The sequence below is a fragment of the Bosea sp. RAC05 genome, from assembly GCF_001713455.1.
Classification (GTDB): Bacteria; Pseudomonadota; Alphaproteobacteria; order Rhizobiales; family Beijerinckiaceae; genus Allobosea.
Genome location: NZ_CP016464.1, coordinates 1741230 through 2189703, shown reverse-complemented (window position 1 = coordinate 2189703; position 448474 = coordinate 1741230). Strand labels below are relative to the sequence as shown.

Genomic DNA, 448474 nt, shown 5'->3' with positions numbered 1-448474 from the left:
GCATGAAACCGCGGCCTGGGAGGCCAGCGTCGCCGGCCCGTTCGACCGCTGGCCGACGCGCCAGGGCTTCGACAAATTCTACGGCTTCATCGGCGGCGAGACCAACCAGTGGGCCCCGTTCCTCTACGACGGGACGGCGGTGGTGGAACGGCCAGATGACCCGAACTACCATTTCATGACCGACATGACCGAGAAGGCGCGCGCCTGGATCAAGTACCAGAAGGCGCTGACCCCGGAGCGTCCCTCCTTCGTCTATTTCGCGCCGGGCGCCACCCATGCGCCCCACCATGTCCCCAGGGCCTGGATCGAGCGCTGGAAGGGCAAGTTCGATCAGGGCTGGGACAAGATCCGTGAGGAATCGCTCGCCCGGCAGATCGCGCTGGGCGTCGTGCCCAAGGGGACGAAGCTCGCGCCGAAGCCGCCCGCGATCAAGGATTGGGACACGCTCTCGGCCGACGAGAAGCGCCTGTTCACGCGGCAGGCGGAGGTGTTCGCAGCCTTCGTCGAATACACCGATTTCGAGGTCGGCCGCATGCTCAAGGCCTTCGAGGAGATCGGCCAGGCCGACAACACGCTCGTCTTCTATGTGGCGGGCGACAACGGCACCAGCGGCGAAGGCGGCCAGAACGGTCTCTTCAACGAGAACACCTATTTCAACGCCGTGCCAGAAAAAATCGAGGACATGCTCAAATACATCGACAAATGGGGGGGGCCGGACACCTACCCTCATATGGCGTCGGGCTGGGCGATCGCCTTCAACAGCCCGTTCAGCTGGCTGAAGCAGATGCCGTCGGATTTCGGCGGCACGCGCAACGGTGTCGTGGTCTCCTGGCCCAAGGGCATCAAGGCCCGCAACCAGGTCCGGACCCAGTTCAGCCACGTGATCGACGTCGCGCCGACGATCCTCGAGGCCATCGGACTGCCCGAGCCGAAATCGGTGAACGGCGTCAAGCAGATCCCGATGCACGGCACCAGCATGGCCTATGCCTTCGAGAACGCGACGGCGCCCGAGCGGCACAAGACGCAGTATTTCGAGATCGCCGGCAACCGCGCCATCTATCATGACGGCTGGTTTGCCCGCACGCTCCACCGGGCCCCGTGGGAGCAGAAGCCGCGCCGCAGCCTGCAGGACAATTCTGCCTGGGAATTGTTCGACGTCCGCCGCGACTTCAGCCTCGCCAACAACCTCGCCGCGACGAACCCGAAGAAGCTCGCTGAGATGGAGGCTCTGTTCCTGAAGGAAGCCGCCAAATACGGCGCGTTGCCGATGGACGACCGTACGCTGGAGCGGTTCGATCCGGTCGCTGCCGGCCGGCCCGACCTGATGGGTCCGCGGCGGACGCTGACCCTTGCCGAAGGCATGGTCGGGATCATGGAGGGGGCCTTCGTCAATGTGAAGAACCGGTCCAAGACCATCACCGCCGAGATCGTCGTCCCCGACAGTGGAGCGAACGGGACCCTGGTCTCGCAGGGGGGCCGGTTCGGCGGCTGGTCGCTCTATGTGAAGGATGGCGTGCCGGCTTATGACTACAACTTCCTCGGATTGCAGCGCACGACCATCGCCGCATCGAACAAGCTCGCGCCCGGCAAGGCCGAACTGCGCTTCCAGTTCGACTATGACGGTGGTGGCAAGGCCAAGGGCGGGCTCGGCACGCTCTTCGTCAACGGGGAGAAGGTCGGCGAGGGTCGCATTCCGATGACCCAACCCAGCATGTTCTCCGGCGACGAGACGGCCGATATCGGGATCGATCTCGGAACACCCGTCGTCGAAGCGATCGGCTCTGAATCACGGTCGCGCTTCACCGGGCGGATCCCCAAGCTGACCGTCAGTGTCCAGGATCCGAAATAGTCATCAAAGGCTTCCATGCGGGAGCAGGCACAGAAAGCGGCTTGGGGGAAACGATGTCGATGCGGAAGAGACTGACCGTCTGGGCAGGGGCCATGCTGCTCGCCGGTCCCGTCGTGGCGGCAGATCTGGTGCCTCCGCGCGCGCAGCCGGCGCCGCCGAGCTTCGTTCCCGGCTGGACCTTCCGCGTCACGCCCTATGGCTGGCTGACCTCGCTCAACGGCTCGCAGGTGGTCCGTGGCCGCGGCGTCGATGTGAATGCGAGCTTCATCGACATCATCGAAAGCACAGTCGGTGAAGGCGGCTCGCTGGTCGCCCTGATGCTCAACATGGAAGCGCGCAATGGTCGCCTCGCACTGTTTGGAGATGTGATCGGCGAGAAGATCACGATCGAGCGCTCGGGGCTGAGGACCAGAGGCCCCGCCCCCGGTGTCGGCGCGGCGGTCGGAGCCGCGGTCGACATGCAATTCCAGATGGCGATCCTCGAGGCGGGTGCGGCCTACGAGATCGGGAGCGTGGGTCCGGTCGCCATCGATGTGCTCGCCGGTGCGCGCTACTGGTACCAGAAGCTCGATCTCGGGCTGGACATCGCCACGACGGTCAATCTGGGCGATCTTTCCATCGGCCGGGGCCGCGCCATCGCCCGGTCGGGATCCGTCGACTGGATCGACGCCTTCGCCGGCATCCGGGCGCGCGTTTCGCTGGCGCCCAACCACCACCTCGCCTTTCGCGGCGATCTCGGCGCGGGCGGCAGCAAGTTCACCTGGCAGGCGCTGGCGACCTATGCCTACGACTTCAAGACGACGAACGGCGTCACCTATTCGGCGGTGATCGGCTACAAGGCCCTCTATGTCGATTACGTCCAGGGCTCGGGGCTGTCCCGCTACGAGTTCGACATGTTGCAGCACGGCCCCGTGCTGGGCTTGAGCGTGCGGTTCTAGCGCGCGTCGGCTTTGGCGTTCGTGGCGGACCTGGCACGGTTGAGGCGGTGGAGGCCGAGCCCGCTCGCGCATGGCGTCGCCGGCAGCGTCCTGGCCGCGCTGCTGGTCCTCGCGATGGGGCTGCTCCAGGGCGAGACCGCGCGTCGGGACCAGGCGCAGGCCCAGGCCAGGCCGCCGGCCATGGGCGCGGAATCCGGCATCGGGCAACTGACGCCCCATACGCCGGCAGGTTATGTCGGCTCCCAGGCCTGCGCTGCCTGCCATGCGACGACGCTTGCCGACTGGCAGGGATCGGACCACGCCAAGGCGATGGCCGTGGCGACGCCTCAGAGCGTTCTCGGCGATTTTTCCGATGTCGCCATCGCGCATCACGGCGAGACGGCCCGGTTTCGGCGCGAGGGCGAACGTTTCCTGGTCGAGACGCAGGGGAAGGACGGCAAGCCGGAAAGCTTCGCGATCAGCCACAGCTTCGGCTGGCGGCCGCTCCAGCAATACCTCGTCACCTTCCCCGATGGCCGGCTGCAGGCGCTGCCCTGGGCCTGGGATACGCGCCCGCAGGCGCAGGGCGGACAACGCTGGTTCCATGTCTATGGCGAGCAGTCGTTTCCGCCCGGCGACGCCCTGCACTGGACCGGCCGGATGCAGAACTGGAACTTCATGTGTGCGGAGTGCCATTCGACCGCGGTGAAGAAGGGCTATGACGCCGCCTCCAACAGCTTTCGGACGACCTATTCCGAGGTCAGCATCGGCTGCGAGAGCTGCCATGGGCCCGCTGCCGGCCACCTCGCCTGGGCCGCGGCCGGCAGGACCGGCGACCCCGTCCTGAAGGGGTTCGAGGCGGCAGCAGCCCGGAGAGGGGCGGTCGACTGGACGCCCGATCCGGCGACGGGCAGCCCGGCCGCGCACGTCGCGCGCCCGCCGGGCGACGAGGTCGAGACCTGCGCCCGCTGCCACCAGCGGCGCGGCACGATCTCGGAAGACTGGAAGCCGGGGCGCTCGATCGCCGACACGCACCTCCCGGCCCTGCTGACGAGCGGCCTGTTCGAAGCGGACGGGCAGATGATCGACGAGGTCTTCACCGACCAGACCTTCCGGCAGAGCAAGATGCACGCGAAGGGCGTGATCTGCAGCGACTGCCACGACGTTCACTCCGGCAGGCTGAAGGCGGAGGGGCCACTGGTCTGCAGCCAGTGTCACGACCGGCAGCGTTTCGAGGCCGCCACGCATACCGGGCACCAACCCGGCCGGGGGGCGCCCGACTGCATCACCTGCCATATGCCGGCGCGGACCTACATGGTCGTCGACAAGCGCCATGACCATTCATTCCGGGTTCCGCGGCCCGACCTGACGGTGAGCCTCGGGGTCCCCAACAGCTGCAACAGCTGCCATGCGGACAAGCCGGCGCAATGGGCCGCGGAGGCCGTGGTGGCGTGGCACGGGCCGCAACGGAAAGGCTTTCAGGACCATGCCAGAGCGTTTCACGATGCGCGCCGGGGAGATCCAGCGGCCCGCGCGCCGCTGATTGCGCTGGCGAGCAACCCGCAGATCCCCGGGATCGTGCGGGCAACCGCACAGAGCGAACTCGGACGGCTGCCCGCCATCGCCACCGAAGGCGTCATCCGTCTCGGCCTCGACGACCCGGACCCGATCGTGCGGATCGCCGCCTTGCGCAACCTCTCGCCGCAGCCCGCCGAGATCCGCCTGCGCTGGGCGCAGGAGCGTCTGGCCGATCCCGTCCTCGGGGTGCGGATCGAAGCCGCCCAGGCCCTGGCCGACATCTCGCCCGAAACCGTGTCGGAGCCGGTTCGCGGCCAGCTGACCCGCGCCTTCGCCGCGTTCGAGGCGGCGCAGGCGCTCAATGCCGACCGGCCCGAGGCGCGGGCCGCCCTGGCGCTCTATCTCATCCGCAGGGGCAGGCCGGACGCGGCGGAGGCCGAGCTGCGCGCCGGTCTGGCGCTCGATCCCGCGGCCGTCGATCTCGCGGTCAATCTGGCCGACCTGCTGCGCCAGCGCGGACGCGATCCGGAGGGCGAGGCGGTGCTCCGGCAGGCGATCGCGCTGGCGCCGAAAGAGCCCTATCCGCATCATGCGCTCGGCCTCGCGCTGGTGCGGCAGCGTCGCTATCCCGAGGCGTTGGAGAGCCTCGCTTTGGCCTCGCGGCTCGGCCCGCGCGATGCGCAGCTGGCCTATGTCCATGGCGTTGCGCTGCAATCGCTCGGCCAGCCGGAACAGGGACGCCAGGTCCTGCGCAGCGCGCTTCAGGCGAACCCCTTCCATGCGGCCCTGCTCGGCGCGCTGCTCGCCGACGCGCAGGCGCGGCGCGATCTCGCCGGCGCCGCGGATCTGGCCGGTCGCCTATCACGCCTGCGCCCTGATGATGCCGAGCTGGCGCGCCTCGCCGCGAGGCTGGCGCGCCCGTAAGGCGCCGGCCCCCCCCGGCCTCGACCGAGGCGGGTTTCGCGTCAGTCGAAGCGCTCGATCCCGCCTAGCCCCCAGGGCTTGTCGAACCAGGAATCGAGCGGGCCATCAAGCCGGAACGGCATGTCCCTGCCCTTGTCGAGGCTGCCGACCTGCGGACAGTCCGGAGCCGTCTGCAGCATGGAGCGCGTCTGGCTGTCGCAGATCCTGGCGGCGGCTTGCGCATCCGGAAAGCCGTGAAAGAACGTCAGCGGGCCCAGCCAAGTCTGGCCCTCGTCCGGCATGGCGATGCCCGGAGGGATCGGCGTCGTCAACCAGTGGGGAGTGGTCTGGGCCAGCCCGCCGGTGGCTGCAGCGACGCCGCAACTGTCACAGGGATCGCCGCTCAAACGGCATGCCCGACAAGCGCGCCGATGCCCCAGGTCGCGGCCATGGCGAAGGCGCCCCAGAAGGTGACGCGGATCGTCGGCCTGGCGAGGTCGGCGCCGCCGATGCGGGCGCCGAGCGCTCCCAGCAGGGCCAGGCAGACCAGCGAGCCGCCCGAGACCGCCCAGCTGATCGAGCCGGCGGGCGCCATGACGGCGATCGCCAGGGGGATGGCGGCACCGCCCGCGAAGGTGGCGGCCGAGGTCACGGCCGCCTGGACGGGCCGCGCGATGGTGTGACCGGCGAGTCCCAGCTCGTCGCGCGCATGCGCCGCGAAGGCGTCCTTCGCCGTCATCTGCTCGGCGACTTGCCGGGCCAGACCCGGCTCGACGCCACGATCGACATAGATCTGGGTCAGTTCGGCGAGTTCGGCCGCGGGCTGCTCGGCGAGTTCGCGGCGCTCGCGGCCCATATCGGCCTGCTCGGTGTCGGACTGCGAGCTGACGGAGACATATTCGCCGGCCGCCATCGACATCGCGCCGGCGACGAGCCCGGCCACGCCCGCGACCATGACCTCGTCGGCGCTCTTGGCGGCGGCGGCGACGCCGACGACGAGGCTCGCCGTCGAGATGATGCCGTCATTGGCGCCGAGCACGGCGGCCCGCAGCCAGCCGATCCGATCGACCAGATGGGTCTCGCGGTGAAGGGGGTGCATGATGTCGGTCCTTCCGGTTCTCCGGAGGCGGGAGCCGTCCCCGGCGGGCACCATGGACCAGGACGACCGCACTTGTCCGCTGCGACGCCCGGCCTGTGACTGCTGCCAATCAAACGTCAGTCGTCGTCGCCGTCCCGCACGACGCGCTCCAGCGTGGCGGGGTCGAACTTCGCCTTGACGCGGCGGCCCTCGGCATCGACGGCGCGAACCTTGTAGCAGCCATCGTCGGTCTTGATCCGGCGGATGGTCCAGCCTTCGGCGCGCAGCTTTTCGACCAGCGCCTCTCGTGGCTTCCACTCCGCCATGGGCGCCGAACAGCGCTGGCTGGCGAGGGCGGGAGCGGCCAGGCCGACGAGGATCGTCAGCGCCGTGATGGACAGGACGGGCTTCATCGGATGTCTCCTCCGCGCAGGGCGGCGATGGCGCTTTCAACCATGCCAAGCTGACGCTCACCTGAATGGCCGGCGCGAATGCGTTCAGCCCGCTGTCAGCTTCGTGCCATAACCGGGGGTATCCGTTCCGGAAGGCAGATGACGACATGCGCGTGCTCCTCGTCGAGGACGACCCGATCCTGGGGTCCGCCGTGCGCGACCAGGTGGCCGCCGACGGCCATGGCGTCGACTGGGCGAAGCGGCTGGCGGACGCTGGCGCGTTTGTCCGGCTGGCGCATTACGACCTGATCCTGCTCGATCTGATGCTGCCCGACGGGCGCGGTCTCGATTTCCTGCGCGCCCGCCGACAGGCCGGCGACACGACCGCAGTGATCATCCTGACGGCGCGCGACCAGGTCTCCGACCGGATCGCCGGGCTCAATGCCGGCGCCGACGACTATCTGGTCAAGCCCTTCGATCTGGCGGAGCTCTCGGCGCGCCTGAGCGCGGTGGCGCGCCGCTATGGCGGCAACCCGAACCCGCTGATGCAGATCGGCGGGCTGACGCTGGATCTGGCGGCGCGCAGCATTGTCCGGGACGGCCACTCGATCTCCCTGACCGCGCGCGAATGGGCCCTGTTCGACGCCTTCATCCAGCGGCCGACCATGCTGCTCTCCAAGGCACTGCTCGAAGAGCGGCTCTACACCTTCGATAGCGAGGTCGAGAGCAACACGATCGAGGTCTATGTCGGGCGCCTGCGCAAGAAGCTCGGGGCGGAGGTGATCGAAACCGTTCGCGGCATGGGCTATCGGCTGGGCGCCGCCACGCTGGCGGGTTGCGGGAAGAGCCCGCCATGATGCACGTCGCCTGGCCGCCCAGGGGCAGCCTGCAGCGGCGGCTGGCGCTGGCGCTGACGGGCGGTGTCATGGCGCTGTGGCTGCTCGCGACCGTGGCCGCGGGCCTGCTGTTGCGCCGGGAGATCGACGAGGTCTTCGACAGCGCCCTGCAGGAGGTGGTGCAGCGGGTCCTGCCGCTGGCCTACACCGAGATCCTCGCTCGCGAGGCGGATGCCGGGTCCGATCCGCAACGGATCGCCTCGGTCGGCGCACACCGCGAGTACATCACCTACATCGTGCGCGATGCGTCGGGCCGCCGGTTGCTGCAGTCCCACGACGCCGATCTCGCCCAGTTTCCGCCGAACCCAGCCCATGGCTTCAGCGACGGGCCGAGTTCGCGGCTCTATACCGAGATTGCCGTCAGCGGGACGATCGTCGTCACCGCCGCCGAGCGTCCCGGCCATCGCCAGAAGGCGGTCCGCGATGCGATCAGGCTGCTCGCCTGGCCGCTGGTCCTGCTGCTCCCGCTCGGCATCGCCGGGACCTGGGTGCTGGTCGCGGTCACCTTGCGGCCGGTCGTGGCTTTTAGACACGAGATCGAGGCGCGGGGCAGCGGTCATCTGGCGCCGGTGTCCGTCAGCCACCTCCCCTCGGAGATCGCTCCGGTGGCCGAGGCGGTGAACGCGCTGATGGCGCGGGTGCGCCGGGCGCTGGATGCCGAGCGCAGCTTCACCGCCAACAGCGCCCATGAACTGCGCACGCCGGTGGCGGCTGCTCTGGCGCAGGCCCAGCGTCTCAGAGCCGAACTGCCGGAAGGCGCCGCCCGCGCCCGGACGGTCGAGATCGAAAGTGCGCTCAAGCGGCTGGCGCGCCTGTCGGAAAAACTGCTCCAGCTCGCCCGGGCCGAGGGCGCCAGTCTGATCGGTGAAGCGCCTGAAGACCTCGTGCCGGCGCTGCGCCTCGTCCTCGACGACCTGGCGGCCGAGGGCGCGGTCGCCGTCGCGCTGCCGCCGGCGGGCCGGTTCGTCTCGACGCTGGATCTGGACGCCTTCGCGATCCTGGCCCGCAATCTGATCGAGAACGCCCTCAAGCATGGCGACGCCAGCCAGCCGGTGCGTGTGGCGCTGACGGATGACGGGCGCTTCAGCGTCGTCAGCCCCGGGCCGGTTCTGGAACCGGTGATGCTCGCGGCGATGACGCAGCGCTTCGTGCGCGGCACGACCATGGCCGAGGGGGCGGGGCTCGGCCTCTCGATCGTCCAGGCGATCGCACAAGGGGTCGGCGCCGAGATCGCTTTCGTCTCGCCCGCAACAGGACAGGCCGGTGGCCTCGAGGTTGCGGTACGGCTCCCCGCCGCGACGCTGAAAGCCGGCTGAACGTCTTTCTGCGTCGTCTTCAGGTCGCTGTCAGCTTCGCGGCGCATCTCTCCTCGCATCGCTTCCGCAACCCTGAGCGTTGCCATGAGGAGAATTGCCATGAGATCTCTCGCCCGCGCCCTGACGCTCGCCCTCCCGCTCGGTCTCGCCGGTGTCATCGCGCACAGCGCCGTCGCCGAGGCACGGCCCGTCCGTATCACCACGACCTTGAAGCCCTATGGCGGGGACGGCGCCTATCTGGCGATCTACATCACCGATCCGCAGGGCAAGCTCGCCAAAACGGTCAGGATCGCCGGCGGCAAGGCCAAGTATCACAAGCATCTCAGCGCCTGGAACAGGCTGTCGGGCGGCAAGATCGACGGCACGACCGGCGCCAGCGTCGGCAGCGGACAGTCGCTCACGGTCAGTATCGAGATTGCCGATGCGCTGATCGACGCCGGCTACCAGATCCGCGTCGACAGCGCCGTCGAGAACGAAAACGACGTCCCCGGCGACGCGGTCGCGCCGCTGGCGACGGCTGGTGCGGGCAAGCCCGTCGCCGGGCGCGGCTATGTGAAATCCCTGACCTTCGACATGTGATCGGGACGGGATTTCGCGATGCTGCGCCAGATCCACTCCCTGCCCGGCCTGATCGCTGCGCTGCTCGTCGCGGTGCTGGCGCTGACCGGTGCCGTCCTGTCGGTCCAGCCGGCGCTGGAGCGCTTCGCGGCGCCTTCGGTCGTCACGGGAACGATCAGCGTCGCGGCACTGGCCGAGGCCGCCCGGGCGCAGCATGCCGAGATCGACAAGATCGTCCAGACCGCCTCCGGATCGCTCGTCGTGAGCTATTTCGAGGGCGACAAGGCCGGCGCGGACGTCGTCGATCCGGCCACGGGACGGGTGATGGGCCCGCATACGCCGTCGGCCACCATCCGCTTCATCACCAACCTGCACCGCTCGCTGCTTGTGGGCACGGCCGGCCGCGTCGCGGCGGGTCTCGGCGCTCTGGCGATGGTCGTCCTCACCGTCACCGGCGCGATGATGCTGGCGGCGCGCCAGGGCGGCTGGTCGGCCTGGCTGCGGCCGATCCGCGGCAGCGCCCGCCAGCGCTGGCATGCGCAGGCCGGGCGCCTCGCCATCGTCGGATTGCTGCTGACCGCGATGACCGGGTGTTTCCTGTCGCTGACCAGTTTCGAGCTGATCCCAGACGGGTCGGCCGATCCCGTGGCAACGTCGTCCGGCATCGGCGGCGAGCGCGCATCGGTCGGCAGCCTCGCGGCGCTGCAGGCCGTCAACCTCGCCGATCTGCGCGAACTCGCCTTTCCCTATGCGGCCGACCCGACCGACACCTACAGGCTGACCACCGCGGCCGGCGTGACGCAGATCGATGCGACCACTGGCGAAGCGCTATCCTTCCAGCCGCATTCGACCGCCCGGCAGTTCTACGAGATGATCTACATGCTCCACACCGGCCAGGGCCTGTGGCCGCTGGGCCTGCTGCTGGGGCTGTCTGCCCTGGCGGTGCCGGTCTTTGCGGTCACCGGCGCGATGATCTGGTGGCAACGCCGCCGCTCGCTGCCCCGTATCGCCGATAACCGCCCGGCCTCTGCGGCCGACACGATCATCCTGGTCGGCAGCGAGGGCAACAGCACCTGGGGCTTTGCCAGGACGCTGCATGCCGCGCTGACGCAGGCCGGACACAAGGTCCACGCGGCGCCGATGAACGCGCTGGCGCCCGCCTATCCGAAAGCAGCGCGGATGCTGATCCTGACCGCGACCTATGGCGACGGCACGGCGCCCGCGAGCGCCAGCGGCTTCCTGGCGAGGCTCGACCGCAGCACGTTGACCCTGCCCGTCGCCGTGCTGGGCTTCGGCGACCGCAGCTTTCCGAGATTCTGCCGCTTCGCCGAGGATGTCGGCACTGCCCTGGCCAAGAAGGGCTGGCCGGCTCTGATCGAGATCGACCGCATCGACCGCCAGTCGGCCCAGTCCTTCGCCCTCTGGGGCAACAAGCTGGGGATGGCGCTCGGGCACGCCCTGACGCTCGCCCATGTCGCGGAGCGGCCGAAGACCACGACGCTCGAACTGGTGAAGCGCGTGGACTACGGCGCCGAGGTCCAGGCGCCGACCGCCATCCTGACCTTCCGCCTGCCGGGAGCCGCGGCCGGGCGCCCCCTGTGGAAGCGGCTGTTCCCGGCCTCGCTGCCGCCCTTCGAGGCCGGCGACCTCGTCGGCATCCTCCCACCCGGCAGCACCGTGCCGCGCTATTACTCGCTCGCCTCGTCGGCGCGCGAGGGCATCCTCGAGATCTGCGTGCGCAAGCAGCCCGGCGGGCTCTGCTCGGGCTTTCTCAACGACCTGCCGCTCGGCGGCCGGATCGACGGCTTCATCAAGGCCAACCCCGCCTTCCGGCCCAATGCCAAGGCGACCCCGCTGATCCTGATCGGCGCCGGGGCCGGCATCGCACCGCTGATGGGTTTCCTGCGCGCCAACCGGACGCATCGCGAGGCGCATCTCTATTGGGGCGGGCGTTCCCCGGCCTCCGACTTCCTCTACCGCGAAGACCTCGCCGCCTGCATGGCCGACGGGCGCCTGACCGCGCTGAACGCCGTCTTCTCGCGGGTCGCAGCGGGCGGCTATGTGCAGGACGGGCTGGCGAGCGATGGCCCGCATCTGGCTGCGCTGCTGCAGCGCGGCGCCCAGATCATGGTCTGCGGCGGGCGCGAGATGGCCGGCGGCGTCTCCCAGGCCCTCGACGCGATCCTGGCCCCGATGGGCCTGAGCACGATCGCGCTCAAGGCGAGCGGGCTCTACCTCGAAGATGTCTACTGACCACCCGGCGGCGGAGCGCCGCAGCCTCAGCGGGCCGACGATGGGCACGCGCTATTCGGCGGTCTTCTACGGCTCCGGCGATGTCGATGAGCGCAGGCTCGCCGCCGCCCTGCAGTCGACGCTGGATCGGGTCGACCGCCAGATGTCGACCTGGAAGCCCGAATCGGACCTCAACCGCCTCAATGATGCGGCCACCAGGGTCTGGGTGCCCGTTCCCGCGGAATTGATGAGCGTCCTGCAGGCGTCCCTGCGGATCGGCCGGCAGTCGCAGGGTGCCTTCGACATCGGCGTCGGCGACCTCGTCGGCGCCTGGGGCTTCGGGGCCAGACCGGCCCACGGCGACGGCCTTCCGGGAGGCCCTGCCGTGCCGAAACCGGCGATCACGGCAGAGGCGCTCGAACTCGATCCGCACCTGCGCAGGGCGCGCAAGCACGCGACCCTCGCGCTCGACCTGTCGGGCATCGCCAAGGGGCACGGGGTCGACGAGATGGCGCGCGTGATGCGCCAGTTTTCGATCCCCGCCTGGCTGGTCGGCATTGACGGCGAAATGCGGGCGAGCGGGGCCAAGCCCGACGGAACGTCCTGGGCCGTCGCCCATGAGCGTCCGGTGCGGGGCGTCCGCGAGGCGATGGGCGTCATCGAACTCGAGGACCGCGCCATCGCGACCTCCGGAAACTACCGCCATTATCGCGATATCGGTGCGCGCACGATCTCGCACACGATGGACCCACGCAGCGGCATGCCCCTGGAAAACAGGCTGGCGTCCGTGACGGTGCTGGCGGAGACAGGCCTGGAAGCCGACGCCTGGGCGACGGCCCTGCTGGTGATGGGTGAGATCGCCGGGCCACGTCTGGCCCGCTTGATGGACATGGATGCGATCTTCGTGCTCGCGGACGGGACGGTCGAAACGACGCTGTGACTTGGGGAGTTCGCTGCATGAGCCAAGCTCGTGGCTCACGCGCAAACGGGTTGCGCGCCAACGTGATCGCGCCGGACCGTCTGGTTTTCGGAACGCAACCACCATCCGCAACTGGCCCATTGCTGCGCATGCCCCAGACAGCTCGATCATGTTCGAGCACCATCCTTCGTCGTGGATGCTGCGGCCCGCGACTGGCGGGATGTCGCTTGCTCGGCGCGCTTCTTCCCGTCGCAGCTTGGCTTACCTTCTCGAAGCCAGCGCTGTGCTGCAGCGTCAGCTCTGCTCGAGGCGCGACCTCAGGCCCAGCAGGATGTCGCAGACCGGTTCGAGATCCCGCACAGCGAAGCCGTTCCGCAGGTCGGGCACGTGGGCGGCGATCCTGTCAGCGAGAATGCCGGTGAACGAGACCCGGCCATCGGCCCGGACGACCAGCCCGTTGCTCTCCTCAAACGAGGCATTCCAGGCCACCGCCTCCGCTTCCGCCAGCCCCTCCGGAAGGTCGAGCTTCAGTTCCCCGCGCGCCAGTTGGACCGGATAACCACCGGGCAGACCGTTGGGCCCTGGCACATGCCCATGCCAAGAACCGCCTGCCGCCATGGCGAGCAGCATCGGAACGCCACTTGCACCGGAAATCTCGATCACCGGCTCGGGCGTGAGCTGGATGTCGGCAAAGCGGTCGTAGACGTCGGCCACCTCTTTGCCGTCGAGCCAGACGCGCGGAGGCCGCGCCTGCCGGTCCTCGGGCTTTCGGCGCCAGGCCGCCAGATTCTGGTAATGCGCGAGAACCTTGATCTGCGCGCCGGCCGGCGTCGACTGGGAGCCGATGAAGACGTTCGACAGGATCGCGACATTGCCCATGCCGCAGGCGACCTGATGGCCCATGGCTCGAAGCATGCCGTTGACCACGTCCGGGAAGCTGCAATTGACCAGCGTCACCGGCCTGCCGCTGCGGGTGATGGCAGCCGCCATGCGCGAGCTGATCAAGGCCTGGAACACAGCGGTCGCGCTCAGCCCCCCCTCTGCGACCAGCCGGGTCCAGGCATTGCCGCTCTGGGCGATGACCTGCGAGGTCTGGATCGACGCCGCCTGCACGACGATGCGGGGTGCGGTCGCCGCGAGCAGCCGATCGGAGGCCTCGGGGGCCAGCAGATCGATGGCATGGGTGATGAAGCGCGCCTTCGTACCGAATAGGGCGGCACGCGCATTGGCGGCGGTGCGCAGCCAGTTCAGGCGCTCGGCATTGCGCCCGGCGATGACGACCGCAACCGGGTCACGGGCGGTCGCGGCGATATCGAAGGCGATACGGGCGGCAAAACCGCCGGTGCCGGAGATGAGGATATCGCAGCCGGCCATCTTCAGCCCACCGCCGCCGCAGCCGCGCGATCCCAGGCGTCGTCGAGCCGGGGCGAGAGCCTGTGCTTCATGATCCGCTGGCTGGCCGTGCGCTCGAACTCGTCGACGAAGGCGATGTAGCGCGGGTTCTGGTAGGGAGCGAGGCGCGCGCCCAGCCAGTCGGAGAGTGCGGCCTCGTCGAGCGTGGCGCCCGCGCGCGGCTTGACGAAGAGCTTGATGTCCTGCTCGCCAACATCCGACGCGACGCCGATCATGGCGCAGTCCTCGATGTCCTCATGCTCGGCCGCGACATGCTCGACCTCCCAGGCCGAGACGTTCTCGCCCTTGCAGCGCACGCTGTCGGTCATGCGGCCATGGAAGAAGAGGTTGCCCTCAGTGTCCCAGGAGCCGAGATCGCCGGTGTGGAGGGCGCCGCCGCGCAGCGCCTTGGCGGTCGCCTCGGGATTGTCGAGATAGCCGGGGAAGATCGCGCCGGGAATATCGGTCTCGACCACGATCTCGCCGCGCTCAGCCGTCGCGACCGGCGTGCCGTCCGGCCGCAGCAGCCTGACCGTGAACCACGGCATCGGCTTGCCCACGGAGCCGACGACGCCATTGTCGTTGCAGGTGGTGATGCTGGAGGCCTCCGTCATGCCGTAGCATTCGCGGATCTCGATGCCGAAGCGGTCGCGGAACAGCGGCCAGATATCGGCCGGGCAGCCGCCACCCCAGGAGATCCGTGCACCATGGCTGCGGTCGAGCGGGCCCTCGGGCTGCTTGAGCAGGATCTGCAGGATGCCGCCGAGATGGTGGATATGGGTCGCCCCCTCGGCCTTGACCTGACTCCAGAAGCGGCTGGCGCTGAAGCGGTCGACCATGGCGAGCGTCACGTCGCGGATCATCGGCAGCGGCAAGAGCTGCGCCCCGCCGATGTGATAGAGCGGTTCCCAGACGAAGAAGACCTCGCCCGACTTCGCCGCCGACACGCGCCCGACGCCCTCGGCGGCGAGCCGCAACATGCGGTGCGAAACGACGACGCCCTTGGGCCGCCCCGTCGTCCCGGAGGTATACATGATCGCGAAGACGTCGTCGGGCGCGGGTGCGGGCTCGTCGAATCCGGCCACGCTGCCGAGGATCGCGTCGAGCTCTGCGCCCTGCTTCAGGATCGGCGGCGCAGTCGTCCCGGCGAGCGCGTCCTCGACCAGTTCGGCGAGATCCGCGTCGGCCAGGATCAGCTTCGGCTGCGGATGCGTCAGCAGATAGCGAAGCCCCTCCCCGCGCTGCTGGGCGTTGACCGGAATCCAGGCGACGCCTGCGCGGGCGAGGCCGAAGACGATCGCAATGGTCGCGACGGAGTTGCGCATCATCACAGCGACGCGGTCGCCCGGCTTCAGGCCGCGCGCGCGCAGATGCGCGGCGAAGGCCGAGGAGCTGCGTTCGATGTCGCCATAGCTGACCGGCACGCCGCAATAGCGCGCATAGATCCGATCGGGATCGCGGGCGGCGCACCGCGTCAGGAGATCGACAAAGCCGGCATCGTTGGTGGGAGTCATGGTCGGTCGTTCGGTTCGCGCGAAGTTCAGGAGGCGGAAGAGGACGAGGAGCGGAAGCGCTCGGCCACCAGCAGCATCACCGTCACCACGACGAAGACAACCACGGACACCGCCGCCAGCGTCGGATTGAGCTGCAGGATCATGTCGTCCCACATCTGCTTGGGCAAAGTCGTCTTGACGCCGCCGCTGACGAAAATCGCGATGGTGAGTTCGTCGAAGGAGGTGATGAAGGAGAACAGGAAGGCCGCGACGAGGCCACCCTTGACCAGCGGGATCGTCACGCCGGTCAATGTCTTCAGCCGGTTGGCGCCGAGTGTCGCCGCCGCCTGGTCGAGGCGCTGGTCGTAGCTCTTGAGCACGGCGGCCATGGTCACGAGCGCGAAGGGGATGGCCAGCACGGTGTGGCCGATGATCAGGCCGAGATCGGTCGCGACCAGCCCGATGCGGGCGAAGAGGTAGAACAGCCCCACCGCGATGACGATGCGCGGCACGATCATCGGCGCGAGAAAGAAGGCGAAGATGAGCCCGCTCCAGCGCGTGCGGCTGTTGGCCAGCGCCAGCGCCGTGAAGCCGCCGATGGTGGTCGCCGCAATGGCCGTCGCGAAGGCGACCAGGAAGGAGCGGATCGTCGCCTGGATCCAGAGCGGGGATTCGAAATAGGTCCGGAACCAGGTCAGCCCATAGCCGGGCGGCGGGAATTCGAGGAATTGCGAGGAGGTGAAGGCCAGCGGGATGACCAGCAGCGTCGGCAGCACGAGGAAGCCGATCACGAGCCAGGCGAAGGCCGGCAGGATGAGCCCGCTGCCGCGCCGCCCGAGCAGGGTCTGCGCGAGACGCGACAGGGTGCCTGCGAAGCGGGCAATCACGGCGAGAATAGCCAGGCCGAGATCGCGGATCCGCCCCGTGCCGACCTGCGCCGCGCCTCCGGCGATGGTCGAGATTCCGAAAACCCGATCATAGACCCAGCAGGAGATCAGCGCCGCCGCCAGCATCATCGCCGCGAGCGCACCCGCGAAGGGCCAGTTCAGCAACTCCTGCACCTGCGTGATGATCAGCTGCGCCAGCATCGTCTCGCGACGCCCGCCAAGGAAGGCGGGCACGATGAAGAAGCCGAGCGAGGAGATGAAGACGAGCAGCCCCGCCGCTGCGACGCCGGGCAGCGACAGCTTGAAATAGACCAGCCAGAAGGCGTGCGCCGGCGAGGCGCCCAGCGTCTGCGCCGCCTGGACCAGGCGGCGGTCGATGCCCGCCATGACCGGCAGCATCGTCATCACCGCGAGCGGCACCATGGCGTGGACCATGCCGACCATGACGCCGAATTCGTTGTGCAGCAGCGTCAGGGGCTGGTCGACGAGCCCCGACCCCGTCGCGAGCGAATTGATGATGCCGCTGCGGCCGAGCACGATCATCCACGCGAAGGTCTTGACGAGGTAGCTCGTCCAGAACGGCACCATGACGAAGAGCAGCATGCGGCCGCGATACATATCGGGCAGCCGCGACAGCCAGTAGGCCAGCGGATAGCCGATCAGCAGCGAGTACAGCGCCGTGTAGCCGGCGATCCGGAAGGTGATGCCGAGCACGCGCAGATAGACATCGGTCGCCGCGATCCGCTGGTAGGTCGCGATCGAAGCCTTGCCGCTGTTGGGGTCGAACAGGCTCAGGCCCATGAGCTGCGCCACCGGCCAGACAAAAAAGACGGCCAGGAACAGCAGGCCGGGCACGGCGAGCCAGAGCGCACCGAGGCGGAAGGCACGCGCCTCCCGCAGCTGGGACGAGGCCGCGACGGCGCTCATGCGACGAGAACCGCCCGGTCGCGGGCCCAGCCGGCGACGATCTGCTCATTGATGCTCGGCACGGCATCGTCGGGCCCCAGCCGCAGCACGAGCTGGCCGCCATCGCCGAGCGTGGCGATGACCCGCGTCTCGGAGCCGGCATAGACGATCTCGCTGACGCGGCCGGTGACGGCGTTGCCGTCGGGCGCGCCGAGCTTGAGATGCTCGGGGCGGATCACGAGCGCGGGCTCGGCGCCGGGGCTGGCGGCATTCACAGGCAGCGCGAAGCGGCCAAGGGCCGTCTCGAGCGAGCCATTGCCGTCCCAGCGGCCGCGAAAGATGTTGGAGACGCCGATGAAGTCGGCCGCAAAGGCGGTGCGGGGCCGCTCATAGATCTCGCGCGGCGTGCCGAGCTGTTCGATCCTGGCGTGGTTCATCAGGCAGATCCGGTCGGAGAGCGCCAGCGCCTCCTCCTGGTCATGCGTGACATAGACGATCGTCGCGCCGCTCTCGCGGTGCAGCCGCTTGATCTCGATCTGCATGTGCTCGCGCAGCTTCTTGTCGAGCGCGCCGAGCGGTTCGTCCATCAGGATGATCGAGGGCTGGTAGACGAAGCAGCGGGCGAGCGCGACGCGCTGTTGCTGGCCGCCGGAGAGTTCGCGCGGGAAGCGTTTCGCAAGCTGGCCGAGATGGACCATGGCGAGTGCGGCCTCGACGCGCTGAGCGATCTCGGCCGAGGGCCGCCTGCGCATTTTCAAGGGAAAGGCGATGTTCTCGGCGACGGTGAGATGCGGGAACAACGCATAGTGCTGGAAGACGAGGCCGATGTCGCGCTGGTGGACCGGCATGTGCGACTGGTCGCGCCCATCGATCACCACCCTGCCCTCGCTCGCCTCGACCAGACCGCAGATCAGCTGAAGCAGGGTCGTCTTGCCGGAGCCCGAAGGCCCCAGCAAGGTGAGGAACTCGCCCTCGGCGACGCTGAGCGAGCTCGGCTCGAGGGCCGTGGTCGCGCCATAGCGCTTGCCAAGGCCTTCGATGACCAGCTTGCTCTTCGTCGCCGCGGCGGCGGGCGTGTCGGTCCCTATCGTCATCGCGATCAGGTCAGGAGCCAGGAGTTGAAGCGCTCGGAGACCTTCGCGCGGTTGGCGCTCCACCAGGCTTCGTCCGCGATCGCCATCTGCTTCAGGTTGTCCGGAGAGGTCGGCAGGACCTTGGCGCGCTCGGCGGGGATCGTCTGGTAGGCGTCGAGATTGGTCGGGCCATAGGCCAGGATCTCGGTGAAGAGAGCCTGGGCCTTCGGGTCCGAACAGAAGCGCACGAACTGGCGGGAGACTTCGGCCTTCGGCCCGCCCTTCGGCAGGGCCCAGCCCTCGATCGAGTAGAGGCCCTGGTTCCAGACGATCTTCGCGGGCGTGCCGCCATCGATCGCCGCCTGCAGGCGGGCATTCCAGCCCGGCAGCATGTCGACCTCGCCGCTCTGGAGCAGCTGCGTCGACTGGGCGCCGCCGGTCCACCAGACCGCGACATGCGGCTTGATCTTGTCGAGGACCTTGAAGGCGCGGTCGACATCGAGCGGGTAGAGCTTGTCGAGCGGCACGCCGTCGGCGAGCAGCGCCTGCTCGAGCGTATCGATCGGGTTCTTGCGCAGCGCGCGCCGGCCCGGGAACTTCTCGACGTTGAAGAAGTCGGCCCAGCTCGCCGGTGCGGTTTTCACGCGGTCCGTGCGATAGGCGAAGACGGTCGAATAGACATCCGTGCCCATGAACAGCGGCGAGATCGCCTCCGGCATCAGCTTGGGCACGTCGGCATGCGTGAAGCCGATCGGATCGAGCAGGCCCTGACCGGCGAGGATGTCGCGCGCCGAGAGCGTCAGCGTGCAGACGTCCCAGGTGTAGGATTTGGTCTCGACCATCGCCTTGAACTGGGCGGTGGGCTCGGCCTCGCGGGCGACGTTGACGACCTTGTTGCCGGTCGCCTTCTCGAAGGGGTCGTAGAAGGCCTTGCGGAACGCCGGCCCGAAAGGACCGCCGGGATCGGCGACGATGATCTGCGTCGCGGCTCTGGCGCGCCCGATCAGGGCCGGCGCCAGCATTGCGCCGGCGGCGACACCACCGGCCAGTTGCAGGAGGTGGCGCCGGTTAGGCCTGTTCATGATGCTGCTGGTCATCGTTCTCTCCCGTTCAGCGGTTTTCCGCATTTCCCCGTGGTCGTCCGGTCGTCTCGCGTCAGGCGCTCTTCTTGGCGGCGCGCTTGGCGAGGAACTCCTCCATCATCCGCGCCGGCTCGCCGGTCGCGTAGGCTTCGCGCTGGTTGCGGATGCCGGCGGACAGGCAATCACGGAAGCCGGCCTCGGTCACCTCGCGGAAGCGGGCGCGGTTGAGCCGCATCGCGACCGGCGGCTTGCCGGCGAGCTCGGTGGCGAGTTCCAGCGCGGCCGCCATCACCTGCTCCTGCGGCACGAGCCGGTTGATCACGCCGATGCGGAAGCACTCCTCGGCATCCATCATCCGCCCGGTCAGGGTCAGGTCGATGGTGCGGCCGAGTCCGATCAGCTCGCGCATGATCCAGGGGCCGGTGGTCGAGGCGATGCCGGAGTTGATCTCGGGCTGGCCCATGGTGACGCCGGGATGGCCGACGCGCAGGTCGCACAGGAGCGACACCTGGAAGGCCGATCCGGCCGCGACGCCGTTGAGCGCCGCCACGATCGGCTTCGAGAGCGAGCGGATCCGGTCGTAGAGGCGCTCCCACTCGCCGATCCACAGCTCGGCCCGGTCGGGATCGAAGGTCTTGGTCTCATTGAGATCCTGCCCCGCGCCGAAGGCGCGGTCGCCCGCCCCGGTGAGGATGATGGCGCGCACGGCCGCATTGGCCTCCAGCGCGTCGAGCGCCTCGACGAGGCGGGCCCGCATCGGCGCGTTCCAGGCGTTCAGCTTGTCGGGGCGGTTCAGGGTCAGAATGCCGACCGGCCCGCGCACCTCGCTGAGGATGAAGTCCTTCATGGCACTCTCCGATGCATATTTATCGATATGCGATAAGTTCTATTGAATGATCGGCGCGAATGCCCGATCTTGTCAAGGCCGCAGCCCGCAGCCATTGATCGCCGCAGGAGAACCATCGATGTCCGAGACGAGCGAGCGCAGCGGCGCCAGCCTCAAGAGCGAGCGGCCGGTGCGCGGCAAGGGCGACCAGGGCGGCCGATCCAGCGCGCTGATGGTCAACTCGGTGGAGAAGGCTTTCCGCGTGCTCTCGGCCTTTGGCCGCCAGCATCAGACGCTCAATCTCTCCCAGGTCGCCTCGGAAACGGGGATGGATCTCAGCGCGGCGCAGCGTTTCACCCATACGCTGACGCAGCTCGGCTACCTCCACAAGGACGCCGAAACCAAGCGCTTCGAGCTCACGGCCAAGACGCTCGATCTCGGCTATCACTTCATCCGCAGCAGCCGCCTCGTCGACCGGGCGATGCCCTATCTGATGCACCTCAGCAAGGAGACCGAGGAAACCGTCAATCTGACGATGCGCGAGGGCACGGAGATCATCTTCGTCTCGCGCTTCCTAAGCCGGCACGTCCTCAACACCGACGTCATCATCGGCACCCGCATGCCGGCCTATTGCACGGCGCCGGGCATCGCGATGCTGTCGCGCCTGCCGGAGGACGAGGCGATGGCGGTGATCGACGCCTCCGACCTCAAGGCCTACACCCCGTCCACGACCTGGCAGCGCGATGCGCTCCGGGAGAAGATTCGCCAGGCGGCCGCGCAGGGCTTCGCCACCGCCTTCGAGGAGGTCTATCTCGGGGACGCCTCGATCGCCGCGCCCATCCTCGACCATCGCGGCCGTCCGGAAGGGGCGGTCAATGTTGCGGCCTCCTGCTCGCGCTACAGCCGCGAGGAGGTCGTCGCCCGCTTCTCATCGCTGATCATCGCTGCCGCCCACGCGATCTCGCGGGTCTGATCGTCTCGACGCGCATGATCCGGCATGCCGGCATCGCTTGACAGCGTCGCCGGTCACTTTACCAATATACGCATGGATTTATCGCATTGCGATATCTGGGTGTCGTTGTGACCACTGACGGCGCCCAGTTCATGCGCGTCGTCCCGCGTCGCGGGGCCGCGATCGCTGTGGAATTCGACGGCCTGCACTTGGCCGCAACGGAGGGTGACAGCATCCTGGCCGTCCTGCTGACCCACGGCCTGATCCTGCGCCGCCACGAATTCGGCAATGAGTCGCGTTCGGGCTTCTGCCTGATGGGCGCCTGCCAGGATTGCTGGGTCTGGAGCGGGCTTGGCGGACGCTTGCGCGCCTGTACGACGCCGGTTGCCGACGGCATGATCCTCGCCAGCCAGCCGCCAGCCGGTCCCCATGAGTAGCATCGTCATCGTCGGGGCCGGGCCGGCCGGTATCGCGGCGGCAGAATTGCTCTGCAGCCACGGACACCGGCCCGTCGTGATTGACGAGGGCGAGCGCGCCGGCGGCCAAGGGTATCGCCGCCCCTCACCCGATCTCGCGCTCGACATGCACGCTCTGATGGGCAGCGAGGCCGGCCGCTACGAGGCGCTGCACCGCCGCTTCGCCGCCCTGGCGGAGCACATCGACTACCGCCCGCGCACGCTGGTCTGGGCGATCGAGGGGCACACGCTGCATCTCCTGCATCAAGGGCGGGTGGAAACGATCGAGGCCGACAGGCTGCTGCTGGCGACAGGAGCCATGGACCGGGTGGCACCATTGCCCGGATGGACCCTGCCGGGGGTCTTCACCCTGGGCGGGGCGCAGGTCGCGCTCAAGGATCAGGGCTGCCTGATCGGCCGGCGCGTCGCCTTCCTCGGCTCCTCGCCCCTGCTGCTGCTCGCCGCCAAGCAGTATCGGCAGATGGGCGGCACCGTCGCCGTCATCGCGGACACGACGGGCCTCGCAGCGAAGGCAACGGCGCTGCCGGGACTTCTGGCCTCGCCGCGAACGCTGCTGCGCGGGCTTGGCGGCATGGCTGGCGCGCTGCGCGCCGGCACGCCCCCGCTGCACGGCGTCACCCCGCTCGCGATCGAGGGGGACGGCCATGTCCAGTCGCTGCTGCTGCGCGATGCGGCAGGGCGCGAACGCCGCTTCCCCTGCGACGCGGTCGCGCTGGGATACGGCCTCAAGCCCGAAACCCAGCTCGCCGACCTCGCGGGGGCCCGTTTCGCCTATGACGAGGCGTTCCGGCTCTTCCTGCCGGAGACGGATGTTTTCGGCCGGGCGCGCCCCGGCCTCTATCTCGCCGGAGACGGCGCCAGCATAGGCGGCGCCGACGCGGCCGAGGCCAGCGGCGCCCTCGCCGCCCATGCGATCCTGGCTGATCTCGGCGCACCACCCGCTGCTGCTGCGGTCAGGACGCTGACGCGCAGGGTGGCCAGGCTGCACGGTTTCCAGCGCAGCCTCGCGCGGGCGTTTGCCTGGCCGGTCGCCCAGATCCGGGCCCTGCCCGACGACACGCTGTTGTGCCGCTGCGAATCCGTCACCATCGGCGCGGTGCGCACGGCCATGGCGCAGGCGCTCGGCCCGGTCGAGGTCAACCGCGTCAAGGCGATGACGCGCTGCGGCATGGGACGCTGCCAGGGCCGCGTCTGCGGGCCGGCCCTCCAGGAAATCGTCGCCGGAGCGTCCGGCCAGGACGGGGCAGGCGCCGGCCGCCTGCGCGGTCAGGCGCCGGTCAAGCCGATCGCCCTCTCCGCAGCCGGGGAGTCGACGCCATGAGCCGCGCGAGCGCCGACGTCGCGATCATCGGGGGCGGTCTGATCGGTGTCTGGACGGCCTTCTTCCTGGCGCGGCGCGGCCAGAGCGTGACGCTGTTCGAGAAGGGCGTGGTCGGCGCCCAGTCGAGCGGCACGAATTTCGGCAATCTGCGGCTGCAGGGCCGCTTTCCCGGCCAATATCCCCTGTCATTGCGCTCGCATGCGCTGTGGGAGGATTTCGAGGGGCTGATCGGCGAGGACTGCGAGTTCGCGCAGACGGGCCATCTCTATTGTGCCTTCGACGCCGGCGAGGCCGCGCGGCTCGAAGCCTATGCGCAGGTCTCCGAGTCGCACGGCCTGGCCATCGAACGGCTCGCGCCGCACGATCTGCGTCGGCGCTTCCCCTGGCTGAGCGACCGGGCGATCGCCGCCACCTTCTGCGCGCGCGACGCGACCGCTAACCCGCGGCTGGCAACGCCGGCCGTGGCGCGTGCGGCGCAGCGGCAGGGGGTGGAGATCCGCGAGAATGCGCACGTCACAGCCGTCACCCGGCAAGGCGACGGCTTCAGGATCACCACCGCCGACGGGCGCGGGCTGAGCTGCGCGGCACTCGTCAACGCGGCCGGAGCCTGGGCCGTCCAGATAGCGGAATGCTTCGGGGAGACGGCGCCGGTCTTCGCGGCAGGGCCGCCGCAATTCGTCACCGAGCCCGTGCCACCGCTGTTCACGCCCTCGCTCCAGACGATCGACGGCTCCGTCATCGCCCGCCAGACCGAGCGCGGCAACGTCATCCTCGCGGGCTATCCGCGCACGGCGGCCGATGCGGTGGCAAACCGTGCGCCGGTGCCGCCGGCCAAGACGCTGGCTGCCATGCGGGCGCTCGGAGGACTCGTGCCGGCCCTCGCGCAGGCGCATGTGATCCGCGTCTGGTCCGGCATCGAGGGCTATCTGCCCGACATGATCCCGGTGATCGGGAGGAGCGACACCACGCCGGGCCTGTTCCACGCCTTCGGCTTCTGCGGCCATGGCTTCCAGATCGGCCCCGGCGTCGGCCTGTGCCTCAGCGAATTGATCGTCGACGGCGCGACGCAGACCCCGCTGGAGCCCTTCTCGATTGCAAGGTTCCGCACGCCCGCGGCGGTCAGCGAAAAGTTCCTCAAGGAGTTTGATCGCCCCGGCGACACTGCGAGCAAGCGATCTCCCGAAACTGTCCCAACGATCGGCCAGGGCTAGCGCGCTGGATGCCGGCCAACTCATGCGTGTTCGGCCGGCTTGAGTGTCAGCGGCTGGCGCGACGCGCCCGGCCCCCGCGGCCGGCGCTTCTGGCCCGAAGCGGACGCATGCAAGGTCTGGTTTCTGGGCGGCTCGATGACCCGCCCCCGTGCTGGTCAGGCTGACGGGCTCCCGCTTTCGGCCTTGCCGCCCCATTGATCGAAGTCGCGCACGAGCGCGATCAGCTGCGCCAGGAGCCGTGACGTGTCGGCGCGGCGATAGCTCATGATGATCGGCGTCGTCATCTGGGGCTCGTCGAGCTCGATGAAGCGCACGTCGTCCCGCCCCAGCCGCCTGACCGAGGCCGGCACGACGCAGATGCCGCCGCCCGAGGCCACCAGCCCGAGCGCGGTCTGGAGCTCGCGCGCCTCCATCCCGATCTGCGGCTGGACGCCGGCTTCGCGGTAGAAGTCGAGGACCTGGTCGGCATAGCTCGGACGCGGCGACTTCGGGTAGATGATCAGAGGCTCGCCGGCGGTGTCGCGCAGCCTGAGCTTCTCCACGGTCCTGGCCAGGGGATGATCGACGGGCACGGCGAGCCAGAGCCTTTCCTCGCGCACCACCTTGCGCACGAGGCTCTCGTCCTCGAACCTCAAGCGGCCCAGACCGACGTCGATGCGGCCGTCCTTGAGGGCGGCGACCTGCTCCATCGTGGTCATCTCGAGCAGCTGGACCTCGACGCCGGGCACCGCGATCCGGAAACGACGGATGAGCTCGGGCAGCGCGTCGTACAGGGTCGAGGCCACGAAGCCGATGTTGAACTGAAGGACCATGCCCTTGGCGATGCGCCGGGTCATCGCCTTGGTGTCCTCGACCCGCTGCAGGATCTGACGGGCCTGTTCGAAGAGGTATCGACCCGGCTCGGTGAGCGTGATCGGCCGGCCGCGGTCGAGCAGCCTCACGCCCAGTTCCTCCTCGAGCTGCTGGATCTGCCGGCTGAGCGGGGGCTGGGCGATGTTCAGTTTCTCGGAGGCACGGCTGAAAGAGCCTTCCGCTGCAACCGTCGTGAAATAGCGCAAATGGCGCAGCTCCATGGGGCGTACCTCCGGACGAACCGTCTGTCTCTCGCGAAACTCGATACCTTACAGGTATGAAATTAGACATAATTGATGCTGTTTCGTCAATGAAACGCGCTCTATGCTTTTTTTGAAGGGGAGTAGCGCTCATGAAAAAAAGATCGCGCATTGCCATCATCGGCGCAGGAATTGGGGGGCTGACACTTGCCCTCGCCTTGCGTCAGAGGGGCATTGAAGCCGACGTCTTCGAGCAGGCCACGCAGCTGACCGAGATCGGCGCGGCCATCGCGCTGTCCGCCAATGGAACCCGCGAACTGGAGCGGCTGGGCTGCCTCGCCGCCCTGTCGGCCGTCTCGACGGAGCCGACGGAGCTGATCTATCGCGGCTGGAAATCTGATGCGCGGATCGCGGCCTTTCCCGTGCGCCATGACCGCGCTTACGTCAGGCAGTTTGGCGCGCCCTATTTCGGCATTCACCGGGCCGATCTGCAGCGCATTCTGTCCGGAGCCCATGGCGGCGATCGCCTGCACCTGGGTCATCGGGTGGAGCGCCTTGTCGAGCGCGAAGACGGCGTTCACATCAGCTTCGGCAATGGCGAGCAGGTTGTCGCTGATATCGTCATCGGGGCCGACGGCGTGCGATCCGCGGTGCGGCGCCATGTGAGCGCTACCGCCGCCATGCGCTACTCGCGGACGTCGGCCTTTCGCGGCATCGTTCCCATCGAGGCGCTGCCATCGCTTCCCGATCCGGAGGCCATTCAGTTCTGGATGGGGCCGAATGCGCATCTGCTGCACTATGCCATCGGGGGCGCCAGCAAGGCGGTCAACTATTTCGCCGTGGTCGAAGGGCCCGGTGTCTGGCCGAACCCCGAGGGCTCGACCGCTCCGATCGACCACAAGACCGCGCTGGATGCGTTTCGCGGCTGGCATCCGGCCGTCATCGAAATGATCGATGCCTCGCGCCACACGATCCGCTGGGGATTGTTCACGGTGCCGCCGGTTCTGAACTGGTCGCGAGGCCGCGTCGCCCTGATGGGCGATTCCGTCCATGGCATGCTGCCTCATCACGGACAGGGCGCGAACACCACGATCGAGGATGCCGTTACCCTGGCCGTTCTGCTGTCGGCTCTGCCGGACAGAAGCAACAGCCGCGATCTGCAAGAGCTGTTCTCGAGCTATCAGTCGATGCGCCAACGGCGCACCCGCACGATCCAGCGCAGCGCATGGGCCACGAACCGGGAACTGCATCTGCCGGATGGTCCTGAGCTGAAGTCCCGCGACCGGCGTGTCGCCGCGTTTCCGGATCGCTTCGGCTGGATTCACGCCTTCGATGCCCAGGCCGTCGCCCGCCAACATGTCGAAGACCGCGAGCTGGTCCCGGCCTGACAGCCGAGCAGCAGGCCATGTCCGAAGACCCACAGGAACAACCGCTCCCGCGCGGGATGACTTTCTGGATCTAGTCTTGTTCTATACTTCATGGAGTGACGCAACGGTGCCTACGGCAAGCATCCAGATCGAACAGGTCGAGACGTTTCTGGTCGATGTGCCGACCATCCGTCCGCACCAGCTCGCCATGACGACGATGAAGGGCCAGACGCTGATGATCGTCCGGATCCGGACATCGGACGGCGTCGTCGGCATCGGCGAAGGCACAACGATCGGCGGGCTCTCCTACGGGGCGGAAAGCCCGGAGAGCATGAAGCTCACGATCGATACCTATCTCGCTCCCATCCTGCTTCAGTGCGATCCGGGCCGGGTGGCCTTGACGATGGCGGCCATCGGAAAGGCCGTGCAGGGCAATCATTTCGCCAAATGCGCCGTGGAAATCGCCCTGCTCGACGCGATGGGGAAACGCACCGGGCTGGCCCTGTCCGAGCTCCTGGGCGGCCGCCAGCATGACCGGTTGCCGGTCGCCTGGACCCTGGCAAGCGGCGAGACGGCCCGCGACATCGAAGAGGCCGAGGGGATGCTGGCCAGGCGTCGCCACAACATCTTCAAGCTGAAGATCGGGAAAGGCGACCCGCGGGCCAACATTGCCCATGTCGCCGCCATCAAGCGCGCGCTCGGCGAGCGGGCCAGCGTCCGTGTCGACATCAACCAGGCCTGGAGCGAGGCGACGGCCTCGGCCATGCTGCCCCTGCTGCGCGATGCCGGCGTGGACCTGGTCGAGCAGCCGATTGCGCTGCGCAACGTCAGGGGCCTGGCCCGGCTGGCCCGCGAAAGCTCGGTCGCGATCATGGCTGACGAGGCCCTGCATGGGCCCGAAAGCGCCTTCAACATCGCGCAGCAGGCCGGCGCTGATGTGTTTGCGATCAAGATCATGCAGTCGAGTGGGCTCTTCGCGGCCGGCAAGGTCGCCGCCATCGCCGAAGCCGCAGGCATCGGCCTCTACGGCGGAACCATGCTCGAAGGCGGTGTCGCGACCGCAGCCTCGGCCCATCTGTTCTCGACCTTCGCCAAGCTCGAATGGGGAACCGAGCTGTTCGGTCCGCTGCTGCTGACCGAGGAGATCCTGGAAGAGCCGCTCGACTACAGCGAGTTCAGCCTGGCCGTCCCGACCGGCCCCGGCCTCGGGATCGCGCTCGACGAGTGCCAGATCAGCCTCTTCCGGCGCGACCGCGCCGAGCGCAGCATCCATGTGGTGCCGCGGCTGATGACGGGGTCCTGAGCGATGCTGTTCCAGGTCCAGATGGAGGTTCGCATTCCCCATGATCTGCCGGCCGAGACGGCGGATGCGCTGAAGAAGGCCGAGCGCGAGCGGGCGCATGCGCTCCAGCGCGAGGGCAAATGGCGGCATCTGTGGCGTCATGCCGGCCGCTATGCCAACACCTCGATTTTCGATGTCGACGGGGCGCAGGAGCTTCACGACATCCTGTCGACGCTGCCGCTGTTCCCCTTCATGGAGATCGGCGTCACGCCACTCTGCCGACACCCGTCGTCGATCCACGACGACGACCGCTGAAAGTCAACGCTGACAGAAGATCACGTTCAAAACACGAGGGAAACGCCATGCCTGCCAATCTGATGACCAAAGCCCAGATGAAGGAACTCGCCGAGGAGGCCTCCGGCCTCAAGCAGAGCGGCGGCGACCCCCGGGTCAAGGAGATCGCCAACCGGCTGCTCTATCGCCTGATGCAGGTGATCGACGAATGCGACGTCTCGATGGAGGAGTTCTGGGCCGGCATCGGCTTCATCGCCCAGACCGGCAAGAACAACGAGTTCGGCCTGCTCGTGCCGGGCGTCGCGCTCGAGCACTTCCTCGACCTGCGCCTCGACGAGGCGGAGAAGAAGGCCGGCATCAAGGGCGGCACGCTGCGCACGATCGAGGGCCCGCTCTATGTCGCCGGCGCGCCGCTGTCGAAGGGCGAAGCCCGCATGGACGACGGCACCGATCCGGGCGAGCCCTTCGTCATCGAAGGCCAGGTGCGCGGCGAGGACGGCAACATCATCGCCGGCGCCATCGTCGATCTCTGGCACGCCAATTCGAAGGGCGGCTATTCCTTCATCGATGGCGAGCAGGCGCCCTACAACCTGCGCCGGCGCATCGAGACCGACGAGAAGGGCCGCTATCTCGCCCGCTCGATCGTGCCCAACGGCTATGGCTGCCCGCCGCTGAGCTGCACCCGCAAGGCGATGAACCTGATGGGCCGCCATGCCGAGCGCCCGGCGCATGTGCACTTCTTCGTCTCGGCGCCGGGCTACCGGAAGCTGACCACGCAGTTCAACTTCACCGGCGACAAGTATCTCTACACCGACTTCGCCTTCGGAACCCGCGAAGAGCTCGTCGTGACCCTGGAGCGTGTCACGGACGCCAACGCCATCCGCAATGCGGGCTTCAACCGCCCCTTCGCGCGTGCGACCTTCGATGTCGTGATGACGAAGGAGCGCGCCGGCGCGCCGAAGACCGAGGTCGCCCGCGAGCACGTGATCGCCGCCTGAGCCAGACCGGGCCGGTTGGCGCCGCCAGCCGCGAACCGGCCGCCGCGACAACGAGAATAGCAGGGGAAGACGCGCCATGTCCGAAGCATTGATCGAGCGCTTGCAGGGGTCCGTCCAGCACGACGCCACGACCAACCACTACCGCTGCCGCCGCGACATCTTCACCGACCCCGAGCTGTTCGAGGTCGAGATGCGGCACATCTGGGAAGGCAACTGGGTCTATCTCGCCCATGAGAGCCAGATCCCCAACAACAACGACTACATCACCGGCTATATCGGTCGCCAGCCCATCGTCATCAGCCGGGATCGCAACGGGCAGCTGACCTGCTTCCTGAACGCCTGTTCCCATCGCGGCGCGATGATCTGCCGGCACAAGCGCGGCAACAAGTCGACCTATACCTGCCCGTTCCATGGCTGGACCTTCAGCAACACCGGCAAGCTGCTCAAGGCCAAGGATCCGGACGGCGCGGGTTATCCCGACAGCTTCAACAAGAACGGCAGCCACGACCTGCAGAAGGTGGCGAAGTTCGCCAATTACCGCGGCTTCCTGTTCGGCTCGCTCAACGCCGACGTGAAGAGCATCGAGGATCATCTGGGCGAGTCGCGCAAGATCATCGACCTGATCGTCGACCAGTCGCCCGACGGGCTCGAGGTGCTGCGGGGCAACTCGCAATACATCTATGACGGCAACTGGAAGCTCCAGGCCGAGAACGGCGCGGACGGCTACCATGTCTCGTCGGTGCACTGGAACTATGCCGCCACCACCCAGGCCCGCAAGGCCGCGACGACGCAGGACGACATCCGCGCCATGGATGCCGGCGGCTGGGCCAAGAAGGGCGGCGGGTTCTACTCCTACGAGCACGGCCATCTGCTGCTCTGGACCAACTGGACCAACCCCGAGGATCGCCCCAACTGGGACCGCCGCGAGGAACTGACGGCGCAGTTCGGCAAGGCCCGCGCCGACTGGATGATCGAGAAGAGCCGCAATCTCTGCCTCTACCCGAACGTCTTCCTGATGGACCAGTTTTCCTCGCAGATCCGGATGTACCGGCCGATCTCCGTCGACAAGACCGAGGTCACGATCTACTGCATCGCGCCCCGTGGCGAGAGCGCGGCGGCCCGCGCCCACCGCATCCGCCAGTACGAGGATTTCTTCAACGCCTCGGGCATGGCGACCCCCGACGATCTGGAGGAATTCCGCTCCTGCCAGATCGGATACGGGGCGCGGCACGCGCAGTGGAACGATCTCTCGCGCGGCGCGACGCACTGGATCGAGGGGGCCGACGACGATGCGAAGTCGATCGACATGGAGCCGCTCCTGTCGGGTGCGCGCACCGAGGACGAGGGCCTCTTCGTCATCCAGCACGCCTATTGGCGCGACGCGCTGATCGAGGGGCTGAAGAAGGAGGCCGCCGAGAGCTTCCGACAGGCCGCCGAGTAGCGCGCCCGCCCGATCCGGGCGGGCAGTCCCTGCCCGGCCCGGATCGGATGCCTGACCATCCAACAACAAGGCGAACACCGCCACCCGCCAAGGGGAGGATTCCCATGTCGCTCGCATTCCAGATGAAGACCCGGCCGCAGACGGTCAGCCTCGAAGAGGTGCAGACGTTCCTCTATGCGGAGGCCCGTGCACTGGACGACCGCGAATGGGACGCCTGGCTCGCCTGCTATGCGCCCGATGCCACGTTCCACATGCCCGCCTGGGACGACGACGACCTGCTGACGGAAGACCCGCAGCGCGAAATCTCGCTGATCTACTATGGCTCGAAGCAGGGGCTGGAGGATCGCGTCTTCCGCATCCGCACCGAGCGCTCCTCGGCGACGTCGCTGCCCGAGCCGCGCACCTCACACAACATCTCGAATGTCGAGATCGTCGAAGAGACGGCGGTCCAGTTGAAGGTGCGGTTCAACTGGTTCAACCTGAGCTACCGGTACAAGACCACCGATATTTATTTCGGGACGTCGTACTACACGATCGACACGAGCGGCGAGTGCTGGCTGATCAAGGCCAAGAAGGTGGTGTTCAAGAACGATTACATCCACCACGTCGTCGACATCTATCACATCTGACGGGGCCGAGACCCGTTACACCCGGCGCGCTGCAAGGCTCGCGGACGGACTCCAGCCCGAGGCTGGTGTCCTGCAACCGCGGCTGCGCGCGACGCGGCAATGACACAGGAGAGGATAGCGCCATGACCAACAGGATCGCGCTCACGTTCGAGGATGGCGTGACGCGCTTCATCGAGGCGCGGGCCGGCGAACTCGTCGCCGATGCCGCCTATCGCGAGGGCGTGAACATTCCGATGGACTGCCGCGACGGCGCCTGCGGGACCTGCAAATGCCGTTGCGAGCAGGGCGACTATACGCTCGGCAGCTATATCGAGGACGCCATGACCGAGGACGAGGCCGCCGCGGGCTATGTCCTCACCTGCCAGATGAAGGCGCAGAGCGACTGCGTGATCCGCATCCCCGCCTCGTCCGCCGCCTGCAAGGTCAAGCCCGGCGCGCTCGCGGCCACCATGGTCGAGGCGCGCAAGCTCTCGCCGACCACGATCGGGTTCACGGTCGCGCTACAGGACAAGGCCGCGCTGTCCTTCCTGCCCGGCCAGTACGTCAACGTCTCCGTGCCGGGTACGACGCAGACACGCTCCTATTCGTTCTCGTCGATGCCGAAGGCCGGCGCGGTCGAGTTCCTCGTCCGCAACATCCCGGGCGGCCTGATGTCGTCCTATCTGGCCGAAAGAGCCGGCCCCGGGGACGCGCTGACCATCACCGGGCCGATCGGGTCGTTCTACCTGCGCGAGGTGAAGCGCCCCGTGCTGTTCCTGGCGGGCGGCACGGGCCTGGCCCCCTTTCTCGCGATGCTGGAGGTCCTGCAGGCGTCGGGCACGCAGCAGCCGGTCCACATGATCTATGGCGTGACCAACGACGCCGACCTCGTCGAGGTCGACAAGCTCCACGCCTTCGCCAAAGCGATTCCGGGCTTCACCTTCGCGACCGTGGTCGCCGACGCTGCGAGCGATCATCCGCGCAAGGGCTACGTCACGCACCACCTGCCCGATGCGGCGCTGCATGGCGGCGATGTCGATATCTATCTCTGCGGGCCGCCGCCGATGGTCGACGCCGTCCGAAGCTATCTCGACACCCGGGCCATCAGCCCCGCGAGCTTCCATTTCGAGAAGTTCTCTCCCTCGGAGGCCGGCAAGTGACCCTGCAAGCGACGACGCCGCGTTTCGCCGGCAAGAGCATGGTCGTGACAGGGGCGGCCCAGGGCATCGGGGAGCAGGTCGCCGTGATGGCGGCGCGGGAAGGCGCGCGCCTTCTGCTCGTCGACCGCTCTCCTCTCGTCGAGGAGGTGGCGAAGCGGATCGTCGAGGACGGCGGCCAGGCCATCGCCATGACGGCCGACCTGGAAACCTGGAGCGGCAACCAGCAGGTGATGGACAAGGCGCAGCGGACCTATGGCGCCATCGACGTGCTGATCACCAATGTGGGCGGCGCGATCTGGATGCGCCCGTTCGAGCGCTTCGACGAGCGCCAGATCGAGGCCGAGATTTCCCGCTCGCTGTTTCCGACGCTCTGGGGCTGCCGCGCCGTGCTGCCCTACATGCTCGAGCAGGGGCGGGGCGCGATCGTCAACGTCTCGTCGATCGCGACCAAGGGCATCAACCGCGTGCCCTATTCCGCCGCCAAGGGCGCGGTGAACGCGCTCACCGCTTCGCTGGCCTTCGAGGTCGGCGGCAAGAACATCCGCGTCAACGCCGTGGCGCCGGGCGGCACGACGGCGCCGCCGCGCAAGGTGCCGCGCGGCACCGATCCGCTGACCGAGCAGGACAAGCGCTGGATGCAGCAGGTCGTCGACCAGACGGTGCAGTCGAGCCACATGAAACGCTATGGTCTGCTGCGGGAGATGGCTGCGGCGATTCTGTTCCTCGCCTCCGACGCCGCCTCCTACATCACGGGCACGGTGCTGCCGGTGGGCGGTGGCGACCAGGGCTGAGCCGGCAACGAGAGACAATGACCATGCGCCCCGTCGTCATCGCCGTCGCCATAACCGGTTCCGTGCCGCGCAAGAAGGACAATCCGGCGCTGCCGGTGCTGCCCTCGGAGCAGATCGAGTCCACTCACGCCGCCTTCGAGGCCGGGGCGAGCCTCGTCCACATTCATGTGCGCAACGACGACGAGAGCCCGTCCTCGGATCCGGACCGCTTCGCCGCCGTGCAGGAGGGCGTGCGCAAGCACTGCCCCGGCATGATCGTGCAGTTCTCGACGGGCGGGCGCGGGCGCGATCCCGCGGCGCGCGGCCTCTCCCTGGTCCACCGGCCGGACATGGCGTCCCTGTCGACCGGCTCGGTGAACTTCCCCACGATCGTCTACGAGAACCACGCCACGCTGGTCGTCGATCTGGCGACCCGCATGAAGGCGTTCGACATCGCGCCGGAGATCGAGATCTTCGACCTCTCTCACATCCATGGCGCGAGCCGCCTGATCGACGCCGGGCTCATGCGTGCCCAGCCCCATGTCCAGTTCGTCATGGGCGTTCAGAACGCCATGCCGGCTGACGAGCGGCTGCTCGACATCCTGCTCGAGGAGACGCGCCGCGTGATCCCCGGGGCGACCTGGACCGCGGCCGGCATCGGGCGGGAGCAGGCCCGGGTGATGGGCTGGGCGCTGGCGCGCGGCGCCGATGCGGTCCGCACCGGCCTGGAAGACAATATCCGCGTCAGCAAGGACAGGCTCGCCAGCGGCAATGCGGAACTCGTTTCGATCGCCGCCGAGCTGATCGCGCGTCATGATGGGCGCCCCGCCACGCCTGCCGTGGCGCGTGCCCGCCTCGGGCTGCGCGCTTCCTGATCGTCCCGCTGCATGACACCGTTCGAGCCGTTCAGCCCTCATCGCCCGACGCTCGCCGAGATCATCCGCGACATCGGGCCCGTGCAGCTTGCCACGGGCCTCGTCGCATTCCTGTTCGGCGCGACCGGCGCGCTGGCCATCATTCTCGCGGTGGGCACAGGCGGCGGCCTGAGCGAGCGGGAGCTGGCGTCGTTCGTCTTCGGCGTCTTTGCCATCAACGGCGTGCTGACACTCGTGATCGTCTGGCTCTACCGCCAGCCGCTCTGCCTGTTCTGGACGATTCCCGGCACCGTGCTGATGGGGCCGGCCCTGACCCATATGAGCTTCGCCGAGGTGGTCGGCGCCTTCTGGGTCACCAGCCTGCTCGTGCTGGCGCTGGGCTGGACGGGGCTGGCGCGAACCGCGATGCGGCTCATCGCCATGCCGATCGTGATGGCGATGGTGGCCGGTGTCTTCCTGAAATTCGCGCTCGACATCGTGCGCTCGCTGCACGGCGATGTCGCCGTCGCAGGGACGATGGTGGCGGCGTTCTTCGGGCTCACCGCCTGGACGAGTGCCCAGCGCCTGATGCCGCCGATCATCGGCGCGCTGCTGATGGGCGCCACCGTCGCGGTCGCCACCGGCCGCTTCGCCGGGGCGGAGTTCGGCGGGCTGCAGATCGTCGAGCCCGTCTTCACCATGCCGGTCTTTTCGGCGCCTGCGATGATCGAGCTGGTGATCCCGCTCGCGATCACGATCATCTTCGTGCAGCATGGGCAGGGCCTTGCGGTCCTGACCCAGGCCGGACATCCGCCGCCGCTCAACGCGGTCACCATCATGGCCGGGTTCGGCGGGCTGCTCAGCGCCGCGGTCGGAGCGGTCGGGACGTCGCTCACCGGCCCCACCAACGGCCTCGTCACCGCGACGGGCCCGCACGCGAAGCACTATGCGACGGCGATCGTCACGGCGCTGATCGCCATCCTGTTCGGCCTGCTGGCGCCGACCTTCACCCGGCTTATGCTCGCGGCCCCCAAGGAGCTGATCCTGACGCTCGGCGGCCTCGCCATGCTGCGGGTTCTGCTGGGAGCCTTCACAGCCGCCTTTCGCGGGCCCTTCGCCTTCGGTGCCCTGATCTGCTTCGTCGTGACGGTCGCCGACCGGCCCGTCCTCAACATCGGCGCGGCTTTCTGGGGGCTGGTCGCCGGCCTCGCCGTCTCCTGGCTGCTGGAGCGTGCCGACTTCAAGGCCGCAGCCTGATACCTGATCGCGACCTTCCGTAGCGCAAGTCTGCAAATGAGCCCGGCCATTGCGCCGGAAATTCTCCCGTTTTACCTGCGCCTGTCCAGCCGTATACCTTACGGGTATCAAAGTAGACGTAATCGATCCTGTCTTTCGAGAAGAGCGCTCCCTAACCTCAGCAACGGGAAGAAACGCGCGCGAGAAGGAGGGGGTCACATGTGCAGACCATCCGCTCCCGGCCGCGAAGATCGCGCAACCGATTGCAGGAGGAACAGCCATGTCACATTCGAACCCGTTTTCCGTCCCGACCAGCCGACGTCGCTTTCTCCTGGGGGCGGCCGCCGTCACGACGGGCGCAGCCGCCTTCCGCTTCCCCACGCCGGCGATCGCACAGGGCGCGCCGCTGAAGGTGGGCTTCATGCTGCCCTATTCGGGCACCTTCGCGAAGCTCGGCAAGTTCGTGGATGACGGCTTTCGCCTCAATGTCGAGCGCCAGGGCGGCTCGCTCGGCGGCCGCCGCATCGAGTTCGTCCAGGTCGACGACGAGTCCAAGCCCGAAAGCGCGACGGACAACATGAACCGTCTGGTCGGTCGCGAGAAGGTCGATCTCGTGGTCGGCACCGTGCATTCCGGCGTGGCGATGGCGATGGTGAAGGTCGCCCGCGACACCAATACCCCGCTGATCATCCCCAATGCCGGCGTCAACGAGGCGACCGGCCCGATGTGCGCCCCGCATATCTTCCGCACCTCCTTCTCCAACTGGCAGGTCTGCCAGCCGATGGGCAAGGTGATGTTCGACGAAGGCCGCCGCAACGCCGTCACCATCACCTGGCGCTATGCGGCGGGCGCCCAGATGGTCGACGCGTTCAAGGAGGGCTTCACGCGCGCCGGCGGCGCGATCGTCGAGGATCTGGCGCTGCCCTTCCCCGAGGTCGAGTTCCAGGCGCTGATCACCCGCATCGCCACCCTCAAGCCCGATTCCGTCTTCGCCTTCTTCGCCGGCGGCGGCGCGGTCAAGTTCGTCAAGGACTATGCGGCCGCCGGCCTCAACCGCACCATCCCGCTCTACGGCGCCGGCTTCCTCACCGACGGCACGCTGCCGGCCCAGGGCGCGGATGCCAACGGGATCAAGACCACGCTCCATTATGCCGACAACCTCGACAACCCCGCCAACCGCGCCTTCCTCGAAGCCTTCAAGGCCAAGACCGGCCAGGACGGCGACATCTACGCCGTCCAGGGGTGGGACGCGGCGGCGCTGCTCGCGGAGGGGCTGAAGGCGACGAAGGGAGACTGGTCGGCGCGGACGCAGGCCACGGCCGCGATGCGCGCGGCCCGGATCGACAGCCCCCGCGGGCCGCTGTCCTTCAACCGTGCCGGCAACCCCGTCCAGAACGTCTATCTGCGCGAAGTCCGCAATGGCCGCAACGAACTGGTCTCCATTGCCGGACAGGCGGTCGACGATCCGGCGCGCGGCTGCCGCATCCAGGCCTGACCGCGGCTGCCTGTCCTCCCCAGCCGCCACTCGGGGCGCGCGCGCCGGTCACGGTCGATGCGCCCCCTTTTCTTCCGCCCCACGGAGATCCGCGATGGACGCGATCACCTTCGCCGTTCAGTTGCTGAACGGCGTGCAGTACGGCCTCGTGCTGTTTCTCGTCGCCAGCGGGCTGACGCTCGTTTTCGGCATTCTCGGCGTCATCAACCTCGCCCATGGCGCGTTCTACATGCTGGGCGCCTATCTGGCCTGGGCGATCTCGGCCTACACCGGCAGCTTCGCGCTGGCGATCGTCGGCTCGCTGGTGATCTCCTTCCTGCTCGGGATCGCGCTCGAGGAAATCTTCGTCAAGCGCATGATCGGGCGGGACCATCTGGCCCAGGTCCTCCTGTCCTTCGGGCTGATCCTCGTGATCGACGAGGTGCGCCAGATCGTCTTCGGCAAGGACGTGCATTCGGTCATGCCGCCGGAGTGGCTGCGCGGCTCGATCCAGCTCACCGAGGTTCTGTCCTATCCAGTCTACCGGCTGGCGCTCTGCGTCGCCTGCCTCGTCCTCGCGGCCGTGATCTTCTACGTGATCCAGAAGACCCGCCTGGGCATGGTGATCCGGGCCGGTGCCGAGAACCGCGACATGACGCGTGCGCTCGGCATCCCGTTCGACGTGGTCAACCGCTACGTGTTCGCCGGCGGCATCGCGCTCGCCGCGCTGGGCGGCAGCCTCGTCGCGCCGGTCTCCACTGTCTTCCCCGGCATGGGCGACGGGATGCTCATCCTGTCCTTCGTGGTGGTCGTGCTGGGCGGCATCGGCTCGGTGGCGGGGGCCGCGATTGGTGCCCTTCTGATCGGCCTCACCGACACCTTCGGCAAGGTCTTCTTCCCGCAGATCTCGTCGATCCTGATCTATGTGCTGATGGCCGGCGTGCTGCTCTGGCGGCCCAACGGCCTGCTCGGCAAGGCCTGAGGAGGCTTCCATGACCCGCTCCCCCTCCGCCGCCACCTCGCTGCTCGTCGTCCTGCTGGGGCTGGCGGTTGCGCTGCCCTTCGTGGCGCCGGGCTACTATGTCCAGTTCGCCTCCAAGGCGGTCCTGATGGCGATGCTGGCGCTCTCGCTCAACCTCGTCGTCGGCTATGGCGGCATGGTCAGCATGTGCCACGCCGCCTTCTTCGGACTGTCCGGCTACATGCTCGGCTTCATGACGGCCGATGACGCCGGCGCGAGCGTCTGGCTCGCCCTACCCGCGGCAATCCTCGTCGTCGCGGCCGTCGCGGCGATCATCGGCGCGCTGTCGCTGCGAACCCGGGGCATCTACTTCATCATGGTCACGCTCGCCTTCGGCGAGATGCTGTTCTACCTCTTCCACGACACCAAGATCGGTGGTGGCTCGGACGGGCTCTACATCTACTTCAAGCCGGAGTTTGCCATCGGCGGGCTGGTGCTGCTCGATCTCGAGAATGCCAGGACCTTCTACTATGTCGCGCTCGGCGGCCTCGTCGGTGCGGCGCTGCTGGTGCAGGCGCTGGTGCGCTCGCCCTTCGGTCATGCGCTGGCGGCGGCGAGGGACAATGAGCGCCGCGCGCTCTCGCTTGGTTTCCCCGTCTTCCGCATCCGCCTGCTCGCCTTCGTCCTGTCGGCGATGATCGCGGCCGTGGCCGGGTTCTTCTCCGCGGCGCAGTTCGGCTTCGTCGCCCCGCAACTGCTCGGCTGGCACCTGTCGGCGAGCGTGCTGGTGATGGTCGTGCTCGGCGGCATGAGCTCCGTCCTGGGTCCGGTCATCGGCGCGATCGCGCTTCTGGGTCTCGAGGAGGTGCTGAAGTCGACCTTCGAACACTGGAAGCTGATCAAGGGCCTCATCGTCATCGCCCTCGTCTTCGCCCTGCCTGGCGGCGTCCAGCAGCTGGCCGCGATGATCGCGCCGCGCAAGACCGAGGGCGGGCGCGACCCCGAGACGCCCGAGGTCCTGCCGGCCAGCCCCAGGGCGTCCGAGCCCAGGGCACCCGAGGTCAAGCGTTCCCCCGTCGCGAAGGAGGCCGTCTCCCATGTCTGAGGTCATGCTCAAGGCCACGGCGCTGGAGAAGCGCTATGGCGGGCTCAGGGCGGTGTCGGGCGTCTCGATCGATGTCCACCGCGACGAGGTCCATGCGGTGATCGGGCCCAACGGCGCCGGCAAGTCGACCCTCGTCAACCTGCTCTCGGGCGACACGCCGGTAACGTCAGGGGCCGTGCTGCTGCGCGACCGGGACATCACCGCCCTGGCGCCCGACCGGCGCGCCATGGCCGGCGTCGGCCGCTCCTACCAGAAGACGACGATCTTCGCGGGATCGACGGTGTTCGAAAACGTCAGGCTCGCGGCGCAGGCCCATGGCGGCCAGCCTCTGCGGCTGTTCGGATCCGCCTCCCGCGACGCCAACGTCAATGCGCGTGCCGCGGCAGCGATCGCAGAGGTGGGGCTGGCGAGCCGGCGCGACACCGTCGCGCGCTTCATGAGCCACGGCGAGCAGCGCCAGCTCGAGGTCGCCATGGTGCTGGCCACCGAACCCAAGGTGATCCTGCTCGACGAGCCCCTCGCCGGCATGGGCCATGCCGAGGCGGCGCGGATGATCGACATCATTCGCCGTCTCAAGGACGGTCGCGCCGTACTCCTGGTCGAGCACGACATGGACGCCGTCTTCGCGCTGGCCGACCGGCTGACCGTGATGGCGGACGGGCAGGTCATCGCCTCGGGCGACCCGGCCCATGTCCGCAGCCACCCGGCGGTGCGGGCCGCCTATCTCGGTCCTGAACAGGAGATCGCGGCATGAGCGCGCTTCTCGCCATCAACGATCTGCGCAGCTTCTACGGCGTCAGCGAGGCGCTCCACGGCGTCAACCTGACCGTGTCGCGCGGCGAACAGATCGCCCTGATCGGCCGCAACGGCATGGGCAAGACCACCCTGCTCAAGTCGATCGTCGGCCTGCTCGCCGATCGGCGCGGCGAGATCGTCTTCGCCGGCACCAGCGCCCTCAGGGCCAAGCCCGAGGACATCGCCCGCCGTGGCCTGGCCTATGTGCCCGAGGGGCGCGGCGTGTTCGGCTCGCTGTCGGTGGTCGAGAACCTGATCATGGCCGCCCGCGCCGGCGTGTCGGGCTCGCGGCGCTGGACCATCGACCGGGTCTTCGAGGTCTTTCCCCGGCTGCACCAGCGCCGCGCCAATGGTGGCCACCAGCTTTCGGGCGGCGAACAGCAGATGCTCTCCATCGGCCGCGCGCTCATGACCAATCCCGACCTGATCCTGCTCGACGAGGCGACGGAGGGGCTGGCGCCCCTGATCGCCCAGGAGATCTGGCGCACGCTCGGCATCATCCGTGACGAGGGCATCGCCACCATCGTGGTCGACAAGGACCACCGTTCCCTGGCCAAGGTCGCCGACCGCATGCTGGTGATGTCCAAGGGCGAGATCGCTTTCGACGGGACGCCGACGCGGCTCGCGTCGGACCCCTCCATCCTCGAAAAGCATCTGGGCGTCTGATCCGATGCCCTTCGTCCAGGCGAGAGGCGCCACGCTGTTCGTGACCGAGGCCGGCGCGCCGGATGCGCCGCCGATCCTGTTTTCCAACTCGCTCGGCACGACGCACCGGATGTGGGACGCGATCGTCGACGAATTCGCGGTCGACTTCCGCTGCATCCGCTACGACACGCGCGGGCATGGCGCCTCGACCTTCGACGGGCAGGCCTTCGAGATCGCCACGCTGGCCGACGATGTGGTCGCGCTGCTCGACAATCTCGGGCTGGAGAGCGCTCACATCGCGGGACTGTCGCTCGGCGGCATGACCGGTCAGGCGCTGGCCATCCGCCATCCCCGGCGCGTCAGGAGCCTCGCGCTGATGGCGACCGCGGCGCATCTGCCCAGCCAGGCCGCCTGGGCCGACCGCGCCGCGCTGGTGCGCCGCGAGGGCACGCAGGCGATCGTCGAAGCGACACTGCAGCGCTGGTTCACGCCGGCGATCGTCGCGGCGGCGCCGCCCGCGCTGATGCGGGTCAAGGAGGAGTTCGTCGCGATCGACCGCGAGGGCTACGCCGCCTGCTGCGAGGCGATCGGCGCGATGGATCTGAGGCCCGAGCTCGGCCGCATCACCGCGCCGACAGCCATCATCGCCGGACATGACGACCCCGCCACGCCGGTGGCGATGATGCTGGAGATCGCCGCCGGCATCCGCCATGCGACGCTGACCGTCATGCCGGACTCCGCGCATCTCCTGGCGGTTCAGCGGCCCGCCGCGACCGCGGCGCTCCTGAGAGCCTTCCTCGCGAAGCTCTGACGGCGCGGTGTGGGGACGTGTCTTCGCTCAGTGCTGCGTGCGCCGCAGCAGGGTGGTGTCATAGCCCAGTGCCTGGACCCGGGTCACGAGCGCCGCATACTGCCGCGGGCCGAGCCGCTGGCTGCGCGTCAGGATCCAGAGATAGCGCCCGGAGGGCTCGCCGACGATCGACCAGGCGTAGTCATCGGCCCGGTCGAGGACCCAGTAGTCCCCTTCGATCGGCCAGAAGAAGGTCACCTTGAGCTTGGCGCCGTTCGAGCCCTCGACGACGCGGGCGGTGGCGTCCGCCGTCCTGACAGGGCCGGTCGGACTGCCCTGCCGGCAGGCATTGACGACCGCGATGGTACCGTCGGGCTTTGCGGCATAGCGCGCTGTGACGGCTTCGCAGCCCTTCTGGAAGCTCGCATCATAGCGGGCCTGCTCGTACCAGGTGCCGCCATAGCGGCCGAGTTCCACCGGTTTGCGGGGCTGCGGGACGTTCGGGTTTCCAACCGGCCCCGTGTCGAGGGGATTGCAGGCGGCCAGCGCCAGGCCCGATGTCGTCAGCAGCGCAAGCAGGGAGATCTTCATCGACAGTCCTCGGTGGCGGTGACCGGCCAACGCCGGGAGGCGCGCGCTGTTCCGGAGCCGGACCCCACTGGCTTCCCACGCGTGATCGGCCGTCCGCAAGCCCCCGCGGCAGCCAGGCCCGGCAGCCTCCGTCCCGGGACGAGGCTGCCGTCCCGCCGGGCCATGGTCGAGCAGGCCATGATCGTCTCCGGGACGGCGCGGACCGGGCCCGACTAGGTCTGCCCCGGCCGGGCCGGACCGACGACGACGGCCTCACAGATTCCGTCGAGCGCAGCCGGCCGATGTTCGACGCCATGCGGGACGACGATGAACTCGCCCTCCTCGACGATCTCCTCGCGGTCCCGGAACGCCATCAGCAGCCGGCCCTTGTGGACGAAGATCAGCTTGTCGCTGTGCAGGTCGAACTGCCAGGCCGCGGTGCCCGCGAAGCGGGTGAGGCCGATCGGCATGCCGTTGACCTGGCCGGAAACAAGCGCGTCACCGGCCGTCGGCAGGGCCGCGAAGGAGGCTGCGAGGTTCTTCTTGCTGAAGGGCGAGAGGTGATTGTTCAGCCGCGCAACGTCGCGGATGATGGCGGCGAGTTGGTCCGGCACGGACCCGCCAGCGGCGGGATATTTCCCCTCCAGCGCCGCGGTGCCGATGGTGAAGCCGGCCGCCCCGGCCTGCTTGACGATGGCGATGCGGTCCGGTGTGTCGATCGACCCGGCAATGTAGACCGGCTTGGCGACGGCGGCGCAGACGGCCTGCATGAGGGCCGGCACGTCGCCCTTGAAGCGATAGGCCAGCAGATCGAGCCCGTGCACGCCGTCATGGGCGGCGAGCGCCCTGGCGCTCTCGACGATCTCCGCGAGGCTCCCTTCGAGGACGCTGGGATGGCCGACGATGCGGCCGGGAAACGGGCAGTACTGGATCCGGGAGCCGGCGATGACGGGCAGGACGTCCTCGGCGCGGGTGCCGCCGAGCAGCACGTCGACGCCGATCTCCAGCGCCGCCCTGGCGGAGGCGATCTCGCTGTCGCGGTCCAGCGAGACGACCTCGAGATAGGAGGTGGCCTCGCCCGCCTTGATCGCGGCGTTCAGGGCCTTGAGCTGCGCGATCGGCAGCCCGATGTCCTTGAAGCCGATATGCCGGACGCCGAGGCCGAGCGCCGTCTGCAGCTGGTCGGCCGCGTCCTCGACCGTGCGGTCGTTGCGCGTCAGCATGAAGATGAAGCGAAGTCCCATGGCGCGGTCTTTCAGGTCCTGAGGCTCGTGGCCGTCACGGCGGCGATCGATCGACGATCTGATGCGCGAGGATGATACGGCGTGGCGCGTCGGCGTCGATCATGCGAACGACCGCATCACCGTAGGCCTGATAGGGGATGCGCACGGATGACAGCCAGGGCGCGACCCAGGGGTTGAGCGGATTGTCGTCGAACCCCAGGAGCCGCGGCATGGCGCCGGGAGCCAGCCCGGCCTCGGTCAGCCTGCGATGCGCGCCGAAGGCGATCATGTCGCTGGCGCAGATGAGCCCGGCCGGTGGCCTGCCGGCCGCGAGAAGATGGTCGGCGGCGCGGTAGCCGATTTCCAGATGCTCCGCGCCCTGCGTGGTCAGGAAACGCTCCGGCGGCACGGGTGCGCCCGCGTCCGCGAAGGCCTCGCCGATGCCGGCGATGCGGTCGATGGTCGCCGAGGAGGCGAGATGGCCATGGGCCACGGCGACGTCGCGAATCCCCTTGGCCAGCAGGAAGGCGGCGGCATCGCGTCCGGCCTGGCGGTTGTCGATGCCGATGAAGGGCTGGTCGTCGTCGCCGGGGCAGCGCCGGTTGACGAAGACGAGCGGCTCGCCGGTTTCGATCATCGCGACCAGCTTCGGGCTCGCCACGGCGCCGAGCAGCACGGTGGCGCGCACCAGATGCGCGCGCATCTCGAGCAGGTATTCGTCCTGCAATTCGGCCTGGTCGTGGCTGTCGCACAGCGCCAGGACCAGGCCGCGGCTGCGCAGCGCCACCTCGACGGAGGCCGAAATCGCCGTCATCGCCGGGTTGGCGAGGTTGGCCGCGATCACCGCCACGAGCCGGCTCTCGCGCTGGCGCAGCGAGCGGCCGGCGCTGCTCGGCCGGTAGCCAAGCTCGGCGATCGCCGCCCTGACGCGCGCGACCGTCTCCGGTGAGGCCATGTTGGGGAGGCCGTTGACCACCCGCGAGACCGTCGCGATCGAGACCTGCGCGCGTGCCGCCACCGCGCGGATCGAGACGCCGCGATCGGCCGTCGCCGGCCGGCCGCGACGCGAAAGTCCGGTTTTGCCCGTCACCTGCAGCCCTCCGCCGAGATCGAACCCGGCCCCTTGATGTCTTGATCGAGTTGGTCTTATGATAAGTCAACGAAAACGTTTACGTGACGCCAAACGATCACGGATTCAGGGAGGATCGACCATGAGGCTGGCCTTGCTCATCGGCGGCGCGTTTGCCGCCGCCACACTGCTCTCCGCGCCGGCCAAAGCGCAGGAGCTCACGATCTGGCACGATCTCGGCGACAACGGGATCAAGTGGTTCCAGGCGGCCGGCGCCGAGTTCGCCAAGAGCCGGCCCGGCGTCACCGTCCGCTCCCTCTCCTACCCGACGGACCAGTGGTTCGGCCGGGTGATCGGCGCGCTCAACACCGACACGGCGCCAGACCTGATCTTCAACAATTACGAGCGCGTCATCCGCGTCGAGAGCCAGACCGGCAAGGTGATGGACCTGAAGCCGGTGCTCGGCCAGATCGCCGACAAGGCCTTCCTCGCCGAGGATGATCTGAGAGTCGCGACCTTCAAGGGCAAGATGATCATCCTGCCGGCGCAACGCGTGCAGATGGCGCTGGGCGTGCGCAAGAGCTGGCTCGACAAGACCGGCGAAAAATTCCCCGAGACCTGGGACGACGCCAAGCGGATCGCGACCAAGTTCCGCGATGCCGACCCCGACGGCAACGGCAAGGCGGACACCTTCGGCTTCGCGCTGCAGGCGGCCAAGCCGCGCGACCTGATCCACATGCTCGATCTCTTCACCTTCGGCAGCGGGCTGCGGCACACGCTGATCGATCCCGAGGGCAAGATCACGATCGACCAACCCAAGCATGCGCTCGTGCTGGAGGAATTCCTCAAGACCTACTCCACCTACAAGTTCGTCGCGCCCGACACGATCAACCACTCCTTCAACGAGATGTACCAGGTGATCGAGGGCGGCCGCGCCGGCATGTTCCGCGTCGGCGACTGGAACGTGCGCAAATGGGACGGCGCCAATGTCCTCAACGGCGATTTCGTCTCCGGCCCCTGGCCCCGCTTCGCCGCCGACGACCAGAACGCGGTCGTGATCGGCGGCATGCGCGGCGTTGCTGTGCCGGAGAACGCGCCCAACAAGGCGCTCGCGGTGGAGTTCGCCAAGTTCCTGCTCGGCAAGGAGGCCCAGCAGGCCTCGCTCGAACTGCTCGGCGCCGGCGTGCGCAAGGATCTCGACGTCTCGAAGCTGTCCGAGCGCCAGCAGTTCTTCGCGAAGGCGCAGGGCCGGCTCGTCGCCTACGACTTCCCGGAATCGATCCACACCTTCTATCCGGAGCTGGAGGCCGCCTTCCACCGCAAGCTGCTGGCCGGCCTCGCCAGCCCCCCGGCCGACTGGAAGCCCTTCATCGCCGAGACGGCGAAGGAAATGCGCGACCTGGCGGCCAAGCTCAAAGGCTGAGCGCGGCTTTCAACCCTCGCTTGCGCCGGGGCGGGCCTGTCCCGCCCCGGCGCCCTCATCGCAACGGGCGGGCGGCGCGGCCCCGTTCCCCCAGCCGGACACCCGAATGACCCGCCTCGCCCTGCCCCTGTCCGAGGAACGACACGGCCATTCCGGACGGCTGGACGAGGCCTGGCGGCACCGCATCTTCTATCTCTTCGTCGCCCCCTTCGCGGCGCTGACGATCCTGTTCGGGATCTGGCCGATCCTGCTCTCGATCCAGGTCTCGTTCACGGCGTCGGCCAGCGCGCTCAAGCCGAGCCCGGTCTATGTCGGGCTGGCCAATTACGCGTCGGTGCTGGCCGATCCGATCTTCCTGGCGTCGCTGGCGCGGACGCTGCTCTACACCGCACTCTCCGTCGTGGCGAACCTCGCCTTCGCGCTGGCCTTCGCGACGCTGCTGGATTCGACGCTGCTGAAGCGGGGCAACCTGTTCTTCCGGCTCGCCATCTTCCTGCCGGTGGTGACGCCCGACGTCGCCGGCTACGTCGTCTGGCGCTGGCTCTACGACCGCTCCTTCGGCGCGATCAATGCGGGGCTCGAGCTCATCGGCCTGCCGGCCTTCGGGGGTCTCTCCAGCCCCAACACCGCGCTGCTGGCCGTGCTGATCGCCGAACTCTGGCACCATGCCGGCTTTTACGTGATCATCTTCCTCGCCAATCTCTCGATCCGCGACAAGGCGCTGGAAGAGGCGGCCCATATCGACGGCGCCACCACCTGGCAGCGCTGGCGCTATGTGATCCTGCCGCAGCTGCGGCCGGCCCTGCTGATCAACACGGTCTACGCGCTGATCCAGTTCCTCAAGACCTTCACCGTGGTCGTGGTGATGACCAAGGGCGGGCCGAGCGACCAGACCAATTTCGTCAGCTACTACGCCTACCAGCTCTTCGACCAGGGCCGTTATGGCGAGGCGACCGCGATGGCCTCGATCCTGTTCGCCATCGTCATCGGCATCTCGCTGACCGCCTTCCGCATCGGCGACCGGAGGCAGCCATGAAGGACGCCGCCGCCCCCTCCGGCACCCATTCCCCGCTGGCCCAGGTGGCGGCCTATGCCGTCGCCTCGACCGTCAGCCTGCTCTTCCTCTACCCCTACTGGTGGATGCTGGTGTCGGCCTTCCGCTCGACCCGCGAGATGCTGTCGGCGCCGCTGCGCCTCCTGCCGGAGCGGTTCGACCTGTCGATCCTGTCCGAGATCGCCAGCATCGGCGGCGTCGGCCTGTGGCGCTACGGGCTGAACTCGGTCGCCATCACCTGCGCCTCGACGCTGCTGGGGGTCACGGTGACGGCGCTGGGCGCCTATGCGCTGGTGCGCCGGCCGCGGCTGCCGGGGTTCTCGCTGCTGCGCTACGGCTTCCTGATCACCATCATGTATCCCTACATGCTGCTGGTGATCCCGGTCTATCTGGTGATGTTCAAGCTCGGGCTGCTGGGCAGCTATGCCGGAATCATCCTGTTTCTGGCGCTCGGGCCGATCCAGTTCTTCCTGTTCGAGCAGTTCTTCCGCGCCATTCCGCCCGAAGTCATCGAGGCGGCGGTGATCGACGGGGCGAGCGAGAGCCAGGTCCTGTTCAAGGTGGTGATGCCGATGGCCGCGCCCGTGGTGGCGACGGTGGCGATCATCACCTTCCTGCTGAACTGGGCCCAGTGGTTCCCGATCCTGGTGATCTCGCGCACGCCCGACACCTACACACTGCCGGTGGCGCTGCTGTCGATGAACGGCGAACTTGGCGCGAATTTCCAGGGCATCATGGCGCTCTCGGTGATCACCACGCTGCCCATGGCGGTGCTGTTCCTGATTGCCCAGAAGCGCGTGATGGAAGGCATGGCGGCAGGGGCGGTGAAGGGGTGAGAGAGGCGATGGGACAGGCGGCTCGACAGGTCGCGGCGGGAGATCCGCTCGAGGCGACATGGCGGCGCATCGAGGCGGCGCGGCTGCGCACGCTCGGCTGGCTCGCCACGATGCAGGCCCCGGGCGCGCCGCGCGGCGTGATGCGCATCAGCGACCACCACGACGCCGCGCGCTGGCCCGGCATGCTCCTGCCCGGCAGCTACAATGGGGTGATGGCGCTCGACCTGCTGGGCGGGCTCGACGACTACAGCAGGGACGACCGGGCGGCGCTGGTCGCCTGGTTCGAGCGCGCCCGCCTGCCGGATGGCCGCTTCCGCATCACGGGCATGACGGATGAGGCCGTGTTCAAGAAACCGGACCTCGGCGAGACCTGGCGCTACATCGATTTCCACGTGACCAACTACACGCTGGGCGCGATCGAGGCCCTCGACCCCGACCGCAAGCCGGTCCTCGCCTTCGCCGAACCCTGGCTCGACGCCCGCGAACTCGGCCACTGGCTGAGCCTGCGCGACCTGCGCGACCCCTGGCAGGAGGGCAACAACATCGTCAATCTCGGCAGCTTCTGGCTGCTGATGGCGCGCCATGGCGATGCGGCGGTGCAGACGCGGGTCGCGGCGGCCCTCGAACAGCTCTTCGCCTGGCATGACCGCCTGCAGGAGCCGAGCACGGGGTTCTGGGGCGTCGGCCAGCTCTCGGATCCGACCCGGCTGCTCCATGCCTTCGCCGGGTCGATGCACAATTTCCACCTCTGGTACGAGACGGGCCGTCCCCTGCCCTTCCAGGACAAGGCGGTCGATTACTGCCTGTCGCTGCCGCCGGCGATCGACAGCGCCTGCATCGATGTCGATGCGGTCGATGTGCTCGTGCATGGCCATGTCCACCTCGGCGATCGCCGCGACGCGATCGAGCGCTGGTGCCTGACGCTGCTCGAGGCGCTGCTCGCCTTCCAGAATGCCGATGGCGGCTTCGCCGATGTCAGGGAGGGCGTGCGACGCCAGGATGGCTGGGTCCGGGGCTATGAGGAGCCGCAGGGCCTGTCCAACAGCTTCGCCACCTGGTTCCGCTGGATCGCCATCGCGATGATCGCCGACCTGCTCTGGCCCGGGCGCCGGAACTGGCGGTTCCGGCGCATGGTCGGGATCGGCTACCGCCGGCAGCCGGCTCGGTAACGCGAAGCGGCGCGGAGGGCTTCGCCCCAGGGCTGCCGCAACGCGCGGCCTCGTGCCGACGGAGGGCGCCCGCACGAGGTCGGCCATCCCCGGCATGACAACCCTCGTCCCCCGCGATAGGCTGGTCATCTGATGCGATTGCTATGCCGACCGGAGGCCGTTCAACCGTCATGGAATGGGTGCTCCTCGGCCTGCTCGCCGGACTCTTCTTCCTTGTCGTGACGCCCTGGGCGGCCCTGCGCGCCGCCGGGCGCCGCCGTCCGCATCGGGCCGGACTGGCGGCTTCTAGCCGTCGCATCGCCGGCCTACCTGGCCGCCAACCCACCGCCGCAGCATCCCAACGAACGCGTCGCGGACAACTGCATCAACACGCGCCAGTCAAGGGCCGGCGGCCTCTATGCCTGGGAGTTCGAAAAGGATGGCCAGGAGTTGCGTGTTCGGGTGAATGGGCAACTGACCTTCAACACCTCGGTCGCGATGATCGATTCCGTGCTGAACGGCTACGGCATCGCCTATGTGCCGGAGGATCTGGTCGCCGGGCACGTCGCCGGTCGTGCGCTGATACCCCTGCTGGAGGACTGGCCGCCGCCCTTTCCCGGCTATGACATCTCCGATCCCAGCCGCCGGCGGAGCCTGCCGGCCTTCAAGGTGATCGTGGACGCGCTGCGGCACGGCTCCGGATAGCCGTGCGCGAATTTGTGAAGACCGGGGATCGGGCAGGCGCCTGGTGACCGGGATCGCGCAAGCCCCTGATCTCGTGGTGAAAATGGCATTTCCCGGCGGCTTGTCGAGTGGAGACGGGCGTCGCTCCCGTCTCGCCGATACCCTTGCCTGCCCGCCGAGCGCCACCTTTATGGGTAGCATGCGTCGGTAACGGCGCGCCCTGGAGGATCGGGTTCTTCCGGCGGCGCGATCTCCCGTCCGGCTCTCGATTGCGATGCAAGCATGGAGACAGCGTTGACCCATGATCGATCGACCCGCCGGGCCTTTCTCGCCCATGGCTCCGCGCTCGCCGGCGCGGCGTTGCTGACGGGAACGCCCGGTCTGCTGCTGCCGGCCCAGGCGCAGGGCCTCGCCCCGACGCCGACGATGCCGGGCGGCGCCAACAACTATATCCCCGGCGCGCCGGTCGTCAGCCGCATCGGCGGCGGCGGCTTCTGGATGACGGGCACCGTGCGTCGTGCGGGCGACGGCGCCCCCCTGCCCGGGATGCGGATTCAGATCTGGGCCCACACCACGGAGGGGCGCGAGAACGACGCGCACAGCCACGGCGCCACGCTGACCGGGGCCGATGGGACCTTCCGGCTGGAAATGCCCCAGATCATCCCGGCCTTCGGGCAGGCGCATGGCCATCTCGCCTATGAGGGGGACGGCTTCAAGACCGTCTTCCTGCGGCCCGTGATGGCCCGCTCGCGCGACACCAGCCTCAGCGCCCATTTCGTGCTTCAGCCGGTCTGAGCGGCTTGCCGTCAGTCCGGAGGCCTTTGATCTGGGCTGCCCTCGCGCTTGCCGTGGCAGTGCCGATCGTGCTGGCGGCGGGGAGCCCGCTGCTCGCCTGGCGTGACGGCGTCTATGTCGCCTCGAGCTTCGCCGGCATGCTCGCGCTCGCGCTGCTGCTGGTTCAGCCGCTGCTGGCCGGCGGCTATCTGCCCGCGCTGCAGGCCCGGCGCGGGCGACGCGTTCATGCCTGGCTCGGCGCCGCTCTGGTGGCGCTGATCCTTCTCCATATCGCGGGGCTCTGGCTGACGAGCGCTCCGGACGTGATCGACGCCTTGCTGTTCGCCTCACCCACGCCCTTCTCCGCCTGGGGGGTCGTCGCCATGTGGGCGGCCTTCGCCGCAGCCGCGCTCGCGGCCCTGAGGGCTCGCGTCCGCCTGGCGCCGAAGGTCTGGCGCCTCGGCCACACGGCGCTCGCGGTCGTGGTCGTCAGCGGCAGCGTTGTCCATGCTTGGCTCGTCGACGGGACGATGGAACCGCTGTCGAAGGCGGCGTTTTGCCTGCTCGTGCTGCTGGCGACGGCCAAGGTGATCCTGGATCTGCGCGCCTGGACCCTGATCGCGCGCAAGCGACGTTCCGCGGATCGCCGGTAGAGCCGAGGCAGAGGACCGGCTCGGACGGACGGTCCGGCCAGGGCAGCCCCGGCCCGCACGCCCCGCGCCCGTCGGCGGCAAGCCATTACCGGGCGGGACGCACGGTTGCTGCGCATTCTGTCGCCAGGCGATACCGCCCTGCCCGCCCCTTGCAGCCCGACAGTGCAGCGTCGCGTCGTCGGGTTTCCGGCCGCGACGTGTGCGATGGCCCGCGCTTTCCAGCAACGGGTTAACGGATCGTCCATGCAACCGAACCATTCGCCGAGACGGCGAAACAAAATTGCTGTAACAGGACCGAATCGAGAATATTGACGCTGTATTCACGCCGATCGCGCACTCGCTGGACCGCTCGAATGTTTTCGACCCGCAACCTCACCGCCGACCTCGTGCAGCTCGCAGACGTGCCGGCCTGTCTCTCGACGGCCGGGTTGGACGGATCCCAGTATCTTGCCGCCAATGACGGTTATCTGCGGCTGATCGAGCGGGTCTGGCCGGAAATCCAGCACAAGGATTTGCTGGCTGCCGGCTCCGCGCTCAGCAGTGCGCAGCGCGTCCGGCGCCAGTGGATGCTCGAGACGAACGGCTATTACGACGCGGAGCCGGCCGAAGTGCGCTCCGCGACGGGCCGAATCATCGCCGTCGAGATCAGCTCGCAGCGGGTGTGGTGCAGCGGGGTCGCCTGCGATCTCGAGTATTTCATGCCCTTGCCGCCAGCAAAGCCGCTCGCGTCGGCCTCCGGATTCAGCGACAAAGCGTCGCGGAAGGCGTCCTTCACGCCGAGGTTCAGCGGCAGCCTCAAGGCGATGAGCGTGCTGAACCGGCAAATCCTGATCGGACGGATCCTGTCACTGGCGGCCGAGGGCGCGGTGCTGGCCAAGCAGCTGGCGCAGCAGCCCGACACCAGCGAAACGCTGACCGCCATCACGGAGCGCCTGAGCGCCTATCAGGTCGTCAACCGTGCCAGCCCGACCCGGATCGGCTTTGATTTTTCCGATCTGGAGTACGAGCAGCTCGAGGAGCTGCTGCTCCAGGTTGCCGGCGACATCTGGCTGCTGATCGTGGCCTGCGGCGATCGCGACATTGTCGAGATGCTGCGATGCCTGGTCGCGAAATACACCATGCCGAGGCCGGTCGTCGTCAACTGGTGACGGACGACCCCGCGCCGGCCGGCAACGACAGCCGCTCGCTCAGAACGCCGTCGTGCAGACGGACCTTGAGCGGCTGGCCGGCCGCATCCTCGAAGCGCAGCTCCGGCCAGCGTGGTGCCCTCGTGCCGGCGAACGAGACCGCGACGGTCGCGACGCCGCCGTGCTTCTCGGCCTCGACCGAGAACAGGCAGGGCGGCGTCAGCGGCGGCTCCAGCACGCTCGCCCCATCATCGTCATAGAGATCGAGCCTGGCGCTCTCGCCGTCCGACAGGGCGAGCCGCAGCGTCAGCGGGCCGCTTTCGGTCGAGGGCGCGGGCCCGAGCGGCAGGATCGAGCCGCCGCGCAGGAAGGCCGGGCAGCGCCCCAGCGGGGCTTCGACCGTGACGGTCCGACCGCCGGGATGGGGCGCGCCGGTCCAGAGATCGAACCAGCCCTCGGCGCAGGCGGGCAGCCAGACCTCGCGGCGCGTCGCGCCCCTGTCGAGCACCGGCGCGACCAGCAGCCGCTCGCCGAGCAGGAAGGCGTCTTCCGCGGTGTAGCTGTCCGCCTGGTCGGGGAAATCGAGCGTCAGGGGCCGCAGGATCGGCTCGTGATCGCGATGCATCCGCCAGAGCAGGTCGTAGAACAGCGGCGTCAGGCGCTCGCGGAAGGCCAGGCATGTCCTGATCTGCGGCAGCAGCTGCGGATACATCCAGGGCTCGTTGGCACTGCCGTCGTCGTTCCAGGAGTGGATCGTGAAGCGCGGCCAGAAGATGCCCTGCTCGATCCAGCGCAGGAACAGCTCGGGCTCGGGCTTGGGGCCGGCGAAGCCGCCGATGTCATGGCCGAAATTCGCCAGCCCCGAGAGCGAGAAGCCATGGCCCATGCGCAGGTTCCAGCGCAGCGTCTCCCAGTTGGTGCGGTTGTCGCCGCTCCAGGTCTGGACATAGCGTTGCATGCCCGGCCCGCCGGAGCGCGAGATGAGATAGGGGCGCGTGCCCGGCGCGGCCGCGGTCTGGGCGATCGCGGAGGCACGCATCATCAGATTGGTCTGGACCGGCCGCAGCGTCGCGATCGTCGCCCTGTGCCCGGAGAGGTCGCAGAGCGCGGCCTCGTCCCAGATCTCGAACTCGTTGTTGTCGTTCCAGGTCGAGTTGATGCCGTAGTCGATCAGCTGCTCCTTCACCTGCCGCGACCACCAGGCGCTGGTCTGCGGGTTGGTGAAGTCGAGATAGGCCGCCGGGCCGCCCCAGAACTGGGTGACGTGCGGCTTCGACGGGTCCTCGCTGTCGCGCACGAAGCCGCCAAAGGCCTCGACCTCGTCGAAGCGCGGATGCTCCAGCAGCAGGGCCGGCTTGATGTTGGCAACGAGTTCGACCTGCGCGTCCCTGAACCGGGCGGTCACCGCCTGCGGATCGGGGAAGCGGTCGCGGTTCCAGGTGAAGACGCAGCGCTTGTCGCCGACCAGGGTGTAGCCGGACGACATCTGGAAGGAGCCGCAGGGAATGCCGTGCCGCGCCAGCAGATCGAGGAAGCCGACGAGCTTATCGGAGGCGTCGGGCGCGTCGGTGTAGGACATGGTCGAGCCCGAATAGGGGATCGTCCAGCGCGGCGGGAAGGCGGCGCGCCCGGTCAGGGCGGTGAAGCGCTTGACCACGTCGCCGAGCCCGGGCCCCAGCACGACATAAAGATCGAGATCTCCGTCGCAGGCCTCGAAGGAGCGGAACAGGTCGTGATAGGCGTCGAGCTCCTGACCGAGGTCGAAGGCGCCGCGCGCGAGGTTGTCGTAGAACAGCCCGACGGCCTGACCGCCGCGGTCGGGCCGCACCGTCACCGACCAGGGGATGTGCTTGTAGAGCGGGTCCGAGCGGCCGCCATCGTAGCCGAGCGGATCGGTGGCGCCCATGGCGAGGCGCCGGCCATGCTTGTCGGCGTCGCCGGACTTGTCGCCGAAGCCGTAGAAGCGCTCGCGTTCGTCGCGGACGAGATAATGCCGGAAACGGTTCGAGCGGCGGTCGAAGGCATAGGCGTGGCTCGGCCGGTCCTTCAGCACGCTCTCGAACGGCGCCTCGGGGGCGGAGCGGACCTGCCAGTCCAGCATCAGGGGCGAGCGGCGGATCCGCACGCGCAGCCACGCCGTCTCCACCGTGATCGCGGCCTCGTCCTCGTCGACCGAGAAGGGCACGCCGGGGAAGCCGGAAACGTCGAGCCTGTCGCGCCCATCGATCGGGTCCGGGTCGCCGGCCCAGGCGATCTCGGGCGAGATCGACCAGGTCCTGGGCATCACCAGCCCACCCGGCCGGGTGATCAGCAGGCGCGCGAGATGCGCGTCGAGCAGGTAGAGACGGGCGCCGTAGCCGGCCTCCAGCGCGAGATCGACATGGCTCGTGCCGGTTCCGGCGAGCCTCGCCCCGGTCAGCGGATGCATGGATGAAGCCTTACTTGATGAAGCCGAACAGGCGCGGCAGCCAGAGCGACAGCGCCGGCACATAGGTGACGACGAGCAGTGCCATCGTGGTCGACAGGAAGATCGGGATCAGCGGGCGCGTCACCCGTTCGATCGACACCTTGGCGATGGCGCAGCCGATGAAGAGCGCGCTGCCGGTCGGCGGCGAGACGATGCCGAGGCACATGTTGAACACCAGGATGACGCCGAAATGCACGGGATCGACGCCGAGCTGCGTCAGCACGGGCAGGAAGATCGGCGTGAAGATCAGGATGCCGGGGGTGAGGTCGAGGAAGGTGCCCATCAGCAGCAGGACGACGTTCACCAGCATCAGCGCGACATATTTGTTGTCGGAGATCGCGGTGATCCAGTCGCCGATCAGCTGCGGAATGCCGGCGAGCGACATCACATAGGCCATGGCGAGCGAGGTGCCGATCATCAGCGAGACCACCGCCGTGGCCTCGATCGTGTCGACGAGGATGCGGTAGAGATCGCCGAATTTCAGCTCGCGATAGATCGCCGCCAGCACCAGCGAGTAGACCACCGCGATGGCCGAGCCCTCGGTCGCGGTGAAGATGCCGCCGACGATCCCGCCGATGACGAGCACGATCAGCCCGAGGCTGGGCAGCGCGCTCAGCACGGCCGCGACCTTCTCGCGCATCGGCAGCGGCGGCATCGGCAGGTAGCCACGCCGCTTGGCCATGAACCAGACCGGCACCATCACCGAGATGCCCATCAGGATGCCGGGGATGTAGCCGGCCAGGAAGAGCGCGGCGATCGAGGTGCCACCCGAGACCAGCGAATAGACGATGAAGGCGCCCGATGGCGGGATCAGCAGGCCCGTCGGGCAGGAGGCGATGTTGACGGCGGCCGAGAAGGCCGGATCGTAGCCCGCCTTGTCCTTGAGCGGCTGCATGGTGCCGCCGATGGCGGATGCGGCGGCCACCGCCGAGCCCGAGACGGTGCCGAACATCATGTTCGCGAGGATGGTGATCTGGGCCAGAGCCCCCGGCATCCAGCCGACGAAGACCTTGGCGCAGTCGATCAGGCGCCGCGCGATGCCGCCCCGGTTCATGATCGAACCCGCCATGAAGAAGAACGGGATGGCGAGCAGGGCGAAGGAATCGAGACCGGTCGCGATGCGCTGCGCGGTGACCGACAGCGCCGGCAGGGGCGGCATGATCGTGAGCAGCGCCGCGATCGCGGCCAGGCCCGTGGCGTGGCTGATCGGCACGCCGATGGCCATCAGCCCGATGAAGGCGACAGAGAGAATGAGCGCGGGGGATGCTTCCATGCCGGTCATGCCCGCTCAGTCGAGCGAGACCTCCTTGGCCGCGATCTCCTGACCGCTGGCGACCTCGCAGACCACCAGCGCCGCGTAGATCGCGGTCAGCAGGCCCGAGAGCGGGATGATGGCGTAGACATAGGCCACCGGGAGAAGCATCGCGGGCGACACCTGCCCGAGCCTCAGATTGCGCTCGACCAGGAGCCAGCCGCCCCAGACGAGGACAACGAGCGCGAAGACGATGACCAGCCCGGCGATCAGGATGTCGAAGCCGCGACGGACGCCGCGCGGCGCCATGTCGATCAGCCCGGTGATGGCGATGTGTCCGCGCTTGCCCAGCACATAGGCCGCGCCGAGCAGGCTGACCCAGATGAACAGGAAGCGCGAGAGCTCGTCCGTGAAGGACGTCGAGGAGTTCAGGAAATAGCGCCCGACCACCTGCCAGACCACGCAGGCGAGCATGACGAGCGTCATCGGCACGGCGAGTGCCAGCACGAAGACGTCGAGCGAGCGGTGGATGCGGTGGAGCATGGCGGAACCTGACCGGGGGAACGGCGCGTCGTCCTCCCCTCACCCACAGGGGGCGAAGGGAGGACGCGCCTGTCGGCTTACTGCAGAGCCTGGATCTTCTCGGCGAGCGCGGCGACCGCCGGCACGGCCTTGAGATCGTCGTACATCGGCTGGACGGCCTTGCGGAACGCCGCCTTGTCGGCCTCGACGAAGGTCACGCCCATCTTGACGGCGTCGCCCTCGGCCTTGTCGAGTTCCTTCTGCCAGTTCTCGTTATGGGCCTTGGAGGAATCGAGCGCGGCCTGGCGGACCAGGTCCTGCTGCTCCGGCTTCAGCTTGCCGAAGGTGACGCCGGAAGCGAGCACGACGTCGGGCACGCGGGTGTGCTCGTTGCGCGAATAGAACTTCATCACCTCGCCATGCTTGGCCAGGGTCAGCGCGGTGACATTGTTCTCGGCGCCGTCGACGACGCCCGACTGGAGCGCGGTGTAGAGCTCGCCCCAGGCCAGCGGCGTCGCGGCGGCGCCCAGCAGGTTGACCATGCGGGTCGTGATCGGGCCGGGCTGGACGCGGATCTTCAGGCCCTTCAGGTCTTCGGGCGTCCGGATCGGCTTCTTGGCGTAGAAGGAGCGCGTGCCGTTGTCCTGGTAGGCGAGACCGAGCAGGGACTTGGCCTTGCCGGCCTCGAGGATCTCGCGACCGATCGGCCCGTCCACGACCTTGAAGAAATGGGCCTTGTCGCGGAACAGGAAGGGCGTGTCGAACACGCCGAAGGCGGGCTCGAACGCCGCCAGCGGCGACGCGTTGGCATGGGCGAAGTCGAGCGCGCCGGCCTGGAGCTGCTCCAGGAGTTCGCGCTGCTGGCCGAGCTGGCCAGCCGGGAAGACCTTGATCTCGATGTCGCCCTTCGAGCGCTCGCTGACGAGCTTGGCGAAGAGTTCGAGGGAAACGTCGACCGGGTGGCCCTTGGCGAGACCGTGGCCGAGGCGCAGCGTGGTCTTGGCCTGTGCCACGGGGGCGGCCGCGAGCGCGGCGGCGGCGGCCATGCCGGCGATCAGGATGGTGCGTCGTGTGGTGCTCATCTCGGTGTCCTCCGCGTCGTGTTCTGGTTGTTGGATCTCGTGGTCCCGGCTGGGCCTGTCTGGCCCTGGCACCGGGCGGTTCATGCCCCAGCAGGTGTCTGCTGCTGGGCCAGTTCGGAATAGCGCTCCGAAAGGGTGGTGAAGGCCTTCTTCCGGGTGGTCTTGTCGGCGGCGATCAAGCCCTTCAGGTTCCAGCCGCGCTGATAGGCGGTCTGCCGCCGCTCGGTCCGGAAGTCGTAGAGAATCCACGGGCAGAAGCCGCGCACATAGGGCGCGCTTTCGACCAGATCGAGCTGGCGCTCGTAGAGATCGGACTGATGGGTCTCGCCGAAAAGCTCCCCGGGCCGCCCCTCCCGCCCGGCGACGGCGTCGGCGCCCGTCTCCGTGATGACCAGCGGCTTGTCGAGGTCGGAGTTGGCGAAGAGCCGCTTCAGCCCGTCGAACGAGGGCTCGTACCAGCCGAAATATTCGTTGAGCCCGATCACGTCGAGCGCCTCCGAGAGCCGGTCCTCGACGCGGAAATGCTCGCGGTTGATCAGGCAGGCCGCGGAGACGAGGCGGGTCGGGTCCATCTCGCGGCAGGAGGCGGCGAGCCCGCTCATGAAGGCGAGCCGCGCATCCGTGTCGGCATTCTCGTTGCCGACGCCCCAGATCACGATGCTGGCGCGGTTGCGGTCGCGGCGGATCATCTCGCGCAGCTGGTTGTCGGCGTCGGCGAAGGTGTCGGGATTGGCGAAATCGATCGCCCAGTAGACCGGCACCTCCTCCCAGAGCAGGAGCCCGACCTCGTCGGCGATCCGCGCAGCGAGTTCATGGTGCGGATAGTGCGACAGCCGCAGGAAATTGGCGTTGAGCGCCTTGGCATCGGCGAAACGGCGGCGGATGTCGGCCTCAGTCGAGACCTTTCCGAGGTCGCGATCGTCCTCGTGGACGCAGATGCCGCGCAGGAAGATGTCCTCGCCGTTGAGCAGGATGCGCTGGCCCTCGACCCTGATCTCGCGGAAGCCGACAGCGTCGGCGACCTCGTCCTCGCCGAAGGTGAGGCGGACCGGATAGAGCTTCGGGCGGGCCGGGCTCCAGAGCTCGGGCGCGGCGTCGAAGGTGATCCGGCCGACGCCGGCGGCGACCGGAATCGCGATCTCCTCCGCCAGCCCGTCGATGCGCAGCCGCGCCGTGCCGCTGGTCGGCTCGGAGAGCGTGACGTCGATGGCGATGCGCCTGCCCTGCGAGCCCGGGACGAGCGCGACCCCGAAATCGCGGATGAACACCGCCGGCACGCGCAGCAGCCCGACCTCGCGGTAGAGGCCGCCATAATTGAACCAGTCGGTATGGTTCATCGGCACGCGCTCGGGCCGGCGCCGGTTGTCGACATTGATCTGCAGCCGGTTCGCGCCCGCCGCCAGATGCCCGGTGAGCTCGATGAAGAACGGCGTCGAGCCGCCGCGATGGCTGCCGATGAAGACCCCGTTGAGGAAGACCCGCGCCTCGTAGTTGGCCGCCCCGACGCGCAGGAACACGCGCTCCCCGGCCCGGCCGGGCGCGACGGTCACCTCGCGGGTGTACCAGGCGCCACCCTCGAAATAGGTCCATTCCGGGCGCATCACGTTCCAGCAAGAGGGAACGGTCGTGGTCTGCCAGGCGCCGTCATCGTAGTCGCGCGGGGTCGTCCAGCCGCCGATCGGATCGGGCGCGTCCTCGAACCAGCGCTGGCGCAGCCCCTCGTCATGCAGGTCGAGCACGAAGTTCCAGGTGCCGTCGAGCGATTCGAGCCTGCGGCCGGCGACGCTGATCAGGTCGCGCCAGCCGACGCGCGCCTCAGAGAAGGGCGCGGCATAAGCCTCGTCATGGAGATGGTGATAGGGATCATGCCCCGGCGGGAGCACGGGCTTGCCGTCGCCGGCGGCAGCGTTTGTCTCGACCTTGGCGTCCATCCCGATGACACGTCTTTTTTGAAGGAAAACGATTTCCTCAATCCTAGACAAGCGCCGCCTTTCTGGCAACCATGCGCAGACCCTGTCATGAAGCGGGCCGGAGTCCGGAAGGCGTCGCAGACGGTGAGCGATCACGTGACCAGCAAGTCGGGCGGCGCACGCCCGGTCTCGATCGCCATGGTGGCGCGCCGCGCCGGCGTCTCGATCGCGACCGTGTCGCGCGTCATGAACGGCGTCGAGAACAAGGCCACCTCCGAGACCGCCGCGCGGGTCCACGCCGCGGTCGCGGCCCTGGGCTACCGGCCGCAGAGCGTCGGCCGGGCGTTGCGGCAGCGCGAGAGCCGCATCGTCGGCGTGCTCGCCGCCAATCTCGGCAACCCGGCGATGGCCGCCGCCGCCGCCTCGATCGAACTGGCGCTGCGCGACGCCGGCTTCGTGATGGCGCTCTGCGACACGCATGAGGACCCGGCCATCCAGGACGAGTATCTCGCCGAGATGGAGGCGCAGCTGGCGCGCGGCATCGTGCTGCTGGTCGCCGTCCCCTCGCCCCGCCTCGACCAGCTGCGCGCGGCAGGGCGGCCGCTCGTCTTCGTCAACCGGCGCGACCCCGGCGACGAAACCTCGCCCTTCGTCGGCATTGACGACCACGCGGCGGGCTTCGCCGTGGCGCAGCACTGGCTGGCCCAGGACAGGACCGGCCCCTTCGGCCTGCTGCACGCCTCGCTGTCCTTCAGCGCCGGCCAGCGACGGGCCGCCGGCTTCGTCGCCGGGTTGGTCGCCGGCGGCATTGGCGAGGCCCAGATCCTGCGCGGGACGGGCAGCGGCAAGAGCCATCTCGCCATCGGCCATGCCGGCATGGGCGCCCTCCTCGCCGGGCCACGGGTGCCGCGCCGCATCCTGTGCCTCAGCGACCTGATCGCCTATGGCGCCTATCGGCGGCTGTCGGAGGCGGGCCTGCGCGTCCCGGACGACGTGGCGCTGTTCGGCTTCGACGACAACCCGCTCAACGCCTGGATCGCCCCCTGGCTCAGCGCGGTGAAGATCCCCTATGACGATTTCGGGCCGGTGGTGGTGGCCACCCTCGCCGCGCTGCTGGACGAAGCGCCGGCCAAGGCCTGCTTCATGCCGCATGAGCTGGTGATCCGCGGCGGCTGACGCCTGCGGAGCGCAAGCCCTGCCGTCGCTCCATCGGATGCAGACGATGGCCGCCGCGCCCCGGCTATTTCAGGCTGTTGGTCAGGAAGCGCTGGAGCCGCTCGCTCTTCGGCTGCAGCAGGACCTGGGCGGGTGCCCCCTCTTCCTCCACCACGCCCTGATGCAGGAAGACGACGCGGCTGGCGACCTCGCGGGCAAAGCCCATCTCATGCGTCACGACGAGCATGGTGCGGCCTTCCTCCGCCAGGAGCCGCATGACCCGCAAGACCTCCCCGACGAGTTCGGGATCGAGCGCGGATGTCGGCTCGTCGAAGAGCATGACCTCTGGCTCCATGGCGAGCGCGCGGGCGATGGCGACGCGCTGCTGCTCGCCGCCCGACATATGGGCGGGGTAGGCATCCTTGCGGTGGGAGACGCCAACGCGCGCGAGATAGCGCTCCGCGCGCTCGACGGCTTCTGCACGCGAGAGGCCGAGCACGCGCATCGGCGCCTCGATCACGTTCTCGACCGCCGTCATATGCGCCCAGAGATTGAACTGCTGGAACACCATCGCCAGCCTTGCGCGGATGCGCTGCAACTGGGCCGGATCCGCGGCCTCGAGTTCGCCCTTGCGACCAGGCGCCAGCCTGAGTTCCTCGCCACCGACGAAGATCCGCCCGGCATTGGGCCTCTCGAGCAGGTTCAGGCAGCGCAGCACCGTGCTCTTGCCGGAGCCGGAAGCCCCGATCAGCGCAATCACGTCGCCGGAATTGGCCGAGAGCGAAACGCCCTTCAGCACCTCGACCGCGCCGAAGCTCTTGCGCAGGCCGTCGGCGCGGAGCTTTTCGACGGGGCGGCCGCCGGCCGCGGAGGGCTCGATGGCTGACGGGTCCATGGCGCGATCCTTTCAGGGGCTGAGCAGCCGGCCGCTGCGCTTCAGGCTGGTGCCGGCCACCTTGCCCAGCCGCTTGCCGGGGGTGACGAAGCGCAGCGCCGAGCGCGCGAAGAAGACGCCGCCGGACTGGCAGCGGATGGGTGTCACCGCGCCGCTCAGCGGGTCGATCAGCTCGGCCAGCACCGCACCGGCCTCGACCGTCTCGCCCAGCTCTCGACGATAGACGAGGATGCCGGCCGTCGGCGCCACGAGTGGCTCGGAGGCTTCGAGCGCGGTCGGCTGGCACAGGGCCGCGGGCAGGACCGGCTTTTCGCCGGCGATGACGCCGACATGGCGCATGAAGGCGAGGATCGCGCCCGCGTCGGCAACGGCCATGGCATCGTCGACGTCGCTCTGGCCGCGCAGCTCGACCGTCACCGAGTGGCAGCCGAAGGGCACGGGCCGGTCGGGAAAGGCGCGGGCGAGTTCGGCCCAGGGGCGGCTGACGGCCTCGTCGAAGGGATCGCCGCCCGAGACATCCGCGAGCAGGAGCGCCCGCGCCCCGAGATGGGCCGCGAGCGGTGCGAAAATCGGCGCGCTGTCGGTATGGGTGTAGAGATGCATCGCGGCTTCGGCATCGCAGTGCAGGTCGAGTACGAAGTCGGCGTGAAGGGCGAGCGCCAGCAGTGTCGCCTTGAGATGCTGCTGCGGCGTCTCGACCGGGAACGAGGCCAGCACGGCGGCGAGTTCTGCCCGGATGAGCGCGAGGTTGCTGTCGGGGTCGTCGGTCAGCGCCTCGCCGATGCGCGACAGCCCCACCGTCAGGTCGGGGAAGTCGCGGTTGAAGTTGCCGCCGTCCCCCAGCGCGAAGCGCCCCACCGGCTGGCCGAGCACCTGCTGGCCGAGCCCGAGCGGGTTGGCGACCGGCACGAGCACGACTTCGCCGCGCAGATCGCCCGCCGCCTCGAGCGCCAGAAGCTCCCGGCGCAGCGCTTGGGCGCAGATCATGCCGGGGATCTCGTCGGCGTGCAGCGCCGCCTGGATGTAGACGCAAGGCCGGGCGCCGGATCGGCCGAAGCGCTGCACGGTGAGATGGTGGGCCGTGCCGGGGGCGGCGGCGGGGATCGCGATGATGTCGGTGAGCATGGCGTCAGGCGGGCCTCGGGTCGGCGGATTTGGGCCGAAGGTGCTTCAGGAACCGGGCCTCCAGCAGCTTGACGAGGCCGACGAGCGTGAAGGTGATGATGAAGTAGAACACCGCCACCAGGCCGAAGGCCTCGAGCGGGGCGAGGTTGTTGTAGTAGACATCGCGGGCGGTGCGGGTGAGTTCGACGATGGTGACGGCGCTGGCGATCGAGGTCGCATGCATGACCATGACGAGCTCGTTGCCGTATTGCGGCAGGGCGCGGCGCATCGCGCTCGGCAGCAGGATGCGGCGGTAGATCGAAAAGGTCGACAGGCCGAGGCTGCGCGCGGCTTCCAGCTCGCCGCTCGGCGTCTGGCGCAGGGCGCCGGCGAGGATTTCCGTCGTATAGGCCGTGCTGTTGAGGGCAAAGGCCAGCCAGGCGCAGAACCAGGCGTTGCGGAACAGCGGCCAGGCCGCGCTCTCGCGCAGCCATTCGAACTGCGCCAGGCCGAAATAGATCATGTAGAGCTGCACCAGGAGCGGCGTGCCCCGGATCACATAGGTGTAGAGGAAAACCGGCTTCGAGAGCAGCGGATTGGGCGAGACGCGCGCGATCGCCAGCGGCACCGACAGCAGGAACGACGCCGAGACCGAGATCGCCATCAGGATCAGGCTGACCTTGAGGCCGTTGAGATAGAGCGGCCAGGATTCCGCGATGAGGGTCCAGTCGACCATCAGAATTCCACCTTGCGCACGCCGAGCGAGAAGCGCCGCTCGACCCAGCCGAGCAGCAGGATCGAGACCGTGGTGACCGCGAGATAGATCCCGCCGATCGCGGCGTAGAAGGTGAAGGGCTCACGCGTGGCGGCCGAGGCGAGGTTGGCGCGGTGGACCATGTCGTCGAGCCCGATGATCGACAAAAGCGCGGTGGCCTTGATCATCACCAGCCAGTTGTTGGTGAAGCCGGGAATGGCGTGGCGGACCATCTGCGGCAGCACGATGCGGCGCAGCACCTGGCCTCGGCTCATGCCATAGGCGAGTCCCGCCTCGCTCTGCCCGCGCGGGATGGCGAGGATGGCGCCGCGAAAGGTCTCCGTCAGATAGGCTCCGAAGATGAAGCCCAGCGTCGTCGTGCCGGCGATGAAGGGGTTGATGTCGAGATAGCCGAGCCCGGCCTTGTCGGCGAGGCTGTTGATCAGAATCTGGCCGCCATAGAAGATCAGCAGCAGCAGGACGAGTTCCGGCAGCCCGCGGATCAGCGTCGTGTAGGTGTCGGCCGCGATGTTGGCCGCCCGCGAGGCCGACAGCTTGGCGCCGGCCCCGATCAGCCCGAAGACGCAGGCGATCGCCAGCGACACGGCCGAAACCAGCAGCGTCGAACGCAGGCCTTCGAGAATGGCGGGGAAATAGCCGTGGAGGAACATGGCTTCGTCCGGATCGGCATGAAAGGGCGTCATGGCCGGGCGAGCCCTGGCCACGTCCCGCGAAACGAGGGGAGCCGGCCCGGTCCATCAGGGCCGGGTGCCGACCTCAGGACCCCGAGATGTCGAAGTCGAAATAGCGGTCGGCCAGCGCCTTGTAGCCGCCATTGGCCTTGAAGGCGGCGAGCGCGGCGTTGATCTGGGTGCGCAGGGCATCGTCGCCCTTGCGCATCGCGATGCCGACGCCCGAGCCCGCGCCAATCCGGATCGCCGGGCCGAGCTGCGCATAGCCCTTGCCTTCCGGCTTCTTCAGGAAGGCCTCCGCGGAGACCACCGAGGAGCCGAAGCCGACATCGGCGCGCCCGACGGCGAGCTCCATGTAGACCTCGGTCTCCTTGCCGGCGAAGACGATGGTGCTGTCCTTGTAGTTCTCTGCCAGATAGGCGGCGCGCGGCGAATTGCGCAGCACGACGATGGTTTTGCCCTTCAACGCGGTCGGCGAGTGATCGGCAAAGGCGCCGGCCTTGGCGACGAAGCGCGAAGGCACGTCGTAATAGGGATCGGAGAAGTCGACCGTCTTCTTGCGCGCCTCGGTGATCGTCATCGAGGCGACGATCATGTCGAACTTCTTGGCGTTGAGCGCCGGGATCATGCCGTCGAATTCCTGCTGGACGAAGCTGCACTCGGCCTTCATCTGCGCGCAGATGGCATTGGCGATGTCGATGTCGAAGCCGCCCAGCTTGCCGTCGGGCGCGATCATCGAGAACGGCGGATAGTTGCCCTCGACCCCGATTCGCAGCTTCGTGGCCTGGGCAGCCGCCGGCTGGCCCAGCACGAGGGCGAACGAGGCCGTTGCGGCCCAGGCGAGGACAGTACGCTTCAGCATGACATTCTCCCGATCAGTGGTCTTGAGTTCCCGCTCGGACTTCACATTGGCGATTAATTTTCATAAGGTCAATATATGAAAATATCTCTTCACGACAGCCCGGGCGGCAGCGGCGCGAGCGACATGGCCTTCGCCGCCTCCGAGCTCGGCCGGAAGCTCCTGGCGCTGCAGGCGTCGGGATCGGCCTCCAATCGCGTCATCGCGGAGCACCTCCTGCGCAATCCGGTGCGCGGCTCGGCCCTGTCGATCGAGGATCTCGCGGCCGCGACCGGCGTCTCGACAGCGACCCTGTCGCGGTTCGCCCGGCTGCTGGGCTTCAGCGGCTTTCCCGATCTGCGCGCCGCGCTCGCCGACACGCTCCAGGCCGTGCTGCGCCCGGTCGAGAAGCTGCGCGGCAGCTTCAACCGGGAAGACGGGCGCTCGCCGCTGCGCGAGGGGCTGGAGGACACGCTGGCCAATCTGCGCGGCACGGCCGAGGCGATCGAGCCCGAGGGCCTGTCGCGCATCGTCGCCCGCCTGACCTCGGCGCGCTGCGTCTATGTGATGGGTTTCGGCCTCTCCGCCCATCTGGCGGGGCTGCTGACGCTCGGCCTGCAGCCTTTCTGTCGCCAGCTCGTCAATGTGGTCGAGTTCGGCGGCACCGAGAATGCCGCCGGCCGCCTGATGGCGCTGGGACCGGAGGATGTGCTGATCGCCATTTCCTTCCCGCGCTACGCCACCGATGTCGTGCACCTGACGCGCTATGCCGCCGACCGCAAGGCGGCCATCGTGGCGCTGACCGACTCGGCCGCATCGCCGCTCGCCCCGCTCGCCGACGAGGTCCTGATCGCCCGCTGCACCCATCCCGTGCTGTCGTCGAGCAATGTCGCGGCGCTGCTCGTGATCGAGGCGCTGGTGACGGCCCTGATGGTCTCGAACGCCGACAATGTCGCCAAGGCGGCGCAGCTGACCGACGCCATCTCGAGCTATCTGGTCTCGCAGACCTCTCGCGGGCGCTGAGGCGCGACGGCCGGCCCCGCCCCCGCGCGCAGCAGCATGCCGAACAGGTCGCGCGGCTCGTCGGGATCGGCCAGCAGGTCGAGTTCATCGTACTCGCCCGTGCGGGCGGCCTCCCCGGCGAGCCAGCGCAGAGCCGAGAAATCCTCGATCGCGAACCCCACCGAGTCGAACAGCGTGATCTGCCGCGCCTCGCGCCGGCCTTCGGCCTGCCCCGTGACGACGCGCCAGAGTTCGGTGACGGGATGGTCGGCGGCGAGTTGCTGGATCTCGCCCTCGATGCGCGTCTGCGGCGGATACTCCACGAAGATGTCGCTGCGCCTGAGGATGTCGGCATGGAGCTCGGTCTTGCCCGGGCAGTCGCCGCCGACCGCGTTGATGTGGATGCCGGCGCCGACCATGTTGTCGGTCAGGATGGTGGCGTTGGCCTTGTCGGCGGTGGCGGTGGTCACGATCTGCGCGCCCAGCACGGCCTCGTCCGGCGAGCGGCAGATCGCGATCTCGAACCCGAAGCCTGCGAGGTTGTGGGCGCAGCGCGTGCTCGCGGCGGGATCGGTATCGTAAAGCCGCAGGCGATCGATGCCGAGCACCGCCCTGAAGGCGAGCGCCTGGAACTCCGACTGCGCGCCATTGCCGATCAGCGCCATGGTGTGGGCACCGTGCGGCGCCAGGTGACTGGCCGCCATGGCCGAGGTGGCGGCGGTGCGCAGCGCGGTCAGGATCGTCATCTCGCTCAGCAGCAGCGGATAGCCGGTCGCGACATCGGCCCAGACGCCGAAGGCGGTGACGGTCTGGCGGCCATCGCGCGTGTTCAGGGGGTGGCCGTTGACGTATTTGAAGGCGTAGTGCCGCCCGTCGCTGGTCGGCATCAGCTCGATAACGCCGTCACGGCTGTGCGAGGCGACGCGCGCGGTCTTGTCGAAGACCTCCCAGCGCCGGAAATCGGCCTCGACGCAGGCGGCAAGGTCGGTCAGCACGCGTTCGATCCCGTGCCGGCCGACGATGCGCATCATCCGATCGACGCTGACGAAGCGGACGAGGTTGAGCTTGCGGTCCATGCTCAGTAGCTCCGCGTCGGGCGATCCAGCACGCTGCGGCCCATCAGGCTGGCGGTGAGGTCCACCATCAGCCGGGCGGTGCGGCCGCGATCGTCGAGGAAGGGGTTGAGTTCGACGAGGTCGAGGCTGGCGACGCGGCCGCTGTCATGGAGCATCTCCATGATCAGATGCGCTTCCCGGAAGGTCGCGCCGCCCGGGACGGTGGTGCCGACGCCGGGCGCGATGTCGGGATCGAGGAAATCGACATCGAGGCTGACATGGAGGATGCCATCCTGCGCCTCGACGATGTCGAGGAAGCGCCGCAGCAGCACGCCGACGCCGTTTTCGTCGATGGCGCGCATGTCGTGCACATGCACGCCGCTGCCGGCCAGAATCCGCCGCTCCGCCGCATCGACGCTGCGCAGCCCCATCATGCAGACCCGCGAGGGATCGAGTGCCGCCGCTAGCGGCGGAAAGGTCCCGGCGAAACCGGGAAGACCGAGCGCATAGCCCATCGGCACGCCATGGAGATGACCGCTCTCCGTCGTCTCCAGCGTGTGGAGGTCCGGATGGGCATCGAGCCAGAGCACGAAGAGCTTGCGGCCGTCCTCGCTCGCGCGGCGAGCATGGCCGGCCAGCGTGCCAGCCGCCAGGCTGTGATCACCGCCGAGCACGATGGTCAGGCCCTGCGCGCCGGTCTCGTAGACGGTCTGCGACAGCGCCTCGGTCCAGGCCACGATCTCGGGCAGGCCGTGCAGCGCGGGGTTGGCGTGGGTCAGGTCGCGTCGCGGCGCCGGGACGAGGTTGCCGCGGTCGATCACGGTGTGGCCGAGCGACTGCAAGGCCGGCCCGATGCCGGCGGCGCGGAAGGCGCTGGGCCCCATGTCGCAACCGAGCCGTCCGGTGCCGTCCTGCACCGGCGCACCCAGAAGAATGCAAGTGGTCTGTCTCATGCGTGCTCGCCTCCCTGCGATAAGGTTAGGGCGCGGCGATGGCGGGATGAACCCGCCAGATTGGCATGGATGACAAGCCGGATTTCCGTTATGGAAAGGCCAACTGCCCAGAATGGACAATCACCGATGGACGAACTCGACCAGCGCCTGATCACGCTGCTGCGCCGGAACGGCCGTCGCGGCGTGTCGGATCTCGCGCTCGAGCTCAGCGTGTCGCGCGCCACGGTCAGGGCGCGCATCGAGCGCCTCGAACAGGCCGGCGAGATCGTCGGCTACACGGTGATCCTGCGGGCGGACGCGGTCTCCGCCCCCGTGCGCGGCATCACCCTGATCGAGGTCGAGGGACGAGCCAAGGACCGCGTGGTCGCGGCGCTGACGGGTTTCGCCGAGGTCACGGCGGTCCACACGACGAGCGGCAAATGGGATCTCGTCGCGGAACTCGGCACCGACAGCCTGACCGCCCTCGACGGGGTCCTGACGCGGCTGCGCCTGATCGCCGGCATCGCCGCGTCGGAAACGCATCTGCTGCTGGCGACGCCGCGCAGCAGCAGGGCCGGGCTCGGACCGCTCGCCCAGCGCTGAGGATGGAGGCGTCCGGACCCCGGTGACCCCGACGTCGGCAGCGTCGGGGTCGGGCTAGAACTCCGTTCGACGCGATTACGCCGGCAGGACCACGACCTTCGTCTTCACCGGCGTCTGGTCGTAAAGGTCGATCATGTCCTGCGTCAGCAGGCCGACGCAGCCGCTGGTGATGCCCGAGCCGATCGATTCCTCATCGAGCGAGGCGTAGATCGTGTAGAGCGTGTAGCGGCCGTTCTGGTAGAGATGCAGGGTGCGCGCGCCCAGCGGATTCTCGAGGCCACCCGGCATGCCGCGGGCATATTTGGCGGCTTCCGGCTGCCGCTTGATCATCTCCGGCGGCGGCGTCCAGGTCGGCCATTCCGACTTGCGCCCGACATAGGCATCGCCATTCCAGCGGAAGCCGTCGCGGCCGACATTGGCGCCGTAGCGCGTGGCGTTGCCGTCGCCCTCGATGCGGTAGACATAGTAATTGCCGGGATCGACGATGATCGTGCCCGGCGCTTCCTTGGTCTCGTAGCGCACGGTGCGGCGCCAGTATTGCGGGTCGACCTTGCTGGGATCGGTCGCCGGGATCGGGAACTTCTTGTCGTCGACCGGCCCATAGAGCTTCTTCGCCTCGGCGAGGCTCATCCCGTCCTGGGTGACGCAGCCGCCCAGCGACAGCGCGCCGAGGCCGGCGGCGGAACCGACGAGGAAGGAGCGGCGGTCGAGCCGCTCCAACCGGCGGCCGGACAGGGCCGTTCCATCTCCGGCGGTTCCATCACGCTTCATCATCACACAACAATCCCGACTGCGTGTCGTCCGACGGAACCGCCCTGGAGACACCTGTTGAACCTATCTGGCGCAGAGTTTGCCGCTTGAACAGGAGACTGGCAAGCCCGACGGCCTTCGCTTAGCTGTCCCGCCCGGACGAAAGGGCCGCGGCGCGCTGCGGCAGGGCAGCGGTTGCCAGGACGCAGGCGGACAGCATCAGGCCCGACCCAATAAGGCAGGCCTGGAGGCCGCCCCACTGGTAGAGCAGGCCCGAGAGCAGGGTCCCGAGGAAGCGACCGAGCGCATTGGCGGCATAGTAGAAGCCGACATCCTCGGCCGATTTCTCCGAACCGGCATAGGCCAGGATCAGATAGGAGTGGAGCGAGGAATTGACCGCGAAGGCGAAGCCGAACAGGCCGAGTCCCGCGACGAGAACGAGATCGGGCCGCAGGCCGGAGCCGCTCGCCAGCAGCGCCGCGATCGCGAAGGGGATCGCCGCCAGCGCCAGCGACCAGAGCCGCGCGGCCGGCACCTCCGATGACAGCCCGTCGGGGCTGCGGGCGATGAAGGCCGGCGCCGCCGCCTGAACGAGGCCGTAGCCGATCGTCCAGACCGCCAGGAAGGTGCCGACCATGGTGAAGGTCCAGCCGGAGGCGTAGAGGAAAACCGGCACGCCGACGACGAACCAGACGTCGCGAGCCCCGAACAGCGCGACGCGCGCCAGCGCCAGCAGGTTGACGGCGCGGTTCTTGGCGAAGAGTTCGCGGGCGGATTTGCTCGCCTTGGCCTTGCCCATCATCGCCGGCAGCGAGGTCAGAACGCCGAGCAGGATCAGGCCCAGCATCGCCGCCATCGCCCAGAGCGCGCCCCGGAAGCCCAGCGCCTCCAGCAGGAGCCCGCCGAGGAAGAAGCCGACGCCCTTCATCGCGTTCTTGGAGCCGGTGAACCACGCGACCCAGCGAAACAGCCGGCCCTCAGCGTTTTCGGTGCGGGCGGCGGCCTCGGCGACCTTGATGGCCGATTTCGAGGCTGTCTTGGTCAGGTCCTTGGCGACGCCGCAGATCCCCTGAGCCATCACCACCCAGGCGACGGAGGCCGCGGCCGTCCAGTCCGGCGACAGTCCCGACAAGAGCAGGAAGCCCGCGATCTGCGTGACGAGACCGACCGCGAGCATGCGGGTGATGCCGTAGCGGGCGGCGAGCCAGCCGCCGATCAGGTTGGCGACGATCCCGGCCGCCTCGTAGAGCAGGAACAGGAAGGCGAGCGTGAAGGGCGAATAGCCGAGCCGGAAGAAATGCAGCAGCACGAGCATGCGCAGCGCGCCGTCGGTCAGGGTGAAGCCCCAATAGGCGGCGGTGACGATGGCGTAGTTGCGCGCACCCTGGGTCAAGGGCTCAGATCCCGACACGCTCGAGATGGCAGGCGAGGTCGACCATGCGGCAGGCATAGCCCATCTCGTTGTCGTACCAGGCGTAGACCTTGAGCATCGTGCCGTCGGTGACCAGCGTCGAGAGCCCGTCGACGATGGCCGAGCGCGTGTCGCGCTGATAGTCGATCGAGACCAGCGGGCGCGGCTCGAAGCCGAGGATGCCGGCGAGCGGCCCCCGCGCCGCCGCCTCGAACAGGGCGTTGACCTCGCCTGCGGTCGTCGGCCGCTCCAGCTCGAAGACGCAGTCGGTCAGCGAGGCGTTGAGGACGGGGGCGCGCACGGCGTGGCCGTCGAGCTTGCCCTTCAACTCGGGGTAGATCAGCGCGATCGCAGTGGCGCTGCCGGTCGTCGTCGGCTGCAGCGAGAGCATGGCCGAGCGGGCGCGGCGGAGATCCTTGTGGGGCGCATCGACCACGACATTGGTGTTGGTCGGGTCATGGATCGTGGTGATCTGCCCGTGCCGGATACGCAGGTTCTCGTGCACGACCTTCACCACCGGGGCGAGGCAGTTGGTGGTGCAGGAGGCGGCGGTGACGATCGGATGCGAGGCCGGGTCGTAGAGATGCTCGTTGACGCCGACAACGACGTTGAGGACGGACGCGTCCTTCACGGGGGCGGCGACGATGACGCGCTTGGCGCCGCGCTTCAGATGCCCCTCCAGCGTCGCGGGCGTCAGGAACTTGCCCGTGCATTCGAGCACCACATCGACGCCGAGATCGCCCCAGGGAATGTCGCCTGGCGCAGCTTCCGCCGAGAAGCTTAAGCGGCGGTCGCCGATCGTGATCGCGTCCTCCCCGGCACTCGCGATGCCGCCGCGCCAGCGCCCCTGCATGCTGTCGAATTCGAGGAGATGGGCGGTCGCAACCGCGCCGCCCTTGATCTCGTTGAGATGGACGATGTCGAGCCGGTTGCCGGCGCGCGGATCGTCGCCCTGCCGGTCGGCCGCGCCCAAAGCCGCCCGCAGCGCCAGCCGCCCGATGCGCCCCATGCCATTGATGCCGACCCTCATGATCCCTGCTCCCTGCCCCACGACCTGCAGCGTCCATGAACCGGATGACGGGAACATGTCAACATGTCGGTTGACTCCGACATGTTGCGCGACAATTATTATGTTGTCCCTCACCGACATAATGAGATGAAGACATGGAAACGTCCCCTCTCAAGGTTCTCTTCGTCTGCAAGGGCAACCACGCCCGCTCGATCATGGCCGAATCGATCATGCGCCGCCTGCCCGGCGGCACGTTCACCGTCTTCAGCGCCGGTTCGCAGCCCCGGCCGCAGATCAATCCCTTCGTGGTGCGGCTGCTGACCTCGCTGAACCACGACCTCACCGGTCTGGCGCCCAAGAGCTGGGACGACTTCGCCAGGCCGGGAGCGCCAGAGCTCGACTTCGTCTTCACCCTCTCCGAGACCGCCGCCAACGCGGTGCCGCCTGCCTGGCCCGGCAATCCGACGACGGCCCTGTGGACGCTGCCCGACCCCGCCGCCTTCGAGGGCGACGATGTCCAGAAGGCGCTTGCCTTTGCCGACGCCTACCGCATGCTCAACAACCGCATCTCGATCTTCGCGAGCCTGCCGCTGGCGACCCTGCAGGGCATGGCGCTGCAGCATCGACTCGACGCGATCGGCCAGGACAAGGGGCGCCGCGAACCCGCCGGCGTTCCTTCAGCACCGAGGGAAGACGCCGCTTGACGCCCAGACGGCCCAACGCAGGACGGCCCACGCCGAAGCTCGACACGATGGACGCCGTCGCCCTGCTGGGGGCGCTGGCGCAGCCGACCCGGCTCGAGATCGTCCGGCTGCTGATGCGCTACCGGCCGCATGGCCTGGCGGCCGGCGATATCGGCCGTCTTCTTGCGGTCGCGCACAACACGCTGTCCGCGCATCTGGCCGCGCTCGAGCAGGTCGGGCTGCTGGCGTCGCGGCGCGAGGGCCGCCACATCATCTTCGCCGCCCAGGCCGCGCGCGCCGATGCGCTCCAGGCCTTCCTGGCCGAGGCCTGCTGCACTGAAGGCCCCCTGCCCTGTGCGGATGCGGCGCCCGCCTTTCCGGCGCGCCGCGACCCGGTGGCGAGCGAGCGGCCCTTGCGCGTCCTGGTGGTCTGCACCGGGAATTCGGCCCGTTCGATCATGGCCGAGGCTGTGCTCAACCGCGAGGGGCTGGGGCGGATCCAGGCCTTCTCGGCCGGCTCGCGCCCGCAGGAGGCCCCCCACCCGCTGGCCCTGCGTCTCCTGTCCGATCTCGGCTACGACATCTCCGAGATGCGGTCGAAATCCTGGGACGAGTTCCTGGGGCCGGAGGTAGCGCCGCTCGACCTCGTCGTCACGGTCTGCGACGACGCCAGCGAGAGCGCCTGCCCCGCCTTCCCTGGCGTGCCGCTGCGCGTGCATTGGGGGCTGGACGATCCTGCTGCAGCGACCGGCCCCGAATCAGCCAAGCGCGCCGCCTTCCTGCAGAGCTATCGCGATCTGGCGGCGCGGGTTTCGGCCTTCGTCAACCTGCCGTTCGAGCAGATGTCGCTGCAGGAGCTGCAGCCGGTGCTCGCCGCCATCGGCCGGATGGACGGCGCGACGGCCAAGGCGCTCGAGCAGGCGGCCTGAGGCGGATCAGCCCAGACGGCGGTCGCGGATATCGAGGATGCGGTCGCAGACCGCCCTGTGCTCGGCCAGAAGGTCCTGAAGCGGCGTCAGCGGCCGGAAGGCCTGCGGGTCGAGTTCCTCCTCGCCCTCTTCGGCCCAGTTCTCGATCGCCGCGTCGGCCGCGGCGAGCTGCTGCGGCGAGAGCGGCCCCTCGCCGCTCGCGCCCTGCTCCAAGGCGATGCGCTCGGCGATCCGCCGGCGCAGGCCCTGCTCGGCCGCGATGACCGCGTCGAGTTCGTCGGCATAGGCCATGGCGCGGCTACTGGACGATGCCGCGCTTGGTCAGCCCATCGATGTCGCAGCGGCAGGGCGCGCCGCGCGGGGCTGGGGGCCCCCAGCAGGAGCCGCGCGAGGTCACGCAGAAACTGCCGCTGCGGCCGCCTTCGCGGTAGCGAGGGCGCTCCTCATAATAGCGGGGACGCTCCTCGTAGTAGCGCGGGCCGCGATCGTAACCCCGATCGTAGCCCCGGCCGCCGCGATCGTAGTTGCGATCATAGCCCCGGTCGTAGCCCCGATCGTAGCCGCGGTCGTAGGGCTGGGCCTGCTGCGGCCGCTGGCGCGGCTGCTGGTACTGCGGCTGCTGGTACTGGGGCGCGCCCTGGCCGGGCCGCATGGTCGCGAAGGGATCCTGATTGCCGACGGTCTGGGCGCCCGCCGGCATCGTGCCGAGCAGAAGCGCAGCGGCGACGGCCATTCTTGCGAGCTTGAACAACGTCATGCCTCTCTCCTGGCTTGCATCGTCCGCCACATCCGCGATGGGTGAACGATGCGTCTGGGGGGTGGTAGCAACGTCTCGATGAATGGCGGCTGAAGCATGCCGCCCCTTTGCCGCTCCCGCACCCGGACTCAGCCGTCCTCGTCGCGTTCGCGCGGCGGCAGGCCGGTTTCGGTTTCCTCGACCGGCTCGCCGGGAATCACATAGCTTCCCTTCAGCCAGCGGCCGAGATCGATATCGGCGCAGCGCGCCGAACAGAAGGGCTTGTAGCGAGGCTGCGCCGGCTTGCCGCAGACGGCGCAGGGCTTGAGCGACGCGGCGCTGGTGACCGACGGGCTGGCGGCCGGCGGGGTGTTCTCGTTGTCAGCCATATTTGAGCGTGATCCCTCCATCGACGACCATTTCGAGGCCGGTGACATAGCGCGCTTCGTCGCTGGCCAGGAACAAGGCCGCATAGGCGACGTCCCAAGCCTCGCCCATATGGCCCATCGGCACCTGCGCGTCACGCGCCGCCCACATCGCCTCGACATCCCCCTGCCCGTAGACCTGGGCGAGGCCGGCGGAGTGTTCAACCATCGGCGTCTTCATCAGGCCCGGCAGGATCGCGTTCACGCGGATCTTCTGCGGGGCGTATTGCACGGCGGTGGTGCGGGTGAGCTGATTCAGCGCCGCCTTGGTGGCGGAATAGCTGGCATAGGGCACGCCCGTGTAGCGGATCGAGGCGATCGACGAGATGTTGATGATCGAGCCGCCCTCCCCGCTCTCCTCGAACTGGCGCTGCATCACCGGGATGACATGCTTCATCGCCAGGAAGGCGCCGGTCAGGTTGACCTTGAAGACGCGGTCCCAGACCTCCTCCGACAATTCGACGACACCGCCGACCTCGGCGATGCCGACATTGTTGTCGAGGATGTCGATACGGCCGTAGCGGCCGAGCGTGCGGCCGACGAGATCGGCCATCTGGTCGGCTTTCGTCACGTCCGCCTCGACCGCGAAGGCCTGGCCGCCCTCGTTCTGGATGAAGGCAGCGGTCTCCTCCGCCGCATCGCGGTTGATGTCGGCGCAGATCACTTTCGCGCCCTCGCGAGCGAAGACGGTGGCGGTGGCCTTGCCATTGCCCCAGCCCGGCCCGATCGACCCCGCCCCGGCCACGATCGCGACCTTGCCCCTGAGACGTCCCGACATGCGTAGTCCTCCCTGGCGCGCAGCCCTTGTGAGGCCGGCTGCGTTCGCGGCGGGCAGGATCGGGCGTTATCGGGCAAGGTGCAAGGCGGACGGGCGAGGCGGCGCTCTTGTCAGGGGCGGCAGCAGGCGCTCTGATCCCCCCTGAGGCGCGATGTCCGAGGCCTCGTCTGCGGAGGGCATGTGACGGGGATCGACAGCGCCGCGCCGGAGCCCACGTCCATGGACCTGCCTGCAGCGACCGCGCAGCCGGATGGGCCGACCCCGAAGGTTCGCCTGCGGATCGCCCTGCTGGGTGCGACCGGCACGATCGGCCGCGCAACCGCAGGCGCCCTGCTGCGACGTGGCCATGACGTCGTCTGCCTGGTTCGCCCCCATGCCAACGCCGCCGCCGTGCGGCCGGACTCAGCGACCGCCGGTCTCCCCGATCGCTTGACCGTCCGGACGGCGGATGTGAGCGATCCCGTGGCACTGGCCCGCGACGGGTTCGCAGGAGAGCGTTTCGACGCGGTGGTGTCGTGCATGGCCTCGCGCACGGGCGCGCCCGCTGATGCCTGGGCCGTCGACCACCGCGCGCATCTGAACGTGCTCGAAGCCGCCCAGCGGGCCGGCGTCCAACACTTCGTGCTGCTGTCCGCCATCTGCGTGCAGAAGCCGCTGCTCGCGTTCCAGCAGGCGAAGCTCGCCTTCGAGGCGGCGCTGATCGGCTCCGGGCTGCGCTATTCGATCGTCCGGCCGACCGCCTTCTTCAAGTCGCTGTCGGGGCAGATCGAGCGCGTCCGCGCGGGCAAGCCCTTCCTGCTCTTCGGCGACGGAACCCTGACCGCCTGCAAGCCGATCAGCGACGGCGATCTCGCGGACTTCATCGCCGGCTGCCTTGAGGACGAGAGCCGGTGGAACCGCATCCTGCCGATCGGCGGCCCCGGCGAGGCGATCACGCCGCGCCAGCAGGGCGAGGCGCTGTTTGCGCTGCTCGGCCGCCCTCCCCGCTTCCGCCAGGTCCCCGTCGCGCTGCTCGACGCCATCATCGGCGGCCTGAGCCTCGCGGGCGCCCTGGTGCCGTCGCTGGCGGCCAAGGCCGAACTGGCGCGGATCGGCCGCTACTACGCCACCGAATCCATGCTGGTGCTGGACCCGGCGACCGGCCGCTACGATGCCGCCGCCACGCCATCGACCGGGACGGAGACCCTGTTCGACTTCTATCGCGCCGTGCTGGGCGGCGCCGCCGCGCCGGAGCGGGGCGACCACGCGGTGTTCTGATCCGACAAGGCGCGCGACGAGGAGACAACGCCATGCATGTCGTTCCCGAGCCTGCCGGAGAGGGACAGGAGAGCGTCTGGGCGTTTCCGCGCCCAGCCATCGCCGAGCCCTGCGCCCGGCGCATCGTCATCCGCCACCGCGGCGCGACGATCGTCGACACGACGCAGGCCGTCCGCGTCATCGAGACCAGCCACCCGCCGAGCTATTATCTGCCGCCCGACAGCTTGAAGGATGCGCGGCTGCGGCCGTCCCCGCATCGGTCGATCTGCGAGTGGAAGGGCCAGGCGGCTTATGTCGATCTGGACATCGGCGGCGAGACGCTCCGCCAAGTCGGCTGGCTCTATCCGTCGCCGACGCCGGCCTTTCGGCTGCTGGCGGGATTCGTCGCCTTCTATGCCGCCCCTTTCGACGAATGCCTGGTCGATGGCGAGCCGGTCACGCCCCAGCCCGGCGGGTTCTATGGCGGCTGGATCACGTCCCATGTCGCCGGCCCCTTCAAGGGGATCCCCGGCAGCCGGTTCTGGTGAGGGCAGATCACAGCCCCACGCGGAACCGCGATCGCCGCTACGCCACGTTCATCCAGCCGAAGCGGACCGGGAAGCCCTCGCCGCCCAGCAGATTGACGGTCTCGTGCAGGGGCAGGCCGACGACGGCGCTGTAGGAGCCGACGAGTTTGACGACGAAGGAGCCGGCGATGCCCTGGATGGCATAGCCGCCGGCCTTGCCGCGCCACTCGCCCGAGGCGAGATAGGTCTCGATGTCCTCGGTCGAGAGCCGCTTGAAGCGCAGCCGCGTCTCGACGACGCGCTCGCGGACCGCCCCGCCCGGCGTCACCAGGGCGACCGAGGTGTAGACCCGGTGGGCTCGACCCGAGAGCAGGCGCAGGCAGGCGGCGGCCTCGTCGACGATCTCGGCCTTGGGCAGGATGCGGCGACCGACCGCGACGACGGTGTCGGCGGCGACGATGTAGCAGCCTTCGAGGTCGGGCCGCGCGGCGGCGCCGATGCGGGCGGCCTGGGCCTTCTCGCGGGCCAGCCGGCGGGAGAGATCGCGCGGGCGCTCGCCCTTCAGCGGGGTCTCGTCGAGATCGGCCGGCAGCAGCGCGTCCGGCTTGAGGCCGACCTGCTCGAGCAAAGCGAGCCGACGCGGCGAGGCCGAGGCCAGGACCAGCATCGGGCGCCAGCCGGGATGTTTGGGAGAGGAAAAGAAGCTCAAGGGCGGACCGAGGGGTTCGGGCACGGCCGGGGCGCCGCGCTGGATCGACAAGCCTCTAGAGCATTTCGGCCGTCGGATAAATCGGCCCAGACAGCCCCGCGTCTGGCGCGGGACACTGCTCTCGAAAACGGCGAGCCATTCACCATGCGCATAATTGATGCAGCCGAACCGCGATTCCAGCCTTGCCCGCCGAGACCCGACCCGACAGATTGTCGGGCCGCGGGATCATCGAGGCCACCACACGCGTTGTGTCATCGGCGATCCGCCCTGCGACGTTCCGGAGTTCCCCCCATGCCAACATCGAGCCGGAAGACGCGTCCCGCGATCGCTGCGGGAGGTGCCGCCCAGGCGTTGGCCGTGCGCATGGCGACGCTGCAGGCCGATGCAGGCCTCACGATCGCGATGCGCATGCCGATCCTGATGCGCGGTGCACTCGGCGACAGCGGGGGCCAGCGCGAAGCCGCCAAGGCGGTGACGGAGAAGGTGACGGCCGTCATGGAGAGCGGTTTCGCCGCGACGCAGGCGAGCGCCTTGTTCTGGTGGGGCATGGCCTTCAGCCTGCCGGGCAGCATCGACCTGGGCGAAGCCGCAGCCAAGGTCGCGCATTCCACGCTGGAGCCCTTCGCCAAGCGCACCAGCGCCAATGCGGCGCGCCTCAGCGGGCGCAAGCGCCGGGGCTGACGAAAGCCCTCAGGCGCCGGGCGAGGGAGTCTCGGCCGGAGCCGCCGTCGCGGAGGCCGCGGTGTGCTCACGGTCGAGCTTCCGGTAGCGGGCCACGCTGAGCGGGATCAGGGCGAGATAGGCGATCACGACCAGCGCCAGCATCTCGAACGGATAGGCGAAGAGCAGCCCGGCCACGACCACGACCGCGACGAAGATCGGCAGCACCTTGTCGCGCGGAATGCGCGTGCCGAGCGTCTTGCCGGCGTAGCAGGGGATGCGCGAGATCGTCAGGAAGGCGATGAAGAGGATGTAGAGGCCGACCGGCACCGCGCCGTAATCCTGCACGGGCACGCCGATGAAGTGCAGATAGAGCGGCAGCATCGCGGTGATCGCGCCGGCCGGGGCCGGCATGCCGACGAAGAAGTTCTTCTGCCATTCCGGGCGGTGGGGATCGTCGATCATGACGTTGAACCGCGCCAGGCGCAGCGCCATGGCGCAGGCCAGCGTCAGCACGATGATCCAGCCGAAGGATTTCAGATCGTGCAGGACGAAGATCCACAGCACATAGCCGGTCGCGACGCCGAAATTCACGAAATCGGAGAGCGAATCGAGCTCTGCGCCGAAGCGCGAGGTGCCCTTGAGCATCCGGGCGAGGCGGCCGTCGACACCGTCCAGCGCCGCGGCGATCAGGATGCAGATCGTCGCCGTCTCGAGCTTGCCCTCGACGACGAGCCGCATCGCCGTCAGCCCGAGGCAGAGCGCCAGCAGGGTGATGACGTTGGGCGCGATCAGCCGGAACGGGATCGGCGTGAAGCGCGCGCGCTTCGATTCGACGCGCTCGGGCTCGAAGGGGGGAAACAGGTCGCTCATGCGAGCCGGGATACGCGGTTTTCGGGTCGGAGGCTAGGCGGGTCCAGCCTTCTCCCCTGGGGGGAGAAGGGAGCCCGTCACAGGCCGCGGAAGCTGCGCACCGCCGACTCGCTGCCGGCGAAGTCTGCCAGCACCGTTTCACCGGCGAAAGCCGTCTGGCCCTCGCCCACCAGCGGGATCACGCCGACCGGCAGGTAGACGTCGACGCGCGAGCCGAAGCGGATCAGGCCGAAGCGCTCGCCGGTGCCGATCGTGTCGCCCTCCTTGACGAAGGGCACGATGCGGCGCGCGATCAGGCCGGCGATCTGGACGACGCCGACGATGCCATGGGCGGTCTCGATCGCCAGCGCGTTGCGCTCGTTGTCGTCGCTCGCCTTGTCGAGCTCGGCATTCAGGAAGAGGCCCGGCGTATAGGCCATCTTGACGATGCGGCCGGGCACGGGGGCGCGGTTCACATGGCAGTCGAAGACGTTCATGAAGATCGAAATGCGCGTCATCGGCTCGGCCGGGAGATTCAGTTCCGGCGGCGGCAGGGCCGAGGCGATCTGGCTGACGCGGCCGTCGGCCGGCGAGATCACCAGCCCCTCGCGCTGCGGCGTGATGCGGATCGGATCGCGGAAGAAATAGCAGATCCAGAGCGTGATGATCGCGCCGATCCAGCCGAAGGGCGACCAGAGATTGGCGAGCACGATCGTCGCGACGAGCGCGATGGCGATGAAGACATAGCCCTCCTTGTGGATGGGCACGATCACCTTGCGGACGGAATCGACGAGCGACATGGGTTTTGAATTCCGTGATGCGGAGCGCGCGGCCGTCGCGCCTCCCGATGCGGTCTGCGGCGGAAAGGGCCGCCGGTTCTGGGCGCTGTTTAGGGGGTTCGGGCCGCGCAGGGAAGAGCGTCATCGCCGCGCCCCATTCGCCGACCACCTTCGCAGGCGAACAGGAGTGCTGCCGTGACGACACTCGAGGCCCTCGCTGCGACGACGCCGGACGGGCTGGTGGAGAGCCGCCGCCCGGCTCTCTCGGTGATCGCCTCGCTGCTGCGCAACCCGCTGCAGGCGATGCCGCCGGAGGTCTATCGCGAGCGGCTGGTACTGGCGACGACCGGTGGGCGCACGAGCCTCTATGTCTGCGACCCCGCGCTGATCCAGGAGGTGCTGACCCGCCAGGCCGGCAGGCTCGGCAAGGGCAACCTCATCCGCAAGGTGCTCGGCCCCGCCATCGGCGAGGGCCTGCTGACGGCCGATGGGGCGCATTGGCGCTGGCAGCGCCAGGCCGTGGCGTCGGGCTTCCAGCACGAGAGGCTGCTCGGCTTCCTGCCGGCGATGATCGAGGCGGCGGAGGCGACGCGCGGGCGCTGGCAGGCGGCCTCCGCGCCGCTCGACATCGGCCACGAGATGATGCGCACCACCTTCGACATCATCATCGAGACGATGCTGTCGGGCGCGCAGGCGCTGGATGTCGGCAAGGTCGAGCAGGCGATCTCGGATTATCTCGAACCGTCGAACTTCATGGTCATCTACAACCTCTTCGGCCTGCCGGGCTGGCTGCCCTATCCGGGCCGGGCCAGGGCGCGCGCCTCGGTGACCTATCTGCGCGAAAATCTGCGGGCGCTGGTGGCGCAGCGCCGGGCCGAGCCGCCGGAGCACGGCGACCTGCTCGACATGCTGCTGGCGAGCGCCGACCCCGAGACGGACCGGGCGATGCGCGACGAGGAGATCGTCGACAACCTGCTCACCTTCGTCACCGCCGGGCACGAGACGACCGCGGTCGGCCTCGCCTGGACCTTCCATCTGCTGGCGCAGAACCGCGACTGGGAGGCGCGCGTGCTCGAGGAGATCGCGGCGGTCACCGAAGGGGGCCCGCTGTTGCCGCGCCATGTCGCGGCGCTGCCGCTGACCAGGGCGGTCTTCCAGGAGGCGATGCGGCTCTACCCGCCCGCCCCGGTGATCACACGGGAGGTCGAGGAGCCCTTCACGCTCGGCGGCGTCGCGCTGAAGCAGGGCATGGTGCTCTATGTGCCGATCCAAGCGGTGCACCGTCACGAGAGGCTGTGGGACAGGCCCGAGCAGTTCGACCCATCCCGTTTCCTCGGCGATGCCGGGCGCGGGCGCCACCGCTACGCCTATCTGCCCTTCGGCGCCGGCCCGCGCATCTGTATCGGCAGTGCCTTTGCGACAATGGAGGCGGTCGCGATCCTGGCGGTGCTGCTGCCGGCGCTGCGGCTCGATCCGCTGCCCGGCCAGGTTCCTGAGCCGATGCTGAAGATCACGCTGCGGCCGAAGCAGCCGCTGCGGATGCACGCGAGCCCGCGCGGCTGAGCGCAGCGGCCGCTCAGCTCACCGGGCGGTAGGTGGTGAAGCGCCGCGCCGCCAGCCAGGTCAGACCGACGAAGACCGCGAGCAGCACGCCTTCGACGAGCGCGAAGGGCGGCACGGATCCGGCGGGCGCCAGCGCCCGCAGCGCCGGCACCTTCTGGAAGGCCTGCGCCACCAGGACGAAGAGCAGCAGATAGAAGCTCAGCATCGCCGCGACCGCATAGATGCCGCGCCATGGCCCGAGCAGCATGCGCGCATAGAGCGCGAAGCCCGCCACGACCACCAGCGCGAGCGCCACCGCCCCGATGATGTGCGAGGGCAAGAGCCCGCTGAAGGGAAAGCCGAAGCCGGTCGCGCTGGTGGCGAAGGCGGTGGACAGGAAGACGCCGGTCCAGCGCGGGCTGACATGGCCCCTGAGCAACCCTACCGCGACCGGGATCCCGGCGACGATGGCGATGAGGCTGAGCCAGGTGTGGAAGCCGACGAAACTCAACGGGTTGAACATCGCGTCGCCTCGTCGGACGGGAGTCTGGATCGGCTCCGGCAGGATGCAGGAAGCGCGCCGCCGGGGCCAGCGGCACGCTCCCGCCGTCAGGGGGCCAGCGACACCCGCACGCTGGGCTCTTCCTCGGCGCTGGCGCGCTGGAGCGTCGCCTTGGCCTCGTCGACCTGGCGCTGGCGGTTCCAGAGCGAGGCGTAGATGCCGTCGGCCGCCAGAAGCGTGGCGTGGCTGCCGCGCTCGGCGATCAGCCCCTTGTCGAGCACGATGATCTCGTCGGCGTTGATCACGGTGGAGAGCCGGTGGGCGATGACCAGCGTGGTGCGGCCGCGGCTGACGAGATCGAGCGCGTCCTGGATTTCCTTCTCGGTGAAGGAATCCAGCGCCGAGGTCGCCTCGTCCAGCACCAGCACGGGCGGACCTTTCAGGATGGTGCGGGCGATGGCGACGCGCTGCTTCTCGCCGCCCGAGAGCTTCAGGCCACGCTCGCCGACCGAAGTGCCATAGCCCTCCGGCAACGACTTGATGAAGCGGTCGATCTGGGCGAGCCGGGCTGCGTCCTCGACCTCCGCCATCGTGGCCTCGGGCCGGCCATAGCGGATGTTGTACTCGATGGAGTCGTTGAACAGCACCGTGTCCTGCGGGACCATGCCGATGGCGGCGCGGAGCGAGACCTGCTGGACATCGGCGATGGGCTGGCCGTCGATCAGGATGCGCCCCTGTTGCGGCTCGTAGAAGCGGAAGAGCAGGCGCGAGATCGTCGACTTGCCGGCGCCGGACGGGCCGACGATGGCGATGGTCTTGCCCGCCGGCACGGTGAAGGAGATGCCCTTCAGGATCGGCCGCTCGGGGATATAGGCGAAGTGGACATCCTCGAAGGTGACCTCGCCGGCCGGCACGACGAGCGGCTTGGCGCCCGGCTTGTCCTGGATCTCGGGGTCCTTCCCGATCAGCGAGAACATCTGCTCGATGTCGAGCGTCGCCTGCTTGATCTCGCGATAGACGGTGCCCATGAAGTTCAGCGGCTGGTAGAGCTGGATCAGCATGGCGTTGATCAGCACGAAGTCGCCGACCGTGAGCGTGCCCGCCCGGAAGCCCTGCACCGCCATCACCATCGAGATCGTCAGGCCCGCCGCGAAGATCGCGGCCTGGCCGAAATTCAGCCAGGCGAGCGAGGTGTAGGCCTTGATCGAGTTGCGTTCATAGCGCGCCATCGAGAGGTCGTAGCGGGCAGTCTCGCGCGCCTCGGCGCCGAAATACTTCACCGTCTCGTAGTTCAAGAGCGAGTCGATCGCCTTCGAATTGGCGTCGGTGTCGGACTCGTTCATCTGGGTGCGGATGGCGATGCGCCACTCCGTCGCCTTGATGGTGTAGGCCATGTAGGTCGTGACCATCACCACCAGCACGACGACATAGAGCCAGTTGAAGATCGTCAGCAGCACGGCGGTGATCAGGACGAGCTCGATCGTCACCGGAACGAGCTGGTTGAGCCCGAGCCGCACCATTTCCTCGATGCCGTTGCGGCCGCGTTCGAGGACGCGTGTCAGCCCGCCCGTCTTGCGCTCGAGATGAAAGCGCAGCGAGAGCTGGTGCAGATGGCCGAAGGTCTGCAGCGCCAGCGTGCGCACCGCATGCATGAAGACCGGGGCAAACAGCGCGTCGCGGGCCTGGATGAAGGCCGCCGAGCCGACGCGGGCGAGGCCGTAGATCACCGTCAGCGCCAGGGGCGCGCCGACCAGCCAGGGCAGCCAGGCGCCGAGCGTGGTCGGTGTCGCGGCGAGCGCATCCGTCGCCCATTTGAAGGTGAAGGGCACGCCCATCAGCACGACGCGGCCGAGCACCAGCAGCAGGAAGGCCAATACGACGCGGCGGCGCAGATCGGCGCGGTCCGCCGGCCAGAGATAGGGCCAGAGCGCCCGGAAGGTGGCGGCGAAGCCCGATCCGGGCTGGAGCACGGCCGAGCGCGCGAAGATCGGCGCCGGGGGCGGCGCGGCAGGCGGTGACATCTTGGGACGATTCCAGGTTGGGAGGCCGGTATAGGGGTAAACGCCCGCGAATGCATGGGGGTTCGCAGAACAACCTTCCACAACCCTGCCTTGCTTCGGCCGAACGCCGGGTGTCAGATTGGTCAGCGCTGCAAGCGCGTCATCGGGGAAACGACACCATGACGATCCACCGACTTGTCCTGGCGGGCCTGCTCGCCTGTCCTGCCGGCCTCCTGCCGGCGCTGCCGGCCGCCGCGCAGGGCGCCAAGCCACCGGCCCAGATCACCGTCACCAACATGCGGGCCGTGCCGCTGACGCTGTTCGAGATCGCCACCGGCGGCGACCAGCCCCGCCTCGTCGGCAAGATCGCCAAGCCGCTGGCGCCGGGCAAGAGCATCGCCGTGAAGCTGAACAAGCCGGCCGGCTGCAGCTATTTCGTGCTGGCGCGCTTCGACGACGCGGTCGAGACCGACGCCGAGGGCATGGACCTCTGCAAGGACAAAGTCATCCGTTTGACGGAGTGAGGGGCGCGCGACGCCTCTTCTTCCTTCTCCCGGATGGGAGAAGGTGGCGCGGAGCGCCGGATGAGGGCCTGCCGTCGCAGCAAGAAGGTGCCACGGCTCCGTCTGATTTTGACGATCAGCGGCGGTCCCTCATCCCTGCCCTTCTCCCATCCGGGAGAAGGGTTCCCCGCGCCCTTATTTGTGGCCGGGTGTTTCCCTCACCCCGTCGCGCCGGATCGCATCAGCTTGTAGGTGATCGAGTCGACGAGTGCCTGGAAGGAGGCATCGATGATGTTGGCGCTGACGCCCACCGTGGTCCAGCGCTCGCCGGTCTCGTCCGCCGACTCGATCAGGACGCGGGTGACGGCATCCGTGCCGCCCTGGAAGATGCGGACCTTGTAGTCGACGAGGCGAAGCCCTGAGATCAGCGACTGATAGCGGCCGAGATCCTTGCGCAGCGCGACGTCGAGCGCATTGACCGGGCCGGCCGCGCCCTCGGCGGCCGAGATCAGCACCTCGTCGCCGACCTTCACCTTCACGATCGCCTCCGAGAAGGTGACGAGGTCGCCGAGCGCATTGTAGCGGCGCTCCACATTCACCTTGAAGCGCTCGACCTCGAAATAGGCCGGGACCTCGCCCATGATCCGCTTGGCGAGCAGGTAGAAGGAGGCGTCAGCGCCCTCGAAGGCATAGCCCTGCGCTTCCTTTTCCTTGACCTCTTCCAGCACGCGCCCGAGCCGGGGATCGTCGCGGCCGAGCGTGACGCCGATGCGCTCCAGCTCGGCGACGAGGTTCGATTTGCCGCCCTGGTCGGAGATCAGCACCTTGCGGCGGTTGCCGACGGCCTCCGGTGGCACATGCTCATAGGTGCGCGGGTCCTTCAGCACGGCCGAGGCGTGGATGCCGGCCTTGGTGGCGAAGGCCGAGGCGCCGACGAAGGGCGCATGCCGGTTGGGCGCGCGGTTGAGCATCTCGTCGAGGGCGCGCGAGACCTGGCTGAGCTCGCCGAGCTGCTTCTCGTCGATGCCCAGCGCAAAGCGCTCGCGATAGCGCTCCTTCAGCTTCAGCGCGCCGATCAGCGTCACCAGATTGGCGTTGCCGCAGCGCTCGCCCAGCCCGTTCAGCGTGCCCTGGATCTGGCGCGCGCCGGCCTCGATGGCGGCCAGCGAATTGGCGACGGCGCAGCCGCAATCGTCATGGGCGTGGATGCCGAGATGATCGCCGGGAACGACCTTCGCCACCGCGGCGACTATCGCGCCGATCTCGTCGGGCAGCGTGCCGCCATTGGTGTCGCAGAGCACGACCCAGCGCGCTCCGGCCTCATAGGCTGTGCGGGCGCAGGCGAGCGCGTAGTCGGGGTTGGCCTTGTAGCCGTCGAAGAAGTGCTCGCAATCGAGCATGACCTCGCGGCCCGCCGCCTTCGCCGCCTCGACGCTTTCGCGGATGCCGGCGAGATTGTCCTCGAGCGGAATCTCGAGCGCGACATGGACATGGTAGTCCCAGCTCTTGGCGACGAAGACGATCGCATCCGCCTTCGCCTCCAGCAGCGCGGCGATGCCCGGGTCGTTGGCGGCCGAGCGCCCGGCCCGCTTGGTCATGCCGAAGGCGGCGAACTTGGCGTGTTTCGTCGGCTTTTCCGCAAAGAAGGCGGTGTCGAGCGGATTGGCGCCGGGATAGCCGCCCTCGACATAGTCGATGCCGAGCCGGTCGAGCAGGCCCGCCACCGCGCGCTTGTCGTCGAGCGAGAAATCGACGCCGGTCGTCTGCGCACCGTCGCGCAGCGTCGTGTCGAAAAGGTAGATGCGCTGCGCGGTCACGGTTTACGCCGCAGCTTGAAGCGCAGCACGCGCGGCACGACCATGGCGAGCATGACGAGCTTGATCGCGACGGAGAGCGAGCCGGCGGGGCGGATCTTCGGGGTCATGACGTTTCTTTTTCTGGCTAGATGAGGATGGAGGCGGGTCGTGTGTCGCGGTTCATCGCTTCACCTCCCAGCTCGTGGTCGGCTCGCCGCTGGCGGGGTCCTTGCCGTCCTTGAGCGCGATGCCCATGGCGGCGAGTTCGTCGCGAATACGGTCGGATTCGGCGAAGTTCTTGACGCGGCGGGCGTCGAGGCGGGCGGCGATCTTTGTCTCGACCTCGCGTTCGAAGAGCAGGTTTACGGCGCCCTCTGGTTCGGCATCGATGTCGATACCGAGGAAAAGCAACGTAGCGCGTAACTCGTTCGCAGCGGCTGTCTGAGCTTCTATGGCCGTCGCAGAATTCAGTGATCTGATTTCATCATCACTCAGCGAACCCACAACCCCGTTCGCGCGACGCGCAATCGCATCGATTTCGGCAAGCGCAGAGGGAGTGTTGAGGTCGTCCGACAACCTTTGGACAACGATCGCGGAGGGGTTAGCAGGACGATCCGAGCCAAAATTCTTGATCAGGCCACGATAGCGTTCCAGCTTTTTCTCCGCCTCCTCCAGTGCCTTCACCGTCCAGTCGATCGGCTGGCGGTAATGCGTCTTCAGCATCGCAAGGCGCAGCACCTCGCCGGGCCATTTGCGCCCGCCGAACGTCTCCGTCTCCAGCAGTTCGTTGATCGTGACGAAGTTGCCGAGCGACTTTGACATCTTCTCGCCTTCGACCTGCAGGAAGCCGTTGTGCATCCAGTAGTTCGCCATGCGACCGGAGCCGTCCGCGCCGCCAAAGGCGCAGCAGGACTGGGCGATCTCGTTCTCGTGGTGCGGGAAGACGAGGTCGATGCCGCCGCCATGGATGTCGAAGACGTTCTTCTGCGGATCGTCGCAGGCAAGCCCGCCGCCGAAGGGCTCGAGCAGCTTGGCCATCGACATGGCCGAGCATTCGATGTGCCAACCCGGGCGGCCGGGGCGGGTGATGCCCTCGGGCGCGCCGTTCGGCCAGAGCCAGCCGGGATCGATGCCGTCGCGGCTCGGCTTCCAGAGCACGAAATCCATCGGATCGCGCTTGTACGGGGCGACGTCGACACGGGCGCCGGCGATCATCTCGTCGAGCGGGCGGCGGGCGAGCGCGCCGTATTTCGGCGCGGCGCGCAGATGCGCCACGGCCGGGACATGGAACAGCACATGCTCCTCGGCGACATAAGCCACGCCGCGCGCGATCAGGCGGTGAATGATCGCCTGCATCTGCCCGATATGGTCGGTGGCACGGGGCTCCTCGTCCGGCGGGAGGCAGCCGAGCGCGGCGATGTCGGCATGGAACTGCGCCGTCGTCGCTTCCGTGACCTTCGCGATCGCCTCGTTCAGCGGCAGGCCGGGGAAATCGCGGGCGGCGCGCGCGTTGATCTTGTCGTCGACGTCGGTGAGGTTGCGGGCATAGGTGACGTGATCGGCCCCATAGAGGTGCCGCAGCAGCCGGTAGAGCACGTCGAAGACGATGACCGGGCGCGCATTGCCGATATGGGCGTAGTCATAGACCGTCGGCCCGCAGACATACATGCGGACATTGGCGGCATCGACGGGGACGAAATCCTCCTTCGTCCGGGTCAGCGTGTTGTAGAGCCTCAGGGTCGGCGGCATCGACGGAGTATCCTGGTAAACGGCGAAAACGAACGAAGGCGATCCTGGCCGCTGGCCGGGGCGCTGTCTGTCTTTACCGTTTCAGGATGAGGACGTGAGCAGCCGGCCAGCGAAAGCTAGCGGCAAATCATGCAAATAGGGTTGAAGGCCCGCGTCATCCCGACACGCTTGCCTTCACGCGCGCTTTCCGTCAAGAGGGCGCCCCGCTTTTGCCGCGGCCGGGCCCGATGCGGGCCATTTTATTCAAATCTTAACCGATCGGAACCATCCTCGTGAGTCGAGGGTTGAGCGCCCGTCGTCCGAACGAGGAAACCACATCCATGCGTCGCGCCGTTGCCCTGGTCGGCCTGTTCGGGATTGTCGGAGCCGGGCTGTCCCTGTCGGTGCTGCCGACGACGCGCACCAGCGCGGCGCCCAGCGAACAGCGCACCTTCCTGATCCCGGCCGGGGACGGCTACGGCGTCGCCGACTGCATCTCCAGCAAGGCGGAATGCGGCAAGATCGTCGCCGATGCCTGGTGCGAGGCCAAGGGCTTCGCCAAAGCGAGTTCCTTCGGTCTGGCCTCGCGCGAGGACTTCACCGGCTCGCTCTCGAAGACGAAGGCCACGCCCGCCCGGACGCCCGAGCAGCCGCTGGTCATCACCTGCGGGGGGTGAGCACGTCCCGGCGGTTCACGGCCCACCAGTCGCATTGCCATTCGGTGTAACCCAGCAGTTCGCCCTGGCGACGCTCCAGCGCCTCGTTCCAGCCCGACAGCGCCGCCGTTTTCCACGTCTCGATCCAAGCCTCGATCCGCCACTCCTCTCCGCGAAGCGCGACGTAGACGGATCGAATTCCTTCGACCGTCTCGCCTGACGCATTGCGCTTCGGCGACGGAAATGGCTGGTCGATGATGCGCCGGACGAAACGGCCTTCTTCGACAAACGGGTCGAACAGGGCCATCCAGGCCTCAAAACAGTCGTTGGGATATGCATCGCCGAAGGCAGCGAATGGTTTGCGGCCTTCGAGCATCAGCGCCAGCTCGAATTCGGTATGGATCAGGTAAGGCACGGCACGAAGAGTGCTCCACTCCACAAGCCGGACTTCGCCGAATTGGCGAGGAAACACGAAGCCGACCACCGCCGAAAGGCGCTCCAGATCTGAGGCATCGAGCTCCCAGATTGCCCCGTCGAGCACGTCCCTTACCTCATCACCCAATATGGCGACCAGCGGCTCGATCGTCTCGAGCGAGAATTGCGCTTCGAGGATCGGGCAGCCGAGAGCCGGATCCACAGCTTGCAGAACGAAGCGAAGGCAGGCCGTGCCCAAGGCTTACCTTCACTTGATCCAGTCGGCGCATTTCGCCGGTTCGCCGACGCCGCCCCAGGGCATGATCGGCACCGTCGAGGTCGAGTTCTGCGGCGAGCCCTCGATCAGCTTGTCGGAATAGGCCATGTAGATCAGCACGTTGCGCTTGGCGTCGCAGCCGCGGACGATCTGCATCTTCTTCCAGATCAGCGAGCGGCGCTCGCGGAAGACGACGTCGCCCTGCTCGGATTTCTCCTTGAACCGGATCGGTCCGATCTGACGGCAGGCGAGCGAGATCTCGGAGACCTCCTCGGCGACGCCGAACATGCCGGCGACGCCGCCCTTTTCCGGAACGGTGTAGTGGCAGGCCACGCCCTCGACGATCGGATCGTCGATCCCGTAGACCGCGAGCTTGTGGTCCGGCGTCAGCATCTTCCAGACGGTGGACTTCTTGAAGATCAGGTCTTCCTGCGCGGCGGCCGGCGTCGCCAGGGCTGCGAGGCCGAGGGTCCCTGCGACCAAAGCGGCGGCAATGGCTTTCATGGCGGCGTCTCTCCCGGGGCCGAGTGCCCCGCGCCAGATATGGTTGCCGTGCAGCGTGCGCGCCAGAGCCCGAGGCGGCTCAGGCCGCCAGCGGCTTGAAGGCGAGATAGGCCGCGGCGATGGCGCCGACGGTGCCGAGCAGGAACAGCACGAGCTTGATCTGCGTCGCACGGCTGGCGAAGGCGACGTCGCCCGCCTCGACCTTCGGGTATTTGTCGAGCAGCCGGGCGACCGCGAGGTTCTCGACGACATCGCAGAGGCCGCCGAGCAGCCAGCCGCCACCACAGAGCGCCGCCACCCACCAGGGCTGCCCGCGCATCGACAGGCCGGCGAGCAGGATGGCGCCGACGATGGCGTAGGTGAAGGCGAAGGCGACATCGGCCGGCAGCACACGGTTGCGGTAGCGGGCGCGGTGCGTCTCGCCATAGATCGCGAAGAGCTTCTCGACATCGGCCGCGTTGTAGCCGTCCCAATCGTTCTCGAGCATGCGCGGCACGCCCTGGCGGCTGGACCAGATGCCCGCGGCCCAGAACAGGATCATCACCAGCACCGGCCCCCAGACGAAGACGGCGAGCGGGACGGTCTCGGGATAGAAGGCGACGGTGTCGATCATCAGGCGTCGGCTCTCGCAGCGGGCTTGGCGGTTGGGCGCAGGGTAGCCGGCGGCCCGGCAGGCGCCAAGCGCTATGACGCCAAGCCCTCGGACGCCAAGCTCTCCGACGCGGGGACCGCGCGAGGGTTCCCCTCACCCGGCCGGCAGGATCTCCTGCTCGATCGCGCCGAAGATGGAATGGCCAGCGGCGTCCTTCATCTCGATGCGGACGGTGTCGCCGAAGCGCAGCGGCTGCTCCTGCGGCATCGGGATGGCCCAGGCCACGATCGTCCCTGCCTGCAGCGCCTGACGCCCGGCCGCCTGGGCCAGCAGGCTGCCCGCTGCGACGGCGCCGGCCGCCTCGCCGCGCTGGAGCGGCTGCTGGTTGATCCGGCACAGCAGGGGCACGTCGAGGCGCCCGTCGCGCCAGGCGGAGCCGATCTCGTCTTGCGTCACCACGACCGGCGAGAAGCTGCAGGCCACCTCCTGCGCGGCACCGCCGCCTCCGCCGACCGTCTCCATCACCCGGCAGCCCAGCATCACGAGCCGGATCAGGCCCGTTGCCTGCGCCGGGCCGGCCATCGCCGGAACGTCTCCCGCGATCACGGCCAGGCCCGCCTCGGCGACGAGACCGGTGCTCTCATCGACCGCCCGCACCGGCTGGCGCGGCCCCAGCGACCCGGCGGACCGCGCGGGGACGGGCGCTTCGCCCGATCGGGCGAGGACCAGCCGCCCGAAGGCGCGCGGCAGAGGGGCGGCGCAGTCATGCTCGTGGAAGCGGAAGGAGGGCACCGAGCCATGCTCCAGACCCTCCGCCAGATCGGCGAGGCGCGGGGCATGACGCTCCCAGTCGTCGAGCGCCGCCTGCAGCGTCGGGACCACGGGAAAGGCATCGGTGGCGCGGGTCAGGTCGCGCGAGACCACGACGAGACGGCCGTCGCGGCCATGCTGGAGCGAAGCGAGTTTCATGTCTTTTCATTCCTCGCCTGACGGGCCAATAAGGACGGAACAGGCCCGTGGGAGGATCACCTTATGAAACGCCGCGACTTTTTGAAAACAGGCGCTCTCGCCGCCGCCGCGACCCCGGTCGCCATGCCCGCGATCGCGCAGTCGCAGCCCGAGGTGAAGTGGCGGCTGACCTCGAGCTTCCCGAAGTCGCTCGACACGATCTTCGGCACGGCGCAGCAGTTTTCCAAGCTCGTCAGCGACGCCACCGACGGCAAGTTCCAGATCCAGGTCTTCGCGCCCGGCGAGATCGTGCCCGGCCTGCAGGCGCTCGACGCGGTCACCTCCGGCACGGTCGAATGCGCGCATTCGCCGACCTATTTCTACATCGGCAAGGACCCGACGCTGGGGCTCGGCACCGGCATCCCGTTCGGCCTGAACGCCCGCCAGCAGCACAGCTGGTGGTATTTCGGCGGGGGCGAGCAGATCGTCAACGGCGTGCTCGACCGCTTCGGCGCCTATTCGATCCCCTGCGGCAATTCCGGCTGCCAGATGGGCGGCTTCTTCCGCAACGAGCTCAAGGGGCTCGACGACCTCAAGGGGCTGAAGTTCCGGATCGGCGGCATGGGCGGAGCGGTTCTGGCCAAGCTCGGCGTGGTGCCGACCCAGATCGCGCCCGGCGACGTCTACCCGGCGCTGGAGCGCGGCACGATCGACGCGGCCGAGTTCGTCGGACCCTATGACGACGAGAAGCTCGGCTTCATCCGCGTCGCCAAATACTACTACTATCCCGGCTGGTGGGAGGGCGGCGCCATGCTGCATCTGATCATCGGCAAGGAGGCCTGGGCCAAGCTGCCCAAGCACTACCAGGCGATCGTCCAGCAGGCCTGCGAGGCGGCCAACAACTGGATGCTCGGCAAATACGACTTCGTGAACCCGGGCGGCCTGCGCCGGCTCGTGGCGCAGGGCGCGCAGCTGCGCCCCTTCCCGCTGCCGGTGATGGAGGCGGCGCTGAAGGCGGCCGACGAGTACTACGCCGAGACCTCCGCCAAGAGCGCGGACTTCAAGAAGGGCTACGAGTCGATGGTCGCGTTCCGCGGCGAGAACCTGCTCTGGTGGCAGGTTGCGGAGCTGTCCTTCGACAGCTTCATGAACCGGCTGAAGGCGCGCTGAGCGTCCGGCCACGGGAGGCTTCTGCCAGACGATGACGACGAAGCCTCCGTCTTCCCAGCCGGACACGCCGCTCCGGCTGGAGCAGTTCCTGCCCTATCGCCTCAATGTCGTGGCGTTCCACTCGGCGCGCGCGCTGGGGCGCATCTATGACGCGCAATTCGGCATCGGCATTCCCGAATGGCGGGTGGTGGCGCAGCTCGGCGAATTCGGCAAGCTGACCTCGCGCGACATCGGCGAACTCGCGCAGATGCACAAGACCAAGGTCTCGCGCGCCGTCACGGAGCTGGAAAAGCGCGGGCTGGTCTCGCGCGCCGAGAACCGGCAGGATCGGCGCGAATCCTTCGTCGCGCTGACGGCGGCCGGCGAGCGGATCTACGCCCAGATCGTGCCGCTGGCGCTGGCCTTCCAGGCGCGCTGGACGGAGGGCATCGCGCCCGAGGAGCTCAAGGTCTTCGAGCGCGTGCTCTCGACCCTGACCGAGCGCAGCCGTCACCTCGCCGGCAGCTATCGCGACGACGAGGGCTAAGGGTCAGAAGAACCGCGCGAGATTGCGGCGGATGCGCTCGAGCGGCGGCTCGCCGGCCGGGGGCGGCACGAAGGTCTGGCCGGTGATGGTCTCGAAGGCGCGGACATAGACGTCCGAGGTCTGGGCGATCAGCTCGGCGGGGATCGGCGGCAGATCCTGGGTGTAGGGATCGCAGCGGGCGACGACCCAGTTGCGGACGAAATCCTTGTCGAAGGAGTCCGGCTTCTCGCCCGTCTCGAACCGTGCGGCATAGCTGCCGGCCATCCAGTAGCGGCTGGAATCGGGGGTGTGGATCTCGTCGGCGAGCAGGATCGTGCCGTCCGTGTCGGTGCCGAACTCGTATTTGGTGTCGGCGAGGATCAGACCGCGCTGCGCGGCCATCGCCTGGCCGCGCGCGAAGAGCGCGAGCGCATAGCGGCTCACTGTGTCCCACTGCTCGCGGGTCAGCAGCCCTTCATCGACGATCTGCGCGGCCGAGAGCGGCTCGTCATGGCCGCCGTCGAAGGCCTTGCTGGTCGGGGTGATGATCGCCTCGGGCAGGCGCTCGTTGTCGTGCAGGCCGTCGGGCAGCGTGACCCCGTACATCGCGCGCAGGCCCTGCTTGTACATGGTCAGGATCGAGGTGCCCGTGGTGCCGGCGAGATAGCCGCGCACCACGATCTCGACGGGCAGGATGTCGAGCCGCCGGCCGACGACGACGTTGGGATCGGGATATTCGAGCACATGGTTGGGGCAGATGTCGGCGGTCTGCTCGAACCAGTGGCGCGCGGTCTGGGTCAGCACCTGGCCCTTGCAGGGGATCGCGGCGATGGCGCGGTCGAAGGCACTCAGCCGGTCGGTCGAGATCAGGATACGGCGACCGTCGGGAAGATCGTAGTTCTCGCGCACCTTGCCGCGATAGTAGTTCGGCAGTTCGGGGATGAAGGCGGCTTCCAGCGCCAGAGGAAGGGTCATGTCGGCATCGCCCGGTCGCAACGCCGGCGCGACATGCGCGGGCGGGTGCGAGCCTTCTAGACAGTCGGCGCGCGCACGCCAACCGCCTCTCGATCCACGAGCGCAAGCGGCGCAGCGATTGCCCGGCGAGGGCGAATATGGCATGCGGACCCGACATCGTCGGTGCCCGGCGGGCATCGCTCCATAGTTCCGTCGCGTTTGGAGGCTGTTGTCGGCGACGGGGACGAGCCGCCAGCCAGGGGCAAGGATCGTCCGGCATTCGAGACCGACAAGCAGGTGACGTGATCCGACTCCCGATGACATCGAGATCCTCCCTTCCGCGGCGCGTCCTGCGCCTGGTTGCGGCGCTCGTGGCCCTGAGCGCCATGGGCGGCGTCGCGGTCGCGCAGTCCCCCGCCTGCAGTGCCTGGCGCTCGGAGCTGGCGAGCCTGCAGGGCCAGGGCGGCGGCGGCGATCCGCGCGCCGCGCAGACGGCGCAGCGCGTCGGCGCACAGCTTGCCCAGGCGACCAACCAGTACCGCGCGATGGGCTGCGAGCGCGGCGGCTTCACCTTCTTCGGCGAAGGCCCGCCACGCGAATGCGGGGGCTTGCGCGCGCAGATCGGCCAGTTGCAGGGGCAATATGCCCGGCTGCAGCAGATGGCCCAGGGCGGCGCGGTCGAGCAGCGCCGGGCCCAGCTGGTGGCCGCGATCAACGCGAATTGCCGGGCGCCGCAGCAGCGTGGCTTCTTCGAGACGATCTTCGGCCTGGAGCCGCGCCGCGGCGAAATCGATTCGACCCTGCCGGAACTCGACCCCGAGCAGCCGCTCGAGCAGGAAAAGCCCCGCCTCGGCGGGCCGCAGACGGTCTGCGTGCGGACCTGCGACGGCTTCTTCTTCCCGCTCGCGAACAATCCCGGCGGACGCGACAGCTCGGACGAGATGTGCCAGGCGCTCTGCCCGGGCACACAGACCCTGGCCTATGGCATGACCAATGGCGGCGAGATCCAGAACGCGGTCGCGCGCTCGACCGGGCAGCCCTATGCCTCGCTGCCCAATGCCGGCAAGTACCAGCGCAGCTTCGACGCCGCCTGCACCTGCCGCGCTCCCGGCCAGAGCTGGGCCCAGGCGCTGAAGGACGCCGAGTACCTCCTGGACAAGCGCAAGGGCGACGTCATCGTCACCGAGCAGCGCGCAGCGGAACTCTCGCGTCCGAAGGCAACGGAACCCGTGCGACCGAAGGATGCGAAACCCGATCCGCGGCGCCGTGGCGCGGCGCCGGCACCGCAACCGGCAGCGGTCGAGATTCCCGACGAGAAGCCGATGCCGTCCGAGAACTCGCCCACGGCCGGCACGGAATCCGCCGGCGTCGGCCCGGCCACGGTCGGCGAGCGCGTCCTCGACAAGGGCGACGGGCTCAAGCGCGAGACCCAGAGCGTGACCGGCGAGCGCCGCACGGTGCGGATCGTCGCGCCCAACCTGGCGCCGAATCTCGAGAACGCCACCATCCGGCCCTGACCGGATGGGGCCGGTCAATCCATGCGTCCAACGCATTTCTGTCGCGCAGAATTATCCTGCGCACCCTGTGGACGCATGACAACGACAGCGCGATAGAAGGTCGGACGCCCCCCCTTATCGGGCGAGCCGACCGGAACCGCCTCCCCGACCGCATCGTGCCCGTCGTCGAAGGCAGCCTTGGCGGCTCCCGCGCCGGAGACCGCCATGTCCAACCTCGCGACATCCCAGCCGCACCCGCGTCCGATCGAGTTCGCCGACGCAAAACGGCGCCTCAAGGCCATTTTCGTCGGCTCCGTCGGCAATCTCGTCGAATGGTACGATTTCTACGCCTACACGGCCTTCTCGCTCTATTTCGCGCCGGCCTTCTTCCCCTCCAGCGATCCGGTGGTGCAGCAGCTCAATGCGGCGACGCTGTTTGCGGCGGGTTTCATCGTGCGTCCGCTCGGCGGCTGGCTGTTCGGCCATCTGGCCGACCGCTACGGGCGCCGACTGTCGCTGACGATCTCCGTGCTGATGATGTGCTTCGGCTCGCTGATCATCGCGCTGACGCCGACCTATGCGACGATCGGCTTCGCAGCACCGGCCCTGCTGGCGCTGGCGCGGATCATCGAGGGCCTGAGCCTCGGTGGCGAATACGGCGCGAGCGCAACCTATCTCTCCGAGATCGCCGACCCCGAGCATCGCGGCTTCTATTCGAGCTTCCAGTACGTCACGCTGATCGGCGGGCAGCTCACCGCGATCCTCGTCCTGCTGCTGCTCCAGAACGTCTTCCTGACGCATGAGCAACTCGTTGCCTGGGGCTGGCGCATTCCCTTCATCATCGGCGCCCTGCTGGCGATCACCGCCCTGTTCATGCGCCGCCACATGCACGAGACCGAATCCTTCACGGAGGCCAACAAGAGCCCGGTGAAGCGCGAAAGCTCGATCCGCGGCCTGATGCGCTATCCGCGCGAGGTCGCGATCGTGGTCGGGCTGACCGCCGGCGGCACCGCGGCCTTCTACACCTTCACCACCTATATGCAGACCTTCGTGCGCCAGACGGCCGGCTTCTCCGACATCACGACCACCTATGTCATCGCCGGTTCGCTGATCTTCGCCGCGATCCTGCAGCCGATCTATGGCGCGATCTCGGACCGGATCGGCCGCAAGCCGCTGCTGATCTTCTTCGGCGTCGCGGGAACGCTCATGACCGTGCCGCTGCTGACGACGCTGGCGGGCACCAGGTCGCCCTGGGTCGCCTTCCTGCTGATCTCGGGCGCCTGGATCTTCGTGGCCGGCTACACCTCGATCAACGCGGTGGTGAAGGCGGAGCTGTTCCCGACTGCGATCCGGGCGACCGGCGTCGCCGTGCCCTATGCCCTGACGGTCTCGATCTTCGGGGGCACGGCGCCCGCGATCGCGCTGTTCTTCAAGCAACAGGGCCACGAGCAGTGGTTCTTCTACTACCTGGCCGGCGTGATCTTCCTGTCGCTGCTGGTCTACTCGACCATGCGCGACACCAAGCATCAGTCGGCGATGCACCGGCACGATTGATCTGAAGGCGCTGGCGCCTGGCGTCGTTGCGAGCGTAGCGAAGCAATCCAGAGCGGCGTGCCCCAAGTTGCCCTGGATTGCTTCGTCGCTGCGCTCCTCGCAATGACGGTCGCGTTCAGGCGCTCTCGCCCTTCAGCCGCCGCAGCGCCTTGTCCCGCCCGATCAGCGGCAGCAGCGCCGCCAACTCCGGGCCATGGTCCTGCGCGGTGAGCGCCTGGCGCAGCGGCATGAACAGGGCCTTGCCCTTGGCGCCCGTCGCGGCCTGGACAGCGGCCGTCCAGCTTTTCCAGGTCGTCGCGTCGAAGGGCTCGGGCGGCAGCACGGACGCCGCGGTCGCGGCGAAGTCCACATCGGCGATCACCGGCCGGATCGGCCCGCGCACGACATCGTCCCAGAGCCGCGCCTCGTCGAGCTTGCCGAGATTGCCACGGATCGCGAGCCAGAACGGCTCCGCCCCGCCAATGCCCATTGCCGCAAGCCGGGGTGAGACGACCCCATAGGGCAGCTGGTGCAGAGTGCGGGCACTGAGCGTGTCGAGGTCGTGCTCGTCGAATTTCGCCGGCGCGCGCGAGACATGGGCGAGATCGACCAGCCCCGCCAGTTCGTCGAGATTCGCCACCGGACGCACGGCATCCGAGGAGCCGGTCAGGGTGGCCAAAGCCGCCACCGCCAGCGGCTCGACGCCGGCCTCGCGCAGGCCGCGCAGCGAGAGATGGCCGAGGCGCTTGGACAACCCCTCGCCGCTCGCCGTGGTCAGGAGGTTATGGTGGCCGAAGGCCGGCAGCGCCGCGCCCAGCGCCTGGAAGATCTGGATATGCACCGCCGTGTTGGTGACGTGATCCTCGCCGCGGACGATGTGGGTCACCCCGGTCGCCGCATCGTCGACCACCGAGGGCAGATGGTAGAGATAGGTGCCGTCCTCGCGGATCAGCACCTGGTCGGAGAGCGAGGCGCAGTCGACATGGGCGTCGCCGCGGATCAGATCGGTCCAGGCGACGATTCGCGGCTCCAGCAGGAAGCGCCAATGCGGCCGACGCCCCTCGGCCTCGAGCTTCGCCCGGTCCTCGGCGGTGAGCTTCAGCGCGGCGCGGTCGTAGATCGGCGGCAGGCCCCGGGCGAGCTGGCGCTTGCGGCGCCGGTCGAGCTCGTCGGCGGTCTCGTAGCAGGGATAGAGCCGGCCTGCGGCCCGCAGATCCTCCGCCGCGGCATCGTAGAGCGAGAGGCGCTGCGACTGGCTGATGACGAGATCGGGCGTGATGCCGAGCCAGGCGAGGTCCTCGGCGATGGCGGCGGCATATTCGGGCTTCGAGCGGGCGAGATCGGTGTCGTCATAACGCAGCATGAAGCGCCCGCCGTGGCGGCGGGCATAGAGCCCGTTGAACAGGGCCGAGCGAGCGTTGCCGATATGCAGATAGCCCGTCGGCGAGGGCGCGAAGCGCAGGAGCGGCGGGCGGGAAGGCGCGGGGCTGGTCATGGCGGCGCTTATGGCGCTTTTGGCCGGCAGCGACAATCGCCCCTCGAGTCATGTGCAGGGAGCATGGTGCGACGCAATTCGAGCCATTGCAGCGCAGCATGATCCATGGCTGAGTGACGATACTCGACCGGACCCGGTGAAAATCCGGGTGGCTCTTCCGGCCGCTGATCCGCCGGATAACCCAACTGCCGATCCCCCCTGAAGCCTGCGTCGGCCGCGGGCTTCGATCGCTATGGGTTTCTCATGACACGCTTCTCCGCCTATCGCCGCGAATGGTTCTCCAACATCCGGGGGGACGTCCTCTCCGGCATCGTCGTGGCGCTCGCCCTGATCCCGGAGGCCATCGGCTTCTCGGTCATCGCGGGCGTCGATCCCAAGGTCGGGCTCTTCGCCTCCTTCGCCATCGCCTGCGTGTCGGCCTTCGTCGGCGGGCGACCAGGCATGATATCGGCCGCAACCGCCGCCACGGCCGTCCTCATGGTCACGCTCGTCAAGGAGCACGGCCTGCCCTATCTCTTCGCCGCGACGATCCTGATGGGGCTGATCCAGCTCGGCGCGGGCGCGCTGCGGCTCGGGCGCCTGATGAGCTTCGTCTCGCGCTCGGTCATCACCGGCTTCGTCAATGCGCTCGCGATCCTGATCTTCATGGCGCAGCTGCCGGAACTGATCGGCGTTCCCACGCTGACCTATGCGATGATCGCGGCCGGGCTCGGCATCATCTATCTCTTCCCCTATGTGACCAGGGCGATCCCCTCGCCGCTCGTCGCCATCGCCGTTCTGACGGCGCTAGCCTGGGGTCTCGGCCTGGATCTGCGCACCGTCGGCGATCTCGGCGAACTGCCCTCGACGCTGCCGGTCTTCGCGCTACCGCAGGTGCCGCTGACCTTCGAGACGCTGCGGATCATCTTTCCCTATTCGGTCGCGCTGGCGGCGGTGGGGCTCCTGGAGTCCCTGCTGACGGCGCAGATCGTCGACGACATGACCGAGACGACCAGCAACAAGAGCCAGGAATGCTACGGCCAGGGCGCCAGCAACATCGCCTCGGCGCTGATCGGCGGCATGGGCGGCTGCGCCATGATCGGCCAGTCGGTGATCAACGTGACCTCGGGCGGGCGCGGCCGGCTCTCGACCTTCGTGGCCGGCGCCTTCCTGCTCTTCCTGATCCTCGTGCTCGACGACCTCGTCCGGATCATCCCGATGGCGGCGCTGGTCGCGGTGATGATCATGGTCTCGATCGGCACCTTTTCCTGGCGCTCGATCCTCGACCTGCGCAGCAATCCGCTGACCTCCTCCATCGTCATGCTGGCGACGGTGACGACCGTGGTGGCGACGCATGACCTCGCCAAGGGCGTGCTCGTCGGCGTGCTGCTCTCGGGCGTCTTCTTCGCCGGCAAGGTCGCGCGCCTCGTCGCCGTCGAGAAGCGCGACAGCGCGGACGGCACGGCTGCGACCTATGTGGTGCGCGGCCAGATCTTCTTCGCCTCGGTCGAGAGCTTCCTACGCGGCTTTTCCTTCGAGGACCGCCCGGCGCGCGTCACCATCGACCTGACCCATGCGCATTTCTGGGACATTTCGGCCATCGGCGCGCTCGACAAGGTGGTGCTGCGCCTGCGCAAGAACGGCGCGGCGGTCGAGGTTCTCGGCCTCAACGAGGCCAGCGCGACGATGGTCGACCGCTTCGGTCGCCACGACAAGGGCGACGCCGGGCCGGCAGCCATTCACTGAGGCACGGGCCAGTCGGCCTCAGAAATCGATGCTATCGCCGCCGCTGCGGCCGACACCGCGGACCAGCGCGGCGTCCGGCTGATGGACCGGCTGGCCGCAGTCGACGAAGCCGTGGCGTCGCGGCTGGCGCGGCCCGGCGACCGTCAGGCTGACGCCGGCGGCGGCAGAGGGCGCCCGGCTCCGCGTGCGGCGCAGTTCCTCCTGAAGCGCCATCACCGTCTCGCGAGCATGGCCGTCCGCGACGATCTCGGCGACACGCCGGCCTTGCCCGAGCGCGGACAGGATCTCATCCCGCTGCGGATCGGGACGCTGCGCGAGCCAGGCCGCCGGGACGATCGTCCCGTCCGGCCCGAGCGCCCCCGCGGGCTTCCAGCGCTGGCGCAACTCGCAGAGGCGGGCGATCTCGGTCGCCGAGAAAGGCTTCACCGGATCGAAGGCATCGACCAGCGGGGAGCCGGCCGCGTCCGCATCGGTCAGGAGGGTGAGGTTCTCCTGCGCCGCCAGTGCCGTCAGCAGGGCAGCGCGGGCGGCGGCGGCCCCGGTCGCGGCCTCGATGCCCGCGCCCAGCGTCTCGGCCAGCAGCGCGCCCAGCGGCGCGGCCGGCACCAGGCGGCAGGGGATGCCGAGGGCCTGGGCGACCGCTCGATTGTCCGCCGCCCCCCGATCCTCAGTGTCGGACATGGCCATCACGACCGCGCGGACGCGCTCCGGCCCGACGGCGTCCACCGCCATCGCGGCTGCGAGCGCAGCGTCCGGCCCGCCGAGTGCGAGCAGAAGTCCGGCCGAGCCCGTGCGGCGGACATGGTCGCGCAGGCCGAGCACGCAGGCGGCGTAATCGGCCGCGTCTGCGGTCGGCACCGTCGCGATCTCCCCTGCTTCGCAGCGCCAGGCGCCGCGCTCGCGCCGCCACGCCATGACCGCAAGCGCCTCCGCGAAGGCGGGCAGCTGATGCGTCAGGTTCCGCTCGTGATCGAGCGCGAAGGAGGCGCCGTCGAGGACCCGCTCGTCCTGCCCGCCCACGGCGTTGAGCCAGGCCAGTGGCAGCCCCGTCTCGACGACGCGCGCGACGGCCGCGTTCATGCGGACATCGCCGGTGTCGCGGCGAAAGGCCGAGGCCGCGGCGACGAGGAGCATCTCGGCGCCCGTCTCCGCCAGGCACTCGGCCACCTCCTCATCCGCGATGTCGGCGCCGATCGCCAGCCCCAGGCGGACGCGCCCGCGGAACGGAACCGGCCCCGGCAAGGGCCCCGGGGAGAACACCTTTGCCTCGTCGTCGTCGCCGTCCACGCCGAGGCGGACCTTGAAGCGCACCGCCTGGATCACGCCGCCGTCGAGCAGGGCGAGCGCGTTGTAGATCCGCCCCTCCTCGACCCAGGGCAGGCCGAGCAGAACTGCGGGACCGCCATCGGCCGTCTCGCGCGCGAGCGCCTCGCAGGTGCGGCGGCAGGCGTCCTGGAAGGCCGGCAGGAGCGCGAGCCCGGGGGCCTGCCCGCCCGCCAGCATCAGCTCGGGACACAGGACGAGGTCGGCACCGGCCAGCGCCGCCTCGCGGCGCGCGGCCCGGACGAGATCGGCATTGCCCGCGACGTCCCCGAGAGTGGCGTTGGCTTGCGCGAGGGCGAGGCGGAAGGAGCTTTCGGTCATGGCCGGGCTGTAGCGCGACGCGCCCGGCCGGGCAACGCCGCGGCGCAGGCCGACTCGCGGCCGCGCTTAACCTCACGTTAGGGTTAAGCGGTCATGAATGGGATACGAGCCGCTCCTGTAAGACTGCCGGCCGTCGTTCGGAGAAGCGACCATGCGTACCCGCCAGACCCATCGACCGGGCCGAAGCCTCGCCCTCGCCGCCCTCGCAGCCTGCACGCTCGGTGCCCTGTCGCCGGCCCAGGCGGCAGACTACCCCGTCCTGCGCGGGTCCCAGATCGACGACGCGCCGCCCGCGCCGGAATTCGACAGCCGCATGAACTGGTCGGGCTTCTATGTCGGTGGCGGCGCCGGTGTGTCCTCGACCAAGTTCGAGCCGGGCAACGGGCTGCAGAACCTCGCCAACTTCGCCTACCGGAACACGGTGCTCGGCAACGAGATCAACATGGGCTCGCTGGTCAGCAACCTGCCCTCGAAAACCGACAGCGGATCGACCTTCTTCGGCTTCGCCGGCTACAACTTCGCCTTCGGCGACGTGATCCTCGGCCTGGAAGCCGACTATACCAAGTCGGGCCACCAGTATCTGATCAGCGACTTCATCGGCCGCCGCTTCACGACCTCGGACGGCACCGTCAACGATTTCACGATGACGACGCGGCAGGGGGCCGACCTCAAGGACTACGCCACGGCGCGGATCCGGATGGGCTGGGCCTATGGCCGGATCATGCCCTTCGCCACGATCGGCGGCGCCGTCGGCCGTTTCGACACGACCTCGACGATCGACGCGACCTGGCGCTTCACGCGCATCAACCCGGTTTCCGGCGCGCTGGAGAACAATGTCGTCGCGGCCGGCTATCCGCTGCGCGTCGGCGAGACCAAGCGCAATGTCTATGGCTTCGGCCTGACCGCCGGCGGCGGCATCGACATGGCGCTCACCGAAAACCTGTTCCTGCGCGCGGAATACCAGATCATCCGCTTCGCGGATGTCGAGGGCACCACCACGACGATCAACACCGGCCGTGTCGCCGCCGCGCTGAAGTTCTGACGCCGCAGCATTCGTCCGACATGAAAAAAGCCGGGGCGGCGCGCCCCGGCTTTCCTGTTTCAGCCCCCCGGACGGTGGCGTCTCACTCGGCCGCCTCGACCTCCGGGCGCGCCCGGCCGGCGCGCTCGCGCTTGACCAGTTCGGCGACGAGGAAGGCGAGTTCCAGCGCCTGCTCGGCATTGAGGCGCGGGTCGCAGACCGTGTGGTAGCGGTCGTTCAGATCGGCATCGGTCATGCCGCGCGCGCCGCCGGTGCATTCGGTGACGTTCTTGCCGGTCATCTCCAGATGCAGGCCGCCGGCATGGGTGCCTTCCGCCTGATGCACCGCGAAGAAGTTCTTCACCTCGGTCATGATCAGGTCGAAGGGCCGGGTCTTGTAGCCGCTGGCGGCCTTGACGGTGTTGCCGTGCATCGGGTCGCAGGACCAGACGACGTTGCGCCCTTCCCGCTTGGTGGCGCGCACCAGGGCCGGCAGCGTGTCGAAGACCTTGTCGGCGCCGAAGCGGCCGATCAGCGTCAGGCGGCCGGCCTGGTTCTGCGGATCGAGCACGTCGATCAGCTTGAGCAGGCCGTCGACCGTGGTCGAGGGGCCGCATTTCAACCCGATCGGGTTGCGGATGCCGCGGAAGAACTCGACATGGGCATGGTCGAGCTGGCGCGTGCGGTCGCCGATCCAGACCATGTGGCCGGAGGTGTCGTACCAGTCGCCCGTGGTCGAATCGACACGGGTCATGGCCTGCTCGTAGCCGAGCAGCAGCGCCTCGTGGCTGGTGTAGAAGTCCGTCGAGCGCATCTCCGGATGCGTCTCAGGGTCGATGCCGATGGCGCGCATGAAGTCGAGCGCCTCGGTGATGCGCTCGGCGACCTCGTTATAGCGCGAGGAGGCCGGCGCGTCCTTGACGAAGCCGAGCATCCAGCGATGCGCGTTGTCGAGGTTGGCGTAGCCGCCCGTGGCGAAGGCGCGCAGCAGGTTCAGCGTCGCCGCCGACTGTCTGTAGGCCTCGAGCTGGCGGCGCGGATCGGGCGTGCGCGCTTCCGGCGTGAAGGCGTTGTCGTTGACGATGTCGCCCTTGTAGCTCGGCAGCTCCACACCACCGATCGTCTCGGTTGGAGCCGAGCGGGGCTTGGCGAACTGGCCGGCGATGCGACCGACCTTCACCACGGGCGAGCCGCCGGCGAAGGTCAGCACCACCGCCATCTGCAGGAAGAGCCGGAAGAAATCGCGGATGTTGTCGGCCGAGTGCTCGCCGAAGCTTTCGGCGCAGTCTCCGCCCTGGAGCAGGAAGGCCTCGCCGCTTGCGACTTTCGCGAGCGCCTTCTTCAGCTTGCGCGCCTCACCCGCAAATACGAGCGGCGGAAAGCCGGCGAGCTGCTGCTCGACCGCCCTCAGGGCTGCCTGGTCCGGATAATCCGGAATCTGCTGGACGGGCTTGGCCCTCCAGCTCTCGGGCGTCCACCGCTCCGACATGGGTCCTGCTCCTGACTTCACTCCGCGCCGGTTAACTCGTTCGTAAGCGCGAAGGCGCGCCTATACACCCAAGGCGCGGCGAAGGCCACCGTGGCGAGCGAGGCCGGCGGAGACGGGCGCGAAGGCGCCATGGTTAGCGAAAGCTGAATCGGCTCAGCCGCTTGCCGGCAACGGCTGACAGATCGATTCCGGTTCATCGCAGCGCGCGTGAAGGCGATGAAGCGGCGGTTCAACCGGCTCGAGCGCCGATTCAACGCCAATGGCGGGCTTTCGCGCCTGGCCTGGGTCGGGCCGGCACGATATCGCTGCGGCCGATATCCTCGCCCTCGAAGAGCAGCCGGGCGCCGCGACGGCTCGCGATAGCGCGGGAGACGCCGTCGCCCCCGCCGGCTCGGGTCAGCCCGCCCGCGGCGTCCGCATCGTCACCAACTCTTCCGCGGCGCTGGGATGCAGCGCGATGGTGCGGTCGAAATCGGTCTTGGTCGCGCCCATCGTCACGGCGATGGCGACCGCCTGGATGATCTCGCCGGCGTCATGGCCGAGAATGTGGACGCCCAGGACCTTGTCGGTCTTCGCGTCGACGACGAGCTTCATGTAGACGCGCTCGTTGCGGCCCGAGATCGTCGCCTTCATCGGCCGGAAGGCGGATTCGAAGATCCGCAGTTCGTGGCCGGCGGCGGCGGCCTGAACCTCGGAGAGGCCGACCGTGCCGATCTCCGGCGTGGTGAAGACCGCCGAGGCGATCATGCCATGGTCCATTCGCCAGGGCTTGTTCCCGAAGGTGCTGTCAGCGAAGGCGTGGCCCTCGCGGATCGCGACGGGGGTCAGGTTGACGCGGTTGGTGACGTCGCCGACGGCGTGGATCGAGGGCACGCTGCTGGCGGAATCGCCGTCGACCAGCACCTCGCCCACCGGGCCGAGGGCCACTCCGGCCTCGGCCAGGCCGAGCCCCTTGGTGTTGGGCCGCCGGCCGGTCGCCACCAGAACCACGTCGGCGTCGATCGGATCGCCGCTGGCGCAATGGGCACGGCGGGTGCCGTCCGGCAGCAGTTCGATGCGCTCGACGGTGCAGCCGAGGCGGAAGCGGATGCCAGCATGGTCGAGCGCATCGCGCAGGCGGTTGCGGATGTCCTCGTCGAAGCCGCGCAGCACGTTGTCGCCGCGGTGGAGCACCGTGACCTCGACGCCGAGCCGCACGAAGAGGCTGGCGAATTCGAGGGCGATGTAGCCGCCGCCGACGACCAGCATGCGCTTGGGCAGGCTCGGCAGGTGGAAGATCTCGTTGGAGGAGATGCCGAGCTCGCCGCCGGGAATCGGCGGATCGAACGCGGGCCAGCCGCCGGTCGCGACGAGAATATGGCGGGCGCGGATCGTCTCTCCGCTCTTCGCGAGGCGCACCGTGTGGGCATCGACGACGGTGGCCCGCTCCTCGCGGATGGTCACGCCGGCGCCGTTCAGGCCCTTGCGGTAGAGCCCCGACAGGCGCGAGACCTCATTGGCGACGGCGTCGCGCAGCGTCGGCCAATCGAAGCTCGGCGTCGGCACCGTCCAGCCGAAGCCGGCGGCGTCCTCGACGTCCTCGGCGAAGCGGCTGGCATAGACGAAGAGCTTCTTGGGCACGCAGCCCCGGATGACGCAGGTGCCGCCGATGCGGTCCTCCTCCGCGATCATGACGCGGGCGCCGTGGCCGGCGGCGATGCGGGCGGCGCGGGTGCCGCCGGAGCCGGCTCCGATGACGAACAGATCGACGTCGAACTCAGCCATGATGCGCCTCTTCAGCTTCGGTTGGCGGTGATGCGGTGGGGTCGGGCGGCGGTGCACAGAGCCACAGGGCCGCGGCCGTGAGCGCGGCGATCCACCAGCCCTGCCAGGCGCCATGCGCCACCGAGGCGACGGCGAAGGCGCCGGCGAAGAGCGCCAGCCGCGGCGCCAGATCGGCCGCCGCAAGCCGGCGCAGGCGCGCCAGGCAGGCGAGGCCGGCAAAGGTCAGCAGCACTGCGCCGAGCGCGCCCGTCTCGACCCAGGCCTGGAGCGGCGCATTGTGCGGGTGGCCGACGGCCAGAAGGGTGCGACGGGGGGGCGAGACCTCGGCGGCGACGGGATGACGGTCGAGCGTCGGCGACGTGCCGAAGCCGGTGCCGAGCAGCGGCCGCGCCAGGGCCGCCTCGCCGAAGGTGAGCCAGATGTCGACCCGGTCGCGCGAGTGCGAGTTGGCGAGGCGCTCATGGAGGGACGCGGGCAGCACGGCATCCCCCAGGCGGCCCGCCACCGGCGCCAGCGCCATCGTCGCGGCGAAGCCCGCCGCGACGGCCGCCAGCGCGAACCGCGGCGCGAACCGGGCCGTCAGGCCGACACCGACCATCACGAGGAAGCCGAGCCCGGCCGCGCCGCTCTCGGAACCGAAGCAGGCCCAGCCGACGGCCAGGACGAGCAGCCCGAGCCAAGCGGCGTCCCATCGGGTCGCGACCGCCCCGCCGCGCAGCAGGGCGAAGGCCGCCGCCGAGAGCATCTGGCAGGTCAGGACCGGGCGGTTGAAGATAAAGCTCTGGTGCCGGCCGATCTCGAGCGTCGCCCGCAGCGACAGCCCGGTGGCCAGTTCGGCCATCATGAAGACAATCGCGACGATGATCGCCCCGGCGAGCGCGCGCGCGAAGCGACGGCCCGGGCGGAACCGGCCCGAAGCCATGATCGCGGCACCGCAGGCCATCGGCAGGACGAATTCGCCCCAGGCGGCCAGCCCCTGAGCGGGGCGGTGGCTCCAGGCCAGCGAGACCAGGGCCAGAAGCGCGAAGCCGCCGAGGGCGAGCCCGATCGGGCTGCGCAGGATGGCCGCGAGGCGCCGCCAGGCGGGACGCCAGCCCTCGGCCGTCAGCCCTGCGGCGACGAAGGCGACCGTGGCGAGCGCCAGCACCAGCGGCGCGGACCGGTTCGCGATCCACATCACCAGCGGCATGGCGACCAGCAGAGCGCTGCCGAGTGCGGCCAGCCTCGCCGGGACGGGTCCATCGATGCGCCGCAGGTCCGCGGCGGGAAGAACGCTGAGATTCATGGCGCAGCGATTACGCCATCGCACCGGGTCCCACCAGTGCTTCGCGCTTGGGGCCCCCCGATCGCGGCTCCGCCATGCCGCAGCCGCGAAATATCTTGACTCCCGATTGTTCAATCAGGCGCAATTGACGGCGGACGCGGCGAAGTGCCACTGGCGGCGTCACCCAATAATCGCGCGGGCCAATCCGCGAGCGGAGGAACACCATGTTGTCATCCATTCTCAAGCGCGGCGCCCTCGTCGCCGTCGCCGTTGCCGGGCTTTCCACGGCCGCCTTCGCCCAGCTCGAGCTGAAGATCATGGCGCCCGCCGCGCCGGGCGGCGGCTGGGACGGAACGGCGCGCTCGATGCAGCAGGCGCTGACCGCGTCGGGCATCGCCAAGAGCGTCCAGGTCAACAACGTGACGGGCGCCGGCGGCACGATCGGCCTGGCCCAGCTCATCGGCGCCAAGGGCGACGGCTCGCAGCTGATGGTCAACGGCTTCGTGATGGTCGGCGCGATCCTGCTCAACAAGTCGCCGGTGAACCTGTCGCAGGTGACGCCGATCGCCCGGCTGACCGCCGAGGCGCTGGTCATCGTCGTGCCCGCCGACTCGCCGATCAAGATCGCCAAGGACCTGGCCGAGCGCGTCAAGGCCGATCCGGCCAAGGTGACCTGGGCCGGCGGTTCGGCAGGCGGTGCCGACCACATCCTGGCCGCGCTCTTCGCGGAGGCCGCCGGCGGCGACCCGAAGAAGATCAACTACATCCCGTTCTCGGGCGGTGGCGAGGCTCTGGCCGCCATGCTCGGCGGGCGCGTCACTGCCGGCATCTCCGGCTATGGCGAGTTCGAGGGCCAGATCAAGGCCGGCAAGCTGCGCGTCGTCGGCGTGTCGTCCTCCGCGCGCCTGGCCAATGCGCCCGACGCCCCGACCCTGAAGGAGGGCGGCGTCAACCTCGAGCTGATGAACTGGCGCTCGGTCGTGGCTCCTCCCGGCCTCTCCGCCGACCAGACCAAGGTCCTCTCGGAGGCGATCGGCAAGATGGTCAAGTCGAAGGAGTGGGCCGAAATCCTGAAGGCCCGCGGCTGGGACGACGCCTATCTCGGCGGCGCCGATTTCGACGCCTTCCTGAAGGCGGAGCAGACCCGCGTCGCCAAGGTGATGACGGATGTCGGCCTCGTGAAGTGAGGCCGGCTTCACGCCATCGATGATGAGGGGGCCGGCGAGCGGCCCCCTTTTTTGCCTCCGCAGCGCTTCGCTGCCCGATCAGCCGATGATGGACCCGCCATGACGAACGATACACCGGCACGCGGCGCCGACAGGCCCGCCCTCATCGTCGGCCTGCTGCTGCTCGCCCTGGCGGGAGTGGTCTATTACGACGCCTCCCAGCAGACGATCACCTCGAACTATGGGCTCGGGCCGACGGCGATGCCGATGGTGGCCTGCGTCGGTCTTGTCATTCTCGGGCTCTCCCACCTCGTGGTCGCCTTCCGCGGCGGCCTGCCGAAGCCGGACGAGGCTGATCGCGGGGCGCTCCTGTGGATCGTCGGCGGGCTGGCGGGGCTGATCGGCTGCATCGCGCTCGGCGGCGGGTTCGTGATCGCCATCACCATCCTGTTCGCCAGCACGGCGCGCGGCTTCGGCCGGCGCGCCCTGGCGGTCGACGCGGCCATCGGCTTCGTGCTCGGCCTCGTCATCTTCCTCGTCTTCGCCAAGCTCCTGACCCTGCTGCTGCCGCTCGGTCCGCTCGAACGCCTGTTTCTCTGAGGAGCGCCAGCCATGGATACCCTGCTCGCGCTCATGAACGGCTTCGGGGTCGCCCTCGAGCCGTCCAAGCTGATTTTCTGCCTCGTCGGCGTCTTCCTGGGCACCGCGGTCGGCGTTCTCCCGGGCATCGGCCCGGCCCTGACGGTGGCGCTGCTGCTGCCGGTGACCTTCAAGCTCGACCCGGCCGGGTCGCTGATCATGTTCGCCGGCATCTATTACGGCGGCATGTATGGCGGCTCGACGACCGCGATCCTGCTGAACGCGCCCGGCGAGAGCGCCTCGCTCGCCACCGCGCTCGAAGGCTCCAAGATGGCCAAGGCCGGACGCGGCGGCCCCGCCCTGGCCACCGCCGCGATCGGCTCCTTCGTCGCCGGCCTGATCGCCACGATCGGTCTCGCCTTCCTCGCGCCCTGGCTGGTCGAGGTCGCGATCAAGTTCGGCCCCTGGGATTATTTCGCGCTGATGATCGTGGCCTTCGTCACGGTCTCGGCGACCTTCGGCGATTCCCCGCTGCGCGGGCTGACCAGCCTGTTCCTCGGCATCACGCTCGGCCTCGTCGGCATCGACAAGCTGACCGGCCAGGCGCGGCTCACCTTCGGCGTGCCGGAGCTGCTCAACGGCATCGAGGTGACCACGCTGGCGGTCGGCCTGTTCGCGGTGGGCGAAGCGCTCTACGTCGCCTCGAAGCGCTTCCGCGATCCCGAGGAGATCATCCCGATCAAGGGCTCGCTGTGGATGAGCAAGCAGGACTGGAAGCGCTCCTGGGCGCCCTGGTTGCGCGGTACGGCCTATGGCTTCCCGATCGGCGCGCTGCCGGCCGGCGGCGCCGAGGTGCCGACCTTCCTGAGCTATTCGACCGAAAAGCGGCTCTGCAAATATCCCGAGGAGTTCGGCAAGGGTGCGATCGAGGGCGTCGCGGGGCCGGAAGCCGCCAACAACGCCTCGGCGGCCGGCACCCTGGTGCCGCTGCTGACGCTCGGCCTGCCGACCTCGGCGACCGCCGCAATCATGCTCGCAGGCTTCCAGCAATACGGGCTGAACCCCGGCCCGCTGCTCTTCGCCGAGAAGCCGGACCTGGTCTGGGGCCTGATCGCGTCGCTCTTCATCGCCAACGTCATGCTGGTGATCCTGAACCTGCCGCTGATCGGGCTGTGGGTGAAGCTGCTCGCCGTGCCGCAGCCCTGGCTCTATGCCGGCATCCTCGTCTTCGCCACCATGGGCACGATGGCGGTCAACGCCTCGCCGGTCGAGCTCGGCATGCTCTTCCTGTTCGGCTATCTCGGCTATCTGATGCGGCGGTATGACTATCCGGTCGCGCCGATGGTGGTCGGGCTGATCCTGGGGCCGATGGCGGAGGCGCAGTTGCGCCGCGCGCTGCAGATCAGCCTGGGCGACCCGATGATCCTGCTCGAGAACCCGATCTCGGCGACGCTGCTCGCCATCGCAGCCATCGCGCTGGTCGCTCCCTTCGCGATGAAGGGGCTCAACCGCTTCAAGGCTGCGGAGGACTGAGGGCCGCCCGGCGGCCGCCGCCGACCAGCCCGAGCCGGATCAGGCTCTCGCCCGTCGCAGCCAGTGCCGCGGCGGCGGGGCGTGGCTCCCAGCCCAGCATGGCCTGCGCCTTGGTGCTGGAGGCGGTCTTGCGACGGCCGAGTTCGGGCGTTGCCGCCTGCCGCGCCGCAGCGCTGAAGACGGCGACGAGCCGCACCAGCCAATCCGGCAGCACGCGTGTCGAGACGCGGGCCGCGGCCGGGCCGAGCCGCTCGCGCAACGCCAGCGCGATCTCCTGCATGGTCATGAAGTCGCCCGCGGTGGCGATGAAGCGTTCATTGGCGGCGGCCGGGTGCGTCATGGCCCGCAGGTGCAGGTCGGCGACGTCGCGGACATCGACGACGCCGAACATCAGGCGGGGCACGGCCGGGAGGCGGCCTTCCAGCATGCTCTTCACCAGCAGGATCGAGGCCGACAGATCGGGGCCGAGCAGCGGCCCGAAAATGCCGACGGGGTTGATCACGGCGAGCTCGAGCCCCCTGCCCTCGCCAGCGACGTAGTCCCACGCCGCCCGCTCGGCGAGGGTCTTCGACTTGGGATAGGCGGCGAGATCGGCGTCCCCCGTGTCCGTCCAGTCGCTCTCGGTGAAGGGCCGCTCGAGCGTGCGGCCATAGCCGATTGCGGCGAAGGACGAGGTCAGCACCACACGGCCGACGCCGGCGGCATGGGCGGCCCGCAGCACCCGCAGGGTGCCTTCCCGGGCGGGGCGGATCAACTCGTCCTCATGCCTGGGCGCGGCGGCCGACAGCGGCGAGGCGACGTGGAGGACATGGGAGCAGCCGGACGCGGCAGGGCCCCAGCCGGTATCCGCCAGCAGATCGGCCTGCACCACCGCGAGTCGGTCCAGCGGATCGCAGCCGGCCGCCGCGAGCGCGGCGCGCAGGCCGGCCTCCCGCGCGGGCGAGCGCAATGTGGTGCGGACCCGGTGCCCCGCCTGCAGCAAGGCGAGGATGCAGTGGCGGGCGAGGAAGCCGGAGCCGCCGGTGACAAGAACGGGTGCGGCGGTCACGGCCATGCGATCCTCGAACATGCGAGCCCTCAACAATCGAGCCCTGGAACGATCACGGGGCGTGCGCCCCGGTCGGAATCAGTCTGGTAATGCTGCGACAGCCTATCCGAGACGGCCTGTGCCTGAACAAATGCGGCGCGACTGTGTTCATCAGGCGGCCAGCCGCAACGAGGACCTCATGACCGAACCCAGCCTTCCGCCCGCCGCCCCAACGCCCTCGACTGAACCCGGCCTCAAGCGGGTGATGGGGCCCTGGCTGCTCCTGCTCTTCATCGTCGGCGACATTCTCGGGACCGGCATCTATGCCTTGACCGGGCAGGTCGCCAACCAGGTCGGCGGCGTGGTCTGGCTGCCGTTCCTGCTCGCCTTCCTCGTCGCCCTGATGACGGCGTTCAGCTATCTCGAACTGGTCACGAAATACCCGCGGGCGGCGGGCGCGGCGCTCTACACGCACAAGGCCTTCGGGATCCATTTCCTGACCTTCATCGTCGCCTTCGCGGTGATGTGCTCCGGCATCACCTCGGCCTCGACCGCCGCGCGCGCCTTCGCCGCCAATTTCTCGGGCGCGCTCGACCTCGGCCTGTCGGGGACCGGCTGGATCACCGTGGTGGCGCTCGGCTTCATGGCCCTGGTGGCGGCGGTCAATCTGCGTGGCGTCGGCGAGAGCGTGAAGGCCAATGTGGTCCTGACCTGCGTCGAGCTGACGGGGCTGCTGATCGTCATCGTGATCGGCGCCATGGCGATCACGGCCGGCCAGGGCGACGTGTCGCGGGTCCTGACCTTCAAGGCGACCGGCGATGGCGGCGCCTTCTGGCCGGTGATCGCGGCGACAACCCTGGCCTTCTTCGCGATGGTGGGGTTCGAGGACTCGGTCAACATGGCCGAGGAGTGCAAGAATCCGACCCGGATCTTCCCGAAGGTGCTGCTGACCGGCCTCGTCATCACCGGCACGATCTATGTGCTGGTCTCGATCGCGGCGATCACGCTGGTGCCGCCGGAGCAGCTCGGCGAGGGCGAGACGCCGCTGCTCAAGGTCGTCCAGGCGGGGGCGCCGAATTTCCCGATCTGGATCTTCGGATTCATCACCATGTTCGCCGTCGCCAACAGTGCGCTGATCAACATGCTGATGGCGAGCCGGCTGGTCTATGGGATGAGCCGCGAGCATGTGCTGCCGCCCGTGCTCGGACGGGTTCACGCGACGCGGCACACCCCTTATGTCGCGATCGGCTTCACGACGCTTTTGGCCTTCGCCCTGATCGGCTTTGTCGGCGAGGTGCCGGCGCTGGGCGGGACAACGGCGCTGCTGCTGCTCTGCGTCTTCACCGTCGTCAACGTCGCGGTGCTGGTGCTGCGCAAGGACGGGGTCGGACACGCGCATTTCCGCACGCCGACGATCCTGCCGGTGCTCGGGGCCCTCGCCTGCGCCTTCTTCGCCGGCCCCTGGACCGGCCGCGACATCATCCAGTACCAGATCGCGGGCGTGCTGATCGCGCTCGGCGCGCTGCTCTGGGTCGTGACGGTCCTGGTCACCCGCGCCACCGCTCCCGAGGGCACGCTTGCGGTGGACGGGGACGGGCCTGTCCGCATCGGCCCCAAGAACTAGGCCTCGGCCCCGGCGGCCCGCCGAAACACAAAAACGCCGCCGGCGCGGGGCCGACGGCGTCACAGTGCGTGTCGAAGACAGCGTCGATCGCGGAAGCCTGCGGCCTCAGAGCTTGTGGCCGCGCTTGCGCATTTCCTCGCTGAAGCGATCGAACAGGAAATTGCTCGTCTGGAGGCTCCAGGGCTGCAGCAGCGCGAAGATCTCGTCGATCGCGCGCGGGCGCATGGCGTTGTAGCGCTGGCCGACCGGCGAGCGGAAGAAGGCGGCGACCTCCTTGAGGTCGGCCTCGCTCATGCGCTTGGCGAAGATGTAGGCGGCCGAGGCGATGATCTCCTGGCGCTTCTTCTCGGCTTCCGGCCGGAGGTCCTCGATCACCTGCTCCATGTCCTTGCGGACCTCGGGGCGGGTAGTGCCGACCGTCTGCGTGACGCGCTCACGGAACTCGAGATAGATCGCCTCGAAGGACTCCGCGAGCCCCGACAGGATGACGACGTCGCGGCCGGCCTCGAGATAGGACTGCGGAATGTCGGGCTGCGCCGGCTGCGCTGCCGTCTGCGCCTGAGCCGGCATGGCGAGCAAAAGCGCCAGGCTGACGGCTGCGCCGGCAAGGTGGTGACGGATCATGCAAAGCCCCTTCGTCATGCGCCGCATCGCGCTGTGTTCGTGAATGGAAGGCCGCGCCGTGCGGGGCAAGCCATCCCTGACGTTCCGGTCATGCCCGGCGCCGCCCGACTCACGGGAGGAGCCGATGCCGCAGACGCGCATCGCGGGTTTCCATAGAGCATGACGGTGCCGACTGGAAAGCCATATTACGGCGATGCGACGTCGCGTGCGCCCCTGGCGAGGCCATGCGGCGGGCCCGCGACCGCAGCGGCCGGGCTTCAGCCGAGGTTTCCCAGCACGATCAGGCCATCCTTGCCGGCGAGAATGGCGGCGCTGGCGAGGCCGAGGAACAGCCCGTGCTCGACCACGCCCGGAATGGCGGACAGAGCCGCCGCCAACCGCTCCGGATCGGCGATCACGCCGGGATGGGCATCGAGAATGTAGTGGCCGCCATCGGTGAGCAGGATGCTGCCGTCCGGCCGGCGGCGCAGCACCAGTTCGCCCGGCGCGCCGGCGGTCGCCATCGCCGCGAGCACGGCCCGGCGCGTCGCCTCGAGCCCGAAGGGCACGACCTCGATCGGCAGCGGGAAACGGCCGAGGCGCTCGACCAGCTTGGTGTCGTCGGCGATGACGACCATGCGGGCCGAGGCGGCGGCGACGATCTTCTCGCGCAGCAGCGCGGCGCCGCCGCCCTTGATCAGGCGAAGCTCCCGGTCGACCTCGTCGGCGCCGTCGATGGTCAGGTCGAGCTCCGGCGTCTCGTCCAGCGTCGACATCGGGATCGCCAGCGCGCGCGCCTGCGCCTCCGTGACCTCCGAGGTCGAGACGCAGAGGACATCGAGCCCCTCCGCGACGCGCGCACCGAGCAGGTCGACGAAGTGCTTGGCCGTCGAGCCGGTGCCGAGGCCCAGCCGCATGCCCGGTGTCACCAGCTCCAGCGCACGGGCGGCGGCCTGCTTCTTGAGATCGTCGGGGCTCATGGTCGCGTCCTCAACTCGACGTCATTGCAAGCGCGGCGGGCCATCCGGGCAGACGCCGCCACAGGCGCCCCCGGATCGCTTCGTCGCGACGCCCCCGCAATGACGGCGGTCGCGGCCCGGTTCAAGCCCCGAGGCCACCCATCAGCATGTATTTGATCTCGACGAACTCCTCGATGCCGTGGAGCGAGCCCTCGCGGCCGAGACCGGACTCCTTGACGCCGCCGAAGGGGGCGACCTCGGTGCCGAGCATGGCCGAGTTGATGCCGACCATGCCGTATTCGAGCTCCTCGGCGACGCGGAAGGCGCGGCCGAGATCCTTCGTGTAGAAATAGGCGGCAAGCCCGAAGGGCGTGTCGTTGGCGAGCGCGACGACCTCCTCCTCCGTGCTGAAGCGGTAGACCGGGGCGACCGGGCCGAAGGTCTCCTCGCGCGTCATCAGCATGGTGGTGGTGGCGCCGGCGAGCACGGTCGGCTCGTAGAAGGTGCGGCCGAGCGCATGACGCTTGCCGCCGACCACGACCCTGGCGCCGTTGGCGACGGCATCTGCGACATGGCGCTCGACCTTCTCGATGGCGCGCTCGTTGATCAGCGGGCCCTGCACGACGCCGACCTCGGTGCCGTTGCCGACCTTCATCTTCGCGACCTCGCCGGCGAACTTGGCGACGAACTCGTCATGGATGCCGTCCTGCACGAAGAGACGGTTGGTGCAGACGCAGGTCTGGCCCATGTTGCGGAACTTGGCCGCGATCGCGCCCTGCACGGCGGCGTCGACATCGGCATCGTCGAAGACGATGAAGGGCGCGTTGCCGCCGAGTTCGAGCCCAACCTTCTTCACGGTCGAGGCGGCCTGCTGCATCAGGAGCTTGCCGACCGGCGTCGAGCCGGTGAAGCCGATGAAGCGCACCGCCGGATGCGTCGTCATGACCTTGCCGATCGCCACCGCATCGCCCGTGACGATGTTGAGCACGCCCTTGGGGAAGCCGGCGCGGATGGCGAGCTCGATCAGCGCGAAGGCCGTCAGCGGGGTGTCGGGCGCGGGCTTGACCACGAAGGTGCAGCCGGCGGCCAGCCCCGGCGAGCATTTGCGCGTGATCATCGCAGCCGGGAAATTCCACGGCGTGATCGCGGCGCAGACGCCGACGGGCTGCTTCTGGATGATGATGCGCGAATTCGGGAAGGGCGAGGGAATCGTCTCGCCGTAGATGCGCTTGGCCTCTTCCGCATAGAACTCGACGAAGGAGGCGGCATAGGCGACCTCGCCGCGCGATTCCGTCAACGGCTTGCCCTGCTCGGCGGTCATGATCTGCGCCAGATCCTCCTGGTTCGCCATGATCAGGTCGAACCATTTGCGCAGGATGATCGAGCGCTCCTTGGCTGATTTCTTCGCCCAGGGCTTGAAGGCGCGCGAGGCGGCTTCGACGGCGGCCGTCGTCTCGTCCGCGCCGAAGCGCGGCACCTTCGCCAGCAGATCGCCGGTGGCCGGATTGTCGACCGCATCGACGCCCTCGCCAATCCAGGCGCCGTCGACATGGCACTGCGACTTGAGGAGGGAGGGATCGTTCAGCTTCAGCATGGCGGGCTTCCGTGACGCGGAGGAGTGAAGGCGCGCCCTTGATACCATGCGCCCGGCGCCGCTGACGACCGCGACCGGCCGCGGCAGCACCACAGGTCCTGCGGTTTTGAGCCCGTCTCGCGGCCTAATGTTGCAAGCGCCCTACTTCGCCTGGGGCGTGCAGACCGTCTTGTCGTCGAAGACGTAGCAGATGCTCATCTCGCCGGTGCGGATGTTGACCCGGAAGATGCCGCCCTCGCGCTCATGCCGCGAGGGCATCAGCGTGTAGTCGCTCGGGGCCTGCGCCCCGGCGCCCTCGCCCGGCGGGAAGCAGACGGTGACGCCGACGCCGCCCTCCTTGAGCTGGAACTGGCAGGCGGCGACCTCGCCGGTGGCCTTGTCGACGCGATAGACCCGGTTCAGGTCCGTCTGCGGAGCGGGCGCGAAATCGAAGGGCGCGGCGACAGCGGCACCGGCCAGCGCCAGCCAGAGACCCAGCGCCAGGGTGACGAAACGTCCGGGGGATCGAGACACGATACGGTTCCTTCCACGAATCGGCGGCACGATAGCATCAATGCCGGAGGCGGCGATGACGTCCGCCCGGCGACCCAGCGTGGCGGTCCGACGCCTTGCCAAACACGGGCGAACCCGTTTAAGCGCTGCGACCCACGCGCCAGGAGCGGCTGCCCATGACCCTGCCCCCGATCGTCGTCTTCGATCTCGACGGCACGCTCGCCGAGACCGCGCCCGACATCATGCGCGTGCTCAACGTCATCCTGGTGCGCGAGGGGCTGCCGGCCCTGCCGCTGGAGCGGGCGCGCGAACTGGTCGGCGCCGGGGCGCGGGCGCTGATCGAGCGCGGCTTCAAGGTCTCGGGCCGACCGCTCGAGGCGCAGACGCTGGAGCAACTGTTCGAGGATTTCCTGCTGATCTATGCCGACGATGTCGCCTCCCACAGCCATCTCTTCGACGGCGTGCTCGGCGCGCTCGATCAGCTCGCGGCGGAGGGCTATCTGCTGGCGGTCTGCACCAACAAGCCGATCCTGCACACGCGGCTGATCCTCGACCATTTCGGCATCGCGCCGCGCTTCGCGTCGGTCGCCGGGCGCGACAGCTTCCCCTTCCACAAGCCCGATCCGCGGCACCTGACGCTGACGATCGAGGCCGCCGGGGGCGATCCCGCGCGCGCCGTGATGATCGGCGATTCGCGCACGGACATCGCCACCGCCAAGGCGGCGGGCATCCCGACGATCTGCGTGCCCTTCGGCTATACCGACGTGCCGATCGAGACGCTGGAGCCCGATCTCGTGATCCAGCATTTCGACGCCCTGCCCGCGGCCGTGCGACAGGTGCTGGGCGGCGGCAAAGCGGGGACGCCTTCGAAGGTCGCCGCCCATTCTTGACGACGCGGCGCGCGCCGACTAGGAGAGGCGCCGGTGCGGGCGACTAGCTCAGCGGTAGAGCACTCCCTTCACACGGGAGTGGTCACAGGTTCGATCCCTGTGTCGCCCACCATCCTCTCCATTGCCGGATAAGGCTTTTTTGGGAGAGGGCCTTGCGCCAGGTCGGCGGACTTTTCCCCGGGTCAATCGCACTTCACCAGCAAACAGCGATGTTGCGGTCAGCTTCTGAAGCTCGATCAGCACAAAATCGGTTGCCAGCGCGACGTCTTCGAGCACGTCGATCTCTCATGCCTCATAATGTTCGGTGGTCAGCGAGCCCTCGTTGGAATCCCCATCGCGGAGTGGCGCGCATCACCGAGTTGATCGCCATGGCGCCAGGGCTGGAGCCCGAGGAAGCCGTATGGGCTCTTTGCACAATGTCGCAGCGCGACGCCGGCCAGGTCGCGAAAGCTGCGCGGTGCCGGAAAATGGACATTTCGGAATGGATCGGGACGGTCGTAGGCGCGGCGGCGCTTGGCGACCGTCATGACGCATCATCGACGAGGGCCGAAGCATCGTTTCCTCCCGACCAAGGTATAAAACACGGAATCCTATCGCGGATTACTTGAGCCTCGACAGGGCCGCCGCGAGCCTCTACGTCACGCGCCCGTCGCCACTGTCGGCGATCATGGAGATCCTGATGTTTCGAGCTCTCGTTGTCGCCGTGGCGGTCTTTGCAGCGCAGGCGGTCACAAGCGCCCACGCGCAAAGCGACTACCCTTTCAAGCTTCACAATCGTTCGCAGGGTTGGACCATCACTGGCTTCCAAACGTTCATGAACGGAAGTTGGAGCACTAACTGGCTGAGCGCCCCGGTCCCCGCGGGTCAAGCGGTCAACATGGACTGGAAGAGCAATGCCGGCTCCTGCACAGTGCGTTTCCGGGTCCAGTGGGCCGGGTACGATCCGACCGAGCATCGGGCCGATTTCTGCAATCTCAAGAACCTCTACATGCTCAATGAAGGCATCCGCACCGACTGATCGTCGCGGTTGAGCTGGGTCGCGGCGTTCGATGAGAAGCTTCGCCGCGACCCAAAAACCGCCGGCCGCCAAAGCGCCAGTGCCGAGCAAGCCCATCCATGAGCGCCCCGCGCGGGCCGGCTCGCCCGAGGGGTCCGGGAGATCGTTGGCCCATTCGCCCTCGCGATAGGGTTCGGCCGCCTCCGGCAGGGCCGGCAAGCCGCGCTCGGCCCGCCAAGCATGATCGTTTCCCGTTCGCTATCCCAGATCGGCGCCATACCAGTCACGGGGCCGGTCGGCCTTTACGCGCTCGACGGGACGCCTTGGCCGATGCAGGCGTCCCCCTGCCCGCTATCCGTTTTTCCAGTTCGTCGACCTCGCCTCGCCGAAGCGCGTGATGCCGCGCAGGACGATCTCGAGCGGGCCGCTGGCGGCAAACCTCAGCCACAGCATCGCGAAGAGATGCGTCGCCGCGACGATGCCGACCGCGATGAGCAGGCAGCCGGCCGCGCCGACGGTCCCATGAAGACCGAGGCCGTAGCCGTTGAAGACCAGCCCCGCCAGCATGCCTTCGAGCACATAGCCCGTCAGCGACATCCGCCCGGCCGCAGCGGTTGCCCCCTGAAGCCAACCACGACGCGCCGCCTCGACGGCGAGGACGAGATAGGCTGAAGCCAGGATCGGCCCGCCCAGGGCGAGCGAGGCAAAAGCCACGACCGCGAGGAGGTCTTGACCGAGGGTCCCCTGAAGGCTGAGGGCATAGCCCAGATTGAGCAGCAGCCCGACGGTCAGCAACAGCGGAAGATTGCGGCGAAGAACGCTGTAGGTGGGGCTTCCCGGTCGAAAGACATCGATCTTCTCTGCGGCGAGACCCAGACAGAAGGCCGCGAAGGCGACAGGCCCGTTGAACAGCCACAGGAAGCCGAAGGCAACGCGCCAGTCCGCGAGCCGCTGCCCGACGGCCTCGGCAAAGCCGCCGAGATAGCCAGGTCCGACGGCGGCCGGAAGGCCCAGGTTCGAGGGCTCCGCCAGAAGGATGGCCAGCGCGCAGAGTGCGCCAAATCCCACCACCATCGCCCCCGCGGCGACATAGACCAGCGTGCGCGGCGACGCGCCGCGGAGCGCCAGCAGCGGCAGGCCGAGCAGGGCGTAGAGGACAAGGATGTCTCCGAAGAAGACCAGCGTCGCATGGGCCACGCCGATCAACAGAAGGCCCAGCAGCCGGAGGGTGAACCGTCTCGCGCCGGAGACGCCCGCCTGCGCCGCGGCGGCCATCTGGATGGCGAAGCCCCACCCGAACAGGAACGAGAACAGGACGAAGAACTTGCCCTGAAACAGCCACTCGACGGCGATCTGGGCGACAAGGTCGACACCCGCCGGTCGCTCCAGCATGTGTTCGAGCGGTTGGGCCAGGAAGGGCACATTGACCACGCAGATCCCCAGCAGCGCCAATCCACGGATGGCGTCGACTTCGCCTGCCCTTGCCATTGGCCACGTCCCATCGCAGAATTGAACAAGCGCTCAATTGAGCGATTGCTCAATTTTCTGTCAAGAGCCGCCAGCCGGAGCCCCCTGTGACCCGAATGCCCGCCTCACAGCGCCGCGAAGCGATCATTGCCGCGTCGCAAAAAGTGCTTCTGGCCAAAGGCCTGATGGCCGCGACAACGCGCGACGTCACCGAGGAACTCGGTGTCGGCGTCGGGCTTCTCAGCCACTATTTCAGCTGGACCGATCTGCGGTCGCTGGCGTTTGCCCGGATTGCCCAGGCGGATCTCGACAGCGCGATCCGCCAGCGCTGCGACGTCGAGGCTTCGCAGGTGCTGCGCGACGTCATCGCCACTGCCTTCGCCGAATCCGCGGACCCGGTCTGGCGCCTCTGGATCGAGGCGACCGAACTGGCGGCCGCAGACCCGTCCATGTCCCGGGTGGTGGCCGCATGCACGGATCAGTGGTGGCAGGCCCTGGCCGGCCTGTTCGAGCGTGGCTGCGTCGAAAGCGCGTGGTCCTGCGGCGACCCTCAGGGTGCGAGCTGGCGCATCATCGCCCTGCTGCAAGGGCTAGCCGGCCTGACCCTGGCTGGCGACCCGCGCCTTACCCGGGCAGAAGCCACCCGGCATCTCACCATCGCGATGGAACGGGAATACCAGGCGCTGGCCGGTTCGCCCGCCCTGTCGCAGACAAATCGGCGATGATCGGACGTCAGCGCCCTGCGCCAGCCGACGCCTGTTCCGAATCTGGCCTAGCCTAGTCGCGACTTCAACCGCGGGGCCGCGAAATCCAGAAAGGCGCGGATCTTCTGCGGCAGATACGGCTGATTTGCGTATACAATGTTGACGTCATACTGTGTCGGCATGAATTGATGCAGAATCTGAACCAGTTTCCCGGATTCGACCAAGTCTCTTATCTGATATGACAGCACGCGCGTTACGCCGAAACCCTCGGTTACCGCCTCGATCGCCGCTTGCGCCGTGTTGACGATCAGTCGGGAATGAATCGGCGCCACGAGAGCGACCTCGTCCCGGACAAAGCTCCATTCGGTGGGTGAATTCAGCCCCTCGAAGGTGACGCAGAGATGGGCGGCCAGATCTTCGGGAACTGATGGCGTGCCTCGCTCGGCAAAATAGCGAGGGCTGCCACAGACGGCGAACTGCGCCGAACCGATCTTCGACGCGTGCATGGAACTGTCCGGCAGGCGTCCAATCCGGACGGCCAGATCGATGTGCTCCTTGACGAGGTCGATCATCCGCTCAGGCACGCGATCCGCCAGCACGATGCGGGCATCGATCTCGGGGTAGGCCTTGAGGAATTCGGCCACCACCGGGACGAGGTGCATCCGTCCGAAAACCACCGGCGAGGCAATCGTGAGATTCCCGCGCGGCGCTCTGTATTCGCCCGCGACGGCTTTCTCCGCCTCTCGCAACTCCTCCAGAATCCGCTCGCAGGCCTCCACATAGGTCAAGCCCGCCTCGGTCAGCGCGAACTGCCGGGTCGACCGATTGAAGATGCGGGTCCCCAGGAAGGTTTCGAGATCCGAGATCTTGCGACTGACCGTGGCAAGGGGCACGCCGAGTTTTCGCCCTGCCGCAGAGAAGCTGCCCGCTTTGACGACCTCGAGAAGGATCGACATCGATTCCAGACGATCCATGTCTCTTCCAAATTCTGGGAGAATCCTTCTCGACATTGCCGACTGCCGGGCGAATTTGGAAGGGGCTACCTCCATGGACAGCAGGCCGTTCCGGCCGCGCCGTGAAGGGAACCGACCATGCCCCGCCTTGCCATCCCCGCATCCATCGAAGCCTCGCCGGCTGCCGCCCAGCCGCTTCTCGAAGCTGTCAAGAAGCAGATCGGCGTCGTGCCGAACCTGTTTCGCCTCGTCTCGAACAGCCCCGCCGCCCTGGAAGGCTATCTCGGCCTGTCGGGTGCCCTGGGCAAGGGCACCCTGCCTGCCCCGACGCGCGAGCGGATCGCTCTCGCCGTCGCCGAGATCAACGGCTGCGACTACTGCCTCTCGGCCCACACCTATATCGGCAAGAACATGGCCAAGCTGGACGATGCCGAGATGACCGCCAATCGCAGCGGCGCATCGAACGATCCCAAGGCCGATGCCGCCCTGCGCTTCGCCGCCGAGGTCGTCCGTCGACGGGGCCATGTGAGCGACGACGACGTCCGCGCGATCAAGGCTGCAGGGTATGACGACGCGCAGATCGTCGAGATCGTGCTGCACGTCGCCCTGAACACCTGGACGAACTATGTCAACAGCGTCGCCGAGACGACCATCGATTTCCCTGTCGTCACCGCCCGCAAGGCCGCCTGAAGCGCAGCCTGCCCGAAGACGCCCCAGACAACAGGAGAACCACCATGACCATGATCCCGTCGCGCCGGACCGCGCTGGCCACCGCCGCCCTCGGGCTCGCCTGGGCGAGCCTGGCATCCCCCGCCCTCGCGCAATCGCGCACCGGCGGCGCGCCGAACTCGATGTATGCCGGCATCGGCCTCAAGGGCTACGATCCGGTCGCCTACTTCACCGGCGGCAAGGCCGAGAGGGGCCTCGACACCATCACCGCGACGAATGCGGGGCTGACCTGGCGCTTTGCCAATGCCGCCCACAAGGCGGCCTTCGAGAAAGAACCCGCGAAGTACCTGCCCCAGTACGGCGGCTTCTGCGCCTGGGGGGTGGCGAACGGCAAGCTCTTCGACATCGATCCCGCCGATGGCTGGACGATTACCGACGGCAAGCTGTTCGTCGTGTTCAACGGCGACATCCTGAAGCTGTTCAAGGCGGACCAGACCGCCCTCGTCGCGAAGGCCGTGCAGAACTGGCCGAAGCTCAACCAGTAAGCAGCCCGAGAAACCGACACGCGGCGATCTCGCCCTGCGCGGGCTGCCGCGTGTCCCCTTCTTTCAGCCGCGCAAGGCCCGGCCCCAGCGCCAGACAAGGACGCCGACCATGATCGATCTTTCCCGCCGGGCCTTTGCCCGCACCCTGCTCGCTGCAGCGGCCGTTCCGGCGCTGCCGACCCTCGCACCCGCCCGCAGCACGAGCGCCCTGCCCTCGATCGCTCCCCTGGCGCGGATCCAGGTCGGCCGGTTCGAGGTGACGTTCCTGTCGGACGGCTTCATCGACTTTCCGTTTTCCCTGTTCACCGGAGCGCCTCCCGCAGCGGTCGAGCAGGCCGTCAGCTCGTTCTTCGCCGCCCGCCCGACGGGGGTCCGCTCCGGCTTCACCGTCTGGCTCATTCGCGATGGCGACCAGCTCGTTCTGGTCGACGCCGGCCCGGCCGGGACCGTGAGCAAGACATCCGGGCGGCTTCCCTCCGCTCTGGCGGCGATCGGCGTCAAGCCCGAACAGATCGACGCGGTCATCGTCACGCACATGCATGTCGACCACATCGCGGGCCTTGTCGCGGGCGGACGCGCCAATTTCCCGAATGCCGAGATCTATGTGGACCGGCGCGACATCAATCACTTCACCGACGCCGCGAAGGCCAATGCGGCCCCGGATCTGCTGAAGAGCAGTTTCGCGACGTCCCGGGAGGTGGTTGCGCTCTATCCGCGCCTGCAGCGCATCGATGGCGACCGCGAGATTGCGCGCGGCCTGTCGGTGTTCGATCTGGGCGGCCATACGCCGGGCCAGGTCGGCGTGCGGATCGAGGACGGCAAGGACAGCCTGCTGCTCGTGGCGGACATGCTGTTCCATCCCGCCGCGCACCCGGCCATCCCGGGCCTCGGGATTCTCTTCGAGCAGGACAAGGCGGCGGCGGACGCGGCCCGCGCCCGCTTTTTCCCGAAGGCCGCAGCCGAGAAGTCCCTCCTGGCCGCGACGCACATGCCGTTCCCGGGCCTCGGCCGGATCGTGAAGGATGGCAGCGGACTGCGCTGGCTGCCAGCCGACTGGGAATACGCGCTCTGATTGTGCCAGCGGCCTATGACGCGCTCAACGCGGCCCTGCATTTCGGCAAGCCGGTCATCGATGTCACGGCCGACGCATAGCCACCGCTACCGCTGAATGTCCCCTTTTCCCTTTCGTGATGGTGCCAATGACAAGCCGCCCTCCCTTGCCCCCGTTCACGGCAGATTCGGCCGCCCAGAAGGTCCGGCTGGCCGAGGATGCCTGGAACTCCCGCGAGCCTGAACGGGTTGCGCTCGCCTATACGACCGACAGCCTCTGGCGCAACCGCGTCGAGTTTCCAGTCGGCCGGGACGCGATCGTGGCCATGCTGGAGCGCAAATGGTCACGCGAGCTCGACTATCGGCTCATCAAGGAACTGTGGGCCTTCGACGGCAACCGGATCGCCGTCCGTTTCGCTTACGAGTGGCACGACGACAGCGGCCACTGGTTCCGCAGCTATGGCAATGAAAACTGGGAGTTCAGCCCGGACGGCCTGATGCGGCGTCGCCATGCCAGCATCAACGACATGCCGATCCGGACGGAGGATCGGAAGTTCCACTGGCCGCTGGGTCGCAGACCCGACGAACACCCGTCCCTGAGCGATCTCGGACTCTAGGGAGGTGACCATGAAAATGAGTGACGCTGTCTCCAGCGACATCGCCTTCACGCCGACCGTCAAAGCCATCCAGCAACGCAAGGGGTCACGCACGGGCTATGCGCGGATGGAAGCCGGCGGCTCGTGGCAGACGCAGGTCACACCGGCGCTGCAGTCGTTCGTGGAAGCCCAGACGAGCTTCTTCCTCGGCACCGCCAATGCGGATGGCCAACCCTATATCCAGCACCGCGGCGGCCCCAGAGGATTCCTGAGGGTCATCGACAGCAAGACCCTCGGCTTCGCGGATTTTTCCGGCAATCGCCAGTACATTTCCCAAGGAAACCTCGCGGACAATCCGAAGGCTTACCTGTTCCTGATCGACTACGCCCAACAACGGCGGATCAAGATCTGGGGCGAGGCTCGCGTCGTCGAGGGTGACGCCGATCTGACCGCGCAGCTGATGCCGGATGGCTACAGCGCGCGCCCCGAGCAGATCATGCTTTTCACCATCACGGCCTGGGACGCCAACTGCCCGCAGCATATCCCGCAGCGATTTGAGGCCGCCGATGTGGAAGCGGCCCTTGCCGACCGAGACGACCGCATCCGTCTGCTGGAGTTGGACGTCGCGCGACTGAAGGCCGATCTCGCCACACTCCGCTAGCGCCCTCCGGCGCGCCGCAGCGCGGCCGTCGCACCCCGCCTCACCCGCGCCCCTCATCGGCCCGGCGCATTTCCCACTGGCGGTTGAGGCGCAGCGCCAGCAGCGTGACCACGGCGCCTGACAGGAGATAGGCGCCGGCCGAGATCAGGCCGAACTGGGTCGAGAGCAGCAGCGCCGCCAGCGGCGCGAAGCCGGCGCCGAAGAGCCAGGCGAGGTCCGAGGTCAGCGCCGAGCCGGTGTAGCGATAGGTCGGCGAGAAGGCCGAGGCGACCGAGCCGGAGGACTGGCCGAAGGACAGGCCGAGCAGGATGAAGCCGCCGATCATGAAGACGAGTTCGCCAATGAGGCCGCCGTCGAGCAGCTGCGGTGCGAAGCCGCTGAACACCGCGATCGCGATGGCGCAGCCGCCGAGCAGCGCGCGCCGGCCGATCCGGTCGGCGATCAGGCCCGAGGCGACGATGGCGAGCGCGCCGAAGACCGCACCCACCGCCTCGATCACCAGGAAGCGCGCTGGCCCTTCGTTGGTGAACAGGAAGACCCAGGAGAGCGGGAAGACCGTGACCATGTGGAACATGGCGAAGCTCGCCAGCGGGGCGAAGGCGCCGATCACGACATGGCGCCCCTCGGCCCGCAGCGTGTCGACGATCTTCGTCGGCTGGAGTTCGCGCGTCTCGAACAGGTTCTGGTAGTCCGGCGTCACCACCATGCGCAGGCGGGCGAAGAGCGCCACGACATTGATCGCGAAGGCGACGAAGAAGGGATAGCGCCAGCCCCAGTCGTAGAAGTCCTCGGCCGAGAGATTGCCGACGAAGAAGGCGAAGAGTCCGCTGGCGACGATCAGGCCGAAGGGCGCGCCGAGCTGCGGGATCATCGCATACCAGCCGCGATGGCGCTGGGGCGCGTTGAGCGCGAGCAGCGAGGCGAGCCCGTCCCAGGTGCCGCCGAGCGCGATGCCCTGGCCGATGCGGGCGAGCGCGAGCAGCCAGATCGAGGCCGTGCCGATGCTCTCATAGCTCGGCAGGAAGCCGATGGCGCAGGTCGAGGTGCCCAGCAGGAACAGGGCGAGCGTCAGCTTGGCGCTCTTGCCGGCCTTGCGGTCGATCGCGGTGAAGATGACCGTGCCGAAGGGGCGCGCGATGAAGGCCAGCGCGAAGATCGCGAACGAATACAGCGTTCCCGTCAGCGGATCGGCGAAGGAAAAGACCAGCTTCGGGAAAACGATGACCGAGGCGATCGCATAGACGAAGAAGTCGAAGAACTCCGAGGTGCGGCCGATGATGACGCCGATCGCCATCTCGCCCGGGTTCACCTCGCCATGGCTCTCGCTGAGATGGCTGGCGTCGCGTTCCGCCGTGGTCGGCATCTGAGCCATGATCTGTCCCGTCGCGCATCGGTCTCACAAAAGCATGGTGCGTCGCACCATGCCGCGGCACCGGTCCTAGTGCCCCATCGGGCCTCCGGGCGGCATTGGGCAAATTGTCCAATGTTACCTTTGCTGCACCGCAGCTAGCTCTCCGGGCAAGCCGATCAGCGAAAGGTGTCTGCCTTGAGCCCCCTGCGTGTCCTCGCTTTGCTTCCCCTGCTCGCCGCGCTCGGCGGCTGCAACCTCGTGGTCATGGCGCCCTCGGGCGACATCGCCGCGCAGCAGCGCGACCTGATCGTGATCTCGACGGTGCTGATGCTGCTGATCATCGTGCCGGTGATGGCGCTGACGGTGTTCTTCGCCTGGCGTTACCGCGCCTCCAACAAGGAGGCGACCTACAAGCCGGACTGGAACCATTCGACCGGCCTCGAGCTGGTCATCTGGGCGGCGCCGCTCCTGATCATCATCGCGCTGGGCGCGCTGACCTGGATGGGCACGCATCTGCTCGACCCCTACCGCAAGCTCGACCGGATCGCCTCCGGCAAGCCGGTACCCGCGACCACCCGGCCGCTCGAGGTCGAGGTCGTCGCGCTCGACTGGAAATGGCTGTTCATCTACCCCGAGCAGGGCATCGCCACCGTCAACGAGCTCGCCGCTCCCGTCGACCGGCCGATCCATTTCAAGCTCACCTCCTCCTCGGTGATGAACTCCTTCTACATCCCGGCGCTGGCTGGCCAGATCTACGCAATGCCGGCGATGCAGACGCGGCTCCATGCCGTGATCAACCGGCCCGGCCGCTACCAGGGCTTCTCGGCCAATTACAGCGGCGCCGGCTTCTCCGGCATGCGCTTTTCCTTCCTCGGCATGAGCGAGGGCGATTTCGAGGGCTGGGTCGCCAAGACAAAGGAGAGCGACGCCCGGCTCGACCGCGCCGCCTATCTCCGGCTCGAGCGGCCGAGCGAGAACGTCGCGGTGCAGCGCTTCGGCGCGACCGAGCCGCGCCTGTTCGACGCCATCCGCAATCTCTGCGTCCAGCCCGGCAAGATGTGCATGAGCGAGATGATGGCGCTCGACGCCAAGGGGGGCCTCGGCCTCGCCGGCCTGCATACGACGCTGCCGCTGGCCTATGACAAGTATTCGCGCCGCGGCGGCAACCAGGCGCCCTTCGGCGAGGAGCCGCGCTTCATCGCCTCGATCTGCACGATCGAGGAGGCGAAGGCGATGATGGCCATGGCGCCGCCCGACACCGCCCCGCGCGACCTGACCCCGATCCGGGGCCTGGGCCTGACGCCTCCCCTGACAACGCTTGCCCCGTTGACGTTCGCCCCCCTGACGCCGCGCCGGCCGCAGACCTTCACCGAGCTGCTCGGCCTCGCCCGTTCGTCACAGTCCTGAAGCGAGAATCCCCGTGACCGACGCTTCCGTTGCCGCCACCTCTCCGATCTTCGGCAAGCTTACGCTCGCCGCCTTCCCGATCCACGAGCCGATCCTGGTCGCCACCTTCGCCGTCGTGGCGCTGGGCGGCGCGGCGGTGGTCGGCGCGCTGACCTATTACCGGCTCTGGGGCTGGCTATGGCGCGACTGGCTGACCAGCGTCGACCACAAGAAGATCGGGATCATGTACATGATCCTGGGTCTGGTGATGCTGCTGCGCGGCTTCGCCGACGCGGTGATGATGCGCATCCAGCAGGCGATCGCCTTCAACGGGTCCGAGGGCTATCTCAACGCCCATCACTACGACCAGCTCTTTACCGTCCATGGCGTGATCATGATCTTCTTCGTCGCCATGCCGCTGGTGACGGGGCTGATGAACTATGTCGTGCCGCTGCAGATCGGCGCGCGCGACGTCTCCTTCCCGTTCCTGAACAATTTCAGCTTCTGGATGACGACGGCCGGCGCGGTGCTGGTGATGATCTCGCTCTTCGTCGGCGAGTTCGCGCGCACGGGCTGGCTCGCCTACCCGCCGCTTTCGGGGATTTCCTACAGCCCGGAGGTCGGCGTCGACTATTACATCTGGGCGCTGCAGATCGCCGGCGTGGGCACGACGTTATCCGGCATCAATCTGATCTGCACGATCGTGAAGATGCGCTGCCCCGGCATGTCGCTGATGAAGATGCCGGTCTTCACCTGGACCTCGCTGTGCACCAACGTGCTGATCGTGGCGACCTTCCCGGTGCTCACCGCGGTGCTCGCCCTGCTGACGCTCGACCGCTATGTCGGCACCAACTTCTTCACGAACGACTTCGGCGGCAACCCGATGATGTACGTGAACCTGATCTGGATCTGGGGTCACCCGGAGGTCTACATCCTGATCCTGCCGGCCTTCGGCATCTTCTCCGAAGTCGTCTCGACCTTCTCGGGCAAGCGCCTCTTCGGCTACACCTCGATGGTCTACGCGACGGTGGTCATCACCATCCTGTCCTACCTCGTCTGGCTGCACCACTTCTTCACGATGGGCTCGGGCGCGAGCGTGAATTCCTTCTTCGGAATCACGACGATGATCATCTCGATCCCGACCGGGGCGAAGATCTTCAACTGGCTGTTCACGATGTATCGCGGCCGCATCCGCTTCGAGCTGCCGATGATGTGGACCATCGCCTTCATGCTGACCTTCGTCATCGGCGGCATGACCGGCGTGCTGCTCGCCGTGCCCCCGGCCGACTTCGTGCTGCACAACAGCCTGTTCCTGGTGGCGCATTTCCACAACGTCATCATCGGCGGCGTGCTCTACGGGCTCTTCGCCGGCATGATCTACTGGTGGCCGAAGGCGTTCGGCTTCCGCCTGCACCCGCTGCTCGGCAAGTTTTCCTTCTGGTTCTGGACGCTCGGCTTCCTGTTCGCCTTCATGCCGCTCTATGTGCTCGGCCTGATGGGCGTGACGCGGCGGATGCGCGTCTTCGACGATCCCTCGCTGCAGATCTGGTTCATCATCGCCGGCTTCGGCGCCTTCCTGATCCTGCTCGGCATCGTCAGCTTCATCGCCCAGATCGCCTACAGCATCTGGAAGCGCGACGAGCTGCGCGACCTGACCGGCGACCCCTGGGACGGGCGCACACTGGAATGGGCGACGTCCTCGCCGCCGCCGGCCTACAACTTCGCCTTCACCCCGGTGGTGCACGACAACGACGCCTGGACCGACATGAAGCGCCGCGGCTATGTCCGGCCGGTCGAAGGCTTCAAGCCGATCCACATGCCGAAGAACACGCCGACCGGCCTCGTGCTGGCGGGGATTTCGGTGGCGCTCGGCTTCGCGCTGATCTGGCACATCTGGTGGCTGGCGGCGGTGTCCTTCGCGGCGATCCTGGTGGTCGCGATCGCCCACAGCTTCAACTACCACCGCGATTTCCACATTCCCGCAGAGGAGGTCGTCGCCGCGGAGAATGCGCGCACCCGCCTGCTCGCGGGATCGGGGGCCTGACATCATGGCATCGACGATGACCGTTCCGCAGGGCGGCGACGCGCCCGTCTTCTATCTCAAGGACGAGCACCCGCATCCCGAGGGGCACAGCACGCCGCTGGGCTTCTGGCTCTACCTGATGAGCGACTGCCTGATCTTCGCGATCCTGTTCGCGATCTACGGCGTGCTCGGGGCGAACTATGCGGCGGGTCCCGCGCCGAAGGACCTGTTCGACCTCAACCTCGTCGCGATCAACACCGCGATGCTGCTCTTCTCCTCGATCACCTTCGGCTTAGCCATGCTGGAGATGGCGAAGGGCAAGGTCGCGGCGACGCAAGGCTGGCTGGCGGTGACGGGGCTGTTCGGCCTCGCCTTCCTCGCCATAGAGCTCTACGAGTTCCACCACCTGATTTCGCTCGGCGCGACGCCGCAGCGCAGTGCCTTCCTCTCCTCCTTCTTCGTGCTGGTGGGCACGCACGGGCTGCACGTCGCCTTCGGCCTGGTCTGGCTGACGGTGCTGATGGTGCAGGTCGCGCGGCACGGCCTGATCGCCGCCAACCGCCGGCGCATGTTGTGCCTGAGCATGTTCTGGCACTTCCTGGACGTCATCTGGATCGGCGTCTTCACCTTCGTCTACCTGATGGGGATGCTGCGATGAGCTCCGAGACGAACGCCCAGCACCAGCCGGGCTACGAGCCCCATCCCGAGGACGAGGCCCACGGCTCCTTCCGCGGCTACATGACCGGCTTCGTGCTGTCGGTGATCCTCACCGCCATCCCGTTCTGGCTGGTGATGTCCGGCGCGCTCGGCAACAACCAGCTCACCGGCTTCGTGGTGATGGGCTTCGCCGTCGTCCAGATCATCGTGCACATGATCTACTTCCTGCACATGAACGGCCGTGTCGAAGGCGGCTGGACGCTGCTGGCGCTGGTCTTCACCGTGATCGTCGTGGTGATCACGCTCGCCGGGTCGCTGTGGGTGATGTACCACCTCAACACCAACATGATGCCGGTGCACGACATGAGGCAGATGCCGTGACCTCCGCCGCCGCGGCCCGCGCGCCGCGGTCGCGCGCGGTCCTGGTCGTCGTCGCGCTGGTCGCGCTCGCGGGGATCGCCGGCTTCACGCGGCTGGGGGTCTGGCAGGTCGAGCGGCTGTTCTGGAAGAAGGCGCTGATCGAGCGGGTCGAGGCGCGCATCCATGCCGCCCCCGTCGCCGCGCCGGGGCCTGCCGCCTGGCCCGACATCGAGCAGGCGGAATACACCCGCGTCGCGCTGACCGGCCGCTTCCTCAACGATCGCGAAGCGCTCGTGCAGGCGGTGACGGAGCGCGGCGCCGGCTCCTGGGTGCTGACGCCGCTGGTCACCGCTTCCGGCTTCACGGTCCTGATCAATCGCGGCTTCGTGCCGCCGGAGCGGCGCGAGCGCGCCAGCCGTGCGCAGGCGCTGGCGGAGGGCCCTGTCACCGTCACCGGGCTGCTGCGGCTCAGCGAGCCCGGCGGCGGGTTCCTGCGGACGAACGCACCGGCCGAGGACCGCTGGCACTCCCGCGACGTCGCGGCCATCGCCGCCGCGCGCGGCCTGACGCCGGTCGCGCCCTATTTCGTCGATGCCGACGCCACGCCCAACCCCGGCGGCTTTCCCGTGGGCGGGCTGACGGTGGTCCGCTTCTCGGACAACCATCTCGTCTATGCGGTGACCTGGTTTGCGCTCGCGGCCATGCTCGCGGGCGCGCTGGGCTTCGTGCTACGCCACGAATTCAGGCTGCGGCGGGCGCGGGAGCAGGCCCATTAGGTTCCAGGACACCACCAACCAGACAAACCTGCTGCTGCTGGTGCAACTGCGCTGGCTCGCCGTGGGCGGCCAGGTCGTCACCATCCTCTTCGTCGACCAGGTGCTCGGGATCGCCCTGCCGCTGGGCGAGATGATGCTCGTTCTGCTACTGCTGATCCTGCTCAACCTGGCGAGCCTCCTGCGCCACCGCCGCGTCGAGGCCGATGTCCGCAATGCCGAATTGTTCGGCGCGCTGCTGTTTGATCTCGGCGCGCTGACGACGCAGCTCTATCTTGCCGGCGGCGCCAGCAATCCCTTCATTTCGCTCTATCTGCTCCAGATCGGGCTGGCGGCAGTGCTGCTCGAGCGCTGGTCGACCTGGGTCCTGGTCGGACTGGCGAGCCTCGGTTTCGTCGCGCTGATGGGCGCGCATCGGCCGCTCGCGCTGCCGGTCGCGCTCGATGACGGCGTGCCGCGGCTCTATCTCCAGGGCGTCTTCGTCTGCTTCCTGATCGCCGCGGCGCTGCTCGTGCTGTTCCTGCAGCGGATCAGCCGGAATCTCCGCATCCGCGACGAAAAGCTCGCCGATCTGCGCCAGCGCGCGGTCGAGGAGGACCATATCGTCCGGATGGGCCTGCTCGCCTCGGGCGCGGCCCATGAACTCGGCACGCCGCTCTCGACCCTGTCCGTCATCGTCAACGACTGGCGCCGGATGCCGGTGTTCAAGGCCAAACCGGAGCTGATCGCCGAGATCGGCGAGATGCAGGCCCAGCTCGACCGCTGCAAGACCATCGTCTCCGGCATCCTGATGTCGTCGGGCGAGACCCGGGCCGAAAATCCGGGCTGGACCACCGTGCGCGGCTTCGTCGACGAGCTGATCGAGCAATGGCGCTCGCACCGGTCGCCGATGCGGCTCGACTATGCCAACGCCTTCACCCCGGACGAGCCCATCGTTTCCGACCCCGCCCTCAGGCAGGTGCTCGGCAACCTGCTCGACAATGCGCAGGAGGCCTCGCCCCATGCGATGGCGGTGCGCGTCGAACGGCGGGGCGAGGACCTCGCCATCATCGTCGCCGATGAGGGGCCCGGCTTCCCCGACGAGATCCTGGCCGGGCTCGGCAAGCCCTATCGCTCGACCAAGGGGCGTCCCGGCGGCGGGCTCGGCCTGTTCCTCGTCAGCAACGTCATGCGCAAGTTCGGCGGCACGCTGAACGCCCGCAATCGCGAACAGGGGGGCGCCTGCGTCACCGTGACCTTGCCCCTCGCCGCCCTCTCGCCCGTACAGGTCTCCGAGGAGGATGCCCGATGAGCGACGACAAGACGCTCCTGATCGTGGAGGACGACCCGGCCTTCGCGCCGGTACTGCGCCGCTCCTTCGAGCGCCGCGGCTATGTGGTTGAGCATTGCGACGGCCTCGAGAGCCTGCGGGCGCTGCTCGAGACGACAAGGCCCGGCTATGCCGTGGTCGATCTCAAGGTCGTCGGCGGCTCGGGGCTGGAATGCGTGCGGCTGCTGCACGAGCGCAACCCCGAGACGAAGATCGTGGTGCTGACGGGCTTCGCCAGCATCGCCACGGCGGTGGAGGCGATCAAGCTCGGCGCCTGCCACTACCTCGCCAAGCCGGCCAACACCGACGATATCGAGGCCGCCTTCGACAAGACCGACGGTGACGCGGAAGTGCCGCTGACCCAGCGCCAGACCTCGCTCAAGAACCTCGAATGGGAGCGCATTCACGAGACGCTGGTGGAGAGCGACTTCAACATCTCCGAGACGGCCCGGCGGCTGGGCATGCACCGGCGCACGCTGGCCCGGAAGCTCGAGAAGCGCCGCCTGACCTGAGACCCTCGACCGCAAATATATGACGGCGAAGCGGCTGAATCAGCCCATCCCGGCCTTGTCCGGCTGCCGCCTTCCCCGGATTGTCACGTGGCTCACGGACACTGCCCACGACGACGTCTCGACCCTGGGGGAGGATGCGATGCGGCTTGCCGTCTACAATGTCGAAAACCTGTTCGATCGCGCCAAGGCGATGAATCTGGAGAGCTGGGCCGAAGGCCGCCCGGTTCTGGAGCGTTTCGCGGCGCTGAACGCGCTGCTCGGCCAGCCCGGCTACAGCGCGGCCGACAAGGCGCGGATGGTCGCGCTCATCGTCGAACTCGGCCTGGAGAACTCCGACACCGGGCCCTTCGTGCTGCTGCGGCGCAACCGCGGCGGGTTGCTGAAGCGCCCCAAGACCGGCGGCGTCGAGATCGTGGCGGACGGACGGGCCGACTGGGTCGGCTCGCTCGAACTGCGCGACGAACCGATCGACGAGCACGCGATGCGTAACACCGCCCGCGTCATGGCGGACCTCCAGGCGGATGTGCTCGGTGTGGTCGAGGCCGAAAGCCGGCCGGCGCTGTCCGCCTTCAACCGCGAGATCGTGACGGCGGTCGGCGGCCAGCCGTTCCGTCATGTCATGCTGATCGACGGCAATGACGAGCGCGGGATCGATGTCGGGCTGATGAGCCGCAACGGCTATCCGATCGGCGCGATGCGCAGCCATGTCGATGACCTGACGCCCGCGGGCGTGCCGGTGTTCTCGCGCGATTGCCCGGAGTTCGAGCTGACGACGCCGGGCGGGGCGCGGCTCGTGGTGATGGTCAACCACTTCAAGAGCAAGGGCTTCGGCAGCCAGGCCAGCTCCAATGCGCGGCGCCGGGCCCAGGCCGAGCGCGTCGCCGCGATCTATGAGGGCCTGATCGCGAGCGGGGTCGAGCATGTGGCGGTTATGGGCGATCTCAACGACACGCCCGGCAGCGCGCCGCTGCAGCCGCTGGTCGAAGGCACCTCGCTCAAGGATATCTCCGCCCACCCCACCTTCGACGATGGCGGCTTTCCCGGAACCTATGGCGCGAGTTCCGCCGGCAACAAGATCGACTACATCCTCCTGTCGCCGGCGCTGTTTGCCCGGGTGACGGGTGGCGGCATCTTCAGGAAGGGGATGTGGCCCGGCGTGAAGCCCCGGAAATGGGAGGCCTATGCGGAGCTCAAGCGCCCCCAGGATGCGGCCTCCGACCATGCCGCGCTCTGGGTCGATCTCGCGCTCTGACGACGGCAGCCGCCGCTCGCGCTCCCCCCGCGGCGTCGGCCCCTGACGGGAGCTGACAGCCGCTGTCGTCATTCTGCCCATCTGAAACCCGATCGGCTCCCGCGCGTTGATCCGCGATCGCCGCCGCGGCGTAGGCAGTGTTTGGGGTGGAACATCATGGGCGACATCATCGACAGGGCCGGCGACACGGCGGCCTCCGGCCTGCTGGAACGCTTCTCCAGCCTGCACGACTGGCGCCGCCAGGTGGCCGACCTCTATGCCGCGATCCGGGCGATGCCCGGCGAGGAGGGCTGGGAGCATTGGCGCAGCGTCCGCGACCGGCTGTTCCGCGAACATCCGCAATCGCCACTCTCCACGACGCGGCGCGCGCAGTTCCGCGGTATCGATTGCTTCGCCTATGACCCCGCGCTCCGGTTCACCGTCGCCACCGTGCCGGCCCGTGAGCGCGAGACGATCCGCGTCGAGGCCGGCAAGGACGGCACGATGACGTTGCTCCCCTTCGCCCTGACGGACGGGCTCGCGCAACCGCTGGGCAAGGAACTCACACTGTACTGGATCGAAAGCTATGGCGGCGGCGTCTTCCTGCCCTTTGGCGATGCGACCAATGGCCGGGAGAGCTTTGCCGGCGGCCGCTACCTGCTCGACACGATCAAGAGCGCCGACCTCGGCAGCGACGGCGCGGGCCGGCTGATCCTCGACTTCAACTTCGCCTATTACCCCTCCTGCGCCTATTCCGAGGCCTGGGTCTGCCCGCTCTCGCCGCCGGAGAACCGCCTGCCGGGCGCGATCCGGGCCGGCGAGCGCGATGCCATCCGCTGAAGCGCTGCGAACCCCGGTGACGCGTGATCCCGCCCGCGGGCGGGATCACGCGTCTTTGTCCTGCCCCATCCTTGCATCGGGCCCCACCCCCGTTAGCCTGACCTCACGAGCCCTCGGAAGGAATTCAGCCATGCGCCTTGTCAGAACGCTCTTGGGGGCCGCAGCGCTGCTGGCGGCCGGTCTGTCCGCAGCCTCCGCGCAGACGATCAAGATCGGCTCGAAGAACTTCACCGAGCAGTTCGTCGTCGCCGAACTCTACGGCGCCGCGCTGGAAGCCGCCGGGTTCAAGGTCGAGCGCAAGATCAATCTCGGCGGCACGCTGGTGGCGCATGAGGCGCTGAAGAGCGGCGCGATCGACCTCTATCCCGAATACACCGGCACCGGCCTCAACGCCGTGATGAAGGCGCAAGGGGTGACCGAGACCGACCCCGAGAAGGTGCGCAACATGGTCAAGGCCTTCTACGAGAAGGAGTTCAACCTGACCTGGCTGAAGCCGTCGAACATCAACAACGGCTATGCGATCGTGGTCCGGCCCGAGACGGCGAAGGAATTCAACCTCAAGACGCTGAGCGATCTCGGCAAGGCCTCGTCCAAGCTCCGGCTCGGGGCGGGCACGGAGTTCGTCGACCGCCGCGACGGCATCAAGGGGCTGAAGGAGGTCTACGGGGCGGAATTCGCCGAGTTCAAGCAGTTCGCGGCGCTGCGGCTGCGCTACGAGGCGCTGAACCAGAAGCAGATCGAGGTCGCCAACGGCTTCTCGACCGACTGGCAGATCGCGGCGGACAAGTTCGTCGCGCTCGATGACGACAAGGCGCTGTTCCCGCCCTATTTCCTCGCGCCCGTCGTGCGCCCCGAGATCGCGGCCAACGCCAAGATCGTCGCGATCCTCGAGAAGATCGGCGCCGCTCTCGACAATCCGACGATGCAGGAGCTCAACCGCCAGGTCGAGGTCGACAAGAAGGAGCCGCGCACGGTGGCAGCCGCCTTCCTCAAGGCCAAGGGGCTGGTGAACTGAGCGCGGCTGCGGAGGCAGGCGGGCTTTCGCAACGCCACCCCGAGGTCGTCATCGGCGGCGAGGCGATCGGCCACGAGACCGTTGCGGCGATCGCTCTCGACTACGCGCCGGTCCGTCTGCATGAGTCGGTCGGCCCACGTCTGTCCGCCGCGCGTGCCGTGGTGCTGCGGGCGCTCGAACGGGGCGACAGCGTCTACGGGCTGACGACCGGGCTGGGAGCGGCGGTCGATACCCGCCTCGACGCTGATGCCATTCCCGCCTTCCAGGCCCGCGCCATCCGGGCGCGCGCCGTCGGCGTCGGTGAGCCCCTCTCGACGGTCGGGGTGCGCGCCCTGCTGGCGGCGCGGCTCGTCGCGATCTGTCATGGTGCGTCTGGCCTCTCGCCAGCACTGGCGAAGACGATCGCCGCGATGCTGAACGCGGGCGTCCACCCCGTGGTGCGTCGGATCGGCTCGCTCGGGCAGGCCGATCTCAGCCCATTGGCGCAGGCCTTCCTGCCGCTGATCGGCGAGGGCGAGTGCGAATTCCGGGGCGTCCTCCTGCCCGGCGACGAGGCGATGGCGGCGGCCGGGATTGCGCTGCCTGTGCTCGGCCCCAAGGACGGGCTCGCTTTGCTCAACGCCAATGCCCAGAGCGTCGGGCTGGGCGCTCTGGCGGTCGATGCGATGAACAAGGCGCTCGACGCGGGCTTCATGGCTGGTGCGCTCTCGCTCGAAGCCTTCCGCGCCAATCTCTCGCCGCTCGACGAGGGGCTGGCGGACATGCGGCCGCTTCTCGGCCACCGCGCCGGGGCCGCTTGGCTGCGCGGCCTGCTGGCCGGCAGCGACCTGTTCGAACCCGGTACGGCGCGGCGGCTGCAGGACCCCTTGTCCTTCCGCTGCCTCGCCCCCGTCGCCGGCCATGCGCGCAACGCCGTCGCAGCAGCCAGCCATGCCGTCGAGAATGAACTCGCCAGCGCGCCCGATAGCCCGGCCGTGCTGGTCGAGCGCGATCTCCTGCTCTCCAGCGTCAATTTCGACACGACCGAACTCGCCCTGACCTTCGAGGCCGCCGGTCTCGCGCTTTCCCATCTGGCGGCGACCTCGACCGCGCGGATCGTCAAGCTGATGAACGCCGGCATGAGCGATCTGCCGCGCTTCCTGACGCGGCATGGCGGCTCGCATTCCGGCTTCGCGACGACGCAGAAGACCGCCGCGGCGCTGGAGGCCGAGATCCGCCATCTCGCCCTGTCACTCGGCGCCATGACCCTGCCCGTCGCCGACGGCGTCGAGGATTACGCGCCGATGACGCCGGCGATCGTCGAGAAGACGCTTGCCATTGCCCGGCGCCTGACCCGGCTCGCGGCGGTCGAACTCGTGGTGGCCGCGGAGGCCGTCGATCTGCGCGGCACCATCACGCTCGGCCGCGGAACCGCCGTCGCGCACGCTTTCGTCCGCGACCATGTCGCCCGGCTCGACGACGACCGGCCGATGGGGCGTGACTACGAGGCGCTGGCGCTCGCAATCGAGGCCGGCGATCTCTTGCGGGCCGGCCTGGCCTGGCTGCCCGAGATCGACCCATGAGCTGGATGATCGAGAACTGGGACCGGCTGCTGATCGCGCTGTGGGAGCATATCCAGCTCGTCGGCGTCGGGCTGGCGATCGCGCTCGCCATCGGCCTGCCGCTCGGCGTGCTCTCGGCGCGGCGGCCGGGCTTCGCGCTCATCGTGCTGCTGGTTTCGGGCGCGCTCTACACCGTGCCGGCGCTGGCGATCTTCGCGCTGCTGATCCCCTATCTGGGCCTGGGCTTCTGGCCGGCGATCGTGGCGCTCGTCGCCTATGCGCTCCTGATCATCATCCGCAATGTCGCGACCGGCCTGCAGGAGATCTCGCCCGACATCCTCGATGCCGCCGACGGCATGGGCTATGGCCGCTGGCGCCGGCTCTTCGCCATCGAGCTGCCGCTGGCGCTCCCCGTCATCATCGCCGGCATCCGCATCACCGTCGTCACGCAGGTCTCGGTCGCGACGGTAGCCGCCTTCATCAATGCCGGCGGCCTCGGCGACATCATCTTCCAGGGCATCACCCAGGATTTCGGCGAGAAGGTCGTGGTCGGCGCCGTCGTGACCTCGGCGCTGGCGGTGCTCTGCGACGAGAGCCTGCGCCGGGTCGAGCTGCGGCTGCGCGCCAACCAGGCGGAGGCCGCCTGATGACCCAGTGGATCGCCGCCAACCCCAAAATCTTCATCGTCGCGCTGCAGAATCATCTCTGGCTGACAGGCGTGGCGCTGTCCGCCGTGCTGCTGATCGCCCTGCCGCTCGGCCTCCTGCTGACTCGCCAGCGCCGCTTCGCCAACGCCGCCATGGCGATCGTCAACATCCTGCGGACGGTGCCCTCGCTGGCGCTGCTGGTGATCATGCTGCCGCTGCTGGGCACCGGCTTCCTGCCCTCGGTGGTGGCGCTGACGCTCTATGGGCTGCCGGCGCTGCTGCTCAACACCTATACCGGCCTGACCGAGGTCGATGCCGACATCGTCGACGCCGCGCGCGGACAGGGATTTTCCGATGCCCAGGTGATGACGCGCATCGAAATCCCGCTGGCGCTGCCGGTGATCTTCGCCGGCATCCGCACCGCGGCGGTGCAGATCGTCTCGGCGGCGACGCTCGCCGCCTTCATCGGCGGCGGGGGGCTCGGTGAACTGATCACCGCCGGCATGGCGAATTTCAACTTCCCGCAGCTGATCGCCGGCGCCGTCGCGGTCGCCCTGCTCGCGCTCACGGTCGAGATCGGCTTTGCGGGGATCGAACGCCTGATGACACGCCAGCTGCGGATGGGAGCCTCATGACGATCCGGCTGGAGAAGGTCACCAAGCTGTTTCCCGGCGTCGCCAAACCGGCCGTGGACGCGCTCGACCTGACGATCGAGAGCGGACAGGTCTGCGTGCTGATCGGCCCCTCGGGCTGCGGCAAGACCACGACCATGCGGATGGTCAACCGGCTGATCGAACCGACTTCGGGGCGCATCTTCGTCGGCGAGCAGGACGTCAAACAGGCCGATCCGGTCGAACTGCGCCGCCATATCGGCTATGTCATCCAGCAGATCGGCCTGTTTCCGCATATGACGATCGCGCAGAACGTGGCGACCGTGCCCAAGCTGCTCAGCTGGGAGCCGGCACGCATCAGGGCGCGCGTGGCGGAGATGCTGGAGCTCGTCGGGCTCGATCCGGCGCAGTTCCTCGATCGCTATCCGCGCCATCTCTCGGGCGGGCAGCGCCAACGCGTCGGCGTGGCCCGCGCGCTCGCGGCCGACCCGCCGGTGATGCTGATGGACGAGCCTTTCGGCGCCGTCGACCCGATCGTGCGCGGGCGGCTGCAGGAGGAGTTCCTCGCGATCCTGAAGCGGCTGAAGAAGACGGTCATCCTCGTCACCCACGATATCGACGAGGCGATCCGCATGGGCGACGTCGTCGCGATCCTGAAGGATGGGCGGCTCGTGCAGTACGACACGCCCGACCGGCTGCTGGCGGCGCCCGCCAACGACTTCGTCGCGGATTTCGTCGGCGCCGACCGGGCCCTGCGCCGGCTCTCGCTGGTGCGCGCGACGGAAGCCGTCGAGCCCGGCGAGGCGGCGGACGGCTTTGCGCTGCCGGGCGCGCTCTCGGTGCGGGAGGTGCTGTCGGCGCTTCTGGCCGAGGGCCGCGAGGCGGCAACGATCAGGGCCGAGGACGGGACGGCGCTGGGGCAGATCACGCTCGCAGGGATACGGGCGCGGAGTGCGGGGACGACACTGTCCTGACCGTCATTGCGAGCGCAGCGAAGCAATCCAGGCCGGCTCGCTCGGTGGCCCCTGGATTGCTTCGCTGCGCTCGCAATGACGGCCCGTTTCGCCTCAGCCCGGCAGGAGGTAACCGGCGGCATCCGCCGCGTCCGCCTCTTCGACCAGCACGCGGTAGCCTTGCGGCTCAACGGCGGCGAAGCCGGACAGCCGCAACCGGGCGAGGATCGCGCCTGCCTCCTCGTCCTGATGCGCGGCCAGCAGCACCGCCCGCAACCGCGCGACGACCGCCTCCCCGACGCCGTCCGAGGCGACCAGCAGCGGCATCGGGCGCAGCGCCGTCGTTTCGACGATACGCAGCCGCGCGGCAGTCTGCGGCTCAGCCGCCCGCAGCAGATCATGGAAGTAGGAATCGAGCGGGCCGATATCGATCTCGTCGGCCAGCAGCGCATCAATGACGCGCCGCGGCGTCAGCAGCGGGCCGATACTCTTCGCATAGAGCGGCCCCCTCGCCTGCCAGTGCGGCAGCAGATGCGTGCGCAGCGCGTTGAAGCCCGATTGCGAATGCGCAACCGTCCAGCCGAGGCGGCGGCCGAAGCTGTCCGCGAGCGTGGCGATGTCGCTGTCGGCCCGCACGACGAGATGGCTCGCGTAGAGCGGGCGGCCATCGCCCGAGGCGGGAACGGGCGCGGCGACAAGCCTTACGGGGAAGCCACCGCGCGCGAAGGGATAGCCGCAGATGAAGGCGAGGCCGAGATCGGCGCGGCGCCAGAGGTCCTCCAGCGGCGCCGGTGCGGCATGCGGGATGACCGTGAGCGGCACGCCGGCCATCTGCGCGATGCGGGCGAAGAGCGCCGTCCAGGTCGCCGCCGTCGCGGCATCGACGGCATACATGCGGGCGTTGGCAATGAGCCTCACGCGTAGCGCAGCCTCTGGCCGAGGCCCATGGTCTTGGCCTTCTCCAGCATGAAATGGCCGAGCGCGATGTCCGAGAGCGAGAGGCCTCGGTGCCAGAACAGGATGGTCTCGTCGTCGCGCTCGCGACCGGCTTTCAGGCCGGCGACGATCTGGCCCATCTCGGCATGGAGCGTCTGTTCGGAGAGCTTGCCGGCCTCGACATGGGCGCGCAGGCTGCCGAAGGGGCCGCCCTTGCACTGGCCCCAATCGTCGACGACGAGCTTGTCCATGATGTCGGTCAGCGAGAGCTCGACCGCGCTCATCGTGCCATAGGGCACGACGAAGGCGCCGGGCTTGATCCAGTCGGTCTTCAGCATCGGCTCCGGCGCGTTCAGCCGGGAGGCCTCGACGACGATGTCGGCGCCCTCGACGCAGCTCTGCCAATCCTGCGTGACGACCACGCGCTTGCCGAGATCGGCCGAGAGGCGGGCCCCGAAGGCCTCGCGGCTTTCCGGGCGACGGGAATGGACGCGGATCTCGTCGAAATCGAACAGGGAATCGAGCAGCCGCACGTTCCAGTAGGCGGTGCCGCGGGCGCCGACATGCCCCAGCACCTTGGAGCCCTTGCGGGCGAGATACTTGGCACCGATCGCGGTGATCGCGCCGGTGCGCATATCGGTGAGATGGCTGCCGTCGACGATCGCGGTCGGCACGCCGGTCAGCGGGTCCATCAGCAACAGCAGCCCCATCTCGGAGGGCAGGCCCTGCTTGTAGTTGTCGACGTAGTCGCCGATCACCTTGACCCCGGCGCGGGCGATCGGCGCCCGGAAGGCGCCGCGCAGCACGTTGAAATGGCCGTTGGCGCCGGCCTTCGGCATCAGATGGACGCGCGGTTCGATCTCGGTCTGGCCGCGCCCCTGCGCGGCAAGACCGGCCTCGACGGCGGCAATGATCTCCGCATCGGTGAGCTTGAGCGCCTCGACGTCGAGCGCGTTGAGGAAGTCGATATAGAGCGGCGGGTGGGACACGCGGCAGACCTCGGCGACGGTTCGGGGGCGGGTGACGCCCGACAATACACGCCCCGCGCCTGCCGCCACGGGCTTTCGGCGCGCCAGCGCATGCCTGGCGGGCGGAGCGCCCGCGCTGCCCGCGACGCTGGCAAGGTCCTTGCTGCGGCCCGCCGCGGGGGAACAATCACGCTCGGTTTAGGACATCGCATGGACGCCTTCACCATGATCATCCTCGCCTGCGTCGCGGGCGAGCCGACATGCACCTTCGCCCGCGTCGCAGAGACGCAGTTCACCAGCATCGAGGCCTGCGAGGCGCGCATCGACGCGATCGCGACCGAGATGACGCGCAAACTCGCGCAGCGGCCGGAACTCAAGGGCCGCGCCGTGACCTACGACGTGAGCTGCATGGACCGGACACAGCTGCTGCACAGCTTCGGGATCGCCGATCGCGAGATCTGAGGCCAGTCGCCAGTCACGGGTGGGACAACCTGCGAAGCGCAGCCACATCCTTCAAAGAGATGACGGCAGCCGTGCCGCATCAGGAATCCTATGCTAACCAGCCCGACAGCAGGCCCGAAGCGCTTGCCGCTCCTGCGCCTTTCGCGATACTCTGGACATGCTTCAGAAACATGATCGACTGCTCGTTGTGCAACCGCGTGCCCAGGCTCCTGCGCTCCAGGCTAGTCGCCGACAGGGCGCGGACTTGATGCACGACAGGCATTCAACAGGCGCCGCGCCGAAAACGATCGTCGTCTCGGCGCTGTCCTCATGCCGCGGCGCCTTGACGGCGGTGGCGCTGTTCTCCGGCATCGTCAACATTCTGATGCTGTCGGCGTCGTTCTACATGCTGCAGGTCTATGACCGTGTGCTGAACTCGCGCAGCGTCGCCACGCTGGTCGGCATCTCCCTGCTGCTGCTGGCAGCCTATTGCCTGCAAGGGTTCCTCGACGCGATCAGGGTGCGGATGCTGGCGAGGATCGGCGCGCGCTTCGACGAACAGGTTTCACCCGCGGCCTTCGCCGCGACCCAAAGGTTGCCACTGCTCGGCTTCGGCGCGGACAAGGCGCTGCAGCCGATCCGCGACCTCGACCAGATTCGCGGCTTTCTCTCGTCTCTAGGGCCCACGGCGTTCTTCGACATGCCGTGGATGCCGCTGTTCTTCGCCGGCTGTTTCCTGCTGCATCCCTGGCTCGGCTGGCTGACGGTGGCAGGCGGCGTCGTGATGGTGGTGCTGACCTATCTGACGGAAGCCGGAAGCCGCGAGGCGACGCGAGCGATGATGGGCAGCGGCCTGGCACGGCAAGGCATCGCCGAATCCAGCCGCCGCAACGCCGAGGCGATGACCGCCATGGGCATGGGGCCGGCCTTCCAGGCCCAATGGCGCCAGGCCAACCGGCGCCATGTGCGTGATTGGCTCGCCGGCTCCGATGCCACCAGCGGGCTCGGCGCCTTCGCCAAGGTGTTTCGCCTGATGCTGCAATCGGCTGTTCTGGGGCTGGGTGCCTACCTCGTCATCCTTGGCGAGCTGACGGGTGGCGCGATGATCGCGGCCTCGATCATGACCTCGCGCGCGCTGGCCCCGATCGAGATCGCCGTCGCGCACTGGAAGGGTTTCGTCGCGGCCCGGCAGAGCCTGACACGCCTGAAGCAGGTGCTGGGCGCTCCGCAATTCGAACAGCGGGACCGCATGGCGCTCCCTGCGCCTACGCGCGCGCTCAGCGCGGAAAACCTGATCGTCGCGGCGCCGGGCCTGCAGACCCCGATCCTCACCGGGGTTTCGCTGCGGCTCGAGGCCGGGCAGGGTCTCGGCATCGTCGGCCCCAGCGCCTCAGGCAAATCGACGCTGGTGCGCACACTCGTCGGCGCCTGGCCGGCTCTGAAGGGCGACGTCCGGCTCGACGGGGCCAGTCTCGATCAGTGGGACCCGCAGGAGATCGGGCGTCACATCGGCTATCTTCCGCAGGATATCGAGCTGTTCGAGGGCACGGTCGCGGAGAACATCGCCCGCTTCGATCCCGACGCCAGCGGCGCCTCGGTCGTCGCCGCCGCCCAGGCGGCCGGCGCGCACGACCTCATCGTCAAGCTCACGAAGGGCTACGACACCCGGATCGGCGAAGGCGGCGCCTCGCTGTCGGCCGGCCAGCGGCAGCGTGTCGGCCTGGCGCGCGCGCTGTATGGCGATCCTTTCCTCGTCGTGCTCGACGAGCCGAACTCCAATCTCGATCAGGCCGGCGACGAGGCGCTGACCGCGGCCGTGAGGGGCGTCAGGGCACGCGGCGGCATCGTCATCGTCGTCACCCATCGCCAGACGGCCATCGCCGGCGTCGACCATATCGCCATGATGCAGGACGGACGCTGCAAGGCGTTCGGCCCCAAGGAAGAGATCCTCCAGAAAATCATGAAGCAGGGCGGGCTGCCGGGCGTGCAACGCCAGACGGCGGCGTCATGATGCGACCACGCCAGCAGGATGACGAATCCTCCGAGTTCCGGCGCTCGCTGCGCAGGCTCACCGTTATGGGGAGTGCGGGCGTGCTCCTGTTTGCCGGCACGCTGGGCGTCTGGGCGGTGACGACGACGCTCTCGGGCGCCGTCATCGCGACCGGCCAGTTCGTGGTCGATGGCAACGTCAAGAAGGTTCAGCACGCAACCGGCGGCATCGTCGGCGAGTTGAAGGTCCGCGAAGGCGATCGCGTCGAGCAAAACCAGTTGTTGATCCGGCTCGACGACACGATCGCACGCGCCAACCTGCAGATCGTGACCAAGCAGCTCAGCGAGTTCGCGGCGCGGCGTGGGCGCATCGAGGCCGAGCGCGACGGGCGCGAGCGCATCACCATCCCGCCCGAGCTGGCCGGGCGGATCAGCGAGCCGGAGATCGCGGAGCTGGTCGCCGCCGAGCAGGCGCTTTTCGTCGCGCGGCGGGCCGCGCGGGAGGGACTGAAGGCGCAGCTCGCCCGGCGCATGAGCCAGCTCGAAAACGAGATCGCCGGAGCCCGCGCACAGCAGCACGCGCGGGACCGCCAGGCCACGCTGATCGAAATCGAGCTGGCGGCCGTGGCGCAGCTCTACGAGAAGAACCTCGTCTCCCTGAGCCGCAAGACCGCGCTGGAGCGTGAGGCGGCCAACCTCGACGGGCAGCGCGGGCAATTGATCGCCTCCGTGGCGCAAAGCGAGGGCAAGATCGCGGAGACGCAGCTCCAGATCTTCCAGATCGACGACACGCTGCGCGAGGAGGTGATGAAGGAGCTGCGCGAGATCCAGAGCAAGAGCGCCGAACTGATCGAGCGCCGCGTCGCGGCCGAAGACCAGCTGAAACGCATCGACATCCGCGCGCCCAATGCCGGCTTCGTCCACCAGCTGGCCGTGCACACCGTCGGTGGCGTGATCAGCCCCGCCGAGCCGGCGCTGCTGATCGTCCCGTTCGAGGAGGCGCTCCAGGTCGAGGCTCGGGTCAATCCGCCCGACATCGACCAGCTCGCGCCCGGCAGCCCGGCGCAGGTCAAGATTCGCGCCTTCAACCAGCGCCAGACGCCCGAACTCGCGGGAACGGTCAGCCGCATCTCGCCCGACACGGTCCGGGATCAGCAGACCGGCGCCGTCTTCTACACCATCCGCGTGTCGATTCCCGCGACGGAACTGGCCCGCCTGGCGCCTCTCCAGGTCGCGCCGGGGATGCAGGCCGACGTCTTCGTCAAGACCGAGGATCGCACGCCGCTGGCATTCATCGTCAAGCCGCTGATGGACCAGTTCGCCAGGACTTTCCGGGAACGCTGAGCGCGAGAGGGCGACAGGCGGGCGCGGCATGTTGCCGGCACGCAACGAGGCCCTGCAAAGCCCTGTGGATCGCACCGATGTGATGTGGCCCGGATTGCGCCTGTGGCCGGACTCTGACAGAAAATTGAGGAGATGTTGACGTTTTCGCGTCAGCTTTTTGCCGTCCGCTCCCTTCTTGCCGCCGCCCGAGGTCCCGATGAACCGCTTCTTCCGTATGGCCACGCTGAGTGGTCTTGGCCTGCTCGCCCTCGCGACCACCGCCCGCGCCGAGATCGACCCGCTGACGCGCCAGCCGCTGTTCGTGTTCGAAGATCCGGCCAAGGCGCAGGCCACCGCGATCCCGCGCGAGATCGTCTCCTATGACGGCAAGCAGCGCCCCGGGACGATCGTGATCAACACCAGCGAGCGCCGCCTGTATCTGGTCATGCCGGACGGCAAGGCGATGCGCTACGGCGTCGGCGTCGGCCGCCCCGGCTTCGACTGGGCCGGCTCGCAGAGCATCACCCGCAAGCAGGAATGGCCGACCTGGACGCCGCCGGCCCAGATGCTGAAGCGCCGCCCCGACCTGCCGCGCTTCATGCCCGGTGGCCCGGAGAACCCGATGGGCGCCCGCGCGCTCTATCTCGGCTCGACGCTCTACCGCATCCACGGCTCGAACGAGCCGGAGACGATCGGCCAGGCCGTCTCCTCCGGCTGCATCCGCATGCTCAACGAGGACGTGATCGACCTCTACGAGCGCGTGAAGGTCGGCACCCGCGTCGTCGTCGCGCGCTGAGCCGAGACGTCCGCTCCCTTCCGAAAGGGCCGTCCTCCGGGGCGGCCCTTTTTCATTGGCGCCCCGGGCTGGCATCCTGCTTGCGTGCAGATGGGCCCGGCCTCTGTCAGGATCGATCATGGACGACATCGTCAACGCCTTCGTACCTGGCACCCTGGTGCCGATTGCTGGAAAGGCCGGGGGGCCGCTCGACGGGCTGAGCTTCGCGGTGAAAGATCTGTTCGACGTCGCCGGCCTGCCGACCGGCGGCGGCAACCATGACTGGGCGCTGGTCAATCCCGAGCCTCAGCACCACGGCTGGGCCGTCCAGACCCTGCTCGACGCCGGCGCCAGCTTCGTCGGCAAGACGATTACCGACGAGGTCTCGCTCGGCATCCTCGGCGAAAACGCCTTCGACGGCACCCCGATCAACACCGCGGCGCCGGAGCGCGTGCCCGGCGGCTCGTCGTCGGGTTCGGCCGCCGCCGTCGCGGCGGGGCTGTGCGACACCGCGCTCGGCACCGACACCGGCGGCTCGGTGCGCGTGCCCGCGAGCTTCTGCGGGCTCTACGGCATCCGCCCGACGCATGGCCGCGTGGACACGACCGGCATGCTGCCGCAGGCGCCGAGTTCAGACACCACGGGCTGGTTCGCGCGCGATGCCGAGACCTTCGCCCGCGTCTCCACCGCGCTGCTGGGCGAGGCGCCGGGCGCGCTGCCGACGCGGCTGCTGATCGCGACGGATGCCTTCGCCTTCGCCGATCCGGAGGTGGCGGAAGCGCTCCAGCCCATGGTCGCGCGGCTGAGCCGGATCGTCGGCGAGGTCCGCGAGGAGATCATGGCGCCGCAGGGGCTCTCGGTCTGGGCGCGGGCGCAGCGGACGCTGCAGCCGGTCGAGGCCTGGAACACCTTCCGCCACTGGGTCGAGACCGCCAATCCGCGCATGGCCTTCAGCGTCGCAGCCGGCCTGCTCAACGGCGCGCGGATGCCGGAGGGCGAGCGGCAATGGGCCGAGATGATGCGGCTGGAGGCGCGCGCGCGGCTGCGCCAGCTGCTGCCGCCGGGCACGATCCTGTGCCTGCCGACGACCGCCTTCCCGGCGCCGCTGCGCGGGCTCTCTCAGCCGGCGCTGCAGCCGCTGAAGGACCGGATCAGCTGCCTCTGCGCGCAGGGCGGGCTCACGGGCTCGCCGCAGGTCAGCCTGCCCGGCGCGACCGTCAACGGGGCCCCTGTCGGCCTCTCCATCATCGGCGGACGCGGCACCGACGCCACGCTGATCGCCGTCGCCCGCGCCATGGGAGAAGCCGCATGACCGATCTCACCCCCAACCGGCCCGAAATCGTCGCCGAGGTCTCGGCGCTGTTCGAGGCCTATGAGCAGGCGCTGATCGACAAGAACGTCGATGTGCTCGACGCAACCTTCTGGAACAGCCCGCACACGATCCGCTACGCGCTGCACGAGAACGGCTACGGCTTCGACGAGATTCACGCCCACCGCGTCGCGCGCCCGCCGGGCCCGGGCATCAAGGAAAAGCGCATCCGGCTGGAGATCCTGACGCTGGGCCGCGACATCGCCACCGTGAACCTCGAGTTCAAGGTGCGCGGGCGCGACCTGATCGGCCGGCAGAGCCAGAGCTGGGTCCGCTTCCCGGAGCTGGGCTGGAAGGTGATCTCCGCCCATGTCTCGACCATGGACGGGCTGAAGCTCTACTGAGCCGCAAGCCGGCGCGCCGTCTCAGCGGCGGCGCAGCGGCTCGCGGGAGAGGCCCTGCGCCTCCAGCGCGTCGCAATAGGCCTGCATCTTCGCCTCGCCGGTTTCGCCGAGCTCGCGCAGATAGTCCCAGCCGAAGATGCCGGTGTCGTGCATGTCGTCGAAGGTCAGCTTCACGGCATAGTGACCGACCGGCTCGACCTTGAGGATCTCGACCTCGCGCTTGCCCGGGATGGTCTTCTTCTGCGTCGGGCCATGGCCCTGAACCTCGGCCGAGGGGCTTTCGACCCGCAGCAGTTCCGCGGCCAGCGCGTGGCTCGCCCCGTCGTCGAATGAGACGTGCAGGGTGCGACGGTCCTTCGAGAGACGGATCTCGGTCGGCCAGGACGACATGATGGGGCTCTCCGCCGGCGGGCCGCGACGATCGCCGCGCTTGACCTCGGCGGCTGCAATGCCAATGTCTGCGGCTCAACGCAATGCCGGGATGAGCGGCGCGCCGCCGCAGACCCGGTGACCGAACGGACAGACGCCGATCGTGCTCCTCGACAGCTCCCTGCCAGATGCCACCGCACGGACGGGTATCGCGCCCCTGGCGCGGCCCGTGCTGACCGATCCGTTCGGCCGCGACATCTCCTATCTGCGCATCTCGGTGACGGATCGCTGCGATTTCCGCTGCGTCTACTGCATGTCCGAGGACATGACCTTCCTGCCCAAGCGCGACCTGCTGACGCTGGAGGAGATCGACCGCCTGGCCACGGCCTTCGTGGCGCGGGGCACGCGCAAGCTGCGCCTGACCGGTGGCGAGCCGCTGGTGCGGCGCGACGTGATGAGCCTGTTCCGCTCGCTCTCGCGGCATCTCGCCACGGGCGCGCTGGAGGAGCTGACGCTGACCACGAACGGCTCCCTGCTCGACCGCTATGCGCAGGAAATGGCCGATTACGGCGTGCGGCGGATCAACGTCTCGCTCGACACGCTCGACCCCGACAAGTTCCGCCAGATCACGCGCTGGGGCGATCTCGACAAGGTGCTCGGCGGCATCGAGGCGGCGCGCAAGGCCGGGATGCGGGTCAAGATCAATGCGGTTGCGCTGAAGGGCGTCAACGAGGACGAGATCGAGAGCCTTATGGTTTGGGCGCATGGTCTCGGCATGGACCTGACGCTGATCGAGGTGATGCCGCTGGGCGAGATCGAGCCCGGGCGGATCGACCAGTTCCTGCCGCTCTCCGTGGTGCGGGCCCGGCTGATGGACCGCTACAACCTGGTCGAGGATCCCTACCGGACCGGCGGGCCGGCCCGCTATGTCCGGGTGCAGGAGACCGGTGGGCTGATCGGGTTCATCACGCCGTTGACGCACAACTTCTGCGAGAGCTGCAACCGCGTGCGTCTGACCTGCACGGGCACGCTCTACATGTGCCTCGGCCAGGAGGACGCCGCCGATCTGCGCGCACCGCTGCGCGCCTCCGGCGACGACGCGCTGCTGCACAAGGCGATGGAAGAGGCGATCTCGCGCAAGCCCAAGGGCCACGACTTCGTCATCGACCGCCGCCGCGCGAAACCCGCCGTCGGGCGCCATATGAGCGTCACCGGCGGCTGACGCCGTCAGGCCATTTTGCTTCCCCTAGGGCAGGTTTGGCGCGTCTTTTCGCGCGCAACGGCGCCTTGACGCCCCTCGCCAAAGGTCCGACGGTTGCGGGAGCGTGGAGGTTGCGAGCGTTTGATGATCAGGAGACTGCTGTTCCGGCTGGGGGCGATCGGACGATCCGTCCGGGGCTTCGTGCTCGACCTGCAGATCGCGCATCTGGCGATCATGGCGCTGCGCCTGTGGCCACGCCTGGCGCTGCTCGCCGTCGTGGTCGGCCTGCTGTGCGGCCTCTGCTTCGTCCTGGCGGGCCTCTGCGCCCGTAGCGTGCATCTCGCGCTGTCGCCGGCCTCTCCCAGCGGACTCGGCGCGGCGATCGGGGCCACCCTGGCCGGCGTGCTCGTCCTCGAACTCGCCGCCTTCGCCGCGACGGCCGCCCTCGCGGCGCTGCTGCAGATCGCCCGCGAGGTCGGCCGCCACCGCAGCGCGGTGCTGCTCGCGTTCTCGACCATCCTGGCCGTGGCCACCGCAATTGCCCTGCTGCGCGACGACGCCGCGCTGCGGGCCGATGGCCTGGCGGTCTTCGCCATCACCGCGCTGCTGCTGGCGCTGACGATCTGGTTCGAGCGCTGCTATCGCAACCCGGCCCGGCCGGGATTCCGCGATTTCCATGTCGACGTCGTCGAGGCGCGGCGCTTCATCCGCCGAGGCGCCCATGGCCTCTGAGCGCAGCGCAGGCGGGGCGCTGCCGCCAATCACGGCCCATTATCTGGCGGAGGTGGTCGAGGCCGGCCGCCACGGCGCCGCCGACGCGCTGGAGAACCAGCCCGCGCCCTCCTCCGCCGTGCCCTCGCAGACGGAAATGACGCTGCTGGCGCGGGTGATCGAGCTGTTCACGGCGATCCGCCAGGAGGCCTCGGCGACCCTGAACGGCCTCCAGGCCGAGATCGCCGCCCGGCGGGAAGCCTTCACGCAGGAGCGCTATGAGGGCCGCATCCGCTCGATCGAGGCCTCGATGCACGCGCTGCTCAACCGCCATGGCGGGGAGCTGGAACAGCGCGTCTACGACGCGCTGCGGGCCAAGCGCGAATACGAGTACTTCAGCTACATCCACAAGCGCACGGCCGACCCCAAGGTCGACAAATGGCAGTTCATCCTGCTGTTCCTGATCGTGCCGCTGACGCTGGAGAGCCTGCTCAACGGCAATTTCTTCGCGGAGGCGAGCGAGTTCGGCCTGGTCGGCGGGGCGGCGACCGCCGTCATCATCTCGGCGCTCAACATCGCGCTCGGATTCCTCGTAGGCCTCGGGCCGGCGCGCTACTGCCAGCATGTGCGCGCCACGCATCTGTTCTGGGCCCTGCCCGCCTATGTCGGCCTTATCATCCTGATCGTGATGTTCAACCTCGCCGTCGGGCACTACCGGGAGATGCTGATCGCGACGCCCGATGCGCGCTCGCTCCAGGTGCTGCCGCGGTTGCTGGAGAGCCCCTTCGCCATCGCCGAGCTGAAATCGGCCGCGCTCGTCATCATCGGCTGCATCGTCGCCTTCGCCGCCGCGGTGAAGGGCTATTCCGCCTTCGGCAGCTATCCGGGCCATGGCAGCGCCTACAAGCGCTGGCGGCAGCGCTGGGAGGCGGTCGAGGAGGAGCGGCGCCGTCTCGATGTCGCGCTTCTGCCCGAGCTGGAAGCCCTGCGCTCGCGCATCGACGGCTTCAAGGAGGACTGCGCCCGCGAGAGCAGCCGCCTCCAGGCCTCGAGAGCGGCGGCCGAAGAAGCCCGCGACCTCTACGCGGCGCGGCTCGGCCAGCTGCGCGCGGCCAAGGATGCCGCCCTCATGCAGTATCGCGAGGCCAATCTGCGGGTGCGGACCGACATGCCGCCCGCCTATTTTTCGCAGACCCTGAACGTCGCCGACATCGACCAGCCGACGCCGCTGGCGGAGTATGTGGCGCTGCGGGGACTGATCGACGATTTCGAGCGGCAGCTCGCCACCATGCCGGCGCTGGTGGAGGCGAAGCTGCGCGAACAGCTTGCGCTGGTCCGGGGGCTCGATCTCGCCGGCGAGATCGAGCGACTGAAGGCGCGGGCCGCCGAGGCCGGACGCGACGCGTTCGAGCAGGACGAGGCGACGCGGCGACAGATCCATGCGGATTTCGCCGCCATTGCTCGCGACAATTCTCGTCAGGTATCCGAACCACACCGTCATCCCGGACGCAGCGAAGCGGAGCTCCGGAATCCATCATAGGACCCTGCGCTCCATGATGGATCCCGGGGCAGGCCCGGGATGACGCCCGGTGTTTCCGAGGCTCGAAGGACTGAGACAGAAGCCATGAAGAGCGAAAGCTGGGCGATCGTCGCCTCGATCCTGGCGGGCGTCGCGCTGGTCGGCTTCTTCGCCGCACCGTCGCTGCTGAAGGGCCCGCCGCGCGACCCCGACTCGCTGTGCCTCAAATCCGGGGCCGTCGGCCACACGCTGGTCCTCGTCGACAAGAGCGATCCGTGGAGCGAGGTCCAGGCCGGGCGCCTGAAGCGGCTGGTCAAGCAGATCGGCGACGGCCTGCCCGCGGACCGGATGCTCTCGATCTACGTCTTCAACGACGCCTTCGAGCCCGGTTTTCCGCCCCTGCTGTCGCTGTGCAACCCCGGGCGCACGGCGAGCGAGCTGATCGGCAATCCGCGGCGCGACTACATCCGCTGGGTGGAGAAGTTCGGGCGGCCGCTCGACGAGGCGCTGGCGGTGCTGACGCAGCCGGCGAAGGGCAATCTCTCGCCGATCGTGGAGGCGGTCGGCGACGTGGTGTCGCGCCCCGAGACGCGGGTCCGCGAGGGCGACAAGTCGCTCGTCCTGGTCTCGGACATGCTGCAGAACTCGGGGCAGTTCTCGGTCTTCGGCAGCAATCCGGCGACGCGCGATCCCGAACGGCTCAAACGCCTCGTCACCAAGGTCTGGCAGGAGTCGGGGGCGCGGGACTGGAAGCTGCAGGTCCACCAGGTTCAGGGCGTCTATGATCCGACGCGGCTCGAACAGGCGAGCACGCTCTGGCAGCAGGCCTTGCGCGGCGCCGGCGTTGCCGTCGTCTGGGAGCGGCTCTGAGCCAAAGCGGCCCGAGCGCCCGTCTACATCCCGTAGGCCATGCGCACGCCGCCCCAGTGGCGGCCGTTGATGCGCACGGGAGCATCGACCTCGCGCACCATCTCGTGGACCCCGCCGCCCATGTCGCGCAGATAGGACTGGACGAGGAAGGGGCGCACCGAACGCGCCGCCGCGATGCCGGCACGATCGTCAAAGATGCGCCGGTTGCGGGAATGCGCCGCGTTCCAGACCGGATCGCCCGGCCGCTGCGGCAGCGCATAGGCCGCGTTGTGGACGGGAATGTAGCCGTTGCGGTCGATCGCAACGGTAAAGAGCAGCCGAGGGTCGGACGCGATGGACCGCGCCAGCAGCGGCGGCAGGATCTCCTCCAGCACCGCCAGGGCGCGGTTGCGGTGTTGCTGCGGGTCCGTCTCGGCGATGGCGACATAGTCGACATCGAACAGATCGCCCTCGCTCAGTCGGGCGCGCGCCAGGGCCTCCGAGAACAGGGCCTCGACGGCGGCGGCGAAGGCATGGGTGCGTTCGATGAGCGGCCGATAGCCGCTCTCGGTCCGCTCGAGCAGTTCGTCGAGCAGCCGGGCATGCTCGAAGCTCTGGTCGTCGAACGCCATGTGCAGGCCGAGATCGCTGACCGCCGCCAGCCGGCAGGGCATCGGCGGCAGATCGGCGATGGCGAGACTGCCACAGAGGCCGGGCGCGAGTTCGCCCTGCTCGGGACGGGCGATCAACGCACCGCCACGGCCGATATCGATCGTCCGGCTGCCGAAGTGACGGGCGCCGAGCCGGACCTCGACCGGATGCTCGGCGGGAAAGCGGTCATGCTGGCGCCGGTCGGCGAAGGAGGAGTGCCGCAAGGTCGGGATGAAGCGGCGCAGCATCCCGCCGGCCAGACTGGCGCCCCGGGCCGTCGCCTTGCGGGCGCTGGCGCTCTCGGTCGCGGCCGACAGGGCGACGCGGTCGATCTCCGCCACGCGCTCGGCGACGGTCTCGACGAAACGGGCCGTCTCGCCGGCATTGCGCGACAGTTCGGCGGTGGCCGCCGCCTGCTCCTGCGAGGCATGGCCGATGGCGGCGATGACGGGATTGACGTCACGCACCATCTGCAGCGCATCGGTCACGATCGCGGCCGACCCGTGCGCCGCCTGGGTCAGCCGGTCGACGCGGTTGCGGATATGGTCGACGGCCTCGCGCACCTCGACGGAGAGGACCTTGACCTCCTGCGCGACGACGCCGAAGCCGCGGCCGGCCTCCCCCGCCCGGGCGGCCTCGATCGACGCGTTCAGGGCGAGCAGATTGGTCTGGCGGGCGATCTCGGCAATCGAATCGACGATGCCGCGGATCTCGGCCGTCGCCTTGGCGAGGCCCGTCATCATCTCCGTCGCCTCACCGGCACGGATCGCGGCGGCATCGAGGCGCTCGCGCGCATGGCTCATGGAGCAGCCGATCTCCTCGGCGGATTCCGAGACCTGCTGCGAGGCGGTCACCAGCGCGGCCGAGTTGGCGCTGGCGGTGGCGGTGGCCTCCCGCATCGCCAGGACGCTGTCGTGAATCGCGCCGGAGCGCGTCTCGGACTGTGTCGAGAACTGTTCGGCGCGGCCGAGATCCGTGGCCAGCCGCCGCATCGCCGCCACGACATCCTGCTCGAGCACGGAGACAGCTTCGCGATCGGCGAGGGTAACGATTTCGGCGGGGAGCGGCGCGGCTGCAGGCAATGCCTCCATGGCCGCCGCGGGCCCAGCGGTGCGCGCCTGGCTTCGACGGCTCAGCCAGCGTCGAACCCTGCCCTGCATCAGCCCATCCAGTCCCTTCGCCCCGCAGTTCCTTATGGTTCATCAACGTTAAGAAAGACTGACCATTGTGTTGGAGTCGGTGCCCGGACGCGCTGGCGAGCATGGACCGCCCCGGCCTGTGCCTGTAAGCCTCCGGAACCGGCGCTTCGTCCGCGTACCGGTCCCCTCCTCCTCTTTCCCGCTTTCCCACGAGCGCCGAGATGAACAGCAACAGCTATGACGTGATCGTCGCGGGTGTCGGCGCCATGGGCTCAGCCGCCTGCTGGCATCTGGCGCAGCGCGGCCTGCGCGTGCTGGGGCTGGAGCGCTTCGACCTCGGCCACACCATGGGCTCCTCGCACGGGCTGACGCGGATCATCCGGCTGGCCTATTTCGAAGGCTCGAAATATGTGCCGATCGTGCAGCGCGCGCATGAGCTCTGGCAGAAGACGGGCGACGAGGCCGGGCTGAAGCTGCTGCACGTCACAGGGTCGCTCGATCTCGCGCCGGCAGGCTCCGGCGAGGTCGAAGCCTCGCTGCAATCCTGCCTGGACCATGGGCTCGAGCACGAGCAACTCGACGGCCAGGAGATCGCGCGGCGGTTCCCGGGCTTCTCGCTCCCGTCTGGCCACATCGGGCTGTGGCAGCCCGGCGGCGGCTTCGTCGCCTCCGAGAAGGCGATCTTCGCCCATGTCGGGCTCGCCCAGTCGCGCGGCGCCGATATCCGCACCAACGAGCCGATGCTCGACTGGGCGCCGACCGCCGACGGCGGCGTGACGGTCAGGACGGCGCGCGGCACCTACAGCGCCGGGCGACTCGTCATCACCTCGGGCGGCTGGATCGCCGACGCGGTGCCTTCGCTGGCCCGGACGGTGACGACGGTCCGCCAGGCAATCGGCTGGTTCACCACGCGAAAGCCCGAGCTCTATCGCGAGGGCGTCTTCCCGGTGTTCATCCTCACGGTCGAGGAAGGCCATTTCTACGGCTTCCCGCTCTACGAACATCCCGGCTTCAAGCTGGGCGGGCCGCATTTCGGGCGCGAGCCGATGGACCCGCGCGAGGACGACCGCACGCCGAGCTCCCGGCAGGTCGAGCTGATCCGCGCCTGCCTCGCCCGCTACCTGCCGAATGCGGCGGGCGAGCCATTGACGCTGAAGGGCTGCGTCTACAGCGTGACGCCGGACGAGGACTTCATCATCGACAGCGTGCCGGGCGTGCCGCAGGCGGTCTTCGCCTCCTGCTGCTCGGGGCATGGCTTCAAATTCGCCAGCGCCATCGGCGAGATCCTGGCCGATCTGTCCGACAGCGGCCGCTCGCGCTTCGACCTCGCGCCCTTCTCGCTGGCGCGCTTCGCGGCCTGAGACGAAAGAAACCAGCCGCGTGGCCAGCCCCGAGCAGAACCGACGCGGAATCATCGCCATGCTGGCCGCAATGGCGCTGTTCGTCTGCAACGACGCGCTGATGAAGCTCGCCCGCGAGGTCTATCCGGCGGGCCAGGCGATCACGCTGCGGACGGGCTTCGCCCTGATCATCGCGCTCGGCCTGGTCCTCGCCTTCCGGGAGGGCGGCAAGCTGCGCCTCGCGCTGCGGCCGATCGTGCTGCTGCGCGGGCTGATCGACGCCGGGGTGACGCTGACCTTCATCTGGGCGCTGGCCGAGATGCCGCTGGCCGACGTCACCGCCATCCTGCTGGCATCGCCGATCATCATCGTCGTGCTCGCGGTGGTGCTGCGGATCGAGCGCGTCGGCTGGCGCCGCACCGCCGCGGTCTTCATCGGGTTCTGCGGGGTGCTGGTCGTCCTGCGGCCCGCCACCGATTCCTTCAACGCCGCGGCCCTGGTGGCGCTGGCGAGTGCCTGCCTCGCCGCCGGCCGCGACCTGCTGACGCGCAAGATCGGCAACGAGATCCCCTCCACCGTGATCGCGCTGATGACGACGGCCATCGTCGGGGTCGTGGCCTGCGGCTACGGGCTGCTGGAGGTCTGGCAGCCGGTCTGGCGGCGCGAGACGTCCTATGTCGCCGCCGCGGCGGCGCTGATGGCCGCCGGCAGCATCTGCATCATCAGCGCCTATCGCAACACGGATGTCGGCGTGGTCTCCGGCTATCGCTATTCGGTCGTCATCCTCGCGGTGATCATGGGCTATCTGGTCTGGGGTGAGGTGCCCGACCCAATCGCCGGGCTCGGCATCGCGATGATCGTGGCCAGCGGGCTCTACACCATGCACCGGCAGCAGGTGGTGCCGCAGTCGCAGCTCAAGCTGCCGAGCACGCCCCCGACATGAGCGCCAGCACCCTGAAGCCGACCCTGACGGTGCTGGTCGCGATGTCGGCCCTGCAGCCGATCGCGCTCAACCTGCTCGCGCCGGCGGCGCCGGCGCTCTCGCGCCATTTCGGCTCGAGCTATGCCACGATCCAGCTCGCGCTGACGCTGTTCCTGGTCGCGGTCGCGCTGACCCAGCTCGTCAGCGGGCCGCTCTCCGACCGCTTCGGACGCCGTCCCTGCGTCAATGCCGGCATCGCGCTGTTCATCGCCGGCTCGGCGCTCGGCGCGCTCGCACCGTCGATCGAGATCCTGCTGCTGGCGCGCATCCTGGAGGGGGCCGGCTCGGGCTCCGTCTTTGCGCTCTCGCGCGCGATCATCCGCGACACGGCCAACCGGGACGAGGCCGCCAGCCAGATCGCCACCGTGACGATGGTCATGGTCATCGCGCCGATGATCGCGCCCTGGCTCGGCGGGCAGATCGAAACCGCCTTCGGCTGGCGGATGATCCTCTGGTTCATGACCGTCAGCGGCGTGATCGTGCTCTTGCTGACCCTGGTGAAACTGCCCGAGACGGCGCCGAACCTGGGAGAGCGCACACCGCTGCTCGGCGTGTTCCGGGCCTTCCCGACCCTGATCGTCAACCGCGTCTTCGTGCTCAACGTGATCGCGGTCTCGACCAGTTCAGCCGCCTTCTTCGCCTTCATCGCGGCGGCGCCCTATATCGTCGTCGAAACGATGGGGCGCGGCAGCGACACCTACGGCGCCTATTTCATCCTGAACGCGGCCGGCTACATGGTCGGCAACTATGCGATGGCGCGGCTGGTCATGAAGATCGGCGCGCCGCGCATGGTCCATCTCGGGCTGGTCATCTCCTCCATCGCGATGACGGTGGCCGTGCCGCTCTCGCTGAGGGCGGACTGGTCGCCGATCATGCTGTTCCTGCCGCTGGCGCTGAACGCGATCGGCAACGGCATGACGATCCCGGGCTCGACCGCCGAGGCGCTCTCGGCCCGGCCCGACCTCGCCGGCTCGGCCGCCGGGCTGATGGGCGCGCTGCAACTCGGCTTCAGCGCGCTGATGACGGTGGCGATCAGCCTCGTGGTGACGATCTGGCCGCCCTCGCTCGTCGTGCTGATGTGGCTTTTGACGATCATCGGGATGATCGCGATCCATTTCGGCCGGCGCGGGGCGGCGGCGCGGGGCTGAGGCCGCCGCGACGCCGCAGACCTGTCCTCACTCCTCGAGGCGGGCGATCAGGCTGGACGTATCCCAGCGGCGGCCGCCGAGCTTCTGGACCTCGGCGTAGAACTGGTCGACCAGCGCGGTGACGGGGAGCTGCGCGCCGTTGCGGCGGGCCTCCTCCAGCACGATGCCGAGATCCTTGCGCATCCAGTCGACGGCGAAGCCGAAATCGAACTTGCCGGCATTCATCGTCTTGCCGCGGTTCTCCATCTGCCAGGAACCGGCGGCGCCCTTCGAGATCACCTCGAGCATGGCCTCGACGTCGAGACCGGCGCGCTTGGCGAAATGGACTCCTTCGGAGAGGGCCTGGACGAGGCCGGCGATGCAGATCTGGTTGACCATCTTGGTGAGCTGGCCGGAGCCGGCAGGGCCCATCAGCTTGCACATGCGGGCGTAGGCCGCGATCACCGGCTCGGCGCGGGCGTAGGCCTCGGGCTCGCCGCCGCACATCACGGTGAGCACGCCGTTCTCGGCGCCCGCCTGGCCGCCGGAGACGGGCGCATCGACAAAGCCGAAGCCCCCGGCCTGGGCCGCCGCGGCGAGTTCGCGCGCGACATTGGCCGAGGCGGTGGTGTGGTCGACGAAGATCGCGCCCTTCTCCATGCCGGCGAAGGCGCCCTGCTCGCCCAGCGTCACCGAGCGCAGATCGTCATCGTTGCCGACGCAGGCGAAGACGATCTCCTGGCCCTTGGCGGCATCGGCGGGCGTCGGCGCCGAGACGCCGGCATGCTGCGAGACCCAGGCCTGAGCCTTCGTCGGGTTGCGGTTGTAGACGGTGACCTCATGGCCCTTGGCCCTGAGGTGACCCGCCATGGGATAGCCCATGACGCCGAGACCGATGAACGCGACTTTGGCCATGTTTCGCTCCGCTTGGCTGTTTTTGATTTCGTCATGGGCTTTAGCCTGCGGCTGCCCCTCTGCAAAGGCGCGCGGCTGTGCTGCCGCATATGCGCGATGACGCGGTGTCGGTTGTGAGCGGCCCGGGATGCGGCTAGGCAGCCGGCCATGACGATCTCCAATGACGACGACCTCAAGAACCTGCAGGACATCGGCCGCATCGTCGCGCAGACGCTGGCCGCCATGGGACGGGCGATCGAACCGGGCATGACGACCGCCGAGCTCGACCGGATCGGGCGGGCCCTGCTGGAACGGGAGGGCGCGCGCTCGGCGCCGGAACTGGACTACGATTTTCCGGGCGCAACCTGCATCAGCGTCAATGACGAAATCGCGCATGGCATCCCCGGCGCGCGGCGGATCGAGGCCGGCGACCTCGTCAACATCGACGTCTCCGCCGAGAAGGCAGGCTTCTATTCGGATACCGGCGCCTCCTTCGCCGTGCCGCCCGTGGCCCGCAGGACGGAGCGGCTCTGCCGCGACGGGCGGCGCGCGCTCTGGGTCGGGATCGGGCAGGTCGGCGCCGGCAAGCCGCTCTCCGGGATCGGCGATGCGATCGGCCGCTTCGCCGAAAACAATCGCTACACGCTGGTGCGCAATCTCGCGAGCCACGGCGTCGGGCGCTCGCTCCATGAGGAGCCCACGGAACTCGCCACCTGGCCGGACCGGTCCGAGCGCCGGGTGATGCAGAAGGGCCAGGTCTTCACCATCGAGCCCTTCCTCTCACTGGGTGCGAACTGGGCCGAGAACGGCGAGGATCCCTGGACGCTCTATGGCGAGCCGCGCGCACCGACCGTGCAATACGAGCACACGCTGGTCGCCACCGCCAACGGCGCGATGGTGCTGACGCTGCCGGCGTGACCACGACCGTTCGCCCGGCGCTCAGCGCAGGGCCATGTGCCGCGTCAGCCTCAGCTCCAGCCGGTCCCAGACGCGGCGGACGATCTCGACCAGCAGCAGATAGATCAGCGCCGCGTAGAGGTAGATCGACAGGTCGAAGGAGCGCGAGAAGGCGAGCCGCGTCGCGCCCATCAGGTCGTAGAGGGTCACCAGCGAGGCCAGCGCGCTCGACTTGATCATCACGATCAGCTCGTTGCCGAGCGGGCGCAGCGCCAGGATCATCGCCTGCGGCAGGATGACGTGGCGCAGGCTCGACCAGCGGTGCAGGCCGAGCGCCAGCGCGCCCTCGAACTGGCCGCGCGAGATGGACTGGATGGCGCCGCGCAGGATCTCGGCCTGATAGGCGGCCGTGTTGATCACGAAGGTCAGGAGCGCGCAGTAGAAGGGCTCGCGGAAGAACCACCAGAGGCCGAGATCGGTCCAGAACAGGCGGAACTGGCCGAGCCCGTAATAGACCAGGAAGAGCTGGCAGAGCAGCGGCGTGCCACGGAAGAAGGTTGTGTAGCCGTTGATCAGGACCTGCGCCCAGCGCGGCCCGTAGAGCCGCGCCACGGCGAGCCCGATCGCGAGCACAAAACCGAGCGACACCGAGATCGCGACGAGCTGGAGCGTCAGCCCGACGCCGGTGGCCATCCGGCAGCCATAGTTCTGCAGGACTTCGCTGCCGACGGCCCAGCCCGGATACTCGCACCAGGTCATCGCGTCGCGCCCCCGAAGGCGGCGATGCCGCGGTTGGCGCGGGCTTCCATCCGGCCGATGCCCCAGGCCGAGATCATCGAGAAAACCAGATAGATCGCCATCGCCGCGCCGAAGAACAGGAACGGCTCCTTGGTCGCGACATTGGCGCGGGTGGTGATGAACATGATGTCCGGCAGGGTGATGACCGAGACCAGCGAGGTCTCCTTTAGCAGCACCATCCAGTTGTTGCCGAGGCCGGGCAGCGCGACGCGGATCAGCTGCGGGAACACGACGAGGCGGAAGGCCTGGCCCTTGGACAGGCCCAGCGCCGCGGCGGCCTCGCGCTGGCCCTTGGGAATCGAATTGAGAGCGCCGACCCAGACCTCGCTGGAGAAGGCCGAGAGCACCACGCCGAGCGCAACCATGCCGGCGACGAAGGGCGGCATCGAGAAGGAGCCCGGCAGGCCGAGCCAGCGCCACGCCTCCTGCAGCAGGACCTGGACGCCGAAATAGATGATGTAGAGCGTCAGCAGCTCGGGGACGCCGCGGAAGACGGTGGTGTAGGCCGTGGCCAGTATGCGCAGGACAGAACTCTGCGAACGGGCCCCGAGCGCGACGACGAGCCCGAGCGCGAGGCCGAAGGGAAGGGTCGCGAGCGCGATCGAGATGGTGATGCCCGCGCCCTGCAGCAGGGCGAGGCCCCAGCCGCCATCGCCGAAACCGAGCAGGGCGAACTTGTCGAACATCGATGAGGGGTGCCGGGCCTTTGAGGCGTGAGCCGGCGCGGGGGAGCCGCGCCGGCCGCGAATGCTGGGCCGATCAGAGGATCGGGATCTTGAAGTACTTGTCGGCGATCTTCTTGTGCGAGCCGTCGGCGATGGTCTCGGCGATGGCCTTGTCGAACAGCGCCTTCAGAGCGGTGTCCTCCTTGCGGACGGCGCCACCGACGCCGGGGCCGTGGATCGTGGGATCGCGGGTGATCTCGCCGATCTTCTTGCAGCAGTCCTTGCCCTTGCCGGCAAGGAAATCCTCCAGCGCCAGCGAATCCGCGATGACATAGTCGAGGCGGCCGTTGATCAGGTCGAGATTGGCCTCTTCCTGGGTCGGATACGGACGGATGGTGGAGTCCTTGTAGTATTTCTCGGCGTAGTTGGTGTGGATGGTCGAGCCCTGGACGCCGATCGCCTTGCCCTTCAGGGCAGCGGGCGAGAAATCTGCCGAGGTCGTCGTCTTCGGGCCGATGATCCAGATCGGCGTCTTGGTATAGACCGCCGTGAAGTCGACGCGCTTCTTGCGCTCGTCGGTGGCGTTCATGCCGGCGATGATGATGTCGTACTTGTTGGAGAGCAGCGCCGGGATGATGCCGTCCCAGTCCTGCACGACCCAGGTGCACTTCACCTTCATCCGCTCGCAGAGCAGGTTGCCGTAGTCGATCTCGAAGCCCTCGAGCTCCTTCTTGGCGTTGAGGTTGTTGAAGGGCGGATAGGCGCCTTCGGTGCCGATCCGGACTTCCTTCCACTCCTTGGCCTGCGCCAGGGCGCCGCTGGCTCCGACGGCCGTCAGCAACACGGCGGCGATGACTCGTGCGAAACCTTTCATGGTACCTCCCACTGGGTTCGGCCAGCCGGGCTTTCGCGGGCCCGTTGCCGGCTCTGCCCACAGATTGGGCGATAGCGAGGCCAGGCCGCAAGTGGGCGCGCGCAGCTTTTCTGGGCCCGTGCGCCGATTTATGCGGCAGGGCCAAGAAGGGGCGTGGCGGACCGAAATCCGGCCGTCAGCGCGCGGCCCGGGCGCGCTGGTCCAGCAGCGCGACGACCCAGATCAGGAAGCCGGCGAGGGCGAGGCCGGTGCCGACCCAGCCGGTCGAGGTCCAGCCATATCCGGCGGCGATGGCGAGGCCACCGAGCCAGGGGCCGAGCGCGTTCGCCGTGTTGAAGGCGGAGTGGTTGAGCGCCGCGGCCAGCGTCTGCGCCTCGCCGGCGACATCCATCAGCCGCGTCTGCAGCATCGCGCCCAGACCGCCGCTGGTGCCGATCAGGAAGACCACGATCGAGATCGTCCAGATGTTGCCGGCTGCCAAGGGAAACAGGGCGAGCGCCGCTGCGGTCCACAGCAGCATGCCGCCGATCGAGGGCATCAGCGCGCGGTCAGCGGCCCAGGCGCCGGCGAGCGTGCCCGCCGTCAGGCCGAGCCCGAAGATGCCGAGCACGAGCGGCACCAGCGCCGGCGAGACGCGCGTCACCTCCATCAGCGTCGAGGCCAGATAGGTATAGACGGCGAACATGCCGCCGAATCCGATCGCGCCGATGGCCAGCGTCAGCCAGACTTGGCGGCTGCGCAGCGCGCTGAGCTCCCGCAGCGGACTCGCCCCCGGCACCACCCGATCGCGCGGGGCATAGGCGAAGATCAGCGCCATGGTCAGCAGCGCCAGCAGCGCGACGATGCCGAAGCCCCAGCGCCAGCCCAACACCTGGCCGATGCCGTTGGCGAGCGGCACGCCGACGATGGTCGCGACCGTGAGGCCGAGCATGACCCGTGCGACGGCCTGGGCGCGCCGGTTGGGCGGTGCGATCGAGGCTGCGACGAGGGCGGCCACGCCGAAATAGGCGCCGTGCGGCAGGCCGCTCAGGAAGCGGAAGACCAGCATCCACTCATAGCTCGGCGCCAGCGCGCTCAGCAGGTTCGCGACGCCGAAGACCGCCATCAGGCCGATCAGCAGCGTCCGCCGGGCGATTTTTGCCGCCAGCACCGCGATCACCGGGGCGCCGACGACGACGCCGAGCGCATAGGCGCTGATGACGTGGCCGGCCGTCGGTTCGTCGATGCCAAGACCGACCGAGAAATAGGGAACGAGGCTCATCACCGCGAATTCGGTGGTGCCGATCGCAAAGCCGCCCATCGCCAGGGCGAGCATGACCAGGCCGGCATGGTGCTGGCGCGTCTCGCCCGCCTGGCGCGAGGCGGCCGGAAGGGGCGAGCGGGTTTCGGTGGCGCAGGTCATGGTGGCGTGGTCCGGTTCACGGCAATGCAGCCATCACGTTGCATTGCAGCATGATGCCATAGCGATGCGGCAGCCGGCAGATCAACCGGGCACCCGTCGCCTCACCATTCCGTCAGCGCATGGATGGCGCGCCCGGCTCTGGACGGCGGTGCCGTTGTCTCCTACCCAGCAGCGATCCTCCCGCCGCGGGAGCCCTCCCAGATCGAGTTGCGCCCGTGATCCCCTGGACCCTGCTGGACACGGCCACCCTGCCCGGCGCTGCGGGGCGGGAGTTGCGGCTGAAGCGACGTGGCGCCGAGTTCTCGATCATGCTCGGCACGATCGAGCTGATGAACAGCCGTCTCAGCGGCTCGGAAGAAGCCCTCGCCACGCTCGTCGCAACGCGGCTGGCGGGACGCACCAAGCCGCGCATCCTGATCGGCGGGCTCGGCATGGGCTTCACGCTGCGCGCGGCGCTGGCGAGTTTTCCGGCCGGGGCCGAGATCACGGTGTCGGAACTGATCCCCGCCGTGGTCGACTGGGCGAGAGGGCCGATGGCGGACCTCTTCGCCGGCTGCCTCGACGATCCCCGCGTCACGATCGCGGTCCAGGATGTCGGCCGCGTCATCGCGGACGGCGCCGGGCGCTACGACGCGATCCTGCTCGATGTCGACAACGGGCCGGAGGCGCTGACGGTCGCCGCCAACGACCGGCTCTACGAGGATGGCGGACTCGGCCTGGCCAAGGCGGCGCTACGCCCCGGCGGCATCCTGGCGGTCTGGTCGCAGGGGCCCGACCGACGCTTCACGGGGCGGCTGCGCCATGCCGGCTTCGCGGTCGAGGAGGTGATGGTGCGGGCTCACCGTGGCAAGTCCGGCGCCCGCCACATCATCTGGCTGGCCCGGAAAGCGTGAGCGTCCTCCTCAGGGACGCCCCTTCCCCAGTGCCCGCGCCTCGGCGATCAGGCAGAGTTCGGTGAAGAGCACCTGCGCCGCACAATGGGCGGTGTTCGAGGTCGCGTCGTATTGCGGGGCGATCTCGACGACGTCGGCTGCGACGATGTCGGCGCCCTTCAGCCCGCGCAGGATGGCGAGCGCCTCGCGCGGGGTCAGCCCGCCGACCTCGGGCGTGCCGGTGCCCGGCGCGAAGGCGGGATCGAGCGAATCGACGTCGAAGGAGACGTAGGTCGGCCCGTCGCCGATCACGGCCCGCGCCTTCGCGATGACGGCCTCAATGCCGAGCCCATCGACCTCGTCGGCATGGATCACGGTCATGCCGCTCTCATAGGAGAACTCCCAGAGATATTCGGCGCCGCCGCGAATGCCGATCTGGATGACGCGCTGCGGGTCCAGCACGCCGTCGAGCACGGCCTGCCGGAACGGGCCGCCATGATGGAACTTCGAGCCTTCATAGGGGCCCGACGTGTCGCAATGGGCGTCGATATGGACCATGCCGACGGGGCGCCTGGCGCCGACCGCCCTCAGGATCGAATAGGTGATCGAATGGTCGCCGCCGACGGCCAGCGGCGAGACGCCGGCCTCGACGATGGTGCGGAAGGTCGCCTCGATGTCCTCGTGGCAGCTTTCGAGCGAGTAGCGCGAGCGAAAGGGCACGTCGCCGATATCGGCCGCCTTGAGCATGCCGAGCGGCGCGGTGCCCATGACATGGTCCATCGGGCCGATGCGCTCGATGGCGCGCACGGCGCGGGGGCCCAGCCGCGTGCCGGCCCGGTTGGTGACACCGAGATCCATGGGCAGGCCGATGATCGCGACGTCGAGGCCGCCGAGATCGGGCAGGCCGAGCGCATCGGGGCGGTAGGGCGCGCCGAGGAAGGTCGCGACGTCCGAGAAGGGCCATTTGCGTTTGTCGCCCTTGAACTGGTCGGCCGCGACCCGCGCGAAATGGGGATCGTGGATGTCGGCACCGCTGGCGTCGGCGTAGCGCGCCCGGAGTTTCGCGAGCTTGTCCTGGTCCATGATCCCTCCCCTTGGCGGCCCCTCAGGCCGGCAGACGTTCGAGCAGCGTGACGGAGCCGCCCTGATAATCGGCCGACCGATAGCGCTTGTACCCGAGCTTGGCGGCGACCCGGAAGGAGGCGTCGTGCGCGGGATCGATCATGCAGACGCAGCGCCGGTCGCCCTGCGTCGCGGCAAACCAGCCTTGCGCCGCCAGCGCCGCCTCGGTCGCATAGCCCCTGCCCTGCGCCCCGGCGGCGAGAATCCAGCCGATCTCGGGCGCCGCGTCGAAATCGGGCCCGAGGCCCCGGCGGCCGTAGAACAGCCCGACCTCGCCGATGACGGCACCGCCCGCCTTCTCCTCGACCATGAACAGGCCATGTCCGAACAGCGACCAGTGTCCGGCCGCGCGCAGCAGGCGCTGCCAGGCCTCCTCGCGATCGAGCGTGCGGCCGCCGACGAAGCGCACGACAGAAGGATCACTGCGCCACGCGTGGAGCGCGTCGAGATCATCGGCGCGGGGTGGGCGCAGTCGCAGGCGTTCGGTGTCGAGCATCGGCTGCATTAACCACCTCCGGGAGCGCTCGGCCAAGGGGGCGCGCGACCTAGTCGAAAGTTGAATACGACCTGCCCGAAAAGGCTCGCGAAGTCCGACGCCTTCCTCTAGAAAGCCGAGCAAGTCTCAATGCTTGGCGACGGCGGCTGAACCGCGTCCCACCCATCACGACACTCGGTCTACCGAGTTACAATCGAGGAGATGTCCCGAGATGAAGCGCCGTCAGTTTATCCAGACCGCCACCGCCGGCGCCGCCGCCGCGGCGATCGCCTCCCCCGCCGTCGCGCAGGCGAATCCCGAGGTGAAGTGGCGCCTGGCGTCCTCCTTCCCGAAGTCGCTCGACACCATCTATGGCGGTGCCGAGGTCATGGCCAAGATGGTCTCCGAGCTGACCGACGGGAAGTTCCAGATCCAGGTCTTCGCGGCGGGTGAAATCGTCCCGGCGCTGCAGGCGGCCGACGCCGTGACCAACGGCACTGTCGAGATGTGCCACACCGTGTCCTACTACTATGTCGGCAAGGACCCGACCTTCGCGGTGGCGGCCTCCGTGCCGTTCGGCCTAAACGCGCGCGGCCAGAACGCCTGGCTCTACCAGGGCGGCGGCAACGACCTGTTCAACGAGTTCTACAAGAAGTTCAACATCCACGGCCTGCCCTGCGGCAACACCGGCGCCCAGATGGGTGGCTGGTTCCGCAAGGAGATCAAGACGCCGGCCGACCTGCAGGGCCTGAAGATGCGCATCGGCGGCATCGCCGGCCAGGTGCTCGCCAAGCTCGGCGTCGTGCCGCAGCAGATCGGCGGCGGCGACATCTACCCGGCGCTGGAAAAGGGCACCATCGACGGCGCCGAGTGGGTCGGCCCCTATGACGACGAGAAGCTCGGCTTCTCCAAGGTCGCGCCGTTCTACTACTATCCGGGCTTCTGGGAGGGTGGCCCCACCGTCCACGCCTTCGTCAACCTGGAGAAGTGGAACGCGCTGCCGAAGGCCTATCAGGCCGCGCTCACCGCCGCCTGCACCTACGCCAACACCCAGATGGCGGCCCGCTACGACATGCAGAACCCGGCGGCGCTGAAGCGCCTCGTCGGCGCCGGCACCCAGCTGCGCCCGTTCTCGCAGGAGATCCTCGAGGCCTGCCTGAAGGCGTCCAACGAACTCTACAGCGAGATCTCGGCCAAGAACCCCGAGTTCAAGAAGGCGATCGACTCGATGGCCGCCTTCCGCGGCGACCAGTATCTCTGGTGGCAGGTGGCGGAGCTCAGCTTCGACGTCTTCCAGGTGCGCTCGCGCGCCCGCTGATGGCACTCGGGGACGCGGCCTCGCGTCCTCACCAGCGCTGCTGCTCGAAAGCCCGGCTTCGGCCGGGCTTTCTGCATTTTTGGGCCGCAGTGACCGCGGCAGCGGGCCGCGATCTGCGCCGGCTGAGGGACGAAACCCTTCCGCAACGGAAATCATGCTCTTAGCGCATGCATTGCATGCATTTTTTGCTTGCGTTGGCGCGCAGACCTGTTTTCCTGACGTAATCGTGATGACCTGGACAACAGGCGCACGAAAAGCGCTCCAGGGGAGGAGAAGAAGTATGAAGCGTCGTCACTTTCTGAAGGTTGCCGGGGCCGGTGCCGCCGCCGGCGCGATCGCGAGCCCCGCCATCGCGCAGGCCATGCCGGAGGTCCGGTGGCGGGTGACCTCGTCCTTCCCCAAGTCGCTCGACACGATCTACGGTGCGTCCGAGGTGCTGTCGAAGGCCGTGTCGGAAGCCACCGACGGCAAGTTCCAGATCCAGGTCTTCGCGGCGGGTGAAATCGTTCCGGGCCTGCAGGCCGCCGATGCCGTGACCAACGGCACCGTCGAGATGTGCCACACCGCGTCCTACTACTATGTCGGCAAGGACCCGACCTTCGCCTTCGGCACGGCGGTTCCGTTCGGCCTGAACGCCCGCCAGCAGAACGCCTGGTTCTATCATGGCGGCGGCAACGAGCTGCTCAACGAGTTCTACAAGAAGCACAACATCTACGCGCTGCCCGGCGGCAACACCGGCTGCCAGATGGGCGGCTGGTTCCGCAAGGAGATCAAGACCGTCGCCGACCTGCAGGGCGTCAAGATGCGCATCGGCGGCTTCGCCGGGCAGGTTTTGTCCAAGCTCGGCGTCGTGCCGCAGCAGATCGCCGGCGGCGACATCTATCCGGCGCTGGAAAAGGGCACCATCGACGCGGCCGAATGGGTCGGCCCGGCCGATGACGAGAAGCTCGGCTTCAACAAGGTCGCGCCGTTCTACTATTATCCCGGCTGGTGGGAGGGTGGCGCCGCGCTGCACTTCTTCCTGAACACCGCGCGGTGGGAGGCGCTGCCGAAGCTCTACAAGTCCGTGCTGACCACGGCCGCAGGTCTCGCCAATCTCGACATGCTGGCGAAGTACGACGCCCGCAACCCCACCGCCCTGAAGCGCCTCGTCGGCGCCGGCGCGCAGCTGCGGCCGTTCTCGCAGGAGATCCTCGAGGCCTGCCTGAAGGCGTCGAAGGAGGTCTATGCCGAAACCGCGGCCAAGAACCCGGACTTCAAGAAGGTCTATGACGCGATGGCGGCCTTCCGGAACGATGAATATCTCTGGTTCCAGATCGCCGAATACACCTTCGACAATTTCATGATCCGCGCGCGCGCGGCCAATCAGCTCTGACAAGGAGCGACCGGCCGCATCGCGGCCCAACTATCCCCACACCCCGGCCGAAAGGCCGGGGTTTTCGGTTCGGCGGCCCTGCCCTAGGATCGATCCGCCACATCTGCGCCGCCTTGTTCGGCCAGGGTCGCATCGGATCACGATCGGAAAGCCGCCCCATGCTGCGTCTCGCCAGTTCCGCCTTCGCCCTCCTGCTGCTCACGACCGGCGCGCAGGCCCAGTCGATCGGGGAACCGATCCCGGGTCGCGGAGCCGTCAAGGAGCGCGCCAATCCCGCTCGTGCCGATGCGCGGCCGATGCGGCCCTGCCCCGAATACGGGCCGGGCTTCGTCAGGGTGGACGGCTCCTCCTTCTGCGTACGCGCCGGCGGTTCGGTCCGCGTCGATGTCGGCAAGAGCTCGCGCAGCGGCTACGGGACCTCGACCGGGGCGCTGGTCCAGCTCGAAGGCCGGGGCCCCTCCAGCATCGGTGAGGTCCGCACCGTCGTCCGGATGCGCGGACAGGTCGACCGCGGGCTCGATTCGGGCTCCTACATCTATCGCTGAGCGCGCGGCGGCGGCTCAACCGACGAGGCGCGCCACCTCCCGGCGCAGCACCGGTACGAGCTCGGCCTCGAACCAGGGATGGCGCCTGAGCCAGGCGTTGTTGCGCCAGGACGGATGCGGCAGCGGCAGGATGCGCGGCCGGTCCGGACGGGCCCAGATCGCGCGCCAGTCCGCCATCGTCTCCGACAGGGTCCCCGCCGCCGCCTCGCGGAGATGCCAGAGCTGCGCATAGCGCCCGATGGCGAGAACGAGTTCCACCGCCGGCAGCCCCGCGAACACGCGCGCCCTCCAGGCCGGCGCGCATTCGGCCCGCGGCGGCCGATCGCCACCCTTGGCGTCCAGCCCCGGAAAGCAGTGCCCCATCGGCACGATGGCGACCTTGGCGGCATCGTAGAAGCGGCCTTCGTCGAGGCCGAGCCAGCCGCGCAGGCGCACGCCCGACGGGTCGGTGAAGGGCTGGCCGCTAGCATGCACCCGCGTGCCGGGCGCCTGTCCGGCGATGCACAGCCGCGCCGTCGCCGAGGCCTGGATGACCGGACGCGGCTCGTGCGGCAGCGGCGGCCCGCGGGACGGCGCATCGCGGCAGATGCGGCAAGCCCTCAGCTCGGCCAGCAGCGCCTCCAGACCATCGCTCCCGGTCATCGCCTCGCCCAGTGCGAGCGGCCCGGCGCCCGCGACAAAAGCCCATCGCAGGTCCAGCTCGCTGGCGACCGGCTCCAGCCGTCGGGGTCCCCGGCCTCGACCGTCGCCATGCCGTTGATCTGGCCGCTGGGGCGATTGCGCAGGACGTAGAGCGCCCCGCTGCGCTCGACGGTGAAGCAGTAGGTCCGGCGCTTCTCCTGCGGGCCGTAATAGTAGCAGACGGCGTCTGCCGTGGTCGTCCAGCAGGCGTCGGTGTTGGGAACGCCGCGGTTGTGGCCGGTGGCGCGACCATCGGGATGGTGATGCTCGCTGAAGGGGCGGTTGGTCGCGGCATAGCGCCCGGCGACGGTGTTGCCCTCGAAAGCCCGCCGGATCGCCTCGCCGTCGAGCCGCTCGGCGGCGCCGGCATGGCCCGGGGCCGCCATCATCGCGACGAGGACGGCTCCCGCGGCCCGCAGCCGCATCAGCGCGCCGCCAGACGCCGCCGCGTCATCGGGATCGCGGGCGCCTTCGAGATCAGGCCGTCGCAATACCAGGGCTCGCCATTGTCGCCGTGCTTGCGCGGATTGCCGAGCTCGACGGAGGCGAGCGCATTGATCTGGCCGTTTCCGGCATTGCGCAGGATGTAGAGATCGCGATTCAGCTCGACCGTGAAGCAATGCACTGTGCGATCCGTCTGCGGGCCGTAATAGTAGCAGACCTGATCGGCGCGCGTCGTCCAGCAGGCGTCGCGGTTGGGTTGCCAGCCATTATGGCCGAGCGCCCGGCCATCGGGGTCGTGGAACTCGGTGAAGAAGCCACCATTGGTGTAGCGGCCGCTGACGGTGTTGCCCTCGAAGGCCCGGCGGATCGCCCCTGCGTCGAGACGCTCCACCGCCGCGGCGGGCAGCGGCAGCGCGACCAGGATCCCGAGCAGGAGGAGTGCAGCGCGCATCAGGCCTTCCAGCTCGGCCGCGCCGACAGCTCGGCATGCCAGCGCCGGATCTGGACGAAGTCCTCCGGCAGCGGGATGCGGGAGGGCTTCATGAAGTCGATCGCGATGCCGGCGGTGATGTCGGCCACGGTCAGGTCCTCGCCGCAGAGAAAGCGGCTGCCCGCGAGCTGCAGTTCGAGCAGCCAGAGATGATCGTCGATCTGCTCGCGATTGGCCTCGGCCCATTCCGGCACCTGCGTCTCGAGCTCGGCCATCGAGGGGTGGGAATGGCGAAACACCGCGGCCACCGCGGAAAAGAGGCCGAGCTCGATGCGACGGTTCCACATCTCGACAAGGGCCTGCTCGCGGGCATCGCGGCCAAACAGCGGCGGCTGCGGGTGAAGGCTCTCGATATAGCGGCAGATGGCGATGGTTTCGGCCAGGGCCGTGCCGTCGTCCAGCACCAGCACGGGCAGGCGCTGGGAGGGGTTGAGCCGGGTGAAGGCCTCGCTCTTGTGCTCCCGCTTGCCGATGTCGACCGGGACCAGTTCGGGCAGCGGCACGCCCTTCTCGGCGAAGAAGATCCGCACCCGCCGCGGATTGGGCGCGCGACCGCCATCATAGAGCTTCATCGAGATCCTCTCCCCATCGCCGCGCGACCCGACCATGCCGCGAGGCGGATGGTCAATCCTTTCAAGGTGTTTCGTGATGTTTGTGTGGCATCGGCGCCGCGCCTCAGCGGGCGTGGCTGCGCCGCCAGGTCTCCGGCCGTTCGAACCGGAGCGCCCAGATGCCGCGGCCGGCCGCCCTCGCCTGCTCTTCCTCGGCGCGGTAGCCGCCATAGGCGACCGCGTGCCCCTCCCGCACCAGCATGGCGTTGATGTCGGTCTCGCCCTGCCGGCAGCGCGCGAGCCCGCGACCATAGCGATCGATCTTGCCGATCTCGCAGGTGACGGGCCCGCGCGCCAGCAGCGCCTCCAGTGCGCGACGCGAGACCCGCCCGCAATCGACCTCGTGCCCGCCCGCGTCGAGGCAGCTCTGGCGCAGCTCCGGCGCGTCGAGGCCCTCGAGCCGCAGTTCCTCGCCGAGCAGACGCAGGGAATCGCCGTCGATGGCGCGGGCCATGCCGACCAGCGTGCGAGCCGGCCCGAGACGGTACTGAAGCACCGCCCCGGCGATCGCCAGGAGCCCGAGGATTCCCAGCGCCACGACGATGTCGACGGGACGCCCGACGCGCCGCCAGCCGAGGGGTCCGTTCTTCCACCGGGTGAATCCGAAGCGCGTCATCAGGAAGAGCTTAACGATTTGCCGACCATGATGGCAGGCCCGTCGCGCAGGCCGCGCGCGGGAAGAGGACAGCGCGTCTCCCGATCATGGCGGAAGTGACAGCCGAACAGGTGCAGCGCGGGCGCGGGCCGGACCCGACGGTCCTCGCACGCCGCAAGCTCGTCACCCGCGAGGTCAAGTCGGTGCGCGAGCGGCTGACGTCCTCGACCGGCCTCGAGCGCGCCTTCGACAACGAGTTGCTGCGGGTTTTCGCCGAGTACCGCATGAACGGCTCGGTCGGAACGCTGATTCTGGCGCTCGCCGTGGCCGCCGCCGCCTGCCTCTGGGTGCCCATCGATCGGGTCACGCCCTGGGTCGGCACGGTGCTGCTGGCCACGATGGTCATCGTCGTTCTGAGCCGGCGCTTTCTGACGCAGGCCATGGGCGAGATTTCGATCCGGCCCTGGCGCCGGGCCTTCGCGCTGGCGGAGGGCTTCCACGGCATCAGCTGGGCGATGATGCTGCTGGTCTTCGCGCAGGTGGATGCGCCCGGGGCCAAGGTCTTCGTCACGACGACGCTGCTGATCGTCAGCGCGCTGACGGTGATGCTCGCCGCCTCGATCCCCATGGCGGTCTATGCCGGAATCGTGCCGATCATGATCGGCATCGCCGCCTATTTCTGGGGCCGCACCGACATGGACAGCCTGACCACCGCCGTGATGGCCGCGGCGGCGCAGCTGTTCTTCGTCTTCCTCGCCAACCGTCTCTATGTCAGCTCGGTCTCGACCATCGCCTTCCGCGCCGAAAAGGACGCGCTGATCGCGGAGCTGGAAACGGCCAACGCCAATTCCGACGAGGCCCGGCGGAAAGCGGAAGAAGCCAATCTCGCCAAGTCGCGCTTCCTGGCGACGATGAGCCACGAGCTGCGCACCCCCCTCAACGCCATCCTCGGTTTCTCCGAGGTGATGAAGAACGAGGTCTTCGGCGGGCACGCCAATGCGGCCTACAAGGAATACTCGGCCGATATTCACAGCTCCGGCCAGCATCTGCTCGAGCTGATCAACGAGATCCTCGATCTGTCGCGGATCGAGTCGGGCAAGTACGAACTGAACGAGGAGGCGCTCTCGCTCGCCGACATCGCCGAGGACTGCCGGCACATGCTCAACCTGCGCGCCAAGGCGAAGAGCCAGACGATCCGCGAGGTGTTCGAGCCCGATCTGCCGAGGGTCTGGGCCGACGAGCGCGCGATCCGCCAGGTCGTCCTCAACATCCTCTCGAACGCGATCAAGTTTACCCCGCCGGGCGGCGAGATCACCGTCAAGGTCGGCTGGACCGCCAATGGCGGGCAATATGTCTCGATCACCGATACCGGCCCGGGCATTCCAGAGGACGAGATCCCGATCGTGCTGCAGACCTTCGGGCGCGGCTCGCTGGCGATCAAGACGGCCGAGCAGGGTTCGGGGCTGGGCCTGCCGATCGTCAAGGGACTGATCGACCTGCATGGCGGCGGCTTCAACCTGAAATCCAAGCCGCGCGCCGGCACCGAGGTGACGGTCACCCTGCCGCCAGTGCGCGTCATGGACACGCTCGCGGCCCTGCCGGAACCGGAGACGCGCGCCGCCTGAACGCCGCCCGAATCGTGCCACAGCTGTCGTCGACACCCCTGATCGCCCTGCCCCCGCGCTCCCCGCTTCCTCCCACCTCTCGGATTGTTCGATCATGAACCGGAAAACGCGCGTCGCGGTGCTCTACGGCGGCAAATCGGGCGAGCACGAGGTGTCGCTCAAGTCGGCGGCGTCCGTGCTGCGCTATCTCGACCGCGAGCGCTTCGAGCCGGTGCCGGTGAGCATCGACAAGGACGGCCGCTGGCAGTGCCATGATCTGCGCCGGATCGAGGCCGCCAACACCGAGAGCCTGCCGATTCCCGCCGACTCGCCGGCGATCCGCCTCGAATCTCAGGCGGATGGGCGCACCGCGATCCTGCCGAGCGACGCCGATGCCGCCGCGATCGCGCCGGTGGACGTCGTCTTCCCGGTGATCCATGGCCCGCTCTGCGAGGACGGCTCGCTGCAGGGGCTGCTTGAACTCGCGGGCGCGGCCTATGTCGGCTCGGGCGTGCTCGGCTCGGCCGTCTCGATGCACAAGGACATCGCCAAGCGGCTGGCGGCGCTGGCGGGCCTTCCCGTCGCGCCCTATTTCGCGGTCGCGCGGCGGGATTATCGCCGGGACCCTGCCGCCGCCACCAAAGCGGCCCGCGCCGGGCTGACGCTGCCGGTCTTCGTCAAGCCCTGCAACATGGGCTCCAGCGTCGGCGTGCATAAAGTGAAGCGCTGGGAGGATCTCGACGCCGCGCTGGCGGACGCCTTCCAGTACGATCTCAAGGTGCTGATCGAGCAGGGCATCGACGCCCGCGAGATCGAGGTGGCCGTCCTCGACGGCGAACCGCCGGTGGCGAGTGTCGCCAGCGAGCTCAATGCCGGCCCGCAGCACGAGTTCTACTCCTACGAGGCGAAGTACATCGACCAGGACGGGGCGAGCGTCGATCTGCCGGCCAAGCTCGACGCGGCGCAGATGGCGCGCGTGCGGCAGCTGGCGATCGACGCCTTCGTCGCGCTCGACTGCAGCGGCCTGGCGCGGGTCGACTTCTTCCTCGACCGCCAGAGCGGGGCCTTCTTCTTCAACGAGATCAACACACTGCCGGGCTTCACCGCGATCAGCATGTATCCGAAGATGATGGAAGCGTCGGGCATGCCCTACCCCGCGCTTCTGACCCGACTGGTCGAGCTGGCGCAGGAGCGCCACGCCGAGCGGGCGGGGCTGCGGACGAGCTACGAGGGGTAGGAGCCGCGAACCTCGCGCGGTCGCTTCACCAGACGTGCAGCCTGACCGCCGCCGCTGATGTCGGCCGTCACGCCTTGCCCAGTCGCTCCGCAATCCAGAGCTTGATCAGGGACTGCCGGGTCACGCCGAGATGCTGCGCCTGACGGTCCAGGCCTTGGACGACCCAACTCGGAAAATCGACGTTCACGCGCTTCGTCTCGCTGTTGGGACGCCGCGCCTTGGCCCAGTCGATTTTGTCCTCAACAGACTGCCCGTCATCGAAAGCCTGATCGAAATCACCCGTTTTCATAGTATTCGATCTCCTCACTTCGAGCGCGCCGCACCGAGATGATACGCACCCGATCGCCGCGATAGACATAAATCGCGGACCAGTGCTTTTGGCCGATCAGTCCCACTGCCATGAAGCGCGGCTCGCCCTCAGTCCGGGCAGGCGCTTCCAGCAGACGCGCATCCTCCCAAAGAGCCTGCGCCTGTTGGAAATCGATCCCGTGCTTGGCCAAGTTGGCCGCGCTTTTGAGAGGGTCGAACTCAAATGGCATGGGTCAATATAGTATAGAAATTATACCTTTTACAGCCCCCTCAAAGACCACTCACACAACAGGCGCAGCGCTAGTCCTTCCCTGCGACCCCCGCCTGCGCGAAGGTCGCCATGCCGTTGTGGATGGCAGCCGCCGCCTTGACGAGGCTGGCGGCGAGAGCAGCGCCCGAGCCTTCGCCCAGCCGCATGTCGAGCGCCAGCAGCGGCGCCTTGCCGAGCGTCGCCAGCACCTGCGCATGCGCGCCCTCGGCCGAGAGATGGCCGGCGATGCAGTGGTCGATCGCGGAGGGCTCGATCGCGTGCAGGATGGCGGCGGCGGCCGTCACCACATAGCCGTCGAGGATCACGGGGATCCGCTGCGAGCGGGCGGCGATGATGGCGCCGCAGATCGCCGCGACCTCGCGCCCGCCGAGCCGGCGCAGCACCTCGAGCGGGTCCTTCAGATGGGGACGGTGCAGCGCGATGCCGGCCTCGACGGCGGCGACCTTGCGCTTCAGCCCGGCATCGTCGAGCCCGGTGCCGCGGCCGCACCAGAAGGCGGCATCGCCGCCATAGAGCGCGGCATAGATCGCGGCGGCCGAGGTGGTGTTGCCGATGCCCATCTCGCCGAGGCAGAGCAGATCCGTGCCGCCGACCAGCGCCTCCATGCCGAAGGCCATGGTGGCGACGCAGGCGCGCTCGTCGAGCGCGTCACCTTGCGTGAAATCCCCCGTCGGCAGGTCGAGCGCGAGGTCGAAGACCTTGAAGCCGAGATCGAAGGCGGCGCAGATCTGGTTGATCGCCGCGCCGCCGGCCGCGAAATTCTCGAGCATCTGGCGCGTCACCGCCTGCGGAAAGGCCGAGACGCCCTGCGCCACGACGCCGTGATTGCCGGCGAAGACGCAGACCAGCGGGCGGTCGACCGAGGGCTTGCCCTTGCCCTGCCAGGCGGCGAGCCATTCGGCGATCTCCTCCATGCGGCCGAGGCTGCCGGCGGGCTTGGTCAACTCCTTGTCGCGGGCGCGCACCATGTTCGCGGCCGCCATATCGGGGCCGGGCATCGCGGCGATCAGCTCGCGGATGTCGTCGAAGGGCAATCCAGAAACGGCCATGGTGGACTCTGTGGCTAAGGACGGGCGGCGGCGCTTCGGCGATGGCCCCGCGGTTGCCGCTGCTGCTATAGGCTGTGGCGGATGAAGACAATCGAGGACAGGGATGAGGCGGTGCCGCAGGCCGCGCCTGTACCGCCGGCGGGTGCCGAGCCGGCCTGGCCCGGCTGGACCGTCGCGACCGCGATCTGCATCCGCTTCTATTCGCGCCTGCCGGTGCCAGCCCTGCCCGGCGAGGCCGATCCCCATGCCGCACCCGATTTCCGCACCGTGCCGCGCGCCCTGCCCTTGGCGGCGCTGGTCATCTCCCTGCCGGCCGCGCTGGTCCTGGCTGGCGCTGGAGCCGCCGGGCTCGGCGGGCTGCTCTCGGCCACGCTCGCCCTCGCGACGCTGGCGGTGACGACGGGCGCCCTGCATGAGGACGGGCTCGCCGACAGTGCCGACGGGCTCTTCGGCGGGCGCACGCCCGAGCGCCGGCTCGAGATCATGAAGGACAGCCGGCTCGGCAGCTATGGCGCCCTGGCGATGGCTCTGGCGCTGCTGCTGCGCGTCTTCGCGCTGGCGCTGATCCTCGACCGGGCCGGGCCTCTGGCAGCAAGCGGTGCCCTCGTGGCGGCGGCCGTGCTGTCGCGGCTGTCGGGTCTGCATCTGCTGGCGGGGATGGCGCCGGCCCGCCCGGTGGGTGCCTCGGCGTCGGTCGGGCGGCCGAGCCTGCCGACGGCCTGGCTGGCCTCCGCCATCGGCCTTCTGCTCGCGGGCGGGCTCGCGCTCATCTGCCGGCTGCCGCTTGCGGGGCTGGGACTCGGGCTCGCGCTGATCGCCCTCAACGCGTTTCTCGTCAGGCGCCTCTGCCGCCGGCTGATCGGCGGACAGACCGGCGACGTCGCAGGAGCGACGCAGCAGCTCGACGAAATCGCGCTCTATCTCGGCTTCGCGCTGATGCTGGTGACAGGCCTGTCGTGACCGCAATCTCCTCGCCCTGCGTCAAGTTATGCCAGCTCGACCCCGCAACCCGGCTCTGCCTCGGCTGCGGCCGCTCGCTCCACGAGATCGGGCGCTGGAGCAATCTGAGCGAGGCGGAGCGCCGGGCGATCATGACCGAACTGCCTGCTCGGCTCGGAGCCCGGAAAAGCGTCGGAGCACCTTGACGATACGGAATGGCGGCGCATCCTTCGGGGCGTTTCAGACGAGCGATTTCATCAGGAGATTCGCATGCGCAAGATCATGATCAGCCTGCCCACCGGGCTGTTCGCCGCCGCCGCCATCTACGCCGTGTCCAGCATCGCCCTGCCCGCGCCGGCCGCCGCCGTGGTCTGCGCCAAGGGTGTCTACCGCGCCGGCTGCGTCGGCCCCAACGGCGCCGTCGCCGTCCGCCGTCCCGCCGCACGCAAGCACGGTGCCGTCTGCCGGCGCTACGGAATCGTTGGCGGCGTTCGCCGCTGCGTCGTCTGGTAACGCCCGCCGCGCTCCGGCGCGGACGGGATCAGGCCTCCGTCCGCGCCAGCCCCGACAGGGCCTCGCCCGCCAGGCGGTAGAAGACCTTCTCGCTCTGGGCGATGGCACCAAGGCCATCGTAGAAGCGCAGCAGGTCGGGGTTGGCGGCATCCGCGGTCCAGTCGAGCCGCTTGTGGCCGCGCGCCAGCGCGAGCTCTGCCAGCGCGCGCATCAGCGCGCGACCGATCCCGCGACCGCGCGCGGCGGCGGCGACATAGAGTTCCTTCAGGAAGAAGCCCGAGGTCAGGCCCGGCCCCGGATAGATCGCGCAGGCGGAGGCGAAGCCGAGCAGCGCTCCCTGACGCTCTGCAATCAGGATCTCGACGCCGGCGGGCCGGTTGGCGAGACCGTCCAGGATGGCCTGCGATGGTGGACAGGGGACGCGGTAGTGCGCCTGCATGTCCACCATCAGCGCGACGAGCGCCTGATGGTCCGCGGCGGCGAGAGCCCGGATGCCGATGGGGCTCGCGCTGTCCGTCACCAGTACCCTCCCGCGATCAATGCAGCAGCGTCCAGATGAAGCGGGCCGCGACGAGCAGCAGGAACAGGCCGAAGACGACCTCGAGCTTGCGCTTCGAGAGCCGGTGCGCGAGGCGCGCGCCGATCGGCGCCGTCCAGATCGAGGTCGGGATGAACAGGATGAAGCCGATCAGCGAGACATAGCCGAGCGAGAGCGGCGGCAGCACGTCCATCTTTGGCCAGCCGGCATAGATGAAGCCGAGCGCACCGGGGATCGAGATCAGCACGCCGAGCCCCGACGAGGTCGCGACCGCCTGATGGATCGGGCGGCCGTAGAAGGTCATGAACAGGCTGGAGAGCTGGCCGCCGCCGATGCCCATCAGCGCCGAGAGCACGCCGATGACGCCGCCATAGACCGTCATCAGCACCCGGCCCGGCATCTGCGTGCCGAGCTGCCAGCGATCGGAGGCGAAGAGCAGGCGCAGCGCGCTGAAGATCGCGACGATGACGAAGATGATCTTGAACAGGTCCGCGGGCGCGAAGCGGGCGATGTAGCTGCCGACGATGACGCCGAGGACCACGGGGACCGCCCAGATCTTCAGGATCGACATGTCGACCATGCCCTTGGCGCGATGGGCGTTGAAGGAGCGGATCGAGGTCGGGATGATGACCGCCAGCGAGGTGCCGACGCAGAGCGGCATGCGGACATCCTCGGGCACGCCGATGACGCGGAAGACCTCGTAGAGGATCGGCACGATGACCGCGCCGCCGCCGACGCCGAAGACGCCCGCGAGCAGGCCGGTGATGGCCCCCGCCGCGACCAGCGAGATGGCGAGGAAGACGAGGTCGCCGACGGGAATTCCAGCAAGCATGACAGCGTTCCGACACAGGGGAGGCTGCTGTGGGGGATTTCCGGCGCCGGAGCAAGCACGGCAGGGCGGAGCCGATATGCAGCGATGATCCGTCACCGGGCCCCGGCCATGCGCTGCGCCCAGCAAGACGGGTGCCGCGGGGAGCCTCCCCGCATGCTCGCCCTGCACGGCGGCCCCCACGCCGTCACCGCTCGACCCCGGCCCATCCCGCTGATGATCTGCGCGTCGCCCGCCCGTCGCGGGCGAGCCAACGCGAGGAGACCGTCGAGACGACATCAAGGCCGGCACCAAGCCGGACCGCAACGATCATCTGGGAGGATAAAGCGATGACAGACCCGACTGTTCACGACCACGATCCCACCGAGGCACAGCCTGCGATCCTGTCGCGGCGCCGCCTGATCCACGCCGCGGGGCTCGGAGCGCTCGCCGCCGCCACTGGGCCGGCCTTCGCCCAATCCACCGCGAACCGGCCGTCCCCACCGACCACCGTCACCTCGCCGCCACGCGACTTCAGCCGCCAGGGCGCTCCGACGACCTATTTCTGGGACCCCGACGTCATCGCGCTCGATCCGGCCTTCAACGGGCTGGCACAGCCCAATGCCGCGATCCAGCGGATCTGGACCGGCGGCCTGTGGGTCGAGGGGCCGGCCTGGAACGCCCAGGGCCGCTACCTCGTCTGGAGCGACATCCCGCGCAACCGCCAGATGCGCTGGATCGAGGATGACGGCCATGTCAGCGTCTTCCGCGCGCCGTCGGGCAACAGCAACGGCAACAGCTTCGATTTCCAGGGCCGCCAGCTCTCCTGCGAGCACCTCAATCGCCGCGTCGTGCGCTACGAACTCGACGGCTCGGCGACGGTGCTCGCCGACTCGTTCGACGGCAAGAAGCTGAATTCGCCCAACGATATCGTCGCCCATCCCGACGGCAGCTACTGGTTCACCGATCCGCCCTATGGCGGCCAGCTCTACGAGGGCGCGCCCGACGCACCGGGCGGGCCGAGCAACGCCAACGGCAAGATCAATCCCCGCCTCGGCCAGCCGCCGGGCATCGGGCTCGCCAAGCGCGAATTGCCGACCAACACCTACCGGCTCGACCCGAGCGGGCGCGTCGAGCTCGTCGTGCCGGAGTCGCAGGTGCCGGACCCCAACGGCCTGTGCTTTTCGCCCGACTTCAAGCGGCTCTACATCGCCTCGACCGGCAAGGGACCGGGCGATACCGGGCCGGGCGGCAAGGGCGACATCCATGTCTTCGACGTCGGCGCCGACAACAAGCTCAGCAATGGGCGGGTGTTCTCGGACTGCATGCTCGACGGCGTGAATTGCGGGCCCGACGGCCTACGCTGCGATGTCGAGGGCAATCTCTGGGCCTCGTCCAATGCCGGGCGCAATGTCGGCTACAACGGCGTCAACATCTTCAACCCCGCCGGCAAGCTGATCGGCCGCATCCGCCTGCCGGAGGTCTGCGGCAATATCTGCTTCGGCGGGCCGAAGCGGAACCGGCTGTTCATGGCCGCGAGCCAGTCGATCTACGCGCTCTATCTGGGCACGCAGGGCGCCGGGCCGGGCTGAAGACCGCGCTGCGACCGGCCTGGCGTAGAGCCGGGCCGGTCGTCAGGTGAACAGCGCCTCCAGCTTGGCGAGCGAGCCGGTCCAGCCATGGGTGTGGCCCTTGACCGCCTGCTCGTCGAAGAGCTGCTCGTGCAGCAGGGTCAGGATCGTGCCGGCGCCATCGGGCTTGAAGGTGACGATCACCCGCGAGACGCGCTCGGGCGTCGTGACCCAGGACCAGGAGAAGGCCAGCCTCTCATTCGCGACGACCTCGTAATAGGTGCCGGAGACCTCGTGACGCTCGCCGGTATCCTCCAACATCACCACGCGAAAGCCACCGCCGACCCGGGCGTCGACCGAGACCTCCTGCGTCACGACGTTTTCCGGCCCGAACCACTGCATCAGCAGCGTCGGGTCAGTCCAGGCCTCGAAGATTTCGGCCGGCGTGGCGTTCAACCGGCGCTTGATCGTCAGGCTCGGCGTGGTCGCGACGCGCTCGTGCATGGCCGGTCCTCTCTCGGGGCGTTCACTCGGCCTCGGAGGGAGCCTTGCGGCGCGCTTCCAGCATCGCCTCCAGCGCGTCGAGGCGCTGCGTCCAGAATCTCTGATAGCGCGCGAGCCAGCCCATCGCCTCCTCCATCGGGTCGGCATTGAGGCGGCAGGAGACGGTACGGCCCGTCTTCGTCCGCGTGATCAGCCCGGCATCCGACAGCACGTCGAGATGCTTCATCACCGCCGGCAGCGACATCGCGAAGGGCCGGGCCAGATCGCTGACCGAGACCGCGTGCTCGCCCTCGAGGCGCGCGAGCAGGGCTCGGCGCGTCGGATCGGACAGAGCCGCGAAGGTGCGGTCCAGCTGCGAGGATTCCAACTTAACCATTACGTTAAGTTACCTTACGTCCACTGAGAACGTCAAGTCTCGCTGGCGTGTCAATCCGACACGCCCTCGCGCCCGCCGACCGCCATGCAGGTGGCGGTCAGCATGGCACAGAGCTTCTCGGCTCCGTCCCGGACGGCGAAGACCTCGGCCAGGGCGAGCGTCAGCGTTCGCCCTGCCTTGACCACCCGGCCCCGGGCGATGAGCTTTTCGCCGGCAGCGGGCGCCAAGAGGTTGATCTTGAACTCGGCGGTCAGCACGCCCGCCCCTGCCTGCATCCGCGTCAGCGCCGCATAGCCGCAGGCGGAATCGGCGATGGCCGCGACCGCACCGGCATGGACGAAACCATGCTGCTGCGAAACGAGCGGCCCGACCGGCAGTTCGATCTCGACCTCGCCCGGCGCCACGCGCAGGAGCCGCGCGCCCAGCGTCGTCATGAAGCCCTGCTTGTCGAAGCTCTCGGCGACACGGCGGCCGATCTCGGTGTCGGAAGGCGCCTCGGCCATCGTCATGCCTCCTCAGGCGGCCCGCTCGGCGTCGTGCCGGGCAACATGGGCGATCGCCGCGCGAAGCTCGGCCAGCCCCGCGCCGGCCGCGACGCAATGCTCGGCGAGATGGCGGCGGAACTGGCGCGCGCCCGGCCGGCCGGGAAACAGGCCGACGAGATGGCGCGTGAACGCATGCAGCCGCCCGCCGGCCTCGAGATGACGCGCGAGATGCGGCTCCAGCGCCTCCAGCATGGCGAAGGCGTCCGCAACCGGCGCGTCCTCGCCGAAGAGCAGCGGATCGACGCGCAGCAGGATCTCCGGGTTCTGGTAGGCCTCGCGGCCGATCATGACGCCGTCAAGATGCGCGAGATGGCCCGCCCATTCCTCCGGGGCGCGGATGCCGCCATTGATGGCGATGGGCAGAGCGGGATGGGCCGCCTTCAGCCGGTAGGCGCGCTCGTAGTCGAGCGGCGGGATCTCGCGGTTCTCCTTGGGCGAGAGCCCCTGCAGCCAGGCCTTGCGGGCATGGACTATGAGCGCATCGACACCCGCCGCCGTCACCGCCTGCGTCAGCGCATCAAGCGCTTCTTCCGGATCCTGATCGTCGACGCCGATGCGGCATTTGACCGTGACGGGGATCGCGACCGCCGCCTTCATCGCCGCGACGCAGTCGCCGACGAGCGCCGGCTCGCGCATCAGGCAGGCGCCGAACGCCCCGCCCTGGACGCGGTCGGAGGGGCAGCCGCAGTTGAGGTTGATCTCATCATAGCCAAAATCGGCACCGATCCGGGCGGCCTGCGCCAGCAGGGCGGGATCGTTGCCGCCGAGTTGCAGCGCGACCGGATGTTCGACCGCGTCGAAGCCGATCAGCCGCGGGCGGTCACCCCGGATCACCGCCTGCGCGGTCACCATCTCGGTGTAGAGCCGGGCGCGGCGCGACATCAGGCGGTGGATGACGCGGCAATGCCGGTCGGTCCAGTCCATCATCGGCGCGACGGAAAAGCGCAGCAGCTCGGGCGAAAGGGCGGTCATGGCGGCTGACTAGCCGAAAATGCGACGCGATGCACCTGCGGCGGCCACCCGCAGGATCGGGCCGCGACCAGCCCCGGGCGCAAGCGCCACGAGGCCCGCGAGCCTCACCCCAGCAGGCGCTGGTCGGCGAGATGGACGAGCCGGCCGGCGGCGATGGTCGCGACGATGCGGGGATGGGGGCCATCCTCGACGAGAACGAGATCGGCGCGCTTGCCCGGCGCGATGACGCCGCGGTCGTCCAAGCCCAGCGCCTGCGCCGGAGCGCGCGAGACCAGCGCCCAGGCCTCGGCGAAGGAGGCCGCGCCGCGGCGCGCCAGCAGGAACGGCGCGAGCGCCAGCGCCGGATAGTAGTAGTCCGAGGCCAGGATGGTGCAGAGCCCGGCCCGCACCATCTCCTCGGCGCTCGGGCAGCCGGTATGCGAGCCGCCGCGCACGACATTGGGGGCCCCGAAGACGATCGCCTCGCCATGGGCGTCGGCCGCGCGTGCGGTGGCCTCGTCGATCGGGAACTCGGCGACGGTCACGCCCAGCGAACGGTACCAGGCGCGCATGTCGGGCGTCATGTCGTCATGGGAGAACATCGTCACGCCGGCTGCGCGCGCCGCCGCGGCAAGCCGCGTGATCGAGCCCTCGACCTCGGGCTTGCGGGCATAGACGGCCTCGACCAGCGCCATGAAGGCCTCCGTCGAGAGGCCCGTGCGCTCGACCATCTTGCCGATCTTGTCGGGGCGCTGGCGCGTCTTCAGCGTGCCCTCGGTGTGGTCGTTGAAGGCGAGCACGCCGACGCGGCCCTCGGCCAGCCAGTCGAGGATCTGCGGCTCGGCATCGAGGTTGAAGGTCTCGTGGCGCAGATGGAAGCGGGTATCGGCGCCCAGTTCCGGCTGCAGCCGCGCGATCGCCTCGGCCAGGGCGCGGGCGTTCTGCGCCCCGCGCAGGCCCGGTTCCCAGGACCAGGTCACGCCGTGGAAGGCGGTGGTGATGCCATTGGCGAGCAGGGCCCGGTCGGCATCCTTCAAAGCGAGGTCGATGTCGAAGGCAACCCGCGGCCGGGGCATGATGTGGCGCTCGAAGGCATCGCCATGGCAGTCGACGAGCCCCGGCAGCACGAGGAGCCCGGTCGCATCGAGCCTGAGAGCGCCCGCGCGCGGCGCGGTGTCGAAGGCAGCGATCAGGCCGTCAGCCACAGCGAGGTCGCGACGCTCGAGGCCATCGCCCAGGATATCGCCGCCCGTAATCGAAATCGCCACATCCATCTCCCTGCCGCGATCGAAGGGTGCGGCCGACCGCGCATGGAATCCGGGGATGACGGCCGCATGACAGACTTCGTCACCGAACCGTCAAGCAGCCGTCACCCCTGCGTCGCAAGGCTTCACTAGCCGCTGACCCATCGTTAAACGGGAGACCGCCCCATGCTGAAGCCCATCGCCGTCGCGCTGCTCGCCGCAGCGGCCGCCTTCGCCACGCCTGCCGCCCAGGCGCAGGACGCGATCCGCTTCGCCGTCACCGACATCGACGGGGCGGAATCGCTCCAGCGCGAATTCGGCCCGTTCAAGGCCGCCTTCGAGAAGGTCGCCGACGTCAAGGTGCAGTTCTTCGCGGTGTCGGGCCGCACGGCCGCCGTCGAGGCGATGGCCGCCGGCCAGGTCGACTTCGTCCTGACCGGGCCGGCCGAGTATGTCGTGTTCAAGGCCCGCACCCAGGCGGTGCCGGTGGTCGGCTGGCAGCGCCCGGACTATTTCAGCCAGGTCGCGGTCCTCGCGAACGGGCCGATCAAGAGCGTCGCCGATCTCAAGGGCAAGACGATCTCCTTCGGCGAGATCGGCTCGACCTCGCAGCATCTCGGCCCCGCGCAGGCGCTCGCCGATTTCGGCCTGAAGTACAATGTCGACTACAAGCCGATCTTCGTGAAGCGCAATGTCGCGGTCGAGGCGATGAAGCGCGGCGACATCGCCGCCATCGGCCTTAACCTCACCCATCTCCAGCGCATCCGCGAGAGCGACACCAAGACCGGCTTCACCGTGGTGGCCCGTGGCCGCGACCTGCCCAACGACGTGATGATCGCCAGCCCCAAGGTGAAGCCCGAGATCGTCGCCAAGGTCCGCAAGGCCTTCCTCGACCACGGCACGGAGCTGATGAAGGCGGTCACCACCGGCACCGACGACAATCGCAAATTCGCCGGCGGCGTCTTCCTGCCCGAGGTCAAGGACAGCGACTACGACTATGTCCGCTCGATCTACGCCACGATCGGCATCACCGAATTCAACAAGTTCATCGAGTGACGACGCCCTCGCCCGCCATCGGGCCATCCGTGGCGGGGGCTGGCGTCCCCGTCATCGCCATCGACGGCCTGCGCAAGAGCTTCGGGCCCCGCACCATCATCGAGCGCCTCGACCTCCGCGTGCCGGCGGGTGAATCGCTTGCCCTGATCGGGGCGAACGGGACCGGAAAGTCGACGCTGCTGCGCATGATCGTGCGGCTGGCGGAGGCCGATCAGGGCCGGCTGAGCGTGCTCGGTGAGACAGTCGGCGATCTCAGCGGCTCGGCACTGAAGCGTTTCCGGGCGCGGGTCGGCGTGGTCTTCCAGAAGCACAATCTCGTCGCGCGGCTCAGCGCGCTCTCCAATGTCGTGCATGGCGTTCAGGCGCGTCGCTCCGGCCCGCGCACATGGGCGCAGTCGCTCGCGCCCGCCGCCGTGCGCGACGAGGCGATGGCCTGTCTCGAGGCCGTCGGACTGGCCGACAAGGCGCTGCAGCGGGCCGATTCCCTCTCGGGCGGGCAGTCCCAGCGCGTCGCCATCGCGCGTATGCTGATGCAGCGGCCCGAACTGGTGCTCGCCGACGAACCCGATGCCAGCCTCGACCCGCGCGCGGGTCGCGAGATCATGGAGCTGCTGTTCCGGCTGACGCGCGACAAGGGGCTGACCCTGGTCTTCGTCTCGCACCACATGGCGCATGCGCTGCGCTTTTCCGACCGCATCGTCGGGCTGGGCGGCGGGACGATCGCACTCGACCGCCGGGCCGGTCATTGCACCGAGGCCGAACTCGCGGCCTTCTTCGAGGAACCGGGCGACGGTGGCGAGCCCCAAGAGGAGCCGGCGCGCGCGCCGGCACCGGTGTTCGCATGAGCCTGCCTCAGACTGCACGGCCGACCTTCGCCGTCGACCGCTTCGAACGCCCGAGCGCCGTCGCCTTCACCGGCGGATTCCTGGCGCTGGCGCTGGTGATCTGGTCGTTCAGCGGCTCGGAACTGTCGGCCGAGAAGCTGATCCGCGGCATCCCCTATATGGGCAACATCCTGACGCGGATGTTCCCACCCGACCTCAGCCGGAGTGAGCAGATCTTCTGGTCGCTGGCGACGACCTTCCAGATGGCGGTGTCGGGCTGCGTGCTCGGCCTGATCCTGAGCTTTCCGCTGGCGATCCTCGCCGCCGACGGGCTCTCGCCGCATCCGATCGTACGGGTTCTGGCGCGCGGGCTGATCGCCTTCTTCCGGACGGTGCCGGATCTGATCTGGGCGCTGTTCTTCGTCATCGCCGTCGGGCTCGGCCCCGCGGCCGGCGTGCTGGCGCTGATGATCGACACGATCGGCTATGCCGGGCGATTCTTCGCCGAGGCGATGGAGGAAACCGACAAGGGCCCGCGCGAGGCGCTCTCGACGATCGGGGCGAGCAAGACCGGGCTGATCTTCTCGGCGGTCGTGCCCAATGCGATGCCGTCGTTCATCGCGACGTCGTTGTTTTGCGTGGAGAAGGCGACGCGGGCTTCGGTCGTGCTCGGGCTGGTCGGCGCCGGCGGCATCGGCGTCGAACTCAAGGTCGCCTTCGACCTTTTCGACTACGACACCGCGCTGACCATCATCCTGGCCGTCTTCGCGCTGGTGGTCGCGGTCGAGCAGATCGGCGGCTGGTTGCGGCGCCGTATCATCTGACGCAGCAGGCCGGCTTCCGCCTGATCCTGCCGTCCCACGAGGGCGGCAGGATGCTGAGACGGCTAGCTCGCGAGAATGGCGACACCGGCGAGAGCCAGGCCGCCGCCGGCGACACGGGCGAGCAGCGGCGCACGCGCCGCCAGCAGGCCGGCCAGACCGAGGCCGGCGCCGTGCAGCGCGGCGGTCGCCAGCACGAAGCCGAGCGCATAGCCGAGCCCGCTCGACCCTTGCGGCAGTTCGGCGCCATGGGCATGGCCGTGGAAGATCGCGAAGATCGCGCAGGCGGCTGCGCCCGCCGCAAGCGGCGGCGTCGCCCGCAGCGCGATCGCAAGGCCGAGCACGACGACGGAAACGGCGATGCCGATTTCCACCCCCGGCAAGGCGGCGCCGGACATGCCCCAAAGGCCGGAGAGAACCATCATGCCGACGAAGGCGAGCGGATAGGCCAGCCGCGCCCGCCCGCCGGTGAGCCCGGCCCAGAGACCGACAGCGACCATGGCGAGGACATGGTCGACACCGAAGAGCGGATGCAGGAGGCCGGCGCCGAAGCCATGCACGGCGCCGACGCCCGTATGCGCCAGGGCCGGCCCGGCCAGCGCTGACGCGATCACCACCAGCCCCACTTGTTTCGCCATCGCGCGCATCGCCGTCTCCCCTGCATGTCCGTCACGCGGCCGGAGCGGCCCGCAGGCCCCCCGCCGTCTCGATGAAGTCGATGACGACATCGACGCCCTCGCCCGCCTTGGTGTTGGTGAAGGCGTAAGGCCGCTTGCCGCGCATCGTCTTCGTGTCGCGTTCCATGACTGCAAGATCCGCGCCGACATGGGGGGCGAGATCGGTCTTGTTGATGACCAGCAGGTCGGAGCGGGTGATGCCGGGGCCGCCCTTGCGCGGGATCTTCTCGCCGGCCGCGACGTCGATGACGTAGATCGTCAGGTCCGCCAGTTCGGGCGAGAAGGTGGCGGCGAGATTGTCACCGCCGGACTCGATCAGGATCATGTCGAGGTTGGGGAACTTGCCGCGCATCTCCTCGACGGCGGCGAGGTTGATCGAGCAGTCCTCGCGGATCGCGGTGTGCGGGCAGCCGCCGGTCTCGACGCCCATGATGCGCTCCTGCGGCAGCGCGCCAGCCACCGTCAGCAGCCGCGCATCCTCCTTGGTGTAGATGTCGTTGGTGATGGCGCAGATGTCATAGGTGTCGCGCAGGCGCTTGCAGAGCACCTCCATCAGCGCCGTCTTGCCGGAGCCGACGGGGCCGCCAATGCCGACACGCAGCGGGCCATGGGGAGAGCGTGACATCTGCGAAGTTCCTTGAACGATCAGGCGGTGCAGCGGGCCGGGACGGCTCGGGGAGTTGATTTCGGCGGGTGCAAGTCGCGGGCCGCGCTCACGAGCGGAACAGCCGCGAATACTGCGTCTCGTGGCGCAGCGAGGCGAGGTCGGAGCGGTAGGCGCAGCCGCCGAGATCATCCAGCGTCGCAGGCTCGGCTTCCGCGGCCGCCGCCTGCACGGCGGGAACCAGTGCGGCGGTGAGCCGCTGACCGTCGGTCTGGCCGACGATGCCCAGCCGCACCGAGGCCGAGACGAGATTGGCGACGAAGGCCAGGCCATAGGCCTCCAGCGACGCTGCAAGCGGCAGGGCGTGCCCCGCGCTGGCCGCCGCGACGGCGACCGGATAGGCGACGTCACCCGGCCAGACCCGCTTGAGGCGCTCGATGGCGTCGCAGGGCCAGGCGGCCCGCAACGCCGCGACGAAGGCGTTGCCCTGCGTCACCGTCTCAAGCCGGCGCTCGGCCGAATTGGCCAGGGCCAGGGCGAGTTCGGCGATCTCCGCGAGCGCCGTCTCGTCGCCGGCCTCGATGGCACGGGCGGCACAGGCGAAGAGGATCAGGTCGTTACGCAACGAGCCGTGCGAGACGAGCGCCTCGAGCCAGTCCCGCAGGGTTTCGGCGTCATGCAGGTCGCCGCTCTCGAAGGCCCATTCGAGGCCGTGAGAATAGGCGAAGGCGCCGACCGGGAAGGACGGCGACAGCCAGACCATCAGGGGCAGATGGGCCGCCATGCGCGCCACTCAGTGATCGTGGCTATGGCCCTTGGGGCCGTGTTCGGCGCCATGCTTGTGGCCGTTGTCGTGGTGCGCGTGGTCGTGGTGCGCGTGATCATGCCCGCAGCCGCAGGCGTCGCCATGGGCATGCGCGTGCGCTTCCGCATGGGCGTGCCCCTTGTCGCCATGAGCATGCGCCTCGGCATGACCATGGGCGTGCGTCGCGTGATCGTGCCCATGATGCGCGTGGTCATGGTCATGGTGGTGGTCATGATGACCATGATCATGATGGCCGTGGGCGTGGCTGGGATGGTCGCAATTGGCGTGGTCGTGGTCGTAGGCGCCGCGTTCGGGCTGAAAGGGCCGCATCACGGCCTGCATCGCGCAGCCCTGGCCGCGCACCATCTCGGCCAGCACGTGGTCGTTCTCGATATAGATCGCCTCAGCCGTGATCTCGGCCGGCGTGTGCCGGTTGCCGATATGCCAGGCGACGCGCATCAGCCGCAGCGGGTTCTCGGCCTTGATCTCCAGCAGGCTCTGCGGCGCGGCCTTGACCAGCACGAGGCGGCCATCCTCCAGCTTGACGGCGTCGCCGTCGCCGAGCGCGGTGGCCTTCTCGAGATCGAGCAGAACGTCGAGCCCGCCATCGGCCTTGAGCGCGAGGCGGCGGCGGTTGCGGTCGTCATGGTCGAGCGTCAGCGTATCGACGACGCGATCTTGCCTGACGGCGGCCTTGCGAACGACGGAGGTGGCGCGAAGCATGATGGATCAGTCCGTGACTAACAGCGACAATCAGAGGCGGTCGATCGACCGCGGCGCGATCACTTCGATCACCGGAGGCGCCGTGACGCAAGCCCTCAGCGTCCGACCGGACACCGTCGCTCTCACATCAGTTTACAGATGGTCGTCCGGTCGGGACAGCCCTGCAGGGCGCCACAGCCTTGAAGGAGCAGCGTACAGGAGGCCAGCCCGAAGACCGTCACCCAGGCCCGAAGTATCCCCATCACGCGATCCTCTCGAAGTTCCGGAGAACGGCCATCGCCCATCGCCGTCGCCGCGCCAGGATCGAACGTCCCGTCCGGCCCGCCAACGGCACCATGATGGATCCGTCCGTGACTGAAAGCGAAGATCAGAGGCGGTCGATCGACAGCGGCTCGATCACTTCGATCACCGGAGGCGCCGTGACACAAGCCCTCGTGGCCTCCAGAAAGGCCCGCATATGCGGCGAGCCCATCTGCCGGTCGATGTCGGCGCGGGTTTCCCAACTCTCGAACGACACGAAGCGGCAGGGTCGCGTCAGGCTTTCGTGGATCTCAAAGGCGAGGCAGCCGGGCTCGCGGCGGGTGACCTCGATGCAGGCAACGGCCGCGGCGACGAAGTCTTCCCACGCATCGGGGCGAACCTCGATGCGGGCGATGACGAGAAAGGGATCAGACAAGAGGCCAGGCTCCGAAACGCAACGGGCGGGAAGCCCGGTTACGTGACGGTGCGGGGTGCGGATGCAGCAAGGGTTCGGCCGCGCGCCCCACCGTCTCCGAGACAGCGAGGCCTCGATGGGTTCGACGGCACTGCCGCACGCCGCCGGTGGGGATGCGACAGGAACTGGCCGAGAGGCCCCCGGCTGTTCTCAGAACAGGAAGTATCGCTGCGCCAGCGGCAGTTCCGTCGCGGGCTCGCAGACCAGCAATTCGCCGTCGGCGACGACCGCGTAGGTTTCCGGATCGATCTGGATATCGGGCGTCGCGTCGTTGTGGATCATGCTCTTCTTGGAGATGCCGCCGCGCACGTTCTCGACCGCGACCATCTCCTTCTCGGTGCCGAGCCGGTTGCGCAGGCCGTTGGCCATCGCCGCCTGCGAGACGAAGACCAGCGAGGTCGAGGTCACCGCCTTGCCGAAGGCGCCGAACATCGGGCGGTAATGCACCGGCTGCGGCGTCGGGATCGAGGCGTTGGGGTCGCCCATCGGGGCAGCGGCGATCATGCCGCCCTTGATGATCAGATCCGGCTTGGTCGCGAAGAAGGCCGGCGACCAGATGACGATGTCAGCGAGCTTGCCGATCGCGATCGAGCCGATATGGCGCGAGATCCCGTGCGCGATGGCCGGGTTGATCGTGTATTTCGCAACATAGCGCTTGGCGCGGAAATTGTCGGCGCCGGTGCCGACATCCTGCGCCAGCGTGCCGCGCTGAACCTTCATCTTGTGTGCGGTCTGCCAGGTGCGGGTGATGACCTCGCCGACGCGGCCCATCGCCTGGCTGTCCGACGACATCATCGAGAGCGCGCCGAGATCGTGCAGGATGTCCTCGGCCGCGATCGTCTCCTTGCGGATGCGGCTCTCGGCGAAGGCGAGGTCCTCCGGGATCGACGGCGACAGGTGATGGCAGACCATCAGCATGTCGAGATGCTCGTCGAGCGTGTTGACGGTGAAGGGCCTCGTCGGATTGGTCGAGGACGGCAAGACGTTGGGGAGCCCCGCGACCTTCATGATGTCGGGTGCGTGGCCGCCACCCGCTCCTTCGGTGTGGAAGGCATGGATGGTGCGGCCCTTGAAGGCGGCGATCGTGTCCTCGACGAAGCCGCTCTCGTTGAGCGTGTCGGTGTGGATCATCACCTGCACGTCGTAGTCGTCGGCGACGGAGAGGCAGTTGTCGATCGCGGCGGGCGTCGTGCCCCAGTCCTCGTGCAGCTTCATCGCGCAGGCGCCGGCCTCGACCATCTCGACCAAGGCGCCGGGCAGCGCCGCGTTGCCTTTGCCGGCGAAGGCGAGGTTCATCGGGAAGGCGTCGGCGGCCTTGATCATCTGGCCGAGATGCCAGGGGCCGGGCGTGCAGGTCGTCGCCAGCGTGCCATGGGCCGGGCCGGTGCCGCCGCCGAGCATGGTGGTGAGCCCGCTCATCAGCGCATCCTCGATCTGCTGCGGGCAGATGTAGTGGATATGGCTGTCGAAACCGCCGGCGGTGACGATCTTGCCCTCGCCCGCGATGACCTCGGTGCCGGGGCCCACGATGATCGTCTCGGTCGGGTCGAAATTGCCGAAGCCGCTCTGGATGTCGGGATTGCCGGCCTTGCCGATGGCGCAGATGCGGCCGGCGCGGATGCCGATATCGGCCTTCACGATGCCCCAGTGGTCGAGGATCAGCGCGTTGGTGATGACGGTGTCGACGGCGCCGTCGGCGTTGCGGACCTGGCTCTGGCCCATGCCGTCACGGATGACCTTGCCGCCGCCGAACTTCACCTCCTCGCCATAGGTGGTGAAATCCTTCTCGACCTTGATGACGAGATCGGTGTCGCCGAGGCGCACCGTGTCGCCGGTGGTGGGGCCGAACATCGCGGCATAGGCGTTGCGGGGAAAGTTGAAGGGCATCGTGTCATCTCCTCAAAGGCAGATCGGGGTCTGCAGAACTCAAAGCTGAGACAGCTCAGAGTTTCCCCATCACCTCCTGACGGAAGCCGTAGACCTCGCGCTTGCCGGCCAGCGCCACGAGGCGGACCTCGCGGGTCTGGCCCGGCTCGAAGCGCACGGCGGTGCCGGCCGGGATGTCGAGTCGGAAGCCCCTCGCCTTGTCGCGCTCGAAGGACAACGCCGGATTGGCCTCGAAGAAATGATAATGCGAGCCGATCTGGATCGGCCGGTCGCCGGTGTTGGAGACGGTGAGCGTCAGGCTCTCGCGGCCCTCGTTCATGACGAGGTCACCCGGCAGCGTCGTGACCTCGCCGGGCTTCATCGCGTCGGAGGCGCCGCGGATCGGCTCGTGGACGGTGACGAGCTTGGTCCCGTCCGGGAAAGTCGCCTCGATCTGGACGTCGTGGATGAGGGCGGCGATGCCGTCCATGACCTGGTCGGCCCGCACCACATGGGCGCCGGCCTGCATCAGGTCGGCGACAGATCGGCCGTCGCGCGCGCCCTCGACGACGAAGTCGGTGATCAGCGCGACGGCCTCGGGATAGTTCAGCTTGACGCCGCGCTCGAGCCTGCGTCGCGCGACCATGGCGGCCATGGCGACGAGCAGCTTGTCCTTTTCGCGCGGCGTCAGATTCATGTCTTGTCCTTCTCTTCGTCCTCGTCGGCGCCGTCCGAATCCTCGTCCTCGCCGTCCTCGTCTTCCGACTCGTCCTCGTCGTCTTCGTCCTCGACGCCGAAATCGGCATATTCATAGGCGAAGACGATCTCGCCCGTCGCGGGGTCGAAGGCGCTGGAGGTCGATTCCTCGAAGGCCTCGATCAGCATCTCGGCATCGTCGGGCCCGTCGACATCGAAGCGACGCACCGCCTCCTCGCCCTCGCCGCTCAGCGCCAGCTCGATCGCCCAGCCCCGCGCGCCGGTGTCGTAGATGCATTTCAGACCCTGGATCGCCAGCATGATGCTCTCCTCAAGTTGACCAGGTGCGCGGCAGCGCACGGCCGGTCAGATGCCCGAGCAGCGTGACGAGCACGCGACGCAGGGCCTGGGCATCGGGAGAGAGAAGACGGACGACCAGAAGGTCGCAGACGAGGCCGGCGCCGAGTTCGACCGCGCCGGCCTGTGCCTCCTCGGCGAGCGCGCGGACCTGCTCCAGCCTGTCGGCGAGATCGCCACCGGCGACGAGGATCGTCGCGGCGGCACGGGCCCCGGCGCCGATCGCGGAGCGCCCCAATGTGTCGGCGATCGCGCCCTCGAGCCGGACATCCTCGGCGAAGACGAGCCGCCCCTCGCGGCGGATGCGCCAGCGGTCGCGCAAGGCGCCGCGCTGCACGCTCTCGCCCATGGCGCTGCGGCCGAAGAACACGCTCTCGCAGGCGACGAGCCTCGCATCGGCGGCGAGATCGACGGCGAGGCGGCGGTTCAAGCGCGCGCCGGAGAACAGGATGCTCTCCTGCGGCACCCAGCAGAGCGATGCGCCGGCGGCGACGGTGAGGTGGGTTTCGATGCGGGTGTCGCCCCCCTGGCTGCGGTAGATCTTCTCGGCGGCCTGGGTGGTGACGATCGCCTCGCTGCCGAAGCCGAGATCGACCGTCACGCTCATCGCGTCGCCACCGGCCATGCCACCGCCGGTGTTGATCAGCACGGCCTCGCTGGTCGCGTCGAAGGTGGTGGGAAAGCGGGCGCGGTAGCCGCCGGATTCGGAGAGGTCGAGCCGCAGCGTCCGCGCGCCGACGCGGCCGAAGCGCAGCGCCACCCCGCCCGCGGCGCGGACATAGGCGGGAAGCAGCGGATCAGAGGCGGCCGGAACGGGCGGCGCGTACATGGAGGTTCCCGAACGGGGGGCGGAGTCGAACGACGCTGCAATCTTCCGCGCGCGCCGTTTTCCGGCAAGAGCCTCGCCCGCTCCGGCTGCCCAAATGATGGGCAATCGCGACCCGCGGGCTCCTCAGCCCCGCTGCGCCAGAAAGGCCTCGATCTCCTGGCGTCGCGGCGCGCCCGATCGGCCGCCGAAGCGGGTGCATTTGATCGCCGCGGCCGCCGAGGCGAAGCGGATCGCCGCGCGCTCGCCCTGCCCCTCCGCCAGTGCGAGCGCGAAGGCGCCGTGCCAGACGTCGCCGGCGCCCAGCGTATCGACGGCCTCGACCGCGAAGGCGGGCAGATGGGCGATCGTGCCGTCCTCGACGAAGAGCACCCCGTCCTTGCCGAGCGTGACCGCCAGCCAGGTCGGCCCCTCGCGCGCGATCCGGGCGAGACCGGCGCGCGGGTCCTCCTCGCCGGAGAGTTCCGCCAGGGCCTGCGCACTGAAGGCGACATGGCTCGCGGTCGCGACCAGATCGGGATGGGGCGGCTTGCGGTCGCCGTCGAGCACACCGGGCACGCCGGCTGCGCGTGCGAGACGCAGCGCCGCAAGCGCACCCTCGCCCCAGCGCGTGTCAGCGAGCACGGCCCGCGCCCCGTCCGGCAAGGTGGCCGGGAGCCAGTCGGTGTCGTCCGGCATCGCCGGATCGGAATAGGAGATCACCATGCGCTCGCCCTGCGCATCGACGAGGATGGCCGAGACCGGGGAGCGCAGGCCGTGCACGCGGCGGGCGAAGCCGGTCTCCACGCCCTCGCGCACGAGGTCGGCGACGATTTCATCGCCCGGCAGATCGTCGGCGAGCCGCGTCGCCAGCCAGCAGCGACCGCCGAGCCGGGCGATCGCGACCGAGGCATTGCCGGAACAGCCCCCGCCGACGACGGCGAGAGCCTTGGAGCGGTATTTTTCGCCGCGGGTGGGAAGGGTCTCGACGCTGTAGACATAGTCCAGCGTCGAGATGCCGAGACAGAAGACGCCGGTCATCGCGGCGGGTCGAGGTCCGTCCGGGCCGCGGCGCAGCGCTCCCGTTCAACGACCATGGGCTCTTCCGGATCCATCACCACACCCTCTCTCGGACGCGCACCCGCTGCCAGCATCCGGCGCCTACCAGGCCCCGGTGTTCGGCATGCTCGCCCACGGCTCCGCCGGGGCCTTCGGGTCGCCCTTCTGGAGCAGCTCGATCGAGATGTTGTCGGGCGAGCGGACGAAGGCCATGTTGCCGTCGCGCGGCGGGCGGTTGATCGTGACGCCGGCCTTCATCAGCTTGTCGCAGGTGGCGTAGATGTCGTCGACCTCGTAGGCGAGATGGCCGAAATTGCGCCCGCCCGTGTAGGTCTCGGGGTCCCAGTTATAGGTCAGCTCGAGCGTCGGCCGGCCGCGGCTGCCCTGCTGGCGCACGGTCTCGACCTCGTCGGGCGCAGCCAGGAAGACCAGGGTGAAGCGGCCCTTCTCGTTCTCGATCCGGCGGGTTTCGACCAGGCCGAACTTGTTCACGTAGAAATCCAGCGAGGCGGCGAGATCGGTCACGCGGACCATGGTGTGGAGATAGCGCATCGTTTTTGTCCGTTTCCTCTTCAGCCCGACCGTGGCGGCGGGCGCATCCTGACGGCGTTCACCTGATGGTGTCGGGTTGATCCTACCGTTGAATCGGGCGAAAGCATCGCCGCTCGTGAACACAGTTCCAAGACGCAGCCGGCAGGACAGGCCATGAGCTCAACGCAAGACGGCCTGGAGGGCACGCCCGTCCGCGCCACCGCCGCCCAGATGGCGCAGATCAAGCAGCGTGCCGCGATCCTCTCGGTGATGGCGACGCTGCTGCTCACCGGCGCCAAGATCGTCGGCGCGATCCTGTCGGGCTCGCTCGCCCTGCTGACGGACGCGCTGCAGGGCCTGATCGATGTCGGCTCGACGCTGTTCACCTGGTTTGCCGTGCGCGTCTCGGACAAGCCGGCCGATGACGAGCACCATTACGGCCATGGCAAGGTCGAGGCGCTGGCGGCGCTGGTCGAGACCGCGATCCTGTTCACGCTGGCGGGCGCGATCCTCTGGGAAGCCGGCAACCGGCTCTGGACGGGGCTGATCGAGACCGTCTCGGTCACGCCCATCGTGATCGGCATCATGCTGCTCTCGATGGTGGTGGATGCGATCCGCTGGCGCTCGCTGACGCGCGTCGCGAAGGAAACCGGAAGCGAGGCGCTGGCCGCCGAGGCGACGCATTTCTCGGCAGACTTCGTTGGCTCCGCCCTCGTGCTCGCCGGCCTGATCGGTGTCTGGTACGGCGTCGCCCGGGCCGACACGATCGCCGCCTTCGCGATCGCGGCCTTCACCGCGCTGTCGGCCTACCGGCTGGGGCGGCGGACCATCGACACCCTGCTCGACGCGGCGCCCAAGGGGGTGAGCGAGCGTCTGCGCGAGGGCGCCGAGGGCGTGCCCGGCGTGGTCGGCGTCAACTGGCTCAAGGTCCGCCCGACGGGGGGGCGCATCCATGGCGAGATCGGCATCACCGTCTCGCGCACGCTGCCGCTGGAGCGGGTGGCGGCGATCCGCGAGGCGCTCACGGCGGAGTTCGAGCGGATCGAACCCGGTGCCGAAATCGCGGTCACGACCGACCCGGTTCAGGTCGACGACGAGACCGCGCTGGAGCGCGTGCTGCTGATCGCGCTCAAGCTCAAGATCCCGGTGCACCATGTCTCGGTGCACACGATCGGGCAGCGGCTCTCGGTCAGTCTCGACATGGAGGTCGAGGCCAGGCTGCCGCTCGGCCAGGCGCATGAGATCGCGACGCGGCTGGAGGCGGCGATCCGGGACGAATTCGGCGGCGAGACCGAGGTCGAGACGCATATCGAACCGATGGAGACGGGTGCGCCGGCCGGCCATGACGCGGCCTGGGAGACGGTCGAGGACATCGGCAAGGCGCTGGCCAGCGAGACCGCGACGCTGAGGGGGCCGATCCACGACATCCACAATGTCAGGGTCCGCCAGACCCTGAACGGCCTGGTGGTGAACTACCATTGCCGCGTCGACCCTGCCCTTGACGTCGCCTCCGTCCATGCCGCCGTCGACCAGATCGAGCGGGCGGTCAGGATCGCGCGGCCGCAGGTTTGCCGCCTGGTGAGCCATGCCGAGCCAACCATTGCGGGGCCGGCAAGCTAGGAGCAGGCCCTATCGGGCACGCTCCCGGGTGAGCGACGCGGCGCACCCTTTCGGCCGTCGGGTCGGCGGGCTACAGACCATGGCAACGATCCGGCGCGCCGGATGATCCGAAACGCCGCTTTTCAGAGTTCCGCATGCGCTCCGACGACACACCGCTGATCCGTCTCGAGGACTACCGCCCGTCCGACTGGCTGATCGACACGGTCGATCTCGACATCAGCCTGCACCCGACGAAGACGCGCATCCGCTCCCAGCTCGCGCTGCGCCCCAACCCGGCCGGGCGGCCCGGTGCGCCGCTCGTGCTCGACGGCGACGAGCTGAAGCTCGTGGCGATCAGGCTCGACGGCCTTTTGATCGACGAGGCCGCCTACAGCGTCACCCCGCAGCAGCTGACGCTGCATGCGCCGCCGACGCGGCGCTTCACGCTGATGATCGACACCGAGGTCGACCCCTCCGCCAATACCAAGCTGATGGGTCTCTATCTCTCCTCGCATGTCTACTGCACCCAGTGCGAGGCGGATGGCTTCCGCCGGATCAGCTATTTCCTCGATCGCCCCGACGTGATGTCGGTCTACACGGTGCGGCTGGAGGCCCGGAAGCTGATCGCGCCGGTCCTTCTGTCGAACGGCAACCGCGTGGCGGCTGGCGAATTGCCGGGCGGCGAGCGGCATTTCGCGATCTGGCACGACCCCCACCCCAAGCCCGCCTATCTCTTCGCGCTGGTCGGCGGCGCGCTCGACCATGTCCGGCAGAGCTATGTGACGGCCGAGGGACGCAGCGTTGAGCTCGCGGTCTATGTCGAGCCCGGCAAGGCCGATCGCGCCGGCTGGGCAATGGACTGCCTGGTGCGCTGCATGCGCTGGGACGAGCGCGTCTTCGGCCGAAATTACGATCTCGACGTGTTCAACATCGTCGCCGTGTCCGACTTCAACATGGGCGCGATGGAGAACAAGGGCCTCAACATCTTCAACGACAAATACGTGCTGGCCGACCCGCAGACCGCGACCGACGGCGACTACGCCTCGATCGAGGCGATCATCGCGCATGAGTATTTCCATAACTGGACCGGCAACCGCATCACCTGCCGGGACTGGTTCCAGCTCTGCCTGAAGGAAGGCCTCACCGTCTTCCGCGACCAGGAGTTCTCCGCCGACGAGCGCTCGCGGCCGGTCAAGCGTATCGCCGATGTGCGGACGCTGCGCACGACGCAGTTCTCCGAGGATGCCGGGCCGCTGGCGCACCCCGTCCGACCGCGCGCCTACAAGGAAATCAACAACTTCTACACGCCGACGGTCTATGAGAAGGGCGCGGAGGTGATCCGCATGCTCAAGCTGCTTGTGGGCGAGGCCGCCTTCCGCGCCGGCATGGACCTCTATTTCGAGCGCTGCGACGGCACGGCGGCGACGATCGAGGATTTCCTCGGCTGCTTCGCGGAGACTTCGGGCCACGACCTGACGCATTTCGCGCGCTGGTACGAGCAGGCGGGCACGCCGACGATCGTCGCATCGGGCCGCTACGACGCGGCGGCGCGCAGCTACACGCTGGATCTGGCGCAGAAGACGGCGCCGACGCCCGGCCAGCCGGAGAAGCAGCCCGTCGTCCTGCCGGTCGCGCTCGGGCTCGTGGGCGGGAGCGGCGACCTGCCGCTCGCGACCACGTCCGAGGCCTATGCCGGCAACGGGATCGTCATCTTCGACCAGCCGTCGCTGTCGGTGACCTTCACCGACGTCGCCGAGCCGCCGATCCCCTCGCTGCTGCGCGGCTTCTCCGCCCCGGTACGGCTCGAGCTCGATCTCGACGAGGCCGCGCTGTTGCGGCTGTTCTCGGCCGACAGCGATCCGTTCAACCGCTGGCAGGCCTGGCAGACGGTGGCGATGCGCGCCCTCGTCGAGGCCGGTCGCGACCCCGGCCGCCTCGACGCTCTCGTCACCACCGGGCAGGCCCTGGCCACGGGGCTGCGTGACTTCCTCACGACGCAGGCACCCAGCGACCCCGCCTTCGCGGCGCAGGTCCTCCGGCTGCCGGCCCTGGGCGACGTCGCCCGCGAGATTGGGCGCGATGTCGATCCGGATGCGATCCAGGCGGCCCATCGCCGCCTCTCGACCGAGATCGGCCGCCGGCTCGGGCCGGATCTGCTGGACCTGCGCGAGCGGCTGGCCTCGGCGGCGCGCTACAGCCCCGATGCCGCCTCGGCCGGCCGGCGGGCGCTGCGCAACGAACTGCTCGGGCTCATCGCGCTGTCGGCCCCCGACAGCGGCGCACAACTCGCCGAGGCGCAGTTCGCTGCCGGCGACAACCTGACCGACCGGCTGGCGGCGCTGGCCGCGATGACGCTGATCCCCGGGCAGGCGCGCGAGGCCCTGATCGCGCGCTTCGCCAAGACCTATGCGGCCGAACCGCTCGTTCTCGACAAATGGCTGATGGCCCAGGCCCTGATCCCCGAAAGCGGCACGCTCGACCGCGTTCGCTCCCTGATGCAGCACCCGGCCTTCTCGCTGACGAACCCGAACCGCGTGCGCGCGCTGATCGGCGGCTTCGCGGCCAACCTGACCCAGTTCAACCGCACCGACGGCGAGGGCTATGCCTTCCTGGCCGAGATCGTGATCGCGCTCGACCGGACGAATCCGCAGGTCGCCTCCCGGTTGCTCGCCTCGTTCAAGAGCTGGCGGATGCTGGAGCCGCGGCGCAAGGCGCTGGCGGAGACGAAACTCGGCATGGTCGCCAACACGCCCAATCTCTCCCGCGATGTCGCAGACATCGCCGAACGGACGCTGGCCTGAAGAGGTTAACGGCGACCTGTCGAAAAGGTTAACGTTTCATTACGCGCACAAGATTCAATCACTCCAGCGATACAACCTGAAGGAGAATTCGACGGACCGGATTCAACTCCTGGCTAGACAAATCTGGTCACTCGGATTCAACTGAAAGTGATTCGCGGGGATGCGGCACGTCTCCCGATCTACTGACGGTAAGGTATCCGAAGGGGGACGGGCATGACGCGTGCCAACGCGGACTGCGCAACTGTGCGCGCAGATTCGATTCTGGGTGTAGCACGATCGCTGACACATCCGCTGTACCAGCGTTTCGAGACTCTCGAGCCGACATTCCGCACCGTTATCCCCGGTCTCGTCGCCCTCTTCATCCTCCTCCTCGCCACTGGCGGCGCCATCCAGACCACCGCGATGCGCGAAGACGCGATGGCCGACGCCGTCGGCGACATGGACCTCGTCTCGACCCTGCTGGCCCGCGAGCTCGACAGCGCCTCGCAGCGCGGGGTGGCCCCCGCCGCCGTGCTCGCCGCCCTGAACTCCCGCCACCTCGCCGCGCATGGCCGCACCGTGCATGTCAGCGCCGAGGACGGGCACGTCATCGCCAGCCAGCCCGCCATCGGGCAGAGCCAGCGGACCCTGATCGACTTCCTCGGCCCGACGCAGCCGCTGACCGCCTTCGGCGACCGCGCCGGCGTCATGCGGATCACCCTGCCCGACGGCGTCGAGGCCATCGCGGCGGTCCGCAACCTCGCCGCGCCGCTCGGCCAGGTCGCGGTGCTGCACCCGGTCTCGCGGGCCCTGTCGATCTGGCATCAGCGGCGCAGCGGGCTCGCGCTCCTCTTTGCGACCGCCGCCCTCGTGCTCGCCGCCATCACGATCGGGTTCATCGTGCAGTCGCGCCGCGCCCGCGCCGCCGACGAGGATTGCGACTGCATCCGCGAGCGCATCGACACCGCCCTGAATCGCGGCCATTGCGGCCTCTGGGACTGGGATCTCGCCCGCGGCCGCATCTACTGGTCGGATTCGATGTACGCCATGCTCGGCTATGCCCGGACCGGACAATACATGTCCTTCGGCGAGGTCAGCGGCTTCATCCACCACGACGACGTCAACCTCTACGCGCTGGCGGATGCGATCAGCCGGGGCGAGGCCACGCATCTCGACCAGGAATTCCGCGTCCGCGACAGCGCCGGCCAGTGGATCTGGCTGAAGGCCCGCGCCGAACTCGTGATCGACCGGCGGACCCATGCGCAGCACCTCGTCGGCATCGTCGTCGACATCTCGGAACAGCGCCGCATGGCCGAGCGCACCGCCACCGCCGATGCGCGGCTGCGCGACGCGGTCGAGGCGATCTCGGAAGCCTTCGTGCTGTGGGACGCCAACAACCGCCTCGTGCTGTGCAATGCCAAGTACCAGCAGCTCCACAAGCTGCCGCCGGAACTCGCTGTCGCCGGCGTCTGCCATGACGAGATCATGCGCTCGAGCGCCCAGCCGAGCATCGACCAGGAGCCGATGCGCTCGCTGCGCGGCCATGACGGCTCGTCCTCCTACGAGGCCCGCCTCTCCGACGGGCGCTGGCTCCAGATCAACGGGCGGCGCACCAAGGACGGCGGCTCGGTCTCGGTCGGCACCGACATCACCAAGCTGAAGCAGCAAGAGGAGCGGCTGACGCAATCGGAGCACCAGCTCCTGATGCATGTCACCGATCTCAAGGCCTCGCGCCAGAAGCTGGAGGCGCAGGCGCAGCAGCTCACCGACATGGCCGAGCGCTATCTCGAGCAGAAGGCCGTGGCCGAGAGCGCCAACCGCGCCAAATCCGAATTCCTGGCCAATATGAGCCATGAGCTGCGCACGCCGCTCAATGCCATCATCGGCTTCTCCGACGTCATGCAGAGCAACATTTTCGGGCCGCTGGGCGAGAAGTACAGCGACTATGTCCGCGACATCCATGCGAGCGGCGAGTACCTTCTGCGCTTCATCAACGACATCCTGAACATGTCGCGGCTGGAATCGGGCAAGGTCAGCCTGGAGAAAACCGACCTCGCGATCGGGCTGGTCGTCGACGAGGCGGTCCGAGCGGTGCAGGACGAGATCGACCGCAAGGGCCTCGCGCTCACCATCGAAGGGCCGCGCGACACCCATCTCGAGGCCGATCCGCACGCGCTCTACCAGATCCTCGGCAACCTGCTCGACAACGCGGTCAAGTTCACGCCCGAGGCGGGCCAGGTCGCCATTCGCATCCGGCCGGTTCCCGGTGCCGTCAACATCTTCGTCGAGGACAGCGGGATCGGCATTCCCAAGGACAAGATCCACCGCATCGGCCGGCCTTTCGAGCAGGTCGAGGGCGATCTCACCCGCAGCTACAAGGGCTCCGGCCTCGGCCTCGCCATCGCCCGCTCGCTGACGGAACTACATGGCGGTTCGCTGCGGCTGCGCTCGGCGATCGGCGCCGGCACCATCGTCATGGTCCATCTGCCGCTGGACGGCGGCGCCGGCCGGGTCATGGCCCGGGCGGCGTGACGCTCAGCCGGCGCGGGCCGCGCCGAGGACGCGCGTGAAAATCGCGCGCACGCCGCTGCGCACCTCGTCCAGCTCCGCCCTCAGGACCTTCGTGTCAGGACGCCCGACCGCGGTGGCGATCCGGGTCAGCACGCGGGCGGGCACCGCGGCGGGGTCGAACGCCTCCTCGACGGTGAAGCGCTGCCAGAGCTGGACGTCACCGATCAACCGAACGGCCTCTCCCAGCGCGGCGGCATCGGCCGCCGCCAGCAGCCCGGCCATGCGGGCAGCCGCGAAGACGGACGCCGTGTCGCGCACCAGCAGGGCCGGATGATCGGCCGCATGGGCGAGCACGAGATACTGCGCGAGGAAATCGAGATCGGTCAGGCCGCCCAGCGCGAGCTTCAGGTCCCAGGGGTTCTTCTCGCCCTTCTCCCTGGCGATCAGGGCGCGCATCTCGGCGACGGCGGCGGCGACCTTCGCCGGCTCGCGGCGGCGGCTCAGGATCGCGCGGATCGAGGCCTCGGCGCGCTCCGCCAGCGCGGGATCGCCCGCGACGACCCGGGCGCGGGTCAGCGCCATCTCCTCCCAGATCTCGGCCTCGCCGCGGTGATAGGCCTCGAAGCCCGCGAACTGGGTCGCGGCCGGGCTCTTGTTGCCCGACGGGCGCAGCCGCATGTCGACCTGATAGAGCGTGCCGCGCCGCGTCGGCACCGTCAGCGCGGCGACGAGGCGCTGGGTGAAGCGGACATGCCAGGTCACCGGATCGAGGCTGCGGCGGCCCCGGCTGGGCTCGGCATCCTCCGGCCGGTCATAAAGCAGCATCAGGTCGAGATCGGATGAGGGCGTGAGCTCGCCCGCACCGAGCCGGCCGAGCCCGACCACCACGCTCTGGGCCCCCTCGATCACGCCGTGATCGGCCACGAAGGCCGCGCGCGTGTCGTCGAAGGCCACACGCAGGCAGGCCTCAGCCACCGTGCAATAGGCCTGGGCCGCCGCCTGCGCCGGATAGACGCCGGAGAGGAGACGCGCGCCGACGAGGAAGTTCTCCTGCCGCGCGGCATCGCGCAGCCGGTCGAGCCCGTCCTCGACGCTGGGCGGCGGCGAGCCGACGACGCTGCGGATCCGGCGCACCAGCGCATCGCCGTCGAGCGAGGCCTGCCCGAAGGCGGGGTCGATGACGCCATCGAGCACATGCGGGTGAAGCGCCGCGACCTTCGCCAGCCGCGGCGCGCTCCCGAGGATCTCGGCGAAGAGCGTCAGCAGCGAGCCTTGCGAGCGCAGCAGCGTCAGCAGCTCGACGGCGGCGGGCATGCGGACGAAGGCGTTGTCGAGATGGGCGAGCGCCCCATCGGGATCGGCGGTGCGGCCGAGCGCCACCAGCAGCGCCGGCGTCAGTTCCGTCAGGACCTCGCGGGCACGCGCGCTGGTGACGGCGGCGCGGCGGCCGAAATGCCAGCCCCGCACCGTCTCGGCCGCTGTCCCGGCCTGGCGGAAGCCGAGCTTCTGCAGCGTCTCCAGCGTCTGCGGATCGAGGTCAGAGCCGGTGAAACTCAGTGTTCCCGCCTCGCTGGCGAGGCTCGGCCCCTCCTCGAACAGGAGCGCGTAGTGGCCCTCGACGCGGCGGGCATGGGCGGTCAGCGCCTTGCCGAAGGCCGCCGTCGAGGCATAGCCGCAGAAGCGGGCGAAGGCCTCGAGATCGGCCGTCGCCTTGGGCAACGTCTGCGTCTGCTCGTCATGGCGCATCTGCAGGCGATGCTCGATCGTGCGCAGCCAGCGATAGGACTCGGCCAGTTCGTCGCGGGCGGCGGGCGTGATCCAGCCCTCCCGCGTCAGCTCCGCCAGCATCTCCAGCGTCCGGGGTCCGCGCAGGGCCGTGCGCCGGCCGCCGAAGACGAGCTGCTGCGTCTGCACGAAGAACTCGATCTCGCGGATACCGCCGCGCCCGAGCTTCACGTTGTGGCCGGCGACCGCGATGGTCTCATGGCCCTTCACCGTCTGGATCTGCCGCTTCATCGCGTGGATGTCGGCGATGGTCGCGAAGTCGAAATATTTGCGCCAGATGAAGGGGGCGAGGTCCTTGAGGAAGCGCTGGCCGAGCGCGAGGTCCCCCGCGACGGGCCGCGCCTTGATCATCGCCGCGCGTTCCCAGTTCTGGCCGACGGTCTCGTAATAGGCATAGGCCGAGGGCAGCGGCACGGCGACATGGGTCGAGGCCGGATCGGGCCTCAGGCGCAGATCGACGCGGAAGACATAGCCGTCGGGCGTCCGCTCCTGGATGATCCGGGCGATCTGCTGGGTGAGCTTGACGAAAAAGCTCGTCGGCTCGGCCACGCCTGCGGCTTCAGCCCTGTCGGGATCGAAGAAGACGACGATGTCGATGTCGGAGGAGTAGTTCAGCTCGCCCGCGCCGTGCTTGCCGAGCGCGAGCACGACGAGCCCCGATTCCCGCCCGGGCTCGGCGGGATCCGCCAGGCGGATGCGGCCGAGATCGGCGGCCTGCCGCAGGACATGCTCGGTGGCGAGCCTCACGGCGGTGTCGGCCGTGTCAGTGAGGGCCGCCGTCACGGTCTCGACGCTCCAGACGCCCCCGATGTCGGCGAGCGCGATCAGCAGCGCCATCGACCGCCGGAAGCGGCGCAGCAGGCGCATGAGTTCCGGCGCGTCGGTCGCCGCCGCGCCGGCGCGGGCGACCTCGGCGAGCAGCGCGTCACGCTGCACCTCCGGTTCCTCCGTCAGGCAGGCGAGCAGGCCGGCCGGGTCCTGCCGCATGATCTGGGTGAGGAAGGGCGCATGCGCGACCAGGCCTGCGACGAGCGCGGCGCTGCGCTCGTTGTCGGCGAAATGGGTCGCCAGCGCCTGCGCGGCGGCCTCGTCGTGCAGCTGCTCGATCAGGTCCTTCGCCAGCAGGTTCGCGGCGCGGGCGCGGGCCGGCAGAACCGGCGCTGCGTTCAATCTGTCACAGAGCCGCCCGGCCATGCCTCGTCCCCCTCAGAGCGAGGGGACGCCAACAGGGTTTGGCGCGCCTGTCGAGCCGGGACGCTCGCGCGCGGGCGGCATGTCCACAGGCTTGGTCGCGCCAGCGGGTTCGATCGCGTCCCGCCCGGCGGCTGCCATGACATGTGCCGGCAGGGCGATGACGACGCGAAGGCCCGGCGCATTGTCCTCGAGCCGCAGCTGGCCGCCATGCAGGCGCACCACGCCGGCCGCGAGGGCGAGCCCCAGCCCGAAGCCCGGCTTGCTGCGGCTGACATCGAGACGCACGAAGCGTTCGAGCACGCGGGCACGGTCCTCCGCCGGGATGCCCGGCCCCTGATCGGCGACGGAGAGCAGGATCTCGCCCCCCTCCTGCCGGGCCGACACCGTCACCTGCGCCCGGTCGCTCGCGGCGGGCGCGGCATATTTCAGCGCATTGTCGATCAGGTTCGCCAGAGCCTGGCCGATCAGCTCCCGGTTGCCGGAAACCCGCAGGCCCGGCGACACCTCGGTGACGAGCGAAAGCCCCGCCTCCTCGGCCAGGGGCTCGTAGAGTTCGGCCAGGCCGGACACGATCTCGGAGAGGTCGAGCGTGTCCATGCTGTCCTGGATCCGGCCGGTCTCGAGCCGTGCGATCATGAGCAGGGCGTTGAAGACGCGAATCAGGTTGTCGGCCTCGTCGATCGAGCCGTCGAGCGCGGTGCGCAGCTCGTCAGGCGAGCTTGCGGTGCGCAAGGCCTCCTCGGCCCGGTTGCGCAGCCGCGTCAGCGGCGTCTTGAGGTCATGGGCGATGTTGTCCGAGACCTGCTGCATGCCGGCCATCAGCTCGCCGATGCGCTCCAGCATGGCGTTGAGGTTGAGCGCCAGCCGGTCGAGCTCGTCGCCCGTGCCCGAGATCGCAAGACGGCCCTTGAGGTCGCCGGCCATGATCGACTGGGCGGTCCCCGTCATGTCGTCGATGCGCTTGAGCACGCGCCGCGCCACGAACCAGCTCGCGAAGCAGCCGAGGACGAAGACCAGCAGGAGCGACCAGCCCGCAGCCCGACGGATGACGATGCCGAGGCGCTCGCGCTCCTCGACGTCGCGGCCGACCAGCAGCCGAAAGCCGGCCGGCAGCACGAAGACGCGCACGATGGCCCGGCTCGGCCTGTCCACCGCCTCGCTGGTGCGGGCATATTCGATCTCGGCCTCGCCCGGACGGTCGAGCGTGCCCGGCGGCAGCGCCTCGACATTGCCGGCAATGCGCTCTCCGACCGGGGTGGTGACGAGGTAGAGCGAGGCGCCCGGCGCACGCGAGCGGCGCTCGATGACGTTGACCAGCCGCCGGATCCCACCCTGGCGCTGCTGCTCGGCCAGGCCCTGGATCTCGGCGTCGATGGTGGAGCGGATCTGATCGTCGAGCAGGCGCTTGGCGTTCCAGGCGACATAGCCGAGCAGAAGCCCGGCGAAGAGCGCGAAGACGACGAGGTAGACCGCCGTCAGCTTGAAGGCGGTCGTCCGGAACAGGTTGGGCAGGAAGCGCTGCGCCGGCCGCGGCGATCCCCTCGCCTCGCCCGCGGAGCGGTCAGCGTTGTGTGTCACGGACCATGTATCCCGCGCCGCGGATGGTGTGGATCATCGGGTGCTCGAAGCCCTTGTCGACCTTGGCGCGCAGGCGGCTGACATGCACGTCGATGACGTTGGTCTGGGGATCGAAGTGATAGTCCCAGACATTCTCCAGCAGCATGGTGCGCGTCACCACCTGGCCCGCATGTTTCATCAGATATTCGAGCAGCCGGAATTCGCGCGGCTGCAGCAGGATCTCCGTGCCACCGCGCGTGACGCGGTGGGCGAGCCGGTCGAGATCGAGATCGCCGACCCGGTAGCTCGTCGGCTCGGAGGCCGGCGCGCCGCGGCGACGCGCCAGCACCTCGACCCGCGCCAGAAGCTCCGAGAAGGCATAAGGCTTGGGCAGATAGTCGTCGCCGCCGGCGCGCAGCCCCTTCACGCGGTCGTCGACCTGCGCCAGGGCGGAGAGAATCAGGGCCGGGGTCGCGTCCTTCTGCTCGCGCAGCGAGCGGATCAGCGAGAGCCCGTCCAGGCGCGGCAGCATGCGGTCGACGACGAGGACATCGTAGCCGCCGCCCTCGGCCATGGCGTAGCCTTCCAGCCCGTCGCCCGCATGGTCGGCGACATGGCCGGCCTCGCGGAAGGCCTTGGTCAGGTAGGCCGCGGCCTCGGCATCATCTTCGACGATCAGCAGTCGCATCGGCCAAGCCTATCCCAGAACGAAGAAAAACGGCAGGCCGGAGGATACGCATCCGGCCTGCCGCGGTGAAGGCTGGTCTCCCGGCGCGGGGGCGACTGACTGCCGAAAGAACGCGAGCCTTGCCTTTGTCCCGCGCCGGCCGTCGCGGCCGGCGCGGGAGATGGGACCGATCAGGCGGCCGGCTGGCGGCCGACCTCGAAGCCGATCTCGCGCTCCTTGCCGTCACGCCAGACGGTGATCTTCACCTTCGAGCCCGGGGCATAGGTCGCGATCTTGCGCGAGAGCTCGCGGGCGTCCTTGATCGACACGCCATCGACCGAGAGGATCGTGTCGCCCCGCTTGATGCCGGCCTTGGCGGCAGGCCCGTTGCGCTCGGCGGCGGCGACGAGGGCGCCATGCGGCTGCTTCAGGCCGGCCGCTTCGGCGATCTCGGGCGTGACCGGCTGGATCTGGACGCCGATGAAGCCACGCGACACGGTGCCGTCCTTCTTCAGCGCGGAGACCACCTGCTCGACGGTCGAGGCCGGAACCGCGAAGGCGATGCCGACATTGCCGCCCGAGGGCGAGAAGATCGCGGTGTTGACGCCCACGACCTCGCCCTTCTGGTTGAAGGTCGGCCCGCCCGAGTTGCCGCGGTTCACCGCCGCGTCGATCTGCAGGAAGTCGTCATAGGGGCCCGAGCCGATGTCGCGGCCCTGCGCCGAGACGATGCCGGCCGTGACCGTGCCGCCCAGACCGAAGGGGTTGCCGACCGCCAGCACCCAGTCGCCGATGCGCGGCTTGGCCGGGGCGAGCTGGACGAAGGGGAAGCTGCCGCCTTCGGTGACCTTGAGCAGGGCGAGGTCGGTGCGCGGATCGGTGCCGATGACCTTGGCGTTCAGGGTCTTGCCGTCGTCGGTGACGAGCTGGACCTCGGAGGCCTTGTCGACGACGTGGTTGTTGGTCACCACATAGCCGTCCTGGCTGATGAAGAAGCCCGAACCCTGGGACATGCCCTGGCGCGGCTCGGGCCGGCTCGGACGCTGCGCGCGCGGAGGCTGCTGCTGCTCGAAGAAGCGGCGTAGGCCGGGCGGGAGATCGTCCAGGCTGCCCTGGCCGTCATCGGCGGCGTCGATCGTCTGCTTGACGCGGACGGAGACGACGGCCGGCTTCACCTTCTCGACCATGTCGGCGAAGGAGGGAAGCTGGGTCTGGACGCCCGAGAGCTGGATCGGCTGGGCGAAGGCGGGGTGGTCGAACCTGAGCGCGCCGTCGGCGAGGCCGGCCGCGAGGCCGATGCCGAGGGTGGCCGCGCCGGCGAGCAGCGCGCCGCGCTTCAGGATGGAACGGGAGGGGGTCGTCTGGGTCGTCATGGCGAGAACCTCGAAATCAGCGGCAGGGCCTTCCCTGCTCGTGACGAGGACCATGACGGGCGGCGCCTTACGCCGATTTCGCCCGAAGATGACTGTTTCGTAAGGTTGCGAAATGTTTCTGCAGCGGTTGCGCCGCTTCAGGGCGTCTCGGAATCCAGCAGGCGCTGCAGGCGGCGGCGTTCCTCATCGGACAGCGGCGCCGCGCTGGCCGGGGCGGGCATGGCGCGGCCGCGCCGCCAGGTGAAGACCAGGGCCGCCAGCAGGATCATGAGAGGCGCGGCCCAGAGCAGGGCCGTGCGGAGGTCGAAGGGCGGCCGCAGCAGGACGAAATCGCCGTAGCGGGCGACGACGAAATCGCGCACCGCCGTGTCGCTGTCGCCGGCGACGAGCCGCTCGCGCACCAGCACGCGCAGATCCTTGGCGAGCGGCGCGTCCGAATCGTCGATCGACTGGTTCTGGCAGACGAGGCAGCGCAGCTCGCCGGAAATCGCGCGGGCGCGGCGCTCCATGGCCGGGTCGGGCAGCACCTCGCCCGGCTGGACCGCCCGGGCGGGAAGGCCGGGGGCGATCGCCAGCAGGATGGCGAGGGCGAGACGCGGCCAGAGGACTCGGCGCATGGCGCTCACTCCGCCGGCTGGGGCGCGGCAACCGGCTGGGCCTTGGCGCGCCGCGGCGCCGCCAGCCGGAAGCGCCGGTCGGTCAGCGACAGCGCACCGCCGAGCGACATCACGATCGCACCGATCCAGATCAGCAGGATCAGCGGCTTGTCGTAGAGCCGCACCGCGATGCCGCCGTCCTCCTGCGGCTCGCCGAGCGCGACATAGGCCTGGCTCAGGCCATCGGTCCGGATGCCGGCTTCCGTGGTCGGCATGTTGCGGGCGAGGTAGACTCGCTTGGCGGCCTCGACGGGCTTGAGTTCGCGATTGCCGGAGAAGACCTGGAAACGCGCCACCTCCGCCCGGAAATTGGGGCCGGTACGCGGCATGATCGATTCCAGCACGACCGTGTAGCGGCCGCTGGTGAGGCGCTCGCCCGGCTTCAGCACGCCGATCGCCTCGGTGCTCCAGGCCACGGCGGCGATGCCGATGACGCTCAGGCCGACGCCGGCATGGGCGAGCGCGGTGCCCCAGGCCGAACGCGGCAGCCCCTTGGCCCGCGACCAGATGGCCGGCCACCCGCTGGCGCGGCTGATGATCCGCTCGCCGAGATCGAAGGCGGCGCCGGCGACGAGGAAGACGCCGAGGCCGATGCCCAGCGGGGCCAGCACCGGGCCGCCCCAGGTGAAGGCGACGAGGGCGAGCGCGGCGAGGATCGCCAGGCCGAAGGCGGCGAGGTTGCGCTGCGCGGCGCCGAGCAGGTCGCCGCGCTTCCAGGCGAGCGACTGGCCGAGCGGCAGGAGCAGCAGCAGCGGGACCAGAACGGGCACGAAGGTGGCGTTGAAGAAGGGCGGGCCGACCGAGATCTTGTCGCCCGTCACCATCTCCAGCACGAGCGGATAGAGCGTGCCGATGAAGACGGTGGCGCAGGCTGTCGCGATGAAGACGTTGTTGACGACGAGCGCGCCCTCGCGGGAGACCGGCGCGAACAGGCCGCCCTGCCGCAAGAGCGGCGCGCGCCAGGCGAACAACGCCAGCGAGCCGCCGACGAAGAAGACCAGGATCATCAGGATGAAGAGGCCGCGGGCCGGGTCGGTGGCGAAGGAGTGCACCGAGGTCAGCACGCCGGAGCGGACGATGAAGGTCCCCAGCAGCGAGAGCGAGAAGGTCAGGATCGCGAGCAGGATCGTCCAGACCTTGAGCGCGTCGCGCTTCTCCATCACCACCGTGGAATGGATCAGCGCGGTGCCGGCCAGCCAGGGCATCAGCGAGGCGTTCTCGACCGGGTCCCAGAACCACCAGCCGCCCCAGCCCAGCTCGTAATAGGCCCAGTAGGAGCCCATCGCGATGCCCAGCGTCAGGAAGACCCAGGCGAGCAGCGTCCAGGGCCTGACGGCGCGGGCCCAGACGGCGTCGATCCGCCCGTCGATGAGGGCCGCGACGGCGAAAGCGTAGGTGATCGAGAAGCCGACATAGCCGACATAGAGCAGCGGCGGGTGGATCGCGAGGCCGAGGTCCTGCAGGATCGGGTTGAGATCCTGCCCCTCGGGCGGGGCCGGAATCATCCGGCGGAACGGATTCGAGGTCAGCAGGGTGAAGGCAAGGAAGGCGACCGTGACCATGCCCTGGGCGGCGAGCGTCCCGGCCCGCAGACGCACCGGCAGCGAGCGGCGCGACAGCGCGACGAGCGCGCCGAACAGCGTCAGGATCAGCACCCAGAGGAGCATCGAGCCCTCGTGGTTCCCCCAGACGGAGGTCAGCTTGTAGATCAGCGGCTGCGTCGAGTGCGAGTTGGCGACGACGTTCTCGACTGAGAAGTCCGAGCGCACATAGGACGTGACCAGCGCGGCGAAGGCCAATGCGACCAGCAGGAAACAGGTGACGGCGGCCGCCGAGCCGACGCTGGCGAGCGCCCGGTCATGCCGCGCGACGCCCCAGAGCGGCACCAGCGACTGCACCACGGCGACGCCGAGCGCCAGCGCCAGCGCGAAATGGCCGATCTCGACGATCATGATTGCCTCATGGGGACGCCTGTGGGGCCGGCTTCGACGGGGGAGCCGATCCCCCCGCCCCGCCCGGCTGCCAATGGCCCTGCTTCTTCAACGTGTCTGCCACCTCACGCGGCATATAGGTTTCGTCGTGCTTGGCGAGCACCGAGTCGGCGCGGAACTGATCGCCGCCCTGGAAAACGCCCTCGGTCACGACGCCCTGCCCCTCGCGGAACAGGTCAGGCAGCAGCCCCTCATAGGTGACCTTGATGACGGTGCGGCTGTCGGTGATCGAGAAGACGACGCGCTGGCCGGGCCCGCGAACGACGGAGCCCTGCTCCACCAGACCGCCCAGGCGCATGCGCGTGCCGGGCGTCACGCCCTTCTCCGAGATCTCCGTCGGCCCGTAGAAGAAGACGATCGTGTCGCGCAGCGCAAACAGCACGAGCCCGGCCGACAGGGCGAGCACGAGTCCGGCGGCGCCGATCAGCATGAGCCGGCGCTGCTTTCGCGTGTAGCGGCGCTTCCCGGCGAGCGGGCGCAGGGGCTCGACGGCGGTCATGGCGCTGTCTCCTTGAGGGCGAGTTCCCCGGCCAGCGCGTCCAGCGCCGCAGCGGCCGAGGCCTCCTGCGCCAGCCGCTCGCGCGCCATGGCGAGCGATTCGCGCGCCGCCACCTTGTCGCCGAGAACCACCTGCGACCGGATCAGGCGCGTCCATTCCGGCAGCGTGCCGCCGCCCGCCTTCAGGCGCGCCGAGAGGCCCTCGACCATGCCGCGGATCGCCGCCTGCTGCTCGGCCGGCGGCAACGCCGCGATGCCCCCGGCACCCGTCTCGGCTTCGAGCCGCGCCAGGCGCTGGCGGACGGTCTGGGTCCAGGGCGCGTCTGCGGCGGCCTCGTCGAGCAGGGCGCGCAGGCTGGCTATGGCGCCGGGCGCGTCCCCATCCTGCTCCTGCCCAATGGCGAGGAAGAACCGGGCCCGGGCATTCTTCGGATCGACGCGCAGCGCGCCGGCGAAACTCTCGCGCGCAGCGGCGGTGACGACGCCGCCGGCCGCCAGAGCCCGCGCCTCCCCCAGCCCGGCATAGGCTTCCGCGCTCGCCTCGCCATGGCGGATGGCCGCCGCGAAGGCGGTGGCTGCGTCGTCATAGCGGTTCAGGCGCATGTAGACCGGCGCGATCACCGACCAGCCCTTGCCGTCGGAGGGGTTGGCGGCGAGATGGGTCTCGATCCGGGCGAGCGCGAGCGCGAAATCCTGTCGTGACGGATCGGCCTGGAGACGCGCCGCGAGCGGCTGGTCCGGCTTTGCGGGCGAGCCATAGGCGCCGTAGACCAGCAAGGCGAGGAGCGGCACGCAGGACAGAGCGAGCGCCGAACTGGCGCGGCGGCGGCGCAGCGAGGATTCGGTCTCGCCGGCGGGCGCCGCATCATCGCCCGAGGCGCGCAGCAGGCGACGCGCGGCCTCGGCGCGTGCGGCCTCGGCCTCGACCGGCCCGATCAGGCGGCGGGCGAGGTCGCGGTCGATCTCGCCGAGTTGCGCGCGATAGAGGCTCGTGGCGTCCCCGACATCGGCGAACGCAAGCGACCGGCCCCGGCCGAGCGGCCAGAGCAGCGCAAACACGGAGGCCCCGGTCATGACCGCGAAGATGATCCAGATCAGCATGATACGCTCATAGCCAAAAGCGGCCGCCGCTTCATGCCCCGAATATGGCGACATAGGGTCACGCGGTGCGTCATCTCGTCAGACCGAAGGCAGTGTCAGGCGCGCCCGAAGGCCACCGAGCGGCGACCGCTCCAGGGAGAGCTCGCCGCCATGGAGCTTGGCCAGATCGACGACGATCGACAGGCCGAGGCCCGAGCCGGGCGTGCCCTCGTCGAGGCGCCGCCCGCGCTTGAGCATGTCGGCACGGGCATCGTCGGGCAGACCCGGGCCGTCGTCATCGATCAGCAGGACGATCCGGCCGGAGCCGGCGGGCGCCGGGTCGAGCGAAACGGCGACCGAGGACTCCGCCCATTTGAAGGCATTATCGAGCAGGTTTCCCAGCATTTCCTCGAAATCCTGCCTGTCGCCCCGGAAGCGCACGCCGGTTGATACGCTGTGGCTCCCGGCGATGCCACGGCCCTGCGAGATCTTGGCGAAGGTCCGGATCAGGGCATCGAGCGACGGCACCACCTCGGTGACGCCGCCGAGCGCACCGGAGAGCGCCGCCGCCCGGGCGCGGTCGAGATAGTACTGAACCTGATCGCGCATGACGGCGGCCTGGCTCTTGACCGTCTCCGCCAGATGGCCTTCCCCGGCCTCGGCCTCATTGATCATCACGCTCAGCGGCGTCTTGAGGGCATGGGCGAGATTGCCGACCTGGGTGCGGGCGCGATCGAGGATCTCGTGATTGGCGTCGATCAGCAGGTTGAGCTCGCCGGCAAGCGGCGCGAGATCAGGCGGGTACTGCCCGACGATGCGCGGCGTCTCGCCGGTGCGCACCAAGCCGACGGCACTTCGCAGCCTCGCGAGCGGGCGCAGGCCGAAGCGAACCTGGACGATCGTCGAGGCGACGAGCGCGAGCCCCAGCAGCACGAAGGTCATCGTCAGCGCGAAGCGGAAGTCGCGGATGTCGGCGTCGAGTTCGTCGGAGGGGGCGGCGACCGCCACGGTGAAGCGGCCATCCTCGCCCACGTCGATCTCGCGCTCGAGGATGCGCAGCGAACGATCGTCGGGGCCGGAGATGTAGCTTTCGCGGATGCCCCGCGCATTGGGGACGATCGGCTGGTCGAGCAGCTTGGGCAGCTGCCCGCCGACGAGCGAGCGCGAGGCGCGGATCGTCGGGCGCTCGCCGTCGAGGCGGATGATCTGCCAGTACCAACCCGACAGCGGCAGATCGAAGCGCGGTTCGCCGAGATCCCCGATCGCCTGGCGTTCCGTCTCGGGCGGTGCGGCGAGATCGGCGATCAGTTCCTTGATGTAGACGCTGAGGCGCTCGTCGAAGCCCCGTTCCGCCGAACGGCGATAGAACGTCGTCAGGCCGACGCCGGCCAGCATCAGCACCAGCGCGCAGCAGACCGCCGCCGAGATGAAGAGCCGTGCGCCGATAGAGTAGCGATGCGGGCGGAACGGCATCGCCGACGATCAGACCTTGGCGGGCGCGGCGCAGATGTAGCCGAGGCCGCGCACGGTCTCGATGACCTCGACCCCGAGCTTCTTGCGCAGGCGCCCGACGAACACCTCGATCGTATTGGAATCACGATCGAAATCCTGATCGTAGAGATGCTCGACCAGTTCGGTGCGGGAGACGACCCGACCCTGATGGTGCATCAGATAGGCCAGCAGCCGGTACTCGTGCGAGGTCAGCTTGACCGGGTTGCCGTCGACGACGACGCGGCTGGCGCGCGTGTCGAGCCTGACCGGGCCGCAGACGAGTTCGGACGTGGCGTGCCCGGCCGCGCGGCGCAGCAGCGCCCGCACGCGCGCCAGCAGTTCCTCGACATGGAAGGGCTTGGTGACATAGTCGTCGGCGCCGGCATCGAAGCCGCCGACCTTGTCGCTCCAGCGGTCGCGCGCGGTCAGGATCAGCACCGGCATCGTCTTGCCGGCCCGTCGCCAGCCCTGCAGCACGGCGACGCCATCGACCTTGGGCAGGCCGAGATCGAGGATGACCGCATCATAGGGCTCGGTCTCCCCGAGATAGAGGCCCTCCTCCCCGTCGAAAGCCTTGTCGACGGCATAGCCGGCATTCTCAAGGGCCGTGACGATCTGGCGGTTCAGGTCCTTGTCGTCCTCGACGACGAGCAGTCTCACGGCGGATCAACTCCTGTTGGGCTGGGAACGCCCGGCGCGCTCAGCGAATCGTGCCGACCTTGCCCGACTGTCCCTCGAGCGTCACGCGGGCGACACGGCCGTCGCGCTTCAGCGTCGTGACCACATAGACGTATTCGTCGCCCTGGCGGCAGAGCCTGATGCGGACGACCTCGCCCGGGGCGGCCTGTCGGGCATGGCGCGACGCCTGCGCCGGCTGGATGACGCGGCCTTCGGCCACGGCATCGCGCGTCTCGTCCGCGGACAGGCAGGAAATCGGCTCCGGATTGTCGATCCGATGGATCGGCAACGGATTCGCCAGCAGGGACAGGGCAAGGAAGGTTTCGACGGGCATGATCGACATCGGCTAATCCCGCACGCGTGAACACGCCATGAATGTTGCGATCAGCCCTGAGTATGTCAGCGGATCGGCAGGCGTCCAAGGTATTCCTGCCCCCGCCCGGCGACGGCGCTGATCTGGGCGATCACGATTTCGATCTCGGCCTGAGCGGCGCCGAAATCGGCCAGTTCCTCGGCGTTCGAATAAAACCAGGTCGCGCGGTCGGTGGCCTGGCGACGCAGGACGACCCCGCCCAGTCGGACCGCGATATCGTAGCGCTCGGCCTCCTCGCCCAGCGGAACCTCCGCCAGATCCCAGGAATCGGCGTCGATGCGGCTGCGGCGGATCCAGTCGATGGTGATGCCGCCCGCAGCCCGCCGGGCCCTGGCATGCACCGGCGAAAGCGGAAGCAGCGCGCCGCTTCCGGCCGTCGCGACGATCTCCGCCATCGATGGATCGCCCATGTCGCGCTGGACGGGACCGACCCGGTAGCGTTGCTCGCGCCCGAGGTCGGCGAGGTCGTCGGTCAGGGTCACGGCAGCACCGTCCAGCACGACGAGCCTCGCCCCCGGCGGCAGGGTCCGGCCCGCCGCCGCCTCCGAGCCGCCGAGGCCGCGCAGCAGGCCAGACAGGCGAAAGCGCTGCGGGCCGATCAGCTCGACCTGCGATGCGGTCACGATCTCGATCACGCCATCGGCGCCGATGAGCGCGAGCGCATTGGCCCCACCCAGCGCCGCCTCCGGCGTCACCGAGGACAGCACGCCGCCCCGCAGCCGCACCTCCAGAGTAGCCCGGCGGTCGCTGCGCCAGAGCGGACCCGGCGGCAGTGCCGTCAGCGTCTCACCGACGATCGAGGGCGCCTCGACCAGGCGCAGCAGCGCGAACTGCCCCGCGCCATCCGCCTGCCAGACGGCGAGCGCACCGGGCCAGGGCTGGGCGAAGGCGGCGAGCGACAGCAGCGGCGGCGGCTGTGTGCGCACGATCGGCAGGGAGAGCGGGATGGCGAGGGGCCGACCGGGCAATGGCGGCGGCGCGCGCGGCGGTCGCGGCAGGCTCGGGACACCGTTGTCGCGGTAGATCGCCGGCTCGACGACACGCGCGCTCGCTCGGCGGGTCGCGCCCTCCTCGATCCGGGTCAGCCGGAACAGCCTGTCATCGCCCGCCACCGGCAGGGCCACCACGTCGCCGGGCTCGAGATCGAGGCAGCGCGGCGACAAGTCGAGGTCCAGCGTCTCGCGGCCGGCCCAGATCTCCTGCAGGCGCTGATCGGCGAGACGCTGGCCTTCGGCCGAGCGGGTGACGATCGCTGTATCGACGCCGATCTCGCGGCGCGCAGCACCGGCCAGCCGGCGCGAGCGAGCCGCTGTGCCGCGGTACTCGGTCTCGCTGTCGGTGAAGCCGAGACGCAGTTCGAGCGGCAATTCGCTCTCCTCGGCCCGGCGCAGAGCGAAGGGCCGGCCTTCGCGATCGAGGACGAGATCGTCGCTCCCGATCCGGCGCGCGATGGGACCGGAGCGGCCGCGGAAGACGAGCCGGCCCGCGCTCATCGTCACGTCGAAGCCGAAGGCCTGGCCGAGCGGCTCCAGCGCCTGGCGGGCCGAGAGCGGCCGCTCCAGCACATAGCCGTCGAGGAAGCCGTCGACGGTGATCGCATCGGCGGCAGGCAGTCCGAAATCGGCGAGGATGCGACTCAGCAGCCGGTCGACGGGCGTGCCTTCAATGCGGCCGTTGAGCCAGTGCCCCGTGTCGTGGGCGGTCCCATCGGCCCAGATCCCTCCGAGATCGGGAAAGGCGGGAAACGGCCTCGCGTCATAGCTCCAGACAAAGATGTTGGACGGGTCGATCATCCGGATGCCGGTTTCCGGATGGACCGGGTTGCGCCCGGCCTCGAAACCCGCGCGCGCCGGATCGAAGCCGGAGATGACCGCCTCGAGCCCGCGCGCCTGGACCAGGTCGTCGCGCGCGCCGCTGGAGAAGTAGGGAGCGCCGCTCTCGGCGGATTTCGCGTCCGGAAAGACGTTGGGCGCATTCGCGCCCTTGTCGACGGCGGGAATGCCGATCTCGGTCAGCCAGATCGGCTTGGCACCGGGCACGAAGGCGGTGGGGGACGTTTCGACGCCGCCCACCCGCTCGACATGCGGGTTGCTCCACCAGCCGACGAGATCCTTCGGACGGAAGACCCAGGGCTTGCCGTGGGTTCCGTCCGTGATCGGGAGGCGCAGCTGTGCGGCGCGACCGGCGGCATCGGCATAGTACCAGTCATAGGCCTCGCCGCCGGTCAGCCGGGCCCGCAGATAGCCGAGATCGGCCGGTCCCGTCGCGACGGCGCTGTCGGCATGTCCTGCGCCGTCGCGCCAGTCCGAGAGCGGCGGGTAGAAGTCGATGCCGATCGCGCCGATGGCGGGCAAGGCCCAGAGCGGATCGAGCGGAAAGCCGACGTCGTCGCCGCCATCGCGGACATCGGCGCCGTATTCGGTCCAGTCGGCCGCATAGGTCAGCGTGGCGGCCGGCAGAATCGTCGCGACCAGTCCGGCGAGGTCGACGAGACCCGCAACCATCGGGTAGCCACCCGTGCCCCGGACATGAGTCAGGCCCGGCATTTCCGAGCCGACCACGAAGCCTGAGACGCCGCCGGCAATCTGCGCCAGCCTGGCGTAGTGCAGCACGAAGCGGCGGTAGCTCCACTCGTCCGGAGCCGCACAGACGACCCGCTCCCCCTCGATGACGACATCCGAGGCGGCGACGCTGCCCAGGAACGCCGCCATCTGGACCTCGGCCTCGGCGGTGCCATCTGCGCTTCCGGGCGCCCCTGGCGCAGGCGTGCAGGTGATGCGGCCGCGCCAGGGATAGCGCGGCTGCCCGGGCAGGCCCGATACCGGGTCCGGCAGGGCATTGCCCGCTGGGATGTCCATCATCACGAAGGGGTAGAGCACCACGTCGAGGCCGTAGTCGTCGCGCAGGCGACGGATGAGGCGGATCACGCTCTCGTCCGAGGGCGTCCCGCCGAAAGCCGGCCGCCCCTCGGCTTCGCTCACCACGCGGGCCGTCGCACGATCGAGGCCCGCCACCGCCCATTCGGCACCGAGCGTCGGCTTGTGAGCGATCTCGACGCGCGGCGCGATCGTGCAGGCGCCCGCCCGCAGATCGTCGCCGAACCAGGTGACGACCAGCGCGACCCGCCGGAGGGCGGGGCAGAGCGCGGTGAGCTGGGCCAGCGCGGTGTCGACGTCGGCGCCCCCGTAGAGCTGGTGGCGGGTCAGGCTTTCGGTGACGCCCGGCTCGGGTTCGTGGCTGACGGCCCGCGTTTCGTAGACGAACTCGCCCGCGCCGGGGATCAGCGTCACGGCCCGGATCATCTGGGCGAGGCCTTCGACGGGCCGCACGACCTCGAAGGAAAATTGCGGGACACGGTTGCCGTAGTCGGCGAGAGGGAAACGCTCGAACACGACATAGGCGAGCCCGCGATAGGCCGGAGTCTCGCCGGCCTCCTTCGCCGCGATCAGCGGGTCGGGCTCCTGCGCCTCGTCGCCCTGATGGACGCGCATCGCGACCGTCGTGACGTCGAGTTCGCGCCCATCGGCCCAGATGCGACGCACGAACGCGATCCGCCCCTCGCACAGGCCGATCGCGAGATTGGCATGGTAGGCATAGGTCGTCTCGATCGTCTTCGCCCGCGGGCTGCCCTTTCCGCCGGTCTTGGTCCGGGTCACCGTGACCTTGATCTCCTCCTCGAAGCGGGTCGCCCAGATCAGCTGCCCGCCGAGGCGGGCCCGGCCATAGATTCGCGGGATCGCGGCCCCCTCGGTCGCGGCCAGGCCACTGACCTCGGTGAGGCGCGGCCCCTCGACGCGGCGCGTCGAGGCGGACCCGCCGAGCAGGGACTGGTCGATGCGCGCCCCGGCGATGCCGCCCAGCGCCTGGCCGAGCACGGCACCGATCGGGCCGCCGACCGCGCTGCCGAGCGCACTGCCCGCGACCTGCAGAAGGAGAGTCGCCATCAGTCGATTACTCCCGGAAAGGAGAAGGCGTGGCTGAGATGCCGCCACCACCACGGCGTGAGGGCGACCTCGGCGACCGCTGCGCCGTCATGGGCGTGGATGATGCGGTCGGGCGCGCTGAGGATGGCGCAGTGCTTGGCAGGCAGATGCGCCCGCCAGCGAAACAGCAGCACGTCGCCCGCTCGCGCCTCTCCCGGTTCGACGGGGACGAGATGGCGCAGCGCTGCGGCGGCCAGCGTTTCCGTCCCGAGACTTTCCGCCCAGCCCGGCGTGTAGGGGGGCGGCTGCTCGGGCTCGCTGCCATGGAGATCGCGCCAGACCCCGCGCACGAGCCCGAGGCAGTCGCAGCCGACGCCTCGCAGGGAGGCCTGGTGGTGATAGGGCGTGCTGATCCAGCCCCTCGTCGCCTCGACGATGTCGTCACGGAGCAGGGGCGCCTTCATCGGAACAGGCTGCCACCGTCGAGGGCGCCATCACCCGGCCGGACGCCGCCGATGATGAAGTCGTTGCCGGGAATGTGCGGGAAGCCGCGGAAATTGACCCCGTTGCCGAACTTGGCCCGGCAGGTGGCGAAGCTCTTGTCGCAGCCGGGGGAGACGGTGAAGGGATCGCCCGGCCGGATCGCCGCCGGCGACGCCTGCCAGAGTTCCAGCGAGGCATCCATTCCGGTCGCAGCGTGGCGCTTCACCTCGGTCGCAAAACCGATCGCGTCCCCGCCGGTGAAGACCAGCCGCCCGCCGGTCATGTATCCGTCCGCGAAGGCGGCCAGCGCCGCCGCCGTCAGGCTCAACCGGCCGTCGGTCGTTGTCACGGCGGCTTCGGCGACCGCCAGCGCGACCCCGCAGCGGGAATCGCCGAGATCGGCCGAGCATGAGCGCAAGTAGAGCCGCCCCCGCTCCTCGTCGAAGGCCTTGGCCAGCCCCCGCACCTCGGCCGTGAAGGCGCCGTCGCTGCGGCGAACCTCGCCGACGAAGCCGGTTTCGAGACGGAGTCGCTGGGCGGGATCGGCCCAGTTGACCAGCCAGAGCGTCACCCTGGCATCGTCATAGAGCCCGCGGGCGAGATCGGCCTCGTTCAGTCCGCTCGCCGCGAACGCGCCCGCGACGTCGCCGCCTCCGACCGCGAAGCCGAGCTCCGCGCTCGTCTCCGCCGCCTCGAGCCCGGTCGTCGCCGCGAAGGTGACGCCGTCGAAGACGAGGGGGCCGTCATGGTCGGTGAAGCCGAGGACGAGACCGTCCCGCCGCGTCAGGCTCCAGCAACGGCAAAGCGTGGTCGCGCCCTGGGCCAGATGGTCGGCCAGGGCCTCGGGGATCGCGCGCATGGGACAGCTCCTGCAGGGCTTCAGGACAGGATCTCGACGACCGGAATCCGCGGGATCTCGCCGGCCTCGAAGGCCGAGAGGTCGATCTCGATCGCGTCGATGTCGAAGCGCACCGGCACGTCGAACAGGAAGCCCGCCGTGACGACGGCGCCCGGCGCGGGCGCATGGCCGGCTGCGAAGGTCACCAGACCGTTCGTTGCGTCGCAGGTGACGTGGGCGGGGTCGACGGCCGTTCCATCGACCGCGACCATGACCTCGCCGGGAACCGGTTTGCGGATCGGGCGGCGGTAGGTCGCCAGGCCCGTGCCGTAATGCTTGCAGAGCTGGAAACTCGCCGTAAGGCCATCGCCGGTGCCGATCGCCAGGTCGGTCGCCGTGGGGCCCTGCGAGGGCGGGCAGCTCTTCCAGTCGAGGCCATCGCGCCAGCGGAAGCCGTAGAGCCGGCCGCGGCGCTCCTCGAAAAAGGCGACGACCTCCGCCAGCGCATCGAGGCTGCGGATGCCGAGGCCGGCATCGTAGCGCCGGCGGGAATGGGCCCAGCGGCTGTTGCGCACTTCGCGGCCCGACGCGAGCGCGACGATCTGCGTCAGGCGCTCGGGCCCGCCACGCGCCCCACGGGCGATGTCGGTCGGAAAGCGGATCTCGTGGAAATCGCTCATGAGCACCCCGTTTCAGAGCGCGCGGCCGCCGCGGGCGACGGCCCGTGCGATCGCGGCCGACACCTGCGCCTCCGAGCGTCGGAAGCTGTCGGCATCCGGCGTCGAAACCTGGACGACGACGTTGAGCGGGCGGCGCGTCTCGGCCGAGGAGCGGACGCCGAGCTTGCCGTCGGCGCCGCGCGACAGCGGCAGAATCGCTTCGGCCCCGCGCTCGCCCATCAGCCCGAGCCCCCGCCCGAGCGGGAAATAGGCGGGCGAGGCGATCACCCCGCCTTCGGCGAAGGCGGCGACCGGAGCGGTGGCCCCGCCTCCCAGGCCGACGCCGCCGAACAGGCCCGTCAGCCCCTTGATCCCCGTCCCCAGCAGGCTGGAGAGGCTCGACTGGAGAGGCTTCAGCGCCGACTTCAGCAGCGTTTCGGTGATCGAGCGACCGACGCTGCGCAGCACGTCCTCGAAGCGCTTTCCCTCGATGATGCCCTTGGCGAAGGCGTTGGTGATCGACTTGCCGAAGCTTGCGGCTGATTTGTCGAGGCTCTGCGTCAGCGAGCCGAGCGAGCGCAGATCGGAGAGGCGGGAGGACAGGTCGATCTCGTCGTCGGCCATGGTGGGCCTCGCTTTCGAACAGGGGGTGGCCGCCTGGTCAGGCGTCGGGATGGGCCGCCATCAGCGCCTGCAGATCGACGCGCCGGGGCGCGGTCGCGGTGTCGGCCGGTTGGTGAACCCGCAGGGCCGCGACGATTTCGCGTGGTGTCGCGGCCCAGAACACGGCCGGCGGCCAGCCAAGCCGGCCGAGCCCGAACGCCATGACCTCGCGCCAGGGAAAAGGAACGGCCTCCGCCGACGGGCTCACGCCGCCGGCGGCAGCGGAGGGCGCGGCGTGTCCGCTGCCTCCGGAGCACTGTCGTCAGCGCCGAAGGTCGCGTCGAGCAAGGCGATGGCGGCCTTGATTGCACCGTTGAGGCCGCCATCGAAGCCGAGTTCGGCAACCTGGCGATCGTCGATTGTGGCGCCGGCCCCGCGCAGCCCGGCACCGAGAATGCGGGCAAGATCGCGGGCCGAGAGCCGGCCGGAGGCAAAGCGCTCGCCCAGCGCCGGCAGGCTGTCGACGCTGAAGGCGTGTTCGAGTTCGGCGAGCGCGCCCAGCGTCAGCCGCATCGGCAGCGCCTCGCCCTCGACCATCAGGGCGGTGTCGCCCCGGTGCCGGTTGATCATCGCCGCCTCCTCAGAGGGCCGTGAAGGCGAGCTGGCCGGCCGACTCCAGCGACAGGTCGAAGGTGACCTCGCCGGCATGGTCGCCGCGATACTCCAGGCTCGAGAGCTGGAAGGGGCCGGTCACGGTGCCGAAATCGGGCACGATCACCTGCCAATTGCGGATCACCCCATCGAAGAAGATCTGGCGCACCAGCGCGTCCGACGCCTCGTCCTTGAAGATGCCGGCGCCGCTGATGGCGGCGCGGCGCATGCCGGCTCCCGCCAGCAATTCGCGCCAGCGACCGGCGGATTCGGAGTGCGTCACGTCCACCGCCTCCGCATTGAACGCGATCTGGCGCGCCCTCAGCCCGGCAACGGTGACGAACACCCCACCCGCATCCGCCGCCTTGAGCAGCAGGTCCTTGCCCTTCTGTGCCGACATCCGGCCTCTCCCTCATCACGATGTGTTTGAAATCATGGTGCTTCCGTCACCGCGCGGAAGCGGATCGCGACGGATGCCAGCCCGGTCGCGGCGTCGCGGGCCAGGCGGTGCGAGCGCCAGCGCAGATTGACCAGCCGGTGGCCCGACAGCGTGAGACCGGCCCCGTCGAGCAGAGCGACGATGCGCGCGGCGGCTTCCAGCGCCAGCCGCGACGAGCCGCTCTCGCCGGCCCAGACGGTGAGGCCGAACTCCTGCTCGCAACCGCTGTCGCTGCCGGTCGACCAGTCGCGCGCCTCGACCTCGCCATGCACGATGTAGGTGCCGCTAGCGCCCCGCGGCGCCTCGTCATGGATGCGGGCGGGGCCGATCAGGGCCGTGAGGCCTGGATCGGCCTCGAGCCGCGCCTGGATCGCGGCGCGAAGCGCCAGAATGGGGTCACTCAAGGTCCGATCTCCTGCACCAGACAGACCAGCCGGCGCCGGCCGCCATCGGGGTCGGCCACCGCGCGGATGTCGAAGAGGCGGTCGCCGTCGCGCAGGCGCTGGCCGGCATCGACACCGGCGCGCCAGCGCAGGGTGACGCGGTGTGTCGCGACCTGCTCGGGCCGCCCCCGGCGCCAGCGCTCGCCGCCAGCGATCCATTCGAGCTGGGCCCAGACGGCAGCCACGGTCTCGTAGACCTGCGTTGTCCCGCCGAGACCATCGGGCGTCGCCACCGCGGCCTCGAGCAAGAGCCGCCGACGCAGCGCCCCGACGCGGGCCCGATCCGGGTTCGAAGGCGCCATGGCTCAGAGCCTCGCGCGGCGGAACGGCGCGACCAGCGCCAGGATCTCGGGCGGCAGGGCCTCGGCATCGCGCCCGACGACATCGCCCCGGTGCTCGAACCAGCGCGCGGCCAGGCGCAGGACCGCCTGTCGCAGCAGGGCCGGAACCGCGGCCGCGGTCGCTCCGAAACCGGCCACGACGTCGATCTCGATCGCGCCCTGGGCCCGGCCGATTTCCGGCACCTCCCCGACCACCTGCAGGAGCGGCGGATCGGCGCTGGTGTCGAGACGCAGGGCCGATGGCTGGACCGGCTGGGCAATGCCGAGCGCGTCATAGACCCGCGCGGCCGTGATCGCTCCGACGGGCGAGAGCGGCAGCCGCAGCGCGCCGCCCTGCGGCCAGCGATCGATCACGATGCGCCAGGCCTGATCGACGAGCAGGCGCCCCGACGCGGCTTCCACCATCAGCCGGGCGGCCGTGATCAGCGTGGCCAGCAGATCTTCCTCCGCCGTCTCGTCCAGGCGCAGGAAGGCGCGCGCCTCGGCCAGAGAGACCGGCTCCTCGGCCGGCGGGGTCAGGGCAAGCGGCGTCATGGGCGCTCCGATCGAGGGTTCAATTGCGGGGAGCGACGCGCTATCGAGCGTCTTCCGTCACCGGAGGAGCGCGATGCGCATCGGACGTCTGATCAGCCTGGGCAGCATCGTCTGCGGTCTGGCGCTGGCCGTGCCCCAGGCCGGCGCCGTGGTCGCCGGCCGCGAGGGCGGGCCGCTCGGCGGCTCGACGCTGATGGTCCTGAACGCACGCGGCGGCGTGTGCACCGGCATCGTGCTGTCGCCGCGAACCGTTCTCACCGCCGCCCATTGCGCGGCGGGCGGCACGGAACTGCGCATCCACTGGAAGGACGGCGGCGAGCCTGTTCTGCTGCCGCCTGCCGCCGTCGCGATGCATCCGGACTTCCGCGCCAACGCCGTCGCGACGCGGCAGCGCTCCATCGATCTGGCCTTGCTGCGCCTGTCCCAGCCCCTGCCCGGCCGGTTCAGGCCCGCCGATCTGCGCGATGGCGCGCCGCCACGCAGCGGGGCGCCGGTCGTGCTGGCCGGCTACGGCGTCTCGCGCGAGGGCGAGGCCCGCAGCACCGGCGTCTATCGCTCGGCGGCGCTTGCGGTGGTCGAGCCCTATGGGCCCGGCAAGCTGCTGCTCTGGGCGGCCGACCCCGTCGGAGCCGGCAAGACGGCGGGCCCAGGCGCCTGCCAGGGCGATTCCGGCGGTCCGATGATGGGACGGGACGGCGACGGCGTGATCGCGGTGACGAGCTGGTCGACCGGGCCTTCGGGGAAAAGCTGCGGCCTGCTCAGCCAGGGCGTTCTCGTCGCGCCGCAACGCCGCTGGATCGATGGAACGCTGGCCGGCTGGGGCGAGCGTGCCAACTGGTCGCCGGGTTCGTGAGGCAAAAGGCTGGACTGCAGCGCCGCAGCACCTAGATTGAGGGCGATATCACAACCGGTTCGCATCATGACACCGCGCCGCTTTCTCTTCGTCCTGACCTGCGCCCTTCTCGTCGGCACCACGCCGGCGCTGGCGGTGGTGGGAGGCGTGCCGTCGCAGGATGTCCGCGGTGCCCGCGCCTCGACGCTGCGGGTCGAGACCAGCCGCGGCGAGCTCTGCTCCGGAGCCGCGATCGCACCGGAACTGGTGCTGACCGCGGCCCATTGCCTGATGGGCGGTGGATCGGTCAGCGTCGTCAGCCTGGACACCAAGTTCCGCGCCCGCCGGCATGCCGTCGTCGCCGTCCTGCCGCACCCCAGTTTCGTGCCGGGAACGACTCCGCGCACCCAGCCCGGGGCCGACCTCGCCATGCTCCGGCTGGCGGCCCCCTCCCTACCGACATCCAGCCCGTCACCCTGGGCGGCAGTCTCTGGCAGGGCGAGACGGTGACCATGGCCGGCTTCGGCCTCTCGATCGAGACCAACAAGAACACCGCGCGCCGCCTGCGCGAGACCCGGCTGGTCAATGCCGGCAACTACACGACGCAGAACACGGTCAAGGTGGCGGTCGATGCCGAGGCCAAGGGCGAAACGCCCGGTGCCGGCGCCTGCCGCGGCGATTCCGGCGGGCCGGTGCTGCGTGGTGACATCCGCTCGCGCGATCTCGTGGGGATCGTGAGCTGGTCGAGCGGCCCGCTCAACACGCGCGAGCGGCGCATCTGCGGCGGCTTCACCGCGATCACGCCGATCAGCGAGCACCGGGTCTGGATCACCGACTCGGCCGCGCGGCTGCTGGCGCTCGGCCCCAGTCCGCGCGCGGGCGAACGGGCCCCGCCCGCGGCGAGCTACAGCTGGTGGTTCGCCCGCTGAGGCGTGTCGTCCCCGGCGGGCGAAGAGACCCGCGTCAGACGGCGAACCTCAGCCCCTTGATCGCCGCGAAGTCCTGCACGCCGCCGCCGACCCGCTTGGTCGTGTAGAACAGCACATAGGGCTTGGCCGAGTAGGGATCGCGCAGGATGCGCACGCCGGCCCAGTCGACGACGAGATAGCCGCGCCGGAAATCGCCGAAAGCAAGCGCGATCGCGTTGTTGGCCATGTCGGGCATGGTCTCCGCCTCGACCAGCGGGAAGCCCATCAGCGTCGCGGGCGCGCCGATCGAGGCCGGCGGCTGCCAGAGATACTGGCCGGTCGAGTCCTTGAACTTGCGCACGGCGCCTTGCGTCTTGCGGTTCATCACGAAGGACGCGTTCTGGCGGTAGCCGGCCTTCAGCGCATAGACGAGATCGACCAGGATGTCGGAGGGGTTGGCCGTGGCGAACGCGCCGGCGACGCCGGTGTTGAGCACGCCGATGCTGCCCCAGTTCCAGCTCGCCTCCGCGACCATCGGATAGGCGAGGAAGCCCTTGGGCTTGTCGATGCCGTCGCCGCTGACGAAGGCCGCGCCCTCCTGCTCGGCGAAGGCGCTCTCGACCTCCTCGGCGATCCACTGGTCGATGTTGACGATGGCGTCGTCGAGCAGGGTCTGCGTCGCCGCCGGCATGGCGTAGAGTTCCATCGCCGGGAAGCTCAGCTCCGCCAGGGTGGGCGAGCTGGTCTGCGGGCGCGCCGCCGTCTCGCCGACCCAGCCCGAGGCCGGCCCCGTGGTCGAAAAGGCCTTCTTGTAGGTGCCCGACGAAATCGTCCGCACCGTCGCCAGCGCGCGGATGGGCGAGGCGGTCGAGAGCCGCCGCAGGATCTCGCTCTCGACGCTGGAGGGCGCGAGATAGCCGCCGTCCGGACCCGAGCCGGCCGAGAGCGCCTTGCCCTCGAGCCGCTTCAGGCCGCCGGCCTCGCCGCTGCGGACATAGGCCGCGAAAGCGGCCTTGTGTTCGCCGACCAGCGGATCGCGCGGCTCGTCGCGGCCGAGCGCCGGGCGGCTGCGGTCCAGCGTCAGGCGGTCGAGACGGCGCGTTGCGTCGTCGAGGGCGGCGTCGATGCGCGCCATCTTCTCCTCGGTCAGCGGGTCGACGCCGTGGCGGCTCTCGATCTGGGCCAGGCGCTCGTCATTGCTGACGCGGTAGCTCTCCAGCGTGTAGCGGAGGTCATCGAAGGCCAGCGACAAGTCGGCGCCGGCGGCCTTGCTCTCGGGACCGTGGGTGACAGTGGTCATGGTCTCTCCTTCGGGAAAAGAACGGTTTCAGGCGTGAGCGAAGGCGGCGTAAGAGGACCGCTGCGCGGGGCGCAGCGCCTTGACGGCGGAGATCCGGGCCTGCGGCAGCATCGGGAAGGTGACGATCGAGATCTCCCAGAGGTCGATCCGCTCCAGCCGGCGCAGGCCACTTCGCGGCTCGGTGCGGGCGCGCTCGGAACGGAAGCCGATCGAGAGGCCATCGACAGCCCCTTCGCGCATCAGGGCGTGGATCTCCCGGGCGCGGGCGACGGCCAGCGAGAGCTGCCCCCTGACGAAGAGTCCGCGCGAATCCTCGGTGAGCGCCAGCCAGCGGCCGATCGGCTCGGCCGGATCATGCTGCCAGAGCAGCTTGACGCCGGCTGAGCCCCGCCGCGCCAGGCTCTCGCGAAAGGCGCCACGCTCGACGATGTCCTTGCCGAGATCGGCGATGCCGAACAGGCTGGCATAGCCCTCGAACAGCCCGTCGAGCCCGATGCGCGCCGGCGGCAGCGGCAGGAACTTGGACTCGCGGTCGCAGGGGCCGGCGGAAGGCAACGTCCTCATCGCGCCCGCTCCCCGGCCTTGCCGACACCACCCGCACCGCCTTCCAGCCGCGCCAGATTGCGCAGGAAGCGGCCGAAAGCCTCCGTGTTGGCCGGGCCGCGCGCCGGCTGCCGCGGCGGGCTATGGCCCGGGCCGGAGGCTTTTGGCGGGGCGGGCTTCTGCTCTGCGGAACGTGTCATGGCTGGTCCCCCTCGTGACGGGCGTTGAAGCGGTTGAGTTCGCGCACGAAATCGTCGAAGCGCCGGTTGGCGGCTGAGAGCTCGCGCATCACGAACCAGGCTGCGGCCGAGGCCGTCGCAGCCCAGAGCAGGAGCCCGAGATGGCCGACATCGGCGCGCCCGACGAAGGCGGTGACGATCTGGTCGAGCAGGTTCATGGGTTCGCCTCCCCCGCTCGCGGCGCCCGGCCGTAGCCGACCGCCTCGCGCTTCTCGTCCTCGCTGAGGAAGGTCGCCGCGCCGAGCCGGCGCCAGAGCGATTCCCGCTCGTCCGCCAAAGCCTCGATCGCGTCGAGATCGGGCTCCAACGTGAGTTCCCCGCCGAAGGCCGGCCCCAGCCACTGCGCCAGCGACTGCGCCGTGCGCCGCACCAGCGGGATCGCGGTCTGGCGCCAGAAGGCGCGGTTGGCCTCGGCGAAATTGGCGTGGGTGTTGTCGCCGGGCAGGCCGAGCAGCAGCGGGGGCACGCCGAAGGCGAGCGCGATCTCGCGCGCCGCCACGCCCTTGGCCGCGACGAAATCCAGTTCCGCCGGCGTCAGCGAGAGCGGTTTCCAGTCAAGCCCGCCTTCCAGCAGCAGCGGCCGGCCGGCATTGCGGGCGCCCTGGAAACTCTCCTCCAGTTCGGCCTTCAGCCGCTCGAACTGCGCGTCGGTGAGGCTCGCCCCGTCCGGCCCGTCATAGACCAGCGCGCCGGAGGGCCGGGCCGCATTGTCGAGCAGGGCCTTGTGCCAGGCGCTGGCGGCGTTGTGGATGTCGAGCGAGCAGGCGGCGGCCTCGATCGGCGAGAGGCCGTAATGGTCGTCGACCGGGTGAAACAGGGTCAGGTGCAGGATCGGCGGGACGACGCCCTCATCCTGACGGAAGCGGATGGTGTCGCCGCCGACGCTGTAGTCATAGGCTTCCGGCCAACCATCGCGGCCGGGCACGACCTTCATCCGGTCGGGCCGCAGCGCGTAGAGTTCGCGCGGCTCTCGGCCCGTGCCGGCCGCCTCGACATAGGCGTTGCCGGCGACGAGCAGATGCCCGAACAGCATCTCGCGGAAGGCGATGCCGCCCTGGCGTGGATTGGGCCGGTCGATCAGCGCGAGCGCCGGATGCTCGGGCATTTCCCGGTCGCCGACCTTGGCGATCAGCGGCGTCTGGGCCGCAGCCTCGGCGATCAACCGGACGCAACGATGCACGACCGGGTTGCGCTCATAGCCCTCGCGGGCGAGCGCCGCATAATCGCGCGGCGTCCAGACCGGACGACCGGCCTCGTGCAGGGCGATCAGCGGCCCGACGCGCGAGCGCTTGCGTTCCGGCGCGGCGAGGCCGCGCAGGTGGCGTAGGAAGTTGAGCATGGAGGTCTCGCTGTTGAAGTGATCCGTCATTGCGAGCGCAGCGAAGCCATCCAGAACGGCAGCGCGCGACGGCCCCTGGATTGCTTCGCTGCGCTCGCTATGACGGCGCGCCGCCCGAGAATGACGTCCGTTAAATCCCCCTCACCCGCGGCCGGCCCTTGGGGCCCAGCATCAGATGGGTCAGCGCCCAGACGAGTGCGTCGAGCCGGTCAGGCGAGCGGCCGGAACTCAGGCCGCCGGGGCCGAAATCGCACATCTCGTCTTCCAGCGCGGGAAAGGCGCCGGCATGGCGCACTCGCGCTTGCGCATAGAGCGCCGCCACAGGCTCGGCCCGCAGATATTTGCCCCGCGTCGCCCTGACCGCGCTCACCGGCACGCCGGCATCGACCTCGCGGATGACGGCGGTCGCCATCTCGCCGCCCTGGTTGACCTCGACGACGAGCGCATCGGCCTCGAAGCGCCGGTAGAGCGCGACCGCCTTGGCCGCCCATTCATGCGGGCGGGCTCCAGACACCGTCCCGTCCTCCAGCACATGGCCGAGGCCGTCGCCGTCGAGGCCGGCGACGACCAGCCCGCAGGAATCGGCGCGGGCCGAGGACGAGGCCGGCGGATCGACCGCCACCACGATCCGCGCCAGGGCCGGCGCCTCCCGCTCGCGGCACTCCTCGATCATCGCCCGCGTCCAGAGCGCATCGGCGCTTTCCTCGACCAGTTCGCCGTCGAGTTCCTGCCGGCCGAGCCGCGTGCCGCCATAGCTGAGCGTCACGCTGCGGATGAAATCGGCCGCGAGGTTGAAGCGGTTGGCGCTCGTCGCCGCGCGGCTGACGGCCACTTGCGGGTCATCCAGCAGGCGCTTGATCAGCGGCACGGGGCGCGGCGTCGTGGTGATGATCTGGCGCGGCCGGTCGCCGAGGCGAAGCCCGAATTGCAGCATGTCCCAGCTCTCCTGAATGTTCGGCCATTTCGCCAGCTCGTCGGACCAGGCGGCACCGAATTGCGGGCCGCGCAGCCCTTCCGGATCTTCCGCCGAAAACACCTGGGCGATGGCGCCATTGGGCCATTCGAGCCGCCGCCGCGAGGGATACCAGCTCGGCCGCTCCCAGCGCGTGTGGATCGCAAGCAGTCCGGAGACGCCCTCGATCATCACGTCGCGGACCTGGCCTTGCGTCTCGCCCACCAGCGCGATGCGTTCGGTGGCGGCCGGCGCATAAGGCTCCTGCCCCAGCGCCATGCCCTTGACCCATTCGGCGCCGGTGCGGGTCTTGCCCGCACCCCGACCGCCAAGCACCAGCCAGACACCCCGGAGCGGGGGTGGCGGCGGCATCTGGTCCGGCCGCGCCCAGATCGTCCATTCGACGATCAGAACCTCGTATTGGTCAGGCGTCGCCGTGGACAGGAGTTGCCGCAACAGCGGGATCCGTCTCTCCGGCGGCAAGGACTTCAAGACGTCGTGCAAGCTCCTTTCGGAGTTCGGCGACGTGGCGCAGTCCGGCGGCGGGCGAGAGTTCATCGGTGGATTTGTCCTCCCGGCCGGGCGCCGCCGCGTCGAGCGCCACCAGTTCGCGCACGGTGCGGGCGAGCACAGCGAGCGCCTTGGCCTCGGTTTCGCTGGCGGCTGCGCCCTTCGGCAATTCGTCGAGCCGCGCCTCATGCGCATCGAGCTGGCGCTGCGCCGCGCGCCAGAGCCGCGTCACCACGGCCTTGCGGCCCACGGACAAGCGCTTGCCCTTCGCGACCGGCAATGCCGGCGCGTCATCATCGGAATCGGACATGGGAAAACCTCGCAGGGCCCGACATGCGAAAGCCGCCGGCGGATGAGCGCGGCGGCTTGGGCGTCTGGTCACACTTCGTGAGCGTTCCTGATGTCTAGCGGATCAGCGTGACGCTGTCAAGGGATATTTTCCTACTTGCGACACGAGAGCTTTGGCGTACGGTGCGGGAGGGCAGAGTGGAGTCTTTCATGGCTTGGGCCAAACCAGAGTACACAAAAAGTCAGGTTGACCGTGCTGGCAAAGCGATCGCAGCGGATGCTGACATATTTAAAAATGACATTCATTACAGCATCATAAATAACTGGCGGTCTTCTCACGCATACCCGCTGAATACATTTCAAGTCACCTTGCGGAACAAAGCGAATTCATTAAGTCGAAATTTCTCTGTCTCGCAACGCATCAAGAGACTCGAATCTATTAAACGGAAATTGTCTTCTGGGACAATGCAACTTTCACAGATGCAAGACATTGCTGGATGTAGAGCCGTCGTTGAGAATATTAAGATCGTAAACGCCTTGTACGATAAATACCACTCTTATGGCGACCACTCTTTAAGGAACGAGAAGAACTATATCCTAAATCCGAAAGATGATGGTTATCGAAGTTTGCATCTGATATTTAAATACAAAGGCCGCGATACACGAAAAGATTACGATGGACTTCAAATAGAAATTCAAATCCGCTCGCAAGATCAACATGCTTGGGCTACAGCAGTTGAAGCAGTTGGCACCTTCACCAAGCAGGCATTGAAATGGCGAGGCGGAAGCGCCGAATGGCAACGTTTTTTTGCTCTAATGAGTTCAGCAATTGCAGTACGAGAGGACAGCGCGCCCGTGCCAGGAACGCCAAATAGCCTAACAGAATTGCGTAAGGAGATCGCGCAGCTTTCGAACCAACTTCGTGTTAAAGATACACTCAATGCGTATAATCTAACTCTCCAATATGTCGGCAACCTCAGCAAAAGCGACGCTAAAATTCTACTTGTTCACATGATACCCGGCGAAAACAAGGTCGCAGTCCGAGGCTTTCGCCTGAGAGATTCTCAGATTGCTAACCAATCATATATTGACCTAGAGAAAACAATTCCATCAGATTCATCGTCTCAAGCAGTTCTTGTGCGCGTCGATTCGCTACAAGCGCTGCAGCGCGCATATCCAAATTACTTCCTTGATACAGGCCGATTCTCTACCATCTTGAATGAAATACTGCGCAAGTGAGAACTACACCTCCTCCTTCTCCACCCATTTATACGTCACCGCCGGAACATACTGCTCCATGCGGTCGAGCAGGGTCGCGGGCTCCGTGTCGGTGATTGTCATGGCGCGGTGGGTCTGCTTCAGGAAGCCGGCCTCCACCGTGTTGTCGAGGAAGGTCGCCAAGGGATCGTAGAAGCCAGCGACATTGAGGAAGGCGAGCGGCTTGTCGTGGATGCCGAGCTGGGCCCAGGTCCAGATCTCGAACAGCTCCTCGAAGGTGCCGATGCCGCCGGGCATGGCGATGAAGCCTTCCGACAGCTCCGCCATGCGGGCCTTGCGGATATGCATGGTCTCGACGATTTCGAGCCGGGTCAGATGGTGATGGCCGACCTCCTTTTCGCGCAGCGCGCGGGGGATGACGCCATGGACCTCGCCGCCGGCCGCGAGCGCGGCATCGGCGACGATGCCCATCAGCCCGACCGCGCCGCCGCCATAGACCAGCACCATGCCGCGCCTCGCAATCTCGGCGCCCATGGCGCGCGCGCCTTCGGCATAGACAGGATCATTGCCGGGGTTGGACCCGCAGAACACGCAGACGGATTTCATCGGCTCAGGCCCCCTTCGCGGCAAGTGCCTGCAGGATGCGTGCCCAGGAGCGCTGGCCCTTGTGGAAGGAGGAGAGGTCGTATTTCTCGTTGGGCGAATGCACCCGGTCGTCGTCGAGCCCGAAGCCGACGAGCAGCGTGTCGATGCCGAGCAGGCGCTTGAAATCGCCGACGACGGGGATCGACCCGCCCGAGCCGATGGTCACGGCCTTGCGGCCCCATTCCTCGGTCAGCGCATTCTGCGCCTGGCGCAGGGCCTGCGACTCGACCGGCACGGCGATGGCCGGCGAGGCGCCATGGGCGATGAACTCCGCCGTGACATCGGCCGGCAGCCGCGCGCGCACGAAGGCCTGGAAGGCGGCGGCGATCTTGTCGGGATCCTGCTGGCCGACGAGGCGGAAGGAGACCTTGGCCGAGGCCTTGCCGGCGATCACCGTCTTGGTGCCCTCACCGGTATAGCCGCCCCAGAGCCCGTTGACGTCACAGGTCGGGCGGGACTGGATCTGCTCGATCAGCATGCGCCCCTTCTCGCCGATGGAGTGCTTTAGCCCGATCTGGCCGAGGAACTCGTCCTCGGTTAGGTTGAGATCGGCCCAGTCGGCCTTCTGCTGGTTCGTCGGCTCCTCGACGCCGTCATAGAAGCCCGGCAGCGTGATGCGCCCGTCCTCGTCATGCAGCGCGGCGACGATCTTCGCGAGCACATGGACGGGGTTGGCGGCCGCACCGCCGAACAGGCCGGAATGCAGGTCGCGGTCGGCGCAGGTGATCGTCACCTCCTGATAGACCAGGCCGCGCAGCGAGGCGGTGATGGCCGGGGTCTGCCGGTCCCACATGCCGGTGTCGCAGACGAGCGCGAAATCGGCCTTCAGCTCGGCGGCATTGTCGCGGACGAAGGCCGGCAGGTTGACCGAACCCGATTCCTCCTCGCCCTCGACCATCACGGTCACGCCGATCGGCAGGTCGCCGGTCTCGGCGATCGTTGCCCGCAGCGCCTCGATGAAGGTCATGACCTGGCCCTTGTCGTCGCAGGCCCCGCGCGCGACGATGACCCGGCGACCGGGCTCGATCTCCTTGATCACGGGCGCGAAGGGCTTGGTGTCCCAGAGCTCCAGCGGGTCCACCGGCTGGACGTCGTAATGGCCGTAGAACAGCACATGCGGTGCGCCGGGCTTGGGCCGGTGGGCGAGCACGATCGGATGGCCGGGCGTCTCGCGCAGGCCGGCGGTGAAGCCGAGCGATTCCAGGTCCTTCGCCAGCCACTCCGCCGCGCGGCGGCTGTCGGCGGCGTAAGCCGAATCCGTCGAGATCGAGGGGATTTCGAGCCAGGACGACAGGCGCGCCAGCGAGGCGTCGAGATCGGCATCGAGGCGGGCGAGGATCGCAGGAAGCTGGGTCATGGCACTCGGCAAGGCTGGGCTCGTGCGGGAAAGCTGAGCCGATTCAGGTGACGCCATCATGGCAAGGCACGGGGGCGGCGTCAGCATCCGAACATGCAGGCAATACCAGCCCTGCAAGCGTGGCATTCACCACAGCCCTCATCCTGAGGAGCCATTTCGTCAGAAATGGCGTCTCGAAGGATGCTTTCAGGAGGCTCCAGCGATCGCTGGATCATCCTCCGAGACGCCGCTTCGCGCCTCCTCAGGATGAGGGCTGAGCCCGCGCTTGGCGCGCTTGCTACCGCTTCCCGCCCATCATGCTGCCAAGCACCCCGCGCAGGATCGCGGTGCCGACCTGGCGGCCGATCGTGGTCGCGGCCGAGCGGGCCGCCGAGGTCAGGACCTTCTCGGCCATGCTCTGCGGCAGGGCGCCGCCGCGGCTGCCGGGGCCGGTCTTCGGCCGCTGCTGCGGCGCGCCGCTGCCGCCGAGCCAGCCGCCGATCGTGTCGAGGATGCCGCCGCCCCCGGTCGTCGAGGCCTCAACGACTTCGCCTTCGGGCGCCATGTTCTTCCGGCTCATCAGCTCTTCATAGGCCGACTCGCGGTCGATCATCGTGTCGTACTTGCCCTTGAAGCCGGACTCCGTCAGCGCCTGCTGGCGGATCTGTGCCGAGCAGGGCCCGACCTGGGCCATCGGCGGCGCGATCAGCGTGCGCTCGACGACCGTGGGCGAGCCCCGGCCCTCGAGCGTCGAGATCAGCGCCTCGCCGACCGCCAGATGCATGATCGCCTCAGCCGTGTTGATCTTGGGGTTTTGGCGGAAGGTTTCGGCGGCGGCCTTGACCGCCTTCTGGTCGCGCGGGGTGAAGGCGCGCAGGGCGTGCTGGACGCGGTTGCCGAGCTGGGCCAGCACGGTCTCGGGGATGTCGAGCGGGTTCTGCGTGACGAAATAGACGCCGATGCCCTTGGAGCGGATCAGCCGCACGACCTGCTCGACCGCCGTCAGCAGCGCCTTGGGCGCGCCGTTGAAGAGCAGATGCGCCTCGTCGAAGAAGAAGACGAGCTTGGGCTTGTCGAGGTCGCCGACCTCGGGCAGCTGCTCGAACAGCTCCGAGAGCAGCCAGAGCAGGAAGGTCGCATAGAGCCGCGGATTGGCCATCAGCTTGTCGGCGGCCATGATGTTGACGATGCCGCGGCCATAGCGGTCCGTGCGCATCAGATCGGAGATTTCCAGCGCCGGTTCGCCGAAGAACAGGTCGCCCTTCTGGTTTTCCAGCACCAGCAGCGCGCGCTGGATCGTGCCGACCGTCTGCGAGGTGACGTTGCCGTATTTCGTCGTCAGGTCCTTGGCGTTCTCGGCGATGAAGCCGAGGATGGCGCGCAGGTCCTTGAGGTCGAGCAGCAGCAGCTTCTGCTCGTCGGCGATGCGGAAGGCGATGTTGAGCACGCCCTCCTGCGTCTCGTTGAGATCGAGCAGGCGCGCCAGCAGCAGCGGCCCCATCTCCGAGATCGTGGCGCGGACGGGGTGGCCCTGCTCGCCGAAGACGTCCCAGAACACGGTGGTGAACTGGTCGGGCTCGTATTTCACGCCGATCTCCTCGGCGCGCTTGAGGAAGGGCGGCTTGGAATCGCCGGGCGCGGCGATGCCCGAAAGGTCGCCCTTGATGTCGGCGGCGAAGACCGGCACGCCCTCGCGGGCGAAGCCCTCGGCCAGCACCTGCAGCGTCACGGTCTTGCCGGTGCCGGTGGCGCCGGTGACGAGGCCGTGGCGGTTGGCGAGCTTGAGCAGGAGGGTCTCCGGCTTCCAGCTCTTGCCGATCAGAATCGCGCCGTCATCCGCCATGGGCCTGCCTGTTGTGCTGTCGATGGGTCACGGCCAAGGATGTAGCGAATGGCGGTCGTCGGCGGAAGCCCGTCCGGTCGCCGGACTATCGCATCCGCCCAATCGTTGATATGTGAACTATCTGGCCATCCGCGCCGCAACCGACAGGATCGACATCATGGACGAACTGATTTCCCGCGTGATCGCGGCCTCGGGCCTCAACGAAGAGCTCGCCCGCAAGGCGATCGGCATCATTCTCGCCTTCCTGCAGAAGGAGGGCCCGGCGGCCGAGATCGGGCAGCTGATGGCGGCCCTGCCGGGCGCAGAGGAACTCGCCGCCGCCGAGGGCGGCGCCAAGGGCGGCCTGATGGGTATGGTCGGCGGCCTGATGGGCGGCAGCGGCGGCGTGATGGCGCTCGGCGGACAGCTGATGGGCGCCGGCCTGTCGATGGGCCAGATCCAGTCCGTCTCGAAGGAAATGTTCGCCGTCGGCCGCGAGAAGGCGGGCGAGGATGCGATGGGCGCCATCGTCGGCGCGATCCCGGGGCTCGGCCAGTTCGTCTAAGGCGCCGCCGCCGCGATGGACCTTGCAACGCCGCCGCCAGGCGGCGTTGTCGTTTGCCCCCTCCCCGGCGCGGGTTTGCGCAGCCGCGTTGCGACGAAGTAGGAATGGCGGCGCGGCGCCCCGCATGGCAATCACCGCCACGCAGCCGCGCAGCGGCTGATGACGAGGACAGCTTCGCATGACTTCGGCCCCGGACCCCGACCTGTCCTTCATGAGCGCGTTTCCGGCCCCGACGCAGGAGGCCTGGCGCGCGGCGGTCGACAAGGTGCTCAAGGGCGGCGATTTCGAGAAGCGCCTGGTGGCCAAGACGGCCGACGGCATCCGTGTCGAGCCGCTCTATCTGGCGGCATCCCCGCCGGCCCGGCCCCTGCGCGCGCAGGCCGGGCGCTGGCAGGTTACGGCCCGGCTCGACCATCCCGAGCCGGCCGAGGCGCAAAAGCTGGCTCTGGCCGATCTCGAGGGCGGCGCGAACGCGCTGACGATCGCCTTCGCCGGAGCCCACGCCGCACGCGGATACGGGCTTGTCGCAAAGGATGTCGCTGCTCTCGATGCCGCTCTCGACGGCGCAATGCTCGACCTGATCCAGTTGCGACTCGACCCTGCCCCGGAGGGTCGCATCAACGCGCTGCTGCTGGCCGCGCTGGTCGAGATGCGCGGGCTTTCGCCCGAGGCGCTGTCGCTCGATTTCGGCATGGACCCGATCGGCGTCTTCGCCGGCACGGGCGGGCTCGCGGCCTCCTGGGCCGAGGTCGGGCGCCGTCTCGCCGCGACGATCCGGGCGCTGAAGGCGCGCGGCTTCAACGGCCCCTTCGTCACGGTCGACACCCGGCCCTGGCACGAGGCCGGGGCCAGCGAGGCGCAGGAACTGGGCTATGGCGTGGCGAGCGCCATCGCCTATCTGCGCGCGCTGGAAGCCGCAGGCTTTTCGCTGGAGGAGGCGCGCGACGCGATCTCCTTCACGCTGGTCGCCGACACCGACGAGTTCCTGACGATCGCCAAGCTACGGGCGGCCCGCCTGATCTGGGCCCGCATCCAGCGCGCCTGCGGGCTGACGCCGGCGCCGATGGTCCTGCATGCGGAGACGGCCTGGCGCTCGCTGACGCGGCGCGACCCGTGGGTCAATCTGCTGCGCGGCACCATCGCCACCTTCTCGGCGGGCATCGGCGGCGCGGACTCGATCACCGTGCAGCCCTTCACCGCAGCACTCGGTTTGTCGGATGCCTTTGCCCGCCGCATCGCGCGCAACACCCAGCTCGTGCTGCTGGAGGAGGCCAATCTCTGGCGCGTCGCCGACCCCGCCGCGGGCTCCGGCAGCTTCGAGACGCTGACGCAGGCGCTGTGCGAGCAGGGCTGGGCGCAGATGCAGGCGGTCGAGCGGCAGGCGAAGGACGGCCTGCCGGGGATCCTCGCCGCGCTCACCGCCGGCACGGCCCAGACGGCGCTGGAACATCAGCGCGACGCGCACGCCAGGGCGATCGCGACGCGGCGCGAGCCGATCACCGGCACGAGCGAGTTCCCGAACCTCAGGGAGGCCGCGGTTGCCGTGCTGGATGTGGCCCCAGTCACCATCGGCACGCCGACGGGCCGGACCGGAACTGCGCCCGATCCCGACGCCCTGATCGCTCGGCTCGCCGCAGGCGCCGAACGCCAGGAGGGCCTGATCGCGCCGCAGGACGGCTTGCGGGCGAAGGCCCTCCCGTCGCAGCGGCTGGCCGAACCCTTTGAGACGCTGCGCGACCGGGCCGATGCGGCGGCCGTAAAGCCGGTCGTCTTCCTGGCGACGCTCGGGCCGGTCGCCGATTTCACGGCGCGCGCCGGCTTCGCGCGCAACCTGTTCGAGGCGGGCGGTCTCGCCGCCCCGGTCGGCGACGGCTTCGCGCAGGACGGCGGCACCGATCTCGCCGCGCTCACGGCCGCCTTCACGGCCTCGGGCGCAAGGCTCGCCTGCCTGTGCGGGGCGGACGCCGCCTATGCTGCCGAGGGCGTCCCCGCTGCGCAGGCGCTGACGGCGGCGGGCGCGACAGTCTGGCTCGCGGGCCGGCCCGGCGAACTGGAGGAGGCGCTGAACAATGCGGGAGTGAGGTCGTTCATCTATGCCGGCTGCGACGTGCTCGACGCGCTGCGGCGCGCGCACGATGCCACCTGAGGAGACCGGGCCATGACCACCATCGCCCTGACCATCGCCGGCTCGGATTCCAGTGGCGGCGCCGGCATCCAGGCCGATCTCAAGACCTTTGCGGCCCATCAGGTCTACGGCGCCAGCGTCATCGTCGCGCTGACCGCGCAGAACACGAGGGGCGTGAGCGCGATTCATGCCGTGCCGGCGGCTTTCGTCGCGCAGCAGATCGACGCCGTCTTCGAGGATCTCGACGTCGCGGCGGTGAAGATCGGCATGCTGGCGACGGCCGAGCTGATCGAGACCGTGGCCGCGGGGCTGAAGCGCCACAAGGCGCGCAACATCGTGCTCGATCCGGTGATGGTTGCGGCCTCCGGCGCGCGGCTCCTGGAAAACGAGGCCGTCGCCGCCATCCACCGCCATCTCTTCCCGCTGGCGACGCTGATCACCCCCAACCTGCCGGAAGCGGCCGCCCTGCTCGGCACAAGCGAGGCGCAAACCGAGGACGCTGTCGAGCGACAGGCGGATGCGCTCGCCGCGCTCGGCGCCGCCAATGTCCTGATCAAGGGCGGGCATGGCGGCGGCGACAACAGCAGTGACCTGCTCCTGCTCGCGGGCGGCAGCCGCCAGCGCTTCGCGGCGCCGCGCCTGACCACGCGCAACACCCATGGCACGGGCTGCACCCTGTCATCGGCCATCGCATCTGGGCTGGCAAAGGGGCTTTCGCTGCCGGAGGCCGTCGGCCAGGCCAAGACCTACATCTCGGCGGCGATCGCGGCGGCCGACGAGGTTCCGGTTGGCCATGGGCACGGACCGGTGCATCATTTCCACCACTGGTGGGATCGTCAGGACGGGAGACAGCCATGACAGCCATCCCGGATTTCACGACGCTGGCTTATGCCGACGGCACCAGCCCCGCCTCTCCCGCGCTGCCGGCCGGCGAGGCCTGGCTGACGCCCGAGGGCATCCCGGTGAAACCAGTCTACGGACCAGAGGATCGCGACGGGCTCCCCTTCGTCGACACCCTGCCGGGCATCGCGCCCTATCTGCGCGGGCCCTACCCGACGATGTATGTCAACCAGCCCTGGACGATCCGGCAATATGCCGGCTTCTCCACAGCGGAGGATTCCAACGCCTTCTACCGCCGCAATCTCGCTGCGGGGCAGAAGGGACTCTCCGTCGCCTTCGATCTGGCGACGCATCGCGGCTATGACTCAGACCATCCGCGCGTCGGCGGCGATGTCGGCATGGCCGGCGTCGCGATCGACTCGATCTATGACATGCGCACCCTGTTCTCCGGCATCCCGCTCGACCAGATGAGCGTCTCGATGACGATGAACGGCGCCGTGCTGCCGGTGCTCGCGCTCTACATCGTCGCGGCGGAAGAACAGGGCGTGCCGGCCGCCAAGCTCTCGGGGACCATCCAGAACGACATCCTCAAGGAGTTCATGGTCCGCAACACCTATATCTATCCCCCCGCCCCCTCGATGCGGATCATTGGCGACATCTTCGCCTACACCTCGGCCCATATGCCGAAGTTCAACTCGATCTCGATCTCCGGCTATCACATGCAGGAGGCCGGGGCGACGCAGGACCTCGAGCTCGCCTATACGCTCGCCGACGGCGTCGAATACATCCGCGCCGGCCAGCGCGCGGGGCTTGGGGTGGATGCCTTCGCGCCGCGCCTGTCCTTCTTCTGGGCGATCGGCATGAACTTCTTCATGGAGGTCGCCAAGCTGCGCGCCGGCCGGCTGATCTGGGCGAAGCTCGTCAAGGATTTCGGCGCACAGAGCGAGAAGTCGCTGCCCTTGCGCACCCATTGCCAGACGTCCGGATGGTCGCTGACGGCCCAGGACGTCTTCAACAACGTGCCGCGCACGATGATCGAGGCGATGGCGGCGACGCAAGGCCATACCCAGTCGCTGCACACCAACGCGCTGGACGAGGCGCTGGCGCTGCCGACCGACTTTTCCGCCCGCATCGCCCGCAACACGCAGATCCTGCTGCAGCAGGAGAGCGGCACGACCCGGATCATCGATCCGTGGGGCGGGTCCTATTATGTCGAGCGGTTGACGGCGGAACTGGCGACCAAGGCCTGGGGCCATATCCAGGAGGTCGAGGCGCTCGGCGGCATGGCCAAGGCGATCGAGGCCGGCATCCCGAAGCTGCGCATCGAGGAGGCGGCCGCCAAGACCCAGGCGCGCATCGATGGCGGGCTGCAGGCGATCATCGGCGTGAACTGCTTCAAGCCCGACAACGAGGCCGCGATCGACGTGCTCAAGGTCGACAACGCCTCGGTGCGCGCGCAGCAGCTCGAGAAGCTGAAGCGCCTCAAGGCCGAGCGCAACGAGAGCGAGGTTCAGGCCGCGCTCGCCGCCCTGACCGAGGGGGCGAAGGGCGAGGCCAATCTGCTCGACCTCGCGGTGAAGGCAGCCCGCGCCAAGGCGACCGTCGGCGAGATTTCGCTGGCGATGGAGCAGGTCTTCGGCCGTCATCGCGCCGAGATCAAGTCGATCTCGGGCGTCTACAAGCGGGAGGTCGGCACGATGAACCCGGCGGTGATGCGCGTGCAGATGATGACGCAGGCCTTCGAGGAGGCCGATGGCCGCCGCCCGCGCATCCTCGTCGCCAAGATGGGGCAGGACGGGCATGACCGCGGCCAGAAGGTCATCGCCTCTGCCTTCGCCGATCTCGGCTTCGACGTCGACATCGGCCCGCTCTTCGCCACGCCCGACGAGGCGGCCCGCCAGGGTGTTGAGAACGACGTCCACATCATCGGCGTGTCGTCGCTGGCGGCAGGCCATCTCACGCTGGTGCCCGAGCTCAAGGCGGCGCTCGCCAAGGCCGGCCGGCCCGACATCATGATCGTGGTCGGCGGCGTCATCCCGCCGCAGGATTTCGAGGCGCTGATCGAGGCCGGTGCCTCGGCGATCTTTCCGCCCGGCACGGTCATCGCCGATGCGGCCGAGAAGCTGCTCGAGGACCTCAACGGCCGGCTGGGCTATGTCCAGCGCACGGCGGCCGAATAGCGGACAGGCGCGGCCGGCGGGCCGCGCCTGTCCCATGATCACGGGCGTCGCTGCGCGACACTAGCGCCAGCCGTGACCATAGCCGTAGCCGTAGCGGGGCGGCGGCGGACGGAAGCCGTAGCCGTCATGGTGATGCCAGCGGCGGCGGCCCCAGTAGCCGTGGAAGACGGGCGGCGGCGGCCGCCAGCCATGCCGGGGCGGACCCCAGCCCTCCTCGTAGCGGCCCCCGAAGGCCTCGGCGGGGGCAGGCGCCACGACGCTGCCGGCGGCGAACACGGCAGCGCCGAGAGCGAGCCCGGCCAGCGCGGTAACGACGAATCTGCGGGCCATGATCCTTGTCCTGTTGCGGGCTCGGGCCATCCCCTCGCCTCGACCACGACCATGGCGGATCGCATCTGAACGGGGATTGAGGCCGCCATTCACACGCCGTTTAGCCAGGATGGGTGGAACCAGCTCGCGCCGACGCTCAGGCGCCCAGGGCCTGGCGCCGCTTCAGCAGCAGCGAGGCCGCGATCACCACCGTGGCGACGAAGCCGATCAGGATGGTGCAGGCGGCATTGATCTCGGGCGAGACGCCGAGCCGAACCGCCGAATAGAGCCGCATCGGCAGGGTCGTGGCGCCAGGCCCGGTGGTGAAGCTCGCGATGACGAGGTCGTCGAGCGACAGCGTGAAGGCGAGCAGCCAGGCCGCCGCCACCGCCGGCGCGATCAATGGTAAGGTCACCGTCCAGAACGTGACCAGCGGCGTGGCGCCGAGATCGCGCGCCGCCTCCTCCAGCGAGCGGTCGAAGCCGACAAGGCGGGCCTGCACGACGATGCAGGCGAAGCCGAGGCCGAAGGTCGCGTGGGCGATCGTCACCGTCCAGAAGCCGCGCTCCACATCCGCCGCCACGAAGAGCAGCAGAAGGGAAAGGCCGGTGATCACCTCCGGCATCACCAGCGGCGCCAGCGCCATGCCGGAGAACAGCAGGCGCCCGCGGAAGCGGCCCTGCCGCGCCAAGGCCAGCGCGGCAAGCGTCCCCAACACGGTTGCGAGCGTGGCCGAGACGAAGGCGAGGCGCAGGCTGAGCCAGGCCGCCGACAAAAGCGGCTCGTTGGCGAGCAGCGTCCCGTACCAATGCGTCGAGAAGCCGCCCCAGACGGTGACGAGCCGCGAGGCGTTGAAGGAATAGGCAATCAGCGCGAGGATCGGCAGATAGAGAAAGGCGAAGCCCGCGACGAGGGCGAGGATGAGGCCGGGGCCGAGCCGGGTCATGCCCTGCCTCCCGCCTCGCCGGCCCGCGCCAGCCGCGCGCGCTGCAGCAACGCCAGCGGCAGGACCAGCACCACCAGCAGCACGACCGCCACGGCCGAGGCCAGCGGCCAGTCGCGGTTGGAGAAGAACTCGGTCCACAAAACCTTGCCGATCATCGTCGTGTCCGGACCGCCGAGCAGGTCTGGAATGACGAACTCGCCGATGGCGGGGATGAACACCAGTACCGAGCCGGCCAGGATGCCGGGCAGCGAGAGCGGCAAGGTCACCGTCACGAAGGCCCTGAGCGGCGTCGCGCCGAGATCGGCGGCGGCCTCCAGCAGGCTGCGATCGAGCTTCTCCAGCGTCGCATAGAGCGGCAGCACCATGAAGGGCAGGTAGGAATAGACCATGCCGATCAGGACCGCGGTCTCGGTATTCAACAGTCGCAGCGGCTGATCGCTGAGGCCGAGCGCCGCCAGCGCCATGTCGAGCAGGCCCTCGGGCCGCAGGATGCCGATCCAGGCGTAGACCCGGATCAGGAAGGAGGTCCAGAACGGCAGGATGACGAGCACGAGCAGGATGGCGCGCCAGCGCGCCGGGGCGCTCGCCATCGCATAGGCGAGCGGATAGCCGATCGCGAGCGCGATCAGCGTCGTCAGCGCCGCGATGCGCAGCGAAAAGAGATAGCTCTGCCAGTAGAGTGGATCCTCCCAGATCAGCCCGAAATTCTCGAGATCGAGCCCGGCCAGGAAGTCGCGCAGCGCCGCGAAGCCCTCGAAATGCGGCGCATAGGGCGGCAACGCGGTGGCGGCATCCGACAGCGCGATCCGCAGCACCATGACGAAGGGCGCGAGGAAGAAGAGCCCCAGCCAGAGATAGGGCACGGCCACGACCAGACGGCCTTGTGCCTTCACGAGCGACACCGGCCCGCTCACGGCTTCAGCACCAGCCCGGCCTCGACGTCCCAGGACAGCCAGACCGTATCCTCCCAGGCGAAGGGGCGCTCGATCCGGCGCGAGCGGTTGGTCAGGGAGACCTTCAGGAGCTGGCCGTCGTCGCCGCCGATCATGACCTGAACCATCGTCATGTCGCCGAGATAGCCGATGTCCCAGATCTCGCCGCGGACCTTGTTGGTGCCCTGGGCCGGCTCGTCATGGCTCAGCGCGATCTTCTCCGGCCGCAGCCCGACGAGGACCGGCTCCCCCGGCGACAGGGCCGGCGCCTCCTCGTCGAGTTCGACGATGCCCGCCAGCGGCGTCATCACGCTGACGAGATCGCCGTCGACGGATTCGACGCGGCCCTCGAGGATGTTGATATCGCCGACGAACTCCGCGACGTGGCGGCTCACGGGGGCCTCGTAGATCACGTCCGGCGGGGCGATCTGGACGAGCCGGCCATGGTCCATCACCGCCATGCGGTCGGCCATGGTCATCGCCTCGTCCTGGTCGTGGGTGACGACCATGAAGGTGGTGCCGAGCTTGCTCTGGATGTCCATCAGCTCGAACTGGGTGGCCTCGCGCAGCTTGCGGTCGAGTGCCGCCATCGGTTCGTCCAGCAGCAGGAGCTTCGGGCGCTTGGCGAGCGCGCGGGCGAGCGCGACGCGCTGGCGCTGCCCGCCGGACAACTGGTCCGGGCGGCGCTTGCCCAGCCCGTCCAGCTTGACCAGCGCCAACATCTCAGCCACGCGCCGGTCGATCTCGGCCCGCGGCAGCCCCTCGCGCTTCAGGCCGTAGCCGATGTTGTCGGCGACGCTGAGATGGGGGAACAGCGCATAGGACTGGAACATCATGTTGACCGGCCGCAGATGCGGCGGGACAGCGGTGATGTCGACGCCGTCGAGCAGGATGGCGCCCGCGTCGGGCGTCTCGAAGCCCGCCAGCATCCGCATCAGCGTGGTCTTGCCGCAGCCGGAGGGGCCGAGCAGCGCGAAGAACTCGCGCGGGTAGAGCGAGAGCGAGACATCGGCGACGGCGGTGACGCCGCCGAAGCGCTTCGTCACGCCGCGGAACTCGACGAGCGGCTGCGCGGCGGGATCGTTCCAGGGCTGGAAGGCGCGACGCACGCTGCCGGGCGATGCCTTGCGCATCGCGCCCGCCCCTCGCCCCCTCTGCTCGCTCACGCCCGTGCGCTCACTTTGCCCGCCCGCTCACTTGCCGGTCTTCACCCGGGTCCAGAGCCGGTTCACCAGCCGCTGCGACTTCTGGTCGTAGGGGGTGATCGTGTAGAGCCGCGCCATCACCGCATCCGGCGGATAAATGCCGGGATTGTCGCGCACGGCCGCCGAGAGCAGCGGTTTCGAGGCGATGTTGCCATTGGCATACTGGATGAAGTCGGAGTTCTTCGCCGCCATGGCGGGGCGGTTGACGAAGTCGATGAAGGCGAGCGCGGCTTCCGGATTGGCCGCATCCTTCGGGATCACGAAGGAATCGAACCACATCAGCGCGCCTTCCTTCGGGATGGAATAGGCGATCTCGACCTTGTTCTTGGCCTCCTCCGCGCGCTTCTTCGCCTGGAGGATGTCGCCGGAATAGCCGACGGCGAGGCAAATGTCGCCGTTGGCGAGCGCGTTGATGTATTCCGACGAATGGAACTTCTGGATGTGCGGGCGGATCTTGCGCAAGAGCTCGCCGGCCTTGTTCAGGTCGGCCTCGGCCTTCGAATCCGGGTTGAGGCCGAGATAGCGCAGCGCCGCGGGGAACATCTCCTCGACCGCATCCAGCACATGCACGCCGCAGTTCGAGAGCTTCTTGAGCTGGTCGGGATCGAACAGGATCTTCCAGCTGTCGATCACCGCGTCAGGGCCGAGCCGTTCCTTGATCTTGGCGACGTTGTAGCCGATCCCGGTCGTGCCCCACATGTAGTTCACGGCGTGCTTGTTGCCGGGGTCGTATTTGGCCAGCCGCCCCTGGATCTCGGGCCAGGCGTTCTTCAGATTGGGCACCTTGGCGGCGTCGATCGGCGCATAGAGGCCGAGCGGGATGTGGCGCGGCAGGAAGGAGGCGGTGACCACGATCAGGTCGTAGCCGGTCTTGCCCGCCAGCAGCTTGGTCTCGACCGTCTCCATCTGGTCGAAGGTGTCGTAGACGACCGTGATCCCGGTTTCCTTCTTGAAGGCGTCGAGAACCTCGGGGTCGACATAGTCGGACCAGTTGTAGATGCGCAGTTCCTTGCCCTGCGCCGCGGCCTGGCCCGCAACGGCCAGCGACAGGCCCAGCGCGAGACCCGAGACGATTCCCTTGAACCAGCGGCCAGACATCATGATGCGTTCGATTCCTCTCCGGACAGGCGGCGCAGAAGCTAACAGCTTGGCGCTACGTCTCAAGCCGTTGTGATCCCGCACCGCGCCGATCGATCTTGCGATGCAACAGGACTGCCACATATTGCCATCATGCGCGCTGCCCGCCTCCTGCCTCTCCTGTTCCTGCTCGTCTTCATCGTGCCGGTGGCGACCCACGCCGCCTGGTGGTCGATGCAGGGAACGGCCGATGACTGGCGCCGGGCCGACTGGTCGAGCGCGAAGCTCCTGCCCGCCGCCTCGACCGAGCCGGAAGCCACCGTCCATGTCTTCGCCGCCCGCGTCGGCCGCTGGCGCGGCGTCTTCGCGCATCATTCCTGGGTGGTGGTGAAGGAGGCCGGCGCCAGCGCCTATACCCGCTTCGACGTGGTCGGCTGGGGCACGCCGGTGCGCGTCAACCACCGCGAGGCCGACGGGCGCTGGTACGGCAATCTGCCGGAGCCGGTGGCCGAGATCCGAGGCGCGGCGGCGGAAGCGCTGATCCCGCGCATCCGCGCAGCGGTGAAGAGCTATGCCTATGCCACGCCCGGCAGCTATCAGGCCTGGCCCGGCCCCAACTCCAACAGCTTCGTCCAGCATGTCATGGCCGAGGTGCCGGAACTGGCGCGGGCCCTGCCACCGACCGCAATCGGCAAGGATTTCCGCGAGGACGGCCTGTTCGCCGGGCTGACGCCGAGCCGCACCGGCATCCAGGCGTCGCTCTACGGGCTCGCCGGTTTCACGATCGGCTGGGTCGAGGGCGTCGAGATCAACCTGCTCGGCCTGGTGGCGGGCTTCGACCTGCGCAGTCCGGCGCTGAAGCTGCCGGGCTGGGGGCGGGTTGGGGTTTAGGCGACACGAACACGCCCACCGTCATTGCGAGGAGCGCAGCGACGAAGCAATCTAGGAGGACGGCGAGCGGGCCGGCTGGATTGCTTCGCTGCGCTCGCAATGACGGGCGGCAAGCCTCACACCGCTTCCAGCGCCTGGGCCAGGTCCGAGATCAGATCCTCGATGTTCTCGATGCCGACGGAAATACGGATCAGCGCGTCGGTGAGGCCGATCTCCTCGCGCAGTTCGCGGGCAACGCCCGAATGCGTCATCGCGGCGGGGTGCGAGACCAGCGTCTCGGTGCCGCCGAGCGAGACGGCGAGCTTCATGATCTGGAGATTGTCGAGCAGCGCGAAGGCCTCCTTCTCGCCGCCGACGACGTCGAAGGCGAAGGTCGAGCCGGCCGCCGTGCATTGCCGGTCGAACACCGCCTTGCGCGGGTCGCCATCCTTGAGGTCGCCGAGATAATGCACCTTGGCGACCTTCGGATGGGCGGAGAGGTAGTCCGCGACCAGCCTCGCGTTCTCGTTGGCGCGGCTCATGCGGATGTCGAGCGTCTCGAGCGAGCGCATCAGCATCCAGCAGGAGTTGGGGTCGAGCTGCGTGCCCAGCGAGCCGCGCCAGCTCTTGACCTGCCGCACCAGCGCCTCCGCGCCGCTGATCGAGCCGCCGACGAGGTCGGAATGGCCGCCGACATATTTGGTCAGCGAGAGCAGCGAGAGATCGGCCCCCTGCTTCAGCGGCTTCTGGTATTTCGGGCCGAGCATTGTGTTGTCGACGACGACCGGCGGGCGGTGGCCCTGCGAGGCTTCGAGCTCGTCGGCGATCAGCTTGCAGGCGGCGAGATCGACCAGCCCGTTGGTCGGGTTCGCCGGCGTCTCGACCAGGATCATGCCGACGCGCCCCTTGGCCGCGGCGGCCTTGGCGGTCTCGCGCATCTGCGCGATGTCGAGCCCGTTGGTGAAGCCGAAGGGCGTGACCCCGAAGGCGCCCATCTGGTTCTTCAGCAGGGTCTCGGTGCCGCCATAGAGGGGGCGGGAATGAATGATCGTGTCGCCCGGTCGCAGGAAGGCGAAGCAGGTCGTCGCGATGGCCGCCATGCCGCTGGCGAAGACGGCGCATTTTTCCGCCTCGTCCCAGATCGCCAGGCGATCCTCGAGGATCTCCATGTTCGGGTGGTTGAAGCGCGAATAGACCAGTCCGGGCTTCTCGCCCGGCTTGGGCTGGCGGCGGCCGGAGGTGAAGTCGAAGAAATCCTTCCCCTGCTGGGCGTTCTCGAAGACGAAGGTCGAGGTCAGGAAGATCGGCGGCTTCAGCGAGCCTTCCGACATGGCCGGCGAGTAGCCGAAGCCCATCATCAACGTCTCGGGATGCAGCTTGCGATTGGCGATCCGGTCCTTGTGATAGCTGTCGTCGCTCATGATGGCCTCGCTGTCCAACGGGGTGCGCCGCAGAATGCGCCCAAGGCGATAACATAAGCGTAAGACGCAGCGATTGCTTGGACGGTTCCACCCCTCTATGGCAGTACGAGAGTGAGATCCTTCCATAGTTGAAGCAAGTGGGAGCAGTTTATGCTCGATAACGTCGATCGCCGCATGCTGGCCGTCCTGCAGGAGGATGGCCGCATCACCAACCAGGATCTGTCGGAGAAAGTCGGCCTGTCCCCGACGCCCTGCCTGCGCCGCCTCAAGCGTCTCGAGGAGAGCGGTGTGATCCAGGGTTATTCGGCAACCGTCGATCCCAAGGCCTATGGCCTGCCCTTCAGCGTCTTCGTCTCGGTGCGGCTGTCGCAGCAGACGCAAGAGCACATCGCCGAGTTCGAGAAGGCGGTCGAAGGCTGGAACGAGGTCACCGAATGCTACCTGATGACCGGCAGCCAGGACTATCTGCTGCGGGTGCTGACGGACGGCATCGAGGGCTATGAGCGCTTCCTGAAGCAGAAGATGACGCGGCTGAAATGCATCCAGTCGGTCGAGTCCAACTTCGCGCTGGCGACGGTGAAGAAGCGCATCGGCCTGCCGCCGCTGTGAGCCGCTAACGCCCCGCGAAGAGAGCCTCCGCCGTGGCGGCGGCCATCCGCCGCGAATCATGGCCGACGCCAGGCACCACGATCGTGCGCCAGGGGCTCTCCACCTTCAGCCGCGCCGCCTCAGTGGCCGCGACCGCCATGAAATGACGCCCGCGCGCCAGCCGGTTCGAGCCCTGCGCCTCGGCGCCCCGGCTGTGGTTCAACTGCGGATGGGCAGGGTCGTCGTCCCGCTCGCCGAGCATCACCAAAACTGGTTTCGCGAGGGCGGCCCCCAGCGCCGCCTCGGTCGCAGGCGTTCCGTTCAGCGAATAGGGATAGGCCAAGCCGCCCGCCTCGCCCCGCAGAGGCAGGGTGTAGTAGCCGGCATTGGCGCTGATCGCGGTCGAGAAGCGTGCCGCCGGCATCAGCAGGGCCATGCGGTGGACGAACTGGGCGCCGGCGGAATGCCCGAACAGGACGTAGCTCGATCCCGCCACCCTGCCGCTGGCCAAGGCGCGATCGAAGAAGCGTTCGATGCTGGCATAGAGCCAGCGCGCCGGGTCCGTCTCGTCGCGCACGCCGCCCTGCTGGAACAGCCGCGTCGGGAACCGGTCGCGGTCGAAATGCGGCGCGGCGATCAGCAGGCCATGGCGCTCGGCCGCCTCGACCCAGTTGTCGCGCGCGGTCTCGGCATTGCGCTCGAGGCCGTGGATTGCGATCAGCAGAGGGCAGGGTTTGCCCGTGCAGGCCGCCGGCACATAGGTCTCGACATTGATCGGCTCGGCGCCGGCGGGCGAGACGTCCTCGTGGATCACATGGCTGCGGCCGGGCTCCTGGAACGGCGTCGGGTCATGGGCCGCGGCGATCTGCGGGCAGCAGGCCAGCAGGAGCATTGCCACCAGAACCCGGCCGACCGTCGACATCGCTCCACGCCTCCTCGGCGCGGAGTTTGCGCGGGACCGCCCGGCCGGACAAGCCGCTCAGGCGCCCTTGCCGCGGTCCATGGCGCGGCGCACGACCTGCGTGACCTCGCTGTCGGAGAGAAAGAGGTCATGCCGCAGCATGCTCCAGCCCCGGCCGGAGGTGTCCGCGACGCGCACGCCCAGGGCCTCCAGGCGCGAACGGTCGGCCGCTCCGGCGCGCGCGACGCCACCGGCGATGCGGGCGGAGATCGCCAGCGCCCGGTCGCCCGGGTCGATGATCAGCGTCATGCGGCGGGCGAGCGGGCCGAGCTTGCCGACCGTCTGCTCGAAGGCGTCGATATCGATGTCGGGCGAGGCGAGGACGACGGATCCGATCCGGGAATAGACGTCGGCGGAATCGCGCAGCTCGCGCAGCCCTTCCAGCGTCAGGAAGGTGCCCATCGAATGCGCAACGATGTGGATGCGGCCGACCGTCGGATTGGCGACGAGGGCCTGCAGCGCCTTGACGAAGCCGTCGCGCGACCAGAGCGCGCTTTCGCGGTCATAGGCATAGTCGAACAGCTTGCCGCCGGACGGCCAGGAGAAGATCGCGGTGCGGCCCTGGAATTCGAGCGAATGCGAGAGCTGGCCGGCGCTGCGCGCCGCGGATTCGAAGGTCTCGTTGTAGCCATGCACATAGAGCAGCACATCGCGGCCGGTCGCCGCCTGGGCGAAGGCGCGGCCGGCATCGGCGGAGGTCTGGCTGTCCAGTCCCAGCACCGCCCAGTCGCCGCTGACGGCGGAGGAGACGCGGCCCGAAATCCCGTCGGCGGGCGGTGCGAGGCGCGCTTCCGCGAAGGTGAGCGAGCCGCGATCGGAGCCGAAGAAGGGCTGGCGCGGGCCGACCGGCTTGCGGGTCGTCACCACGAGCAGCTCGGGCTCCTTGCCCAGCGCCGAGGCATCGGCCCGGGTCGGCTCCGAGAACGGCGAGACGGCGACTTCGCTCTGGGCGCAGGCCGAGAGCGCGAGTGCGAGCAGCGCGGCGAGCGCCGCCCGACGGCAAGAAGATGCGTGCCGTAAACCAAGCATCGTGTCGGGCATCCAGTCGATGATGAGGGGGCCGAATTGGCCAGTCCCCCCTTAACGACAGGCTAACGCGGCCAGAATGCGGCGAGGCTCTCGAACACCCGCGGTTCGACGCCAAGCGTGGCTCAGCGGCCACCCGAGATGATCGTCACGGGTGCCGTCACGACCAGCCCCACGGTCGAGCCCACTGTGCCGACGACGCCGCCGGCGATGTCGCCGAGCCGGTCGCCGAGCTGGGGACCCGCCGTGGCGATGCCGCCATCTGCCTGCAGACGCTGGCCGATCATCTGCACGACCTTCGGCGAGGAGGCGAACTTGCTGTGGTTCAGCGGGTCGCCCGACGTCACTTCCGAGAGGTCGATGATGCGCGCGCCGAGCTTCTCGAGTTCCGCGATAATCTCTGTGTCCTTCGCCGAAACGGCGCCCAACCGCGTCTTGTCACCGGCGAAGCGGCGGGAAAAATCGAGCGCGCGATCATCCGCCGAGACGAAGACGGTGACCGGACGCTTGATCTCGCGCATCTGGGTCCTGAAAACGTCGAGATCGACGTCGGGCGCCGCAAGCATGACGTCGCGAAGCTTGCCGCCGAAGGTTCCGTCGCCACGAATCGAGGCCTGGCGAAGCGACTCCAGCGTCAGCAGCGTGCCCATCGAATGCGCCAGGATGTCCATGCGCGTCGTGCCGAGATCGCGCGCGATCGCCCGCAGATTCAGCTCGAGGAAGTCGCGCGAGTAATAGGCGCTCTCGCGATCATAGGGATAGGCGAGCAACTGGCCGCGCGACGGCCAGGTGAACAGCACCGGCACGCCCTTGAAGCCCGAGTCGTGAATGATCTGCGCGAACCGATAGGCGGCATCGGCGAAGTTGGTGTTGAAGCCATGCACGAAGACCAGCACGTCGCGCTGGGACGCGGGCCGCTTCAGGATCTCGCGGCGGACATCGGCGACGATCGGCGCGAGGTCGAGCCGCTGCACATTGGTGACGGCGAAATGCTTGGCCGGATCGCTCGGCCCCGAATCCGGCAGTTCGAGTTCGCCCGTCTTGTGGGCCCGCGGGACCGTGAAATCCAGGCGCGCGAACGCCAGCCGCGGCCCGCGCTCGCCATTGAAGTAGACAGGCTCGGACGAGGCCTCGCGCGTCGTCGCGACGAACATCTCCACCGTGCCGGCGATATCCGCGGGGACGCTGGCGGTGGGGTTGATCTGGAGCACGCGCGGCGTCCCGCAGGCGCCCAGCGCCAGCGGCGCGAGGACCGCCCAAACCAGAATCCGAAGCCGCATCGCCGCACGCGTCGTCATCATCGCCTGACAGCTCTCCCCGTGCGCGATGCACCGTCGAGACGCCCGCGCGCCTCACGATGACGGCAAGGCCGACCGGCGGAACCTTGTCGCTGGACCCTCGGCCTTGCTAGGGGAGCTTATGGCCGATCCTCCCGCTCCTGTCACCGCACTGGCCGCCGCCTTGCTCGCCGGCGACAGGGCGGCGCTGGCGCGGGCGATCACGCTGGTCGAATCACGCCGGCCGGACCATCGCCGCCAGGCCAGCGAACTGATCCAGGCGCTCCTGCCGCGGACCGGCGGTGCCATCCGCGTCGGGATCACAGGCGTGCCCGGCGTCGGCAAGTCCACGACGATCGACGCCCTCGGCAGCTTTCTCACCCAGCGCGGACACAAGGTCGCCGTGCTCGCCGTCGACCCCTCATCGACCCGCAGCGGCGGCTCGATCCTCGGCGACAAGACGCGCATGGCGAGGCTCGCGGTCGATCCAGCGGCCTATATCCGGCCCTCTCCCTCTTCGGGCACACTCGGCGGCGTCGCGGCACGCACGCGCGAGACGATGCTGCTCTGTGAGGCGGCGGGATTCGACGTCGTCCTGGTCGAGACGGTCGGCGTCGGGCAATCCGAGACGGCCGTGGCGGAGCTGACCGATTTCTTCCTGGTCCTGATGCTGCCCAATGCCGGCGACGAGTTGCAGGGCATCAAGAAGGGCATCATCGAACTCGCCGACATGATCGCGGTCAACAAGGCCGATGGAGCGGGTGCGACCGCCGCGCGCGCCGCCGCGGCCCAGTATCAGGCCGCACTGCACATCCTGGCGCCGGCCTCTCCGCTCTGGTCGACGCCCGTGGTGACGATCTCGGGCCTGACCGGCGACGGGCTCGACACGCTCTGGGCCAGGATCGAGGATCACCGCGCTCGCCACGAGGCGAAGGGGCTCATCGCCGACAAGCGTCATCGGCAGGATGTGAAATGGATGTGGGCCATGGTCGAGGACCGTCTCAAGGCGAAGCTGCGCAACGACCCCGCGCTGAAGGCTGCGACGCCGGCGCTGGAAGCCGCCGTCGCGGCGGGCACGCTGGCGCCGACGCTGGCCGCCGACGACATCGCGCAGGCGCTGGGGCTCTGAGCCGATGACACAAGCGCGCCCCGACATTCTGGTCACGGGCTTCGGCCCCTTCCCGCGGGTGCGGGTCAATCCGACGACCGCCCTGGCGCTGGCCGTGACGACGCGGCTCCAGGCCGCCGGCTTCGCCACCGAGGCCCTGATCCTCGAGACGAGCTATGCTGGAGGGCTGCCACGGCTGCGCGCCCATCTCGCGGATTCGCGCCCCCGGGCGATCTTGATGCTCGGGCTTGCCGCACGCGCCCGCAAGATCCGGGTGGAACTCTTCGGCCGCGGCCATGCCAGCCCGCTCCATCCCGACGTCAGCGGGGCGACTCCGACCGCGAGGCCGGTGCCGGCTGCCCTTCCCCTGCGCACGACGGCCCCTCCCCAGGCCGCGCTGGCGGCTCTGCGCCGCCGCGGGCTGCGCAGCGCGCTCTCGCCCTCGGCCGGGCGCTATCTCTGTGACGCGTGCTATGCGGCCGCCCTCCGGCCTAACCGCAGCAGCGGCGTGCCGGTCATCTTCATCCATGTGCCCTGGCTGCGCCCTGCCCCCGGTTCGCGCCCGTCACGACGCGTCGCGGGCTTTCGCCCGGCGAAGGCGGTGCTGGTGGCGAGCCTCGCCGAGATCGGGGCCGCGCTCGCGCGTCAGGGCCGCGGGGCCGGCTGATCGGCGTGCCGGAACGGCACAGGCGCCGTCGGCACGGCGCTTGAACCACCGCTCGCATGGCGCAAACCCCTCTCGCGATATCGCGGCGTTCGCTGCTGGCCATGGCTGTTTTCGGGACAGGCTCGCTCGCGGCCGCCCCGGGGCTCGGCCAGTCTTCACGCGCCGCCAAACCGGTGCCCCTGGGCGGGCTCGGGCTCGAGGCGGCCCCGTTCGGCTTGCGGCCGGGCGCCGCCGAGGATCAATCGCAGCGCCTGCAGAGCGCGCTTGCCGAGGCCGCGCGGCGCCAGGTTCCGCTCGTCATCGCGCCGGGGCGCTACCGCATCGGCCGCGTCAGCCTGCCGGAGGGAGCAAGCCTGATCGGCGTGCCGGGCGCGACGACGCTGGTGGCGGCGCAGCCCGGCCCGCTGCTCGAGGCGCGTGGCACCCAGCGATCGTCGCTGACCGGCCTGACGCTGGACGGGCTCGGCCTGCGCGCTGCCGGCCGCCAGGGCCTGCTGACGGCCGAGGATGTGGAGGTCCTCCAGATCCGCGACTGCGCCTTCACCGATGCCGGCTCGGTCGGGCTCGTGATCCATCGCACAGGCGGCGACATCGAGAGCAGCAGCTTCCGCACCATGCGCGAATCGGCGCTGTTTTCCCTCGACTCGCGGGGGCTTCGCATCGAGCGCAACTCCGTCGAGGATTGCGGCAACAACGGCATCCAGCTCTGGCGCGGCCAGGCGGGCGACGAGCGCTCGATCGTGCGCGGCAACCGCGTCGAGCGCATCCGCGCCGACGCGGGCGGCGACGGCCCCAATGGCAATGGCATCAGCCTTTACAGGGCCGGTGGCGTGATCATCGAGGGCAACCAGCTGCGCGACTGCGCGCTGACCTTCATCCGCAACAATTCCGGCGCCAGCGTCCAGATTCTCGGCAACCAGGGGCGGCGCTGCGGCGAGGTCGGGCTCTATTCCGAGTTCGCCTTCGAGGGCGCCATCATCGCCAACAACCTCGTCGAGGATTGCGCGCAAGGAGCCAACATCACCAATCTCGACCATGGCGGGCGCTTGAGCGTCTTCGCCAACAACATCGTCCGCCGCGCCCGCAAGGGTCTCTATCCAGGCGTCAAGGAGCCGATCGGCGGCCTGGGCGTGCATGTCGAGGCCGAAGCCACCGTGACCGGCAACGTCATCGAGGATGCCAGCGAGATCGGCATCTCGCTCGGCTGGTCCTGGGGAATGCGCAATCTCGTCGCGACCGGCAACATGGTGCGCCGGACCGGCATCGGCATCTCCGTCTCGCTCGTCCCCAAACAGCGCAATGCGGTGATCTCGGGCAACGTCATCGCCGAGGCGAGCCGCGGCGCCGTCGTCGGGACCGAGTACGGGAAGGCGGTCACGGGGGATCTGACGAAGGCCCCCGACGCCCGGGCGGCGGGCGTGCGGGTCGAGAACAACGCGGTGGGATAAGCCGCGGCCGGTGGCTCAGTTGCCAGACGCCGCCCTCACCCGGCCGACCTCGATGCCGTTCCAGTTCGTCATCACGCTCTCGCGCAGCGGCGCGAAGGCGGCCAAGCCGGCCTCGTCCATCGGCAGGAACCGCGCGATCAGGTCGGCCATCACCACCTCCGCCGCACGGCCGGCACCATCGTCGCATTTCAGCGCGATGCCATAGCCCAGCTCCGGCAGGGTGCCGCAATAGACGCCTTCAGCGCCGGTCTTGATGAAGATGCGCTCGCGCAGCAGCTCCATGGCGCGGGTGTCGAAGCGGCCGGTGCCGGCCACCATGAAAGGATGCGCCGCGGCGGCCTTCCGGATGCGGGCGGCGGCCCTGGCACGCTCAGGCCCGAAGCCATGGCCGGTGCCGATGCGGGCGAAACCGAGGGCAAGAGCCTTCAGCGGCACCGCATAGGTCGGGATCGAGCAGCCGTCGGTGCCCATCAAGTCCGTCGAATGGGCGGCTCCGGTCACCTCCTCCAGCGCGCCGCGCACCGCCTTCTGCACGGCATGGCCGGCCTTCACATAGCCTGCGGGGTCCTCGTCGATCCCGCAGGCGAGGCAGACGAAGCCGGCATGCTTGCCGGAGCAGTTGTTGTTGAGCGCGCTCGGCTCGCGGCCGGCCCGGGCCAGCGCGCGTGCGGCGTTCTCGTTCATCGGCCAATGCGCGCCGCATTCGAGGCAGCCGGGCTCGCGCCCGGCCTTCGCCAGCATCGCCAGCGAGGTTTCGGCGTGCAGCGGCTCGCCGGAATGGGAGGAGACGGCAAGCGCGATCTCGGCCTCGGTCAGGCCGTAGCGGTCAGCGGCGCCGCTCTCGAGCAGCGGCAGCGCCTGGATCGCCTTCACCGCCGAGCGCGGGAAGACGGGGCGCTCGACATCGCCGGTGGAAAAGACCACGCCGCCATCGGCGTCGACGACGATGGCGGCGCCGCGATGGCGCGATTCGACCGTGCCGCCGCGCGTCACCTCGGCCAGGATCGGGTTGTCCATCGTCGTCTCCACAGCAAAAGCGTCCTGCACGAGACGCGCGCAGCCTTGTGCCGCCCATGGCTCGACCTGTCAAAAGCGATGGCGCACAGTGGCGACACCTGCCAAGCGGGGGGTGACGCGCTCCCGAAAGGGGGCTGCATCCGCAGATCGGGCGAGCCGGAGCGAGGGAATGTCGGGCGACTACGAGATCCAGTACAACAACCGCGCCCGCGTGCCGGAGCATCCGCAGATCATCGCGAGTTGGGCCCGGGATGCCGAGGCCTATCGCGCCGAGGCCCTGTGCGAGCTGGGCGTTTCCTATGGCGAGAGCGAGCGCCAGCGCTACGACCTGTTCAAGCCCGAGACGATGCGCGGCAACGCCATCGTCCTGTTCATCCATGGCGGCTACTGGCAGGCGCTCGACCGGAGCTTCTTTTCGCATATGGCGCGCGGGCTGAACCGGCGCGGCGTGCCCGTGGCGGTCGTCGGCTATGATCTCTGCCCGCAGGTCGAGGTTGGCCATATCGTCTGGGAGATGCAGCAGGCGGCCGCGGCCCTGTGGCAGCGCTACACGCTGCCGGTGGTCGCGAGTGGCCACTCGGCGGGTGGGCACCTTGCCGCCTGCCTGCTCGCGACCAACTGGGCCAATGTCGAGGAGAACCTGCCGGAGCATCTCGTGCCGGCGGCCTATGGCATCTCCGGCCTCTACAATCTGAAGCCGCTGACGGAGACCAGCATCAACGGTGCGCTCAATCTCAGCTTCGAGGCGGCCGAGCGCGAGAGCCCGCTGTTCTGGCCAGCGCCCTCCGGCCTGGTCATGGACGCCGTCGTCGGCGGCGAGGAGAGCGAGGAGTACTTCAAGCAGAGCCGCCGCATCGTCGATGTCTGGGGGCTGTCGGGCGTCCGCACCCGCTATGAGGAGATCGCCGGCGCCAACCACTTCACGGTGATCGCGGGCCTCGCCGATCCCGAGAACGCCATGACGCGCCGCATCGCCGAACTCGCCGGCGCTTGATCTGACGGGGCGGGAGGCTCTATCCAGATCGGGCGCGGCGGCTGCGGCGGGCGGCCTCCCGGCCGCCGGACGGGCCAGGCCGCAGACGAGATCCGGAGCCCGCGATGCAGACCTTCTTCGTCGAGATCAAATGCAAGCTCGGCAAGACCTATGAGGTCGCCAGCGAACTCGCCGATCGCGAGATCGCCTCGGAGATCTATTCGACGGCGGGCAATTACGACATCCTGGCGAAGTTCCATGTCGCGGCGGACGTCGATATCGGCCATTTCGTCGCCCAGAAGGTGCAGTCGATCCCCGAGATCGCCGACACCCATACGATCATCACCTTCAAGGCGTTCTGAGCCGCGTCGCGGCGCTCTGAGCGGACGCCGGCGAACCAGAAAGGCGATTCAGGCCAACGGCTTGAATCGATCGCCTCATCTGCTGCGCGAGGGCCTTAACAGAGTGATTCAAGGTCGATGGCCCGGCCCATGCTTCCCGGCCTGGCCATGACGGCGATCCCTGCCTGCGATTAATGCATTCACCGCGCTTGACGACCTCGCCCCATTCGCGCGACCTCGGCTGCTCCTGACATTGAGCCTGCGCCGCCGGAGCCGCCGCGATGAAGAGCAACCTGTCCCCCGATCTCCGCTCCGGCGCGCTCGTCTATCACCGCCTGCCGCGTCCCGGTAAGATCGAGATCCAGGCGACCAAGCCGCTCGGCAACCAGCGCGACCTCGCGCTCGCCTATTCGCCCGGCGTGGCGGCCGCCTGCGAGGCCATCGTCGACGATCCCTCCCAGGCCGCGGAGCTGACCTCGCGGCAGAACCTCGTCGCGGTCATCACCAACGGCACGGCCGTGCTGGGGCTGGGCGACATCGGGCCGCTCGCGTCCAAGCCGGTGATGGAGGGCAAGGCCGTCCTCTTCAAGAAGTTCGCCGGGATCGACTGCTTCGACATCGAGGTCGAGCAGAAGAATATCGAGAAGTTCGTCGAGGTCGTCGCGGCGCTGGAGCCGACCTTCGGCGGCATCAACCTCGAGGACATCAAGGGCCCGGAATGCTTCGAGATCGAGGAGCAGCTGAAGGCCCGGATGAACATCCCGGTCTTCCATGACGACCAGCACGGTACGGCGATCATCGTCTCGGCGGCGATCCTCAACGGGCTCGACCTTTCCGGCAAGCAGATCGGCGACGTCAAGATCGTCGTGTCCGGCGCGGGTGCGGCGGCGCTGGCCTGCCTCAACCTCCTGGTCGAGCTCGGCGCGCAGCGCAAGAACATCTGGGTGACCGACCTGGAAGGCGTCGTCCACAAGGGCCGCAACACCCTGATGGACCGCTGGAAGGAGGTCTACGCGCAGGAGACCGACGCGCGCACGCTGGCGGAGGTGATCTCCGGCGCCGACGTGTTCCTGGGCCTCTCGGCCGCCGGCGTGCTGAAGCCCGAGATGGCCAAGGCGATGGGTCCCAGGCCGCTGATCCTGGCGCTGGCCAATCCCAATCCCGAGATCACGCCCGAGGACGCGCTGGCGGTGCGGCCCGATGCGATGATCTGCACCGGGCGCTCGGACTATCCCAATCAGGTCAACAACGTCCTCTGCTTCCCCTACATCTTCCGCGGCGCGCTCGACGTGCAGGCGACGACGATCAACGAGGCGATGAAGCTCGCCGCCGTGCGCGCCATCGCAGCGCTGGCGCGGGAGGCGACGTCGGACATCGCGGCGCGGGCCTATGGCGGCGAATCCTCGACCTTCGGGGCGACCTCGCTGATCCCCAACCCCTTCGACCCGCGCCTGATCATCCGGATCGCGCCGGCCGTCGCCCAGGCGGCGATGGCGACCGGCGTGGCGCGCAAGCCGCTGCCCGATATCGAGGCCTATCGCGAGGAACTCTCGCGCTTCGTCTTCCGCTCCGGCTTCATCATGAAGCCGCTCTTCACCCAGGCGAAGGCGGATCCCAAGCGCGTGATCTATGCCGAGGGCGAGGATGAGCGCGTGTTGCGGGCCGCCCAGATCGCGCTCGAAGAGGGGCTGGCGATTCCGATCCTGATCGGCCGCCCGAGCGTGATCGAGAGCCGTGTGCAGCGCTTCGGCCTGTCGATCCGGCCGGGCATCGACTGCGAGGTCGTCAATCCCGAGGACGACCCGCGCTATCGCGACTACGTCCAGACCTATCTCGACATCGCCGGCCGGCGCGGCGTCACGCCCGAGGCGGCGCGCTCGCTCGTGCGCACCAACAACACGGTGATCGCGGCGCTCGCGGTCGCGCGCGGCGAGGCCGATGCGATGATCACCGGCCTCGAAGGCCGCTTCATGTCGCGGCTGCGGCACATCAAGGACATCATCGGCCTGGCGCCCGGCGTCTGCGACATCTCGGCGATGACGCTGATCATCACCAACAAGGGCGCCTTCTTCCTGGCCGATACCCATGTGAAGCACGATCCCAGCGCCGAGGAGATCGCGGACATGACGGTGCTGGCGGCGAGCCATGTCACCCGCTTTGGCATCGAACCCAAGATCGCGCTGCTGTCGCATTCGGATTTCGGTGCCGCAGACACGCCCTCTGCCGTCAAGATGCGCAAGGCGCTGGGGCTGATCCGCGAGCGGGCGCCGGAACTGGAATGCGACGGCGAGATGGAGGCCGACACCGCCCTGGTGGCGATGGTGCGCGAGCGCGTCCTGCCCTCCTCGCGGCTCAAGGGCGTGGCCAATGTGCTGATCTTCCCGAACCTCGACGCCGCCAACATCGCCTACCAGTTCGCGAAGGTGCTGGCGGATGCGCTGCCGGTCGGGCCGATCCTGATCGGCGCGGCCAAGCCCGTGCACATCCTCACCGGCTCGGTGACCGCACGCGGCGTCGTCAACATGACGGCGGTGGCGGTGGTCGAGGCGCAGGAGCGGGCGGCGGCGGCCGGCTGACAGCCACCTGCCGCCGTTGCAGACGCGACACCCGCTCTGCCATGATCCACGCGGCGCCTGTCCCACGGTGCCGCCGCGCCAGTTGGAGGAAAGCAGGCCTTGAAGATCGCGATGGTCCTGCGCGCGCTCTGTCTGCTGGTCGCCATGGCAGCGGCATGGCCGGGTCACCGCGCCTTTGCCCAGGACGTTACGCTGGGCGCGGCACTGCGGCAGGAGAGCGGCTTCCTTCGCATCCAGGCGAAAGGCCGCGAGGTCCGCCTCGAAAGCCTGATCGTGCGGCCCGAAGGCGTGACCGGGCGGCTGCCGCTGGCGATCATCACCCATGGCCGCAACAGCAGTTCGCTCAGCATGGGCGATCTGCGGGCGGCCCGCTACACGACGCTGGCGCGCGATCTCGCCCGCCGGGGCTGGCTCGCCGCGGTGGTGATGCGCCGCGGTGCCGGCCAGTCGGACGGACCGCTGCCGTCGCTGGCCTCGTGCCCGGCCCCCGACGTCGCCGGCTCCTTCGGCGACGACGCAGATGACATCGAAGGCGCGCTGCGCGTCCTCCAGGCGCGGCCGGATATCGACGGGCAGCGGGTGATCCTGCTCGGGGAATCGGCCGGTGGCGCCACCGCCATGGCCCTGATGCGCCGCAAGCCGCCGGGCCTGCGCGGCGTCGTCAATGTCGCCGGCGGGCTCAATCTCGAAGGCTGCAAGGAGAACGGCCAGGACGCTCTGGTCGCGGCCATGACCGCCTGGCAGGGGCCGGATGCGGTGCCGCAGCTCTGGATCTATGCCCGCAATGACGAGCTTTTCCCGCCGGCTCTGGTCGCGCGGATGCGCAAGGCGGCGCTCGATGCCGGGGCCGATGTCCGCTTCATCGACCTGCCGGAGCTCAAGCCGCGCGGCCACATGGCCTTCCTGCACGGACAGGCGAGGCATCTCTGGCTGCGCGAGATGGACGCCTCGCTGCGCGCCTGGGGCCTGCCGACGATCCCCCGCGATCGCGGCCGGACCTTCCATGCCAAGCTCGGCCTGACCACGCGGCTCGATGTCTTCGAGCGCTACTTCTCAGGGCCCGGCGAGCGGGCGATGGCGCTCAGCCGCAGCAAGAAGGAGTTCCGCTACTGGTTCGGCACCACCGATCTGGAAACCGCCAAGGCGAACGCCCTGCGCGACTGCGGGGCCCTGGCGCCTGACTGCGTGATCGCCTTCGAGAACGACCGGTTCCTGCTGGAGTGACGGAGCGGCGGAGCGGCCGCGTGCCGATCCGTCTCGCCCTCTTGGCGGCGCCAACGAGCCGCGCTCTACTGCGGTCCAGCGGGCCCCGCCCGTCTCACCCGTCGCAGCAGGGAGAGCGTCTTTTGCCGGGATTTCGGAGTCTCGCTTTCGTGCTCGCGGTGGGTCTAGCGCTCGCGACGGCGGGGGCTGCGCTGGCCCAGGGTGTTCTCTACCGCAGCCATGACGGCGATCCCGGCAGTCTCGATCCGCTGCGGACGACGAGCGTCGCCGAAGCGCATCTGCTGCGCGACCTGTATGAGGGCCTCGTCATCCATACGATGAAAGGCGAGATCGCGCCGGGCGTGGCCGAGAGCTGGACGACGAGCGAGGACGGGCTGGTCTGGCGCTTCACGCTGCGTCGGGATGCGCGCTGGTCGAACGGCGAGCCGGTGACGGCCTCCGACTTCGTGTTCTCGCTGCGGCGCATGGTCGATCCGCGCTCGGGCGCGCCCTATGCCACCCTGCTCGATCCGATCCTGAACGCCGAGCGCATCCACAAGGCCGCCGAGGGCGTGCGCGTGGAGGATCTCGGCGTATCGGCTCTCGGGCCCGGGCTGCTCGAAATCCGGCTCGAACGGCCGACGCCCCATCTGCTCGAACTGCTGGCGCACCAGGCCACGCTGCCGGTCCACCCGGCCACCGCGGACCGGCCCGGCCGGATGGCGGCGCGCGTGGCGGACTGGGTCTCGAACGGCCCCTATGTGCTGAAGGATTTCGTGCCCAGCTCCCATATCCGGCTGGACCGCGACCGCTCCTTCCACGCCGCCGCCGAGGTCCGCATCGAGACGGTGATCTCCTATCCCATCTCGGATGCTGCGGTCGCGGCGCGGCGCTTCCTGGCCGGCGAACTGCACCTGACGACCGACATCCCCACCGACCAGATCGCGACGCTGCGCGGGCGGCTGGGCGCGCAGCTGCGCGTCTCGCCAGCGCTCGGCACCTATTTCCTCGTCCTGAACACGGCCAAAGCCCCCTTTTCCGATGCGCGGCTGCGCCGGGCGCTTTCGCTCGCGATCGACCGGGAGTTCATCGCCGAACGCGTCTGGGCCGGCACCATGCTGCCGGCCTATGGCGTGATCCCGCCCCATATCGGGAATTACGGCGAGCGCGCCGAACTCGACTTCAAGGCCGCCTCCCCGCTCGAACGCGAGGACGAGGCAAAGCGGCTGATGGCGGCCGCGGGCTACGGGCCCGGCATGCCGCTGCGGCTCGCGCTGCGCTACAACCGCAGCGACAACAACCGGCGCACCATCGCGGCCATCGCCGAGCAATGGGCGGCGATCGGCGTCGAGACCTCCCTGATCGAGACCGACAGCGCGGCGCATTTCGCCCATCTGCGCGAGGGCAGCGATTTCGACGTCGCCCGCTATGGCTGGATCGGCGACTATTCCGATCCGCTGACCTTCCTCTTCCTGTTCCGAAGCGACAACGCCGGCTTCAATGTCGGTCGCTATGCCGATCCGCAGTTCGACGCGCTGCTGAAGCTCGCGGCCGGAGAAGCCGATCTCGCCAGGCGCGCTGCGATCCTGCGCGAGGCCGACAGCCTGATCGTGCGCGACCAGCCCTGGATTCCGGTGCTGCACTATTCCCACAGGAACCTCGTTTCGAGCCGGCTCGCCGGCTTCGCGCCCAACCCGCTGGGTGTCATCCCGTCGCGCTTCCTGAGCTTTCGCCCCTGACGGAAGCGGGGCTGCCCCCGCATCGACGCCGGCATTGGCCCCTCGCGCCCGACCTGCGTCTCGGCTAGGAGCGATGCTGTTGGAAACCCGCTGACGAGAACCGACCGATGTCCCGCATTGTCTATGTGAACGGCGCCTATCTCCCCGAGGAGGACGCCAAGATCTCGGTCTTCGACCGCGGCTTCATCTTCGGCGACGGCATCTACGAGGTGTCGGCCGTGATCGGCGGCAAGCTCGTCGATTGCGAGGCGCATCTGGCGCGGCTCGCGCGCTCCTGCGGCGAGATCCGGCTCGTCCTGCCCTGGTCGACGGCGGAACTGGTGGCGATCCACGAGGAGTTGATCAAGCGCAACAGCCTCGACGAAGGCGGCGTCTATCTCGAGGTCACGCGCGGCGCGGCTGATCGCGACTTCCCCTTCCCGAAGGACGTCACGCCGACGCTGGTGATGTTCACCCAGGCCCGCAACTTCGTGAACGCCCCGGCGGCGAAGACCGGGATCAAGGTGGTGTCCACGCCGGATCTGCGCTGGGCCCGGCGCGACATCAAGAGCGTCAACCTGCTCGCCCCGGTGCTGGCCAAGCAGTTCGCCGCCGAAAACGGCGCGCAGGAGGCCTGGATGATCGAGGACGGCGTGGTCACAGAGGGCGCCTCGTCGACCGCCTGGATCGTCAGGGGCAAGACGCTGATCTCGCGGCCACTCTCGAACAAGGTCCTGCCCGGCATCACCCGCAAGGCCGTGCTGGCCTATATCGCGGAGACGGGCTTCGCCTTCGAGGAGCGCGAATTCACGCTGGCCGAGGCGCTGGACGCCGAGGAGGCCTTCATCACCTCCGCCACCAGCCTCGTCATGCCGGTGACGACGATCGACGGCCACAGCATCCACAACGGCGCCCCGGGCCCGACCGCGCTGCGCCTGCGCGAGATCTACATCGATTTCGCCAGGAAGGGCGGCGTGCTGGGGTGAAGCGCGTCATGCTCGGGCCTGACCCGAGCATCTCTTGCCGGAGATTCTCGGGTCTGCGCGGCGTTTACGCTTGGGCCGATCGACGATCGGACCCGAGCGCTCCGCCCGAGAATGACGGAGCATTGACCCGCTCCCCCATCACATAGGTCGCGACGACGTTGCGCTCGTCGCCGAGCGTGACCAGCACGAACAGCTCCTCGCCGAGGTCGCGCGCCGTCTCCAGCCGATGCGCCATGGCGCGCTGGGCGCTCGCATCGAGCACGACGATGTCGGCCTCGTGGCCGGGCTCCAGCGAACCGATCAGGTGGTCGAGCTTCAAAGCCTTGGCATTGCCCAGCGTGATGGCGTGGAGCGCGGCGAAGGCCGAGAGCGATTGCCCCTGCAACTGCAGCACCTTGTAGGCCTCCGACATCGTCCGCAGCATCGAATAGGAGGTGCCGCCGCCGATATCGGTCGCGACCGCGACCGGCACGCCCTCCGCCCGGGCGCGGGCCCAGTCGAACAGTCCGGAGCCGAGGAAGAGGTTCGAGGTCGGGCAGAAGACGGCCACGCTGCCGGTTTCGGCGAAACGCCGCCATTCCCGCTCGGTCATGTGGATACAGTGGCCGAGCAGGCTTCTGGGGCCGAGCAGGCCGTAATGCTGGTAGATGCCGGCATAGTCGCCAGGCTCGGGATAGAGTTCGTTGGCCAGCGCAATCTCGGCCCGGTTCTCGTTGATATGGGTCTGGACATGGCAGTCGGGATGCTCGGCCGCCAGCCGCCCGGCCGCTTCCATCTGCTCCGGCGTCGAGGTCACGACGAAGCGGGGCGTGATGGCATAGAGTTGGCGTCCCCTGCCGTGCCAGCGCTCGATCAGCGCCTTGGAATCCGCGTAGCTGCTTTCGGCGGTGTCGGTGAGCGCTTCGGGCGCGTTGCGGTCCATCATCACCTTGCCGGCGATCATGCGGGTGTTGCGGCGCTCGGATTCGGCAAACAGCGCTTCCGCTGATTGCGGATGCACGGAGCAGTAGATCACCGCCGTCGTGGTGCCATGGCTGAGCAGTTCGTCGAGCAGGAAGGTGGCGAGCTTTTCGGGATGGCCCTGCTGCGCCAGCCGCTGCTCCTCGACGAAGGTGTAGCGCTCGAGCCAGTCCATCAGCTGGGCGCCATAAGAGGCGATCACCTGCGTCTGCGGCATGTGAAGATGGGCGTCGATGAAGCCGGGCATGATCAGATGCGGGCGGTGGTCGGTGATCTCCGCCCCCGCCGGCAGGGTCGGCAGGATGGCCTCCGCCGGACCGACTGCACGGATCACGCCGCCCTCGATCACCAGCACCCCGTCCGCGACATAACGATGCGCCGCCTCGCCGACGTCGTGCGGATCGGCCACGAACCACAAAAGGCGGCCGCGCAGGGCACGAAGGGGGCTGGTCTGGCTCACGAATGCGCACTCCGGCTCGGATTCACATCACATCTGCACCAAATCAAAGCTTCCGGCCAAGCGGGGATCATGCCTAATCTGAGAGCATGATTTGTGTCGCATCGGATCAGTCCCGACCCTCGCCCTTCGTGCCGTCATCCCGGACGCAGCGAAGCGGAGATCCGGGATCCATTCCGGAGCGCGTCCGGCAGAGGTTCCGGCATGGATCCCGGGTCTCCCGGAGCCTGTCCTTGGGCCGGCCAAAGGCCGGACCCGAGGGGTCACCCGGGATGACCCACAATGGAGCGCTCAGCACCATGCGAGCCGCCCATGCGTGACACGCTCCGCTTCCTCCTCGGCGACGAGTTGGTCGAGATCGCAAACTGCGATCCGACGTTGACGGTGCTCGACTGGCTGCGGCTGGACCGGCGCCTGACCGGCAGCAAGGAGGGCTGCGCCGAGGGCGATTGTGGCGCCTGCACCGTCGTCGTCGGCCGGCTCGATCGCGGGCGGCTGCGCTACGAGGCGATCAATGCCTGCATCCGCTTCCTGCCGACGCTGGATGGCTGCCAGGTGCTGACGGTCGAGCATCTGAAAGGCCCGGACGGCAGCCTGCATCCGGTGCAGCAGGCGATGGTCGATTGCCACGGCTCGCAATGCGGCTTTTGCACGCCGGGCATCGTGATGTCGCTCTTCGCGCTCTGGCTGAACGAGGATGCGCCATCGGTTGCGCGCATTGAGGATGCGCTGGCGGGCAATCTCTGCCGCTGCACCGGCTACGAGCCCATCATCGCGGCGGCGCAGCGGATGTATGCTGGCGATGGCAACAGGCCGGACCCGGAGACGATCACCGCGAGGCTGCGCGACCTCTCCGACGAGGAGGCGCTCGCCCTCTCCGGACCCGGCGGGCGCTTCTTCGCGCCGGCCACCGTCGGGGGGCTGGCGGATCTGGTGGCCGCCCATCCGCAGGCGACGCTGGTCGCGGGTGCGACCGATGTCGGGCTCTGGGTGACGAAGGGGATGCAGCGGCTCGATCCCGTCATCTTCCTCGGGCGCGTCACGGCGCTGCGGGAGATCACGGATCGCGGCGATCACCTCGTCTTCGGCGCGATGGCGACCCATGCAGACGTCCGCCCCGTGCTGGCGTCGCTCTCGCCGCAGCTCGACGAATTGATGCGCCGCTTCGGCGGCGAGCAGGTCCGCAACGCCGGCACGATCGGCGGCAACATCGCCAATGGCTCGCCGATCGGTGACCTGCCGCCGGCGCTGATCGCGCTGGGAGCGAGGCTGGTTCTGGCACGCGCCCATCCACACCACAGCCCTCATCCTGAGGAGGCCGCTCTTGCGGCCGTCTCGAAGGATGATCCAGAGGGCGCTGGAGCATCCTTCGAGACGAAGCCTCCGGCTTCTCCTCAGGATGAGGGCTCGCGTGTGATTGCCCGCCGCGAAATCCCTCTGGAAGATTTCTTCCTCGACTACCGCAAGCAGGACAGGCGCGAGGGCGAGTTCGTCGAGGCGGTGATCGTGCCCAGGCCGAGGCCGGATGCGCTGATCCATGTCTCGAAGATCTCGAAGCGCTTCGACGAGGACATTTCGGCCGTCTGCGGCGCCTTCCTGCTGCGGCTCGATTCCGCTGGCCGCATGGCGGAGGCCCGGCTGGCCTATGGCGGCATGGCGGGCACGCCCAGACGCGCCGCCGCCGCGGAAGCCGCGCTGACCGGCCGGCGCTGGGACGAGGCGGCCGTGGTTGCGGCCATCGCCGCGCTGGCGAGCGACTTCACGCCGCTGAGCGACATGCGGGCCTCGGCCGGCTACCGGCTGACGGTCGCGGGGAACCTGCTGCGGCGGTTCCTGATCGAGACGACGCAGCCCGATGTCGAGACCCGCGTCGCCGGCCCGCTCGCGGAGGCCGCCCATGGCTGATGCGCGCCGCCGGCTCGACAAGGACGCCTCCGCCATGGTCGGAGCGCCGCGCCTCCACGATTCCGCCGCCCGCCATGTCACGGGCGAAGCCGTCTATATCGACGACATCGCTGCGCCCGAGGGGCTGCTGCACGCTTATCTCGGCCTGAGCCGCATCGCCCATGGCCGGCTGGTGTCGCTCGATCTCGCGCCCGTGCTGGCGGCGCCCGGCGTGGTCGCCGTGCTGACGGCGGCCGATATTCCCGGCGTCAACGACATCTCCTCGACGCATCGCCATGACGAGCCGGTCTTTGCGACGCAGACGATCCTGCATCACGGCCAGCCGCTCTTCGCCGTGGTGGCGCAGACGCGCCAGGCGGCGCGGGAGGCAGCGGCGCTGGCGCTGGCGGTCTATGACGAGGCTCCGCCCGTGCTCGATGTCGCGGCGGCCCGTGCGGCCGGCGGCGCGCTGGTCACGGACCCGCTCAAGCTCGAGCGCGGCGACGTCGCCACCGCGCTGGCGGAAAGCCCGCGCCGGCTCAAGGGCTCGATGACGATCGGCGGGCAGGATCATTTCTACCTCGAAAGCCAGATCGCGCTCGCCATTCCCGGCGAGGAGGAGGACATGCAGGTCTTCTCCTCGACGCAGCATCCCAGCGAAGTGCAGCACATGGTGGCGCAGGTGCTGGGCGTCGCCTCCCATGCCGTCACCGTCGAGGTCAGGCGCATGGGCGGCGGCTTCGGCGGCAAGGAAACGCAGTCCAACCTCTTCGCCTGCGTCGCCGCGCTCGCCGCGCGCAAGCTGAAGCGCCCGGTGAAGCTCAGGCCTGACCGCGACGACGACATGATCGTCACCGGCAAGCGGCACGACTTCGTCGTCGATTACGAGATCGGCTTCGACGACGAGGGACGCATCCATGCCGTCGATGCGGTCTATGCGGCGCGCTGCGGCTGGAACGCGGATCTCTCGGGGCCGGTGACGGACCGCGCGCTGTTCCACATGGACAATTGCTATTTTTACCCGGCGGTGCGCGCCCGCTCGGAGCCCTTGCTGACCCATACGGTGTCGAACACCGCCTTTCGCGGTTTCGGCGGCCCCCAGGGCATGGTCGGGGCCGAGCGCTTCATCGAGGAGGTCGCCTTCGCGACGGGGCTCGACCCGCTGGAGGTGCGCCGGCGCAACCTCTATGGCGGCACGCCCGGCGAGGGGCCCGGCCGCGATCTGACGCCCTATCACCAGACGGTGACGGACAACATCGCGGGCGAGGTGATCGAGCGGCTGGAGCGCTCCTGCGACTACCGCGCGAGGCAAGCGGCGATCCGGGAGGCCAATGCCAGAAGCCCGATCGTGAAACGCGGCATCGCGCTGACACCGGTCAAGTTCGGCATCTCCTTCACCGCCACCTGGTACAATCAGGCCGGCGCCCTCGTGCATGTCTACACCGATGGTTCGGTGATGCTGAACCATGGCGGCACCGAGATGGGCCAGGGGCTCTACGTCAAGGTGGCGCAGGTGGTGGCGCAGGCCTTTGGGATCGGCCTCGACCAGGTGAAAATCACCGCCACGACGACCGGCAAGGTGCCCAACACCTCCGCCACCGCGGCCTCCTCCGGCTCCGATCTCAACGGCATGGCGGCGCTCGACGCCTGCAAGACGATCAAGGCGCGGCTGACCGAGTTCGCCGCCCGGCACTGGCAGGAAAGCCCGGAGGCGATCGTCTTCCGGCCGGGTTTCGTGCAGGTCGGCGCCCGCGAGATCGCCTTCGCCGATCTGGTCAAGGCGGCCTATATGGGCCGCGTCCAGCTCTCGGCCACTGGCTTCTACGCGACGCCGAAGATCCATTGGGACCGCAAGGCCGGGCGCGGCCAGCCCTTCTATTACTTCGCCTATGGCGCGGCCGCCGCCGAGGTCGCGGTCGATACATTGACGGGCGAATACAAGGTCGAGCGCGTCGACATCCTGCATGATTGCGGGACCTCGCTGAACCCCGCCATCGACAAGGGCCAGATCGAGGGCGGCTTCATCCAGGGCATGGGCTGGCTGACGACCGAGGAACTGGTCTGGGATGCCAAGGGCGTGCTGAAGACGCATGCGCCCTCGACCTACAAGATCCCCGTCGCCTCCGACCGGCCGCGGATTTTCAACGTCGCACTGCTGGAGAACGCTCCCAATCGCGAGGCGACGATCCACCGCTCGAAGGCGGTCGGCGAGCCGCCGCTGATGCTGGCGATCAGCGTGCTGCATGCGCTGTCGGATGCGGTAGCAAGCGTCGGCGGCCACCGGGTCTGTCCGCGGCTCGATGCGCCGGCCACGCCCGAGCGCGTGCTGGCGGCGGTGGGGCGGGTGCGGGCGGAAGCGGGCCGATGAGCGTCGCCGCCTTCCTCGCCCGCCACCTCGCGGATGGCGCCATCCTCGTCACCCTCACCCGCGCCGCGGGCTCGACCCCGCGCGAGGCCGGCGCGGCCATGGCCGTCAGCCCCAATGCCATCGCCGGCACGATCGGTGGCGGGCAGCTCGAGTTCCACTGCCTCGACATCGCCCGCACGATGCTGGAGGCGGGCGAGACGGAGCGCCTGCTGGACATCCCGCTCGGCCCGCAGATGGGCCAGTGCTGTGGCGGACGGGTGCAGGTTTCGCTGCGGCGCGCGACAGCGGCGGACCTCGCGATGCAGGTGGCGCGGGAGCGAGCCGAGGCCGAGGCGCGCCCGGCCGTGCTGGTGTTCGGCGCCGGGCATACCGGGCGGGCCCTGGTCGAGGCGCTGGCGCTTCTCCCCTTGCGGGTGACGCTGATCGACGATCGCGACGGCGTGATGGACGGGCTGCCGGCGGCGGTGACCTGCGTCCGCATGGCCGATCCCGTCGCGGCCATCGCCACGGCGCCGACTGGTGCGGCCCATGTCGTTCTCACGCATAGCCACGCGCTCGACTACCGCCTGGCCGAGGCGGCGCTCCAGCGGGGCGATGCGGCTTACGTCGGCATGATCGGCTCGGCGACGAAGCGGGCGCGGTTCGAGGCTGGCTTCCTGCGCGCCGGTGGGCGACGCGAGGCGCTGTCCCGCCTCACCTGCCCGATCGGTGGCGCCGATGTGGACGACAAGCGGCCGCAGGTGATCGCGACCTTGACGGCCGCCGAGCTGGTGCGGAGTTTGCTTCGGAAACAACAGGCTTCCCGAGGAGCCGGAGCGGAGGAACGGGCCGGCCATGACGCAACCGCCTGACCAGACGGTTCGCCCCCGGCTCGCCCTGTCGGGCATCTCCAAGAGCTTTCCCGGTGTGAAGGCGAACGAGGACATCAGCCTCAGCGTCCGCCCGGGCGAGATCCACGCTTTGCTCGGCGAGAACGGCGCCGGCAAGTCGACGCTGGTGAAGATCATCTACGGCGTGCAGCAGGCCGACACCGGCACCATCGCCTGGGACGGCGCGCCGGTCTCGATCCCCTCGCCCAAGGTCGCGCGGCGGCTGGGCATCGGCATGGTCTTCCAGCACTTCTCGCTGTTCGACGCGATGACGGTGATCGAGAACATCGCGCTCGGCCTCGACGAGGCCTGCGACAGCGACGAGCTGAAGGGCCGCGTTGCCGCGATCCTGGAAAGCTACTCGCTGCCGCTCGACCCCGAGCGCGAGGTCCATACGCTATCGGTCGGCGAGCGGCAGCGCATCGAGATCGTGCGCTGCCTTTTACAGAATCCCCGGCTGCTGATCATGGACGAGCCGACCTCGGTGCTAACGCCGCAGGAGGTGGACAAGCTCTTCGGCACGCTGCGCCAGATCGCCGCGCAGGGCTGCGCGATCCTCTACATTTCGCACAAGCTCCACGAGATCAAGGCGCTGTGCGAGGCCGCCACGATCCTGCGGGCTGGCCGGGTCGTCGCCACCTGCGACCCGCGCGTCGAGAGCACGAAGCGCATGGCCGAGCTGATGATCGGCGCCGAGCTGCGCCAGATCGAGCATGCCGGAAGCGACGGCGCCGGGCCGGTGCGGCTGTCGGTGTCCGGGCTCACGCTGCCGGGGGAGCCTCCCTTCGGCACCGATCTGCGTGCGGTGGCCTTCGAGGCGCGGGCCGGCGAGATCCTGGGCATCGCCGGCGTCGCCGGCAACGGCCAGTCGGAGCTTCTGACCGCACTGTCCGGTGAACGGCCGGCGAACACGGCCGATGCGATTGCGCTCGACGGCAGGCCGGTGGGGCGGCTGGATGCGGGCGCGCGCCGGGCACTCGGGCTCTGCTGCGTGCCGGAAGAGCGCAACGGCCATGCCGCGGTCCCCGATTTCTCGCTCGCCGACAATGCGATCCTGACCGCGCGCCACCGCCTGCCGCTGACGCCGCTCGGGCTGATCAGCACGGGAGACGTCAACCGCTTCGCCGATGCGGTGATCAAGCGCTTCGACGTCCGCACCACCGGCACGGCGGCGCTCGCGCGCTCGCTCTCCGGTGGCAATCTCCAGAAATTCATCATGGGCCGCGAGATCGGCCAGACGCCCGGCGTGCTCGTCGTCTGCCAGCCGACCTGGGGGGTCGATGCGGGGGCGGCGGCGGCGATCCGGCAGGAACTGGTCGATCTCGCCGAGAAGGGCTCGGCGGTGGTGGTGATCTCGCAGGATCTCGACGAACTGCTCGAACTCGCCGACCGGCTCTGCGTCATCAACGAGGGCCGGCTCTCCGCACCGCGCGCGGTGGCCAGCCTCGGCATCGACGAGATCGGCCTGATGATGGGCGGGGTGCATGGGGCCCCCTCGCCGCCGGGAGCACCGGCCCATGCTTGAATGGCGCCGCCGCCGCGAACCGAGCACGCTGATGCTCTGGCTCAGCCCGCTGATCGCGATCGGGCTGACGATGCTGCTCGGCATGATCGTCTTCACGGCGATGGGCTATGACGGTTTCCACGCGGTGGAGAGCATCTTCGTGACGCCCTTCATCGAGCCGCAGCGCTGGCCCGATCTCGGCGTCAAGGCGGCCCCTCTGGTGATGATCGCGCTCGGGCTGGCGATCGGCTTCCGGGCCAATGTCTGGAACATCGGCGCCGAGGGCCAGTACATCATGGGCGCGATCGCCGGCACGGGCGTGGCCCTGGCGACCCATGGCATGACCGGCTGGTGGATTCTCCCCGTGATGGCGCTGGCCGGCGTGCTCGGCGGCATGGCCTGGGCGGCCGTGCCGGCCTTCCTGCGCGTTCGGCTGCAGGTCAGCGAGATCCTGACCAGCCTGATGCTGACCTATGTCGCGGTGCAGGGCCTCTACTACCTGGTGCGCGGGCCCTGGAAGGACCCGGACGGCTTCAACTTTCCGCAGACGCGGATGTTCGGGGCCGACCAGACCCTGCCGGCGATCATGCCGGGCTCGCTCGTCCATCTCGGCATCCCCGCCGCGCTGCTGATCGCGCTGGTCGCCTGGCTGCTGATGGAGAAGACGACCGCCGGCTATGCGGTCAAGGTCGTGGGGCTCGCGCCCGCCGCCGCGCGCCATGGCGGCTTCAGCGCCGACCGGGTGACCTGGGCGACGCTGCTCGCAGGCGGAGGGCTCGCCGGGCTGGCCGGCCTGTTCGAGGCGGCCGGCCCCTTCGGACAGCTGACCCCGCAGTTCCCGACCGGCTACGGCTTCACCGCGATCATCGTGGCCTTCCTGGGCCGGCTGAACCCGCTGGGTATCGTGTTCGGAGGCGTCGTGCTGGCGGGAACCTATGTCGGCGGCGAGATCGCGCAGACGACGGTCCGCCTGCCGCAGGCGGCGACTGGCATGTTCCAGGCGCTGCTGCTGTTCGTGCTGCTGGCGACCGACGTGCTGGTGAAGTACCGCATCGGCTGGAAGGTGCGGGCGGCATGAGGGCTCCAACCAGCACGTCATGCTCGGGCTCGACCCGAGCATCTCTCCCCGGAGATTCTCGGGTCTGCGCTGCGCTCCGCCCGAGAATGACGGAGGGCGGATCATGACCACCGCCATCCTCGTCTCGATCCTGATGACCCTCGTTGCCGCCTCGACGCCGATCCTGCTGGCGGCGCTGGGGGAACTCGTCACGGAGAAGTCTGGCGTCCTCAATCTCGGCGTCGAGGGCATGATGCTGTGCGGCGCGGTGGCGGGCTTCGCGGTCGCGTTCAGCACCGGCAGCACGATGCTCGGCCTCCTGGCGGCGGTCATGGCGGGAGTCGCCACCGCCATGGTCTTCGCCGTACTCACGCTGTCGCTGACGGCCAACCAGGTCGCGACGGGGCTGGCGCTGACGATCTTCGGCATCGGCGCCTCCTCGCTGATCGGCGCGGGCTTCGTCGGCCGCACGATCACGCGGCTCGGCCCGGTGTTTCCGGCCGCGCTCTCGGAGCATCCCTGGCTGCGCGCGGTCTTCGGCCACGACATCGTGGTCTATCTCTCGCTCGCGCTCGTGATCGGCGTCAGCCTGTTCCTGCGCCGGACGCGGCCGGGCCTGATCCTGCGCGCGGTCGGCGAGAACGACGCCTCGGCCCATGCGATCGGCTACCCCGTCATCGCCATCCGCTATGCGGCGATCGCCTTCGGCGGCGCGCTCGCCGGCCTGGGCGGGGCCTATTTCTCGCTGGCGCTGACGCCGATGTGGGCCGACGGTCTCACGGCCGGGCGCGGCTGGATTGCGCTCGCGCTCGTCGTCTTCGCGGCGTGGAGGCCAGGGCGGCTGCTCTTGGGCGCCTATCTGTTCGGCGCGGTGATGACGCTGGAGCTCCAGGCCAAGGCGGCCGGCATCACCTGGCTCGCGCCCGAACTCCTGGCGATGACGCCCTATCTTGCGACCGTCGCGGTTCTGACCATGATGTCGCTGGGTCGCAGGGCGGGCCGGGCGAATGCGCCGGCCTGCCTCGGCAAGCCATTCTCGGCGTCGTGACGCCGCAACCAACCAGGGGAGACGCGTAGCATGACCTCCATCATCACCCGCCGCCGGTTCAATTTCGGAGCCGGAGCCAGCGCTGCGGCGCTGCCGCTGATCGGCACGGGCGCCCGCGCCCAGGCGCCGCTGGGCGTCGGCTTCATCTATGTCGGCCCGGTCGGCGACCATGGCTGGACCTGGACGCACGACCAGGGCCGGCTGGCGCTGGAGAAGGAGTACGGGGCGAAGATCAAGACCAGCTTCATCGAGAAGGTGGCGGAGGGCCCCGATGCGGCGCGCGCGATCCGCCAGCTCGCCCAGGCCGGCAACCAGCTGATCTTCACGACCTCGTTCGGGTTCATGAACCCGACCATCCAGGTCGCCAAGCAGTTCCCCAACCTGAAGTTCGAGCACGCGACCGGCTATCAGCGCGCCGAGAACGTCGCGACCTACAATGCCCGCTTCTACGAGGGCCGCGCGGTCATCGGCACCATCGCCGGGCACATGTCGAAGTCCGGCCAGGCCGGCTACATCGCCTCCTTCCCGATTCCCGAGGTTGTGATGGGCATCAACGCCTTCACGCTGGCCGCCCGCAAGGTGAACCCGAACTTCAGGACCAAGGTGATCTGGGCCTCGACCTGGTACGACCCCGCCAAGGAGGCCGACGCCGCCAAGGCGCTGATCGACCAGGGTTGCGACATCATCACCCAGCACACCGACTCGGCGGCGGCTCTCCAGGCGGCCGAGCAGCGCGGCGTCTTCGCCTTCGGCCAGGCTTCCGACATGAAGGCCTTCGCCCCCAAGGCGCATCTGACCGCGATCGTCGACGACTGGTCGGGCTACTACATCAAGCGCGTCAAGGAGGTGATGGACGGCAGCTGGAAGAGCGGCGACGTCTGGCACGGCATCAAGGACGGCATGGTCAAGATCGCGCCGTACAACGACGCCGTGACGCCGGCTGCGCGCGCCGCCGCCGACGAGGTCACCAAGGGCATCGTCGCCGGCACGCTGCACCCCTTCACCGGTGAGCTCAAGGACCAGAAGGGCACCGTGCGCCTCAAGGCCGGCGAGAAGGCCTCCGACGAGCTGCTGTCCAAGATGGACTGGTATGTGGACGGCGTTCAGGCGTGAGGCCTGTCATTCCGGGGCTTCGCGCCAGCGAAGAACCCGGAACCCATGACCGGGCAAGCGTTCGCGGACGGACCTGATGCAGGTTTCACCCCGTCGTGGATTCCGGGTTCGGCCTGCCAGGCCGCCCCGGAATGTGAGCAAGAGTGCCGCCCAACATTCTTGCAGCGGCCCCCTTGCAGATATTTTAAGCTTGAAACAATATGCCCCCATCGCGCGGTCAAGGAGGTCGAGGGGACCCCTGTCGCGTTGTCGCTTTCTCGCTCGTCCCGGGAGGACATTCGACATGACACTCAAATTCTCGCTTTCGCTCGGCGCCGGCCTGCTCGCGCTCGGCATCGCGTCGGCCCAGGCGCAGGAGCCGCTCAAGATCGGCGTCGTCAGCGTGCTGACCGGCCCGGCCGCGGCGCTCGGCCAGCAGGTCCGTGACGGCTTCCAGCTCGCGGTCGACCAGAACGGCGGCAAGCTCGGCGGCGTGCCGGTGCAGATCACGGTGATCGACGACGAGCTCAAGCCCGACGTCGCCGTCGGCAAGGTCAAGGCCTATGTCGAAAGCGCCAAGGCCGATTTCGTCGTCGGCCCGGTGTTTTCGAACATCCTCGGCGCGATCGCCAAGCCCGTCCTCGACTCGGGTGCCTTCCTGATCAGCCCCAATGCAGGCCCCTCGACCATGGCCGGCAAGGGCTGCCACCAGAATTTCTTCGTGACCTCCTACCAGAACGACCAGGTCCACGAGGTGCTCGGCAAGCATGCGCAGGACCAGGGCTACAAGCGCGCCTACATCATCGCGCCGAACTACCAGGCCGGTAAGGACTCGCTCGCCGGCTTCAAGCGCTACTTCAAGGGCGAGATCGTCGACGAGGTCTATGCGCCGCTGACCTCGATGGACTTCGCCTCCGACCTCGCCAAGATCGCCTCGACCAAGCCGGACGTGGTGTTCGCCTTCCTGCCGGGTGGCTTGGGCGTCAATTTCGTCAAGCAGTGGTCGCAGGCAGGCCTGCAGGGCAAGATTCCCTTCCTCTCGGCCTTCACGGTCGATGAATCGACCCTGCCGGCGCAGCAGGATGCAGCGGTCGGCCTGTTCGGCGGCATGACCTGGGCGCCCAACATGGACAACCCGCAGAGCAAGAAATTCGTCAGCGCCTATGAGGCGGCCTACAAGATCGTGCCGGGTTCCTATGCGATGCAGGCCTATGACGCGGCCATGCTGATCGACTCGGCCATCAAGGCAGCCGGCGGCACGGCCGACAAGGACAAGATCCGGGCCGCCCTGAAGAAGGCCGACTTCACCTCGCTGCGCGGAAACTTCAAGTTCAACACCAACGGCTACCCGATCCAGGACTTCTACCTGGTCAAGGCCGCCAAGCGCGCCGACGGCAAGTTCCAGACCGAGATCGTCTCGAAGGTGTTCACGGACTACGCCGACCCGCACGCGAAGGACTGCGCGCTGAAGTGATCTGACGCAGCGGACCAACACATCCGCCGCCGTCATCCCGGACCAGCCGCGAAGCGGCGCCGATCCGGGATCCATCGAAGGGCCTCGTACTCGACGATGGATTCCGGGTCTCCGCCTCGCTGCGCCCGGAATGACGGCCGAGGTTGATCGCAAGGGCACAGCGAGCCACCGATCCCATGACCACCGGCCTCCTCATCGTCCAGATCCTGAACGGCCTCCAGCTCGGCATCCTGCTGTTCCTGGTGGCCGCGGGGCTGACGCTCGTCTTCGGCGTCATGGACTTCATCAACCTGGCGCATGGCGTGCAGTACATGCTCGGCGCCTATCTCGCGGTGACCTTCGTCGGCATCACCGGCAGCTTCGTGCTCGGGCTGGTGCTGGCGCTCGCGGCCGCGCTGGTGATCGGGCTGGCGCTGGAGTTCCTGGTCTTTCGACATCTCTACGCCCGCGACCATCTCGACCAGGTGCTGGCGACCTTCGGGCTGATCCTGCTGCTGAACCAGGGCGTGAAGATGCTCTGGGGCGCCGCGCCGCTCTCGGTGCCGGTCCCGGCCTTCCTGTCGGGCAATGTCGCGCTGCTCGACGGCATCCTGTATCCGACCTACCGCTTCGCGCTGATCGGCTCAGGGCTCGCCGTTGGCGCCCTGCTCTGGTTCGTCGTCGAGAAGACGCGCACGGGCATGCTGCTGCGGGCCGGCGCCTCGAATGCGCCGATGGTGTCGGCGCTCGGCGTCGACATCAACAAGCTCTTCATGATCGTCTTCGCCTTCGGGACGATGCTGGCGGCCTTCGCCGGCGCGATGGCGGCCCCGATCCTTTCGGTCGAGCCGGGCATGGGCGACAACATCCTGATCCTCGCCTTCGTCGTGATCGTGGTCGGCGGCATCGGCTCGATCCGCGGCGCCTTTGTCGGGGCGCTGATCGTCGGCCTTGTCGACACGCTCGGGCGCTCCTTCATGAACGACCTGCTGCGGCTGTTCATGAGCGCTCCTTCGGCGCGGGCGGCGGGCGCGGCCCTGTCCTCGATGCTGATCTACCTGGTCATGGCGATCGTGCTGTTCGTGCGGCCCGAGGGGCTCCTGCCCTCGAAGGGCCGGGCATGAGCGAGGCCGCCACGACCCTGCCCGCCGCGACCGGGCCTGCGGCGCCCCTGCCCGCCCGGCGCCTCCCGCTGGTGCCGATCCTGCTCTTCGGGCTGCTGGCGCTGCTGCCGCTCGCGGTCTCGCTCGGCCTGCCCTCGCACTGGCTGACGCTGGTGACGCGGGCGATGATCTTCGCCATCGCGGCGCTCTCGCTCGACCTCATCCTCGGCGTCGGCGGGCTGGTCTCCTTCGGCCATGCCGCCTTCGTCGGAATCGGCGCCTATGCGACCGGCATCATGATCACGGAGGGGCTGGCCGAGAGTCTGCTGATCCTGCCGGTGGTGCTGGCCGCCTGCGGTCTCTTCGGGCTGGTCACGGGCTATGTCTCGCTGCGCACGCGCGGCGTCACCTTCATCATGATCACGCTGGCCTTCGGGCAGATGGTCTACTTCCTGGCTCAGGCGCTGTCCGCCTATGGCGGCGACGACGGGCTGACGCTCTACCAGCGCAGCACGGTGCTGGGCTTCGATGCGTTCCGCAGCCGCACCGGCTTCTTCTACATCGTGCTCGGCGTGCTCCTGGCGTGCTACCTCCTCGTCCGCGTGATCGTCGCCTCGCGCTTCGGCCGTGTCCTGCGCGCCGCGCGGGAGAACGCCACGCGCGTCTCCGTCACCGGGTTCCAGGTCGCGCAGGTGCGGCTCGTCGCCTATGTGATCAGCGGGCTGATCGCGGGCCTGTCCGGCTTCCTGCTCGCCAACCAGACCGAGTTCGTCAGCCCGGCCTTCATGTCCTGGCCGCGCTCCGGCGAGCTCATCTTCATGGTCGTGCTCGGCGGCGTCGGCTCGCTGCACGGCGCCATCATCGGGGCGCTCGCCTTCCTCTTCGCCGAGGACATCCTCGCCGGCTGGACCGAGCACTGGAAGGTCATCTTCGGGCCGATGATCGTGCTCTTCGTGCTGTTCACGCGCGGCGGGCTGGTCGGGCTGATGCGCAAGCTCGGGGCCGGCCGCGATGACTGAACCGGTTCTGGTGCTCTCCGGACTCCAGAAGGCCTTCGGCGCGCTGAAGGTCACGGACGGAGTCAGCCTCTCCGTCGCGCCGGGCGAGTTGCACGCGCTGATCGGCCCCAACGGCGCCGGCAAGACCACGCTGGTCCACCAGATCTCGGGGATGCTGCGGCCCGATACCGGCAGCATCCGCTTCCGCGGACAGGACATCACGGGCTTCTCGCCGGAACGACGGGCGCGCGCCGGCCTTGCCCGAACCTTCCAGATCACCTCGACGATCCCCTCGCTCTCGGTGCTGGAGAATGTCGCGCTCGGGGCGCAGGCGCGGGCGGCCCATCCGCTGGCGCTGTTCCGCAACGCGGCCCGGGACGAGGCGCTGAACGCGCCGGCCTGGGCGGCGATCGAGGCCGTCGGCCTGACCGAGCGCGCCCATATCCTGGCCGGGCGGCTGTCGCATGGCGAGAAGCGCGCGCTCGAGATCGCGATGGCGCTGACATTGGAGCCCGCCGCGATCCTGCTGGACGAGCCGCTCGCCGGCGTCGGCCGCGAGGAGGGCGAGCGGCTGATCGCGCTGCTGGCGAGCCTGAAAGGCCGCTACGCCATGCTGCTGGTGGAGCACGACATGGAGGCGGTGTTTGCGCTCGCCGACAGCGTCAGCGTGCTGGTCTATGGCCGCGTCATCGCCTCGGGCGAGCCGGCGGCGGTCCGGGCCGACCCGGCGGTGCGCGAAGCCTATCTCGGCGAGGAGGGCTGACCGCCATGCTGATCGTCGAGGGGCTCGATGCCGGCTATGGCGAGGCGCAGATCCTGTTCGGAGTCGATCTTTCGATCGGCGAAGGCGAGGTGGTGACGCTGCTCGGCCGCAACGGCATGGGCAAGACCACGACCATCCGCGCGATCATGGGGCTGATCCCGCCGAAATCCGGCCGGGTCAGCGTCGCCGGGCGCGATCTCACCGGCGCGCCCGCCTTCCGGATCGCCCAGGCGGGCATCGGCCTGGTGCCCGAGGGGCGCATGATCTTCCCGACGCTCTCCGTCGAGGAGAACCTGATCGCCACCGCGGCCAGCCGTTTCGGCAAGGCCCGCTGGGACATCGAGCGGATCTACGCCTTCTTCCCGCGCCTGAAGGAGCGCCGCGCCAACCGCGGCAACCAGCTCTCGGGCGGCGAGCAGCAGATGCTGGCGATCGGCCGGGCGCTGATGACCAACCCGCGCCTGATCATCCTCGACGAGGCGACGGAGGGGCTGGCGCCGATCATCCGCCAGGAGATCTGGGCCTGCCTCGCCGCGCTCAAGGCCGAGGGCGAGTCGATCCTGGTGATCGACAAGAACGTCGATGCGCTGGCCAAGATCGCCGACCGCCATGTCGTGCTGGAGAAGGGCCGCGTCGTCTGGCGCGGCAGCAGCGACGACCTGCGCAGCGACAGCGCGGTCAAGGACCGCTTCCTGCATTTCTGACGAGCGAGGACATCTGCGATGAAGCCACTGACCGCCGGCGTGACCCGGGCCAATGAAGGGCTCGATTCGATCTCCTGGAACATCCTCGGCCAGACCTATGTGCCGAAGTCGCTGAGCGAGGAGTCCTTCTCCTGGCACGCCACCTTCCCGCCCGGCACCTTCGTGCCGCCGCACATCCACACGACGCAGGACGAGTTCATCTACATGCTCGAGGGGCGGCTCGACCTCGTCCTCGACGGGGCCGAGAGCCATGCCCTGCCGGGCGACCTGATCCGGCTGCCGCGCAATGTGCCGCACGGTCTCTTCAACAAGAGCGATGCGCCGGTGAAGTGCCTGTTCTGGGTAGCGCCGACGGCGCGGCTCTACGACCTGTTCTGGGGCATCCACTCGATGGCGGAGCAGAATCCGGCCGATGTCGTGGCGCTCTCGGCCAAGCACGAGGTCGACTTCCTGCCGCCGCCGCCCGACGGCGCCTGACGCCGACGGGGTAAGGTTAAGCAGAGGTAAAGGCTGCACCGGCGGCCGGTTTGCGGCAGTTTCGCCGGCAGCTCGCCTCCGATCCCTGGGAGGCCCTTTGCAGGAGCCTGCCGATGATCGCCGATCGCCGCCTCCAGACGCGCAGCCGCCTCCACCAGCCGGCTCGGCTCGTGTTCAACGGCGAGCAGTCGGTGCTGGCCTGCACCGTGCGAAATCGGTCGCAGACCGGCGCGATGGTGCGGATGGCGGACTGGATCGAGCTTCCGGACACCTTCGAGCTCGACATCCCGGCCGGTGACAGCCGTCGCGTCCGTCAATGCTGGCGGCGCGGCGACGATGTCGGGGTCGCCTTCCTGACGCCCGATGAGACCCGGCCGAGCGAGGTCATCTCGCTGGCGGAAGCCCGTGCCCGCAGGGCCGGCCGCAGCGATCCGGGCTGAGCCCGCCGTCTTTCGCGCATCCGGGCGACTGATCGTTAAACATTGAAAGAGCCGACGGCTGCAGCGCAGCGCGGGCTCTGGCATGGTCCCCTCGAGGCGGCATGGGCCACCCGATGAAGACGGCCGGGATCGAGCCATGACCACGCAGCGGCGCCAGACACCACGGCTGCGCTCTCTTCTGGGCGCGCGAGCGCTGTTCACCCAGAAGCGCGCGACCCTGGATTGCGTCGTCCGCAACATTTCCGACGGGGGCGCCCTCATCGTGGTGCCGGACACGGTGCTCCTGCCCGCCGAGTTCGAGCTCGAGATCGCCCAGCGCCAATGCTGCTACCGGGCCCATGTCCGCTGGCGGACGGGCACGCACATCGGTGTGTCCTTCGAGTCCGAGACGGTTCCGGAGACCGCAAGCCCTGCGGAAACCGACGTTGCCATGCGCCTGCGCATGGCCGAGCGGGACAATGCCCGCATGAAGAGCCGCATCCAGCAACTGACCGAAGCCGGCTGACAGCCAAGCCTGGGATTGCCGCCGCGCCGGGAGCAGCGGCGGACCCCGGCTCGCGCGCCGCCGGGTCGTTAAGGTTAACCCCAGGTTAAGCCGGCCCCATTCCCTGATCGCTGTTACTGTTTATCGTAGTAATCAGCATGACGTTAGGGAACTCAATACTATGATTGTCGAGCGACGAAAGAAACAACGCCTCCGATCTCTGCTTGGAGGCCGCGTCAGTTTCAACCAAAAGAACTGCACACTCGATTGTGTCGTCCGCAATGTTTCAGACGACGGAGCCCTGCTGGTGATCTCCGACTCCATCGCGCTGCCGATCGCCTTCGATCTCGACATCGCGCGCCATCAGCGCGCCTATGTCGCGCGGATCCGCTGGCGCGACGGCGAGCGCGTCGGCGTCGCCTTCGAGGCCCCGTCCAGCGGCGAGATCGTGCCGCTCGACATGGCACGACGCCTGAAGCACTGCGAACAGGACAATGCCCGGCTGAAGAGCCGCATTCGGCAACTGACCGAAGCCGGCTGAGCCGCTCAGCTCCGCCGGGCGAGCTGCTCCTGCGAGAACCCGGCCTTGCCGGCATAGGACTTCACGATCGCCTCGCGCTTGGCATAGCTCAGGACCCGCTCGACATCGTCGAAGCCGTTGGGCGCGAGTTGCTCGACCGCGTCGATGACACGCTCGGGCCCGCCCTTGCGGTTCAGCGCCACGATGTCCGCCGTCGCCGGCAGGCGCTGGGCCTCATAGGCGGCGAGCGCGTGGCGCGGGTGCTCCGAACGGACCAGCCCGTCAGCGAGGCAGCGGGCGTCGAGAATCGCCTGGGAGGCCCCGTTCGAGCCGACCGGATACATCGGATGGGCGGCATCGCCGAGCAGCGTGACGCGGCCATGGGTCCAGCGCGGCAACGGGTCCCGATCGCACATCGGGTAATCCCAGAATCCGGGGCTCGCCTGGATCAGCCCGAGAATGTCGACGCCGGGCACGGTGAAGCGGCGCGCGAAGGGCAGCACGTCCTCGAGCCGCCCGGGCTTCGACCACGCCTCCTTCGGCGGCGGCTTGGCGGGATCGCCGGTGCGGATGTTGACGACCCAGTTGGTCAGCCGGGTCTGGGCCGTCTTGCCCTTGGCGATCGGGTAGAGCACCAGCTTGCCGGCCATGCCGCCGGCGACGATCATGCTCTCCCCATCGAGGAAGACCGGCCAGTCGCAGGCGCCGCGCCACATCTGGACACCGTTCCAGCGGGGCGGCCCCTGGTCGGGAAAGTAATGGGCGCGCACCATCGAGTGGATGCCGTCGGCCGCGACGAGGATATCGCCGCGTGCCGTCTCGCCCGTCTCGCCCCGGCGCGAATCGGCGAAGTGGGCGGTGACGCCGCCCTCGTCCTGGATGAAGCCCTGCAGACGTCGGCCGGTCCGGACCGCGCCCTCGCCCAGCCGCGCCACGACGGCGTCGCGGATCACGGCCTGGAGGCGGCCGCGATGGATCGAGAACTGCGGCGTCGGCGAACCCGCATGCAGGCCGCGCGGCTCGCGCCAGACCGTCTGGCCGAAGCGATTCATGTAGACCAGTTCGCGGGTGCGGATCGCGACGGCGTCGAGCGCCGGCAGCAGGCCCAGATCGGCCAGTTCGCGAATGGCGTGCGGGAGGGTGTTGATCCCGACACCGACTTCGCGGATCTCGCTGGCCTGCTCGTAGACGACAGCGCCGATCCCGCGCGCCTGCAGCATCAGCGCGAGCGTCAGGCCGCCGATGCCGCCTCCGACGATGATGACCTTCATGGCGCGTCCCCAGACCCTCGATTATTTCAAGCTTGAAATAACAGGCGCGACCTTGTCAATCGCACGGGATCGAGACGCCCTTTGGTTGCGCCGACGCCACAATGCGCGGAACGAATGCGAATTCTGTGCGTATCTAGCGGCGCGGGCATCGCCTTTCGACGGTGGTCGTGGCAACTGCCGCAACCGCATCGCGCCGCCTGCGGCCTTCGCGCTGCGTTTTCGGACGAGCCGGACGACCCTTCGCGTCGCGTGATGCCCCACAACGCTCCCCATGGAGGATTTCATGACCAAGAATGAACTGATCGCCGCCATTGCCGACGAGACCGGCAAGTCGAAGACGGACGTCTCCGCCATCCTGGCCTCGCTCGGCACCGTCGTCGCGAAGACCCTGAAGGCCGGCGACGACATCACGCTGGGTGGCGTCGGCAAGTTTTCGGCCGCCAAGCGCGAGGCTCGCGAAGCCCGCAACCCCTCGACCGGCGCCACCATCAAGGTCCCGGCCAAGACCGTGGTGAAGTTCAAGGTCACCAAGGATCTCGCCGACGCCGTGGCGTGATCGCCCCTGCCCTGCCGTCGTTCCGCGCCGCTCGCCGGCCGGAACCACGGCCGGGTCCGGCTTGACCCCGGCGCGGGGCGCGCCAGAGTAGCGCGATGTTCCTGCGACTCTTCACCGATCTGCGGGCCGCCAAGGTCCCCGTCACGCTGCGCGAGTATCTCGCGCTGCTCGAGGGTGTGGAGGCCGATCTGGCCGAGCACCGGGTCGAGGATTTCTATCACCTCGCCCGCTGCTGCCTGGTGAAGGACGAGCGTCATCTCGACCGCTTCGACCAGGTCTTCGGACAGGTCTTCAAGGGCCTGGAGACGCTGGGCCAGGCGGTCGAGGCGCAGGCCATCCCCGACGAGTGGCTGCGCAAGCTCGCCGAGAAATACCTCACCGACGCCGAGAAGGCGCAGATCGATGCACTCGGCTGGGACAAGCTCTTCGAGACGCTGAAGCAGCGCCTCGCCGAACAGAAGGGGCGCCACCAGGGCGGCTCGAAATGGATCGGCACCGCCGGCACCTCGCCCTATGGCGCCTATGGCTACAATCCCGAGGGCGTCCGCATCGGGCAGGACGGCAACCGGAATTTCCGGGCGGTGAAGGTCTGGGACAAGCGCGAGTTCAAGGATTTCGACGACACGCGCGAGCTCGGCGTGCGCAACCTGCGCATCGCGCTGCGCCGCTTGCGCAAGTTCGCCCGCACGGGTGCGGCCGAGGAACTCGATCTCGATTCGACGATCAGCGAGACGGCAAGGCATGGCTATCTCGACGTGAAGCTGCGGCCCGAGCGGCGCAATGCCGTGAAGGTCCTGCTCTTCCTGGATGTCGGCGGCTCGATGGACTGGCACATCGAACTGGCCGAGGAGCTGTTCTCGGCGGCGCGGGCCGAGTTCAAGCATTTCGAGCATTTCTACTTCCACAACTGCCCCTATGAACGGGTCTGGCGCGAGAACCGGCGCCGGCACGACCAGACGATTCCGACGCTGGAACTGCTGCGGACATATCCGGCCGATTACCGCGTCGTCTTCGTCGGCGACGCCTCGATGAGCCCCTATGAGATCGCGATGCCCGGCGGTTCGGTCGAGCACTGGAACGAGGAGGCCGGGGCGGTCTGGATGGAGCGGATCACCGGCCGCTTCCCGAAATCGGTCTGGCTCAATCCCGTGCAGCAGCATCTGTGGAGCTACACCCAGTCGATCCGGCAGATCGGCTCGCTCATGGGCGGGCGGATGTTCCCGCTGACGCTGGACGGTCTCGACGGGGCGATGAAAGTGCTGGCGCGCTGAGGCGTCCCCGAGGGGTGACCAGGTCACGCCAGCCACAGTTGATGCGTATATGATCAGGATATACAATCGTGGTCGATCTCAATCTCGTCATCGGCTTCGATTGGGATCAGGGAAACGAGCGCAAGAGCGTCGACAAGCATCATGTCAGTCAGGCGGAGGCGGAGCAGGTCTTCATGAACCAGCCGCTGCTGCTGGCAGAGGATCGGGAATACAGCGTTACAGAACACAGGCTCCGGGCGCTGGGCCGAACCGATGAGGGGCGTCATCTCTATGTGGTTTTCACATTGCGGAGAGACAGAAGCCTCATCCGCGTGATTTCGGCGCGTGACATGAACCGAAAGGAGCGCAGGCATTATGCCCAAGTCGCTTAAGAGGATCCCGACATTCCAAAGCGAGGCAGAGGAGCGGACCTTCTGGGAAACGCATGACTCCACGGACTATGTCGACTGGACGAAAGCGTCCGCCGTTCGCTTTCCCAACCTGAAGCCGTCCTCGACCTCGATCTCGATCCGGCTGCCCAACGCGCTGTTGGACAGCATCAAGATCGCCGCCAACAAGCGCGACGTCCCCTATCAGTCACTGATCAAGATATGGCTGTCGGAAAAGCTGGACGCGACGAAAAGCTGACCCCTTGAGGCGGAGAGGCCGCGACAAGCGCGGTTTGAGCGGCTATGGCTCGCGCCATGCAGCCGATTGCCGACGACGATACCCCTCCCCCATCCTGGCGCCAGCGGGCGAGACCCGTCGGTTTCGAGATCGCCTACCGGCTGGAGGGCGACACGCTGGTCGTCGACTCGACCCGCAAGGTCGACCGCGTGAGGTTGTCGGCGGTCGAACAGGTCCGGTTCGTCTATGCACCGAGCAATCTCAGCTCGAAGGGCTTCAAGACGCAGCTGCGGCTGTCCGACGGCAAGACCATCACCTTCGGCAACCTGTCCTGGCGCTCGCTGACCGACATGGACCGCGACGACACCGGCTACCACGCCTTCGTGAGCGCGCTGGCGGCCGCGATCGCCCAAGCCAACCCCCGCGCGCGCTTCGTCGCCGGCAAGCCGTCGCTGCTCTGGATCGCGCTGGCGACGGTCAGCGCGCTGTCCCTGCTGATGCTCGCCTTCTTCACCGGCCGCGCGCTGCTGCAGGGCGCCTATTCGACCGCCCTGCTCGGCCTGTTGCTGGCAGCGGCCTCCTATTGGCAGGTCATGCCCATGGTGACGCTGAACAAGCCGCGCGAACTCGCGCTCGGCGAGGTGCCTGATGACCTCGTGCCGGGCCGGCGCGCCTGACGCCGCTCAGCGGACGACCAGCACCGAGCATTTGGCCCGTCGCACGATCGACGAGGCGTTGGAGCCGATGACATAGGCGAGAATGCCGGGTTCGTGCGAGCCGATCACGACGAGATCGGCCCCGCTCGCATCGGCCTCGGCCAGAACCTCGCCATGCACCGAGCCGATCAGCACCTTGGCGGAAACCTGCGCCTCGGGGAGGTCGATCTTGGCGGCGATGGCGGCGAGCTTCGCCTCGGCATCCTCCTGCTGCTCGGCATCGAACCCCGCCGGCACGAACTCCATATAGGTGACCGGCACGAGCGAGCGGACATAGACCAGCCTGACGGCGCCGCCCGACGCCTTGGCGAATGAGGTGGCGGCGGCGATGGCGGGCTCGGCCATCTCCGGCTCGGCGATGTCGACGGGAACCAGAATCGACTTGTACATTTCGCTCTCCTCGCTGCTGCGTGAGCCATCCTAGGGCGCGCGACGGCCAGCGCGATGATCCAGCGCAAAGGCAAGCGTCCGCCGCCGCCCCCGATGCCGCGCTGGCGCGCCATGCACGGAGTCACGCTACCCAACATGGCCCGGCCATTCTAGAAGTGATGCCTTGCGGGCCTCGGCCCTGCGTTGCCGCGGTGATCTCCTCCGCACTCCCCGAACGGGCCCTGCGATGTCCGACACCGCCTCCCGGCCGACCGGCCCCGCCGCCCTCCTGGCGTCCCCCACCGTCTTCCTGATGACGCTGGCCTTCATCAACTGGCTCGGCTTCGCCAGCTGGAGCGCGCTGCTGAACAACTTCGCCAAGGAGGCGGCCGGCTTCTCCGGCGCCGATATCGGCATCCTGCAGTCCGTCCGCGAGATTCCGGGCTTCCTCGCCTTCACCGCCATCATCCTGTTCTGGTTCATGCGCGAGCAGATGCTGGCCTATGTCAGCCTGGTGACGCTCGGCATCGGCGTCGCGGTGACCGGCTACCACCCCACGCTGGGCGGCCTGATGCTGACCACGACGATCATGTCGATCGGCTTCCACTATTACGAGACGGCGCAGCAGTCGCTGCAGCTCCAGCTGCTGCCGAAGAAGGAGGCGCCGCGCCTGCTCGGCCGCATCGCCGGCGCCTCGGCGACGGCCCAGCTTCTGGCCTTTGGATCGATCGCGGTGGTCTGGCGGGTGTTCCAGCCGGGCTATATCGTGGTTTTTCTCGTCGCCGGCGGGTTGGTCGTGGTCCTGGCGCTGCTCGCCTGGCTGGTGTTTCCGCGGTTCGAGGGCACCGTTCCGCAGAACAAGGGCTTCGTGCTGCGCAAGCGGTACTGGCTGTACTACGCGCTGACCTTCATGTCGGGCGCCCGGCGGCAGATCTTCATGGCCTTCGGCGGCTTCCTGCTGGTCGAGCGCTTCGGCTACGACGTCTCGGCGACCGCGATGCTGCTGCTGGCGACCTATGGCATCAACACCTTCATGGGCCCGGCGCTCGGGCATCTCGTCGGCCGCGTCGGCGAGCGCGTCACGATCCAGCTCGAGAACGTCTCCCTGGTCGTGGTCTTCGTGGGCTATGCGCTGGCCAGCCACGGCCATTTCGCCGGCTGGGGCGTCTTCGTCGCAGGCGCGCTCTTCATCGTCGACGGGGTGTTCTTCACCCTCACCCTGGCGCAACGCACCTATTTCCAGAAGATCGCCGACCCGGCCGACATCGCGCCGACCTCGGCGGTGGCCTTCACGATCAACCACATCGCAGCGGTGTTCCTGCCGGTGACCTTCGGCCTGATCTGGCTGCGCGACCCGGCGATCGTGTTCTACATCGGCTCCGGCGTGGCGATCGTCTCGCTGGGCCTGGCGTTCCTGGTGCCGCGGCATCCGGCGCCGGGGGCGGAGACGGTGATGTCGCCCGCCCTGCCCGCTGCGGCCGAGTAGGACGGCCGGTCCGAGCGCCCGTTGTCAGCCCTGGCGCGACGGGGTGCGGACGACGAGGCCGTCGAGGTCGTCGCGCAGCTTGATCTGGCAGGAGAGGCGCGAGGTCGGCTTCACCTCGAAGGCGAAGTCGAGCATGTCCTCCTCCATCGGCTCGGGACGGCCTGTCTTCGCCGTCCAGGCCTCGTCGACATAGACATGGCAGGTCGCGCAGGCGCAGGCGCCACCGCACTCGGCCTCGATGCCCGGCACGCCGTTGCGGATGGCGACTTCCATCACCGTGGCCCCGGCTTCGCCCTCGACCGTCCGGCTCTCTCCGTGCGCGTCGATGAAGGTGACCTGCGGCATCTCGAACTCCAGCATGCGAGGGGACGCGCTCGCCTTAGAGCATTTCCAACCGGCGGGGAACGCCCTTTGCGCGATCCCGCCCTGCGGCGGATCGGTGCGGGCGCGCTGGCGCTCAGGCCGCGCTGTCGAAACGACCGATGACCGCGCGCGCCTCGGCCGCCGCGAGTGCGAGCGTGTCCATGGCCGCCTCGGTCCGTCGTGCGTCTGCCTCGGCGATCCGCTGCTCGATGGCGTCCGCCGCCTCGGCGACCTGCCAGGCTCCGACGGCCCGGGCCGCCCCTTGAGCGTATGGGCCGCGTCCATCCGGGCGCGCGAATCCTCGGCCTGGTGGATCGTGCGCAGATGATGGACGCATTGCTGGGCGAAGAGGGCGAGAAGCTCGCGCTCGAGATCGTGGTCGCCGCCGGTCTGGCGGGCGAGATGGGCAAGATCGATGGCTGTCTGGGGCATCAAAGGCTCGAAAATGGCGGTTCTGCCGGTTCGCGGCGACGGTCGGGACACGCTTCAGAAAGCGCCGTCATGGTGAACGAGGCGTTAACGACGTTTGTGAATCGGCACCGCAAACGGGTTCCCAACGCTATGAGCGTCAACTACCCTTCCAATTGGTAAATGATGGGCGCAGTGTTTCTCCCCCGGCCGGACCAGAGGCGGTCCTAGGTCAGGTCGAGAAACGCGATCGGGCGCTCATCGAGTAGCGTGGCGAGGCGGCACAGCATGACCCGGCAAAAGAAGCTTCAGGATCCGACCGAAGCCGCGATGTCCGCGATCGAGGAGGCTCTCCGGCTCGACCAGCCGAAGGTGGGCTCCGAGAGCGAACCGGCCTCCGAGCCGAAGCTTCCCGCCACCACCGAGAACGACCTGAAGCTCGACCTGCCGCGCATCGAGCAGCCCGCGCCGCCGGCCGCCGCCGCCGCGCCGCAGCCCCGGCCCGCGATCGCTCCCGACACCAGCCGGGTCGCCAATGACGACCGGCGCGATTCCACCTCTCTGGTCCAGGCCTTTTCGGTCCGGCCTTCGGCCAAGCCCTACTGGTTTGCGGCGCTCGCCACGCTGACCTGGCTCGGTGGCGCCGCCTTCGTTCTCAACAGCCGCCTCGGTGCCACCGAGGGTGGCGTGCCGGACCGTCTCGCGGCCTTCGGCGTCGGCGAATGGACGCTGCTGGCGCTGGCGATCGGCGCGCCGGTCGTGTTCTTCTTCGTGCTGGCGGCGCTCTATCGCCGCACGCAGGAAATGCGCCTGGTCTCGCGGGCGATGACCGAGGTCGCCTTGCGGCTGGCCGAGCCCGAGGTGGTGGGCGCCGATGCCGTGCTCTCGCTGAGCCAGACCATCCGCCGCGAGGTCGCGGCGATGGGGGATGGCATCGAGCGGGCTGTCGCCCGTGCCGGCGAGCTGGAGACGATCGTGCGCGGCGAGATCGCCACGCTCGAGCGCGCCTATGCCGACAATGAAATCCGCCTGCGGGCCCTGATCGACGAGCTGGTGACACAGCGCGAGGCGGTCGTCGGCAATGCCGAGCGCGTCAAGTTCGCGATCAGCGGCGCCCATGAAAACCTGTCGAAGGACCTCGACAACGCCAGCCGGACCATCGCCGAGGCCGTCGCCCAAGTCGGCGACCGGGTCACCGGCTCGCTCGGCGAGAAGGGCGACCAGATCACGCTGGCGCTGGGACGCGCCGGCGAACGCATGATCGACGAGATCAGCGGCCGCGGCAGCGAGCTGGTGGAACGCCTGCAGGTCACCTCCGGCGAGGTCAGCGAAAGGCTGTCCGGCGCCAGCGACAGCCTGTCCACCCTGCTGGACGGCCGCGCGCGCGACATCGCCTCCTCGCTGGAGCGCACCGGTGCGGCCCTCGCCGAGGGCCTCGCGACGGGAGCGCGTGACGTCACCCGCGCCATCAGCGAGACCGGCTCGCAGGTGGTGGACACGCTGACCGCCCGCGTCGACACCGTGAACCAGACGCTGCGCACGACCGGCGAAACGCTGGCGCAGGACATAGCCGCCCGCGGGATCGAGGCGGCCGAGCGCTTCGAGACGAGCAGCCGCAGCATGGTCGCGCTGATCGACGACCAGAGCGAGGCGCTGCGGGCGCGGCTGGCCGAGACCGGCGAGAGCCTGCGGGCTTCGCTCGCCGAGGAAGGCGACAGCGTCACGACCCGTCTCGCAGAGGTCGGCCGCGGCGTGAACGGCCTGCTGGCGCGCCAGAACGAACTCATCGCCTCGCGCCTGCTCGAGGTCGGCGAGAGCGTCAACACGCTGATCGGCTCGCAGAGCGACAGCCTCGTGACGCGACTGAACGACACGGCCCGCACGGTCGACGACATCCTGCGCGAGCGCAGCGACGCCATCATCCTGCGTGTCGACGAAGTCGGCCAGTCGCTCGGCGACACGGTCGGACGTCGCGGCGAGGAACTGGCGACGCGCGTCGCCTCGGTGACCGACGGCCTGCAGAGCGTGATCGACGAGCGCGGCGGCCAGCTCGTGACGCGGCTGTCGGAAACCGGCGAAACCGTGCAGTCCATGCTCGGCCAGCAGGCCGAGAATCTCGTGTCCCAGGTGTCGGGCACCGGCGCGAACGTCGCCAAGCTCCTGGAAGAGCAGAGCGACACGCTCGTTGCGCGCGTCTCCGGCACGGGCACCAATGTTGCCAGCCTGCTGGCGGGCCAGAGCGACGCCCTGGCGTCCCGCGTGTCGGGGGCCGGCGCCGAAGTCGCCAAGCTCCTGGACAACCAGAGCGAAGCCCTCGTCATGCGCCTCGGCGAGGCCGGCGAGCAGGTGAACGGCCTGATCGGGCTGCAGAGCGATGCGCTGGCGGCCAGCCTGTCCGAGACCGGCACGCGCGTCGGCGCACTGCTCGACGAGCAGGCCGCCGCCCTGACGGTGAAGCTGTCGCAGGCCGGCCTCGAGGTGAAGGACCTGCTGAGCAACGAGAGCCAGGCGCTGGTGACGCGCGTCGCCGATGTCGGCCGCTCGGTCCACACCGTGCTGGCGGAGCGCAGCAGCGCCCTGATCACGCGTCTGGCGGAAACCGGCGACAGTCTCGACCAGCGGCTCGACGAGCGCGGCGCGGCGCTCGCCGCCCGCCTGACGGACGCCGCCGAGACCGCGCAGGGCGCACTCGAGCAGCAGCAGAGCGGCTTCCTGCTGCGCCTGACGGAGACCGGCGAGCAGGTCGGCACGCTGCTGGGCGACCAGCGCGAGAGCCTGTTGCGCGATCTGGTCAGCGCGGGCCATGAGGTCCATACGCTGCTCGGCGAGCAGAGCGAGGAGCTGGCGCGCCGCCTGGGCGATGCCACCCGCGCCCTCACCGAAACCATCAATGTCGACGGTCGCGACGTCGCCGACCGCGTCACCGAGGCGACGCGCGGCCTGCGCGAGACCTTCACCGTCCATGCCGAGGAGGCCCGCACGCTGCTGGCCGGAACCGGCAAGGAGATCGTGCTGGCGCTGACCCAGCAGGGCGGCCGCGTCAACGAGGCTCTTTCCGCCAATGCGGAATCGATGCTGCGCTCGGTCGAGAGCCGTGCCCAGGCGCTGACGGAGGCCCTGGCCGGCCGCCACGATGCGCTGACCCGCCTGTTCGACGAGCAGGGCCGCGAGATCGAGACCACGATGGGCGCGCGCCTCAGCGCCTTCGCCAGCCTCTTCGAGACCGAGGGCCGGCAGGTCGAGACCGCGCTCGGCGACAGGCTGGCAGCCTTCGAGGACGTCATCATCAACAAGGGCGGCGAGCTCACGGGCCGCCTCTCCGACGATACGCGCGCGCTGACGCTCGCCGTCACCAGCGGCATCGAAGGCGTCGAGAAGCTGATCGGGCAGGACGGCATGGCCCTGGCCGACCGGGTCGGAACGCGCGCCGCCGAGGCCGCCGCGATCCTGGCCGACCGGACCCGCGAAGCCACCGACGCGATGGAAAGCCAGATCAAGCTGTTCGAGGAGCGTTCGGGCGCCAAGAGCGCCGAGATCGCCACATCGCTCGACAGCCTGATCGCGCGCATCGACGGCAATCTCGGCTCGCGTGCGACGGCGCTGAACGAGGCGCTGGTCGAGCGCACCGTCGACATCGCCCGCGTCCTGGCGGAGGGCGGCCGCGAGGTCACCCGCGCGCTTGCCGCCAAGGCGGACGAGATCGGCGAGGTTGTCACCTCGAAGAGCGAGTCGCTCACCCGCACGCTCAGCGAAAAGGCCGATACGATCAACGCCACGCTCGGCGGCCGCGCACTCCAGATCGCCGATACGCTGGACCGCAGCGTCGCGCGCTTCGAAGAGCGCGTCGTCAACCGCCTCGACACCGTCTCGGGCACGCTGGACCAGCGCGGTCAGCAGATCGCCGAGACGCTGCAGTCGAAGTCCGACTCGATCTCGTCGGCGCTCGGCGCCCGCGCCGAGGAACTGCGCGTGCTGTTCGACGACAAGGGCGGCGGCATGGTCGCGGCTCTCGGACAGCGCGGCGAGTCGATCGCCAACGAGGTCGCCAATATCGGCGAGACGGTCGTGCGCGCCATCGAAACCCGCGGCTCCTCGATCATCGAGGGCCTGCGCGAGCGGGGCACGGCCATCACCACGGCGCTGGACACCTCGTCGAGCGCGCTCCGCGACACGCTGGAGAACGGCACCCGTCAGTCCGTCGAAGCGCTGGTCGCCACCAACGAGCAGCTGCGCGGCGAGCTCGGCGGCATGCTCGGGCGCCTCGGCGAGGCCAACAAGCTGATGCAGCAGATCGTCAACGGCGCGAACAAGAACCTCGCGGCCGTCGAGGGTGGGCTGTCGGCCCGCGTCGGTGACCTGCAGAGCGTGATCGCCACCGTGATGGACGAGACCGGCAAGGCCTCGCAGCAGATCGCGACCCAGATCGGGGAACTGAAGGCGTTCTCCGAGGGCACGCTGCGCGAGACGGCGGTGCTGATCGGCCAGCTCGACGACAAGGGGCATGCGCTCGGCGAGATCACCCAGACGAGCGCCGCCGCCCTGCATTCGGTCACGGGCCGCCTCGAGCAGGTCGAGGCCCGCGTCGGCAAGGCGCTGGCTGATCGCAAGCAGTCGCTGGAAGAACTGCATGGCTTGATCGCGGCACGGACGGACGATGTCGAGTCGATCACGCGCTCCTTCGCGGCCCTCATGGACGAATCGCTCAGCACGGCCGAAGGCCGCGCCCGCCAGATCGGCGCGGTGCTCAACGACTCGGCCGAGACGACGACCAGCGCCATCGCCCAGCAGTTCGAGCTGATCCGGACCGCGACCGGCAAGGAGCGCGACCGCACCGCCCAGGCGCTGCGCCAGGCCTATGAGCAGGTCACCAGCGAGGTCGGCGGCGAGCTCGCCAAGGTGACCGAGCGGTTCCAGGTCGCGGCGCAGGACATGCGCGGCGTCTCCGCGGAGATCCAGCGCGAGCTGGAGGAGACGCGCGCCGAGCTGAAGCGCGGCGTGCTCGATCTGCCGCGCGAGACGCAGGAATCGACCTCGGCCATGCGCCGGGTCGTCGCCGAGCAGATCAAGGCCCTGAACGAGCTGACGGAGATCGTCACCCGCTCCGGCCGCCGCAGCGACGTCGCGCTGCCGGTCGATGCCGGCCAGAGCCGTCGTTCGGCCCCCGCCGCCACCCTGCCCCGGCAGGAGCCGGCCTACACCACCGTCACGCAGGCCCGCCTGCCCGTGGCCGAGCCCCTGCTGAGGCCCTCGCTCGACGCAAGCGCAGAGACGGCCGAGCCCGCGCCACGCGCCGAACTGCGCCAGAGCCTGCCGCCGCGCCCGGCCCCGGCCCCGGCTGCGGCTCCCGCCCCTGTCGCGGAGGCGCCGCGCCGGCCGGTTGCGGCCGAGCCCGCCGGCCCGGCCAAGGGCGGCTGGCTCTCGGACCTGCTGAACCGCGCCTCGCGCGAGGAGAAGGCCCCCGAGGCACCCAAGCCGACCGCGCATTCGATCGAGCGGCTCGACTCGCTGTCGGTCGACATCGCCCGGATGATCGACCATGACGCCGCCGTGGAGCTGTGGGACCGCTACAAGCGCGGTGAGCGCAACGTCTTCACGCGGCGCCTCTACACGCTGCAGGGCCAGCAGACCTTCGACGAGATCCGTCGCAAGTACCGCCGCGACGCCGAGTTCAAGGAGACGGTCGACCGCTACATCGACGAGTTCGAGCGCCTGCTGGCGGAAGCCGCCAAGGACGACCGCGACTCGATGGTGGCCAAGACCTACCTGACCTCGGAGACCGGTAAGGTCTACACGATGCTCGCCCATGCGAGCGGGCGCTTCGAGTAAGCGCCCTCCCCGATCGGACATGAAAAAAGGCCGCCTGTCAGGGCGGCCTTTTTTCATTGGACGTGTCGGGGCGCCGGTTCCGATCGCCTCTGGAGATCGACGGGGCGGAGGGCTGGAGCTTGCCGCCCCAGGGCCCAAGAGTGGCTGCCGTGGCTTGCGCGGCGCCTCAGCGCGCCCAGCGCACGATCTCGATCAGGACCTGGGACAGGGCGCGGTCGAGCGCCTGGGCGGCGGCGGGACCGTCGACGGCACCGGCTGGAACGCGGGCGGTGAAGAGCCGGGCACGGCGGACCTCGCCGCTGCGGTCGCCGACCAGCTTGGCCGTGATCTCCACGACGGCGGTGCCGCTGGCGGCGTCGATGTTGAAGCTGCGGATGTCGGTGAGCAGTTGCGCCTCGGGCGTGATGCGGTCGCCCGGGCGCGCGACCGAGCCGACGCGCCCGCCGTTCTCGAAGGTCTGGATGAGGCGGACCTGGACCAGCTTGGGCACGCGGTCGGCCCATTGCGCGCCACCGACGAAGGACAGCGCGCCGCTGGAATCGCGGACGATGACGCGGTCGGAATCGAGCGCCTGGACCGTCGTCGGCTCCTGCACCACCAGGGTGGCGCGCGAAGCGCCGACGCGCCCGAAATCGCGCGGCGCCGTCAGGTCGAAGGTCGTGGGGGCGCTGCCGCCGCCACATCCCGCCAGCAGCAAGGCCGCCGTGAGCGTGAGCGCTGCGGCACGCAGGCGGCGGGGCATGATGGGAGACGACTGAATCGGGATCGACATGGGTCTAGCGGGATCCACCATATTGCGGGAGCGGGGGCTTGCCGCCGAAGATGAACTGCTGCGGGTTACGCTCCAAACTCCGCAGGGTGCGATTGAGATCCGTCAGCGTGCGACGGCCATCGCTGGCCAGCGCCTCGATGTCGCGCAGCCCCGGCCCGGTGAAGCGGCTGATGCCGCTGGTGATCTCGGCCGTGCGCTTGTCGAGGTTGTCGGCGAGCACACGGATCGACTTGGCGGCGTCGCTGACCTCGGAGAAGGCGCTGCGCCCGTCCTTGCCCGCGGCGGTGTTGAGGAAGGCCTGCGCGCTGACCAGTACGCCCTCGACCTGGTCGGCCGCCTTGTTGAGTTTTTCGGTGATCGAGGCGACGTCCTTGACCGCCTTGCCGACATCGCCGCTGGAGCCGCCGAGCGCCGCGGTGAACCGGTCGATATTGCCGATGATCTCGGTGACCTTCTTCTGGTCGACCGAACGGACGATGTCGGTGAGTTCCTGGCTGAGGACGCCGAGCTTCTCGGAGAGGGGCGCGATCGTCTCGGCGATGCTGCCGAAGCTCTTCATCAGCTTGTCGACGCCGTCGGCATTATCCCCGAGCGCGGCCGAGAAGCGCTCGACGTTCCTGACCGTGTTGCCGATCGAGCCGGCATTGTCCTTCACGAGATTGTTGAGCCCACTGAGCGTGGCATCCGCCTTGGCGGCGATGTTGCGCACGGTCTCGACGATGTCCTGCAGCTCGGAGCGGTCGGCGACGATCACCGGCAGGGTCTGCCCTTCCGGCGGCTTGAGCGGCAGCGACTTCGGGTCGCCGCCGACGAGCTGAACAGCGACGATGCCGGTCGCGAGGCCGACCGTCTCCAGCCGCGCCCGTGTGTCCACGCGCAGGGGCGTGTTCGCGTCCACGGAAATCACCGCGTTGATGCGGCTGGGATCGTTGGGCTGCAGCTCGATGCGCGTGACCTCGCCGACGCGCAGCCCGTTGAACAGCACGTTGGAGCCGCGGCCGAGGCCGGTCACCGTGCCGCTGAAGATGACGCGCACGTCCTGCCGCCCGCCGGCATTGCCGCTGTTGAACCAGTAGACGAAGCCGAACACCGCAGCGAGGACCGCCAGCGTGAACAACCCGACGAGCGCATAGTTTGCACGTGATTCCATGGGCTAGACTGCGTGTTCCCGGTGCTCCGACGGCATGCGGGCCCTGGCCCGCTCGCCGCCGAAATAGGCTTTGAGCCATGGATGGTCGGATGCCAGCATCGTGGCCAGGGGGCCGACGGCGATGACGCGCTTGTCCGCCAGGGCGCCGATTCGATCGCAGGCGGAATAGAGACTGTCGAGATCGTGGGTTACCATGAACACGGTCAGCCCCAAAGTCTGCTTCAGCGTGACGATGAGGTCGTCGAACTCGGCCGCTCCGATCGGATCGAGGCCCGAGGTGGGCTCGTCGAGGAAGACGATGTCGGGGTCGAGCGCGAGCGCGCGGGCCAGCGCGGCGCGCTTGATCATGCCGCCCGACAGTTCCGAGGGCGACTTGTCGGCCGCGTCCGGCGGCAGGCCGACGAGATCGAGCTTGACCATCGCCATGTCGTCGAGGAGCGCCGGCGACAGCTCCAGATATTCGCGCATCGGCAGCTGGATATTCTGCTTGACGCTGAGCGCCGAGAACAGCGCACCCTGCTGGAACATCACCCCGAAGCGGCGCTCGAGGGCGCGGCGCTGAACGGTGCTGAGCGTGTCGACGTCCTCGCCGAAGACCTCGATCGTCCCGCGCGCCTTCTGCACGAGGCCAAGGATCGTGCGGGTCAGCACCGACTTGCCCTGCCCCGAGCCGCCGACGAAGCCGAGGATCTCGCCGCGCATCACATCGAGGTCGAGCCCGTCCATGATCACCTTCTCGCCGAAGGCGACCTTGAGGTCGCGCACGCGGATGACGACCTCGCCCTCCGCGCCGGCGGCGGCGTCCCGCGACGGTTCGGCGTTCCGAAACGCCGCGTCTGCCTGATGGATCCCCTGCTCGCTCATGGTCGGGATACGGGCCTCACATGGCGATGGATGAGAAGAACATGGCGAAAAGCGCATCGACGACGATCACCATGAAGATCGCCTTCACCACCGAGGCCGTGACCTGGCGGCCGAGCGACTCGGCCGAGCCCTTGACCGCCAGCCCCTCCATCGAGGCGATCAGCCCGATGACGAAGGCCATGAACGGCGCCTTCACCAGGCCGACGAAGAAGTGCTTCCAGGTGATGACGGACTGCAGCCTGGCCAGGAAGGTGTCGATCCCGATGCCGCCATAGAGCCAGGAGACCAGCGCGGCACCCGTCAGCCCCGACATGGCGGAGATGAAGGTCAGGATCGGAAGCGAGACGACCAGAGCCAGAATCCGCGGGACGACGAGCACCTCGATCGGGTCAAGGCCCATCACCCGCAGCGCGTCGACCTCCTCGCGCATCTTCATCGAGCCGATCTCGGCCGTGATGGCCGAGCCGGAGCGGCCGGCGATCATGATCGAGGTCAGCAGCACCGCCAGTTCACGCAGGATCAGGATGCCCGTCAGATTCACCACGAAGGCGGTCGCGCCGAATTGCTGCAGCTGGAAAATGCCCTGCTGGGCGACGATGCAGCCGACGAGAAACGAGATCAGCATGATGATCGGCGCGCCGTTGAAGGCGATCAGCTCGATCTGGTTGACCATCGAGGGCCCGCGGAACTTGCGCGGCCCCAGCACGACGCTGGCGGAGGCGACGACGACCTCGCCGAGGAACATCGACCCCGCGACCATGTCGCGACCGAAGCGCACGACGGCCGCGCCGATCCTGACGAGGATGTCGACGATCCGGAACTGACGGCTGGAGACGGGCTGCTCGCGATCGTGAATCTCGATCTCGGCCAGCAGCACGCCGTGCTCGGGTCGCTTGCTGACGATCTCGACGGCGGCGCCTGCGCTCTCGCGGTCGTACTTGACGCGGTTCAGCACATAGGCGCCGAGCGTATCGAGCCGCTCCACTGCGGAGAGATCCAGCCGCGCCCGCGCCGACCGGCTGACGCGCTCGGCGATCTCCTTCACGAGGGTCTCGATTCGCGGGGCGCGATCAGCGCTCCAGGACCCGGCCAGCGTCACGGCAAGGGTCCCGGCATCGTCGCGGAAGACCGCCTGGGGTTCGGCCGTATCAGGGATCGCCATGGTTTGCGTGATGTCCTCGCCCGCGATCGACGACGTCTTTCATCAATCCGCGACACCATCGAAGGCGCCGGCCTCACCCCTGTCGCCTGTATCGCCGCGCCGATTGGCCTTGGCAAGGGCGTGGATGCAACAGCGGCGGCGGATCATGCCGGGCGGCGGGCATCGCGGCGCCCGACCCGGCGCTACCCTTTGGGAAACCAATCGTTAACCAATCCGGTGGCAGGTAACGTCAGGGTGCATCAGGTCTGCCGCCGCTCTTGATTCGCGCGGGCCTCATAAAGCAGATCGGTCATGAGCGAAGCACGGTCGCTGACGCCGCTGAGCGAGACGGACTACGAGGCGATCGAAGCCGCCGTGATGGAAACGGCTCGCGGCCGCTGGTTCATGGCGGAGTTTGCCCGCCGCAACCGCCACGCCGACACGCAGCAGATTCTCGGGGCCATCCATCGGATCGAGCGGGTCGTCGGCACGCCGGCCCCGCAGCCGATGGCCGTGTCGGACATCGCGGAGGCCACGGCGCTGATCGCCGATCTGCGCATCGATCTGGAGCGGATCAGCGGCCGGGCCGAGGATCGCGCTTCGGGCCTCGCCGCCCGCATCGAGGCGGTCGCCGGCACCATTCTGCAGGCCACCGAGAGCATCCAGGAAGTCGCCTGGAATCTGCGCGAGGCCGGCGCAGGCGAGGGTCTGTGCGACAAGCTCGACCAGCACGCCGCCGAGATCGCCACCGCGACGGCCGTCGTCGACGGAACAGTGCAGCAGATCGACAAGATCGCCGACACGATCGCCATGCTGGACAGCAGCCTGCGCGCCGTCTCCGGCCTGTCGTCCGCATCCGCGCCGAGCGAGCCCTTCACCGCGCCGCTCCCGCGCGTGCTCGACATCGGGCTGGTCGAAGCCCCGCCCTATGTCGGCCGCGGCAGCATCGAGGTCATCGAGATCGACGACGAGCCCGTGGCACCCGTCGCCAGCGGGGCGGCAGCGACCGGCCTGCTCGGCAGCGAGCCCCGGATCGGCTCCATTCTGGAACTCGACGACGATGTCGTGTTCGACGAGCCGGACGTGGCTTACGACCCGGCCTCGACGTCCGAGCCCTTGTCGCTCGGGCTGCTCGACGAGCGGCATGGCCCGTCGTCAGCGCCTGCCCCCGCGACGCTCGCGAGCGGCTCGGAAGCGGGGCTGCGCGAGATCGACGCGATGCCGGCCTCGCGGAAGCTCGCCTATTTCGCCTGACCGGCGGGCACGAAGCTCGCCATCTTGCCCGGGTTCAGCAGGCCCTGCGGGTCGACCTCGCCCTTGAAGCCGAGCTGGTCGGCATCGGCCCGCTTGTGGCGGCTGCCCTCCTCCAGCGAGACGACATGGGGGTTGGCGATGAAGACGCCGGACGCCTCATGCTGGGCGATGACCGCGTTGAGCCGCTCCGGTGTCGAGTAGCGCAGGATCGGCAGCGCGCTCGCCGTCACCTTGCCGCCGAAGCGGATGAACTCGTGATGCGGTAGAAGCTCGTCGCCGAAGGCGGCGATCGTCTCGCGCGCGCTCTCGACCAGCCGATCATGCGGGAAGAGGCACTGGAGATAGGTGATGGAGCGGTCGCTCTTCAGCCACTGCAGCGTGGTGTGGTTCCAGGTGTATTCGTAGAGCGGCACGGTGCCGGGCCCCTCCTCCGAGGGCGCCTCGTATGTCACCGCGCCGCGCTTGCCGACGATGGCCTTGAACGGGCCGAGCGAGCCTTCGGCGATCATGCAGATCAGGATGCTCTTGCCCTCAGGACAATGGGCCTTGAGCGCCCCGAAATAAGGCGTGATCACCGACGAGATCGGCGTCACCAGCTTCTTGACGATGCCGTCCGCGAGGGCGACCTCGTAGCCCGTCTCGAAGGCGTCCATGTAGCTGTCGAAGGCGACGATGACGTCGATCCAGGGCCAGGCCGGCGCGAGCGGCATTTCCAGCGCCGTGATGATGCCGGTCGTGCCATAGGCGCGGTTGACCTTCTGGGCGGCGTCGTCGCGCAATTCGATGATGCGCGGTTCTTCCTCGACCGTGACGATGCGCGCGGCCAGGATGTTGCCGGGTTCGCGCAGGCCGCCATAGGTCACCGAGCCGACCCCGCCCGAGCCGCCCGCGACGAAACCACCGACGGTCGCGCTGCGCTTGGTCGAGGGATGCATGCGCTGCTCGAAGCCGGTTTCGCGCAGCGCGATGTCGACATCCAGCATGCGGGCGCCGGCGGCGATGCGGGCGATGCCGGGCTTCTGCCATTCGATGCCGGTCAGGCCGGTGATGTCGAGCAGGACGCCGCCCTCGAGCGGGACGGCCTGGCCGTAATTGCCGGTTCCGGCGGCGCGTACCGTCAGCGGAATGCGTCGACGCGCGCAGGCGGCCGCGATCCGCACGACCTCCGCCTCGTCGCGGGGCGTGGCGATGATGTCGGCGGACTTGTCCGCCAGCTGCTGGTTCAGGATCGGCGAGTACCAGAAGAAGTCGCGCGAGCGCTTGCGGACGACCTGCGTCTCGTCGATCAGCGCGATGCCGGCGAGATCCTCCTTCAGCGCGGCGATGTCGTAGCGCGAGACCCGCTCGGGCCTCGGCTGGCGTTCGGGCAGTGCGCTCATCTCAGTTCTCCCGCTTCAGGGCGCTCTCGTGCCAGCGCCGCAGCAGCATGTGCGAAATCCAGCTCGTGCAAAGGAAGATCGCGATGCCCGAAAGCGAGATCATCAGCAAGGCGGCAAAGACGCGCGGGATCTTGAGCTGATAGCCGGCCTCGAGGATGCGATAGGCCAGCCCCGAGGCGCTGCCGCCGGTGCCGGCGACGAACTCCGCGACAACCGCGCCGATCAGCGCGAGCCCGCCGGAGATCTTCAGGCCGGCCAGGAAATAGGGCAAGGCGGCCGGCAGCTTGAGATAGCGCATCGTCTGCCAGCGGCTCGCGCCATAGAGTTGGAACAGGTTGACGAGGTTGTGGTCGGCCGAATTCAGGCCGAGGATCGTGTTCGACAGGATCGGGAAGAACGCGACGATCCAGGCGCAGATCAGCAGCGCGAGATTGATGTCCCCGGCCCAGATGATGATCAGCGGCGCGATCGCGACGATCGGCGTCACCTGCAGGATCACCGCATAGGGCAGCAGCGACATCTCCAGCCATTTCGACTGGGTGAACAGCACGGCCAGCGTGACGCCGACGATGACCGCCGCGGCGAGCGCCAAGAAGGTGATCTTCAGCGTGATCCAGAGCGAGCCCGACAGCGTGCCCCAGTCGGAGACGAGGGTCTGGCCGATCAGGAGCGGCCCGGGCAGGATATAGGCCGGGATGCCGTTCCAGCGGACAGCGAACTCCCAGAGCGCCAGCGAGAACACGCCGATCGCGATCGGCGCGAGGATGCGCGGCCAGGCGCTGGCCGGCAGGCCCAGCAGGCGCGGCTCGGTGAAGAAGACCGGGCGCGCGTCGGAGTCGGTGCCGCCATGGGCGGGGGCCGGAGCTTCGATCGATGGCATGCTCATGAGCCGATCGCCTCCTTGAGCTTGCCCGAGACCACCCGGCAGAGATGGGCGTATTCCGGCGAGGTGCGGAAGAGGTCGTCGCGCGGATAGGGTGCGTCGACGTCGAGATCGGCCATGACGCGGCCGGGTCTCGCCGCCATCACCACGATGCGCTTCGAGAGATAGACGGATTCGAACACCGAATGGGTGACGAAGACCGCGGTGAACTTCTCCTTCCACCACAGCTCGAGCAGATCGTCGTTCAGGCGGTGGCGGGTGATTTCGTCGAGCGCGGCGAAGGGCTCGTCCATCAGCAGGATCTTCGGCCGCAGCACCAGCCCGCGCGCGATCGAGACGCGCATCTTCATGCCGCCGGAGAGTTCGCGGGGATAGGACTTCTCGAAGCCGGAGAGGCCGACCAGGGCCAGCATCGCCGCCGCCCGCTCGCGCGCCTCGCTGGTGCGCACCCCCTTCAGGGTCAGCGGCATCATCACGTTGGCGAGCGCCGTCGCCCAGGGCATCAGCGTCGGGTCCTGGAAGACAAATCCGAGATCCCGCTGCGGCTCGCCCGATGCGTCATGAACCGTGGTCGGCCACTCGATCGTCCCACTGGAGGGCGCGCCGAGGCCCGCGATCATCCGCAGCAGCGTCGACTTTCCGCAACCGGAGGGACCGAGCAGGCTGACGAACTCGCCCTCCCCCAGGCTCAGATTGACGTCGCGCACGGCGAGCGTGCCGTTGCCGAACTGCTTGGAGACATGGCGCACGCAGACCAGGGGCTTGCGACCCTCCGGGCGAACGGCATGGGGAGTGCTCAGAGAGGCCGTGTCCAAAGCCTGATGATCCGTTGATTGTGCTGGGCGCACCAACCGCGACGTCATCCCGGGCTTGCCCCGGGATCCATCGAAGGGCGTCGAACTCTACGATGGATCCCGGATCGGCGCCGCTACGCGGCTTATCCGGGATGACGGCAGCGAGGGAGCAAGCTTACGCCTTGCCGACGCCCTTGTTGATGAACTCCAGGCTGTAGGCCTTCTTCAGGTCGATGCCGGCGGGGAACACGCCCACATCCGTCATCGTCTTGTAGAACGAGCCCCAGCGCGCATCGGTCATGGCGCCGATGCCGAGCGTCGTCGCATCGCCCGAGAGCACGATGCCGTTGGCGTTCATCACCTTGACCGCGTAGTCGATCTTCTCCTGATCCATGTCGGGATTGTCCTTCAGGATCTGCGCGTTGGCGGCGGCGACGTTCTGCCCCTTCATGTAGGCGGCCCAGCCCTCCAGCGTGGCGGTGACGAAGCGCTGGACCAGGTCCTTCTTCTCGTCGACCATCTTGCGAGAGATGTTGATCGTCGTGTTGTAGTTCTCGAAGCCGGCATCGGCGATGAGATGCACCACCGGCGTGACCCCGCCCTGCTTCTGGATGGCGAAGGGCTCCGACGACAGGAAGCCCTGCTGCGAGATCGTCTTGTCGGCCAGGAACGGCGCCATGTTGAAGGTGTAGGGCCGGATCTGCTCGTCGGTGTAGCCGAACTTCGCCTTCAGGAAGGGCCAGTAGCTGGTGCGGCCGGCGGCGCCGACCAGGATCGGCTTGCCCTTCAGCGCGGCGAGCGAGTCGTTGCCGACGCCCGGATGCGAGATGATGACCTGCGGATCCTTCTGGAAGATCGAGGCGATGCAGAGGAAGGGAATGTTCTCCTGCGCATAGCGGATGGCCTCGAAGGAGTTCGACATGATCATGTCGACGCGGCCGCCGAGCAGGAGCTGCGAGGGGTTCTGCTGCGGGCCGCCGGGGCGGATCTCGGCGTCGATGCCGTACTTCTTGTAGATGCCGTTGGCGGCGGCGAGGTAGAAGCCGCCATGCTCCGCCTGGGCGCGCCAGTTGGTCTGGTAGGACACCTTGTCGAGCGTCTGCGCGCTCACCCGCGCTCCGGGCACGGCGACCAGCGCCGATCCACCGATCAGGCCCAGCGCACCACGGCGCGTCAGGCGGTACTTCGTCATCGTCATCCTTGTGACCTCCCCTGATAATCCTCGGCTGAACGCCTTGGCTGCGCGGCAGCAAACTGTATGCCATGACAGGGCTTCGGCAGGAACCGCGACACTGCGTCATGGCGCCGCCGGAGGCCATTGCCCACAGGTGATCGCGCCTGCGTTTTCCGCGCGGGCGGGCTAGACTGTGCGGGTCACGCAAATGGAGACGACAAGACGATGGGCGCGCGCTTCTGGGGCGATCTGAAGACCACCGATTTCGCCCGGCTTTCGGCGGAGGGCACCGTTGCGGTGCTGCCGCTGGCGGCAATCGAGCAGCATGGGCCGCATCTGCCGGTGTCGGTCGACACCACGATCATGAACGCGATGCTCGCGGAAGCGATGCCGCTGGTGCCGGCCGGGCTCGACGTGCTCGTGCTGCCGACGCTGGCGATCTGTAAGTCGAACGAGCACCTGCATTCGCCGGGCACGCTGACGCTCTCCTGGGAGAGCGCGACGCAGAGCTGGATCGAGATCGGCGAGAGCGTCCGGCGCGCGGGCCTGCGCAAGCTGGTGATCCTGACCTCGCATGGCGGCAATATCGACCCGATGAAGGTGGTGGCGCGGGAGTTGCGCGTGCGGCACGGCATGCTCGCGGTGACGACGGCCTGGCGCGCGTTCGGCCTGCCGCCGGGCCTCTTCGCCGATCTCGACGCCAATCACGGCATCCATGCCGGCGACATCGAGACCTCGCTGATGCTCCATTTCCGGCCGGACCTGGTCGATATGGGCCAGGCCGCCGCCTTCAACCCGCTGACGGTCGATATGGCGGCCGAGGGCTACAGCTGGCTGCGGCCGACCGGCCTGCACGCGATGGCCTGGATGGCGCAGGACGTCCACCCTTCCGGCGCCGCGGGCGATGCCTCGCTCGCCACGGCCGAGAAGGGCAAGGCGACGGCCGCCTTCCAGGCGAAAGGCTTCGTCGAATTGCTGGCGGATGTGGCGCGGTTTCCGCTGGAGCGGCTGCACAAGGGGGCCGGCTAGCCCCCGAGAACGCGCCTGTGACCGCTGCAGGCCGAGCCCGTATCAAGCGCCCTTCTGCGCTCGCTCGACGGTGTCGGGAGCGTGGTCGATGACCTTGAGCAGCGCGCGGGCGGTCCTGTCCGGGCTGCGGCGTCCCTGCTCCCAATCGCGCAAGGTCGCCGGGCTCAGGCCGAACTTGCGGGCAAAGGCCTCCTGGGAGAGGCCCAGCTTCTTGCGAATGGCAGCAACATCGACAGTCTCGACGGTGATTGTCTTGGCGGGCTCCTTGTCGCCTCGCGCGATCGCCACCGCTTCGGTCGCGCTCGCGACCAGGTCCTGTCCGAATGTCGGCATCTCAACGATCTCCTGACTTGGTCGCCTGCCGGTAGGCATCGGCGATTTTCGGCAGTGTCCGGGCAAGGTCATTGCGCTCGGCCTGGGTCAGATTGGCCCGCTTGCCCTTGTCGATCAGCGCCAGAAGGAAGATCGGAACGTCGTCGCCGCCGAAGTAGTGAATCGTGCGGTAGCCGCCGCTCTTTCCTTCACCCCGGCCGGCATGGCGCAGCTTTCGTGCGCCGCCGGTCCCGACCATTAGGGCACCCCCGAGAGGATTGCTGGCAATCGCGACCGCGACATCCTGTATCTCGTCGTCGCCCAGACCAGCCGCCTTGGCCTGCCGTTCGAAAACCGAGGTCAGCAGCACGGTCTGCATCCGCGCAAACTACGGCAATGCCGTATCTTCCCGCAAGGAAAATCGCAGAGGTCGGATTGCCCTACGCCCCCGGCTTGCCCTTGGGCGCATAGATGTCCTTGTACTGCTCGCGCAGCAGATTCTTCTGGACCTTGCCCATGGTGTTGCGTGGCAGGTCGTCGACGATGAAGACCTGCTTGGGAAGCTTGAACTTGGCGAGGCGCTGCTCCAGCGTCTGCGCGATCGAGGCGGCCGTGATGGCCGCGCCGGGCTTGACCACCACGACGGCGGTGACGCCCTCGCCGAAATCGCGATGCGGGCAGCCGATGACGGCGCTCTCGATCACGCCCGGCATCTCGTCGATCTCGGTCTCGACCTCCTTGGGATAGACGTTGTAGCCGCCGGTGATGATGAGGTCCTTGCCGCGTCCGACGATGTGGACGTAGCCGGCTGCGTCGATCTTGCCGAGATCGCCGGTGATGAAGAAGCCGTCCGGCTTGAACTCGGCCGCGGTCTTCTCGGGGTTGCGCCAGTAACCCTTGAAGACGTTGGGGCCCTTGACCTCGATCATGCCGATCTCGTCGGGGCCGAGCCCCTTGCCCGTCTCGGGATCGACGACGCGGGCCGACACGCCCGGCAGCGGATAGCCGACCGTGCCCGCAACCCGCTCGCCCTCATAGGGGTTGGAGGTGTTCATGTTGGTCTCGGTCATGCCGTAGCGCTCGAGGATCGCGTGGCCGGTCCGCTCGCGCCATTCGCGATGCGTCTCGGCCAGCAGCGGCGCCGAGCCGGAGACGAAGAGGCGCATATGCTTCGTCGCCTCCGTCGTCAGGCGAGTATCCTGCAGCAGCCGCACATAGAAAGTCGGCACGCCCATCATGCAGGTCGCCTGTGGCAGGTACTTGAAGACCTGGTCGGGATCGAACTTCGGCAGCAGGATCATCGAGGCGCCGGAGAACAGCACGCAGTTGGTCGCGACGAAGAGGCCGTGCGTGTGGAAGATCGGCAGCGCGTGGAGCAGCACGTCGTCCTTCGTGAAGCGCCAGTAATCGACCAGCGCCAAGGCGTTCGAGGCGAGGTTGTCGTGGCTGAGCATCGCGCCCTTGGAGCGCCCCGTCGTGCCCGACGTGTAGAGGATCGCGGCGAGGTCGTCGGGCCCACGCGCGATGTCGGCGAACGCGGTCGAGGCGGCGAGCGCCTTGTCTGAGAGCGAGCCGGCAGAGACGTCCGGCGAGCGCCAGATGCCGAGCGTCTCGAGCTTGGCGCCGGCCTTGTCGGCATAGGGCTTCAGGGCGTCGGCCTTCGCCGGATCGCAGACAAAGACGGCGGGCTGCGCGTCGCCGAGGAAATACTCGATCTCGGCCGGGGTGTAGGCCGTGTTGAGCGGCAGGAAGATCGCGCCCGCGCGCACTGCGCCGAGATAGAGCATCAACGCCTCGACGCTCTTCTCGACCTGGACCGCCACCCGGTCTCCCGGTTTCACCCCGAGCGAGACCAGCGCATTGGCGAAGCGGGCCGAGGCATCGACCATGTCGGCATAGGCATAGCGCCGGCCGTCATCGAGGAGGGCGAAGGGAGCGTCCGGCGCCGGCATCCGAGACCTGACCAGGTCGAACAGGTGGTTGCCCATGATCAGGGTCCTTTCAGGCGTAGCCGTCGCGTTTTGCGGCCCCTCGGAACGGAGCCGTTCTCCCATTGGCGTCACCTGCGTCGCGGGTCAACTCGTGGCCGGCCGCAACAGCTTGCGCACGGCGGCCGAGGCCACGACCGTGTTGCGGGTGGCGAAGGCCTCGTGATTGGTCTCGATGTCATCGAGTTCGTAGCGATAATTGACCATCACGCCATGCGACTCGCGCAGGCCGCGTGCCGACAGGTTGCCGCCGACATTGATGCGCTCCAGCCGCGCGCCGTTGCCGAGATGGAACCGGGCGACCGGGTCGATCACGCGCCCCGAGGCCGTGCGCGCCCGCAGCATGTAATGCGCCATCATCTGGCCGAGCAGCTTGTCGCGGCGCAGCCGGGTCGCCTCGTCGAGCGAGATCGTCTCGCCGGCCGGGCGGGCGAGCTCCGAGCGCTCCTCGTTCGTCAGGCCGAGGTCGCCCGGCTCGGCGACGAGGCCCTCGAGCCAGCGCGCGAAGCCCGGCACCGGCGACAGCGTGACGAAGGTCTCGAGCCCCGGCAGCTCGCGCTTCAGATCCTCGGCGACCTGCTTGATCAGGAAATTGCCGAAGGAGATGCCGCGCAGGCCCTCCTGGCAGTTGGAGATCGAATAGAACACCGCCGTCGTCGCCTCGGAGGCCGGCAGCACCTCGCGCTCCCCGCTCAGCACCTCGCCGATGCCGCGCGGGATCGCGCGGGTCAGCGCCACTTCGACGAAGATCAGCGGCTCGTCGACAAGCTGGGGATGGAAGAAGGCGAAGCAGCGGCGGTCCGCCGGCTCCAGCCGCCGGCGCAGATCGTCCCAGCCCTGGATCTCGTGGACGGCCTCGTAGCGGATGATCTTTTCGAGCACATTCGCCGGCGAGCGCCAGTCGATCCGGCGCAGCACCAGGAAACCGCGGTTGAACCAGGAGCCGAAGAGATGCCGGAAATCGGCATCGACGGTCAGCAGGTCGCGGTCGCTCTCCATCGCCTCGAACAAGGCCTCGCGCATCCGCACCAGCACATGGGTGCCGCCGGGGGCCAGGTTGAGACGTCGCAGCAGCTCCTGCCGGCGGGGCTCGGAGGCGAGGTGAAGCGCCGAGATCGTGGCTGCGCCGGGCTCGGCGCGATAGGCCTCGATCGCTCGGTCGAGCCGCTCGTGATCGGGCCCGAACCGCTCCTGCAGCATGGCGAAGAAGGCGCGCCGGCCTGGCTTGTCGAGCCGTTCCCAGGCTTCCAGGACCCCTTGCGCCAGCGCCATGCCCGAGGCCTCGCCCCGGCCCGAGAGCAGATCCTCGCAGAGCCGGTCGATCGGCCGGTTGCGCTGCGTCATGAAGCGCTCGAAGCCGATCAGCGCCCGGCCGCGATCGGCCACATTGGTCAGCAATTCGCCGAGAAACGCCATGTCGCTGCGGACCTCCCGGGGCCATCATGCCCTGCCGGGCGGCGCGTGCAAGCCCGCCCTCGCCAATCCGGGGTCAGCGCAGCAGGGCCCAGGCCTTCATGAAGAAGTCGGGCGCGCCGAAATTGCCGGATTTGAGCGCGATCACCATGTCGCGGCCCTGCGCCACGCGGGTCCAGGGCACGCCGGGGTCAATCTCCGGGCCGATCTCGAGCAGGCCGATGCCCAGCCCCTGGACGACCGCCCCCGAGGTCTCCCCGCCCGCCACGAGCAGCCGCGAGACGCCGCCCTCGGCCAGCAGGGCCGCCGTCTTCGCGAAGACGTGCTCCACGGTCTCGCCGGCCTTCTCGCGCCCGAGCTTGTCCTGAATCGCGGCGACCTCGGCCGGATCGTCGCTGGAATAGAGCAGGAAGGGCGTGTCCGCGGCCTGCGCCAGCGCCCAGTCGGCGAGCTTTGAGGCATCCTGCGCCCCGGAGACCAGCGCCATCGGATCGACCTTCAGGGCTGGAAAGCCGGCCTCGATCGCCTTGGCGATCTGGCCGCGCGTCGCCGTCGAGCAGCTGCCGGAGATGATGCCGGCGCGGCCCCGGGGCGCCGCGAGGCTGGCTGCGATCTCGCGCTCCGGCAGCAGGCCGGCGCGGCGGAAGTTCTGCGGCAGGCCCATGGCGATGCCGGAGCCGCCGGTAAGGAGCTTGTGTTCGGCGACCGCCTCGCCCAGCACCATCAGATCGGCGTTGGTGAGCGCGTCGGTCACGACATAACGGACGCCCTGGTCGGCCAGCGCAGCAAAGCGGGCTTTCACCGCCTCGGCTCCGGCCAGGACGGTGGCGTAGTCGACCAGCCCGACGGCGCCCGTGGTCTGCGCGCCCATCAGGCGGATCAGGCTGGAATCCCGCATCGGCGTCAGCGGATGGTCCTTCATCGAGCTTTCGTGAAGCGGCACCGCGCCGACGAAGAGATAGCCTTGGTAGATCGAGCGGCCATTGGCCGGAAAGGCGGGACAGACGATGGCCAGACCCGCGCCGAGCCGCTGTGCCAGCGCATCGGCAACGGGCCCGATATTGCCCTTCGCGGTCGAATCGAAGGTCGAGCAGTATTTGAACAGGATCTGCCGTGCACCCGCAGCCAGCAGCGCCTCGCAGGCGGCCAGCGAATCGGCGACGGCCTCGGCGACGGGGTTGGTGCGCGACTTCAGCGCGACGACGACGGCGTCCGCCTCGGGCAGCGCGTGGCCGGGGCGGGGCACGCCGATCGTCTGCACCGTGCGCATGCCGCTGCGGTTCAGCATCAGCGCCACATCCGTCGCGCCCGTCATGTCGTCGGCGATCACACCCAGCAGCATCGTCGTTCCTCCGTCGGTCTCGTGCCGGCTCCGTCTGCGTCGCCTTGTAGCCGCCCGCTGGCGTCAAGGCGATCCGGCGCGACGCATGAGGCCCACGGCCGCATTGGCCGAGGCTGGCCGCCAAATTGCTTGCAGGCAGCCTCCGCAACGGCATGCAATCCCGACGCACACGCGGCGGTGCGGCATCGACGCCGCTGCGATTTTGCATCAGTCTGGTACCAACCGGAACGATCTTCGGCGATCATGACCGCAAACGACAACAGGGGATATCCGATGAAGCTTCTCACCGCCCTGGCCTGCGCCACCGCTCTGACCTTCGCCGCCCTGCCCGCCGTCGCGCAGGCGCCCTCGACCCTGCGCATCGGCCTGCAGGAAGATCCCGACGTGCTCGACCCGCACAAGGCGCGCACCTTCGTCGGCCGGATCGTGTTCAAGGGGCTCTGCGACAAGCTCCTCGACATCACGCCCGACCTGAAGATCGTGCCGCGGCTGGCGACCGAGTGGTCGTTCTCGGCCGACGGCCTCACGCTGACGATGAAGCTTCGCAGCGACGCCAAGTTCCACGACGGCGAGGCGTTCGACGCCGAGGCCGCCAAGGCCAATCTCGAGCGCGCCCGCACCCTGCCCGACTCGCTGCGCAAATCCGAGCTCGCCTCGGTCGACAGCGTCACCGTCGTCGACCCCACCACGATCGCGCTCAAGCTGAAGCGGCCCGACGCGACGCTGCTCGCGCAGCTGACCGACCGCGCCGGCATGATGCTGGCGCCCAAGAGCCTGGCGGGCGATGTCGGCGCCAAGCCGGTCTGCTCGGGCCCCTACAAGTTCGTCGAGCGGGTGCAGAACGACCGCATCGTGCTCGAGCGCTTCAAGGAGCACTGGGAGGCGCAGAACTACCATTTCGACCGCGTGCTCTACCGCTCGATCCCCGATACCACCGTGCGGCTGGCCAATCTGCGCTCGGGCGAGCTCGACATGCTGGAGCGGCTGGCGCCGACCGATGTGAAATCGGCGCAGGGCGACAGGGCCCTCAAGGTCACCAGCATCGCCAATCTCGGCTACCAGGGCATCACCATCAACACGGCCCATGGCGACGCCGCCAAGCAGCCGATGGGGCAGGACAAGCGGGTGCGCCAGGCGCTCTCGCTCTCGATCGACCGCAAGGTGCTGAGCCAGGTCGTGTTCGAGGGGCTCTACGAGCCGATGGTGCAGCCCTTCAACCCCGGCAACAGCTATGTCAGCGCCGACTTCCCGGTGCCGGCGCGTGACGTCGCCAAGGCCAAGGCGCTGCTCAAGGAAGCGGGGCTGACCAAGGTGTCGGTCGAGCTCTTCGTCACCAACAACCCGGTCGACGCCCAGCTCGGGCAGGTCATCCAGGCGATGGCGGCGGAAGCCGGCATCGACATCCAGATCCGCTCGACGGAGTTCGCCAGCCAGCTGCGCGACCAGCAGCAGGGCAAGTTCCAGATGAGCCGCATCGGCTGGTCGGGCCGCATCGACCCGGACGGCAACCTGCACCAGTTCGTCACGACCAAGGGCAACCAGAACGACGGGCGCTATTCGAACGCCGAGGTCGACCGGCTGCTCGACGAGGCGCGCACGGTCTATGACGTCGCCGAGCGCAAGAAGCGCTACGACGCGGCGCAGAAGTTCCTGCAGGACGAGCTGCCGATCGTCTATCTCTACAATCAGACGGTCTTCTTCGCGCTGCGCTCCAACCTCAGCGGCTTCGTGATCAACCCGGACGGCATGATCCGGCTGGCCGGGATCAAGCGGTCTTGATGATCCACGCCTCGACGAGAGCCTCATGCTCGCGCTGATCGGCCGCCGCATCCTGATCGCGATCCCGACGCTGTTCCTGGTGTCGCTGTTCGTGTTCGCCCTGCAGCGCGCGCTGCCGGGCGATCCGTTCCTCGTCATCGCCGGCGAGGAACGCGATCCGGAGGTGATCGCGCGGCTGCGCGCGATCTACCGCATGGACGATCCGGTCGTCGTGCAGTTCTTCGCCTGGCTCGGCCAGGTGGTGCAGGGCGATTTCGGCCGTTCGCTGCGCACCGGCGAGCCCGTGCTCGGGCTGATCCTGCAGAAGCTGCCGGTGACGCTGCAACTCGCCATCGCCTCGATCCTCGTCGCCATCGCCATCGGCATTCCCGCCGGCGTGCTCGCGGCGCGGCGCAAGGACACGGTGGTGGACTACACGACCAGCGCGCTCGCCCTGTCGGGGCTGTCGATCCCGAATTTCTGGCTGGGGATCATGCTGATCCTGGTGGTGTCGGTGGAGCTGCAGTGGCTGCCGGCGTCCGGCTACGAGCCCTTCTTCAGCGATCCCATCGGCGCGATCGAGCGGCTGATCATGCCGGCCTTCGTGCTCGGCTCGGGCCTTGCCGCCTTCCTGATGCGGCACACGCGCTCGGCGATGCTCGAGGTGCTGCGCTCCGACTATGTCCGCACCGCCCGCGCCAAGGGGCTCGACGAGGACGCGGTCGTCAACCGGCATGCCCTTCGCAACGCGCTGGTGCCGATCATCACGCTGACGACGATCCTGTTCGGCGAATTGCTGGCCGGCGCGGTGCTAACCGAGCAGGTCTTCACCATTCCCGGCTTCGGCAAGCTCATCGTCGATGCGGTGTTCAACCGCGACTACGGCGTCGTGCAGGGCGTGGTGCTGTGCACGGCGATCGGCTTCATCCTGATGAACCTGCTCGCCGACGTGCTCTACATCCTGGTCAACCCGCGGCTGAGGGCGCAGTGATGACGACCGCAGCCACCGACACGCTCGCCACGCCTCCGGAACTCGCCTTGCGGCCACGGCCCGGCGTGCTGGTGCGCCTCTCCCGCAATCGCTCCGCGCTGATCGGCGGCGCGATCGTGTTCGCCTTTGTGCTGATGGCCGTGCTGGCGCCGCTGCTGCCGCTGGCCGATCCGCTGAAGTCCAACTTCCTTGCCATCCGCAAGCCGCCTTCCGAGGTCTACTGGTTCGGAACGGACGAACTCGGGCGCGACCAGGTCTCGCGGCTGTTCTTCGGCGCGCAGGCCTCGCTGCTGGCGGGCATCGTCTCGGTCGTGATCGCGCTCGCCATCGGCATTCCCTTCGGGCTGCTGGCGGGCTGGTATGGCGGCTGGATCGACGCCGCGATCTCGCGGGTCACCGAGGCGATGCTGGCCTGCCCCTTCCTGATCCTGGCGATCGCGTTTGCGGCCGTGCTCGGCCCCTCGCTGATCAATGCGATGATCGCGATCGGCCTCTCAGCCGTGCCGGTCTTCGTGCGGCTGGTGCGGGCGCAGGTGCTGAGCGTCAAGGCGGAGGACTTCGTCGAGGGCGCGAGGGCTGTGGGTGCCCGCGACCTGCGCATCGTCCTGCGCCACATCCTGCCCAACATCCTCTCGCCGATCGTGGTGCAGTCGACGCTGTTCATGGCGCAGGCGATCATCCTCGAGGCGGCCTTGTCCTTCCTCGGGCTCGGCCAGCAGCCCCCTGCCCCGTCCTGGGGCCAGATGCTCAACGTCGCCAAGAATTTCATGGAACAGGCGCCGTGGATGTCGGTGGCGCCGGGCGTCTGCATCTTCCTCGCCGTGCTCGGCTTCAACCTGCTCGGCGACGGCCTGCGCGACGTGCTCGACCCGAAGGAGGGATGAGTTGCTTGCACCGCGCGCCCCTCATGCCCGGGACGGCGCAGCCGGGCTCGCCTTTTCGCCCTAAGCTCGCGCCTGCCCGCCTCGCACCGATTTCGCCTGCACTGGATCCCACGCATGTTCACGACCCGGCCTGAAATCCTCGGCACCTTCGGTGTCTGCACCTCGACGCACTGGCTCGCGACGGCGACCGGCATGGCGATGCTGGAGAAGGGCGGCAACGCCTTCGACGCCTGCGCCGCGGCCGCCTTCGTGCTGCAGGTCGTCGAGCCGCATCTGGTCGGACCCGGCGGCGAGATGCCGGCGGTGTTCTATTCGGCGAAGACGAAGAAGGTCGAGGTGATCTGCGGCCAGGGCACGGCGCCGGAGGCCGCGACGATCGACGCCTTCAAGGCGCTGGGGCTCGATCTCGTGCCGGGCTCCGGCCTGCTCGCCGCCGTCGTGCCCGGCGCCTTCGGCGGCTGGATGACGCTGCTGCGCGACCATGGCCTTTTGCCGCTGCGCGAGGTGCTGGAGCCGGCGATCGGGTATTTCGAGAACGGCCACCCGATGCTGCCGCGCGTCTCGGACACCATCGCCGGGCTGACCGACCTGTTCACGAACGAGTGGCCGACCTCGGGCGAGGTCTATCTCCCGGGCGGGCAGGTGCCGCAGGCCAAGGCTCTCTTCCGCAACAAGGCCGCGGCCGAAACCTACAAGCGCATCCTGAGCGAGGCGGAGGCTGCCGGCGGCAGCCGCGAGAAGCAGATCCAGGCGGCCTATGACGCCTGGTACAAGGGCTTCGTTGCGGAGGCGATCGACAGCTTCTGCCGGACGACGGAGGCGATTGATTCCTCCGGACGCCGGCACAAGGGCCTGCTCACCGCCGACGACATGGCCCGCTGGCAGCCGACCTACGAGGCGCCCGCCAGCGTGACCTATCACGGCTGGGAGGTCTTCAAGATCGGCCCCTGGGGCCAGGGTCCGGTCTTCCTGCAGACGCTGAAGATCCTCGAGGGCATCGACATCGCCGGGATGGGCCCCGACAGCGGCGCCTTCGTGCACCATGTCGCCGAGGCGATGAAACTCGCCTTCGCCGACCGCGAGGCCTATTACGGCGACCCCGATTTCGTGAAGGTGCCGCTGGCGACGCTGCTCTCGGAGGACTATGCCCGCGGCCGCCGCAACCTGATCACGGACACCGCCTCGCAGGAGTTGCGTCCGGGCATGATCGCCGGATTCGAGGCGCAGGTGGCGCAGGCCCTGGCCGGCGTGCGCTATGCCGGACAGGCCGGCAAGGGCGACGCGACCGTCGGCGAACCGACGACGGCGGCGATGGTGGCAGCCGGGCGGCGTGGCGACACGGTCCATATCGACGTCATCGACAAATGGGGCAACATGATCGCCGCCACCCCCTCGGGCGGCTGGTTCCAGTCCTCCCCGGTGATCCCGGCGCTCGGCTTCCCGCTCAACGCCCGCGCCCAGGCCTTCTTCCTCGACGAGGGGCTGCCCTCGGCGCTGGCGCCGTTCAAGCGGCCGCGCACGACGCTGACGCCCTCGCTCGCCTTCGAGAACGGAGAGCCGCGCCTCGTCTTCGGCACGCCGGGCGGCGACCAGCAGGAGCAGTGGCAGCTCGGCCTGTTCCTGCGCCGGGTGCATCACGGGCTCAACCTGCAGGAGGCGATCGACCTGCCGCTGTTCCACACCCAGCACTTCCCCTCGACCTTCTATCCGCGCGAAGCCAAGCTCGGCCATCTGGCAGTGGAGGAGAGCATCGGCGAGAGCGTGCTCGCCGATCTCACCCGCCGCGGCCACAAGCTGGAGCGGGCACCGGCCTGGACGATCGGCCGCCTCACCGCCGCCGAAAAGAGCGCCGACGGTCTCTTGCGCGCGGCCGCGACGCCGCGTCTGATGCAGGCCTACGCGGCCGGCCGGTGAGGACACGCGCATGACCTGGTCCATCGTCGCCCGCGACGCCGCCACCGGCGCCTATGGTGTCGCCGTCTCGACCTGCGCCTTCGCGGTCGGCTCGCGTGTGCCCTATGGCGGCGGCCGCATCGGCGCCATCGCGACGCAGGCCTTCGTCAACCCACTCTACGGGGTCGACGGCATGCGCTTGCTCCAGGAGGGCCGCTCGGCGGTCGAGATCATCGCGACGCTGACCGCGGCCGACGAGGGCCGCGCCCATCGCCAGCTCCATGTGATCGACCGTGAGGGCAAGATCGCCGCCTTCACCGGCGCCTCCTGCATCGACTGGTGCGGCGCGGTCGACGGGCCGCAGGTCTCGGTGGCCGGCAACATGCTGAGCGGGCCGGAGGTGATCCAGCAGACGCTGAAGGCCTATATCGCAGCCTCCGCGCTCGACTTCGACGAGCGGCTGCTGGTCGCGCTCGAAGCCGGCGAGAAGGCGGGCGGCGACAAGCGCGGGCGGCAGTCGGCCGCCATCCGGATCTGGTCGGGCGAACCGATTCCGAGCTTCGACATCCGTGTCGACGACCATGTCGATCCGCTGGCGGAGCTGCGCCGGCTCTGGCGCGTCGCGCATCAGCGCTATGTCCCCTTCCAGCAGGCGTCGCCCTCGCGCTCGCGCCCGGCGGGCGTGACCGACCGTACCGAGCTCGACCGCCTCTGCAGCGACTATGCGGCAGCCTGGAACGCACGCCATCCGGAGTAGCTGCTCCCGAGGGAACTTCTGTCGGGCCGCGGAAGGCGCTAGGTTTTCCTAACGTCCGCACGACCGGATGCAGCAAGGACGCCGCCATGGCCACTGACAGCGATGCGCTCGAACGCCGGATCGCCAGGCTGGAAAGCCAGCTCGCCGCTCTGACCGCGATGATCTCGGCCACGCCCGGTGGGGCGCTGGCGATCACTGCGGCCGGCGGCGTCAGCATCACCGCCGGCGGCGCCCTGACACTCACGGCCGGGAGCGCTTGCGCCATGACGGTCGGCAGCATCTTCGCCCTCAGCGCCGGGACGCGGATCAAGCTGGCCGGCGGTCAGGAGATCATGCTCGACAGCCGGCAGTGCCATGTTCAGACGACGGTCGATCTCAGCCTCACCAGCGCCCAGTCGATGTCGGTCGAGGCTGGGAAAGACCTGGTGATCGCGACCGGCAAGAAGTTCTCTGTGACGGCCAGCGACGATGCGACGGTCAAGAGCGGCAGCGCCCAGATCGAGCTCAAGAAGGATGGGTCCGTGACGTTGAAGGGGCGCGATATCACCACCAACGCGTCGGGCCGTGTCACCGTGAAATCGAGCGCCAATACGGTCATCAAGGGCAGCAAGATCGGCCAGAACTGACGTCGCGGGATCGTCCGGCATTCGGGAGAGGCGTGCGCCTCCCCCGGTTCCGACCGTTCAGACCAGCTTTCCCCGCGCCGCGACCGGCAACTCGCCCACCAGTTCGCCGCCGCGCACAGTCACCAGGCGGTCGACCATGTTGACGACGACGCAGACATGGTTGGGCACCACGCGGACGATCTCGCCCACGCCCGGCCGGTCATTGCTCGCCGAGAGATCGAGAAAGCCGTGTTCCTCGGCGAATTTCGCGATGCGGGCGGCCGGGTATTCGAGGATGTGGCCGTGGCCGTCGAGCCCGCCGGAATCGCTCGTCAGCGTCTTGGAGCCGGAATCGAGAATCCCGCGCTCGGGGCCGGCCCGGCTGACCACCGTGGCGTAGACGGTCAGCGCGCAATCCTCGAGCGTCGCCACCCCGGCCGCGACCTGCATGCGGTCGTTGAAGATCGAGGTGCCGGCGCGGTGCTCGGTCGCTCCCTTGAGCTCGCCGATATGGGGAATGTTGGGCGAGCCGCCGGTGGAGACGATCGACGCCTCCAGCCCCGCCTCGCGCAGACCCGCATTGGCGGTGTCGAGGAACACTTGCGTGCGCGCCCAGCCATCCTCGGGCGGGTACATCAGGAAGCCGGCGAAGCGCAGCCCCTTCGAGCCCGCGATCAGCTTCGCCAGTTCGACCGCCTCGGCGGGCGTCTCGACGCCGGCGCGCTGGCGGCCGGTGTCGCATTCGATGACGACCTCGAGGTCGCGCCCGGCGATCTCGGCCGCCTGAGGCAGGCCGGCGATGGTCACGGGGTTGTCGGCGGCGACGATCATCCGGACGCGGCGCTGAAGATGGCCGAGCCGGCCGAGCTTCTGCTCGCCGAGGATGTTGTAGCTGATCAGGATGTCGTCGATGCCGCCATCGGCCATCACCTCGGCCTCGCCGAGCTTCTGGCAGGTGATGCCGCGCGCGCCGGCCTCGATCTGGAGGCGGGCGAGTTCGGGCGATTTATGCGTCTTGATATGCGGGCGGTTGGCGACGCCCTTGGCATCGCAGACGGCCTGGAGGCGCGCGATGTTGGCCTCGACCTTGTCGAGGTCGATCACCACGGCCGGCGTGCCATAGATGCGGGCGATCTCGGCCTTCAGGCCTTCGTGGTCGGCAGCCATCACGGCAGCACCTTGATGATGACTTCGATCTCGACCGGCATGTTGCCCGGCAGCGAGCCCATGCCGACGGCCGAGCGGGCATGGCGCCCGTTCTCGCCGAGCACGGCGACGAAGAGGTCCGAGCAGCCATTGATGACCTTGGGCTGGTCACCATACTCCGGCACGGCGTTGACCATGCCGAGCAGCTTGATGACCTCGACCTTGTCGAGCGAGCCGGCGGCCTCCTTCATCGCCGCGAGCAGGCCGAGCCCTGTGTTCCTGGCGAAGTCATAGGCCTGCTGCGTGGTGAACTCCTTGCCGACCTTGCCGTTGGGAATCGAGCCGTCGGGATTGCGCGGCCCCTGCCCCGACAGGAAGACGAGATCGCCAGCCTTCTTGAAGCGCACGTAATTGGCCATCGGCGCCGCCATCGCTGGCAGTTCCAGGCCCAGATCCTTCAGTTTCTGCTCGGCGCTCATGGTGTCGTTCGTCCCTCTGCGGTCGTTTCGTGTTCTGGATGGAGCGCGCGCTCCATATAGCGGGCGGCATCGTCATAGCTGGCGAGCTTCTCCGCAAGGGCAGGCTCATGCACCGAGCGAAAGCCCTGCCGCCGCCAAAAGCCGGACGAGCCGTCGATGGCGACGAGTGCGAGACAGGAGAGGCCGGCGTCGGCCGCGATCTCCGCCAGCCTCGCGGCGACGACACCCCCTGCCCCGCTGCCGCGTGCCTGTGGCAGGAGCGCGAGGTCATGGATGTAAAAGCAGCCGGCCTGCGACGGCAGTTCGCGCAGCAGACTGTTCAGGGCCGGCGGCGCGGCGCGCTGCCAGGGGTGGGCGATGACATAGCCGATCGGCCCGTCTGCCCCCTCCAGCACGAGGCAGCCTTGCGGAAACAGGTGCAGCCGCTCGGCGAAGACGGTCTCGTCCTCGGGATAGTCCGGATGCACCGCGGCCGCGACCGCCAGAACGGCCGGCAGGTCGGCAGCGGTCATCGGGCGCCACATCGGGGGAGCAGCCGGCATGCTGGGGCCGTCCGTCATTGCGAGCGCACCGAAGCAATCCATTGACGGTCAGGCAAGCGCTGGATTGCTTCGCTGCGCTCGCAATGACGACAGGACGCGACCTGGTCGCTACCTCAGCCCGCGACCTTCCTGAACTTGTTCGTCCGCTTCGGATGCCACCAGGCGCCCTTGAGCACGACGCCCTCGGAGAGGATCTTGCGGTCGCCGGTCATGTGCTCGCCGGTGACGTCGGCATAGTCGAACTTGCCTTCCTTCACCGTCAGGATCGTCGCGTCGCCGAGCGAGCCGACCCTGAGCGAGCCATATTCCGGGCGCTTCAGCGCCATGGCCGCGTTCACGGTCGAGGCGGCGATGACGTCGTTCAGGCTCATGCCCATCAGCAGGAACTTCGACATGGTCGTGACCTGGTCATAGGCCGGCCCGTCGATGCAGAGCTTGTGGACGTCGGACGAGATCACGTCCGGCTGGAAGCCGTTGGCGAGCATGGCGCGCGTCGTCTTGAAGGAGAACGAGCCCTTGCCGTGGCCGATGTCGAAGATGACGCCGCGCTTGCGGGCGGCCAGAACCTCCGGCTTGACCGTGCCCTGCGCCGTGCAGGGGGCATTCGGGAAGGGCCGGAAGGCGTGGGTGAGCACGTCGCCGGGCCGCAGCATGTTGACCACCTCCTCATAGGAGGGCGGCGGATGGTCGATATGGCACATCAGGGGCATGCCGACCTCGTTGGCGACCTGCAGCGCGACGTTGAGCGGGGCGGTGCCCTGGTCGCCCGAGGCGTGCAGGCCGACGCGGACCTTGATGCCGACGATCAGGTCGCGGTTCTTGTCGGCGACCTCGGCGCAGTCGATCGGGTTCATCATCGCCATGTCGCGGCTCTCGCCGACCATGACGCGGTGGTCGAAGCCGTAGATGCCGGCATGGGACACATGGAGATAGGCGAGGATGCGGGCCTGGCTCTTCTCGATGACGTGCTTGCGGAAGCCCGGCCAGTTGCCCGGCCCGGCCGAGCCGGTGTCGACCGAGGTGGTCACGCCCGAGGCCCGGCAGAACTCGTCGGCGTCGATGCCCAGCGACGTGCCGCCCCAGTAGACATGGGTGTGCAGGTCGATCAGGCCGGGCGTGACGATGTAGCCGGAGACGTCGCGGATCTCCTTGGCGCCCTTCAGGTCCTTGCCGAAGCCGGAAACCTTGCCGCCGGTAAAGGCGACGTCGCAGACGCCGTCATGCTTCTGCGAGGGGTCGATGACGCGACCGCCCTTGAGGATGAGATCGTGGGTCATGGAGCTTCCTCGGCCGTTTTTTCGATTTCAGAACAGAACGTCATCATTCCGGGCGCAGCGAAGCGGAGACCTGGAATGACGGAGCATGGGGTCGTGCGCCATCATGCCGGCCCCACCGCGCCCTTGCGCTCGACGATGAGGCGATAGGCCTGCGGCTCGCGGTGGCGGGCGAAGTTGAAGGTCGAGGCCTTGTAGCTCTTGCCGAGATCCATGTCGCAGCGGGCCACCACGAGTTCATCGCCCTCGGTCACGGCTTGCGCCACGACCTCGCCGGTCGGGGCGATGATGCAGGTGCCGCCGATCTGGTCGACGCCGGCTTCCAGGCCCGCCTTGGCGACGCCGACGACCCAGGTTGCGTTCTGGTAGGCGCCGGCCTGCATGACGAGTTGGTTGTGGAAATTGCCGAGCCGGTCATGGTCGGGCGCCGGCGGGTTGTGCTTGGGCGTGTTGTAGCCGAGCACGATCAGCTCGACATCCTGCAGGCCCATCGTGCGGTAGCTCTCGGGCCAGCGCCGGTCGTTGCAGATCATCATGCCGATATGGGCGTCCATCGTGCGCCAGACCGGCCAGCCGAGATCGCCCGTCTCAAAATAGCGCTTCTCGAGATTCTGGAACGGCGCCTCGGGGCGGTGCTCGGGATGGCCCGGCAGATGGATCTTGCGGTACTTGCCGACGATCGCGCCTGATTTGTCGACCAGGATCGACGTATTGAAGCGGCGTTTGCGGCCGCCCTCGTAGGCCAGTTCGCAATAGCCGAGATGGAAGCCGACACCGAGACGCTTGGCCTCGTCGAAGAGCGGCGCGGTCTCGTTGGAGGGCATCGCGCTCTCGAAATAGCTGTCGATCTCGTCCTCGTCGTCGATCCACCAATGCGGAAAGAACGCCGTCAGCGCCGCCTCCGGATAAACGATGAGATCGGCGCCATGGGCTCTCGCCTGACGCATCAAGTCGATCATGCGCGCGACGGCCGACGCGCGGCTCTCGTCCCGCTGGATCGGGCCGAGCTGGGCTGCGGCAATGGTGAGGATGCGGCTCATTGACCTGCCTCCCGGGCGGACGCTCTGAGGGGAAGCCGGGCCGAAGCGTCTGGGATATGCAGCATGGCGGGAGGCTCGACTGTGTCAGGGCGATCAGTCAATCGCCGACGATCGCGGGGGGCATTGCTCCGGGCGCAGGCGCCCGGAGATGTCGGTCGATGCCGCGTCGGCCTCAGAGGGCCTTGGCGAGACGCGGGTCCAGCGAATCGCGCAGGCCGTCGCCCAGGAGATTCACCGCGAGCACGGTGATCGAGAGGAAGATCGCCGGGAACAGGATGATGTGGGGCTTCACCTGCCAGAGGGCGCGACCCTCCGCCATGATGTTGCCCCAGGACGGCGTCGCGGGCGGGATGCCGGCGCCGATGAAGGAGAGGATCGCCTCGATGATCATGGCGCTGGCGCAGATATAGGTCGCCTGCACGCTCATCGGCGCGAAGGTGTTGGGCAGGATGTGGCGCAGGATGATGCGCGGCGTGCGGGCGCCGTTGGCGATCGCGGCCTCGACATAGGGCTGCTCGCGCAGCGACAGCACGACACCGCGGACGAGCCGCGCCACGCGCGGGATCTCGGCAATGGTGATGGCGATGATGACGTTCTGGATCGAGCCGCGCGTCAGCGCCATCAGCGCGATGGCGAGCAGGATCGGCGGAATCGACATCATGCCGTCGATGATCCGCATGACGATGCCGTCGGCCCAGCGCACGAAGCCGGCGAAGAGGCCGATCGTCAGGCCGATGACCGAGGACAGGATGGCGACGCTGAAGCCGACCACCAGCGAAACCCGCGCGCCGTAGACGACGCGGGAGTAGATGTCCCGCCCCAGCATGTCCGTGCCGAACCAGTAGAGCTCGGAGGGCACGCGCGTGCGCCGCGAGGTGGCGATGGTAGTGGGGTCCACCGTCCAGAGCAGCGGCGCGAAGAGGCCGATCAGCGCCATCAGCACGAGCAGCGAACCGCCGATCGCCACCGCGGGGTGACGACGCAGATAGCGACGGAAGCGCTTGAACCGCCCCAGGCGAGGGGCAACCGCAGGCTCCGGAGCCGCCGCCAGCGCAGCGGAGGCCGGAATCGAGCTTTGCATCGTCAATAGCGTATCCTCGGATCGACGATCGTGTAGGTCAGGTCGATGATCAGGTTCACCAGCACGTAGACCAGGCTGAACATCAGCACGACGCCCTGGATGACGGGGTAGTCGCGACGCAGGATGGCATCGACGGTGAGGCGGCCGAGGCCCGGAATGGCGAAGACGCTCTCGGTGACGACCGCACCGCCGATCAGGAGCGCGATGCCGATGCCGATGATCGTCACGATCGGAACCGCGGCGTTCTTGAGGGCGTGCAGGAACAGGACATCGCGCTGACCGACGCCCTTGGCCTGGGCGGTGCGCACATAATCCTGCTGCAGGACCTCGAGCATGGTGGCCCGGGTGATGCGCGCGATCAGCGCGATGTAGACCAGGCCCAGCGTCATCGCCGGCAGGATCAGGTTCCGCAACCAGGGCCAGAAGCCCTGCGAGAGCGGCGTGTAGCCCTGCACCGGCACCCAGTCGAGCTGCAGCGCGAAGACATAGGCCAGCAGGTAGCCGACGACGAAAACGGGAACGGAGAAGCCGAAGACCGCGAAGGCCATGGCGCCCCGGTCGATCCAGGTGCCGGCCTTCCAGGCGGCGATGACGCCCATCGGCACGGCGATCGTCACCGCGAAGATCAGCGTCAGCACCATCAGCGAGAGCGTCGGCTCGATGCGCTGGGCGATGAGCTGCGTCACCGGCAGGGAGGTGAAGATCGAGGTGCCGAGATCGCCCTGCAGGACGCGGAACGACCATTCGGCGAAGCGCACGAGATAGGGCCGGTCCAGCCCGAGGCTGGCGCGGATCTTCTCGACATCGGCCGGCGAGGCCTGGTCGCCGGCGATGACGGCGGCCGGATCGCCGGGCGCGATGTAGAGAAGCGAGAAGACGAACAGCGCCACGAAGGCCATCACCGGGATGGTCGTGATGATGCGTCTGACGATGAAGGCCAACATTGCGGCTCACGCACCCTTTGTCGTTCGACGAAAATCCGGTCTGCGCCGCCGGACGCGGCGGACACAGAGAAGAGCCGGAGGCGGCACGCCGGGCGCGCCGCCTCCGAAGACGATCGGGGGCAAAGACCGCCCCCTCGGCGGATCAGGCCTTGGTCACGCCCCACAGCACCGGGAACGGCCCGCTGGTCACGCCGGAGACGTTCTTCCGCCAGGCCTGGTAGCCGAGATAGAAGCCCGTCGGGCAATAGACGACGTTCTCGACGGCGGCCTTGTTGAGGCGCCCCATCGCAGCCTTTTCCTCGGCCAAGTCCTTGGCGTTGAACCAGTTCGTGACCTCGGTCTCGACCGCCGGCACGTCGGGCCAGCCGAACCAGGCCTTCTCGCCATTGGCGCGAACGGCCGTGTAGGAGGCCGGGTTCACGCAGTCAGCGCCCGCATGCCAGGTGTGGAACATGCTCCAGCCGCCCTGGCCCGGAGGCGTCTTCTGCGCGCGGCGGGCACCGACGGTGCCCCAGTCGGTGGCGATGAAGTCGACCTTCATGCCGATGCTCTTGAGCAGCTCGGCGGTGACGTCACCCATCGACTTGGTGGCGGCCATGTCCTGCGCGACCACGCAGATCACGGGCTCGCCCTTGTAGCCGGACTCGGCGAGGAGCTTCTTGGCCTCGGCGACGCTCTTCTTCTTCATCATCTCGCCGCCCTCTTCGGTGTAGAGGGGCGTGCCGGGGGTGAAGAAGCTCGCCATCGGCTTCCAGAGCTTGTCGTCGTCGCCGACGATCGAGCGCATGTAGTCTTCCTGGTTCAGCGCCGTCATCACCGCCTGGCGCACCTTCACGTTGTTGAAGGGCGGGTGCAGATGGTTCATGCGGAAGGCGCCGATGTTGCCGAGCGGGTCGCCGATGTCGACGCTGACATTGGCGTTGCGCTTGAGAACCGGCACGAGGTCGGCCAGCGGCGTCTCCCACCAGTCCACTTCGCCGTTCTGGAGCGCGGCGGCGGCCGTCGCCGGATCGGGCATGATCACCCACTCGACGCGGTCGAACATCATGACCTTGCCGCCGGAGAGCCAGTCGGGCTTCTCGGTGCGGGGCTTGTAGTCGGCGAACTTCTCGAAGACCGCCTTGGCGCCCGGGACCCATTCGCTGCGGACGAACTTCATCGGCCCGGAGCCGATATACTCGGTGATCTGGGTGAAGGGATCGGTTTTGGCGATGCGCTCCGGCATGATGAAGGTGCAGGGCGCGTTGTTCTTGCCCAGCGCCAGCAGCATCTTCGGATAGGGCTTGTTGAGGACCCATTTCCAGCTCATGTCGTCGACCGGCGACAGCTCGACCTCGATCGCCTTGATCATCAGGCCCATCGGGTCGCGCGCCTGCCAGCGCTTGAGGCTCTGGACAACGTCCTTCGACGTCACCGGCGCGCCATCATGGAACTTGAGGCCGTCGCGCAGCTTGAAGGTCCAGGTCAGGCCGTCGGCCGAGACGGTCTCGCTCTCGACCATCTGGCGCTTCGGCTCGAACTTCGAGTCGATGCCGTAGAGCGTGTCCCAGACCAGCAGCGCGGCGTTGCGCACGACGTATTGCGTACCCCAGATCGGGTCGAAATTCGCGAGGTTGGCCTGCGGCACGAAGCGCAGCGTCTTGGAGGCCGCCGCGCCCTGCGCGAGGGCGGGCAAGCCGAGCCCACCGGCGGCGGCAAGTGCGCCGGTTCCTGCCGCGGTCTTCAGAAATGTTCTGCGGTCCATCATTCTCTCCCCTGACACGGCAACCTCTCGACGGGCGACCTTGGCGCGAGTTTGGGCAGAAAACATCCGCCCTGACAACTCGTCTGCCAGGCCTTCCGCAGGCCGCGAACCGCTTGCACGCTTCGTGCCAAACGGAACCGCCTGCGGCTTCGCCACGCCACGGGGCTGTCGCGCCCGTTTTCGCCGGGAGAGAATATTTTTTCGAGGATGACGACGGCGGCACGAAAAGGCGCCGCCGCCCGCACCTCAGGCGATGGCGGCCTTCTCAGGCGGTGCCGACGGGGGCATCGATCCGGGCGAAGGGTCGCGCGGTCTCGAAGGCTGCCGCCGCGCGCAGCACCAGCGCGTCCCGCCCGAAGGCGCCGACCAGCTGCAGGCCCGCCGGCAGACCCGCGCCGGTCAGCCCGCAGGGCAGCGAGATCGCCGGGGCCTGGGTGATGTTGAAGGGGTAGGTGAAGGGCGTCCAGCGGGTCCAGTCGTCGCCATAGGCGCCATGGCCGGGGGTGTTCATCCCGACCTCGAAGGCCGGCAGCGGCAGGGTCGGCGTCAGCAGCAGATCGAAGCGTGCATGAAATTGCGCCATCTTGTGCGCAAGCGCATTGCGCTGGTTCAGCAGCGCATCGACATAGGCCGCGCCCGCGACCCTTTCGCCCTGTTCGGCGACGGCGACGAGGCCGGGGTCCATGCGGGCGCGTTCGGCGGGCCCCGCCGCGCGGAGCGCGAGGGCAGCCCCCGCCGACCAGATCGTCATCAGGGTCTCGATCGGGTCGTCGAAGCCGGGATCGACCTCCTCGACGGTCGCGCCCAGTTCGCGGAAGGCCAGCGCCGCGGCTCGCGTCAGTGCGGCGATCTCCGGATCGACCGGCACGTCGCGGCCGAGCGTCGGCGACCAGGCCAGGCGCAGGCCCTTCACGCCCCCTTTCAGCCCGTCGACATAGTCCGGCGCGCGGTCGATCATCGCCGTCATGTCGCGGATGTCGGGGCGGCCGATCGCGTTCATGGCAAGCGCGCAGTCGGTCACGGTGCGGGTCAGCGGGCCGAGATGGGCGAGGAAGCCCATCGTCGAGACCGGCCAGGCCGGGATTCGGCCATAGGTGGGCTTCAAGCCGACGACCCCGGCGAAGGCGGCGGGGATGCGCACCGAGCCGGCCCCGTCGGTGCCGAGATGGATGCAGCCCAGGTTGAGCGCCGCGCACGAGGCCGCGCCGGCCGAGGAGCCGCCCGGGCCCGTGGCGATGTTCCAGGGATTGCGGGTGATGCCCGAGAGCGGGGAATCGCCAACCCCCTTCCAGCCATATTCCGGCATGGTCGTCTTGCCGAGGAAGACGGTGCCGGCCTCGCGCAGGCGAGCCGCCGCGGGGCGTCCTCGGCGAAGGCTGCGCCGGAGGCGACGGCCGAGCCGCGCCGCATCGGCCAGCCCGCCACGCCGATATTGTCCTTGATGGTGACGGGCACCCCGTCCAGCGGCCCCAGCGGCTCGCCCTTGAGCCAGCGCGCCTGCGAGGCTTCCGCCATGGCGAGCGTCGCTGCCGCGTCGCGCACGACGAAGGCGTTGATCTGCGGCTCGAAGCGCTCGATCCGCTCCAGCGAATCCTTGGCGACCTCGACCGGCGACAGGCTGCGGGCCGCGAAGAGCGGGACGAGTTCGGCGGCGGAGAGCGAGGCGATCGTCGTCATGGGCTTATCCTGTCTGCGTCTTGCCGGGTTGTGCTGTGGTCACGGCGCGCCCGGCCAAGCAAGCCGGGAGCCACCGCGCGCTCCTGATGCTCCGCAAAGCGTGCCCTGACCGGGCGGCCTCAGGCGTTGGCCGTCCGCCAGGCCGCATTGAGCAGGACGTTGGCTCCCGAAGCGATGTCGTCGGGCGTGCTGAACTCGGCCGGATTGTGCGAGAGCCCCCCGATCGAGGGAATGAAGACCATCGCCGTCGGGCAGATCCGCGACATCATCTGCGCGTCGTGCCCCGCGCCGGAGATGATCCGCCGGATCGGCAGGCCGAGTTCCGCCGCACTCTGCTCCACCGTCGCGATCAGCGTCTCGGTGAAGGGCGTGGCCGGGAAACGCGCGAGGTCGCGGAAGGCGATCTCGATGCCGTGCCGCGCCGCGATCTCGGCGCAGTAGCCCCGCACCGCGGCTTCCGCGCGCGCCAGCGCGGCGTCGTCGGGATTGCGCAGGTCGAGCGTCATCACGACGGTCTCGGGCACGACGTTGACGTTGGCCGGCTGGACCCGGATGACGCCGCTGTTGGCGAGCTGGCCGGGAATCGCGCGGGTCAGGTCGTTGGCGTAGACGTTGATCCGGGCGGCGGCGAGCCCCGGATCCTTGCGATAGGCCATCGGCGTGGTGCCGGCATGGCTGGGCCGGCCCTTCAGCGTCAGCTCGAGCCAGCAGATCGCCTGGATGCCGGTGACCGCGCCGAGCCCGCCGCCCTCGTTCTCCAGCACCGGCCCCTGCTCGATATGGAGTTCGAGATAGGCATGGGCCGGCAGGAACCCCGGCCGTTCGGGCCCCTCATAGCCGATGCGCCGGAGCTCGGTGCCGAGCACGGCGCCTTCGGCGTCCAGCTCGGCATGGGCGGCCTCGACGCTCATGCCGCCTGCCCAGACATAGGAGCCCAGCATGTCGGGATGGAAGCGGGCGCCCTCCTCGTTGGTGAAGGCGATGACGGCGAGGTCACGCTTCGGCACAAGCCCGGCATCGCGCAGCGTCGCCAGCACCTCGACGCCGGCGACGACGCCGAGCGCGCCGTCATAGCGCCCGCCCGTGCCCACCGTGTCGATATGGGAGCCCAGGATGACGGCCGGCCCCTCCTCCCGGCCCTTGAGGATGCCGACGATGTTGCCGATGGCGTCGATCTTCACCTCGAGGCCGAGCGCCGTCATCTCGGCGACGAGCCAGTCGCGGCCCTGCCGGTCCTCATCGCTCAGGGCAAGGCGGCGGCAACCGCCTTCCGGCGTCGCACCGATGGCTGCCAGCGCCATGAGCCGTGATACCAGCCGCGGACCGTCGACCCTCAGATTGCTGCTCATCGACACCTCCCCAGCGGCCCAGCGCGCCATCGGCGCGCCCGTCCGGAAGCGGCCATGCCTCAGACCTGCATAGTCGCGCGGAGGCCGGGCTGTCGATGCCCGCCGGCACAAGGCCGGCGCGCGAAAATGCAACGGGCGCAGACCTGGAGGTCTGCGCCCGTTGGACGGCGAGGCGGCGTGGCGCCGGGAGGCGGGAGGCGGCCGATCAGAACTCTTCCCAGCCGGCATCACCGCTGCGGCTGTTGGCGACCTTGCGGGCCGGAGCCGCCGGCATCGGAGCCGGCTCGCGCGGCGCGGGAGCGCGCGCTGCCGGTGCCTTCGTCTGCGCGAAGGCGGCTTCCGCGAGCTGGCGCAGGCGGGCGGGTTCGGAGGCCGGCTTGTAGGCGGGAGCGGCGGCGGTCGCCCGCTCGTGACCGGTGCGGAAGGTCGCGACGAGGTCGTTGAGCTGGTTGATCTTTTCGGAGAGCGAACCGGCCGAGGCCGCGCTCTGCTCGGAAAGGGCCGCGTTCTGCTGGGTCATCTCGTCGAGATGGGCCACCGCCTGGCTCATCTCGTCGATGCCGCTCGCCTGCTCGCCCGACGCCGCCGAGATCTCCGCGATGGTGGCTGCGACCCGCTCCGAGGCTGCCAGGATCTGGCTGAGCTGCTCGCCGGCCTGACGCACCAGCTTCACGCCCTCGCCGACCTCGGTGTTGGAGGAGGAGATCAGCGCCGAGATGTCCTTGGCCGCCTCGCCGGAACGCTGCGCGAGCGTGCGAACCTCGGAGGCGACGACCGCGAAACCCTTGCCGGCATCGCCGGCGCGGGCAGCCTCGACGGCTGCATTGAGGGCCAGCAGATTCGTCTGGAAGGCGATGTCGTCGATCACGCGGATGATGTCGGAGATCTTGGTCGAGGCATCCTCGATCCGGGCCATCGCGTCGACGGCCTTCCCAGCGATGGCGCCGCCGGCCTGCGCCGCCTTCATCGCCTCGTCCGAAATCGCCGCGGCGTTCCGCGAGGCCTGGGCCGAGGCCTTCACGGAAGCCGCGAGCTCTTCGGTCGTCGCCGCGGTCTCCTCCAGCGAGGAGGCCTGCTCCTCGGTGCGCTTGGAGAGATCGTTGGCGCCCATATTGATCTCGCGGGCCGCCAGCCCGACATCGGCCGACGTCGTCTGGATCGTGCGGACGGTCGAGGAGAGACGGTCCACCGTTGCGTTGAAGTCGTCGCGCAGCTTGGCATAGTCGGCCGGGATGTCCCCGCCGATGCGATGGGTCAGATTGCCCTCGGACAGTTCGGCGAGCCCCGCGGCGAGCGCGTCGACCACCTTCTCGAGTTCGCGGGCCTGCTGCAGGCGCTGCTGGGCCGCTGCCTGGCGCTCCTGCTCCGTGGAGCGACGATTCTCGTCCATCAGGCTGGCCTGGGACGCGGCCTCCGATTCGAGACGATCCTTCTCGATGGCGGCGTCGCGCAGCACGCCGACGGCTCCGGCCATCTCGGCGAATTCGCCGGCGCGGAACGTCGGCACGGCAGTCGCCATGTCGCCGGCGGCGAGGCGTTCGATCGCGACCTTGAGGCTGCCGAGCGGCTTCATCATCCGGCGAACGAGCAGGAACAGGACGACACCTGCGGCCATCGCGATCAGCAGGCCCGCGATCACGTTGGAGGTGACCATGTCGCTGACGACGCTGGTGAAATCCGCCTGCTTGATGCCGACGAACAGGATGCCGATGACGCGGTTATCGGATTTCTGGATGATCGGCTCGTAGATCGTGAAATAGGGCAGCCCGAGGATGTCGGCCGCGCCCGAATAGGTCTGACGCTGCTTCAGCACCGTGTCATAGGCCGCGCCCTGCGCCAGCTTGGTGCCGACCGCGCGCTGGCCATCGGGCCTCTGCACGTTGGTGGCGATGCGGACGTCGCCCATGAAGATCGTCGCCACGCTGCCGGCGAGCGCCTTGACCTTGTCGACCGCGGCGAAGTTGCCGTTCATCAGCTCGTTGCCGAAATAGAGCTTGTCGCCGTCGAGCCGCGGCTCCCCCTTCGCGGCGACGAGATCGCGCAGCAGGTTGATGTTGACCACGAGACTGGCCTGGGCCCGTTCGCGCATCGCCTTCTCCGCCGCCTGCAGCGAGACCATGACGGAGGCGGCCACGGCGATCCCGACGAAGAAGACGCCGAGGAGGGCGAGGCGGGTGGCGATGGGAAGACGGAACGAAAGAAGCTTTTTCATCGAAGAAATCCGAGTTCGAAGCGGCGTCGGCACACGGCCCACCCTGCGCAATACAGAACGTGACCGGGATCAGACGGCGCCGGTTTAACCGACATGCGCGGGGGGGGGAGGCGCACCAATCAATGTCAATAGAAGCGGTAGGCCAGGCGTAGTGCTCGGTCGGCGATGACACACGGCACTGGAAGTGCCGCTGCGGCTCTCGCCTACATTGGAATTAGACTTAACCGATCCGATGAAGAATTGCTTAAAACCGCGACTTTTGGACAAAAAGGGCGCCTTTAAGGTTCCATTTGAAACCATATCAAGGGGAAACGCATCTTGGGCAGTTCTCATGCGCCCCACTCGGTCGAAGGCCCTGTTGCCGACCGGCCACAGTGAGGGCCCGCCACACTTTCGCCATATCGCGTTCACCCCACAGCCATGCGAAGTGACTTGAAGGTCATCATCGGCGTCAATCGTGGAACGCCGGTGCCGTTCCGCCGTTGTTCAGCCGCGTCCGCAAGATCAATAAAGCAGAGCCCAACTTCATGTCCGTCGAGACCGCCGTCGCCTCCCTGCCCGCCTCCCTCGCCCGTCCGTCGCGGCGAGCGACCCTGCTGATGATGCCGTTTGCGCTCGCAGGCTGCGTGACGGGCCCTCAGCAGCCCTACGAGGTGGCTTCATCCAGGGGCTACGGCGTCAGCGCCGAATATCTGGCGATGTATGGCGAGCGTCCCGACGAGGAATTCCCGCTGCCGGCGACCGACATCTCGGAGGTGGATCCGCGCTTCCTGCGTCGCGAGGTGTCCTATCCCACCCGCGAGCAGCCGGGCACGATCATCGTCGATACCGACAACAAGTTCCTCTATCTCGTTCGCGAGAACGGCCGCGCGATCCGCTACGGCATCGGCGTCGGCAAGCAGGGCATGTCGTGGCGCGGCCGCGCCACGGTCGCCCGCAAGGCGGCCTGGCCGCGCTGGACGCCGACGGCCGCGATGATCGCCCGCGACCCCGAGAAGAACGGGCCCTGGGCCGGCGGCATGCAGGCGGGCCTCGACAACCCTCTGGGGGCGCGCGCGCTGTATCTCTACCAGGGCAACAAGGACACGATGTACCGCATCCATGGCACGACCGAGCCCTGGTCGATCGGCCAGTCCGTGTCGAGCGGCTGCATCCGGCTGTTCAACCAGGATATCATCGACCTGCACAGCCGCGTCCCGACCGGCACGACGGTGGTCGTCCTCAACCGTGGGCAGTTGCTGGCGCCGCAGCAGGGCGAGAGCTTCGACGAGTTCACCTCGGAACCGAGCAGCATCTGACGGCGGCGTCACCGGCGCTGACCTGCGCAAGCCGGGCGGCGCCTTGATACCGTCACAGGCAGGCCCCACCTCTCGTCAGGCGACGCAATCCGCGCCGCCCGACATGAGAGGAGATGACGATGACGCCGCAAGAACGCGACGTGATCGCCGGGATTTTCGACCGCCTGAAACAGGCGGCCAACCAGCCCCGCGACCCCGAGGCTGAAAACTACATCGCCCAGCGGCTGCGCGATCAGCCCTACGCTCCCTATGCGATGGCCCAGGCGGTCTATGTCCAGGAGACCGCCCTGACCAACCTGCAGGCGCAGGTCGAGGAGCTGCAGGCCCAGCTGCGGGACCTCGAGAGCCGTCAGCCGGCCGAAACCCCGGCGCAGAACGGGGGCTTCCTGTCGGGCATCTTCGGCGGCGGTGCCGCGGCGCCGCGGCCGCGCTCCGTGCCGTCCTTCCCGCAGCGGGCGGCGCCCGAGGGCGCAAGCGCGGCGTGGTCGGGCCAGCGCCCGGGCATGATGGCAGCCGCGCCCGGTGCTCAGCCGGGACCGGGCATGCCGCCGGGACCGGGCCAGCAGCAGCCAGGCCCCTGGAACAATGCGGCGGCGCAGGCTCCGGGCCGTGGCGGCGGCTTCATGGCGACGGCCCTCACCACGGCGGCCGGCGTCGCGGGCGGCATGATGCTCGGCAGCGTGCTCAGCAACGCCTTCGGCGGCGGAGCGGCGAAGGCTGCGGAGGCCAAGCCGGCCGAGGCGGCCGGCGAAGCGTCGGGAAGCGGCACCGAAGCGCAACCCGCCGCCTATGACGACGGCTCGTCGAACGAGGCGAGCTATCAGCAGGCCGCCCATGGCGACGCGCAGGATGCCGGCTACGACGACGGCTCCAGCATGTTCGACGGCGGCGACGACGAGAGCTGGGCCTGACGCGGCGCAGCCGTCTCAACCGGCGATCACAGGACACCCACCCGGCCCGCGCCGGGTGGGTTTTCCTTTGCTGGACCGCGGCTCAGATCACCAGGACCTTGGCGCCGACCCGGACGCGCTCGTAGAGGTCCTGGACGTCGTCATTGGTCATGCGGATGCAGCCCGAGGAGACCGCCTGGCCGATCGTATGCGGCTCGTTCGTACCGTGGATGCGATAGAGCGAGGATCCGAGATAGAGGGCGCGCGCGCCCATCGGGTTCTCGGGCCCGCCCGGCATGAAGCGCGGCAGATCGGGCCGGCGCTTCAGCATTTCCGGCGGCGGCGTCCAGTTCGGCCACTCGGCCTTGCGGCTGACGGTCTTCATGCCGGCCCAGGAGAAGCCCGGCCGGCCGACGCCGACGCCGTAGCGCAGCGCGCGCCCGTTCGGCTGGACGAGGAACAGAAAGCGCTGGGGCGTGTCGATGATGATCGTGCCGGGCCTGTGCGGCCCGTCATAGGCGACCTCCTGCTTGCGGAAGCGGGGGTCGATGACGCGCTCGATCGGGCGCTCCATCTCGAGCGGCTGGCCGAGCGCCGCGACACGGCGTCCATTAGGGGCCGAGGGGCCGGCGGACTGGCCGAAGGGATCGGCCTCGTAGCCGGCGGCAGGACGAGCGCTGTGGCCATAGGCCGACGCGCCGGGCCGGTTGTAGACCACGCCTCCCCGCGGGCTCGGGTCCCGTCCGGTCATCAGCAGCTCGATGAAACCACCGCCATACTGGCCACGCGGCGACGAGGCGGTCGTCATCGGATCGGGATAGCCCTGGGCCCGGGATGGCGCTGGGCCGGCCAGCGCGCCTGCGAGCACGAGCAACGAGACGGACAAAACGGGACGCATGACACAAACACCTCGGCAGCGATGGAGCGAAGCCTGAGGCGCCTGATTAAAAGGAATGGTGAATCCTTATGGTTTCCGAAAGCTTTGCTGTACCGATCCATCGAATTCGACGGATTAACCTTATCATCGCCCCAAAAGACAGGGTGAAGGAAAGGTTTCCGGCGCCTGACCGATCGCGCGGTCAGGCGCCGCGGGCGCGGCGGGACGCCCACCGCAGCCGCAGCAGCGTCCGTGAGCGTGCCACGTCGCAGGCCAGGATCACGGCGCCATAAACCAGCGCGCCGATGGCGACCTGGAGGGCCAGTTCGGCCGCGGCGGGCAGGCGCCCCTGCAGCGGCCAGATCGCCAGCGCCATCAGGGCGACCGCCAGGAGGATCGCGCCACAGTCCCGCAGAGATGGCATCGCCGGCAGGATCCGTAGCGCCGCCACCGCCGTGATGGCGAGCACGACGAGGAACGCCGCCATCTGCGCCAGCGCATAGGCAGATGGCTGTCCTGCCCCGAAGGCGGTGAGCACCGCGACATTGACGAGGAGGGCGACCAGCGCCGCCAGCGTCGTCACCAGCGTGCGCTTCTCGAGCAGGAAGACCGGGTAGAGCCCCGCCTGGAAGATGGTGAGCGCGACGAAGCCGGGCAGCAGCGGCGCCATATAGGCGGAGAAGCGGCCCTGGAAGCTCGGCGGCACCAGCAGACGGTCGAAAGCCGGCAGCGCCAGCGCGAAGCCGACGGCTGCCGGCAGCGCCACGGCCAGCACGATCACCAGGTTGGCGGCGATCCGACGCTGCGCGGCGCGCCGGCCGCGGGTTTCGTCGAGCCGGATGACCTCGCGCAGGAGCACGATCTCGAGCGTTGCGCCCAGCGTTCCGAACAGGCGCAAGCCCATGTCCGAGGCCAGCGAGAAATAGCCCGCCTCGGCGAAGCCATGGGCGCCCGCCAGCAGCGAGCGGTTCATCAGCGGGATCAGCGAATAGATCGCGTTGCCCGCGACAATCGGCAGCGCATAGCGCGCGAAGGTCCAGGCGAGATCCGCCCGGCCCGCCTTCAGCGACAGCGGCGCATCGGCCAGCCGGCGCCGGACGGACACCAGCGCCACGGCCGCGCTGATCAGTCCGCCCAGCAGAACCACGGTCGGGTCCCGGGTCAGCCAGGCGCCGCCCACCATCAGGACGAGGGCGAGCAGGTTCTTGACGATCACCAGCCGGGCATAGGCCGCATCGAGGAACCGCGCCCGGGCGATGGCGCCATGATAATCGAAGAGGCCGGCCCCGATGCCGGCCAGCACGGCGGCCGAGAGCATCATCGCCGGCAGGCGCAGGTCGAACCCCGCCACCACGGCGACGACGAGCAGCGCGCAGAGTGTGATGCTGACGCCGGCGACGAGCAGGTCCAGCGTCGCGCGGATCTCCGGCTCGGTCTCGCGGCTGCGCAGCGAATAGAAGCGCACGGCCGAGAGCCTGATCCAGTCCATCATCGCGGTGTTGACCAGGACGATGATGGCGGCGCCGATCGCATAGCGGCCGAATTCCGAAGGCCCGAGGAAAAAGGCGATCAGCAGCCCGAGAACGAAGTTCAACGCGGCGTTGACGACGAAAGGCAGAAGGACCGTCATCGCGTCTCGATCATGCGTCCCGAGGCCCCGGTGTCGTCCAGCCGTGTCGGCGGGGCCGACTCAGGCCTTCCGCGCCGCCGTGGCGCCGCACTGGCGTAGCGGCAGCGAAGCGATTTTCCAAGCAGGGGCCGGCTTTTGCGCGCGCGCCGGCATCGCGACATCGGGCATTGGCAATTTGACAATCATTTGCCGCGAACCTGAGGCATCGGACCGCGTTGGGACGGCAACGGCCCTGTACAGAGACGGATCGATGAACACGGCACCTCTTCAGCAACTGGTCTACACCTCCATCTACCGCGCCGGTCGGGTCGACAGCGAGTTGCAGGCGCTGCGCGCGATTCTGGCGGTGTCGCGCCGCAACAATCTCGCCGCCGGCGTCACCGGCTTCCTGATCTTCGACCGCGACAGCTTCGTGCAGGTCCTGGAAGGGCCCCGCGAGGCGCTCGACGCGACGATGGCCCGCATCGCCCAGGACGACCGGCATCGGGACGTCGCGGTGATCGACATCCGCCCGATCAGCGAGCGCGTCTTCCAGGCCTGGACGATGGGGGGCTGTCGCCGGACCCCGCAGCAGCAGCCGATCTTCGCCGCTCACGGCATCCCGGACCGGATCGATCGGACCGAGCTTTCCTTCGAGACGGTCGTGTCCCTGGCTCGGGATCTCAGCACCCAGACGTCGGCGCAGGGCTGAAGTCGCGCCCGATGGGCCTCGCATGCGCGACCCGAATGCCCGGCGGCGGCGCTGCCGCTATCGCCGGGCCGCGGAGCCGGCTATGGCGAGGGCGCCATGACCGCCCAGCTCCTTCCCCTTCGCCCGGCCCGTGACGACGACTCCGCGCCGCTCGCAGCGCTGATCGCCGCGAGCTTCGCCGAATACCCGAACTGTGTCTTCGAATGGGCGGAGTTCCCCGAGCTGCGCCAGCCGGCCAGCCACTTCGCCGCGAAGGGCGGCCGGCTCTGGGTCGCCGACGCGCCGGAAGGCGGGATCGCCGCCTCGCTCGGCGCCACGCCGGTCCCCGCGCAGAACGCGGTCGAGATCACCAAGGTCTATGCCGCTCCCGCCTTCCGCGGCTCGGGCCTGGCGCAGGCCCTCTTCGGCGAGGCGCTGCGCTTTGCCCGCGACGGCGGGTTCGAGGCGATGATGCTGTGGTCGGACACGCGCTTCGCGCGCGGGCATCGCTTCTACGAGAAGCTGGGCTTCCGGCGCTGGCCCGGCGAGCGCTACCTCGCCGACGTGTCCGAAACCTGGGAGTTCCATTTCCGGCTCGACCTGCGCGGCGCGCCATGAGCCTCAGCCCCGCCCTGCGCGCCCTGCTCGGCATCGCGCTGCTCACCGTCATGGATGCGGTGATCAAGGCGCAGATGCAGGAGCATTCCTTCATCGTGGCGCTGTTCATGCGCTTCGCGATGGGCGGCGTCTGCGCGCTCGTGGTGCTCGCCATTGCGCGGCCGCCCGTGCCGACACGCGCCAGCGTGATCGGCAACAGCGTGCGCGTGCCGGTCGTGGTGCTGACGGCGGGCAGCTTCTTTTACTCGATCTCGGTCCTGCCGCTGGCGGAGGCGCTGACGCTCGCCTTCCTCGCGCCCGTCTTCGTGGCGCTTCTCGGCGGGGTTCTGCTCAAGGAAAAGATGGATGCGCGGATCTGGCAGGCGCTCGGCTTCGGCGTGGCGGGCATGCTCGTCATGGTCTGGCCGCGGCTGCAGGGGCAGGTCAGCGGCGCCGGGCTCGGCGTGGCCGCCGCCCTGTTCTCGGCCGTGGCCTATGCCTTCAACCTGATCCTGCTGCGGCGCATCGCGCTGAAGGAGCATCCCGCGGTCATCGTCGCCTTCCAGAACTGCGGGCCGGCCCTGCTGCTGGCGGTGCCCGCCGCGCTCGTCTTCGTGCCGCTGAGCGCCGCCGATCTCCTGATCTATCTCGCGGCGGGCGCGCTCGGGGTCGCCGGCCATCTGACCCTGACCTCGGCCTTCGCGCGGGCGGAAGCCTCGCGTCTGGCGCCGCTGGAATACACCGCGCTGATCTGGGCGAGCCTGCTCGGCTATGTCTTCTTCGACGAGGTGCCGCTGATCACCACCTATGCGGGCGCGGTGCTGATCGTCGCGGGCGCGATCGCGATCAGCCGGCGTTGAGGCGGCTCACCGCGGCGCCCGCGCCGGAAAGATCACGCAGGTCTCGGTGCCATGCGCGAGCAGCTTGCCGCGCGCGTCGAGCAGCCGGCCCTCGCTGGTCGCCACCGTGCCGCCGCGGTGGATGACCTTGCCCTCACAGCGCACGATGCCGCTCTCGGGCATGACCGGGCGGACATAGTTCAGCTTCATCTCCAGGGTGGTGTAGCCCTCGCCGGGCTTCAGCGTCGCATGGGTGGCGCAGGCCATTGCGGAATCGAGGATCGTCGCGGTCCAGCCGCCATGGACCGTGCCGAGCGGGTTGAAGAAGCGCGCCGAGGGACGCCCGGTGAAGACCACCCTGCCCTCCTCCACCTCGACAAGATCGAGATCCATCGCATCGGCAAAGGGCGGGCCAGGATGGCGGCCCTCGATCATGCCGCGCAGGAAATCGAGGCCGCTGCCTGCCAGCAGCGTCTCCCGCGATACCACTCCGACGTCGCGCGCCATGGCCGGCCCTCAATTTCGTGTATCTACACGATAAGGGCTCGCCCGAGGCTCGGTCAAGCCGTCGTCAGCCGGCTCCGCGCGCCACGCGCCGCAGCGCCTTGAGACGGTCGCGCATATGGCTCCAGTCGTCCTTGCCGAGCCCGCCCTCGATCCTCTCCTGCGCGGCGCGCCAGTGCGGGATTGCCGCGTCGATGGCGGCTCGCCCCTTCGGCGTCACGCCATAGATCGACGCCCTGCCCTTGCAGGCGACCGGCTCGATCAGCCCCTCCGCCGCGAGCAGCTGGAGATTCCGGGTCAGAGAGGTGCGCTCCAGCGCGAAGCGCTCCGCCAGTTCGGTGACCGAGCGCCAGGCGCCGGTGCTCAGCGCCGAGAGCAGCACGAACTGGGTGATCTTCAGCCCGCTCGAGCGCATCGCCTCGTCATAGGCGCGGGTGACGGCGCGCGCCGTCATCCGCACATGTAGCGCGACGCAGGTGCGGGCGATGTCGTCGAGGAGCTCAGGCGTGGCGGGCGACGGATCGGGGGTGGTCATGGTGCCATGGTAGCGCCTTCCGCCCGGCTTGGCAGCCGCCAAGTCCTGGAGCCGGGTCCGGACTCCCCCGCATTCACCATCAGCGTCCGAGGGCGCGTCATTCCCGTGGTTGTTTTCTTGACTCCGGGAGGGGGCAGCCCTATCTCCGCGCCATCGGTTAGCACTCGCCCATGGGGACTGCTAACAGATACCCGCGCGGGCGGATCCTGAGGCCCGCATCGAATTTGTACCGAGAGGAAGACAGAACCATGAAGTTCCGTCCGCTGCATGACCGCGTTGTGGTCCGCCGCCTTGATGGCGAAGAGAAGACCAAGGGTGGCATCATCATCCCCGACACCGCCAAGGAGAAGCCGCAGGAGGGCGAGATCGTCGCCGTCGGCCCCGGCGCCCGTGACGAAGCCGGCAAGCTCGTGGCCCTGGACGTCAAGAAGGGCGACCGCGTCCTTTTCGGCAAGTGGTCCGGCACCGAGGTGAAGATCGATGGTCAGGACCTCCTGATCATGAAGGAATCCGACATCATGGGCGTCATCGGCTGATAGCCGCCTGACTTTCCCTTTCCGTTTGCATTCCAAGGAGTAGCTCTCATGGCTGCCAAAGAAGTCCGCTTTTCCACCGATGCGCGCGACAAGATGCTGCGCGGCGTCGACATCCTCGCCAACGCGGTCAAGGTCACGCTCGGTCCCAAGGGCCGCAACGTCGTGATCGAGAAGTCGTTCGGCGCTCCCCGCATCACCAAGGACGGCGTCACCGTCGCCAAGGAGATCGAGCTCGCCGACAAGTTCGAGAACATGGGCGCCCAGATGGTTCGCGAAGTCGCGTCCCGTCAGAACGACCATGCCGGCGACGGCACCACGACCGCCACGGTCCTGGCCCAGGCCATCGTCCGTGAGGGCGCCAAGTCGGTTGCGGCCGGCATGAACCCGATGGACCTGAAGCGCGGCATCGATCTCGCCGTCGAGGCGATCGTCGCCGACCTCAAGAAGAACTCGAAGAAGGTCACCTCGAACGCCGAAGTCGCGCAGGTCGGCACGATCTCCGCCAACGGCGACGAGTCGGTCGGCAAGATGATCTCGACCGCCATGCAGAAGGTCGGCAACGAGGGTGTCATCACCGTCGAGGAGGCCAAGACCGCCGAGACCGAGCTCGACGTCGTCGAGGGCATGCAGTTCGACCGCGGCTACCTCTCGCCCTACTTCATCACCAACTCGGAGAAGATGGTCGCCGAGCTGGAAGACCCCTACATCCTGATCTTCGAGAAGAAGCTGTCCTCGCTCCAGGCGATGCTGCCGATCCTCGAGGCCGTGGTGCAGACCGGCAAGCCGCTGCTCATCATCGCCGAGGACGTCGAGGGCGAGGCTCTCGCCACGCTCGTCGTCAACAAGCTCCGTGGCGGCCTGAAGGTCGCGGCCGTCAAGGCTCCGGGCTTCGGTGACCGCCGCAAGGCCATGCTCGAGGACATCTCGATCCTGACCGCCGGCCAGATGATCTCGGAAGACCTCGGCATCAAGCTCGAGACCGTGACCCTCCAGATGCTCGGCCGCGCCAAGAAGGTGCGCATCGAGAAGGAGAACACCACGATCATCGACGGCGCCGGCAAGAAGAAGGACATCGAGGCCCGCGTTTCGCAGATCAAGGCGCAGATCGAGGAGACCACCTCGGACTACGACCGCGAGAAGCTCCAGGAGCGTCTGGCCAAGCTCGCCGGCGGCGTCGCGGTCATCCGCGTCGGCGGCGCGACCGAGGTCGAGGTCAAGGAGAAGAAGGACCGCGTCGACGACGCCCTGAACGCCACCCGCGCTGCGGTGGAAGAGGGCATCCTGCCGGGCGGCGGCGTCGCTCTGCTGCGCGCGCTCTCCTCGGTCAAGTCGCTCAAGACCCAGAACGACGACCAGAAGACCGGCGTCGAGATCGTCCGCAAGGCGATCATGGCCCCGGCCCGTCAGATCGTCGACAACGCCGGCGGTGACGGCGCGGTCGTGATCGGCAAGCTGCTCGAGTCGAAGGACTACGCCTGGGGCTACAACGCCCAGACCGGCGAGTACGGCGATCTGGTCAAGGCCGGCATCATCGACCCGACCAAGGTCGTGCGCACCGCCATCCAGGACGCCGCTTCGATCGCGGGCCTGCTGATCACCACCGAGGCGATGATCGCGGAGCTCCCGAAGAAGGACTCCCCGATGCCCCCGATGGGCGGCGGCGGCATGGGCGGCATGGACTTCTGATCCAGTCCCCTTCGCTATCAGCGAAAATATGGGAAGGCCCGGCGCAAGCCGGGCCTTTTCTTTGAGCGGAGGCAGGCGGCGCGGCCGTTGCGTCACACCAGCGACATCGCTCCGTAACGGCAGCGACGCAGAACCAGCGCATGACGACGCCTTCCCACTCGCCGGAGGCCACCCATGCTCACGCGCCGCTCCCTTCTCGCCGGCTTCGGCGGTTCCTTGACCCTGCCGGCTTTGACCCTGCCGGCCTTCGCCCAGGCGGACTGGCGCCAGACCATCAAGGAAATCCGCTTCGGCGTGTCCTCGGCCGAGAACGAAGCGGCCGCGCTGGCCCGCACCCAGCCGGTCATCGACTACCTGACCAAGGCGCTCGGCGTGCCGGTCAAGCTCTACCGGGTCAGCGACTATGCCGGCCTCGTCGAGGCGATGCGCGCCGACCAGCTCGAATTCTCGCGCTTCGGACCCGCCGTCTATTCGCTCGGCCGGCGCGTGCTCGGCGACAAGCTGCAGCCGCTGTTCCGCGACGTCGACAACAACGGCCAGGAGGGCTATTTTTCCGTCATCGTCGTGCGCGCCGACAGCCCCTACCGGACCGTCGCCGATCTCAAGGGCAAGAATTTCGCCTTCGCCGACCCCAACTCGACCTCCGGCTACGCCTTCCCGTCCTATTATCTGCGCAAGCAGGGGTTCGATCCGGCCACGCATTTCAGCGGCACGGTCTTCTCCGGCAGCCATGACAATTCGGTGCTCGCGCTGGTGCGCGGCCAGTTTGAGGCCGTCGCGACCTTCCAGGTCAACGAAAACTCCGGCGTGGTGCAGCGGCTGGCCAACAAGGGGATGATCCCGCAGGGCTCGACGCGCGTGATCTGGACCTCCCCCTTGATCCCGGCGAGCCCGTTCTCGACCCGGGCCAATCTGCCCGAAGGCCTGAAGCGCGACTTCGTCGCGGCGATGATGGCGATGAAGACCGCTGCTCCCGAGGTCTTCAGGACCTTCACCGACGGCCAGGTCTCGACCTATGCCCCGGCGAAGCACGAGGACTATCTCGACGTCATCGCCGTGACCGAAGAACTGGACGCACGCCGCAAGCAGAAGCCCGGCGGCTGAACCGCCTCCTTTCGCCGACACGGCCAGGCCCGGCTCGCGCCGGGCCTGTTTCATTGCGGCGGGCCCATCGCGGCATGACAATTTGCTCATCTTGACGCTGCGCCATTGAACGGCCGCATCGGCTGCGACATGGTCGGGGCCGCGGCTTCTCCGCGATTCCAGCTCTGATCAGGACCTGCCGATGCGCAAGTTGAGTTTCGCCGTCGCCCTGCTTGCCGTCGTGGCGCTCGTCACAGGCCAGCAGAGCGGCAACGCCGGCACGATCGGGATGGGCGTCGTCGGTGCTCTGCTGGCAGCGGCGCTGTATCGCTCGACCGAGATCGCCTTCTTCCTGAAGATCTTCTCCGGCATCTTCGGCACCGAATTCGTGGTCTTCGGCGGCGGCGCGCTGCTGGCGCAGGCGGGGCTCTGGCCGAAGGACTGGATGGCGGTCGCCCCGCCGGCGAGCCTGGCGACCACGGTCGCGGTCTTCGGCATCCTGATCTACGCGATCTCGTTTGCCCCTGTGGTCCAACGGATCGCGCGGATTTCGTCGCCCTATTTTCTCTCCGACGTCTCGACCGAGGCCAATCTCTGGCTGCTCGGCCGCTACCGGGTGAGGCTCGGCCGGCTCGCGGTGGCGCTGATCGTCTTCCTCGTGGTGCTCAACCAGGCGCAGGTCGGCATCGCGCTGAGGCTGAATTTCTTCTACCGCGACTTCTACAACGCGCTGCAGAACTACGATGTCCAGGCGTTCTGGTATCAGCTGATCTGGGTGTTCGGTGTCTGGGCGACGATTTCGGTCATCAGCAACCTGGTCGAGATCGTCGGGCAGTCGGTCCTGCTGATCCGCTGGCGCGAATACATGGCCGCCGACTACAACAGCCGCTGGCTGTCGAGCGGCGCGCATTACCGCATGTCGCTGGCCGGAACCGCCGACAATCCCGACCAGCGCATCGCCGAAGACACGCGCGCCTTCCTCAACCAGACCTACGCCTTCTCGCTGACGCTGCTCACGCAGGTGTCGACGCTGGTCTCGTTCTCGATCATCCTCTGGTCGCTGCCCGTGACGATCAAGGTGCCGGGCACCGACATCATCATTCCCGGCTTCATCTTCTGGGCGACGTTCCTGTATGCGGCACTGGCGACCTGGATCACGCATCTGATCGGCCGCCACCTGATCCCGCTCGAATTCGAGCAGGAGCGGCGCGAGGCGGATTTCCGCTTCTCGATGGCGCGCCTGCGCGAATATTCGGAACAGATCGCCTCGATGCGCGGCGAGAAGGCCGAGTTGCAGCATCTCGGCCAGCGCTTCCGCGCCATCGTGGCCAATTTCTTCGAGCTGATGTGGCGCAAGCTGAAGATCACGAGCTTCACGCTGTCCTACAACCAGGCCAATGTCGTCATCCCGTTCCTGCTGCTGGCCCCCGGCTACTTCGCCAAGGAGTTCCAGCTGGGCACCCTGACGCAGACCTCCTCGGCGTTCGGCCGGGTCGAGTCGGCGCTCTCCTTCATCATCAACAGCTACCAGTCGATCGCGTCCTACCTCGCTTCGATCAACCGTCTCACGAGCTTCGAGACCGCGATCGCACAGGCGCAGGCGGCCGGTGTCGGTGACAAGACGATCCACCGCGAGCGCGCGCCCGATCGCAACGTGCATGTCGGCGGCGCGGTGCTGACGCTGCCCAATGGCGCGCCGATCGTGCGCGTCGACAGTCTCGATCTCGGCCAGGCGCGGCGGACGCTGCTGATCGGGCCATCGGGCTCGGGCAAATCGACGCTGTTTCGGGCGATTGCCGGCATCTGGCCGTTCGGCGAGGGCCGCGTCGGCATTCCCGCCGACGCCGAGGTCATGCTGCTGCCGCAGCGCCCCTACCTGCCGCAGGGCACGCTGCGCGCTGCGATGGCGTATCCGGCGGAAGCCGACGCCTATGACGACGCGGCGATCCGCGCCGCGATGGAGAAGGTCAAGCTCGGCCATCTGCAGGACCGGCTCGACGAGATCGATCTCTGGGGCCAGCGCCTGTCGGGCGGCGAGCAGCAGCGGCTGGCGGTGGCGCGGGCACTGCTGGCGAAACCCGACTGGCTGTTCCTCGACGAGGCGACCGCCTCGCTCGACGAGAAGCTGGAGGGCGAACTCTACGCCACCATCGACACGGCCCTGCCGCAGACCCGCGTGGTCTCGATCGGCCATCGCTCGACCCTGCGCGAGATGCACGATGCGGTGGTGACGATGGAGCCGAATCCGGACGGCACCTATACGCCGCGCATGACGGCGAAGCTGCCGGCGGAGGCGTGAACGGCGCCTTGGCTTGAGACCCAAGCCGTCATCTTGGGCGACCGAAGGTCGTCCCGGGATGACGGTCGAGGATCGGGCGAGGCCGCGTCAGAAGCCGCGGTCGAAGCGCAGTTCGCCGGCCGCGCCCTTCAGGACGAGCTTGCCCTCGACGAGGTCCCAGTTGCGGGTGCCGCGCAGGGCCGTGAGAAAGGCGCGCTCGAACTCCGACTGGCCTTTGTCGCAGGTGCGCTTGGTCAGCGCGAGCGGGCCGACCGCAAAGCCCTGCGAGCGCAGCGGATAGGCCGAGGCCGAGAAGGTGTTGCAGCCGCCGAAGCCCGTTCCGCGCAGATTGGCGTCCACCTGCAGCGTGGCGCGGCGGTCGGCGATCGACTTGCCGTTCAGCGAGACGGCGGTCCAGGAGGCCCCGAGCGGGAAGGTCTTTTCCTGCTGCTGCTGGACGGCCGGAGCCTGCTGCCCGAGTTCCTCGCGCGACGGCATCTGCTGGCGGCGCTGGGCCTGCGCATCGCTCGGCATCAGCACGGGCGCGGCTATGGCGGCGAGGATGGCGGCATAGCCAAGGCGTCGAATCATGATCGTCTTACCCGGTCGTCGAACCTGAAATTTCCGCGCGACCCTAACGCATCGCCGGCCTCGTGGGAAAGCGCGTAGCCGCCTATCGCGCCGCGATCAACCGCGAAGCTGCGCCACCCTGCCGTCCCGGACCCGTCATCGCCGGCGACGATGTCGAAACGATGGGCGGCGGAGCTGATTTTTGTGTCCGCGGCCGCATCCACTGGCCGGTCGACAGCGTATCGCCTCACACGTCCACGTGACGTCGTCCAGCGGACGGCTTCATCCCCCCGGAGCCGTCAGCGACCGGCGAGGCCGCCTGCCCCCCAGCGGCGGCCTCGCTTGGAGGCGCCCGCCGAAACCACGCGAGCGGTCTTCAGAGCCGCGACTGCAGGCGTTCGATCAGCGGATTGGCCTTGCGGAAGACATAGGCCGGTGCGGAGACCGTGACGTCGTCGGCGCCGGCTGCGGCGAGATGCTCGACCAGCGCGAAGACCGCCTTTTCCGGGCAATGCACCGTCAGCACGCCGCACGCCGCGCTCGCCCCGAAGGGCAGCCGCGCGCCGAACAGGGCGCCGAGATCGCCCAGCGTGTCGGACGGAGCGCCGAGCGTCGCCCGGATCTCGCGCACGGAGCGTGCCTCCTCCTCGGCCGCGATGCGCGACAGGATGGCGTTGGCGGCCGCCCTCGCCCGCTCGCCCCAGGGCGCGCGCACGGAGGCGACGAGATTGGCTTCCGAGGCCAGCATCACGCCGTCGTCGAGGATCTTCAGCGCGTTGGCGGCCAGCGTCGCGCCGGTCGTGGTGATGTCGACGACGATCTCGGCCGTGCCGGCGGCGGGTGCGCCTTCGGTGGCGCCCAGGCTCTCGACGATGCGGTAATCGGCGAGGCCGTGACGGGCGAAGAAGCGGCGGGTCAGATTGACGTATTTCGTCGCGACCCGAAGCTTGCGGCCCTGGCGGCTGCGCATGGCGGAGGCGACGTCGTCGAGATCGGCCATCGTCCGCACATCGATCCAGGCCTGCGGCACGGCGACGACGACATTGGCGTGGCCGAAGCCGAGCGGGGTCAGCATCTCGACCGCGGCATCGGCATCCGCGACCTGCTCGCGCACGAGGTCCTCGCCGGTGATGCCGAGATGGGCGGCGCCCGAGGCGAGCTGCGCGACGATCTCGGACGCCGAGAGAAACGCGACCTCGGCGCCCTCGACGCCGGCAATCGTGCCGCGATAGTCGCGCTCGCCGCGCGACTTGACGAATTTCAAGCCGGCGCGGCCGAAGAAGGCTGTGGCGTTCTCCTGCAGCCGGCCCTTGGAGGGCACGGCGAGAACGAGCGGGGCGTCGTTGGCGGCCGAGTCTTTAGCGGCAATGTCGGTCATGCGGCGTCTCCCGCCAGGCGCTCGAGCCAGATCGAGGCGCCGACGGCCGGAATCGGCGCGGCCGCACCGAGGCGCCCGAGCACCTGGTCGTAGCGGCCGCCGCCGGCGACCGGCTTGCCGTCGCCGCGGCCTTCGTCGTGAAGCTCGAAGATGAAGCCGGTGTAGTAGTCGAGATTGCGGGCGAAGGCGGCCTGGAAGCCGATCGCACCGACATCGACGCCGCGCACGGCGAGGAAGCCGGTGCGCTCGTCGAAGGCGTCGAGCTCGCGGCCGAGATCGAGCGAAGCCTGATCCGCGAGCGCGCGCAGCGCGGCGGAAGCCGTGTCGGGATCGCCCTTGATCGCCAGCACCTGCGCCAGCAGCGCCTTGACGTCGCCATTGACCGGGTTCTCGCGCTCGGCGGCCCGCGCCAGGAAGCGCTCGGCAATGTCGGAGGCGCTGCGGCCGCCGACGGTCGAGATGCCGGCGATGGAGAGCACGTCCTCGACGAAGGCTTTCGCGGCCTTGGGGTCCTGCCCCTCCAGCGCCTTGAGCAGGCCGGCATGGGCGGTCTCGCCGGTGGCGACCGGGGGATCGAGCGCCTCGACAGCCTCGACGCCGCGGCCCTGCACGACGGCGCGCATCAGGCGGCGGCGCGCGCCGGCCGGCACGGACAGCCCGTCCAGCAGCGCACCCAGCAGGGCGACGTCGCCCATCAGGATCTTCGGGCTTGCGAGGCCGAGCGCGGCGGTGGCCTCGACCGTCAGCGCCATGATCTCGGCATCGGTGGCGGCGAAGTCGTCACGGCCGAAGGATTCGATGCCGGCCTGCGCGAATTCGCCGGGCTCGCCCGAGCGCATCCGGAAGACCGGGCCGGCATAGGCATAGGCCGCCGGCTCGGTGCGGCGAGACGCGATGTGATCGAGCGCGACGGGGATGGTGTATTCCGGCCGCAGGCACCAGTCGCGGCCATCGGCATCCTGCGTCATGAAGATGCGGCGGCGGATGTCCTCGCCCGAGAGATCGAGGAAGACGTCGGCCGGCTGCAGGATCGCGGGCTCGGCGCGGGCATAGCCCTCGCGCGCGAACAGCGCGATCACGGTCTCGATGCTGGCAGCGGTCGCGGGCACGGCGGCTTCATCCTGTTACGGGCGCTGTCCTAGCAGCGGCGGGCGCGATTTTCGAGGCATTTGAGGGAAATGGGTGAACGCTTCCCGTCTCCCTCCCCCTGGTGGGGAGGGTCGGCCGAGCGAAGCGGAGGCCGGGGTGGGGGGCGAACGACTGGGTACAACGCTCACCCAGTCATTCGCCCCCCACCCCTATCCCCTCCCCACCAGGGGGAGGGGGAGAGCTTCACGAATGCCGCGCGAGCACCGTCTTCACACCCTCGACCAGCCCCTCGACCGGCACGGAGAACTGCGCCTCCGCCTGCTTGGCCTTGTGCTCGGCGGAATCCTTCACATCGCGGGAGGCGGCGGCGAGTTCGGCGCCGAGGATCAGGTCCTTGATCACCACCGTGCCGGCCTCGCGTTCCGAAGACCCTTGAATGATCGCGCAGACGGCGCCGCGGCGGTCGGCATATTTCATCTGGGCGTTGAAGCCGGATGAGCCGAGATAGAGATCGGCGCGGCAGAGCGGCTTGTCGTTGTCGTCCTTCGCCTGGCGCAGCGTCGAGACGAAGGCCTGATAGCCCGGCATGAACTCCGGCGACTTGTTGTCCATCGCCGTGACGACGACGAGCGGCAGTTCGTTCTTCTGATCGACGATGGGCGACTTCACCGCCTTCAGCGCGGTGTAGAGCCGGGACACGCCGATCGAGAAGCCCGTCGCCGGCACAGGCTCGGGCCGGAAGCGGCCGACCAGCCCGTCATAGCGCCCCCCGCCCGCGACAGAGCCGAAACGCACGACCTGGCCTTGGTCATTGGGGACTTCGAAGGTCAGCTCCACCTCGTAGACAGGGCCGGTGTAGTATTCGAGGCCGCGGACAATCGACGGATCGATAAGAATGCGAGCGGACGTATAGCCTGCCGCCTCCGTCAAAACCGCCATCTGCCGGAGCTCCTCAAGCCCCTCGACGCATAAGGCGTTTTCGCCAAAAGCGCCCAGCAGTTGATCGATGGTCGCTATGTTTGTGAACGAGCGCGTGATTGTCGCTCTGTCTGCTGAGCCGCTGACGTCAGTCCCGACGGAGGGCTGCGCCGACACGTATGCCAGCACCTTATCAATGGCATGGGGTGCCAGCCCCGCGCCCTTTGTAAAATCTCCGCTCTCGTCCTTCCGACCCTCGCCGAGCAAAAGGCGCACGCCCTCCGGCCCGAACTTGTCGAGCTTGTCGATCGCGCGCAGCACCGTCAGCCGGCGCCCGGCATTCTCCTCGCCGCCCAGCCCGATCGCCTCCATGACGCCATCCAACACCTTGCGGTTGTTGACCTTGACGACATAGTCGCCGCGCTTGATGCCGAGCGCCTCCATCGTGTCGGCGGCGAGCATGCAAATCTCGGCATCGGCCGCGACCGAACCCGCGCCGACGATGTCGGCGTCGAACTGCATGAACTGGCGGAAGCGGCCCGGGCCCGGCTTCTCGTTGCGGAAGACATAGCCGGCGCGGTAGCTGCGATAGGGCTTCGGCAGCGCGTCGTAATTCTCCGCGACATAGCGGGCGAGCGGCGCGGTCAAATCGTAGCGCAGCGAGAGCCACTGCTCGTCATCGTCCTGGAAGGAGAAGACGCCCTCGTTGGGCCGGTCCTGGTCGGGCAGGAACTTGCCGAGCGCGTCGGTGTACTCGACGAAGGGCGTTTCGACCGGATCGAAGCCATAGCGCGAGAAGCTCTCGCGGATCACCGCCAGCATGCGCTCGGTGGCGGCGACATCGGCCGGGCCACGATCGACGAAGCCGCGCGGCTGGCGGGCCTTGAGCTTGGCGGGGGCGGGCTTGTCCACGGACATGGGCGTTCGTTTCGTGTGTTCGACGGCGGGATTGGGCCGTTCGGTAGCTTGCGCGGGCGGATGGGGCAAGGGTTTGCGGCTTGCGAAACCTTGCCCGTCATGGTCGGGCTTGTCCCGACCATCCACGTCTTCGTTTGCCGAGGCCTGTGTTCAAGACGTGGATGCTCGCCACAAGGGCGAGCATGACGGCGTGGCTCGTCACTCCGCCGCCACCCGCGCCACCTCCCGCAGCGGGCGATCGGCCAAGCCCGCCTGCGCGAGCTTCTCCGGCAACGGTCCGCCCGTCGCCCAGTCGAGCAGTTCGGCAGTGTGGACCACCGGGGTGGTGGCGCCGCGGTCGGCGAAGCCCTTCGCGATCTGGGTCATGCAGCCGATGTTGCCGGTGGCGACCAGCATCGGCTTGGTCTTCTGGATGTTGCCGACCTTGCGCTCCCGCAGCTGGCCGGCGATCTCCGGCTGGAGGATGTTGTAGACGCCGGCCGAGCCGCAGCAGATATGCCCCTCCGGCGCCTCCTTCACCGCGAAGCCGGCGGCCGAGAGCAGGCGCTTGGGCCCATCCTTGAGCTGCTGGCCATGCTGCATCGAACAGGCTGAGTGGTAGGCGATCGGCATGGCGACATCCCGCACCGGCACGAGATCAAGCGTCGCGACGAACTCCGTGACGTCCTTGGCCAGCGCCGACACCCGCTCCGCCTTGGCCGCATAGGCCGGCTCGTTGCGGAACATGAAGCCGTAATCCTTGATCGTCGTGCCGCAGCCCGAGGTGGTGATCAGGATGGCGTCGAGGCCCTTGCCCTCGATCTCGGCCGTCCAGGCGTCGATATTGGCGCGCGCGAAGGCGTGGGCATCGTGCTCGCGGCCCATATGGTGGACGAGCGCGCCGCAGCAGCCCTCGCCTTTCGGCAGCACCACCTCGACGCCGTGGCGGGTCAGCAGCCGGATCGTCGCCTCGTTGATGGCGGGGTCGAGCACCGGCTGGGCGCAACCGGAGAGAATGGCGACGCGCTTGCCCGCAGGCGTCGTGGCGGGGGCGAAGCTCTGCGGCCCCTCCATCGGCGAGCGCGAGGGCAATTTGGAGGGCGCCAGCGCCAGCATCGCCTTCAGCCGCGCGCCCACCAGCGGCAGCGCGCCGAGCGCCGGCCCCAAAGGCTTCGCCAGCATCGCGCCGAGCATCGCGACACGGAAGCGGCCCGGATAGGGCAGGATCGCGCCCAGCACGCGCCGCAGCAGCCGGTCGTGCCAGGAGCGCTCATAGGTCTCCTCGATATGGGCGCGGGCATGGTCGACGAGGTGCATGTAATGCACGCCGGACGGGCAGGTCGACATGCAGGAGAGGCAGGAGAGGCAGCGATCGACATGCTTCACGACCTCCGCGGTCGCCGGCTTGCCGTTCTCCAGCATGTCCTTGATCAGGTAGATGCGCCCGCGCGGGGAATCGAGCTCGTCGCCGAGCAGCAGATAGGTCGGGCAGGTCGCGGTGCAGAAGCCGCAATGCACGCAGGTGCGCAGGATCTTCTCCGAGGCCGGAAGCCGCGGGTCCGAGGCGAGATGGGCGGGGCTGAAATTGGTTTGCATGGTCTGATATCCGGCTCACTCACCGTCATGCTCGGCCTTGTGCCGAGCATCCACGTCTTGCGACGCGGCTGAAAAGAAGACGTGGATGGTCGGGACAAGCCCGACCATGACGATGAGGGTCATCACACCCCCGCATACATCCGGCCGGGTTCGAAAATCCCCGCCGGATCGAAGCTCGTCTTGATGCCCGCCGTTACCCGCATCAGCGGCTCCGGCAGCGGTTCGAACACCGGCACGCTCGCGCGGATGGCGGCCGGCGCGCGCACCAGCGTGGCATGGCCGCCCAGCGGCCTGATCGCCGTGCGGATCGCGTCGGCCGCGGCATCCGCGCCGGCGGGGACCGCGAGCCAGACCAGCCCGCCACCCCAGTCATAGAACCAGCGCGCGCCCGGCACCCGCGCCGCGATGGCAGCGGTTGCTTTCGGACCCGCGGTAGGGGCGACGGACAGCCGCCAGATGGCCTCGTCGGTGCCGGCGAAGACGCGGGCGTCGCGGACATCGCGCCAGAGTTCGACCGAATCCTGCCCCTCGATCCGCTCGGGTGCGCCATGGGCCCCCAGCAGCGCGATCAGCTCGCGGCTGCGATAGTCGATCGAGTCGGAGAAGTTCTCCAGCCGCAGCAGCGTGCGGGGCTGGGCCGCGCCGATGCCGGCCGGCAGATGCGAGGCGGCGAAGGGCTCATAGGGCGAGCCGAGCGCGGTGCAGAGCAGCGCCACCGCCGCCTCGTCCGAAAGGCCGCGCCAGGCGAGCGTCAGGATGCGCTCCGGCTTCGGCAGCACGCGGAAGGTGACCTCGGTGAGAAAGCCGAGCGTGCCGTAGCTGCCGGCGACGAGCTTCACCAGGTCGAGCCCGGTGACGTTCTTCATCACCCGCCCTCCGGATTTGATCGCCTCGCCGCGGCCGTTCACCAGCCGGATGCCGATGAGGGAATCGCGCGCGGCCCCGGCATTGATCCGGCGCGGGCCGGAGATGTTGCCGGCCGCAACCGCGCCGATGGTCGGCTCTCCATCCGTGCCCAGCAGCGCGCGGTGGTCCATCGGCTCGAAGGGCAGCATCTGGCCGCGCTCGGCAAGCGTGCGCTCGACCTCGGCCAGCGGCGTGCCGGCGCGCGCGGCGATAACCATCTCGGCCGGCTCATAGAGCGTGATGCCGGTGAGGCCGGCGCTGGAGAGCGTGCTCTGCGTCTGCGTCGGGCGGCCGAGCCCGGCGCGCGTGCCGCCGCCGCCGATCGACAGGGGAACGCCGCTGTCGATCACCGATTTCACGATGGCGCAGGCCTGCGCCTCGGTGGTGGGGATGTGGAGGGTCATTGCTGCAAGCCGATCGTCACGCCGCCACCCGCCCTTCCAGCGGGAACACCTTCGCCGGGTTGAGCAGCCAGCGCTGGTCGAACACCGCCCTCACCCGCATCTGCTGGTTCAGATCCTCAGGGTTGAACTGGAAGGTCATCAGGTCGCGCTTCTCGATGCCGACGCCGTGCTCGCCGGTCAGGCAGCCGCCGACCTCGACGCAGAGCTTGAGGATGTCCATGCCGGCATCCTCCGCCTTCTGCGCCTCGACCGGGTCGTTGCAGTTGTAGAGGATCAGCGGGTGGAGATTGCCGTCGCCGGCATGGAAGACATTGGCGACGCGCAGGCCATAGCCCTTCACGATCTCGGCCATGCGGCGCAGCACGTAAGGCAGCTGGCCGGTGGGGATGGTGCCGTCCATGCAGATGTAGTCGGCGATGCGGCCGGTGGCGCCGAAGGCGGATTTGCGGCCCTTCCAGATCGCGGCCGCCTCCATCGCCGATTTGCTCTCCTTGACCGTCTTGACGCCGTGCTCGCGCGCAATGGCGACGATACGGGCGAGCTGGGCGTCCATCTCGGTGTCGGAGCCCTCGACCTCGATGATCAGCAGCGCCTCGACATCCATCGGATAGCCGGCATGGGCGAAAGCCTCGCAGATCTCGATGGCGGGCTTGTCCATGAACTCCATCGCGACGGGAATGATGCCCGCGCCGATGATGGCCGCCACCGCCGCGCCGGCCTGCTCGCTGGTCGGGAAGCCGAACAGCACGGGCCTGGCGCCTTCCGCCGCGCGCAGGATGCGCACCGTCGCCTCGGTGATGATGCCGAGCTGGCCTTCGGAGCCGTTGATCAGGCCGAGGATGTCGTAGCCGGCGGCATCGAGATGGGCGCCGCCGACCTCCACGATGCTGCCGTCGAGCAGCACCATGGTGACGCCGAGCACGTTGTTGGTGGTGACGCCGTATTTCAGGCAATGCGCCCCGCCGGAGTTCATGCCGATATTGCCGCCGATCGAGCAGGCGAGCTGCGAGGACGGGTCGGGCGCGTAGAAGAAGCCCTCGGCCGAGACCTCGCCGGTGACGGCGAGATTGGTGACGCCGGCCTGCACCTTCGCGGTGCGGTTGGCATAGTCGATCGAAAGGATGCGGTTCATCTTGGAGACGCCGATGACGACGGCATCCTCCTGCGGAATGGCGCCGCCGGCGAGCGAGGTGCCCGCTCCGCGCGGCACCACCGGCACGCCCTGCTCGCCGCAGAACTTCAGGACCGCCGCGACCTCCGCCGTGGTCGAGGGCAGCACCACCGCCAGCGGCAGGCGGCGATAGGCGGTCAGCGCATCCGTCTCATAGGGGCGCCGCTCGTCCTCGGCGGTGATCAGCGCCTCGGGCGCGACCAGCGTGGCGAGGCCGGCGACGATCTCCTCGCGGCGGGCGAGGATGCTCTGGTCGGGAATGGGGAAGGCGATGGCGGACATCGTGAACTCCTGCGTCTCCGGCCACCCTCAGCCCTCATCCTGAGGAGCGAGCAAAGCTCGCGTCTCGAAGGATGATCCAGAGCGCACTGGAGCATCCTTCGAGACGCCGCTTCGCGGCTCCTCAGGATGAGGGCTCACGCTGGCAGACCTGTGAGACCCTAGACCAATTCGAAACGACTTGCAGTGCGACCGACGCGCATGATCTTTTCCATAGTCGAAAAAATCGACGAGGGATCTGTGCAGCCATGGACCGGTTCGGCGACCTCGACGTCTTCGCCCATGTCGTGACGGCGCGCAGCATGTCCGCCGCCGGGCGACAGCTCAACCTGTCGCCGGCGGTCATCTCCAAGCGCATCCGCCGGCTCGAGGAGCGGCTGGGCGTGCGGCTGCTGCAACGCACGACCCGGCAGCTCTCGCTGACCGAGGCCGGACAGGGCTTCTACGAGCGGGTCGTCTCGATCCTGTCCTCGATCGAGGATGCCGAGGCCTGGGTGGCGAGTGGGGCCGGGCAGGTGCGCGGCACGCTGCGGGTCTCGGCGCCGACCTCCTTCGGGCGGCTGCACATCGCGCCGCATCTCAAGCCCTTCCTCGACGCGCATCCGCTGGTCAGCGTCGAACTCGTGCTCGGCGACGGCTTCATCGACATCGTCGGCGAGGGCTTCGATCTCGCCATCCGCATTGCGGATTTGCGCGATTCGAGCCTGGTCGCGAAGCGGCTCGCGCCGAACCACCGCGTGCTCTGTGCGACGCCGGGCTATCTCGCGGCAGCGGGCGTTCCGGCGACGATCGAGGACCTCTCGCGCCATACGCTGATCGCCCACAACACCGACCACTGGACGCTGGACGGCCCCGACGGGCCGGTGACGGTACGCGTCGCCGGCCCGCTGCGGACCAATTCCAGCGAGGTCGTGCGCGAGGCGCTGCTGGCGGGGCTCGGCATCGCCTTGCGCTCGACCTGGGATGTCGGGCCGGAGCTGAAGTCGGGCGCGCTGCAGCGGGTGTTGCCGGCCTATTCGGTCGGCAGCCGCGTCGCCATCCACGCGGTCTATCCAAGCCGCCGGCACATGGAGCAGAAGGTGCGCGCCTTCGTCGACTACCTCGCCGAACTCTATGGCCAGACGCCCTATTGGGACGCCGGGCTGACGCTGTAAACGTAAGACGGGCTCATCGGCAGCACGCAGGCGGAGACAGGTTCCATGTTCGGCATTCTCGAAGGCACGGGCTCGACCGTGCTCGATCCCCGCTTCCACCGCATCATTCCCGGCTCGGCCCGCGTCGAGCGGCTTTGGACCGGCTCGCGCTGGGCGGAGGGGCCGGCCTGGTTCCGGGCGCACAACACGCTGGTCTTCTCCGACATCCCCAACGACCGGATGCTGCGCTTCGACGCCATGAGCGGGCAGACGAGCGTGTTCCGGCAGCCGGCGCGCAACAGCAACGGCAACACGGTCGACGCCGAAGGCCGACTCGTCACCTGCGAGCATGGCGGCCGGCAGGTGACGCGCACCGAGCCTGACGGCTCGGTCACCGTGCTGGCCAGCCACTGGCAGGGGAAGCGGCTGAACTCGCCCAACGACGTCGTGGTCAAGTCGGACGGGTCGATCTGGTTCACCGATCCCGACTACGGCATCCTCAGCGATTATGAGGGCAACAGGGCCGAGAGCGAGATCGGCGCCTGCCATGTCTACCGGATCGACGGCCAGAGCGGCGCGCTGAGCCTGGTCGCGGATGATTTCGTCAAGCCCAACGGGCTCGCCTTCTCGCCCGACGAGCGCATCCTCTACATCGCCGACACCGGCGCCAGCCACGATCCGGTCCATGGGCCGCGCCACATCCGCGCCTGCGAGGTCTCTGCCGACGGCACGCGGCTGAAGGATTCGCGGGTCTTCGCCACCTGCACGGCCGGCCTGTTCGACGGCTTCCGGCTCGATGTCGAGGGCCGAATCTGGACCAGCGCCGCCGACGGCGTCCACGTCTATCACCCCGACGGGACGCTGATCGGCAAGATCGCAATCCCCGAGGTCGTCGCCAATGTCTGCTGGGGCGGCCCGCGGCTCAACCGCCTGTTCATCTGCGGCACCAGCTCGCTCTATGCGGTGATGACCAACACGAACGGAGCCGTCTGGCCCGGCCCACGCTGAGCGACGCAAGCGCTCTCGATGACGTGTTCGCGAGGGCAGCGGCCATGGCACACCGCTTGCTGAAGTGCATGCATCTTCCCCACTGGAGTTGCATGCATGTTGAAACGATTGGCATTGTCGGCCGCCGTCGCCCTTTCGCTCGCCAGCGGTGCGCAGGCCGAGTCCGTGGTGCGCTACGGCATTTCGCTGGCCGACATCCCACTGACCTCCGGCCAGCCCGATCGCGGCGCCGGCGCCTATAAATTCACCGGCTACACGATCTACGACCCGCTCGTGGCCTGGGAGATGGACGTCGCCGACCGGCCGGGCAAGCTGATGCCGGGGCTTGCCACCGAGTGGAAGGTCGATCCCACCGACCCGAAGAAGTGGCTGTTCACGCTGCGCGAGGGCGTGAAGTTCCATGACGGCTCGACGCTCGATGCCGCCGCCGTGGTCTGGAACCTCGACAAGGTGCTGGACGAGAAGGCGCCGCATTACGACCGCCGCCAGGCGGCGCAGGTGAGGCCGCGGCTGCCATCGGTGGCGAGCTACCGCGTGGTCGATGCCAGGACGGTCGAGATCACCACCAAGGCGATCGATTCCTTCTTCCCCTACCAGATGCTCTGGTTCCTGGTGTCCTCGCCCGCCCAGTACGAGAAGGTCGGCCGGGACTGGGACAAGTTCGCGATGACGCCCTCGGGCACCGGCCCGTTCAAGCTCGACAAATTCGTGCCGCGCGAGCGCGCCGAACTGGTCAAGAACGCCGACTACTGGGACAAGCGGCGCCTCGCCAAGGTCGACCGGCTGATCCTGCTGCCGATGCCGGAGGTTCTGGCGCGGACCAATGCGCTGATCACCGGCCAGGTTGACATGATCGAGACGCCGGCGCCCGACACCGTGCCGCAGCTGAAGTCGGCGAAGATGCGGATCGTCGAGAACGTGACGCCGCATGTCTGGAACTACCACCTCTCGGTCGCGCCCGGCTCGCCCTGGGCCGATGTGCGGCTGCGCAAGGCGCTCAACCTCGCCATCGACCGCGAGGGCATCGTCGCCCTGCTGAACGGGCTGGCGCGCCCGGCCATCGGGCAGGTCGACCCGACGAGCCCCTGGTTCGGCAAGCCGACCTTCCAGATCAAGTACGACCCGGAAGCCGCCAGGAAGCTGCTCGCCGAGGCCGGCTATTCCAAGCAGAAGCCGCTCAAGACCACCTTCGTCATCGCCCAGGGCGGCTCGGGCCAGATGCAGTCGCTGCCGATGAACGAGTTCATCCAGCAGAACCTCAAGGATGTCGGCATCGAGGTCGAGTTCAAGGTCGTCGAGCTCGAGGTGCTCTACACGCGCTGGCGGAAGGGCGCGAAGGACGAGATGAACGCCGACGTCACCGCCAACAACGTCGCCTATGTCACCTCGGACCCGCTCTATGCGATCATCCGCTTCTTCCACTCCAGCCAGGTCGCGCCGGTCGGCGTGAACTGGGGGACCTGGTCGAGCCCGGCGGTGGATGCGCTGCTCGACGAGGCCGCCAAGAGCTTCGACGTCGCTAAGCAGGACGAGCTGCTCGCCAAGGTGCACAGCCTGATCGTCGACGACGCGGTGCTCGGCTGGGTGGTGCACGACACCAACCCGCATGCGCTCTCGCCGAAGGTGAAGAAGTTCGTGCTGGCCCAGCACTGGTTCCAGGACCTGACGACGATCGGCGTCGACTGATGCCTCCGCCGCCCGCCGGGCCTCAGCGCTCCGGCGGGCGGCCCGGGATCCGGTCGATCAGGAACGGCATGGCGAAGCCGATGATCAGGAAGCGCATCAGGTGGTGCGAGCCGACATAGAGCGTGTCGAGCCCCATCGCGAAGGCGAGCATCGCCATGGCCTCGAGCCCGCCGGGCGCAAAGGCGGTCATCGAATCGGCATATGACACGCCCGCCAGCAGCGCGGCGGGCCAGGCGAAGGCGAAGGCGACGCCAAGCGAGACGAGCAGGCCCCCCGCAGCCAGCGGGAACAGCCCCAGAAGCTCGCGCCGCGGGATGGCGCCGACGCGCCCGCCCATGGTCGAGCCCAGCATGACCAGCACCGCGATCTGCACCGGAGGCGGCAGGCTGCCCTCGACGAGACCGGTGCCATGCGCCACGGCGCTGGCGAGCGTCGCGCCGAACATCATCGGCGCCGCCACGCCCATGCGGTCGAGCACGAGCCCGACGCCGAAGCCGGCGAGCAGCAGCAGGAGCATCGTCCAGGCATCGAGGATCTTCGCCGGCGGCGTCGGGAGGTCGGAATGCAGCCCCGTCAGCTGCATCAGGCTGGGCAGCAGCGCGACCAGAACGAGCAGGCGAAACAGCTGGACCACCGAGATGCGGCCGATATTGGCGCCTTTCGACTGGGCGACCGCCAGCACCGTCGCAAGCGCCCCGGGCGCCGCCGCCAGCAGCGCATCGAGCCAGGACCAGCGCGCGACATAGCGCAGATAGGCGCCGGTGGCGGCCATGATGCCGGCCATGGCAAAGAGCAGGACGACCAGCGAGGCCGGATAGCGCACCGCCGCAGCCAGGGCCTCGGGCGTCGCGGCCGAGCCGATGATCGTCCCCGAGAGCAGCACGGTGGAATCGAACCAGGAGCGGCGCAGCACCGGCAGGGGCCGCACGAACGCGACGAGCGCGCTCAGGATCATGGCGCCGGAGAGCCAGGCGGCCGGCGCGCCCAGCAGCGAGAACAGCGCGCCGCCGATCGCGGCGATGGTGATGACGATCGCCTCCTGGGACAGGACCGTCAGCGTCTTCGAAGTATGACCCGGTTGCGCCATGATGCCCCGCCGCGCTGCTGCAATGCAGCATAACTGTCATGGCGACAGGTCGCGCCGGGGTCAATTTGGCGGGCGGCCCGCGTGACGCACGGCCGTCATGCGCGCCGGGCCTGAGCGCCGGCTCTCCGGCCGCCCTCAGCCGGCCAGGGCGCGCTGCAGCCTGGCGACGGTCTCGACCAGATCGGAGGCCTTGCGGGCGAAGCAGAGCCGCAGTCCCGTCTCGCCGCCGGGGCCGAAGGCGGTTCCGGGCGCGAGGCCGACATTGGCCCTGTCGACCAGGTCGATGGCGAGCGCCCGGCTGTCCTGCCAGCCATCGACCGAGAAGAACTGGTAGAGCGCCCCATCGGGCGGGGACAGGGTGACCCGGTTGGTGGCCTTCAGCCCCTCCGCGATGATCCGGCGGCCTTCCGTGGCGCGGGCGATCTGCTCGGTGACGAAGGGCTCGCCCTCGTCGAGCGCGGCGATGGCGGCGCGCTGGACGAAGACCGGAACGCCGGAGGTCGAGTACTGGATCAGATTCTCGATGACCTGGCCGAAGGCGGGCGGGGCCTCGATCCAGCCGACGCGCCAGCCCGTCATGGCCCAGTTCTTCGAAAAGGTCTGGACGAAGAGGACGCGTTCCTCCGGCTCCATCACGTCATGGAAGGAGGCGGCGCGGGCGGAGCCGTCATAGACGAAGCGGGCATAGATCTCGTCGGCGATGATCCAGAGGCCGTGCTGGCGTGCCAACTCCAGGATGGCGGCCAGTTCATCCTTCGTGGCCGTCCACCCGGTCGGGTTGGCAGGCGAGTTGATGGCGATGGCGCGCGTCTTCGGGGTGATGGCCGCGGCCAGCCGGCCGAGGTCGAGCGAGAAGCGGCCCTGGACATAGTCCATCGGCACATTGACGGGGATCGCTCCGGCGACGCCGATCGCGGCGGCGACATTCGGCCAGGCCGGCGTGGGGATGACGACCTCGTCGCCGGGCCCCGTGATCATGCGGACGACGATCTGGACCGCCTGCATGCCCGAGCCGGTGACGAAGAAGGAGTCCATGCCGAAGGGCCGGCCGTAGAGCGCGGTGTGGTAGCGCGCCAGCGCCTCGCGCAGGTCCGGGATGCCGCGCTGCCAGGTGTAGAAGGTCTCGCCGGCGGCCAGCGAGGCGTTGGCGGCGCGGGCGATGAAGTCGGGTGTCGGCAGATCGCCTTCGCCGACCCAGAGCGGGATCAGCCCCTCCTTCATCCGGCCGTGATTGACGACCTCGACGATGCCGCTTTCCGGCGCGTTGCGCGCCTCGGGGCGCAGCGACGACAGCAGGCTGGTGCCGGCGACAGGAGCGGTGGACATCGTGGGCGACCTCACAGGTTAGACCGCACTGCTTTAGCCGATGACGGCGCGCGCAGGCATGAAATCGCGAGATCGGGTCGATCGGTCGCGGTGATGAATCGACGCGACCGATCGCGCGTCCGTCAGACCGTCTTCTGCTTCAGCAGGTCGCGAATCTCGGTGAGAAGGACCACGTCCGCCGCCGGCGGGGTCGGCGCTTCGGGCTTCGCCTCCTCGGCGCGGCGCAGCCGGTTGATGCCCTTCACCACCAGAAACAGCACGAAGGCGATAATCAGGAAATTCAGCGCGACGGTCATGAACGAGCCATAGGCCAGGACCGCGCCCTGCTTCTTGGCCTCCTCGAGGACCGGGGCCGTGACGCTGCTGTTCAGGCCGACGTAATAGTTCGAGAAATCGAGGCCGCCGAGCGCGCCGAAGAACGGCATGATGATGTCGGACACCAGCGAATCGACGATCTTGCTGAAGGCCGCGCCGATGATGACGCCGATCGCAAGATCGACGACGTTGCCCTTCAACGCGAACTTCTTGAATTCCTCGATCATGCTTCAGACCCTTCCGGTGATGGTCGGCCGATCTCGCTCGGCCGTGCTGCGTCTCTGTGATGACGCTAGAGGAAGAAGCGGCTCTGTGGAAACCTGTTTCCTCGCTTCGATCTCCTCCTCTAAGGTCCGGCCGGTGACGCGGCTGCGATGGAGGCAGAATGATCCCCGCCTGGTCCGTGGTCCTCGTGGCGCTGGCCTATCTGTGCGCGCTGTTTGCGATCGCGCATGCCGCCGACACATCGGGCCGCCGCCTCGTCAGCGGCCGGGCGCGCGCGACGATCTATGCGCTGGCGCTCGGCGTCTACTGCACCTCCTGGACCTTCTACGGGTCGGTCGGCTTCGCCAGCCGCGCAGGGCTCGATTTCCTCGGCATCTATGTCGGGCCGATCCTGGTGATCGGCTTCGGCCACCGCTTCGTCTCGCGCATCGTCGGCATTGCGAAGTCGCAGAACATCACCTCGGTCGCCGACTTCGTCGGCGCGCGCTACGGCAAGAGCGAGCGCGTGGCGGCGCTGGTCTGCCTGGTCGCGGTCATCGGCGCGCTCCCCTACATCGCCCTCCAGCTCAAGGCCGTGGCGAGTTCGCTCTCCGTCCTGCTGGCAGCGACGGGCGGCCGGCCTGCGGCCGCGGACGCGCCCGTCCTGACCGATCTCGCCTTTCTCGTGGCGATGGTGCTGGCCGGCTTCGCCTGCGCCTTCGGCACGCGCCATATCGACGCCACCGAGCACCAGGACGGGCTGGTGCTGGCCATCGCGGTCGAATCGCTGGTCAAGCTCGTCGCCTTCCTCGTGCTGGGCGTGTTCATCGTCTACGGGCTCTATGACGGGCCCGGCGACCTCTTCGCCCAGGCCGCACATCTGCCAAGCGGCGCCGCGCCGATCTGGGAGCGGACCTCGAGCTGGCCGACCTTCCTGACTCTGACGCTGCTGTCGGCCTGCGCCGCGCTGCTGCTGGCGCGCCAGTTCCACATGACGATCGTTGAGAACCGCGACAGGGGGGACGTCCGCCGCGCCGCCTGGATGTTTCCGCTCTACCTCGTCCTGATCAACCTCTTCGTGCTGCCGCTGGCGATGGCGGGCGAACTGCTGATGCCGGGCAACGGCATCGACCGCGACATGACGGTCCTGCTGCTGCCGCTGCAGCAGCAGCAGGGGCTGCTCGCGCTTCTGGTCTTCGTCGGCGGGCTTTCGGCGGCGACCGCCATGGTGATCGTCGCCTCGGTGGCGCTGGCGATCATGATCTCGAACCATCTCGTCATGCCGGTGCTGCTGCGCGGCCGCCGGGCGCTGAGCGATCCGACCGGCTCGGCCACGACGATCGACCGGCAGGGGGCCGGCAACGGCACGATGGGCGGCGATCTCGGCTCGCAGGTCGTGATCATCCGGCGCGTTGCGATCCTCTGCGTCATCCTGCTCGGCTACGCCTATTACCGGGCGGCCGGCGAGCAGGCCCTGGTCGCGATCGGCCTGTTGTCCTTCGCGGCGACGGCGCAGATCGCACCAGCCTTCTTCGGCGGGCTGGTCTGGCGCCGCGGCACGGCGCTGGGCGCCGCGGCCGGGCTGATCGTCGGTCTCGCCACCTGGGCCTATACGCTGCTGATGCCGAGCCTGGTGCGTCCGGGCAGCATCTGGAACGACGTCGTCGCCAACGGACTGTTCGGCCATGCGGCGCTGCGACCCGAGGCGCTGTTCGGGCTCGATCTGCCGCCCCTTCCGCATGGCGTGTTCTGGAGCATGGGCCTCAACCTGCTCGCCTATATCGGCTTCTCGCTGCTGCGGCCGGCCACCGCGATGGAGCGCCTGCAGGCCAACGCCTTCGTCGAATCGGACCGGGCGACAATGGCGCAATCCTTCTCGCTCTGGCGCTCCAGCGTCACCGAATCCGAGCTGCAATCGACCATCGGGCGCTATCTCGGCCAGGAGCGGACGCAGCGCGCCTTCGAGGGCTTCGCCAGCAGCCGCGGCGAGGAACCCCATCCGACACGGGATGCGGATATCCACCTGCTGCGCTTCGGCGAGCATCTGCTCTCGTCGGCCATCGGCGCCGCCTCCTCGCGGCTCGTGCTGTCGCTGCTGCTGCGGCGGCGCAACCTCACCACCGAAGCCGCCTTCAAGCTGCTCGACGACGCGTCCGCGGCGCTGCAGTACAACCGCGACATCCTCCAGCACGGGCTCGACCATGCCGGCCAGGGCATCACGGTGCTCGACCGCGACCTGCGCCTGCTCGCCTGGAACCAGGCCTTCATCCAGCTCTACGACCTGCCCTCCTCGATGGTCCGCTTCGGGACGGGCCTCGACGAGATCGTGCGCTACAACGCCGCCCGCGGCGCCTATGGCGACGGCCAGCAGGACGAGCTGATGGCGGCGCGGCTGCAGAGCTTCGTGCGCGACCGCGAGCCGGTCCGGCTCAAGCTCTACCCGTCCAAGAAGGTCATCGAGATCCGGACCAACCCGCTGCCCGATGGCGGCTTCGTCACGACCTATACCGACATCACCGAGGCCGTGGCGGCGCAGGAGGAACTCGAGCGGACCAATGAGAGCCTCGAGCGGCGCGTCGTCGAGCGCACCGAGGAAATCCTGCGCGTCAACGCCGAACTGCAGCGCGCCAAGGCGGAGGCCGAGGAGGCCAACGCCTCGAAGACGCGCTTCCTCGCCGCGGCCAGCCACGACATCCTGCAGCCGCTCAATGCGGCGCGGCTCTACGCGACCTCGCTGGTGGAGCGCGACCGCGCCGCCGGCAGCCCCGATCTCGCCGAGAACATCGACGCCTCGCTCGATGCCGTCGAGGAGATCCTGACCGCGCTGCTCGAGATCTCGCGGCTCGACGGCGGAGCGATGAAGCCGGAGATCACGTCGTTCCGGCTCGACGAACTGCTGCGCCAGCTCCAGCGCGAATTCGAGCCGAGCGCGCAGGAGAAGGGTCTCAAGCTCGTCTTCATGCCGACGAGCCTCGCCGTGCGCTCGGACCGGCGCCTGCTGCGGCGCCTGCTCCAGAACCTGGTCTCGAACGCGATCAAGTACACGCCGAGCGGCAAGGTTCTGATCGGCTTTCGCCGGCGGGGCGGGCAAGTCTCGGTCGAGGTGCTCGACACCGGGCTCGGGATTCCGCAGGGCAAGCAGAAGACGGTGTTCCGCGAGTTCCAGCGCCTCGACCAGGGCGCGAAGGTGGCCCGCGGGCTCGGGCTCGGCCTGTCGATCGTCCAGCGCATCGCCCGCACGCTCGATCACAAGCTGACGCTCGATTCGGTGCCCGGCCGGGGCAGCCGCTTCGCCGTGCTGGTGCCACGCGCCTCGCCGCTGCCCGAGATGAGCACCGGCCCGGCGCCGCGCGCGGTGCCGGCCGGGCAGCTCGCCGGGCTGAAGCTCCTCGTGATCGACAACGAGCCCGCCATTCTGGACGGGATGAAGCGCCTGCTCGAGGGCTGGGGCTGCCAGGTCACGACGGCGGCGAGCCTGGACGCCGCGATGGCGCTGCAGAAGCGTGCCGCACCGGATGCGCTGATCGCCGACTACCATCTCGACCATGGCAACGGCCTGACCGCGATCAGCACCCTGCGCGAACGATCGCGCCTGCCGCTGCCCGCGATCCTGCTGACCGCCGATCGCTCCCCCAACGTGCGGGAGGCGGCCGCGGCGCTCGACGTCCACCTGCTCAACAAGCCGCTGAAGCCCGGCGCCCTGCGCGCCCTGCTGGCCCAGTGGCGGGCGACACGCTTCGCCGCGGAATGAGCGGCGAAGGCGCCGAATGGGCGCGTCAGGCGGTGGCGCTGGCGGCGGTACTGCGCATCGCGTCCTCGGCGGCGAGGAAGGCGTCGACATCCGGCCGCGGCGGGGGGCTTTCCGCCTGCGTCCCGATCTCGGTCATCAGCCGCGCCACCGGCACATAGGCCCGCGCCGCGCGGTCATAAAGCGCCACCCGGACGAGCGCATGGGCCGCGACGGTCTCCGTGCCGTCCCGGCCCCGCGTGACCAGGCGGTGCTCGATCACCAGCCAGGTTTGCGTCCAGCACAGGATCTCGGTGTCGAGGCGGAAGGGCTGGAAGGCGCGCAACTCCCGCCGGAAGCGGATCATGCCGCCATTGACCACCGGAACCCAGCGGTGGCGCAACACCGCCCGCCACAGCTTCGTGCGCAGCATCAGGTCGGTGCGGCCGAGATCCATCAGCGACCAGTAGCGGCCGTTGTTCATGTGCAGGCTGGTGTCGAGATCATGAGGCCAGACGCGAAAGGACAGCCGCGACGGCTCGGCCAGCGGTTCCAGCCGCGGACGGAAGGGGCTCGTGACGAGGAGCCAGATCAGGCGAAACCAGAGATTCATGGCGAACTCTCGCGAGGACATGGCCCCGGTCGAGACCTTCTAGGGCAGGATGGTTCACATGTAAACGAACCAGCCCGCCGCACGCGGCCTCGCGGTCCCGTCCCGTCGTCATCCAGACTGCGCCGGCGAGAATGGCGGGCCTGGGATGACGGCCGCGCCCGGGTGGATTATGCCCTTCGCACGCCCCAGCCGGACACCTCACAATGCCGACCCTGCATGTCTCCCCGCTGTCGAAGCTGCATGAGACCGTCGCCGCCGTGCGACCGAGCCATCTCGTCACGCTGATCAATGTCGGCACCGCCGTGGAGCGCCCGGCCGGCATCAGCGAGGCGAACCACCTGTTCCTCGGCCTGTCCGACATCAGCGCGCCGATGGAGGGCCATGTCGTGCCGGCCGAGGCGCATGTCGAGCGCTTCCTCGCCTTCACGCGACGCTGGGACCGCACCGCGCCGATCCTGATCCATTGCTGGGCCGGCATCAGCCGCTCGACGGCGGCCGCCTACATCGCCGCCTGCGCGCTGGCGCCGGAACGCGACGAGGCGGAGCTGGCCGCCCGTCTGCGAAAGGCCTCCCCCTCCGCCACGCCCAATGCCCGGCTCGTCGCCATCGCCGACGCCATGCTTGGCCGCGACGGGCGCATGCGCGAGGCGATCGCCGGGATCGGGCGCGGGGCGGACGCCTTCGAAGGCACGCCTTTCCGGCTGACATGGGACTGAATCGCCCCGCATGCGCTGACAGCTTCGTGCGGCCACGGCGGCCATTGACGCCGAAAGCAGCGCAACCCTGCTGAAATCGATGCAGAAGATTGCTTGCGCTCCGGCGATTTTCGCAGGATTCATCCCCGCTGGGGAGCCAGCGCATCATGACCACCATCGAACTCGATTCACGCGACCGCGCCATCCTGCGCATCCTGCAGGCGGATGGCCGGATCACGAATTCCGATCTCGCCGAGAAGGTGCATCTGTCGCCCTCGGCCTGCCTGCGCCGGGTACGCCAGCTCGAGGAGAGCGGGCTGATCCGCGGCTATGCGATGATTCTCGACGACAAGATCGCGGGGTTTCCCGGCACCGCCTTCGTCTTCGTGACGCTCGACCAGCAGGGCCGCGCCTCGCTGGAGGGCTTCGAGCAGGCGGTGCAGAACCTGCCGGAGATCCTGGAATGCCATCTGCTCGCCGGCGCGCATGACTATCTGATGCGGGTGATCTATCGCGACAGCGCCGATTTCGAGCGCATCCACACCGACATCATCACGCAGTTGCCCGGCGTCACCCGCGTGCAGTCGACGCTGACGCTGCGCTCGATCAAGAAGAGCTCGGCGCTGCCGGTGTGAGCTCATTCGCAAGGCGGGTTGGAATGGCCTATCGGGTGTGGAAGGTGACGGGGGCGTTGAAGGACGGCAAGCATGTGCTTGGCCCCGTCAGCGTAAATGTCCGGGGGGTGCCGTCCCTCCGCATGCCCGTCAGAGCCTTTGTCAACGAATTGAACGGGTTGGAACAGTTCGTGAGACAGATGTTCATCGAGGAACCCGCGCGCATTACCGAAGAGGTCGAGAGCATGGAGGCTTGGCGGACGTTTCTTCGATTACTCGGCATTCGCTCGCAGAAGACCCTCGAAACCACTTGCACTTCCTACGAGATCATTCGCAAAGGTCCATCAGCTTACGAATTCTATCGCTTGACGCGCCATCCGCAGTATCGCGGCCTGATTGACGACAAGCGGTATCCAAGGATTGCGCTCGACGTCGCCGCACCCGACAGCCTCGTCGGCATCCTTCGGCAGTCCTTCTATTCGTGATATTGACCAGAGAAGACGAGGCCCTCTTGGACTGCGCCTTGCCCGGCACGGCCGAAGCACCGATAAGAGTGGCCCAACGGGAATCGCCGACCTTGACCGACACCAACGCAAATGACGACGTCGGCGCCCTGCCCTTCGAGGCGGCGCTGAAGCAGCTCGAGGACATCGTCGCCCGGCTGGAGCGGGGCGACGTGCCGCTCGAGGAATCGATCGCGATCTACACGCGCGGCGAGGCGCTGAAGGCGCGCTGCGACGCTCTGCTGAAGCAGGCCGAGGCGCGCATCGAGAAGATCACGCTGTCGGCCGACGGCAAGCCGACCGGCACCGCCCCGCTCGACGTGGATCGGTAGCGGTCCGGACGGCCGCGGCGGACGCGCTCAGGCGGCCACCGGCACGAGCCAGTTCATGTGAACGAACCCGGTGACATCGTCGTTGCCGGCGATCACCTCGGCGACCAGCGCCCAGCTTCCGACGACCTCGACGACATGGACCGTGGTGTCGTGCGGCAGCTTCTTGATGACGCGGCTGTTGGCGAGGCCGGCATTCTCGCGCAGGTTGAGCCCGTCTCCCGGGGCATTCACGCGGAACAGGCGGTTGTCGAAGGCGTCGTCCTCGCGCCCGAAGACCCGCGAGCGGAGGCTGTCCATCGCCATCGCCGGGCCTGGGTCGATCTTGCGCATCGGCGAGATGTCGTCATGGCCGACGAGATCCCAGCCCTGAATTCGATAAGCCGAGACGATCGCCCTGCAGGCGGCGATGAGGGCCTCGATCTGGGCCTCGTCGAAGATCTCCCAGCCGTGTTCCTGACCGGGGAAATGCTTGTGCGGCGCGAGCATCACGCGGCTGGCCGGGACACTGGCGCCGGTCCAGCTGACCCAGCCCCCGCCGCCCGTTCTCGAGAGCTTGCCCCAGTTGACGACCTCGATCCCGACCGCGTGCTGATTGATGCCGTCATGGCCGCGCCAACGGCTTGCACCGGCATGCCAGGCGACGCGATCGAACGGCACCATCTGGGTGATCTTGCCGTCATGGTCGATGACCAGGTGCGCCGAGGTCCGCCCGCTCGCTGACTGCGACTTGAAGGTCTGGATCGCTCCGGACGCCGTCCCGCCGGCGGTGTAGTGGATCACGAGGATGCTGGGCGCCCCGTTCGCCAACGGCCCGCCCATGTTGGCGGTCGACACGAAGGTCGCGAATTTTCCGCTATCGAGCTTCAACCGGTGGTCATCGACCTTCATGGCAGCCCCCGACATCTTGCAACCCGACCCTCCGCGGATCGGCGTCGCCGCACTGCCTTGCTGGCAGCCAGGCAAGGCAACTACATCTTTAGGAATACATCAATAGAAATTACAACTTTTGCGAGCATCAGCCGCGAAACCCGCCTGCCGACGGGGCGGGCTTGCCCGTGGGCCGGCGAGCCCGCACTCTGGCGGCATCACCGGAGAGGTTCGCCATGTCCCAGCTTCCCGCCGAAGACCCCGTCCTGGGCGATGCCCGCTCCTGCGATGCGATCGAGCAGGTCATCGTGCCGCGTGCGCATGATCTCGGCGGTTTCTCGGTGCGCCGCGCTCTGCCCTCGGTCGGGCGCAAGATGGTCGGGCCCTTCATCTTCTTCGACCAGATGGGCCCTGCGGAATTCCTGCTCGGCCAGGGGATCGATGTCCGCCCGCACCCGCATATCGGGCTCTCGACCGTGACCTATCTCTTCGACGGCGAGATCATGCACCGGGATTCGCTGGGCACCGCGCTGCCGATCCGCCCCGGCGCGGTCAATCTGATGACGGCGGGGCGCGGCATCGTCCATTCCGAGCGCACCGGGCTGGAGGAGCGCCAGAAGCCGCCGAAGCTGTTCGGCATCCAGGCCTGGCTCGCCTTGCCGAAGTCGCACGAGGAGACGGCGCCGGCCTTCATCCACCATGCCGCGCCCGAGCTGCCGCGGATCGTCGAGGGCGGCAAGCGCGTCAGCCTGATCATGGGCTCGGCCTATGGCCAGACCTCGCCCGTCAGCTTTCCGTGGGATGCGCTCTATGCCGAGGCCGTGCTGTCGCCGGGTGCGATCCTGCCGCTCGACCCCGATTACGACGAGCGCGCGATCTACATCGTCTCCGGCCAGGTCGACATCGCCGGCGACGAATTCGGCGCCGGGCAGCTGCTGATCTTCAAGCCGGGCGACCGCATCTCGATCCTCGGCATCGACCAGACCCGGCTGATGATCGTCGGCGGCGAGCCGATGGACGGACCCCGCCACATCTGGTGGAACTTCGTCTCCTCCTCGAAGGAGCGCATCGACCAGGCCAAGGCGGAATGGAAGGCGGGGCGCTTCGACACGGTGCCGGGCGACGAGGCCGAGTTCATTCCGCTGCCCGAGGGATGATCTCCGAGACCGCTCGTAGCCACGGCTGAGGACTTCCCTTTTTGTAGCTTTTAAGATACAACCCGATGATGAATTTCGAGGTGCTGCCCGCGTTTGATCGTTGGCTCGCCGAAATTCGCGACGGAGAGGCCAAGCGCCGCATCGCGACACGTTTGTCGCGGCTCAGACTGGGTAATCCGGGCGATGGCCGCTTTCTGAGCGATGGGGTCAGTGAGCTCAAGATCGACTACGGACCCGGCTATCGCATCTACTATGCGAGGCGTGGCGGCATCCTGATTTTGCTCCTTGGTGGAGGCGACAAGAAAAGTCAGTCCAGGGATATCGCCAGAGCCGTCTACGATCTGAAGGAATGGGATCATGCCCGCAAATCCTGACCACATCTCCCGCCCGTTCGACATTGCCGAACTCGTCACCGATCCGGACGTCGCACAGGGATTTCTCGAAGACGCTTTCGCCTCGGGTGATGCGAACGAGATCGCAGAGGCCATCGGCATCGTCGCCCGCGCCCAAGGCATGACCACGCTTGCCAGCGAAGCTGGAATGTCGCGCGAGACGCTCTATCGAACCCTGAGCGCCAAGGGCAATCCGACTCTGAGCACGCTTCTGGCCGTTCTGAAAGCGCTCGGCTTCAAGCTCAGCGGCGTCGAGCGGGTCAAGCCTGCCTAGCTGACGACGTCGATCAGCCGCGCGCCGGCACGATCGATCCTCCCTCCGGCATCGCCTTCAGCCGCGGCATCGGCGAGGCGAGCATCGCCAGCGTCGAGAGGGCGAAGAGCAGGACCGGCAGCCCGATCGCTGTCTCCAGCCCTCCGTATTCGGCCGCGAGCCCGCCGGCCAGCGCGCCCAGCGGGCGCATGCCGTAGATCGCCGTGGTCAGCGTCGCGCTGACGCGGCCGAGCAGATGCGGCGGCGTCACCGCCTGGCGCAGGCTGGTCTGGGCGATGAACCAGAGGATCGGTCCGAAGCCGAAGAGGAAGAAGGCGAGCGCCAGCGCGGGCCAGCCGAAGGCGGGCGGCGCCAGCGCCAGGAGGGCGGCCCCGAGGCAGGATGAGGCCGGGCCGAAGACGAGCACGATCCCCACCGGCAGACGCGCGATGAGGGTCGCGCCACTGACCGCGCCCGCGATCAGCCCGGCGCCATAGACGGCCGTGGCGAGGCCGATCCGCTCCGGGGCCAGCAGCAGGATGCGCGCGGCATAAGGCGCCATCATCGCGGTGAAGGCGAAAAAGGCGAGGTTCCAGGCGATGGCGCAGAGCGCGATCGGCCGCAGATAGGGGTGGCGCGCGACGAAGCGGCCGCCCTCTGCGATGGCGAGGTGGAGCGGCAGGCGCGGCTGCGATGGCGGGCGCTCGCCCGGGAGGCGAGAGGCTGCGGCCAGCGCCAGCACGCCCGCGAGCGCGCAGAGGCTCAAGCCGAGCCAGCCCTGCCCGCGTGAAACCGCCCAGCCGGCGATCAGCGGCGCCGCCAGGCTGAAGACGGCGCGGCCGAGTTCGAGCCGCCCGTTCGCGTGCGGCAGGTCGGCGATCGGAACGGTGCGCGGCATCAGCACGAAGATCGACAGCGCGATCACCACCGCACCGGCTGCGGCGGCAAAGCTCGTCGCAGCCAGCAGCCAACCCGTGTGGCCGAGCGCCAGCAGAGCCGCCCCTGCCGCCGCGCCCGTCGCGATCAGGCCCCCGCCGAAGCGGATGAGATCACGCGGGGCGAGCCTGTCCGAGAACACGCCGGCCGGGAGCGAGACCAAGAGCCAGGCCGCCGACTGGGCCGCGACCAGCAGGCCGACGAGGCGCGGGCTGGCGCCGCCTTGCGTCGCCGCCAGCGTGATCGTGTCGAGTGCCAGCCGGTCGGCGAACTGGGCAAAGGTGCCGGCGAGCAGCAGCGCCGGGAAGGAAGACGAGGACATCGGGGGCTCCTGCCGAGGGGTCGGCAGGTGATGTCAGCCAGGGCCGGCGCGTCCCACCCGTTTCCTGCGGAGGCCCGCGCTCAGGCCACCATGGGCGGGGTGGCGAGGTGGTATTCCGTCGCCTGCTGGAAGGCGAAGCCGATGCGCAGCGCCATCGCCTCCTGATAGCCCAGGCAGGAAATCTGCAGCGAGAGCGGCAAGCCGGAGGCGGTGAAGCCGTTGGGCAGCGACAGCCCGCACATCTCCATGACATTGCCGAAACGCGTGAAGCGCGAGGGCATCACATCCTGATCGACCGTGTCGAGCGGGATCGCCGGGGTGGCCGTGCTCGGGGTCAGCAGCGCGTCGATGTCGGCCATCGCCGTGGCGAGGTCGCGCTTGGCCTGGGCCTGGAATGCCTTCGTGGCGAGATAGTCCTGCGCCGTCAAATGAGCCCCGGCGAGGAAGCGGGCGCGCACCGCCGGGTCGAGCGGCAAGGCGGGATCCTGCGCCATGGCACCACCGTTGAAGAAGGCCTCGGCCATGACGATGCCGCTCGTCGTGGTGAAATGCTCCAGCGTCCAGGGCAGGTCGATGTCGACGATCTCCGCACCGAGGCCCGCCAGCGTCGTCAGCGAGCGGTCATAGGCGGCCAGCACCTGCGCGTCGCAGCTGGCGCGGTCGCGCTGCGGCATGCGGGCGAGGCGCAGGCCGCGCACGCCGCGCCGCAGCGTCGGCATCGGGCTCTCGGGCATCACGCCGCGGGTGTTCGGGTCGGCGGCATCGGGCCCCTGCAGGACGTCGTAGAGCAGCGCGCAATCCTCGACGCTGCGCGCCATCGGGCCGGGCGTGTCGAACGACGCGGAGAGCGGAATGATGCCGGTGACCGGGATGCGCCCGATCGTCACCTTGAGCCCGGTGATGCCGCAGAAGGCGGCCGGAAGCCTGACCGAGCCGCCCGTGTCGGTGCCGATCGCCCAGGGCGCCAGCCGCGCCGCAACGGCGACGCCGGAGCCGCTGGAGGAGCCGCCCGGCGTGTGCGGTACGGCCTCGTCCCAGGGGTTCCAGGGCGTGCCCATGTGTTCGTTGGTGCCCCAGCCGCCATAGGCGAACTCGACCGTATGCGTCTTGCCGAGCACGATCATGCCCTGGGCGAACATGCGCCTGGCGATGGTCGCGGTCATGGTCGAGCGGCGCCCGCGCCAATGGGCCGAGCCGCCCGTGGTGGTGCGTCCCTCGAGGTCGATCAGATCCTTCAGCGCGACAGGCACACCGTGCAGCGGCCCGACCGCATGGCCGGCGCGGATCGCCTTATCCGCCGCCTCGGCAGCCAGCCGCGCGTCAGCGGCATAGACGTCGACGAAGGCGTGCAGCTTCGGGTCGAGCCGCTCGATCCGGGCCAGCAGCGCCTCGACGATATCGACCGGGGAGAGCCGCCGGGCCGCGATCTCCCGCGCCAGGACATGGGCCGGCCACAGGGCCGGATCCGAGCTGATGCGGGAGGCGGTGTCCATGAGGGTCACTGCATGCTGATGCGGGTCAGATCGACGAACCAGGATTGCGGGGAGACGAAGCCCTGGACCCTCTTCGACATGGCGCGCGGGTTGAGATCATGGACAACATACAGCCAGGGCGGGTCATCCACCAGCTGCTCATGTGCGAGCGCGGTCTGCTCCTGGATCACGCGCGGGTCGCTCGCCGCCGCGAGCCTGGCCAGGGCGGCCTCGAAGGCGGCATCCTTCCATTGCGGGAAGTTGAAGCCGTTGGGCGGGGCGCTGGCGGCGCTGAAATAGCGCGCCATCACGCTCGGATCGGTCGAGGGGCCGCTGATGTTGAGCGCGAGCGATCCGCCCAGCGAAGGCTGGTCCGGCTGCGCCCGCATGCTGTTGAGCAGCACCTGCCATTCCGTCACGTTGAAGTCGATCCGGATGTCGCAGGCCTCCTTCATGCTGGCCTGGAGGAACTCGTTCATCGGCAGCGGCGCCATCTGGCCTGAGCCGGAGGTCGAGATCATGACCTTGAAGCTCAGCGGCTTCTGCGGGCCGAAGCCCGCCTCGGCCAGCAGCGCCTTCGCCTTGGCGGGGTCGAAGCGGTAGCGGTTGGCGGGTTTGCCGAAGGCGGCGTCGTTCGCCTTGAGCCAGCCGACCGCTGGCTCGGCCATGCCGTTCAGCAGGGCGACGATGCCGTCGCGGTCGACGCAGTAGTTCAGGGCCTGCCGGACGCGGACATCCTTCAGCGGGCTGTCCGTCGCGCCGATGTTGAACAGCCAGGGCCAGACATGCGGGTAGGAGCCGGTGGTGATGGTGAAGCCGGCCTGCCGCAACGACGGGATGCCGTCGGTCGGCGGCACCTCGATCCAGTCGACCTGGCCGGTGCGCAGCGCCGCGAGCCGGGCATTCGCCTCCGGCATCGGCAGCAGCACGACCCTGTCGAGCTTCGCCTTGCCGGCGGCGTCCCAGTAGCCGTCATGGCGCACCAGTTCGACGCGCTCGCGCGGGACCACGCTGGCGATCCGGAACGGACCGGTGCCCGCGGACGGCAGCAGCGCCGTCTTCGCCCAGTCGCGCCCGGCCTTCTCGAAGGAGGCGGGCGAGCTCAGCAGCACCAGCGAGACCATGTAGGGGAAGTAGGAGGCGGCCGTGCTGGTGGTGATGGCGACCGTGGAGGCATCGATCTTCCGGTAGCCCGTCATGATCGTCGCCCGGGCGCGGACGATGGCGGCCGCTGGCGCCTCGAACTGGGGCGCATCCTTGTTGAAGTAGCGCTCGAAATTCCAGATCACGGCGTCGGCGTCGAAGGGCGTGCCGTCATGGAACGTGACGCCGCGGCGCAGATGGAAGATCCAGGTCTTGGGATCTTCGGCCGCCTGCTCCCAGCGCTCGGCGAGGCCCGGACGCAGCGGCGCCAGGCGGTCGGTCGTCGTCAGGTCCCACAGGACCAGGCTCTCGAAGACCGGGTAGCCCAGGAAGCGCATGCCCTCGAAGCCGTTGTTGGGCAGGCCCGTCGCGGTGGGGATGTCGGAGGCCGTCATCGCGATGCGCAGCGTGCCCTGAGCCCCCGCCGGCGCGGCCATAGCGGCCGAAACCAGGCCGGCCATCAGGCCGACCTTGAGCGCCCTGATGAACCGACCCGCAACCCTGCTCGCATCACTCCGCTGCATCGTTTCCCCCCGGATCCCGCATCGCTCCCGCTGCCGTTGGAGCAAGTTGCATGCCGCCGCACAAGCCGATTCGCGCCGCTCCAGACAGCCGGACGCGGCTTATCCATAACCTTATGGTGAACGAATGTTTCACAACCCGGGGTGCCGGGTTCGTGGCGATGGCTGGCCTGGGCGGTGGCGCACCCGCTGCGCGACCTTGCCGCCCTTGTGCCACCCCGGCGGGATGCGTTAGACCCGGCTCGTGACCCAGCGCCCTCACACGCCGATCCTCGACCGCGTCGCCACGCCCGAGGACCTCCGCAAGCTCCCCGACGCCGATCTTCGCCAGCTCGCCGAAGAGCTGCGGCAGGAGACGATCAGTGCCGTCTCGGTGACCGGCGGCCATCTCGGCGCCGGTCTCGGCGTCGTCGAGCTGACGGTGGCCCTGCACCACGTCTTCGACACGCCGCGCGACCGGCTGATCTGGGATGTCGGCCACCAGGCCTATCCCCATAAGATTCTGACCGGCCGGCGCGAGCGCATCCGGACGCTGCGCCAGCCCGGCGGCCTGTCCGGCTTCACCCGCCGCTCGGAGAGCGCCTACGATCCCTTCGGTGCCGCGCATTCGTCGACCTCGATCTCGGCCGGACTGGGGATGGCGGTCGCCCGCGACCTCGCCGGCGGCAGCAACAACGTCATCGCCGTGATCGGTGACGGGGCGATGTCGGCCGGCATGGCCTATGAGGCGATGAACAATGCCGGCGCGCTCGGCTCGCGCCTGATCGTCATCCTCAACGACAACGACATGTCGATCGCCCCGCCGGTCGGCGCGATGTCGGCTTATCTGGCGCGCCTGGTCTCGGGCCGGACCTATCGCTCGATCCGCGAGATCGCCAAGCAGCTGGCCGAGCGGCTGCCTCGCTTCTTCCACGACAAGGCCAAGCGTACCGAGGAATATGCGCGCGGCTTCTGGACCGGCGGCACGCTGTTCGAGGAGCTCGGCTTCTACTATGTCGGCCCGATCGACGGGCACAATCTCGATCACCTGCTGCCGGTGCTGCGCAATGTGCGCGACGCCAGCCAGGGGCCGATCCTCGTCCATGTCGTGACGCAAAAGGGCAAGGGCTACGCGCCGGCCGAGGCGACGGCGGACAAGTACCATGCCGTGGTCAAGTTCGACCCCGTCACCGGCCAGCAGGCCAAGGCGCCCGCGAATGCGCCGAGCTACACCTCCGTCTTCGGCAATGCGCTGATCAAGGCCGCCCGTGAGGATGACAAGATCGTCGCGGTGACGGCCGCGATGCCGTCGGGCACCGGCATCGACGCCTTCGGCAAGGAGTTCCCGGCGCGGACTTTTGATGTCGGCATCGCCGAGCAGCATGCAGTCACCTTCGCCGCCGGTCTCGCGACCGAGGGCTACAAGCCGTTCTGCGCGATCTACTCGACCTTCCTGCAGCGCGCCTATGACCAGGTCGTCCATGACGTGGCGATCCAGAAGCTGCCCGTGCGCTTCGCGCTGGACCGGGCCGGGCTGGTCGGCGCGGACGGCGCGACCCATGCGGGCGCCTTCGACATCGCCTACCTCGCCTGCCTGCCGGAGATGGTGGTGATGGCGGCGGCCGACGAGGCGGAGCTGACGCATATGGTCGCCACCGCGGCGGCCTTCGACGAGGGGCCGATCGCCTTCCGCTATCCGCGCGGGGAAGGCGTCGGCGTCGAGATCCCCGACATCGGCGTGCCGCTCGAGATCGGTCGCGGGCGCATCGTGCGCGAGGGCTCGCGTGTCGCGCTGCTCTCGCTGGGCACGCGTCTCGCCGAATGCCTGCTGGCGGCCGAGCAACTCGGCCAGCGCGGGCTTTCGACCACCGTCGCCGATGCGCGCTTCGCCAAGCCGCTTGACGAGGCGCTGATCCTGCGGCTCGCCCGCGAGCACGAGATCCTCGTGACCGTCGAGGAAGGCTCCGTCGGCGGCTTCGGCGCGCATGTGCTGCATCTGCTCGCCCGCAGCGGCGCGCTCGACCGCGGCCTCAAGGTGCGGACGCTGACCTTGCCGGACCTCTATCAGGAGCACGACAAGCCGGACGCGATGTATGCCGCCGCCGGGCTCGACGCCGCCGGCATCGTCCGGAGCGTGGAAGCCGCCCTCGGCGCAGCGACGGCCGTGCGCCGGGCCTGAGCCGGGCCATGGCCGCCGCCCCGAAGTGCCGTGCCGACCAGCTCCTGGTCGAGCGGGGCCTGTGCGAGAGCCGGGCCAGGGCCCAGGCCGCGATCGCAGCAGGGCTGGTGACGGTGGACGGTCGCCCCGTCCGCAAGGCCTCGGAGATGGTGGCCGCCACCGCCGTCCTCACCGCGCAGGCACCGCATCCTTACGTCTCGCGCGGCGGGCTGAAGCTCGCCGAGGCGCTCGACCTCTTCGGCTACGACCCGTCCGGCCGCGTCTGCCTCGATGTCGGGGCCTCGACGGGCGGTTTCACCGACCTGCTGCTGAAGCGTGGCGCGCGCCGGGTCGTGTCCGTCGATGTCGGCCGGGACCAGCTCCACGCTTCGCTACGCGGCGATCCGCGCGTCATGAGCCTCGAGGCGTGCGACATCCGCAGCCTGACGCCCGCCGATCTGCCGGAAGCACCGACGCTCGCCGCCATCGATGTCAGCTTCATCTCACTGCGTCTCGTCCTGCCCGCCGTGGCAGGTCTGCTGGCACCGGCCGCGCAGATCGCGGCGCTGATCAAGCCGCAATTCGAGGCCGGCCGCGCGGCGCTCAAGAAGGGCATCGTGCGCGACGAGGCCGTCCACCAGGCGGTCTGCGCCGATGTGGCGATCCTGCTGGAGCAACTCGGCTTTGCGGTGCGGGAGCCCATCCCCTCGCCGATCGAGGGCGGCGACGGCAACCGGGAGTTCCTGATCGGCGGGCAGCGCGCCGGCTGATCAGCCCCGAAACAGGGCGTCGACCTCGGCCTGCAGCGCACGGCTCTCGGCCACACCAATGTCGATCGTGCCGTTGGCATTGATGAAATGGGTGGCGCGGCCGATCTGCCGCCGCAGCGCATCGCCCGCGACATCGGCGATGGTCGTCGCATCGAGCCCTTCCTGCCGGTCGGCCAGCAGCGCGGCGGCGGTCGTCACGAGTCGGGTCATCGCCAGGCAGAGATTCTCGAACCCCTCCCGGCGTGTGGGCGGGAGGGCGTCATAGGCCGCGAGCGCCGACGGCGCACAGCGCAAGGGCGACGTCGCGAAATGGTCGCGGTAGCTCACCGGGCGCCAGGCCTGCAGATCCGCCACGATATCGAGATCCTCGGCGGCCATCCCGATCAGCATGAGGGCTTCGGCGTAGAGATTGAGGAAGTCGGTCGAGAGGCGCGGCCCCCCGGGCGTTTCACCCCCGCCATCGCCTCCACCAGCCAGCGCCTTGATCGCGGAGACGGTCATCATGAACCCCAAACCGCCGGGACTATGCTGCGCCAAACCCAAACAAAGTATTGATCGCGCCCGCCGGGAGGGCCACATCGGGGTCATGTGCGGCCGCTACGCCATCACCCTGCCCCCCACCGCGATGCGGTCCCTGTTCGGCTATCCCGAGCAGCCGAACTTTCCGCCGCGCTACAACATCGCGCCGACGCAGCCCGTGCCGGTGGTGCGTCAGCACGACGGCCACCGGCAGTTCATGCTGATGCGCTGGGGCTTCATCCCGGGCTGGGTCAAGGACCCCAGGGACTTCCCGCTCGTGATCAACATCCGCGGCGAGAGTGCCGCGACCAAGCCCTCCTTCCGCGCGGCGCTGACGCGGCGGCGCTGCCTGATGCCGGCCGACGGCTTCTACGAATGGCACCGGCTCGGCGAGGGCCGCCAGGCGCAGAGCCGCGCTTATCTGTTCCGGCGGCCCGATCGCGGGCTCTTCGCCTTCGCGGCGCTGTGGGAGACCTGGCATTCGCAGGACGGTTCGGAGATCGATACCGTCGCGCTGGTCAACGGCCCGGCGAACGGGCTGATGTCGGCGATCCACGACCGCTGCCCGGTGATCCTCGATCCCCGCGACTTCGACTGTTGGCTCGATCCCGCGGCCGAAGCCCAGTCCTACACCGCGCTGCTGCGGCCGCCGCCGGAGGATCTGCTGGAGATGGTGCGGATCGGCAGCGCCGTGAACAAGGTGGCGAATGACGGCCCGGAGGTTCAGGCGCCGTTCGATGGGGCCGTGGAGCCGGTTGTCGCAACACGGTCCCGATCCCGGAAAGCCACCCGGGACGACGCTCAGGGCGATCTGTTCTAACGCGTCTCGCCATTCACCCTGAACAGCGGGCGGGCCGTCTCGACAATCGCGCGAGGCAGCGCGGCCAGTTCCTTCGATGCGATCGAGAGATGCGTCAGGTGACGCGCCACGAGTTGCCCGACAGCCTCTGCCTGCGCCTTGTCGCGGTCACGCTTCAGCGGGTCGCGGCCCGGCTGTCCGGAGAGCCAGAACTTGTGAGCGGCGAAGACGCGGGGGTCCACCGCCACGATTCTCAGCGGCATGCCGCGTTCGTCGATCGCGACGGCTTCGAAAGGCGGCGCGTTCTCCAGCCATTCGAGACCGTCGATCGCAACGGCACTCAGATCGTCCGCCGCTCCGATCAGGCTGTCACGCACCTGTTTCCAGGGCGGAATCGCTGCCGGCATGATGAGATCGACAAGAAAACCCTCGTCGTTGACAGCGCGAAAGGCCTCCCGGCTTCGCGCGAAGCTGGGGTCGATCCGCCGGAGCAGTCCCATCAAGCCGTCCTCACCGAGATCGCGGCTGGCGACGAAACGCAATTCGCGGCGCGCGTCGAACAGGAGATCAATATCCTCGGTGGACGTGATGTCGGGATCGACAAAAACGCCGGAGGCGGCCTCGTAGGCGTAAAGCGCGTTCGTTCCCACGATCCGCAATCCCTTGCCGAGAACACCGATCTCGTCCAGCGCGCGGATGATGCGTGCGCTCGTCAGCGGCACGCGACCCAAACCCAGGGCGCGATTGAGCGCACCCTGGCGATCGAGCGTCGCCTTCGCGGCCTTCAGACGCCGGCGCGCGGTGGAGCGGCCAGTCTCGAAATCCAGCTTGATCTGTTCAGTCGCGGGCGAACGGGGACCGAGCGACTTCTGAGTGCGACGGCCGCGCGCATCAGCGTAGCTGCTATGAAGGAGATAGTCCGTGCCTTTGGTGGCGGACCAGACCATCGAGCCGCGATAGCCTTCGAGGCGCTGCTTCGCCTCGCGAAAGGCCATATAGCGCTGGCGCGTGTTGATCGTCTCGCGACGCTGATCATTGTCGAGCGGACGCATCGTCAGTTCCAACAGTTCGGCGCAAAGACAGCTCGTTGTGTTGGAACTCTAACATGAGCGGCCGTTCCAACACAAAGAACCGTTTTTGCGCCGAACTGTTGGAACTCACATGGCCAGCACGGCGCCGGGGTTGAGGATGCCCTGCGGATCGAGCGTCGCCTTCAGCGTCTTCATCAGGGCGAGTTCGACCGGATCCTTGACGCCGGGCAGCAGGTCGCGCTTCAGGCGGCCGATGCCATGCTCGGCCGAGATCGAGCCGTGCATCTCGCTGACGATGGCGTGGACCGCCGTGTTCATCTCTTCCCAGCGCGCGATGAAGCTGGCCTTGTCGGCGCCGACGGGCTGGCTGACGTTGAAGTGGATGTTGCCGTCGCCCATGTGGCCGAAGGGCAGCGGTCGGCAGCCCGGCACCATCGCCGACACGGCCTGCGAGGCGCGGGCGATGAAGGCCGGCACCGCATGCAGCGGCACCGAGACGTCGTGCTTGATCGAGCCACCCTCGTAGGTCTGCACCTCGGAGAGCATCTCGCGCAGCTTCCAGAAATCGGCACGCTGGGAGAGCGAACCGGCGAGCGCGGCGTCGGTGACCAGCCCGTTCTCGAGGGCCTCGCCGAGGAAGGCCTCGACCGCCTCGTCGAGCCCGGTCGCGGACTGGGCCGAGACCTCCATCAGCACATACCAGGGCGACGGCTCCGAGAGCGGGTCGCGCGCGCCAGCGGCATGGCGCAGAACGAATTCGACGCCGAGCCGCGACATCAGCTCGAAGGTGGTGAGCGTGCCACCGGCGCCGGCCTTGGCGGCGTTGAGCAGCGAAAGCGCCGCTTCAGGGTCGGGCACGGCGAGGAAAGCGGTGGCGCGCGCCGCCGGCTGCGGGAACAGCTTCAGCACGGCAGCGGTGATGATGCCGAGCGTGCCCTCGGCACCGATGAAGAGATTCTTCAGATCGTAGCCGGTGTTGTCCTTGCGGAGCTGGCGCAGCCCGTTCCAGATTCGCCCGTCGGCGAGGACGACCTCGAGGCCCATGCAGAGCTCGCGGGCATTGCCATAGGCGAGCACCGCCGTGCCTCCGGCATTGGTCGAGAGATTGCCGCCGATGGTGCAGGAGCCCTCCGAGGCGAGCGAGAGCGGGAACAGGCGCCCGGCCGCCTCCGCCGCTTCTTGCGCCTTCTGCAGCGTCAGGCCCGCTTCCACCGTCATCGTGTCGCTGTCGGTGTCCAGGCTGCGGACGCGGTCCATGCGCTGCAGCGAGAGCACGATCTCGCGGCCCTCGGCAATCGGGATCTGGCCGCCGACGAGGCCGGTGTTGCCGCCCTGGGGCACGAGGCGCGTGCCGGTGCGGGCGGCGAGCTTCACGAGCTCGGCGACCTCCGCGGTCGAGCCCGGGCGCACGATCGCCTGCGCCTTGCCGCGGAACAGGTCCCGCCATTCCTTGAGATAGGGCACCATGGCGTCGGCATCGGTGACGATGTTCTTCGCGCCGACGATGGCCGCCATGTCGTCGAGGATGGATGCGCTCACGGATGCCTCCGGGGTCTCAGCTCTTCTTGGCGCGCCGGAAGACGCCGACGAGCTCGATATGGGCGGAATAGCGGAACTGGTCGACCGGCGTCACACCGTCCAGCGCATATCCGCCCGCGATCAGGATCGCGGCGTCGCGCGCGAAGCTCCCCGCGTCGCAGGACACGTAGATCACGGTCGGGGTCTTGGCCGCCGCCAGCCGCCGCGCCTGGGCCTCGGCGCCGGCGCGCGGCGGGTCGAGGATGACGGCGTCGAAGCCGTTCAGTTCGTGCTCCAGCAGCGGCCGGCGGAAGAGATCGCGCACGTCGCTGGCGATCGGCTTCAGGCCTTGTGTCGTGCTGGCGGCGCGCGTCAGGGCCAGGATGGCGGCCTTGTCGCTCTCGACGGCCAGCACCTGCGCCCGCTCGGCGAGGCGGAAAGCGATCGGCCCGCAACCCGCGAAGAGATCGGCGACGCGCTTGGCCTTGGCGGGCAGCGCGGCCAGCACGAGCGCGCCGATCGCGTCCTCGCCCGCTGCCGTCGCCTGGAGGAAGCCGCCGGGCGCCGGCGCGACCATCGCGCGGCCCATGCGCTGCTGCGGCGGGCGGCGCTCGACGACGATCTCGCCATGCATGGAGAGCCGCGCCAGATCGAGCCGCTCGGCCGCCTCCGTCAAGGAGAGCCTGAGCTTCTCGCCGGCCGGGCCATGGCCGCGAATGTCGATGTCGAGCCCGGCCTCGGAGGCCGTGACCTGGATGTCGAGCGGCTTGTTCGAGCCGCCGAGCCGGTTGGCGACGAGCTGGGCCGCGGCGGGGGCACGCGCCAGGCCCGGCGCCAGCACCGGGCAGGCCGGCACAGCGACGAGATCATGGCTGCGCGCGACCATGAAGCCGACAAGCATGCCGGGGCCCTCGCGCCTCGCATGGAAGGTGACGCGGCGGCGGCCGGCGCCATGCGCGTCGACGATGTCCGCGATGGGCGCGGCGATGCCGGCGCGCTCCAGCGTGGTCTCGACCTGGCGCCGCTTCCATTCGCGATACAGGCTCTCCGACATGTGCTGGGCGGCGCAGCCGCCGCAGCGGGTGAAGAGCGGGCAGATCGGTGCGATGCGCGATTCGGCGGGTGTGATGATCTCGACGAGCTGGGCGCGCTCGCCGTCGCGCACCGCGCGCACCGTCTCGCCGGGCAGCGCATAGGGCACGAAGACATCGCCCGTCGGCGTCTGCGCGATGCCGTCGCCGCGCAGCCCGAGGCGGCCGACGGAGAGAATCTCGTTCATCGCGAGCGTCATCGGGGGCAAGATTATCTCCGGCGCCGGCCATCGCCGATCGCCCTGTTTCGTTCGGGGGCCGAGCGGCGCGAGGCTGGTGACCCGTCCGCCGCTTTCGCCTATCAGGTTGGGAGCAAACAGGGAAATCCGGATATGGCGAGCCGCGACGGCGTCATCGAAGCGATCGGCAACACGCCGCTCATCAAGCTGAAGCGGGCCTCGGAGCAGACGGGCTGCACCATCCTCGGCAAGGCCGAGTTCATGAACCCCGGCCAGTCGGTCAAGGACCGCGCCGCGCTCGCCATCATCCGCGACGCCGAGGCGAAGGGGCAGCTGCGGCCGGGCGGCGTCATCGTCGAGGGCACGGCCGGCAACACCGGCATCGGCATCGCGCTGGTCGGCAATGCGCTGGGCTATCGCTCCGTGATCGTGATTCCGGAGACGCAGAGCCAGGAGAAGAAGGACATGCTGCGGCTGGCCGGCGCGACGCTGGTCGAGGTGCCGGCTGTCGGCTACGTCAACCCGAACAATTATGTGAAGGTCTCGGGCCGCCTCGCCGCCGAGCTGGCGAAGAGCGAACCCAACGGCGCGATCTGGGCCAACCAGTTCGACAACACCGCCAACCGCCAGGGCCATGTCGAGACGACCGGCCCCGAGATCTGGGCGCAGACGGACGGCAAGGTCGACGGCTTCATCTGCGCGGTCGGCACCGGCGGCACGCTGGCGGGCACCGGCATCGCGCTGAAGCGCTTCAACCCGACAATCACCATCGGGCTGGCCGACCCGATGGGCGCGGCGCTGCACTCGTTCTACACGACCGGCGAGCTCAAGTCGGAAGGCTCCTCGATCACCGAGGGGATCGGCCAGGGCCGCATCACCGCCAATCTGGTCGATGCGCCGATCGACGTCTCGTTCCAGATCCCGGATTCGGAGGCGATCCCGATCGTCTTCGACCTGCTCGAGCATGAGGGGCTGTGCCTGGGCGGCTCGTCGGGCGTCAATGTCGCGGGCGCGATGCGGCTCGCCCGGCAGCTCGGCCCCGGCCACACCATCGTGACGATCCTCTGCGACTACGGCACGCGCTACCAGTCGAAGCTGTTCAATCCCGCGTTCCTGCGCTCCAAGGGGCTGCCCGTGCCGGGCTGGCTGGAGCGCGACGCCGGCGCGCTGAAGGATGTGGTGGCGCGCGTGATGGCGTGAGCCGGCGATGCCGCTCGACCCCGCCTCCCCGCTCGCCCGGCTGATCGACGGACCGCTGCGCCCCGGGCGGATCGTCTGGATCGGCCTGCGCCCGGCGCGGCGGGCACCGATGCAGTCCGTCGAGACGGCGACGCTCGACGCCAGCGAAGGGCTCATCGGCGACCACTACAGCAGCCGTACCGGCGGCGCCCGCCACGTCACGCTGATCCAGGCCGAACATCTGGCCGCGATTGCCTCGCATCTCGGCTGTGAGGCCGTCGCCCCTGAGCTGCTCCGGCGCAACATCGTGGTCGCGGGGATCAACCTCGCGGCCCTCAAGGGTCGCCGTTTCAGGCTCGGCTCCGCGCTACTGGAGGCGACAGGAGAATGCCACCCGTGCTCGCGGATGGAGGAGACGCTGGGCCTGGGCGGCTACAACGCGGTCCGCGGCCATGGCGGCCTCACCGCCCGCGTATTGGAGGCCGGAACGGCGCGAAACGGGGACGCGCTGGAGCGCGAAAGGCTCACCTGAGCGATGAGGGGCGGCGACGCTTGGGAAAGGCCAGACTTTCCTGCGCCGGATTAACGTAAAATAGGGTCTTCTGCCGTAGCGTCATGAAACGACGGCCGTGAACCGGCGCGTTTCCAGGCATCTGAAAAATGGGCTTTCTCCGCTACGCAGACTTCAAGATCAGCCGGAAGCTCCTCTGCCTTCTGCTTCTGGTGGCGGTTCCCTTCGGACTGATGACCTATTCCTATGTCGATCAGGCCAACAAGGACATCAACTTCGCCCGCCGCGAGCTGGACGGCGTCCGCTATCTGCAGGCCCTGACGCCGCTTCTGTTCGACCTGTCGCGCATCGCCACCGGCCTTCCGCCGGAGACGATCGCGGCGCTCGAGCCCGTTCGGGCGCGCCATGACGGCGTCTTCGGATCGGCCGATGCCGTCGGCAGCTTCCTGCGGGCCGCCGGGCGACCCGATGCCGTGCAGGCCTTCGAGCAGGCACAGACCGCCCTGGTGAAGATCGCCGACGGCTCCTACCTGACGCTCGATCCCAAGCTCGACAGCTATTACCTGATGAACCTGGTGAGCGTCGTGCTGCCGGAGGCCGCGACGGCCACAGCCGCGCTGCGGCGCGCTCTGGAGCCCTTCCGGACCGGCTACAGCACGCGCAGCGATCTCGCGACCCTGGTTTCGGCCGTCAGCCGGTTCGAGCGGGTCCGCGACACGGTCCAGAATACGGTCGCCTCGGCCATCGAGGGCAATACCGACGGGCGTATTCTGGCCCAGCTCGGCGATGCGCCCGTGGCGCTGCTCCAGGCCAGCCATGCCGTCAGCACCGCGACGGCCCATATCGTCCTGGAGCCAGACAGCGCGCCGCTGGTGCGCCTCGTCACGGATGCTGACAGGGCGATCGAGCGCCAGTTCGCGGGGGCGGCGGGCCTCACCCGTGTCGCCGAGACGAGCCTCGCGGGCCTGCTCACTGACCGGATCGCGCAGCAGGAGCGCGACATCAGCACGAAACTCGGCCTGCAACTGGCCTTCTTCGTCGTCATCATCGTGCTGACGATGGCCGCGGCGCGCAGCCTCGCGAAGCCGCTGGTGGCGCTGTCGCGCGAGGTCGCCCGGGTTTCGGCCGGGCAGCGGCAAACGGCGATCAGCGGCTGCAACCGTTCGGACGAGATCGGCGAGATCGCCCGCGCGATCGAGGATTTCCGCCTGCAACTGATCGCCGCCGATGCGGCCCGGCAGGAGATGGCCGCCATCGAGGAGCGCAGCGCGCAGCAGCGATCATTGCTCCTACGCGAGGTCGCGACCCAGTTCCAGGAGGCGGCCGGCGACATTGTCGCCAGCGTCGCGGCGGCCTCCGTACAGCTCGAGGCCGCGGCGGACGACATGTCGGCCACGGCCGGGCAGTCCCAGACACGCTCCGAACTCGTCAGCGTCGCGGCGCAGGAGGCCTCGGGCCACGTCACCTCGATGGCCGTCGCCGCCGAGGAAATCGCCATGGCGGTCAACGAGATCAGCCGGCAGCTCGACGAGTCGAGCCGCTTCGCCCGCAGCGCGGTTGATCACACGCGGCTGACCGACGAGCGGATGGCAGCGCTGTCGACCGCCGCCGACCGGATCGGCTCCGTGCTGAGCGTCATCTCCGATATCGCGCAGCAGACCAATCTGCTCGCGCTGAACGCGACGATCGAGGCGGCGCGCGCCGGCGATGCCGGGCGCGGCTTCGCCGTCGTGGCCGCCGAAGTGAAGGCTCTGGCCGGCCAGACCGCCGCCGCCACGCATGACATCGCCAGGCTCGTCGCCGACATGCAGGGCGCGACACGCAGCTCCGTCGAGTCGATCGGGCAGGTCAGCACCACCATCGGGAAGATGTCGGACATCTCGACCGCCATCGCCGCCGCCTTCGTCGAGCAGACGGCGATCATCCAGGAGATCTCGAGCAACGCCCAGCGCACGGCGCATCTGACGGCCGAGGTCGCCCACACCATCGACGAGGTCAATGGCGGCGCCAGGCTCACCACCGATGCCGCAGCCCAGGTCCATATCTCGGCGCACCAGCTCACCGACCAGAGCCAGCGGCTGGCCAGCGAGGTCGACCGGCTGATGACCACGCTCGCCGCCTGATCCGGGGCGATCCCCGATCGGAGCGGGCCGCGCTAGCGGTGGTACAGCGGCGCCAGGGGCCGCGCGCGGGAAGGCTCCGCCGGCGGCGCGAAGATCGCGACCGCCCTGGGGTGAACCTTGAACAGCGCCGGCGTCGCCGTGACGATCTCTCCATCCGCATTGATCGGCATGGGCTTGCGCGTCTCGATCGTGAATTCGGTGCATTTGGCGGTGCGGACCTCCTGCCAGGCGCCATGCGTGCCCGAGCGGAAGGAGCGCAGCATCAAGGCCAGCTTCCAGACGTTCCTGAGTTCGAGGCTGTAGAGGTCGAGCGAACCGTCGTCGATCTCGGCGTCCTGTTCGATCACGTTGCCGCCGCCATAATGGCGGCCATTGCCGATTGCGATCTGGTAGGTCTCGACCCGGGTGGCCCGCCCCTTCTCGATGATCGTCGCGCCAAAGACCGAGGCGCGCGTCAGGACCTTGAGCGCCGCCAGCGCATAGCCGATCCGCCCGAAGCGCTTCTTCAGCGCCGGGTCAAGCCCCTGCGCGAGTTCGCTGCTGAGCCCGATGCTCGCGACGTTGAAGAAGGCGTGGCCGTTGACCGTGCCGACATCGACGAGCCGGGTCGCGCCGGCGGCGATCACGCTCGCCGCCTCGGCCGGGTCGAGCGGCAGGTCGAGCGTGCGGGCGAGGTCGTTGGCCGTCCCCATCGGGATGATGCCGAGCGGCAGGCCGCTCTCCATCACCGCGAGCGCGGACGACGAGACCGAGCCATCCCCGCCGCAGACGATGACGAGATCGGCCGATTCCCGCAGTCGCACGATGTCGCGCGCGATCTCGGGCAGATGCTCGAAGGTTTCGACGGTTGTCGCGATGCCGCCGTCCTCGAGCCGCCGCAGCACGGAGTCGATCGACTCGCCGCCGCGTCGCGACTTCGGATTGCGGAGCAGCAGGGCCCGCCGTCTCGTGGTTTCCGTCATGGCCTGCGCCAATCCCCTCTTGGCCAAACCCGGCCGGGTCACGGAAGTGGGCGGGTGCGGGCGGCTTTTCAACCGCGGCGGCTCGACGGGCGCGGCGCGGCAGTTGCCGCGCCGGACCCTGTTGCACCTGGCCGCCTCAGTTCGGCGGGCTCCAGAAGCCGGCCTGGTAGTCGCGGTTCGAGACTGCCGTGGTCGTGTCGGTCTCGGTGGCCTCGACTTGCGGTTCGGGACGGTCGCGCTCGTCCTCGGGCAGGCTGTCGCCCTCATGCCGTTCCAGCATCGTCGCTCCTTTCGTTGGTTGGGAGAGGTTGCGGTGGCCGCACTGGTATGGGCCGTAATGCTGCAACGCACAAGAAGCCGGACGGTTTCATGCCGCAGCGCCGAGATGCGCCGCAGTGCGGGATCACCCCGCCTGCAACGGCCAGACGAGAAGGATCATCGGGACGGCCACGACCAGGACGATCAGCGACAGCGGCGCGCCCAGCCGGGGGTAATCGCTGAACCGGTAGCCGCCGGGGCCCATCACCAGCGTGTTGCACTGGTGGCCGATCGGCGTGAGGAAATCGCAGGCCGCGCCGATCGCCACCGCCATCAGGAAGGCATCCGGATTGTAGCCGAGCTTGGCGGCAAAGCCCGCGCCGATCGGCGCCATCACCAGCACGGTCGCGGCATTGTTGAGAAACGGCGTCACCGCCATCGCAGCCGCCAGGATCAGCGCGACCGAGGCCCAGCCCGGCATCCCCGAGCCGATTTGCGCCAGCCAGCCGGCGAAGACGTCGGTGGCGCCTGTCGAGCGCAGCGTGTCGCTGACCGGGATCAGCGCCGCCAGCATCAGCAGGATCGGCGCATCGATGCTGCTGTAGGCCTCGCGCAGCGGCAGGCAGCGCAGCGCGATCAGGAGCACCGCGGCGGCGAAGAAGGTCAGCGGCACGGGGGCGAGGCCGAAGGCGAGCGCTATCACCGCCGCGAGCACGATCGAGACGGTCATGACCGCCTTGCGGGTCGAGCCCAGCGAGACGACCCGGTCGGCCAGCGGCAGCAGGCCGAGCTCCATCAGCTTCTCCGGCAGCTGCTTCTCGTCGCCCTGGATGACGACGATGTCGCCGGCCCGCAGGCGGATGTCGCGCAGGCGCTGCGTGAAGCGCTCGCCGGAGCGGCTGATCGCGATCATGTTGACGCCGAAGCGGGCGTGCAGCCCGATATCGCCGGCCGACTGGCCGATCAGCACCGAATTGGGGCCGATGATCGCCTCGCTGACCTGATCGGGATCGAGCGCGTCCTCCTTCTCGATCGGGCGATGCTGGCCGTCGAGATCGAGTCCGCCCTCGGCGACGACGCGCTCCAGCACCGCCGCATCGCCGCGCAGGAGCAGCGTGTCGCCGGCCTTCAGGCTGGCGTCCGGCAAGGGCGCCTGCAGGCGCCGCTCGTCACGCAGGATCGCGACGATCTGGAGTTCGCCCCCGCCCAGCGCCTTGAGCTCGGCGACCGTCTTGCCCGCGAGCGCCGAGGTCTCGACGATCGCGGCCTCCGTCACATAGTCCTTGATGTCGATCGCCTGGTCGAGCGAGACCGCGCCGCGCCTTTCCTGCGGCAACAGGCGGTAGCCGATGGCGAGGAAGGCACAGCCGGCGAGCGCGACGACAATCCCGACGGGGGTGAAGTCGAACATCGAGAAGGGCTCGCCGCCGAGTTCGGCCCGAACCCGGGCGACGATGACGTTGGGCGAGGTGCCGACGAGGGTGACGATGCCGCCGAGCAGCGAGGCGAAGGCCATCGGCATCAGGAAGACGGAGGGCGAGCGGCCGCCCTTGCGGGCGAGCTGGTAGGCGATCGGCAGCATCATGGCGAGCGCGCCGATGTTCTTGATGATCGCCGACATCACCGCGACGACGACCACGAGAAGCACCACCTGGGCCTGGGTCGAGCCCAGCACCGGCATGATCCCGGCCAGGGCGCGTTCGATCACCCGGGACCGCGCGACCGCGGCGCTCAGGACCAGCGCGCTGCCGACGATGATGACGATGTCGTCGGAGAAGCCCTTGAAGGCCTCGCCCGCCGGGACGATCCCAAGGGCGACGCCGGCCAGAAGCGCCAGCATGGCGACGATGTCATAGCGCAGACGTCCCCAGAGGAAGGCGACCATCATCACCGCGACGAGCGAGACGGAGAGCAGTTGGGGGGTGGTCATCGTCGCGATCCCGCTTTGCGCGAGATCTCAGGCTCGCGTGGTCAGAGCCACTTCTTCCACCTGAAGAACAGGTATGGCAGCACGGCGAAGATCACCATCATCGCCAGGGCCATCGGATAGCCGTGGGCCCATTCCAACTCCGGCATCGCCTTGAAGTTCATTCCGTAGATCGAGGCGATCAGGGTCGGCGGCATCAGCACCACCGAGACCACCGAGAACAGCTTGATGATCTTGTTCTGTTCGAGCCCGACGAGGCCCAGCGTCGCGTCGAGCATGAACTGGAGCTTGCTGGTCAGGAAGGTCGCGTGCTCCTCGATCGCCTGGACGTCGCGGATGGCGCTGCGCCATTCAGGAACGATCGCGCTGGCGGATTTCTTCGAGCGCTTGAAGTTCGCCGAGAGGAAGAGCAGCACGCGCTCGACCGAGACCATACTCTCGCGGACATTCGAGATGATGTGCTCGTACTGGCCGATCTTCCGGATCACCGCCTGATAGGCGCCGCCCTGCTCGACCTGCGACCCGCGCCCCTCGAAGATGCGGCGCGAGCGAAGGTCGACGCGGTCTCCGACGCCGCGCAGAACCTCGGCGGCGCGGTCGACGATCGCCTCGATCAGCCCCTCGATCACCGCGGCGGGCTCCAGACCGCAGCCGCCGGGCTTGTTGGCGCGGTTGAGGAAGATGGTGAAGGCGCCCGGCTCGTCATAGCGCACCGTGATCAGCGCCGACTCGGTGAGAATGAAGGTGACGTCGGCGAGTTTGGGAACGTCGGTTTCGGACTGGCAGATGATGCGCGCGGTCATGTAATGCGCGCCGTTCTCCGTATAGATGATCTCGGAGGGCTCGAGATCGTGCATTTCCTCCCGCGTCGGGATCGAGATGCCGAGATAGGTCTCGATCTTCCTGTCTTCGGCCGTGGTGGGGTTCAGCAGATCGACCCAGACCGCGCCCTGGGGAATCGCCTCCTCGTCCGGCAGGACCCGCCGCACGAGACGGTCGCCGTGCTCCGGGCAGATGGCATTGATCATCAGCATGGCGGGACCGTCCGGGTTGGTCGGGAGGCGACGTCGAGTGGCGCAGGAACTCCAACCCGCAGGCCGTGTCAAACCGATAACGGGCGGGTCAGGCCTGCGGCACGAAGCGTTCCGGCCGGCTACCGTCCCGGTCGGTGAAGCCATGCGCGTGCGCGAGATCCGCGACGCTGAGCACCTGCCCGGCATGGCGCGCGACAGCCGGATCGGCGAGCAGGGCCGCGACCGCACGGCCGGCATAGGCCGGCGTTTCGAACGCTTCCGTCGCCAGCCCGGCATCGCGGACGCGCTCGGTCGCGACGCGCCCCGGCGAGAGGCCGAGCGCGGTGACGCCGAAGGGTTTCAGCTCCTCCGCCATCGCCAGGGTCAGCCGGTTCATCGCGGCCTGGGCGAGATCGTAGACGACGTCGCCGAGATAGCCGCCTGACGTGTCGAAGCCCACGGTGACGATCAGGCCCTTGCGCGCCTGCACCATGGCGGGTGCGACCGCGCGCGCCAGCAGCAGTTGTGCATAAACACCGCTCTCGAAGCTCTGGCCCAGCCGCGCCACGGGCCTTCGCCAGAACGGCGCCCCGAAGGCGGAGCCGTCCGGATAGCGCTCGCCGTCATAGCCCTCATTGCCGCCCCAGACGGCGTCGACGACCCCGTCCAGCCGCCCGAAGCGGCGCAGGCACCAGGAGACGAGCTGGTCGACCTCGCGTTCCTGGGTGTGGTCGCAGCGATAGGGGTGGCCCTTGCCACCGGCGGCCTCGACCTCACGCGCCGTGTCCTCGAAGGTCTCGGGGCGGTGGTCGGTGCGCGGCCCCGCCTCGCTGGAGCGGCCGGTGACGACGACGGTCGCGCCGGCTTCCCCCAGCGCCCGGGCGATGCCGCGCCCGAGCCCGCGCGAGGCGCCCGCGACGAGGCAGACGCGGCCGGAGAGATCCTGGGTCATCATTCTGTCGCCTGTGCATGGGCAGTCGTCCGCCCCCGCCGCGCGGCGGGGTGTCGAAGGGAGGAATACCATGGATGCCGAAGACGTCGCCGCCTGCTGGGAGGGCAATGCCGAAACCTGGACCCGCCAGGCGCGGGCCGGCTACGATCTCTACCGCGACGCTCTCAACACGCCCGTTTTCATGGCGAACCTGCCGGACGTGGTGGGGCTCGATGGGCTCGATATCGGCTGCGGCGAAGGCTCGAACACCCGCAAGCTCGCGCAGGCCGGCGCGCGCATGAGCGCCATCGACATCGCTCCGACCTTCATCCGCCATGCTCTGACAACCGAAGCGGCGCAGCCGCTCGGTATCGCCTACCAGCTCGGCGACGGCATGGCCCTGCCCTTCCCCGATGCGCGCTTCGACTTCGCCACCGCCTTCATGTCGCTGATGGACATGCCGCGGCAGGACCTCGTGCTGTCAGAGGCGGCGCGCGTGCTGAAGCCGGGCGGCTTCCTGCAGTTCTCGATCCTTCACCCGTGCTTCACGCCGCCGCACCGCAAGGTACTGCGCGAACCGGACGGGACCGTGCGCGCCGTCGAGGTCGCCCAATACTTTGACGGCATCGACGGCGCGCTCGACATCTGGCGCTTCGGCGCCGCTCCGCCCGAGGAAAAAGCCGCCGTCGAGCCGTTCCGGGTGCCGCGTTTCCACAGGACGCTGAGCGAATGGATTTCGCTGATCGCTCAGGCCCCGCTGATGATCGAGCACATGGCCGAGCCCTCGGCCAGCCCCGAGATGGCGCGCCTGCATCCCTACATTGCCGACACCCGTGTCGCGCCACTGTTCCTGCACATTCGCGTCCGCAAGCCGGCCGCGGGATAGCACGGCGCAGGCGGCTCTCAGGCCGCGAAGACGGCCGCCGCATCCGCGATGGCGCCCGCGCCTTCCGTCACCGCCAGTTCGAGCGCCGGCGCCTCGGTCGTCAGGATGTCGGCGAAGAAGCGGGCGGTGGCGAGATCGTCCGCCCCTTGCGCCTCGGTGCGGGTGGCGAGCGCCTTGCGGGCGAGGCCGGTGCCGCCCTGCGCCAAAGCGAAGAGCTTGAGATAGGGCGTCGCGCCGGCCAGCACGGCCCCCTGGTCACTGCCCATCGTCGCCAGCATCCAGCGCGTGGCGCGCTCCAGCGCATCGACGGCGGCGGCGAGGCGCGCCGCACTGTGGCCGAAGCCCGGCGTGTTGGCCGCTTTGACCTGCGCGACCACGGCCCGCATCTCGGCGATCAGGTCGGCGACCGCCTGTCCGCCCGAGAGCGGCAGCTTTCGCAGCACGAGGTCGATCGCCTGGATGCCGTTGGTGCCCTCATAGATCGTGGCGATGCGGGCATCGCGCAGATGCTGGGCGGCGCCGGTCTCCTCGACATAGCCCATGCCGCCATGAATCTGGATGCCGGTGGAGGCGACCTCGACGCCGATATCGGTGGCATAGGCTTTGGCGACGGGGGTGAGAATCGCAGCGCGCTCGGCGGCCGCCTTGCGCGCGGCGGCGTCACCGGCGCGGTGCGAACGGTCGAGCGCCTCGGCCACCTGATAGGCGATGGCGCGCGCGCCTTGTGTCTTGGCGCGCATCTCCATCAGCATGCGCCGGACGTCCGGGTGGACGAGGATCGGGCTCATCGGCGCCCCCTTGGGCGCATCGAGCGCCGTGCCCTGGCGGCGCTCCCTCGCGAAATACAGCGCCTGCTGATAGGCCCGCTCGGCAATGGCGACGCCCTGCAGGGCGACGTTGAGGCGGGCGTTGTTCATCATCGTGAACATGCAGGCGAGGCCCCGGTTCTCCTCGCCGATCAGCCAGCCGATCGCGCCGCCCTTGTCGCCATAGGCCATGGAGCAGGTCGGCGAGGCATGGATGCCGAGCTTGTGCTCGATGCCGGAGCAGCGCAGGTCGTTATGGGCGCCGAGCGAGCCGTCGGCATTGACGAGGTATTTCGGGACCAGGAAGAGCGAGATGCCGCGGGTGCCGGCGGGCGCATCCGGCAGGCGCGCCAGCACGAGATGGACGATGTTCTCGGTCAGATCGTGCTCGCCATAGGTGATGTAGATCTTCTGGCCGGTGATCTTGTAGGTGCCGTCGCCCACCGGCTCGGCCTTGGCGCGCAGCGCGTTGAGATCGGAGCCGGCCTGCGGCTCGGTCAGGTTCATCGTGCCCATCCACTCGCCCGAGACGAGCTTGGGCAGATAGGTCTCCTTGAGATGCTGCGAGCCATGGGCGTGCAGCGCCTCGATGGCGCCGACCGTCAGCAGCGGACCGAGCGCGAAGGCGAACGCCGCCGAGTTCCACATCTCGATGCAGGCCGATTGCAGCAGCGCCGGCAGCCCCTGGCCGCCATGCTCGGGCGGGGCCGGCAGCGCGTTCCAGCCCGCGCCGGCCCAGGCGGTGTAGGCGTCCTTCCAGCCCGGCGGCGTGGTGACGGCGCCGTCCTTCAGCACACAACCATGCTTGTCGCCGACGCGGTTGAGCGGCGCGAGCACGTCTCCAGCGAATTTCGCGGCTTCGTCGAGCACGGCCTGGGCCATGTCGCCATCGAGCTCCGGCGCCAGACCATCCGCGATCAGCCGGTCGAGGCCCGCCACATGGCGCATCGTGGCGAGGATGTCCTCGACGGGGGCGCGATAGCTCATGATGTGTTCTCCCTGGACGCCAGCCTTGCCACTGTCGCAGCCGGCCATCTTTGTTTTCGTGACGTCGGCTGGCGGTGCGCCATGCCCCGGCCAGCCGCTTTTGGCGTTGCCGCGATGGTAGCGAGGAACTATCCCCGAGGCCATGCGCTGCGCGAACGGCGCCGCTGCAGCAGTGATATAGTTTATATGTAAACTGTATGGGGTCAATCGGGCGCGACCGCCCGGCGATGGAGCCATGGTGACGCAGATTCCCGTGATGCAGGATGTTCCCACCGACCGCGTGACGGAACGCCTGCGGCCCGATGCCGACGGCATCGCGCGCGCCGCCGCCCTGCTGCGGGAGGGCCGCCTCGTCGCGCTGCCGACCGAGACGGTCTATGGGCTCGCGGCCGACGCAACCTCCGGCGCCGCGGTCGCCGGCATCTACGGCGCCAAGGAGCGGCCGAGCTTCAACCCGCTGATCGCGCATCTGCCCGATCTCGCAGCCGCCCGCCGGCAGGGGCTGTTCGAAGCCAACGCGCTCGCGCTGGCGCGGGCCTTCTGGCCCGGGCCGCTGACGCTGGTGGTGCCGGTCTCGGCCGGGTGCGAGGTCAGCGAGCTCGCACGCGCCGGGCTAGGGTCGGTCGCGCTGCGGGTGCCGTCGCATCCGCTCGCCCATGCGATCCTGCAAGCGGCGGGGCGGCCCATCGCTGCGCCTTCCGCCAACCGCTCGGGCCGCGTCAGCGCGACCAGCGCCGCCCATGTGCTGGAAGATCTCGACGGCCGGATCGACGCCGTGCTGGACGGGGGCGCGACGGAGGTCGGCGTCGAATCCACCATCGTCGCCTGTCTCGACGGCGCGCCCCGCCTGCTGCGGCCCGGCGGCCTGCCGCGCAGCGCGATCGAGGGTGTGATCGGGCGCTCGCTCGTGCTCGCGGGCGAGGCCGGCCTGGCGCCGATTTCGCCGGGCCTGCTCGCTTCTCATTACGCACCTGCAGCCCGCATCAGGCTCGAGGCGGACGCCCCGCGCCCCGGCGAAGCCTGGCTCGGCTTCGGCAGCGACCCGGCCCTGCTGGCGAGCGCCGCGCCCGGGCTCGATCTCAGCCCCGGCGGCGATCTCACCGAAGCGGCCGCCAACCTGTTCGGGCATCTGCGGGCGCTCGATGCCGCCGGCCCCGCCGTGATCGCCGTCGCGCCGATCCCCGATCACGGCCTCGGCGAGGCGATCAACGACCGGCTCCGGAGGGCCGCCGCGCCGCGGTGAAGCCGCCCGCGCTCTTGCACACCTGCAAGATTTCGGATTGCCTGCCGGAGACCGTCGGCTGGGGCCCGCCATGAGCACGAATCTCGCCTGGGACGATTTCCGGCTGGTCAAGGCCATCGCCGACCATCACGGCCTGACGGGGGCGGCCGCCGCGCTCGGCGTCAACCATTCCACCGTGTTCCGGCGCCTTGGGCAGATCGAGGAGCAGGTCGGGCTGCAGCTCTTCGAGCGGCGCAAGACCGGCTATGTCGCCACCGTCGCGGGCGTCGAGATGGCGATGCTGGCCGCCCGCGTCGAGGACGATGTCGCCGCCTTCAGCCGCCGGCTCGCGGGACGCGATCTCGCTCCCTCCGGCGAGCTGCGCATCACCACCACCGACACGCTCTACCTCAACCTGCTGCTGCCGATCTTCGCCGCCTTCCGCGCCATCCACCCGGCGATCCGGCTCGACATCGTCATCGGCAACCAGGCGCTCAACCTGTCCAAGCGCGACGCCGATATCGCGATCCGCGCCAGCGATGCGCCGGGCGAGACGCTGGTCGGGCGCAGGCTGGCGACGCTGAACTGGGCGATCTATGGCAGCGCCGCGCAGAACGGGGCCAACGCCCCGTCGCCCCCGGCCGATCTGTTCGAGCGCGACTGGGTCGCGCTCGGCGATGCGCTCGGCTACGTGAAGGCGGCGCGCTATGTCCGCGAGAAGGTGGCGCCGGAGCGGATCGCGCTGAAGAGCTCCGCCGTGCTCGGCCTGGCGGAGGCGGTCGAGCAGGGGCTCGGCATCGGCCCCCTGCCCTGCTTCATCGCCGACCAGCGCCCCGCCCTGGTGCGGCTGCTCCCGCCCGACCCGGATTTCTCGACCGGGCTGTGGATCCTGACCCATCCCGACATCCGCAACGCCCCGCGCGTGCGCGCCTTCATGGACTATGTCGGCGGCGAACTGGCGAAGAAGCGCGGGCTGATCGAGGGGACGGGGTAGGCCCCTCCCCTGTCCCGGCTTCAGATCTCGATGCCTTCCGGGATCACGACCCGCCCCTTGGCATACGCATCCTTGAAGCGGTCGAGGCCGTGGCTGCCGCCATTGACCAGCTTGCGCGCCTGGACGAGATCATCCGCCGCCGCAGCAGCGCGGATCGCATCCTCCTTGTTGGCGAGGAACTGGGCGAGGATCAGGCCGGCGATGCGGGGCTGGTTGGCCTGGGCAGGCTGGGCAACGAGATCGACGCCCATCTGCGTGCCGATGCGGGTGTAGTTGTCCCGGCCGGTGAGCTGAATGAAGCCGCGCCCCTTGAACAGGGCGCCGTCGCCAGCCTGCGTGTTGCCCAACCGCTTCCCGATCGGCGTGCCCGGCTCGTAGAGGTCGAACGGGGTTTTCTCGGTGTTGAACTTGCTCTTCATCTCGTCGATGGGCACGAAACCTTCCGTCTCCGCCCGGATCGTCGCGAGCGCCATCAGCAGCATGTCGCGATCGGCCAGACCGTAGGAGCGCAGTCCCGCCAGGACATGCGGCAGGTGGGTGCGGATATTGGCGAGCGGGGTCGCGGGCACGAACAGCCGGGCGACCAGCTCGGGCGTGACCTGCGTGACGGCGGAGAAACTCGACCAGTTGCTCGATGCGGCGCTGGTCGCCAGCACCGACTGCAGCGAGGCGATCTCCGTACTCAGCTGGGACGTCTGCATGATCAGCCGGTCGGCCTGTTCGGTTTGCTGGGGCGCGACAGCCGCGGAAGGGCTTCCCGTCGGACCGGTCGATGTCTGCGTTGCGGCACCTCCGGTGATGGCGGGCGCCTTGGACATGAACCCTTCGATGAAGTCGGCGCCGGCATAGCCGGCAGCAGCCAGCCCCAGAAGAACCTCGACCGTCGCGCCGGCTGCGCCGGTCAGCTTGTCGAGGCCGATCGCCAGCGCGGCCAGCACCCCGGCGATGAAGCCGATGATCAGGCTGATCACCAGGCGGCTGGCGAGAAAGGTCGTGGCCTGATCGGGGGGCTGGGTGGCGTTGGAGTCGTGCAGCTTCTTCAGGCCGACGACGGTGCGCGCACCCTGCCCCACCATGCCCATCAGCCCCGCCAGAATCAGGGCGCTCAACAAGACCGTCGGTTGCATCACAACATCCCCCCGCGCAAGGCCGCGAGGTGAATACAACCTATGGTTTAGTTTTCGTCAATCCTCTCGCCCGGAGACGGGTTCCCGCCCGCCTAGCCAATCTCCACCACGACCCGCCCGCGCACCTTGCCGTCGACGATGGCGCGGGCGGTTTCGATGACGTCGGTCAGCGGGACCCGCGTCGTCATCAGGGCGAGGCGGTCGCGGTCGAGGTCAGCCGCCAGCCTGGACCAGGCCTCGAGCCGGCGCGGCTTCGGGCACATCACCGAATCGATGCCGAGCAGGGCGACGCCACGCAGGATGAAGGGCGCGACAGAGGCCGGCAGGTCCATGCCCTGCGCCAGGCCGCAGGCGGCGACGGCACCGCCATACTTCGTCATGGACAGAAGGTTCGCCAGCGTATGCGAGCCCACCGCGTCGACGCCCGCGATCCAGCGCTCCTTGCCGAGCGGGCGGCCGGGTGCCGACAATTCCGCACGGTCGATGATCTCGGCGGCGCCGAGGCCCTTCAGATACTCCGCCTCCTCGGCCCGGCCGGTCGAGGCGATGACATGCCAGCCGGCCTTGGCGAGCAGCGCGACCGCCACCGAGCCGACGCCGCCGGCCGCGCCGGTGACGACCACCGGGCCGTCTGTGGGCTTGAGCCCATGTTTCTCGAGCGCCAGCACGCAGAGCATGGCCGTGTAGCCGGCGGTGCCGATCGCCATCGCCTCGTCGGGGTTGAGACCCGCCGGCAGCGGCACCAGCCAGTCACCCTTGACCCGGGCTTTCTGGGCATAGGCGCCCAGATGCGTCTCGCCCGTGCCCCAGCCGTTCAGCACGACGAGATCGCCCGGCTTGAACTCCGGATGCTCCGAGGTCTCGACCCGGCCGGCGAAGTCGATGCCGGGGATCATCGGCCAGCGCCGGACCACGGGGGCGCGGCCGGTGATGGCGAGGCCGTCCTTGTAGTTCACCGTCGAATGCGTGACGCGGACGGTGACATCGCCCTCCATCAGCTCGCTCTCGGCGAAGTCGGTGAAGGCGAGGTTGGGGCCGGCCTCGCCCTTGGTCGCGACGAGGGCCTTGAAGGTGGTCATGGGCGTTTCCTCCGGACTGTCGTGTCCGGCACCAGATACGCAGCGCCGGCCGCGCGGCAACCCCGCGCGCCGTGCGCCTTTCGTCAGGCCGGTTGCGGCACCGTGCGCTCGACCGGCTTCTCGACGATCGGCAGGTTGATCAGCGCCGAGACGATGCCGAGCGCAACCGAGAGCCACCAGACGACGAGATAGGAGCCGAAGGCCTCATAGAGCAGGCCGCCGAGCCAGACCCCCAGAAACCCGCCGACCTGATGCGAGAAGAAGGCGAAGCCGTAGAGCATCGCCATGTACTTCGTGCCGAACATCAGCATGACCAGCGAGGAGGTCGGCGGCACGGTCGAGAGCCAGAACAGGCCGATGACGATGCCGAAACAGATCGCGGTCGCCGGGCTCGGCGGCAGCAGGATGAAGACCGCGATCGCCACCGAGCGGCCGAAATAGATCCAGGCCAGCAGATGGCGCTTGGGCATCCGTGTCGAGAGCCAGCCCGAGGAGAGCGAGCCCACCGCGTTCGCGAGCCCGATCACGGCCAGCGTCCAGCCGCCGACCCAGGCCGCCAGGCCCATATCCTTGAGATAGGCCGGCATGTGGACGGTGATGAAGGCGAGCTGGAAGCCGCAGGTGAAGAAGCCGAGCACGAGCAGGACATAGCTGCGGTGCTTGAAGGCCTCCGCCAGCGCCTGCGCGATCGACTGGTTGGGCAGGTTGGCGGCAGACGCCTGGACCGCGCCGCCGAGCTTGCGCGTCGACAGGAAGATCGAGATCGGCAGGATCGGCAGCAGCGTCAGCGCGAAGACCATCAGCGCCTGGTTCCAGCCGATCTGCTCGATCAGGATGTTGCCGATCGGCGGATAGAGGAACTGGCCGAAGGAGCCCGCCGCCGTGCCGGCGCCGAACGCCATCGGCCGCCAGGATTCGGGCAGGAGCTTGCCGAAGGCGGCCAGCACGAGGTTGAAGGAGCAGGCCGAGAGGCCAAAGCCGATCAGCACGCCGGCGCCGAAATGCAGCTGCAGCGGCGTGGTGGCGAGCGCCATCACGACGAGGCCCGCCGCATAGAGCAGCGCGCCGGCGCAGAACACCTTGACGATGCCGAAGCGGTCGGCGATCGCGCCGGCAAACGGCGCGCCAAGCCCCCAGAGCAGGTTCTGGATGGCGAGCGCCAGCCCGAAGGTGTCGCGCCCCCAGCCGAACTGCACGGTCATCGGGATCTGGAACAGGCCGGCGCTGGCGCGCGGGCCGAAGGTGATCAGCGCGATCAGGCAGCCCGCCGCGACGATGATCTCAGGCGCATGGCTGCGCCCCGGGGCGGGGCTCGAGGCGACGCTCATGGGCTGACATCTCCGGCAGGGGCTGACGTGTGGCTGCACGATAGCGCCGAACACGACGGCACGATAACGCGTTTCCGTGGGATGGCGCATCACGCGGATGCATGGGAGGGGCGGCGCGCACGCCCGGCCGCCCGCCCGACTTCGTTCCAATCCGCCCGCGTTAACCCGCGCTCAACCCTACCGGGGTGATAACGACAGCATGCGAAAGCGCGCCGGTCGCGCGCCCGTCGCTGCCCTGTTGTTCGTGGTGGGTGAGCGGTTTTGAGTCATTTGCGGTTGCGGCGGCGGACCAGACACATCGGATCGGCCGGGCTCAGATGGGCCCTGTCGACGGTCGCGCCCTGGGCTCTGTCGGCGGGACTGCTGGTCTCCTTCACCGCCTCGGCCGGCCAGAATGCCGGCCTCGACACGTTGCCCACCACCGCGCTCTTCCGCACACAGCCGGGCCCAGCCTCGGAACTGGAGGAAGGCCCCTCGCTGCTCGTCGCGGCCAGCGCCTTCCGCCTGCCCGGCCTGTCGCTGACCTCGGCGATCCAGAAGGCGCATCTTTCCTTCGACGATCCCGAGCGGCGCTTCGTCATCGACCCGCGCCAGCCGCGCGAGGAGATGAAGCGCAGCGCCAAGGGCTTCCCCGAGGTCGACCGCACCGCCAAGGGCGATCCGCTGCCGCGGCTGCGCCCGGGCCTCTCGGCGCGCGCGCCCGGCGAACTCGAGCGCGTCGTCTTCGGCGACACCCAGCCGGGGCTGATCTCGGGCGGCTTCTCGATCGCCGCGCTGCGCGAGGCGGAGGCCATCACCGGCCCGCCGGTCGGCTTCGAGCCGCATGCCAACGAGCAAGGCCTGACCGACCCCGCCCTCTCCGATGCCTCGCCCGATGCGCTCGCGGCGTCGGGCGTCTCGCCCTATGGCAATGTCCCGCGCACGCTCGACGGCGCGACACCCAGTGTCGCCGCGCCGCTGGCGCAGACTTCGACGACGCCCGCCGTGAACTACAGCGTGACCACGCTGGTGCCGGCGCTGCTGCCCCCGGAGCCGGAGCGGCCGGGCCTGATGGCGCGAGCGCCCTCCTCGTCCGCACGGCGCGGCGCGCTGCCCGAGAGCGGCGCGCGCGAAATCTATACCGGGCTGATCCCCGCCGCCGACATGGCGCGCCAGCAGCGCTGCCTGGCGGAGGCCGTCTATTTCGAGGCGCGCTCGGAATCCGACGAGGGCCGTGCCGCGGTCGCGCAGGTCGTGCTCAACCGCGTCAAGAGCACGCTCTACCCCGACAGCGTCTGCGGCGTGGTCTATCAGAACAGCCACCGCTACCTGGCCTGCCAGTTCACCTTCACCTGCGAGGGCAAGTCCCTGCGCATCACCGAGCCCGGCCCCTGGCGCGACGCCGTCCGCATCGCCCGCGAGGTCTATGAGGGCACGACCTATCTCCCGGAGGTGGGCGCCTCGACCCACTACCACGCCCAATATGTCCGCCCCTACTGGGCCAAGAAGCTCAAGAAGATGGACACGATCGGCCAGCACATCTTCTACAAGCTGCGACCGGGGCAGACGTGAGGGGGTGGTATCGCCTGTCGATGGACCATCGGCGGGCACCGCGATCTGCGCCCCCACTTGTCTTAATCGCCGCGGAGCCTGGCGTGAGTGGCTATGGCTCGTGGGCCCGCTCTTCGCCGATCGCATGCACCGGCGCAGGAGCCGCCGCGATCCATGGCAACCGCCCACCAGCCCTCCCCAGCTCGCCGCCACTTGACGGGGGGCGGAGCGAGGTCCGCACAGGGGGTTGCAGCGATGGCCCGAGCCAATCCGGGTCACCACGCGACGGTCGCCGGCGGACGTCAGGCGCGCAGCGCCGCTGAGGGTCGCGCTGCGTGTGCATGGCTCGGCACCGCGCATGGCGCCGCCTATGTCTTCGACCCCACCAGGCCGAAACCAGGCCGCCCCGACGATGAAACGCTAATGACGGACGGACGACAGAAACTGACTCGTCTTGGCATTCAGCTGCTCGCACTGACTGTCGAGGATTTCAGCTGACTCCCGCATCTGACTTGCAATCGCTCCCGTCAAGAACGATTCTTTCGAAATTTCGATGATGCCAGACGCTGTTTTGGCTGTCCTGCTGGACGCGTCCGACACGTTCAGTGCAATCGTTTGTGTGACCAGATCTTGGTTTTTGACAAATGTGGCGATGTCGTTCGCCGAATGGCTCAATCGCCTGATGATATCCGCGACCTCTTCGATTGAATCGAATGAATCTTTCGTCGCGATCTGCACCTCATGAATACGCTCGCCAATATCCTTGGTCGCCTGAGCCGTTCTTTCCGCCAGTATCTTCACTTCCGAGGCGACGACCGAAAAGCCCTTGCCGGACACACCGGCGCGCGCCGCTTCAATGGTTGCGTTCAACGCCAGCAGATTGGTCTGAGCCGCGATCGTCGAGATCACGTTGACGATATCACCGATCTGGTTGGCCTTTTTCGTCAGATTGTTGATCTGGCTGCCAGAATAATTCGCCACCTCGACGGCCTTATTCGACAGTTGCGCCGATTCAACCGTCCTCCGGCTGATTTCTTCAATGGACGAAACCAGTTCCTGTGTGGACCGGTTCATGGCCGCGATGCTCACGGCGGTCGACTCGGAGTTCGCTTCAATTGTTTTGGCCTGGGAACTCGTCTTCAGCGCGGCCTCCGCCATGCTCCCGGCAGCCGATCTCATTTCCCCGGCCTTCACCGAAACCGACCGCAGGATTTCGCCAACCGAGGCCTCGAACCGATCCGCCATGGCCTGCATCGTGGACTGGCGTTCCTCGTCGGCCCTTGCCGCGTCTTCACGTCTCTCGGCCCGCATGCGCTCGGTCTGAACCAGGTTGTCCTGGAAGATCTTGACCGCACGGGCGATCTGACCGATCTCGTCGTTGCGGCCGGCCCCGAAGTCGGCGGCCTCGGCCTCACCGTTGGAGACGCGCTCGATCACCTGCGCGATCCTGGCCAGGGGTCTGGTGACCCGTCGCATGACGAAAAACAGAACGACGCCCAGCGACAGCATGGCGCCAAAGGCGATCATCAGGACGGAGACTGAAACAGCGCGGGTCTGGTCGCGGCCGATCTTCGTCAGCGTATCGCTCTGCTGCGTCAGATCGATCTCCGGCGCAAATGCGCAGAAGAACGCACCGGCGAAGGCAGGCGTGCAGCGATAGTAGAGGTTGCCGTGCGTTGACCGCTGCAACGTGCCGGCCTGATCCGTCTCGATCTCGATGGTCTTGTCGTCCAAGCCGACAGACGACACGATCCGCCGGCCGACGACGACAGCCATGGCGACCGGAACGATCTCGTTCAGCCCTTTCAGCGTCGCCTCTTCCGCCTTGAGCCGCCGGCTGGCGACCATCACGGCAAACACATCTCCGAAATCATCGAAGACCGGATAAGCCATCACTGACACGAGCGAAGGCTCGGCCTTCGACCCCAGCGCCGCGAGCAAAGCGGCATCGCCCTGAACAATCCGCCCGAATATCTTAGGATCCGAGCGATTGTTATTATGTAATACGCTTGACAATTCAGAAAATATAGATTTCTTACTGAAATTGGTCGCCCAGGCCAGCGTATCCAAATTCTCGGCGAAGCCTTCGACATAGCGCATCTTGTGATCAAAAATCATCAGGCCTGTCAAATCCGCCTCGGCGACGGCGATATTCAACTCCCGCTTGATTTCAGTAATATTGCTCGTCATCAGCAACTTGATGATATCGTTGCGCTTCGAAATTCGACCTATGTCCTCCCCGATCTCATGGAATCGTTTTTCCATGGCGTTGAAGCCACGACGCGCGTCACTTTCAAGACGTTGTGAGAGATTGTTCTTCGACAGCCGGTACATCTCCGCCGACTGGATCAGCAGATTCTGGTCGAGGCGCCACGCAATGAAACCCGCGACGCCAGCGAAGGCGAAGGCCGTCATCGTCAGCACCACGACGATGAGCCGTGTCCCCATCGATCGCTTGGGGATGGGATGGCCAGACATGCTCAGTCAACCTTCCCACCGGCCGATCTGAGGATATCCTTCGCGCGCGGCGTCTTGATGAAAGCCAGGAATGACTTCGCCTCATCGTTGATCGTGCTGGCTTTGTGCAGCAGCGACAGCAAGACATGCGACGGGTAAGTCGGTTCCGTTGGCTTGACACCATCCACCGCGATGTAATTGACCACACCCTCGAGGGGCTTCGCATAGGGGCAAAAACCGATGGCGCCCTCGGTCATGCGGACGGACTCCAGCATCTCCGTGGTCGATAGCGTTTGCTTGGAGCGGTCCGAAAACACCAGGTCTTTCCAACCCGGCATCGTCGCTCGCAGGGCCACGACCGTTGAATCACTCAGGTCGCGTCGCACCACGCGGACAACCATGTCCTTGCCGCCAACCTCAGTCCAGTTCCGTACTTTGCCCGAAAAAACAGCAACAACCTGTGCCGATGTCAGCTGCGTCACACCCGTTGACGGATGAGCGAAGATGGCGATCGGGACAGAAACGACCGGCGTCGCAACCAGACCTTGCGCTGTTTCGGCATCGTTGGGCAATCGCGCCACACGACCGAGTATTTCCCGCTCGGTCCCGACGGCGGTAAACCCACCGCCCGTCCCGATGCTGGGAGGAACAACGATGTTTTTTCCCGGATGCGCGGCCATGTATTCTTTCGCAGCGGCCTGCAGCATCTCCATCCCATCGCCCGATCCGACAATCTTCAGTTCGCGCGCTTGAGCGAACGCCTGCGGCGCGAAGCAGGTCGTGGCGGCTACGGCCAAAATAGCCCGGCGTCTGTCCATCCCACGGCTCCTTTGCGCACACGTTCCCAAAGGGAATATCGGCAGATATATTAACGGCTTCATAAACAATTCGTTTACGCATCAGAAGTTGGGACCAAATCGCCTAATTTGTAGGCGCCCTGCGGCGATGTTTCGGAGCCGGCGATCTGCGATCTGAGTGGGGCAACCGTGATCGCTGACGATGCCCAGCCGGCAACCCGATCTGCGCCCCCCGATCGCGTAAACCGGTCCAGGAACCGCTGCGGGCCGGCGCCCGTCCACCCAGCCCTCCTCCGCCTGGCCGCCGCTTGACGGGGGGCCGGGAGCGCGGCAGGTTCTTCAAAGTTAATTCAAATTAACATAGCCGGCTGACGTAGCGTTGGTCGCACCAGCAGGGCGCGAACAACGATGTCTTTTCGCACTAACATCTGCGCCCTCGCCGGACTCGTCCTGGCGGCGCTCGCCACCCCCGCCGACGCACAGAGCACGCGGAGCTTTCGCTGCGATGACGGGGTTCGCCCCTTCACGATCAGGGTGACGGTCCTCGACCAGCAAACGATCTCGGCCAACGCGATCGACGGGCGGACCCGCACCTTGCGGCTGACGCAGCACCGAAACGGCGAGAGGACCTACGCCGGCGGCGCGGAGAACGAGTACAACATCACCTTCAACGCCAGCCAGGACCACGCCTCGCTGAACAAGCCCTATTCCGAGACGATCGAGTGCCCGGTCGTCAGGGCCGCACAGTCACAGCCGCGTCCCGGCTCCGGTCCGGGCGACATCGATCCCGGCCGCAAGCCGGCCTGGTGCGCAAACCCCGCCAATCTGGCTCAGGAGACCGTCTGCGACAGCGCCGAACTGTCGCGGCTCGACGGGGTCGTCAGCGTGGCCTACCGCCGCGCCGTCTCCGACAGCGGCAGAGGCGCCGAAATCCGGCGGGAGCAGAGCCGCTGGGTCAGCCGCCGCGATGCCTGCGGCGAGGACAGGGCCTGCCTGCGGCGGCGTTATGGCGAGCAGATCTCGCTGCTGGAAGGCTATTTCAACAACTGATCCGCCGGGCGAGAACCGCTCCGCCTCGTCCTGTTGACCCCGGGGCAGCGCTGCCATTGCCCCCAGGCCGCCGCTTCCGCCGGCAGGTTGAAGCGGGGCGCTTGACGTAACAGAACTGGCCTGTCGATCCGTGCAAGGTGCCCGCCTGGAAAGCAGTGATTAACTATCGGAGACGAACAACCGGGCGCGACACCCCCGGCATGCCGCCCATTAACCCAGCGTCAAACGACCTCAGCCAAGGTGATGACGCTGACCAGAGCCACTTCAGAGCGAAGGCAGCCGTCAAACCGTGGTTCAAGAGGAGTTTCACATGACCAACGTTTTCGCTCGCTTCGCCAAGGATGAGTCCGGCGCCACCGCCATCGAGTACGGCCTGATCGCGGCCCTGATCGCGGTGGTCTGCATCACCGTCTGGACGAACATCGGCACCAGCCTGTCGGCCAAGTTCGAAGCCATCAACACCGGCCTGAAGTAAGACATTTCCGGCGGTCAACCGCCGACGTTGCCACGGGACAACGCCTCCCGGCTTTCGGGGGGCGTTGTCGCGCAATCCTGGACCTTGCGGTCCCGCAAGGGGATTCATGGCACAGACAGCTTGTCGCGCCGCTCCACCGCTGCCGAGCGGGCCGCCTGCGACGACATCCCCAGCCATGGGCACCCCGTTTCCAACCATCGCAGCCACGCGCTGCCGGGTTGGGTCTGCCCTTCTGAGTTGCGTCCCGGCGACGCGGCACCCGCATCGACACGGTCCGTGAAGCGATGGCCTTGCGCGCAATCACAGCGCAGACGGCGCTCGTCCTGTCCTCTCGATCCATCCCGTGACGCCGCTCTTCGGCGTCTGGCCACGGCTGGCGCGCGTCGGCGCCGCCTGTGGTTGGAGGCCCTGGGCCTCGCGCTCGAGCGGACTCTCCCTGATCGCCGTCTTCGCACGAGCCCTGCGCTTTGAGGGGCGCAGGCCGCCGTCCCGCGCAGATCCCCGCGAAAATCCGCTCAAATGCACGGCTTTTGCTTCATGTCCCTGCAATCTGCATGAAGATGCGGCGGCGCCGAGACTTGGTTAATTTTACCTTGTTTTGGCGTTTACCTTGCGTTCATCACTGTTTCGCGGCTTTCTCCGGCTCAAGAAGCGGCGCCAGACGCCGCGAGGTCGGGGACAGGTTGTCGGACATGGCGCACAAGGCTCTCACCGTTTCGGCTTTCACGGCGTCCGCCGTTTCGGCGGCGCTGCTGCTCGGTGCCGGCGCTGCCCAGGCCGGCGGCTGCTTCGGCTCCTCCTGCCGCCCGGCCCCCTGCCAGGGCGCGGCCTGCTACAATCTGGTCGAGACGCCTCCGGTCTATGGCACGATCGCCGAGACGCAGGTCGTGCGCCCCGCGAAGACCTATCGCCGCATCGTGCCGGCCGAATACGACTACGTCACCGAGAAGGTGATGATCCATCCGGCGCGGCAGATCCAGCATCATGTCCCCGCCCAGTATTCCTCGGTCCAGGAGAAGGTCCTGATTTCGCCCGGCGGCAAGCGCTGGGAGGTCACAACCGACGCCTATGGCCGCACCACCGGCTGCTGGGTCTATGACAAGCCGCAATACGGCTTCCGCCAGCGCACGGTCGAGGTTTCCCCGGCCCGCGTCGAATACGAGACGGTTCCGCCGGTCTACACCCAGCGCCAGCGCAAGGTGATGGTGCGGCCGACGCAGGTCCTGCACGAGACCGTGCCGGCCGTCACCGAGACCCGCCATCGCAAGGTGCTCGTGAGCCCCGGCTCGCAGCACTGGCAGAGGGCCGGCTACTGAATTTCGACTTGAGACGTTTGTGTACTGACTGCCTTTGACTACGGAAAAGACCACTCAAACCCCGGCTTCGGCCGGGGTTTTTTTATGGTGGTTCGAGGTCGCCAACGCCTCCTCCGCGTCATCCTGGGCGGCCGAAGGCCGGCCGGGATCCATCATCGGGCGCGACGGCTCTCTATGATGGATCCCGGCCTGCGCCGCTTTCGCGGCTTGTCCAGGATGACGAGGTGGTTGGTGACGAAGGGTGGCGACGCTTGTCGCAGCAGTCGCGAGGCGCCCTACCCCAGCCCGCCCATCAGCAGCGCGAGCACGCCGACGCCGAGAAAGAAGGCCAGCAGGCGGGCGGGCATCGCCACGAGCGCGCCCGGGGAGCGGCCGAGCGCGAGCCCGGCGACGATCTCGGTCAGGCCGAGCCCGAGCAGAACCAGGATGAAGGGCGGGAAGCTGGCGGAGGGCACGAGCCAGCCGGCCTTGAAGACCAGGGCGACGAGGGCGCCGAGCGCGGCGCCGAAGGCGACGAAGACGAGCTCGACTCGCGAGAACCGCATGAAGCGGCTCAGCGCCGGCGGAAGTTTTGGTTGCGCGGCGGGCCGCTGGGCGCGGGGCCGGCGGTCTTCTGGCGGAAGTTGATGCGGCCGCGATCGAGATCGTAAGGCGACATCTCGACGACCACGCGGTCGCCGGCGATGGTGCGGATGCGGTTCTTCTTCATCTTCCCGGCGGCATAGGCCAGGATGACGTGGTCGTTGTCGAGCTTCACCCGGTAATTGCCGTCCGGCAGCACTTCGACCACCGTTCCGTCGAATTCGAGCAGTTCTTCTTTAGCCATTCTGTCGTCCTTCGTGTGCCCGTTGGCGCAGGGAACGGACCGGCCCCTCAAGGCCGGCCCGTCCCGGTTCTGGCTCGTCGCGCGTCAGTTCGCGCGCCGCCGGGCGCCGTTGGTGCGTGGTTGCTGTGTTCTTTGCTGCAAGAACGCGACGCCGCCAAGCCCTTCCTTGGCGGAACCGGCGTCTTTTCGCGGAGCCTGGGCATCCGTGCGCTGCGGCCGCTCGCCGCGAGGCGCCTCAGACCGCGGAGCGCCGCCATGCGCGGGCTTGGCGGCCTGGGGGCGCGCCGAGCGTTCGCCCTGCGGCCGGCCCTGGTCGCGACCGCCGCCACCCTGCTGTCCGCGTCCGCCGCGGCCCTGGTTCTGGGGCGGCTTCTTGGGGGTGCGGCCGTCCCAATACGGCACCTCGCCCATGGGCGTGATGGCGATGCGGGTCAGCTTCTCGATGGCGGCGAGGTCGCCGCGCTCTTCGGGCGTGCAGAAGGCGATCGCCATGCCCGAGGCGCCGGCGCGCGCGGTGCGGCCGATGCGGTGGACATAGGTCTCGGCGACGTTGGGCAGGTCGAACTGTACGACATGGCTGATGCCGTCGACATCGATGCCGCGGGCGGCGATGTCGGTGGCGACGAGGATGCGCAGCTCGCCGTCACGGAAGGCGCCGAGCGCCCGCTCGCGCTGGCCCTGGCTCTTGTTGCCGTGGATCGCGGCGGACTTGATGCCGGAGACCTCGAGCTGGCGGACGACCTTGTCGGCGCCGTGCTTGGTGCGGGTGAAGACGATGGCGCGCTCCATCTCCGGCACGCTCAGCGTCTTCGCCAGCAGGGCCGGCTTCTCGCCCGGCGTGGTGAAGATCACGCGCTGGTCGATCTTCTCGGCGGTCGTCGCCACCGGCGCGACCGAGACCTCGACGGGATCGCTCAGATAGGCCGAGGCGATCTCGCGGATCGGCTTGGGCATCGTCGCCGAGAACAGCAGGGTCTGGCGCTTCTTCGGGATCAGCGTAGCGATCCGGCGCAGCGCATGGACGAAGCCGAGATCGAGCATCTGGTCGGCCTCGTCGAGGACGAGGTACTCGATCTCGCGCAGCGAGACGGCGCGCTGGTCGACGAGGTCGAGCAGACGGCCCGGCGTGGCCACGAGGATGTCGACATGCTGGCCGAGCGCGCGGATCTGCTTGCCGACCGGCACGCCACCGAAGACGACCGCCGACTTGACGGTGGTGAACTGGGCGTAGGCGCGGATCGAGGTCTCGATCTGGGCGGCGAGCTCACGCGTCGGCGAGAGGATCAGCGCGCGCACCTGGCGCGTTTCCATGCGGCGCGGCTGGCTGAGCAGCCTGTGGATCAGCGGCAGGGAGAAGGCGGCGGTTTTGCCGGTTCCGGTCTGGGCGGCGCCGAGGAGGTCGCGGCCCTGGAGGATGTGGGGGATGGCCTGCGCCTGGATCGGCGTGGGCGTGGTGTAACCTTCGGAAGCGAGCGCCTTGAGAAGCTGCTCGGCCAGGCCGAGGTCGGTAAATTGGGTCAAAACAGGTCTTTCCGGACGCCGTGACGCAAGGGGCACATGTGGGTCTCGGCTGTGCCGCCGGATTGCGCCCGGCCTTTGAATATTGAATCTGTCCCGCCGGCGAACCGCTAAGCCACAGCGCCGGAAGGTGTCGTCGGTGAACCAGGCCGGCGCGGGGCCGGCCTGGATCGTTGGGTTGCCTCAGGCGACGGCGAGGTTGCCGGCCGAGGACTTGCCGGTCTTGCGATCGGCGACGAGCTCGAACGACACGACCTGGCCTTCGACCAGCTCGCGCAGACCGGCGCGCTCGACGGCGGAGATGTGGACGAACACGTCCTGCCCGCCGTTCTCAGGGGTGATGAAACCGTAGCCCTTGGTGGCGTTGAACCACTTGACGGTGCCCTTGTTCATATTGGTCGTCCTTACGTTTCAGATCCGCGTATATCGGAAAGACACAGCGCGGCGCGCGGACGCCTGCCATGGTCTCGTAGTCGATGTGTGGTGGATCTGAATCGTGCCCGCCGACCGGAAAAAACCGCGCGGAGGATGGCCAGAACCCGGCCGCATCTCGTCTTACATGGGGAGCCCTAGCACAAAAGGCAACGCGGGTCCAGCGAATGGCCGCGGCACGCGAAAGGCGGCAGGCTCAGGTGAGCCTGCCGCCTCCCGGCCAGGTCGGGCGCCTCGGCGTCCGCTATCGTCTCACACCATCCCGCCGACCATCGGCAGCTGGCGCGGGCGCCCCTTGCCGAGCCGGGCGAGCGCGTTGGCGACCGCCGGGCCGATCGGCGGGACGCCGGGCTCGCCGACGCCGGTCGGCTTCTCGGTCGAGGCGACGATCGCCACCGCGACCTCCGGCATCTCCTGGAAGCGCAGGGAGCGGTAGCTGTCGAAATTGGTCTGCACCGGCTTGCCCTTGTCGAGCGTGATCTCGCCATAGAGGGCATGGCCGAGGCCGAAGCCGATGCCGCCTTCCATCTGGGCGCGGATGACGTCGGGGTTGACCGCGATGCCGCAATCGATCGCGCACCAGACCTTGTGGACCTTGGGCTCGCCGTCGGGTCCGATCGAGACCTCGGCGATCTGGGCGACGAAGGAGCCGAAGCTTTCCGCCACCGCGACGCCGCGCGCCCGGCCGTTGCCGGCGTCGGGACCGGTCCATTTCGCCAGTTCCGCGACAGCCTTCAGCACGGCAGCCAGCCGCGGCTCCTTGCCCATCAGGGCAAGCCGCCCGGCGACAGGGTCCTGCCCCGCGGCCTGGAGCAGTTCGTCGATGAAACACTCGACCGCATAGGCGGTGTGGGTGTGCCCGACCGAGCGCCACCACAGGGTGGGCACTCCGACCTTTGCCGTGTGGACCTCGCAGCGGAAATCCGCGACGTCGTAGGGCAGCTCATTAGCGCCCTCGACCATCGTCGCGTCGATGCCGTTCTTCACGGTCATCGCCTCGAAGGGCGTGCCCAGGAAGAAGGACTGGCCGACGATGCTGTTGGTCCAGGCGGTGATCTTGCCGTCCTTCACCGCGCCGCGCAGGCGGTGGACGAAGAGCGGGCGGTAATGGCCGCCGATCAGGTCGTCCTCACGGGTCCAGACCAGCTTGACCGGCCGGTTGGGGCCGATCGCCTTGGCGCACATGGCCAGTTCCGCCGCCAGATGCTGGCTGACCTGGGCGCGCCGCCCGAAGGAACCGCCGGCCAGCATGGTCTCGAGCCTGACCGTCTCGGGCGGGAGACCGAGCACGGTGGCGATCGTCATGTGCTCGGTGGTCTGGAACTGGCTGCCGAAGCGGGCGAGCGCGCCCTGCGCGTTCCATTCGAGATAGCCGTCGAGGGGCTCCATCGGCGCATGGGCCAGATAGGGAAAGACGTATTCGGCTTCGATCACGCGCTCGGCCTTGGCGAGCACGGCCTGCGCATCGCCATGGTTTCCGGCGACGGTGCCCGGCGTGCGGGCCAGCGCGCGGTACTCGGCGATGAGTTCGGCGCTGCCGCGTGTCTCGGCTCCGCTCTCGTCCCAGACGACCTTCAACGCCTCGCGGCCCTTGATCGCCGGCCACATCCCCTGACCGTAGACGGCGACGCCCGAGCCGATCTGCTTGACGTCGACGACCCCCTTGATCTTGAGGGCCTCCGTCGCATCGAAGCTCGCCACCTTCCCGCCGAAGCGCGGCGGCCGGGCGACGACGACGGTCAGCATGCCGGGCGCGCTGATGTCGATGGTGAACTGCGCCTTGCCGCGGGCCTTGTCGGCACCGTCGATGCGCTTGACCGCACCCTCCTTGCCGATCAGCCGGTATTGGGCGGGTGACTTCAAGGGCGCGTCGGCCGGAGCCGGCAGCTTCGCAGCGGCCTCGGCGAACTCGCCGAAGCGGCCCTGCTTGCCCGATGCGTGCTTGAGCACGCCCGCCTCGATGGTGATCTCCCCGGCCGGCACCTTCCAGGCCTGGGCGGCGGCCTGCACCAGCATGATTCGGGCGGTCGCGGCTGCCTTGCGGATCTGGTCGAAGGAATTGGCCATCGCGGTGGAGCCGCCGGTGCCCTGCACGCCGAAGGCGAGGTTGGCATAGAGCTTGACGTCGGCGGGCGCGTGCTCGGCGCGCATCTGGCTCCAGTCGGCGTCCATCTCCTCGGCGACGAGTGTGGCAAGCCCGGTGAAGGGCCCCTGCCCGAACTCGATATGCTTGACGAGGACGGTGACGCTGCTGTCGGCCGCGACGCGGATGAAGGCGTTGGGCGCGAAGGTCGCGGCGCCGGGCGCCTGCTGGGCGCGCGCCGCCTTGGGCAGGTGGAGCGCGATGACGAGGCCGCCGGCGCCGGCCAGCAGAGAGCGGCGCGAGAGTGTGAGATCGTGGGCGGTCATGCTCAACCCTCCAGGGTGCGGGCGGCGGCGTGGATGGCCGTCCGGATGCGGGCGTAAGTGGCGCAGCGGCAGATGTTGCCGTTCATGGCGGCGTCGATGTCGCTGTCGCTGGGCTTGGGATTGTCCTTGAGCAGGGCCACCGCGCTCATCACCTGGCCGGACTGGCAATAGCCGCATTGCGGCACGTCGATTGTGTCCCAGGCAGCCTGGACCGCCCTCGCCTCCTTGCTGTCGAGCGCCTCGATCGTCGTCACCTTGCCATCGACCGCAGAGACGGGCGTCACGCAGGATCGCACGGGCTGCCCGTCGATCCAGACCGTGCAGGCGCCGCATTGGGCGATACCGCAGCCGAATTTGGTGCCGGTCAGGCCGAGATTGTCCCGGATCGCCCAGAGCAGGGGCGTGTCGTCGTCGACATCGACGCTGTGGGTGCGTCCATTGACGGTGAGTGTATGGGCCATGGCTGCCTCGTGGATGAATTACGATGTGAAGAAGCGGAACGTCGGTCTGTCGCGGGGGGTTATGTCAGAACCCGATCCGGCATAGCGTCCGACGGCGACCGCGGTGGCGATCAGCCGAATTGGACTGTTTGTATCAATTCAGTCCATTCAGTAGATCGCGCAAAGACTGGAATCCGTCAAGAGTGAGAATGGACGGCTCACGAGAATGTGCCCCGGCGCCGCACGACGAGGCGGTGACCCGGATCGAACAGATTGCCGACGCGGCGCTTCGCCGGTTTGCGCGCTATGGATTCAAGCGCAGTTCGATGGACGACATCGCGCGCGAGGCCGGCCTCGCCAAGGCGACGATCTATCTGCACTTCAAGGGCAAGGACGATGTCTTCCGGGCGATGATGGCGCGGTTTCTGGCGCAGGTCGCCGCCCGCTGCGAAGCCGTGATGGCGCAGCCCCTGCCCCTTCCCGACAAGCTTTCAGCGCTGATGCTCGCGCATTTCGGCGCAGGCTATGCCGCTTTCGGCGATGGCGAACATCTGCTCGAGCTCAAGACGGTGATGGCGAGCATCGCGACGCGGGAAGCGCAGGCTTTCGAGCACATCTTCTGCAGCCATGCGACGGCGCTCCTGACGCAAGCGGCCGCCTCGGGAGAGGTCTCGCTGGGAGCGCTCAAGGCCGAACAGATCGTCGAAACGATCGCCCACGCGGCGATCGGCGCGAAGATGGGGCCGCAGCCGTCGCTGGAAACCTATCAAGCGAGGCTGCGCCAGATTGCGGCGCTTGCGGCCCAGGCCGTGGCGAGGCGGTAAAGCCGTCACCCGATGCGAGGCTGAAGGCGCCCCTGGCGTGCCGATGCCCTGGCGAGGCGCCGTACCGCTGCCCCGCCTCAGCCTTCCTTCGCCCGCACCGCGCCGAGCGCCGCCTGGGCGGCGGCCAGCCGCGCGATCGGCACGCGGAAGGGCGAGCAGGAGACGTAGTCGAGGCCTACGCTCTCGCAGAAACCGATCGAGGCGGGATCGCCGCCATGCTCGCCGCAGATGCCGAGCTTGATGTCGGGCCGGGCCTTGCGGCCGCGCTCGGCGGCCAGCTTCACCAGCTCGCCGACGCCCTCCTGGTCGATGGTGACGAAGGGGTCGGCGGCGAGGATGCCCTTGGCGGTGTAGGCGCCCAGGAAGGAGGCTGCGTCGTCGCGCGAGATGCCGAGCGTCGTCTGGGTCAGGTCGTTGGTGCCGAAGGAGAAGAACTCGGCGCTCTTGGCGATCTCCTCGGCGCGCAGCGCCGCGCGCGGCAGCTCGATCATGGTGCCGACCTGATAGGTCAGCTCGACCTTGCTCTCGGCGATGACCGCCTTGGCCATGGCGTCGATGCGCGCCTTGACGAGGTCGAGCTCGGCGACCCCCATGACGAGCGGCACCATCACCTCCGGGATCACGGCCTTGCCGGTCTCGCGGGCGGCGATGACCGCCGCCTCGAAGATGGCGCGGGCCTGCATCTCGGCGATCTCGGGATAGGCGATCGCGAGGCGCACGCCGCGGAAGCCGAGCATCGGGTTGAACTCGTGCAGCTCTGCGGCGCGGTGCTTCAGCGCCTCGGGCGTGACGCCCAGCGCCTGGGCGACGGCGGCGATCTCGGCCTCGCCATGCGGCAGGAACTCGTGCAGCGGCGGGTCGAGCAGGCGGATCGTCACCGGCAGCCCGCTCATGATGGTGAAGAGCTGGACGAAGTCCTGGCGCTGCATCGGCAGGAGCTTGGCGAGCGCGGCGCGGCGGCCCTTGTCGTCGGCGGCGAGGATCATCTCGCGCACGGACTGGATGCGGTCCGCCTCGAAGAACATGTGCTCGGTGCGGCATAGCCCGATGCCCTCGGCGCCGAACTCACGGGCGGTGCGAGCGTCGTCGGGCGTCTCGGCATTGGCGCGGACCTTGAGGCGGCGGACGGCGTCGGCCCAGCCCATCAGCGTCGCGAATTCGCCGGAGAGCTCCGGCTTCTGCATCTTGACCTCGCCCAGCAGCACCTGGCCGTTGCCGCCGTCGATGGTGAGGACGTCGCCGGCCTTCAGCACGGTCTGGCCGACGGTGAGCGTGCCCTTGGCATAGTCGACGCGGATCTGCCCGGCGCCCGAGACGCAGGGCTTGCCCATGCCGCGCGCCACCACCGCCGCATGGGAGGTCATGCCGCCGCGGGTGGTCAGGATGCCTTCGGCGGCGTGCATGCCGTGGATGTCTTCCGGCGAAGTCTCGACGCGCACCAGGATAACCTTGCGGCCCGCCTTGCGGGCATTCTCGGCCTCGTCGGAGTTGAAGACGATCTCGCCGGCGGCGGCACCGGGCGAGGCCGGCAGGCCGGTCGTCAGGACGCGGCGCTCGGCCTTGGGGTCGATCATCGGATGCAGGAGCTGGTCGAGCGCGCCGGGCTCGACGCGGCCGACCGCCTCCTGCTGCGTGATCAGGCCCTCCTGGGCGAGTTCGACCGCGATCCGCAGCGCCGCCTTGGCGGTGCGCTTGCCGGAGCGGGTCTGCAGCATCCAGAGCTTGCCCTCCTGGATGGTGAACTCCATGTCCTGCATGTCGCGATAATGCTTCTCGAGGATGCCGTAGATTCGGCAGAGCTCGGCATAGGCCTCCGGCATCGCCCTTTCCATCGAGGGCTTGTCGGAACCGGCCTCCTTGCGGGCGGCCTCGGTGATGTCCTGCGGGGTGCGGATGCCGGCGACGACGTCCTCGCCCTGCGCGTTGATCAGGAACTCGCCATAGAGCGCGTTCTCGCCGGTCGAGGGATTGCGGGTGAAGGCGACGCCGGTGGCCGAGGTGTCGCCCATGTTGCCGAACACCATCGACTGGACGTTCACCGCCGTGCCCCAGGCGGCGGGGATGTTGTTGAGTTCGCGATACTTGATCGCGCGTGCGTTCATCCAGGAGGAGAAGACGGCGCCGACCGCGCCCCAAAGCTGGGCCCGCGGATCCTGCGGGAAGTCGCTGCCGAGCGCCTTCTTCACGATGTCCTTGTACTTGCCGACGAGAACCTTCCAGTCCTCGGCGCCGAGATCGGTGTCGAGATGCAGGCCCTTGCGCTCCTTGTAGTCCTCGAGCGCCTCCTCGAAATGCCCGTGATCGACGTCGAGCACGACGTTGGAATACATCGTGATGAAGCGGCGATAGCTGTCCCAGGCGAAGCGGGCGTCGCCCGAGGCCTGGGCGACGGCCTCGACGGTGACGTCGTTCAGGCCGAGATTGAGGACGGTGTCCATCATGCCCGGCATCGAGGCGCGGGCGCCGGAACGGACCGAAACGAGCAGCGGGTTGGCGGGATCGCCGAAGGTCTTGCCGGTCAGGCGGCCCATCTCGGCGAGCGCGGCCTGGGCCTGCGCCTCGAGCTCCGGCGGGAACTGCTTGCCGTTGTCGTAATACCAGGTGCAGACCTCGGTGGTGATGGTGAAGCCGGGTGGCACGGGCAGGCCCAGATTGCTCATCTCGGCGAGGTTCGCGCCCTTGCCGCCGAGCAGGTTCTTCATGCCCGCCTCACCTTCGGCCTTGCCGTCGCCGAAGGTATAGACCCATTTCCCGCCAGCCATCGTCCCAGCCCCTTCACGTCACGACCGACCATGCGCAAGAACGCAGCCGCCGGCGAATGGTTCGCGTGCGCCGCAACAAAGGCGCAGCGGCGTGGTCATGCCGAAAAGCGGATGAACAATCAATGAGCCGAAAGGGTCGGGGCCGCGCCGTGCGGCGTCAGCGGCCCACCGCCCTCGCTTTCTTGGGCCAGCGCAGGGGCCAGGTGACGATCCGGTCCGGCACGTCCTCATCGGGGACGTCGTCCTCGCTCGCATAGACACGGCCGCGGACCGCGACACCGGCCTCGACCACCGTCTCCGGGTCGCCCGAGACCAGCGGGTGCCACCAAGGCAGGTCGCGCCCCTCGGCCACCAGCCGATAGGCGCAGGTCGGCGGCAGCCAGGGCAGCGTGCGGACGTCATGCGGCGTCAGCGTCACGCAGTCGGGCACCTTCGTCGAGCGGTTGACGTAGTCCTTGCAGCGGCAGGTGTCGGCATCGAACAGGCGGCAGCCGATATCCGTCGCCAGGATGGCGTCGGTGTCCTCGTCCTGCAGCTTGACCAGACAGCAGCGGCCGCAGCCGTCGCAGAGCGATTCCCACTGCTCGCGATTCATCGCCTCGAGCGGGGTGGTGCGCCAGAAGGGCTCGTCGGGGTTGGGATCGTCGACCATGGGGCCTTATGCGATGGAGCCGGCCGGGATGGAAGCGCGGGCGGTTATGCATCCGTCGCCGGCCCTGACTCGTATCCGGGCTGCGTGCCGAAACGGAACAGGCGCCGTGGCAAGGAATCTGCTGTTCCTGCCAAAATGCGGCGGGCCTCTTACGCCGCGGCGAAGAGACGATATGTACTCGGCAGCCGGCCGGATTATGGTGGCGGGCTGACGGGAGCGCGGCAGGGCTAGGCCATCGACTTCCAGGTCGACGGCTCTCATCGGGATGCCAGGACGGCGATGGAGTTCAGGAAGACAGGCTGGACGACCCGACTGAAGCGCTTCGCGCTGGCGGTCGACTCATGGGCCGACGCCGGCCTGTGGGGCGCTGCGCGCCGCGCCGGCGAACTCTACGAGCGCATCCGCAGCTTCATGGACCGGCTGACCGTCACCGGCGGGCAGAGGCTCGCGGCCGAGTTCGCCAGCGAGGGGCTGAATGTCGGCATCGCCGGCTCGCTGGTCGTGCTGGCGCTCGCCATCCCCTCCTTTCACGAGGGACGCGAGGAGGCGCTGAAGCACCAGGTCTTCGCCGTCACCTTCCTCGACCGCTACGGCGCCGAACTCGGCCATCGCGGCGCGCGGCACGATGACTCGCTGAAGCTGGAGGAGATGCCGGACCATCTGCTCAAGGCGGTTCTGGCGACGGAAGACCGCCGCTTCTACGACCATTTCGGCATCGACCTGATCGGCACGCTGCGCGCCGTGACCGTCAATGCGCGCGCCTCCGGCGTCGTGCAGGGCGGCTCCTCGCTGACGCAGCAGCTCGCCAAGAACCTCTTCCTGACCAACGAGCGCTCGCTCGACCGCAAGATCAAGGAAGCCTTCCTGGCGATCTGGCTCGAGCAGCGGCTGACCAAGAACGAGATCCTGAAGCTCTATCTCGACCGCGCCTATATGGGCGGCGGCACCTTCGGGGTGGCGGCGGCGGCCGAGTACTATTTCGGCAAGTCGGTGCGTGACGTCACGCTGGCCGAGGCCGCGATGCTGGCCGGGCTGTTCAAGGCCCCGACCAAATACGCCCCCCACGTCAACCTGCCCGCAGCGCGCGCCCGCGCCAACGACGTGCTCAACGCCATGGTCGATGCCGGCTTCATGACGGCGGGTCAGGTCGACAGCGCCAAGCGCAACCCCGCCACGCCGATCGACCGGCGCCGGGACACCAGCCCGGACTATTACCTGGACTGGGCCTTCGACGAGATCCGCCGCCTCGCCGACGACGGCAAGATCGGCCCCGATCGGGTGCTGACGGTGAAGACGCCGCATGATCCGGCCATTCAGGAACGGGCCGACGAGGCGATCGAGTCGATTCTGCGCCAATATGGGCCAGGCTACCGTGCCAAGCAGGCGGCGACGGCGGTCCTCGAGACGGACGGCGCGGTGCGCGCGCTGGTCGGCGGGCGCGATTATGGCGCCAGCCAGTTCAACCGCGCGACCGCGAGCCTGCGGCAGCCCGGCTCGTCCTTCAAGCCCTTCGTCTACGCGGCGGCGATGCAGGCGGGGCTCTACAAGCCGAACACGGTCGTCAGCGACCGGCCGGTCTGCATCGGCAACTGGTGCCCCAACAATTACGGGCGCTCCTTCGCGGGCTCGATGCCGCTGACGGTGGCGCTGGCGAAGTCGATCAACACGATCCCGGTGCAGATGTCGATCGCGCTCGGCCAGGCCACCGGCGAGACGCATGTCGCGCGCGCGGCCCGGATCGGGCGGCTGAAGATCATCGAGACCAGCCGGGCGATGGGCCTCAACTCGCCTCTGACCGACACCGTGTCGCTGCCGATCGGCGCGGCCGAGGTCACGGTCCTCGACATGGCGGCGGGCTATGCCGTCTTCGCCAATGGCGGCCAGCGCGCGCGGCCCTATGCGGCGATCGAGATCCGCAACTCGCATGGCGACGTCATCTACCGGCATGACCGCGACGAGCCGGAAGCGGCCCGCGTGCTGAGCACGCAGGTGGCGCAGGACATGAACTTCATGCTGTCGAAGGTGCCGACCGAGGGCACGGGCCGGCGCGCCGCTCTGGAGGGTGTCGTCACCGCCGGCAAGACCGGCACGACCAACGGCTACAAGGACGCCTGGTATGTCGGCTACTCCGGCAACCTCGTCGGCGCGGTCTGGTACGGCAACGACGATTCGTCGGAAACCGCGAACATGACCGGCGGCTCGCTGCCGGCCATGACCTTCAAGGAGATCATGCAGTTCGCCCATCGCGGGCTCGAGCTGAAGCCGATTCCGGGTGTGGCGCCGCCGGACCCCAAGGCCGCGACGGTCGCGAAGGCGCAGGTCCCCGCGGCCGCCACCGCGGCCGGTTCGGGGCCGGGTGCCGGCCACATGCCGCGGCAGTCCTTCGAGGTGCTGTCGGCGGTGGGCGCGATGTTCAAGACGATCGAGCCCCCCCGCCGCGCCACCACCCCCGTGCAGGTCGGCATCCGCGACGTGTCCGCGTCGGGCGGCAACAGCGCCATCCGCTGACCGCGGCGGGCGTCCGGTTGACGGGCCGGCGCCGGCTGGTTCAACTCGCGCGCCGTCCCCCGCGGACGGTCGCTTCCGAAGGCAGGGCATTGCGAGTCGTCCATCTGGCCTATGTGATTGCGCTCGGCGCCGGGCTGGGGCTGGCCTCGGCCCATTTCGCCGTGGCCGGGCGGCCTCTGCTCGGGATGGTCGAGATCGGCCCCTGGGCGGCCTGGCCCCGGAGCGGCAGCCGCGACATCGACCCCTATCTGCGGGCCTATCTCGCCCGCGGCGTGCATCTGCCGCTGGGCGCGGGCGAGGGGCTCGAGCTGATCGCCGAGCGGGACGACGAAGGCCGCGGGCTCGATGGGCGCTGCCGTTATCGGCTCACCGGCCAGATCCCGACGACGCGCGGCTGGACGCTGAGCGTCACCGACTCCGACGGGCGCGCTTTCCGCCTGCCGCTCGACCGCAGCGGCTTCACCGACGCCGAGGTGGTGCGCGCAGAAGACGGCGGCTTGCGCATCGCGGCAGCCTCCTGGCCCCAGGCCGGCGACTGGCTCCCCCTCCCGGCGAGCGGACGCTTCCAGTTCCGCCTGCGGCTCTACGACACGCCGATCGCCACCCAGGCCGGCGAGACGCGGGCGGAGAGCCTGCCGCGCATCGCCCGGATCGACTGCTCATGAGCGCCGCCGACCCGACGCTGGAGCCCCGGAGAACACCGGCCGCAGGACGGATCCCGCTGGCGGCGCGTCTCGGCGCCTCGCTGCGCAGCCTGCTGCTGGCGACCGCCGCCGGTCTCGTGCTCGCCGGCATCGTCCATATCGTCACCATCCTGATGATCCCGGCCCTCTCGACCAGCGACGCCGCCCATGCCTATGGCACGCTCGGCACCGGCGGGCAGGCCGAGCTGATCGCCAGCGATCCGCGCGGTCTGCCGCTGCCGCGCGAGGCCGATCCCGCGACCGTCACCGCCATCTGCAGCTATGACCTCCGCCCCGGGCCGATGCGGGTCGTCGCCCGCGTCGGCACGCTGCCGCTCGGCCTGACGCTGCATCGCCAGGGCGGCGGGGTCGTCTACGCGATCACCGACCGCGCCGCTGTGCGCGGTGTCGTCGAGTTCGTGGTGATGACGGAGGAGCAGCGCGACGAACGCGTCGCGCGTGACGAGGAGGGCGAAGCCGCGCGCGAATTGCGGGTCGTCTCGGACAGCGAGCAGGGTCTCATCGTCGTGCGCGTGCTGGCGCGCCTGCCGTCGGACCGGGCCGATGCCGAGGCCCTGGCGAGCGGCGTCGCCTGCGGCATGGCGGACTGAACCTCAGCCCTTGTAGACGACCGGCGCCTTGTCGCCCTCGCCCCCGAAGACGCCGATCAGCGGCATCTTGCACAGCGGGCCGGCCTCGGCCTCCAGCGCCATGATGGCCCGCTCGGCCCGGATCGCCTCCCGCGACGGCATCTCGACCACGAGATTGGCGAGCGCGTAGCGATAGCTTTCGATGCGGAAGCCGACACGCTCGCAGACCCAGAGGATCAGCCCCTCGTTCTCGACGACGCGGGCCTGGGCCGGATCGATCTGCGAGGGCGCGACTTCGGGCGAGCTCTCGGCCGTCCGCATCCGCACGCGGTCCGCCGCCACGACGCGCATGGCGTTGGCGCGGAACGGCCCGATCAGGAGGCGGTCGGCATTGGCGTCCTCGGCGAGGCGGGCATAGCGCGAGGCCTGCGAGGCGAAGGAGCCGCCGGTCAGGGCGTTGAAATAGTCGGACTTCGCGCTGGACTGCATCTGGGCCGGCAGGATGCGCGCATGGGCGAGGTCGGAGACGCGGCGCTGGAAGGTGCTTTTCTCGTGGCTCGGCATGACGAAGCGCCAGGCGCGGTCGCGCAATTGCTCCTCATCGTCGGTGAAGCGGAAATGCGAGGCGGCCTCGCCCCGCGCCGTCGCCGACCAGAAGCCGGCCTGCGGCGCCAGCACCTGGCTGAAGATGTCCTGCCGCGGGCGGCCGAGATCGCCGGTGCACGCGCCCGTGGCGAGCAGCACAGACAGGGCCGCGGCCCGCGCAGCGGGTCCGCCTGCAAGACGCGCGAGCTGCGTCACGCCGGCTGCCGGGCGCTGGTCGCCTTCTTGGCCCGCTTCGGACGGCCGGCGCTTGTGGCCAGTGCGCGCGAGCGCCGCCGCACCACCGGATCGGCGGCAACGGGCTCGGCCTCACGCTCGTAGCGGACGCCGGTGAAAAACAGGATCGCCGCGGCCTCCGGACGCTCGGTCCGGGCTTGCGGCGATTGCGTCCGCAGCCGGGACGCGAGGGAGATGACGACGGCCATGATGCGCCTCCATGCCTTGGCGCCTTGGATGTGGGTCGCGGGAGATCGCTCTCCGGTTCACATCAGGCCCGGACATGGTTAACGCCCTCTTAAAGGCTCGGGGATTACTGTCGCTTCGAGCCCAGAATCACAGTCGAGAAGCCCATGCCGTCGCGCATTTCCGCCGAAATCGCCCAGCTCGCCCGCCTCGCGCGCGATGGCGGGCTCGATCTCACCCAGGTCTCGCTGCGGGTGAAGGCGGATTTGCTGATGTCGACGCCCCAGCCCGCCCCGGACGATCTCGCGGCGTTCGGGGAGATGGCCGCCACGCTGATGCCGGGCGTGGACGAGGCCACCGCCGTCATCCTCGCCCGCAAGATCGCGGCCTGGCCGCACGCGCCGGCGCCGGCCCTGGTAGCCCTTCGCGCCCGTGGCGGTGCCGTGCTCGCCGCCCTGATCCGGCATGGCCTGCAGCTCGGACCGGCCGAGATGGAAGATGTCGCAGTGCAGCCCGACAGCCGGCTGGCCTTGGCGCTGGCGGAGCGCAGCGACGTGACGGCCACCGCCGTGCTGATCCTGGTCGAGCGCGAGGACCGGGCGATCGACTTCGCTTTGATGATGAATGCCGCGGTGGCGCTGCCGCGTGTCGCGCTCGACCTGCTGGTCGCGCGGGCGCGGCGCGACGCCGGCTATGCCCAGCCGCTCCTGGCGCGGCGCGACGTGTCGAGCGTCGACATCGCGCCCCTCTTCCTCGCGGCCGGTCCCGAGCGGCGGCTGGCGATCCTCGATTCGCTGGCGGCGCTCGAGACGCTGACGCCCTCCGAGCGGCGTCCGGCCGTGCCGGGCGAGGTCTTCGCCGGCTGGCTCGCCATGGCGGCGGATGACCAGGCCAGTGCGTTTCAGGCGGTCTCCGGGCATCTCGGCGGCGGAGCCATGCTGGCGGAGGCGATGGCGGCCGACACCTCGCGCGATCTCGCGGCGCTGGCCCTGACCGCAGCCGGCGCCAGTGTCGAGGACGCGACACGGTTCCTGATCCGCCTGGGCGACGAGGCGGCGCATTCGGTCGAGCGCATTTTCGCGGTGGTCGCGCTGATGCGCAGCGTCCGGCCGGCCGTGGCGCTGCGGCTGGTCGCGCAGGTCGGCGGCATCGCCACGACGCCGCTGGCCCGCAAGGGGCAGCATCAGCCGGCGATGGATGCCAGCGGCACGCCGCAGCGGCCCGGGACCGCCCGGCAGGAGCCGGCGGGCAGCGCCAGCGAGATCCTCCGCAAGATCGGCCTCAAGCGCGAGCGCCGCTGAGAGTCACCGCGCGGCGGCTCCTCCGGCGATGGCCGCGATCAGCCCTCGACCAGATCGAGCCTCGGGTCACCCGCGCGGTTCTCGATCTCGACCAGCCAGAGATCGGAATCGAAGCGCAGTTCGCGCGCGACCCTGTCCTCGACGCTGCCGGGATCGGAGTCGAGGACGAGCTGGAAGCGGCGGATGCCGTCATCCTCGGCGAGGGACTGCGGCGCCGGCCCGTAGAGCGCGGCGGTTCGGTCGAGCCGGTCGAGCTTGACGAAAATCGCGCCGGCCTCGGCCGCGCCGCGTCGCCGCAGCACCGCGACGAGCCCGTCATGCGCGGCCTGGCGCAGATAGGCCGAAACCCAGAAATCGCTGGTCAGGCGCGCCATCGGCCGCGTGTCCTCCGCGCCCGTCAGTTCTCGGCGCTGCGGCGCTGGTTCGACGAGCGGGCCTGCGTGACACCGCGCACCTCCGCCGGCGGGCGGATGTCGGCGCCGTTGATCAGATCGGCGATCGGATCGCGCGGGGCGGGTGCGCTGGCGCGAGCCGCCGGAGCGGGCGTGGGCGCAGGCGCGGTTCGCGCCACATTGGTCACGGCCGCCGGCGGGCGAGCGCCCGCCTCGCGCGGCGACTGCGACAGGTCGACCGGCCGCGTCGGCGGGATCGGTGCCGCCACGCCCGAGGTGGGAGTCGCAGCCGGCTGAGCCTGGACCGGGGAAGCCGGCGTCTCGGAGCGCATCGCCTGGCGCGGCGCCGGCGAACCCGACGGCGCGGAGACCATCGGCGCGGGATGTCGCGCCTGCTGCAGCAGCAGCGCGTTGGCCAGGATCATCGCGGCCACGCCGGCGAAGAACAGGAACATCAGGGCCCGGCCGGGGCGACGCAGCGCCAGCCGGCCGACACGGCCGAGCCAGCCCGCCTTGCGGCGCGCCGGTGGGGCCGAGGGCGCCGCTCGCCGAACGGGAGCGGAGAGCGAGACGCTGGAGTGGGCGCGGGCGGCGATCGTGGACATGCGGCTGGCTCTGCTGTCAGGCGGTCAGACGGAAGGGTGTCTTGCTTTCGAGGCCCCGGCGCGGGGCGCGGGCGAAGGTCGCGATCCGGACAGGCTGCGAGGCGTCGGCGACGCCGCCGACCGGCAGGCGCACGGAAACCCGCGTGCCGACGCCCGGCGCGCTCTCGATGGTGAGCCGCCCGCCATGGAGGCCGACCAGCCCCCGCACGACGGAGAGGCCGAGGCCCGTGCCCTCATAGGCGCGGTCGTAGGAGCCTTTGGCCTGGAAGAAGGGATCGCCGAGGCGCGGCAGGTCCTGGGCGGAGATGCCGATGCCCGTATCCGACACGGAGAGGTCGACGACATCGCCGTCCCGCACCACCGCGAGCACGACGCGGCCGCCGGCCGGGGTGAACTTGATCGCGTTGGAGAGCAGGTTGATCACGACCTGCTTGAGGGCGCGGCGGTCGCCCTGCACCAGCGGCAGGTCGGGCCCGGCGACCCGCTCGAGGTCGATGCCGCCGGCCTCCGCCCGCAGCGTCATCAGCGCCAGGCAGTCGCGCGTCATCTCGGTCAGGTCGAGCGGCTCCTGGTCGATCGTCATCGTCCCGCTCTCGATCTTGGAGATGTCGAGCAGCGTGTTGACGACGTCGAGCAGGTGATGGCCCGAGCTGTGGATGATCCGCGCATAATCGAGCCGCTTCTCGGCATCGAGCCAGGGCTGGCCCTCATGGGTCAGCATCTCGGAAAAGCCGATGATCGCATTGAGGGGCGTGCGCAGCTCGTGGCTGACGGTGGCGAGAAACCGGCCCTTGACGTCGCTGGCCTTGACGGCCTCGGCATGGTCGCGGGCCTGCTCTTCTTCGTGGGCGCGACGGGTGGTGATGTCGCGCGTGACGCAGACCACGGCGGCGCTGTCGCCGGGCGCGGCGGTGTCGATGCGGCAAGCCTGCATCTCGAGCCAGCGCGAGACCGGATGCTGGCGCTCGCCGTCCTGCGGCATGAACAAGGTGCGGAAACAGGCCGTGGCGGAACCGCTGCCATGGGCGGCGTCGCTCAGCGCCTTCAGGAAGAGCGGGCGGTCCCCGACATGGACGCGCTCGAACAGGCCGCGTCCATGCAGGTCGCGCGGCTCGGCGCCGGCGAGGCTGCGGGCCGCCGCACTGGCGAAGACGACGGCACCGTTCGCATCGTGCCAGGTGACGAGGTCGCCGACATGGTCGAGCAGCAGCTGGGCCCGCTGGTCGGCCGCCCGGTGCTCGCGCAACTCCTCGCGCCGCCGCAGCAGGAAGCCGACGGCGACCGCCATCGCCTGCAGAATGGCAAGCATGACCAGAACCGGCATCATCTCGCGCGACCAGTCGGCCTGCCCGGCGAAGATGCCGGCATGGTCGAGCAGCATGACGCCGACCAGGGCCACCGCGGCGATGCCGCCGGCCCGCGCGACATAGGGGCGCGTGCCGAAGAACATGGCTTCCGCCGGGACGGCGGCAAGCCAGAGCAGCAGCGGAGACGCCGCGCCCCCGGTCATTCCGGCGAGCGCGGCAATGAAGAGCGCCAGCGCCGCCGCCGAGATGCAATGGGCGATGTCGAGCCGGCCGGTCCGCGAGAGGGTGACGACCGCCAGCAGCGGCAGGGCCGCCGCCACGAGGATCGCGGTCTCCAGCATGCCGAGCGTGCCGCGCCAGGCGAGATAGGCCGGCGCCAGGCCGAGCGCGACGGCGCCGACGAGCAGGCGCGTCAGGATGAAGCGCTCATGCCGCATGCGCTCCAGCGAATGGGGCAGCACGGATGCGTGCACCATCGCCGCCACCTGTGTCCTGACCGCCTGCAACTTCATGGGGAACGCAACGCCTGATCGCCGCGAGCGGTTCGCTCGCTTGCGGCCACTGTCGCCAGCGCGGTTTAAGCGGGCCTTAAAGCCAAGCCGCTCCGCCTCCTGCGCAGCCCTCCAAAAGGTGGGCATTCTCTCGTCTTTTCAGTATGTTGACCTACCCAACGTTACGGCAGCGCGACAGTTCCGTTGTTTGTCGGCAGGGTGAACGGAAGCTGAAGATCGCCCGCGGCCTTTGACCGTCGCGAATGACGCGATTTTTCCGGACCCGGCGCTATGCTCCGGACGGGTTGAGGCTCGGGCGAGCCTCTGTCGAGACGGGGTTCCGATGGCCTATATCCTGCGCAGTCTGGCGGTGATCGGCGTGATCGCGCTGCACTCGCCCGTTCACGGCGAGCGTTCGCAGGAGCACGATACTGCCGCGACGGCGCGCCGGGTCGCGGCCAGCCTGCCCCGCGTCGATGCGCCCGCCGCGATGTCGAGCCTCACCGCGGCGCGGGAAGCGGCCCAGATCTTCGCCGGGCTCGACCCCGAAACGCGCCAGCGCCTGATCGAGATGGCGGCCGCCGCCGCGACGGGCCAGGCCACGCGCACGACGCGCTGACACGCCGCAAGGCCGGCGGCCACGGCGCGCTTGACGACATCGCGCGACACGCCGAAGAGAGGCCATGAGCACCAGCCTGGACGAGATCGTCGCCAATTTCGACCTGCTCGAGGAGTGGGACGACCGCTACCGCTACCTGATCGAACTCGGCAAGAGCCTGGCTCCCCTGCCGGAGGAAGCCCATAACGAGGCCAACAAGGTGCGCGGCTGCGCCAGCCAGGTCTGGCTGGACTCGCAGGCCGAAGCGGGACCGGGCCCGCAGACGCGGCTGTCCTTCCGAGGTGATAGCGACGCCCATATCGTGCGCGGGCTGGTGGCGCTGACGCTGGCGATCTATTCCGGCCGCACCGCCGCCGAGATCATCGCGACCGATGCCTTCGCCACCTTCGAGAAGCTGGGGCTGGCGGCGCATCTGACGCCGCAGCGCTCGAACGGCGTCCGCTCGATGATCGAGCGGATCAAATCCGATGCGCGCGAGGCCGCGGCCGGCTGACCTGTCCGGCCTCAGCCGGCCCGGCCGGTCAGGATAGCGGGCCGCGCGCCCTCCTCCCGCCAGATGGATGGCAGGGTCCGCGCCGGCCCGCGCGTCGCCCCGAGGCCGTAATGCGCGACCAGCGCCTCCAGCGCGAGGCGCAGCACCACCTTGGCCGAGCGCGCCGGCCAGCCGCGCTCGCGCTCGACCGCGTCCAGCCCCTTGAGAAAGCCGCAGACGTCGATCGCCAGCCCCGAGAGTTGCGGTCCGAGCCGGTCGCAGGCCAGCCGGACTCGCTGACGCGCCGCCAGCGCGGAATCGGAGGCTGCCGCCGGCCCGCGGCTTCCGGCGCCGCGACCGTCGGGCACCAGCGACGCATCCCAGTTCATGGTGGTGCGCGGCATCAGGCGCGCGAGCGTCCAGTCTGCCCGGAAGCGCTCGCCGGCGGCGAATTCCTCGTCCGAGATCTGCGGCTTGCCGTCCCGGCCCGGCCGGCGATGCAGCCACAGCAGCGGGCTTTCGCGGGTGTCCAGCATCACGGTCTCGGAGCGGCCGTCGCGTTCGATCACGGCCGGGACGATGGCGGGGCGATCCGCGGGCGCCCCTTGCAGCGCATGCAGGCGTCGCCCCTCCCCCTGCCCGGTCCAGACCGCATGGCCTTGCGCGGCGAGGGCATCGGCCGCCGCCTTCGGGACGAACCCGGCTCCGAGCGTCGCGCCCCCGCCGCCGCGGTAGAGGCCGATCCGCCCGCAGCCGAGCGGCGAGAGCCGGGCGAAGGCGCCCGGCTGGGCCAGATGCCGCCGCAGCCGGGCCGCAGCCGCCTCGATGTCCTCCCTGCTCTCCGGCGCCGTCACGAGCAAACCTCCTCTGTCGGCATGGCCCCCAGCGCGCCCGTCAGCGCCAGCAGCCCGGCCTCGAGCGCCGCGAGGGCGAACTCCTCGGTGGGGTCATCGCGGCGGTCCTCGATCCGCGCGCAGGCGTGGCGCACCGTCGTCCGATCCCGGCCGAAGCAGATTCCGACGCGGCTCAGCGTCAAACCGAAGGCGACATGGGCGAGATACATCGCCGTCTGGCGGGCCAGCGCCACGCGCGGGTGCCCTCGCCCTGGGGTGCGCAGGATCGCCGCGGGGAGATGGGCGGTCGCCGCGACCGCCACTTCGGCCAGGCGCGCGCAGGCGGCCTGGCGCAGCGGGTCACTCCTGTCAGCTCTCGACATGTTCATTGTTTGTTCTCTGCATGAGACCAGCCTGGGCCGGCGATGACGATCAGCAATGCATGAAAATATTCCTATGACAAGTGCCCTCACCGCGAAGGGGGGCGCTATCCCCGGGGGCCGGACCGGACACGAAAAATGCCGCCGGCGAACCGGCGGCTTTTCGAAAACCTCGCGAGGCCCCCTTGCGGAGGGCGCGCGCCTCAGCGGCGCTTGCGACGCTGCTGGCCCAGGCCCATCTTCTTGGCGAGCTGCGAGCGGGCTTCGGCATAGTTCGGCGCCACCATCGGGTAGTCCGGCGGCAGGCCCCACTTCTCGCGGTACTGCTCGGGCGACATGTTGTACTGCGTGCGCAGATGGCGCTTGAGCGACTTGAACTTCTTTCCGTCCTCGAGGCAGATCAGATAATCGGCCGTGATCGACTTCTTGACCGGAATCGCCGGGCGGGGCGCCTCGGCCGGCACCACGGGGGCGACACCGCTGACGACACGGCTCAAGGCAGCGTGAACATCGTTGATCAGCGCAGGCAGATCCGACGCCGGAACAGAGTTGTTCGAAACATAGGCCGAGACGATATCCGCCGTCAGCTCGATATAATCCGATCCTTCGTTGTCTGCCATGGCGGCGCCACTCCCTGATACATTCGGCGAGATGATACGTTTGTGGAAGGCATTACTGCTGTGAACGCCTTGTGCGATCCCGACCAAGAGCACCCGAACACTAACGACTCAGACACGAGCTCGGCGGACCGTTACGCTCCCTGTAGTCCATGACCTATCCACCCGCAAGCGATCGGGCGGCTGCGAATACGATTTATCCATTCCAAATATTGCTATGCCGTCAGAAGATCATGGTATCGGCGCCGCCGCGGGTGGCGCATCTGCCGCTGCGGCATGATCTTGCCAGTCGCGCGGCCGCTCTCTACCTGTCGGAGCCTCCGCCTGAAGGAACCGTCGTCGATGCGCTCGAACTCCCGCCCCGGCTCCAGAACCAGCGCCACCAAACGGGTCAGCGCGCCCCGCGCCGACGTGCGGACCAAGACGACGCATGTTCACAACGTCACCCTGCAGGACGATTATGACTGGCTGCGGGCGCCCAACTGGAAAGAGGTGCTGCGCGACCCCCAGGCGCTTCCGGCCGATATCCGCCGGCATCTCGAGGCCGAGAACGCCTATTCCAAGGCGCTGATGGCGCCGACGCGCACGCTGCAGCGCGAATTGGTCAAGGAGATGCGCGGGCGCCTCAAGGAAGACGACAGCAGCGTGCCGCAGCCCGACGGGCCGTATCTCTACTATTCGCGCTACCGGAAGGGCGGCGAGCATCCGCTGATCTGCCGCAAGCCGCGCTCGGGCAAGGGCCGCGAAACGATCATGCTCGACGCCGATGCGCTCGCGGACGGCAAGGACTTCTTCGATCTCGGCGACGCGGCGCACAGCCCCGACCACGGCCTGCTCGCCTGGAGTGCCGACGAGGCGGGCTCCGAGCTGCACCGGATCCGCGTGCGCGACCTCGCCACCGGGGAGGACCGGCCCGACATCGTGCCCGACACGACCGGAGAGGTCGTCTGGGCGGCCGACAGCCGCGCCTTTTTCTATGTCGGGGTCGATGCCGATCACCGCCCGTCCCGGGTGCTGCGCCACCGCCTGGGCGAGAGCGCCGACCAGGATACCCTGCTGCACGAGGAGAGCGATGCCGGGATGTTCGTCGACATCGACGAGACCCAGTCCGGCCGCTTCCTGCTGATCTCGATCAACGATCACGAGACGTCGGAAATCCGGCTGCTCGACCTCACCGTGCCCGACGCGGTGCCGGTGACGATCGCGCCTCGGGCGGTTGGCCGCGAATACGATGTCGACCATCTCGGCGACGCGCTGCTGATCCGGACCAACGCCGACGGGGCCGAGGACTTCAAGATCGTGACCGCGCCGGTGGCCGATCCGAGCCCCGGGAACTGGCGCGATCTGGTTGCGCATCGGCCGGGCTGCCTGATCCTGAGCCATCTGTGCCTGCAGGGCCGGTTGATCCGGCTGGAGCGCGAGAACGGACTGCCGCGCATCGTCATCCGCGACATGGCCTCGGGAGCCGAGAGCAGCATCGCCTTCGACGAGGAGGCCTATGGGCTGGGGCTCGACGCCGGCTACGAGTTCGAGACCGAGACGCTGCGCTTCATCTACGCCTCGATGGCGCGCCCGGCCGAGACCTATGACTACGACATGGCCAGCGGTGTGCGTGTTCTGCTGAAGCGGCAGGAGGTTCCCTCCGGCCATGATCCGGCCGACTACCGGGTGCGGCGCATCTTCGCCAGGGCGAAGGACGGTGAAGAGGTGCCGGTCTCGATCCTGCATCGCGCCGACACGCCGCTCGACGGTTCGGCGCCCTGCCTGCTCTATGGCTACGGCTCCTATGGCTCGGCGATGTCGGCGTCGTTCCGGACGCGACCGCTGAGCCTCGTCGATCGCGGCTTCGTCTATGCCATCGCCCATGTCCGGGGCGGCACCGACAAGGGCCGGCGCTGGTATCTCGACGGCAAGCGCGAGAAGAAGACCAACACCTTCACCGATTTCATCGCGGCGGCCGACGCGCTGGCCGATGGCGGCTTCACCGCGCGCGGCCGCATCGTCGCGGAGGGCGGCAGCGCGGGCGGCATGCTGATGGGGGCGGTCGCCAACATGGCCCCTCGCCTCTTCGCCGGCATCATCGCCGAAGTGCCCTTCGTCGACGTGCTGAACACGATCCTCGACGACACGCTGCCGCTGACGCCGCCGGAATGGCCCGAATGGGGTGATCCGATCCGCGACATCGCCGCCTTCGAGACGATCCGCAGCTATTCGCCCTATGACAACGTCAAGGCCCAGGCCTATCCGCCGATCCTGGCGATGGGGGGGCTGACCGATCCGCGCGTGACCTACTGGGAGCCGGCGAAATGGGTCGCCCGGCTGCGCGCCACGATGACCGGTGGCGGGCCGGTGCTGCTGCACACCAACATGGACGCCGGACATGGCGGCTCGGCGGGGCGCTTCGACTCGCTCAAGGAGACCGCGCTGGCCTATGCCTTCGCGATCCGGGCCGCAGGCGAAGGCTGGCCGCAGGCCGATGCCGACGCCTGAGCCCGGAGGCGGGCTCGGTCAGCTGCCGAGCCGGGTCTTCTCGCTGGCGAGATAGATCTTGAGCTCGTCCATCGAGGCGAAGCTGTAATCGCCATCGGGGGTGCGGGCCTGGATCGAGCCGTCGGCATAGATGGTGAAATGCGCCTCGCCGACCTGATAGGCCCCGACGATGCCTTCGTCGGAGGCTGCGGGCGGCAGTTCGGCGGGCTCCGGCTCGGCCGGCTGGGTCGGCGCGGGGGCCGCCGGTTCGGCGGGCGGGACCTCCGCCTCGTCGAGGTGCGGCTCCGGCGCGGAATGCGTCTGCGGCGGCCAGGCCGGCACGGGACGGTCCGCGGCATCGAGCACCGGCCAGGACGGCTGCGACACATCGGCCGGTGCGGCTTCACGCTCCGGCGGAAGCCCCGGGGCCTCCGGCGGCTCGGGCCAATTCGCCCGGCGGCCGAGCGCCGGCTCCATCCAGCTCGACGCAGCCGCGAGATCGTCCAGCCGGCCGGCAACCGGACCGGGGGCGCCCTCGAACGAGGGTTCGATCCGCCCGCCCAGGGGACGCGTGCCGAGCCCCAGATCGGCCAGGCTCTCGCGCAGCCGGTCGAACTCGTCGTCGCGCACGTCGCGCAGCCCCACGGTGGGGGCGTCGGGGGTCAGCGGATCGTCGATGTCGGAGGCCACGGGCGGCGGAGCCGGCATCTCGGCCTGCGCCTCTGCGGGCTCGGGCCCCTCCGTCGCGGCCGGCTCCGGTTCGGACGCGGTCTGCGCCTGTGTCTCGGCCGCGTCTTCGTCCGCGCGAATCGCAGCGTCGTCCGCCGGCGCCTCGGCCTCCGGGACCTGCTCCGGCACGGGCGGGAGGATGGCAGCGGGCTCCGCCTCCGCGCTCACCGCCGGAACGGCCGGCTCGGGGGCGCTGTGCTGCCCCATCGCTTGGAACGGGTCGAAGGTCGGCAGCGCGTCCAGTCGCGCCCGAGCGGTGTCGGCGTCATCCGGAGAGGCCGGCATCGGCTCGGCGAACACCTTCGACAGCTCGGCGCTGAAGAGATCGGGATGCGCCGGGGCCTCCGGCGGCGTCTCTGGCGATTCGGGGGCGGCGGGCTGCGCCACCGCGATGCCGGCCGCTGCGAGGGCTCCGGCAGCCGCCAGACCCGGCACCGCCACCCCCATCCCGTCGGCTGCGGCCTGCAGCTTTGCGGTGGCCTGGTCCGGCGCCGCCGTCGCCCCACTCGCCATCGAGGCCAGCGACATTGCCATCGCGGCATTGGAGAGGCTGCACTTCAGGCGCTTCATCTCGACGAGAACCCAGGCGAGAGCGAGCAGGATCACGCCCGCCACGGCCACCACCGTGCCGATGATGACCTGGGTGAAGCCACGCTCGAGGACCATGTAGGGCAGGCCATCGACGATCGCGACCGCGCCGCCGCCAACGAAGCCGAGCCCCAGCAGGATGAAGAAAATGATCAAAGACGCGTCCTCGGCACAGTGCCCGAAAGCAATTCCGGCAATTCGTTGATCCGGTCGTTCAGCGACCGGCCGATGCTGCCATCATGTAACGTATTGAATAAGAGAGCGTTTCAATTCCGGCCTTCGCTAAGCGCGCCGATTCAGGCGGGAGTGAGGCGCAAAGGCGCAGGGCGCGGCGGGCCGGTTCCGCAGGGGCGGCGGTTGCCGGGGAGGCGGCGGAGGCTTAACTAACGAGGCGAATGGCGGGCGCCCTCACCGGGGACCACCCTGCCCAGGCCGCCTGGCGGCAAGCCATTCTCAGTCCACGCGATTTGCCAGCCACGGAGAGGCCCCCATGACCTTCACCCTTCCCGACCTGCCCTACGCCCATGACGCGCTGCAGCCCTTCATGTCGAAGGAGACGCTGGAGTTCCACCACGACAAGCACCACCTCGCCTATGTCAACAACGGCAACAACGCGATCAAGGGCACGGAATTCGAGGGCAAGTCGCTCGAGGAGATCGTCAAGGCCTCGCACGGCAAGAACGCGGCCGTGTTCAACAATGCCGGCCAGCACTACAACCACCTCCACTTCTGGAAGTGGATGAAGCCCAATGGCGGCGGCAAGATCCCCGGCGCGCTGGAGAAGGCGATCGTCGACTCCTTCGGCTCCGTCGAGAAGATGAAGGAAGACTTCGTCGCCGCCGGCGTCGGCCAGTTCGGCTCGGGCTGGGCCTGGCTCGAGGTCAAGGGCGGCAAGATCGCCGTCTCCAAATCCCCCAATGGCGAGAGCCCGCTGGTCAACGGCGCCAGCCCCATTCTCGGCTGCGACGTCTGGGAGCACTCCTACTATATCGACTACCGCAACCGCCGCCCCGACTACCTCAAGGCCTTCCTCGAGAGCCTGGTGAACTGGGAGTATGTGGCCGAGATGTACGACGCCGCCGCCAAGGCCTGAGCCTTCGCCGGATCAATGCGAAACGGGGCCGCGAGGCCCCGTTTTTTTGTGTCCGCAGAGACGATCGGAAACGCTTGGGCGACGCTCAGGCGGCGACACTCTGCAGGAACTGGTCGACCGTCGTGCGCAGCCGCAGCGCCTGGGCGGCGACCTCGCCGGCGGCGCCGCGCACCTCCTCGGCCGAGCGCCCGGTCTCCTCGACCGAATCGGCGAGGACGCTGAGGTCGCTCGAGACCGAGAGCGCGGACGAACTCGCCATCGCGACGCCCGAGGCGATCTCGCCGGTGGCGATCGCCTGCTGTTCGATCGAGACCGCGACCGAATTGGCGAAGTTCTCGATCGCATTCATGCGGTCGGCGATGGTCTGGATCGATCCGACCACCTGGCCGGTGGCGCTCTGGATGGCCCCCACCTGCGCGACGATGCGATCGGTCGCGTCGGCGGTCTGGGATGCCAGGCTCTTCACCTCCGAGGCGACGACGGCGAAGCCGCGCCCCGCCTCGCCGGCCCGCGCTGCCTCGATGGTGGCATTGAGGGCGAGCAGGTTGGTCTGGGCGGCGATGTCGCGGATCAGGTTGACGACCTCGCCGATGGCGCGCGCGGTCTCGTCGAGCGCGCGCACCGAACCCGCGGTCTCGCGCGAGATCGAGGCCGCCTCGACGATCTCGGTCCGCACGCGCCGGATCTGGAACTCGACCTCGCGAATGGCTGCGCCCATCTCCTCGGCCGCCTGGGCGGCGCTCTCGACATTGCCCGAGGCTCCATGGGCGTTCTGGGCGGCGCGCGCGGCGCGCCCCGAGGATTCGGCGGCGACGCGGGCGAGACCGTCGGAGGCCTCGCTCATCCGGTCCGCATTGCTCTTGAAGGCCTCGAGCGCGACGCCGACCTCGCCGCGGAACAGCCCGATCGCCTCATCAACTCGCTGCTGGTGCAGCCGGCGCTCGGCTTCGCTGACATGCTGTCTTTCCTGCAGGGCCGCCCGCTCGGCCAGCCGCAGCTTGAGCACGCCCAGCGCATGGGCGATGGCGCCGATCTCGTCGCGGCGCGCCAGGGCATCGATCGGGGTGTCGAGCTGCCCGTCCGAGATGCTGACGATCGCCTTCGTCATGTTGCGCAGCGGCTTCATCGTCCGCGACAGCGAGAACCAGAGCAGCGGCCCGAGCACGAGCAGGATCAGGATGCCGAAGGCGATGGTCGCCGTCTGCTCGAAGCCGGCGCGTTCGAGCAGACGCGACTTGTCGAAGCGCAGGGCGACATAGCCGATCTGCTTGCGGTGCCCGCCGACGCGCACGACATGCAGCTTGGTGACGTAGGTGTCGTCCTCGACCTCGACCGAATCGGTGTCCTTCAGGATTTCCCAGGGATCGCGCTTCAGCAGGGCCGTCACCACGCGTGGCGTCAGGGCGAGCCTGGCCTCCTCGTTGCGACCGGCGCTCGCCAGGGCGGAGAGATCGTCGGCGATGAAGCCCGCTTCGAAATCGGGGTCGCGCTGGAGCGACCCCAGAATGTAGCCGAGCGTGTTGGTGTCGCGCGCCAGGATCAGCGAGGGCGAGGCGTTGACCACCATCAGCACCAGCGACTTCATCTTCTGCTCGAGGTCGTCGCGTGTCTTGGCGTCGTTGTAGCGGGCTGCGGCGAAGACCACGAGCATGATGGCAGCCGCCACGATGGCCACAGCGGCGGCGGCGATCTGGCTGCTGAGCGAACGGCCCCAGCGACGGGCCGGGGCGAGTGTCTGCGCGGCGGTTTCGGTGGTCCCCGCTCGCTTGAACGACATCATGGCCGGCACAGTCCTCGCATGCGTCCCGACTGGCTGCAAAGGCCACCGAAACAACCCGACGGGAGTGTAGCAACCGCTTGGTTAAGGAATGGCTTGCGCAGCCGCTCAGGCGAGGCCGGCGAAGCGGACCATCGTCAGTCCCTGCGGCTCGAAGGCCATCAGCGCCGCATGCTCGACCGGCCGCGTCGCCACGACCGGATCGAGCCGCACCAACTCGTCGTCGACGAAGCCCGGATGGCACATCACCAGATGCGCGGGACCGGGTCGCAGCAGGAATCGCTGCAGGTCGGCGGCGAAGTCCCGTGCCGGATCGAAGGGAGCGACGCCGGAGAAGCCGCGATTGATGGGGAAGCCGCGCCGCAGCGCCGCGTGCCGGAACCCCAGCGCCAGGGCGGAGATGGTCAGGGCCTTGCCGACGGCGACGCCGCGCGCGCGGATCGCGACCGGCGAGTCATGCGGATCGCGCAAATAGAGACTGCCCTTCGGATAGCGCTTCGACACGGCGTCGAGCAGCGCGCCGCGCACGCCCGGCAGGACATGGACGTGCTGGTGCCCGTCGATGAAGTCCGGAGGGCGGCCGAGCCCATCCTCGAAGGCGTCGAGCTGTCGGGCGATCTCCGCGGCGATCTCGTGCCGGGCCGTCGGCGAGGTGGCGGCCGCACGGGCGAGATCGCGCAGCGCGGGCAGTTCGCCGCCCGGCGCCAGCCGCGGCATCGCGCCGAGCGGGGCGGTGCAGGTCAGGTTGAGGTGCAGGCCGAGATCGGCCTTGTCGGCGAGCGCGCCGAACGCCGCCGCGAAGCCGCGCCAATGCGGACGGTTGGTCATCGCGCCGGCCGCCGAAAGCCTGCCGGCTTCGAGCAGCGCCAGGATCGAGCGGCTGACCCCGTCGGTCAGGGCGAAATCGTCGGCGCATAAAACAAATCCGCTCGCCATGCCGGTTTGTTGTCCTCTGTTCAGGCGCCTTGCGCTAAGAGCGCCCGCAAGCTTTACGGTTCCGCACAGGCCCCGTCATCCGGCATCGTCCGGCATCGAAGGGACCGCGCCGGCGAAGCCGCCGAGAGGTCAACCGCGTGTCCGAGATGCAGCCCCCTTCCGCTTCGCCCGCACCGCGCGGCCACTCCAGCCGGCCGGAGCTCTCGATCGTCGTTCCCGTCCATAACGAGGCCGAGAATCTGCCGCTGTTGTTCGAGCGGCTGAAACAGGTGCTCGACGGCGCGGTGACCTCCTGGGAGCTGGTCTGCGTCGACGACGGCAGCCGGGACGGGACGCTGGCGGTGCTGCGCCTGCTGGCGAGCCAGGACCGGCGCGTCAGCGCGGTCTCGTTCAGCCGCAATTTCGGCAAGGAGATCGCGATCGCGGCGGGGCTCGACCATGCCTCGGGCGATGCGGTGGTGATCATGGACGCCGATCTCCAGCATCCTCCGGAGACGATCCTGCTCTTCCTGGAGAAGTGGCGCGAGGGCTATCTCAACGTCTATGGCCAGCGCTCGGACCGCGACGGCGAAACCCGGCTGAAGCGCAATTTCGCCAAGGCCTTCTACCGGCTCTTCGCCCGCTTCGGCGAAACCGAGCTGCCGGAAGGCGCTGGCGATTTCCGCCTGCTCGACCGCAAGGTGGTCGATGCGCTGCGGGCGCTGCCGGAGCGGGCGCGCTTCTCGAAGGGCTTGTACGCCTGGGTCGGTTTCCGCTCGACGGGGGTCTCCTTCGACGTCGCCGAGCGCGAGCACGGCGTCTCGAAATTCCGCTACCGCAAGCTGTTCTCCTTCGCCTTCGACGGGCTGTCGTCCTTCTCGACCGTGCCGCTCAAGATCGCGACCTGGGCCGGCGTCGTCATCGCCGTGATGGCGGCGATGACGGCGCTGTTCTTCGTGCTGCGCACGCTGTTCTTCGGCACCGACCTGCCCGGCTTTCCCTCGCTGATCGTCTCGATCATGTTCTTTTCCGGCATCCAGCTCGTCTCGCTGGGGATGATCGGCGAATATGTCGGGCGCATCTTCGCGGAGGTGAAGCGCCGGCCGCTCTACCTGATCGGAGAGCGCGTCGGCTTCGATGCACGCACGGTCGACCATCCGCGCGGCGACGCGCTGCCGCCGCTGATCCGGTAGACGCTGCGCTCGCCATGACGGTGAGCCCGTGGCGCCGCACTGGACCATCCTTCGAGACGCCGCTATGCGGCTCCTCAGGATGAGGGCTGACGACGACAGCCCCGGAGCCGCGATGTTCAAGAAAATCCTCTCCGTCGGCGGCTTCACCCTGCTCTCGCGGCTTTCGGGCTTCGTGCGCGATATCGTGCTGGCGGCCGTGCTGGGCGCCGGCGCGCTGATGGACGCGTTCTCGGTGGCGCTGCGGCTGCCCAACCATTTCCGGGCGATCTTCGGCGAGGGTGCGGTCAACCAGGCCTATATCCCGGCCTATGCCCGCATTCGCCAGCAGGGCGGCGAGGCGGCGGCCGCGCTGTTCTCCAACCGCGTCTTCAGCCTGAACCTGATCGTCCAGCTCGTGCTGGTGGCGATCGCCCTGCCCTTCATGCCCGAGATCGTGCGCCTGCTGGCGCCGGGCTTCGCGAATGATCCGCAGCGCTTCGACCTGGCGGTCGCGCTGACGCGGATCACCTTCCCCTACCTGCTCTTCATCACGCTGGTGACGCTGCTCTCGGCCAATCTCAATGCGGTCGACCGCTATGCGGCCGCTGCCGCGGCGCCGATCCTGATGAATCTCTGCCTCGTCGCAGCGCTCGCCGTCGCCTTCCTGTTCCCCAACGCCGCCTATGCCGCGGCCTGGGGCATGGCGGTGGCCGGCGTGCTGGAATGGCTGTTGCTCGCCTTCGCCGCGCGCCGCGCGGGCGTCGCCGCTGCCCTGACCCGGCCGCGGCTGGATGCCGATGTGAAGAGCTTCTTCAAGGCCTTCGGCCCGGCGGTGATCGGCTCGGCCGGGGTGCAGATCGCGCTCTTCGCCGACACCATCATCGCCTCGCTGCTGCCGGCCGGCGCCTATGCGGCGCTGTACTATGCCGAGCGGCTCTACCAGCTCCCGATCGGCGTGATCGCGATCGGTGTCGGCACGGTGCTGCTGCCGACGATGAGCCGCCTGATCGCGGCCGGCGACGAGGCGGCCTCCGACCGGGCCCAGAACCGGGCGATCGCGCTGACGGTGGTGGCGGCGGCGCCCTTCGCGGCGGCCTTCCTCGCGATCCCCGAACTGATCGTCTCGGCCCTGTTCGAGCGCGGGCGTTTTGATGCGGCGGCGAGCCAGGCGGCGGGCGCGGTGCTGCTGGCCTATGCGGTCGGGCTGCCGGCGATCGTGCTGATCCGCACCCAGGTCTCGACCTTCCAGGCGCGGGGCGACACGACGACGCCAATGTTCGTCTCGCTCGCCGCCATCGGCGCGAATGTCGCGCTCAAGCTCTTGTTGTGGCGCGATTTCGGCGCTGCCGGGCTGGCGTTGGCGACGGCGGCCGGCGCCTGGATCAATGTCGCGACCCTGTTCGTCCTCGGCATCCGGCGCGGCTGGGCGAAGCCGGATCCGCGGCTTGGGGTGCTGGTCGCGGTCACCCTCGGCGCGGCGCTCGTCGCCGGCGTCGCGGCCCGCTTCGCGGCCCCTGCCCTGCTCGCGGCGACGGCCGGGTTCCCGCATGAGCCGCGGCTCGTCGCGGTGGCGTCAGTGAGCGTGCTCGCCGCCCTGCTCTATGCGGCGGTGCTCGCCGTCGGGCTCAAGCTCTCGGGGACGGTCCGGCTGCTGCGGTAGCCGGCAACGGGCTGCGGCTTCAGCCCAGAAAGCTCCGCGCGCGCTCGCCCAGCAGCACCGCCGCCTCGTCGACCATGCGCGTCACGATCTCGCCGGCGCCCGGAACATCGGCGACCAGACCCACCGCCTCGCCGACGATGACGGCGGCGTTGTCGGGATCGCCGGCCGCGAAGGCGTCGCGATAGGCCGGTGCCTCCAGCTCGATCGCTGCCTTCAGCGCCTCGTCGCGGCCGGCCCAGCGCGCGGTGAAGGCATTGGCGGCGACACGGATGTCGAAGGGTTTCGGCCAGTCGAGCCGGCGGGCGATGTCGGGCAGCGAGGTGCGAACCGTGCCGTCGCCGGTGGCCGCCAGAGCCGCCTCCTGCTGCCTGGCATGGACCAGCGCCTCGCGGCTCGCCCAGAAGCGGGTGCCGACCAGCACGCCGTCAGCGCCCAGCATCAGCGAGGCCGCCAAGCCGCGGCCGTCGGCGATGCCGCCCGCCGCGAGCAGCAGCGTCTCGGGGCTCTCGCGGGCCAGCAGATCGGCAACCTCCGGCACGAAGGGGAAGGTCGCGCGGCGATGGCCATGGCCGCCGGCCTCGCCACCCTGCGCGATGATGATCGCCGCCCCGGCATCGAGCGCCTGGCGAACATGGTCGAGCGACTGGCACTGGCAGATCAGCGGGATCTCGGCCGCCGCGATCTCCGCGGCGAAGGGCGCGGGATCGCCGAAGGAGAGCATCAGCGCGGCAGGGCGATGCGCCAGCGCGGCCGTCAGCAGGTGCGGCTGCTTCGCCAGCGACCAGGTAATGAAGCCGCAGCCGGTGCGGGTGTTGCCGGCCTGGGCGAACTCCCGCTCGAGCCAGTCGCCGTCGCCATAGCCGCCGCCGATCAACCCTAAGCCCCCGGCGCGGGTGACGGCGGCGGCGAGCGCGCCGCCCGCCGCCAGCGCCATCGGCGCCGACAGCACCGGGTGCTCGATGCCGAGTTGCCGCGTCAGCCTTGTGACGAGACGCGCCATGCTCAGGCGGACTTGCTGTTGGCGAAGTCCATGTAGAGCTCGCGGGCCTTGCGGTAGAGCGGGCCGGGCTGGAGCTGGCGGTTGTCGATGCGGCCGACCGGCACGACCTTCGAGTAGTTGCCCGAGGAGAAGATCTCGTCGGCCTGCTCGAAATCGCTGTAGCGCAGGCTGGTCTCCTCGACCGTGACGCCGTCCTGCCGCAGCAGGCCGATGACGCGCTGGCGGGTGATGCCGTTCAGGAAAGTGCCGTTGGGAACCGGCGTCTTCACCACGCCGTCCTTGGCGAGGAAGATGTTGGAGGTCGCGGTCTCCGCGACGTTGCCGAGCATGTCGAGCACCAGCGCATTGTCGAAGCCGGCGGCCTTGGCGGCGCGCAGCGTGCGGGCGTTGTTGGGATAGAGGCAGCCGGCCTTGGCGTCGGTCGGGGCGGTCTCGATCGTGGGACGCCGGAACACGCCCTGCGTCACCGAGAGCCCGTTGGGCGGCAGGCCCATCGGCGCCTCGAACAGGCAGAGGCAGAAGCGCGTCGAGTCCTCGTCCGGGATGATGGTCGAGATGCCGTCGGCCTCGGCCCAGTACATCGGCTTGATGTAGAGGGCGACGTCGCCCTTGAACTTCTTGATGCCCTCATGGGCCTTGGCGATGATCGTCTCGGCGGTTTCCGTCGGCTTCAGGCCGAGCGCGGTCGCGGAACGGTTCACGCGCGCGGCGTGGAGCGCGAGATCAGGGGCGAGGCCGTCGAACCAGCGGGCGCCGTCGAAGACCGAGGAGCCCTGCCAGGTCGCATGGCTGCGCGGCCCCATGATCGGCGGGTTGCCCTCGTGCCACTCTCCCTCGAACCAGGTCCAAGTCTGCGAATACCAGGCCATCAGGCGCTCCCGTGTGTCACGATCGACGATGCGCGCACCGTCTGCCCCCGACCTTCCCTCGTCAACATGCAGCCCCGCACAACCCGATGACGGGATGTGATGGAAGCGATCGGCGGCGGTGATGGATCAAAACCCCAGCGCGCGCAGGCCCGCGATCACGCTCATGCCGACGACGAGCGCGAGCAGTTCGTTGCGTCGCAGGATCATGCTGCCCATCGCGGCCAGCAGCGCGACGCCGGCCGCCAGCCCGAGCCGCTCGATCAGGGGCAGGACGGTGGCGGCGATGATCGAGCCCGGAAGGGCCGCCAGCCCGCGGCGGACATGGGGCGTCAGCGGGATGAAGCCCATCAGCACCACGCCGGCGATGCGGCAGAGATAGGTCGCGACCGCCATGGCGAGGATCGCGATGACGGCGCCCCAGGCGCCCAGATTGGCGGAGCCGAGATCAGGCAGCGTCATCGCTGAACGCTCCCACGACGGCACCGGTCAGGGACCCGACGATGATGAAGGCGTAGCCCTCGACCAGCTTGGCCGTCAGCAGCGCGGCGAGGCCCGCGGCGACCCAGGGCACGGCGGCGCGGCGGCCACGCCAGAGCGGCACGATCATCGCCGCGAAGAAGATCGGCATGACCAGGTCGATGCCGAAGGCGCGCGGATCGGAGACCAGCGCGCCGAGCCAGTAGCCCAGGCCGGTGAACAGGATCCAGACCACCCAGAGCAGCAGGCCGGCACCGATCAGCACGCCGAGATCGCGGCCGCCCTCGGCCCGGTAGCGTGTGCCGATGACCCAGTTGGCGTCGGTGAAGAAGAACAGGTGGAGCGCGTTCAGCGCCTTCGGATAGGGCGCGAACCAGGGCTGCAGCGAGGCGCCCTGCAGGATCATCCGGGAATTGACGGTGGCGGTGACGACGGCGAGCCCGACGATCGCCCCCCAGGTCCACTCCGGCCGCCAGAGTTCCATCGCGACGAGCTGCGAGATGCCGCCATAGACCAGCGCGCTCATCAGCAGGGTCTCGACGAGGCTCAGCCCCTTGGCCGAGGCCGCCGCGCCGAAGGCGACCGCGAAGACGACGACGCCGGGCACCAGGACCATGACCTTGCGCATGCCCAGGCGCATGCCGGCCGCGCTCGTCTGTGGCGGAGCTTCCTCCATGAACCCGTTCTCTCCCCGTGCGCGGGCCTGTCGCGGCCCGCACTTGCGCCGCCTCGCCGAGAGCGGGCGACGGACGCTCCTTCCAAGGCCGAAGCGGGCCGCAGGTCAACGCCGCCGGGCGGGTTGGCCACATGAGCCTGGCACAGGGCGGCGCCGGGGCGATGGCGAGCGCCCCCGCCCTGGCCTATCCTGCCGCCATGATCTGGCTTTCCTCTCCCGACGACATCGCCGCCGACCTCCCGGCCGTCTGGCTGGTGGCGACGCCGGAGCGGCCGGCGACGCTGCCCGCGCGCTCGGCGCTGCGGCGGGGCATGGGGGCCCGCATCCTGGCGCAGCAACTCGGCCTGCCGCGGGAGGCCATCGCGATCGGCCATGACGGGCGCGGGCGGCCCCTGGTCGAGCATCCGCGCGGGAGCGGGCTGCATCTCTCGCTGGCAACACGGGCCGGCGTCGTCGCGGTGGCGCTCGCCCACCAGCCCGTCGGCGTCGATGTCGAGGCCGTGGACGACAGCGCCCACCCGCCCATTGGCGTCCTGCACCCGGAGGAATCGGCCTGGCTGCTCGCCCAGCCGCCTGAGAACCGCGCGCTGGCCTTCGCGCGGCTCTGGAGCGCCAAGGAGGCTTATGTGAAGGCGCTGGGCTCGGGCTTCGCGCGCGCCCCCGAGAGCTTCGCCGTCTCGCTCTCGTCGGCGGGGCAGCTGAGGGTGCGTGACGGGGCCCAATCCGCGGCCGCGAGCGGTGTCAGCCGCACCATCGAAAACGGCGGCCAGGAGATCCTGGCCGCCGCGATCGTGGTCATCGGTTAGGGCGGAGGGCGGCTCAGCCCTCGGCCGCGTGCCCACCGCGCCGCTGCTTCAGCACATAGGCGATCGCGCAGACGAGCGCGGCGCCGATCACCGAGGTGACGTAGTGCGGCAGGTTCGCCGGGGCGATGCCGATGGCGCTGACATCCGTCGGCACCGGCTTGATCCAGGTCGGCATGTTGACCTGAAGCCAGCGCAGGACGGCAATGTCGCCCAGGATCATCTCGGCCGCGATCCAGCCCAGCAGTGCCGCGCCGATCCAGATCAGGATCGGGTAGCGGGTGATGATCGTGGTGAGGAACTGCGCTCCCATGATGATCAGCGGGATCGAGAGCAGCAGACCGAAGATGAAGAGTTCGGGGTGCCCGCGCGAGGCGGCGGCGATCGCGATGACGTTGTCGAGGCTCATCACCGCGTCGGCGATGGCGATGGTGCGCACCGCCTGCCAGAGCGTGGTGCCACCGTCGATCTCGGCATGGCTCTCATCCTCGCCGAGCGCGAGCTTGACCGCGATCCAGAACAGCAGCAGGCCGCCGATGATCTTCAGATAGGGCACCAGCAGCAGGTAGGTGACGACGAGCGCGAAAATGATGCGCAGGCCGATCGCCGCGGAGGCCCCGAGCCAGATGCCGACCTTGCGCTGCTTCTCGGGCAGCGAGCGGCAGGCGAGCGCGATGACGACCGCGTTGTCGCCCGACAGCAGCAGGTCGATCCAGATGATCTGCAGCAGCGAGACCCAGAATGTGGAGGATGAAAAATCCATTGGTCAGTCAATTCCTGATCGATCGGGGCAATGCGCCCTCCTGTGACCTCACGGACCGCTCAACGCAAGAGGCCCGAGCGGCCAAAGGGCAGCTAAATCGTCGGCTGTGCGCCGCCTCGCTCCCAACGGCGGGCGGCGCGCGAGGTTCCCAGTCCGTCAGCCCAGCGCCTGCTCGACCGCCTTGCCGGCGGCTTCCGTGCCCAGCGAGCCGCCGAGGTCGCGCGTGCGGGTGCGGGCATCGCCCAGCGCCCGCTCGATGGCGGCCTCGATGCCCTTGGCGGCTTCCGTCTCGCCGAGATGGTCGAGCATCATCGCCGCCGACCAGATCTGGCCGATCGGGTTGGCGATGCCCTGGCCGGCGATGTCGGGCGCCGAGCCATGCACCGGCTCGAACAGGGAGGGATAGTCGCCGGTCGGGTTGATGTTGCCCGAGGGCGCGATGCCGATCGTGCCCGTGCAGGCGGGGCCGAGGTCGGACAGGATGTCGCCGAACAGGTTGGAGGCGACGACGACGTCGAACCGGTCCGGATTCAGCACGAAATGCGCGGTCAGAATGTCGATGTGGTACTGGTCGACGCTCACATCGGGGTACTTCTTCGCCATCTCCTTCACCCGCTCGTCCCAGTAGGGCATGGTGATGGCGATGCCGTTCGACTTGGTCGCCGAGGTCAGCTTCCGGCGCGGGCGGCGCATGGCGAGCTCGAAGGCGTATTTCAGCACGCGGTCGACGCCGACACGGCTCATCACCGTCTCCTGCATGACGATCTCGCGCTCGGTGCCGGCATACATGCGGCCACCGACGGAGGAGTACTCGCCCTCGGTGTTCTCGCGGACGACGAAGAAGTCGATGTCGCCGGGCTTGCGGCCGACGAGCGGGCCGGGCACGCCAGGCATCAGCCGCACCGGGCGCAGGTTCACATACTGGTCGAATTCGCGCCGGAACAGCAGCAGCGAGCCCCAGAGCGAGATGTGGTCCGGCACCTGCGCGGGCATGCCGACGGCGCCGAAGAAGATCGCGTCATGGCCGCCGATCTGGTCCTTCCAGTCGTCGGGCAGCATCTTGCCGTGCTTGGCGTAGTAGTCGCAGGAGGAGAAATCGAACTCGTCCAGCCGCAGTTCAAAGCCGTATTTCTTCGACGCCGCCTCCAGGATGCGCAGCCCCTCGGGCATCACCTCCTTGCCGATGCCGTCTCCGGCGATGGCGGCGATGCGATAGACGCGGTTGGTGCGGCTCATGACTTGTCTCCGAAGAAGGCGATGAATTGCGCGGCGACGAGATCGGGAATCTCCTCGGCCAGATAATGCCCGCCAGGCAGGCTGCGGCCTTGGACGTTCTCCGCGCGCAGGCGCCAGAGCGCCAGCGGATCGAAGCACTTGCCGATGATGCCGTTCTCACCCCAGAGCGCCAGCAGCGGCTGCGTCAGCTTGCGGCCACCATCCTCGTCGTCATGGCGGATGTCGATGGTGGCAGCGGCGCGATAGTCCTCGCAGGAGCCATGGATGGTCCGCGGATCGGAAAAGCAGCGCAGATACTCAGCCAACGCTTCCGGGGCGAAGGGCTTCAGCCCCGCCGCGCCGGAGCCGCATTTCTTGCGCCAGTAGGCTTCCGGATCGGCCCCGATCATCTTCTCCGGGAAGGGCGCCGGCAGGATCAGGAAGAACCAGTGCCAATAGGAGCGGGCGAAGGCGTCGGTGGTGCCTTCATACATCTCACGCGTCGGCGCGATGTCGAGCGTGGCGAGTTTCGTCACGCGCTCGGGGTGATCGAGCGCCAGTCGATGGGCGACGCGGGCGCCGCGGTCATGCGCGCCGACCATGAAGCTGTGATGGCCGAGCCGCGTCATGACCTGCGCCATGTCGAGCGCCATGGCGCGCTTGGAATAGGGGAAGTGCTCGGGGTCGGTCAGCGGCTTGTCGCTGTCGCCATAGCCGCGCAGATCGGCGCAGACGAGGGTGAAGCGGTCCTTCAGCCGCTCCGCCAGCTTGTGCCAGAGCACATGCGTCTGGGGATAGCCATGCAGCAGCAGCAGTGCCGGCCCCTGCCCGCCCGTCCGCACCCGGATGCGCGCGCCCGAGGTGGTGACGTCGAGCAGCCGGAAGCCAGGGAAGAGGCTGTCGGTGACGGGGAGATCGGTGAGGGGCATGGGCGCCACGTCGGAGTGTGCGGTCTCAAGCGCGTACGCTCATTCCGGCGGAATTGCGCGCAGCGATTATTACACAATCCCAATCAATGGTGGCGACATGTCGGTCTCGGGCTGCGCCGCGCGCAGACCCGAGTATCCCGAAACGAGGGAGCGCCGGTTTGCGAGAGGTCCGGGGCGAGCCCGAGCATCTCGCTCCCCTACCCCCGCAGCGCCGCGCCGTAGCGCTTGGCCATCTCGGCGACGATCTTGGCGCCGACCGCCTCGATCTCTGCTTCGGTCAGCGTCTTCTCGACCGGCTGGAGCGTGACCGCGAGCGCGACCGACTTCTTGCCGGGCTCGACGCCCTGGCCCTCGTAGAGATCGAAGACCGAGACATCCGAGATCAGGGCGCGGTCGGCGTTCTGGGCGGACTTGACCATCTCGCCGGCAGCGGTCGCCTGGTCGACGATGAAGGCGAAGTCGCGCGTCACCGGCTGGAAGCCGGAGAGCGAGAGCTTCGGCTTGACCTTGGTCGGCTTGTATTTCGGCAGCGGCAGGGCATCGAGATGGATCTCGAAGGCGACCAGCGGACCCTTGACGTCGAGCGCCTTGAGGATGCGCGGATGGACCTCGCCGAAGGCACCGATGACGCCCTTGGGGCCGAAGCGCAGCGTCGCGGAGCGGCCGGGATGGGCCCAGGCCGGCCCGCCGGCCACCACCTGCAGCCCGCCGGTCGGGACGCCGAGCCCGGCCAGCAGCGCCATGACGTCGGCCTTGGCATCGAAGGCATCGACGGGCCTGGCCGCGCCGTCCCAGTGGCGACCGGCCCCCTCGAGCTTCGCCGTGCCCCGGCGCAGGCCCGTGGCCGCCATGAGCTGGCCCTCGGGCTGGTCGTTCTGGAAGATCTGGCCGACCTCGAAGAGCGCGACGTCGCCATGGCCGCGATCGGCATTGGCCTGGGCAGCCCGGATCAGGCCCGGCAGCAGCGAGGGCCGCATGTCGGAGAGATCGGCCGCGATCGGGTTGGCGAGCACGAGCTGGCGCGAGCCGCCGCCGAAGAGCTTGGCCGCCTCGTGGTCGATGAAGGACCAGGTTACGGCCTCGACCATGCCGCGGCTGGCGAGCAG

The 448474-nt window shown here is 68.8% G+C and carries 429 protein-coding genes, 1 tRNA gene, 3 pseudogenes and 1 other annotated feature (2 of these 434 only partly in view); of the genes and pseudogenes, 207 read left to right on the top strand and 226 right to left on the bottom strand.

What is annotated here, in order from left to right:
• The 3 genes in view from BSY19_RS13840 to BSY19_RS13830 are tightly spaced (at most 59 nt apart) and all read left to right on the top strand, a layout consistent with a single transcriptional unit that may run on beyond the window.
• Nucleotides 1–1849, top strand: the 3' portion of a protein-coding gene (locus BSY19_RS13840) for an arylsulfatase (protein WP_069054671.1). It extends 518 nt beyond the left edge of the window; 1849 of the gene's 2367 nt are visible here — the last part of the coding sequence; its start codon lies beyond the left edge, outside the window; it ends in the stop codon at nucleotides 1847–1849.
• 59 nt (nucleotides 1850–1908) lie between these two features.
• A complete protein-coding gene (locus tag BSY19_RS13835) occupies nucleotides 1909–2787 on the top strand; it encodes a hypothetical protein (protein ID WP_083247916.1) in 879 nt (292 codons plus the stop codon).
• A 39-nt stretch (nucleotides 2788–2826) separates the two neighbouring features.
• Nucleotides 2827–5208, top strand: coding sequence for a tetratricopeptide repeat protein (locus BSY19_RS13830; protein WP_083247600.1), 2382 nt, complete (start codon nucleotides 2827–2829; stop codon nucleotides 5206–5208).
• A 41-nt stretch (nucleotides 5209–5249) separates the two neighbouring features.
• Here the strand turns inward: BSY19_RS13830 and BSY19_RS13825 are convergent, their stop codons facing one another.
• The 3 genes from BSY19_RS13825 to BSY19_RS13815 form a co-directional block, all read right to left on the bottom strand.
• Entirely contained in the window at nucleotides 5250–5594 is a 345-nt protein-coding gene (locus BSY19_RS13825; protein ID WP_150129615.1) for a hypothetical protein, read from the bottom strand.
• The gene (locus BSY19_RS13820) at nucleotides 5591–6286 is read right to left on the bottom strand and encodes a VIT1/CCC1 transporter family protein (protein ID WP_069054668.1); all 696 of its coding nucleotides are present in this window, start codon (nucleotides 6284–6286) and stop codon (nucleotides 5591–5593) included. Before BSY19_RS13820 ends, BSY19_RS13825 begins: the two co-directional genes overlap by 4 nt.
• A gap of 116 nt (nucleotides 6287–6402) precedes the next feature.
• Nucleotides 6403–6678 carry a PepSY domain-containing protein gene (locus BSY19_RS13815; RefSeq protein ID WP_069054667.1) on the bottom strand — a complete coding sequence of 92 codons (276 nt, stop codon included), beginning with the start codon at nucleotides 6676–6678 and terminating at the stop codon, nucleotides 6403–6405.
• Nucleotides 6679–6824: 146 nt separating this feature from the next.
• Here BSY19_RS13815 and BSY19_RS13810 point away from each other — a divergent pair, with 146 nt between their 5' ends.
• The 5 genes from BSY19_RS13810 to BSY19_RS13790 all read left to right on the top strand — a co-directional run bounded on the left by BSY19_RS13810 (nucleotide 6825) and on the right by BSY19_RS13790 (nucleotide 12599).
• Nucleotides 6825–7514 carry a response regulator gene (locus BSY19_RS13810; protein ID WP_069054666.1) on the top strand — a complete coding sequence of 230 codons (690 nt, stop codon included), beginning with the start codon at nucleotides 6825–6827 and terminating at the stop codon, nucleotides 7512–7514.
• Nucleotides 7511–8869: an ATP-binding protein gene (locus tag BSY19_RS13805; RefSeq protein WP_150129614.1), complete on the top strand. Its 1359-nt coding sequence runs from the start codon at nucleotides 7511–7513 to the stop codon at nucleotides 8867–8869. The genes BSY19_RS13810 and BSY19_RS13805 overlap by 4 nt, the downstream gene beginning before the upstream one ends.
• A 99-nt stretch (nucleotides 8870–8968) precedes the next feature.
• The gene (locus BSY19_RS13800) at nucleotides 8969–9448 is read left to right on the top strand and encodes a DUF2271 domain-containing protein (RefSeq protein WP_210184432.1); all 480 of its coding nucleotides are present in this window, start codon (nucleotides 8969–8971) and stop codon (nucleotides 9446–9448) included.
• A gap of 18 nt (nucleotides 9449–9466) precedes the next feature.
• Nucleotides 9467–11680: a PepSY domain-containing protein gene (locus BSY19_RS13795; RefSeq protein ID WP_069054665.1), complete on the top strand. Its 2214-nt coding sequence runs from the start codon at nucleotides 9467–9469 to the stop codon at nucleotides 11678–11680.
• Nucleotides 11670–12599, top strand: coding sequence for an FAD:protein FMN transferase (locus BSY19_RS13790; RefSeq protein WP_069054664.1), 930 nt, complete (start codon nucleotides 11670–11672; stop codon nucleotides 12597–12599). The genes BSY19_RS13795 and BSY19_RS13790 overlap by 11 nt, the downstream gene beginning before the upstream one ends.
• A 273-nt stretch (nucleotides 12600–12872) precedes the next feature.
• Here BSY19_RS13790 and BSY19_RS13785 read toward each other — a convergent pair whose 3' ends face one another.
• Genes BSY19_RS13785 through BSY19_RS13760 form a run of 6 tightly spaced genes read right to left on the bottom strand, consistent with a single transcriptional unit; the run spans nucleotide 12873 to nucleotide 20258 of the window.
• On the bottom strand, nucleotides 12873–13952 hold the full coding sequence (locus BSY19_RS13785) for a hypothetical protein (protein ID WP_069054663.1): 1080 nt from the start codon (nucleotides 13950–13952) through the stop codon (nucleotides 12873–12875).
• Nucleotides 13953–13954: 2 nt separating this feature from the next.
• The gene (locus BSY19_RS13780; RefSeq protein WP_069054662.1) at nucleotides 13955–15484 is read right to left on the bottom strand and encodes a class I adenylate-forming enzyme family protein; all 1530 of its coding nucleotides are present in this window, start codon (nucleotides 15482–15484) and stop codon (nucleotides 13955–13957) included.
• A 26-nt stretch (nucleotides 15485–15510) separates the two neighbouring features.
• Nucleotides 15511–17277: an ABC transporter permease subunit gene (locus BSY19_RS13775; RefSeq protein ID WP_069054661.1), complete on the bottom strand. Its 1767-nt coding sequence runs from the start codon at nucleotides 17275–17277 to the stop codon at nucleotides 15511–15513.
• Nucleotides 17274–18350, bottom strand: coding sequence for an ABC transporter ATP-binding protein (locus BSY19_RS13770; RefSeq protein WP_069054660.1), 1077 nt, complete (start codon nucleotides 18348–18350; stop codon nucleotides 17274–17276). Before BSY19_RS13770 ends, BSY19_RS13775 begins: the two co-directional genes overlap by 4 nt.
• A gap of 5 nt (nucleotides 18351–18355) precedes the next feature.
• Nucleotides 18356–19426: an ABC transporter substrate-binding protein gene (locus BSY19_RS13765; RefSeq protein WP_069054659.1), complete on the bottom strand. Its 1071-nt coding sequence runs from the start codon at nucleotides 19424–19426 to the stop codon at nucleotides 18356–18358.
• Between the two features lie 58 nt (nucleotides 19427–19484).
• Nucleotides 19485–20258, bottom strand: coding sequence for an enoyl-CoA hydratase/isomerase family protein (locus BSY19_RS13760; protein ID WP_069054658.1), 774 nt, complete (start codon nucleotides 20256–20258; stop codon nucleotides 19485–19487).
• A gap of 118 nt (nucleotides 20259–20376) precedes the next feature.
• On the opposite strand from BSY19_RS13760, the gene BSY19_RS13755 reads away from it, so the two are divergent.
• From BSY19_RS13755 to BSY19_RS13740, 4 genes are all read left to right on the top strand, one after another.
• Nucleotides 20377–21210, top strand: a complete 834-nt coding sequence (locus tag BSY19_RS13755; RefSeq protein ID WP_069054657.1) for an IclR family transcriptional regulator — start codon at nucleotides 20377–20379, stop codon at nucleotides 21208–21210.
• A gap of 131 nt (nucleotides 21211–21341) precedes the next feature.
• Nucleotides 21342–21626, top strand: a complete 285-nt coding sequence (locus tag BSY19_RS13750) for a (2Fe-2S)-binding protein (RefSeq protein WP_069054656.1) — start codon at nucleotides 21342–21344, stop codon at nucleotides 21624–21626.
• On the top strand, nucleotides 21619–22986 hold the full coding sequence (locus tag BSY19_RS13745; protein WP_069054655.1) for an FAD/NAD(P)-dependent oxidoreductase: 1368 nt from the start codon (nucleotides 21619–21621) through the stop codon (nucleotides 22984–22986). Before BSY19_RS13750 ends, BSY19_RS13745 begins: the two co-directional genes overlap by 8 nt.
• The gene (locus BSY19_RS13740) at nucleotides 22983–24197 is read left to right on the top strand and encodes an NAD(P)/FAD-dependent oxidoreductase (protein WP_069054654.1); all 1215 of its coding nucleotides are present in this window, start codon (nucleotides 22983–22985) and stop codon (nucleotides 24195–24197) included. Before BSY19_RS13745 ends, BSY19_RS13740 begins: the two co-directional genes overlap by 4 nt.
• 155 nt (nucleotides 24198–24352) lie before the next feature.
• On the opposite strand, the gene BSY19_RS13735 is transcribed toward BSY19_RS13740, so the two are convergent.
• Nucleotides 24353–25270, bottom strand: a complete 918-nt coding sequence (locus BSY19_RS13735) for a LysR family transcriptional regulator (protein WP_069054653.1) — start codon at nucleotides 25268–25270, stop codon at nucleotides 24353–24355.
• Nucleotides 25271–25401: 131 nt separating this feature from the next.
• Here BSY19_RS13735 and BSY19_RS13730 point away from each other — a divergent pair, with 131 nt between their 5' ends.
• From BSY19_RS13730 to pcaD, 16 genes are all read left to right on the top strand, one after another.
• Nucleotides 25402–26637: an FAD-dependent monooxygenase gene (locus BSY19_RS13730; protein ID WP_069054652.1), complete on the top strand. Its 1236-nt coding sequence runs from the start codon at nucleotides 25402–25404 to the stop codon at nucleotides 26635–26637.
• 106 nt (nucleotides 26638–26743) lie between these two features.
• Nucleotides 26744–27919, top strand: a complete 1176-nt coding sequence (locus tag BSY19_RS13725) for a muconate/chloromuconate family cycloisomerase (RefSeq protein ID WP_069054651.1) — start codon at nucleotides 26744–26746, stop codon at nucleotides 27917–27919.
• 3 nt (nucleotides 27920–27922) lie between these two features.
• Nucleotides 27923–28213, top strand: coding sequence for a muconolactone Delta-isomerase (gene catC, locus BSY19_RS13720; RefSeq protein ID WP_069054650.1), 291 nt, complete (start codon nucleotides 27923–27925; stop codon nucleotides 28211–28213).
• A 47-nt stretch (nucleotides 28214–28260) separates the two neighbouring features.
• Entirely contained in the window at nucleotides 28261–29190 is a 930-nt protein-coding gene (locus BSY19_RS13715) for a dioxygenase family protein (RefSeq protein ID WP_210184431.1), read from the top strand.
• A 76-nt stretch (nucleotides 29191–29266) separates the two neighbouring features.
• A complete protein-coding gene (gene benA / locus BSY19_RS13710) occupies nucleotides 29267–30631 on the top strand; it encodes a benzoate 1,2-dioxygenase large subunit (protein ID WP_069054649.1) in 1365 nt (454 codons plus the stop codon).
• 104 nt (nucleotides 30632–30735) lie between these two features.
• On the top strand, nucleotides 30736–31260 hold the full coding sequence (gene benB / locus BSY19_RS13705) for a benzoate 1,2-dioxygenase small subunit (protein ID WP_269466161.1): 525 nt from the start codon (nucleotides 30736–30738) through the stop codon (nucleotides 31258–31260).
• 122 nt (nucleotides 31261–31382) lie between these two features.
• Nucleotides 31383–32399: a benzoate 1,2-dioxygenase electron transfer component BenC gene (benC, locus tag BSY19_RS13700; protein ID WP_069054648.1), complete on the top strand. Its 1017-nt coding sequence runs from the start codon at nucleotides 31383–31385 to the stop codon at nucleotides 32397–32399.
• On the top strand, nucleotides 32396–33190 hold the full coding sequence (benD, locus tag BSY19_RS13695; protein ID WP_269466160.1) for a benzoate diol dehydrogenase BenD: 795 nt from the start codon (nucleotides 32396–32398) through the stop codon (nucleotides 33188–33190). The genes benC and benD overlap by 4 nt, the downstream gene beginning before the upstream one ends.
• Before the next feature lie 17 nt (nucleotides 33191–33207).
• A complete protein-coding gene (locus tag BSY19_RS13690) occupies nucleotides 33208–34044 on the top strand; it encodes a 3-oxoadipate:acetyl-CoA acetyltransferase (protein WP_069054647.1) in 837 nt (278 codons plus the stop codon).
• Nucleotides 34045–34056: 12 nt separating this feature from the next.
• Nucleotides 34057–35280: a benzoate/H(+) symporter BenE family transporter gene (locus tag BSY19_RS13685; protein WP_069054646.1), complete on the top strand. Its 1224-nt coding sequence runs from the start codon at nucleotides 34057–34059 to the stop codon at nucleotides 35278–35280.
• Nucleotides 35281–35539: 259 nt separating this feature from the next.
• Complete coding sequence (locus BSY19_RS13680) at nucleotides 35540–36754, top strand: ABC transporter substrate-binding protein (RefSeq protein WP_069054645.1); 1215 nt, start codon at nucleotides 35540–35542, stop codon at nucleotides 36752–36754.
• A gap of 94 nt (nucleotides 36755–36848) precedes the next feature.
• Nucleotides 36849–37715, top strand: coding sequence for a branched-chain amino acid ABC transporter permease (locus tag BSY19_RS13675; protein ID WP_069054644.1), 867 nt, complete (start codon nucleotides 36849–36851; stop codon nucleotides 37713–37715).
• A 10-nt stretch (nucleotides 37716–37725) separates the two neighbouring features.
• The gene (locus BSY19_RS13670; protein WP_069054643.1) at nucleotides 37726–38799 is read left to right on the top strand and encodes a branched-chain amino acid ABC transporter permease; all 1074 of its coding nucleotides are present in this window, start codon (nucleotides 37726–37728) and stop codon (nucleotides 38797–38799) included.
• On the top strand, nucleotides 38792–39553 hold the full coding sequence (locus tag BSY19_RS13665) for an ABC transporter ATP-binding protein (protein WP_069054642.1): 762 nt from the start codon (nucleotides 38792–38794) through the stop codon (nucleotides 39551–39553). The genes BSY19_RS13670 and BSY19_RS13665 overlap by 8 nt, the downstream gene beginning before the upstream one ends.
• Nucleotides 39550–40260, top strand: a complete 711-nt coding sequence (locus tag BSY19_RS13660) for an ABC transporter ATP-binding protein (RefSeq protein ID WP_069054641.1) — start codon at nucleotides 39550–39552, stop codon at nucleotides 40258–40260. Before BSY19_RS13665 ends, BSY19_RS13660 begins: the two co-directional genes overlap by 4 nt.
• Before the next feature lie 4 nt (nucleotides 40261–40264).
• Complete coding sequence (gene pcaD, locus BSY19_RS13655) at nucleotides 40265–41050, top strand: 3-oxoadipate enol-lactonase (protein WP_069054640.1); 786 nt, start codon at nucleotides 40265–40267, stop codon at nucleotides 41048–41050.
• A 27-nt stretch (nucleotides 41051–41077) separates the two neighbouring features.
• On the opposite strand, the gene BSY19_RS13650 is transcribed toward pcaD, so the two are convergent.
• From BSY19_RS13650 to BSY19_RS13640, 3 genes are all read right to left on the bottom strand, one after another.
• Nucleotides 41078–41620, bottom strand: coding sequence for a lipocalin family protein (locus tag BSY19_RS13650; RefSeq protein ID WP_069054639.1), 543 nt, complete (start codon nucleotides 41618–41620; stop codon nucleotides 41078–41080).
• 212 nt (nucleotides 41621–41832) lie between these two features.
• Entirely contained in the window at nucleotides 41833–42843 is a 1011-nt protein-coding gene (locus tag BSY19_RS28585) for a cupin domain-containing protein (RefSeq protein ID WP_069054638.1), read from the bottom strand.
• A 34-nt stretch (nucleotides 42844–42877) separates the two neighbouring features.
• Nucleotides 42878–43912, bottom strand: coding sequence for a LacI family DNA-binding transcriptional regulator (locus BSY19_RS13640; protein ID WP_069054637.1), 1035 nt, complete (start codon nucleotides 43910–43912; stop codon nucleotides 42878–42880).
• 121 nt (nucleotides 43913–44033) lie between these two features.
• Here BSY19_RS13640 and BSY19_RS13635 point away from each other — a divergent pair, with 121 nt between their 5' ends.
• From BSY19_RS13635 to BSY19_RS13600, 8 genes and pseudogenes are all read left to right on the top strand, one after another.
• The gene (locus BSY19_RS13635; RefSeq protein ID WP_069054636.1) at nucleotides 44034–45314 is read left to right on the top strand and encodes an ABC transporter substrate-binding protein; all 1281 of its coding nucleotides are present in this window, start codon (nucleotides 44034–44036) and stop codon (nucleotides 45312–45314) included.
• 106 nt (nucleotides 45315–45420) lie between these two features.
• The gene (locus BSY19_RS13630) at nucleotides 45421–46350 is read left to right on the top strand and encodes a carbohydrate ABC transporter permease (protein ID WP_069054635.1); all 930 of its coding nucleotides are present in this window, start codon (nucleotides 45421–45423) and stop codon (nucleotides 46348–46350) included.
• Nucleotides 46347–47204 (top strand): carbohydrate ABC transporter permease, encoded by an 858-nt coding sequence (locus BSY19_RS13625; protein ID WP_069054634.1) that lies wholly within the window; start codon nucleotides 46347–46349, stop codon nucleotides 47202–47204. Before BSY19_RS13630 ends, BSY19_RS13625 begins: the two co-directional genes overlap by 4 nt.
• Nucleotides 47205–47212: 8 nt before the next feature.
• The gene (locus BSY19_RS13620) at nucleotides 47213–48373 is read left to right on the top strand and encodes a hypothetical protein (RefSeq protein ID WP_069054633.1); all 1161 of its coding nucleotides are present in this window, start codon (nucleotides 47213–47215) and stop codon (nucleotides 48371–48373) included.
• A 246-nt stretch (nucleotides 48374–48619) separates the two neighbouring features.
• A pseudogene (locus BSY19_RS27020) lies at nucleotides 48620–49057 on the top strand (LysR substrate-binding domain-containing protein); the annotation flags it as partial.
• 273 nt (nucleotides 49058–49330) lie between these two features.
• Nucleotides 49331–49831, top strand: a complete 501-nt coding sequence (locus BSY19_RS13610) for a twin-arginine translocation signal domain-containing protein (RefSeq protein WP_236840533.1) — start codon at nucleotides 49331–49333, stop codon at nucleotides 49829–49831.
• 26 nt (nucleotides 49832–49857) lie between these two features.
• On the top strand, nucleotides 49858–50463 hold the full coding sequence (locus BSY19_RS13605) for a ferric reductase-like transmembrane domain-containing protein (protein WP_236840532.1): 606 nt from the start codon (nucleotides 49858–49860) through the stop codon (nucleotides 50461–50463).
• 401 nt (nucleotides 50464–50864) lie between these two features.
• Nucleotides 50865–51611 carry a hypothetical protein gene (locus tag BSY19_RS13600; RefSeq protein ID WP_150129612.1) on the top strand — a complete coding sequence of 249 codons (747 nt, stop codon included), beginning with the start codon at nucleotides 50865–50867 and terminating at the stop codon, nucleotides 51609–51611.
• On the opposite strand, the gene BSY19_RS13595 is transcribed toward BSY19_RS13600, so the two are convergent.
• From BSY19_RS13595 to BSY19_RS13575, 5 genes are all read right to left on the bottom strand, one after another.
• Nucleotides 51601–54018: a glycoside hydrolase family 31 protein gene (locus BSY19_RS13595; RefSeq protein ID WP_069054628.1), complete on the bottom strand. Its 2418-nt coding sequence runs from the start codon at nucleotides 54016–54018 to the stop codon at nucleotides 51601–51603. The two genes, BSY19_RS13600 and BSY19_RS13595, sit on opposite strands and share 11 nt — an antisense overlap.
• Before the next feature lie 10 nt (nucleotides 54019–54028).
• Complete coding sequence (locus BSY19_RS13590) at nucleotides 54029–55339, bottom strand: TRAP transporter large permease (protein WP_210184430.1); 1311 nt, start codon at nucleotides 55337–55339, stop codon at nucleotides 54029–54031.
• 6 nt (nucleotides 55340–55345) lie between these two features.
• Nucleotides 55346–55852 (bottom strand): TRAP transporter small permease, encoded by a 507-nt coding sequence (locus tag BSY19_RS13585; RefSeq protein ID WP_069054627.1) that lies wholly within the window; start codon nucleotides 55850–55852, stop codon nucleotides 55346–55348.
• A gap of 77 nt (nucleotides 55853–55929) precedes the next feature.
• Nucleotides 55930–56913 carry a TRAP transporter substrate-binding protein gene (locus BSY19_RS13580; protein ID WP_069054626.1) on the bottom strand — a complete coding sequence of 328 codons (984 nt, stop codon included), beginning with the start codon at nucleotides 56911–56913 and terminating at the stop codon, nucleotides 55930–55932.
• An 80-nt stretch (nucleotides 56914–56993) separates the two neighbouring features.
• Nucleotides 56994–58844: a glycoside hydrolase family 2 protein gene (locus BSY19_RS13575; protein ID WP_083247594.1), complete on the bottom strand. Its 1851-nt coding sequence runs from the start codon at nucleotides 58842–58844 to the stop codon at nucleotides 56994–56996.
• 123 nt (nucleotides 58845–58967) lie between these two features.
• Here BSY19_RS13575 and BSY19_RS13570 point away from each other — a divergent pair, with 123 nt between their 5' ends.
• The gene (locus BSY19_RS13570; RefSeq protein ID WP_236840531.1) at nucleotides 58968–59999 is read left to right on the top strand and encodes a LacI family DNA-binding transcriptional regulator; all 1032 of its coding nucleotides are present in this window, start codon (nucleotides 58968–58970) and stop codon (nucleotides 59997–59999) included.
• 64 nt (nucleotides 60000–60063) lie between these two features.
• Here BSY19_RS13570 and BSY19_RS13565 read toward each other — a convergent pair whose 3' ends face one another.
• The 5 genes from BSY19_RS13565 to BSY19_RS13545 form a co-directional block, all read right to left on the bottom strand.
• Complete coding sequence (locus BSY19_RS13565; protein WP_083247592.1) at nucleotides 60064–60873, bottom strand: ABC transporter ATP-binding protein; 810 nt, start codon at nucleotides 60871–60873, stop codon at nucleotides 60064–60066.
• 12 nt (nucleotides 60874–60885) lie between these two features.
• Complete coding sequence (locus BSY19_RS13560) at nucleotides 60886–61998, bottom strand: succinylglutamate desuccinylase/aspartoacylase family protein (protein ID WP_069054625.1); 1113 nt, start codon at nucleotides 61996–61998, stop codon at nucleotides 60886–60888.
• A 4-nt stretch (nucleotides 61999–62002) separates the two neighbouring features.
• On the bottom strand, nucleotides 62003–62713 hold the full coding sequence (locus BSY19_RS13555; RefSeq protein ID WP_210184429.1) for an ABC transporter permease: 711 nt from the start codon (nucleotides 62711–62713) through the stop codon (nucleotides 62003–62005).
• Complete coding sequence (locus BSY19_RS13550) at nucleotides 62713–63435, bottom strand: ABC transporter permease (protein WP_236840530.1); 723 nt, start codon at nucleotides 63433–63435, stop codon at nucleotides 62713–62715. Before BSY19_RS13550 ends, BSY19_RS13555 begins: the two co-directional genes overlap by 1 nt.
• Nucleotides 63436–63508: 73 nt before the next feature.
• On the bottom strand, nucleotides 63509–64285 hold the full coding sequence (locus BSY19_RS13545; protein WP_083247591.1) for a transporter substrate-binding domain-containing protein: 777 nt from the start codon (nucleotides 64283–64285) through the stop codon (nucleotides 63509–63511).
• Nucleotides 64286–64360: 75 nt separating this feature from the next.
• On the opposite strand from BSY19_RS13545, the gene BSY19_RS13540 reads away from it, so the two are divergent.
• Complete coding sequence (locus BSY19_RS13540; protein ID WP_210184428.1) at nucleotides 64361–65284, top strand: MurR/RpiR family transcriptional regulator; 924 nt, start codon at nucleotides 64361–64363, stop codon at nucleotides 65282–65284.
• Here BSY19_RS13540 and BSY19_RS13535 read toward each other — a convergent pair.
• Both BSY19_RS13535 and rocF read right to left on the bottom strand, forming a co-directional pair.
• The gene (locus tag BSY19_RS13535) at nucleotides 65251–66339 is read right to left on the bottom strand and encodes an ornithine cyclodeaminase (RefSeq protein WP_069054622.1); all 1089 of its coding nucleotides are present in this window, start codon (nucleotides 66337–66339) and stop codon (nucleotides 65251–65253) included. The genes BSY19_RS13540 and BSY19_RS13535 overlap by 34 nt on opposite strands.
• 2 nt (nucleotides 66340–66341) lie before the next feature.
• Nucleotides 66342–67271, bottom strand: coding sequence for an arginase (gene rocF, locus BSY19_RS13530; RefSeq protein WP_069054621.1), 930 nt, complete (start codon nucleotides 67269–67271; stop codon nucleotides 66342–66344).
• Between the two features lie 126 nt (nucleotides 67272–67397).
• Here rocF and BSY19_RS13525 point away from each other — a divergent pair, with 126 nt between their 5' ends.
• The gene (locus BSY19_RS13525) at nucleotides 67398–67853 is read left to right on the top strand and encodes an Lrp/AsnC family transcriptional regulator (protein ID WP_069054620.1); all 456 of its coding nucleotides are present in this window, start codon (nucleotides 67398–67400) and stop codon (nucleotides 67851–67853) included.
• Nucleotides 67854–67928: 75 nt separating this feature from the next.
• Here the strand turns inward: BSY19_RS13525 and BSY19_RS13520 are convergent, their stop codons facing one another.
• From BSY19_RS13520 to BSY19_RS13510, 3 genes are all read right to left on the bottom strand, one after another.
• A complete protein-coding gene (locus BSY19_RS13520; RefSeq protein WP_069054619.1) occupies nucleotides 67929–68627 on the bottom strand; it encodes a L,D-transpeptidase in 699 nt (232 codons plus the stop codon).
• A gap of 118 nt (nucleotides 68628–68745) precedes the next feature.
• Nucleotides 68746–69996, bottom strand: a complete 1251-nt coding sequence (gene arsJ, locus BSY19_RS13515; protein WP_236840529.1) for an organoarsenical effux MFS transporter ArsJ — start codon at nucleotides 69994–69996, stop codon at nucleotides 68746–68748.
• Between the two features lie 4 nt (nucleotides 69997–70000).
• Nucleotides 70001–71044 carry an ArsJ-associated glyceraldehyde-3-phosphate dehydrogenase gene (locus BSY19_RS13510; RefSeq protein WP_069054618.1) on the bottom strand — a complete coding sequence of 348 codons (1044 nt, stop codon included), beginning with the start codon at nucleotides 71042–71044 and terminating at the stop codon, nucleotides 70001–70003.
• A gap of 134 nt (nucleotides 71045–71178) precedes the next feature.
• On the opposite strand from BSY19_RS13510, the gene BSY19_RS13505 reads away from it, so the two are divergent.
• Both BSY19_RS13505 and BSY19_RS13500 read left to right on the top strand, forming a co-directional pair.
• A complete protein-coding gene (locus BSY19_RS13505) occupies nucleotides 71179–71727 on the top strand; it encodes an arsenate reductase ArsC (RefSeq protein ID WP_069054617.1) in 549 nt (182 codons plus the stop codon).
• Nucleotides 71724–72635 carry an arsenate reductase/protein-tyrosine-phosphatase family protein gene (locus BSY19_RS13500; protein WP_236840528.1) on the top strand — a complete coding sequence of 304 codons (912 nt, stop codon included), beginning with the start codon at nucleotides 71724–71726 and terminating at the stop codon, nucleotides 72633–72635. Before BSY19_RS13505 ends, BSY19_RS13500 begins: the two co-directional genes overlap by 4 nt.
• A 6-nt stretch (nucleotides 72636–72641) precedes the next feature.
• Here the strand turns inward: BSY19_RS13500 and BSY19_RS13495 are convergent, their stop codons facing one another.
• The 4 genes from BSY19_RS13495 to BSY19_RS13480 all read right to left on the bottom strand — a co-directional run bounded on the left by BSY19_RS13495 (nucleotide 72642) and on the right by BSY19_RS13480 (nucleotide 74574).
• Nucleotides 72642–72926: a hypothetical protein gene (locus BSY19_RS13495; protein ID WP_069054615.1), complete on the bottom strand. Its 285-nt coding sequence runs from the start codon at nucleotides 72924–72926 to the stop codon at nucleotides 72642–72644.
• A gap of 7 nt (nucleotides 72927–72933) precedes the next feature.
• A complete protein-coding gene (locus tag BSY19_RS27565) occupies nucleotides 72934–73392 on the bottom strand; it encodes a hypothetical protein (protein ID WP_150129610.1) in 459 nt (152 codons plus the stop codon).
• 128 nt (nucleotides 73393–73520) lie between these two features.
• The gene (gene yacG, locus BSY19_RS13485) at nucleotides 73521–73760 is read right to left on the bottom strand and encodes a DNA gyrase inhibitor YacG (protein ID WP_069054614.1); all 240 of its coding nucleotides are present in this window, start codon (nucleotides 73758–73760) and stop codon (nucleotides 73521–73523) included.
• Nucleotides 73753–74574, bottom strand: coding sequence for an SDR family NAD(P)-dependent oxidoreductase (locus BSY19_RS13480; protein WP_069054613.1), 822 nt, complete (start codon nucleotides 74572–74574; stop codon nucleotides 73753–73755). Before BSY19_RS13480 ends, yacG begins: the two co-directional genes overlap by 8 nt.
• Before the next feature lie 285 nt (nucleotides 74575–74859).
• Here BSY19_RS13480 and BSY19_RS13475 point away from each other — a divergent pair, with 285 nt between their 5' ends.
• Both BSY19_RS13475 and BSY19_RS13470 read left to right on the top strand, forming a co-directional pair.
• Complete coding sequence (locus BSY19_RS13475; protein WP_069057085.1) at nucleotides 74860–75831, top strand: NAD(P)H-binding protein; 972 nt, start codon at nucleotides 74860–74862, stop codon at nucleotides 75829–75831.
• Between the two features lie 32 nt (nucleotides 75832–75863).
• Nucleotides 75864–76358 (top strand): DUF427 domain-containing protein, encoded by a 495-nt coding sequence (locus BSY19_RS13470; protein ID WP_069054612.1) that lies wholly within the window; start codon nucleotides 75864–75866, stop codon nucleotides 76356–76358.
• 37 nt (nucleotides 76359–76395) lie between these two features.
• Here the strand turns inward: BSY19_RS13470 and BSY19_RS13465 are convergent, their stop codons facing one another.
• Nucleotides 76396–77004, bottom strand: coding sequence for a Maf-like protein (locus BSY19_RS13465; protein WP_083247915.1), 609 nt, complete (start codon nucleotides 77002–77004; stop codon nucleotides 76396–76398).
• A gap of 333 nt (nucleotides 77005–77337) precedes the next feature.
• Here BSY19_RS13465 and BSY19_RS13460 point away from each other — a divergent pair, with 333 nt between their 5' ends.
• Nucleotides 77338–77727, top strand: a complete 390-nt coding sequence (locus BSY19_RS13460) for a hypothetical protein (RefSeq protein ID WP_150129608.1) — start codon at nucleotides 77338–77340, stop codon at nucleotides 77725–77727.
• Between the two features lie 9 nt (nucleotides 77728–77736).
• Here the strand turns inward: BSY19_RS13460 and BSY19_RS13455 are convergent, their stop codons facing one another.
• Both BSY19_RS13455 and BSY19_RS13450 read right to left on the bottom strand, forming a co-directional pair.
• Nucleotides 77737–78579 (bottom strand): CDP-alcohol phosphatidyltransferase family protein, encoded by an 843-nt coding sequence (locus tag BSY19_RS13455; RefSeq protein ID WP_069054610.1) that lies wholly within the window; start codon nucleotides 78577–78579, stop codon nucleotides 77737–77739.
• 77 nt (nucleotides 78580–78656) lie between these two features.
• Entirely contained in the window at nucleotides 78657–79469 is an 813-nt protein-coding gene (locus BSY19_RS13450) for a phosphatidylserine decarboxylase (RefSeq protein WP_257785746.1), read from the bottom strand.
• A 63-nt stretch (nucleotides 79470–79532) separates the two neighbouring features.
• Here BSY19_RS13450 and BSY19_RS13445 point away from each other — a divergent pair, with 63 nt between their 5' ends.
• Entirely contained in the window at nucleotides 79533–80900 is a 1368-nt protein-coding gene (locus BSY19_RS13445; protein ID WP_069054608.1) for a cytochrome P450, read from the top strand.
• Nucleotides 80901–80913: 13 nt separating this feature from the next.
• Here the strand turns inward: BSY19_RS13445 and BSY19_RS13440 are convergent, their stop codons facing one another.
• Nucleotides 80914–81402, bottom strand: coding sequence for a hypothetical protein (locus BSY19_RS13440; protein WP_083247590.1), 489 nt, complete (start codon nucleotides 81400–81402; stop codon nucleotides 80914–80916).
• Nucleotides 81403–81488: 86 nt separating this feature from the next.
• Nucleotides 81489–83402, bottom strand: a complete 1914-nt coding sequence (locus tag BSY19_RS13435; protein WP_083247589.1) for an ABCB family ABC transporter ATP-binding protein/permease — start codon at nucleotides 83400–83402, stop codon at nucleotides 81489–81491.
• A gap of 158 nt (nucleotides 83403–83560) precedes the next feature.
• Between BSY19_RS13435 and BSY19_RS13430 the strand changes: the two genes are divergently transcribed.
• The gene (locus BSY19_RS13430) at nucleotides 83561–83905 is read left to right on the top strand and encodes a hypothetical protein (RefSeq protein WP_069054607.1); all 345 of its coding nucleotides are present in this window, start codon (nucleotides 83561–83563) and stop codon (nucleotides 83903–83905) included.
• Between the two features lie 197 nt (nucleotides 83906–84102).
• On the opposite strand, the gene cimA is transcribed toward BSY19_RS13430, so the two are convergent.
• Both cimA and cysS read right to left on the bottom strand, forming a co-directional pair.
• Nucleotides 84103–85701, bottom strand: a complete 1599-nt coding sequence (gene cimA, locus BSY19_RS13425; protein WP_069054606.1) for a citramalate synthase — start codon at nucleotides 85699–85701, stop codon at nucleotides 84103–84105.
• A gap of 159 nt (nucleotides 85702–85860) precedes the next feature.
• A complete protein-coding gene (cysS, locus tag BSY19_RS13420; protein ID WP_069054605.1) occupies nucleotides 85861–87429 on the bottom strand; it encodes a cysteine--tRNA ligase in 1569 nt (522 codons plus the stop codon).
• Between the two features lie 320 nt (nucleotides 87430–87749).
• On the opposite strand from cysS, the gene BSY19_RS13415 reads away from it, so the two are divergent.
• Nucleotides 87750–88085, top strand: a complete 336-nt coding sequence (locus tag BSY19_RS13415) for a hypothetical protein (protein WP_069054604.1) — start codon at nucleotides 87750–87752, stop codon at nucleotides 88083–88085.
• Here the strand turns inward: BSY19_RS13415 and BSY19_RS13410 are convergent.
• From BSY19_RS13410 to BSY19_RS13395, 4 genes are all read right to left on the bottom strand, one after another.
• Entirely contained in the window at nucleotides 88069–88737 is a 669-nt protein-coding gene (locus BSY19_RS13410; RefSeq protein ID WP_083247588.1) for a hypothetical protein, read from the bottom strand. The two genes, BSY19_RS13415 and BSY19_RS13410, sit on opposite strands and share 17 nt — an antisense overlap.
• A gap of 9 nt (nucleotides 88738–88746) precedes the next feature.
• On the bottom strand, nucleotides 88747–89259 hold the full coding sequence (locus BSY19_RS13405; RefSeq protein ID WP_069054603.1) for a CreA family protein: 513 nt from the start codon (nucleotides 89257–89259) through the stop codon (nucleotides 88747–88749).
• A gap of 79 nt (nucleotides 89260–89338) precedes the next feature.
• The gene (locus BSY19_RS13400; protein WP_069054602.1) at nucleotides 89339–89872 is read right to left on the bottom strand and encodes a hypothetical protein; all 534 of its coding nucleotides are present in this window, start codon (nucleotides 89870–89872) and stop codon (nucleotides 89339–89341) included.
• A 132-nt stretch (nucleotides 89873–90004) separates the two neighbouring features.
• Nucleotides 90005–90820: a fumarylacetoacetate hydrolase family protein gene (locus BSY19_RS13395; RefSeq protein WP_069054601.1), complete on the bottom strand. Its 816-nt coding sequence runs from the start codon at nucleotides 90818–90820 to the stop codon at nucleotides 90005–90007.
• A 63-nt stretch (nucleotides 90821–90883) separates the two neighbouring features.
• Between BSY19_RS13395 and BSY19_RS13390 the strand changes: the two genes are divergently transcribed.
• Both BSY19_RS13390 and BSY19_RS13385 read left to right on the top strand, forming a co-directional pair.
• Nucleotides 90884–91969, top strand: coding sequence for a TRAP transporter substrate-binding protein (locus BSY19_RS13390; protein ID WP_069054600.1), 1086 nt, complete (start codon nucleotides 90884–90886; stop codon nucleotides 91967–91969).
• 31 nt (nucleotides 91970–92000) lie between these two features.
• The gene (locus BSY19_RS13385) at nucleotides 92001–92495 is read left to right on the top strand and encodes a MarR family winged helix-turn-helix transcriptional regulator (RefSeq protein WP_069054599.1); all 495 of its coding nucleotides are present in this window, start codon (nucleotides 92001–92003) and stop codon (nucleotides 92493–92495) included.
• A gap of 3 nt (nucleotides 92496–92498) precedes the next feature.
• Here BSY19_RS13385 and BSY19_RS13380 read toward each other — a convergent pair whose 3' ends face one another.
• Nucleotides 92499–93449: a phosphoribosylaminoimidazolesuccinocarboxamide synthase gene (locus BSY19_RS13380; RefSeq protein WP_069054598.1), complete on the bottom strand. Its 951-nt coding sequence runs from the start codon at nucleotides 93447–93449 to the stop codon at nucleotides 92499–92501.
• Between the two features lie 296 nt (nucleotides 93450–93745).
• Between BSY19_RS13380 and BSY19_RS13375 the strand changes: the two genes are divergently transcribed.
• Nucleotides 93746–94945: a DUF2865 domain-containing protein gene (locus tag BSY19_RS13375; protein ID WP_069054597.1), complete on the top strand. Its 1200-nt coding sequence runs from the start codon at nucleotides 93746–93748 to the stop codon at nucleotides 94943–94945.
• A gap of 204 nt (nucleotides 94946–95149) precedes the next feature.
• A complete protein-coding gene (locus BSY19_RS13370) occupies nucleotides 95150–96478 on the top strand; it encodes an MFS transporter (RefSeq protein WP_069054596.1) in 1329 nt (442 codons plus the stop codon).
• 115 nt (nucleotides 96479–96593) lie between these two features.
• Here BSY19_RS13370 and gltX read toward each other — a convergent pair whose 3' ends face one another.
• Nucleotides 96594–97952, bottom strand: a complete 1359-nt coding sequence (gene gltX / locus BSY19_RS13365) for a glutamate--tRNA ligase (RefSeq protein WP_069057080.1) — start codon at nucleotides 97950–97952, stop codon at nucleotides 96594–96596.
• 126 nt (nucleotides 97953–98078) lie between these two features.
• Nucleotides 98079–98134 (top strand) — a sequence feature (sul1 is cis-regulatory element that is thought to sense ions involved in sulfur or methionine metabolism; They are found in Alphaproteobacteria).
• A 61-nt stretch (nucleotides 98135–98195) separates the two neighbouring features.
• Between gltX and BSY19_RS13360 the strand changes: the two genes are divergently transcribed.
• Nucleotides 98196–99677 (top strand): SulP family inorganic anion transporter, encoded by a 1482-nt coding sequence (locus tag BSY19_RS13360; protein ID WP_069054595.1) that lies wholly within the window; start codon nucleotides 98196–98198, stop codon nucleotides 99675–99677.
• 18 nt (nucleotides 99678–99695) lie between these two features.
• Here BSY19_RS13360 and BSY19_RS13355 read toward each other — a convergent pair whose 3' ends face one another.
• Nucleotides 99696–101321 (bottom strand): nitrilase-related carbon-nitrogen hydrolase, encoded by a 1626-nt coding sequence (locus tag BSY19_RS13355; protein ID WP_069054594.1) that lies wholly within the window; start codon nucleotides 101319–101321, stop codon nucleotides 99696–99698.
• Nucleotides 101322–101472: 151 nt separating this feature from the next.
• Between BSY19_RS13355 and BSY19_RS13350 the strand changes: the two genes are divergently transcribed.
• Nucleotides 101473–102363 carry an outer membrane protein gene (locus tag BSY19_RS13350; RefSeq protein ID WP_069054593.1) on the top strand — a complete coding sequence of 297 codons (891 nt, stop codon included), beginning with the start codon at nucleotides 101473–101475 and terminating at the stop codon, nucleotides 102361–102363.
• Nucleotides 102364–102445: 82 nt separating this feature from the next.
• On the opposite strand, the gene BSY19_RS13345 is transcribed toward BSY19_RS13350, so the two are convergent.
• The 3 genes from BSY19_RS13345 to BSY19_RS13335 all read right to left on the bottom strand — a co-directional run bounded on the left by BSY19_RS13345 (nucleotide 102446) and on the right by BSY19_RS13335 (nucleotide 106880).
• Nucleotides 102446–103831: a class II 3-deoxy-7-phosphoheptulonate synthase gene (locus BSY19_RS13345; RefSeq protein ID WP_069054592.1), complete on the bottom strand. Its 1386-nt coding sequence runs from the start codon at nucleotides 103829–103831 to the stop codon at nucleotides 102446–102448.
• A 396-nt stretch (nucleotides 103832–104227) separates the two neighbouring features.
• A complete protein-coding gene (gor, locus tag BSY19_RS13340; RefSeq protein WP_069054591.1) occupies nucleotides 104228–105595 on the bottom strand; it encodes a glutathione-disulfide reductase in 1368 nt (455 codons plus the stop codon).
• Nucleotides 105588–106880: an O-antigen ligase family protein gene (locus BSY19_RS13335; protein ID WP_083247586.1), complete on the bottom strand. Its 1293-nt coding sequence runs from the start codon at nucleotides 106878–106880 to the stop codon at nucleotides 105588–105590. Before BSY19_RS13335 ends, gor begins: the two co-directional genes overlap by 8 nt.
• Nucleotides 106881–107083: 203 nt before the next feature.
• Here BSY19_RS13335 and BSY19_RS13330 point away from each other — a divergent pair, with 203 nt between their 5' ends.
• The 3 genes from BSY19_RS13330 (at nucleotide 107084) to BSY19_RS13320 (ending at nucleotide 110137) form a co-directional block, all read left to right on the top strand.
• The gene (locus BSY19_RS13330) at nucleotides 107084–108046 is read left to right on the top strand and encodes a Bug family tripartite tricarboxylate transporter substrate binding protein (protein WP_069054590.1); all 963 of its coding nucleotides are present in this window, start codon (nucleotides 107084–107086) and stop codon (nucleotides 108044–108046) included.
• Between the two features lie 99 nt (nucleotides 108047–108145).
• Nucleotides 108146–108625: a tripartite tricarboxylate transporter TctB family protein gene (locus BSY19_RS13325; RefSeq protein WP_069054589.1), complete on the top strand. Its 480-nt coding sequence runs from the start codon at nucleotides 108146–108148 to the stop codon at nucleotides 108623–108625.
• A 12-nt stretch (nucleotides 108626–108637) separates the two neighbouring features.
• Nucleotides 108638–110137 carry a tripartite tricarboxylate transporter permease gene (locus tag BSY19_RS13320; RefSeq protein ID WP_069054588.1) on the top strand — a complete coding sequence of 500 codons (1500 nt, stop codon included), beginning with the start codon at nucleotides 108638–108640 and terminating at the stop codon, nucleotides 110135–110137.
• On the opposite strand, the gene BSY19_RS13315 is transcribed toward BSY19_RS13320, so the two are convergent.
• A complete protein-coding gene (locus BSY19_RS13315) occupies nucleotides 110118–111206 on the bottom strand; it encodes an SDR family oxidoreductase (RefSeq protein WP_236840527.1) in 1089 nt (362 codons plus the stop codon). The genes BSY19_RS13320 and BSY19_RS13315 overlap by 20 nt on opposite strands.
• Before the next feature lie 157 nt (nucleotides 111207–111363).
• On the opposite strand from BSY19_RS13315, the gene BSY19_RS13310 reads away from it, so the two are divergent.
• Nucleotides 111364–112788 (top strand): APC family permease, encoded by a 1425-nt coding sequence (locus tag BSY19_RS13310; protein ID WP_069057077.1) that lies wholly within the window; start codon nucleotides 111364–111366, stop codon nucleotides 112786–112788.
• Nucleotides 112789–112893: 105 nt separating this feature from the next.
• On the opposite strand, the gene BSY19_RS13305 is transcribed toward BSY19_RS13310, so the two are convergent.
• The 4 genes from BSY19_RS13305 to BSY19_RS13290 form a co-directional block, all read right to left on the bottom strand.
• Nucleotides 112894–113412, bottom strand: coding sequence for a DUF2059 domain-containing protein (locus tag BSY19_RS13305; protein WP_171905139.1), 519 nt, complete (start codon nucleotides 113410–113412; stop codon nucleotides 112894–112896).
• Between the two features lie 257 nt (nucleotides 113413–113669).
• Nucleotides 113670–114371, bottom strand: a complete 702-nt coding sequence (gene rpiA, locus BSY19_RS13300) for a ribose-5-phosphate isomerase RpiA (RefSeq protein WP_069054586.1) — start codon at nucleotides 114369–114371, stop codon at nucleotides 113670–113672.
• Nucleotides 114372–114492: 121 nt separating this feature from the next.
• Nucleotides 114493–115944: an NAD-dependent succinate-semialdehyde dehydrogenase gene (locus BSY19_RS13295; protein ID WP_083247585.1), complete on the bottom strand. Its 1452-nt coding sequence runs from the start codon at nucleotides 115942–115944 to the stop codon at nucleotides 114493–114495.
• A gap of 141 nt (nucleotides 115945–116085) precedes the next feature.
• On the bottom strand, nucleotides 116086–116427 hold the full coding sequence (locus BSY19_RS13290; RefSeq protein ID WP_236840571.1) for a hypothetical protein: 342 nt from the start codon (nucleotides 116425–116427) through the stop codon (nucleotides 116086–116088).
• A gap of 185 nt (nucleotides 116428–116612) precedes the next feature.
• Here BSY19_RS13290 and gph point away from each other — a divergent pair, with 185 nt between their 5' ends.
• The 3 genes from gph to BSY19_RS13275 all read left to right on the top strand — a co-directional run bounded on the left by gph (nucleotide 116613) and on the right by BSY19_RS13275 (nucleotide 118344).
• On the top strand, nucleotides 116613–117326 hold the full coding sequence (gene gph, locus BSY19_RS13285) for a phosphoglycolate phosphatase (protein ID WP_069054585.1): 714 nt from the start codon (nucleotides 116613–116615) through the stop codon (nucleotides 117324–117326).
• Between the two features lie 37 nt (nucleotides 117327–117363).
• Nucleotides 117364–117438: transfer RNA gene (locus BSY19_RS13280), tRNA-Val, on the top strand.
• Between the two features lie 492 nt (nucleotides 117439–117930).
• Nucleotides 117931–118344 carry a hypothetical protein gene (locus BSY19_RS13275; RefSeq protein WP_083247584.1) on the top strand — a complete coding sequence of 138 codons (414 nt, stop codon included), beginning with the start codon at nucleotides 117931–117933 and terminating at the stop codon, nucleotides 118342–118344.
• A 330-nt stretch (nucleotides 118345–118674) separates the two neighbouring features.
• Here BSY19_RS13275 and BSY19_RS13270 read toward each other — a convergent pair whose 3' ends face one another.
• Nucleotides 118675–119811, bottom strand: coding sequence for a DUF418 domain-containing protein (locus tag BSY19_RS13270; RefSeq protein ID WP_083247583.1), 1137 nt, complete (start codon nucleotides 119809–119811; stop codon nucleotides 118675–118677).
• A 95-nt stretch (nucleotides 119812–119906) separates the two neighbouring features.
• Between BSY19_RS13270 and BSY19_RS13265 the strand changes: the two genes are divergently transcribed.
• The gene (locus BSY19_RS13265) at nucleotides 119907–120515 is read left to right on the top strand and encodes a TetR family transcriptional regulator C-terminal domain-containing protein (RefSeq protein WP_069054583.1); all 609 of its coding nucleotides are present in this window, start codon (nucleotides 119907–119909) and stop codon (nucleotides 120513–120515) included.
• A 47-nt stretch (nucleotides 120516–120562) separates the two neighbouring features.
• Here BSY19_RS13265 and BSY19_RS13260 read toward each other — a convergent pair whose 3' ends face one another.
• On the bottom strand, nucleotides 120563–121468 hold the full coding sequence (locus BSY19_RS13260) for a LysR family transcriptional regulator (RefSeq protein ID WP_069054582.1): 906 nt from the start codon (nucleotides 121466–121468) through the stop codon (nucleotides 120563–120565).
• A 117-nt stretch (nucleotides 121469–121585) separates the two neighbouring features.
• Here BSY19_RS13260 and BSY19_RS13255 point away from each other — a divergent pair, with 117 nt between their 5' ends.
• From BSY19_RS13255 to BSY19_RS13235, 5 genes are all read left to right on the top strand, one after another.
• Nucleotides 121586–122137 carry a carboxymuconolactone decarboxylase family protein gene (locus BSY19_RS13255; protein WP_069054581.1) on the top strand — a complete coding sequence of 184 codons (552 nt, stop codon included), beginning with the start codon at nucleotides 121586–121588 and terminating at the stop codon, nucleotides 122135–122137.
• A 44-nt stretch (nucleotides 122138–122181) separates the two neighbouring features.
• Nucleotides 122182–122661, top strand: coding sequence for a YHS domain-containing (seleno)protein (locus BSY19_RS13250; RefSeq protein WP_083247582.1), 480 nt, complete (start codon nucleotides 122182–122184; stop codon nucleotides 122659–122661).
• Between the two features lie 109 nt (nucleotides 122662–122770).
• Nucleotides 122771–123733, top strand: coding sequence for an MBL fold metallo-hydrolase (locus tag BSY19_RS13245; protein WP_069054580.1), 963 nt, complete (start codon nucleotides 122771–122773; stop codon nucleotides 123731–123733).
• 127 nt (nucleotides 123734–123860) lie between these two features.
• A complete protein-coding gene (locus tag BSY19_RS13240; protein ID WP_069054579.1) occupies nucleotides 123861–124328 on the top strand; it encodes a nuclear transport factor 2 family protein in 468 nt (155 codons plus the stop codon).
• A gap of 10 nt (nucleotides 124329–124338) precedes the next feature.
• Nucleotides 124339–124968, top strand: coding sequence for a pyridoxamine 5'-phosphate oxidase family protein (locus BSY19_RS13235; protein ID WP_069054578.1), 630 nt, complete (start codon nucleotides 124339–124341; stop codon nucleotides 124966–124968).
• Nucleotides 124969–125008: 40 nt separating this feature from the next.
• Here the strand turns inward: BSY19_RS13235 and BSY19_RS13230 are convergent, their stop codons facing one another.
• On the bottom strand, nucleotides 125009–126340 hold the full coding sequence (locus BSY19_RS13230) for an MFS transporter (RefSeq protein WP_069054577.1): 1332 nt from the start codon (nucleotides 126338–126340) through the stop codon (nucleotides 125009–125011).
• Between the two features lie 174 nt (nucleotides 126341–126514).
• On the opposite strand from BSY19_RS13230, the gene cyoA reads away from it, so the two are divergent.
• The 14 genes from cyoA to BSY19_RS13160 all read left to right on the top strand — a co-directional run bounded on the left by cyoA (nucleotide 126515) and on the right by BSY19_RS13160 (nucleotide 140198).
• A complete protein-coding gene (gene cyoA / locus BSY19_RS13225) occupies nucleotides 126515–127726 on the top strand; it encodes a ubiquinol oxidase subunit II (RefSeq protein WP_069054576.1) in 1212 nt (403 codons plus the stop codon).
• A 13-nt stretch (nucleotides 127727–127739) separates the two neighbouring features.
• Complete coding sequence (gene cyoB / locus BSY19_RS13220) at nucleotides 127740–129749, top strand: cytochrome o ubiquinol oxidase subunit I (protein WP_069054575.1); 2010 nt, start codon at nucleotides 127740–127742, stop codon at nucleotides 129747–129749.
• A gap of 4 nt (nucleotides 129750–129753) precedes the next feature.
• Nucleotides 129754–130386 (top strand): cytochrome o ubiquinol oxidase subunit III, encoded by a 633-nt coding sequence (gene cyoC / locus BSY19_RS13215; RefSeq protein ID WP_069057071.1) that lies wholly within the window; start codon nucleotides 129754–129756, stop codon nucleotides 130384–130386.
• The gene (gene cyoD / locus BSY19_RS13210; protein WP_069054574.1) at nucleotides 130383–130766 is read left to right on the top strand and encodes a cytochrome o ubiquinol oxidase subunit IV; all 384 of its coding nucleotides are present in this window, start codon (nucleotides 130383–130385) and stop codon (nucleotides 130764–130766) included. Before cyoC ends, cyoD begins: the two co-directional genes overlap by 4 nt.
• The gene (locus BSY19_RS13205; RefSeq protein WP_069054573.1) at nucleotides 130763–131521 is read left to right on the top strand and encodes an SURF1 family protein; all 759 of its coding nucleotides are present in this window, start codon (nucleotides 130763–130765) and stop codon (nucleotides 131519–131521) included. Before cyoD ends, BSY19_RS13205 begins: the two co-directional genes overlap by 4 nt.
• 40 nt (nucleotides 131522–131561) lie before the next feature.
• On the top strand, nucleotides 131562–132809 hold the full coding sequence (locus BSY19_RS13200; protein ID WP_236840526.1) for an ATP-binding protein: 1248 nt from the start codon (nucleotides 131562–131564) through the stop codon (nucleotides 132807–132809).
• Nucleotides 132806–133339 (top strand): response regulator transcription factor, encoded by a 534-nt coding sequence (locus BSY19_RS13195; RefSeq protein WP_069054572.1) that lies wholly within the window; start codon nucleotides 132806–132808, stop codon nucleotides 133337–133339. Before BSY19_RS13200 ends, BSY19_RS13195 begins: the two co-directional genes overlap by 4 nt.
• A 139-nt stretch (nucleotides 133340–133478) precedes the next feature.
• Nucleotides 133479–134591, top strand: coding sequence for an endonuclease/exonuclease/phosphatase family protein (locus BSY19_RS13190; RefSeq protein ID WP_069057070.1), 1113 nt, complete (start codon nucleotides 133479–133481; stop codon nucleotides 134589–134591).
• 156 nt (nucleotides 134592–134747) lie between these two features.
• Nucleotides 134748–135410 carry a DUF1684 domain-containing protein gene (locus tag BSY19_RS13185; RefSeq protein WP_083247581.1) on the top strand — a complete coding sequence of 221 codons (663 nt, stop codon included), beginning with the start codon at nucleotides 134748–134750 and terminating at the stop codon, nucleotides 135408–135410.
• A gap of 130 nt (nucleotides 135411–135540) precedes the next feature.
• On the top strand, nucleotides 135541–136425 hold the full coding sequence (locus tag BSY19_RS13180; RefSeq protein ID WP_069054571.1) for a glycine betaine ABC transporter substrate-binding protein: 885 nt from the start codon (nucleotides 135541–135543) through the stop codon (nucleotides 136423–136425).
• Nucleotides 136422–137987: an HAL/PAL/TAL family ammonia-lyase gene (locus BSY19_RS13175; RefSeq protein ID WP_083247580.1), complete on the top strand. Its 1566-nt coding sequence runs from the start codon at nucleotides 136422–136424 to the stop codon at nucleotides 137985–137987. The genes BSY19_RS13180 and BSY19_RS13175 overlap by 4 nt, the downstream gene beginning before the upstream one ends.
• Entirely contained in the window at nucleotides 137984–138613 is a 630-nt protein-coding gene (locus tag BSY19_RS13170) for an ABC transporter permease (protein ID WP_069054569.1), read from the top strand. The genes BSY19_RS13175 and BSY19_RS13170 overlap by 4 nt, the downstream gene beginning before the upstream one ends.
• Entirely contained in the window at nucleotides 138613–139248 is a 636-nt protein-coding gene (locus BSY19_RS13165; RefSeq protein WP_069054568.1) for an ABC transporter permease, read from the top strand. The genes BSY19_RS13170 and BSY19_RS13165 overlap by 1 nt, the downstream gene beginning before the upstream one ends.
• Complete coding sequence (locus BSY19_RS13160) at nucleotides 139245–140198, top strand: ABC transporter ATP-binding protein (protein WP_069054567.1); 954 nt, start codon at nucleotides 139245–139247, stop codon at nucleotides 140196–140198. Before BSY19_RS13165 ends, BSY19_RS13160 begins: the two co-directional genes overlap by 4 nt.
• Nucleotides 140199–140291: 93 nt before the next feature.
• Here the strand turns inward: BSY19_RS13160 and BSY19_RS13155 are convergent, their stop codons facing one another.
• Entirely contained in the window at nucleotides 140292–141095 is an 804-nt protein-coding gene (locus tag BSY19_RS13155) for a phosphate/phosphite/phosphonate ABC transporter substrate-binding protein (protein WP_150129605.1), read from the bottom strand.
• On the bottom strand, nucleotides 141092–142102 hold the full coding sequence (locus BSY19_RS13150; protein ID WP_069057068.1) for an ornithine cyclodeaminase family protein: 1011 nt from the start codon (nucleotides 142100–142102) through the stop codon (nucleotides 141092–141094). Before BSY19_RS13150 ends, BSY19_RS13155 begins: the two co-directional genes overlap by 4 nt.
• A gap of 189 nt (nucleotides 142103–142291) precedes the next feature.
• Here BSY19_RS13150 and BSY19_RS13145 point away from each other — a divergent pair, with 189 nt between their 5' ends.
• The 6 genes from BSY19_RS13145 (at nucleotide 142292) to hpxZ (ending at nucleotide 148322) form a co-directional block, all read left to right on the top strand.
• Nucleotides 142292–142543, top strand: coding sequence for a hypothetical protein (locus BSY19_RS13145; protein WP_069054565.1), 252 nt, complete (start codon nucleotides 142292–142294; stop codon nucleotides 142541–142543).
• Between the two features lie 157 nt (nucleotides 142544–142700).
• Nucleotides 142701–144533 carry a type I secretion system permease/ATPase gene (locus tag BSY19_RS13140; RefSeq protein ID WP_236840525.1) on the top strand — a complete coding sequence of 611 codons (1833 nt, stop codon included), beginning with the start codon at nucleotides 142701–142703 and terminating at the stop codon, nucleotides 144531–144533.
• Entirely contained in the window at nucleotides 144530–145855 is a 1326-nt protein-coding gene (locus BSY19_RS13135) for an HlyD family type I secretion periplasmic adaptor subunit (RefSeq protein ID WP_236840524.1), read from the top strand. Before BSY19_RS13140 ends, BSY19_RS13135 begins: the two co-directional genes overlap by 4 nt.
• Nucleotides 145856–146051: 196 nt before the next feature.
• On the top strand, nucleotides 146052–146630 hold the full coding sequence (locus BSY19_RS13130; protein WP_069054563.1) for a L,D-transpeptidase: 579 nt from the start codon (nucleotides 146052–146054) through the stop codon (nucleotides 146628–146630).
• A gap of 118 nt (nucleotides 146631–146748) precedes the next feature.
• Nucleotides 146749–147921, top strand: coding sequence for an amidase (locus BSY19_RS13125; RefSeq protein WP_069054562.1), 1173 nt, complete (start codon nucleotides 146749–146751; stop codon nucleotides 147919–147921).
• Entirely contained in the window at nucleotides 147918–148322 is a 405-nt protein-coding gene (gene hpxZ, locus BSY19_RS13120; protein ID WP_069054561.1) for an oxalurate catabolism protein HpxZ, read from the top strand. The genes BSY19_RS13125 and hpxZ overlap by 4 nt, the downstream gene beginning before the upstream one ends.
• Nucleotides 148323–148343: 21 nt before the next feature.
• On the opposite strand, the gene BSY19_RS13115 is transcribed toward hpxZ, so the two are convergent.
• The gene (locus BSY19_RS13115) at nucleotides 148344–148712 is read right to left on the bottom strand and encodes a gamma-butyrobetaine hydroxylase family protein (protein ID WP_069054560.1); all 369 of its coding nucleotides are present in this window, start codon (nucleotides 148710–148712) and stop codon (nucleotides 148344–148346) included.
• A 187-nt stretch (nucleotides 148713–148899) separates the two neighbouring features.
• Between BSY19_RS13115 and moaA the strand changes: the two genes are divergently transcribed.
• From moaA to BSY19_RS13095, 4 genes are all read left to right on the top strand, one after another.
• Nucleotides 148900–149913 carry a GTP 3',8-cyclase MoaA gene (moaA, locus tag BSY19_RS13110; protein ID WP_236840569.1) on the top strand — a complete coding sequence of 338 codons (1014 nt, stop codon included), beginning with the start codon at nucleotides 148900–148902 and terminating at the stop codon, nucleotides 149911–149913.
• Nucleotides 149914–150036: 123 nt separating this feature from the next.
• Nucleotides 150037–150624, top strand: a complete 588-nt coding sequence (locus tag BSY19_RS13105) for a hypothetical protein (RefSeq protein ID WP_069054559.1) — start codon at nucleotides 150037–150039, stop codon at nucleotides 150622–150624.
• On the top strand, nucleotides 150614–152143 hold the full coding sequence (locus BSY19_RS13100; RefSeq protein WP_069054558.1) for a hypothetical protein: 1530 nt from the start codon (nucleotides 150614–150616) through the stop codon (nucleotides 152141–152143). Before BSY19_RS13105 ends, BSY19_RS13100 begins: the two co-directional genes overlap by 11 nt.
• Nucleotides 152144–152227: 84 nt before the next feature.
• A complete protein-coding gene (locus BSY19_RS13095; protein WP_069054557.1) occupies nucleotides 152228–152992 on the top strand; it encodes a hypothetical protein in 765 nt (254 codons plus the stop codon).
• 23 nt (nucleotides 152993–153015) lie between these two features.
• Here the strand turns inward: BSY19_RS13095 and BSY19_RS13090 are convergent, their stop codons facing one another.
• Nucleotides 153016–154713 (bottom strand): methyl-accepting chemotaxis protein, encoded by a 1698-nt coding sequence (locus BSY19_RS13090; protein ID WP_069054556.1) that lies wholly within the window; start codon nucleotides 154711–154713, stop codon nucleotides 153016–153018.
• 269 nt (nucleotides 154714–154982) lie between these two features.
• Here BSY19_RS13090 and solA point away from each other — a divergent pair, with 269 nt between their 5' ends.
• From solA to BSY19_RS13075, 3 genes are read left to right on the top strand one after another with little or no spacing between them, the layout of a single operon-like run.
• A complete protein-coding gene (gene solA, locus BSY19_RS13085) occupies nucleotides 154983–156122 on the top strand; it encodes an N-methyl-L-tryptophan oxidase (protein ID WP_069054555.1) in 1140 nt (379 codons plus the stop codon).
• Nucleotides 156123–156141: 19 nt separating this feature from the next.
• Nucleotides 156142–157044: a DMT family transporter gene (locus BSY19_RS13080; protein ID WP_069054554.1), complete on the top strand. Its 903-nt coding sequence runs from the start codon at nucleotides 156142–156144 to the stop codon at nucleotides 157042–157044.
• Nucleotides 157041–158231, top strand: coding sequence for a multidrug effflux MFS transporter (locus tag BSY19_RS13075; RefSeq protein WP_069054553.1), 1191 nt, complete (start codon nucleotides 157041–157043; stop codon nucleotides 158229–158231). Before BSY19_RS13080 ends, BSY19_RS13075 begins: the two co-directional genes overlap by 4 nt.
• Nucleotides 158232–158258: 27 nt before the next feature.
• Here BSY19_RS13075 and BSY19_RS13070 read toward each other — a convergent pair whose 3' ends face one another.
• Nucleotides 158259–159254, bottom strand: coding sequence for an NAD(P)-dependent oxidoreductase (locus tag BSY19_RS13070; RefSeq protein WP_335622341.1), 996 nt, complete (start codon nucleotides 159252–159254; stop codon nucleotides 158259–158261).
• Between the two features lie 18 nt (nucleotides 159255–159272).
• Between BSY19_RS13070 and map the strand changes: the two genes are divergently transcribed.
• Complete coding sequence (map, locus tag BSY19_RS13065; protein WP_069054551.1) at nucleotides 159273–160022, top strand: type I methionyl aminopeptidase; 750 nt, start codon at nucleotides 159273–159275, stop codon at nucleotides 160020–160022.
• Nucleotides 160023–160043: 21 nt separating this feature from the next.
• Here map and BSY19_RS13060 read toward each other — a convergent pair whose 3' ends face one another.
• The 4 genes from BSY19_RS13060 to BSY19_RS13045 form a co-directional block, all read right to left on the bottom strand.
• Complete coding sequence (locus BSY19_RS13060) at nucleotides 160044–160760, bottom strand: ABC transporter permease (RefSeq protein WP_069054550.1); 717 nt, start codon at nucleotides 160758–160760, stop codon at nucleotides 160044–160046.
• A complete protein-coding gene (locus BSY19_RS13055) occupies nucleotides 160757–161485 on the bottom strand; it encodes an ABC transporter permease (protein ID WP_069054549.1) in 729 nt (242 codons plus the stop codon). Before BSY19_RS13055 ends, BSY19_RS13060 begins: the two co-directional genes overlap by 4 nt.
• Nucleotides 161486–161558: 73 nt before the next feature.
• Nucleotides 161559–162338 carry a transporter substrate-binding domain-containing protein gene (locus BSY19_RS13050; RefSeq protein ID WP_069054548.1) on the bottom strand — a complete coding sequence of 260 codons (780 nt, stop codon included), beginning with the start codon at nucleotides 162336–162338 and terminating at the stop codon, nucleotides 161559–161561.
• A gap of 175 nt (nucleotides 162339–162513) precedes the next feature.
• Nucleotides 162514–163740, bottom strand: coding sequence for an MFS transporter (locus tag BSY19_RS13045; protein ID WP_069054547.1), 1227 nt, complete (start codon nucleotides 163738–163740; stop codon nucleotides 162514–162516).
• 215 nt (nucleotides 163741–163955) lie between these two features.
• Between BSY19_RS13045 and BSY19_RS13040 the strand changes: the two genes are divergently transcribed.
• Entirely contained in the window at nucleotides 163956–164633 is a 678-nt protein-coding gene (locus tag BSY19_RS13040) for a spermidine synthase (protein ID WP_069054546.1), read from the top strand.
• Between the two features lie 9 nt (nucleotides 164634–164642).
• On the opposite strand, the gene speB is transcribed toward BSY19_RS13040, so the two are convergent.
• Together speB and BSY19_RS13030 are read right to left on the bottom strand one after the other, a co-directional pair.
• Nucleotides 164643–165695: an agmatinase gene (gene speB, locus BSY19_RS13035; protein ID WP_210184427.1), complete on the bottom strand. Its 1053-nt coding sequence runs from the start codon at nucleotides 165693–165695 to the stop codon at nucleotides 164643–164645.
• 22 nt (nucleotides 165696–165717) lie between these two features.
• A complete protein-coding gene (locus tag BSY19_RS13030) occupies nucleotides 165718–166239 on the bottom strand; it encodes a GNAT family N-acetyltransferase (protein WP_069054544.1) in 522 nt (173 codons plus the stop codon).
• A 202-nt stretch (nucleotides 166240–166441) separates the two neighbouring features.
• Here BSY19_RS13030 and BSY19_RS13025 point away from each other — a divergent pair, with 202 nt between their 5' ends.
• The 3 genes from BSY19_RS13025 to BSY19_RS13015 all read left to right on the top strand — a co-directional run bounded on the left by BSY19_RS13025 (nucleotide 166442) and on the right by BSY19_RS13015 (nucleotide 169447).
• Nucleotides 166442–167527 (top strand): TRAP transporter substrate-binding protein, encoded by a 1086-nt coding sequence (locus tag BSY19_RS13025; RefSeq protein ID WP_069054543.1) that lies wholly within the window; start codon nucleotides 166442–166444, stop codon nucleotides 167525–167527.
• A 280-nt stretch (nucleotides 167528–167807) separates the two neighbouring features.
• Nucleotides 167808–168902 carry a TRAP transporter substrate-binding protein gene (locus BSY19_RS13020; RefSeq protein WP_069054542.1) on the top strand — a complete coding sequence of 365 codons (1095 nt, stop codon included), beginning with the start codon at nucleotides 167808–167810 and terminating at the stop codon, nucleotides 168900–168902.
• Between the two features lie 158 nt (nucleotides 168903–169060).
• The gene (locus BSY19_RS13015) at nucleotides 169061–169447 is read left to right on the top strand and encodes a hypothetical protein (protein ID WP_069054541.1); all 387 of its coding nucleotides are present in this window, start codon (nucleotides 169061–169063) and stop codon (nucleotides 169445–169447) included.
• Between the two features lie 15 nt (nucleotides 169448–169462).
• On the opposite strand, the gene BSY19_RS13010 is transcribed toward BSY19_RS13015, so the two are convergent.
• The 5 genes from BSY19_RS13010 to BSY19_RS12990 form a co-directional block, all read right to left on the bottom strand.
• Nucleotides 169463–170089 (bottom strand): uracil-DNA glycosylase family protein, encoded by a 627-nt coding sequence (locus BSY19_RS13010; protein ID WP_069054540.1) that lies wholly within the window; start codon nucleotides 170087–170089, stop codon nucleotides 169463–169465.
• Nucleotides 170086–170619, bottom strand: a complete 534-nt coding sequence (locus tag BSY19_RS13005; protein ID WP_150129604.1) for a hypothetical protein — start codon at nucleotides 170617–170619, stop codon at nucleotides 170086–170088. The genes BSY19_RS13010 and BSY19_RS13005 overlap by 4 nt, the downstream gene beginning before the upstream one ends.
• Complete coding sequence (locus BSY19_RS13000) at nucleotides 170553–171023, bottom strand: hypothetical protein (RefSeq protein ID WP_069054538.1); 471 nt, start codon at nucleotides 171021–171023, stop codon at nucleotides 170553–170555. The genes BSY19_RS13005 and BSY19_RS13000 overlap by 67 nt, the downstream gene beginning before the upstream one ends.
• On the bottom strand, nucleotides 171023–171634 hold the full coding sequence (locus BSY19_RS12995) for a glutathione S-transferase family protein (RefSeq protein ID WP_069057065.1): 612 nt from the start codon (nucleotides 171632–171634) through the stop codon (nucleotides 171023–171025). The genes BSY19_RS13000 and BSY19_RS12995 overlap by 1 nt, the downstream gene beginning before the upstream one ends.
• A 103-nt stretch (nucleotides 171635–171737) precedes the next feature.
• Nucleotides 171738–172289 carry a thermonuclease family protein gene (locus BSY19_RS12990; protein WP_150129603.1) on the bottom strand — a complete coding sequence of 184 codons (552 nt, stop codon included), beginning with the start codon at nucleotides 172287–172289 and terminating at the stop codon, nucleotides 171738–171740.
• A gap of 86 nt (nucleotides 172290–172375) precedes the next feature.
• Here BSY19_RS12990 and BSY19_RS12985 point away from each other — a divergent pair, with 86 nt between their 5' ends.
• Both BSY19_RS12985 and BSY19_RS12980 read left to right on the top strand, forming a co-directional pair.
• A complete protein-coding gene (locus BSY19_RS12985; protein WP_069054537.1) occupies nucleotides 172376–173893 on the top strand; it encodes a sensor histidine kinase in 1518 nt (505 codons plus the stop codon).
• Between the two features lie 94 nt (nucleotides 173894–173987).
• The gene (locus BSY19_RS12980; protein ID WP_083247577.1) at nucleotides 173988–175109 is read left to right on the top strand and encodes a D-alanine--D-alanine ligase family protein; all 1122 of its coding nucleotides are present in this window, start codon (nucleotides 173988–173990) and stop codon (nucleotides 175107–175109) included.
• A gap of 67 nt (nucleotides 175110–175176) precedes the next feature.
• Here the strand turns inward: BSY19_RS12980 and brnA are convergent, their stop codons facing one another.
• The 3 genes from brnA to cobT form a co-directional block, all read right to left on the bottom strand.
• A complete protein-coding gene (gene brnA / locus BSY19_RS12975) occupies nucleotides 175177–175398 on the bottom strand; it encodes a type II toxin-antitoxin system BrnA family antitoxin (RefSeq protein ID WP_069054535.1) in 222 nt (73 codons plus the stop codon).
• Entirely contained in the window at nucleotides 175385–175648 is a 264-nt protein-coding gene (locus BSY19_RS12970; protein ID WP_069054534.1) for a BrnT family toxin, read from the bottom strand. The genes brnA and BSY19_RS12970 overlap by 14 nt, the downstream gene beginning before the upstream one ends.
• Nucleotides 175649–175718: 70 nt before the next feature.
• Nucleotides 175719–176738 (bottom strand): nicotinate-nucleotide--dimethylbenzimidazole phosphoribosyltransferase, encoded by a 1020-nt coding sequence (gene cobT, locus BSY19_RS12965; RefSeq protein WP_069054533.1) that lies wholly within the window; start codon nucleotides 176736–176738, stop codon nucleotides 175719–175721.
• An 81-nt stretch (nucleotides 176739–176819) separates the two neighbouring features.
• Here cobT and BSY19_RS12960 point away from each other — a divergent pair, with 81 nt between their 5' ends.
• From BSY19_RS12960 to BSY19_RS12955, 3 genes are all read left to right on the top strand, one after another.
• A complete protein-coding gene (locus BSY19_RS12960) occupies nucleotides 176820–177698 on the top strand; it encodes an adenosylcobinamide-GDP ribazoletransferase (protein WP_069054532.1) in 879 nt (292 codons plus the stop codon).
• Nucleotides 177695–177883 (top strand): DUF1289 domain-containing protein, encoded by a 189-nt coding sequence (locus tag BSY19_RS27015; RefSeq protein ID WP_335622334.1) that lies wholly within the window; start codon nucleotides 177695–177697, stop codon nucleotides 177881–177883. The genes BSY19_RS12960 and BSY19_RS27015 overlap by 4 nt, the downstream gene beginning before the upstream one ends.
• 64 nt (nucleotides 177884–177947) lie before the next feature.
• A complete protein-coding gene (locus BSY19_RS12955; RefSeq protein ID WP_083247576.1) occupies nucleotides 177948–178190 on the top strand; it encodes a hypothetical protein in 243 nt (80 codons plus the stop codon).
• A 28-nt stretch (nucleotides 178191–178218) separates the two neighbouring features.
• Here the strand turns inward: BSY19_RS12955 and BSY19_RS12950 are convergent, their stop codons facing one another.
• Nucleotides 178219–178638, bottom strand: a complete 420-nt coding sequence (locus BSY19_RS12950; RefSeq protein ID WP_150129775.1) for a GNAT family N-acetyltransferase — start codon at nucleotides 178636–178638, stop codon at nucleotides 178219–178221.
• Between the two features lie 88 nt (nucleotides 178639–178726).
• Nucleotides 178727–179560 (bottom strand): sulfite exporter TauE/SafE family protein, encoded by an 834-nt coding sequence (locus BSY19_RS12945; protein WP_069054531.1) that lies wholly within the window; start codon nucleotides 179558–179560, stop codon nucleotides 178727–178729.
• Between the two features lie 326 nt (nucleotides 179561–179886).
• Here BSY19_RS12945 and BSY19_RS12940 point away from each other — a divergent pair, with 326 nt between their 5' ends.
• The gene (locus BSY19_RS12940) at nucleotides 179887–181128 is read left to right on the top strand and encodes an SMP-30/gluconolactonase/LRE family protein (RefSeq protein ID WP_069054530.1); all 1242 of its coding nucleotides are present in this window, start codon (nucleotides 179887–179889) and stop codon (nucleotides 181126–181128) included.
• Between the two features lie 42 nt (nucleotides 181129–181170).
• Here the strand turns inward: BSY19_RS12940 and BSY19_RS12935 are convergent, their stop codons facing one another.
• The 5 genes from BSY19_RS12935 to BSY19_RS12915 form a co-directional block, all read right to left on the bottom strand.
• Nucleotides 181171–181611 (bottom strand): SRPBCC family protein, encoded by a 441-nt coding sequence (locus tag BSY19_RS12935; protein WP_069054529.1) that lies wholly within the window; start codon nucleotides 181609–181611, stop codon nucleotides 181171–181173.
• A gap of 22 nt (nucleotides 181612–181633) precedes the next feature.
• A complete protein-coding gene (locus tag BSY19_RS12930) occupies nucleotides 181634–181987 on the bottom strand; it encodes an ArsR/SmtB family transcription factor (RefSeq protein WP_069054528.1) in 354 nt (117 codons plus the stop codon).
• 50 nt (nucleotides 181988–182037) lie between these two features.
• A complete protein-coding gene (locus tag BSY19_RS12925) occupies nucleotides 182038–182490 on the bottom strand; it encodes a PaaI family thioesterase (RefSeq protein WP_171905138.1) in 453 nt (150 codons plus the stop codon).
• A gap of 12 nt (nucleotides 182491–182502) precedes the next feature.
• Nucleotides 182503–183504: a tRNA dihydrouridine(20/20a) synthase DusA gene (gene dusA / locus BSY19_RS12920; protein ID WP_083247575.1), complete on the bottom strand. Its 1002-nt coding sequence runs from the start codon at nucleotides 183502–183504 to the stop codon at nucleotides 182503–182505.
• A gap of 104 nt (nucleotides 183505–183608) precedes the next feature.
• On the bottom strand, nucleotides 183609–184757 hold the full coding sequence (locus BSY19_RS12915; RefSeq protein ID WP_069054526.1) for an alpha-D-ribose 1-methylphosphonate 5-triphosphate diphosphatase: 1149 nt from the start codon (nucleotides 184755–184757) through the stop codon (nucleotides 183609–183611).
• A gap of 156 nt (nucleotides 184758–184913) precedes the next feature.
• Between BSY19_RS12915 and BSY19_RS12910 the strand changes: the two genes are divergently transcribed.
• The 3 genes from BSY19_RS12910 to phnE are packed head-to-tail and all read left to right on the top strand — an operon-like array spanning nucleotide 184914 to nucleotide 187431.
• Entirely contained in the window at nucleotides 184914–185783 is an 870-nt protein-coding gene (locus tag BSY19_RS12910; RefSeq protein WP_069054525.1) for a PhnD/SsuA/transferrin family substrate-binding protein, read from the top strand.
• Nucleotides 185780–186628 (top strand): phosphonate ABC transporter ATP-binding protein, encoded by an 849-nt coding sequence (locus BSY19_RS12905; protein WP_069054524.1) that lies wholly within the window; start codon nucleotides 185780–185782, stop codon nucleotides 186626–186628. The genes BSY19_RS12910 and BSY19_RS12905 overlap by 4 nt, the downstream gene beginning before the upstream one ends.
• A complete protein-coding gene (gene phnE, locus BSY19_RS12900; protein ID WP_069054523.1) occupies nucleotides 186625–187431 on the top strand; it encodes a phosphonate ABC transporter, permease protein PhnE in 807 nt (268 codons plus the stop codon). Before BSY19_RS12905 ends, phnE begins: the two co-directional genes overlap by 4 nt.
• A gap of 62 nt (nucleotides 187432–187493) precedes the next feature.
• Here phnE and BSY19_RS12895 read toward each other — a convergent pair whose 3' ends face one another.
• From BSY19_RS12895 to BSY19_RS12845, 11 genes are all read right to left on the bottom strand, one after another.
• Nucleotides 187494–188066, bottom strand: coding sequence for a HupE/UreJ family protein (locus BSY19_RS12895; protein WP_069057060.1), 573 nt, complete (start codon nucleotides 188064–188066; stop codon nucleotides 187494–187496).
• 31 nt (nucleotides 188067–188097) lie between these two features.
• A complete protein-coding gene (gene ureG, locus BSY19_RS12890) occupies nucleotides 188098–188730 on the bottom strand; it encodes an urease accessory protein UreG (protein ID WP_069054522.1) in 633 nt (210 codons plus the stop codon).
• Nucleotides 188731–188818: 88 nt separating this feature from the next.
• Nucleotides 188819–189493 carry an urease accessory protein UreF gene (locus tag BSY19_RS12885; protein ID WP_069057059.1) on the bottom strand — a complete coding sequence of 225 codons (675 nt, stop codon included), beginning with the start codon at nucleotides 189491–189493 and terminating at the stop codon, nucleotides 188819–188821.
• A 9-nt stretch (nucleotides 189494–189502) separates the two neighbouring features.
• Nucleotides 189503–190237, bottom strand: a complete 735-nt coding sequence (locus BSY19_RS12880) for an urease accessory protein UreE (protein ID WP_069054521.1) — start codon at nucleotides 190235–190237, stop codon at nucleotides 189503–189505.
• Nucleotides 190238–190604: 367 nt separating this feature from the next.
• On the bottom strand, nucleotides 190605–190913 hold the full coding sequence (locus BSY19_RS12875) for a putative quinol monooxygenase (RefSeq protein ID WP_069054520.1): 309 nt from the start codon (nucleotides 190911–190913) through the stop codon (nucleotides 190605–190607).
• A gap of 189 nt (nucleotides 190914–191102) precedes the next feature.
• Nucleotides 191103–192839: an urease subunit alpha gene (ureC, locus tag BSY19_RS12870; RefSeq protein WP_069054519.1), complete on the bottom strand. Its 1737-nt coding sequence runs from the start codon at nucleotides 192837–192839 to the stop codon at nucleotides 191103–191105.
• 55 nt (nucleotides 192840–192894) lie between these two features.
• Nucleotides 192895–193515, bottom strand: coding sequence for an urease subunit gamma (locus BSY19_RS12865; protein ID WP_069054518.1), 621 nt, complete (start codon nucleotides 193513–193515; stop codon nucleotides 192895–192897).
• Nucleotides 193512–193835 (bottom strand): hypothetical protein, encoded by a 324-nt coding sequence (locus tag BSY19_RS27960; RefSeq protein WP_069054517.1) that lies wholly within the window; start codon nucleotides 193833–193835, stop codon nucleotides 193512–193514. Before BSY19_RS27960 ends, BSY19_RS12865 begins: the two co-directional genes overlap by 4 nt.
• 10 nt (nucleotides 193836–193845) lie before the next feature.
• Nucleotides 193846–194700, bottom strand: coding sequence for an urease accessory protein UreD (locus tag BSY19_RS12855; RefSeq protein ID WP_069054516.1), 855 nt, complete (start codon nucleotides 194698–194700; stop codon nucleotides 193846–193848).
• A gap of 123 nt (nucleotides 194701–194823) precedes the next feature.
• Nucleotides 194824–195717, bottom strand: coding sequence for a PfkB family carbohydrate kinase (locus BSY19_RS12850; protein ID WP_069054515.1), 894 nt, complete (start codon nucleotides 195715–195717; stop codon nucleotides 194824–194826).
• Nucleotides 195718–195837: 120 nt separating this feature from the next.
• A complete protein-coding gene (locus BSY19_RS12845) occupies nucleotides 195838–196287 on the bottom strand; it encodes a VOC family protein (protein WP_069054514.1) in 450 nt (149 codons plus the stop codon).
• Nucleotides 196288–196440: 153 nt separating this feature from the next.
• Here BSY19_RS12845 and BSY19_RS12840 point away from each other — a divergent pair, with 153 nt between their 5' ends.
• From BSY19_RS12840 to BSY19_RS12830, 3 genes are all read left to right on the top strand, one after another.
• Nucleotides 196441–197886 carry a cation diffusion facilitator family transporter gene (locus tag BSY19_RS12840; RefSeq protein ID WP_069054513.1) on the top strand — a complete coding sequence of 482 codons (1446 nt, stop codon included), beginning with the start codon at nucleotides 196441–196443 and terminating at the stop codon, nucleotides 197884–197886.
• Nucleotides 197887–198020: 134 nt separating this feature from the next.
• A complete protein-coding gene (pepN, locus tag BSY19_RS12835; RefSeq protein WP_069054512.1) occupies nucleotides 198021–200666 on the top strand; it encodes an aminopeptidase N in 2646 nt (881 codons plus the stop codon).
• Between the two features lie 213 nt (nucleotides 200667–200879).
• Nucleotides 200880–203177 (top strand): PAS domain-containing sensor histidine kinase, encoded by a 2298-nt coding sequence (locus BSY19_RS12830; RefSeq protein WP_069054511.1) that lies wholly within the window; start codon nucleotides 200880–200882, stop codon nucleotides 203175–203177.
• Nucleotides 203178–203180: 3 nt separating this feature from the next.
• Here BSY19_RS12830 and BSY19_RS12825 read toward each other — a convergent pair whose 3' ends face one another.
• The 22 genes from BSY19_RS12825 to BSY19_RS12720 all read right to left on the bottom strand — a co-directional run bounded on the left by BSY19_RS12825 (nucleotide 203181) and on the right by BSY19_RS12720 (nucleotide 225413).
• Nucleotides 203181–206135: a bifunctional [glutamine synthetase] adenylyltransferase/[glutamine synthetase]-adenylyl-L-tyrosine phosphorylase gene (locus BSY19_RS12825; RefSeq protein WP_069054510.1), complete on the bottom strand. Its 2955-nt coding sequence runs from the start codon at nucleotides 206133–206135 to the stop codon at nucleotides 203181–203183.
• Between the two features lie 12 nt (nucleotides 206136–206147).
• Nucleotides 206148–207647, bottom strand: a complete 1500-nt coding sequence (locus BSY19_RS12820; RefSeq protein WP_083247910.1) for a HAMP domain-containing sensor histidine kinase — start codon at nucleotides 207645–207647, stop codon at nucleotides 206148–206150.
• 49 nt (nucleotides 207648–207696) lie between these two features.
• Complete coding sequence (locus BSY19_RS12815; RefSeq protein WP_069054508.1) at nucleotides 207697–208380, bottom strand: response regulator transcription factor; 684 nt, start codon at nucleotides 208378–208380, stop codon at nucleotides 207697–207699.
• Nucleotides 208381–208550: 170 nt separating this feature from the next.
• Entirely contained in the window at nucleotides 208551–209732 is a 1182-nt protein-coding gene (locus BSY19_RS12810; protein ID WP_069057058.1) for a trypsin-like peptidase domain-containing protein, read from the bottom strand.
• A gap of 137 nt (nucleotides 209733–209869) precedes the next feature.
• Nucleotides 209870–210349 (bottom strand): cytochrome c-type biogenesis protein, encoded by a 480-nt coding sequence (locus BSY19_RS12805; RefSeq protein ID WP_069054507.1) that lies wholly within the window; start codon nucleotides 210347–210349, stop codon nucleotides 209870–209872.
• A 5-nt stretch (nucleotides 210350–210354) separates the two neighbouring features.
• Nucleotides 210355–212340, bottom strand: coding sequence for a heme lyase CcmF/NrfE family subunit (locus BSY19_RS12800; RefSeq protein ID WP_069054506.1), 1986 nt, complete (start codon nucleotides 212338–212340; stop codon nucleotides 210355–210357).
• Nucleotides 212341–212347: 7 nt separating this feature from the next.
• Complete coding sequence (gene ccmE, locus BSY19_RS12795) at nucleotides 212348–212878, bottom strand: cytochrome c maturation protein CcmE (protein ID WP_069054505.1); 531 nt, start codon at nucleotides 212876–212878, stop codon at nucleotides 212348–212350.
• A complete protein-coding gene (ccmI, locus tag BSY19_RS12790) occupies nucleotides 212875–213978 on the bottom strand; it encodes a c-type cytochrome biogenesis protein CcmI (RefSeq protein WP_083247909.1) in 1104 nt (367 codons plus the stop codon). Before ccmI ends, ccmE begins: the two co-directional genes overlap by 4 nt.
• Nucleotides 213979–214056: 78 nt before the next feature.
• Nucleotides 214057–215430, bottom strand: coding sequence for a sensor histidine kinase (locus BSY19_RS12785; RefSeq protein ID WP_069054504.1), 1374 nt, complete (start codon nucleotides 215428–215430; stop codon nucleotides 214057–214059).
• A gap of 9 nt (nucleotides 215431–215439) precedes the next feature.
• Nucleotides 215440–216108 carry a response regulator transcription factor gene (locus tag BSY19_RS12780; RefSeq protein ID WP_069054503.1) on the bottom strand — a complete coding sequence of 223 codons (669 nt, stop codon included), beginning with the start codon at nucleotides 216106–216108 and terminating at the stop codon, nucleotides 215440–215442.
• A 40-nt stretch (nucleotides 216109–216148) separates the two neighbouring features.
• Nucleotides 216149–216469 carry a PepSY domain-containing protein gene (locus BSY19_RS12775; RefSeq protein ID WP_069054502.1) on the bottom strand — a complete coding sequence of 107 codons (321 nt, stop codon included), beginning with the start codon at nucleotides 216467–216469 and terminating at the stop codon, nucleotides 216149–216151.
• Nucleotides 216470–216525: 56 nt separating this feature from the next.
• Complete coding sequence (locus BSY19_RS12770) at nucleotides 216526–220443, bottom strand: baseplate multidomain protein megatron (RefSeq protein ID WP_069054501.1); 3918 nt, start codon at nucleotides 220441–220443, stop codon at nucleotides 216526–216528.
• Complete coding sequence (locus tag BSY19_RS12765) at nucleotides 220443–220886, bottom strand: NlpC/P60 family protein (protein WP_069054500.1); 444 nt, start codon at nucleotides 220884–220886, stop codon at nucleotides 220443–220445. Before BSY19_RS12765 ends, BSY19_RS12770 begins: the two co-directional genes overlap by 1 nt.
• Nucleotides 220883–221764 (bottom strand): DUF2163 domain-containing protein, encoded by an 882-nt coding sequence (locus BSY19_RS12760; protein WP_069054499.1) that lies wholly within the window; start codon nucleotides 221762–221764, stop codon nucleotides 220883–220885. Before BSY19_RS12760 ends, BSY19_RS12765 begins: the two co-directional genes overlap by 4 nt.
• Nucleotides 221765–221784: 20 nt before the next feature.
• Entirely contained in the window at nucleotides 221785–222423 is a 639-nt protein-coding gene (locus BSY19_RS12755) for a DUF2460 domain-containing protein (RefSeq protein WP_069054498.1), read from the bottom strand.
• A 12-nt stretch (nucleotides 222424–222435) separates the two neighbouring features.
• Nucleotides 222436–223026 (bottom strand): phage tail tape measure protein, encoded by a 591-nt coding sequence (locus tag BSY19_RS12750; RefSeq protein ID WP_069054497.1) that lies wholly within the window; start codon nucleotides 223024–223026, stop codon nucleotides 222436–222438.
• Between the two features lie 37 nt (nucleotides 223027–223063).
• Nucleotides 223064–223273, bottom strand: coding sequence for a phage tail assembly chaperone (locus tag BSY19_RS12745; protein WP_069054496.1), 210 nt, complete (start codon nucleotides 223271–223273; stop codon nucleotides 223064–223066).
• Nucleotides 223270–223635 carry a gene transfer agent family protein gene (locus tag BSY19_RS12740; RefSeq protein ID WP_069054495.1) on the bottom strand — a complete coding sequence of 122 codons (366 nt, stop codon included), beginning with the start codon at nucleotides 223633–223635 and terminating at the stop codon, nucleotides 223270–223272. Before BSY19_RS12740 ends, BSY19_RS12745 begins: the two co-directional genes overlap by 4 nt.
• Before the next feature lie 10 nt (nucleotides 223636–223645).
• Entirely contained in the window at nucleotides 223646–224056 is a 411-nt protein-coding gene (locus BSY19_RS12735; RefSeq protein WP_069054494.1) for a phage major tail protein, TP901-1 family, read from the bottom strand.
• A gap of 32 nt (nucleotides 224057–224088) precedes the next feature.
• On the bottom strand, nucleotides 224089–224499 hold the full coding sequence (locus tag BSY19_RS12730) for a DUF3168 domain-containing protein (protein ID WP_171905137.1): 411 nt from the start codon (nucleotides 224497–224499) through the stop codon (nucleotides 224089–224091).
• Entirely contained in the window at nucleotides 224496–224840 is a 345-nt protein-coding gene (locus BSY19_RS12725; protein ID WP_069054493.1) for a phage head closure protein, read from the bottom strand. The genes BSY19_RS12730 and BSY19_RS12725 overlap by 4 nt, the downstream gene beginning before the upstream one ends.
• 3 nt (nucleotides 224841–224843) lie before the next feature.
• Entirely contained in the window at nucleotides 224844–225413 is a 570-nt protein-coding gene (locus BSY19_RS12720; RefSeq protein WP_069054492.1) for a head-tail connector protein, read from the bottom strand.
• 73 nt (nucleotides 225414–225486) lie between these two features.
• Here BSY19_RS12720 and BSY19_RS12715 point away from each other — a divergent pair, with 73 nt between their 5' ends.
• On the top strand, nucleotides 225487–226266 hold the full coding sequence (locus BSY19_RS12715) for a S1 family peptidase (protein ID WP_069054491.1): 780 nt from the start codon (nucleotides 225487–225489) through the stop codon (nucleotides 226264–226266).
• A gap of 66 nt (nucleotides 226267–226332) precedes the next feature.
• Nucleotides 226333–227174: pseudogene (locus BSY19_RS28645) on the top strand (S1 family peptidase).
• Between the two features lie 34 nt (nucleotides 227175–227208).
• Here the strand turns inward: BSY19_RS28645 and BSY19_RS12700 are convergent.
• The 7 genes from BSY19_RS12700 to BSY19_RS27955 form a co-directional block, all read right to left on the bottom strand.
• Entirely contained in the window at nucleotides 227209–228453 is a 1245-nt protein-coding gene (locus BSY19_RS12700; RefSeq protein ID WP_069054488.1) for a phage major capsid protein, read from the bottom strand.
• Nucleotides 228454–228480: 27 nt separating this feature from the next.
• Nucleotides 228481–229017: an HK97 family phage prohead protease gene (locus tag BSY19_RS12695; RefSeq protein WP_083247570.1), complete on the bottom strand. Its 537-nt coding sequence runs from the start codon at nucleotides 229015–229017 to the stop codon at nucleotides 228481–228483.
• A complete protein-coding gene (locus BSY19_RS27550; protein ID WP_150129602.1) occupies nucleotides 229014–229196 on the bottom strand; it encodes a hypothetical protein in 183 nt (60 codons plus the stop codon). The genes BSY19_RS12695 and BSY19_RS27550 overlap by 4 nt, the downstream gene beginning before the upstream one ends.
• On the bottom strand, nucleotides 229193–229393 hold the full coding sequence (locus BSY19_RS12690; RefSeq protein ID WP_069054486.1) for a hypothetical protein: 201 nt from the start codon (nucleotides 229391–229393) through the stop codon (nucleotides 229193–229195). Before BSY19_RS12690 ends, BSY19_RS27550 begins: the two co-directional genes overlap by 4 nt.
• Nucleotides 229390–230574, bottom strand: a complete 1185-nt coding sequence (locus BSY19_RS12685; protein WP_069057055.1) for a phage portal protein — start codon at nucleotides 230572–230574, stop codon at nucleotides 229390–229392. The genes BSY19_RS12690 and BSY19_RS12685 overlap by 4 nt, the downstream gene beginning before the upstream one ends.
• Before the next feature lie 130 nt (nucleotides 230575–230704).
• Nucleotides 230705–232009: a DNA-packaging protein gene (locus tag BSY19_RS12680; protein ID WP_442856700.1), complete on the bottom strand. Its 1305-nt coding sequence runs from the start codon at nucleotides 232007–232009 to the stop codon at nucleotides 230705–230707.
• Nucleotides 231951–232346 (bottom strand): hypothetical protein, encoded by a 396-nt coding sequence (locus tag BSY19_RS27955; RefSeq protein ID WP_069054485.1) that lies wholly within the window; start codon nucleotides 232344–232346, stop codon nucleotides 231951–231953. Before BSY19_RS27955 ends, BSY19_RS12680 begins: the two co-directional genes overlap by 59 nt.
• A 188-nt stretch (nucleotides 232347–232534) precedes the next feature.
• Between BSY19_RS27955 and BSY19_RS27005 the strand changes: the two genes are divergently transcribed.
• Nucleotides 232535–233563 (top strand): RelA/SpoT domain-containing protein, encoded by a 1029-nt coding sequence (locus tag BSY19_RS27005; RefSeq protein ID WP_150129601.1) that lies wholly within the window; start codon nucleotides 232535–232537, stop codon nucleotides 233561–233563.
• 3 nt (nucleotides 233564–233566) lie between these two features.
• Here the strand turns inward: BSY19_RS27005 and BSY19_RS12670 are convergent, their stop codons facing one another.
• The 3 genes from BSY19_RS12670 to BSY19_RS12660 all read right to left on the bottom strand — a co-directional run bounded on the left by BSY19_RS12670 (nucleotide 233567) and on the right by BSY19_RS12660 (nucleotide 237366).
• Nucleotides 233567–234148 (bottom strand): LOG family protein, encoded by a 582-nt coding sequence (locus BSY19_RS12670; RefSeq protein ID WP_069054484.1) that lies wholly within the window; start codon nucleotides 234146–234148, stop codon nucleotides 233567–233569.
• A gap of 4 nt (nucleotides 234149–234152) precedes the next feature.
• Nucleotides 234153–235544 (bottom strand): dipeptidase, encoded by a 1392-nt coding sequence (locus BSY19_RS12665; RefSeq protein ID WP_069054483.1) that lies wholly within the window; start codon nucleotides 235542–235544, stop codon nucleotides 234153–234155.
• A gap of 277 nt (nucleotides 235545–235821) precedes the next feature.
• Nucleotides 235822–237366, bottom strand: coding sequence for a helicase HerA-like domain-containing protein (locus BSY19_RS12660; protein ID WP_069054482.1), 1545 nt, complete (start codon nucleotides 237364–237366; stop codon nucleotides 235822–235824).
• A gap of 157 nt (nucleotides 237367–237523) precedes the next feature.
• On the opposite strand from BSY19_RS12660, the gene BSY19_RS12655 reads away from it, so the two are divergent.
• The 4 genes from BSY19_RS12655 to scpA all read left to right on the top strand — a co-directional run bounded on the left by BSY19_RS12655 (nucleotide 237524) and on the right by scpA (nucleotide 243055).
• Nucleotides 237524–237910: a hypothetical protein gene (locus tag BSY19_RS12655; protein WP_069057053.1), complete on the top strand. Its 387-nt coding sequence runs from the start codon at nucleotides 237524–237526 to the stop codon at nucleotides 237908–237910.
• 178 nt (nucleotides 237911–238088) lie between these two features.
• Nucleotides 238089–240056 carry a methylmalonyl-CoA mutase subunit beta gene (locus BSY19_RS12650; protein ID WP_069054481.1) on the top strand — a complete coding sequence of 656 codons (1968 nt, stop codon included), beginning with the start codon at nucleotides 238089–238091 and terminating at the stop codon, nucleotides 240054–240056.
• Nucleotides 240057–240068: 12 nt separating this feature from the next.
• Nucleotides 240069–240893 carry a bifunctional hydroxymethylpyrimidine kinase/phosphomethylpyrimidine kinase gene (gene thiD / locus BSY19_RS12645; protein WP_069054480.1) on the top strand — a complete coding sequence of 275 codons (825 nt, stop codon included), beginning with the start codon at nucleotides 240069–240071 and terminating at the stop codon, nucleotides 240891–240893.
• Nucleotides 240890–243055, top strand: a complete 2166-nt coding sequence (gene scpA, locus BSY19_RS12640; protein ID WP_069054479.1) for a methylmalonyl-CoA mutase — start codon at nucleotides 240890–240892, stop codon at nucleotides 243053–243055. Before thiD ends, scpA begins: the two co-directional genes overlap by 4 nt.
• A 60-nt stretch (nucleotides 243056–243115) precedes the next feature.
• Here scpA and BSY19_RS12635 read toward each other — a convergent pair whose 3' ends face one another.
• The 5 genes from BSY19_RS12635 to BSY19_RS12615 form a co-directional block, all read right to left on the bottom strand.
• The gene (locus BSY19_RS12635; protein WP_069054478.1) at nucleotides 243116–243385 is read right to left on the bottom strand and encodes a hypothetical protein; all 270 of its coding nucleotides are present in this window, start codon (nucleotides 243383–243385) and stop codon (nucleotides 243116–243118) included.
• Nucleotides 243386–243521: 136 nt separating this feature from the next.
• Nucleotides 243522–244310, bottom strand: coding sequence for an ABC transporter permease (locus tag BSY19_RS12630; RefSeq protein ID WP_069054477.1), 789 nt, complete (start codon nucleotides 244308–244310; stop codon nucleotides 243522–243524).
• Nucleotides 244307–245212, bottom strand: coding sequence for an ABC transporter permease (locus BSY19_RS12625; RefSeq protein ID WP_236840522.1), 906 nt, complete (start codon nucleotides 245210–245212; stop codon nucleotides 244307–244309). The genes BSY19_RS12630 and BSY19_RS12625 overlap by 4 nt, the downstream gene beginning before the upstream one ends.
• Nucleotides 245213–245220: 8 nt before the next feature.
• Nucleotides 245221–246375 carry an ABC transporter ATP-binding protein gene (locus tag BSY19_RS12620; RefSeq protein ID WP_069054476.1) on the bottom strand — a complete coding sequence of 385 codons (1155 nt, stop codon included), beginning with the start codon at nucleotides 246373–246375 and terminating at the stop codon, nucleotides 245221–245223.
• A 60-nt stretch (nucleotides 246376–246435) separates the two neighbouring features.
• Complete coding sequence (locus BSY19_RS12615) at nucleotides 246436–247548, bottom strand: polyamine ABC transporter substrate-binding protein (protein WP_083247567.1); 1113 nt, start codon at nucleotides 247546–247548, stop codon at nucleotides 246436–246438.
• A 129-nt stretch (nucleotides 247549–247677) separates the two neighbouring features.
• On the opposite strand from BSY19_RS12615, the gene BSY19_RS12610 reads away from it, so the two are divergent.
• Nucleotides 247678–248415, top strand: a complete 738-nt coding sequence (locus BSY19_RS12610; RefSeq protein ID WP_069054475.1) for a DUF3750 domain-containing protein — start codon at nucleotides 247678–247680, stop codon at nucleotides 248413–248415.
• 116 nt (nucleotides 248416–248531) lie between these two features.
• Here the strand turns inward: BSY19_RS12610 and BSY19_RS12605 are convergent, their stop codons facing one another.
• On the bottom strand, nucleotides 248532–249815 hold the full coding sequence (locus BSY19_RS12605) for a cystathionine gamma-synthase family protein (RefSeq protein WP_069054474.1): 1284 nt from the start codon (nucleotides 249813–249815) through the stop codon (nucleotides 248532–248534).
• Nucleotides 249816–249965: 150 nt separating this feature from the next.
• Between BSY19_RS12605 and BSY19_RS12600 the strand changes: the two genes are divergently transcribed.
• Nucleotides 249966–250424 carry an Lrp/AsnC family transcriptional regulator gene (locus tag BSY19_RS12600; RefSeq protein ID WP_067989106.1) on the top strand — a complete coding sequence of 153 codons (459 nt, stop codon included), beginning with the start codon at nucleotides 249966–249968 and terminating at the stop codon, nucleotides 250422–250424.
• 4 nt (nucleotides 250425–250428) lie between these two features.
• Here BSY19_RS12600 and BSY19_RS12595 read toward each other — a convergent pair whose 3' ends face one another.
• The 3 genes from BSY19_RS12595 to BSY19_RS12585 form a co-directional block, all read right to left on the bottom strand.
• Entirely contained in the window at nucleotides 250429–251325 is an 897-nt protein-coding gene (locus BSY19_RS12595; RefSeq protein ID WP_069054473.1) for an alpha/beta hydrolase family protein, read from the bottom strand.
• A gap of 57 nt (nucleotides 251326–251382) precedes the next feature.
• On the bottom strand, nucleotides 251383–252393 hold the full coding sequence (locus tag BSY19_RS12590; protein ID WP_150129600.1) for an alpha/beta hydrolase: 1011 nt from the start codon (nucleotides 252391–252393) through the stop codon (nucleotides 251383–251385).
• 122 nt (nucleotides 252394–252515) lie between these two features.
• A complete protein-coding gene (locus tag BSY19_RS12585) occupies nucleotides 252516–253691 on the bottom strand; it encodes an alpha/beta hydrolase (protein ID WP_069054471.1) in 1176 nt (391 codons plus the stop codon).
• Nucleotides 253692–253809: 118 nt separating this feature from the next.
• On the opposite strand from BSY19_RS12585, the gene meaB reads away from it, so the two are divergent.
• The 3 genes from meaB to BSY19_RS12570 are packed head-to-tail and all read left to right on the top strand — an operon-like array spanning nucleotide 253810 to nucleotide 256890.
• On the top strand, nucleotides 253810–254796 hold the full coding sequence (gene meaB, locus BSY19_RS12580) for a methylmalonyl Co-A mutase-associated GTPase MeaB (RefSeq protein ID WP_069054470.1): 987 nt from the start codon (nucleotides 253810–253812) through the stop codon (nucleotides 254794–254796).
• A 4-nt stretch (nucleotides 254797–254800) separates the two neighbouring features.
• Nucleotides 254801–255442, top strand: coding sequence for a pyroglutamyl-peptidase I family protein (locus tag BSY19_RS12575; protein WP_069054469.1), 642 nt, complete (start codon nucleotides 254801–254803; stop codon nucleotides 255440–255442).
• 56 nt (nucleotides 255443–255498) lie between these two features.
• Nucleotides 255499–256890 (top strand): TIGR03808 family TAT-translocated repetitive protein, encoded by a 1392-nt coding sequence (locus BSY19_RS12570; RefSeq protein WP_069054468.1) that lies wholly within the window; start codon nucleotides 255499–255501, stop codon nucleotides 256888–256890.
• Between the two features lie 15 nt (nucleotides 256891–256905).
• Here the strand turns inward: BSY19_RS12570 and BSY19_RS12565 are convergent, their stop codons facing one another.
• On the bottom strand, nucleotides 256906–257907 hold the full coding sequence (locus BSY19_RS12565) for an asparaginase (RefSeq protein ID WP_069054467.1): 1002 nt from the start codon (nucleotides 257905–257907) through the stop codon (nucleotides 256906–256908).
• 169 nt (nucleotides 257908–258076) lie between these two features.
• Here BSY19_RS12565 and BSY19_RS12560 point away from each other — a divergent pair, with 169 nt between their 5' ends.
• The 6 genes from BSY19_RS12560 to BSY19_RS12535 all read left to right on the top strand — a co-directional run bounded on the left by BSY19_RS12560 (nucleotide 258077) and on the right by BSY19_RS12535 (nucleotide 265704).
• A complete protein-coding gene (locus BSY19_RS12560; protein WP_069054466.1) occupies nucleotides 258077–258901 on the top strand; it encodes an alpha/beta hydrolase in 825 nt (274 codons plus the stop codon).
• A gap of 104 nt (nucleotides 258902–259005) precedes the next feature.
• On the top strand, nucleotides 259006–259242 hold the full coding sequence (locus BSY19_RS12555) for an Lrp/AsnC ligand binding domain-containing protein (RefSeq protein WP_038361355.1): 237 nt from the start codon (nucleotides 259006–259008) through the stop codon (nucleotides 259240–259242).
• A gap of 260 nt (nucleotides 259243–259502) precedes the next feature.
• Nucleotides 259503–261797: an NADP-dependent malic enzyme gene (locus BSY19_RS12550; protein WP_069054465.1), complete on the top strand. Its 2295-nt coding sequence runs from the start codon at nucleotides 259503–259505 to the stop codon at nucleotides 261795–261797.
• 99 nt (nucleotides 261798–261896) lie between these two features.
• On the top strand, nucleotides 261897–263021 hold the full coding sequence (locus BSY19_RS12545) for an alpha/beta hydrolase family protein (protein WP_069054464.1): 1125 nt from the start codon (nucleotides 261897–261899) through the stop codon (nucleotides 263019–263021).
• A 149-nt stretch (nucleotides 263022–263170) separates the two neighbouring features.
• The gene (locus BSY19_RS12540; RefSeq protein ID WP_069054463.1) at nucleotides 263171–264739 is read left to right on the top strand and encodes a peptide ABC transporter substrate-binding protein; all 1569 of its coding nucleotides are present in this window, start codon (nucleotides 263171–263173) and stop codon (nucleotides 264737–264739) included.
• A 107-nt stretch (nucleotides 264740–264846) separates the two neighbouring features.
• Nucleotides 264847–265704, top strand: a complete 858-nt coding sequence (locus tag BSY19_RS12535) for a D-amino-acid transaminase (protein ID WP_069054462.1) — start codon at nucleotides 264847–264849, stop codon at nucleotides 265702–265704.
• Nucleotides 265705–265768: 64 nt separating this feature from the next.
• Here BSY19_RS12535 and guaD read toward each other — a convergent pair whose 3' ends face one another.
• On the bottom strand, nucleotides 265769–267124 hold the full coding sequence (gene guaD, locus BSY19_RS12530; protein WP_083247566.1) for a guanine deaminase: 1356 nt from the start codon (nucleotides 267122–267124) through the stop codon (nucleotides 265769–265771).
• 309 nt (nucleotides 267125–267433) lie between these two features.
• Between guaD and BSY19_RS12525 the strand changes: the two genes are divergently transcribed.
• From BSY19_RS12525 to BSY19_RS12450, 16 genes are all read left to right on the top strand, one after another.
• Nucleotides 267434–269026 (top strand): xanthine dehydrogenase small subunit, encoded by a 1593-nt coding sequence (locus BSY19_RS12525; RefSeq protein ID WP_069054461.1) that lies wholly within the window; start codon nucleotides 267434–267436, stop codon nucleotides 269024–269026.
• 34 nt (nucleotides 269027–269060) lie between these two features.
• Nucleotides 269061–271373 carry a xanthine dehydrogenase molybdopterin binding subunit gene (xdhB, locus tag BSY19_RS12520; RefSeq protein WP_442856699.1) on the top strand — a complete coding sequence of 771 codons (2313 nt, stop codon included), beginning with the start codon at nucleotides 269061–269063 and terminating at the stop codon, nucleotides 271371–271373.
• Complete coding sequence (xdhC, locus tag BSY19_RS12515) at nucleotides 271370–272224, top strand: xanthine dehydrogenase accessory protein XdhC (protein ID WP_069054459.1); 855 nt, start codon at nucleotides 271370–271372, stop codon at nucleotides 272222–272224. The genes xdhB and xdhC overlap by 4 nt, the downstream gene beginning before the upstream one ends.
• Nucleotides 272208–273767 (top strand): ABC transporter ATP-binding protein, encoded by a 1560-nt coding sequence (locus BSY19_RS12510; protein ID WP_069054458.1) that lies wholly within the window; start codon nucleotides 272208–272210, stop codon nucleotides 273765–273767. Before xdhC ends, BSY19_RS12510 begins: the two co-directional genes overlap by 17 nt.
• On the top strand, nucleotides 273760–274824 hold the full coding sequence (locus tag BSY19_RS12505) for an ABC transporter permease (protein WP_069054457.1): 1065 nt from the start codon (nucleotides 273760–273762) through the stop codon (nucleotides 274822–274824). Before BSY19_RS12510 ends, BSY19_RS12505 begins: the two co-directional genes overlap by 8 nt.
• Before the next feature lie 103 nt (nucleotides 274825–274927).
• Nucleotides 274928–275851 carry an ABC transporter permease gene (locus BSY19_RS12500; RefSeq protein ID WP_069054456.1) on the top strand — a complete coding sequence of 308 codons (924 nt, stop codon included), beginning with the start codon at nucleotides 274928–274930 and terminating at the stop codon, nucleotides 275849–275851.
• A gap of 30 nt (nucleotides 275852–275881) precedes the next feature.
• The gene (locus tag BSY19_RS12495; protein WP_069054455.1) at nucleotides 275882–276964 is read left to right on the top strand and encodes a BMP family ABC transporter substrate-binding protein; all 1083 of its coding nucleotides are present in this window, start codon (nucleotides 275882–275884) and stop codon (nucleotides 276962–276964) included.
• A gap of 283 nt (nucleotides 276965–277247) precedes the next feature.
• The gene (locus BSY19_RS12490) at nucleotides 277248–278417 is read left to right on the top strand and encodes an ABC transporter substrate-binding protein (RefSeq protein WP_069054454.1); all 1170 of its coding nucleotides are present in this window, start codon (nucleotides 277248–277250) and stop codon (nucleotides 278415–278417) included.
• A 176-nt stretch (nucleotides 278418–278593) separates the two neighbouring features.
• On the top strand, nucleotides 278594–279520 hold the full coding sequence (locus BSY19_RS12485) for a branched-chain amino acid ABC transporter permease (RefSeq protein WP_069054453.1): 927 nt from the start codon (nucleotides 278594–278596) through the stop codon (nucleotides 279518–279520).
• Nucleotides 279517–280518 (top strand): branched-chain amino acid ABC transporter permease, encoded by a 1002-nt coding sequence (locus tag BSY19_RS12480; RefSeq protein WP_069054452.1) that lies wholly within the window; start codon nucleotides 279517–279519, stop codon nucleotides 280516–280518. The genes BSY19_RS12485 and BSY19_RS12480 overlap by 4 nt, the downstream gene beginning before the upstream one ends.
• Nucleotides 280511–281260 (top strand): ABC transporter ATP-binding protein, encoded by a 750-nt coding sequence (locus tag BSY19_RS12475; protein ID WP_069054451.1) that lies wholly within the window; start codon nucleotides 280511–280513, stop codon nucleotides 281258–281260. The genes BSY19_RS12480 and BSY19_RS12475 overlap by 8 nt, the downstream gene beginning before the upstream one ends.
• A gap of 5 nt (nucleotides 281261–281265) precedes the next feature.
• Nucleotides 281266–281964: an ABC transporter ATP-binding protein gene (locus BSY19_RS12470; RefSeq protein ID WP_069054450.1), complete on the top strand. Its 699-nt coding sequence runs from the start codon at nucleotides 281266–281268 to the stop codon at nucleotides 281962–281964.
• An 18-nt stretch (nucleotides 281965–281982) separates the two neighbouring features.
• Entirely contained in the window at nucleotides 281983–282441 is a 459-nt protein-coding gene (locus BSY19_RS12465) for a cupin domain-containing protein (protein ID WP_066721362.1), read from the top strand.
• A gap of 113 nt (nucleotides 282442–282554) precedes the next feature.
• The gene (locus BSY19_RS12460) at nucleotides 282555–282881 is read left to right on the top strand and encodes a PilZ domain-containing protein (protein ID WP_069054449.1); all 327 of its coding nucleotides are present in this window, start codon (nucleotides 282555–282557) and stop codon (nucleotides 282879–282881) included.
• A 136-nt stretch (nucleotides 282882–283017) separates the two neighbouring features.
• Entirely contained in the window at nucleotides 283018–283386 is a 369-nt protein-coding gene (locus BSY19_RS12455; protein ID WP_069054448.1) for a PilZ domain-containing protein, read from the top strand.
• A 160-nt stretch (nucleotides 283387–283546) separates the two neighbouring features.
• Nucleotides 283547–283906: a PilZ domain-containing protein gene (locus BSY19_RS12450; RefSeq protein WP_083247564.1), complete on the top strand. Its 360-nt coding sequence runs from the start codon at nucleotides 283547–283549 to the stop codon at nucleotides 283904–283906.
• A gap of 5 nt (nucleotides 283907–283911) precedes the next feature.
• Here BSY19_RS12450 and BSY19_RS12445 read toward each other — a convergent pair whose 3' ends face one another.
• Nucleotides 283912–285156, bottom strand: a complete 1245-nt coding sequence (locus tag BSY19_RS12445; RefSeq protein WP_069054447.1) for a flavin-dependent oxidoreductase — start codon at nucleotides 285154–285156, stop codon at nucleotides 283912–283914.
• A gap of 283 nt (nucleotides 285157–285439) precedes the next feature.
• Here BSY19_RS12445 and BSY19_RS12440 point away from each other — a divergent pair, with 283 nt between their 5' ends.
• From BSY19_RS12440 to BSY19_RS12420, 5 genes are all read left to right on the top strand, one after another.
• Nucleotides 285440–285712 carry an HU family DNA-binding protein gene (locus BSY19_RS12440; protein WP_069057048.1) on the top strand — a complete coding sequence of 91 codons (273 nt, stop codon included), beginning with the start codon at nucleotides 285440–285442 and terminating at the stop codon, nucleotides 285710–285712.
• 95 nt (nucleotides 285713–285807) lie between these two features.
• A complete protein-coding gene (locus BSY19_RS12435) occupies nucleotides 285808–286983 on the top strand; it encodes a vWA domain-containing protein (protein ID WP_069054446.1) in 1176 nt (391 codons plus the stop codon).
• A gap of 68 nt (nucleotides 286984–287051) precedes the next feature.
• Entirely contained in the window at nucleotides 287052–287354 is a 303-nt protein-coding gene (locus BSY19_RS27000; RefSeq protein ID WP_083247563.1) for a BrnT family toxin, read from the top strand.
• Nucleotides 287338–287610 carry a BrnA antitoxin family protein gene (locus BSY19_RS12425; protein WP_069054444.1) on the top strand — a complete coding sequence of 91 codons (273 nt, stop codon included), beginning with the start codon at nucleotides 287338–287340 and terminating at the stop codon, nucleotides 287608–287610. Before BSY19_RS27000 ends, BSY19_RS12425 begins: the two co-directional genes overlap by 17 nt.
• 56 nt (nucleotides 287611–287666) lie before the next feature.
• The gene (locus BSY19_RS12420; protein ID WP_150129599.1) at nucleotides 287667–288266 is read left to right on the top strand and encodes a hypothetical protein; all 600 of its coding nucleotides are present in this window, start codon (nucleotides 287667–287669) and stop codon (nucleotides 288264–288266) included.
• Between the two features lie 6 nt (nucleotides 288267–288272).
• Here the strand turns inward: BSY19_RS12420 and BSY19_RS12415 are convergent, their stop codons facing one another.
• Nucleotides 288273–288695, bottom strand: coding sequence for a universal stress protein (locus BSY19_RS12415; RefSeq protein WP_069054442.1), 423 nt, complete (start codon nucleotides 288693–288695; stop codon nucleotides 288273–288275).
• A 226-nt stretch (nucleotides 288696–288921) separates the two neighbouring features.
• Here BSY19_RS12415 and BSY19_RS12410 point away from each other — a divergent pair, with 226 nt between their 5' ends.
• On the top strand, nucleotides 288922–290160 hold the full coding sequence (locus BSY19_RS12410; protein ID WP_069054441.1) for an MFS transporter: 1239 nt from the start codon (nucleotides 288922–288924) through the stop codon (nucleotides 290158–290160).
• A 24-nt stretch (nucleotides 290161–290184) separates the two neighbouring features.
• On the opposite strand, the gene BSY19_RS12405 is transcribed toward BSY19_RS12410, so the two are convergent.
• Entirely contained in the window at nucleotides 290185–290505 is a 321-nt protein-coding gene (locus tag BSY19_RS12405) for a 2Fe-2S iron-sulfur cluster-binding protein (RefSeq protein ID WP_069057047.1), read from the bottom strand.
• A 288-nt stretch (nucleotides 290506–290793) separates the two neighbouring features.
• Between BSY19_RS12405 and BSY19_RS12395 the strand changes: the two genes are divergently transcribed.
• Nucleotides 290794–291114, top strand: a complete 321-nt coding sequence (locus BSY19_RS12395; protein WP_150129598.1) for a hypothetical protein — start codon at nucleotides 290794–290796, stop codon at nucleotides 291112–291114.
• Between the two features lie 105 nt (nucleotides 291115–291219).
• A complete protein-coding gene (locus BSY19_RS12390; RefSeq protein WP_069054438.1) occupies nucleotides 291220–296757 on the top strand; it encodes an apolipoprotein A-IV repeat region-like domain-containing protein in 5538 nt (1845 codons plus the stop codon).
• Nucleotides 296758–296923: 166 nt separating this feature from the next.
• Here the strand turns inward: BSY19_RS12390 and BSY19_RS12385 are convergent, their stop codons facing one another.
• The 4 genes from BSY19_RS12385 to BSY19_RS12370 all read right to left on the bottom strand — a co-directional run bounded on the left by BSY19_RS12385 (nucleotide 296924) and on the right by BSY19_RS12370 (nucleotide 300705).
• Nucleotides 296924–297529, bottom strand: a complete 606-nt coding sequence (locus tag BSY19_RS12385; RefSeq protein ID WP_150129597.1) for an ABC-type transport auxiliary lipoprotein family protein — start codon at nucleotides 297527–297529, stop codon at nucleotides 296924–296926.
• A gap of 4 nt (nucleotides 297530–297533) precedes the next feature.
• On the bottom strand, nucleotides 297534–298679 hold the full coding sequence (locus BSY19_RS12380; protein WP_069054437.1) for an MlaD family protein: 1146 nt from the start codon (nucleotides 298677–298679) through the stop codon (nucleotides 297534–297536).
• A 3-nt stretch (nucleotides 298680–298682) separates the two neighbouring features.
• Entirely contained in the window at nucleotides 298683–299405 is a 723-nt protein-coding gene (locus BSY19_RS12375) for an ABC transporter ATP-binding protein (RefSeq protein WP_069057045.1), read from the bottom strand.
• Between the two features lie 154 nt (nucleotides 299406–299559).
• Complete coding sequence (locus BSY19_RS12370) at nucleotides 299560–300705, bottom strand: MlaE family ABC transporter permease (protein WP_069054436.1); 1146 nt, start codon at nucleotides 300703–300705, stop codon at nucleotides 299560–299562.
• Between the two features lie 3 nt (nucleotides 300706–300708).
• Here BSY19_RS12370 and BSY19_RS27545 point away from each other — a divergent pair, with 3 nt between their 5' ends.
• On the top strand, nucleotides 300709–300966 hold the full coding sequence (locus tag BSY19_RS27545) for a hypothetical protein (RefSeq protein WP_150129596.1): 258 nt from the start codon (nucleotides 300709–300711) through the stop codon (nucleotides 300964–300966).
• Nucleotides 300967–300996: 30 nt separating this feature from the next.
• A complete protein-coding gene (locus tag BSY19_RS12365; protein WP_069054435.1) occupies nucleotides 300997–301938 on the top strand; it encodes a hypothetical protein in 942 nt (313 codons plus the stop codon).
• On the opposite strand, the gene BSY19_RS12360 is transcribed toward BSY19_RS12365, so the two are convergent.
• The 4 genes from BSY19_RS12360 to BSY19_RS12345 form a co-directional block, all read right to left on the bottom strand.
• Complete coding sequence (locus tag BSY19_RS12360) at nucleotides 301926–303317, bottom strand: FAD-binding oxidoreductase (RefSeq protein ID WP_069054434.1); 1392 nt, start codon at nucleotides 303315–303317, stop codon at nucleotides 301926–301928. The genes BSY19_RS12365 and BSY19_RS12360 overlap by 13 nt on opposite strands.
• A 1-nt stretch (nucleotide 303318) precedes the next feature.
• Entirely contained in the window at nucleotides 303319–304203 is an 885-nt protein-coding gene (locus BSY19_RS12355) for an ABC transporter permease (RefSeq protein WP_171905135.1), read from the bottom strand.
• On the bottom strand, nucleotides 304200–305015 hold the full coding sequence (locus BSY19_RS12350) for an ABC transporter ATP-binding protein (protein WP_236840521.1): 816 nt from the start codon (nucleotides 305013–305015) through the stop codon (nucleotides 304200–304202). The genes BSY19_RS12355 and BSY19_RS12350 overlap by 4 nt, the downstream gene beginning before the upstream one ends.
• A 154-nt stretch (nucleotides 305016–305169) precedes the next feature.
• A complete protein-coding gene (locus BSY19_RS12345) occupies nucleotides 305170–306192 on the bottom strand; it encodes an ABC transporter substrate-binding protein (RefSeq protein ID WP_069054433.1) in 1023 nt (340 codons plus the stop codon).
• A 201-nt stretch (nucleotides 306193–306393) separates the two neighbouring features.
• Here BSY19_RS12345 and BSY19_RS12340 point away from each other — a divergent pair, with 201 nt between their 5' ends.
• On the top strand, nucleotides 306394–307197 hold the full coding sequence (locus tag BSY19_RS12340; protein ID WP_069054432.1) for a creatininase family protein: 804 nt from the start codon (nucleotides 306394–306396) through the stop codon (nucleotides 307195–307197).
• A gap of 42 nt (nucleotides 307198–307239) precedes the next feature.
• Here BSY19_RS12340 and nadS read toward each other — a convergent pair whose 3' ends face one another.
• The 5 genes from nadS to otnK all read right to left on the bottom strand — a co-directional run bounded on the left by nadS (nucleotide 307240) and on the right by otnK (nucleotide 312252).
• Nucleotides 307240–307530: a NadS family protein gene (nadS, locus tag BSY19_RS12335; RefSeq protein ID WP_069054431.1), complete on the bottom strand. Its 291-nt coding sequence runs from the start codon at nucleotides 307528–307530 to the stop codon at nucleotides 307240–307242.
• 1 nt (nucleotide 307531) lies between these two features.
• On the bottom strand, nucleotides 307532–307888 hold the full coding sequence (locus tag BSY19_RS12330) for a type II toxin-antitoxin system RelE/ParE family toxin (protein WP_069054430.1): 357 nt from the start codon (nucleotides 307886–307888) through the stop codon (nucleotides 307532–307534).
• A 61-nt stretch (nucleotides 307889–307949) separates the two neighbouring features.
• The gene (locus tag BSY19_RS12325; RefSeq protein ID WP_069057043.1) at nucleotides 307950–309461 is read right to left on the bottom strand and encodes a malonate--CoA ligase; all 1512 of its coding nucleotides are present in this window, start codon (nucleotides 309459–309461) and stop codon (nucleotides 307950–307952) included.
• A gap of 123 nt (nucleotides 309462–309584) precedes the next feature.
• Nucleotides 309585–310913: a malonyl-CoA decarboxylase gene (locus BSY19_RS12320; protein ID WP_069054429.1), complete on the bottom strand. Its 1329-nt coding sequence runs from the start codon at nucleotides 310911–310913 to the stop codon at nucleotides 309585–309587.
• 73 nt (nucleotides 310914–310986) lie between these two features.
• Nucleotides 310987–312252, bottom strand: coding sequence for a 3-oxo-tetronate kinase (gene otnK / locus BSY19_RS12315; RefSeq protein ID WP_069054428.1), 1266 nt, complete (start codon nucleotides 312250–312252; stop codon nucleotides 310987–310989).
• A 273-nt stretch (nucleotides 312253–312525) separates the two neighbouring features.
• Here otnK and BSY19_RS12310 point away from each other — a divergent pair, with 273 nt between their 5' ends.
• The 6 genes from BSY19_RS12310 (at nucleotide 312526) to BSY19_RS12285 (ending at nucleotide 319161) form a co-directional block, all read left to right on the top strand.
• Nucleotides 312526–314031: an ABC transporter substrate-binding protein gene (locus tag BSY19_RS12310; RefSeq protein WP_069054427.1), complete on the top strand. Its 1506-nt coding sequence runs from the start codon at nucleotides 312526–312528 to the stop codon at nucleotides 314029–314031.
• A 25-nt stretch (nucleotides 314032–314056) separates the two neighbouring features.
• Nucleotides 314057–315001: an ABC transporter permease gene (locus BSY19_RS12305; RefSeq protein ID WP_069054426.1), complete on the top strand. Its 945-nt coding sequence runs from the start codon at nucleotides 314057–314059 to the stop codon at nucleotides 314999–315001.
• Nucleotides 315001–315885: an ABC transporter permease gene (locus tag BSY19_RS12300; protein WP_069054425.1), complete on the top strand. Its 885-nt coding sequence runs from the start codon at nucleotides 315001–315003 to the stop codon at nucleotides 315883–315885. Before BSY19_RS12305 ends, BSY19_RS12300 begins: the two co-directional genes overlap by 1 nt.
• A gap of 114 nt (nucleotides 315886–315999) precedes the next feature.
• Entirely contained in the window at nucleotides 316000–317799 is a 1800-nt protein-coding gene (locus BSY19_RS12295; protein WP_069054424.1) for a gamma-glutamyltransferase family protein, read from the top strand.
• Nucleotides 317800–317809: 10 nt separating this feature from the next.
• On the top strand, nucleotides 317810–318535 hold the full coding sequence (locus tag BSY19_RS12290) for a DUF1028 domain-containing protein (protein WP_069054423.1): 726 nt from the start codon (nucleotides 317810–317812) through the stop codon (nucleotides 318533–318535).
• An 86-nt stretch (nucleotides 318536–318621) separates the two neighbouring features.
• On the top strand, nucleotides 318622–319161 hold the full coding sequence (locus BSY19_RS12285) for a DUF2345 domain-containing protein (RefSeq protein WP_069054422.1): 540 nt from the start codon (nucleotides 318622–318624) through the stop codon (nucleotides 319159–319161).
• A gap of 57 nt (nucleotides 319162–319218) precedes the next feature.
• On the opposite strand, the gene BSY19_RS12280 is transcribed toward BSY19_RS12285, so the two are convergent.
• The 10 genes and pseudogenes from BSY19_RS12280 to BSY19_RS28460 form a co-directional block, all read right to left on the bottom strand.
• Complete coding sequence (locus BSY19_RS12280; protein ID WP_069054421.1) at nucleotides 319219–320307, bottom strand: D-TA family PLP-dependent enzyme; 1089 nt, start codon at nucleotides 320305–320307, stop codon at nucleotides 319219–319221.
• Nucleotides 320307–320765: a RidA family protein gene (locus tag BSY19_RS12275; RefSeq protein WP_069054420.1), complete on the bottom strand. Its 459-nt coding sequence runs from the start codon at nucleotides 320763–320765 to the stop codon at nucleotides 320307–320309. Before BSY19_RS12275 ends, BSY19_RS12280 begins: the two co-directional genes overlap by 1 nt.
• The gene (locus BSY19_RS12270; protein WP_236840519.1) at nucleotides 320762–321277 is read right to left on the bottom strand and encodes a GNAT family N-acetyltransferase; all 516 of its coding nucleotides are present in this window, start codon (nucleotides 321275–321277) and stop codon (nucleotides 320762–320764) included. Before BSY19_RS12270 ends, BSY19_RS12275 begins: the two co-directional genes overlap by 4 nt.
• Nucleotides 321278–321420: 143 nt before the next feature.
• Complete coding sequence (locus tag BSY19_RS12265) at nucleotides 321421–322584, bottom strand: amidohydrolase/deacetylase family metallohydrolase (protein ID WP_069054419.1); 1164 nt, start codon at nucleotides 322582–322584, stop codon at nucleotides 321421–321423.
• A gap of 101 nt (nucleotides 322585–322685) precedes the next feature.
• Nucleotides 322686–323621: an N-carbamoyl-D-amino-acid hydrolase gene (locus tag BSY19_RS12260; protein WP_069054418.1), complete on the bottom strand. Its 936-nt coding sequence runs from the start codon at nucleotides 323619–323621 to the stop codon at nucleotides 322686–322688.
• A 172-nt stretch (nucleotides 323622–323793) separates the two neighbouring features.
• On the bottom strand, nucleotides 323794–324702 hold the full coding sequence (locus BSY19_RS12255) for an ABC transporter permease (RefSeq protein WP_069054417.1): 909 nt from the start codon (nucleotides 324700–324702) through the stop codon (nucleotides 323794–323796).
• Between the two features lie 2 nt (nucleotides 324703–324704).
• Nucleotides 324705–325646 (bottom strand): ABC transporter permease, encoded by a 942-nt coding sequence (locus tag BSY19_RS12250; RefSeq protein WP_069054416.1) that lies wholly within the window; start codon nucleotides 325644–325646, stop codon nucleotides 324705–324707.
• 142 nt (nucleotides 325647–325788) lie between these two features.
• Nucleotides 325789–327390, bottom strand: coding sequence for an ABC transporter substrate-binding protein (locus BSY19_RS12245; protein ID WP_069054415.1), 1602 nt, complete (start codon nucleotides 327388–327390; stop codon nucleotides 325789–325791).
• Nucleotides 327391–327655: 265 nt separating this feature from the next.
• Complete coding sequence (locus BSY19_RS12240; RefSeq protein WP_250637574.1) at nucleotides 327656–328696, bottom strand: amidase family protein; 1041 nt, start codon at nucleotides 328694–328696, stop codon at nucleotides 327656–327658.
• A 128-nt stretch (nucleotides 328697–328824) separates the two neighbouring features.
• Nucleotides 328825–328947, bottom strand: a pseudogene (locus BSY19_RS28460) (hypothetical protein); the annotation flags it as partial.
• Here BSY19_RS28460 and BSY19_RS28350 point away from each other — a divergent pair.
• Entirely contained in the window at nucleotides 328904–329176 is a 273-nt protein-coding gene (locus BSY19_RS28350; protein ID WP_236840612.1) for a hypothetical protein, read from the top strand. The pseudogene BSY19_RS28460 and the gene BSY19_RS28350 overlap by 44 nt on opposite strands.
• Before the next feature lie 10 nt (nucleotides 329177–329186).
• Here the strand turns inward: BSY19_RS28350 and BSY19_RS12235 are convergent, their stop codons facing one another.
• Both BSY19_RS12235 and BSY19_RS12230 read right to left on the bottom strand, forming a co-directional pair.
• Nucleotides 329187–330416 (bottom strand): Zn-dependent hydrolase, encoded by a 1230-nt coding sequence (locus BSY19_RS12235; protein ID WP_069057041.1) that lies wholly within the window; start codon nucleotides 330414–330416, stop codon nucleotides 329187–329189.
• A gap of 205 nt (nucleotides 330417–330621) precedes the next feature.
• Entirely contained in the window at nucleotides 330622–332628 is a 2007-nt protein-coding gene (locus tag BSY19_RS12230; RefSeq protein ID WP_069054414.1) for a methyl-accepting chemotaxis protein, read from the bottom strand.
• Nucleotides 332629–333155: 527 nt separating this feature from the next.
• Here BSY19_RS12230 and BSY19_RS12225 point away from each other — a divergent pair.
• Together BSY19_RS12225 and BSY19_RS12220 are read left to right on the top strand one after the other, a co-directional pair.
• Nucleotides 333156–333926 (top strand): L,D-transpeptidase, encoded by a 771-nt coding sequence (locus BSY19_RS12225; RefSeq protein WP_069057040.1) that lies wholly within the window; start codon nucleotides 333156–333158, stop codon nucleotides 333924–333926.
• A 119-nt stretch (nucleotides 333927–334045) separates the two neighbouring features.
• The gene (locus BSY19_RS12220) at nucleotides 334046–334837 is read left to right on the top strand and encodes a DUF2076 domain-containing protein (RefSeq protein WP_069057039.1); all 792 of its coding nucleotides are present in this window, start codon (nucleotides 334046–334048) and stop codon (nucleotides 334835–334837) included.
• A gap of 82 nt (nucleotides 334838–334919) precedes the next feature.
• On the opposite strand, the gene BSY19_RS12215 is transcribed toward BSY19_RS12220, so the two are convergent.
• Together BSY19_RS12215 and BSY19_RS12210 are read right to left on the bottom strand one after the other, a co-directional pair.
• The gene (locus BSY19_RS12215) at nucleotides 334920–335714 is read right to left on the bottom strand and encodes a L,D-transpeptidase (RefSeq protein WP_083247559.1); all 795 of its coding nucleotides are present in this window, start codon (nucleotides 335712–335714) and stop codon (nucleotides 334920–334922) included.
• Between the two features lie 181 nt (nucleotides 335715–335895).
• Complete coding sequence (locus tag BSY19_RS12210; protein WP_069054413.1) at nucleotides 335896–337323, bottom strand: lipopolysaccharide biosynthesis protein; 1428 nt, start codon at nucleotides 337321–337323, stop codon at nucleotides 335896–335898.
• Nucleotides 337324–337573: 250 nt separating this feature from the next.
• Between BSY19_RS12210 and BSY19_RS12205 the strand changes: the two genes are divergently transcribed.
• The 3 genes from BSY19_RS12205 (at nucleotide 337574) to BSY19_RS12195 (ending at nucleotide 339450) form a co-directional block, all read left to right on the top strand.
• The gene (locus BSY19_RS12205) at nucleotides 337574–338014 is read left to right on the top strand and encodes a BLUF domain-containing protein (RefSeq protein WP_069054412.1); all 441 of its coding nucleotides are present in this window, start codon (nucleotides 337574–337576) and stop codon (nucleotides 338012–338014) included.
• A gap of 96 nt (nucleotides 338015–338110) precedes the next feature.
• Entirely contained in the window at nucleotides 338111–338611 is a 501-nt protein-coding gene (locus tag BSY19_RS12200) for a GNAT family N-acetyltransferase (RefSeq protein WP_069054411.1), read from the top strand.
• Nucleotides 338608–339450, top strand: coding sequence for a DMT family transporter (locus BSY19_RS12195; RefSeq protein WP_069054410.1), 843 nt, complete (start codon nucleotides 338608–338610; stop codon nucleotides 339448–339450). The genes BSY19_RS12200 and BSY19_RS12195 overlap by 4 nt, the downstream gene beginning before the upstream one ends.
• A gap of 6 nt (nucleotides 339451–339456) precedes the next feature.
• Here the strand turns inward: BSY19_RS12195 and BSY19_RS12190 are convergent, their stop codons facing one another.
• Both BSY19_RS12190 and BSY19_RS12185 read right to left on the bottom strand, forming a co-directional pair.
• The gene (locus BSY19_RS12190) at nucleotides 339457–339936 is read right to left on the bottom strand and encodes a PaaI family thioesterase (RefSeq protein ID WP_069054409.1); all 480 of its coding nucleotides are present in this window, start codon (nucleotides 339934–339936) and stop codon (nucleotides 339457–339459) included.
• A gap of 64 nt (nucleotides 339937–340000) precedes the next feature.
• Nucleotides 340001–340468 (bottom strand): MarR family winged helix-turn-helix transcriptional regulator, encoded by a 468-nt coding sequence (locus BSY19_RS12185; RefSeq protein WP_083247558.1) that lies wholly within the window; start codon nucleotides 340466–340468, stop codon nucleotides 340001–340003.
• Nucleotides 340469–340716: 248 nt separating this feature from the next.
• Here BSY19_RS12185 and groES point away from each other — a divergent pair, with 248 nt between their 5' ends.
• The 4 genes from groES (at nucleotide 340717) to BSY19_RS12165 (ending at nucleotide 346072) form a co-directional block, all read left to right on the top strand.
• Nucleotides 340717–341004, top strand: a complete 288-nt coding sequence (groES, locus tag BSY19_RS12180; RefSeq protein ID WP_069054408.1) for a co-chaperone GroES — start codon at nucleotides 340717–340719, stop codon at nucleotides 341002–341004.
• Nucleotides 341005–341052: 48 nt separating this feature from the next.
• Entirely contained in the window at nucleotides 341053–342690 is a 1638-nt protein-coding gene (groL, locus tag BSY19_RS12175) for a chaperonin GroEL (RefSeq protein WP_069054407.1), read from the top strand.
• 174 nt (nucleotides 342691–342864) lie between these two features.
• The gene (gene phnD, locus BSY19_RS12170; protein WP_069054406.1) at nucleotides 342865–343794 is read left to right on the top strand and encodes a phosphate/phosphite/phosphonate ABC transporter substrate-binding protein; all 930 of its coding nucleotides are present in this window, start codon (nucleotides 342865–342867) and stop codon (nucleotides 343792–343794) included.
• Nucleotides 343795–343975: 181 nt separating this feature from the next.
• Nucleotides 343976–346072, top strand: coding sequence for an ABC transporter ATP-binding protein/permease (locus BSY19_RS12165; protein ID WP_069054405.1), 2097 nt, complete (start codon nucleotides 343976–343978; stop codon nucleotides 346070–346072).
• Between the two features lie 87 nt (nucleotides 346073–346159).
• On the opposite strand, the gene BSY19_RS12160 is transcribed toward BSY19_RS12165, so the two are convergent.
• The 7 genes from BSY19_RS12160 to BSY19_RS12130 form a co-directional block, all read right to left on the bottom strand.
• Nucleotides 346160–346642 (bottom strand): META domain-containing protein, encoded by a 483-nt coding sequence (locus tag BSY19_RS12160; protein ID WP_069054404.1) that lies wholly within the window; start codon nucleotides 346640–346642, stop codon nucleotides 346160–346162.
• 355 nt (nucleotides 346643–346997) lie between these two features.
• Nucleotides 346998–347999 carry an ATP phosphoribosyltransferase gene (hisG, locus tag BSY19_RS12155; RefSeq protein ID WP_069054403.1) on the bottom strand — a complete coding sequence of 334 codons (1002 nt, stop codon included), beginning with the start codon at nucleotides 347997–347999 and terminating at the stop codon, nucleotides 346998–347000.
• A complete protein-coding gene (locus BSY19_RS12150; protein WP_069054402.1) occupies nucleotides 347996–349108 on the bottom strand; it encodes an ATP phosphoribosyltransferase regulatory subunit in 1113 nt (370 codons plus the stop codon). Before BSY19_RS12150 ends, hisG begins: the two co-directional genes overlap by 4 nt.
• Before the next feature lie 223 nt (nucleotides 349109–349331).
• Nucleotides 349332–350924, bottom strand: a complete 1593-nt coding sequence (gene hisS, locus BSY19_RS12145; RefSeq protein WP_069054401.1) for a histidine--tRNA ligase — start codon at nucleotides 350922–350924, stop codon at nucleotides 349332–349334.
• A gap of 198 nt (nucleotides 350925–351122) precedes the next feature.
• Nucleotides 351123–352499: a glycolate oxidase subunit GlcF gene (glcF, locus tag BSY19_RS12140; protein WP_069054400.1), complete on the bottom strand. Its 1377-nt coding sequence runs from the start codon at nucleotides 352497–352499 to the stop codon at nucleotides 351123–351125.
• 122 nt (nucleotides 352500–352621) lie between these two features.
• Nucleotides 352622–353809, bottom strand: a complete 1188-nt coding sequence (gene glcE / locus BSY19_RS12135; RefSeq protein ID WP_069054399.1) for a glycolate oxidase subunit GlcE — start codon at nucleotides 353807–353809, stop codon at nucleotides 352622–352624.
• Between the two features lie 16 nt (nucleotides 353810–353825).
• The gene (locus BSY19_RS12130; protein ID WP_069054398.1) at nucleotides 353826–355262 is read right to left on the bottom strand and encodes an FAD-binding oxidoreductase; all 1437 of its coding nucleotides are present in this window, start codon (nucleotides 355260–355262) and stop codon (nucleotides 353826–353828) included.
• A gap of 245 nt (nucleotides 355263–355507) precedes the next feature.
• Between BSY19_RS12130 and BSY19_RS12125 the strand changes: the two genes are divergently transcribed.
• From BSY19_RS12125 to BSY19_RS12115, 3 genes are all read left to right on the top strand, one after another.
• A complete protein-coding gene (locus BSY19_RS12125; protein ID WP_069054397.1) occupies nucleotides 355508–356413 on the top strand; it encodes a LysR family transcriptional regulator in 906 nt (301 codons plus the stop codon).
• Nucleotides 356414–356458: 45 nt separating this feature from the next.
• Nucleotides 356459–357400 (top strand): SMP-30/gluconolactonase/LRE family protein, encoded by a 942-nt coding sequence (locus tag BSY19_RS12120; protein ID WP_069054396.1) that lies wholly within the window; start codon nucleotides 356459–356461, stop codon nucleotides 357398–357400.
• A gap of 96 nt (nucleotides 357401–357496) precedes the next feature.
• Entirely contained in the window at nucleotides 357497–359086 is a 1590-nt protein-coding gene (locus BSY19_RS12115; RefSeq protein ID WP_069054395.1) for an ABC transporter substrate-binding protein, read from the top strand.
• A 22-nt stretch (nucleotides 359087–359108) separates the two neighbouring features.
• On the opposite strand, the gene BSY19_RS12110 is transcribed toward BSY19_RS12115, so the two are convergent.
• From BSY19_RS12110 to mscL, 3 genes are all read right to left on the bottom strand, one after another.
• Nucleotides 359109–360173, bottom strand: coding sequence for an AbrB family transcriptional regulator (locus tag BSY19_RS12110; RefSeq protein WP_069054394.1), 1065 nt, complete (start codon nucleotides 360171–360173; stop codon nucleotides 359109–359111).
• A gap of 135 nt (nucleotides 360174–360308) precedes the next feature.
• A complete protein-coding gene (locus BSY19_RS12105) occupies nucleotides 360309–361499 on the bottom strand; it encodes a pyridoxal phosphate-dependent aminotransferase (RefSeq protein WP_069054393.1) in 1191 nt (396 codons plus the stop codon).
• A gap of 122 nt (nucleotides 361500–361621) precedes the next feature.
• Complete coding sequence (mscL, locus tag BSY19_RS12100) at nucleotides 361622–362041, bottom strand: large conductance mechanosensitive channel protein MscL (protein WP_069054392.1); 420 nt, start codon at nucleotides 362039–362041, stop codon at nucleotides 361622–361624.
• A gap of 158 nt (nucleotides 362042–362199) precedes the next feature.
• Here mscL and BSY19_RS12095 point away from each other — a divergent pair, with 158 nt between their 5' ends.
• Nucleotides 362200–365769, top strand: a complete 3570-nt coding sequence (locus tag BSY19_RS12095; RefSeq protein WP_069054391.1) for a hybrid sensor histidine kinase/response regulator — start codon at nucleotides 362200–362202, stop codon at nucleotides 365767–365769.
• 25 nt (nucleotides 365770–365794) lie between these two features.
• On the opposite strand, the gene BSY19_RS12090 is transcribed toward BSY19_RS12095, so the two are convergent.
• Nucleotides 365795–366358 (bottom strand): acyl-CoA thioesterase, encoded by a 564-nt coding sequence (locus BSY19_RS12090; RefSeq protein WP_069054390.1) that lies wholly within the window; start codon nucleotides 366356–366358, stop codon nucleotides 365795–365797.
• A 203-nt stretch (nucleotides 366359–366561) separates the two neighbouring features.
• Between BSY19_RS12090 and BSY19_RS12085 the strand changes: the two genes are divergently transcribed.
• From BSY19_RS12085 to BSY19_RS12070, 4 genes are all read left to right on the top strand, one after another.
• A complete protein-coding gene (locus BSY19_RS12085) occupies nucleotides 366562–367074 on the top strand; it encodes a tyrosine phosphatase family protein (RefSeq protein WP_069054389.1) in 513 nt (170 codons plus the stop codon).
• 146 nt (nucleotides 367075–367220) lie between these two features.
• Nucleotides 367221–367688 (top strand): Lrp/AsnC family transcriptional regulator, encoded by a 468-nt coding sequence (locus tag BSY19_RS12080; RefSeq protein ID WP_069054388.1) that lies wholly within the window; start codon nucleotides 367221–367223, stop codon nucleotides 367686–367688.
• A 23-nt stretch (nucleotides 367689–367711) separates the two neighbouring features.
• Nucleotides 367712–368152, top strand: coding sequence for a hypothetical protein (locus BSY19_RS12075; protein WP_069054387.1), 441 nt, complete (start codon nucleotides 367712–367714; stop codon nucleotides 368150–368152).
• A 92-nt stretch (nucleotides 368153–368244) separates the two neighbouring features.
• Nucleotides 368245–368502 carry an exodeoxyribonuclease VII small subunit gene (locus tag BSY19_RS12070; RefSeq protein WP_069054386.1) on the top strand — a complete coding sequence of 86 codons (258 nt, stop codon included), beginning with the start codon at nucleotides 368245–368247 and terminating at the stop codon, nucleotides 368500–368502.
• A gap of 27 nt (nucleotides 368503–368529) precedes the next feature.
• Here the strand turns inward: BSY19_RS12070 and BSY19_RS12065 are convergent, their stop codons facing one another.
• Entirely contained in the window at nucleotides 368530–369390 is an 861-nt protein-coding gene (locus tag BSY19_RS12065; RefSeq protein ID WP_069054385.1) for an N-acetylmuramoyl-L-alanine amidase, read from the bottom strand.
• Nucleotides 369391–369605: 215 nt separating this feature from the next.
• Between BSY19_RS12065 and BSY19_RS12060 the strand changes: the two genes are divergently transcribed.
• The 3 genes from BSY19_RS12060 (at nucleotide 369606) to BSY19_RS12050 (ending at nucleotide 371192) form a co-directional block, all read left to right on the top strand.
• Entirely contained in the window at nucleotides 369606–370526 is a 921-nt protein-coding gene (locus BSY19_RS12060) for a pirin family protein (protein WP_069054384.1), read from the top strand.
• Nucleotides 370527–370591: 65 nt separating this feature from the next.
• Nucleotides 370592–370900: a type II toxin-antitoxin system RelE/ParE family toxin gene (locus tag BSY19_RS12055; protein WP_069054383.1), complete on the top strand. Its 309-nt coding sequence runs from the start codon at nucleotides 370592–370594 to the stop codon at nucleotides 370898–370900.
• Nucleotides 370884–371192 (top strand): addiction module antidote protein, encoded by a 309-nt coding sequence (locus tag BSY19_RS12050; RefSeq protein WP_069054382.1) that lies wholly within the window; start codon nucleotides 370884–370886, stop codon nucleotides 371190–371192. Before BSY19_RS12055 ends, BSY19_RS12050 begins: the two co-directional genes overlap by 17 nt.
• 13 nt (nucleotides 371193–371205) lie before the next feature.
• Here the strand turns inward: BSY19_RS12050 and BSY19_RS12045 are convergent, their stop codons facing one another.
• The 3 genes from BSY19_RS12045 to BSY19_RS12035 form a co-directional block, all read right to left on the bottom strand.
• On the bottom strand, nucleotides 371206–372429 hold the full coding sequence (locus BSY19_RS12045; RefSeq protein ID WP_069054381.1) for an MFS transporter: 1224 nt from the start codon (nucleotides 372427–372429) through the stop codon (nucleotides 371206–371208).
• An 80-nt stretch (nucleotides 372430–372509) separates the two neighbouring features.
• Complete coding sequence (locus BSY19_RS12040) at nucleotides 372510–373922, bottom strand: amidase (RefSeq protein WP_069054380.1); 1413 nt, start codon at nucleotides 373920–373922, stop codon at nucleotides 372510–372512.
• Between the two features lie 5 nt (nucleotides 373923–373927).
• Nucleotides 373928–375505: an ABC transporter substrate-binding protein gene (locus tag BSY19_RS12035; protein WP_236840518.1), complete on the bottom strand. Its 1578-nt coding sequence runs from the start codon at nucleotides 375503–375505 to the stop codon at nucleotides 373928–373930.
• A 304-nt stretch (nucleotides 375506–375809) separates the two neighbouring features.
• On the opposite strand from BSY19_RS12035, the gene dxs reads away from it, so the two are divergent.
• Nucleotides 375810–377723, top strand: coding sequence for a 1-deoxy-D-xylulose-5-phosphate synthase (dxs, locus tag BSY19_RS12030; RefSeq protein ID WP_069054378.1), 1914 nt, complete (start codon nucleotides 375810–375812; stop codon nucleotides 377721–377723).
• A gap of 8 nt (nucleotides 377724–377731) precedes the next feature.
• On the top strand, nucleotides 377732–378472 hold the full coding sequence (locus tag BSY19_RS12025; RefSeq protein ID WP_069054377.1) for a TlyA family RNA methyltransferase: 741 nt from the start codon (nucleotides 377732–377734) through the stop codon (nucleotides 378470–378472).
• Here BSY19_RS12025 and BSY19_RS12020 read toward each other — a convergent pair whose 3' ends face one another.
• Nucleotides 378473–378976: a hypothetical protein gene (locus BSY19_RS12020; protein WP_150129595.1), complete on the bottom strand. Its 504-nt coding sequence runs from the start codon at nucleotides 378974–378976 to the stop codon at nucleotides 378473–378475.
• Between BSY19_RS12020 and BSY19_RS12015 the strand changes: the two genes are divergently transcribed.
• On the top strand, nucleotides 378975–379811 hold the full coding sequence (locus BSY19_RS12015; protein WP_236840517.1) for an SOS response-associated peptidase: 837 nt from the start codon (nucleotides 378975–378977) through the stop codon (nucleotides 379809–379811). The two genes, BSY19_RS12020 and BSY19_RS12015, sit on opposite strands and share 2 nt — an antisense overlap.
• Here the strand turns inward: BSY19_RS12015 and BSY19_RS12010 are convergent.
• The 3 genes from BSY19_RS12010 to BSY19_RS12000 form a co-directional block, all read right to left on the bottom strand.
• Nucleotides 379808–380842, bottom strand: coding sequence for a GSU2403 family nucleotidyltransferase fold protein (locus BSY19_RS12010; RefSeq protein ID WP_069057036.1), 1035 nt, complete (start codon nucleotides 380840–380842; stop codon nucleotides 379808–379810). The genes BSY19_RS12015 and BSY19_RS12010 overlap by 4 nt on opposite strands.
• Before the next feature lie 105 nt (nucleotides 380843–380947).
• Nucleotides 380948–382336: an FAD-binding oxidoreductase gene (locus BSY19_RS12005; protein ID WP_069057035.1), complete on the bottom strand. Its 1389-nt coding sequence runs from the start codon at nucleotides 382334–382336 to the stop codon at nucleotides 380948–380950.
• A gap of 40 nt (nucleotides 382337–382376) precedes the next feature.
• The gene (locus BSY19_RS12000; protein WP_069054374.1) at nucleotides 382377–383630 is read right to left on the bottom strand and encodes a class I SAM-dependent RNA methyltransferase; all 1254 of its coding nucleotides are present in this window, start codon (nucleotides 383628–383630) and stop codon (nucleotides 382377–382379) included.
• Between the two features lie 132 nt (nucleotides 383631–383762).
• On the opposite strand from BSY19_RS12000, the gene BSY19_RS11995 reads away from it, so the two are divergent.
• From BSY19_RS11995 to BSY19_RS11985, 3 genes are all read left to right on the top strand, one after another.
• Nucleotides 383763–384809 carry a cysteine synthase A gene (locus BSY19_RS11995; protein WP_069054373.1) on the top strand — a complete coding sequence of 349 codons (1047 nt, stop codon included), beginning with the start codon at nucleotides 383763–383765 and terminating at the stop codon, nucleotides 384807–384809.
• Nucleotides 384810–384816: 7 nt separating this feature from the next.
• Complete coding sequence (locus BSY19_RS11990) at nucleotides 384817–385320, top strand: MOSC domain-containing protein (RefSeq protein ID WP_069054372.1); 504 nt, start codon at nucleotides 384817–384819, stop codon at nucleotides 385318–385320.
• A gap of 128 nt (nucleotides 385321–385448) precedes the next feature.
• Nucleotides 385449–387422 carry a methyl-accepting chemotaxis protein gene (locus BSY19_RS11985; RefSeq protein ID WP_069054371.1) on the top strand — a complete coding sequence of 658 codons (1974 nt, stop codon included), beginning with the start codon at nucleotides 385449–385451 and terminating at the stop codon, nucleotides 387420–387422.
• Between the two features lie 32 nt (nucleotides 387423–387454).
• On the opposite strand, the gene BSY19_RS11980 is transcribed toward BSY19_RS11985, so the two are convergent.
• From BSY19_RS11980 to BSY19_RS11965, 5 genes are all read right to left on the bottom strand, one after another.
• Entirely contained in the window at nucleotides 387455–388384 is a 930-nt protein-coding gene (locus BSY19_RS11980) for a lipid kinase (RefSeq protein WP_069054370.1), read from the bottom strand.
• Between the two features lie 136 nt (nucleotides 388385–388520).
• Complete coding sequence (locus tag BSY19_RS27950; protein ID WP_171905134.1) at nucleotides 388521–388664, bottom strand: hypothetical protein; 144 nt, start codon at nucleotides 388662–388664, stop codon at nucleotides 388521–388523.
• Nucleotides 388665–388787: 123 nt separating this feature from the next.
• Nucleotides 388788–390572, bottom strand: a complete 1785-nt coding sequence (locus tag BSY19_RS11975; RefSeq protein ID WP_069054369.1) for an SLC13 family permease — start codon at nucleotides 390570–390572, stop codon at nucleotides 388788–388790.
• A 41-nt stretch (nucleotides 390573–390613) separates the two neighbouring features.
• Complete coding sequence (locus BSY19_RS11970) at nucleotides 390614–391603, bottom strand: magnesium transporter CorA family protein (RefSeq protein ID WP_069054368.1); 990 nt, start codon at nucleotides 391601–391603, stop codon at nucleotides 390614–390616.
• A gap of 88 nt (nucleotides 391604–391691) precedes the next feature.
• On the bottom strand, nucleotides 391692–392534 hold the full coding sequence (locus BSY19_RS11965; RefSeq protein WP_069057034.1) for an SDR family NAD(P)-dependent oxidoreductase: 843 nt from the start codon (nucleotides 392532–392534) through the stop codon (nucleotides 391692–391694).
• 70 nt (nucleotides 392535–392604) lie between these two features.
• Here BSY19_RS11965 and BSY19_RS11960 point away from each other — a divergent pair, with 70 nt between their 5' ends.
• The gene (locus tag BSY19_RS11960; RefSeq protein ID WP_069054367.1) at nucleotides 392605–393399 is read left to right on the top strand and encodes a class I SAM-dependent methyltransferase; all 795 of its coding nucleotides are present in this window, start codon (nucleotides 392605–392607) and stop codon (nucleotides 393397–393399) included.
• 17 nt (nucleotides 393400–393416) lie between these two features.
• On the opposite strand, the gene BSY19_RS11955 is transcribed toward BSY19_RS11960, so the two are convergent.
• Entirely contained in the window at nucleotides 393417–395192 is a 1776-nt protein-coding gene (locus BSY19_RS11955) for an acyl-CoA dehydrogenase family protein (protein ID WP_069057033.1), read from the bottom strand.
• A gap of 235 nt (nucleotides 395193–395427) precedes the next feature.
• Between BSY19_RS11955 and BSY19_RS11950 the strand changes: the two genes are divergently transcribed.
• Nucleotides 395428–396435, top strand: coding sequence for an L-threonylcarbamoyladenylate synthase (locus tag BSY19_RS11950; protein WP_236840516.1), 1008 nt, complete (start codon nucleotides 395428–395430; stop codon nucleotides 396433–396435).
• A gap of 70 nt (nucleotides 396436–396505) precedes the next feature.
• Nucleotides 396506–397408, top strand: coding sequence for a LysR family transcriptional regulator (locus BSY19_RS11945; protein ID WP_069054366.1), 903 nt, complete (start codon nucleotides 396506–396508; stop codon nucleotides 397406–397408).
• A gap of 20 nt (nucleotides 397409–397428) precedes the next feature.
• Here the strand turns inward: BSY19_RS11945 and BSY19_RS11940 are convergent, their stop codons facing one another.
• The 3 genes from BSY19_RS11940 to BSY19_RS11930 all read right to left on the bottom strand — a co-directional run bounded on the left by BSY19_RS11940 (nucleotide 397429) and on the right by BSY19_RS11930 (nucleotide 400942).
• Nucleotides 397429–398517: a glycoside hydrolase family 19 protein gene (locus tag BSY19_RS11940; protein ID WP_150129594.1), complete on the bottom strand. Its 1089-nt coding sequence runs from the start codon at nucleotides 398515–398517 to the stop codon at nucleotides 397429–397431.
• A 110-nt stretch (nucleotides 398518–398627) separates the two neighbouring features.
• The gene (gene acuI / locus BSY19_RS11935) at nucleotides 398628–399614 is read right to left on the bottom strand and encodes an acrylyl-CoA reductase (NADPH) (RefSeq protein WP_069054364.1); all 987 of its coding nucleotides are present in this window, start codon (nucleotides 399612–399614) and stop codon (nucleotides 398628–398630) included.
• Nucleotides 399615–399697: 83 nt separating this feature from the next.
• Nucleotides 399698–400942, bottom strand: a complete 1245-nt coding sequence (locus BSY19_RS11930; protein WP_069054363.1) for an MFS transporter — start codon at nucleotides 400940–400942, stop codon at nucleotides 399698–399700.
• Between the two features lie 261 nt (nucleotides 400943–401203).
• On the opposite strand from BSY19_RS11930, the gene BSY19_RS11925 reads away from it, so the two are divergent.
• Nucleotides 401204–402493 (top strand): cell wall hydrolase, encoded by a 1290-nt coding sequence (locus BSY19_RS11925; RefSeq protein ID WP_236840515.1) that lies wholly within the window; start codon nucleotides 401204–401206, stop codon nucleotides 402491–402493.
• A gap of 399 nt (nucleotides 402494–402892) precedes the next feature.
• Here BSY19_RS11925 and BSY19_RS11920 read toward each other — a convergent pair whose 3' ends face one another.
• Nucleotides 402893–404950, bottom strand: coding sequence for a methyl-accepting chemotaxis protein (locus BSY19_RS11920; protein WP_069054362.1), 2058 nt, complete (start codon nucleotides 404948–404950; stop codon nucleotides 402893–402895).
• Nucleotides 404951–404952: 2 nt separating this feature from the next.
• A complete protein-coding gene (locus BSY19_RS11915; protein WP_069054361.1) occupies nucleotides 404953–405747 on the bottom strand; it encodes a substrate-binding domain-containing protein in 795 nt (264 codons plus the stop codon).
• Between the two features lie 387 nt (nucleotides 405748–406134).
• Between BSY19_RS11915 and BSY19_RS11910 the strand changes: the two genes are divergently transcribed.
• The 3 genes from BSY19_RS11910 (at nucleotide 406135) to BSY19_RS11900 (ending at nucleotide 408567) form a co-directional block, all read left to right on the top strand.
• Nucleotides 406135–406776 (top strand): lysozyme inhibitor LprI family protein, encoded by a 642-nt coding sequence (locus BSY19_RS11910; RefSeq protein WP_069054360.1) that lies wholly within the window; start codon nucleotides 406135–406137, stop codon nucleotides 406774–406776.
• Nucleotides 406777–407086: 310 nt separating this feature from the next.
• A complete protein-coding gene (locus tag BSY19_RS11905) occupies nucleotides 407087–407251 on the top strand; it encodes a Flp family type IVb pilin (protein ID WP_069054359.1) in 165 nt (54 codons plus the stop codon).
• Between the two features lie 692 nt (nucleotides 407252–407943).
• Nucleotides 407944–408567, top strand: coding sequence for a hypothetical protein (locus BSY19_RS11900; RefSeq protein WP_069054358.1), 624 nt, complete (start codon nucleotides 407944–407946; stop codon nucleotides 408565–408567).
• 275 nt (nucleotides 408568–408842) lie between these two features.
• Here BSY19_RS11900 and BSY19_RS11895 read toward each other — a convergent pair whose 3' ends face one another.
• The 6 genes from BSY19_RS11895 to BSY19_RS11870 form a co-directional block, all read right to left on the bottom strand.
• Nucleotides 408843–409112, bottom strand: a complete 270-nt coding sequence (locus BSY19_RS11895; RefSeq protein ID WP_069054357.1) for a hypothetical protein — start codon at nucleotides 409110–409112, stop codon at nucleotides 408843–408845.
• A gap of 8 nt (nucleotides 409113–409120) precedes the next feature.
• Nucleotides 409121–409393, bottom strand: coding sequence for a translation initiation factor IF-1 (infA, locus tag BSY19_RS11890; RefSeq protein WP_066724490.1), 273 nt, complete (start codon nucleotides 409391–409393; stop codon nucleotides 409121–409123).
• Nucleotides 409394–409477: 84 nt separating this feature from the next.
• Nucleotides 409478–410914 carry a DEAD/DEAH box helicase gene (locus BSY19_RS11885; RefSeq protein WP_069054356.1) on the bottom strand — a complete coding sequence of 479 codons (1437 nt, stop codon included), beginning with the start codon at nucleotides 410912–410914 and terminating at the stop codon, nucleotides 409478–409480.
• A 180-nt stretch (nucleotides 410915–411094) separates the two neighbouring features.
• Nucleotides 411095–411304, bottom strand: coding sequence for a cold-shock protein (locus tag BSY19_RS11880; RefSeq protein ID WP_066724499.1), 210 nt, complete (start codon nucleotides 411302–411304; stop codon nucleotides 411095–411097).
• Between the two features lie 291 nt (nucleotides 411305–411595).
• Entirely contained in the window at nucleotides 411596–413752 is a 2157-nt protein-coding gene (locus BSY19_RS11875; RefSeq protein ID WP_171905133.1) for a xanthine dehydrogenase family protein molybdopterin-binding subunit, read from the bottom strand.
• Between the two features lie 2 nt (nucleotides 413753–413754).
• Nucleotides 413755–414213, bottom strand: a complete 459-nt coding sequence (locus tag BSY19_RS11870) for a (2Fe-2S)-binding protein (protein ID WP_069054354.1) — start codon at nucleotides 414211–414213, stop codon at nucleotides 413755–413757.
• Nucleotides 414214–414341: 128 nt separating this feature from the next.
• Between BSY19_RS11870 and BSY19_RS11865 the strand changes: the two genes are divergently transcribed.
• On the top strand, nucleotides 414342–415016 hold the full coding sequence (locus BSY19_RS11865; RefSeq protein WP_150129593.1) for a TetR/AcrR family transcriptional regulator: 675 nt from the start codon (nucleotides 414342–414344) through the stop codon (nucleotides 415014–415016).
• Between the two features lie 77 nt (nucleotides 415017–415093).
• Here BSY19_RS11865 and ppdK read toward each other — a convergent pair whose 3' ends face one another.
• Nucleotides 415094–417778, bottom strand: a complete 2685-nt coding sequence (ppdK, locus tag BSY19_RS11860; RefSeq protein ID WP_069054352.1) for a pyruvate, phosphate dikinase — start codon at nucleotides 417776–417778, stop codon at nucleotides 415094–415096.
• 157 nt (nucleotides 417779–417935) lie between these two features.
• On the bottom strand, nucleotides 417936–418430 hold the full coding sequence (locus BSY19_RS11855; RefSeq protein WP_069054351.1) for a YcgN family cysteine cluster protein: 495 nt from the start codon (nucleotides 418428–418430) through the stop codon (nucleotides 417936–417938).
• A 279-nt stretch (nucleotides 418431–418709) separates the two neighbouring features.
• Between BSY19_RS11855 and BSY19_RS11850 the strand changes: the two genes are divergently transcribed.
• The 3 genes from BSY19_RS11850 to BSY19_RS11840 all read left to right on the top strand — a co-directional run bounded on the left by BSY19_RS11850 (nucleotide 418710) and on the right by BSY19_RS11840 (nucleotide 422232).
• Nucleotides 418710–420938 carry a transglycosylase domain-containing protein gene (locus BSY19_RS11850; protein ID WP_069054350.1) on the top strand — a complete coding sequence of 743 codons (2229 nt, stop codon included), beginning with the start codon at nucleotides 418710–418712 and terminating at the stop codon, nucleotides 420936–420938.
• 89 nt (nucleotides 420939–421027) lie between these two features.
• On the top strand, nucleotides 421028–421603 hold the full coding sequence (locus BSY19_RS11845) for a DUF1214 domain-containing protein (protein ID WP_083247554.1): 576 nt from the start codon (nucleotides 421028–421030) through the stop codon (nucleotides 421601–421603).
• Nucleotides 421600–422232: a DUF1254 domain-containing protein gene (locus BSY19_RS11840; RefSeq protein ID WP_150129592.1), complete on the top strand. Its 633-nt coding sequence runs from the start codon at nucleotides 421600–421602 to the stop codon at nucleotides 422230–422232. The genes BSY19_RS11845 and BSY19_RS11840 overlap by 4 nt, the downstream gene beginning before the upstream one ends.
• 3 nt (nucleotides 422233–422235) lie before the next feature.
• Here the strand turns inward: BSY19_RS11840 and BSY19_RS11835 are convergent, their stop codons facing one another.
• Together BSY19_RS11835 and BSY19_RS11830 are read right to left on the bottom strand one after the other, a co-directional pair.
• Nucleotides 422236–423012 (bottom strand): hypothetical protein, encoded by a 777-nt coding sequence (locus BSY19_RS11835; RefSeq protein WP_150129591.1) that lies wholly within the window; start codon nucleotides 423010–423012, stop codon nucleotides 422236–422238.
• Complete coding sequence (locus BSY19_RS11830) at nucleotides 423009–423239, bottom strand: hypothetical protein (protein ID WP_069054347.1); 231 nt, start codon at nucleotides 423237–423239, stop codon at nucleotides 423009–423011. Before BSY19_RS11830 ends, BSY19_RS11835 begins: the two co-directional genes overlap by 4 nt.
• Before the next feature lie 144 nt (nucleotides 423240–423383).
• Here BSY19_RS11830 and BSY19_RS11825 point away from each other — a divergent pair, with 144 nt between their 5' ends.
• Nucleotides 423384–424517, top strand: a complete 1134-nt coding sequence (locus BSY19_RS11825; RefSeq protein WP_069054346.1) for a hypothetical protein — start codon at nucleotides 423384–423386, stop codon at nucleotides 424515–424517.
• A gap of 38 nt (nucleotides 424518–424555) precedes the next feature.
• Here the strand turns inward: BSY19_RS11825 and BSY19_RS11820 are convergent, their stop codons facing one another.
• From BSY19_RS11820 to BSY19_RS11810, 3 genes are read right to left on the bottom strand one after another with little or no spacing between them, the layout of a single operon-like run.
• Nucleotides 424556–424891 (bottom strand): DUF1491 family protein, encoded by a 336-nt coding sequence (locus BSY19_RS11820; protein WP_069054345.1) that lies wholly within the window; start codon nucleotides 424889–424891, stop codon nucleotides 424556–424558.
• A gap of 23 nt (nucleotides 424892–424914) precedes the next feature.
• A complete protein-coding gene (locus BSY19_RS11815) occupies nucleotides 424915–425514 on the bottom strand; it encodes a superantigen-like protein SSL4 (protein WP_069054344.1) in 600 nt (199 codons plus the stop codon).
• Between the two features lie 16 nt (nucleotides 425515–425530).
• Complete coding sequence (locus BSY19_RS11810) at nucleotides 425531–427333, bottom strand: PAS domain-containing sensor histidine kinase (RefSeq protein ID WP_150129590.1); 1803 nt, start codon at nucleotides 427331–427333, stop codon at nucleotides 425531–425533.
• A 322-nt stretch (nucleotides 427334–427655) separates the two neighbouring features.
• On the opposite strand from BSY19_RS11810, the gene BSY19_RS11805 reads away from it, so the two are divergent.
• A complete protein-coding gene (locus BSY19_RS11805; protein ID WP_069054342.1) occupies nucleotides 427656–427931 on the top strand; it encodes a hypothetical protein in 276 nt (91 codons plus the stop codon).
• 64 nt (nucleotides 427932–427995) lie between these two features.
• Nucleotides 427996–428424: a SufE family protein gene (locus tag BSY19_RS11800; protein WP_069054341.1), complete on the top strand. Its 429-nt coding sequence runs from the start codon at nucleotides 427996–427998 to the stop codon at nucleotides 428422–428424.
• An 11-nt stretch (nucleotides 428425–428435) separates the two neighbouring features.
• Here the strand turns inward: BSY19_RS11800 and BSY19_RS11795 are convergent, their stop codons facing one another.
• The 3 genes from BSY19_RS11795 to BSY19_RS11785 form a co-directional block, all read right to left on the bottom strand.
• Nucleotides 428436–429257 carry a DUF6456 domain-containing protein gene (locus BSY19_RS11795; protein ID WP_083247552.1) on the bottom strand — a complete coding sequence of 274 codons (822 nt, stop codon included), beginning with the start codon at nucleotides 429255–429257 and terminating at the stop codon, nucleotides 428436–428438.
• Nucleotides 429254–429625: a helix-turn-helix domain-containing protein gene (locus BSY19_RS11790; protein WP_210184426.1), complete on the bottom strand. Its 372-nt coding sequence runs from the start codon at nucleotides 429623–429625 to the stop codon at nucleotides 429254–429256. Before BSY19_RS11790 ends, BSY19_RS11795 begins: the two co-directional genes overlap by 4 nt.
• 194 nt (nucleotides 429626–429819) lie before the next feature.
• Nucleotides 429820–430236, bottom strand: coding sequence for a Ros/MucR family transcriptional regulator (locus BSY19_RS11785; RefSeq protein WP_069054339.1), 417 nt, complete (start codon nucleotides 430234–430236; stop codon nucleotides 429820–429822).
• Between the two features lie 339 nt (nucleotides 430237–430575).
• Between BSY19_RS11785 and BSY19_RS11780 the strand changes: the two genes are divergently transcribed.
• Entirely contained in the window at nucleotides 430576–432723 is a 2148-nt protein-coding gene (locus tag BSY19_RS11780) for a S9 family peptidase (RefSeq protein WP_069054338.1), read from the top strand.
• An 18-nt stretch (nucleotides 432724–432741) separates the two neighbouring features.
• Here BSY19_RS11780 and BSY19_RS27945 read toward each other — a convergent pair whose 3' ends face one another.
• Complete coding sequence (locus tag BSY19_RS27945; RefSeq protein ID WP_069054337.1) at nucleotides 432742–434175, bottom strand: hypothetical protein; 1434 nt, start codon at nucleotides 434173–434175, stop codon at nucleotides 432742–432744.
• 334 nt (nucleotides 434176–434509) lie between these two features.
• On the opposite strand from BSY19_RS27945, the gene BSY19_RS11770 reads away from it, so the two are divergent.
• Entirely contained in the window at nucleotides 434510–435112 is a 603-nt protein-coding gene (locus BSY19_RS11770) for a superoxide dismutase (RefSeq protein ID WP_069054336.1), read from the top strand.
• A gap of 85 nt (nucleotides 435113–435197) precedes the next feature.
• On the opposite strand, the gene BSY19_RS11765 is transcribed toward BSY19_RS11770, so the two are convergent.
• Complete coding sequence (locus BSY19_RS11765; protein ID WP_069054335.1) at nucleotides 435198–436892, bottom strand: methyl-accepting chemotaxis protein; 1695 nt, start codon at nucleotides 436890–436892, stop codon at nucleotides 435198–435200.
• A 105-nt stretch (nucleotides 436893–436997) separates the two neighbouring features.
• Nucleotides 436998–437825 carry a ChbG/HpnK family deacetylase gene (locus BSY19_RS11760; RefSeq protein ID WP_069054334.1) on the bottom strand — a complete coding sequence of 276 codons (828 nt, stop codon included), beginning with the start codon at nucleotides 437823–437825 and terminating at the stop codon, nucleotides 436998–437000.
• Between the two features lie 146 nt (nucleotides 437826–437971).
• Between BSY19_RS11760 and BSY19_RS11755 the strand changes: the two genes are divergently transcribed.
• Complete coding sequence (locus tag BSY19_RS11755) at nucleotides 437972–438997, top strand: glycosyltransferase family 2 protein (RefSeq protein WP_069057028.1); 1026 nt, start codon at nucleotides 437972–437974, stop codon at nucleotides 438995–438997.
• A gap of 112 nt (nucleotides 438998–439109) precedes the next feature.
• On the top strand, nucleotides 439110–440636 hold the full coding sequence (murJ, locus tag BSY19_RS11750) for a murein biosynthesis integral membrane protein MurJ (protein ID WP_069054333.1): 1527 nt from the start codon (nucleotides 439110–439112) through the stop codon (nucleotides 440634–440636).
• A gap of 19 nt (nucleotides 440637–440655) precedes the next feature.
• Here murJ and BSY19_RS11745 read toward each other — a convergent pair whose 3' ends face one another.
• The 4 genes from BSY19_RS11745 to BSY19_RS11730 all read right to left on the bottom strand — a co-directional run bounded on the left by BSY19_RS11745 (nucleotide 440656) and on the right by BSY19_RS11730 (nucleotide 443658).
• Nucleotides 440656–441636, bottom strand: a complete 981-nt coding sequence (locus BSY19_RS11745) for an NAD(P)H-dependent flavin oxidoreductase (protein ID WP_069054332.1) — start codon at nucleotides 441634–441636, stop codon at nucleotides 440656–440658.
• 2 nt (nucleotides 441637–441638) lie between these two features.
• On the bottom strand, nucleotides 441639–442505 hold the full coding sequence (locus tag BSY19_RS11740; RefSeq protein ID WP_069054331.1) for a branched-chain amino acid aminotransferase: 867 nt from the start codon (nucleotides 442503–442505) through the stop codon (nucleotides 441639–441641).
• Nucleotides 442506–442631: 126 nt separating this feature from the next.
• Nucleotides 442632–442964, bottom strand: a complete 333-nt coding sequence (locus BSY19_RS11735; protein ID WP_069054330.1) for an AzlD family protein — start codon at nucleotides 442962–442964, stop codon at nucleotides 442632–442634.
• Nucleotides 442951–443658, bottom strand: a complete 708-nt coding sequence (locus BSY19_RS11730; protein ID WP_069054329.1) for an AzlC family ABC transporter permease — start codon at nucleotides 443656–443658, stop codon at nucleotides 442951–442953. The genes BSY19_RS11735 and BSY19_RS11730 overlap by 14 nt, the downstream gene beginning before the upstream one ends.
• Before the next feature lie 131 nt (nucleotides 443659–443789).
• Here BSY19_RS11730 and BSY19_RS11725 point away from each other — a divergent pair, with 131 nt between their 5' ends.
• Nucleotides 443790–444464, top strand: a complete 675-nt coding sequence (locus tag BSY19_RS11725; protein WP_083247551.1) for a 4'-phosphopantetheinyl transferase family protein — start codon at nucleotides 443790–443792, stop codon at nucleotides 444462–444464.
• A gap of 13 nt (nucleotides 444465–444477) precedes the next feature.
• Here BSY19_RS11725 and BSY19_RS11720 read toward each other — a convergent pair whose 3' ends face one another.
• The 4 genes from BSY19_RS11720 to pheT form a co-directional block, all read right to left on the bottom strand.
• Nucleotides 444478–445224 (bottom strand): TerC family protein, encoded by a 747-nt coding sequence (locus BSY19_RS11720; RefSeq protein ID WP_069054327.1) that lies wholly within the window; start codon nucleotides 445222–445224, stop codon nucleotides 444478–444480.
• Between the two features lie 156 nt (nucleotides 445225–445380).
• On the bottom strand, nucleotides 445381–446460 hold the full coding sequence (locus tag BSY19_RS11715) for a tartrate dehydrogenase (RefSeq protein WP_069054326.1): 1080 nt from the start codon (nucleotides 446458–446460) through the stop codon (nucleotides 445381–445383).
• A complete protein-coding gene (locus BSY19_RS11710) occupies nucleotides 446457–447368 on the bottom strand; it encodes an alpha/beta fold hydrolase (protein WP_083247550.1) in 912 nt (303 codons plus the stop codon). The genes BSY19_RS11715 and BSY19_RS11710 overlap by 4 nt, the downstream gene beginning before the upstream one ends.
• Before the next feature lie 197 nt (nucleotides 447369–447565).
• Nucleotides 447566–448474 carry the end of a phenylalanine--tRNA ligase subunit beta gene (gene pheT, locus BSY19_RS11705; RefSeq protein WP_069054325.1) on the bottom strand. Its footprint extends 1515 nt past the window's final position, so the window shows 909 of its 2424 coding nt (coding positions 1516–2424); its start codon lies beyond the right edge, outside the window — the gene reads right to left on this strand; the stop codon is at nucleotides 447566–447568.

Bases quoted from the DNA above. Each gene is read 5' to 3' on its own strand.
- BSY19_RS11805 (WP_069054342.1), top strand. From the start codon at position 427,656: ATGGCCTATATCCTGCGCAGTCTGGCGGTGATCGGCGTGATCGCGCTG.
- BSY19_RS12610 (WP_069054475.1), top strand. From the start codon at position 247,678: ATGCGCGCTGCCCGCCTCCTGCCTCTCCTGTTCCTGCTCGTCTTCATC.
- BSY19_RS12980 (WP_083247577.1), top strand. From the start codon at position 173,988: ATGAACCGGAAAACGCGCGTCGCGGTGCTCTACGGCGGCAAATCGGGC.
- BSY19_RS12770 (WP_069054501.1), bottom strand. From the start codon at position 220,443: ATGGCGACTCTCCTTCTGCAGGTCGCGGGCAGTGCGCTCGGCAGCGCG.
- BSY19_RS13010 (WP_069054540.1), bottom strand. From the start codon at position 170,089: ATGACCGGGAGCGATGGTCTGGAGGCGCTGCTGGCCGAGCTGAGGGCT.
- BSY19_RS12185 (WP_083247558.1), bottom strand. From the start codon at position 340,468: ATGACCACCCCCGATCCGTCGCCCGCCACGCCTGAGCTCCTCGACGAC.
- BSY19_RS12330 (WP_069054430.1), bottom strand. From the start codon at position 307,888: ATGCAGACCGTGCTGCTGACCTCGGTTTTCGAACGGCAGGCCAAGGCG.
- BSY19_RS13505 (WP_069054617.1), top strand. From the start codon at position 71,179: ATGGAAACGTCCCCTCTCAAGGTTCTCTTCGTCTGCAAGGGCAACCAC.
- BSY19_RS13835 (WP_083247916.1), top strand. From the start codon at position 1,909: ATGCGGAAGAGACTGACCGTCTGGGCAGGGGCCATGCTGCTCGCCGGT.
- BSY19_RS12460 (WP_069054449.1), top strand. From the start codon at position 282,555: ATGATCGCCGATCGCCGCCTCCAGACGCGCAGCCGCCTCCACCAGCCG.
- BSY19_RS13545 (WP_083247591.1), bottom strand. From the start codon at position 64,285: ATGCTGAAGCGTACTGTCCTCGCCTGGGCCGCAACGGCCTCGTTCGCC.
- BSY19_RS27550 (WP_150129602.1), bottom strand. From the start codon at position 229,196: ATGACACGTTCCGCAGAGCAGAAGCCCGCCCCGCCAAAAGCCTCCGGC.
- BSY19_RS12950 (WP_150129775.1), bottom strand. From the start codon at position 178,638: ATGGTGGACATGCAGGCGCACTACCGCGTCCCCTGTCCACCATCGCAG.
- BSY19_RS13555 (WP_210184429.1), bottom strand. From the start codon at position 62,713: ATGGTCGACTGGACCCTCATCGCGGAATCCTGGCCGCTCTATCTCAAC.
- BSY19_RS13690 (WP_069054647.1), top strand. From the start codon at position 33,208: ATGACCATGCGCCCCGTCGTCATCGCCGTCGCCATAACCGGTTCCGTG.
- BSY19_RS12435 (WP_069054446.1), top strand. From the start codon at position 285,808: ATGTTCCTGCGACTCTTCACCGATCTGCGGGCCGCCAAGGTCCCCGTC.
- BSY19_RS11720 (WP_069054327.1), bottom strand. From the start codon at position 445,224: ATGGATTTTTCATCCTCCACATTCTGGGTCTCGCTGCTGCAGATCATC.
- BSY19_RS13675 (WP_069054644.1), top strand. From the start codon at position 36,849: ATGGACGCGATCACCTTCGCCGTTCAGTTGCTGAACGGCGTGCAGTAC.
- BSY19_RS12825 (WP_069054510.1), bottom strand. From the start codon at position 206,135: ATGGCCGGGCGGCTCTGTGACAGATTGAACGCAGCGCCGGTTCTGCCG.
- map (WP_069054551.1), top strand. From the start codon at position 159,273: ATGACGATCTCCAATGACGACGACCTCAAGAACCTGCAGGACATCGGC.
- BSY19_RS12990 (WP_150129603.1), bottom strand. From the start codon at position 172,289: ATGACGCGCTTCGGATTCACCCGGTGGAAGAACGGACCCCTCGGCTGG.
- BSY19_RS12605 (WP_069054474.1), bottom strand. From the start codon at position 249,815: ATGAGCGACGACAGCTATCACAAGGACCGGATCGCCAATCGCAAGCTG.
- BSY19_RS13395 (WP_069054601.1), bottom strand. From the start codon at position 90,820: ATGAAACTCGCTTCGCTCCAGCATGGCCGCGACGGCCGTCTCGTCGTG.
- BSY19_RS13115 (WP_069054560.1), bottom strand. From the start codon at position 148,712: ATGTCGTCCTGGCCGACCGAGATCCGTCTCTCGAAGGACCGTCGCACC.
- BSY19_RS12895 (WP_069057060.1), bottom strand. From the start codon at position 188,066: ATGGCGAAACAAGTGGGGCTGGTGGTGATCGCGTCAGCGCTGGCCGGG.
- benC (WP_069054648.1), top strand. From the start codon at position 31,383: ATGACCAACAGGATCGCGCTCACGTTCGAGGATGGCGTGACGCGCTTC.
- BSY19_RS13325 (WP_069054589.1), top strand. From the start codon at position 108,146: ATGACGAACGATACACCGGCACGCGGCGCCGACAGGCCCGCCCTCATC.
- BSY19_RS12340 (WP_069054432.1), top strand. From the start codon at position 306,394: ATGGGCGCGCGCTTCTGGGGCGATCTGAAGACCACCGATTTCGCCCGG.
- BSY19_RS13435 (WP_083247589.1), bottom strand. From the start codon at position 83,402: ATGTCACCGCCTGCCGCGCCGCCCCCGGCGCCGATCTTCGCGCGCTCG.
- BSY19_RS12290 (WP_069054423.1), top strand. From the start codon at position 317,810: ATGACCTGGTCCATCGTCGCCCGCGACGCCGCCACCGGCGCCTATGGT.
- BSY19_RS12005 (WP_069057035.1), bottom strand. From the start codon at position 382,336: ATGGCGGCCATCGTCGGCGCGAAGAACATCGTCACCGATGCCGACGCC.
- BSY19_RS13470 (WP_069054612.1), top strand. From the start codon at position 75,864: ATGCATGTCGTTCCCGAGCCTGCCGGAGAGGGACAGGAGAGCGTCTGG.
- BSY19_RS13565 (WP_083247592.1), bottom strand. From the start codon at position 60,873: ATGGACCCGTCAGCCATCGAGCCCTCCGCGGCCGGCGGCCGCCCCGTC.
- BSY19_RS12295 (WP_069054424.1), top strand. From the start codon at position 316,000: ATGTTCACGACCCGGCCTGAAATCCTCGGCACCTTCGGTGTCTGCACC.
- phnD (WP_069054406.1), top strand. From the start codon at position 342,865: ATGCTCACGCGCCGCTCCCTTCTCGCCGGCTTCGGCGGTTCCTTGACC.
- BSY19_RS12555 (WP_038361355.1), top strand. From the start codon at position 259,006: ATGCAGACCTTCTTCGTCGAGATCAAATGCAAGCTCGGCAAGACCTAT.
- BSY19_RS13295 (WP_083247585.1), bottom strand. From the start codon at position 115,944: ATGCTGAAGCTGAACGATCCCTCCCTCCTCAAGTCGCAGTGCCATGTC.
- BSY19_RS12815 (WP_069054508.1), bottom strand. From the start codon at position 208,380: ATGCGACTGCTGATCGTCGAAGATGATGCCGAGGCCGCGGCCTACCTG.
- BSY19_RS12475 (WP_069054451.1), top strand. From the start codon at position 280,511: ATGACTGAACCGGTTCTGGTGCTCTCCGGACTCCAGAAGGCCTTCGGC.
- BSY19_RS12880 (WP_069054521.1), bottom strand. From the start codon at position 190,237: ATGCTTCGCGCCACCTCCGTCGTTCGCAAGGCCGCCGTCAGGCAAGAT.
- cyoC (WP_069057071.1), top strand. From the start codon at position 129,754: ATGGCATCGACGATGACCGTTCCGCAGGGCGGCGACGCGCCCGTCTTC.
- BSY19_RS13145 (WP_069054565.1), top strand. From the start codon at position 142,292: ATGGACGCCTTCACCATGATCATCCTCGCCTGCGTCGCGGGCGAGCCG.
- mscL (WP_069054392.1), bottom strand. From the start codon at position 362,041: ATGATCGAGGAATTCAAGAAGTTCGCGTTGAAGGGCAACGTCGTCGAT.
- BSY19_RS13025 (WP_069054543.1), top strand. From the start codon at position 166,442: ATGAAGCGCCGTCAGTTTATCCAGACCGCCACCGCCGGCGCCGCCGCC.
- BSY19_RS12250 (WP_069054416.1), bottom strand. From the start codon at position 325,646: ATGTTGGCCTTCATCGTCAGACGCATCATCACGACCATCCCGGTGATG.
- BSY19_RS12685 (WP_069057055.1), bottom strand. From the start codon at position 230,574: ATGCTCAACTTCCTACGCCACCTGCGCGGCCTCGCCGCGCCGGAACGC.
- BSY19_RS11915 (WP_069054361.1), bottom strand. From the start codon at position 405,747: ATGGACAGACGCCGGGCTATTTTGGCCGTAGCCGCCACGACCTGCTTC.
- solA (WP_069054555.1), top strand. From the start codon at position 154,983: ATGAACAGCAACAGCTATGACGTGATCGTCGCGGGTGTCGGCGCCATG.
- BSY19_RS11770 (WP_069054336.1), top strand. From the start codon at position 434,510: ATGACCTTCACCCTTCCCGACCTGCCCTACGCCCATGACGCGCTGCAG.
- BSY19_RS12785 (WP_069054504.1), bottom strand. From the start codon at position 215,430: ATGCCGTTCCGCCCGCATCGCTACTCTATCGGCGCACGGCTCTTCATC.
- BSY19_RS13585 (WP_069054627.1), bottom strand. From the start codon at position 55,852: ATGCTCCACCGCATCCACCGCTCGCTCGACGTCTTCGTGCTGGCACTC.
- BSY19_RS12630 (WP_069054477.1), bottom strand. From the start codon at position 244,310: ATGACCCGGCTCGGCCCCGGCCTCATCCTCGCCCTCGTCGCGGGCTTC.
- BSY19_RS13375 (WP_069054597.1), top strand. From the start codon at position 93,746: ATGACATCGAGATCCTCCCTTCCGCGGCGCGTCCTGCGCCTGGTTGCG.
- BSY19_RS13185 (WP_083247581.1), top strand. From the start codon at position 134,748: ATGGGCGACATCATCGACAGGGCCGGCGACACGGCGGCCTCCGGCCTG.
- BSY19_RS12665 (WP_069054483.1), bottom strand. From the start codon at position 235,544: ATGACCCAGCTTCCTGCGATCCTCGCCCGCCTCGATGCCGATCTCGAC.
- BSY19_RS12655 (WP_069057053.1), top strand. From the start codon at position 237,524: ATGGACGAACTGATTTCCCGCGTGATCGCGGCCTCGGGCCTCAACGAA.
- BSY19_RS12215 (WP_083247559.1), bottom strand. From the start codon at position 335,714: ATGCGTCCCGTTTTGTCCGTCTCGTTGCTCGTGCTCGCAGGCGCGCTG.
- BSY19_RS12755 (WP_069054498.1), bottom strand. From the start codon at position 222,423: ATGAGCGATTTCCACGAGATCCGCTTTCCGACCGACATCGCCCGTGGG.
- BSY19_RS13055 (WP_069054549.1), bottom strand. From the start codon at position 161,485: ATGTTCGACAAGTTCGCCCTGCTCGGTTTCGGCGATGGCGGCTGGGGC.
- BSY19_RS13805 (WP_150129614.1), top strand. From the start codon at position 7,511: ATGATGCACGTCGCCTGGCCGCCCAGGGGCAGCCTGCAGCGGCGGCTG.
- BSY19_RS13345 (WP_069054592.1), bottom strand. From the start codon at position 103,831: ATGTCGGAGCGGTGGACGCCCGAGAGCTGGAGGGCCAAGCCCGTCCAG.
- BSY19_RS12090 (WP_069054390.1), bottom strand. From the start codon at position 366,358: ATGAATCTCTGGTTTCGCCTGATCTGGCTCCTCGTCACGAGCCCCTTC.
- gltX (WP_069057080.1), bottom strand. From the start codon at position 97,952: ATGACCAGCCCCGCGCCTTCCCGCCCGCCGCTCCTGCGCTTCGCGCCC.
- BSY19_RS12195 (WP_069054410.1), top strand. From the start codon at position 338,608: ATGAGCCTCAGCCCCGCCCTGCGCGCCCTGCTCGGCATCGCGCTGCTC.
- BSY19_RS13685 (WP_069054646.1), top strand. From the start codon at position 34,057: ATGACACCGTTCGAGCCGTTCAGCCCTCATCGCCCGACGCTCGCCGAG.
- BSY19_RS12750 (WP_069054497.1), bottom strand. From the start codon at position 223,026: ATGGCCGACGACGAGATCGACCTGTCCTCCCGCCTCTCCGATCTGCGC.
- BSY19_RS12115 (WP_069054395.1), top strand. From the start codon at position 357,497: ATGTTGAAACGATTGGCATTGTCGGCCGCCGTCGCCCTTTCGCTCGCC.
- BSY19_RS12395 (WP_150129598.1), top strand. From the start codon at position 290,794: ATGGGCCGCGTCCATCCGGGCGCGCGAATCCTCGGCCTGGTGGATCGT.
- BSY19_RS13180 (WP_069054571.1), top strand. From the start codon at position 135,541: ATGCGCCTTGTCAGAACGCTCTTGGGGGCCGCAGCGCTGCTGGCGGCC.
- BSY19_RS13320 (WP_069054588.1), top strand. From the start codon at position 108,638: ATGGATACCCTGCTCGCGCTCATGAACGGCTTCGGGGTCGCCCTCGAG.
- BSY19_RS12765 (WP_069054500.1), bottom strand. From the start codon at position 220,886: ATGAAGGCGCCCCTGCTCCGTGACGACATCGTCGAGGCGACGAGGGGC.
- BSY19_RS12510 (WP_069054458.1), top strand. From the start codon at position 272,208: ATGACGCAACCGCCTGACCAGACGGTTCGCCCCCGGCTCGCCCTGTCG.
- BSY19_RS11825 (WP_069054346.1), top strand. From the start codon at position 423,384: ATGCCGTCGCGCATTTCCGCCGAAATCGCCCAGCTCGCCCGCCTCGCG.
- BSY19_RS12485 (WP_069054453.1), top strand. From the start codon at position 278,594: ATGACCACCGGCCTCCTCATCGTCCAGATCCTGAACGGCCTCCAGCTC.
- BSY19_RS13560 (WP_069054625.1), bottom strand. From the start codon at position 61,998: ATGCTCACCGACATCATCGCGATCCCCGCCGCCGCCCCCGGCACGGCC.
- BSY19_RS12200 (WP_069054411.1), top strand. From the start codon at position 338,111: ATGACCGCCCAGCTCCTTCCCCTTCGCCCGGCCCGTGACGACGACTCC.
- BSY19_RS13255 (WP_069054581.1), top strand. From the start codon at position 121,586: ATGCCCCGCCTTGCCATCCCCGCATCCATCGAAGCCTCGCCGGCTGCC.
- BSY19_RS13230 (WP_069054577.1), bottom strand. From the start codon at position 126,340: ATGGCTCAGATGCCGACCACGGCGGAACGCGACGCCAGCCATCTCAGC.
- BSY19_RS12715 (WP_069054491.1), top strand. From the start codon at position 225,487: ATGCGCATCGGACGTCTGATCAGCCTGGGCAGCATCGTCTGCGGTCTG.
- BSY19_RS12525 (WP_069054461.1), top strand. From the start codon at position 267,434: ATGCGTGACACGCTCCGCTTCCTCCTCGGCGACGAGTTGGTCGAGATC.
- BSY19_RS13270 (WP_083247583.1), bottom strand. From the start codon at position 119,811: ATGGCAAGGGCAGGCGAAGTCGACGCCATCCGTGGATTGGCGCTGCTG.
- BSY19_RS11920 (WP_069054362.1), bottom strand. From the start codon at position 404,950: ATGTCTGGCCATCCCATCCCCAAGCGATCGATGGGGACACGGCTCATC.
- BSY19_RS12935 (WP_069054529.1), bottom strand. From the start codon at position 181,611: ATGCACGAGCGCGTCGCGACCACGCCGAGCCTGACGATCAAGCGCCGG.
- BSY19_RS13770 (WP_069054660.1), bottom strand. From the start codon at position 18,350: ATGACGATAGGGACCGACACGCCCGCCGCCGCGGCGACGAAGAGCAAG.
- BSY19_RS13165 (WP_069054568.1), top strand. From the start codon at position 138,613: ATGACCCAGTGGATCGCCGCCAACCCCAAAATCTTCATCGTCGCGCTG.
- BSY19_RS13140 (WP_236840525.1), top strand. From the start codon at position 142,701: ATGCTTCAGAAACATGATCGACTGCTCGTTGTGCAACCGCGTGCCCAG.
- BSY19_RS11810 (WP_150129590.1), bottom strand. From the start codon at position 427,333: ATGAAGTTGCAGGCGGTCAGGACACAGGTGGCGGCGATGGTGCACGCA.
- BSY19_RS12245 (WP_069054415.1), bottom strand. From the start codon at position 327,390: ATGGACCGCAGAACATTTCTGAAGACCGCGGCAGGAACCGGCGCACTT.
- BSY19_RS12775 (WP_069054502.1), bottom strand. From the start codon at position 216,469: ATGTCGATCATGCCCGTCGAAACCTTCCTTGCCCTGTCCCTGCTGGCG.
- BSY19_RS27960 (WP_069054517.1), bottom strand. From the start codon at position 193,835: ATGCTGGCGATCCAGGGTCTGAAATGCATCTACGACACCGGCGCGCGG.
- BSY19_RS12985 (WP_069054537.1), top strand. From the start codon at position 172,376: ATGGCGGAAGTGACAGCCGAACAGGTGCAGCGCGGGCGCGGGCCGGAC.
- BSY19_RS13650 (WP_069054639.1), bottom strand. From the start codon at position 41,620: ATGAAGATCTCCCTGCTTGCGCTGCTGACGACATCGGGCCTGGCGCTG.
- BSY19_RS13060 (WP_069054550.1), bottom strand. From the start codon at position 160,760: ATGACCTGGTGCGAGTATCCGGGCTGGGCCGTCGGCAGCGAAGTCCTG.
- BSY19_RS12190 (WP_069054409.1), bottom strand. From the start codon at position 339,936: ATGGCGCGCGACGTCGGAGTGGTATCGCGGGAGACGCTGCTGGCAGGC.
- gor (WP_069054591.1), bottom strand. From the start codon at position 105,595: ATGGCTGAGTTCGACGTCGATCTGTTCGTCATCGGAGCCGGCTCCGGC.
- BSY19_RS11715 (WP_069054326.1), bottom strand. From the start codon at position 446,460: ATGAGCCGCACCAACCGCGTCTATCGCATCGCCGCCATCGCCGGAGAC.
- BSY19_RS13755 (WP_069054657.1), top strand. From the start codon at position 20,377: ATGTCCGAGACGAGCGAGCGCAGCGGCGCCAGCCTCAAGAGCGAGCGG.
- BSY19_RS12240 (WP_250637574.1), bottom strand. From the start codon at position 328,696: ATGCCGGAATATGGCTGGAAGGGGGTTGGCGATTCCCCGCTCTCGGGC.
- BSY19_RS12615 (WP_083247567.1), bottom strand. From the start codon at position 247,548: ATGATGTCTGGCCGCTGGTTCAAGGGAATCGTCTCGGGTCTCGCGCTG.
- BSY19_RS11735 (WP_069054330.1), bottom strand. From the start codon at position 442,964: ATGACGCTGCCTGATCTCGGCTCCGCCAATCTGGGCGCCTGGGGCGCC.
- BSY19_RS12700 (WP_069054488.1), bottom strand. From the start codon at position 228,453: ATGACCACTGTCACCCACGGTCCCGAGAGCAAGGCCGCCGGCGCCGAC.
- BSY19_RS13000 (WP_069054538.1), bottom strand. From the start codon at position 171,023: ATGCGCGCTGCACTCCTCCTGCTCGGGATCCTGGTCGCGCTGCCGCTG.
- BSY19_RS11760 (WP_069054334.1), bottom strand. From the start codon at position 437,825: ATGGCGAGCGGATTTGTTTTATGCGCCGACGATTTCGCCCTGACCGAC.
- BSY19_RS12025 (WP_069054377.1), top strand. From the start codon at position 377,732: ATGGCCGCCGCCCCGAAGTGCCGTGCCGACCAGCTCCTGGTCGAGCGG.
- xdhB (WP_442856699.1), top strand. From the start codon at position 269,061: ATGGTCGGAGCGCCGCGCCTCCACGATTCCGCCGCCCGCCATGTCACG.
- BSY19_RS11875 (WP_171905133.1), bottom strand. From the start codon at position 413,752: ATGACCGCCCACGATCTCACACTCTCGCGCCGCTCTCTGCTGGCCGGC.
- BSY19_RS11855 (WP_069054351.1), bottom strand. From the start codon at position 418,430: ATGGTCGACGATCCCAACCCCGACGAGCCCTTCTGGCGCACCACCCCG.
- BSY19_RS13665 (WP_069054642.1), top strand. From the start codon at position 38,792: ATGTCTGAGGTCATGCTCAAGGCCACGGCGCTGGAGAAGCGCTATGGC.
- BSY19_RS12080 (WP_069054388.1), top strand. From the start codon at position 367,221: ATGACCACCATCGAACTCGATTCACGCGACCGCGCCATCCTGCGCATC.
- BSY19_RS12970 (WP_069054534.1), bottom strand. From the start codon at position 175,648: ATGCCATTTGAGTTCGACCCTCTCAAAAGCGCGGCCAACTTGGCCAAG.
- BSY19_RS12415 (WP_069054442.1), bottom strand. From the start codon at position 288,695: ATGTACAAGTCGATTCTGGTTCCCGTCGACATCGCCGAGCCGGAGATG.
- BSY19_RS12225 (WP_069057040.1), top strand. From the start codon at position 333,156: ATGTCCGTCGAGACCGCCGTCGCCTCCCTGCCCGCCTCCCTCGCCCGT.
- hisS (WP_069054401.1), bottom strand. From the start codon at position 350,924: ATGTCCGTGGACAAGCCCGCCCCCGCCAAGCTCAAGGCCCGCCAGCCG.
- BSY19_RS12930 (WP_069054528.1), bottom strand. From the start codon at position 181,987: ATGGTTAAGTTGGAATCCTCGCAGCTGGACCGCACCTTCGCGGCTCTG.
- benA (WP_069054649.1), top strand. From the start codon at position 29,267: ATGTCCGAAGCATTGATCGAGCGCTTGCAGGGGTCCGTCCAGCACGAC.
- BSY19_RS13465 (WP_083247915.1), bottom strand. From the start codon at position 77,004: ATGCTGGTCCTGGCCTCGGCCTCGCCGCGTCGGCTCGCTTTGCTCGAG.
- BSY19_RS12650 (WP_069054481.1), top strand. From the start codon at position 238,089: ATGACTTCGGCCCCGGACCCCGACCTGTCCTTCATGAGCGCGTTTCCG.
- ureC (WP_069054519.1), bottom strand. From the start codon at position 192,839: ATGCCCTTCAACTTTCCCCGCAACGCCTATGCCGCGATGTTCGGCCCC.
- BSY19_RS13620 (WP_069054633.1), top strand. From the start codon at position 47,213: ATGGGACAGGCGGCTCGACAGGTCGCGGCGGGAGATCCGCTCGAGGCG.
- BSY19_RS13745 (WP_069054655.1), top strand. From the start codon at position 21,619: ATGAGTAGCATCGTCATCGTCGGGGCCGGGCCGGCCGGTATCGCGGCG.
- BSY19_RS12305 (WP_069054426.1), top strand. From the start codon at position 314,057: ATGCTCGCGCTGATCGGCCGCCGCATCCTGATCGCGATCCCGACGCTG.
- BSY19_RS13015 (WP_069054541.1), top strand. From the start codon at position 169,061: ATGCTGCGTCTCGCCAGTTCCGCCTTCGCCCTCCTGCTGCTCACGACC.
- BSY19_RS13575 (WP_083247594.1), bottom strand. From the start codon at position 58,844: ATGGACGCCAAGGTCGAGACAAACGCTGCCGCCGGCGACGGCAAGCCC.
- BSY19_RS12575 (WP_069054469.1), top strand. From the start codon at position 254,801: ATGACACAAGCGCGCCCCGACATTCTGGTCACGGGCTTCGGCCCCTTC.
- BSY19_RS12695 (WP_083247570.1), bottom strand. From the start codon at position 229,017: ATGAGGACGTTGCCTTCCGCCGGCCCCTGCGACCGCGAGTCCAAGTTC.
- BSY19_RS12690 (WP_069054486.1), bottom strand. From the start codon at position 229,393: ATGAACCTGCTCGACCAGATCGTCACCGCCTTCGTCGGGCGCGCCGAT.
- brnA (WP_069054535.1), bottom strand. From the start codon at position 175,398: ATGAAAACGGGTGATTTCGATCAGGCTTTCGATGACGGGCAGTCTGTT.
- BSY19_RS12045 (WP_069054381.1), bottom strand. From the start codon at position 372,429: ATGTCCTCGTCTTCCTTCCCGGCGCTGCTGCTCGCCGGCACCTTTGCC.
- BSY19_RS13715 (WP_210184431.1), top strand. From the start codon at position 28,261: ATGCCTGCCAATCTGATGACCAAAGCCCAGATGAAGGAACTCGCCGAG.
- BSY19_RS13535 (WP_069054622.1), bottom strand. From the start codon at position 66,339: ATGGACCGCAAGCTCAACCTCGTCCGCTTCGTCAGCGTCGATCGGATG.
- BSY19_RS11745 (WP_069054332.1), bottom strand. From the start codon at position 441,636: ATGGCGCGTCTCGTCACAAGGCTGACGCGGCAACTCGGCATCGAGCAC.
- BSY19_RS13525 (WP_069054620.1), top strand. From the start codon at position 67,398: ATGGACGAACTCGACCAGCGCCTGATCACGCTGCTGCGCCGGAACGGC.
- BSY19_RS11955 (WP_069057033.1), bottom strand. From the start codon at position 395,192: ATGAGCTATCGCGCCCCCGTCGAGGACATCCTCGCCACGATGCGCCAT.
- BSY19_RS12020 (WP_150129595.1), bottom strand. From the start codon at position 378,976: ATGATGACCGTCTCCGCGATCAAGGCGCTGGCTGGTGGAGGCGATGGC.
- BSY19_RS12910 (WP_069054525.1), top strand. From the start codon at position 184,914: ATGCTGAAGCCCATCGCCGTCGCGCTGCTCGCCGCAGCGGCCGCCTTC.
- BSY19_RS12885 (WP_069057059.1), bottom strand. From the start codon at position 189,493: ATGGCGGCCCATCTGCCCCTGATGGTCTGGCTGTCGCCGTCCTTCCCG.
- BSY19_RS12830 (WP_069054511.1), top strand. From the start codon at position 200,880: ATGACGCGTGCCAACGCGGACTGCGCAACTGTGCGCGCAGATTCGATT.
- glcE (WP_069054399.1), bottom strand. From the start codon at position 353,809: ATGACCCTCCACATCCCCACCACCGAGGCGCAGGCCTGCGCCATCGTG.
- BSY19_RS11830 (WP_069054347.1), bottom strand. From the start codon at position 423,239: ATGGCCGTCGTCATCTCCCTCGCGTCCCGGCTGCGGACGCAATCGCCG.
- BSY19_RS11960 (WP_069054367.1), top strand. From the start codon at position 392,605: ATGGATGCCGAAGACGTCGCCGCCTGCTGGGAGGGCAATGCCGAAACC.
- BSY19_RS13020 (WP_069054542.1), top strand. From the start codon at position 167,808: ATGAAGCGTCGTCACTTTCTGAAGGTTGCCGGGGCCGGTGCCGCCGCC.
- BSY19_RS12570 (WP_069054468.1), top strand. From the start codon at position 255,499: ATGGCGCAAACCCCTCTCGCGATATCGCGGCGTTCGCTGCTGGCCATG.
- BSY19_RS12425 (WP_069054444.1), top strand. From the start codon at position 287,338: ATGCCCAAGTCGCTTAAGAGGATCCCGACATTCCAAAGCGAGGCAGAG.
- BSY19_RS12915 (WP_069054526.1), bottom strand. From the start codon at position 184,757: ATGGATGTGGCGATTTCGATTACGGGCGGCGATATCCTGGGCGATGGC.
- BSY19_RS12760 (WP_069054499.1), bottom strand. From the start codon at position 221,764: ATGCGCGCGATCCCCGAGGCCCTGGCCGACCATCTGGCCCAGGGCGCG.
- BSY19_RS13050 (WP_069054548.1), bottom strand. From the start codon at position 162,338: ATGAAAGGTTTCGCACGAGTCATCGCCGCCGTGTTGCTGACGGCCGTC.
- BSY19_RS12060 (WP_069054384.1), top strand. From the start codon at position 369,606: ATGTCCCAGCTTCCCGCCGAAGACCCCGTCCTGGGCGATGCCCGCTCC.
- BSY19_RS12720 (WP_069054492.1), bottom strand. From the start codon at position 225,413: ATGACGCCGCTTGCCCTGACCCCGCCGGCCGAGGAGCCGGTCTCTCTG.
- pcaD (WP_069054640.1), top strand. From the start codon at position 40,265: ATGCCCTTCGTCCAGGCGAGAGGCGCCACGCTGTTCGTGACCGAGGCC.
- BSY19_RS13105 (WP_069054559.1), top strand. From the start codon at position 150,037: ATGATCAGGAGACTGCTGTTCCGGCTGGGGGCGATCGGACGATCCGTC.
- BSY19_RS13800 (WP_210184432.1), top strand. From the start codon at position 8,969: ATGAGATCTCTCGCCCGCGCCCTGACGCTCGCCCTCCCGCTCGGTCTC.
- BSY19_RS13090 (WP_069054556.1), bottom strand. From the start codon at position 154,713: ATGGAGGCATTGCCTGCAGCCGCGCCGCTCCCCGCCGAAATCGTTACC.
- BSY19_RS12585 (WP_069054471.1), bottom strand. From the start codon at position 253,691: ATGATGACGACGCGTGCGGCGATGCGGCTTCGGATTCTGGTTTGGGCG.
- BSY19_RS12740 (WP_069054495.1), bottom strand. From the start codon at position 223,635: ATGATCAACCGGCACCGGGGCGACACCGCCCTGATGGTCGAGGGCGAG.
- BSY19_RS12085 (WP_069054389.1), top strand. From the start codon at position 366,562: ATGCCGACCCTGCATGTCTCCCCGCTGTCGAAGCTGCATGAGACCGTC.
- BSY19_RS13680 (WP_069054645.1), top strand. From the start codon at position 35,540: ATGTCACATTCGAACCCGTTTTCCGTCCCGACCAGCCGACGTCGCTTT.
- BSY19_RS13355 (WP_069054594.1), bottom strand. From the start codon at position 101,321: ATGACCGAAAGCTCCTTCCGCCTCGCCCTCGCGCAAGCCAACGCCACT.
- BSY19_RS13095 (WP_069054557.1), top strand. From the start codon at position 152,228: ATGAAGAGCGAAAGCTGGGCGATCGTCGCCTCGATCCTGGCGGGCGTC.
- BSY19_RS12010 (WP_069057036.1), bottom strand. From the start codon at position 380,842: ATGCGTCCGCTCGACAATGATCAGCGTCGCGAGACGATCAACACGCGC.
- ccmI (WP_083247909.1), bottom strand. From the start codon at position 213,978: ATGCTGATCTGGATCATCTTCGCGGTCATGACCGGGGCCTCCGTGTTT.
- scpA (WP_069054479.1), top strand. From the start codon at position 240,890: ATGACAGCCATCCCGGATTTCACGACGCTGGCTTATGCCGACGGCACC.
- BSY19_RS12210 (WP_069054413.1), bottom strand. From the start codon at position 337,323: ATGACGGTCCTTCTGCCTTTCGTCGTCAACGCCGCGTTGAACTTCGTT.
- BSY19_RS12810 (WP_069057058.1), bottom strand. From the start codon at position 209,732: ATGACGACCCAGACGACCCCCTCCCGTTCCATCCTGAAGCGCGGCGCG.
- BSY19_RS13265 (WP_069054583.1), top strand. From the start codon at position 119,907: ATGCCCGCCTCACAGCGCCGCGAAGCGATCATTGCCGCGTCGCAAAAA.
- BSY19_RS13765 (WP_069054659.1), bottom strand. From the start codon at position 19,426: ATGACCAGCAGCATCATGAACAGGCCTAACCGGCGCCACCTCCTGCAA.
- BSY19_RS13370 (WP_069054596.1), top strand. From the start codon at position 95,150: ATGTCCAACCTCGCGACATCCCAGCCGCACCCGCGTCCGATCGAGTTC.
- BSY19_RS13315 (WP_236840527.1), bottom strand. From the start codon at position 111,206: ATGTTCGAGGATCGCATGGCCGTGACCGCCGCACCCGTTCTTGTCACC.
- BSY19_RS11980 (WP_069054370.1), bottom strand. From the start codon at position 388,384: ATGACGGAAACCACGAGACGGCGGGCCCTGCTGCTCCGCAATCCGAAG.
- murJ (WP_069054333.1), top strand. From the start codon at position 439,110: ATGTTCAAGAAAATCCTCTCCGTCGGCGGCTTCACCCTGCTCTCGCGG.
- BSY19_RS13075 (WP_069054553.1), top strand. From the start codon at position 157,041: ATGAGCGCCAGCACCCTGAAGCCGACCCTGACGGTGCTGGTCGCGATG.
- BSY19_RS13240 (WP_069054579.1), top strand. From the start codon at position 123,861: ATGACAAGCCGCCCTCCCTTGCCCCCGTTCACGGCAGATTCGGCCGCC.
- ppdK (WP_069054352.1), bottom strand. From the start codon at position 417,778: ATGGCTGGCGGGAAATGGGTCTATACCTTCGGCGACGGCAAGGCCGAA.
- hpxZ (WP_069054561.1), top strand. From the start codon at position 147,918: ATGACCGATCTCACCCCCAACCGGCCCGAAATCGTCGCCGAGGTCTCG.
- BSY19_RS12445 (WP_069054447.1), bottom strand. From the start codon at position 285,156: ATGAAGGTCATCATCGTCGGAGGCGGCATCGGCGGCCTGACGCTCGCG.
- BSY19_RS12865 (WP_069054518.1), bottom strand. From the start codon at position 193,515: ATGAATCTGACGCCGCGCGAAAAGGACAAGCTGCTCGTCGCCATGGCC.
- BSY19_RS11930 (WP_069054363.1), bottom strand. From the start codon at position 400,942: ATGAGCGTCGCCTCGAGCCCCGCCCCGGGGCGCAGCCATGCGCCTGAG.
- BSY19_RS12230 (WP_069054414.1), bottom strand. From the start codon at position 332,628: ATGAAAAAGCTTCTTTCGTTCCGTCTTCCCATCGCCACCCGCCTCGCC.
- BSY19_RS12470 (WP_069054450.1), top strand. From the start codon at position 281,266: ATGCTGATCGTCGAGGGGCTCGATGCCGGCTATGGCGAGGCGCAGATC.
- BSY19_RS12370 (WP_069054436.1), bottom strand. From the start codon at position 300,705: ATGGCGATCCCTGATACGGCCGAACCCCAGGCGGTCTTCCGCGACGAT.
- BSY19_RS12320 (WP_069054429.1), bottom strand. From the start codon at position 310,913: ATGGCGTTTCTCGGCGAATTGCTGACCAATGTGGCCGATCGCGGCCGG.
- BSY19_RS13130 (WP_069054563.1), top strand. From the start codon at position 146,052: ATGAACCGCTTCTTCCGTATGGCCACGCTGAGTGGTCTTGGCCTGCTC.
- BSY19_RS12955 (WP_083247576.1), top strand. From the start codon at position 177,948: ATGCGCAAGATCATGATCAGCCTGCCCACCGGGCTGTTCGCCGCCGCC.
- BSY19_RS13750 (WP_069054656.1), top strand. From the start codon at position 21,342: ATGCGCGTCGTCCCGCGTCGCGGGGCCGCGATCGCTGTGGAATTCGAC.
- BSY19_RS12440 (WP_069057048.1), top strand. From the start codon at position 285,440: ATGACCAAGAATGAACTGATCGCCGCCATTGCCGACGAGACCGGCAAG.
- BSY19_RS12110 (WP_069054394.1), bottom strand. From the start codon at position 360,173: ATGGCGCAACCGGGTCATACTTCGAAGACGCTGACGGTCCTGTCCCAG.
- BSY19_RS11710 (WP_083247550.1), bottom strand. From the start codon at position 447,368: ATGCCCCTCACCGATCTCCCCGTCACCGACAGCCTCTTCCCTGGCTTC.
- BSY19_RS13160 (WP_069054567.1), top strand. From the start codon at position 139,245: ATGACGATCCGGCTGGAGAAGGTCACCAAGCTGTTTCCCGGCGTCGCC.
- BSY19_RS13030 (WP_069054544.1), bottom strand. From the start codon at position 166,239: ATGCAGCCGATGCTCGACACCGAACGCCTGCGACTGCGCCCACCCCGC.
- BSY19_RS13730 (WP_069054652.1), top strand. From the start codon at position 25,402: ATGAAAAAAAGATCGCGCATTGCCATCATCGGCGCAGGAATTGGGGGG.
- BSY19_RS13495 (WP_069054615.1), bottom strand. From the start codon at position 72,926: ATGGCCTATGCCGACGAACTCGACGCGGTCATCGCGGCCGAGCAGGGC.
- pepN (WP_069054512.1), top strand. From the start codon at position 198,021: ATGCGCTCCGACGACACACCGCTGATCCGTCTCGAGGACTACCGCCCG.
- BSY19_RS13790 (WP_069054664.1), top strand. From the start codon at position 11,670: ATGTCTACTGACCACCCGGCGGCGGAGCGCCGCAGCCTCAGCGGGCCG.
- BSY19_RS13385 (WP_069054599.1), top strand. From the start codon at position 92,001: ATGACGACGAAGCCTCCGTCTTCCCAGCCGGACACGCCGCTCCGGCTG.
- BSY19_RS12015 (WP_236840517.1), top strand. From the start codon at position 378,975: ATGAACCCCAAACCGCCGGGACTATGCTGCGCCAAACCCAAACAAAGT.
- BSY19_RS13820 (WP_069054668.1), bottom strand. From the start codon at position 6,286: ATGCACCCCCTTCACCGCGAGACCCATCTGGTCGATCGGATCGGCTGG.
- BSY19_RS13660 (WP_069054641.1), top strand. From the start codon at position 39,550: ATGAGCGCGCTTCTCGCCATCAACGATCTGCGCAGCTTCTACGGCGTC.
- BSY19_RS12255 (WP_069054417.1), bottom strand. From the start codon at position 324,702: ATGCAAAGCTCGATTCCGGCCTCCGCTGCGCTGGCGGCGGCTCCGGAG.
- ureG (WP_069054522.1), bottom strand. From the start codon at position 188,730: ATGTCACGCTCTCCCCATGGCCCGCTGCGTGTCGGCATTGGCGGCCCC.
- BSY19_RS12635 (WP_069054478.1), bottom strand. From the start codon at position 243,385: ATGGCCCGCAGATTCGTCGTTACCGCGCTGGCCGGGCTCGCTCTCGGC.
- BSY19_RS12490 (WP_069054454.1), top strand. From the start codon at position 277,248: ATGACACTCAAATTCTCGCTTTCGCTCGGCGCCGGCCTGCTCGCGCTC.
- BSY19_RS12275 (WP_069054420.1), bottom strand. From the start codon at position 320,765: ATGAGCGCCGAGCAGAAACTGAAGGATCTGGGCCTGGAACTGCCAGCG.
- BSY19_RS11765 (WP_069054335.1), bottom strand. From the start codon at position 436,892: ATGATGTCGTTCAAGCGAGCGGGGACCACCGAAACCGCCGCGCAGACA.
- BSY19_RS13480 (WP_069054613.1), bottom strand. From the start codon at position 74,574: ATGTCGGGACGTCTCAGGGGCAAGGTCGCGATCGTGGCCGGGGCGGGG.
- BSY19_RS12495 (WP_069054455.1), top strand. From the start codon at position 275,882: ATGACCTCCATCATCACCCGCCGCCGGTTCAATTTCGGAGCCGGAGCC.
- BSY19_RS12390 (WP_069054438.1), top strand. From the start codon at position 291,220: ATGACCCGGCAAAAGAAGCTTCAGGATCCGACCGAAGCCGCGATGTCC.
- BSY19_RS12500 (WP_069054456.1), top strand. From the start codon at position 274,928: ATGACCACCGCCATCCTCGTCTCGATCCTGATGACCCTCGTTGCCGCC.
- BSY19_RS12535 (WP_069054462.1), top strand. From the start codon at position 264,847: ATGTCCCGCATTGTCTATGTGAACGGCGCCTATCTCCCCGAGGAGGAC.
- speB (WP_210184427.1), bottom strand. From the start codon at position 165,695: ATGGACCAGGACAAGCTCGCGAAACTCCGGGCGCGCTACGCCGACGCC.
- BSY19_RS13045 (WP_069054547.1), bottom strand. From the start codon at position 163,740: ATGACCTGCGCCACCGAAACCCGCTCGCCCCTTCCGGCCGCCTCGCGC.
- BSY19_RS12205 (WP_069054412.1), top strand. From the start codon at position 337,574: ATGAACACGGCACCTCTTCAGCAACTGGTCTACACCTCCATCTACCGC.
- BSY19_RS13630 (WP_069054635.1), top strand. From the start codon at position 45,421: ATGACCCGCCTCGCCCTGCCCCTGTCCGAGGAACGACACGGCCATTCC.
- BSY19_RS12040 (WP_069054380.1), bottom strand. From the start codon at position 373,922: ATGGACACCGCCTCCCGCATCAGCTCGGATCCGGCCCTGTGGCCGGCC.
- BSY19_RS11970 (WP_069054368.1), bottom strand. From the start codon at position 391,603: ATGCTGATGATCAATGCCATCTGCCCGGAGCACGGCGACCGTCTCGTG.
- BSY19_RS13250 (WP_083247582.1), top strand. From the start codon at position 122,182: ATGACCATGATCCCGTCGCGCCGGACCGCGCTGGCCACCGCCGCCCTC.
- BSY19_RS11755 (WP_069057028.1), top strand. From the start codon at position 437,972: ATGCAGCCCCCTTCCGCTTCGCCCGCACCGCGCGGCCACTCCAGCCGG.
- benB (WP_269466161.1), top strand. From the start codon at position 30,736: ATGTCGCTCGCATTCCAGATGAAGACCCGGCCGCAGACGGTCAGCCTC.
- BSY19_RS12160 (WP_069054404.1), bottom strand. From the start codon at position 346,642: ATGATTCGACGCCTTGGCTATGCCGCCATCCTCGCCGCCATAGCCGCG.
- BSY19_RS13595 (WP_069054628.1), bottom strand. From the start codon at position 54,018: ATGCATCCGCTGACCGGGGCGAGGCTCGCCGGAACCGGCACGAGCCAT.
- BSY19_RS12620 (WP_069054476.1), bottom strand. From the start codon at position 246,375: ATGCGCAAGGCATCGCCCGGCAGCGTGCGTCGCGCCTTCCAGCCCTGG.
- BSY19_RS12995 (WP_069057065.1), bottom strand. From the start codon at position 171,634: ATGAAGCTCTATGATGGCGGTCGCGCGCCCAATCCGCGGCGGGTGCGG.
- BSY19_RS12505 (WP_069054457.1), top strand. From the start codon at position 273,760: ATGCTTGAATGGCGCCGCCGCCGCGAACCGAGCACGCTGATGCTCTGG.
- BSY19_RS12450 (WP_083247564.1), top strand. From the start codon at position 283,547: ATGATTGTCGAGCGACGAAAGAAACAACGCCTCCGATCTCTGCTTGGA.
- BSY19_RS11785 (WP_069054339.1), bottom strand. From the start codon at position 430,236: ATGGCAGACAACGAAGGATCGGATTATATCGAGCTGACGGCGGATATC.
- BSY19_RS12105 (WP_069054393.1), bottom strand. From the start codon at position 361,499: ATGTCCACCGCTCCTGTCGCCGGCACCAGCCTGCTGTCGTCGCTGCGC.
- BSY19_RS12285 (WP_069054422.1), top strand. From the start codon at position 318,622: ATGGCCACTGACAGCGATGCGCTCGAACGCCGGATCGCCAGGCTGGAA.
- BSY19_RS13260 (WP_069054582.1), bottom strand. From the start codon at position 121,468: ATGGATCGTCTGGAATCGATGTCGATCCTTCTCGAGGTCGTCAAAGCG.
- BSY19_RS12000 (WP_069054374.1), bottom strand. From the start codon at position 383,630: ATGACGCTCGCGATGAACGAGATTCTCTCCGTCGGCCGCCTCGGGCTG.
- BSY19_RS11740 (WP_069054331.1), bottom strand. From the start codon at position 442,505: ATGGCCTGGTATTCGCAGACTTGGACCTGGTTCGAGGGAGAGTGGCAC.
- BSY19_RS12960 (WP_069054532.1), top strand. From the start codon at position 176,820: ATGAAGACAATCGAGGACAGGGATGAGGCGGTGCCGCAGGCCGCGCCT.
- BSY19_RS11965 (WP_069057034.1), bottom strand. From the start codon at position 392,534: ATGACCCAGGATCTCTCCGGCCGCGTCTGCCTCGTCGCGGGCGCCTCG.
- BSY19_RS27955 (WP_069054485.1), bottom strand. From the start codon at position 232,346: ATGTCCGATTCCGATGATGACGCGCCGGCATTGCCGGTCGCGAAGGGC.
- BSY19_RS13775 (WP_069054661.1), bottom strand. From the start codon at position 17,277: ATGAGCGCCGTCGCGGCCTCGTCCCAGCTGCGGGAGGCGCGTGCCTTC.
- BSY19_RS11815 (WP_069054344.1), bottom strand. From the start codon at position 425,514: ATGTCCACGATCGCCGCCCGCGCCCACTCCAGCGTCTCGCTCTCCGCT.
- BSY19_RS12800 (WP_069054506.1), bottom strand. From the start codon at position 212,340: ATGATCGTCGAGATCGGCCATTTCGCGCTGGCGCTGGCGCTCGGCGTC.
- BSY19_RS13815 (WP_069054667.1), bottom strand. From the start codon at position 6,678: ATGAAGCCCGTCCTGTCCATCACGGCGCTGACGATCCTCGTCGGCCTG.
- BSY19_RS12075 (WP_069054387.1), top strand. From the start codon at position 367,712: ATGGCCTATCGGGTGTGGAAGGTGACGGGGGCGTTGAAGGACGGCAAG.
- BSY19_RS12055 (WP_069054383.1), top strand. From the start codon at position 370,592: ATGATGAATTTCGAGGTGCTGCCCGCGTTTGATCGTTGGCTCGCCGAA.
- xdhC (WP_069054459.1), top strand. From the start codon at position 271,370: ATGAGCGTCGCCGCCTTCCTCGCCCGCCACCTCGCGGATGGCGCCATC.
- BSY19_RS12560 (WP_069054466.1), top strand. From the start codon at position 258,077: ATGTCGGGCGACTACGAGATCCAGTACAACAACCGCGCCCGCGTGCCG.
- BSY19_RS11995 (WP_069054373.1), top strand. From the start codon at position 383,763: ATGGCGAGCCGCGACGGCGTCATCGAAGCGATCGGCAACACGCCGCTC.
- BSY19_RS13795 (WP_069054665.1), top strand. From the start codon at position 9,467: ATGCTGCGCCAGATCCACTCCCTGCCCGGCCTGATCGCTGCGCTGCTC.
- BSY19_RS12065 (WP_069054385.1), bottom strand. From the start codon at position 369,390: ATGAAGGTCGATGACCACCGGTTGAAGCTCGATAGCGGAAAATTCGCG.
- groES (WP_069054408.1), top strand. From the start codon at position 340,717: ATGAAGTTCCGTCCGCTGCATGACCGCGTTGTGGTCCGCCGCCTTGAT.
- BSY19_RS13170 (WP_069054569.1), top strand. From the start codon at position 137,984: ATGAGCTGGATGATCGAGAACTGGGACCGGCTGCTGATCGCGCTGTGG.
- BSY19_RS12845 (WP_069054514.1), bottom strand. From the start codon at position 196,287: ATGCGCTATCTCCACACCATGGTCCGCGTGACCGATCTCGCCGCCTCG.
- BSY19_RS28350 (WP_236840612.1), top strand. From the start codon at position 328,904: ATGGCGAGCGTCGCTGCCGCGTCGCGCACGACGAAGGCGTTGATCTGC.
- BSY19_RS12375 (WP_069057045.1), bottom strand. From the start codon at position 299,405: ATGGACGGGCTCGACCTCGATGTGATGCGCGGCGAGATCCTCGGCTTC.
- BSY19_RS13405 (WP_069054603.1), bottom strand. From the start codon at position 89,259: ATGAAAGCCATTGCCGCCGCTTTGGTCGCAGGGACCCTCGGCCTCGCA.
- BSY19_RS12280 (WP_069054421.1), bottom strand. From the start codon at position 320,307: ATGGCTGCCGACCACGAAGGCCTGAAGGCCGAGATCGCCCGCATCTAT.
- BSY19_RS12550 (WP_069054465.1), top strand. From the start codon at position 259,503: ATGAAGAGCAACCTGTCCCCCGATCTCCGCTCCGGCGCGCTCGTCTAT.
- BSY19_RS13135 (WP_236840524.1), top strand. From the start codon at position 144,530: ATGATGCGACCACGCCAGCAGGATGACGAATCCTCCGAGTTCCGGCGC.
- BSY19_RS13350 (WP_069054593.1), top strand. From the start codon at position 101,473: ATGCGTACCCGCCAGACCCATCGACCGGGCCGAAGCCTCGCCCTCGCC.
- BSY19_RS11945 (WP_069054366.1), top strand. From the start codon at position 396,506: ATGAGCACGAATCTCGCCTGGGACGATTTCCGGCTGGTCAAGGCCATC.
- cyoD (WP_069054574.1), top strand. From the start codon at position 130,383: ATGAGCTCCGAGACGAACGCCCAGCACCAGCCGGGCTACGAGCCCCAT.
- BSY19_RS12130 (WP_069054398.1), bottom strand. From the start codon at position 355,262: ATGTCCGCCATCGCCTTCCCCATTCCCGACCAGAGCATCCTCGCCCGC.
- BSY19_RS13360 (WP_069054595.1), top strand. From the start codon at position 98,196: ATGACACGCTTCTCCGCCTATCGCCGCGAATGGTTCTCCAACATCCGG.
- BSY19_RS12735 (WP_069054494.1), bottom strand. From the start codon at position 224,056: ATGTCGGCACAGAAGGGCAAGGACCTGCTGCTCAAGGCGGCGGATGCG.
- BSY19_RS11820 (WP_069054345.1), bottom strand. From the start codon at position 424,891: ATGGCGCGCCTGACCAGCGATTTCTGGGTTTCGGCCTATCTGCGCCAG.
- BSY19_RS12385 (WP_150129597.1), bottom strand. From the start codon at position 297,529: ATGTCGATCCCGATTCAGTCGTCTCCCATCATGCCCCGCCGCCTGCGT.
- BSY19_RS11985 (WP_069054371.1), top strand. From the start codon at position 385,449: ATGGGCTTTCTCCGCTACGCAGACTTCAAGATCAGCCGGAAGCTCCTC.
- BSY19_RS12850 (WP_069054515.1), bottom strand. From the start codon at position 195,717: ATGACCGGCGTCTTCTGTCTCGGCATCTCGACGCTGGACTATGTCTAC.
- BSY19_RS13520 (WP_069054619.1), bottom strand. From the start codon at position 68,627: ATGATGAAGCGTGATGGAACCGCCGGAGATGGAACGGCCCTGTCCGGC.
- BSY19_RS27005 (WP_150129601.1), top strand. From the start codon at position 232,535: ATGGCTTGGGCCAAACCAGAGTACACAAAAAGTCAGGTTGACCGTGCT.
- BSY19_RS13415 (WP_069054604.1), top strand. From the start codon at position 87,750: ATGCGTCGCGCCGTTGCCCTGGTCGGCCTGTTCGGGATTGTCGGAGCC.
- BSY19_RS13400 (WP_069054602.1), bottom strand. From the start codon at position 89,872: ATGATCGACACCGTCGCCTTCTATCCCGAGACCGTCCCGCTCGCCGTC.
- BSY19_RS12455 (WP_069054448.1), top strand. From the start codon at position 283,018: ATGACCACGCAGCGGCGCCAGACACCACGGCTGCGCTCTCTTCTGGGC.
- acuI (WP_069054364.1), bottom strand. From the start codon at position 399,614: ATGACCACCTTCAAGGCCCTCGTCGCGACCAAGGGCGAGGCCGGCCCC.
- BSY19_RS12725 (WP_069054493.1), bottom strand. From the start codon at position 224,840: ATGGCGCCTTCGAACCCGGATCGGGCCCGCGTCGGGGCGCTGCGTCGG.
- BSY19_RS13380 (WP_069054598.1), bottom strand. From the start codon at position 93,449: ATGACCCTTCCTCTGGCGCTGGAAGCCGCCTTCATCCCCGAACTGCCG.
- BSY19_RS11870 (WP_069054354.1), bottom strand. From the start codon at position 414,213: ATGGCCCATACACTCACCGTCAATGGACGCACCCACAGCGTCGATGTC.
- BSY19_RS12410 (WP_069054441.1), top strand. From the start codon at position 288,922: ATGTCCGACACCGCCTCCCGGCCGACCGGCCCCGCCGCCCTCCTGGCG.
- BSY19_RS12925 (WP_171905138.1), bottom strand. From the start codon at position 182,490: ATGGCCGAGGCGCCTTCCGACACCGAGATCGGCCGCCGTGTCGCCGAG.
- gph (WP_069054585.1), top strand. From the start codon at position 116,613: ATGACCCTGCCCCCGATCGTCGTCTTCGATCTCGACGGCACGCTCGCC.
- glcF (WP_069054400.1), bottom strand. From the start codon at position 352,499: ATGCAAACCAATTTCAGCCCCGCCCATCTCGCCTCGGACCCGCGGCTT.
- ccmE (WP_069054505.1), bottom strand. From the start codon at position 212,878: ATGACCGCCGTCGAGCCCCTGCGCCCGCTCGCCGGGAAGCGCCGCTAC.
- BSY19_RS12380 (WP_069054437.1), bottom strand. From the start codon at position 298,679: ATGGAATCACGTGCAAACTATGCGCTCGTCGGGTTGTTCACGCTGGCG.
- BSY19_RS11900 (WP_069054358.1), top strand. From the start codon at position 407,944: ATGGCGCACAAGGCTCTCACCGTTTCGGCTTTCACGGCGTCCGCCGTT.
- BSY19_RS12125 (WP_069054397.1), top strand. From the start codon at position 355,508: ATGGACCGGTTCGGCGACCTCGACGTCTTCGCCCATGTCGTGACGGCG.
- BSY19_RS13540 (WP_210184428.1), top strand. From the start codon at position 64,361: ATGAAAATATCTCTTCACGACAGCCCGGGCGGCAGCGGCGCGAGCGAC.
- BSY19_RS12420 (WP_150129599.1), top strand. From the start codon at position 287,667: ATGCAGCCGATTGCCGACGACGATACCCCTCCCCCATCCTGGCGCCAG.
- BSY19_RS13580 (WP_069054626.1), bottom strand. From the start codon at position 56,913: ATGAGCACCACACGACGCACCATCCTGATCGCCGGCATGGCCGCCGCC.
- BSY19_RS12165 (WP_069054405.1), top strand. From the start codon at position 343,976: ATGCGCAAGTTGAGTTTCGCCGTCGCCCTGCTTGCCGTCGTGGCGCTC.
- thiD (WP_069054480.1), top strand. From the start codon at position 240,069: ATGACCACCATCGCCCTGACCATCGCCGGCTCGGATTCCAGTGGCGGC.
- BSY19_RS11800 (WP_069054341.1), top strand. From the start codon at position 427,996: ATGAGCACCAGCCTGGACGAGATCGTCGCCAATTTCGACCTGCTCGAG.
- BSY19_RS11975 (WP_069054369.1), bottom strand. From the start codon at position 390,572: ATGACCACCCCCCAACTGCTCTCCGTCTCGCTCGTCGCGGTGATGATG.
- BSY19_RS11910 (WP_069054360.1), top strand. From the start codon at position 406,135: ATGTCTTTTCGCACTAACATCTGCGCCCTCGCCGGACTCGTCCTGGCG.
- BSY19_RS12465 (WP_066721362.1), top strand. From the start codon at position 281,983: ATGAAGCCACTGACCGCCGGCGTGACCCGGGCCAATGAAGGGCTCGAT.
- cysS (WP_069054605.1), bottom strand. From the start codon at position 87,429: ATGCCGCCGACCCTGAGGCTCTACAACACGCTGACCCGGACGAAGGAG.
- yacG (WP_069054614.1), bottom strand. From the start codon at position 73,760: ATGGCTGACAACGAGAACACCCCGCCGGCCGCCAGCCCGTCGGTCACC.
- BSY19_RS12840 (WP_069054513.1), top strand. From the start codon at position 196,441: ATGAGCTCAACGCAAGACGGCCTGGAGGGCACGCCCGTCCGCGCCACC.
- BSY19_RS12355 (WP_171905135.1), bottom strand. From the start codon at position 304,203: ATGAGCATGCCATCGATCGAAGCTCCGGCCCCCGCCCATGGCGGCACC.
- BSY19_RS13330 (WP_069054590.1), top strand. From the start codon at position 107,084: ATGTTGTCATCCATTCTCAAGCGCGGCGCCCTCGTCGCCGTCGCCGTT.
- BSY19_RS13780 (WP_069054662.1), bottom strand. From the start codon at position 15,484: ATGACTCCCACCAACGATGCCGGCTTTGTCGATCTCCTGACGCGGTGC.
- groL (WP_069054407.1), top strand. From the start codon at position 341,053: ATGGCTGCCAAAGAAGTCCGCTTTTCCACCGATGCGCGCGACAAGATG.
- BSY19_RS12270 (WP_236840519.1), bottom strand. From the start codon at position 321,277: ATGACCGCTGCCGACCTGCCGGCCGTTCTGGCGGTCGCGGCCGCGGTG.
- BSY19_RS12940 (WP_069054530.1), top strand. From the start codon at position 179,887: ATGACAGACCCGACTGTTCACGACCACGATCCCACCGAGGCACAGCCT.
- BSY19_RS12120 (WP_069054396.1), top strand. From the start codon at position 356,459: ATGTTCGGCATTCTCGAAGGCACGGGCTCGACCGTGCTCGATCCCCGC.
- BSY19_RS13550 (WP_236840530.1), bottom strand. From the start codon at position 63,435: ATGACGCCCTTTCATGCCGATCCGGACGAAGCCATGTTCCTCCACGGC.
- BSY19_RS11950 (WP_236840516.1), top strand. From the start codon at position 395,428: ATGGTGACGCAGATTCCCGTGATGCAGGATGTTCCCACCGACCGCGTG.
- BSY19_RS13455 (WP_069054610.1), bottom strand. From the start codon at position 78,579: ATGAGCGACCTGTTTCCCCCCTTCGAGCCCGAGCGCGTCGAATCGAAG.
- BSY19_RS12600 (WP_067989106.1), top strand. From the start codon at position 249,966: ATGCTCGATAACGTCGATCGCCGCATGCTGGCCGTCCTGCAGGAGGAT.
- nadS (WP_069054431.1), bottom strand. From the start codon at position 307,530: ATGCCGACATTCGGACAGGACCTGGTCGCGAGCGCGACCGAAGCGGTG.
- otnK (WP_069054428.1), bottom strand. From the start codon at position 312,252: ATGCTGCTGGGTGTGATCGCCGACGACATGACGGGCGCGACGGATGTG.
- BSY19_RS12325 (WP_069057043.1), bottom strand. From the start codon at position 309,461: ATGCCGGCGCCGGACGCTCCCTTCGCCCTCCTCGATGACGGCCGGCGC.
- BSY19_RS13335 (WP_083247586.1), bottom strand. From the start codon at position 106,880: ATGAATCTCAGCGTTCTTCCCGCCGCGGACCTGCGGCGCATCGATGGA.
- BSY19_RS12405 (WP_069057047.1), bottom strand. From the start codon at position 290,505: ATGCCGCAGGTCACCTTCATCGACGCGCACGGAGAGAGCCGGACGGTC.
- BSY19_RS12235 (WP_069057041.1), bottom strand. From the start codon at position 330,416: ATGAGCAGCAATCTGAGGGTCGACGGTCCGCGGCTGGTATCACGGCTC.
- dusA (WP_083247575.1), bottom strand. From the start codon at position 183,504: ATGACCGCCCTTTCGCCCGAGCTGCTGCGCTTTTCCGTCGCGCCGATG.
- BSY19_RS11990 (WP_069054372.1), top strand. From the start codon at position 384,817: ATGCCGCTCGACCCCGCCTCCCCGCTCGCCCGGCTGATCGACGGACCG.
- BSY19_RS13460 (WP_150129608.1), top strand. From the start codon at position 77,338: ATGCCAACATCGAGCCGGAAGACGCGTCCCGCGATCGCTGCGGGAGGT.
- BSY19_RS11730 (WP_069054329.1), bottom strand. From the start codon at position 443,658: ATGGAGGAAGCTCCGCCACAGACGAGCGCGGCCGGCATGCGCCTGGGC.
- BSY19_RS11840 (WP_150129592.1), top strand. From the start codon at position 421,600: ATGAGCGCCGCCGACCCGACGCTGGAGCCCCGGAGAACACCGGCCGCA.
- infA (WP_066724490.1), bottom strand. From the start codon at position 409,393: ATGGCTAAAGAAGAACTGCTCGAATTCGACGGAACGGTGGTCGAAGTG.
- BSY19_RS12590 (WP_150129600.1), bottom strand. From the start codon at position 252,393: ATGCTTGGTTTACGGCACGCATCTTCTTGCCGTCGGGCGGCGCTCGCC.
- BSY19_RS12855 (WP_069054516.1), bottom strand. From the start codon at position 194,700: ATGTACGCGCCGCCCGTTCCGGCCGCCTCTGATCCGCTGCTTCCCGCC.
- BSY19_RS12945 (WP_069054531.1), bottom strand. From the start codon at position 179,560: ATGCTTGCTGGAATTCCCGTCGGCGACCTCGTCTTCCTCGCCATCTCG.
- BSY19_RS27950 (WP_171905134.1), bottom strand. From the start codon at position 388,664: ATGCTGGAACGGCATGAGGGCGACAGCCTGCCCGAGGACGAGCGCGAC.
- rocF (WP_069054621.1), bottom strand. From the start codon at position 67,271: ATGAGACAGACCACTTGCATTCTTCTGGGTGCGCCGGTGCAGGACGGC.
- BSY19_RS28585 (WP_069054638.1), bottom strand. From the start codon at position 42,843: ATGGGACTTCGCTTCATCTTCATGCTGACGCGCAACGACCGCACGGTC.
- hisG (WP_069054403.1), bottom strand. From the start codon at position 347,999: ATGACCGACATTGCCGCTAAAGACTCGGCCGCCAACGACGCCCCGCTC.
- BSY19_RS12365 (WP_069054435.1), top strand. From the start codon at position 300,997: ATGAGCGAAGCACGGTCGCTGACGCCGCTGAGCGAGACGGACTACGAG.
- BSY19_RS12310 (WP_069054427.1), top strand. From the start codon at position 312,526: ATGAAGCTTCTCACCGCCCTGGCCTGCGCCACCGCTCTGACCTTCGCC.
- BSY19_RS11725 (WP_083247551.1), top strand. From the start codon at position 443,790: ATGAGCCTGGCACAGGGCGGCGCCGGGGCGATGGCGAGCGCCCCCGCC.
- BSY19_RS13635 (WP_069054636.1), top strand. From the start codon at position 44,034: ATGAGGCTGGCCTTGCTCATCGGCGGCGCGTTTGCCGCCGCCACACTG.
- BSY19_RS11895 (WP_069054357.1), bottom strand. From the start codon at position 409,112: ATGCGGTTCTCGCGAGTCGAGCTCGTCTTCGTCGCCTTCGGCGCCGCG.
- BSY19_RS13440 (WP_083247590.1), bottom strand. From the start codon at position 81,402: ATGTTCAACCCGTTGAGTTTCGTCGGCTTCCACACCTGGCTCAGCCTC.
- BSY19_RS13100 (WP_069054558.1), top strand. From the start codon at position 150,614: ATGGCCTCTGAGCGCAGCGCAGGCGGGGCGCTGCCGCCAATCACGGCC.
- BSY19_RS12360 (WP_069054434.1), bottom strand. From the start codon at position 303,317: ATGAGCGCACTGCCCGAACGCCAGCCGAGGCCCGAGCGGGTCTCGCGC.
- rpiA (WP_069054586.1), bottom strand. From the start codon at position 114,371: ATGAGCCCCGACGATCTCAAGAAGCAGGCCGCCGCCCGTGCGCTGGAG.
- BSY19_RS13740 (WP_069054654.1), top strand. From the start codon at position 22,983: ATGAGCCGCGCGAGCGCCGACGTCGCGATCATCGGGGGCGGTCTGATC.
- BSY19_RS12565 (WP_069054467.1), bottom strand. From the start codon at position 257,907: ATGGACAACCCGATCCTGGCCGAGGTGACGCGCGGCGGCACGGTCGAA.
- BSY19_RS11905 (WP_069054359.1), top strand. From the start codon at position 407,087: ATGACCAACGTTTTCGCTCGCTTCGCCAAGGATGAGTCCGGCGCCACC.
- BSY19_RS12300 (WP_069054425.1), top strand. From the start codon at position 315,001: ATGACGACCGCAGCCACCGACACGCTCGCCACGCCTCCGGAACTCGCC.
- BSY19_RS11880 (WP_066724499.1), bottom strand. From the start codon at position 411,304: ATGAACAAGGGCACCGTCAAGTGGTTCAACGCCACCAAGGGCTACGGT.
- BSY19_RS27565 (WP_150129610.1), bottom strand. From the start codon at position 73,392: ATGACGTTGTTCAAGCTCGCAAGAATGGCCGTCGCCGCTGCGCTTCTG.
- catC (WP_069054650.1), top strand. From the start codon at position 27,923: ATGCTGTTCCAGGTCCAGATGGAGGTTCGCATTCCCCATGATCTGCCG.
- BSY19_RS13125 (WP_069054562.1), top strand. From the start codon at position 146,749: ATGGACGACATCGTCAACGCCTTCGTACCTGGCACCCTGGTGCCGATT.
- BSY19_RS12050 (WP_069054382.1), top strand. From the start codon at position 370,884: ATGCCCGCAAATCCTGACCACATCTCCCGCCCGTTCGACATTGCCGAA.
- BSY19_RS12260 (WP_069054418.1), bottom strand. From the start codon at position 323,621: ATGAGCCGCATCCTCACCATTGCCGCAGCCCAGCTCGGCCCGATCCAG.
- BSY19_RS13810 (WP_069054666.1), top strand. From the start codon at position 6,825: ATGCGCGTGCTCCTCGTCGAGGACGACCCGATCCTGGGGTCCGCCGTG.
- BSY19_RS13305 (WP_171905139.1), bottom strand. From the start codon at position 113,412: ATGATCCGTCACCACCTTGCCGGCGCAGCCGTCAGCCTGGCGCTTTTG.
- BSY19_RS13785 (WP_069054663.1), bottom strand. From the start codon at position 13,952: ATGGCCGGCTGCGATATCCTCATCTCCGGCACCGGCGGTTTTGCCGCC.
- BSY19_RS11790 (WP_210184426.1), bottom strand. From the start codon at position 429,625: ATGAACATGTCGAGAGCTGACAGGAGTGACCCGCTGCGCCAGGCCGCC.
- BSY19_RS13670 (WP_069054643.1), top strand. From the start codon at position 37,726: ATGACCCGCTCCCCCTCCGCCGCCACCTCGCTGCTCGTCGTCCTGCTG.
- BSY19_RS12095 (WP_069054391.1), top strand. From the start codon at position 362,200: ATGATCCCCGCCTGGTCCGTGGTCCTCGTGGCGCTGGCCTATCTGTGC.
- BSY19_RS12265 (WP_069054419.1), bottom strand. From the start codon at position 322,584: ATGACCCACGATCTCATCCTCAAGGGCGGTCGCGTCATCGACCCCTCG.
- BSY19_RS12595 (WP_069054473.1), bottom strand. From the start codon at position 251,325: ATGTCGACGGTCGGCCGGGTTCTGGTGGCAATGCTCCTGCTGGCCTGC.
- BSY19_RS13510 (WP_069054618.1), bottom strand. From the start codon at position 71,044: ATGAGGGTCGGCATCAATGGCATGGGGCGCATCGGGCGGCTGGCGCTG.
- BSY19_RS13625 (WP_069054634.1), top strand. From the start codon at position 46,347: ATGAAGGACGCCGCCGCCCCCTCCGGCACCCATTCCCCGCTGGCCCAG.
- BSY19_RS11850 (WP_069054350.1), top strand. From the start codon at position 418,710: ATGGAGTTCAGGAAGACAGGCTGGACGACCCGACTGAAGCGCTTCGCG.
- BSY19_RS13195 (WP_069054572.1), top strand. From the start codon at position 132,806: ATGAGCGACGACAAGACGCTCCTGATCGTGGAGGACGACCCGGCCTTC.
- BSY19_RS13760 (WP_069054658.1), bottom strand. From the start codon at position 20,258: ATGAAGGACTTCATCCTCAGCGAGGTGCGCGGGCCGGTCGGCATTCTG.
- BSY19_RS12220 (WP_069057039.1), top strand. From the start codon at position 334,046: ATGACGCCGCAAGAACGCGACGTGATCGCCGGGATTTTCGACCGCCTG.
- BSY19_RS11780 (WP_069054338.1), top strand. From the start codon at position 430,576: ATGCGCTCGAACTCCCGCCCCGGCTCCAGAACCAGCGCCACCAAACGG.
- BSY19_RS12345 (WP_069054433.1), bottom strand. From the start codon at position 306,192: ATGACGATGACGAAGTACCGCCTGACGCGCCGTGGTGCGCTGGGCCTG.
- BSY19_RS13430 (WP_069054607.1), top strand. From the start codon at position 83,561: ATGACGATCCACCGACTTGTCCTGGCGGGCCTGCTCGCCTGTCCTGCC.
- BSY19_RS12035 (WP_236840518.1), bottom strand. From the start codon at position 375,505: ATGGCCGGCCTGGTTTCGGCCGCTATGGCCGCGCCGGCGGGGGCTCAG.
- BSY19_RS12805 (WP_069054507.1), bottom strand. From the start codon at position 210,349: ATGCGCCGAGTCCTCTGGCCGCGTCTCGCCCTCGCCATCCTGCTGGCG.
- BSY19_RS12670 (WP_069054484.1), bottom strand. From the start codon at position 234,148: ATGAAATCCGTCTGCGTGTTCTGCGGGTCCAACCCCGGCAATGATCCT.
- BSY19_RS13390 (WP_069054600.1), top strand. From the start codon at position 90,884: ATGAAACGCCGCGACTTTTTGAAAACAGGCGCTCTCGCCGCCGCCGCG.
- BSY19_RS13190 (WP_069057070.1), top strand. From the start codon at position 133,479: ATGCGGCTTGCCGTCTACAATGTCGAAAACCTGTTCGATCGCGCCAAG.
- cobT (WP_069054533.1), bottom strand. From the start codon at position 176,738: ATGGCCGTTTCTGGATTGCCCTTCGACGACATCCGCGAGCTGATCGCC.
- BSY19_RS13310 (WP_069057077.1), top strand. From the start codon at position 111,364: ATGACCGAACCCAGCCTTCCGCCCGCCGCCCCAACGCCCTCGACTGAA.
- BSY19_RS13590 (WP_210184430.1), bottom strand. From the start codon at position 55,339: ATGACCGGCATGGAAGCATCCCCCGCGCTCATTCTCTCTGTCGCCTTC.
- BSY19_RS13245 (WP_069054580.1), top strand. From the start codon at position 122,771: ATGATCGATCTTTCCCGCCGGGCCTTTGCCCGCACCCTGCTCGCTGCA.
- BSY19_RS13735 (WP_069054653.1), bottom strand. From the start codon at position 25,270: ATGGAGCTGCGCCATTTGCGCTATTTCACGACGGTTGCAGCGGAAGGC.
- BSY19_RS12480 (WP_069054452.1), top strand. From the start codon at position 279,517: ATGAGCGAGGCCGCCACGACCCTGCCCGCCGCGACCGGGCCTGCGGCG.
- phnE (WP_069054523.1), top strand. From the start codon at position 186,625: ATGAGCCTGCCTCAGACTGCACGGCCGACCTTCGCCGTCGACCGCTTC.
- meaB (WP_069054470.1), top strand. From the start codon at position 253,810: ATGGCCGATCCTCCCGCTCCTGTCACCGCACTGGCCGCCGCCTTGCTC.
- BSY19_RS13235 (WP_069054578.1), top strand. From the start codon at position 124,339: ATGAAAATGAGTGACGCTGTCTCCAGCGACATCGCCTTCACGCCGACC.
- BSY19_RS12660 (WP_069054482.1), bottom strand. From the start codon at position 237,366: ATGGCGGATGACGGCGCGATTCTGATCGGCAAGAGCTGGAAGCCGGAG.